General features: G+C 64.2%; 446 protein-coding genes, 7 tRNA genes, 12 pseudogenes and 3 riboswitches (2 of these 468 cut by a window edge). Of the genes and pseudogenes, 192 read left to right on the top strand and 273 right to left on the bottom strand.

Annotated elements, in window-relative coordinates:
* Both BRAD3257_RS17270 and BRAD3257_RS17265 read left to right on the top strand, forming a co-directional pair.
* Positions 1-351: the 3' end of a cytochrome c oxidase assembly protein gene (locus BRAD3257_RS17270; protein WP_122402802.1), read on the top strand. 528 nt of this gene lie to the left of the window's left edge; 351 of the gene's 879 nt are visible here — the last part of the coding sequence; its start codon lies beyond the left edge, outside the window; the stop codon is at positions 349-351.
* Entirely contained in the window at positions 332-742 is a 411-nt protein-coding gene (locus tag BRAD3257_RS17265; protein WP_122402801.1) for a c-type cytochrome, read from the top strand. Before BRAD3257_RS17270 ends, BRAD3257_RS17265 begins: the two co-directional genes overlap by 20 nt.
* Positions 743-747: 5 nt before the next feature.
* Here the strand turns inward: BRAD3257_RS17265 and BRAD3257_RS17260 are convergent, their stop codons facing one another.
* Positions 748-1,665 carry a c-type cytochrome gene (locus tag BRAD3257_RS17260; protein WP_122402800.1) on the bottom strand — a complete coding sequence of 306 codons (918 nt, stop codon included), beginning with the start codon at positions 1,663-1,665 and terminating at the stop codon, positions 748-750.
* A gap of 240 nt (positions 1,666-1,905) precedes the next feature.
* On the opposite strand from BRAD3257_RS17260, the gene BRAD3257_RS17255 reads away from it, so the two are divergent.
* A complete protein-coding gene (locus tag BRAD3257_RS17255; RefSeq protein ID WP_122402799.1) occupies positions 1,906-2,688 on the top strand; it encodes a Crp/Fnr family transcriptional regulator in 783 nt (260 codons plus the stop codon).
* 231 nt (positions 2,689-2,919) lie between these two features.
* Here BRAD3257_RS17255 and BRAD3257_RS17250 read toward each other — a convergent pair whose 3' ends face one another.
* Both BRAD3257_RS17250 and BRAD3257_RS17245 read right to left on the bottom strand, forming a co-directional pair.
* Positions 2,920-3,528, bottom strand: coding sequence for a cysteine hydrolase family protein (locus BRAD3257_RS17250; RefSeq protein ID WP_122406618.1), 609 nt, complete (start codon positions 3,526-3,528; stop codon positions 2,920-2,922).
* Between the two features lie 37 nt (positions 3,529-3,565).
* Complete coding sequence (locus BRAD3257_RS17245; RefSeq protein ID WP_122402798.1) at positions 3,566-5,887, bottom strand: FdhF/YdeP family oxidoreductase; 2,322 nt, start codon at positions 5,885-5,887, stop codon at positions 3,566-3,568.
* 176 nt (positions 5,888-6,063) lie between these two features.
* Here BRAD3257_RS17245 and fdhD point away from each other — a divergent pair, with 176 nt between their 5' ends.
* The 4 genes from fdhD to BRAD3257_RS17225 all read left to right on the top strand — a co-directional run bounded on the left by fdhD (position 6,064) and on the right by BRAD3257_RS17225 (position 11,665).
* Positions 6,064-6,852: a formate dehydrogenase accessory sulfurtransferase FdhD gene (gene fdhD, locus BRAD3257_RS17240; RefSeq protein WP_174221577.1), complete on the top strand. Its 789-nt coding sequence runs from the start codon at positions 6,064-6,066 to the stop codon at positions 6,850-6,852.
* 405 nt (positions 6,853-7,257) lie between these two features.
* Positions 7,258-8,595 carry an erythromycin esterase family protein gene (locus BRAD3257_RS17235; protein WP_122402796.1) on the top strand — a complete coding sequence of 446 codons (1,338 nt, stop codon included), beginning with the start codon at positions 7,258-7,260 and terminating at the stop codon, positions 8,593-8,595.
* 2 nt (positions 8,596-8,597) lie between these two features.
* A complete protein-coding gene (locus tag BRAD3257_RS41960; RefSeq protein ID WP_122402795.1) occupies positions 8,598-9,920 on the top strand; it encodes a phosphoribosyltransferase family protein in 1,323 nt (440 codons plus the stop codon).
* A gap of 587 nt (positions 9,921-10,507) precedes the next feature.
* Positions 10,508-11,665 carry a S1C family serine protease gene (locus BRAD3257_RS17225; RefSeq protein WP_160118820.1) on the top strand — a complete coding sequence of 386 codons (1,158 nt, stop codon included), beginning with the start codon at positions 10,508-10,510 and terminating at the stop codon, positions 11,663-11,665.
* A gap of 89 nt (positions 11,666-11,754) precedes the next feature.
* Here BRAD3257_RS17225 and BRAD3257_RS17220 read toward each other — a convergent pair whose 3' ends face one another.
* The 3 genes from BRAD3257_RS17220 to BRAD3257_RS17210 form a co-directional block, all read right to left on the bottom strand.
* The gene (locus BRAD3257_RS17220; protein ID WP_244607975.1) at positions 11,755-13,659 is read right to left on the bottom strand and encodes a sensor domain-containing diguanylate cyclase; all 1,905 of its coding nucleotides are present in this window, start codon (positions 13,657-13,659) and stop codon (positions 11,755-11,757) included.
* Between the two features lie 118 nt (positions 13,660-13,777).
* Complete coding sequence (locus BRAD3257_RS17215; protein ID WP_244608019.1) at positions 13,778-15,910, bottom strand: glycosyltransferase; 2,133 nt, start codon at positions 15,908-15,910, stop codon at positions 13,778-13,780.
* Positions 15,911-15,931: 21 nt separating this feature from the next.
* Positions 15,932-17,212 carry an HlyD family secretion protein gene (locus tag BRAD3257_RS17210; protein WP_244607974.1) on the bottom strand — a complete coding sequence of 427 codons (1,281 nt, stop codon included), beginning with the start codon at positions 17,210-17,212 and terminating at the stop codon, positions 15,932-15,934.
* A gap of 206 nt (positions 17,213-17,418) precedes the next feature.
* Here BRAD3257_RS17210 and BRAD3257_RS39305 point away from each other — a divergent pair, with 206 nt between their 5' ends.
* Complete coding sequence (locus BRAD3257_RS39305) at positions 17,419-17,691, top strand: hypothetical protein (protein WP_129143225.1); 273 nt, start codon at positions 17,419-17,421, stop codon at positions 17,689-17,691.
* Positions 17,692-18,171: 480 nt separating this feature from the next.
* On the opposite strand, the gene BRAD3257_RS17205 is transcribed toward BRAD3257_RS39305, so the two are convergent.
* Together BRAD3257_RS17205 and BRAD3257_RS17200 are read right to left on the bottom strand one after the other, a co-directional pair.
* A tRNA-Leu gene (locus BRAD3257_RS17205) sits at positions 18,172-18,256 on the bottom strand.
* 165 nt (positions 18,257-18,421) lie between these two features.
* Entirely contained in the window at positions 18,422-18,664 is a 243-nt protein-coding gene (locus tag BRAD3257_RS17200) for a FliM/FliN family flagellar motor switch protein (protein WP_018647371.1), read from the bottom strand.
* A 67-nt stretch (positions 18,665-18,731) separates the two neighbouring features.
* Here BRAD3257_RS17200 and lipB point away from each other — a divergent pair, with 67 nt between their 5' ends.
* Positions 18,732-19,481 (top strand): lipoyl(octanoyl) transferase LipB, encoded by a 750-nt coding sequence (gene lipB / locus BRAD3257_RS17195; RefSeq protein WP_122402792.1) that lies wholly within the window; start codon positions 18,732-18,734, stop codon positions 19,479-19,481.
* Between the two features lie 186 nt (positions 19,482-19,667).
* Complete coding sequence (locus BRAD3257_RS17190; RefSeq protein ID WP_122402791.1) at positions 19,668-20,381, top strand: DNA helicase; 714 nt, start codon at positions 19,668-19,670, stop codon at positions 20,379-20,381.
* 47 nt (positions 20,382-20,428) lie between these two features.
* Here the strand turns inward: BRAD3257_RS17190 and BRAD3257_RS17185 are convergent, their stop codons facing one another.
* A complete protein-coding gene (locus tag BRAD3257_RS17185) occupies positions 20,429-20,851 on the bottom strand; it encodes a tautomerase family protein (RefSeq protein ID WP_122402790.1) in 423 nt (140 codons plus the stop codon).
* 111 nt (positions 20,852-20,962) lie between these two features.
* Between BRAD3257_RS17185 and BRAD3257_RS17180 the strand changes: the two genes are divergently transcribed.
* A complete protein-coding gene (locus BRAD3257_RS17180) occupies positions 20,963-21,814 on the top strand; it encodes a LysR family transcriptional regulator (RefSeq protein ID WP_122402789.1) in 852 nt (283 codons plus the stop codon).
* Between the two features lie 16 nt (positions 21,815-21,830).
* Here the strand turns inward: BRAD3257_RS17180 and BRAD3257_RS41955 are convergent.
* Positions 21,831-22,031, bottom strand: a pseudogene (locus tag BRAD3257_RS41955) (DUF1731 domain-containing protein); the annotation flags it as partial.
* Positions 22,032-22,136: 105 nt separating this feature from the next.
* Between BRAD3257_RS41955 and BRAD3257_RS17170 the strand changes: the two are divergent.
* Positions 22,137-23,654, top strand: coding sequence for a PAS domain-containing sensor histidine kinase (locus BRAD3257_RS17170; protein WP_122402788.1), 1,518 nt, complete (start codon positions 22,137-22,139; stop codon positions 23,652-23,654).
* Between the two features lie 57 nt (positions 23,655-23,711).
* Here BRAD3257_RS17170 and BRAD3257_RS17165 read toward each other — a convergent pair whose 3' ends face one another.
* The 4 genes from BRAD3257_RS17165 to BRAD3257_RS17150 all read right to left on the bottom strand — a co-directional run bounded on the left by BRAD3257_RS17165 (position 23,712) and on the right by BRAD3257_RS17150 (position 28,303).
* The gene (locus BRAD3257_RS17165; RefSeq protein ID WP_122402787.1) at positions 23,712-24,011 is read right to left on the bottom strand and encodes an acylphosphatase; all 300 of its coding nucleotides are present in this window, start codon (positions 24,009-24,011) and stop codon (positions 23,712-23,714) included.
* Positions 24,008-24,886, bottom strand: coding sequence for an isocitrate lyase/PEP mutase family protein (locus BRAD3257_RS17160; RefSeq protein WP_122402786.1), 879 nt, complete (start codon positions 24,884-24,886; stop codon positions 24,008-24,010). Before BRAD3257_RS17160 ends, BRAD3257_RS17165 begins: the two co-directional genes overlap by 4 nt.
* A 146-nt stretch (positions 24,887-25,032) precedes the next feature.
* Positions 25,033-27,048 (bottom strand): acetyl-CoA carboxylase biotin carboxylase subunit, encoded by a 2,016-nt coding sequence (locus BRAD3257_RS17155; RefSeq protein ID WP_122402785.1) that lies wholly within the window; start codon positions 27,046-27,048, stop codon positions 25,033-25,035.
* 163 nt (positions 27,049-27,211) lie between these two features.
* Entirely contained in the window at positions 27,212-28,303 is a 1,092-nt protein-coding gene (locus BRAD3257_RS17150) for a zinc-binding metallopeptidase family protein (RefSeq protein ID WP_122402784.1), read from the bottom strand.
* 208 nt (positions 28,304-28,511) lie between these two features.
* On the opposite strand from BRAD3257_RS17150, the gene BRAD3257_RS17145 reads away from it, so the two are divergent.
* From BRAD3257_RS17145 to BRAD3257_RS17110, 8 genes are all read left to right on the top strand, one after another.
* The gene (locus BRAD3257_RS17145; RefSeq protein WP_122402783.1) at positions 28,512-30,989 is read left to right on the top strand and encodes a PAS domain-containing hybrid sensor histidine kinase/response regulator; all 2,478 of its coding nucleotides are present in this window, start codon (positions 28,512-28,514) and stop codon (positions 30,987-30,989) included.
* A 151-nt stretch (positions 30,990-31,140) separates the two neighbouring features.
* Positions 31,141-31,581, top strand: coding sequence for an EamA family transporter (locus BRAD3257_RS17140; protein WP_122406615.1), 441 nt, complete (start codon positions 31,141-31,143; stop codon positions 31,579-31,581).
* A gap of 36 nt (positions 31,582-31,617) precedes the next feature.
* Entirely contained in the window at positions 31,618-33,072 is a 1,455-nt protein-coding gene (locus BRAD3257_RS17135; protein ID WP_122402782.1) for a sensor histidine kinase, read from the top strand.
* Positions 33,057-34,421 (top strand): sigma-54-dependent transcriptional regulator, encoded by a 1,365-nt coding sequence (locus BRAD3257_RS17130; RefSeq protein ID WP_122402781.1) that lies wholly within the window; start codon positions 33,057-33,059, stop codon positions 34,419-34,421. Before BRAD3257_RS17135 ends, BRAD3257_RS17130 begins: the two co-directional genes overlap by 16 nt.
* A gap of 110 nt (positions 34,422-34,531) precedes the next feature.
* Positions 34,532-35,257 carry a hypothetical protein gene (locus tag BRAD3257_RS17125; protein ID WP_244607973.1) on the top strand — a complete coding sequence of 242 codons (726 nt, stop codon included), beginning with the start codon at positions 34,532-34,534 and terminating at the stop codon, positions 35,255-35,257.
* 35 nt (positions 35,258-35,292) lie between these two features.
* Positions 35,293-35,904, top strand: coding sequence for a hypothetical protein (locus tag BRAD3257_RS17120; protein ID WP_122402780.1), 612 nt, complete (start codon positions 35,293-35,295; stop codon positions 35,902-35,904).
* Between the two features lie 52 nt (positions 35,905-35,956).
* A complete protein-coding gene (locus BRAD3257_RS17115; RefSeq protein WP_122402779.1) occupies positions 35,957-37,249 on the top strand; it encodes an MFS transporter in 1,293 nt (430 codons plus the stop codon).
* Between the two features lie 2 nt (positions 37,250-37,251).
* Positions 37,252-38,502: an arsenic transporter gene (locus BRAD3257_RS17110; protein WP_122402778.1), complete on the top strand. Its 1,251-nt coding sequence runs from the start codon at positions 37,252-37,254 to the stop codon at positions 38,500-38,502.
* Between the two features lie 9 nt (positions 38,503-38,511).
* Here BRAD3257_RS17110 and BRAD3257_RS17105 read toward each other — a convergent pair whose 3' ends face one another.
* Both BRAD3257_RS17105 and BRAD3257_RS17100 read right to left on the bottom strand, forming a co-directional pair.
* Positions 38,512-39,876: an MFS transporter gene (locus tag BRAD3257_RS17105; RefSeq protein ID WP_122402777.1), complete on the bottom strand. Its 1,365-nt coding sequence runs from the start codon at positions 39,874-39,876 to the stop codon at positions 38,512-38,514.
* Positions 39,877-39,900: 24 nt separating this feature from the next.
* A complete protein-coding gene (locus tag BRAD3257_RS17100) occupies positions 39,901-40,668 on the bottom strand; it encodes a GntR family transcriptional regulator (protein WP_122402776.1) in 768 nt (255 codons plus the stop codon).
* A 190-nt stretch (positions 40,669-40,858) separates the two neighbouring features.
* Here BRAD3257_RS17100 and BRAD3257_RS17095 point away from each other — a divergent pair, with 190 nt between their 5' ends.
* From BRAD3257_RS17095 to BRAD3257_RS17085, 3 genes are read left to right on the top strand one after another with little or no spacing between them, the layout of a single operon-like run.
* Positions 40,859-42,058 (top strand): mandelate racemase/muconate lactonizing enzyme family protein, encoded by a 1,200-nt coding sequence (locus BRAD3257_RS17095; RefSeq protein ID WP_122402775.1) that lies wholly within the window; start codon positions 40,859-40,861, stop codon positions 42,056-42,058.
* 12 nt (positions 42,059-42,070) lie between these two features.
* Complete coding sequence (locus tag BRAD3257_RS17090) at positions 42,071-42,838, top strand: glucose 1-dehydrogenase (RefSeq protein ID WP_122402774.1); 768 nt, start codon at positions 42,071-42,073, stop codon at positions 42,836-42,838.
* A gap of 20 nt (positions 42,839-42,858) precedes the next feature.
* On the top strand, positions 42,859-43,890 hold the full coding sequence (locus BRAD3257_RS17085; RefSeq protein ID WP_122406613.1) for an L-idonate 5-dehydrogenase: 1,032 nt from the start codon (positions 42,859-42,861) through the stop codon (positions 43,888-43,890).
* Between the two features lie 66 nt (positions 43,891-43,956).
* On the opposite strand, the gene BRAD3257_RS17080 is transcribed toward BRAD3257_RS17085, so the two are convergent.
* The gene (locus tag BRAD3257_RS17080) at positions 43,957-44,817 is read right to left on the bottom strand and encodes a DUF3280 domain-containing protein (protein WP_122402773.1); all 861 of its coding nucleotides are present in this window, start codon (positions 44,815-44,817) and stop codon (positions 43,957-43,959) included.
* A 194-nt stretch (positions 44,818-45,011) separates the two neighbouring features.
* On the opposite strand from BRAD3257_RS17080, the gene BRAD3257_RS17075 reads away from it, so the two are divergent.
* Complete coding sequence (locus tag BRAD3257_RS17075) at positions 45,012-46,394, top strand: sensor histidine kinase (RefSeq protein ID WP_122402772.1); 1,383 nt, start codon at positions 45,012-45,014, stop codon at positions 46,392-46,394.
* A complete protein-coding gene (locus BRAD3257_RS17070; RefSeq protein ID WP_122402771.1) occupies positions 46,391-47,053 on the top strand; it encodes a response regulator in 663 nt (220 codons plus the stop codon). Before BRAD3257_RS17075 ends, BRAD3257_RS17070 begins: the two co-directional genes overlap by 4 nt.
* A 16-nt stretch (positions 47,054-47,069) precedes the next feature.
* Here the strand turns inward: BRAD3257_RS17070 and BRAD3257_RS17065 are convergent, their stop codons facing one another.
* Entirely contained in the window at positions 47,070-48,053 is a 984-nt protein-coding gene (locus tag BRAD3257_RS17065; RefSeq protein ID WP_162500238.1) for a VOC family protein, read from the bottom strand.
* Between the two features lie 146 nt (positions 48,054-48,199).
* On the opposite strand from BRAD3257_RS17065, the gene BRAD3257_RS17060 reads away from it, so the two are divergent.
* The 4 genes from BRAD3257_RS17060 to BRAD3257_RS17045 all read left to right on the top strand — a co-directional run bounded on the left by BRAD3257_RS17060 (position 48,200) and on the right by BRAD3257_RS17045 (position 52,714).
* Positions 48,200-48,991: a DNA-binding transcriptional regulator gene (locus BRAD3257_RS17060; RefSeq protein ID WP_122402770.1), complete on the top strand. Its 792-nt coding sequence runs from the start codon at positions 48,200-48,202 to the stop codon at positions 48,989-48,991.
* A gap of 72 nt (positions 48,992-49,063) precedes the next feature.
* Positions 49,064-50,587: a bifunctional 3-(3-hydroxy-phenyl)propionate/3-hydroxycinnamic acid hydroxylase MhpA gene (mhpA, locus tag BRAD3257_RS17055; RefSeq protein ID WP_122402769.1), complete on the top strand. Its 1,524-nt coding sequence runs from the start codon at positions 49,064-49,066 to the stop codon at positions 50,585-50,587.
* A gap of 21 nt (positions 50,588-50,608) precedes the next feature.
* Entirely contained in the window at positions 50,609-51,487 is an 879-nt protein-coding gene (locus tag BRAD3257_RS17050) for a fumarylacetoacetate hydrolase family protein (RefSeq protein ID WP_122402768.1), read from the top strand.
* 15 nt (positions 51,488-51,502) lie between these two features.
* Positions 51,503-52,714, top strand: a complete 1,212-nt coding sequence (locus BRAD3257_RS17045; RefSeq protein WP_122402767.1) for an ABC transporter substrate-binding protein — start codon at positions 51,503-51,505, stop codon at positions 52,712-52,714.
* Positions 52,715-52,779: 65 nt separating this feature from the next.
* Here BRAD3257_RS17045 and BRAD3257_RS17040 read toward each other — a convergent pair whose 3' ends face one another.
* Positions 52,780-53,622, bottom strand: coding sequence for a hypothetical protein (locus BRAD3257_RS17040; RefSeq protein WP_122402766.1), 843 nt, complete (start codon positions 53,620-53,622; stop codon positions 52,780-52,782).
* Between the two features lie 213 nt (positions 53,623-53,835).
* Between BRAD3257_RS17040 and BRAD3257_RS17035 the strand changes: the two genes are divergently transcribed.
* A complete protein-coding gene (locus tag BRAD3257_RS17035) occupies positions 53,836-54,711 on the top strand; it encodes an IclR family transcriptional regulator (RefSeq protein ID WP_122402765.1) in 876 nt (291 codons plus the stop codon).
* A gap of 10 nt (positions 54,712-54,721) precedes the next feature.
* Here BRAD3257_RS17035 and BRAD3257_RS17030 read toward each other — a convergent pair whose 3' ends face one another.
* From BRAD3257_RS17030 to BRAD3257_RS17020, 3 genes are all read right to left on the bottom strand, one after another.
* A complete protein-coding gene (locus BRAD3257_RS17030) occupies positions 54,722-54,988 on the bottom strand; it encodes a hypothetical protein (RefSeq protein ID WP_122406611.1) in 267 nt (88 codons plus the stop codon).
* 716 nt (positions 54,989-55,704) lie between these two features.
* Complete coding sequence (locus BRAD3257_RS17025) at positions 55,705-56,196, bottom strand: SRPBCC family protein (RefSeq protein ID WP_162500237.1); 492 nt, start codon at positions 56,194-56,196, stop codon at positions 55,705-55,707.
* A gap of 2 nt (positions 56,197-56,198) precedes the next feature.
* The gene (locus BRAD3257_RS17020) at positions 56,199-56,579 is read right to left on the bottom strand and encodes an ArsR/SmtB family transcription factor (protein WP_122406609.1); all 381 of its coding nucleotides are present in this window, start codon (positions 56,577-56,579) and stop codon (positions 56,199-56,201) included.
* 283 nt (positions 56,580-56,862) lie between these two features.
* On the opposite strand from BRAD3257_RS17020, the gene BRAD3257_RS17015 reads away from it, so the two are divergent.
* Positions 56,863-57,924, top strand: coding sequence for a serine hydrolase (locus BRAD3257_RS17015; RefSeq protein ID WP_162500236.1), 1,062 nt, complete (start codon positions 56,863-56,865; stop codon positions 57,922-57,924).
* A gap of 64 nt (positions 57,925-57,988) precedes the next feature.
* Here the strand turns inward: BRAD3257_RS17015 and BRAD3257_RS17010 are convergent.
* Together BRAD3257_RS17010 and BRAD3257_RS17005 are read right to left on the bottom strand one after the other, a co-directional pair.
* A pseudogene (locus BRAD3257_RS17010) lies at positions 57,989-58,337 on the bottom strand (outer membrane protein); the annotation flags it as partial.
* Positions 58,334-59,038: an SDR family oxidoreductase gene (locus tag BRAD3257_RS17005; protein WP_122402763.1), complete on the bottom strand. Its 705-nt coding sequence runs from the start codon at positions 59,036-59,038 to the stop codon at positions 58,334-58,336. The pseudogene BRAD3257_RS17010 and the gene BRAD3257_RS17005, both read right to left, overlap by 4 nt.
* A gap of 100 nt (positions 59,039-59,138) precedes the next feature.
* Here BRAD3257_RS17005 and BRAD3257_RS17000 point away from each other — a divergent pair, with 100 nt between their 5' ends.
* Positions 59,139-59,981: a GNAT family N-acetyltransferase gene (locus tag BRAD3257_RS17000; RefSeq protein WP_122402762.1), complete on the top strand. Its 843-nt coding sequence runs from the start codon at positions 59,139-59,141 to the stop codon at positions 59,979-59,981.
* Positions 59,982-60,100: 119 nt separating this feature from the next.
* Here the strand turns inward: BRAD3257_RS17000 and BRAD3257_RS16995 are convergent, their stop codons facing one another.
* Positions 60,101-60,550: a hypothetical protein gene (locus BRAD3257_RS16995; protein ID WP_162500235.1), complete on the bottom strand. Its 450-nt coding sequence runs from the start codon at positions 60,548-60,550 to the stop codon at positions 60,101-60,103.
* Positions 60,551-60,835: 285 nt separating this feature from the next.
* Here BRAD3257_RS16995 and BRAD3257_RS16990 point away from each other — a divergent pair, with 285 nt between their 5' ends.
* Positions 60,836-61,114, top strand: coding sequence for a hypothetical protein (locus BRAD3257_RS16990; protein WP_122402761.1), 279 nt, complete (start codon positions 60,836-60,838; stop codon positions 61,112-61,114).
* A 598-nt stretch (positions 61,115-61,712) separates the two neighbouring features.
* Here the strand turns inward: BRAD3257_RS16990 and BRAD3257_RS16980 are convergent.
* Positions 61,713-62,711 (bottom strand): IS110 family RNA-guided transposase, encoded by a 999-nt coding sequence (locus BRAD3257_RS16980; RefSeq protein WP_122402735.1) that lies wholly within the window; start codon positions 62,709-62,711, stop codon positions 61,713-61,715.
* A 524-nt stretch (positions 62,712-63,235) separates the two neighbouring features.
* Here BRAD3257_RS16980 and BRAD3257_RS16975 point away from each other — a divergent pair.
* Both BRAD3257_RS16975 and BRAD3257_RS16970 read left to right on the top strand, forming a co-directional pair.
* Positions 63,236-64,198, top strand: coding sequence for an IS110 family RNA-guided transposase (locus tag BRAD3257_RS16975; protein ID WP_244607972.1), 963 nt, complete (start codon positions 63,236-63,238; stop codon positions 64,196-64,198).
* A 650-nt stretch (positions 64,199-64,848) separates the two neighbouring features.
* Positions 64,849-66,702: an alkaline phosphatase family protein gene (locus BRAD3257_RS16970; protein ID WP_122402759.1), complete on the top strand. Its 1,854-nt coding sequence runs from the start codon at positions 64,849-64,851 to the stop codon at positions 66,700-66,702.
* Positions 66,703-66,758: 56 nt separating this feature from the next.
* On the opposite strand, the gene BRAD3257_RS16965 is transcribed toward BRAD3257_RS16970, so the two are convergent.
* Positions 66,759-67,331 (bottom strand): hypothetical protein, encoded by a 573-nt coding sequence (locus BRAD3257_RS16965; protein ID WP_122402758.1) that lies wholly within the window; start codon positions 67,329-67,331, stop codon positions 66,759-66,761.
* Between the two features lie 393 nt (positions 67,332-67,724).
* Between BRAD3257_RS16965 and BRAD3257_RS16960 the strand changes: the two genes are divergently transcribed.
* Positions 67,725-68,384, top strand: coding sequence for a peroxiredoxin (locus BRAD3257_RS16960; protein ID WP_122402757.1), 660 nt, complete (start codon positions 67,725-67,727; stop codon positions 68,382-68,384).
* A gap of 384 nt (positions 68,385-68,768) precedes the next feature.
* On the opposite strand, the gene BRAD3257_RS16955 is transcribed toward BRAD3257_RS16960, so the two are convergent.
* The 3 genes from BRAD3257_RS16955 to BRAD3257_RS16945 form a co-directional block, all read right to left on the bottom strand.
* Positions 68,769-69,515, bottom strand: coding sequence for a hypothetical protein (locus BRAD3257_RS16955; protein ID WP_162500234.1), 747 nt, complete (start codon positions 69,513-69,515; stop codon positions 68,769-68,771).
* Positions 69,516-69,606: 91 nt separating this feature from the next.
* Positions 69,607-70,479, bottom strand: a complete 873-nt coding sequence (locus tag BRAD3257_RS16950; RefSeq protein ID WP_122402755.1) for a DMT family transporter — start codon at positions 70,477-70,479, stop codon at positions 69,607-69,609.
* A 97-nt stretch (positions 70,480-70,576) separates the two neighbouring features.
* Positions 70,577-71,023: a hypothetical protein gene (locus BRAD3257_RS16945; protein ID WP_122402754.1), complete on the bottom strand. Its 447-nt coding sequence runs from the start codon at positions 71,021-71,023 to the stop codon at positions 70,577-70,579.
* A 305-nt stretch (positions 71,024-71,328) separates the two neighbouring features.
* On the opposite strand from BRAD3257_RS16945, the gene BRAD3257_RS16940 reads away from it, so the two are divergent.
* On the top strand, positions 71,329-71,592 hold the full coding sequence (locus tag BRAD3257_RS16940; protein WP_122402753.1) for a hypothetical protein: 264 nt from the start codon (positions 71,329-71,331) through the stop codon (positions 71,590-71,592).
* Positions 71,593-71,621: 29 nt separating this feature from the next.
* Here the strand turns inward: BRAD3257_RS16940 and BRAD3257_RS16935 are convergent, their stop codons facing one another.
* A complete protein-coding gene (locus BRAD3257_RS16935; protein WP_122402752.1) occupies positions 71,622-72,083 on the bottom strand; it encodes a host attachment protein in 462 nt (153 codons plus the stop codon).
* Between the two features lie 40 nt (positions 72,084-72,123).
* On the bottom strand, positions 72,124-72,342 hold the full coding sequence (locus tag BRAD3257_RS16930) for a DUF3775 domain-containing protein (protein ID WP_376707320.1): 219 nt from the start codon (positions 72,340-72,342) through the stop codon (positions 72,124-72,126).
* Between the two features lie 227 nt (positions 72,343-72,569).
* Between BRAD3257_RS16930 and BRAD3257_RS16925 the strand changes: the two genes are divergently transcribed.
* A complete protein-coding gene (locus BRAD3257_RS16925; protein ID WP_122406606.1) occupies positions 72,570-72,845 on the top strand; it encodes a hypothetical protein in 276 nt (91 codons plus the stop codon).
* Between the two features lie 294 nt (positions 72,846-73,139).
* Here BRAD3257_RS16925 and BRAD3257_RS16915 read toward each other — a convergent pair.
* The 3 genes from BRAD3257_RS16915 to BRAD3257_RS16905 form a co-directional block, all read right to left on the bottom strand.
* A tRNA-Arg gene (locus BRAD3257_RS16915) sits at positions 73,140-73,216 on the bottom strand.
* 150 nt (positions 73,217-73,366) lie between these two features.
* Positions 73,367-73,804 carry a hypothetical protein gene (locus BRAD3257_RS16910; RefSeq protein WP_122402750.1) on the bottom strand — a complete coding sequence of 146 codons (438 nt, stop codon included), beginning with the start codon at positions 73,802-73,804 and terminating at the stop codon, positions 73,367-73,369.
* Positions 73,805-73,966: 162 nt separating this feature from the next.
* Positions 73,967-74,539: a hypothetical protein gene (locus BRAD3257_RS16905; protein ID WP_122402749.1), complete on the bottom strand. Its 573-nt coding sequence runs from the start codon at positions 74,537-74,539 to the stop codon at positions 73,967-73,969.
* Between the two features lie 180 nt (positions 74,540-74,719).
* Here BRAD3257_RS16905 and BRAD3257_RS16900 point away from each other — a divergent pair, with 180 nt between their 5' ends.
* Positions 74,720-75,106, top strand: a complete 387-nt coding sequence (locus tag BRAD3257_RS16900) for a VOC family protein (RefSeq protein ID WP_122402748.1) — start codon at positions 74,720-74,722, stop codon at positions 75,104-75,106.
* A 58-nt stretch (positions 75,107-75,164) separates the two neighbouring features.
* On the opposite strand, the gene BRAD3257_RS16895 is transcribed toward BRAD3257_RS16900, so the two are convergent.
* A complete protein-coding gene (locus BRAD3257_RS16895) occupies positions 75,165-75,662 on the bottom strand; it encodes a hypothetical protein (RefSeq protein ID WP_122402747.1) in 498 nt (165 codons plus the stop codon).
* A 260-nt stretch (positions 75,663-75,922) separates the two neighbouring features.
* Here BRAD3257_RS16895 and BRAD3257_RS16890 point away from each other — a divergent pair, with 260 nt between their 5' ends.
* Positions 75,923-76,276, top strand: a complete 354-nt coding sequence (locus BRAD3257_RS16890) for a GrlR family regulatory protein (protein ID WP_162500233.1) — start codon at positions 75,923-75,925, stop codon at positions 76,274-76,276.
* On the opposite strand, the gene BRAD3257_RS16885 is transcribed toward BRAD3257_RS16890, so the two are convergent.
* The 9 genes and pseudogenes from BRAD3257_RS16885 to BRAD3257_RS16840 all read right to left on the bottom strand — a co-directional run bounded on the left by BRAD3257_RS16885 (position 76,277) and on the right by BRAD3257_RS16840 (position 86,579).
* On the bottom strand, positions 76,277-78,964 hold the full coding sequence (locus BRAD3257_RS16885) for a PAS domain S-box protein (RefSeq protein WP_122402745.1): 2,688 nt from the start codon (positions 78,962-78,964) through the stop codon (positions 76,277-76,279).
* A gap of 122 nt (positions 78,965-79,086) precedes the next feature.
* A pseudogene (locus BRAD3257_RS16880) lies at positions 79,087-79,395 on the bottom strand (EamA family transporter); the annotation flags it as partial.
* A 38-nt stretch (positions 79,396-79,433) separates the two neighbouring features.
* Positions 79,434-80,231 carry an NUDIX hydrolase gene (locus BRAD3257_RS16875; RefSeq protein ID WP_122402744.1) on the bottom strand — a complete coding sequence of 266 codons (798 nt, stop codon included), beginning with the start codon at positions 80,229-80,231 and terminating at the stop codon, positions 79,434-79,436.
* A gap of 4 nt (positions 80,232-80,235) precedes the next feature.
* On the bottom strand, positions 80,236-81,189 hold the full coding sequence (locus BRAD3257_RS16870; RefSeq protein WP_122402743.1) for a dihydrodipicolinate synthase family protein: 954 nt from the start codon (positions 81,187-81,189) through the stop codon (positions 80,236-80,238).
* Positions 81,190-81,299: 110 nt separating this feature from the next.
* The gene (locus BRAD3257_RS16865) at positions 81,300-82,178 is read right to left on the bottom strand and encodes an SDR family oxidoreductase (RefSeq protein ID WP_122402742.1); all 879 of its coding nucleotides are present in this window, start codon (positions 82,176-82,178) and stop codon (positions 81,300-81,302) included.
* A gap of 161 nt (positions 82,179-82,339) precedes the next feature.
* Positions 82,340-83,200: a MaoC family dehydratase gene (locus BRAD3257_RS16860; protein ID WP_122402741.1), complete on the bottom strand. Its 861-nt coding sequence runs from the start codon at positions 83,198-83,200 to the stop codon at positions 82,340-82,342.
* Positions 83,201-83,346: 146 nt separating this feature from the next.
* A complete protein-coding gene (locus BRAD3257_RS16855; protein WP_122402740.1) occupies positions 83,347-83,736 on the bottom strand; it encodes a Zn-ribbon domain-containing OB-fold protein in 390 nt (129 codons plus the stop codon).
* Positions 83,736-84,893, bottom strand: a complete 1,158-nt coding sequence (locus BRAD3257_RS16850) for a thiolase domain-containing protein (protein WP_122402739.1) — start codon at positions 84,891-84,893, stop codon at positions 83,736-83,738. Before BRAD3257_RS16850 ends, BRAD3257_RS16855 begins: the two co-directional genes overlap by 1 nt.
* Positions 84,894-85,478: 585 nt before the next feature.
* A complete protein-coding gene (locus tag BRAD3257_RS16840; RefSeq protein ID WP_122402737.1) occupies positions 85,479-86,579 on the bottom strand; it encodes an IS4 family transposase in 1,101 nt (366 codons plus the stop codon).
* Between the two features lie 101 nt (positions 86,580-86,680).
* Between BRAD3257_RS16840 and BRAD3257_RS16835 the strand changes: the two genes are divergently transcribed.
* On the top strand, positions 86,681-86,962 hold the full coding sequence (locus BRAD3257_RS16835) for a hypothetical protein (RefSeq protein ID WP_145987013.1): 282 nt from the start codon (positions 86,681-86,683) through the stop codon (positions 86,960-86,962).
* Positions 86,959-87,957, top strand: a complete 999-nt coding sequence (locus BRAD3257_RS16830) for an IS110 family RNA-guided transposase (protein WP_122402735.1) — start codon at positions 86,959-86,961, stop codon at positions 87,955-87,957. The genes BRAD3257_RS16835 and BRAD3257_RS16830 overlap by 4 nt, the downstream gene beginning before the upstream one ends.
* A gap of 565 nt (positions 87,958-88,522) precedes the next feature.
* On the opposite strand, the gene BRAD3257_RS16820 is transcribed toward BRAD3257_RS16830, so the two are convergent.
* On the bottom strand, positions 88,523-92,014 hold the full coding sequence (locus BRAD3257_RS16820) for an indolepyruvate ferredoxin oxidoreductase family protein (RefSeq protein WP_122402734.1): 3,492 nt from the start codon (positions 92,012-92,014) through the stop codon (positions 88,523-88,525).
* Between the two features lie 293 nt (positions 92,015-92,307).
* On the opposite strand from BRAD3257_RS16820, the gene BRAD3257_RS16815 reads away from it, so the two are divergent.
* A complete protein-coding gene (locus BRAD3257_RS16815; RefSeq protein ID WP_122402733.1) occupies positions 92,308-93,528 on the top strand; it encodes a cytochrome c in 1,221 nt (406 codons plus the stop codon).
* A 33-nt stretch (positions 93,529-93,561) separates the two neighbouring features.
* Here BRAD3257_RS16815 and BRAD3257_RS16810 read toward each other — a convergent pair whose 3' ends face one another.
* Entirely contained in the window at positions 93,562-94,206 is a 645-nt protein-coding gene (locus BRAD3257_RS16810; protein ID WP_122402732.1) for a trimeric intracellular cation channel family protein, read from the bottom strand.
* 166 nt (positions 94,207-94,372) lie between these two features.
* Between BRAD3257_RS16810 and BRAD3257_RS16805 the strand changes: the two genes are divergently transcribed.
* Positions 94,373-94,765, top strand: a complete 393-nt coding sequence (locus tag BRAD3257_RS16805) for a hypothetical protein (protein WP_122402731.1) — start codon at positions 94,373-94,375, stop codon at positions 94,763-94,765.
* A 168-nt stretch (positions 94,766-94,933) separates the two neighbouring features.
* Here the strand turns inward: BRAD3257_RS16805 and BRAD3257_RS16800 are convergent, their stop codons facing one another.
* Genes BRAD3257_RS16800 through BRAD3257_RS16790 form a run of 3 tightly spaced genes read right to left on the bottom strand, consistent with a single transcriptional unit; the run spans position 94,934 to position 96,477 of the window.
* Positions 94,934-95,743 carry an isocitrate lyase/PEP mutase family protein gene (locus tag BRAD3257_RS16800; RefSeq protein WP_122402730.1) on the bottom strand — a complete coding sequence of 270 codons (810 nt, stop codon included), beginning with the start codon at positions 95,741-95,743 and terminating at the stop codon, positions 94,934-94,936.
* A gap of 51 nt (positions 95,744-95,794) precedes the next feature.
* Positions 95,795-96,145 carry an antibiotic biosynthesis monooxygenase family protein gene (locus BRAD3257_RS16795; RefSeq protein WP_122402729.1) on the bottom strand — a complete coding sequence of 117 codons (351 nt, stop codon included), beginning with the start codon at positions 96,143-96,145 and terminating at the stop codon, positions 95,795-95,797.
* Between the two features lie 23 nt (positions 96,146-96,168).
* On the bottom strand, positions 96,169-96,477 hold the full coding sequence (locus BRAD3257_RS16790) for an NIPSNAP family protein (protein ID WP_122402728.1): 309 nt from the start codon (positions 96,475-96,477) through the stop codon (positions 96,169-96,171).
* A 170-nt stretch (positions 96,478-96,647) separates the two neighbouring features.
* Between BRAD3257_RS16790 and BRAD3257_RS16785 the strand changes: the two genes are divergently transcribed.
* The 3 genes from BRAD3257_RS16785 (at position 96,648) to BRAD3257_RS16775 (ending at position 99,012) form a co-directional block, all read left to right on the top strand.
* On the top strand, positions 96,648-97,346 hold the full coding sequence (locus tag BRAD3257_RS16785) for an ArsR/SmtB family transcription factor (protein WP_122402727.1): 699 nt from the start codon (positions 96,648-96,650) through the stop codon (positions 97,344-97,346).
* A 217-nt stretch (positions 97,347-97,563) separates the two neighbouring features.
* Positions 97,564-98,571, top strand: coding sequence for an alpha/beta fold hydrolase (locus BRAD3257_RS16780; protein ID WP_122402726.1), 1,008 nt, complete (start codon positions 97,564-97,566; stop codon positions 98,569-98,571).
* 186 nt (positions 98,572-98,757) lie between these two features.
* Positions 98,758-99,012 (top strand): GCG_CRPN prefix-to-repeats domain-containing protein, encoded by a 255-nt coding sequence (locus BRAD3257_RS16775; protein ID WP_122402725.1) that lies wholly within the window; start codon positions 98,758-98,760, stop codon positions 99,010-99,012.
* Positions 99,013-99,176: 164 nt separating this feature from the next.
* On the opposite strand, the gene BRAD3257_RS16770 is transcribed toward BRAD3257_RS16775, so the two are convergent.
* Positions 99,177-99,464 (bottom strand): twin-arginine translocation (Tat), encoded by a 288-nt coding sequence (locus BRAD3257_RS16770; protein ID WP_122406605.1) that lies wholly within the window; start codon positions 99,462-99,464, stop codon positions 99,177-99,179.
* Positions 99,465-99,584: 120 nt separating this feature from the next.
* Entirely contained in the window at positions 99,585-99,929 is a 345-nt protein-coding gene (locus tag BRAD3257_RS16765; protein WP_122402724.1) for a hypothetical protein, read from the bottom strand.
* A 129-nt stretch (positions 99,930-100,058) separates the two neighbouring features.
* Here BRAD3257_RS16765 and BRAD3257_RS16760 point away from each other — a divergent pair, with 129 nt between their 5' ends.
* On the top strand, positions 100,059-100,712 hold the full coding sequence (locus BRAD3257_RS16760) for a glutathione S-transferase family protein (protein ID WP_122402723.1): 654 nt from the start codon (positions 100,059-100,061) through the stop codon (positions 100,710-100,712).
* 7 nt (positions 100,713-100,719) lie between these two features.
* On the opposite strand, the gene BRAD3257_RS16755 is transcribed toward BRAD3257_RS16760, so the two are convergent.
* Entirely contained in the window at positions 100,720-101,067 is a 348-nt protein-coding gene (locus BRAD3257_RS16755) for a hypothetical protein (RefSeq protein WP_122402722.1), read from the bottom strand.
* A gap of 131 nt (positions 101,068-101,198) precedes the next feature.
* The gene (locus tag BRAD3257_RS16750) at positions 101,199-102,731 is read right to left on the bottom strand and encodes an acyl-CoA carboxylase subunit beta (RefSeq protein ID WP_122402721.1); all 1,533 of its coding nucleotides are present in this window, start codon (positions 102,729-102,731) and stop codon (positions 101,199-101,201) included.
* A gap of 142 nt (positions 102,732-102,873) precedes the next feature.
* Between BRAD3257_RS16750 and BRAD3257_RS16745 the strand changes: the two genes are divergently transcribed.
* From BRAD3257_RS16745 to BRAD3257_RS16735, 3 genes are all read left to right on the top strand, one after another.
* Positions 102,874-103,278 carry a DUF4260 domain-containing protein gene (locus BRAD3257_RS16745; protein ID WP_122402720.1) on the top strand — a complete coding sequence of 135 codons (405 nt, stop codon included), beginning with the start codon at positions 102,874-102,876 and terminating at the stop codon, positions 103,276-103,278.
* A gap of 169 nt (positions 103,279-103,447) precedes the next feature.
* The gene (locus tag BRAD3257_RS16740; protein WP_122402719.1) at positions 103,448-104,044 is read left to right on the top strand and encodes a hypothetical protein; all 597 of its coding nucleotides are present in this window, start codon (positions 103,448-103,450) and stop codon (positions 104,042-104,044) included.
* A gap of 207 nt (positions 104,045-104,251) precedes the next feature.
* Positions 104,252-104,743, top strand: a complete 492-nt coding sequence (locus BRAD3257_RS16735; RefSeq protein WP_122402718.1) for a hypothetical protein — start codon at positions 104,252-104,254, stop codon at positions 104,741-104,743.
* Here the strand turns inward: BRAD3257_RS16735 and blaOXA are convergent.
* The 8 genes from blaOXA to BRAD3257_RS16690 all read right to left on the bottom strand — a co-directional run bounded on the left by blaOXA (position 104,740) and on the right by BRAD3257_RS16690 (position 112,758).
* Positions 104,740-105,579, bottom strand: coding sequence for a class D beta-lactamase (gene blaOXA, locus BRAD3257_RS16730; RefSeq protein ID WP_376707289.1), 840 nt, complete (start codon positions 105,577-105,579; stop codon positions 104,740-104,742). The two genes, BRAD3257_RS16735 and blaOXA, sit on opposite strands and share 4 nt — an antisense overlap.
* 51 nt (positions 105,580-105,630) lie before the next feature.
* On the bottom strand, positions 105,631-105,894 hold the full coding sequence (locus BRAD3257_RS16725; RefSeq protein ID WP_122402717.1) for an EscU/YscU/HrcU family type III secretion system export apparatus switch protein: 264 nt from the start codon (positions 105,892-105,894) through the stop codon (positions 105,631-105,633).
* The gene (fliK, locus tag BRAD3257_RS16720; protein WP_162500232.1) at positions 105,891-107,495 is read right to left on the bottom strand and encodes a flagellar hook-length control protein FliK; all 1,605 of its coding nucleotides are present in this window, start codon (positions 107,493-107,495) and stop codon (positions 105,891-105,893) included. Before fliK ends, BRAD3257_RS16725 begins: the two co-directional genes overlap by 4 nt.
* A 54-nt stretch (positions 107,496-107,549) precedes the next feature.
* Positions 107,550-108,338, bottom strand: coding sequence for an ATP12 family chaperone protein (locus BRAD3257_RS16710; protein ID WP_122402716.1), 789 nt, complete (start codon positions 108,336-108,338; stop codon positions 107,550-107,552).
* 75 nt (positions 108,339-108,413) lie between these two features.
* On the bottom strand, positions 108,414-108,686 hold the full coding sequence (locus BRAD3257_RS16705) for a hypothetical protein (RefSeq protein ID WP_244607971.1): 273 nt from the start codon (positions 108,684-108,686) through the stop codon (positions 108,414-108,416).
* 64 nt (positions 108,687-108,750) lie between these two features.
* Positions 108,751-109,965, bottom strand: a complete 1,215-nt coding sequence (locus BRAD3257_RS16700; RefSeq protein WP_122402714.1) for an RluA family pseudouridine synthase — start codon at positions 109,963-109,965, stop codon at positions 108,751-108,753.
* A 52-nt stretch (positions 109,966-110,017) separates the two neighbouring features.
* Positions 110,018-111,355 (bottom strand): replication-associated recombination protein A, encoded by a 1,338-nt coding sequence (locus BRAD3257_RS16695; protein WP_122402713.1) that lies wholly within the window; start codon positions 111,353-111,355, stop codon positions 110,018-110,020.
* Positions 111,352-112,758 (bottom strand): DegQ family serine endoprotease, encoded by a 1,407-nt coding sequence (locus BRAD3257_RS16690; RefSeq protein WP_162500231.1) that lies wholly within the window; start codon positions 112,756-112,758, stop codon positions 111,352-111,354. Before BRAD3257_RS16690 ends, BRAD3257_RS16695 begins: the two co-directional genes overlap by 4 nt.
* Positions 112,759-113,169: 411 nt before the next feature.
* Here BRAD3257_RS16690 and BRAD3257_RS16685 point away from each other — a divergent pair, with 411 nt between their 5' ends.
* Positions 113,170-114,771 (top strand): OprO/OprP family phosphate-selective porin, encoded by a 1,602-nt coding sequence (locus BRAD3257_RS16685; RefSeq protein WP_122402712.1) that lies wholly within the window; start codon positions 113,170-113,172, stop codon positions 114,769-114,771.
* Positions 114,772-114,927: 156 nt separating this feature from the next.
* Here the strand turns inward: BRAD3257_RS16685 and BRAD3257_RS16680 are convergent, their stop codons facing one another.
* A complete protein-coding gene (locus tag BRAD3257_RS16680) occupies positions 114,928-115,302 on the bottom strand; it encodes a winged helix-turn-helix transcriptional regulator (protein WP_122402711.1) in 375 nt (124 codons plus the stop codon).
* Positions 115,303-115,423: 121 nt separating this feature from the next.
* Between BRAD3257_RS16680 and BRAD3257_RS16675 the strand changes: the two genes are divergently transcribed.
* Entirely contained in the window at positions 115,424-116,437 is a 1,014-nt protein-coding gene (locus BRAD3257_RS16675; protein ID WP_122402710.1) for a zinc-binding alcohol dehydrogenase family protein, read from the top strand.
* Between the two features lie 196 nt (positions 116,438-116,633).
* On the opposite strand, the gene BRAD3257_RS16670 is transcribed toward BRAD3257_RS16675, so the two are convergent.
* The 3 genes from BRAD3257_RS16670 to BRAD3257_RS16660 form a co-directional block, all read right to left on the bottom strand.
* Positions 116,634-117,140: a hypothetical protein gene (locus tag BRAD3257_RS16670; RefSeq protein WP_244607970.1), complete on the bottom strand. Its 507-nt coding sequence runs from the start codon at positions 117,138-117,140 to the stop codon at positions 116,634-116,636.
* A gap of 61 nt (positions 117,141-117,201) precedes the next feature.
* Complete coding sequence (locus BRAD3257_RS16665) at positions 117,202-117,498, bottom strand: DUF1330 domain-containing protein (protein ID WP_122402709.1); 297 nt, start codon at positions 117,496-117,498, stop codon at positions 117,202-117,204.
* Between the two features lie 8 nt (positions 117,499-117,506).
* Positions 117,507-118,295: an SDR family NAD(P)-dependent oxidoreductase gene (locus BRAD3257_RS16660; RefSeq protein ID WP_122402708.1), complete on the bottom strand. Its 789-nt coding sequence runs from the start codon at positions 118,293-118,295 to the stop codon at positions 117,507-117,509.
* Positions 118,296-118,577: 282 nt separating this feature from the next.
* Between BRAD3257_RS16660 and BRAD3257_RS16655 the strand changes: the two genes are divergently transcribed.
* On the top strand, positions 118,578-119,459 hold the full coding sequence (locus BRAD3257_RS16655) for a Bug family tripartite tricarboxylate transporter substrate binding protein (protein ID WP_244607969.1): 882 nt from the start codon (positions 118,578-118,580) through the stop codon (positions 119,457-119,459).
* Between the two features lie 79 nt (positions 119,460-119,538).
* Here the strand turns inward: BRAD3257_RS16655 and rplQ are convergent, their stop codons facing one another.
* From rplQ to BRAD3257_RS16440, 43 genes are all read right to left on the bottom strand, one after another.
* A complete protein-coding gene (rplQ, locus tag BRAD3257_RS16650; protein ID WP_122402706.1) occupies positions 119,539-119,955 on the bottom strand; it encodes a 50S ribosomal protein L17 in 417 nt (138 codons plus the stop codon).
* A gap of 248 nt (positions 119,956-120,203) precedes the next feature.
* Positions 120,204-121,235, bottom strand: coding sequence for a DNA-directed RNA polymerase subunit alpha (locus BRAD3257_RS16645; RefSeq protein WP_029674561.1), 1,032 nt, complete (start codon positions 121,233-121,235; stop codon positions 120,204-120,206).
* A gap of 112 nt (positions 121,236-121,347) precedes the next feature.
* On the bottom strand, positions 121,348-121,737 hold the full coding sequence (gene rpsK / locus BRAD3257_RS16640) for a 30S ribosomal protein S11 (protein ID WP_007603045.1): 390 nt from the start codon (positions 121,735-121,737) through the stop codon (positions 121,348-121,350).
* A 122-nt stretch (positions 121,738-121,859) separates the two neighbouring features.
* The gene (gene rpsM / locus BRAD3257_RS16635; protein WP_027574068.1) at positions 121,860-122,228 is read right to left on the bottom strand and encodes a 30S ribosomal protein S13; all 369 of its coding nucleotides are present in this window, start codon (positions 122,226-122,228) and stop codon (positions 121,860-121,862) included.
* A gap of 187 nt (positions 122,229-122,415) precedes the next feature.
* Positions 122,416-123,279, bottom strand: coding sequence for an adenylate kinase (locus BRAD3257_RS16630; RefSeq protein ID WP_122402705.1), 864 nt, complete (start codon positions 123,277-123,279; stop codon positions 122,416-122,418).
* A 277-nt stretch (positions 123,280-123,556) separates the two neighbouring features.
* Positions 123,557-124,888, bottom strand: a complete 1,332-nt coding sequence (gene secY / locus BRAD3257_RS16625) for a preprotein translocase subunit SecY (protein ID WP_122402704.1) — start codon at positions 124,886-124,888, stop codon at positions 123,557-123,559.
* A gap of 148 nt (positions 124,889-125,036) precedes the next feature.
* Entirely contained in the window at positions 125,037-125,522 is a 486-nt protein-coding gene (gene rplO, locus BRAD3257_RS16620) for a 50S ribosomal protein L15 (RefSeq protein WP_036011044.1), read from the bottom strand.
* A 75-nt stretch (positions 125,523-125,597) separates the two neighbouring features.
* Positions 125,598-125,792, bottom strand: a complete 195-nt coding sequence (gene rpmD / locus BRAD3257_RS16615) for a 50S ribosomal protein L30 (protein WP_122402703.1) — start codon at positions 125,790-125,792, stop codon at positions 125,598-125,600.
* Between the two features lie 25 nt (positions 125,793-125,817).
* The gene (rpsE, locus tag BRAD3257_RS16610; protein ID WP_014494507.1) at positions 125,818-126,414 is read right to left on the bottom strand and encodes a 30S ribosomal protein S5; all 597 of its coding nucleotides are present in this window, start codon (positions 126,412-126,414) and stop codon (positions 125,818-125,820) included.
* Between the two features lie 47 nt (positions 126,415-126,461).
* Positions 126,462-126,824, bottom strand: a complete 363-nt coding sequence (gene rplR, locus BRAD3257_RS16605; RefSeq protein ID WP_122402702.1) for a 50S ribosomal protein L18 — start codon at positions 126,822-126,824, stop codon at positions 126,462-126,464.
* Positions 126,825-126,835: 11 nt separating this feature from the next.
* Positions 126,836-127,369 carry a 50S ribosomal protein L6 gene (rplF, locus tag BRAD3257_RS16600; protein WP_122402701.1) on the bottom strand — a complete coding sequence of 178 codons (534 nt, stop codon included), beginning with the start codon at positions 127,367-127,369 and terminating at the stop codon, positions 126,836-126,838.
* A gap of 16 nt (positions 127,370-127,385) precedes the next feature.
* Positions 127,386-127,784, bottom strand: a complete 399-nt coding sequence (rpsH, locus tag BRAD3257_RS16595) for a 30S ribosomal protein S8 (RefSeq protein ID WP_122402700.1) — start codon at positions 127,782-127,784, stop codon at positions 127,386-127,388.
* 14 nt (positions 127,785-127,798) lie between these two features.
* On the bottom strand, positions 127,799-128,104 hold the full coding sequence (gene rpsN / locus BRAD3257_RS16590; protein ID WP_122402699.1) for a 30S ribosomal protein S14: 306 nt from the start codon (positions 128,102-128,104) through the stop codon (positions 127,799-127,801).
* A 46-nt stretch (positions 128,105-128,150) separates the two neighbouring features.
* A complete protein-coding gene (rplE, locus tag BRAD3257_RS16585) occupies positions 128,151-128,708 on the bottom strand; it encodes a 50S ribosomal protein L5 (RefSeq protein ID WP_122402698.1) in 558 nt (185 codons plus the stop codon).
* Positions 128,701-129,015 (bottom strand): 50S ribosomal protein L24, encoded by a 315-nt coding sequence (gene rplX, locus BRAD3257_RS16580; RefSeq protein ID WP_122402697.1) that lies wholly within the window; start codon positions 129,013-129,015, stop codon positions 128,701-128,703. Before rplX ends, rplE begins: the two co-directional genes overlap by 8 nt.
* Positions 129,015-129,383: a 50S ribosomal protein L14 gene (rplN, locus tag BRAD3257_RS16575; RefSeq protein WP_007603030.1), complete on the bottom strand. Its 369-nt coding sequence runs from the start codon at positions 129,381-129,383 to the stop codon at positions 129,015-129,017. Before rplN ends, rplX begins: the two co-directional genes overlap by 1 nt.
* A gap of 84 nt (positions 129,384-129,467) precedes the next feature.
* Positions 129,468-129,716, bottom strand: a complete 249-nt coding sequence (gene rpsQ, locus BRAD3257_RS16570; RefSeq protein ID WP_024342452.1) for a 30S ribosomal protein S17 — start codon at positions 129,714-129,716, stop codon at positions 129,468-129,470.
* 13 nt (positions 129,717-129,729) lie between these two features.
* On the bottom strand, positions 129,730-129,936 hold the full coding sequence (gene rpmC, locus BRAD3257_RS16565; RefSeq protein ID WP_011088144.1) for a 50S ribosomal protein L29: 207 nt from the start codon (positions 129,934-129,936) through the stop codon (positions 129,730-129,732).
* A 5-nt stretch (positions 129,937-129,941) separates the two neighbouring features.
* A complete protein-coding gene (gene rplP, locus BRAD3257_RS16560; protein ID WP_008136349.1) occupies positions 129,942-130,355 on the bottom strand; it encodes a 50S ribosomal protein L16 in 414 nt (137 codons plus the stop codon).
* A gap of 30 nt (positions 130,356-130,385) precedes the next feature.
* Positions 130,386-131,108 carry a 30S ribosomal protein S3 gene (rpsC, locus tag BRAD3257_RS16555; protein ID WP_122402696.1) on the bottom strand — a complete coding sequence of 241 codons (723 nt, stop codon included), beginning with the start codon at positions 131,106-131,108 and terminating at the stop codon, positions 130,386-130,388.
* A gap of 17 nt (positions 131,109-131,125) precedes the next feature.
* Positions 131,126-131,512 carry a 50S ribosomal protein L22 gene (gene rplV, locus BRAD3257_RS16550; protein ID WP_008549264.1) on the bottom strand — a complete coding sequence of 129 codons (387 nt, stop codon included), beginning with the start codon at positions 131,510-131,512 and terminating at the stop codon, positions 131,126-131,128.
* A 10-nt stretch (positions 131,513-131,522) separates the two neighbouring features.
* Positions 131,523-131,801 carry a 30S ribosomal protein S19 gene (rpsS, locus tag BRAD3257_RS16545; RefSeq protein WP_008136357.1) on the bottom strand — a complete coding sequence of 93 codons (279 nt, stop codon included), beginning with the start codon at positions 131,799-131,801 and terminating at the stop codon, positions 131,523-131,525.
* Between the two features lie 12 nt (positions 131,802-131,813).
* Complete coding sequence (gene rplB / locus BRAD3257_RS16540; RefSeq protein WP_060736369.1) at positions 131,814-132,647, bottom strand: 50S ribosomal protein L2; 834 nt, start codon at positions 132,645-132,647, stop codon at positions 131,814-131,816.
* A gap of 12 nt (positions 132,648-132,659) precedes the next feature.
* Complete coding sequence (locus BRAD3257_RS16535; RefSeq protein WP_025036992.1) at positions 132,660-132,962, bottom strand: 50S ribosomal protein L23; 303 nt, start codon at positions 132,960-132,962, stop codon at positions 132,660-132,662.
* Positions 132,959-133,579: a 50S ribosomal protein L4 gene (gene rplD / locus BRAD3257_RS16530; protein ID WP_091894751.1), complete on the bottom strand. Its 621-nt coding sequence runs from the start codon at positions 133,577-133,579 to the stop codon at positions 132,959-132,961. Before rplD ends, BRAD3257_RS16535 begins: the two co-directional genes overlap by 4 nt.
* A 1-nt stretch (position 133,580) precedes the next feature.
* Positions 133,581-134,294: a 50S ribosomal protein L3 gene (gene rplC, locus BRAD3257_RS16525; protein WP_122402695.1), complete on the bottom strand. Its 714-nt coding sequence runs from the start codon at positions 134,292-134,294 to the stop codon at positions 133,581-133,583.
* 52 nt (positions 134,295-134,346) lie between these two features.
* Positions 134,347-134,655: a 30S ribosomal protein S10 gene (rpsJ, locus tag BRAD3257_RS16520; protein WP_002712302.1), complete on the bottom strand. Its 309-nt coding sequence runs from the start codon at positions 134,653-134,655 to the stop codon at positions 134,347-134,349.
* Between the two features lie 81 nt (positions 134,656-134,736).
* On the bottom strand, positions 134,737-135,927 hold the full coding sequence (tuf, locus tag BRAD3257_RS16515; RefSeq protein ID WP_027574053.1) for an elongation factor Tu: 1,191 nt from the start codon (positions 135,925-135,927) through the stop codon (positions 134,737-134,739).
* Positions 135,928-135,967: 40 nt separating this feature from the next.
* Positions 135,968-138,040, bottom strand: a complete 2,073-nt coding sequence (gene fusA, locus BRAD3257_RS16510; protein WP_122402694.1) for an elongation factor G — start codon at positions 138,038-138,040, stop codon at positions 135,968-135,970.
* A 33-nt stretch (positions 138,041-138,073) separates the two neighbouring features.
* Positions 138,074-138,544 carry a 30S ribosomal protein S7 gene (rpsG, locus tag BRAD3257_RS16505; protein WP_018647239.1) on the bottom strand — a complete coding sequence of 157 codons (471 nt, stop codon included), beginning with the start codon at positions 138,542-138,544 and terminating at the stop codon, positions 138,074-138,076.
* Positions 138,545-138,559: 15 nt separating this feature from the next.
* A complete protein-coding gene (rpsL, locus tag BRAD3257_RS16500; RefSeq protein WP_007603006.1) occupies positions 138,560-138,931 on the bottom strand; it encodes a 30S ribosomal protein S12 in 372 nt (123 codons plus the stop codon).
* Between the two features lie 905 nt (positions 138,932-139,836).
* The gene (locus BRAD3257_RS16495) at positions 139,837-141,816 is read right to left on the bottom strand and encodes an ABC transporter ATP-binding protein (RefSeq protein WP_122402693.1); all 1,980 of its coding nucleotides are present in this window, start codon (positions 141,814-141,816) and stop codon (positions 139,837-139,839) included.
* A gap of 132 nt (positions 141,817-141,948) precedes the next feature.
* The gene (locus tag BRAD3257_RS16490) at positions 141,949-144,003 is read right to left on the bottom strand and encodes an FAD-dependent oxidoreductase (protein ID WP_122402692.1); all 2,055 of its coding nucleotides are present in this window, start codon (positions 144,001-144,003) and stop codon (positions 141,949-141,951) included.
* Positions 144,004-144,196: 193 nt separating this feature from the next.
* On the bottom strand, positions 144,197-148,393 hold the full coding sequence (gene rpoC, locus BRAD3257_RS16485; protein WP_122402691.1) for a DNA-directed RNA polymerase subunit beta': 4,197 nt from the start codon (positions 148,391-148,393) through the stop codon (positions 144,197-144,199).
* Positions 148,394-148,522: 129 nt separating this feature from the next.
* Positions 148,523-152,647, bottom strand: coding sequence for a DNA-directed RNA polymerase subunit beta (gene rpoB / locus BRAD3257_RS16480; RefSeq protein ID WP_122402690.1), 4,125 nt, complete (start codon positions 152,645-152,647; stop codon positions 148,523-148,525).
* Between the two features lie 517 nt (positions 152,648-153,164).
* On the bottom strand, positions 153,165-153,545 hold the full coding sequence (gene rplL, locus BRAD3257_RS16475) for a 50S ribosomal protein L7/L12 (protein WP_122402689.1): 381 nt from the start codon (positions 153,543-153,545) through the stop codon (positions 153,165-153,167).
* A 54-nt stretch (positions 153,546-153,599) separates the two neighbouring features.
* The gene (rplJ, locus tag BRAD3257_RS16470) at positions 153,600-154,118 is read right to left on the bottom strand and encodes a 50S ribosomal protein L10 (RefSeq protein WP_122406600.1); all 519 of its coding nucleotides are present in this window, start codon (positions 154,116-154,118) and stop codon (positions 153,600-153,602) included.
* 583 nt (positions 154,119-154,701) lie between these two features.
* Positions 154,702-155,655, bottom strand: a complete 954-nt coding sequence (locus BRAD3257_RS16465) for a 2-hydroxyacid dehydrogenase (RefSeq protein ID WP_122402688.1) — start codon at positions 155,653-155,655, stop codon at positions 154,702-154,704.
* A 90-nt stretch (positions 155,656-155,745) separates the two neighbouring features.
* Complete coding sequence (gene rplA, locus BRAD3257_RS16460; RefSeq protein WP_025037003.1) at positions 155,746-156,438, bottom strand: 50S ribosomal protein L1; 693 nt, start codon at positions 156,436-156,438, stop codon at positions 155,746-155,748.
* Positions 156,439-156,444: 6 nt separating this feature from the next.
* Entirely contained in the window at positions 156,445-156,873 is a 429-nt protein-coding gene (gene rplK, locus BRAD3257_RS16455) for a 50S ribosomal protein L11 (RefSeq protein WP_011088164.1), read from the bottom strand.
* A 133-nt stretch (positions 156,874-157,006) separates the two neighbouring features.
* The gene (gene nusG / locus BRAD3257_RS16450) at positions 157,007-157,561 is read right to left on the bottom strand and encodes a transcription termination/antitermination protein NusG (RefSeq protein ID WP_028146088.1); all 555 of its coding nucleotides are present in this window, start codon (positions 157,559-157,561) and stop codon (positions 157,007-157,009) included.
* Positions 157,561-157,752 (bottom strand): preprotein translocase subunit SecE, encoded by a 192-nt coding sequence (gene secE, locus BRAD3257_RS16445; protein WP_122402687.1) that lies wholly within the window; start codon positions 157,750-157,752, stop codon positions 157,561-157,563. The genes nusG and secE overlap by 1 nt, the downstream gene beginning before the upstream one ends.
* A 323-nt stretch (positions 157,753-158,075) precedes the next feature.
* Positions 158,076-159,155, bottom strand: coding sequence for a class I SAM-dependent methyltransferase (locus tag BRAD3257_RS16440; protein ID WP_244607968.1), 1,080 nt, complete (start codon positions 159,153-159,155; stop codon positions 158,076-158,078).
* 2 nt (positions 159,156-159,157) lie between these two features.
* On the opposite strand from BRAD3257_RS16440, the gene BRAD3257_RS16435 reads away from it, so the two are divergent.
* Together BRAD3257_RS16435 and BRAD3257_RS16430 are read left to right on the top strand one after the other, a co-directional pair.
* Positions 159,158-159,463 (top strand): hypothetical protein, encoded by a 306-nt coding sequence (locus tag BRAD3257_RS16435; RefSeq protein WP_122402686.1) that lies wholly within the window; start codon positions 159,158-159,160, stop codon positions 159,461-159,463.
* A gap of 88 nt (positions 159,464-159,551) precedes the next feature.
* On the top strand, positions 159,552-159,824 hold the full coding sequence (locus tag BRAD3257_RS16430; protein WP_122402685.1) for a hypothetical protein: 273 nt from the start codon (positions 159,552-159,554) through the stop codon (positions 159,822-159,824).
* Positions 159,825-159,956: 132 nt separating this feature from the next.
* On the opposite strand, the gene BRAD3257_RS16425 is transcribed toward BRAD3257_RS16430, so the two are convergent.
* A complete protein-coding gene (locus BRAD3257_RS16425; RefSeq protein ID WP_160118819.1) occupies positions 159,957-160,112 on the bottom strand; it encodes a hypothetical protein in 156 nt (51 codons plus the stop codon).
* A 214-nt stretch (positions 160,113-160,326) separates the two neighbouring features.
* Between BRAD3257_RS16425 and BRAD3257_RS16420 the strand changes: the two genes are divergently transcribed.
* A complete protein-coding gene (locus BRAD3257_RS16420; protein ID WP_122402683.1) occupies positions 160,327-160,512 on the top strand; it encodes a PRC-barrel domain containing protein in 186 nt (61 codons plus the stop codon).
* Between the two features lie 294 nt (positions 160,513-160,806).
* On the opposite strand, the gene BRAD3257_RS16415 is transcribed toward BRAD3257_RS16420, so the two are convergent.
* Positions 160,807-160,998, bottom strand: coding sequence for a hypothetical protein (locus tag BRAD3257_RS16415; protein WP_122406599.1), 192 nt, complete (start codon positions 160,996-160,998; stop codon positions 160,807-160,809).
* A gap of 1,705 nt (positions 160,999-162,703) precedes the next feature.
* Between BRAD3257_RS16415 and BRAD3257_RS16410 the strand changes: the two genes are divergently transcribed.
* The 3 genes from BRAD3257_RS16410 (at position 162,704) to BRAD3257_RS41950 (ending at position 165,225) form a co-directional block, all read left to right on the top strand.
* The gene (locus BRAD3257_RS16410; protein ID WP_122402682.1) at positions 162,704-163,288 is read left to right on the top strand and encodes an ATP-dependent DNA ligase; all 585 of its coding nucleotides are present in this window, start codon (positions 162,704-162,706) and stop codon (positions 163,286-163,288) included.
* Positions 163,289-163,435: 147 nt separating this feature from the next.
* The gene (locus tag BRAD3257_RS16405) at positions 163,436-164,791 is read left to right on the top strand and encodes an adenylate/guanylate cyclase domain-containing protein (RefSeq protein WP_347338430.1); all 1,356 of its coding nucleotides are present in this window, start codon (positions 163,436-163,438) and stop codon (positions 164,789-164,791) included.
* An 8-nt stretch (positions 164,792-164,799) separates the two neighbouring features.
* On the top strand, positions 164,800-165,225 hold the full coding sequence (locus BRAD3257_RS41950; protein ID WP_347338429.1) for a tetratricopeptide repeat protein: 426 nt from the start codon (positions 164,800-164,802) through the stop codon (positions 165,223-165,225).
* Positions 165,226-165,345: 120 nt separating this feature from the next.
* On the opposite strand, the gene BRAD3257_RS16400 is transcribed toward BRAD3257_RS41950, so the two are convergent.
* From BRAD3257_RS16400 to BRAD3257_RS16385, 3 genes are all read right to left on the bottom strand, one after another.
* Complete coding sequence (locus tag BRAD3257_RS16400; RefSeq protein WP_122402681.1) at positions 165,346-165,573, bottom strand: hypothetical protein; 228 nt, start codon at positions 165,571-165,573, stop codon at positions 165,346-165,348.
* Positions 165,574-165,586: 13 nt separating this feature from the next.
* Complete coding sequence (locus BRAD3257_RS42240; RefSeq protein WP_430648826.1) at positions 165,587-166,378, bottom strand: IS66 family transposase; 792 nt, start codon at positions 166,376-166,378, stop codon at positions 165,587-165,589.
* A 214-nt stretch (positions 166,379-166,592) separates the two neighbouring features.
* Positions 166,593-166,668: transfer RNA gene (locus BRAD3257_RS16385), tRNA-Trp, on the bottom strand.
* Between the two features lie 149 nt (positions 166,669-166,817).
* Here BRAD3257_RS16385 and BRAD3257_RS16380 point away from each other — a divergent pair.
* A complete protein-coding gene (locus BRAD3257_RS16380) occupies positions 166,818-168,053 on the top strand; it encodes a serine hydrolase domain-containing protein (RefSeq protein WP_162500230.1) in 1,236 nt (411 codons plus the stop codon).
* 204 nt (positions 168,054-168,257) lie between these two features.
* Complete coding sequence (locus BRAD3257_RS16375) at positions 168,258-169,427, top strand: IS481 family transposase (protein WP_122402679.1); 1,170 nt, start codon at positions 168,258-168,260, stop codon at positions 169,425-169,427.
* A gap of 69 nt (positions 169,428-169,496) precedes the next feature.
* Here the strand turns inward: BRAD3257_RS16375 and BRAD3257_RS16370 are convergent, their stop codons facing one another.
* Together BRAD3257_RS16370 and BRAD3257_RS16365 are read right to left on the bottom strand one after the other, a co-directional pair.
* Positions 169,497-170,264: an SDR family NAD(P)-dependent oxidoreductase gene (locus BRAD3257_RS16370; protein WP_122402678.1), complete on the bottom strand. Its 768-nt coding sequence runs from the start codon at positions 170,262-170,264 to the stop codon at positions 169,497-169,499.
* Positions 170,265-170,297: 33 nt separating this feature from the next.
* The gene (locus BRAD3257_RS16365) at positions 170,298-170,996 is read right to left on the bottom strand and encodes a histidine phosphatase family protein (RefSeq protein ID WP_162500229.1); all 699 of its coding nucleotides are present in this window, start codon (positions 170,994-170,996) and stop codon (positions 170,298-170,300) included.
* A gap of 132 nt (positions 170,997-171,128) precedes the next feature.
* On the opposite strand from BRAD3257_RS16365, the gene BRAD3257_RS16360 reads away from it, so the two are divergent.
* Positions 171,129-171,914 (top strand): SDR family NAD(P)-dependent oxidoreductase, encoded by a 786-nt coding sequence (locus BRAD3257_RS16360; protein WP_122402676.1) that lies wholly within the window; start codon positions 171,129-171,131, stop codon positions 171,912-171,914.
* A 538-nt stretch (positions 171,915-172,452) separates the two neighbouring features.
* On the opposite strand, the gene BRAD3257_RS16350 is transcribed toward BRAD3257_RS16360, so the two are convergent.
* The gene (locus BRAD3257_RS16350; RefSeq protein WP_122406484.1) at positions 172,453-173,412 is read right to left on the bottom strand and encodes an IS110 family RNA-guided transposase; all 960 of its coding nucleotides are present in this window, start codon (positions 173,410-173,412) and stop codon (positions 172,453-172,455) included.
* Positions 173,413-173,674: 262 nt separating this feature from the next.
* Here BRAD3257_RS16350 and BRAD3257_RS16345 point away from each other — a divergent pair, with 262 nt between their 5' ends.
* Complete coding sequence (locus BRAD3257_RS16345; RefSeq protein ID WP_122402675.1) at positions 173,675-174,775, top strand: IS4 family transposase; 1,101 nt, start codon at positions 173,675-173,677, stop codon at positions 174,773-174,775.
* Between the two features lie 884 nt (positions 174,776-175,659).
* Entirely contained in the window at positions 175,660-176,838 is a 1,179-nt protein-coding gene (gene argE / locus BRAD3257_RS16335; protein ID WP_122402674.1) for an acetylornithine deacetylase, read from the top strand.
* Positions 176,839-176,957: 119 nt separating this feature from the next.
* Here argE and BRAD3257_RS16330 read toward each other — a convergent pair whose 3' ends face one another.
* Both BRAD3257_RS16330 and BRAD3257_RS16325 read right to left on the bottom strand, forming a co-directional pair.
* Entirely contained in the window at positions 176,958-178,016 is a 1,059-nt protein-coding gene (locus BRAD3257_RS16330; protein WP_122402673.1) for a phosphotransferase family protein, read from the bottom strand.
* A gap of 148 nt (positions 178,017-178,164) precedes the next feature.
* Positions 178,165-179,400 carry an acyl-CoA dehydrogenase family protein gene (locus tag BRAD3257_RS16325; RefSeq protein WP_122402672.1) on the bottom strand — a complete coding sequence of 412 codons (1,236 nt, stop codon included), beginning with the start codon at positions 179,398-179,400 and terminating at the stop codon, positions 178,165-178,167.
* A 311-nt stretch (positions 179,401-179,711) separates the two neighbouring features.
* Here BRAD3257_RS16325 and BRAD3257_RS16320 point away from each other — a divergent pair, with 311 nt between their 5' ends.
* Positions 179,712-180,377 carry a TetR/AcrR family transcriptional regulator gene (locus BRAD3257_RS16320; protein ID WP_122402671.1) on the top strand — a complete coding sequence of 222 codons (666 nt, stop codon included), beginning with the start codon at positions 179,712-179,714 and terminating at the stop codon, positions 180,375-180,377.
* Positions 180,378-180,503: 126 nt separating this feature from the next.
* Here the strand turns inward: BRAD3257_RS16320 and BRAD3257_RS16315 are convergent, their stop codons facing one another.
* The 9 genes and pseudogenes from BRAD3257_RS16315 to BRAD3257_RS16275 form a co-directional block, all read right to left on the bottom strand.
* Positions 180,504-180,719: a hypothetical protein gene (locus BRAD3257_RS16315; RefSeq protein ID WP_036010888.1), complete on the bottom strand. Its 216-nt coding sequence runs from the start codon at positions 180,717-180,719 to the stop codon at positions 180,504-180,506.
* 192 nt (positions 180,720-180,911) lie between these two features.
* Positions 180,912-182,141: a CaiB/BaiF CoA transferase family protein gene (locus BRAD3257_RS16310; RefSeq protein WP_122402670.1), complete on the bottom strand. Its 1,230-nt coding sequence runs from the start codon at positions 182,139-182,141 to the stop codon at positions 180,912-180,914.
* Between the two features lie 184 nt (positions 182,142-182,325).
* On the bottom strand, positions 182,326-183,531 hold the full coding sequence (locus tag BRAD3257_RS16305; protein ID WP_122402669.1) for an MFS transporter: 1,206 nt from the start codon (positions 183,529-183,531) through the stop codon (positions 182,326-182,328).
* A gap of 134 nt (positions 183,532-183,665) precedes the next feature.
* A complete protein-coding gene (locus tag BRAD3257_RS16300; protein WP_122402668.1) occupies positions 183,666-184,493 on the bottom strand; it encodes a 3-oxoadipate:acetyl-CoA acetyltransferase in 828 nt (275 codons plus the stop codon).
* A gap of 114 nt (positions 184,494-184,607) precedes the next feature.
* Positions 184,608-186,005, bottom strand: coding sequence for an MFS transporter (locus BRAD3257_RS16295; RefSeq protein ID WP_122406598.1), 1,398 nt, complete (start codon positions 186,003-186,005; stop codon positions 184,608-184,610).
* Between the two features lie 574 nt (positions 186,006-186,579).
* Positions 186,580-186,783: a hypothetical protein gene (locus BRAD3257_RS16290; protein WP_061030115.1), complete on the bottom strand. Its 204-nt coding sequence runs from the start codon at positions 186,781-186,783 to the stop codon at positions 186,580-186,582.
* Between the two features lie 59 nt (positions 186,784-186,842).
* A complete protein-coding gene (locus tag BRAD3257_RS16285; RefSeq protein WP_122402667.1) occupies positions 186,843-188,177 on the bottom strand; it encodes a PQQ-dependent sugar dehydrogenase in 1,335 nt (444 codons plus the stop codon).
* Positions 188,174-188,620: a DUF2231 domain-containing protein gene (locus BRAD3257_RS16280; protein WP_122402666.1), complete on the bottom strand. Its 447-nt coding sequence runs from the start codon at positions 188,618-188,620 to the stop codon at positions 188,174-188,176. The genes BRAD3257_RS16285 and BRAD3257_RS16280 overlap by 4 nt, the downstream gene beginning before the upstream one ends.
* 107 nt (positions 188,621-188,727) lie before the next feature.
* Positions 188,728-189,189, bottom strand: a pseudogene (locus BRAD3257_RS16275) (NuoB/complex I 20 kDa subunit family protein); the annotation flags it as partial.
* A 179-nt stretch (positions 189,190-189,368) separates the two neighbouring features.
* On the opposite strand from BRAD3257_RS16275, the gene BRAD3257_RS16270 reads away from it, so the two are divergent.
* Positions 189,369-189,920: a YciE/YciF ferroxidase family protein gene (locus tag BRAD3257_RS16270; RefSeq protein WP_244607967.1), complete on the top strand. Its 552-nt coding sequence runs from the start codon at positions 189,369-189,371 to the stop codon at positions 189,918-189,920.
* 563 nt (positions 189,921-190,483) lie between these two features.
* Complete coding sequence (locus BRAD3257_RS16265; protein WP_129146313.1) at positions 190,484-190,846, top strand: hypothetical protein; 363 nt, start codon at positions 190,484-190,486, stop codon at positions 190,844-190,846.
* Between the two features lie 162 nt (positions 190,847-191,008).
* On the opposite strand, the pseudogene BRAD3257_RS16255 reads toward BRAD3257_RS16265, so the two are convergent.
* The 4 genes and pseudogenes from BRAD3257_RS16255 to BRAD3257_RS16240 all read right to left on the bottom strand — a co-directional run.
* Positions 191,009-191,208 (bottom strand): annotated as a pseudogene (locus BRAD3257_RS16255) (transposase); the annotation flags it as partial.
* An 848-nt stretch (positions 191,209-192,056) separates the two neighbouring features.
* Positions 192,057-192,499: pseudogene (locus BRAD3257_RS16250) on the bottom strand (type 1 periplasmic-binding domain-containing protein); the annotation flags it as partial.
* A gap of 101 nt (positions 192,500-192,600) precedes the next feature.
* Positions 192,601-193,740: a CaiB/BaiF CoA transferase family protein gene (locus tag BRAD3257_RS16245; RefSeq protein ID WP_197711544.1), complete on the bottom strand. Its 1,140-nt coding sequence runs from the start codon at positions 193,738-193,740 to the stop codon at positions 192,601-192,603.
* 62 nt (positions 193,741-193,802) lie between these two features.
* On the bottom strand, positions 193,803-194,597 hold the full coding sequence (locus BRAD3257_RS16240; protein ID WP_122402661.1) for an enoyl-CoA hydratase/isomerase family protein: 795 nt from the start codon (positions 194,595-194,597) through the stop codon (positions 193,803-193,805).
* Between the two features lie 101 nt (positions 194,598-194,698).
* Between BRAD3257_RS16240 and BRAD3257_RS16235 the strand changes: the two genes are divergently transcribed.
* A complete protein-coding gene (locus BRAD3257_RS16235; RefSeq protein WP_122402660.1) occupies positions 194,699-195,349 on the top strand; it encodes a GntR family transcriptional regulator in 651 nt (216 codons plus the stop codon).
* Between the two features lie 168 nt (positions 195,350-195,517).
* On the opposite strand, the gene BRAD3257_RS16230 is transcribed toward BRAD3257_RS16235, so the two are convergent.
* From BRAD3257_RS16230 to BRAD3257_RS16220, 3 genes are all read right to left on the bottom strand, one after another.
* A tRNA-Gly gene (locus tag BRAD3257_RS16230) sits at positions 195,518-195,591 on the bottom strand.
* A gap of 343 nt (positions 195,592-195,934) precedes the next feature.
* A complete protein-coding gene (locus BRAD3257_RS16225; protein WP_122402659.1) occupies positions 195,935-196,138 on the bottom strand; it encodes a hypothetical protein in 204 nt (67 codons plus the stop codon).
* Positions 196,139-196,164: 26 nt separating this feature from the next.
* Positions 196,165-196,350 carry a hypothetical protein gene (locus BRAD3257_RS16220; protein ID WP_122402658.1) on the bottom strand — a complete coding sequence of 62 codons (186 nt, stop codon included), beginning with the start codon at positions 196,348-196,350 and terminating at the stop codon, positions 196,165-196,167.
* Between the two features lie 198 nt (positions 196,351-196,548).
* On the opposite strand from BRAD3257_RS16220, the gene BRAD3257_RS16215 reads away from it, so the two are divergent.
* The gene (locus BRAD3257_RS16215; protein WP_122406594.1) at positions 196,549-196,929 is read left to right on the top strand and encodes a YciI family protein; all 381 of its coding nucleotides are present in this window, start codon (positions 196,549-196,551) and stop codon (positions 196,927-196,929) included.
* Positions 196,930-196,932: 3 nt separating this feature from the next.
* Here BRAD3257_RS16215 and BRAD3257_RS16210 read toward each other — a convergent pair whose 3' ends face one another.
* Positions 196,933-197,523, bottom strand: coding sequence for a TMEM175 family protein (locus tag BRAD3257_RS16210; protein ID WP_122402657.1), 591 nt, complete (start codon positions 197,521-197,523; stop codon positions 196,933-196,935).
* A 128-nt stretch (positions 197,524-197,651) separates the two neighbouring features.
* On the opposite strand from BRAD3257_RS16210, the gene BRAD3257_RS16205 reads away from it, so the two are divergent.
* Positions 197,652-199,709 carry an ATP-dependent helicase gene (locus tag BRAD3257_RS16205; RefSeq protein ID WP_122402656.1) on the top strand — a complete coding sequence of 686 codons (2,058 nt, stop codon included), beginning with the start codon at positions 197,652-197,654 and terminating at the stop codon, positions 199,707-199,709.
* A gap of 62 nt (positions 199,710-199,771) precedes the next feature.
* Here the strand turns inward: BRAD3257_RS16205 and BRAD3257_RS16200 are convergent, their stop codons facing one another.
* From BRAD3257_RS16200 to BRAD3257_RS16190, 3 genes are read right to left on the bottom strand one after another with little or no spacing between them, the layout of a single operon-like run.
* Positions 199,772-201,019 carry a metal-dependent hydrolase family protein gene (locus BRAD3257_RS16200; RefSeq protein WP_122402655.1) on the bottom strand — a complete coding sequence of 416 codons (1,248 nt, stop codon included), beginning with the start codon at positions 201,017-201,019 and terminating at the stop codon, positions 199,772-199,774.
* A 13-nt stretch (positions 201,020-201,032) separates the two neighbouring features.
* Positions 201,033-201,536, bottom strand: a complete 504-nt coding sequence (locus tag BRAD3257_RS16195) for a GAF domain-containing protein (protein ID WP_122402654.1) — start codon at positions 201,534-201,536, stop codon at positions 201,033-201,035.
* Complete coding sequence (locus BRAD3257_RS16190; RefSeq protein WP_122402653.1) at positions 201,533-202,891, bottom strand: MFS transporter; 1,359 nt, start codon at positions 202,889-202,891, stop codon at positions 201,533-201,535. Before BRAD3257_RS16190 ends, BRAD3257_RS16195 begins: the two co-directional genes overlap by 4 nt.
* A gap of 112 nt (positions 202,892-203,003) precedes the next feature.
* Between BRAD3257_RS16190 and BRAD3257_RS16185 the strand changes: the two genes are divergently transcribed.
* Complete coding sequence (locus BRAD3257_RS16185) at positions 203,004-203,927, top strand: LysR family transcriptional regulator (protein WP_122402652.1); 924 nt, start codon at positions 203,004-203,006, stop codon at positions 203,925-203,927.
* 137 nt (positions 203,928-204,064) lie between these two features.
* On the top strand, positions 204,065-205,096 hold the full coding sequence (locus tag BRAD3257_RS16180; RefSeq protein WP_122402651.1) for an LLM class flavin-dependent oxidoreductase: 1,032 nt from the start codon (positions 204,065-204,067) through the stop codon (positions 205,094-205,096).
* A 109-nt stretch (positions 205,097-205,205) separates the two neighbouring features.
* On the opposite strand, the gene BRAD3257_RS16175 is transcribed toward BRAD3257_RS16180, so the two are convergent.
* Positions 205,206-205,291: transfer RNA gene (locus BRAD3257_RS16175), tRNA-Tyr, on the bottom strand.
* 207 nt (positions 205,292-205,498) lie between these two features.
* On the opposite strand from BRAD3257_RS16175, the gene rlmB reads away from it, so the two are divergent.
* The gene (gene rlmB, locus BRAD3257_RS16170) at positions 205,499-206,332 is read left to right on the top strand and encodes a 23S rRNA (guanosine(2251)-2'-O)-methyltransferase RlmB (protein ID WP_162500228.1); all 834 of its coding nucleotides are present in this window, start codon (positions 205,499-205,501) and stop codon (positions 206,330-206,332) included.
* Positions 206,333-206,392: 60 nt separating this feature from the next.
* Here rlmB and BRAD3257_RS16165 read toward each other — a convergent pair whose 3' ends face one another.
* Complete coding sequence (locus BRAD3257_RS16165; RefSeq protein WP_122402649.1) at positions 206,393-206,899, bottom strand: hypothetical protein; 507 nt, start codon at positions 206,897-206,899, stop codon at positions 206,393-206,395.
* Positions 206,900-206,942: 43 nt separating this feature from the next.
* Positions 206,943-207,425, bottom strand: a complete 483-nt coding sequence (locus tag BRAD3257_RS16160; RefSeq protein WP_122402648.1) for a hypothetical protein — start codon at positions 207,423-207,425, stop codon at positions 206,943-206,945.
* A 283-nt stretch (positions 207,426-207,708) separates the two neighbouring features.
* On the opposite strand from BRAD3257_RS16160, the gene BRAD3257_RS16155 reads away from it, so the two are divergent.
* Positions 207,709-208,170 (top strand): hypothetical protein, encoded by a 462-nt coding sequence (locus tag BRAD3257_RS16155; protein ID WP_122402647.1) that lies wholly within the window; start codon positions 207,709-207,711, stop codon positions 208,168-208,170.
* 188 nt (positions 208,171-208,358) lie between these two features.
* Positions 208,359-208,433: transfer RNA gene (locus tag BRAD3257_RS16150), tRNA-Thr, on the top strand.
* A 411-nt stretch (positions 208,434-208,844) separates the two neighbouring features.
* On the opposite strand, the pseudogene BRAD3257_RS16145 reads toward BRAD3257_RS16150, so the two are convergent.
* Both BRAD3257_RS16145 and BRAD3257_RS16140 read right to left on the bottom strand, forming a co-directional pair.
* Positions 208,845-209,075 (bottom strand): annotated as a pseudogene (locus BRAD3257_RS16145) (GFA family protein); the annotation flags it as partial.
* 7 nt (positions 209,076-209,082) lie between these two features.
* Positions 209,083-209,319: pseudogene (locus BRAD3257_RS16140) on the bottom strand (methyl-accepting chemotaxis protein); the annotation flags it as partial.
* A 9-nt stretch (positions 209,320-209,328) separates the two neighbouring features.
* Here BRAD3257_RS16140 and BRAD3257_RS41945 point away from each other — a divergent pair.
* Positions 209,329-209,691: a hypothetical protein gene (locus BRAD3257_RS41945; RefSeq protein ID WP_347338428.1), complete on the top strand. Its 363-nt coding sequence runs from the start codon at positions 209,329-209,331 to the stop codon at positions 209,689-209,691.
* A gap of 3 nt (positions 209,692-209,694) precedes the next feature.
* Here the strand turns inward: BRAD3257_RS41945 and BRAD3257_RS39295 are convergent, their stop codons facing one another.
* Positions 209,695-209,961: a hypothetical protein gene (locus tag BRAD3257_RS39295; protein WP_145987011.1), complete on the bottom strand. Its 267-nt coding sequence runs from the start codon at positions 209,959-209,961 to the stop codon at positions 209,695-209,697.
* On the opposite strand from BRAD3257_RS39295, the gene BRAD3257_RS16130 reads away from it, so the two are divergent.
* Positions 209,960-210,334, top strand: a complete 375-nt coding sequence (locus BRAD3257_RS16130) for a hypothetical protein (RefSeq protein WP_122402646.1) — start codon at positions 209,960-209,962, stop codon at positions 210,332-210,334. The genes BRAD3257_RS39295 and BRAD3257_RS16130 overlap by 2 nt on opposite strands.
* 301 nt (positions 210,335-210,635) lie before the next feature.
* Positions 210,636-210,890 carry a hypothetical protein gene (locus BRAD3257_RS16125; RefSeq protein WP_122402645.1) on the top strand — a complete coding sequence of 85 codons (255 nt, stop codon included), beginning with the start codon at positions 210,636-210,638 and terminating at the stop codon, positions 210,888-210,890.
* Positions 210,891-210,926: 36 nt separating this feature from the next.
* Here BRAD3257_RS16125 and BRAD3257_RS16120 read toward each other — a convergent pair whose 3' ends face one another.
* The 4 genes from BRAD3257_RS16120 to BRAD3257_RS16105 form a co-directional block, all read right to left on the bottom strand.
* A complete protein-coding gene (locus BRAD3257_RS16120; protein ID WP_122402644.1) occupies positions 210,927-211,169 on the bottom strand; it encodes a hypothetical protein in 243 nt (80 codons plus the stop codon).
* Between the two features lie 248 nt (positions 211,170-211,417).
* Positions 211,418-212,122 carry an outer membrane protein gene (locus tag BRAD3257_RS16115; RefSeq protein WP_162500227.1) on the bottom strand — a complete coding sequence of 235 codons (705 nt, stop codon included), beginning with the start codon at positions 212,120-212,122 and terminating at the stop codon, positions 211,418-211,420.
* Between the two features lie 260 nt (positions 212,123-212,382).
* The gene (locus tag BRAD3257_RS16110) at positions 212,383-212,778 is read right to left on the bottom strand and encodes a hypothetical protein (RefSeq protein ID WP_122406592.1); all 396 of its coding nucleotides are present in this window, start codon (positions 212,776-212,778) and stop codon (positions 212,383-212,385) included.
* A gap of 232 nt (positions 212,779-213,010) precedes the next feature.
* Positions 213,011-213,367 (bottom strand): His-rich protein BRANT, encoded by a 357-nt coding sequence (locus tag BRAD3257_RS16105; protein WP_122402642.1) that lies wholly within the window; start codon positions 213,365-213,367, stop codon positions 213,011-213,013.
* A gap of 295 nt (positions 213,368-213,662) precedes the next feature.
* Here BRAD3257_RS16105 and BRAD3257_RS16100 point away from each other — a divergent pair, with 295 nt between their 5' ends.
* Together BRAD3257_RS16100 and BRAD3257_RS16095 are read left to right on the top strand one after the other, a co-directional pair.
* Positions 213,663-214,205, top strand: a complete 543-nt coding sequence (locus BRAD3257_RS16100; RefSeq protein ID WP_122402641.1) for a tetratricopeptide repeat protein — start codon at positions 213,663-213,665, stop codon at positions 214,203-214,205.
* A 111-nt stretch (positions 214,206-214,316) separates the two neighbouring features.
* Positions 214,317-215,702, top strand: a complete 1,386-nt coding sequence (locus BRAD3257_RS16095; protein ID WP_122402640.1) for a serine hydrolase domain-containing protein — start codon at positions 214,317-214,319, stop codon at positions 215,700-215,702.
* Here BRAD3257_RS16095 and BRAD3257_RS16090 read toward each other — a convergent pair.
* Positions 215,692-217,263 (bottom strand): S10 family peptidase, encoded by a 1,572-nt coding sequence (locus tag BRAD3257_RS16090; protein WP_122402639.1) that lies wholly within the window; start codon positions 217,261-217,263, stop codon positions 215,692-215,694. The two genes, BRAD3257_RS16095 and BRAD3257_RS16090, sit on opposite strands and share 11 nt — an antisense overlap.
* A gap of 256 nt (positions 217,264-217,519) precedes the next feature.
* On the opposite strand from BRAD3257_RS16090, the gene BRAD3257_RS16085 reads away from it, so the two are divergent.
* A complete protein-coding gene (locus BRAD3257_RS16085; protein ID WP_122402638.1) occupies positions 217,520-218,299 on the top strand; it encodes an NAD kinase in 780 nt (259 codons plus the stop codon).
* A gap of 71 nt (positions 218,300-218,370) precedes the next feature.
* Here the strand turns inward: BRAD3257_RS16085 and BRAD3257_RS16080 are convergent, their stop codons facing one another.
* Positions 218,371-218,649 (bottom strand): hypothetical protein, encoded by a 279-nt coding sequence (locus BRAD3257_RS16080; protein WP_244607966.1) that lies wholly within the window; start codon positions 218,647-218,649, stop codon positions 218,371-218,373.
* Here BRAD3257_RS16080 and BRAD3257_RS16075 point away from each other — a divergent pair.
* Both BRAD3257_RS16075 and BRAD3257_RS16070 read left to right on the top strand, forming a co-directional pair.
* Complete coding sequence (locus tag BRAD3257_RS16075) at positions 218,627-219,172, top strand: response regulator (RefSeq protein WP_011088265.1); 546 nt, start codon at positions 218,627-218,629, stop codon at positions 219,170-219,172. The genes BRAD3257_RS16080 and BRAD3257_RS16075 overlap by 23 nt on opposite strands.
* Before the next feature lie 29 nt (positions 219,173-219,201).
* Positions 219,202-219,780, top strand: a complete 579-nt coding sequence (locus BRAD3257_RS16070; RefSeq protein WP_122402637.1) for an Hpt domain-containing protein — start codon at positions 219,202-219,204, stop codon at positions 219,778-219,780.
* A gap of 110 nt (positions 219,781-219,890) precedes the next feature.
* On the opposite strand, the gene BRAD3257_RS16065 is transcribed toward BRAD3257_RS16070, so the two are convergent.
* From BRAD3257_RS16065 to folE, 4 genes are all read right to left on the bottom strand, one after another.
* Positions 219,891-221,066 (bottom strand): DUF2336 domain-containing protein, encoded by a 1,176-nt coding sequence (locus BRAD3257_RS16065; RefSeq protein ID WP_122402636.1) that lies wholly within the window; start codon positions 221,064-221,066, stop codon positions 219,891-219,893.
* A gap of 289 nt (positions 221,067-221,355) precedes the next feature.
* Complete coding sequence (locus tag BRAD3257_RS16060) at positions 221,356-222,375, bottom strand: lytic transglycosylase domain-containing protein (RefSeq protein ID WP_162500226.1); 1,020 nt, start codon at positions 222,373-222,375, stop codon at positions 221,356-221,358.
* 150 nt (positions 222,376-222,525) lie between these two features.
* On the bottom strand, positions 222,526-222,948 hold the full coding sequence (gene hisI, locus BRAD3257_RS16055; RefSeq protein WP_122402634.1) for a phosphoribosyl-AMP cyclohydrolase: 423 nt from the start codon (positions 222,946-222,948) through the stop codon (positions 222,526-222,528).
* Positions 222,949-223,031: 83 nt separating this feature from the next.
* Complete coding sequence (gene folE, locus BRAD3257_RS16050; protein WP_122402633.1) at positions 223,032-223,724, bottom strand: GTP cyclohydrolase I FolE; 693 nt, start codon at positions 223,722-223,724, stop codon at positions 223,032-223,034.
* 233 nt (positions 223,725-223,957) lie between these two features.
* Here folE and BRAD3257_RS16045 point away from each other — a divergent pair, with 233 nt between their 5' ends.
* Positions 223,958-224,425 (top strand): iron-sulfur cluster assembly scaffold protein, encoded by a 468-nt coding sequence (locus tag BRAD3257_RS16045; protein WP_122402632.1) that lies wholly within the window; start codon positions 223,958-223,960, stop codon positions 224,423-224,425.
* A gap of 120 nt (positions 224,426-224,545) precedes the next feature.
* Here the strand turns inward: BRAD3257_RS16045 and BRAD3257_RS16040 are convergent, their stop codons facing one another.
* The gene (locus BRAD3257_RS16040) at positions 224,546-225,445 is read right to left on the bottom strand and encodes a COG3904 family protein (RefSeq protein ID WP_162500225.1); all 900 of its coding nucleotides are present in this window, start codon (positions 225,443-225,445) and stop codon (positions 224,546-224,548) included.
* Between the two features lie 248 nt (positions 225,446-225,693).
* Here BRAD3257_RS16040 and yidD point away from each other — a divergent pair, with 248 nt between their 5' ends.
* Both yidD and BRAD3257_RS16030 read left to right on the top strand, forming a co-directional pair.
* A complete protein-coding gene (gene yidD / locus BRAD3257_RS16035; RefSeq protein ID WP_122402631.1) occupies positions 225,694-226,032 on the top strand; it encodes a membrane protein insertion efficiency factor YidD in 339 nt (112 codons plus the stop codon).
* Between the two features lie 91 nt (positions 226,033-226,123).
* Positions 226,124-226,330, top strand: a complete 207-nt coding sequence (locus tag BRAD3257_RS16030; protein WP_122402630.1) for a hypothetical protein — start codon at positions 226,124-226,126, stop codon at positions 226,328-226,330.
* 1 nt (position 226,331) lies between these two features.
* Here the strand turns inward: BRAD3257_RS16030 and BRAD3257_RS16025 are convergent, their stop codons facing one another.
* From BRAD3257_RS16025 to BRAD3257_RS16015, 3 genes are read right to left on the bottom strand one after another with little or no spacing between them, the layout of a single operon-like run.
* Complete coding sequence (locus BRAD3257_RS16025) at positions 226,332-227,288, bottom strand: PDR/VanB family oxidoreductase (protein ID WP_122402629.1); 957 nt, start codon at positions 227,286-227,288, stop codon at positions 226,332-226,334.
* Positions 227,285-227,806 carry an MOSC domain-containing protein gene (locus BRAD3257_RS16020; RefSeq protein ID WP_122402628.1) on the bottom strand — a complete coding sequence of 174 codons (522 nt, stop codon included), beginning with the start codon at positions 227,804-227,806 and terminating at the stop codon, positions 227,285-227,287. Before BRAD3257_RS16020 ends, BRAD3257_RS16025 begins: the two co-directional genes overlap by 4 nt.
* 50 nt (positions 227,807-227,856) lie before the next feature.
* The gene (locus tag BRAD3257_RS16015; RefSeq protein ID WP_122402627.1) at positions 227,857-229,170 is read right to left on the bottom strand and encodes an MFS transporter; all 1,314 of its coding nucleotides are present in this window, start codon (positions 229,168-229,170) and stop codon (positions 227,857-227,859) included.
* 356 nt (positions 229,171-229,526) lie between these two features.
* Between BRAD3257_RS16015 and BRAD3257_RS16010 the strand changes: the two genes are divergently transcribed.
* A complete protein-coding gene (locus tag BRAD3257_RS16010; RefSeq protein WP_122402626.1) occupies positions 229,527-230,084 on the top strand; it encodes a helix-turn-helix domain-containing protein in 558 nt (185 codons plus the stop codon).
* A 21-nt stretch (positions 230,085-230,105) separates the two neighbouring features.
* On the opposite strand, the gene BRAD3257_RS16005 is transcribed toward BRAD3257_RS16010, so the two are convergent.
* Together BRAD3257_RS16005 and BRAD3257_RS16000 are read right to left on the bottom strand one after the other, a co-directional pair.
* The gene (locus tag BRAD3257_RS16005) at positions 230,106-231,320 is read right to left on the bottom strand and encodes a hypothetical protein (protein ID WP_122402625.1); all 1,215 of its coding nucleotides are present in this window, start codon (positions 231,318-231,320) and stop codon (positions 230,106-230,108) included.
* A gap of 2 nt (positions 231,321-231,322) precedes the next feature.
* Positions 231,323-232,690: an APC family permease gene (locus BRAD3257_RS16000; RefSeq protein ID WP_122402624.1), complete on the bottom strand. Its 1,368-nt coding sequence runs from the start codon at positions 232,688-232,690 to the stop codon at positions 231,323-231,325.
* 328 nt (positions 232,691-233,018) lie between these two features.
* Here BRAD3257_RS16000 and BRAD3257_RS15995 point away from each other — a divergent pair, with 328 nt between their 5' ends.
* The gene (locus BRAD3257_RS15995; protein WP_122402623.1) at positions 233,019-234,350 is read left to right on the top strand and encodes an alpha/beta hydrolase; all 1,332 of its coding nucleotides are present in this window, start codon (positions 233,019-233,021) and stop codon (positions 234,348-234,350) included.
* A 33-nt stretch (positions 234,351-234,383) separates the two neighbouring features.
* Here the strand turns inward: BRAD3257_RS15995 and BRAD3257_RS15990 are convergent, their stop codons facing one another.
* Positions 234,384-234,761, bottom strand: coding sequence for a hypothetical protein (locus BRAD3257_RS15990; protein ID WP_122406590.1), 378 nt, complete (start codon positions 234,759-234,761; stop codon positions 234,384-234,386).
* 90 nt (positions 234,762-234,851) lie between these two features.
* On the bottom strand, positions 234,852-236,027 hold the full coding sequence (locus tag BRAD3257_RS15985; RefSeq protein WP_122402622.1) for an MFS transporter: 1,176 nt from the start codon (positions 236,025-236,027) through the stop codon (positions 234,852-234,854).
* Between the two features lie 185 nt (positions 236,028-236,212).
* Here BRAD3257_RS15985 and thrS point away from each other — a divergent pair, with 185 nt between their 5' ends.
* From thrS to BRAD3257_RS15970, 3 genes are all read left to right on the top strand, one after another.
* Positions 236,213-238,255: a threonine--tRNA ligase gene (gene thrS, locus BRAD3257_RS15980; RefSeq protein ID WP_122402621.1), complete on the top strand. Its 2,043-nt coding sequence runs from the start codon at positions 236,213-236,215 to the stop codon at positions 238,253-238,255.
* 93 nt (positions 238,256-238,348) lie between these two features.
* Complete coding sequence (locus BRAD3257_RS15975) at positions 238,349-238,912, top strand: nitroreductase family protein (protein WP_162500224.1); 564 nt, start codon at positions 238,349-238,351, stop codon at positions 238,910-238,912.
* Between the two features lie 63 nt (positions 238,913-238,975).
* Positions 238,976-240,244, top strand: coding sequence for a serine hydrolase domain-containing protein (locus BRAD3257_RS15970; RefSeq protein ID WP_122402619.1), 1,269 nt, complete (start codon positions 238,976-238,978; stop codon positions 240,242-240,244).
* On the opposite strand, the pseudogene BRAD3257_RS15965 reads toward BRAD3257_RS15970, so the two are convergent.
* The 4 genes and pseudogenes from BRAD3257_RS15965 to BRAD3257_RS15945 form a co-directional block, all read right to left on the bottom strand.
* Positions 240,230-242,693: pseudogene (locus BRAD3257_RS15965) on the bottom strand (putative bifunctional diguanylate cyclase/phosphodiesterase). The gene BRAD3257_RS15970 and the pseudogene BRAD3257_RS15965 overlap by 15 nt on opposite strands.
* Positions 242,694-243,378: 685 nt before the next feature.
* Positions 243,379-244,338, bottom strand: coding sequence for an IS110 family RNA-guided transposase (locus BRAD3257_RS15960; RefSeq protein ID WP_122406484.1), 960 nt, complete (start codon positions 244,336-244,338; stop codon positions 243,379-243,381).
* Positions 244,339-245,145: 807 nt separating this feature from the next.
* Positions 245,146-245,397 (bottom strand): hypothetical protein, encoded by a 252-nt coding sequence (locus BRAD3257_RS40050; protein ID WP_244607965.1) that lies wholly within the window; start codon positions 245,395-245,397, stop codon positions 245,146-245,148.
* 312 nt (positions 245,398-245,709) lie between these two features.
* Complete coding sequence (locus BRAD3257_RS15945) at positions 245,710-246,783, bottom strand: hypothetical protein (protein ID WP_122402618.1); 1,074 nt, start codon at positions 246,781-246,783, stop codon at positions 245,710-245,712.
* Positions 246,784-247,045: 262 nt separating this feature from the next.
* Here BRAD3257_RS15945 and BRAD3257_RS15940 point away from each other — a divergent pair, with 262 nt between their 5' ends.
* Positions 247,046-248,074, top strand: a complete 1,029-nt coding sequence (locus tag BRAD3257_RS15940) for a patatin-like phospholipase family protein (protein ID WP_122402617.1) — start codon at positions 247,046-247,048, stop codon at positions 248,072-248,074.
* Between the two features lie 19 nt (positions 248,075-248,093).
* On the opposite strand, the gene BRAD3257_RS15935 is transcribed toward BRAD3257_RS15940, so the two are convergent.
* On the bottom strand, positions 248,094-248,522 hold the full coding sequence (locus BRAD3257_RS15935; RefSeq protein ID WP_122402616.1) for a CBS domain-containing protein: 429 nt from the start codon (positions 248,520-248,522) through the stop codon (positions 248,094-248,096).
* Between the two features lie 191 nt (positions 248,523-248,713).
* Entirely contained in the window at positions 248,714-249,490 is a 777-nt protein-coding gene (locus tag BRAD3257_RS15930) for a rhomboid family intramembrane serine protease (protein ID WP_122402615.1), read from the bottom strand.
* A 581-nt stretch (positions 249,491-250,071) separates the two neighbouring features.
* Between BRAD3257_RS15930 and BRAD3257_RS15925 the strand changes: the two genes are divergently transcribed.
* The 3 genes from BRAD3257_RS15925 to BRAD3257_RS15915 all read left to right on the top strand — a co-directional run bounded on the left by BRAD3257_RS15925 (position 250,072) and on the right by BRAD3257_RS15915 (position 251,659).
* Positions 250,072-250,626, top strand: a complete 555-nt coding sequence (locus tag BRAD3257_RS15925; protein ID WP_122402614.1) for a PAS domain-containing protein — start codon at positions 250,072-250,074, stop codon at positions 250,624-250,626.
* Positions 250,627-250,732: 106 nt separating this feature from the next.
* A complete protein-coding gene (locus BRAD3257_RS15920) occupies positions 250,733-251,239 on the top strand; it encodes a GNAT family N-acetyltransferase (RefSeq protein ID WP_122402613.1) in 507 nt (168 codons plus the stop codon).
* A gap of 123 nt (positions 251,240-251,362) precedes the next feature.
* Positions 251,363-251,659 carry a hypothetical protein gene (locus BRAD3257_RS15915; protein WP_122402612.1) on the top strand — a complete coding sequence of 99 codons (297 nt, stop codon included), beginning with the start codon at positions 251,363-251,365 and terminating at the stop codon, positions 251,657-251,659.
* Positions 251,660-251,736: 77 nt separating this feature from the next.
* Here BRAD3257_RS15915 and BRAD3257_RS15910 read toward each other — a convergent pair whose 3' ends face one another.
* The gene (locus BRAD3257_RS15910) at positions 251,737-253,665 is read right to left on the bottom strand and encodes a DEAD/DEAH box helicase (RefSeq protein WP_122402611.1); all 1,929 of its coding nucleotides are present in this window, start codon (positions 253,663-253,665) and stop codon (positions 251,737-251,739) included.
* Between the two features lie 346 nt (positions 253,666-254,011).
* Between BRAD3257_RS15910 and BRAD3257_RS15905 the strand changes: the two genes are divergently transcribed.
* Both BRAD3257_RS15905 and BRAD3257_RS15900 read left to right on the top strand, forming a co-directional pair.
* Complete coding sequence (locus BRAD3257_RS15905) at positions 254,012-254,752, top strand: metallophosphoesterase family protein (protein WP_122402610.1); 741 nt, start codon at positions 254,012-254,014, stop codon at positions 254,750-254,752.
* 126 nt (positions 254,753-254,878) lie between these two features.
* On the top strand, positions 254,879-255,232 hold the full coding sequence (locus BRAD3257_RS15900; protein ID WP_122402609.1) for a cupin domain-containing protein: 354 nt from the start codon (positions 254,879-254,881) through the stop codon (positions 255,230-255,232).
* 23 nt (positions 255,233-255,255) lie between these two features.
* Here the strand turns inward: BRAD3257_RS15900 and BRAD3257_RS15895 are convergent, their stop codons facing one another.
* From BRAD3257_RS15895 to BRAD3257_RS15880, 4 genes and pseudogenes are all read right to left on the bottom strand, one after another.
* Positions 255,256-255,768 (bottom strand): hypothetical protein, encoded by a 513-nt coding sequence (locus tag BRAD3257_RS15895; protein ID WP_122402608.1) that lies wholly within the window; start codon positions 255,766-255,768, stop codon positions 255,256-255,258.
* Between the two features lie 343 nt (positions 255,769-256,111).
* A pseudogene (locus BRAD3257_RS15890) lies at positions 256,112-256,533 on the bottom strand (VOC family protein).
* 137 nt (positions 256,534-256,670) lie between these two features.
* On the bottom strand, positions 256,671-256,859 hold the full coding sequence (locus tag BRAD3257_RS15885) for a hypothetical protein (protein WP_244607964.1): 189 nt from the start codon (positions 256,857-256,859) through the stop codon (positions 256,671-256,673).
* A gap of 3 nt (positions 256,860-256,862) precedes the next feature.
* A complete protein-coding gene (locus BRAD3257_RS15880; protein ID WP_122402607.1) occupies positions 256,863-258,014 on the bottom strand; it encodes a zinc-binding dehydrogenase in 1,152 nt (383 codons plus the stop codon).
* Between the two features lie 179 nt (positions 258,015-258,193).
* Here BRAD3257_RS15880 and BRAD3257_RS15875 point away from each other — a divergent pair, with 179 nt between their 5' ends.
* The 4 genes from BRAD3257_RS15875 (at position 258,194) to BRAD3257_RS15860 (ending at position 260,539) form a co-directional block, all read left to right on the top strand.
* Positions 258,194-258,673: a GNAT family N-acetyltransferase gene (locus BRAD3257_RS15875; protein ID WP_122402606.1), complete on the top strand. Its 480-nt coding sequence runs from the start codon at positions 258,194-258,196 to the stop codon at positions 258,671-258,673.
* Positions 258,674-258,747: 74 nt separating this feature from the next.
* On the top strand, positions 258,748-258,900 hold the full coding sequence (locus BRAD3257_RS15870) for a hypothetical protein (protein WP_244607963.1): 153 nt from the start codon (positions 258,748-258,750) through the stop codon (positions 258,898-258,900).
* 69 nt (positions 258,901-258,969) lie between these two features.
* Entirely contained in the window at positions 258,970-259,581 is a 612-nt protein-coding gene (locus BRAD3257_RS15865; protein WP_122402605.1) for a PilZ domain-containing protein, read from the top strand.
* 331 nt (positions 259,582-259,912) lie between these two features.
* A complete protein-coding gene (locus BRAD3257_RS15860) occupies positions 259,913-260,539 on the top strand; it encodes a transglutaminase-like cysteine peptidase (RefSeq protein ID WP_122402604.1) in 627 nt (208 codons plus the stop codon).
* 121 nt (positions 260,540-260,660) lie between these two features.
* Here BRAD3257_RS15860 and BRAD3257_RS15855 read toward each other — a convergent pair whose 3' ends face one another.
* Positions 260,661-262,208, bottom strand: coding sequence for an FAD-dependent oxidoreductase (locus BRAD3257_RS15855; RefSeq protein ID WP_244607962.1), 1,548 nt, complete (start codon positions 262,206-262,208; stop codon positions 260,661-260,663).
* A 127-nt stretch (positions 262,209-262,335) separates the two neighbouring features.
* Here BRAD3257_RS15855 and BRAD3257_RS15850 point away from each other — a divergent pair, with 127 nt between their 5' ends.
* Positions 262,336-262,563 carry a hypothetical protein gene (locus BRAD3257_RS15850; RefSeq protein ID WP_122402602.1) on the top strand — a complete coding sequence of 76 codons (228 nt, stop codon included), beginning with the start codon at positions 262,336-262,338 and terminating at the stop codon, positions 262,561-262,563.
* A 41-nt stretch (positions 262,564-262,604) separates the two neighbouring features.
* Here the strand turns inward: BRAD3257_RS15850 and BRAD3257_RS15845 are convergent, their stop codons facing one another.
* Entirely contained in the window at positions 262,605-263,312 is a 708-nt protein-coding gene (locus BRAD3257_RS15845; protein WP_122402601.1) for a GntR family transcriptional regulator, read from the bottom strand.
* A gap of 260 nt (positions 263,313-263,572) precedes the next feature.
* On the opposite strand from BRAD3257_RS15845, the gene BRAD3257_RS15840 reads away from it, so the two are divergent.
* The 6 genes from BRAD3257_RS15840 (at position 263,573) to BRAD3257_RS15815 (ending at position 269,158) form a co-directional block, all read left to right on the top strand.
* Entirely contained in the window at positions 263,573-264,559 is a 987-nt protein-coding gene (locus tag BRAD3257_RS15840) for an ABC transporter ATP-binding protein (RefSeq protein WP_122402600.1), read from the top strand.
* A gap of 42 nt (positions 264,560-264,601) precedes the next feature.
* Positions 264,602-265,891 carry an ABC transporter substrate-binding protein gene (locus tag BRAD3257_RS15835; RefSeq protein ID WP_162500223.1) on the top strand — a complete coding sequence of 430 codons (1,290 nt, stop codon included), beginning with the start codon at positions 264,602-264,604 and terminating at the stop codon, positions 265,889-265,891.
* A complete protein-coding gene (locus BRAD3257_RS15830; RefSeq protein WP_122402598.1) occupies positions 265,891-266,850 on the top strand; it encodes an ABC transporter permease in 960 nt (319 codons plus the stop codon). The genes BRAD3257_RS15835 and BRAD3257_RS15830 overlap by 1 nt, the downstream gene beginning before the upstream one ends.
* Before the next feature lie 3 nt (positions 266,851-266,853).
* Positions 266,854-267,732, top strand: a complete 879-nt coding sequence (locus tag BRAD3257_RS15825; RefSeq protein WP_122402597.1) for an ABC transporter permease — start codon at positions 266,854-266,856, stop codon at positions 267,730-267,732.
* Between the two features lie 21 nt (positions 267,733-267,753).
* Positions 267,754-268,485 carry an aspartate/glutamate racemase family protein gene (locus tag BRAD3257_RS15820; protein ID WP_122402596.1) on the top strand — a complete coding sequence of 244 codons (732 nt, stop codon included), beginning with the start codon at positions 267,754-267,756 and terminating at the stop codon, positions 268,483-268,485.
* A gap of 178 nt (positions 268,486-268,663) precedes the next feature.
* Positions 268,664-269,158 carry a hypothetical protein gene (locus tag BRAD3257_RS15815; RefSeq protein ID WP_122402595.1) on the top strand — a complete coding sequence of 165 codons (495 nt, stop codon included), beginning with the start codon at positions 268,664-268,666 and terminating at the stop codon, positions 269,156-269,158.
* 183 nt (positions 269,159-269,341) lie between these two features.
* Here the strand turns inward: BRAD3257_RS15815 and BRAD3257_RS15810 are convergent, their stop codons facing one another.
* From BRAD3257_RS15810 to BRAD3257_RS15795, 4 genes are all read right to left on the bottom strand, one after another.
* Positions 269,342-269,710 (bottom strand): hypothetical protein, encoded by a 369-nt coding sequence (locus tag BRAD3257_RS15810; RefSeq protein ID WP_122402594.1) that lies wholly within the window; start codon positions 269,708-269,710, stop codon positions 269,342-269,344.
* A gap of 104 nt (positions 269,711-269,814) precedes the next feature.
* Positions 269,815-270,153, bottom strand: coding sequence for a hypothetical protein (locus BRAD3257_RS15805; protein WP_122402593.1), 339 nt, complete (start codon positions 270,151-270,153; stop codon positions 269,815-269,817).
* Between the two features lie 258 nt (positions 270,154-270,411).
* Entirely contained in the window at positions 270,412-270,942 is a 531-nt protein-coding gene (locus tag BRAD3257_RS15800) for a gamma carbonic anhydrase family protein (protein ID WP_122402592.1), read from the bottom strand.
* A gap of 83 nt (positions 270,943-271,025) precedes the next feature.
* Positions 271,026-271,355 (bottom strand): DUF6949 family protein, encoded by a 330-nt coding sequence (locus BRAD3257_RS15795; RefSeq protein WP_027576733.1) that lies wholly within the window; start codon positions 271,353-271,355, stop codon positions 271,026-271,028.
* Between the two features lie 222 nt (positions 271,356-271,577).
* On the opposite strand from BRAD3257_RS15795, the gene BRAD3257_RS15790 reads away from it, so the two are divergent.
* Positions 271,578-272,285, top strand: a complete 708-nt coding sequence (locus BRAD3257_RS15790; RefSeq protein WP_122402591.1) for a hypothetical protein — start codon at positions 271,578-271,580, stop codon at positions 272,283-272,285.
* Positions 272,286-272,595: 310 nt separating this feature from the next.
* Here BRAD3257_RS15790 and BRAD3257_RS15785 read toward each other — a convergent pair whose 3' ends face one another.
* Positions 272,596-272,814 (bottom strand): DUF3126 family protein, encoded by a 219-nt coding sequence (locus tag BRAD3257_RS15785; RefSeq protein ID WP_007602550.1) that lies wholly within the window; start codon positions 272,812-272,814, stop codon positions 272,596-272,598.
* Between the two features lie 128 nt (positions 272,815-272,942).
* On the bottom strand, positions 272,943-273,767 hold the full coding sequence (gene cysE, locus BRAD3257_RS15780; protein WP_122402590.1) for a serine O-acetyltransferase: 825 nt from the start codon (positions 273,765-273,767) through the stop codon (positions 272,943-272,945).
* Between the two features lie 276 nt (positions 273,768-274,043).
* On the opposite strand from cysE, the gene BRAD3257_RS15775 reads away from it, so the two are divergent.
* Together BRAD3257_RS15775 and BRAD3257_RS15770 are read left to right on the top strand one after the other, a co-directional pair.
* On the top strand, positions 274,044-275,402 hold the full coding sequence (locus tag BRAD3257_RS15775; protein ID WP_162500222.1) for a hypothetical protein: 1,359 nt from the start codon (positions 274,044-274,046) through the stop codon (positions 275,400-275,402).
* Between the two features lie 311 nt (positions 275,403-275,713).
* On the top strand, positions 275,714-276,100 hold the full coding sequence (locus tag BRAD3257_RS15770) for a cupin domain-containing protein (RefSeq protein WP_122402589.1): 387 nt from the start codon (positions 275,714-275,716) through the stop codon (positions 276,098-276,100).
* A 152-nt stretch (positions 276,101-276,252) separates the two neighbouring features.
* Here BRAD3257_RS15770 and BRAD3257_RS15765 read toward each other — a convergent pair whose 3' ends face one another.
* Positions 276,253-277,008, bottom strand: a complete 756-nt coding sequence (locus BRAD3257_RS15765) for an alpha/beta fold hydrolase (protein WP_122402588.1) — start codon at positions 277,006-277,008, stop codon at positions 276,253-276,255.
* Between the two features lie 166 nt (positions 277,009-277,174).
* Entirely contained in the window at positions 277,175-278,311 is a 1,137-nt protein-coding gene (locus BRAD3257_RS15760) for a hypothetical protein (RefSeq protein WP_122402587.1), read from the bottom strand.
* Between the two features lie 306 nt (positions 278,312-278,617).
* Here BRAD3257_RS15760 and BRAD3257_RS15755 point away from each other — a divergent pair, with 306 nt between their 5' ends.
* A complete protein-coding gene (locus tag BRAD3257_RS15755) occupies positions 278,618-278,863 on the top strand; it encodes a zinc-finger domain-containing protein (RefSeq protein ID WP_008562814.1) in 246 nt (81 codons plus the stop codon).
* A gap of 19 nt (positions 278,864-278,882) precedes the next feature.
* Positions 278,883-280,085, top strand: a complete 1,203-nt coding sequence (locus BRAD3257_RS15750; protein ID WP_122402586.1) for an FAD-dependent monooxygenase — start codon at positions 278,883-278,885, stop codon at positions 280,083-280,085.
* A gap of 25 nt (positions 280,086-280,110) precedes the next feature.
* Here the strand turns inward: BRAD3257_RS15750 and BRAD3257_RS15745 are convergent, their stop codons facing one another.
* Complete coding sequence (locus BRAD3257_RS15745) at positions 280,111-280,530, bottom strand: twin-arginine translocation pathway signal (protein WP_122402585.1); 420 nt, start codon at positions 280,528-280,530, stop codon at positions 280,111-280,113.
* Positions 280,531-280,703: 173 nt separating this feature from the next.
* Between BRAD3257_RS15745 and BRAD3257_RS15740 the strand changes: the two genes are divergently transcribed.
* The 3 genes from BRAD3257_RS15740 to BRAD3257_RS40315 all read left to right on the top strand — a co-directional run bounded on the left by BRAD3257_RS15740 (position 280,704) and on the right by BRAD3257_RS40315 (position 282,481).
* A tRNA-Leu gene (locus BRAD3257_RS15740) sits at positions 280,704-280,792 on the top strand.
* A 243-nt stretch (positions 280,793-281,035) separates the two neighbouring features.
* Positions 281,036-282,286, top strand: coding sequence for a multidrug effflux MFS transporter (locus BRAD3257_RS15735; protein ID WP_122402584.1), 1,251 nt, complete (start codon positions 281,036-281,038; stop codon positions 282,284-282,286).
* A 54-nt stretch (positions 282,287-282,340) separates the two neighbouring features.
* Positions 282,341-282,481, top strand: a complete 141-nt coding sequence (locus BRAD3257_RS40315; RefSeq protein ID WP_174221574.1) for a hypothetical protein — start codon at positions 282,341-282,343, stop codon at positions 282,479-282,481.
* Positions 282,482-282,490: 9 nt separating this feature from the next.
* On the opposite strand, the gene BRAD3257_RS15730 is transcribed toward BRAD3257_RS40315, so the two are convergent.
* On the bottom strand, positions 282,491-284,083 hold the full coding sequence (locus BRAD3257_RS15730) for a glycosyltransferase family 39 protein (RefSeq protein ID WP_122406588.1): 1,593 nt from the start codon (positions 284,081-284,083) through the stop codon (positions 282,491-282,493).
* 226 nt (positions 284,084-284,309) lie between these two features.
* Positions 284,310-285,920, bottom strand: a complete 1,611-nt coding sequence (locus tag BRAD3257_RS15725) for an ABC transporter substrate-binding protein (RefSeq protein WP_122402583.1) — start codon at positions 285,918-285,920, stop codon at positions 284,310-284,312.
* A gap of 267 nt (positions 285,921-286,187) precedes the next feature.
* Here BRAD3257_RS15725 and BRAD3257_RS15720 point away from each other — a divergent pair, with 267 nt between their 5' ends.
* From BRAD3257_RS15720 to BRAD3257_RS15680, 9 genes are all read left to right on the top strand, one after another.
* Positions 286,188-287,318: a M20/M25/M40 family metallo-hydrolase gene (locus BRAD3257_RS15720; protein ID WP_122402582.1), complete on the top strand. Its 1,131-nt coding sequence runs from the start codon at positions 286,188-286,190 to the stop codon at positions 287,316-287,318.
* A 96-nt stretch (positions 287,319-287,414) separates the two neighbouring features.
* A riboswitch (glycine riboswitch) is annotated at positions 287,415-287,519 on the top strand.
* A gap of 3 nt (positions 287,520-287,522) precedes the next feature.
* Positions 287,523-287,635, top strand: a riboswitch (glycine riboswitch).
* A gap of 68 nt (positions 287,636-287,703) precedes the next feature.
* Positions 287,704-289,005 carry a D-amino acid dehydrogenase gene (locus BRAD3257_RS15715; protein WP_122402581.1) on the top strand — a complete coding sequence of 434 codons (1,302 nt, stop codon included), beginning with the start codon at positions 287,704-287,706 and terminating at the stop codon, positions 289,003-289,005.
* Between the two features lie 178 nt (positions 289,006-289,183).
* Complete coding sequence (locus tag BRAD3257_RS15710) at positions 289,184-290,125, top strand: ABC transporter permease (RefSeq protein WP_162500221.1); 942 nt, start codon at positions 289,184-289,186, stop codon at positions 290,123-290,125.
* 19 nt (positions 290,126-290,144) lie between these two features.
* On the top strand, positions 290,145-291,032 hold the full coding sequence (locus tag BRAD3257_RS15705; protein WP_122402580.1) for an ABC transporter permease: 888 nt from the start codon (positions 290,145-290,147) through the stop codon (positions 291,030-291,032).
* Between the two features lie 157 nt (positions 291,033-291,189).
* Positions 291,190-292,839, top strand: coding sequence for an ABC transporter ATP-binding protein (locus BRAD3257_RS15700; protein ID WP_122402579.1), 1,650 nt, complete (start codon positions 291,190-291,192; stop codon positions 292,837-292,839).
* Positions 292,840-293,052: 213 nt separating this feature from the next.
* Positions 293,053-294,558, top strand: coding sequence for a M81 family metallopeptidase (locus BRAD3257_RS15695; protein ID WP_122402578.1), 1,506 nt, complete (start codon positions 293,053-293,055; stop codon positions 294,556-294,558).
* 13 nt (positions 294,559-294,571) lie between these two features.
* Complete coding sequence (locus tag BRAD3257_RS15690) at positions 294,572-295,744, top strand: M20 aminoacylase family protein (RefSeq protein WP_122402577.1); 1,173 nt, start codon at positions 294,572-294,574, stop codon at positions 295,742-295,744.
* The gene (locus BRAD3257_RS15685) at positions 295,737-297,158 is read left to right on the top strand and encodes an amidase (RefSeq protein WP_122402576.1); all 1,422 of its coding nucleotides are present in this window, start codon (positions 295,737-295,739) and stop codon (positions 297,156-297,158) included. The genes BRAD3257_RS15690 and BRAD3257_RS15685 overlap by 8 nt, the downstream gene beginning before the upstream one ends.
* A gap of 139 nt (positions 297,159-297,297) precedes the next feature.
* Positions 297,298-298,188: a crotonase/enoyl-CoA hydratase family protein gene (locus tag BRAD3257_RS15680; protein WP_122402575.1), complete on the top strand. Its 891-nt coding sequence runs from the start codon at positions 297,298-297,300 to the stop codon at positions 298,186-298,188.
* A 55-nt stretch (positions 298,189-298,243) separates the two neighbouring features.
* Here the strand turns inward: BRAD3257_RS15680 and BRAD3257_RS15675 are convergent, their stop codons facing one another.
* Both BRAD3257_RS15675 and BRAD3257_RS15670 read right to left on the bottom strand, forming a co-directional pair.
* Positions 298,244-299,221 carry an NADPH:quinone oxidoreductase family protein gene (locus tag BRAD3257_RS15675; protein WP_122402574.1) on the bottom strand — a complete coding sequence of 326 codons (978 nt, stop codon included), beginning with the start codon at positions 299,219-299,221 and terminating at the stop codon, positions 298,244-298,246.
* Positions 299,221-299,829 (bottom strand): 2-hydroxychromene-2-carboxylate isomerase, encoded by a 609-nt coding sequence (locus BRAD3257_RS15670; protein ID WP_122402573.1) that lies wholly within the window; start codon positions 299,827-299,829, stop codon positions 299,221-299,223. The genes BRAD3257_RS15675 and BRAD3257_RS15670 overlap by 1 nt, the downstream gene beginning before the upstream one ends.
* A gap of 109 nt (positions 299,830-299,938) precedes the next feature.
* Between BRAD3257_RS15670 and BRAD3257_RS15665 the strand changes: the two genes are divergently transcribed.
* Positions 299,939-300,961, top strand: a complete 1,023-nt coding sequence (locus BRAD3257_RS15665) for a methionine synthase (protein ID WP_122402572.1) — start codon at positions 299,939-299,941, stop codon at positions 300,959-300,961.
* Positions 300,962-300,974: 13 nt separating this feature from the next.
* On the opposite strand, the gene BRAD3257_RS15660 is transcribed toward BRAD3257_RS15665, so the two are convergent.
* From BRAD3257_RS15660 to BRAD3257_RS15650, 3 genes are all read right to left on the bottom strand, one after another.
* On the bottom strand, positions 300,975-301,604 hold the full coding sequence (locus BRAD3257_RS15660; RefSeq protein ID WP_122402571.1) for a hypothetical protein: 630 nt from the start codon (positions 301,602-301,604) through the stop codon (positions 300,975-300,977).
* A gap of 173 nt (positions 301,605-301,777) precedes the next feature.
* Positions 301,778-302,305 carry a xanthine phosphoribosyltransferase gene (gene gpt, locus BRAD3257_RS15655; protein WP_122402570.1) on the bottom strand — a complete coding sequence of 176 codons (528 nt, stop codon included), beginning with the start codon at positions 302,303-302,305 and terminating at the stop codon, positions 301,778-301,780.
* 36 nt (positions 302,306-302,341) lie between these two features.
* A complete protein-coding gene (locus tag BRAD3257_RS15650; RefSeq protein ID WP_122402569.1) occupies positions 302,342-303,079 on the bottom strand; it encodes a competence/damage-inducible protein A in 738 nt (245 codons plus the stop codon).
* A 282-nt stretch (positions 303,080-303,361) separates the two neighbouring features.
* Here BRAD3257_RS15650 and BRAD3257_RS15645 point away from each other — a divergent pair, with 282 nt between their 5' ends.
* The 5 genes from BRAD3257_RS15645 to BRAD3257_RS15625 all read left to right on the top strand — a co-directional run bounded on the left by BRAD3257_RS15645 (position 303,362) and on the right by BRAD3257_RS15625 (position 308,398).
* A complete protein-coding gene (locus tag BRAD3257_RS15645; protein ID WP_122402568.1) occupies positions 303,362-304,780 on the top strand; it encodes a circularly permuted type 2 ATP-grasp protein in 1,419 nt (472 codons plus the stop codon).
* Between the two features lie 4 nt (positions 304,781-304,784).
* Positions 304,785-305,729 carry an alpha-E domain-containing protein gene (locus BRAD3257_RS15640; protein ID WP_122402567.1) on the top strand — a complete coding sequence of 315 codons (945 nt, stop codon included), beginning with the start codon at positions 304,785-304,787 and terminating at the stop codon, positions 305,727-305,729.
* Between the two features lie 196 nt (positions 305,730-305,925).
* A complete protein-coding gene (locus tag BRAD3257_RS15635) occupies positions 305,926-306,768 on the top strand; it encodes a transglutaminase family protein (RefSeq protein ID WP_122402566.1) in 843 nt (280 codons plus the stop codon).
* Between the two features lie 86 nt (positions 306,769-306,854).
* Positions 306,855-307,613: a proteasome-type protease gene (locus tag BRAD3257_RS15630; RefSeq protein WP_122402565.1), complete on the top strand. Its 759-nt coding sequence runs from the start codon at positions 306,855-306,857 to the stop codon at positions 307,611-307,613.
* A 26-nt stretch (positions 307,614-307,639) separates the two neighbouring features.
* Positions 307,640-308,398 carry an SDR family oxidoreductase gene (locus BRAD3257_RS15625; RefSeq protein WP_122402564.1) on the top strand — a complete coding sequence of 253 codons (759 nt, stop codon included), beginning with the start codon at positions 307,640-307,642 and terminating at the stop codon, positions 308,396-308,398.
* Positions 308,399-308,606: 208 nt separating this feature from the next.
* Here the strand turns inward: BRAD3257_RS15625 and BRAD3257_RS15620 are convergent, their stop codons facing one another.
* Entirely contained in the window at positions 308,607-309,845 is a 1,239-nt protein-coding gene (locus BRAD3257_RS15620; protein WP_122406586.1) for an MFS transporter, read from the bottom strand.
* Between the two features lie 155 nt (positions 309,846-310,000).
* Between BRAD3257_RS15620 and BRAD3257_RS15615 the strand changes: the two genes are divergently transcribed.
* Positions 310,001-311,251: a NupC/NupG family nucleoside CNT transporter gene (locus BRAD3257_RS15615; RefSeq protein WP_122402563.1), complete on the top strand. Its 1,251-nt coding sequence runs from the start codon at positions 310,001-310,003 to the stop codon at positions 311,249-311,251.
* A gap of 125 nt (positions 311,252-311,376) precedes the next feature.
* Here BRAD3257_RS15615 and BRAD3257_RS15610 read toward each other — a convergent pair whose 3' ends face one another.
* Positions 311,377-311,904 (bottom strand): cupin domain-containing protein, encoded by a 528-nt coding sequence (locus BRAD3257_RS15610; RefSeq protein ID WP_122402562.1) that lies wholly within the window; start codon positions 311,902-311,904, stop codon positions 311,377-311,379.
* A 210-nt stretch (positions 311,905-312,114) separates the two neighbouring features.
* Here BRAD3257_RS15610 and BRAD3257_RS15605 point away from each other — a divergent pair, with 210 nt between their 5' ends.
* The gene (locus tag BRAD3257_RS15605; RefSeq protein WP_122402561.1) at positions 312,115-314,244 is read left to right on the top strand and encodes an O-linked N-acetylglucosamine transferase, SPINDLY family protein; all 2,130 of its coding nucleotides are present in this window, start codon (positions 312,115-312,117) and stop codon (positions 314,242-314,244) included.
* Positions 314,245-314,251: 7 nt separating this feature from the next.
* On the opposite strand, the gene BRAD3257_RS15600 is transcribed toward BRAD3257_RS15605, so the two are convergent.
* Complete coding sequence (locus tag BRAD3257_RS15600; protein WP_027560138.1) at positions 314,252-314,539, bottom strand: usg protein; 288 nt, start codon at positions 314,537-314,539, stop codon at positions 314,252-314,254.
* 377 nt (positions 314,540-314,916) lie between these two features.
* Between BRAD3257_RS15600 and BRAD3257_RS15595 the strand changes: the two genes are divergently transcribed.
* Both BRAD3257_RS15595 and groL read left to right on the top strand, forming a co-directional pair.
* On the top strand, positions 314,917-315,231 hold the full coding sequence (locus BRAD3257_RS15595) for a co-chaperone GroES (RefSeq protein WP_122402560.1): 315 nt from the start codon (positions 314,917-314,919) through the stop codon (positions 315,229-315,231).
* A gap of 46 nt (positions 315,232-315,277) precedes the next feature.
* A complete protein-coding gene (gene groL, locus BRAD3257_RS15590; RefSeq protein ID WP_057029537.1) occupies positions 315,278-316,918 on the top strand; it encodes a chaperonin GroEL in 1,641 nt (546 codons plus the stop codon).
* A gap of 206 nt (positions 316,919-317,124) precedes the next feature.
* Here groL and BRAD3257_RS15585 read toward each other — a convergent pair whose 3' ends face one another.
* Positions 317,125-317,274, bottom strand: a complete 150-nt coding sequence (locus BRAD3257_RS15585; protein ID WP_181956136.1) for a hypothetical protein — start codon at positions 317,272-317,274, stop codon at positions 317,125-317,127.
* 143 nt (positions 317,275-317,417) lie between these two features.
* Positions 317,418-318,251, bottom strand: coding sequence for a LysR family transcriptional regulator (locus BRAD3257_RS15580; protein WP_122402559.1), 834 nt, complete (start codon positions 318,249-318,251; stop codon positions 317,418-317,420).
* Positions 318,252-318,381: 130 nt separating this feature from the next.
* Here BRAD3257_RS15580 and BRAD3257_RS15575 point away from each other — a divergent pair, with 130 nt between their 5' ends.
* Positions 318,382-318,972 carry a cysteine hydrolase family protein gene (locus tag BRAD3257_RS15575; protein WP_122402558.1) on the top strand — a complete coding sequence of 197 codons (591 nt, stop codon included), beginning with the start codon at positions 318,382-318,384 and terminating at the stop codon, positions 318,970-318,972.
* A gap of 12 nt (positions 318,973-318,984) precedes the next feature.
* Positions 318,985-319,614: a glutathione binding-like protein gene (locus BRAD3257_RS15570; RefSeq protein WP_122402557.1), complete on the top strand. Its 630-nt coding sequence runs from the start codon at positions 318,985-318,987 to the stop codon at positions 319,612-319,614.
* A 7-nt stretch (positions 319,615-319,621) separates the two neighbouring features.
* Here BRAD3257_RS15570 and BRAD3257_RS15565 read toward each other — a convergent pair whose 3' ends face one another.
* Entirely contained in the window at positions 319,622-320,734 is a 1,113-nt protein-coding gene (locus BRAD3257_RS15565) for a DUF2778 domain-containing protein (RefSeq protein ID WP_162500220.1), read from the bottom strand.
* 605 nt (positions 320,735-321,339) lie between these two features.
* On the opposite strand from BRAD3257_RS15565, the gene BRAD3257_RS15560 reads away from it, so the two are divergent.
* On the top strand, positions 321,340-321,864 hold the full coding sequence (locus tag BRAD3257_RS15560) for a FecR domain-containing protein (protein ID WP_122402555.1): 525 nt from the start codon (positions 321,340-321,342) through the stop codon (positions 321,862-321,864).
* 50 nt (positions 321,865-321,914) lie between these two features.
* The gene (locus BRAD3257_RS15555; protein ID WP_122402554.1) at positions 321,915-323,801 is read left to right on the top strand and encodes a CHASE2 domain-containing protein; all 1,887 of its coding nucleotides are present in this window, start codon (positions 321,915-321,917) and stop codon (positions 323,799-323,801) included.
* 6 nt (positions 323,802-323,807) lie between these two features.
* Here BRAD3257_RS15555 and BRAD3257_RS15550 read toward each other — a convergent pair whose 3' ends face one another.
* The 4 genes from BRAD3257_RS15550 to BRAD3257_RS15535 form a co-directional block, all read right to left on the bottom strand.
* Positions 323,808-325,310 (bottom strand): glycosyltransferase family 39 protein, encoded by a 1,503-nt coding sequence (locus tag BRAD3257_RS15550; RefSeq protein ID WP_122402553.1) that lies wholly within the window; start codon positions 325,308-325,310, stop codon positions 323,808-323,810.
* A 6-nt stretch (positions 325,311-325,316) separates the two neighbouring features.
* Complete coding sequence (locus tag BRAD3257_RS15545) at positions 325,317-326,444, bottom strand: glycosyltransferase family 2 protein (RefSeq protein ID WP_122402552.1); 1,128 nt, start codon at positions 326,442-326,444, stop codon at positions 325,317-325,319.
* A 241-nt stretch (positions 326,445-326,685) separates the two neighbouring features.
* Positions 326,686-326,889 (bottom strand): hypothetical protein, encoded by a 204-nt coding sequence (locus tag BRAD3257_RS15540; RefSeq protein ID WP_122402551.1) that lies wholly within the window; start codon positions 326,887-326,889, stop codon positions 326,686-326,688.
* An 87-nt stretch (positions 326,890-326,976) separates the two neighbouring features.
* A complete protein-coding gene (locus BRAD3257_RS15535; protein ID WP_122402550.1) occupies positions 326,977-327,357 on the bottom strand; it encodes a hypothetical protein in 381 nt (126 codons plus the stop codon).
* A gap of 103 nt (positions 327,358-327,460) precedes the next feature.
* On the opposite strand from BRAD3257_RS15535, the gene BRAD3257_RS15530 reads away from it, so the two are divergent.
* Positions 327,461-328,297, top strand: coding sequence for a DUF72 domain-containing protein (locus tag BRAD3257_RS15530; protein ID WP_122402549.1), 837 nt, complete (start codon positions 327,461-327,463; stop codon positions 328,295-328,297).
* A gap of 9 nt (positions 328,298-328,306) precedes the next feature.
* Positions 328,307-328,768 (top strand): DUF488 domain-containing protein, encoded by a 462-nt coding sequence (locus tag BRAD3257_RS15525; protein WP_122402548.1) that lies wholly within the window; start codon positions 328,307-328,309, stop codon positions 328,766-328,768.
* Positions 328,769-328,870: 102 nt separating this feature from the next.
* Here BRAD3257_RS15525 and BRAD3257_RS15520 read toward each other — a convergent pair whose 3' ends face one another.
* From BRAD3257_RS15520 to BRAD3257_RS15470, 10 genes are all read right to left on the bottom strand, one after another.
* Positions 328,871-329,785: a PhzF family phenazine biosynthesis protein gene (locus tag BRAD3257_RS15520; protein WP_122406585.1), complete on the bottom strand. Its 915-nt coding sequence runs from the start codon at positions 329,783-329,785 to the stop codon at positions 328,871-328,873.
* A 118-nt stretch (positions 329,786-329,903) separates the two neighbouring features.
* Complete coding sequence (locus BRAD3257_RS15515) at positions 329,904-330,797, bottom strand: amidohydrolase family protein (protein ID WP_122402547.1); 894 nt, start codon at positions 330,795-330,797, stop codon at positions 329,904-329,906.
* Between the two features lie 23 nt (positions 330,798-330,820).
* Positions 330,821-332,062: an MFS transporter gene (locus tag BRAD3257_RS15510; protein ID WP_122402546.1), complete on the bottom strand. Its 1,242-nt coding sequence runs from the start codon at positions 332,060-332,062 to the stop codon at positions 330,821-330,823.
* A gap of 49 nt (positions 332,063-332,111) precedes the next feature.
* The gene (locus tag BRAD3257_RS15505; protein ID WP_122402545.1) at positions 332,112-332,843 is read right to left on the bottom strand and encodes a GntR family transcriptional regulator; all 732 of its coding nucleotides are present in this window, start codon (positions 332,841-332,843) and stop codon (positions 332,112-332,114) included.
* Between the two features lie 130 nt (positions 332,844-332,973).
* Entirely contained in the window at positions 332,974-333,183 is a 210-nt protein-coding gene (locus tag BRAD3257_RS15500; protein ID WP_122402544.1) for a hypothetical protein, read from the bottom strand.
* Positions 333,184-333,328: 145 nt separating this feature from the next.
* Complete coding sequence (locus BRAD3257_RS15495; RefSeq protein ID WP_122402543.1) at positions 333,329-334,636, bottom strand: adenylate/guanylate cyclase domain-containing protein; 1,308 nt, start codon at positions 334,634-334,636, stop codon at positions 333,329-333,331.
* A gap of 130 nt (positions 334,637-334,766) precedes the next feature.
* A complete protein-coding gene (locus BRAD3257_RS15485; RefSeq protein WP_122402541.1) occupies positions 334,767-335,930 on the bottom strand; it encodes an ABC transporter permease in 1,164 nt (387 codons plus the stop codon).
* Positions 335,927-336,859, bottom strand: coding sequence for an ABC transporter ATP-binding protein (locus BRAD3257_RS15480; protein ID WP_122402540.1), 933 nt, complete (start codon positions 336,857-336,859; stop codon positions 335,927-335,929). Before BRAD3257_RS15480 ends, BRAD3257_RS15485 begins: the two co-directional genes overlap by 4 nt.
* On the bottom strand, positions 336,856-337,644 hold the full coding sequence (locus BRAD3257_RS15475) for an HlyD family secretion protein (protein WP_122402539.1): 789 nt from the start codon (positions 337,642-337,644) through the stop codon (positions 336,856-336,858). The genes BRAD3257_RS15480 and BRAD3257_RS15475 overlap by 4 nt, the downstream gene beginning before the upstream one ends.
* Positions 337,641-338,333: a TetR/AcrR family transcriptional regulator gene (locus tag BRAD3257_RS15470; protein WP_122402538.1), complete on the bottom strand. Its 693-nt coding sequence runs from the start codon at positions 338,331-338,333 to the stop codon at positions 337,641-337,643. Before BRAD3257_RS15470 ends, BRAD3257_RS15475 begins: the two co-directional genes overlap by 4 nt.
* A gap of 111 nt (positions 338,334-338,444) precedes the next feature.
* On the opposite strand from BRAD3257_RS15470, the gene BRAD3257_RS15465 reads away from it, so the two are divergent.
* From BRAD3257_RS15465 to BRAD3257_RS15455, 3 genes are read left to right on the top strand one after another with little or no spacing between them, the layout of a single operon-like run.
* A complete protein-coding gene (locus BRAD3257_RS15465; RefSeq protein WP_122402537.1) occupies positions 338,445-338,780 on the top strand; it encodes an ArsR/SmtB family transcription factor in 336 nt (111 codons plus the stop codon).
* Positions 338,777-339,238: an SRPBCC family protein gene (locus BRAD3257_RS15460; protein WP_122402536.1), complete on the top strand. Its 462-nt coding sequence runs from the start codon at positions 338,777-338,779 to the stop codon at positions 339,236-339,238. The genes BRAD3257_RS15465 and BRAD3257_RS15460 overlap by 4 nt, the downstream gene beginning before the upstream one ends.
* A gap of 15 nt (positions 339,239-339,253) precedes the next feature.
* On the top strand, positions 339,254-339,667 hold the full coding sequence (locus tag BRAD3257_RS15455) for a GFA family protein (RefSeq protein ID WP_122402535.1): 414 nt from the start codon (positions 339,254-339,256) through the stop codon (positions 339,665-339,667).
* A gap of 153 nt (positions 339,668-339,820) precedes the next feature.
* On the opposite strand, the gene BRAD3257_RS15450 is transcribed toward BRAD3257_RS15455, so the two are convergent.
* The 10 genes from BRAD3257_RS15450 to BRAD3257_RS15405 form a co-directional block, all read right to left on the bottom strand.
* A complete protein-coding gene (locus BRAD3257_RS15450) occupies positions 339,821-340,231 on the bottom strand; it encodes a DUF2000 family protein (RefSeq protein WP_122402534.1) in 411 nt (136 codons plus the stop codon).
* A gap of 122 nt (positions 340,232-340,353) precedes the next feature.
* Positions 340,354-340,743: a DUF4189 domain-containing protein gene (locus BRAD3257_RS15445; RefSeq protein WP_122402533.1), complete on the bottom strand. Its 390-nt coding sequence runs from the start codon at positions 340,741-340,743 to the stop codon at positions 340,354-340,356.
* Positions 340,744-340,944: 201 nt separating this feature from the next.
* Positions 340,945-342,549 (bottom strand): NTP transferase domain-containing protein, encoded by a 1,605-nt coding sequence (locus BRAD3257_RS15440; RefSeq protein ID WP_122402532.1) that lies wholly within the window; start codon positions 342,547-342,549, stop codon positions 340,945-340,947.
* On the bottom strand, positions 342,546-343,247 hold the full coding sequence (locus BRAD3257_RS15435) for an XdhC family protein (protein WP_122402531.1): 702 nt from the start codon (positions 343,245-343,247) through the stop codon (positions 342,546-342,548). Before BRAD3257_RS15435 ends, BRAD3257_RS15440 begins: the two co-directional genes overlap by 4 nt.
* Before the next feature lie 2 nt (positions 343,248-343,249).
* The gene (locus tag BRAD3257_RS15430; protein ID WP_008564652.1) at positions 343,250-343,573 is read right to left on the bottom strand and encodes an XdhC family protein; all 324 of its coding nucleotides are present in this window, start codon (positions 343,571-343,573) and stop codon (positions 343,250-343,252) included.
* A 10-nt stretch (positions 343,574-343,583) separates the two neighbouring features.
* The gene (locus BRAD3257_RS15425; protein ID WP_122402530.1) at positions 343,584-344,786 is read right to left on the bottom strand and encodes a vWA domain-containing protein; all 1,203 of its coding nucleotides are present in this window, start codon (positions 344,784-344,786) and stop codon (positions 343,584-343,586) included.
* A gap of 109 nt (positions 344,787-344,895) precedes the next feature.
* On the bottom strand, positions 344,896-345,801 hold the full coding sequence (locus BRAD3257_RS15420; protein WP_122402529.1) for an AAA family ATPase: 906 nt from the start codon (positions 345,799-345,801) through the stop codon (positions 344,896-344,898).
* A gap of 60 nt (positions 345,802-345,861) precedes the next feature.
* A complete protein-coding gene (locus BRAD3257_RS15415) occupies positions 345,862-346,668 on the bottom strand; it encodes an FAD binding domain-containing protein (protein ID WP_122402528.1) in 807 nt (268 codons plus the stop codon).
* Between the two features lie 27 nt (positions 346,669-346,695).
* Positions 346,696-347,181 carry a (2Fe-2S)-binding protein gene (locus tag BRAD3257_RS15410; RefSeq protein ID WP_014494194.1) on the bottom strand — a complete coding sequence of 162 codons (486 nt, stop codon included), beginning with the start codon at positions 347,179-347,181 and terminating at the stop codon, positions 346,696-346,698.
* A gap of 135 nt (positions 347,182-347,316) precedes the next feature.
* Positions 347,317-347,763 (bottom strand): SRPBCC family protein, encoded by a 447-nt coding sequence (locus tag BRAD3257_RS15405; protein ID WP_018645847.1) that lies wholly within the window; start codon positions 347,761-347,763, stop codon positions 347,317-347,319.
* Between the two features lie 171 nt (positions 347,764-347,934).
* Here BRAD3257_RS15405 and BRAD3257_RS15400 point away from each other — a divergent pair, with 171 nt between their 5' ends.
* Together BRAD3257_RS15400 and pcaD are read left to right on the top strand one after the other, a co-directional pair.
* Complete coding sequence (locus tag BRAD3257_RS15400) at positions 347,935-349,290, top strand: 3-carboxy-cis,cis-muconate cycloisomerase (protein WP_122402527.1); 1,356 nt, start codon at positions 347,935-347,937, stop codon at positions 349,288-349,290.
* Between the two features lie 98 nt (positions 349,291-349,388).
* The gene (gene pcaD / locus BRAD3257_RS15395; RefSeq protein ID WP_122406584.1) at positions 349,389-350,171 is read left to right on the top strand and encodes a 3-oxoadipate enol-lactonase; all 783 of its coding nucleotides are present in this window, start codon (positions 349,389-349,391) and stop codon (positions 350,169-350,171) included.
* Between the two features lie 524 nt (positions 350,172-350,695).
* On the opposite strand, the gene BRAD3257_RS15390 is transcribed toward pcaD, so the two are convergent.
* Positions 350,696-351,862 (bottom strand): IS110 family RNA-guided transposase, encoded by a 1,167-nt coding sequence (locus tag BRAD3257_RS15390; protein WP_122406408.1) that lies wholly within the window; start codon positions 351,860-351,862, stop codon positions 350,696-350,698.
* Positions 351,863-351,976: 114 nt separating this feature from the next.
* Here BRAD3257_RS15390 and BRAD3257_RS15385 point away from each other — a divergent pair, with 114 nt between their 5' ends.
* Positions 351,977-352,369 carry a carboxymuconolactone decarboxylase family protein gene (locus BRAD3257_RS15385; RefSeq protein ID WP_122406583.1) on the top strand — a complete coding sequence of 131 codons (393 nt, stop codon included), beginning with the start codon at positions 351,977-351,979 and terminating at the stop codon, positions 352,367-352,369.
* On the opposite strand, the gene BRAD3257_RS15380 is transcribed toward BRAD3257_RS15385, so the two are convergent.
* The gene (locus BRAD3257_RS15380; protein ID WP_122402526.1) at positions 352,331-352,855 is read right to left on the bottom strand and encodes a hypothetical protein; all 525 of its coding nucleotides are present in this window, start codon (positions 352,853-352,855) and stop codon (positions 352,331-352,333) included. The two genes, BRAD3257_RS15385 and BRAD3257_RS15380, sit on opposite strands and share 39 nt — an antisense overlap.
* A 290-nt stretch (positions 352,856-353,145) precedes the next feature.
* On the bottom strand, positions 353,146-353,316 hold the full coding sequence (locus tag BRAD3257_RS40310; protein ID WP_174221573.1) for a hypothetical protein: 171 nt from the start codon (positions 353,314-353,316) through the stop codon (positions 353,146-353,148).
* Positions 353,317-353,572: 256 nt separating this feature from the next.
* Between BRAD3257_RS40310 and BRAD3257_RS15370 the strand changes: the two genes are divergently transcribed.
* From BRAD3257_RS15370 to BRAD3257_RS15350, 5 genes are all read left to right on the top strand, one after another.
* Positions 353,573-354,490, top strand: coding sequence for an ABC transporter permease subunit (locus BRAD3257_RS15370; RefSeq protein ID WP_122402525.1), 918 nt, complete (start codon positions 353,573-353,575; stop codon positions 354,488-354,490).
* 12 nt (positions 354,491-354,502) lie between these two features.
* Positions 354,503-355,822, top strand: coding sequence for a high-affinity branched-chain amino acid ABC transporter permease LivM (gene livM, locus BRAD3257_RS15365; RefSeq protein ID WP_122402524.1), 1,320 nt, complete (start codon positions 354,503-354,505; stop codon positions 355,820-355,822).
* Complete coding sequence (locus BRAD3257_RS15360) at positions 355,819-356,652, top strand: ABC transporter ATP-binding protein (protein ID WP_122402523.1); 834 nt, start codon at positions 355,819-355,821, stop codon at positions 356,650-356,652. The genes livM and BRAD3257_RS15360 overlap by 4 nt, the downstream gene beginning before the upstream one ends.
* Positions 356,649-357,392 carry an ABC transporter ATP-binding protein gene (locus tag BRAD3257_RS15355; protein WP_122402522.1) on the top strand — a complete coding sequence of 248 codons (744 nt, stop codon included), beginning with the start codon at positions 356,649-356,651 and terminating at the stop codon, positions 357,390-357,392. The genes BRAD3257_RS15360 and BRAD3257_RS15355 overlap by 4 nt, the downstream gene beginning before the upstream one ends.
* A 150-nt stretch (positions 357,393-357,542) precedes the next feature.
* Positions 357,543-358,661, top strand: a complete 1,119-nt coding sequence (locus tag BRAD3257_RS15350; protein ID WP_122402521.1) for a branched-chain amino acid ABC transporter substrate-binding protein — start codon at positions 357,543-357,545, stop codon at positions 358,659-358,661.
* Positions 358,662-358,740: 79 nt separating this feature from the next.
* On the opposite strand, the gene BRAD3257_RS15345 is transcribed toward BRAD3257_RS15350, so the two are convergent.
* Positions 358,741-359,124, bottom strand: a complete 384-nt coding sequence (locus tag BRAD3257_RS15345) for a response regulator (RefSeq protein ID WP_122402520.1) — start codon at positions 359,122-359,124, stop codon at positions 358,741-358,743.
* 233 nt (positions 359,125-359,357) lie between these two features.
* Here BRAD3257_RS15345 and BRAD3257_RS15340 point away from each other — a divergent pair, with 233 nt between their 5' ends.
* The gene (locus BRAD3257_RS15340) at positions 359,358-362,180 is read left to right on the top strand and encodes a PAS domain S-box protein (protein WP_430648825.1); all 2,823 of its coding nucleotides are present in this window, start codon (positions 359,358-359,360) and stop codon (positions 362,178-362,180) included.
* Between the two features lie 59 nt (positions 362,181-362,239).
* Positions 362,240-363,238: a P1 family peptidase gene (locus tag BRAD3257_RS15335; protein WP_122406582.1), complete on the top strand. Its 999-nt coding sequence runs from the start codon at positions 362,240-362,242 to the stop codon at positions 363,236-363,238.
* Between the two features lie 151 nt (positions 363,239-363,389).
* Here the strand turns inward: BRAD3257_RS15335 and BRAD3257_RS15330 are convergent, their stop codons facing one another.
* Positions 363,390-364,166 (bottom strand): EF-hand domain-containing protein, encoded by a 777-nt coding sequence (locus BRAD3257_RS15330; RefSeq protein WP_122402518.1) that lies wholly within the window; start codon positions 364,164-364,166, stop codon positions 363,390-363,392.
* Positions 364,167-364,214: 48 nt separating this feature from the next.
* Positions 364,215-364,364, bottom strand: a complete 150-nt coding sequence (locus BRAD3257_RS39720; RefSeq protein ID WP_160118817.1) for a hypothetical protein — start codon at positions 364,362-364,364, stop codon at positions 364,215-364,217.
* Positions 364,365-364,420: 56 nt separating this feature from the next.
* Here BRAD3257_RS39720 and rpe point away from each other — a divergent pair, with 56 nt between their 5' ends.
* The 3 genes from rpe to BRAD3257_RS40300 all read left to right on the top strand — a co-directional run bounded on the left by rpe (position 364,421) and on the right by BRAD3257_RS40300 (position 365,742).
* Positions 364,421-365,122: a ribulose-phosphate 3-epimerase gene (rpe, locus tag BRAD3257_RS15325; RefSeq protein WP_100231273.1), complete on the top strand. Its 702-nt coding sequence runs from the start codon at positions 364,421-364,423 to the stop codon at positions 365,120-365,122.
* A 161-nt stretch (positions 365,123-365,283) separates the two neighbouring features.
* Positions 365,284-365,427: a hypothetical protein gene (locus tag BRAD3257_RS40305; protein ID WP_164937161.1), complete on the top strand. Its 144-nt coding sequence runs from the start codon at positions 365,284-365,286 to the stop codon at positions 365,425-365,427.
* A 144-nt stretch (positions 365,428-365,571) separates the two neighbouring features.
* Complete coding sequence (locus tag BRAD3257_RS40300) at positions 365,572-365,742, top strand: hypothetical protein (protein WP_164937160.1); 171 nt, start codon at positions 365,572-365,574, stop codon at positions 365,740-365,742.
* Positions 365,743-365,766: 24 nt separating this feature from the next.
* Here BRAD3257_RS40300 and BRAD3257_RS15320 read toward each other — a convergent pair whose 3' ends face one another.
* From BRAD3257_RS15320 to BRAD3257_RS15300, 5 genes are all read right to left on the bottom strand, one after another.
* On the bottom strand, positions 365,767-367,197 hold the full coding sequence (locus tag BRAD3257_RS15320) for a serine/threonine protein kinase (protein ID WP_122402517.1): 1,431 nt from the start codon (positions 367,195-367,197) through the stop codon (positions 365,767-365,769).
* A gap of 6 nt (positions 367,198-367,203) precedes the next feature.
* The gene (locus tag BRAD3257_RS15315) at positions 367,204-367,944 is read right to left on the bottom strand and encodes a metallophosphoesterase family protein (RefSeq protein WP_122402516.1); all 741 of its coding nucleotides are present in this window, start codon (positions 367,942-367,944) and stop codon (positions 367,204-367,206) included.
* Between the two features lie 117 nt (positions 367,945-368,061).
* Positions 368,062-368,667, bottom strand: coding sequence for a hypothetical protein (locus tag BRAD3257_RS15310; protein WP_122402515.1), 606 nt, complete (start codon positions 368,665-368,667; stop codon positions 368,062-368,064).
* Positions 368,660-369,346 carry a DUF2135 domain-containing protein gene (locus tag BRAD3257_RS15305; protein ID WP_122402514.1) on the bottom strand — a complete coding sequence of 229 codons (687 nt, stop codon included), beginning with the start codon at positions 369,344-369,346 and terminating at the stop codon, positions 368,660-368,662. The genes BRAD3257_RS15310 and BRAD3257_RS15305 overlap by 8 nt, the downstream gene beginning before the upstream one ends.
* Positions 369,343-370,113 (bottom strand): MotA/TolQ/ExbB proton channel family protein, encoded by a 771-nt coding sequence (locus tag BRAD3257_RS15300; RefSeq protein ID WP_122402513.1) that lies wholly within the window; start codon positions 370,111-370,113, stop codon positions 369,343-369,345. Before BRAD3257_RS15300 ends, BRAD3257_RS15305 begins: the two co-directional genes overlap by 4 nt.
* Before the next feature lie 199 nt (positions 370,114-370,312).
* Between BRAD3257_RS15300 and BRAD3257_RS15295 the strand changes: the two genes are divergently transcribed.
* The gene (locus BRAD3257_RS15295; RefSeq protein WP_122402512.1) at positions 370,313-371,683 is read left to right on the top strand and encodes a sensor histidine kinase; all 1,371 of its coding nucleotides are present in this window, start codon (positions 370,313-370,315) and stop codon (positions 371,681-371,683) included.
* 7 nt (positions 371,684-371,690) lie between these two features.
* On the top strand, positions 371,691-372,344 hold the full coding sequence (locus BRAD3257_RS15290; RefSeq protein WP_122402511.1) for a response regulator: 654 nt from the start codon (positions 371,691-371,693) through the stop codon (positions 372,342-372,344).
* Positions 372,345-372,816: 472 nt separating this feature from the next.
* Here BRAD3257_RS15290 and BRAD3257_RS15280 read toward each other — a convergent pair whose 3' ends face one another.
* From BRAD3257_RS15280 to BRAD3257_RS15270, 3 genes are all read right to left on the bottom strand, one after another.
* Entirely contained in the window at positions 372,817-373,161 is a 345-nt protein-coding gene (locus tag BRAD3257_RS15280; RefSeq protein ID WP_122402509.1) for a hypothetical protein, read from the bottom strand.
* Positions 373,161-374,252 (bottom strand): IS5 family transposase, encoded by a 1,092-nt coding sequence (locus BRAD3257_RS15275; protein WP_122402508.1) that lies wholly within the window; start codon positions 374,250-374,252, stop codon positions 373,161-373,163. The genes BRAD3257_RS15280 and BRAD3257_RS15275 overlap by 1 nt, the downstream gene beginning before the upstream one ends.
* A 76-nt stretch (positions 374,253-374,328) precedes the next feature.
* On the bottom strand, positions 374,329-374,916 hold the full coding sequence (locus BRAD3257_RS15270; protein WP_162500218.1) for a TetR/AcrR family transcriptional regulator: 588 nt from the start codon (positions 374,914-374,916) through the stop codon (positions 374,329-374,331).
* 593 nt (positions 374,917-375,509) lie between these two features.
* Here BRAD3257_RS15270 and purB point away from each other — a divergent pair.
* Both purB and BRAD3257_RS15260 read left to right on the top strand, forming a co-directional pair.
* The gene (gene purB, locus BRAD3257_RS15265; RefSeq protein ID WP_122402506.1) at positions 375,510-376,817 is read left to right on the top strand and encodes an adenylosuccinate lyase; all 1,308 of its coding nucleotides are present in this window, start codon (positions 375,510-375,512) and stop codon (positions 376,815-376,817) included.
* 113 nt (positions 376,818-376,930) lie between these two features.
* Positions 376,931-378,103: a M20 aminoacylase family protein gene (locus tag BRAD3257_RS15260; RefSeq protein WP_122402505.1), complete on the top strand. Its 1,173-nt coding sequence runs from the start codon at positions 376,931-376,933 to the stop codon at positions 378,101-378,103.
* A gap of 104 nt (positions 378,104-378,207) precedes the next feature.
* Here BRAD3257_RS15260 and BRAD3257_RS15255 read toward each other — a convergent pair whose 3' ends face one another.
* Positions 378,208-380,115, bottom strand: a complete 1,908-nt coding sequence (locus tag BRAD3257_RS15255; protein WP_122402504.1) for an acyl-CoA synthetase — start codon at positions 380,113-380,115, stop codon at positions 378,208-378,210.
* A 234-nt stretch (positions 380,116-380,349) separates the two neighbouring features.
* On the opposite strand from BRAD3257_RS15255, the gene BRAD3257_RS41940 reads away from it, so the two are divergent.
* On the top strand, positions 380,350-380,586 hold the full coding sequence (locus tag BRAD3257_RS41940; RefSeq protein WP_181956135.1) for a hypothetical protein: 237 nt from the start codon (positions 380,350-380,352) through the stop codon (positions 380,584-380,586).
* Between the two features lie 257 nt (positions 380,587-380,843).
* On the top strand, positions 380,844-381,650 hold the full coding sequence (locus tag BRAD3257_RS15245) for a Crp/Fnr family transcriptional regulator (protein WP_162500217.1): 807 nt from the start codon (positions 380,844-380,846) through the stop codon (positions 381,648-381,650).
* Between the two features lie 10 nt (positions 381,651-381,660).
* Here the strand turns inward: BRAD3257_RS15245 and BRAD3257_RS15240 are convergent, their stop codons facing one another.
* Positions 381,661-382,302 carry a glutathione S-transferase family protein gene (locus BRAD3257_RS15240; RefSeq protein ID WP_122402502.1) on the bottom strand — a complete coding sequence of 214 codons (642 nt, stop codon included), beginning with the start codon at positions 382,300-382,302 and terminating at the stop codon, positions 381,661-381,663.
* A gap of 173 nt (positions 382,303-382,475) precedes the next feature.
* On the opposite strand from BRAD3257_RS15240, the gene murI reads away from it, so the two are divergent.
* From murI to BRAD3257_RS15215, 5 genes are all read left to right on the top strand, one after another.
* Positions 382,476-383,273, top strand: coding sequence for a glutamate racemase (gene murI, locus BRAD3257_RS15235; protein ID WP_122402501.1), 798 nt, complete (start codon positions 382,476-382,478; stop codon positions 383,271-383,273).
* 75 nt (positions 383,274-383,348) lie between these two features.
* The gene (locus BRAD3257_RS15230) at positions 383,349-384,122 is read left to right on the top strand and encodes an HpcH/HpaI aldolase family protein (RefSeq protein ID WP_122402500.1); all 774 of its coding nucleotides are present in this window, start codon (positions 383,349-383,351) and stop codon (positions 384,120-384,122) included.
* 229 nt (positions 384,123-384,351) lie between these two features.
* Positions 384,352-385,119, top strand: a complete 768-nt coding sequence (locus tag BRAD3257_RS15225) for an acyltransferase (RefSeq protein ID WP_122402499.1) — start codon at positions 384,352-384,354, stop codon at positions 385,117-385,119.
* 199 nt (positions 385,120-385,318) lie between these two features.
* Positions 385,319-385,936, top strand: a complete 618-nt coding sequence (gene rpsD, locus BRAD3257_RS15220) for a 30S ribosomal protein S4 (RefSeq protein ID WP_122402498.1) — start codon at positions 385,319-385,321, stop codon at positions 385,934-385,936.
* 88 nt (positions 385,937-386,024) lie between these two features.
* Positions 386,025-387,092, top strand: a complete 1,068-nt coding sequence (locus tag BRAD3257_RS15215) for a threonine aldolase family protein (protein ID WP_122402497.1) — start codon at positions 386,025-386,027, stop codon at positions 387,090-387,092.
* A gap of 122 nt (positions 387,093-387,214) precedes the next feature.
* Here the strand turns inward: BRAD3257_RS15215 and BRAD3257_RS15210 are convergent, their stop codons facing one another.
* The 4 genes from BRAD3257_RS15210 to grxD are packed head-to-tail and all read right to left on the bottom strand — an operon-like array spanning position 387,215 to position 390,693.
* Positions 387,215-388,477 carry a serine hydrolase domain-containing protein gene (locus tag BRAD3257_RS15210; RefSeq protein WP_162500216.1) on the bottom strand — a complete coding sequence of 421 codons (1,263 nt, stop codon included), beginning with the start codon at positions 388,475-388,477 and terminating at the stop codon, positions 387,215-387,217.
* Between the two features lies 1 nt (position 388,478).
* Complete coding sequence (locus BRAD3257_RS15205) at positions 388,479-389,765, bottom strand: serine hydrolase domain-containing protein (protein ID WP_162500215.1); 1,287 nt, start codon at positions 389,763-389,765, stop codon at positions 388,479-388,481.
* A gap of 43 nt (positions 389,766-389,808) precedes the next feature.
* Positions 389,809-390,363: an O-acetyl-ADP-ribose deacetylase gene (locus tag BRAD3257_RS15200; protein ID WP_122402494.1), complete on the bottom strand. Its 555-nt coding sequence runs from the start codon at positions 390,361-390,363 to the stop codon at positions 389,809-389,811.
* A 3-nt stretch (positions 390,364-390,366) separates the two neighbouring features.
* Positions 390,367-390,693 (bottom strand): Grx4 family monothiol glutaredoxin, encoded by a 327-nt coding sequence (gene grxD / locus BRAD3257_RS15195; protein ID WP_122402493.1) that lies wholly within the window; start codon positions 390,691-390,693, stop codon positions 390,367-390,369.
* A gap of 237 nt (positions 390,694-390,930) precedes the next feature.
* On the opposite strand from grxD, the gene egtB reads away from it, so the two are divergent.
* Together egtB and egtD are read left to right on the top strand one after the other, a co-directional pair.
* Positions 390,931-392,229, top strand: coding sequence for an ergothioneine biosynthesis protein EgtB (gene egtB / locus BRAD3257_RS15190; RefSeq protein WP_162500577.1), 1,299 nt, complete (start codon positions 390,931-390,933; stop codon positions 392,227-392,229).
* Between the two features lie 50 nt (positions 392,230-392,279).
* A complete protein-coding gene (gene egtD / locus BRAD3257_RS15185) occupies positions 392,280-393,251 on the top strand; it encodes an L-histidine N(alpha)-methyltransferase (RefSeq protein WP_162500214.1) in 972 nt (323 codons plus the stop codon).
* A gap of 170 nt (positions 393,252-393,421) precedes the next feature.
* Here egtD and BRAD3257_RS15180 read toward each other — a convergent pair whose 3' ends face one another.
* Both BRAD3257_RS15180 and BRAD3257_RS15175 read right to left on the bottom strand, forming a co-directional pair.
* Positions 393,422-394,615, bottom strand: coding sequence for a low temperature requirement protein A (locus BRAD3257_RS15180; RefSeq protein ID WP_162500213.1), 1,194 nt, complete (start codon positions 394,613-394,615; stop codon positions 393,422-393,424).
* Between the two features lie 24 nt (positions 394,616-394,639).
* Positions 394,640-394,876 (bottom strand): BolA family protein, encoded by a 237-nt coding sequence (locus BRAD3257_RS15175; RefSeq protein ID WP_027525381.1) that lies wholly within the window; start codon positions 394,874-394,876, stop codon positions 394,640-394,642.
* 184 nt (positions 394,877-395,060) lie between these two features.
* On the opposite strand from BRAD3257_RS15175, the gene BRAD3257_RS15170 reads away from it, so the two are divergent.
* Complete coding sequence (locus BRAD3257_RS15170) at positions 395,061-395,420, top strand: DUF427 domain-containing protein (RefSeq protein WP_122402490.1); 360 nt, start codon at positions 395,061-395,063, stop codon at positions 395,418-395,420.
* Between the two features lie 97 nt (positions 395,421-395,517).
* On the opposite strand, the gene BRAD3257_RS15165 is transcribed toward BRAD3257_RS15170, so the two are convergent.
* Positions 395,518-395,691: a DUF1328 domain-containing protein gene (locus BRAD3257_RS15165; protein WP_007612121.1), complete on the bottom strand. Its 174-nt coding sequence runs from the start codon at positions 395,689-395,691 to the stop codon at positions 395,518-395,520.
* A 177-nt stretch (positions 395,692-395,868) separates the two neighbouring features.
* Here BRAD3257_RS15165 and BRAD3257_RS15160 point away from each other — a divergent pair, with 177 nt between their 5' ends.
* The gene (locus BRAD3257_RS15160) at positions 395,869-397,056 is read left to right on the top strand and encodes an acyltransferase family protein (RefSeq protein ID WP_122402489.1); all 1,188 of its coding nucleotides are present in this window, start codon (positions 395,869-395,871) and stop codon (positions 397,054-397,056) included.
* A gap of 153 nt (positions 397,057-397,209) precedes the next feature.
* On the opposite strand, the gene purL is transcribed toward BRAD3257_RS15160, so the two are convergent.
* On the bottom strand, positions 397,210-399,420 hold the full coding sequence (gene purL / locus BRAD3257_RS15155) for a phosphoribosylformylglycinamidine synthase subunit PurL (RefSeq protein ID WP_122402488.1): 2,211 nt from the start codon (positions 399,418-399,420) through the stop codon (positions 397,210-397,212).
* Positions 399,421-399,604: 184 nt separating this feature from the next.
* On the opposite strand from purL, the gene BRAD3257_RS15150 reads away from it, so the two are divergent.
* Positions 399,605-400,084, top strand: coding sequence for a PaaI family thioesterase (locus BRAD3257_RS15150; RefSeq protein WP_162500212.1), 480 nt, complete (start codon positions 399,605-399,607; stop codon positions 400,082-400,084).
* Between the two features lie 75 nt (positions 400,085-400,159).
* Positions 400,160-401,125 (top strand): DMT family transporter, encoded by a 966-nt coding sequence (locus tag BRAD3257_RS15145; protein WP_122402487.1) that lies wholly within the window; start codon positions 400,160-400,162, stop codon positions 401,123-401,125.
* A 197-nt stretch (positions 401,126-401,322) separates the two neighbouring features.
* Here BRAD3257_RS15145 and BRAD3257_RS15140 read toward each other — a convergent pair whose 3' ends face one another.
* Entirely contained in the window at positions 401,323-402,312 is a 990-nt protein-coding gene (locus BRAD3257_RS15140) for a tripartite tricarboxylate transporter substrate binding protein BugD (protein ID WP_122402486.1), read from the bottom strand.
* Positions 402,309-403,010 carry a phosphoribosylformylglycinamidine synthase subunit PurQ gene (gene purQ, locus BRAD3257_RS15135; protein ID WP_122402485.1) on the bottom strand — a complete coding sequence of 234 codons (702 nt, stop codon included), beginning with the start codon at positions 403,008-403,010 and terminating at the stop codon, positions 402,309-402,311. Before purQ ends, BRAD3257_RS15140 begins: the two co-directional genes overlap by 4 nt.
* Positions 403,011-403,175: 165 nt before the next feature.
* Here purQ and BRAD3257_RS15130 point away from each other — a divergent pair, with 165 nt between their 5' ends.
* Complete coding sequence (locus BRAD3257_RS15130; RefSeq protein ID WP_122402484.1) at positions 403,176-404,192, top strand: magnesium and cobalt transport protein CorA; 1,017 nt, start codon at positions 403,176-403,178, stop codon at positions 404,190-404,192.
* A 177-nt stretch (positions 404,193-404,369) separates the two neighbouring features.
* On the opposite strand, the gene purS is transcribed toward BRAD3257_RS15130, so the two are convergent.
* Positions 404,370-404,612 carry a phosphoribosylformylglycinamidine synthase subunit PurS gene (gene purS / locus BRAD3257_RS15125; RefSeq protein WP_063682443.1) on the bottom strand — a complete coding sequence of 81 codons (243 nt, stop codon included), beginning with the start codon at positions 404,610-404,612 and terminating at the stop codon, positions 404,370-404,372.
* 13 nt (positions 404,613-404,625) lie between these two features.
* Positions 404,626-405,393: a phosphoribosylaminoimidazolesuccinocarboxamide synthase gene (purC, locus tag BRAD3257_RS15120; protein WP_008974302.1), complete on the bottom strand. Its 768-nt coding sequence runs from the start codon at positions 405,391-405,393 to the stop codon at positions 404,626-404,628.
* Between the two features lie 320 nt (positions 405,394-405,713).
* Between purC and BRAD3257_RS15115 the strand changes: the two genes are divergently transcribed.
* On the top strand, positions 405,714-406,037 hold the full coding sequence (locus tag BRAD3257_RS15115; RefSeq protein ID WP_122402483.1) for a DUF1476 domain-containing protein: 324 nt from the start codon (positions 405,714-405,716) through the stop codon (positions 406,035-406,037).
* 5 nt (positions 406,038-406,042) lie between these two features.
* Here the strand turns inward: BRAD3257_RS15115 and BRAD3257_RS15110 are convergent, their stop codons facing one another.
* On the bottom strand, positions 406,043-407,104 hold the full coding sequence (locus tag BRAD3257_RS15110) for a LysR family transcriptional regulator (RefSeq protein ID WP_244607961.1): 1,062 nt from the start codon (positions 407,102-407,104) through the stop codon (positions 406,043-406,045).
* An 11-nt stretch (positions 407,105-407,115) separates the two neighbouring features.
* On the opposite strand from BRAD3257_RS15110, the gene BRAD3257_RS15105 reads away from it, so the two are divergent.
* A complete protein-coding gene (locus tag BRAD3257_RS15105; protein ID WP_122402481.1) occupies positions 407,116-407,943 on the top strand; it encodes an isocitrate lyase/PEP mutase family protein in 828 nt (275 codons plus the stop codon).
* Here the strand turns inward: BRAD3257_RS15105 and cynS are convergent.
* The 4 genes from cynS to BRAD3257_RS15085 all read right to left on the bottom strand — a co-directional run bounded on the left by cynS (position 407,930) and on the right by BRAD3257_RS15085 (position 411,653).
* On the bottom strand, positions 407,930-408,418 hold the full coding sequence (gene cynS, locus BRAD3257_RS15100; protein ID WP_122402480.1) for a cyanase: 489 nt from the start codon (positions 408,416-408,418) through the stop codon (positions 407,930-407,932). The two genes, BRAD3257_RS15105 and cynS, sit on opposite strands and share 14 nt — an antisense overlap.
* Before the next feature lie 68 nt (positions 408,419-408,486).
* Positions 408,487-409,419 (bottom strand): ABC transporter ATP-binding protein, encoded by a 933-nt coding sequence (locus BRAD3257_RS15095; protein ID WP_122402479.1) that lies wholly within the window; start codon positions 409,417-409,419, stop codon positions 408,487-408,489.
* Positions 409,420-409,424: 5 nt separating this feature from the next.
* The gene (gene ntrB, locus BRAD3257_RS15090) at positions 409,425-410,264 is read right to left on the bottom strand and encodes a nitrate ABC transporter permease (protein ID WP_122402478.1); all 840 of its coding nucleotides are present in this window, start codon (positions 410,262-410,264) and stop codon (positions 409,425-409,427) included.
* A gap of 9 nt (positions 410,265-410,273) precedes the next feature.
* The gene (locus tag BRAD3257_RS15085) at positions 410,274-411,653 is read right to left on the bottom strand and encodes a CmpA/NrtA family ABC transporter substrate-binding protein (protein WP_122402477.1); all 1,380 of its coding nucleotides are present in this window, start codon (positions 411,651-411,653) and stop codon (positions 410,274-410,276) included.
* A gap of 160 nt (positions 411,654-411,813) precedes the next feature.
* On the opposite strand from BRAD3257_RS15085, the gene BRAD3257_RS15080 reads away from it, so the two are divergent.
* Positions 411,814-413,739 (top strand): sigma 54-interacting transcriptional regulator, encoded by a 1,926-nt coding sequence (locus tag BRAD3257_RS15080; RefSeq protein WP_122402476.1) that lies wholly within the window; start codon positions 411,814-411,816, stop codon positions 413,737-413,739.
* A gap of 8 nt (positions 413,740-413,747) precedes the next feature.
* On the opposite strand, the gene BRAD3257_RS15075 is transcribed toward BRAD3257_RS15080, so the two are convergent.
* The 3 genes from BRAD3257_RS15075 to BRAD3257_RS15065 are packed head-to-tail and all read right to left on the bottom strand — an operon-like array spanning position 413,748 to position 416,360.
* Positions 413,748-414,626 carry a sulfurtransferase gene (locus BRAD3257_RS15075; RefSeq protein WP_122402475.1) on the bottom strand — a complete coding sequence of 293 codons (879 nt, stop codon included), beginning with the start codon at positions 414,624-414,626 and terminating at the stop codon, positions 413,748-413,750.
* A gap of 43 nt (positions 414,627-414,669) precedes the next feature.
* Positions 414,670-415,782 carry an acyl-CoA dehydrogenase family protein gene (locus tag BRAD3257_RS15070; RefSeq protein ID WP_162500210.1) on the bottom strand — a complete coding sequence of 371 codons (1,113 nt, stop codon included), beginning with the start codon at positions 415,780-415,782 and terminating at the stop codon, positions 414,670-414,672.
* Between the two features lie 35 nt (positions 415,783-415,817).
* Positions 415,818-416,360: an OsmC family protein gene (locus BRAD3257_RS15065; protein ID WP_122402473.1), complete on the bottom strand. Its 543-nt coding sequence runs from the start codon at positions 416,358-416,360 to the stop codon at positions 415,818-415,820.
* A 247-nt stretch (positions 416,361-416,607) separates the two neighbouring features.
* Here BRAD3257_RS15065 and BRAD3257_RS15060 point away from each other — a divergent pair, with 247 nt between their 5' ends.
* Positions 416,608-417,255 carry a TetR/AcrR family transcriptional regulator gene (locus BRAD3257_RS15060; RefSeq protein ID WP_122402472.1) on the top strand — a complete coding sequence of 216 codons (648 nt, stop codon included), beginning with the start codon at positions 416,608-416,610 and terminating at the stop codon, positions 417,253-417,255.
* A gap of 198 nt (positions 417,256-417,453) precedes the next feature.
* Here BRAD3257_RS15060 and BRAD3257_RS15055 read toward each other — a convergent pair whose 3' ends face one another.
* Positions 417,454-419,130 carry a tetratricopeptide repeat protein gene (locus BRAD3257_RS15055; protein ID WP_244607960.1) on the bottom strand — a complete coding sequence of 559 codons (1,677 nt, stop codon included), beginning with the start codon at positions 419,128-419,130 and terminating at the stop codon, positions 417,454-417,456.
* A 413-nt stretch (positions 419,131-419,543) separates the two neighbouring features.
* On the opposite strand from BRAD3257_RS15055, the gene BRAD3257_RS41020 reads away from it, so the two are divergent.
* Together BRAD3257_RS41020 and BRAD3257_RS15050 are read left to right on the top strand one after the other, a co-directional pair.
* On the top strand, positions 419,544-419,855 hold the full coding sequence (locus BRAD3257_RS41020) for an IS110 family transposase (protein WP_244607959.1): 312 nt from the start codon (positions 419,544-419,546) through the stop codon (positions 419,853-419,855).
* Positions 419,807-420,514, top strand: coding sequence for a transposase (locus BRAD3257_RS15050; protein WP_244607958.1), 708 nt, complete (start codon positions 419,807-419,809; stop codon positions 420,512-420,514). Before BRAD3257_RS41020 ends, BRAD3257_RS15050 begins: the two co-directional genes overlap by 49 nt.
* Before the next feature lie 219 nt (positions 420,515-420,733).
* Here BRAD3257_RS15050 and BRAD3257_RS15045 read toward each other — a convergent pair whose 3' ends face one another.
* Positions 420,734-421,933: a TrmJ/YjtD family RNA methyltransferase gene (locus tag BRAD3257_RS15045; RefSeq protein ID WP_122402471.1), complete on the bottom strand. Its 1,200-nt coding sequence runs from the start codon at positions 421,931-421,933 to the stop codon at positions 420,734-420,736.
* 327 nt (positions 421,934-422,260) lie between these two features.
* Between BRAD3257_RS15045 and BRAD3257_RS15040 the strand changes: the two genes are divergently transcribed.
* Positions 422,261-423,475 carry an NADP-dependent isocitrate dehydrogenase gene (locus BRAD3257_RS15040; RefSeq protein WP_122402470.1) on the top strand — a complete coding sequence of 405 codons (1,215 nt, stop codon included), beginning with the start codon at positions 422,261-422,263 and terminating at the stop codon, positions 423,473-423,475.
* Positions 423,476-423,654: 179 nt separating this feature from the next.
* On the opposite strand, the gene BRAD3257_RS15035 is transcribed toward BRAD3257_RS15040, so the two are convergent.
* A complete protein-coding gene (locus BRAD3257_RS15035; RefSeq protein ID WP_122402469.1) occupies positions 423,655-424,887 on the bottom strand; it encodes a cyclic nucleotide-gated ion channel in 1,233 nt (410 codons plus the stop codon).
* A 6-nt stretch (positions 424,888-424,893) separates the two neighbouring features.
* Positions 424,894-427,575 carry an alanine--tRNA ligase gene (alaS, locus tag BRAD3257_RS15030; protein ID WP_162500209.1) on the bottom strand — a complete coding sequence of 894 codons (2,682 nt, stop codon included), beginning with the start codon at positions 427,573-427,575 and terminating at the stop codon, positions 424,894-424,896.
* A 220-nt stretch (positions 427,576-427,795) separates the two neighbouring features.
* Positions 427,796-427,884, top strand: a riboswitch (glycine riboswitch).
* A gap of 145 nt (positions 427,885-428,029) precedes the next feature.
* On the opposite strand from alaS, the gene gcvT reads away from it, so the two are divergent.
* The 3 genes from gcvT (at position 428,030) to gcvP (ending at position 432,576) form a co-directional block, all read left to right on the top strand.
* On the top strand, positions 428,030-429,175 hold the full coding sequence (gene gcvT / locus BRAD3257_RS15025) for a glycine cleavage system aminomethyltransferase GcvT (RefSeq protein WP_122402467.1): 1,146 nt from the start codon (positions 428,030-428,032) through the stop codon (positions 429,173-429,175).
* Between the two features lie 10 nt (positions 429,176-429,185).
* Positions 429,186-429,554, top strand: coding sequence for a glycine cleavage system protein GcvH (gene gcvH / locus BRAD3257_RS15020; RefSeq protein WP_122402466.1), 369 nt, complete (start codon positions 429,186-429,188; stop codon positions 429,552-429,554).
* Between the two features lie 154 nt (positions 429,555-429,708).
* Entirely contained in the window at positions 429,709-432,576 is a 2,868-nt protein-coding gene (gene gcvP, locus BRAD3257_RS15015) for an aminomethyl-transferring glycine dehydrogenase (protein WP_162500575.1), read from the top strand.
* A 123-nt stretch (positions 432,577-432,699) separates the two neighbouring features.
* Here gcvP and BRAD3257_RS15010 read toward each other — a convergent pair whose 3' ends face one another.
* The 4 genes from BRAD3257_RS15010 to recA form a co-directional block, all read right to left on the bottom strand.
* Positions 432,700-433,674 (bottom strand): hypothetical protein, encoded by a 975-nt coding sequence (locus tag BRAD3257_RS15010; protein WP_244607957.1) that lies wholly within the window; start codon positions 433,672-433,674, stop codon positions 432,700-432,702.
* A gap of 58 nt (positions 433,675-433,732) precedes the next feature.
* Complete coding sequence (locus tag BRAD3257_RS15005) at positions 433,733-434,722, bottom strand: hypothetical protein (protein ID WP_244607956.1); 990 nt, start codon at positions 434,720-434,722, stop codon at positions 433,733-433,735.
* 24 nt (positions 434,723-434,746) lie between these two features.
* Positions 434,747-434,902, bottom strand: a complete 156-nt coding sequence (locus tag BRAD3257_RS39715) for a hypothetical protein (protein ID WP_160118816.1) — start codon at positions 434,900-434,902, stop codon at positions 434,747-434,749.
* Positions 434,903-435,075: 173 nt separating this feature from the next.
* Positions 435,076-436,164, bottom strand: coding sequence for a recombinase RecA (gene recA, locus BRAD3257_RS15000; RefSeq protein WP_122402464.1), 1,089 nt, complete (start codon positions 436,162-436,164; stop codon positions 435,076-435,078).
* 592 nt (positions 436,165-436,756) lie between these two features.
* Between recA and BRAD3257_RS40295 the strand changes: the two genes are divergently transcribed.
* Positions 436,757-436,927, top strand: coding sequence for a hypothetical protein (locus BRAD3257_RS40295; protein ID WP_174221572.1), 171 nt, complete (start codon positions 436,757-436,759; stop codon positions 436,925-436,927).
* Positions 436,928-437,580: 653 nt separating this feature from the next.
* On the opposite strand, the gene BRAD3257_RS14990 is transcribed toward BRAD3257_RS40295, so the two are convergent.
* Positions 437,581-437,889, bottom strand: a complete 309-nt coding sequence (locus tag BRAD3257_RS14990) for a DUF2798 domain-containing protein (protein ID WP_244607955.1) — start codon at positions 437,887-437,889, stop codon at positions 437,581-437,583.
* Positions 437,890-438,168: 279 nt separating this feature from the next.
* Here BRAD3257_RS14990 and BRAD3257_RS41015 point away from each other — a divergent pair.
* Positions 438,169-438,416 (top strand): annotated as a pseudogene (locus BRAD3257_RS41015) (hypothetical protein).
* 105 nt (positions 438,417-438,521) lie between these two features.
* A complete protein-coding gene (locus BRAD3257_RS14985; RefSeq protein WP_122402462.1) occupies positions 438,522-438,755 on the top strand; it encodes a DUF6894 family protein in 234 nt (77 codons plus the stop codon).
* 25 nt (positions 438,756-438,780) lie between these two features.
* On the opposite strand, the gene BRAD3257_RS14980 is transcribed toward BRAD3257_RS14985, so the two are convergent.
* Both BRAD3257_RS14980 and BRAD3257_RS14975 read right to left on the bottom strand, forming a co-directional pair.
* Entirely contained in the window at positions 438,781-439,035 is a 255-nt protein-coding gene (locus BRAD3257_RS14980) for a hypothetical protein (protein ID WP_122402461.1), read from the bottom strand.
* Between the two features lie 107 nt (positions 439,036-439,142).
* Positions 439,143-439,439 carry a hypothetical protein gene (locus BRAD3257_RS14975; RefSeq protein ID WP_122406577.1) on the bottom strand — a complete coding sequence of 99 codons (297 nt, stop codon included), beginning with the start codon at positions 439,437-439,439 and terminating at the stop codon, positions 439,143-439,145.
* Between the two features lie 383 nt (positions 439,440-439,822).
* On the opposite strand from BRAD3257_RS14975, the gene BRAD3257_RS14965 reads away from it, so the two are divergent.
* Entirely contained in the window at positions 439,823-440,287 is a 465-nt protein-coding gene (locus BRAD3257_RS14965; RefSeq protein WP_122402460.1) for a PaaI family thioesterase, read from the top strand.
* A gap of 123 nt (positions 440,288-440,410) precedes the next feature.
* On the opposite strand, the gene BRAD3257_RS14960 is transcribed toward BRAD3257_RS14965, so the two are convergent.
* Together BRAD3257_RS14960 and BRAD3257_RS14955 are read right to left on the bottom strand one after the other, a co-directional pair.
* Entirely contained in the window at positions 440,411-442,447 is a 2,037-nt protein-coding gene (locus BRAD3257_RS14960) for a pyrroloquinoline quinone-dependent dehydrogenase (RefSeq protein ID WP_122406576.1), read from the bottom strand.
* Positions 442,448-442,457: 10 nt separating this feature from the next.
* Complete coding sequence (locus tag BRAD3257_RS14955) at positions 442,458-442,682, bottom strand: hypothetical protein (protein ID WP_122402459.1); 225 nt, start codon at positions 442,680-442,682, stop codon at positions 442,458-442,460.
* Positions 442,683-442,833: 151 nt separating this feature from the next.
* On the opposite strand from BRAD3257_RS14955, the gene BRAD3257_RS14950 reads away from it, so the two are divergent.
* Both BRAD3257_RS14950 and BRAD3257_RS14945 read left to right on the top strand, forming a co-directional pair.
* Complete coding sequence (locus tag BRAD3257_RS14950) at positions 442,834-443,238, top strand: hypothetical protein (protein ID WP_122402458.1); 405 nt, start codon at positions 442,834-442,836, stop codon at positions 443,236-443,238.
* 104 nt (positions 443,239-443,342) lie between these two features.
* A complete protein-coding gene (locus BRAD3257_RS14945; protein ID WP_122402457.1) occupies positions 443,343-443,675 on the top strand; it encodes a hypothetical protein in 333 nt (110 codons plus the stop codon).
* 74 nt (positions 443,676-443,749) lie between these two features.
* Here BRAD3257_RS14945 and BRAD3257_RS14940 read toward each other — a convergent pair.
* Both BRAD3257_RS14940 and BRAD3257_RS14935 read right to left on the bottom strand, forming a co-directional pair.
* Positions 443,750-443,890: pseudogene (locus tag BRAD3257_RS14940) on the bottom strand (carboxymuconolactone decarboxylase family protein); the annotation flags it as partial.
* Between the two features lie 14 nt (positions 443,891-443,904).
* A protein-coding gene (locus BRAD3257_RS14935; protein WP_122402456.1) for a DUF6691 family protein crosses the window boundary here: on the bottom strand, positions 443,905-444,332 show its 3' portion. Its footprint extends 40 nt past the window's final position; 428 of the gene's 468 nt are visible here — the last part of the coding sequence; the start codon falls outside the window, past its right edge — the gene reads right to left on this strand; the stop codon is at positions 443,905-443,907.

Here is a 444,332-nt window from a genome sequence, read left to right as displayed (position 1 = left end):
ATTCTCCTGCACCGAGTGCAGCATCTGAGCTTCTTTCTGACCGCGATCCTGTTCTGGTGGTCGGTGTTCCGGCGCAGCCAAATCGGCAGCGCTGCCTGGCACGTCTTCGTCACCATGCTGCACACGAGCGTTCTCGGTGCGCTGATGGCACTTGCCCCGCACCTCCTGTACCGGCAGCAAGCCGATGCCGCAGCGGCCTGGGGCTTGACGCCGCTCGAGGACCAGCAACTGGCTGGCATCATCATGTGGGTGCCGGCGGGAACGATCTATGCCGGCTCGGCGCTCGCGCTGATCGCGCTCTGGATTTGCCGGTCCGGTAGGGAGCGAGCCGATGCGCTTCACGCTCTCTAGTTGGGCGGCGCTGGCAATCGGAGTGGCGAGCCTTCTCCTCGCCGCGGCGGTCGCGGTCGGCTTCGCGCGCAGCGACCGTCAGCGAAATGAAAGCATCGCCCGCGCCATGACGGGGGGTGATCCGACCCGCGCACCGGCGATGATCCGCCGCTACGGCTGCGTGGGGTGCCATACCATTCCAGGCATTCCCGGCGGCGACGGCAAAGTCGGTGCTTCGCTCGCCGATCTCAGGACGCGCGTCTACATCGCCGGTGTTGCGACCAACACGCCGGACAATCTGGTCCAGTGGATCGTGACACCACAAGCCTTCTCGCCCCGCACGGCAATGCCCGCGACCGGCATCAGTGAGGCCGAAGCGCGTGACGTCGCGGCCTACCTCTATGCGCAATGAGATGTTCAGGGATTGGGCGTCGGCCGTGCCGGCAATGATTTCACGAAGGTGGCAATCGCCTCACGATCGCTTTCGGGCAGCATCGCCATGTTGGTCACGACTCCGGCCATGGACGAACCGACCCGGCCATGATTCGGCGTGATCCCCGTCTTCAGCATCGCCGCCAATTGCGCTTCCGACCAGTCGCGGAGGCGCGCGGCCGTGATGTTGGGATAGAAACCGGTACCGACGGGGTCCGGTCCGCCAGCATAGCGAGTGCTTGCCTCGATGCCGCCGAACATGTCGCGGGAGGAGTGGCACTCGGCGCAATGGGCAAGCGCCTCGCTCAGATAGCGGCCACGATTCCATCTTTCGTCCTGCGCCGGATCCGGCGCAATCGGGCCGGGCTTGAAGTACAGCATCTTCCAGAATCCGACGAAACGGCGAATGCCGAATAGCGGATTGAGCTCATGGTCCGGGGGACGCCCCTTCACCGCAGGCAGCGTGCGCAAATAGGCCATCAAGTCCCGCACGTCATCAGGACGCATATGCGTGAAGCTTGCATAGGGAAAGACCGGATAATAGTGGCTTCCGTCCGGAGACACGCCGCGCAGTAGCGCATTGGCAAGGTCGTTGGCGGTCCAGTCTCCGATACCGTCGATCCGGTCCATCGAAATGTTGGGCGCACGAAAAGTTCCATAAGGGGACGCCAGAGCAAGTCCACCACCAAGGTGCAAACGATCGGACTGGCCCGGCGATGCATGGCAGGAGGCGCAATCGCCGGCCGCAAAGACGAGCTTGCCATGCTCGACGTCGCCACCCGAGTCGGATACGGCGCCCACCCCGTCCGAGCCGAAGCGCTCCGGCGCGGTGATGAACCATACCCCCACAGCGGCTGCGCACGCGATGAGGATTGCCGACACCAGCCAGAAGCGCCCGCGCATTCGCTTTCAGTTTCCTCCACCTGACCACCGTCCAGTAACGGAGACGAACCGCGCCTGTTCCTGCTCGACAGACGCCGCGGCACTCAGATCAATAGGAACAATGAACGATACGGCACGTCGATATCCGGGCGCTTCGCTGTATCGCCCGGCGCGCCGGAGTAAACGTATCAAAGGTTAATGCCTCCTACCGTCCTTCTCAGTCAAAGTCGGGGACTGGGGCGGTCGGCCATCGGACATCACATGCAGGCAGGATTTGCTTTCTCGAAACTCGCCGATCGCCTGACGAGCCTCGCCGAATTGCCTCCCGACGATCTCGATCTGCTTGCGGACATGCCGAGCAGCATTGCGCATTTCGGCGCGCATCAGACGGTCCTGCGGCACGGCGACGAGGCTGGGCAATGTTGCCTGCTGCTCCAGGGCTATCTGTCCTGGCAGAATCACGAAAGCGCAGACGGTCAGATCACCGCGCTCTGCGTTCCCGGCGACATCGCCAACCTGCACACCCTCTATCGTCCGCGCATCGACGGCAATCTGGTCGCGCTCGGCCCCGCGATCGTCGCGCTTGTGCCGCACCGCTTCTTCCGCGAAGTCACGGCGCGTTCACCGGCGATGTCACATGCGATGCTGCTGATGCTGCTTGCCGACCACGCCATCCAGCGCAATTGGACGGTGAATCTCGGCAGCCGGGACGCATTGACGCGCGTGGCACATCTGCTCTGCGAGATCACCGTCCGGCTGCAAATCGTCGGGCTCGCCAGGGATTTCAGGTTGTCCTCGCCCTTTACCCAGTCCGACCTCGCCGCCGCCTGTAGCATCTCCGCGGTGCATGCCAACCGCACCATCCAGGAGCTGCGCCGCTGCAATCTGCTGCAATGGCAGGGCAAGACCTTGACGATCACGGATTGGCCGGGCCTGGTCCGGCTCGCCGGCTTCGACCCGGCCTATCTGAGCATTCGATCCGGCGCGAACGATGCGCGGCCGCCATACGTGAGGTCGGCGACGGCCGACGTCGCGGTCGCTTGACCGACCTCAGGCAGGGCTATCGCACATGACTCGTTGCGGCGGCCTGCGCGCAAGCCTCGTCCTTCGAGACGGCGCTTACGCGCCTCCTCAGGATGAGGCTAGTCCGCGTCGGGAGCCCGCATAAAGCGGGCGTCTCGAAGATGGCCGCAGAAGCACTCTCAAACGCGATAGCCCTGCACCTCGAGAGGCGCCGAGGCGCACTACTCACCTTGGAGACTGCAGCTCGCGCACCTACTCCCGCCAGAACTCGGCCAGCTCTTCCGCCGTCACCAGATCGACCTGGCCGTGGAAGCGGGTCCGATACATCGTCATGAGCGCATCGTGCCCGACATCGGATGAGCTGCACAGCGCATCCTCCACGATGACGACCCTGAAGCCGAGATCGACGGCGCTCAGGACCGTCGAGAGCACGCAGACGTCCGTCTCTGCGCCTGAAATCACGACGGTACCGACGTTCTTTTCGACCAGCAGGCTCGCCAGACCGGGGTTGCTGAACGCTGAATAGGCCGGCTTATCGATAACGGCGGCCGGCGGCACGAACCGGTTCAAGGCCGGCACGAGCTCGAGAGCGGATGGCGGCAGATGCCTGCGGGTCGCTTGGTGCCAGCGGTGAAAATAGCTCCGCCACTGCCCCGGGCGATCCTCTGGATCCTGCGGCGTGATGAAGCGGGTGAAGATCGTTCTCGCCGGACGGCGCGAAACGACCGAGACGATCGTCGGCAGGACGCGCTCCATCCAGGGCGTCGCCCAAAGGCCGCCGGGAGCGAAAATGTTCTGCATGTCGATGCACAAGTGAACGGCATCGCTGATGTCGGCAACATCCGACGTACCGTCCCTCATCGTGCTCGCCCCCTGAACATGCGGCTTCATCCACCATTCACAACGCCGAAATCGAGGCCTCTCCGGCATCGATGATCTCGGGCGGAACATCCTTGAACAGGCGTACCGGGATGGACTTGGCGGCGGGGACCTTGCTGCCTTCCGCGTAGTGCCAGAGCGGAACGAGCACGTTGCACTCGGGGTAATAAGCCGCAATGCTCCTGCGCGGAATGCCGTAGGGGACGACCTGGAGCTCGCTCAAGCTGCGCGCGACCCCGTCGTCCGCCTCCGTCACCAGCGTGACGGTATCTCCGGATTTCAGCCCGTCGCTTTCCATGTCGGCGGGATTCATGAACACGACATAGCGGCTGCCCTTGATGCCGCGAAAGCGATCGTCTTCCGTATAGATCGTCGTGTTGAACTGTCCGTCGGCGCGCATCGTCATCAACTCATAGATGCCGTCGCTTTCGCGCGGCGGCGCGAAGGCCGACTTCGGAACGGTGAAGTTCGCCTTGCCGCTCGGGGTCTTCCACTTCCGCTCGCGAGCCGCCAGCGGCCGCGGAAAGCCGCCAGGCTCGAACATGCGCGTGTTGAAGTCCTTGAACTGATCAGGATACGTGTGCTCGATGGCATCGCGAACGCGCGAGTAATCGGCGGTCCAGGCATCCCAATCGATCTTGGGATTGGCCTTCAATGTCGCCTTTGCGAGCGATGCGATGACAGCCGGCTCCGACAGGAGCTGTTCGGCCACCGGCCGGCGCTGGCCACGCGAGCCGTGAATACAGGCGGTGGAATCCTCCATCGACACGGCCTGCGGACCACTTGCCTGCCGGTCGATCTCGATCCGGCCGAGACACGGCAGGAGATAAGTGATCTCGCCGGGCACAATATGGGTGCGGTTGAGCTTGGTCGCGATCTGCACCGACAGGCGCAGGTCGGACCACGCGGGCTCCATCAACGATCGCTCGGGCACGGCACGCAGGAAATTGCCGCCAAGGCTGACAAAGCCGCGCACTCTGCCCTTCAGAATGCCCTCGCAAGAGTCGACGGTGGACAGGCCGTCCCATCGCGGCGGCTCGAACCTGTAGAGCTCTGCTAGCTTGTCGAGCGGCACAAGTTTGGTCTTCTCGGAGATACCGACGGTGCGCTGGCCCTGGACATTGGAGTGGCCTCGGATCGGCGAGATCCCAGCACCAGGTTTGCCGATATTGCCGCGGAGCAGCAACAGGTTGACGATCATCTTGGTCGTCTCGACCCCGTGCTTGTGCTGGGTGATGCCCATGCCGTAATTGGCGATCACGGCGTTGGCAGCCATGTAAGTGTTCGCGGCCTCGCGCAAGGCCATCCGGGAGAGTCCCGAGGCCCGCTCGATCTCTTCCCAGCCCTGGGTGCGGCAGAACGCAGCGAATTCCTCGAAGCCGGACGTGTGCTGGTCAATGAACGCAGCATCGACGATGCGCGGACTCCCATTGGCCCGGGCGAGGTCGTCCGCCTCGATCACCCATTTGCAGATCCCGGTGATGGCGGCGGCGTCACCGCCGACCCGTACCTGATAATATTGCGAGCTGATGCGCGTGCCACCCGCGATCATCTGAACGGGATTTTGCGGATTGACGAAGCGCTCCAGGCCGCGCTCTCGGAGCGGATTGAAGGTCACGATCGGGACACCCCGTTGCGCCGCCTCCTGCAGCGGATGCAGCATGCGCGGCGCGTTGGTGGTGGTATTGTGTCCGAAGAAAAAGATGCAATCGGTAGCCTCGAAGTCCTGCAGCAGAACGGTGCCGACCGGAACTCCGATCACCTCCGGCAGTGCCACCGACGTGCTCTCGTGGCACATGTTCGAACTGTCGGGGAAATTGTTGGTGCCGTACATGCGACCGAACAATTGATACATGTAGCTCGCTTCGAGCGAGGCGCGGCCGGACGTGTACATCACGACCGAGCGCGGATCGAGCCGGTTCAGCTCAGTGCCGATGTGCCGGAAAGCCTCGTCCCAATCGACCGGCAGGTATTTGTCGCTGGCCCGGTCGTAACGCATCGGCATCGTCAGGCGCCCCTGCTCCTCCAGCTGGTGATCGGACCAGGTTCGCAGCTCGGTCAGCGTATGCTGCGCAAAGAACTCCGGAGTCACTGTCTTCCGTGTGATCTCCCAGGCAGTCGCCTTGGCGCCGTTCTCGCAGAACTCGAACGGACGCGGCTTGGCCGGTTTGGCCCAGGAGCAGCTGACGCACATGTATCCATCGGGCTTGTTCTGCTTGAGCAGTATCTCGCTGCCGAGGATCGCAACCTCTTCCTGCGTGAGAACATGGGCAATGGCGTTGAGCGAGCCCCATCCGCCGGCCGGAGCATCATACTTCTCGACCTTCGCCTTCTGTCGCATGATGCTTCCTTCGATTGCAGGCCCCGCACTCAAACCCGAGACACCATTGCAGGTTCCTAAGCGCCCGGAACCTTGCGCGGGCTCGCGCGTCATGACCCGACGCAGGACGAGTATCCATGCACGGCTCTCAATCTGGCGCACGCGATCGCGCATCGACACCCACGGCCTCGGTCACAATGCAGCGGCTCACGTCGAGTGGCATGCATGATGCGCGTATCGTGGCAGAGGAATGTCCGGTGGCACTCGTCTACGACGGCACGACCGTCGCGGTCCTGATGGCCACTCCCACCGACCTGACCGACCTGGCCCAGGGGTTCAGTCTGACCGAAGGGATCATTCGCGACATCGGCGAGATCGCGGAACTCAGTGTCGTTTCCGGTCCCGACGGAATCGAGCTGCGTCTGTGGCTGCGACCGGACGCGGGGCGCCGGCTGAAGGAACGACGGCGGCGGCTCGTCGGCCCAACCGGGTGCGGGCTGTGCGGCATCGACAGCCTGCGGGAAGCGGGCCGGATCGTTCAGCCCGTCGAGCACTGGGTGTGCCTCACCTCCGAACAGATCGGCACTGCGATCGCGGCGCTCAGCGACACGCAAGTCCTCAATCACAGGACTCATGCCACCCATGCCGCGGGTTTTTTCGAGCCCGACAGAGGAGCCATGCTGGTCCGCGAGGATGTGGGCCGCCACAACGCGCTCGACAAACTTGCGGGCGCTCTGGCCATGGAAGGGAGATCCGGATGCACGGGCGCCGTGATCCTCACCAGCCGGATATCCGTCGAGATGGTGCAAAAAACGGCAGCTATCGGCGCCGGAATCGTCGTCGGCATGTCAGCGCCAACCGCGCTTGCAGTCCGAACGGCCGAGGCCAGTGGCATCACGCTTGTCGGTATCGCGCGGGGAAACGAGTTCGAGATCTTCAGCCATCCAACGCGGGTGTCTTCGCTCACCGCCGCGGAGCGGCCCTGACCGCGCCGCGTCGAGCCGGATTGCGACGCCGTTCAGGTCCGGGCTCGGCATCTCCTCGATCTCCTCCTTGGTCTAACGGCCTCATGACGGACCGGATCGCGATCGCGGAGTCTCCGCCACTTCTCGAAACCGGCCACGATCGACCACATTGAGCGCGATGACGGCAGCCTGGTGATCACCCCTTTCATCCCAGCCCGCCGCTTGGAGCTCCGGCATGGCTCCATCAGGGATCGGGGTCGCTACGCGACATTCACCGGGCGAGGAACGTCGGACCGGCGCTCGAGTTGGTTCGGGAGTAGCGCTGATCGGCGCTTCCTGCGCAGCGCGCGCCTGGGATAATCCCTGAAGCTCGTGTGCGCGTGCGCATCCCGGAGAAGCGCGCACAACCATCCAGGGGAACCTGGTATGACCCTTTCACCGGCTGCCGTGCAGATTCGCGAAAGGACCAATCGCGAGTTGATCGATCTCCTGCGCGAAGCGGGCGAGCATCTGCCGGCCGCCGAACGGGACGACTTCTCCTCGTTCTTCGACCGGTTCGGCGAGGCCAAAATCGTAATGCTCGGCGAATCTACGCACGGCACATCCGAGTTCTATCGCGCACGTGCCAGCATCACCCGGCAGTTGATCGAGCATCACAGTTTCAACATCGTCGCGGTCGAGGCCGATTGGCCGGATGCCACGACGATCGATCATCTCGTGCGGCAACTGCCGTCCGAACAGCCGCTGGAGCGGCCGTTCGAACGCTTTCCGACCTGGATGTGGCGCAACATCGAGGTGAAGCAGTTCGTGGACTACCTGCGCATCCACAACGATGCCTGCCGCGCGGAGCGGAAGGTCCAGTTCCGGGGACTCGACGTCTACAGCCTGAGGAGCTCCATTGCCGCCGTCATCGCCTATCTCGAGCGCGTCGACCCGGAGCGCGCCCGCGCGGCGCGCGAACGCTATTCCTGCCTCACGCCTTGGCAGGCCGACCCCGCCGGGTACGGTCATGCCGTCATGTTCGGACGAGACACATGTGAGGACGAGGTGGTCGCGCAATTGCGCGAGCTATTGGCGCAGCGCCTCTCCTATGCCGAACGCGATGGCGAGGCGTTCTTCAACGCCGCACAGAATGCGCGGATCGTGCGCGCGGCCGAGCAGTACTATCGCATCATGTATCGCGGTTCTACCGAGTCATGGAACCTGCGCGACCGTCATATGTTCGACACGCTGCAATATCTGATGCAGCAACGGGGGCCGCAGGCCAAGGCCGTAGTCTGGGCTCACAACTCGCACATCGGCAACGCCGCGGCAACTTCGATGGGCTGGGCCGGCGAATTCAACATCGGCGAGCTCGCGCGCAACAGCTATGGCGACGAGGCCGCGCTGATCGGCTTCGGCACCGATCGCGGTACGGTGGCTGCGGCGACCGATTGGGGCGGCGAGATGGAGATCAAGTCGGTTCGGCCCGCGCGCGAAGACAGCTATGAGTACCTGTTCCACCGCACGGGTCTGGCGCGTTCGCTGACCGACTTTCGGCCCCCCGGCCGGGGCGAGCTGCGCGACCGACTGACCGGCCCCAGGCTCGAGCGCGCCATTGGCGTCGTCTACCGGCCCGAGACGGAGCGCCTCAGCCACTATTTCGAGGCGGTGCTACCCGATCAGTTCGATGCCTTCGTCTGGTTCGAGGAAACCAATGCAGTGACGGCGCTTGCGACACGGGCCGCATCGGGCGCCGCAGAAACGTATCCCTTCGGGTTTTGATCATGGCAAGCGCGCGCGACGAGCTCGGCGAAGTGGTTGTCGGTCCGCACCGTCTCGCCGGCATTTTGGGCCTGCCGCAAGGCGCGATCGCCATCGTGATTTTTGCCCACGGCAGCGGCAGTGGCCGCCTCAGTCCGCGCAACAACCAGGTCGCTGCGGCGCTGCGTGAAGCGGGCTTCGCCACGCTGCTGCTCGATCTGCTCAGCCCGGAGGAGGAGCGCGATCGAGGCCACGTGTTCGACATCCCGCTATTGGCATCGCGACTCACGGAGGCCGCGGACTGGACCCGCGACAGGCCGGAGCTCGCAGCGCTTCCGATCGGCTATTTCGGCGCGAGCACGGGTGCTGCGGCTGCGCTGGTCGCGGCTGCCGGCCGACCGGACGTCGCGGCGGTGGTTTCGCGCGGCGGCCGCCCGGACCTGGCTGGCGAGGCGCTGCACGCCGTCACCGCGCCGACCCTGTTGATCGTCGGCGGCGCCGATCTGCCGGTGATCCCGCTCAACCGTTCAGCCTTTGCGGAGCTGTCCTGCGCAAAGGACCTCGTGATCGTGCCGGAGGCGACGCACCTGTTCGAAGAGCCTGGTGCGCTCGAACAGGTGACGCAACACGCCATCCGCTGGTTCCGCCGGTTTCTGCCTTCGCGGCGCTCGGACGCCGTAACGGATGATCATTTGGTTTTTGCCGACCGGCGAGACGCCGGCCGCCGGCTGGCCTCGGCGCTGACGAAGTTCAGAGACAGCGGCGCGATCGTGCTTGCCCTGCCGCGCGGTGGCGTGCCCGTCGCGTTCGAGATTGCGCGAGCGCTGCACGCCCAACTGGACGTCGTGCTGGTGCGCAAGATCGGGGCGCCGGGACACGAGGAACTCGGGCTCGGCGCGGTCGTCGATGGCGCTCATCCGCAGGTCGTGCTCAATGAGGAGATCCTGCGCGAGATCCAGCCGAGCACGGCCTACTTAGAGGCCGAGACCGCCCGCCAGCTCGCCGAAATCGAACGCCGCCGGCAGCTTTACCGCGACGGCGAACCGCCGCCGGAGATTGCCGGGCGCACCACGATCGTCGTCGACGACGGGATCGCGACGGGCGGAACGGTGAAAGCCGCGCTCAGGGCGCTGGCAAGGTCGAAGCCCGGCCATCTCGTACTTGCAGTGCCGCTGGCTCCCCGCGACTCGCTTGCCGATCTCAGTGCGGAGGTGGACGAGATCATCTGTCTCGTCAGCCCCGATCCGTTCTTTGCGGTGGGCATGCATTACAGGGATTTCGGCCAAACCTCGGATCAGGAAGTCACTGAGCTCCTGCGCCGCTCGAAGGCCACAGGAAGCGCTTAGTTGCCGCATCTCCGACGCGAGCGTCGCCGAATGCGGGCTCGATCAAGCGCTTGCCACCTACCGGGCCAGTACGAGAGAGAGTATCGCCAGAATCACGGCGCCGATGAGCCCCGCCAGGAAGATTGCTCTTCTCGCTGGCGTGCGAAGAATGATCTCTCCGCCCCTCGCCTTCTCCGCCGGATAGGGGTCCTTTGGCGGAGGGGGCGGCTCTGCTGGGCCTTCACGGTCGGCAAATGCAGATGGCGGAGTTCGGCGTGAACTTTCCTGGCGGCGCGTGGGCTCCGCCCGGTCCAACCAGGAACGGACTGTTCGCGGACGATAGAAGAAACCTTTGGCTCAGCTTGTCGTTGGGCGGAAGGTGGCGCTTACCGATCTCGGTCGTTGCGAGGCCAGGATGCCCTGCGAGGCATTTCAGAGGCGACCAAGAAGGAAGGTCGCCACATGCGGAGCAACTAACAAGCTGCCGCAGCCGCAATGTACTCAGTAGGCGATTTCGGCGAGCCAAGGCGCACCATCTCCTTGAGAGCACAGCTTTGCAAGACACGACAGCCGGCGATCGAAGCAGAGAGCCAGACAACGGAAGAGCTATGAAAATGGACTTGGCGTTACGAAAACTGATTCACGCCCACCTTCGAACATCTGCGATCAGCATGGTCGCACTAGCGGCCCTGACGGTTAGTACCGCGCCTGCCGAGCCGAAGTCGGATGGAGCGCCCAATACTTTCGCTGAGATCGCTGAGAGAGTTCAGCCGGCGGTCATTGGTGTCATCTCGAAATCTGCCGAACCTGAGCAAATTGTGCCAGATCTGCCGTTCAGCGATATGCCAGATGAAGATACCCCCGACGCGCAGGCCTCGAAACCCTCCGAAAAAGACCCGAACGTACGCGAAACGATTGCAATCGGATCGGGCTTCTTCATCTCTCCGGACGGCTACGCCGTGACCAACAGCCATGTCGTCAAGGACAACGGTACTGCCGAGATCCGCACGACCGACAAGAAAACCTACTCGGCAAAGGTGATCGGGAGGGACCCGCTCAGTGATCTGGCCCTCATCAAGGTCGACGGCCGCACCGACTTTGGCTACGTGAAGGTGGCGGAACAATCACCACGCGTCGGTGACTGGGTGCTCACCGCGGGCAATCCATTCGGGCTTGGTGGAACAGTCACGGCGGGCATCGTCTCGGCCCGCGAACGCGAAATCGAGAATGGTCCGACCGACGGCTTCCTTCAGATTGACGCACCGATCAACAGCGGCGATTCGGGCGGGCCAACTCTCGACACCAACGGCGATGTCATTGGCGTGAACAGTATGATCCTTTCTCTATCGGGTGGCTGGGCGGGCGTTGCATTTGCCATCCCAGCCGAAACGGTCAGGAGCGTGATACCCCAACTGAAGGAGAAGGGTACCGTAACACGCGGGTCGATAGGGGTCGAAGTCCAATCAGTGACCCCCGAGATCTCCGACAGCCTCGGTGCCGACGATCTTCACGGTGCGATCGTGACAAACGTTCAAACCAATGGTTCCGCGGCGAAGGCCGGCTTGCGAAGCGGCGACGTCATCACGAAGGTAGAAGGAGATGCGGTCAGGAGCGCCTCCGAATTGACAAAGAAGATCCACGCTATGGCACCCGGCTCCTCAGCTCAGCTCGCGATGGTTCGCGCCGGAAAGCAAAGTATATTGAGCGTGACCTTGGACCAGCTCCCACGCGAGCCGCGGCAGCGTCCACCTATAAATCCGGAGTAGTAGCCAACGTCCGCTGGAAAAGGCCTGGACCAGGAGACTTGGGCGACCAGGAGACTTGGGCAACCAGGAGACTTGGGCTGAGTTGCCATTCAAGCCCGTATCGAGCCGGGCCACGCGATGATTTGCCCTGACATCACAAGGCCGTTGCGCCCGCTGTCCTTGGCGGCGTAAAGCGCCTTATCCGCAGCCGCTATTAATGACGCGCAATCCGCCCTGTCGGTCAGCGCCACATGTGTTGCGCCGCCAATGCTCACAGTGACTTGCTTGGACGGCGGGTTGAGCGCGTGGAGGATGCCGAGTTCGTGGATCGCTTGCCGAATTTGCTCGCCGACCTGCTGGCAACCGCCTGCATCGGTGTTCGGTAACAGCAAGGCGAATTCCTCGCCACCATAACGCGCCGCCAGATCTGCCGGGCGTCTGGCGTACTCGCCCAGGACCCTGGCGATCGAGCGAAGACACGCGTCGCCGGCTTGATGGCCGTACTGATCGTTGAAGCTCTTGAAATGATCGACGTCGATCAGCAATAGCGATAAAGGCGTTCCGTCGCGCCTGGCCCGATCCCATTCCGCCGTCAGCCGCTCGTCGAAGTGCCTGCGATTTGCCAACGCCGTCAGGCCATCCGAAGTCGCGAGAGCCGACAGCTTATCCTCCAGGTCCTTATGCTCGGTCATGTCGCGCGAGATCGCCACTACGCCGTCGATGTCTGCACTCTGCTGATTCCTGGTGACGCGCAGCGCAGTTTCGATCCAGACCTCACTTCTCTCGCGATGACGGGTGCGATATGCAATTCTCGCCTCTTCGGCTTCGCCCTTCATCAGCGCGGAGATCGTTTGCTCAACACGTGCCAAGTCCGCGGGATTGATCCCGGCGAGAATTGACGTGTTCACCAACTCATTCGGAGCCCAGCCAAGAACCCGAGCGCTGGATGGCGACGCATAGAGGATCCGCCTGTCGATCGCGATGCGCATCACCATATCACCCGACTCCTCTGCAAGGAGGCGAAAATCTGCCTCCTTGGCGACCAGGGCTGCGGCCATCTTTTGCCGCTGGTGCAATTGATGCACCAGCAGGAGCCCTGCAACCGCCAGCCCTCCTGTCAGTCCCAGGACTGCAGCCATGCGCCCCAGAGCGGATCTGCGCCAGGGAGCCAAGACGTCCTCTTCGGATTCCGTGGCAACCACGAGAACAGGGTAGCGGGTGCTCCGTTGATAAAAGCTCAGGCGCCGAACCCCGTCGAGAGGCGAGGTGAAGTAGTAGGCGCCCGCAGCCGGCCGCTCGTGGAGGTTCCTGAACAGCGGTGCACCAGACAGATCGCGGCCCGTGTATCCGTTGTCGGGGCTGCGTGCGAGCACAATGCCATCAGCAGCAGCCAGCGCGATCGAACCATTCGGGCCGACGTCGAATCCGGCATAAAACTGCAGAAAAAAGTCAACGTCGATCGTCGTAAGGGCGACCCCCGCAAAACTGCCGTCGGGGTGATTGAAGCGCCTTGACGCGGTGATGATCCATTGCCCGCCCGATCGGCTCTTCACCGGATGTCCAATGAAGGTTCTCCGGTCATCCACGGCGCGATGATGCTGGAAATACTCCCTATCGCTGTTGTTGAGACCGGCGAAGTCCAGAGGCTCGCTGGTTGCGAGCCAGCGTCCGGTCTCGTCATAGATGAACACCGCCCGAATTCGATTCGCTGCCTTGCGCCGGGAAAGAAAGGCCTGAATCTTGGCAATTGCCGCAGGACCGGTTCCCTCGAGTTCGAGCTGGCCAACCAGAACATTGAGAACGGTGTCCGTGAGCTCGAAGGTGTCGTCCGCGTGTTGCGTTAGCGATCGGGCCAGATTGGCCATGTCCGTTTCGGAGTTCTTTAGCGTCGCTTGTCGCGAGGACCACTCCCGCCAGCCACTGAGTGCGACAATCGCCGCGCAGGCGACCGCCACAAATACGGATGCCCAGAACGTCAGACGCCCTTGGCGAACATCGCGGCGGTGATCGGCCAAGAGATATTCCCTCCACTCCTGAAACCCAAGACGAGTCGGGCTATGACGGGTTTGCCCATTTTCGGTTGAGGTTTGTGGCAGAACGTAGAAGGCGGCTGACCGCATCGCCGCCGACCGGCTAAGGCCAGGTTCTGGTGAAACCTGTCGGATGCAGGTTTCGAACTCCAGCGAGATGTGCCAGATCGCCGATCCGCGGTTGAGGCCGGATGACGAGGTTCTCGGCCGGCAGACGCTCAGCCGACGAAGACGCTGCGCCACTTGTCTCAATCCGGGGCAACGGCGCGGCCATTGACCAGATGCTCTTGAGCATCGTCGTGTTCACCGACCAAGCAACAGCGCTGGTCTCTTTCAGGCGGCCAACGGTGAAGAGCTTGCGAATCAACAGGTCTCGTTCAAGCGACTGTGGCAACCTGAACTGCAGTCCGACGAAGTGATCTCGTTGCTGCACGCTCGTCGCCTCGATCCAGCCCACCTGCATGATGTGTACGCGCAGCGGTTCTCCGTTGCGCGGGCACTCGAGACCGGAATCGAGCAAGACGCCCGCGCCGGAAAGGGAGATGTTGCTGATGCGCCCGGAAAGCAGCTCGCCAGCGTCGGTATGGATCACGACCGGTTCGTCGACTTCGAAGCGCTCCTCGGAACGCCCCATCCGCGCCTGTAGCGAGGTCATGCAGACGAAGAAGAGCACGACGATGTTCACGACGGACCAGAAGGCGACCATCGGTAAAGCGGCAGGATGATCGATGATCCGCCATTCCGGGATGGTGTTCAGAACGAGGCCGACAACCGTCAACGCCATCAGGGCCGCCGATAGCCAGAAGATATCTGCAGCATAAGTCGTGCGGCGCGCGGCGGCTCCCTTCGGCGTCACCCTGAATGCATGCCCTTTCGGCTTGACGAGTGTCCCGAGTACAGTCGGCAGAATCTTGAAGCTCTGGATAGTCGCCGACACCTGAGCAGCGAGCGGAAAGTGCGCGTGGGGCGCGAACCAGGAAATACCGCCGTTGAGCGCCAGGATCGCGGGAAACAAGTAATAGAAGACCGATTCAGGGGTGACCTCGACGACAGGCGCAAGGCCAGTCCACATGAAGACGATCGGAACCACCACGACCATGAGCGCCCGCAAGCCCAGTGAGAGCCAATGAGTCGGAAAGAAGAGGAGCCGATGCATCAGGCTCAGTCCGGGGCCGAGCGGCCCGGCGGCGAGATACAGGGTCTGGATCGCGCCGCGCGCCCAGCGTTGCCGTTGCACGAAAAACGCGCCAAGGCTTTCCGGCGCAAGGCCAATTGCCAGCGGTTCGCAAAGATAACGGGTGACGTACCCTTTGCGCAGCAGGACCAGCGTCAGCAGGATGTCTTCGGTGATGGACTGGGTCGGCAAGCAATCGCCGACCGTACGGAGGGCTGCACGACGGGTGACGGAGTTGGACCCACAACAGAAGGCACCATCCCAGCCGTCGCGCGCAGGCATGATGCAATCGAAGAAGAATCGTTGTTCGTCCGGCAGTCGCCGGTGCAGACCGAGATTCGCCTGCATCGGGTCCTCGTTGTAGAAGGCGTGCGGGCTCTGAACGATTGCGATCTTTGGATCGGCGAAGAAGCCCATTGTGCGCATCAGGAAATTGCGCTGCGGCACGAAGTCCGCGTCAAAGATCGCAAAGAAATCGCCATGCGTCATCGTCAGCGCATGATTGATATTACCGGCCTTCGCATTCAAATTGTCGGAACGAGTGAGATAACCGGCCCCCTTGCGTTCGCAGAGTTCCTTGAGCCAGGGCCTGCGACCGTCATCCAGGACCCAGACCTGGAAGTTGGGATAGTCCAGACATAGTGCGCCCGTGATGGTCTTTTCCAACACATCGAGCGGCTCGTCATAGGTGGGAATGAAGACGTCGACCGAGGGCAGTTCATCCTGCAGCAGGCCGCGAAGCCGGCGTTCGTGCTGATCTGCCTCGCTGCGTCGATCGGTCCTGCGTAGGAAGGTCAGGTAGAGAATAAACTGATCCGTGAAGGTCAGGAGCTCAACGAAGAGACAGAACCAGATCCAGCCGACCTGATACCAGCTCCCGCTTGCCGGCAGCACCGTTGTGAAGACACGCCATTCGAGATAGCGGGCAACGACGAGCCATACCGCGATGAAGACCGCTATACGCGCCCATGGGCGCGCGACCGCAAAGGTCGGCGCCAACAGGTACATCGCCGCAAAGACGCCCAGCATTGGCGCGAACAGCTGAGAGAGAGGCAGAATCATGGCCTGCACGGCAGTTCTCGCTCACAGGGATGATTGGTCGAGGTCCAGCCGAGCAGTCAGCCATTTCAGCTTCGAGCTGACCAAGTGAAGCAGGCCATCGGCTCTGCGCTCGAAGCGAACTTCGGCCAATCGTCCGATATCGCAGGAGCCGTTGTGGTCGGCCGCCGTCTCGTTGGGCGGCAACGAGATCTCGACGGTAATATTGCCGGGATCCGGCCGCTGCACCCGAGCCGCGAGCAGTCGATCATCGGCGTATGCCGCCGAGCCGCGAACTTGCCGGACCTGGCCGGTCTTCCAATCCCGACTCCCGATCAGGCGGACAGCCGCCGCATCTCCGGCCTTGATCTTCTCGAAATCGCGCTCGGGCAGTTCAACGACGATGAAGCGGCGCTCGCAATCTGCAAAATCAAAGACCGATTGCCCTTCCGTGACCATCGAGCCTGGACTGGCCGCGACCGACCAGACCACATGGGCTGCGGGCAACGATAGATCGTAGTGTTGAAGGCGATCAAGTCGAGCGCGCTCCTCTGCGATTTCAGCGGCCAGCTGCGCGGAACGCGAGCTGTTTTGCAGCAGGTCCGTCTCGAGCTCCTGGCGGCGGAGAACAAGCCGCTCGCGCTGCTGCTGAGAATAAGGCACGTCATTGGCATCGCTGCGAAGATAAATGCCCTTCTCGGCCGCCGCCAACTCGGTCTTGAAGCGCTGCAGGCGCTCATCGGCCATCTGACACCGCGTTGCAGTTGCTTCCTGAGACGCTTGGGCCTCGGCCGAACGGATCTGTGAGCTGATGCCGAGCTTAACGAGCCTCTCCATCCGGCCCGCGACATCGTTCCGCTGCCGCGCCTCGGCGAGACAGCCACCTCTTTCAGCCTCCGTTTCTCCGATCTCGTGACTGAGGCGCGCCATCGCCCCCAAACGATAGTCCTCACTGCGCTCGCCGAGCTTGCGATCGAGCTCGGCGATTTCCTCAAGTTGCCGACGTGCGAGCTCGGCGCGTTTGGTGGACACGGCAAGCTGCTGATCGAGGTCCATGAGGTGCCGACGATCCGGCGAACGCGCCTCGACCAGCGACACCACCCGGGCGCGCTGGAAATATTCACCTTTGCGTGGAAGATCAGGCGCGAGCTGACCCGCGATCGGTGCAGTCACTCGCATGAGCTCGGCGTTGACGAAGGCGGAGGGAGCGATTCGGTAGGTCACATACGGCAGCAGGGCCCATCCGCTCAGAGCGATGATGCCGAGCGCCAGGGATCGCCTGACGGTTCGGCTACGAATGAAGCGTTCGACATGCAAGCGGACCACGACTGAACCTCCAATAGGCTTTGGTCGCTGCGCCTGCCCCGGCGAAGCAAACCAATCGCCGCCGCTCGCCCAGCATTTCCGCGAAGTCTGCGTCTGAGGCGCCAGTCAATCCGCTGTCATTTGCCGGCATCGGATTTCGTCGCGTCGCAAACTCGTCGTCGCAACCGAGAGAAGTGTATCGAGCTTTCACCACATGAGGTTAATCCGTGTCAAAACCGGATGATTACGGCCCGCACAGAAATCACGATGCCAACTTATCCCGGCTTGAAAGACGCATTGGCGGCAATCTCCTCCGCGAAGCAGCCTTGCAATCGGTCGAGACTGATCATCGCGCGCGCTTTGATGCGACCGTCTGCGAAGAGGATGCCGCACACGCCGGCTGCACCGCTCAGCTCATCGTCCAGCAACGGCGCGCTTTAGCGCTTTTCGGAGGCGCGCCTTCCGAGCGCGTCACCACATTGGGCGAACGCAGAGGATAGACGTTGTCGCTATAGTGGCGGGTGCAAACGTCCGGGCCGCGATCGAGCAGCAGCCGTGCACAGTCCCCGCGATCTTGCGAGGCCGCATGTGCCGTTCGCCGCGCCCAGGTCAGGATGCGAATCCCGCCGACCCGTTGGCGCGGCGCCCCCCACCGCGGAGACCGTGATGGCGTTGCTCTGCGCGCATCCGTTCGCAAAATCACAGCCGCACGTTGCGAGTTCGGGTCCGGTGAGTTGTCCGCGATGAGAGCCGGCCGATGTCTAGGGTTGGCGAGGCCACTGCCTCACGCGCAAATCGTGATTTTCCCGGCGCGCAGTTGGTCCACCGAAGACACGACCAGGCAAAGGGACTAACGCGCGATCGAGATATGCAGGATCAAGAAGCGGGGATGCGCCCAAATGCGATTCTATTCGCGGTCTGGAGCAATAGACTGGGAAGAGAAGCCGCGAAATCTTTTGTAAAACAGAGGCTTATGCCCTTGGTGCGCTCGGAGGGACTCGAACCCCCACGGTGTTACCCACTGCCACCTCAAGGCAGCGCGTCTACCAGTTCCGCCACGAGCGCTAAGGGATGCCGGCTTGAGGTTTTGAGGCCGGCCGGATCAGCGGCGCCGATCTAACAAATCCATCATGGGGATACAAGCCTACAAAAGCCCTGAATTCCACAAGCTTGGCAGGAAAAACGCCGCCCTCCCCAGGAGATCGGCCGCTCCCGCGTGCCCCCGGGGCCCTACCTGGTCCCCGGCGAGCGCGGCAGCATCTGCTTGACCTCGACCGCGATGCGGTTGCGGTCGACCAGCACGACGCCGGAGGCGACCGGCAGATTATTGGCGAGCACCTTGACCTCGTCGGCCTCTGTTGCATCCAGCTCGATGATGGCGCCGCGGGAAAGACGTAATACTTGATGGATCGGCATGGTGGTCGTCCCGAGGACGACCATGAGATCCACGGTGACTTTATCGAGAGTGGGCACTGTCAGGACCGCTGCTACATGAGACTGGCATTTGCTCCCGAGATGATCACCACGTTATGGTTAGCCAATGGTTAATTCCCCTGAAAGCCCCCGCCAAAACCAACGGCAAGAGCTCGATCTGACGTCGCTTTCCGCCTCAGGCGGTGAGCCCGTCCAATGGCTCATCTCGGAAGCTCCGGTGCCCTATCCGGACGCGGTGGCCGCGATGGAGGCCCGGGTCGCCGCGATCGCGGCGGGCGAGTCCCCGGAATTGGTCTGGCTGCTCGAACACCCCCCGCTCTACACCTCGGGCACCTCGGGCAAGGAGTCCGACCTGCTCGATGCCCGTTTCCCGACCTTCGCAACCGGGCGCGGCGGGCAGCTCACCTATCACGGGCCGGGTCAGCGGGTGGCCTATGTCATGCTGGACCTCAAGCGGCGCCGGCCCGACGTCCGGGCCTATGTCGCAGGTCTGGAGGAGCTGATCCTGCGCACACTCGCCGCCTTCAACGTCCGCGGCGAGCGGCGCGAGGACCGGGTTGGTGTCTGGGTCAGGCGGCCCGACAAGGGGACGGATCACGAGGACAAGATTGCAGCGATCGGCGTCCGCCTCAAGCGCTGGGTCTCGTTCCACGGCATCGCCATCAATGTCGAGCCCGAGCTGTCGCATTTCTCGGGCATCGTGCCCTGCGGCGTCGCCGATCCCCGCTACGGCGTCACCTCGCTGGTCGATCTCGGCCAGCTCGTGACCATGGCCGATGTCGACATCGCGTTGAGGCAGGCGTTCGAAGAGCTGTTCGGACCGACCACGGCTCTGGTGCCCGAGGCCGCCGTCTAGCGGACACGCAGCAGGCCGTTCTCCGCAGACGTGGAATCGGCTACGCTCAATTCCGGCGCCGCCCACGCCTCCCCCCTCCGCCGGGAAAGCAGACTTCATGCCGGGCGAATTGATCATCGGACCGACTGTTCGAGCGCTGGGCATAAGGAGGGATTGCGATCATGCTCGGAATGGGAGGTTCTCACGATGAGACTGTCTGCGCCCATCTATCATCTCAAGCGCAAGGCGAAGCGCCTGTCCCGCGAGGAAGGCATTCCACTCCACGACGCACTTGACCGCATCGCCACCACGGAAGGGTTTTCCGCCTGGAGCCTGCTCGCGGCGAAAGCCGCGGCGGAGACGCCGGCCGGCAAGCTGTTTTCTCAATTCCGGCCGGGTGACCTTGTGCTGGTCGCTGCGCGCCCCGGTCATGGCAAAACCCTGATGAGTCTCGAACTTGCGGTGGAGGCCATGAGATCAGGCAGCCACGCGGCGTTCTTCTCGCTCGAATACACAGAAGGAGACGTTCTGGACCGCTTGCGGGCGATCGGCGTCGATCCCGCGCAATTCGACAATTTATTCGAGGTGGATTGCTCCGACGAGATCAGCGCCGAATACGTCGTCAAGCGGATGGCTCCGGTCCCACGCGGCACATTCGTCGTGATCGACTATCTGCAACTGCTCGACCAGAGGCGCGAAAATCCTGACCTCTCCGTTCAGGTACGTGCGCTGAAATCGTTCGCACGTGACAAGGGACTGATCGTGGTTTTCATCTCGCAGATCGATCGATCCTACGATCCCTCGACCAAGCCCTGTCCTGATCTCAGCGATGTCAGGTTGCCGAACCCGCTGGACCTGAAGCTGTTCGACAAGACGTGCTTCCTCAATAATTCCGAGGTTCGGTTCCGCGCAGCGAGCTGACGATCGCAACCGGCCGCGGGTGAGATTGCTCACCCGCGGCTTTCGGATCACGCCGCCTGCAGCGCAACCTCGAGCTTGCCGGCGATGTAGCGCCGCTCCTGGGTGAGGCCGCCGAAACCGTAGGCGTCGCCCTTGACCTCGTCGACATGCAGGTAAGTCTCGGGATGCAGCGGTCCCAGAATCTCGGCCATGCGCTCGAACATGGCGGCGAGATAGGCCGCCTTCTCGTCCTTGGTGTTGGTGCCTTCGGTGACGTGGATGTCGATCCAGTAGCTCGCAAGCTTCTGCTCGGCGAGCGACTGGCCGCCGGCGAACCAGTCGCCCGCATCCACGGACTTCACGATGATGGCGGTGACCTTGGGATCCTTGTGCAGGATCTTTGCGGTGAGCTCGGACACAGCATTCGCGATGTCGGCCTTCAGGGAGGGCGACTGACGAGACGAAGTGTAGGAGACGGTGATCAGCGGCATGGTGGTTCTCCTCGAGATGCCGCACCAATTGCGCGGCGTTGGTGAGAAGCTAGACCCGGGCTCATCATTTTGGTATCTTATCTATTCTGATATCAGTGATAACTATCTATAATGAATGCCATGCTCGATATCGCCACCGTCCAGGCGTTCCTGCTGGTCGCCGATCTCCAGAGCTTTACCCGTGCCGCCGAAGTGCTCGGCACGACGCAGGCGGCTGTCAGCCTCAAGCTGCAGCGGCTGGAGACGTTGCTGGGCAAACGCCTCGTCGAACGTTCTCCGCGCGCGGTCAGGCTCACCGCCGAGGGCGCGGCCTTCCTCGATCGCGCCCGCGCGCTGATGACGGCGCATGACCGCGCGCTCTCGGGCGAAGCGCCGCCCCCGCGATCGCTCTCGCTCGGCATCTCCGATCACGCGGCGGGAGCCGAACTGGTACCGCTACTCGAACGGCTGCACGCGATGTCGCCCAATCTCACTCTCGCCGTCACCATCGGCTTCTCGCGCGAGATGCAGGATGCCTACGACGCCGGCGAGCTGGATGCGGTGATCGTGCGTCAGGAAGGCAGCCGCCGCGGCGGCGAGAAGCTGGCTGAGGACGAGTTTTGCTGGTTTGCCTCACGACGCTTCACTCTGCCGAAAGGCGAGCCCCTGCCGCTCGCGACCCTCGCTCCCCCCTGCGGCGTTCGCGCCATCGCCGTGCGCGCGCTCGACAAGGCCGGTATCGCCTGGCGCGAGCGCTTCGTCGGTGGCGGCGTCACTGCGGTGGTCGCGGCAGCCCTTGCCGGTCTTGCGATCGCACCGCTGGCGCGGCGCATTGCGCCCCCCGGCCTGATCGACATCGGGCCCGCGCACAAGCTGCCGAAACTCGGCAGCTCGAAGGTAATGCTGCATTCGAAGATCAGCGATCCCGCCAAGCTGGCGGCGCTACGCGCGGTGGCGGCAACGTTCCGAAGCGCCGGCGCTTGAGTCCGCCTAACCCCCACAAGATCGCCTCGAACGCGCTCCCGTCGTCTCGTGACGAAACACGAAGCCGCGGCTCAGAGCGCCTTGTTGGGCGGCACGCGCTGGCCGCCCAGCAGCAGCTCATCGGCAAAGCCGCCACGGCCCAGCCGGTGCAGGCGGCGGGCGGGCTCTTCGGTCAATTCTTGCATTAATAACTGGGGATCGGCGCCGTGGCGTTGACGGTGCGCCCCTGCATACCCATCCTGACACTTGCCTAAAAATGTCCCATAGAACTGGAACAAACCCTCCGGCTGCGGCGTTTGTCCCTGTCGAGGCGGGGTCCGGGATGACCGAAAAGTTCAGTCAACAGAGAGACTTGTTCGAGAGCGAGCGCAGTTTCCGGCTGTTGGTTGAGGGGGTTGCCGACTACGCCCTCTACATGCTCGACCCCAAGGGGATCATCACCAGCTGGAACATCGGCGGCGAACGCATCAAGGGCTACTCGCCCGAGGAGATCCTCGGCCAGCATTTCTCGCGCTTCTACACCGAGGCCGACCGTGTCAATGGCAAGCCGGCGCGGGCGCTCCGTATCGCGCGGGAAAAGGGCCGATACGAGGAGGAAGGCTGGCGCGTCCGAAAGGACGGCACGTTCTTCTGGGCCAGTGTGGTGATCGACCCGATCTACGAGGACGGCGCGCTGATCGGCTTCGCCAAGATCACGCGCGACATCACTGAGCGTCGCAATTCCGAACTCAAGCTCGAAGCGATGCACAAGCAGCTGGCCGAGTCGCAGAAATTCGATGCGCTCGGACAACTCACCGGCGGGGTTGCCCACGACTTCAACAATCTTCTGATGATCATCAGCGGCAGCCTTCACATCCTGAAGAAGAGCGCCGGCGACGACGCCAAGCTCAAGCGCGCCGTCTCCGCAATCGAGACCGCGACCAGACGCGGCGCCGCGCTGACGAACCAGCTCCTCACCTTCGCGCGGCGGCAGAGCGTCAACCCGCAGGCGATCGATTTTGCCGAACGCGTCGCGGCCATCCGCGAGGTGCTCGACGCCGGCGTGGGCAGTTCCGTGCGTCTCGCCTTCGACATTCACTCCGACACGTGGCCGATCAAGGCCGACGTCTCCGAGCTCGAGACCGCGCTGCTCAACCTTGTCATCAACGCCCGCGACGCGATGCCGGACGGTGGCACGGTGACGATCGGGGCGCGCAATGTCGTGCTGAACGAGCCGCACCTCGCCGGCGACTTCGTCGCTATCGACGTCACCGATACCGGCATTGGAATTCCTTCCGACGTTCTCGGCAAGATCTTCGAGCCGTTCTTCACGACCAAGCCGATCGGAAAAGGCACCGGCCTCGGCCTTTCGCAGGTGCACGGCTTCGCCCACCAGGCCGGCGGCACGGTGAAGGTCGCAAGCGAGCTCGGCAAGGGCACCACATTCACCATCGTGCTGCCGCGCGGCACGGATGCGCCGTCGCGCAAGACATCGGCAACGACATTCCGCGGCAGCGGCACGGTGCTGCTGGTCGAGGACAATCCCGACGTCGCATCCGTCAGCACCGGCCTTCTGGAGCAGCTCGGCTACCACGTGCGCCGGGTCGCCGATGCCGAAGCGGCGCTGCTCGAGATCGAGAACAACGGCGTCGACTTCGTGTTCTCGGACATCGTCATGCCCGGCAAGATGGATGGGCTCAGCCTCGCCCGTCGCCTCCGCCAGATCCGCCCCGGCCTGCCGATCCTGCTTGCCACCGGTTACAGCGACGTCGCCGCCGGCGTCCGCGGCGATTTCCCGATCCTGCGCAAGCCCTACGAGATCCACGAGCTGAGCGAGGCAATCGCCAAGCTGCCAAGGTGAACGTTCACCTCGAGAGCTCGAGGGACAAGCCCGGGCAGGACGATCTCTTGTGAGCTCTCACACCGTCGGCAGCACCGAGAATGCTTCCCCTGCCCGGCGCAAATTCAGCTCATCCGCGCCTGCCGTTTCGCTGGTGACGCTGTCGACGCGCGAGGACGGCGGGCCGTGGCGGCACAGCGCGACCATATCGGCAACGTGCTTCGGCGCGCCGGCGAACAGCGCTTCCACGCTGCCGTCGCGGCGGTTACGCACCCAGCCTTCGAGGCCGCTCGTTGTCGCCTGATACTCGACCCAAGCCCGGTAGCCGACGCCCTGCACGCGCCCGCGGATCACGACCTGGAGGATAGCGCGGCTCACTTGTTCGGTCCCAAGTTCTGTTCCAGGACATCGGCGCTGCGCGCCTTGACGGCGCTCTCGCGCATGACGCGGGCCATCAGCTCCGACGATGCCAGGCCCTTGAGGCTTTTCGGCGCCATGCCCTCGCGCAACGCCTTCTGCGTCTCGTAGACCGCCTGCGTCGCGGCGGCGATCGGCGCATGGCCCTGGAGCGCGATGCGCACGCGCTGGCTCGCAAGGTAATCGAGCCCGTTCAGTTCCTCCGGCGCGCCGCCGAGCACGATCGGCAGGCGCGTGGCGGATGCGATGGTCTCGAGCTCGGTACGCGATTTGATGCCGGTGAAGAACAGCGCATCGACACCGGTGGCCTCATAGGCCTCGGCGCGGCGAACCGCGTCCTCGATCGAGGTGATCGCGGCAGCGCCCGTGCGGCCCATGATGACGAGCGTGGGATCGCTGCGGCCGTCGAGCGCCGCCTTCATCTTGCCGACGCCTTCCTCGAGCGGGATCAGCTGCGTCTTCGTCTCCCCGAACGCAGCCGGGAGCAGCGTGTCCTCGATGGTGAGGCCGGCGGCACCGGCCGTCTCCAGCTCCTGCACCGTGCGGCGCACGTTGAGCGCATTGCCGTAGCCGTGATCGGCATCGACCAGAACGGGGAGCGCCGAGGCGCGCGACATCCGCCGCATCTGCTCGGCAAGCTCGGTGAGCGTGATCAGCGTGACATCGGGGTCGCCGAGCACGGCGAGCGAGGCCACCGATCCCCCGAACATGCCGAGCGGAAAGCCGAGATCCTCCGCGATACGGATCGAGATGGCGTCGTAGACGGAGCCGGGATGGACGCACGTCCCGCCCGACAGGATCGATCGCAGTTTCTCGCGGCGGGAACGAAAGGCCATGGTTGCCTCGCTTTCAATTCCTCATCCTGAGGAGCGCGCTCTTGCGCGCGTCTCGAAGGATGAAGGCCCGGCTGTTGGCCTCGCCCTCGAGACGCCGCGCAGGCGCGGCTCCTCAGGGTGAGGGTCTCCTGTTGTGCCTGAAGCGATTACGCAAACTCCAAGATCAGCGCGTCCACCGCGAGCGTCGCGCCGGCGCCGGCGTGGATCTTCTTCACGGTGCCGTCCTGCTCGGCGCGCAGCACGTTCTGCATCTTCATGGCCTCGACCACCGCCAGCGTCTCGCCGGCCTTGACCTCCTGCCCTTCGCTGACCGCGATCGAGACCACGAGGCCGGGCATCGGGCAGAGCAGCTTCTTGCCGGTGTCGGAGGCCGTCGTCACCGGCATCAGCCGCGCGGAGGCCGCCTCAGCCTCGGTCCAGACATAGACCGGCACCTCGACACCCTGATGTGCGAGGCGGATGCCGTTGGCGATCGGCCGCGCCTGCACGGCGACGAACTGACCGTCGATGGTGCCCTGCCAGACCGGATCGCCCGGCTTCCATGGCGAGTGCAACAGATGCGCGTTGCCGGCCTTGCCGTCGGGATCGATGAAGCGGATCGCGATCGCCTCGCCCTCGCGCGCCACCTCGAGCAGGATCTCCTGGCGATCGAGCCAGACCGCGCGACGCCGCTCGCGCTGCACGACGCGCCCACCCATTTGGCCCGAGATCTGCCGCTTGCGCTCCCCCAGCACGTGATCGATGGCGGCGCCGACCGCGGCGATCCGCCGCGCGACCTCGCCTTCGGGCACGCGCACCGCAAACCCCTTGGGGAACTCCTCGGCGATGAAGCCGGTCGAGAGCCGTCCCTCGCGCCAGCGCGGATGATGCATCAGCGCCGACAGGAACGGGATGTTGTGCCTGATGCCGTCGACATAGAACGAATCCAGAGCGGTCGACTGCGCCTCGATCGCGGCCGCGCGCGACGGCGCATGCGTGACGAGCTTTGCGATCATCGGATCGTAATGGATCGAGATCTCGCCGCCCTCCTGCACGCCGGTATCGTTGCGGATGGTGATGCCGTCCTTGCTGGCTTCCGCCGGCGGGCGATATTTCACGAGCCGCCCGATCGAAGGCAGGAAGCTGCGGAACGGATCCTCGGCATAGAGGCGCGATTCCACCGCCCAGCCGGTGAGCGTGACGTCCTTCTGCGCGATGGCGAGCTTCTCGCCGGCGGCGACGCGGATCATCTGCTCGACGAGATCGATGCCGGTGACGAGCTCGGTGACGGGATGCTCGACCTGGAGTCGCGTGTTCATCTCCAGGAAATAGAAGCTCTTGTCTTGCCCGGCGACGAACTCGACGGTGCCGGCGGAGTCGTAGTTCACGGCCTTCGCCAGTGCGACCGCTTGCTCACCCATCTTGCGGCGGGTCTCCTCGTCGAGCAGCGGCGATGGCGCCTCCTCGATGACCTTCTGGTTGCGGCGCTGGATCGAGCATTCGCGCTCGCCGAGATGGATCACGTTGCCGTGCTTGTCGCCCAGCACCTGGATCTCGATGTGGCGGGGATCGACGATGAATTTTTCGACGAAGACGCGGTCGTCGCCGAACGACGCCTTGGCCTCGGCCTTGGCGAGGTTGAAACCCTCGGCGACCTCCGCCTTCGAATGCGCAATGCGCATGCCCTTGCCGCCGCCGCCGGCGGACGCCTTGATCATCACGGGATAGCCGATCTCGTCGGCGATGCGAACCGCGTGCTTGTCATCCTCGATGACGCCGAGATAGCCGGGCACGGTCGAGACCTTGGCCTTGGCGGCGGCCTTCTTGGATTCGATCTTGTCGCCCATCGCGGCGATGGCGCCCGGGTTCGGGCCGATGAAGACGACGCCGGCCGCTTCCAGCGCGCGCGGAAACGCCTCGCGCTCGGACAGGAAACCGTAGCCGGGATGCACGGCCTCGGCCCCCGTCTTGCGGCAGGCGTCCACGATCTTCTCGATCACCAGATAGCTCTCGGCGGCGGCGGCAGGGCCGATCAGCACGGCCTCGTCGGCCATCTCGACATGGAGGGCATCGCGGTCGGCCTCGGAATAGACCGCAACCGTCTGAATTCCCATCTTGCGGGCAGTCTTGATGACCCGGCAGGCGATTTCGCCGCGATTGGCGATCAGAATGCGCTTGAACATGCTTTCCTTGAGTCTCGACCTTGGGCGGGACCCTTCCCTGGCCGTTGGGACCTATGGGACGGGCCGTGTGGCTCCCGTGGTACATCAAAATCGGCCGGAGGCAACGGTCTAAATCCGGGGCTTCTGGCGTGCCAGCGCAAGACCGAAATGGGCGCGGCGAGCCCTAGGGACGCCGTGCAGCTTCCCGAGGCTTGCCCGCCTTGGCCGCATCCCGGACCAGGCCATGAACGAAGCCGAGCTTGGCGACCACCGCGGGCGACAGGATGAAGGGATAGAGGTCGCGCAGGCCCATGGCGCGGTTGACGCTGTTCATGGCGAAGGTGAAGGGCAGCCATGCGCCGACCAGCGCCTCGACGTCCCTCGCCTCGTAAGGGTTGAAGCGGATGCGCGCCGTCAACTCCCCGTCGCGGTCGACCTTGGGGCGCACCTCCATGCCGAACTCGGCGGCCATTTCCAGGGTGTCGACGATGTGGAGGTAGTGCGCCCAGGTCTCGGCGAAATCCTCCCAGGGATGCGTCGTGGCGTAGGCCGAGACGTAGCTCTGCTGCCAGTCCGGGGGCGGGCCTTCGGCATAGTGACGCTGCAGGGCCTGGCCGTAATCGGCCGCATCGTCGCCGAACACGGCGCGGCACTGGTCGAGCTTGCCGCCATCGCGCACCAGCACGTCCCAGAAATAGTGGCCGACCTCGTGGCGGAAATGCCCGAGCAGTGTCCGGTAGGGCTCGCCCATCTCGAGCCGGCGTCGCTCGCGCTCGATGTCGTCAGCCTCGGTCAGCGCGATCGTGATCAGGCCGTTGTCATGGCCGGTCATGACCTTTTCGCCGCTGTGTGGATCGTCGGCGAGGAAGTTGAAGATCAGCCCATGCTCGGGATTGTCCTGCCGGGTCTGGAGCGGCAGCTTCCAGCGGATCAGGGAATAGAATAGACGGTGCTTGGCCACCTCCAGCTCGCGCCATCCGGCGAGTTGCGCCGGATCCGAGAGGTTCGGCACGGTCCCATTGTGGCGGCAGGCGCGGCAATAGCCGATGGTATCGCCTGGGTCTGTCAGCCAGTTGCAGGCGTCGTACTCGGCATTCCGGCACAGCATCCGGCCTTCGCCTTTGTCGGCCAGTGTCCTCCAGGCGTCTCCGTCGAGTTCGATCGCCGACATCGTCTCCTTCTCCGGCAGGAAGGCGACCCGATGGCCACAGCGTTCGCAAGCGCGGTTCTCGAAATAGAGGACATTGCCGCAAGCCTGGCAGACAAAGAGCTTCAAGATTTTGGCCTTTCGGAAAGGGAGCCTCGTGGACGAGAGTTGGCGCGCCTCGCAGATACGCGCGCAGGGGGCGCGCCGTTCCAATCTCAGGAACAAAATAGCCGGCGGAGGCGTTCGTTCATACCCGTCGTAACCCGCGCCCGTCCCTGCATATTTCCGTCTGAGCGATGGCCATCACGCTCCGTCTGTGTGAATATCGGTCCGGCACGTGCGCACCCGCATGACAACGGCCGACGCCTTGAACGATCCCTTGCCCGAAACCATTGCTGCCGAAAGGCTGCGCCAGCACCTCGAAGACGTCGCGCGCGAGCGCGACAACGCCTATCGCGCGCTGCAGGAGCGCGAGGCCGAGCTCGCGCTCATCCAGCGCATCGGCAAGGTGGGCGGCGTCGAGGTCGACTTCCGCGAAGGATTCAAGAACCGCCGTTCGCCCGAATATCTGATGATCCATGGCCTGCCCCCAGAGGCCGCGGACGAGACGCACGAGGACTGGGTCAACCGCATCCATCCTGATGACCGCGACGCGGCGGTGAAGCACTTCTTCGAGGCGCTTTCCGGGACCAGCGAGGATTACACCGCCGAATACCGCATCATCCGCCCCAGCGACGGCGAGACCCGCTGGATCCGCGTCGTCGCCAAGATCGAGCGCGACAAGGACGGCCGCGCCATCCGCCTCGTCGGCGCCCACATCGACATCACCGACCAAGCGCTGGCGCGCGAGACGCTGCGCGAAAGCGAGGAGCGATTCCGGCTGATCGCCGACAGCGCGCCGGTGCCGATCTGGGTGACCAAGCTCGACCGCAAGCGGTCCTTCGCCAACCAGGCCTATGTCGATTTCCTCGGCCTGCCCTACGATCAAGCCATCGATTTCGACTGGCGCAAGGTGCTGCATCCCGACGACCTGCCGCACGTGCTGCAGCAATCCGTCCAGGGTGAGGCCTCGCTGAAGCCGTTCGTGCTGGAAGCGCGCTACAAGAACGCCAGCGGCGAATGGCGCTGGCTTCGATCGGAATCGCAGCCGCGCTGGGACCCCACCGGCAAGCATATCGGCTTCATTGGCGTCGCTCACGACATCACCGTCGCCAAGCAGGCCGAGATCGAGCTCAGGCAGCTCAACGAGACGCTGGAACAGCGCATCGCCCAGCGCACCGCCGAGCTCGAAGCCAACCAGGCGCGGCTGCGCGCGATCCTGGAGACCAGCAATCAGTATCAGGGCCTGGTCAATCTCAGGGGCGAACTGCTTTACGCCAACAAGACGGCACTCGACGGCATCAAGGCGAATTCCGCGGACGTGATTGGAAAACCATTTTGGGATACGCCCTGGTTCAGCGCGACGAAGGGCATGAGCACGCTGGTGCGCGAGGCTTTCCACACCGTACTCAAGGGCGAAGCGGTCCGCCTGGAGATGCGCCTGCGGCTGCCGATCGGCGAGCGCGATTTCGATTTCGGCATGCGCCCCGTGCTCGACCGCCACGGCAACATCACCGGTGCGGTGCCGGAGGCCGTCGACATCACCGAGCGTCGCCTCGGCGAGGAAGCGTTGCGTCAGTCGCAGAAGATGGAGGCGATCGGCCAGCTCACCGGCGGCGTCGCGCACGACTTCAACAACCTGCTCACCATCATCCGCTCGGCGACGGATTTCCTGCGCCGCCGCGAGCTGCCGGAAGAGCGCCGCCGCCGCTATGTCGATGCCATCTCCGAGACGGTCGAGCGCGCCTCCAAGCTGACCGCGCAGCTCCTGGCCTTCGCGCGGCGGCAGCCGCTGAAGCCGCAGATCTTCAACGTCGGCAGCCAGGTCGAGGGTGTGGCGCAGCTGGTCCGGCCGCTGGTCGGCGGAAGCATCGAGATTGCGGTGGAGGTTCAGGATGCCGACTGTTTCACGGTCGCCGACATCGCCCAGTTCGAGGCCGCGCTGATCAATCTCGCCATTAACGCCCGCGACGCCATGAATGGCGAAGGCCGCCTCAGCATCGCCGTGCGCAAGGTCCGGGGGATTCCGAGCCTGCGTGCACAAGCGGCGCGCGGCGGCGACTACGTCGCCATTTCGGTCACCGACACCGGCAGCGGCATCGCGCCGGAACATCTCGACCTGATCTTCGAACCGTTCTTCACCACCAAGGAGGTCGGCAAGGGCACCGGCCTCGGTCTCAGCCAGGCCTTCGGCTTCGCAAAGCAGTCCGAAGGCGACATCGCGGTGACGAGCATGCCAGGTCGAGGCGCGACCTTCACCATCTATCTGCCGCAGGCACAAAGCCCCGCCACCGACAAGGAAGCGGCGGCACTGACCAGCGAGGCTGCGACCACCGGGCGCGGCTACCGCGTGCTCGTGGTCGAGGACAATGACGATGTCGGCCAGTTCTCGACAGAGCTTCTGGAAGATCTCGGCTATGTCGTCCGCCGCGTCGCCAACGCCAATGCGGCGCTCGCGATCCTCAATGAGGACGAATTCGCCGTCGACCTCGTGTTCTCCGACGTCATCATGCCCGGCATGAACGGCGTCGAGCTCGCCGCAATCATCCGCGAGCGCTATCCGGGCCTGCCCGTGGTGCTCACCAGCGGCTACAGCAACGTGCTCGCCGAAAGCGCCCATCGCGGCTTCGAGCTGATCCAGAAGCCGTATTCCGTGGAATCGCTATCACGCATCCTGCGCAAGGCGATCACGGAGAAGTTGTCGGTGGCGCGGTGAATGTGATAGCGCACGACTCCGGCCACAAACTCCGTCATTGCGAGCGCAGCGAAGCAATCCAGACTGCCTCCGCGGCGAGACCCTGGATTGCTTCGCTACGCTCGCAATGACGGCGCGGGCGCGCCGTCCTGAAGCAATGGATATCGATAACATGAAACCTGCCCTCCTCTCCGCCTGGCAGACCTGGGCGCTGCTGTCCGCCTGCTTTGCGGCGCTGACTGCGATCTTCGCCAAGGTCGGCGTCGAGAACATCAACCCGGATCTCGCCACCTTCATCCGCACCATCGTGGTGCTGCTCGCCTTCTCGGTGCTGCTGTTCTTCACCGGACAATTCGTCGTGCCCTCGGCAGTCTCGCCGAAGACCTGGGTATTCCTGGTATTGTCAGGACTGGCAACCGGCGCCTCATGGCTGTGTTACTTCCGCGCGCTCAAGCTTGGGCCTGCAACGCTGGTGGCGCCGATCGACAAGCTCAGCGTCGTGCTGGTCGCCCTGTTCGCCTTCGCCTTTCTCGGTGAGCGGCCGACGGCGCAGGGCTGGGCCGGCATCGCCATGATCGGCGCCGGCGCGGTGCTGTTGGCAGTCAAATTTTGAGGTACTGATCGGGCGGATAGGTCCCAGGATGCAGCGATGGGCTCTCTTCGAATCCGACTGCTGGCTCTGTGGATCATGCTGGTCGTCTCCGGCATTGCGACCGGCTATCTGCTGTTCGAATCGTTCCAGCAGACCGCCAATGCACGCCTCGCACGGTCCGAGGAGCTGGTTGCCCGGGCCTGCCGCGATCTCGCCGACCGCTATCAATTCTTCGTCGCGGGTTGGAGCGGCGGGCCGATCGACGATCGACTCAAGAGCGAACTGACCGCCGTGACCCGGACCGCTCTCGCCGGCGCGGCCGGCATAGAAGGCGGCATCTGGCAAGCGAACGTCGGCTCGCTGGGCTATGCATTTCCGACCTATGAGGGAACCGGCCCGAAAACCGACCTGCCGTCGGCCGAGCAAAACACCATTGGTCAGGTCAACGCCGAGGCATTGCGTTCCGGACACCCTGCATCGATCCGGCAAGCCGGCCGATCGCAGGTCCTCATCGTGCATGCGTGCCCGTTGCGCGGGCCGCTGCAAGGGGTCACCGGCTGGACCATGACGCGCGTCTTTACCGCCCAGGGACCTGCTTATAATCAATTGCTGGCCGGACTCGTCGTTCTGGCACTGACGATCTTCGGATCGGCCGTCTGGCTCGCCCGGCTGCTCTACACTTGGTCGCGCAACATCGCGCTGATCGAGCGCGCCCTTGACGACCGGCGGGATGGTGTCGTCGATCTGCCGAAGCTTGCGCGCACAGGCACGCCCGAGCTCGATCGGCTTGTGGATGCACTGAACGCGACTGGTGAGCGTCTCTCGCTCGAGCGCCGGCGCGCCGCAAGCGCGGAGCGGCTTGCCGCGCTCGGCCGCCTGTCGGCCGGCCTTGCACATGAGATTCGCAATCCGATCGCCGCAATGCGCCTGAAGGCGGAGAACGCGCTCGCCGTTGCCGACGGCTCACGCAGCAACGCGGCTCTCGGGACCATCCTGCAACAGGTTGACCGGCTCGACATCCTGTTGCGGGATCTGCTGGATATGACCCAGGCGCACGAACCGAAACTTGCGGAGGTGGATCTCGCATCTTTCATCGACAACGCCGTGGACGCCCATCGCGAGCTCGCGGCCGCCAAGGACCTGATCCTGACTGCGGGAACCGAGGGCGCATGCTCGGAGTTGCCGAGGTTCGACCCCTTCCAGATGCAGCGCGCGTTGGACAATCTCATTCTAAACGCCATCCAGAATTGTCCACCCGGCGGCTCCGTGGCGGTCGAAGCCCGTCGTCGGGATGGCCGCCTGATCCTGCGGGTTGCCGACACCGGCACCGGCATTTCCAACGAGCTGCGCGAACGCCTCTTCGAGCCATTTGTCACCGGCCGCGCCGACGGGACCGGCCTCGGCCTCGCCATCGTGCGCGAGATCGCGCGAAATCATGACGGCGAAGCACGGCACGTAGCGACCCCGCGCGGCGCGACGTTCGAGATCGAGGTGCCATGGCGACCGTGCTGATTGTCGATGACGATGCCGCGCTGCGCGACGGTCTGGCCGAAGCGTTGACCGATCTCGGCCATACCGCTCGCCTGGCGGCGTCCGGCCGGGAGGGCCTGGCCGCGCTCGGCGACGATATCGACGCCGTGCTGCTCGATCTGCGCATGCCAGGCGGCATGGACGGGATCGAGGTGCTGCGCCGGATCCGGTCGGCCCATAATGCGCCACCGGTCGTGGTGTTGACCGCCTTTGCCAGCGCCGCGAACACGATCGAGGCCATGAGGCTCGGCGCCTTCGACCATCTCAGCAAGCCAATCGGACGAGACGATCTGAGCGACTTGCTGAACCGCCTCCCCAAACGCTCGCATTCGATCGTAGAGCCCGCGCCGGATGCGGGTGACGGTCTGATCGGATCAAGCGAGGCGATCCGCCAGGTTCAGAAAGCAATCGGGCTTGCGGCCGACAGCGATGCGACCGTCCTGATTCACGGCGAGACGGGCAGCGGCAAGGAGCTGGTGGCGCGCGCACTCCATACCTACGGCAAACGCAAGGATGGTCCGTTCATCGCGGTCAATTGCGCCGCCATTCCCGAGGACCTGCTCGAGAGCGAACTGTTCGGTCATGTGAAGGGCTCCTTCACGGGCGCGACTGCGGACAGGACCGGCGCGTTCCGCGATGCCGCCAACGGCACCCTGTTCCTCGATGAGATCGGCGACATGCCGCTCGCCATGCAGGCGAAGATCCTGCGCGCCCTCCAGGAGCAACTCGTTACTCCCGTGGGCGGCAAGCCGGTGCGCACCACCGCGCGCATCGTCACCGCGACGCATCGCGATCTGGCCAAGCTCGTCGCGGCGAAGGAGTTTCGCGAGGACCTCTACTACCGGCTCAACGTGGTGCCGATTGCGATTCCGCCGCTGCGGGAGCGCGCTGCGGATATCCTTCCTCTGGCCGAGCACTTCCTTGCTCGCGTTGCCGTCCCAAGCGGACGGCACAAGCAGCTCACCGCCGCGGCGGTCGCGAAGTTGCAGCGGCATGGCTGGCCCGGCAACGTCCGCGAGCTTCGCAATGTGATCGAGCGGGCCTACATCCTGACCCGCTCCGACGTGATCGGGAGCGACGACATCGACACCAGCCGTGCCGGCGTGCTGCCGGCAGATTCTCCTCCTGATGCGGACCTTCCGGCCGCAGTCGCGCAGCTCGAGAAGATGATGATTCTGCGCGCGCTGGATGCGTGCGGCGGCAACCGGACGGAAGCCGCGCGGCGGCTCGGCATCAACCGCCAGCTCCTCTACACCAAGATGCAGCGCTACGGGATTGCTGTCGAGGCGTCAGAAAACCTGACGGGCCGTGTCAGCAAAGACGACGAATAATCCCGGCGTCATCGCGACAACTCCTTTGAGATCAACGACCTCGCGACTGGCACACCGCTTGCCAAAGCTTGGCCAAGCGACATCGTCGCGAAATCGAAAGGAGTTGTTCCATGAAGACAGCACGCATGCGATGGCGGCTCCGTGCACTGCTCGCCAGCACGGCGATCGGCCTCAGTGCGGCCGCCTACGCGCAGAGCACGGGCCCCGTCTGGGATTCCTCGCAGCTTCCGGAGTCACGCGGCACCGTCAAGCAATACACGCTGACGCCGCGCGGCGACGTCGATGGCGTCATCCTGACCGATGGCACCGAGGTGAAGCTGCCGCCGCACCTGACGGCACAAACGGTGTTCTCGATCCGCCCGGGCGACCAGGTCTCGATTCGCGGCTTGCGGGCTCGTGCGGTGGCCTTGGTCGATGCCGCATCGATCACCAATGTCACCACCGGCCGCAGCGTCGTCGACAGCGGCCCGCCTGACCGACGCGATCGCAGTCAGGACCAGCCGATCAGTGGCAGGATCGCCGCGCCGCTGCACGGCAAGCGCGGCGAAGTCAACGGCGCGCTGCTCGAGGACGGCACCGTGCTGCGCCTCCCCCCGCCAGAGGCAGAGCGTTTGCAGGACTGGCTGCGGCAGGGTCAGCCCGTCTCGGTGCGCGGCGCTATTCTCGATACGCCACTCGGCAGAGTGGTCGACGTGCGGGCGATCGGAAGCTCGCCGGAGCAGATGAGCGAGCTTGCCGGCGCCCGGCCGCCTCGCGGTCCTGCGGATGGACCCGACCGGCGCGCACCGCCTCCGCCCGGCTTTGGTCCTCCACCTCCTCCACCTCCGCGCAGCTAGCGTGTCCATTCAACCAACCGAGAAAGGAAAGCACCATGCATTGGATCGATCCCGCCTGCCTGCCCGAGGTCGAGGGCATCTTCGAGCGCTTCATCCTTAATCCCCACGGGGAGGTCGATGGCTTCATCATGAAGCCGGACGGGCGGACCGCAATCCTGGTCCACGCGCCACCGCACCTGGAGAGCGAGCTGACACGCCATCTTTCATCCGGCGACGCCGTTCGCGTTCGCGGCGTGCGGCCGCGCAGGGCCGATCTGCTCGCAGCCGTCGCCATCACGTCGTCGGGTGGACGACAGATCATCGACGAGGGCCCGGAGCCCGACCGCAAACGTCCAAAGCTCAAGCATCAGCCGATGACCGCCGAAGGCAGCGTACGGATGTCTCTGTTCGGCCCGAAGGGCGAGCTTCGCGGCGCACTGCTTTCCGACGGCGTCGTTCTCCGCATCGGGCCCAAGGAAGCCGAGAGCGCCGCACCGCTGCTCGCGCCGGGTGCAAAAGTCGCCGCGCGCGGTGATGGAGCAGAGACCCGACATGGCCGGGTGATCGAGGTGCTGGAGATCGGACCAGGCCTGCATGCGCTGAAGCCTGTCAAGAAGCCGAAACCCAAAGACAAGCCCAAACCCGACGCCGAGGCCCGTGCGGTCTGAGCAGGGCGCTCGCGGCGAGGACGAAACGTGCCGCATTTGACTGGAGGCTGTCGTGTCCACACATGCAGATCGCAGACGCGCCAGCCGCGCGCTGGATGCGGCCAACTTCTTCCTCGCCGACGTCCGCGATGGTCTCGGTCCCTATCTTGCCGTCTATCTCCTCACGGAGCAGCGGTGGGACGAGGCCCGCATCGGTATGGTGATGTCGGTCGCCGCGCTCGCCGGCATCCTCGCGCAGACGCCGGCGGGGGCGCTGATCGATTCAACCAAGGCCAAGCGTCCGGTGATGGCCGTCGCATCCATTCTGGTGACGGTCGCCTCACTGATGCTGCCACTCTTTCCATGCTTTGTGCCGGTCGCCCTCTCGCAAAGTATAGCGCATGCGGCCAGCGTGATTTTCCCGCCGGCCCTCGCCGCCGTGTCGCTCGGTACAGTCGGCCACCACGCCTTCACCGCGCGGATCGGACGCAACGAGACGTTCAATCATGCGGGCAATGCCGTGGCGGCGGCGATCGCGGGTATCGGGGCCTACCATTTCGGCCCGAACGTCGTCTTCTACCTGCTCGGCGCCATGGCGACCGCGAGCCTCGTCAGCATCCTTGCGATCCCTGAAGGCGCCATCGACCACGACCTGGCCCGCGGGCTGCACGATGCGGTTGCGGGCAGCGAGCGCGAACAGCCATCAGGTCTCGGCGTGCTCCTGACCTGTCGCCCCCTTCTCGTCTTCGCGATCTGTGTGGTTCTGTTTCACCTCTCCAACGCCGCCATGTTGCCGCTGGTTGGGCAAAAGCTCGCTCTTCAGGACAAGAACATCGGCACCAGCCTGATGTCGGCCTGCATCGTCGCGGCGCAAATTGTGATGGTGCCGTTCGCGATGTTGGTCGGCGCCAGGGCCGACAATTGGGGGCACAAGCGCTTCTTCCTCGCCGCATTGCTGATCCTGCCTGTTCGGGGGGCGCTTTACACGCTCTCTGACAATCCGTTCTGGCTCGTCGGCGTGCAGCTTCTCGACGGCATCGGCGCCGGTATCTTCGGCGCGATCTTCCCCGTCATCGTGGCCGACCTCATGCGCAACACCGGCCGCTTCAACGTGGCGCAGGGCGCGGTCATCACCGCCCAGAGCATTGGAGCTGCGCTCTCGACAACGCTCGCCGGCTTCGTCGTGGTCGGTGCGGGCTACGATGCGGCCTTCATTGCGCTCGGCACGGTCTCGGCGATCGGCGCCCTCATCTGTGTCCTCGCCTTGCCCGAGACGCGGCATGGCACCTTGCGGCCGCAGGGAGAAGACAGCGGCTCCAGCATCGGCTATCGCTGCCGAATGATCCCGTTCCGCATTGAGGACTGAACGTGCCATCTGACGCCATCTGGGCCTGGAGCATCATCGTAGCCGCGACCGCAGGCGTCATCATCCGCCCGTTTCGCATGCCCGAGGCGATCTGGGCCGTCATCGGCGCCGCCGTGCTGGTGGTGCTTGGCTTCCTGCCCTGGCATGACGCGCTCGTCGGCATCGAGAAGGGCCTCGACGTTTATCTCTTTCTGATCGGCATGATGCTGATCGCCGAGCTGGCGCGGCTCGAAGGCCTGTTCGATTATCTTGCCGCGTTCGCGGTCGGGCATGCGCGCGGCTCGCCGCAGCGGCTGTTCTTGTTGATCTATCTGGTCGGGACATTCGTGACGGTGCTGCTCTCGAACGACGCAACCGCGATCGTGTTGACGCCCGCCGTCTATGCCGCGACGCGCGCGGCCGGCGCCAAGCCACTCCCCTACCTCTTCGTCTGTGCCTTCATTGCCAATGCCGCAAGCTTCGTGCTGCCGATCTCCAATCCGGCCAACCTCGTCGTGTTCGGCAAGAACATGCCGCATCTGGGGACCTGGCTGCGGCAGTTCGCTCTGCCGTCGCTCGCCTCGATTGTTCTCACCTACGTCGCACTACGCCTTGCCCTGCGTCGCGAGCTGAGGGACGAGACCATCGAGACGCGGGTGCCTCATCCCAAACTCAGCCGCGGCGGCCTGTTGACGGCCTACGGCATCGGCGCCATCGGTATCGTGCTGATCTGGGCCTCGGCCCTCGACCTGCAATTGGGGCTGCCGACCTTCATCTGCGGCGTGGCGACGGCAGCGATCGTGCTGCTGATCAGCCGGCAATCGCCTTTGCCCTTGCTGCACGGTGTCTCCTGGAGCGTGCTGCCGCTGGTCGGCGGGCTCTTCGTCATGGTGGAAGCGCTGGTGAAAACCGGCGTGATCGCCCAGCTGAGCGCGCTGCTGCACCAAGCTGTGGCGCAGTCCGCGACGGAGGCTGCCTGGAGCGTCGGCATTGCCACCGCGCTGGCCGACAACGTCGCCAACAATCTGCCGGTCGGCCTCGTCGCCGGCTCGGTGGCCGCCAGCGATCACCTGCCCGCATCCGTCGTCAGCGCCATCCTGATCGGCGTCGATCTCGGCCCCAATCTGTCGGTGACCGGCTCGCTCGCCACCATCCTTTGGCTGGTCGCGCTCCGGCGCGAGAAGATCGAGGTCGGCGCCTGGCCTTTCCTCAAGCTCGGTCTGCTGGTGACGCCGCCTGCTCTGATCGCGGCCTTGGCGGCCGCGATCGGGTAGCATTCTCTCCTAGTCGTTCTCGTAGCCGTAGACTTCCGGCAGAATGAAGATCGCGGCGAGCAATCCGATCAGCGGGAAGACTGCGACGAACAGCGTGGCGTTGGCCTGCCCGATCGCCGCGAACAGCGACGGGAACAGGAAGATCGCCAGGAATGACGGCAGCTTCACGAACATGTAGGCGAAGCCGCTGGCGGTGCCGCGATATTTCGGCTTGGCGACCATGGTCGGGATCGTCATGCAGTTCGAGGCGTCCCAGTAATGGCCCCACAGCATCGCGGCGGCCGCGAACGGCAGCAGCATCTTGTTGTCGGTGTAGAGCGCGAAGGCCGCGACGAGCAGCGATACCAGCACGATCGAGAAACCGGCGATCGAGATGCCGCGATGGCCGATCTTCGGCGTCAGCAAGGGTCCGACCCAGCCCGACAGCGCCGCGAAGGCAAATAGCGCCATCGTCACCAGATTGTTGCCGAGAATTGACGAAACGCCGACCATCGCGAACAGCACCGGCAGGTAGAACGCGAAGGTCGAAAACTCGCTTGCTTGCATGAAGCAGGCGATCCAGCCGTAGACCGTCGCGCGCCAGCGGATCGGATCCTTCTTGAGGTCGGCGAGGAAGGCGCCAGTCGAGACCTTCGGCACCACAACATCTTGGTCCGGCAGCATGTCGAGATTGTCGTTGAACATCTCGCGCGCGACCTGCTTGGCCTCGCGATAGCGGCCCTTCTGCACCAGCCAGACCGCCGTCTCCGGCACGTCATGGCGCATGATGAGGATGATCAGCGCCGGCACCGCGCCGAGGCCGAGCGTGACGCGCCACAGCATCTCGTGGTTCATGTCGACCAGGAGGAAGATCACGATGACGCCGATGGTCAGGACCTCGCCGACCGCAAACATGAACTGCCAGCGGTTGCCCATGACCTCGCGCTCGCCCTTGGCCATGGATTCCATGATGTAGGTGTATCCGGTCGAGATGTCCGAGCCCAAGGGAATGCCGAGCAGGAAGCGGATGACCACCAGCCAAGCAACGTTCGGCACGAAGGCCTGCGCCAGCGCCAGCACGATGAACATCACCATCGTCACCAGGAACATCACGCGGCGGCCGATCTTGTCGGACAGCCAACCGCCGAGCAGCGCACCGATCAGGGCGCCGCCTTGCGTGCCGGCCGCGGCAAGGCCGAGCATCAGCGGATCGGGATTGTACTGCTCCTTGATGAAGATCAGCACGAAGGCGATCGAATAGAGGTCCCAGGCCTCGACCAGGATCGAGGCCATCATCAGCCAGCCGACCTTGTTGCCCTTGGGACTGTAGTTCGTGATGAGGTAGCGGACCGCGGCTTCGCTCGCGGTCGGTTTTGCCATCGCCATCGTTGCCATTCTTCTTCCTTTCTTCAGAACTCTCTACGCGCCGAGCAGCGGCTCGATGCTGCAATCGAGCAGGCGCGGATCGATCCCCGCTTCCATGCCCGTGAACATCTCGCCCATGTAGTCGATCAGGGCATCGCTCGCCTTCACCGCGTCCTCGACGCGGCGGTTGGCGACGGCTGCGAGAATGGCGAGATGATGATCGATCGTGCCCGATAGATCGGCCTGCCCCGGCATGAAGCGATGGTGGATGTAGCCGATGCGGCGATACAGCGTGTGCAGCGGCCGCAGCGTATGCACCAGGAACGGCTCGCCCGCGGCCTCCAGCACCAACGCATCGATCCGACGGTCGAGGCTGTTGAATTCGTCGAGGGTCAGGCTGGCGCGGCGCTCGCGCAACAGGCGCTCGATGTGCAGCGCCTGATTGCGATGCGACAGGCTGGCGCGATCGGCCGCAAGGCGGATCACGAAGCGCTCCATGTCGCGGCGTAACGCCAGCAGCATGCGCTCGCGCGCCAGGTCGATCGGGGCGATGTGCAGGCCATGACGAGGCCGGATGATGATGAGAGTGTCGGCCGAGAGACGATTGACGGCGTGATGCACCGGCGTGCGGCCGAAGCCCGTGATCTGCTGCAATTCCAGCATCGTCAGGAACTGGCCGGGCTTGAGCTCGCAATGCACCAGGAGCTCTTCGATCCTCTGATAGGCCAACTCGAAAAAGTTGAGACGGTTGCTCCGGGAGGGCCTGCCTCCGCCGTCATCCTCGTTTCTCACCACCTCGAGCGCGCGCTTGCGCCGTGCCATGTCGTCCTCCCGTAAACCCGCGTTCTCGTGCAGGTGCGCCTTGGCAGGTGGCGCCTTGTTGGTGACGTCCTAAAACATGTTGTGATATATTACAAGCGGGCGTAAAGACTGCGGCCGGGCGCGCCGCGATTGGCCGCGCGGAAATGACAATAAACGGGCGGGCTATGCCCCCGACGGGAGGACTGTTGCCGTGAAGATCACGTCGATCGAGACCCTGCGCACCGAGGAATTCTCCAACGTCATCTGGGTCCGCATCCACACCGACACGGGTGTGATCGGGCTCGGCGAAACATTCTACGGCGCCGGCGCGGTCGAGGCGCAGATCCACGACACCTTTGCCGGCCGCCTGCTCGGCCGCAATCCGCTGCACATCGAAGCGATCCATCGCGACATGCTGAACCTGCCGATGGCGCAGTCCTCCACCGGCGTCGAGTATCGCGCGGCCTCCGCCATCGACATCGCGCTGTGGGATTTGTTCGGCAAGGTCTGCAATCAGCCGGTTCACCAGATGCTCGGCGGCCTCTGCCGCGACAAGCAGCGCATCTACAACACCTGCGCCGGCACGCAATATGTCCGCTCCACCAATATCAGCCCGGTTGCGAACTGGAATCTCGGTGCTTCCAAGGGACCTTATGAGGATCTCGACGGCTTCATGAATCGTGCCGATGCGCTGGCCGAAAGCCTCCTGGAAAGCGGCATCTCCGCGATGAAGATCTGGCCGTTCGATCCGGCGGCACAGGAAAACAAGGGCCTCTACATCACCGCAGCGCAGATGAAGCAGGCGATCGAGCCGTTCGAGAAGATCCGCAAAGCGGTCGGCGACAAGATGGAGATCATGGTCGAGCTCCACTCGCTGTGGAATCTGCCGACCGCCAAGCAGATCGCGCGCGCGCTCGAGCCGTACAAGCCGACCTGGTACGAAGACCCGATCCGGATGAACTCGCCGCAGGCGCTGGCCGAATATGCCCGCTCGACCGACGTCTGGGTCTGCGCCAGCGAGACGCTGGGCTCGCGCTTCCCCTACAAGGACATGCTCGACCGCGACGCCATGCATGTGGTGATGGCTGATCTGTGCTGGACCGGCGGCCTCACCGAGGGCCGCAAGATCGCGGCGATGGCCGAGACCTATCACCGGCCTTTTGCTCCTCATGACTGTATTGGCCCGATCGGCTTCATCGCCGCCATCCACATGTCTTTCAGCCAGCCCAACACCTTGATCCAGGAATCGGTGCGCGCCTTCTACAAGGGCTGGTACAATGAGCTCGTCACCACGATGCCTGTGATCAAGGACGGTTACGTCTATCCGATGGAAGGACCGGGTCTCGGCGCCGACCTCCTGCCCGCCGTATTCGAGCGCTCCGATCTCATCGTGCGCCGCTCCAACGTCTAAGGATTCCTCGAGATGAGCACTTCCCTCTTCGACCTTTCCGGCCGCACCGCGCTCGTGACCGGCTCCTCCCGCGGCCTCGGCCGTGCCATTGCCGAGGGCATGGCCAGGGCCGGCGCCAGGATCATCGTCAACGGCGTCGATGCCAAGCGTGTCGAGCAGGCCGTCGCCGAGTTCCGTGCCGCCGGACATCAGGCCGAGGGCGCCGCCTTCAACGTCACCGACGAGCCGGCGATCGTCGCGGCCTTCAACGACTTCGACAAGAAGGGCATCATGGTCGACATCGTCGTCAACAATGCCGGCATCCAGCACCGCAAGCCGCTCGTCGAGTTCAGCACCGACGAATGGCGCAAGGTGATCGAGACCAATCTCACCAGCGCCTTCGTGATCGGCCGCGAGGCGGCCAAGCGCATGATCCCGCGCAAGCGCGGCAAGATCATCAATATCGGCTCGCTCGGCAGCGAGCTCGCGCGCCCCACCATCGCGCCCTACACCGCGGCCAAGGGCGGCATCAAGAACCTGACCCGCTCGATGGCGGTGGAATGGGCCCAGCACGGCATCCAGGCCAATGCGATCGGCCCCGGCTACATGCTGACCGACATGAACGAGGCGCTGGTCAACAATACCGATTTCAACAATTGGCTGATGGGCCGCATTCCCTCCAAGCGCTGGGGCAAGCCGGACGAACTGGTGGGCGCCGCGATCTTCCTGGCGTCCGACGCTTCCACCTACGTCAACGGCCAGATCATTTATGTCGATGGCGGCATGATCGCCGCGATGTGACCGCGAACAAGGAGCAAGCCATGCGCGCCGTCGTCATCCATGCCCCGAAGGACCTGCGGATCGACAACTACCCCGATCCGACGCCCGGCCCCGGCGAGGTCCGCGTCAAGATCGCCAATGGCGGCATCTGCGGCTCTGACCTGCACTACTACCATCATGGCGGTTTCGGCGTCGTGCGCATCCGAGAGCCGATGGCGCTGGGGCATGAGATCGCGGGCGTTGTCGCCGCGGTTGGTGACGGCGTCAGCGCTGTGAAGGCTGGCACCCGCGTCGCGGTCAATCCGAGCAGGCCTTGCGGGGCGTGCCTGCATTGCCAGGAAGGCATGCGCAACCAGTGCCTCGACATGCGCTTCCTCGGCAGCGCGATGCGCTTTCCCCATGTGCAGGGCGGCTTTCGCGAATTCATCACGGTCGATGCGGCGCAGGCCGTGCCGATCGCGGACAAGCTCTCGCTGGCGGAAGCCGCGGTCGCCGAACCGCTTGCGGTGTGCCTGCACGCCGGCAGGCAGGCCGGTCCCCTGCTGGGCAGGCGCGTGCTGATCACTGGCTGCGGTCCGATCGGCGCGCTGATGATTTTGGTGTCGCGTTTCGGCGGCGCATCCGAGATCGTGGTGACTGACGTCGCCGACGCGCCGCTTGCCGTCGCGAGAAGACTCGGTGCGACCCACGCCATCAACGTCGCGACCAACGCCGCCGCACTCGATCCCTGGCGCGCCGGCAAGGGCGTGTTCGACACGCTGTTCGAGGCCTCCGGCAACCAGGCAGCGCTCCGCACCGCGCTCGACGTGCTCAGGCCCGGATCGACGCTGGTGCAGCTCGGTCTCGGCGGCGAGATGACGCTGCCGATCAACTCCATCGTCGCCAAGGAACTGCAGCTCCGCGGCACCTTCCGTTTCGATCCCGAGTTCGAGCTGGCGGTGCGCCTGATGGGCGAAGGGCTGATCGACGTCAAGCCGCTGATCACGGCGACCATGCCGTTCGAGAACGCGGTCGCCGCGTTCGAGCTCGCCAGCGACCGCTCGCAATCGATGAAGGTGCAGCTGACGTTCTGAAGTGCGACGACGGCGGTTTACCTCTCCCGTAGGGAGAGGTAATGCAAGCACCGCACACGATAGGCGCTACTGGCTATCGATCAGCCGTTCGCTCACCAGCCGCACCGCCCCGCGCTTCCAGGAATAGTCCGCGCCCATGCGCAGGCCGCTGTCGCCGCGCGCCAGCACCGCGCCGGTCCTGGCATCGCGAAGCTGGAAGCCGAGCGTGTATTCGGTGCGGCTGACGCGGCGCACCACGCCGATCAGTGACTGATCCGCACCGAGCTTCTGCGCAATGGAGGCCTCGCACCCGCCGCAATCGCGCAAAGCGCCCGCCTTCCCCGCCTCTCCGCCGATATCGACGATCCGGTAGCGGCCGGATTGGCCGAGCGCCTCGCGCACACCGCCGGTGACCTCGGCCAGGTGCGAGGCGTCTGAACCGGCTGACGCGCCCGCTGAGGCGGCGGTCATGTCCTCGAGCTCGAAATCGAACACTGCAAGCGCGGCCGGCGCAGGCATGCCCAGCGCCGCGATGACCTCGCGGGACACGAAGACCTCGGCGCGCCTCCATGATTCATCATTGTCGCCGCGGAAGCTGTAGAGCTTGTCCATCACGAGCTTCTTGGCGCCAACGTCGATCACGGCGACCTTCGCCCACTGCACCAGCGTGCTCGTCTTCTGGATACCGCCGATCACCTTGAACGCCGCTCCGTTCTGGGCGGACGGCACCAGCCGATAACGCCCACCCTCGCTGATATCTCGTCTGAGCGCGGCCATGAACGCCACTAGCCGCCGCTCGTGGGCGGCAGTCTGGTTGGTCGGCTCGGCCGACGTATCGGTATAGCTGAAATCGTCCACGGCTACGCCAATGGCGCCCTCGGCATCGGCCCGCGCATAAGAGAGGACGAGCAGCAGAAAGGCGGAGAGGATCGGCCGGAAGCGGTGCATGGACGGACCTCATGGGATGGAGCACCCCGCAAATCTGGACGGGTCGCCCGACACCGTGCAGCCGTGACCGTCCCGACGAAGGCCGGGAAAATTTCACGACATTGCACCGCGGTAAGGCTGGAACGCTTCCCGCCGCTGGCGTTCTGCCGTTTAATGAGGGCGCGACAAACCCGTTCGCACCAAGGTGCAAGCCGATGTGGAATCGCCCGAGGTTCGATCTCAAGGTCCGTCTGACGCTGCGCGTGGCCGCGATATCGGCCGCCTGCTTCGCCGCGATCTCCGCCTATTTCCTTGTTTCAGCCGATAGCGCTGCGCATGCGCGCATCGACGGGATCGCCGCCATCGTGGCGAAGACACTCGAGCTGCAACAGGGCAAGATCCAGTGGGTGGCGAGCCCCCGCTCGGACTTTCCGAACCTCGACCCGGTTTCGGCCCATGTGATGACGCCGGGCCTGTGTCTTGGCTTCCGTAGCCCGAGCGGCGACATGCTGCAGCGCTTCTGCAGTGGCGCGCCTGCCCCGGCGAGCCCGCCGCCGCACGCCTTCGCCGCCTTCTATCGCAGCCTGTTCGACCCCGGCCGCGAGGCGGCGCGGCCGGTGATCGTGCGCGGCACCAAGCTCGGCGAGACCGTGGTCTCGGTCGATCCGGCCGTGCAGACGGCCGAGGCCTGGCACGAGGCCGGCCGTCTGATGATCGCGCTTGCGATCGCACTGCCGCTGCTCTGCGGGCTGATCTATGCCGCACTGGCCCGCGCCCTCCGCCCCACCCGCATGATCGGCAACGGCCTCGAGCGGATCGCCGCCGGTGACCTCACGACGCGGCTGCCGCCCTTCGATCTCGCCGAGCTCTCCGCCATCCGCGACGTCTTCAACCACCTCGCAGAAAGCCTCGACACCGCGCTTGCAGAACGCAACGAGTTGACGCGTAAATTGATCGCGCTCCAGGACGAGGAGCGCCGCCATCTCGCGCGTGAGCTGCACGACGAGTTCGGGCAATCGCTCGCTGCGATCCGGGCGCTGGCCGCGTCCGCCCGCCAGACTGCGGCACAGGACTGTCCCGGCCTGCTGGGCGAATGCGACAGCATTGCCCGCACCGCGACCGGCATGATGGAGACGCTGCGCGGCGCACTATTCCGATTGAGGCCCCCCGATGTCGACGAGCTCGGGCTCGTTGCCAGCCTCGAAGGCCTTGTGTCGGGGTGGAACGGCCGCAGCCGCGGCCAGACCCGCTTCGATATCCGGTTCGACGGCGCCTTCGAGAGCGTGCCCGCCTCCGTCAGCGCCAATCTCTATCGCATCGTGCAGGAGGCGCTCACCAATGCGGCCAAGCACGCCGGTGCCACGAAGGTCAGTCTGCATCTGACGATGTCCGAAAGCCAGATCGCGCTCGCGGTCGAGGACGACGGCCGGCCGAACGAGGCTGCCGTCAAATCCGGCATGGGCCTGCTCGGCATGCGCGAGCGCGTCGCCGCGCTTTGCGGCCGGCTGAGCTTCGAGACCGGCCCTGACGGCTCGGCGCTGCGCGTGTTCATTCCGCTCGCGGCCGCCGATCGGCAGGCGCTGGAGCACGCGGCATGAGCGCGACTGAAGCGACCATCCTGCTGGTCGACGACCATTCCGTCGTCCGCGAGGGCTATCGCTCCGTGCTGCAGAAGCAGCCGGGATTGCGCGTCGTCGCCGAGGCGGCCGACGGTGCGGAGGCCTATCGTCTGTACAAATCCGAGGCGCCCGACCTCGTCATCATGGACCTCAGCATGCCCGGCATCGGCGGCATCGAGGCCGTCAGGCGGATCAGGCAGTGGGACAAGGCGGCGCGCATCCTCATCTTCACCATGCATGAGAATGCCGGCTTTGCCGTGCAGGCGATCCGCGCCGGTGCAAGGGGCTACGTCACCAAGACCAGTCCGCCCGAGACGCTCGTGCGCGCGGTGAAGGACGTGCTCGCCGGCAAGATCGCCATCAGTCCCGACATCGACCACGAGCTCGCGCTCAGCCGCATCAGCGGCGAGAGCTCGGCCGCCGACGTGCTGACGCCGCGCGAATTCGAAGTGCTGCGGCTGCTGCTCGCCGAGAACACGACGGAGGAGATCGCCGAGACGCTGCATGTCAGCCCGAAGACGGTGGCGAACCTGCATTCCCTGATCAAGGACAAGCTCGGCGTCGGCTCCGACATCGAGCTGGTCCGGCTCGCGCTGCGCCAGGGATTGCTGACGCAGGTCGATCTCGGCGAGGCCTGAGCCGTGCTGCCGCAGATCATTCGCGTGCGATCACCGAATCCAGCCATGCGCAATTCAGAGGTGGCACGCGCGGGTCGGCGACGCGCACGCCGCGCGCGGCCGCATCGAGTCGCATGTCGCGCAATCGCTTGCGCTGCTCTTCGGGCATATGGAGCCGCTCGTGGCCCCACAGGGAGGGCCCATCAAAGGTCTCGTGCGGCTGCCAGGTCTCGGGATTGATGACGCGTCCGCCCCAGCCGTATTCGATGAAGAAGCCGGACGGCGTATTTACGTAGAACGAGGTCATGTGGTCATTGGTGTGCCGACCCAGCGTGTAGGCGATGCGCCCCTCGTCCATTTGCGCGAGGTCGTAGCCCTGCCCGACATCATCGAGGCTGCCGAGCTCGACCATGAAGTGATGCATCGCCTTCCGTCCCGAGCCGACCATCGCAAAGGAGTGGTGGCGGCCATTAACGTGGAAGAAATAAAGCCCGTAAGGCTTCAGCCCAAAATCGGACACGTGAAAGCCGAGCACGTCGCGATAGAACGGCAACAGCGGCTCGACGTCCTCGACGTTGAGCACGACATGCCCCATGCCAAGCGCTCCGGTGCGGAAACCCGAGATCGGCCGGCCCGGCCTAAACGGCTCGCTCGCAAGCTCCGGCCGGCAAAAGGCTTCCAGCCGGTTGTCGGCGGGATCGGCAAACGCGATCAGCTCGGCGACATGCCGCTCGTCGGCGAGCGCGCGCGAGCCGCGCGCGACCTTGACGCCGTGGCTTTCCAGCCGGCCCGCCAACCGATCCAGTTCAGCGGTCGACGGCACCTCCCAGCCCATCACGGCCAGCCCCGCATCGCTGCTGCCGTCGACGATCAGCCGCTGCTTGCGGTCGTCCATGCGGAAGGCGCGCATCCTGCCGCCGCGATCGACCTGCTGCATGCCGAGCAGCCCGGTCGCCATCCGGCTCCATTGGTCGAGCTGCGACGAGTTGATCCCGATATAGCCGAGCGCGGTGATTTCCATCGACGTTCTCCCAAGGGCATCGCACCCGCTGCACTGCGGCGAGCTTGATACCGGCCGCGCACGATCCTACGGTAACGTCCCCGCAATCGCTTCGCGCTCGAAGACGATAATCGCGCAGCCGTGCGCCACAAGGGAGGAAATACAAGGTGTCCAAGGTGCGGACGCGGAACGGCCAGCCGCGGCAATCCGAGGGCGTCCGCGCCTTCAAGCGCGGGCTCGACGTGCTGCACGAGGTCAACCGCTCCGGCGGCATCCGCGCCGGCGACGTTGCCCGCGCGCTCGACCTGCCCCGACCCACCGTCTACCGCCTGCTCGAAACCCTGGAGGAACTCGGGTATATCGCCCGCAGCGCCAGCGATGACCGATTTCGAGTCACCCGGCGCGCGCTGAGCCTCGGCGACGGCTATGATCCCGGAGTGGTGATCTGCCAGGCGGCGGCACCTTATCTCGCCGATCTTAGCAAGAAACTGGTCTGGCCGGTCGATCTCTCCACCTATGAGAACGCGGCGATGGTCGTGCAGGAGACCACGCATTCGCGCAGCCCGCTCTCGATCGATCGCGGCATGATCGGCAAGCGCCTGCCGATGCTGCGCACGTCTGCGGGCCGCGCCTATCTCGCCGCGTGCCCTGCGCGCGAACGCGATCTCATCATCAATCACCTCCGCCGCATCGATGAGGCCGACGACCGCCCCTTCCTCGACCAGGGCCGGCTCGACCGCATGATCGCCGAGACTGCCGCGCGAGGTTACGCAATCCGCAGCGAGGGCGAATACAATCCCAAGACGGCTTCGATTGCCGTTGCCATCGTGCGGGACGGCAGCGTATTCGGCTGCATCTCAATCATCTGGATCCGCTCGGCGCTGGGGATCGAGGAAGCGGTCGCGCAGTTCGCGAGCCAGCTGCTGGAAACGGCGTCCGCCATCCCTGTCGCGGGATAGAGGCCGTCCGCTGGGCGGACAGTTGGCGCGCCGGCGTTGAAGGTCCGGCCCTGCTTGGGGAAGAGATACCCCATGCAAGATAAATCCGCCCCTGAAGAGTTTGACGTCGTCATCGTCGGCCGCGGCCCGGTGGGCGCCACGCTCGCCAACCTGCTCGGCCTGTGCGGCGTGCGGACGCTGGTGCTGGAGCGCGAGGCGCGCACCTATCATTTGCCGCGCGCGGTGCATTTCGATGATGAATGCATGCGCGTGTTCCAGACCATCGGGCTTGCCGATGCGATCCTGCCGCATGTCATTCTCAGTCCCGGCATGCTCTTTCTCGATGCAGCCGGCCGCATGCTGCTGGATTGGTCCCGTCCGCAGACGCTGACGCCGATGGGCTGGCATCTCAGCTACCGCTTCCACCAGCCCGATCTGGAGGACGTGCTGATCGCCGGCCTCGCCCGCTGGCCGCACGTCACCTTGCGCAGCCGCTGCGACGTGTTCGCGCTGGACCAGGACGCGGCCGGCGTGCGCGTTCGCTACGAGGACCTCTCCAACGGGAGGCTCAGCGATATCCGCGCCGGTTACGTGATCGGCTGCGACGGCGCCCGTTCTCTCGTTCGCCGCTTCATCGGCTCGGGGATGGACGATCTCGGCTTCCACGAGCGCTGGCTCGTGATCGACGTCCTGCTCAAGCGGACGCGCGATGACCTCGGCGACTACAGCCTCCAGCATTGCGATCCCCGGCGGCCGGCAACCTACGTGCGCGGCACCGGCACGCGACGGCGCTGGGAGATCACCGTGCTCCCGCATGAGGATTCCCAGGAGGTGGCGCAGCCGGCAAAGGTCTGGGAGCTGCTGTCGCGCTGGGTCACCCCCGACGATGCCGAACTCGAGCGCGCCGCGGTCTACACGTTTCATTCCGTCATCGCTCAGCAATGGCGCAACGACCGGCTGCTGCTTGCCGGCGATTCCGCGCACCAGACCCCGCCCTTCCTCGGCCAGGGCATGTGCGCCGGCATCCGCGATGCCGCCAACCTCGCCTGGAAGCTCGCCGGCGTCATCCGCGGCGAAGCGAGCTCCGATCTCCTCGACACCTATCAGAGCGAACGGCTGCCGCACGTGCGCGAGTTCATCGAGCTCGCCATTCGCCTCGGCGGTGTCATCAACACCAAGGCGATCGAGGCCGGCCTTGCAGCCGGACAAGCGCGCGAGAACGCGCCGGTCAGGCTGGAAGTGAAGAAGCCGCTGCTCGGCCCCGGACTCGCTTTCGGCGACCTGCCGCTCGCCGGACATCTCGCACCGCAATTCATGCTCGGCGACGAGCGCCGCAGCGACGACCGGACCGGCTACCATCATGTGTTGCTTGTCGAGACCGCGGCCGCACTGCCGTCGCACCTGGCGCTGTCGCAGGCCGGGATCGAGATCCTCACCAGTGACGATGCCGAAGGCATCGGACCCTGGCTGCGCGAACGCGGCATCATCGCCGCACTGGTTCGTCCCGACCGCTACATCCGCGGCACCGCCCGCAACGAGACCGAGCTCGAGCGGCTCGCCGCCGCGGTCATTCCTGAAACCCAAATTCCTTCAGCCCAGACGCCGTCCGCGGCCTGATCGAACCCACAAGGACATCTCATGAAGCTGCTCTCATTCATCGCCGACGGACGCGCCTCCTTCGGAGCCCTCAAGGACAATGGCGTCGTCGATCTCGGCGCCCGCATGCCGGCCTGCAGCACGCTGCGGCAGCTGCTCGAAGCCGGACGCCTCGCCGAGGCGGCAAGGCTGGCCGTCTCCGTGGCGCCCGATCATTCGCTCGACAAGATCAGCTTCGCGCCGGTGATCCCCGATCCCGGCAAGATCATCTGCGTTGGCCTCAACTATCGCGATCACGTGGCCGAGACCGGCCGTACCATCACCGAAAAGCCGGCCCTGTTTGCCCGCTTCGCCTGTAGCCAGGTCGGCCATTTCCAGCCCATTGTGAAGCCGAAAGTGAGCGACGACTTCGACTATGAAGGCGAACTCGCGCTCGTGATCGGCAAGGCGGGCCGTCACATTCCGGCCGACCGCGCGTTCGACTACGTCGCCGGCTATTCCTGCTACAACGAAGGCAGCATCCGCGACTGGCAGCGCCACACCAGTCAATTCCTCGCCGGCAAGACCTTTGCCGACAGCGGCAGTTTCGGTCCGTGGCTGGTGACGACGGACGAGATTCCCGATCCTTCAAAGCTCACCCTGCAGACCCGGCTGAACGGCAACGTCGTGCAGGACACCACGACGGATCTCCTGATCACCGCCATCCCCGAGCTGATCGCCTACATCTCCACCATCTGCCCACTCTTGCCCGGCGACGTCATTGTTACGGGCACGCCGGGCGGTGTCGGCGCCAAGCGCACACCGCCGCTGTGGATGCGCCCCGGCGACACGGTCGAAGTCGAGATTTCCGGCATCGGCACCTTGCGCAACACGGTGATCGCCGAACCAGCTCGACCGTCAACACCGATCAATCAACGATAGACTTAAGGAAACGCCATGGGCACGACCCGCACCACCTCCCCCGCAATCCTGCTGATTACACTCGCTCTCGCGGGCTCCGCTGCGCGGGCCGAGATCAAGGGCGACGCCATCCGCATCGGCGTCCTCACCGACATGAACGGCGTGTTCGCGACCGCCATGGGCCCGGGCTCGGTCGAAGCGGCGCGGATGGCCGCGGAGGAGTTCGGCGGCAAGATCAAGGGCAAGCCAATCGAGATTTTGCAGGCCGATCACCAGAACAAGCCGGATCTCGCCGCATCCCTCGCGCGCAAGTGGTTCAGCGACGGGGTTCAGGCAATCGCCGATGGCGGCAGCTCCGGCGCGGCACTTGCGGTGCAAGAGCTGGTGCGCGGCAACGGCAAGATATTCCTCGTCTCCGGCGCCGGCGCGAACCAGCTGACTGACGAAGCGTGCGCCCCAACCAGCGTGCAATGGACCCAGGACGCCTATTCCACGGCGACCGCCGTGGTCTCCGGCATCATGCAGACCAGCAAGGAGCCCTGGTTCTTCATCACCGGCGACTACGCCTTCGGCCATTCGATCGAGGCGACCGCGCGCGACCGCATCGCCGCGCTCGGCGGCAAGGTCGCCGGCAGCGTCAAAGCGCAGCTCGGCACGCCCGATTACAGCTCATTCCTGCTCCAGGCACAGTCGTCGGGCGCCAAGATCCTGGCCATCAACGTTGCCGGCGATAACGCAACCGCGATCAAGCAGGCCGAGGAGTTCGGGCTCGCCGATCAAGGCATGAAGATTGTGCCGATGTCGTTCCAGAACGTTGACATCGAGGCCGTGGGCCTGAAGGCCACGCGCGGTGATCTCATCGTCACCTCGTTCTTCGAGGATGTCTCGCCGGCAGCCCGGAAATTCTCCGATGCGTTCTATGCTCGCCGCAAGGCGATGCCGTCGCAGATCCAGGCCGGCGTCTATTCCGCCGTGCGCCACTATCTGCAAGCCGTGAAGGACATCGATTCCGACGAGGGCCCTGTCGTGATGGCCAAAATGAGGGCGATGCCGGTATCTGACGCCTACACCACTAACGGCCGCATTCGCGAGGACCAACGCATGGTGCACGATCTCTATCTGGTGCAGGTCAAGACTCCGGAGGAATCCAGGGGCCCGTGGGACTTCGTCAAGCTGGTCGCGACGATCCCGCCGGACCAAGCCTTTCGTCCGCTCGATCGTAGCAAATGCAGCCTGGTCGGCAAGTAAAGCGTTTTCAAGCGCAGTGGATGCCGGTTCGCGTCAAGAAAACGCGTCAAACACGAATCTGACCGTCAGGCGAGATAACGCGCCAGATAGCCTTCCATGGCATAGAGTGCGCAGAGCGCGAGGCTCGACCAGACGGCGGCGCTGAAATAGAGGAACATCCAGGTCAGCTCGCCCTTCCAATGCGCGATGTCGTGGGTCACCACCCAACGTGTCGCGACGTCGTGCAGGCCTTCGACGAGCCCGAGGAATTTGTTGCCCTCTTGATGCCCTGCCCGCCAGCGGCTGAGATACATCGGCACGTCGACGGTGACGAGGAAGGCGAGAAAGCAGGCAATCCCGACGATGCCAGCGATCAGCGCCCAGCGCACCACGCCCTGGAATTCCGGCATCAGGCGGCACAGAGCGATGCCGGCGAGGAAGAAGGTCACCGCCCACAGCGAATTCTCGATCGCGTTGTAGAGATAATTGGTGGTGACCACAGCGTACCAGGAGAAGCACTCGGCGATGATGATGATGGGCACGATCACGAGCGCGATGTTCACCGCCGTCTCCGCGCCGGTCATGGTGCCGAGCTGATGCAGGATGATCGCCCATTGCGCGGCGAAGCACACCTCGGCCACGGTCGCAACCGAGCGTCCGACGAAGACGCTGGAGAGCCAGGTGTCGAACAGGCAGATGCGCTGCACGTCGGCGCGCGGCAGCACCGAACGGAAGGCGCAGCCGAACACATAGCCGGCGCACAGCAGGAACATCAGCCCGATATCCGAGCCGCCACTGAGGCTGGCCGAAGGTGTCGGGTAGAACTCGCGATAGAGCATGAACCAGACGAGAATATTGGCGCTGCTCACAAGCGTGAGGGATCCCCACCACCACGCGAGGGGATTTGACCGCGCCTGCCACTGCAACATGAACCGCTCCGCAAAATCATCGACCTGACATGCCGTCGTAATAATCCTGTCACAAGACGACATGCAATCACGACAACAATTTGTGTGGTCGGTCGGTCAAGCGCGTCCTCCAGCGGAATGGTGAAATGCAAGCCTCTGTCCACTTTTCGGACAATCTTTGCGTCTTCTGCGAATTTATTGGACAAGAATGACCTGCCAGTCCGATAATTAGGAATGGTCCCGACTGACTCATCCAAGCCGCGACGTCCGCTCTCCTCCGCCGCCGCAGTGCTGGCGGAGAGCACCGATGACGCCGCTTTCGCCACCACGCTGGCAAAAGGGCTCGTCGTGCTCGAGGCCTTCGAGGCGGGGAGCACGCTGCTCGGCAACATGGAGCTCTCGACGCTGACGGGCATCCCGCGGCCGACGGTGGCGCGGCTGACCCACACGCTGGCCGAGCTTGGCTACCTCCGCTACGACGCCGAGCGGGCGAAGTACCGCGTCGGTGCGCGGGCGCTGCGGATGGCGTACCCTCTGCTTGCCGGAATGCAATTCCGCCAAGTGGCGCGGCCCATGATGCAGGAGCTGGCGCACAGCGTTCGCGGCACGGTCTCGATCGGCCTGCTCGACGCCACCTCGATGATCTATGTCGAGACCGCGCGCTCCGGCGATGTCGGCCCGCACGTGCCCGACATCGGCATGCCCATTCCGATCGTGATGACCGCCATGGGTCGCGCAGCGGCGGCGACCTTGCCGCCGGCCGATGCAGACCGGCTGGAACGGAACATCGCCGCCGAAGACGCCGGGCTATGGTCGGCCTTTCGCGACAAATACCGCGCCGGGATTGCACAATGCAAAAGCCGCGGCTTCTGCTCCTGCTTGGGCGAGTACATGGCTTCGATCCATGCGGTCGCTGCGCCGCTGTTTCATGTGCGCGAATCGAAGCAGTCGTTCTCGATCAATTGCGGCATCCCCGCGTTCCGGCTGCAGCCAGGACAACTCGAGGGCGAGATCGGTCCGCGCATCGCGGCGCTCGCTGACGGTATCCGCACCATCGTCGGGCAGGAGGGACCGGCGGTTGAGACACGCAAGCAAAGCAAGAGGACATGAACCTTGGGGTTCATTGTCTTCCGGCACGGCGGCCGCCGCTGCGGATGAAGTCGTCGCGTTCGCCGACATGGCGCTGATATTCGGAGATCGCGCGGTTGGCCATGCGGATCCGGTTCGTCTGCCCCTCCTCGACCATCCTCGTGATACGCTGCGCCAGGAACACGCAGGCCTCGAATTCGTCGCAGATGGCGCCCGTACGCACGAGAAAGTCCCAGGCGATCTCGTAAGCCTGCTCCGCGGCGGGATTGCGGTAGTCGCTGAACATGATGTGCGTCATCATCGGCAAAGCCGGAGGGCCACGATCGTTCCTACCGGCGGCGCGGGACGGACTCCGGCGCCAGTGTTCCGATTTTCGGACCGGGCGATCTGACGACATTGCCGCGCCTTCACATCGGCAAGCGCAGGAACGGTTGGCGACGCGCGTGATTGGTCCGTCTTGAACCTCACGGAGAAACGACATGCGCAAGACGATTCTGACAATCATCACAGCTGCGATACTAGCCGCGGCTTCGGGCGGAGCATTCGCGCAAGGTGCGGGCGGCGCCGGCGGCGGAGCCGGTGGCGGCGCCGGTGCGGGCGCAGGTGCGGCTGGAGGCGCAGGTGCAGGTGCAGGTAGCGCCGGCGCCGCAGGAGCCGGAACCGGCGCATCCTCGGGTGATGGTGGCGCCGGAACTTCAGGAACTGGCGGCGGTGGCGACATCAGCCATGTTGAGCGCGGCGGACAAGGCGCTTCCAGCCCTAGGGGCATGCGCAACGAGATGACTCCGCCGTCTAGCGGCAACGTCCCTCGGCGCTAGCCGCACCATCGACAGGCTGCATCGAACGTCGATCACGACCGAAGGCCGCGCGCGAATGCGGCCCCGGCGAATCCTCTCCGCCGGAGCCGCATCCATTTTTCGAGCTGCTGAAGGATGAATCTTGAGCGCGTTCAGGGTGGTCATCCGTCGTTCGGGGATGATGCGAAGCGGCGATCCCCCGAACGATCAGCTCGTCTCATCCCTTCATCCCCGCCACATACGCCGCCAGCTTATCCAGCGTCTGGTAGCCGTATTCGACGGCACCGAAGCCGATCATGCCGTCGCGCTGCTCGTTGCTCGAGGCCAGCTGGCGCATCATCAGCACGGTCTTGCCGTTGCTCTGCTCGGCAAAGGTGACGGTGAAGCGGAACATGCCGGGATCGTCATCCTGGTCGAGGCCATGATCCATCTCCATCAGCGACGGCCGCTCGATGCGGCGGAAGCGCATGCGGTTCGGATAGACCGTGCCATCGGGACCGATCATGTTGAAGCGCCAGACGCCGCCGACGCGCACGTCGATCTCGAAGGTCTCGACCTTGAATCCCTTCGGACCGAACCATTGCGGCAGATGCTTCGGGTCGGACCACGCCTCGAACACCAGATCGCGCGGCGCGTCGATCACGCGCGACATCACGATCTCGCGGTCGAGCGACCATTGCGACAGAGCGGGATTGGCAGAACTCGTCATTATCAGGAACCTTTCCGTTTGGTTGTTCGGGACGGCCGCTTGGCGCCCGCCCTCTCCTTCTTGAGCTTCATCACGTAGTCCTCGAACCGGTCGAGCCGCGCCTCCCAGACCGCGCGCTGCTGCTGGAACCAATCCTCCGCGCCGACAAGCGCATCCGGGCTGAGGCGACAGGTGCGCACGCGGCCGGATTTCTCCGACAAAACGAGCCCGCTCGTCTCCAGCGCGTGGATGTGCTTCATGAAGCTCGGCAGCGCCATGTCGAAGGGATCAGCGAGTTCGCCGACCGACGCCTCGCCCGCACACAGCCGCATCACGATCGCCCGCCGCGTGGGGTCGGCGAGCGCTGCGAAAATCCGGTCGAGGCGGGAGGATTGGTTAGCCATGGAGCTAACTATAGAGCGGGTTCGCGCCGTGTCAAACAATTGTTAGCTCGTGAGCTAAGTAATTTCAGCCCACGCTGCGGAACCCACAACGCGCAATCGTGAATTGGGACGCGGGGCATTTCCCGTTAAAGACAGGCTCGGGGCGTATGATCGTTCGTCGAGACACGTGCCGCCTATTGTCACTCAACCGTATCATCTCACTCGCCGGGCTCTCGCCCGGGCTGCGCTCGTTCCATTGGCGATCGCGTTGGGCGGGTCGCACCGCGCCTTCGCGGATTCCGACATGATCGCGCAGATGCGCGACATCGTCGCGAACGAGTTGGCGCCGACCGCAACGCCGGACCATGCAGGCGGGCTCGCCGCCGCTCTTTATGCCGGCCGCCATTTCGAGTTCTTCACCTATGGCTTTGCCGATGATGCCGCCAAACGACCGGTGACGCCGGATACGCTGTTCAATCTCGCCTCATTGCGAAAGCCGTTCGAGGCGACACTCGTGGCGCTCGGCACGCTGCGCGGCGAACTGCGCCTTGACGATCGCCTGCCGAAATACCTTCCCGAGCTGACCGGCGAGTACATCCGCCGCGTCACTGTCGGCGAGCTCGTCGCACACACCTCGGGGCTGCTGCTGCCGACCGACCATCCGCCATGGCCGAACGAGCAGTACGATCGCGCGCAGTTCATCGGGATGCTGAACGCGTTCGCACCGGCCCCCGGCGTCGCCCCCGGCCGACAGCGCGTCTACACCCATGCCGGCTACGTTCTGCTTCAACTCGTGCTCGAGCGCCGCTATGGCATGCCGATCGCGCCCCTGTTCCAACAGCGTATCCTCGGACCGCTCGGCATGACCGCAACCTGCGTCCCCGAACGCGGCGAGGACAATCGCGCCATCATGGACGCGGACTGGATGCAGCGTGCGGTCCAGGGCTATTCGGATCAAGGCATGGCGATCGGTCCGATCGGCGACCAGCAGAGCTATTTCGACTTCCCCGGCACCGGCCAGATGTTCTCCTCGGCGCGCGACCTCGCGACATTCGTAGCGGCCTGCGTCGATGGCCGAGCGATCGATCCGCATCTGCGCGAAGCACTGCGGCTGGCGCAGCGTGAGGCTTTTCGCGTCGACGACAGGTTCGGGCAAGCGATGGCCTGGGAGACGGTGCGCCTGCCCGGTGTCACCGTCGTCGACAAGCCTGGCGGCCTCAACAATGCCTCCGGCTATATCGGTCTCGTGCCGGCGCGGCGGATCGGCATCGTCCTGCTCGCCAATCGCGGCGAGTACCCGCACGAGATCGCGCGCTACAAGATCCTGCCCGCGCTGGCGCAGCTGATCGCGCCGCACGGCGGCTGAGCGTCAAAACGGAAAGCCCGGCCGAGCCGGGGCTTGCCACGCCAGGTCCGGAACGGGATGAAGCTCAGTACCTGGCGACGACGGGTCCACCGAACTTGTGATTCACGCCGACGCGCACGATGTTCGACTTGATGTCGACCGAGTGGGTGTAGACGTTCCCGGGGTATGATGTCACACCCGCGACCAGATTGGTGCTGTTCAGGGTACTGCGGCCGAGATCGACATAGAGATATTCGGCCTTGAGCGACCAGCCGCCGCCGAAGGCATATTCGGTGCCGACGCCCGCGGTCCAGCCGACGCGTGTATCGCGGATCGCCCTAGATTCCGTCGCTGGCCGCGAAGGTGTCGGTGAGGTTGAAATTGCCCTTCACCTCGGCGGCCGCGCCAATGCGATTCGAAGTTGCGTATGTCAGACCGAGCGTGTCAGTCCGCCGTCAACGCGGATGTTCTGGCCAGTGATGTAGGCTGCGCCGTCGGACGCCAGGAACGAGATCGTCGCCGCGATCTCCTCGACCTTGCCGTAGCGCTTCATCGGCACGCTGTCGCGCCGCGCGTCCTGCTGCGGCAGGCTGTCGATCCAGCCCGGCAGGACATTGTTCATGCGAATATTGTCCGCGGCGTAGGTGTCGGTGAATATCTTGGTGAAAGCGGCAAGACCGGCGCGGAACACCGCTGAGGTCGGGAACATCGCGCTCGGCTCGAACGCCCAGGCCGTCGAGATGTTGATGATGGCGCCGCCCTTCTGCGCCTGCATCAGTGGCGTCACCAGCCGGGTCGGACGGATCACGTTCAGCAGATACGTGTCGAGTCCGGTGTGCCACTGCTCGTCGGTGATCTCGGTGATGGGCGCACGCGGCCCGTGCCCGGCGCTGTTGACGAGCACGTCGATCCGTCCCCACTTCGCCATCGCAGCGTCGACGAGGCGCTTCAGATCGTCGTTCGACTGGTTCGAGCCGGTGACGCCGATGCCGCCGAGCTCGGCAGCCAATGCCTCGCCCTTGCCCGAGGACGACAGAATCGCGACGCGAAACCCGTCCGCTGCCAGCCGTCGCGCAGCCCCCGCCCCCATGCCGCTGCCGCCGGCGGTAACGAGCGCAACCTTCTCTGCTGCCATGATCAATCATCCCCGTGTTGAGGCGAGCCGCAGGCCCCGCCTATCATGAGGCCTTCTACCGCCGGACTTGCCGTCAGGTCCATCGCCGAGAGCGTTCGTCATGAGCGATTTGCAGATCCGCAATTTGCGCCCCGAGAAGATCACAATCGCCATCGACTGGGCCGCGGCAGAGGGCTGGAATCCAGGCCTTGCCGACGCCGCCTGCTTCGCGATACCCGATGCGCAAGGCTTCTTCGTCGGCGAGATCGACGGCGAGCCGGTCGCGACCGTCTCCTGTGTCAATTACGGCGACCGCTTCGCCTTCCTCGGCTTCTACATCGTGCGCGAGCCCTTTCGCGGTGCGGGCCATGGCCTGCGCATCTGGAACGCGGCGATCGCGCATGCGGGCACGCGCGTCATCGGGCTCGATGGTGTCGTCGCGCAGCAGGAGAATTACAGAAAGTCCGGCTTCCAGCTGGCTTACGCCAATATCCGCTATGGCGGCGTCGTGACCGCGCCACCGAGATCGTCTGCCGAGGTCGTCGGCCTCGACGAGATCCCGTTTGCCATTGTTGAAGCCGATGACGCCACCGTCTTCCCGGCCAGGCGCAGCGCCTTCCTGCGCGCCTGGATCAACACACCCGGTCACGTCGGCCGCGCGTTGCTGCGCGATGGCAGGCTCGCCGCGTGGGGCCTCATTCGTCCGTGCCGGACGGGCTGCAAGATCGGCCCGCTCGTCGCCGACGATCGCGCGGCCGCGGAGGCGGTCGTGCAGGCTCTGCTGGGAAGCGCAGGCGGCGGCGAGGTCTTCCTCGATGTCCCCGCCGTCAATCCTGGCGCCGTCGCGCTCGCCGAGCAGCTCGGCCTCAAGCCGGTATTCGAGACGGCACGGATGTACACGGGGCCGATCCCGCCGCTGCGCATCGACCGCATCTTCGGCGTGACCAGCTTCGAGCTGGGCTAAGGCATGATCCGGAAAAGTGCGAAGCGGTTTTCCGGAAAGATCATGCGTAAACAACAAGCTAAAGCGCGATGACGATTCATCCAAATCTCATCGCGCTTTAGCTGAGCGGAACCCGCCGCTCAGTAGCAGCGCATGATGTTGACGGTGTGCTCGCTGCCGCCGCGGCCGGGCACCGTCACCTGCTCCGTCGGGCAGCTCGGTACATAGGGCCGGTCGGACGGCACGACGTTCGGCGGATAGCGGTGCGTCCAGTCCCAGGGAACATCGTAGGTGTAGGTGTAACGCACGTCGGTGGAGAGCGGCTGGCCGGCATCGACGAAGGGCTGGCTGTAAGAAGCAGCGCCGTCGTAGAAGAATCCGCCGCCGCCCGGCCAATAGACCCAGGGCGCGCTGCGGCGGTGGAACCGGGCGCCCGACCCGATCGGCGGACGTGTTGCAGCCGGCGGCGCGGCGGTCACGACGCCGGGCGCCGCGGCGCCAGCCGGTCTGGCAAAACTGTCGCTGGAGCTAAGGAGCAGCGCGGCTGCGCTGAGCGAGGCGAACAACGCCCCATGTGATCTGACAATCATGATACGCACCACACTCGTTCGGCTTTGCGATAGCGGCTCCCCGCGAGAGGCTAGGCCGGGCTGTCGCCCACCCGCAAACGTATAATTAATTATTGGTTAAGGCACGCGGTTAACTGGAAGCAACGTGCAGCAGAATGCCCGGAATTCGCGTCTCATTTCAGCCACTTCGTTCCGCGGCAGGCGCTTCATATCCAGTTGATCGGAGTTGATCGCTCACCGGCCCATACTGCCGGAACGCTCCCGCAGTGCAACCGTTGGCCTCAACACAAGCAAGGAGCATCTCCAATGCAGAACAAGTCAAAACTCCTCTGCCTGATCGCGGCATCGCTCATCGCGGGCACCGCGGCCGCCTCGGCGCAGGGCTACGACTGGTATGGACCGCGCGCGGGCTGGGACCGCACGGCCCCTTACGAACCGGTTCAACCGCGCGCGTACTATCCTGACGTCGCGAGGCCCTACGGTGCGTTCAATGGCACCAACCATTCAACCCCGAGCTCGACGCAGGGCGATGTCGGCCCTGACGGCAACAACAACGGCACGCTGACCGGCAGCTATCGCTGGTAAGATCGTCTGCCTCGAAGGCCCACCGCCCGCAATGGATGGTGGGCTTTCGTGCGTCAGCGGTCCTGCTGCTTGCGCAGCCGGCCGCACCTTATCGAACAGCCCGGCCACAATCCCTTGCGTTGACCGTCGGGCAAAACACGCGAGCCATGGGTCAACGCACCCGGCCAAAAATATTCCGCTTTACCGAAATTCGGAAACGACGTATGTCTCGCCGCAATCCGGCCCAAGGAAGAGGGGCGTATCGCGATCGTCACGAACGCGGGCCGGACGGCGGTGGACGTGGGTTGCACCGGCGCGAAGGGTTTTGCAGGGCGGGCAACCGTGAGCGAAGACCTCGCGCCAACGACGGGTGCGGTTCGCGTACGGCAAAATCGTGTGGTCCTGGCGCCCGGGGTCTGTGCGCCAAGTGTTGCGGTGATGTGGCGGCCCGACCGGGCACGTGCATCAGCCATCCGCAAGGCGACGGGGGCAATAGTGCATCGCTCCCCGAGGAGCAACTGTGTTGAAGTAGCCCGGCGATCGGCCGGCCTCAAGGCTGGCGCTGGCGCGCCACCGCCTCCGGCGGCTTCCGGCCTTGACCCCGTCCGCTCGCCGGTCTTCAGGGCGTGCAAGCGCTCGGCGGAAGCCGAGCGGAGTTGCTCACTTCGTACCGGCCGGCGTCCCATTTCTCGCCGCGTGCGATCATGACGTTCAGGATCACGATCAGCTTGCGCATGCAGGCGGTGAGCGCAACCTTCGGCTCCTTGCCTTTGGCGATCAGGCGATCGTAAAAGGCCTTGAGCACGGGGTTATGCCGGGTCGCGGCTCCCATGGACGCCATGTAGAAGACGTTGCGGACCTTGCGGCGTCCGCCCTGGATATGACGGACGCCCCGACGTTTGCCGCTGTCGTCGTCATAAGGCGCAGCACCCAGCAGGGCCGCGGCCACTTTGTTGCCTATCTGGCCGAGTTCCGGCATCGCCCCGATCAGTCCGGCGGATGTGCCCCCGGCAAGACCTGGTACGCTCTCGATGATCTCGGCGAGTTCGGCAAAACGCGGTGTGGTCTTGATCAGGGCTGCGATCGCTGCTTCCAGCTTGGCAATTTCGGCGGCGAGCCGCTTCAGCAGGCGATTTTGCATCTTCTGCACGACGTCAGGAGTGGAATGCTCCGTCCTGTTTCGCAAGCTCGTCTGCACGTCAATCAGAGCCTGGCGCGCACTCACGATCTGCGCCAGCTTCTCGCGTGCCGCATCGTAGGCTTGCCCCCTTGCCTCAATGAAGGTCTCGGCGAACCAGGCAATCATCTCCGCATCGATCGGATCGTTCTTGGCGAGCTGTCCAGCCGATTTGGCGAAGTTGCGCACCCGCTTTGGATCCACCACCAAGCCTTCGATACCATCCTGGCGTAGCACCTTGGCCCACTCCCGCTCATAACCACCGGAAGCCTCCATGGCGGCTTTGCCGACCTTGTGCTTGCGAAGCCAGCGGATCAGCGCTCGCCGACCTTCTGGGCTGCTCGCGAACGTCTGCCGTTGCGACAATGAGCGAATGCACACATCCACCTTGTCCTTGGCCACGTCGATGCCAGCGACAAGGACGTCGTTTTGTGCCATCATCTACTCTCTTCCTTGCTCGGTTCGGGCTCGAAGCCCATGCAACTGTTCGGGTTGAGGAAGACCACCGGATCTGTCCCTCGCTCCCCGACAGGCTCAAGGCCTTTGAGCACGAACGGGCTCAGATCCAGCGACGGGCGGTTTTGCGAGAACCGCCCGTTCGCACATTCTGGCAGATTTTCTGGACACAAGAGCACGACATAAGCCGTCAAACCACTGCGCAGGGAAGGCCGGGATGTCTCCGGTTGCCCTGTTTCTCCGCCGTGCATGAAGCATACGCAATCTGCTCTTGGCATGGCGGTCGATGGGAGCCAACCGGCTCCCGGTCTTCCCTGCGCCCTTGTGTCCCCGAAATCTGCCAGAATGTGGCAACGGGCGGTTGGATCAGAACCGCCCGTTGCCGGAACTGAGCCCGTTGCGCCCAAAGGCGACAGAGCCTGCTAAAGAGCAAGGGACAGCTCCGGTGTCTTCCTGAACCCGAACAGTTGCAAGGGCTGCGAGCCCGTACCAGGCAAGGAAGGGAGTGGATGATGACACAAGACGATCTGGTTGTCGTCGGCATCGATGTCGCTAAAGACAAGATTGATGCGTGCATTCGGACCGTAACGGAACGGAAGACTTGCCCAACAACCGCGGCGGGGCGACGGAGCTTGATTGCATGGTTTCGCAAGCATCAGGTCGGCAAGGCAGTGATGGAGGCAAGCGGCGGCTACGAGCGGGTATGGGCCAAGGCGTTGCGCCAAGCAGGGCTGGAAGTACGGATCGTCGATCCCAAACGGGTTCGCCACTTTGCGGAATCGGCGGGACGCCTTGCGAAAAATGACAAGATCGACGCGGAGATGATCTCCTGGTTCGCCGAGACATTCGGCGAGGCTCCCAGCCAAGTCGACAATCCCGCTCACGAGGAGATGAAGGCACTGGTGAAGGGACGCCAAGGCCTGCTTGACGTCAGGGCTCGCCTGGAAATGCAGAAGGAGCATGAGGCGCCGGCCCTTGTTCAGAAGGCTCGCGCGCGTCTTCTTAAGAAGCTGGCTGACGAAATCGCCGCGCTCGAGACCGCGATCGCGGCGACGATCAAGACAACGCCGGACTTTGCCAAACGCGCCGAGATCATCCAGAGCGTACCAGGCTTTGCTGAGGGGACCGCAATGGCGCTGCTTGGAGGACTACCGGAGCTGGGGCAGGTGAGCGACGAAGTTGCCGCCGCGTTGATGGGCGTTGCTCCTTATGACGATGATAGCGGCAAACGTCGAGGTGAACGCTGCATCAAGGGTGGCCGCCGCTGGGTGCGAAATGCCCTCTACATGCCCTGTGTCGGTGCCGCAACGCTGAACAATCCGGTGTTCAAGGCCTTCTACGAACGGCTGATTGCCAAGGGCAAGCCGCCAAAGGTCGCGATCGTCGCCTGCATGCGCAAGCTGATCATCATCCTCAACACCATGATCGCGCGCGGCGAGACGTGGGATCCGAAGAAATACAGGGTGGCCTGACGAGCGCGCCTATCTCGCGCTCGGACCTCGGCCGAGCGCATGCAAAGCCAACAGACCGGTGAGCGGACGGGGTCAAGGCCGTCAGCCGCCGCAGGCGGGGGCGCGCCAGCGCCAGCCTTGAGGCCGGCCGATCGCCGGGCTACTTCGCCACAGTTGCTCTTTCAATTGAGGGTGAGGCGACGAAGCAAAGCTCGGGCGAGATGAGCCGCGAGGATGCGAAGGCGTGTCTACAATTCAGATGCCGGCCGCAGAGCGACGCCGGCGCCACTTGCTCCGTCATTGCGCGGAGCGAAGCAATGCAGAGTCTTTTCGCGGATGCATTTCTGGATTGCTCCGCTCGCAATGACGATGTTGAGGCAGCCGTTCGCGAAGATTCAGGCCTCGTGCCCCGGACGCAGCGCAGCGCCCCTCTAGCGCTGCACTGCAGAGCCGGAGCCCATGCTGCAGCAAATGCCGCGGCCTGCTGGGTCCCGGCTCTGCGCCGCGACGCTTGCGCGCTGCAGCGCGTCTGGGACACCAGATCAACGTCATCCCCTCCCAGCCCTATTGCATCCCCAACAGGGCTTGTAACAAAACCGTCATGCAGCGAAACTAAACGAAGCTGGGAGCCGCGATCGCGGCCGAGCCGCCTCATCGCAGGGAGAGATTTGATGCGCCGTTCACTGGTGTTGCTGTCCGCCGGGCTGACGGTCCTGTCCACCGGACTTGCCTCGGCCCAGAACAACACGCCCCGCAATTTGATCCTGTTCATTCCGGACGGCCTGCGCGCGCTGAAGGTGACGCCGGAGACGGCCCCTGCAATGGCCGAGGTCCGCGACAAGGGCGTCAACTTCAAGAACCCGCACTCCCTCTTCCCGACCTTCACCATGGCCAACGGCTCGGCAATGTCGACCGGCCACTATCTCGGCGACACCGGCGTGTTCTCCAACACGATCTGGACCGGCTACACCTCGGCGCCGGCCGGCGACACCGTGGTCCCGTTCATCGAGAACGATGCCGTGCTCGGTGACATCGACGAGCATTTTAGGGGCGACTACCTCAACGAAGAGACCATCCTGAAGATGGCCCGCGACAAGGGCTTCAGCACCGCCGCGATCGGCAAGGTCGGCCCGACCTACCAGTTCGACCACACCGACAAGCCCGAGAAGGCGGGCCTGCATTCGGTCGTGTTCGACGATTCCACCGGCGGCAAGAATGGTGTGGCGCTGTCGGATGAGGTGAAGGACGCGCTGACCAAGGCCGGCCTGCCGCTCGCCACGCCGCCGCGCGGCGACAATTCCAAGGCGGGAGATGCCAAGACGCCGGGCACCACGGTCGCCAACGTCGCGCAGCAGGCTTATTTCGCCGACGTCGCCACCAAGGTGGTGCTGCCGATGTTCAAGGCGCGCAACAAGCCGTTCGTGCTGGTGTTCTGGTCGCGCGACCCGGACGGCACCCAGCACAACCAGGGCGACAGCCTCAACCAGATCATGCCCGGCATCAACGGCCCGAGCTCGATGGCGAGTATCAAGAACGCCGACAACAACCTCGCCACGATCCGCAAGGCGCTGGACGAGCTCGGGCTCGCCGCCAGCACCAACATCATGATCCAGGCCGACCACGGCTTCTCGACCATATCCAAGGAAAGCAAGACCAGCCCCTCGGCCAAGATCAGCTATGACGACACGCCGAAGGACTTTCTGCCGATGGGCTTTTTGGCGCTCGACCTCGCCAAGGCGCTCGACCTGCCCCTGTTCGATCCCAACGACAAGAACGCGAAGATCGAGGGCAACAAGCATCCCAAGGCCGGCAACGGCGTGCTCGGCAAGGATCCGGAGAAGCCCGATCTCGTCGTCGCCACCAATGGCGGCTCCGACCTGATCTACCTCCCCAACATGGACAAGAAGCTCGCCGCGAAGACCATCAAGGCGCTGCTCGAGCAGGACTACGTCTCCGGCCTGTTCGTCGAGGACTCGCTCGGCCGCTTCCCCGGGACGCTGCCGCTGTCGAGCATCAATCTGCGTGGCAAGGCGGCGACGCCGACGCCGTCGATCGTCGTCAACTTCCGCTCCTATGCCAGCGATTGCGGCGAGGCGCCGACCAACTGCTCGGTCCAGGTGGCCGACACCGTGCTGCGCCAGGGCCAGGGCATGCATGGCAGCTTCAGCCGGGGCGACACCATGAACTTCATGGCCGCGATCGGGCCGGACTTCAAAGCTGGCTATGTCGACGAGATTCCGGTCAGCAATGCCGACGTCGGCATGACGGCCGCCCAGCTCATGGGCCTGCGCGGCTCGCATAATGGTGGCCTGATCGGCCGCGTGATGTCGGAGGCCATGCCCAACGGCATCGTACCGAAGGCCTATGTTGGCACGCTGAAGTCCAAGCCCGCCGAGGGCGGCCTGATGACCGTGCTGAACTTCCAGCGCGTCGGCAGCCAGCGCTATTTCGATGCCGCCGGTTTTCCCGGGCGCACGCTGGGACTCGAGCCTGACGCCGTCAAACAAAAAACGGCGGGGAAATGACCCCGCCGTTCCCGCGCGTCATCGAGTGACGCACAAGATCTTACATGCCCAGTCTCTTACATCCCGATGTCGAACACGTTCGGCAATTGGCCCGCCAGAGGCAGCGCGGTGGCGCCCAGGAAGGTCGCCACCATCGCCATGAGGCGCCGGTTGCTCTGGCGCTTGCCGCGCATCTGGCGGGCAATCCACTCCAGCATCTCGCTGTTGACCTTGGAGGCATAGGACGGCGCCCAGCTCTCGATCTCGGTGTCGGCGGACAGCGCGACGCTGCGCGGCGGCACCTTCAGGCCCGAGGCGCTGGCGGCATAATGGGCAACGGCCTTGGCGAGCAGGTCGTCGAACCGGCCACCGTCAGTCCGTTCGGTCGCGGCCTCGTTGATCTCGAACAGAACTTCGGCCTCGGCGCGGCTGACGGGCTGGTCGTTGACGGCGGTCGCGGTCAGGATACGCATGCACCAGGCGGCGTCGTCGGCATCGAGCGAACGGGAGAAATGTACCCTTCCCTTGGTCGTTGGGCCTTCGCCCGTGATCACGCCGTCGCGCACAATGCTCAGCGCATGGGCCGCGGTGTCGCGGCAGGACGGTTCTAGAGACGACGACTCGGTAGGCTTAGGCGCAGCGGCAGACATAATGCACTTCCAGACTTCTTCTGATCGGCCAGCATTTTCATACCGGCGTAAAGGGGTGGTTAACGATTCGATATGGGGATCGCGACTTCTCTAGATGGTTGCCAATTGGTCGCGGTCAGGACCAATTTGGTTCTAGGACGCGCCGGGCGGGCGTGATGGAAGTGATAAAAGGCATTATCGGGGCAATCGAGTCCCGTGCGGCTCCCGTGGAGATGTTTCGTCGCAGGCGCCGCTGTAACAGAAAGGTGCTAGGAAATCGGCTGTTCAAAGATGGAATTCACATTTTACTTGAGCCGGTTCACTTGGCGTTCACTTGGCCTCGCCAAGCCATTATACTGGGTACGACGGCCAGACATTAATTCACAAGCAAATTCAATATGATGAGGTAGAACCATGACACTTCCGATCGGCGCCACCGCCCCCGACTTCGAAGCCGAGACTACCGAAGGGAAGATCAAGTTCCATGACTGGATCGGCAACAGCTGGGCACTCTTGTTCTCGCACCCGAAGGACTTCACGCCGGTTTGTACGACTGAGCTTGGCGCTCTCGCCAAATTGAAGCCGGAGTTCGACAAGCGCGGCGTCAAGCTGATGGGCCTCTCGGTCGATCCGGTCGACCGTCATTCCAAATGGTCGGAGGACATCAAGGAGACCCAAGGCGCAGCGCCGAACTATCCGATGATCGGCGACACCGATTTCAACGTCTCCAAGCTCTACGGCATGCTGCCCGCCTCGACCTCGGGCGATCCCCTCACCCGCACGCCGGCCGACAACCAGACCGTCCGCAACGTCTTCGTCATCGGGCCGGACAAGAAGATCAAGCTGGTGCTGGTCTACCCGATGACCACCGGGCGGAACTTCCAGGAGATCCTGCGCGCCATCGACTCGCTGCAGCTCACCGCCAAGCATCGCGTCGCGACGCCGGCCGACTGGACCCAGGGCGAAGACGTCATCATTGCGGGCTCGGTCTCCAATGACGAGGCCAAGACGATCTACCCGCAGGGCTGGAAGGAGCCGAAGCCCTACATTCGCATCGTGCCGCAGCCGAAGTGACTTTTGGCGGTCGCGTATAACGGCCGCCAAAGTCATCCCGGGATGGTCCGAAGGACCAGACCTCAGGTGCGCAATCGCGCACCGGGGGATCTCGAGATTCCGGGTTCGGTCCTACGGACCGCCCCGGAATGACCGGGCTGAATTGCGCCGCGTACACGCGGTCGAGGAAGCTCTCCACCAAGGCCTTCAAATGCAGGCTCTCGGCCGGCCCCCCGTAATTCCTGCATATTCGTGCAATCGGCTCACGGCCGCATAAGCGGCCGTTCGCATTGCCGCAATACTTTCCCAAACGTAAACGAGGACCCCCTGAAGGCTTACCTGCGAAGCCGATCCGCCAGCCCTGGCAGGCGGTGCGGGCGCGCCCGGAGACGGCTCCGGAGACGCCTACCCTCGTCGCTTCGCTGCGCGCCGGCCCGGATGGTGCTTGCCCTTGGGATCGCGGAATTCACTGCGATGGCCGCGCCGGTCCTCGGCGTTGAAGCGCTTCCGCTTTTCCGGTGAGCCGAACTGCTTGATCACCCGTTTGCCGTTGACCTTCTTGATCACATAGCCGCCCTCGGTCATCGTGAAAGGCGCCTTGAGCGACCCCATATGATCGAACTTGGTGCCGCGGGGATGTTCGAAGGGCTCGAACCAGGACGGATAGACGAAGTTCGACATCGGAAAGCCGCTGACGATGAACGACTCCTCCTCCACGGCGTCGCAAACCTCGTAGGCATATTGGGTGTGCCGGGTCTTGTCGGCCCACAGATTGGCCATGGGGTCGAGCACCATCTCGAACAGCTCGTGCGATGCGGCGAGGCTGACCGGCTCGTCCTCGCCGAGCGTCTTCAGGAATATCTTCGATATCGGCTGTCCCTGATGCGTCAGCTCGTGCCGGCCGAGGAAGTTCTCGTGGGTGGCGTCGTCGAAATAGACCAGCTGCCAGTCCGTCGGCTTCGGCTTGCGGGTGACGTCGAGATCGACGGGATAGCCCCACACGGGGAGGAAATGCTCGTCGTAGCATTTCTGGAGCGCCGCCGTGAGCCTTCCCATCATTCGGTCGCTCATCATCTCCTCTGCGTAGTTGATACAGGCAATCCGGACCGGCTTCATAGACCTGCCGAGCAGTGCACGCCGTGCTTTCGTCATGGACATCACCGTGCTGAAAAGAAATGGGTTGAATGCTCCACTCTAGCACGCAATGGTCAACACACGTCAGGGGTGTGAGTGCTGGAAACTGCTATGAGCGTCGATTGACCACAAAGACCGCTGCGGCACAGAGCGCCATTCCGGCAATGGCAATCGCGTCGAGCTTTTCGCCGAACAGCAGATAGGCCATCAGCGCCGTCACGGCCGGCACCAGGTAGAACAGGCTCGCGACCGAGGTTGCGGCGGCATGGCGGATCAGCCAGTACAATAGCCCGATAGAGCCAATCGAGAGCGCCACGGCGAGCCAGGCGAGCGCCAGCACGAATTCCCGCGTCCAGTGCACCACGCGATCTTCGAACAGGAAGGCGCCGATTGCGAAGAAAATGGTGACGGATAGGTATTGCACGAGATTGCCAGCGCGCCAGTCGATGTGATTGCAGTAACGGCGCTGGTAGAGCGTGCCGAGCGTGATGCTGATCAGAGAGACCACCGAGGCGAGCCAACCGAGCCCGGCCTCGCCGGTCATCGGACGGTTGTGCAGGATCAGCACGACGCCGCCGAGTCCGAGCACGAGGCCAGCCCATTGCACCGGCGTCACCTTCTCGCCAAGCCACCGATTGGCGATGGTCGAAGTCAGGATCGGCTGCAGGCCCGGAATCAGGGCCGAAAGGCCGGCTGGAATCGAATGCGCGATCGCAATCGCGGTGCCGCCGAGATAGAAGCCGTGGACCAGGATGCCGGCGACCGCGCTGTGTGCAATGCCGGCGCGATCAGGCCATTTCGGCCGCGCGATGGCTGCGATGATCGCCATCAAGCCGACCACGATCGCCATGCGGATGGCGAGATAGGTCAACGGATCGGCGTTGTTGACGACGTATTTGGTGCCGATGAAGCCGGTACTCCAGAGCAGCACGAACAGGATCGGCGCGGCGCGGGCGGTCAGGGCTTCTTGATTATGATTCATTGCCGCCCTCATTGCCTCACCGGCGGCTATGCGGCAATGCGAATTTCGTCCTGATGATGCTGCGCTGCGACGGACGACAGCGGCCTAGCTCAGCCGTTCACCACTCTTCCGGACAGGGATTGACGATCCTCCAGAGTTCGACGCCGTTCTTGATCTTCTTCATGTCGGTGGTGAGCCCGCCATTGCGACGAATCCAGTCCTTCACCGTGTCGGGGTAGTAGGACATGAGATCGGAGGTGCCCTCGGCGCTGGTGACCTTGATGCCGAAGGTGAAGGCCTTGTCGTAATAGGCCTGATGGAAGCCGAGGCTGGCGCGCGGCGTCACGCAGATCTTGTTCATCGGCACGATGCCGAGCACGAGCGTGCAGGCCGAATTGCAGATGCCGTCGATGATGACGCGCTCGCCCTTCTCGCGCACGCGCTTGTACTTGGCCTTGTACTCCTCGACGTAGCCGCCATGGTCGCGGGTAATGTGCAGCTCGGCGCGTGCTGGCGCGGCAGCGGCGAGGCAGAGCAACAGCAGGCTCAGAAGCGTGATGCGCATGGCGAGGTGACGGCGATGGCCTTCAGGAATGGATCGGCTCGAAGGACCCCTCAATATGATCCCTGGCGCCGACGACAGGATTCTCAACCGAATAGTCTTTGGTCATACTTGTGTGGGGAATTCGTTAAGCATCCCGAAAAGGCCAAAAATGGGCAGCTTTCGACCGCATGTCCGGCAACTCTGTCACACCTGTCCGGAAATCTGCGGGACTGGTCATGATTTCGGGCCTTCGGAGCGGTGCCTGACTGCCCGAAATTGCTATATATAAATGACTGACTTATTCGAGCGGGTTCCGGAGAATCGAGATGAGCAAGTTGACGCTTGTAGCCGCGGTTGCGGCCCTGACGGCTGCAGTCCTGGCCCCTGGCCTCGCGGAGGCACGCGGACATCACCGGTACCACCGCTCCTACGCCAACCCGCTGCCCTACCCGATCAGCTATCTGCACAATTACGGACCCGGCATCACCCCCGGCACCTTCGCCTATTACGACGGTCCGTCGACCAACCACTGCTACCGCGGCGCGGCCGCCTATATCGGCCAGGACGGCCGGCGGCACCCCTGCTACTGAGGCGCCGCGCGTCCCTTCCGCGGGCGTCCCTATTTCGCGGCGCCAGACCGCAGCAATTGCTTCTCGATCTCGTAGACCGGCAGCTTGACGAGGTCCTTGCTGATCTCGCCCTGAAGCGCTTTGCGCACCAGATCCGAATAGTCGGCGCGGATCATGCCGAGCGCGCGCGGTGAGGCGACCAAGGTCAGGGCCTTGGTCTCGCCGGAGCTGACCGCAGTATCGAGCCGGCCGGCCAATCCCCGCAAGAAGGCGCGCTCGGCCTCGTCGTGCCAATCGGTCTGCTCGACCGAGCTGCGCGACCCGCCGGCCGCCGGGTGCACCCGGCCTGGCGCATCGCTGCCTTGCGCGGCGGTCGAGGGGTTGGACTGCTCGTGCACTTCTCTGGTGTGGAGGTTCGGAAACATCTCGTCGCCGAGGTTTTCCAGAATGAGCGCCTTGCGCCCGTCGCACACGACCAGCCAGTCACCCTTTTCCATTCTCATCTTGTCCATCACAACTTCTCCTTGACGCTTGCAGACGCCGCATCCGGCCTCAGAGCTGTTCTCCGAATTCCTCGAAGGACTTGCCGAACTGCGTCATCGCCTCTTCCAAATAGTCGGCGGGCATTGGCGTGCCGATCGGGTAGGAGGCAGTGCGCTGGTTGTGCGCCTGCGCGGCCTGAGCGCGCAGTTCGCGCCAATCGGAGAGATCGCCGTCGCCGCGGCCGAGCCATGTCAGCGCATCCAGCTCACCTTGCTCGGCAGCAGGCACTACGCCGCCGCCAGGTCGGCAACACTTAGAGCCAAGGCAAACTTGCGAATTGCGCAAGATCAAGGTCTAAGAGACCGCCTGGCCCTGCAGCCTACGCCAGCTGGCGGGCTGGGATCAGGGCCGACCAGCTGGCTGAAGGTTTGTTCATCAGTATTACATTTCGGTTCCGCCACAATTTGAGCAGAACAGCTTCGATAGTCTGCATCGTGCAAGCGGAGGAAGACATCATGAATTTCAAGACTGGCCTCGTCGCCGCGTCCCTGTTCGGCGGCCTCGCGGCAACGTCGGCGGCATCCGCCATGCCCATCGCGCCTGCACCTGCCAGACCGCAGGCCTCCGGCGTCGAGCAGGTCCGCATGGTCTGCGACGCCTGGGGACAGTGCTGGTGGCGCCCGAACTACTATGGGTATTACGGGCCACGGCCATATTACGGCCCGCGGTATTATGGGCCGCGCTATTACGGTCCGCGCTATTATGGCCATTACGGCTATCGCCGCTGGTGACGTTTGAAGGGGCCCGCTGGGCCCCTTCGCTTTTGCGAGTCCTGCGGCCGCCACCGGCCTGGAGCCCTCAGATCTGATCTAGATCAAAGATGAGATCAGCCGACACTGTCGTTCCAAAATAACGAAGCGTGCGAGCGCGCGATCAAGCTCGTGCAGGGCATCGACGACTACGTCGCGACCTATCCGACGGCTCCGATCCATACGGCCGATCTCGCCCGCGAGTTTGACGTTTCAATCCGGACTGTCGGCGGCTACGTTTCGTTACCCATGTCTCCGGGCCGGACAATTGAGGACTGGCGCGCTCGGAAGGATTCGAACCTCCGACCCTCGGAATCGAAATCCGATGCTCTATCCAGCTGAGCTACGAGCGCCCTGGCCCGGCAACGGGCCACCGAGATTCGTCCGACCGGCGCTGGCGACGAACCAGCGCACCGGACGGCGTTCGGATCGGTTCGAATTAGCAGAGTGGCCGGCCAATAAAAAGCCCTTCCCGCCTCCATCGAGGTGGGTCGACGACGCCGTCACCAGGTGGTGTTGAAGAGGCCGAAATGCGGTTGCTGAGCGACCAGCATCATGGGACGACCGGGCTGCGGCGCCGGACGCGCCCTGACGATCTTGCGCCTGGGCTGAGCGTGCACCGGAGAAGCTTGAGCCTGAGAAACCCGCGTCTTGGCCGACATCTCGGCCAACGCCGGCGACAGACCCTCCTGTACCGGCGGCTGGGGCGCAGCCGCAACAGCGGCGGTCCTTGCCGCGGGTGCGGCAATCGTCGGCTGGCTGGTGTCGAGCACGACGCGCTCAGGCAGATGACGGTCGGACCGGATTCGGATCAGAGGCTGCTCGTTGCTTGCGGTCGCGACGGCTTGCGCTACGGGCGCCGCCGGGAAAACGAAATCCGCCATGAACAGCAGTGCGAGCAAGGCTCCACCGACAAAAATGAAATACTTAAAGATGGGCATCGGCCGCGCTCCGCCCCCCGCATCCCCGCGTGGGCTCTCTCCGCCTCAACAGGCGATCCTTCAATTGGTTCCTGGCCCCAGCCGTTCGGTTCAAATGGCGATGCATGGTTTTTCGGCCAAGGACCACGAGGGTAACTTTTCCGCTACCGGAACACGCCGCAGTTAAGCGCGACGTGCTGCAACCAGCGAACATTTCGCTTGATCGGCATTCACGTTAACGAAGCCGATGGGGATATGCACAAATGTCTTGCGGCTCTTCATGCTGACCGGATCCACCAGCACGCGGCTCCGGTCGGTAAGATGACTGCCGTCCCGCCGCGTAAAGGCGCAGACGACCTCGATATCTTTTACGGCATAGTCATTGTCGTTTCGCAGCGTGAACGTCACCAGGACTTTGGAGCCAAGGCCGCCGCGGCGCCAAGTCTGCGATGAAATCCTGAGACGACCGAGTTCTGCTGCGACCGGTACCTGAGCTTCGGACGCCGGCGACGCCACTGCGGACGTATCGCCTGCGGGAGCGGTCTCAACAGCCGCCAGTTCCGGCCTCGCCGGCTCGGCACTGTTGCCTTTGGAAAGAGGCAGCAGCATCCAGATGCCGCAGCCGACGATAATTGCCGCCAGCAGCCACAGAAGGCTACGGCCGAACGAGACGCTCGCGATCGTTACGGCTCGCGCCAGTCGTTCGCCGGCCCTCGCGAAGCGCCCCAATCCGATCCGGTCGAGCCTGGCACTCATGGTTGCATCACCGATCGCGGCCGAACGCCATCAACGACGGACCCGGTCACTGCTTACCTTAATCCGGCGGACGAATTAAGGTTCCCGCGCTTCATGCGAGTCGGCAAGGCCATAGCGACCATCGGCCGTGGCCACTAACATACGCCGCAACATCGAACGACCCGGCTGGGAGAATACGAAATGCCATTCGCCGTTACTTGGGATCACGTCCATCTGCGCAGCCCCGATCCGGAGACCACGGCGGCCTGGCTCCGGGATATCCTCGGTGGTGAAATCGTGCGCGCGCCAGGCCGGCTCGAGGTGAACCTCGGCGGCGCCAGGATCTTCTTGGCGTCGCTGGACGGCGATAATGCCGTCAACCCGCCACCTCCACATCCGCATCAGGGTCTCGACCATTTTGGTCTGACGGTGAAGGACATCGACGCCGTCGCCGCCGAGATCAAGGCCAGGGGCGTCACATTCACACGCGAGCCGACGACCATCCGGCCGGGCGTGCGCATCTGCTTCATCCGTGGCCCCGAAGGCATCTCCATCGAGCTGCTCGAGCGCGACAAGAAATACACCTGACGTGACGCGGCGTGGGCCGTCTCAGGCATGCCACCGGGGCGACGTGAGCCCCCGGCGGCTAAGTCATGCTACCGGGCATAAAGCAGCGGATGGTGACGCCCATGTAGCCGTAGATCGGCCAGACCATGGTGCGCCCCACCCGGTTCGGCTCGGAGATCACGGCCTCTTCGGGCACGTCGACCCAGACGAGCTCCTGCTGCTGACCATCGAGCGCGTAGCCATAGCGCGGGATGCGGACGCGATAGTGTCCATTCTTGCTGTCCCAGTCGGAGTCCTGGAGCGCCGAGCCGTCGGCATCGGAGCAGCAAGGTCCCTTGCCGCTGCGCAGACTGTCGAACCATGCCTTCAATTCGGCATTGGTGTTGACGAACTGCCCACGGTCGCGCGCGTGCCCAAACGGGGCCGCGAGCGCAATCAAGGCCAAGGTGGACGTCAGCCTCGTCAAGTTTCGTCGGCGTATCGCACCGCCAATCCGCCGTTGCTCGCTCCTGCAATTCGTGGGAAGCGCACTGTACAGACGCGGCTCATCGCCGCCGGAATCGATCCAGTTGGTCACGTTCGTCTTGCTCCAGCACCCCGCGGCCAGTGCAACAATGGTTATGCATTTCGCGGGCCAACTCTGATTCGTAACGGCGGCCCTCGCCTCACCATCAGAGGGCCATGACGACCTCACGCACAAGCCGGGACAACTACGGCTCGCGCTGCAGGCTCTCGCAACCGACCGGCAAACTGCCGCGTTGCGCGAGGGGATCGGCTTTGGCATAAAAAGCGGACCGGTGACGCCGTTGGGCGATGGCGGCCGGCCTACGGGACGTTATGAAGAACGGCCTCTATTCAATTCACGTGACCTTGCTCGATGGTCGAGTCGGCAAGGGCAGCGGCGTGATTCTCTTCCGGGACGGCAAGATTCTTGGCGGCGATGCCTACCTCTATTACACCGGCAGCTACACGGTGAAGGACAACAACACCTTCAAAGGCGAGATGCTGGTGCAACGGCACACGTCGCCTCGGGGCGACGACAATCCGCTGTTCGGCGGCCCTGCTCCGGTCGGCATCGGCGTCAGCGGCACCCATACGGATACGCGCGCGGAGATGACGGGCACGGCGCTGGTCGGCAAGGCCAGCCTGATTTTCGGCGCGACGCTGCACAAGCTCGCCGACGTCGACTGATTATTCCGCCGCCTGTTCGAGCGGCGCTACGCGCGGCAGGATGATCTGGATACGGGTGCCGCCGCCCGGTTCGGAAACGAGATCGAGTCGCCCGCCGAGCCGATTGGTGACGATGCTGTAGACGATGTGCAGGCCGAGGCCGGTGCCGCCCTGGTCGCGCCGTGTCGTGAAGAACGGATCAAAGGCGCGGCGGCGGACATCGAGCGACATGCCGCAACCATTGTCAGAGAAGATGATCTCGACATTGTCCTTGCCGGACTCGCGCACCTGGATGTCGATGGTCCCCGGCCGACCGTCCGGGAAGGCGTGCGCGACCGAATTGAGGAACAGATTGGTCAGCACCTGGCCGTACGGACCGGGATAGCTGTTCATGGTCAGGTCCGGCTGACACTCGACATTGAGCGTCAGATTGTGTTTGCGCAGGCCCGGCCGCAGGCTCATCACCACCTGCTCGGTGAGGTCGCCGAGATCGAAGGTGCGCTGATCCGAATAATTGCGATCGGCGGCGACCTGCTTGAACGACTGGATCAGCTCAGCGGCGCGGTTGAGATTGGAGACGAGCTGCGAGGACGCATCGCGGCTGGTGTTGAGGAAGTCGTTGAGCGTGGAGCGCCGAAGCTCGCCGCGCTCGACTTCGGCAGTGAATATCGCGGTCTTGCGCTCCAGCGCGGAGGCGACCGTGAGGCTGATGCCGACGGGATTGTTGACCTCGTGGGCGACACCGGCGACGAGCCGCCCAAGCGCGGCGAGCTTCTCCGCCTCGATCAGCGAGGCCTGCGTCTCGCGCAGATTGCGCAGCGCGGTTTCGGCGGCTTCCTTGGCCTTGCGCATCTCCTGCTCGCCGCGTTTGCGCTCGCCGATGTCGAGCGCAACGGTCACGATCCGCTCGATCTCGCCCTCGGCATCGAGCAGCGGCAGCTTGTTGACCAGCCATTGCCGCATGTTGCCGGAGGCATCCTGGTACTCCTCCTCGTAGAAGCCGAGCCCTTTGCGCAGCTTGAGCACCCTCTTGTCGTTCTCGTCGGACTTGGCCGCACCATAGCGCGCCATCAGGTCGGCTGTGGTCCGGCCGAGCGCGTCACCGGGCTCGATGCCGAAGATGCCCGCCATGTAGCGGTTCATCAGCACGTAGCGCAGATTGCGATCCTTGACGTTGATCACCGCGGGCACGGTGTCGATAACCTGCTGGAGCAGGCGCCGGCCTTCGGCGATGGCGTCTTCCGCGCGTTTCTGGTCGGTGATGTCGCGCAGCGTACCCTCGTAGCGGACGATGTTGCCCTGCTCGTCGCGCACGCCCGTGGCGCTGTCGGAGAGCCAGAGGATGTTGCCGCTGCGCTGGCGCACCTGATACTCGAATTCGCGGACCATGCCGTCGCGCGCCATCAGCCGCTGGTATTCGGCGCGCGCCTCGGGATGGACATAGACCGTGTGGGCGATGTCGTTGATGCTGTCGATAAGGTGCTGCGGGCTGTCATAGCCCATCATTCGCGCCAGGGCCGGATTGGCGTTGAGGAGGTCACCGGCCGGCGTCGTCACATAGATGCCGTCGACCGAGCCCTCGAACAGTTTTCGGTAGCTCTCCTCGGCGAGACGCTGCTCGGTGAGCGCGCGCACGGCCGCTTCGCGCGCCGTGTCGGCCTCCTCCAGCGCGCGGCGGAACACTTCGGCCGCCCGTGCGATGTCGCCGATCTCGTTTTCGAGATCGGCGGACGGAATTGACGTGTCTTTCCGGCCGGCCGCAAGCGCGCGAATGGATCGCGCGATCTGGGCGAGCGGACGCACCGTCCTGCGCACAACGAACAACGCAGCGCCGATGCCGATCAGCACGCCGACCGTACCGAGGACGATGCTCTGCCATCGCGCCTCCGTCAGCGTGCGGGCAAAATCGCGCGACAGCACGTGCCCGCGGCGGGCGCTGACCTCGCGCAACAATTCGGTGACGCGACCGATCAGCCGGCCCTCGGTGCCGAGCACCTCGCGGTCGATATCGGCGATCTGACGCTCGCGGACGGCGACCGCCATGATCGCCTCGGCATAATCATTCACCGCCACCTTGAGCTTGGGATCGGTGATATCCATCGCGCGCATGCCCTGTGCGGCCTGCTCGGCCGCCGACGGGTTACGCGCGAGCAATCCGAGCGCGATCCGGCTCTGCGCCTCTGACAGGCGCGAGGCCAGCTCGCGGTCCGCGGTGGCTGCGACCGCCGCGTCGAACCGGTCGCGCAGCGGCGGCAGGCCGGCGAGCAGCTGGCCGCGGCGGTCGATCAGCGTCGAGATCCGCTCGAGGCCGTTGCGATAGGTCGCAAGCCGCTCGGTGACCCCGTCGATCATGTCCTGCTGCTCGGGTGCGAGCTCGATGCGGGTCTTCTTCAGGATGTCACTCAGCGTCGAGGCCGCCTCGCCCACCTGCTGGAACTGGATGCCGGCGCCGGGATCTGTGACGAAATCGCGCGCGGCGAGCCGCAGCTCGTTCATGCGGCGGTCGATGTCCTCGGCGAGGTCGCCGACGCTCTGCAGCCGCTGCAACTCGGCGAAGGTCGTGTCGATGTGCCGGATCGCGATCACGCTCGCGGTCGAGGTGACGATGATCACCGCCAGCACCAACAGAAAGCTGCCGAAGGTGAGCTGACCGATGGAGAGCGAGAATGTTCGCCTTTTCTCAGGGAGCGGCGTCAATTCGGCGGACATTGGTGGTTTGAGGACCGGGCTACTGGAGACCCAATATACGACGTATTGCCGCCCGGGGGGAACATGGCTCGGGACGCGGAATATCCTTAATATCGGGGCCGCCGCCCTCTTCAGCCTCTGCCTTACGACAGTTTGACGCCGGCTGCCCTGCGGGCCGGGATGGTCATGGCGGCGACGCCCACGACGACGCAGGCCGAGCCGGTCCAGGCGGTCCGGCTCAAGGTCTCGCCGAGGAAGGCGACGCTGATGGCGACCCCGATGGGCACCCGCAAGTAAGCCTGCACGGTGGTGCCGACCGAGCCCAGGGTCTGGATCAGGCGGAAGTAGATCGCGAACGCTGCTGCGGTCGAGAACACCGCGAGCGCGGACAGCGCCAGCACTGAGCTCAGCGAAGGCGACAGCATCCAGGGTTGCTCGACGACCAGCGCGGCCTCGCAGGCACCAATAGTTCGTTGCGTGTCGAAGTGTCTTAGCCGACCGCGCCGACCTCGAACACCTCGCCATCATAGCCGGCCTCGCGGGGGATCCGGAGCTGGCGGCCGGTGTCGGTCTTGGTCATGATCGGCATCACCGTGACGATCGACAGGCCGCGGGCGTGCTCCAGCGCCGCGCTCACGTTCGGCTGCTTGGCGAGGCGGATCAAATTGCGTGTGGTTGGAAACGGCAGCTTGAAGCGGCCGCTCTCGCCACCCGCCACCGCCTCGCGCGGCGAGACCCAGATCGAATCGGTGGATTCGCGCCCGTCGTGGGCACCGAGCTGGTCCGGCGGTGCGGCGGCCAGGAAGAACCAGGTGTCGAAACGCTTCGGCATGCCTTCCGGCGTGATCCAGTGCGCGTAAGGCACGAGCGTGTCGAGCGCGAGCTGGAGGCCATTGTCCGCGAGGATGCTGAGGAAGCTGATCTTGTGCTCGTTGAGCGCAACGCGGTGCGCATCGGCGATCTCGCCGGCGCGCTTGGCATCGATTGGCGTGCCCGTGTCCTTGGACCGCGCCAAGAGGATGCCGCTTTCCTCAAACGTCTCGCGGATCGCGGCGATCCGAAAACCGCGGTCCGCTTCGCTCAATCCCTCGCCGCCCGAATAGAGGTCGGAGCGGGCGACGATCTCCTTGTCGCCAGCATCGACGCTGCCGCCGGGAAACACCAGCGCGCCCGAGTTGAACTCGATCTGATGATGGCGAACCATCATGAAGACCTCGATTTCCTGTGCCGCGCCGTCGCGCAGCAGGAGGATCGTCGATGCCGGACGTGATGTTGATGTCTCGGCCATTCAACTAACCTGCGGCGCTGGATTGCGGGCCGAGATTGGCGCGTTTGTCGACACGGGCAACGCGCGACAGCAGGTACTCGACCTCGGCCTTTGCCGCCGCCGTGATGGTCGCGCCGGGCTTGCGCTGGGCGCTGGAGGCGATGACGCCGCGCTTCTGCAGCACGTATTTGCGCACAGCAAGGCCGGCGCCGGGCTGCTGTTCGTAGCGGATCAGCGGCAGGTGCGCGTCGAACAGATCGTGCGCAGTATCGCGCTTGCCTTGCTTCGACAGGCGCACGACGTCGATGAGAAGCTCGGGAAAGGCGTAACCAGTCATGGCGCCGTCGGCGCCGCGCTCCATCTCGAAATCCAGGAACAGGCCGCCATTGCCGCAGAGGATCGAGAGCGGGCGAAGCGAGCCGTCCTTCTGGAAATTGCGGACCGCCGAGATCTTCTCCAGGCCCGGCCAGTCCTCGTGCTTGAGCATCACGCAGTTCGGATTGTCCATGACGATCTTGCGGATCACGGCAGGCGTGAACACCACCGAGAGCGTCAGCGGATAGTCCTGGAGCACCCAGGGCACGTCGGGGCCGATCGCTTCCGCCGCCTGCTTGAAATAGCCGACGATCTGATCGTCGGTGCGAAGCGAGAGCGGCGGCGCGATCATCACGCCGGCCGCGCCGGCATCCATCGAGGCCTTCGCCAGCGAGCGCATGGTGGCAAAGCCCGGCGCGGAGACGCCGACGATCACCTGCATCTTCTTGGCACGCTTGACGAAGCGCACGGCCACCTGCTCGGCCTCGGCGGCATCGAGCTTGGGGGCCTCACCCATGATGCCGAGCACCGTGACGCCGTCGCAGCCGACCTCCTCGTAGAAGTCGGTCAGGCGGTCGATCGAGCGCTCGTCGATCCGGCCATCGTCGTGGAACGGCGTCGGCGCGATTGCGAAGGTGCCCTTGGCATCGGCGGTGAGTTTCATCTAGTGCCTCTTTCATCTGTCGTCATTCCGGGGCGGCTCGCAGAGCCGAACCCTGGTGCGCAATTGCGCACCTTAGTTCGTGCTTCGCACGCCCCGGAATGACAGAAAAGCTAAAACCGCCTCGCCCCCATCTTGATCTGCTCCTCGGAGAAGAAGATCTCCTTGGCATGATCGACGATGTCCTGGGCCTTCCAGCCCGAGTGCGGCGGCTTCCAGCCTTCCATTTCCATCATCCGCATTTCACGCACGCCGCGCGGCCCGGACACGCCCAGCACCTTGCCGGTCTGGTCGCCCGACAAGTCGCTGACCATGTATAGCACGGCCGGCGCGATGCCGTCCGGCCCCAGCGCCGCGCCGGGGTTCTCCTTATAGCGGGGCAGGTCTGCGGTCATACGGGTCAGGGCGCCCGGGGCCAGCGTCCAGATCCGGATGTTGTACTTCCGGCCCTCGATCGCCAGCACGTTGGACAGGCCCCAGATGCCACCCTTGGCCGCGCCGTAATTGGTCTGGCCGAAATTGCCGATCAGCCCTGATGTCGAGGAGGTGTTGACGATGACGCCGCCGCCATTTTCCCGCATCCAGCGAAACACCGGCAGGGTGCAACAAAAGGTGCCCTTGAGGTGGACCTTGATGACCTTGTCCCAGTCGGCCTCCGAGGCTTTTGCGAAGGTCTGGTCGCGCAAAATGCCGGCGTTGTTGACCAGGATGTCGGCGCGGCCAAAGTGCTTGATGGCATCGTCGAACACCGACTGGCCGCCCTCCATGGTGGAGATGTCGGCGCCATTGGCAACCGCCTTGCCGCCGTCGGCCTTGATCGCGTCCACCACCTTCTGGGCCATCGAGGTGTCGGCGCCGGAGCCGTCGCGGGGCCCGCCGAGGTCGTTGACGACGATGGAGGCCCCTTCCCGCGCAAACAGTTTTGCGTAGGCCTCACCGAGCCCGCCGCCCGCGCCGGTGATCAGCGCAACCTTGCCGTCGAGTAGTCCCATGGTGGCTTCTCCCTGTTTGTTGTTCTTCGTGTCCCGGACGCGATGCAGCGTGAAACGCTGCGTCGCAGAGCCGGGACCCAGTTTGTTGGTCGCAGCCTATGGGCCCCGGCTCTGCACGCACTGCCAAGGAGCGCTGCGCTGCTTCCGGGGCACGAGAGCGGCTAACCCAGCACCGTCTTGCCGTTCTTGATCACGGTGACGCTGCGCGACTTCACCTTGGCTTCGAACGAGATCACGTTGCCGTCTTTCCAGAGATCCATGGTCACGGTCTCGCCGGGATAGACCGGCGAAGAGAACCGCGCGACGTGCTGGCGGAAGGCAGAAGGGTCGTAGTCGGCATAGGTCTGGAGCACGCCGCGGCAGGTGATGCCGTAGGTGCACATGCCGTGCAGGATCGGGCGCGGGAAGCCGGCCTTCTTCGCAAACTCCGGATCTGAATGCAGCGGGTTACGGTCGCCGCAGAGGCGATAGACGAGTGCCTGATCCGGACGCGTCGTGATGTCGATGGTCTTGTCCGGGCTGCGCGACGGGATCCTGTGCGGATCGGGCTGGGTCAAGTTCGGGCCACCGAAGCCGCCGTCGCCGCGCGCGAAACGCGAAGCAACGAGCGTCGCGAGCTTCTCGCCCTTCTCGTTCTTCAGCACGGTTTGATGGCTGATGACGACGCCCTTGTCCTTGCCCTTGTCGTAGACCTCGAGCACGGAGGAGTCGGCAGTGATGTTGGCGGCGACCGGCAGCGGCTGGTGGAAGGTGATGTCGCGCTCGCCGTCCACCACCATGACGCGGTTGAGGTTCATCTCGCCAGGGCCCGAACCCCAGGCAGCGACGGAGGCGAACGTCGGCACCACCTTCAGCGGCCGCGGCGTCAGCGTGCCCTCGTTGACGAAGGCGAGCTCCTTCTCGTCCATGGGATCGGCGCCGAGTCCGATGCCGTAGGCATAGAGCATGACCTCGCGGTCGGTGTAGGCATATTTCTGGCCGAGGTTTTTCAGGCCTTTGAGTTCTTCGTATCTGGCGGACATTTTCTCTGGTTTCCTCTGGTTCTCATCCTCATGGTGAGGAGGCGCTCTTGCGCCGTCTCGAACCATGAGGATGCCCGAAACGCTTCTTTGTCGTGGCCATCCTTCGAGACGCTTTGCTTCGCAAGCTCCTCAGGATGAGGACCGTCCTATGCCACCGTGAAGAAAGGCAGCGGTGCGCCATCCGTTGGCTTGAACACCACCTTCACCTTCTGGCCGATCTTGAGCTTCTCGAGATCGCAGTCGACGAAATTGGTCTGCACCGATGGCCCCTCCTTCAGCGTGACGTAGCCGATGGCGTAAGGCCCGGTCGGCGACTTCCGCATCAGGCTGTAGGTGTAGATCGTGCCCTCACCGGACGCCTGCTCCCACACCGTCTTGTCGGAGTAGCAGAACGGGCAGATCGAGCGCGGGAAGTAATGCGCTTCGCCGCAGGCGGTGCAGCGCTTGATCATGAACTTGCCCTCTTTCGCCGCGTCCCAGAACGCGGCGGTTTCGGGGTTCGTCACGGGGGCCGGATACTTTTTCACTTCGCTCATCACACGCGCTCCAGAATGGCCGTCGAGGCGGCATGGCGAACGCCCAAAAGGCCGCCGGTGCCGTGGGCGATGGCGAGATCGCAGTTCTTGACCTGCACCTTCGGATGCGCCTCGCCGCGCAGCTGCCGCACAGCCTCGAGGATCTTGGTCATGCCGCCGCGGTTGACCGGATGGTTGCTGCAGAGGCCGCCGCCATCGGTGTTGAACGGCAGCTTGCCGACACCCGAGATCAGGTTCCCGTCGGCGACGAACTTGCCGCCCTCGCCCTTCTTGCAGAAGCCGAGGTCCTCGAGCTGCATCAGCACCGTGATGGTGAAGCTGTCGTAGATCGAGGCGTATTTGATGTCCTTCGGCGTGATCCCGGCTTCCTCGAACGCACGCGGGCCGGACCAGACGCCCGCGGAGTAAGTGAGATCGAGATCCTTGCCGCCGCGCGGGCCCTTCATGGCTTCGCCATGACCGATCAACCTGACCAGCGGCTTCTTCAGGCTCTTCGCGATCTCCGGCGTGGTCACGATCAGCGCACCGCCGCCGTCGGAAACGACGCAGCAATCCATGCGATGCAGGGGATCGGAGATCATTGGCGAGTTCAGCACGTCCTCGACCGTGACGACGTCCTTGAGCATCGCATGCGGATTGTATTGCGCGTGATGCGAGGCTGCGACCTTGATCCAGGCGAGCTGCTCCGAGGTGGTGCCATAGTCGTGCATATGACGCATGGCACACATGCCGTAAGCATTGTGCGTCGTTGCGCCGTAGGCAGACTCGAAATCGACCTCGGCTCCGGCGGCGCGCGGCGGCATCACGCCGGTGCGCGGCTTGCCGGCCAACGTGATCAGCGCGATCGAGCACTTGCCCGCCGCGATCGCCTCCGCCGCATGGCCGAGATGGATGATGTAGGAGCAGCCGCCGGTCTCGGTGGAATCGACGTGGCGGAGCTTCTTGGTGTTCAGGCCGAGATAATCGACCATCGGCCAGGCGCCGCCGGGCGCATCGCCCGCGCAGAAATAGCCGTCGACATCGTCCTTGCTTATCCCGGCATCCTCGATCGCTCCCTTGGCGACCTCGGCGTGGAGCTGGGCGGTGGATTTGTCCGGCGCATGCCGGGTCGGGTGTTCGTAGATCCCGGCAATGTAGGCTTTGCCCTTGATGGTCAAAACAGAGTCTCCGCTCGCGTTTCTTCTTGGCTCTTTTTTCTGAACCGCGGTGGCCTGATTGGCAAGCGTGGAAATATTCCGTCGCGCGAGAGGGCAGCGGGTCGGCGCAACTGGGGCACATCCGAAATCCGGGCCCCGGATGGGAGGCGAACCTGCGTGCCGCGTCGTCATTGCGAGGAGCCCGCGACAAATTGCGAAGCAATTTTGCGGTGGCGACGAAGCAATCCAGAGTCCCTCCGCGGAAGGATTCTGGATTGCTTCGCTGCGCTCGCCATGACGGAGTTCGCGGATCGCTCTTTCCCCTCACAGCTCAATCGCAGACACACGCCCGCAGCCTCGCGGCTCACGTCGCCCGAGTTTTGCTCCCGTCTTGCTCCCCCTCCAAACAGAGGGCGCAGGGAAGACCGCATAGGCGTTAAGGTAGCGCGAGCATCGATTGATACGGACGTTTTCGAGGAGGCTCGCGCAGGTGCCGCCCAAGCGCTCGCTTTCTGCGGCGAAAGCAACGGATGGTTGGTTGTGGAATGATCGCTTGTAGCAAGGATGCAACGAGTTGTTGCAAAACACGCCAAGCGCCAGGTGCCGTCAGGCGGCCTGCGTCCAGCGGGGAGAGTCCTCGAAGTCGCGGGCAAGCGGCTCGAGCAGCAGGATGATCAAGAGGTGTGCCAGCAAGTAGGGCTTGGCGGAGCGCGGATCGGTTCCAGGTGGCGTCTTGAGACCAATCAGACTCTTCAGTCGCTTGAAGCCAAGTTCGATGCGCCATCGCAGTCGATAGAGCGCGAGTACATCCTTGGTGGAGAACTCGTCCCGCGCGAGCGACGTGACCAGAATGACCCAATCCGCGACTTCCAGAGTTTCTTTGGAGATGACGCGGTTTTCGTCTTGTGCGTCGCGCCGGGCTTTACGGCGCGAAGCCGCGACTGCACCGGCGGGCTTCTTGACTGCGACCAGACGCATAGCCAGAGGCGCACCGTCCTTGCGTTTGATCCAAATCCTCCGATCGATCAGTCCGTGCGCCTTCGCCGCACGCAATTGGGCCATCAGATCGAACGCAAGGCCTTTGGCATCAAGCCAACGTGCGTTCTTCCAGCCCGCTCGGATCAAAACGTCTGCCCCGGCGTCGCGCACAGCGGCGATGCGGTCAGGTTGTAGATAAGCGCGGTCAGCAATGCGGATCTCGTTCTTGACCACCGGTATCCGGTCAAACGTTTCGCCTTCTTGCTGATCTGTCAGCTCGAAGTGACCAAAGCGCTCATATGGCAGATCGAATGCACTATGAACGCGCCAAAGCTCACTGTTCCTGCGCGCAGCCGGTCCTGCCTGAGGCACTGTCGTCGCATCGATAATGCGGATCAGGCGGCCTCGGCTCGCTTTCGGGGCTGCCGCAGCGAGCAAGCCCTCCACCAGCACTGCAAACCAATCGCCACATTGACGCAGGCGATAGAACAACGCCACGCTGCTGAGGTCGGCAAGGCCAACAGAAGCGGCCCACGCGGCTGTCGATCTCAACCCTCTTTCACCCAGACAATAGGCCAGCATCAGCCGAAGTAACGCCACCGCATCTGGAATTTGGCGCCGCCGCACGAAAGCCTTCGTCTGGCGCGCACTTATTTCAAGCTGCGCAGCCCCGCCGAGCTGCGTAACCACTCTCGTCCAGTCCTCGTTCAGAAGCGATTCGTCTGCCATCCCGCCTTGGAATCACGTGTGATTCCAACACTCAAGAACAAACTTAACGCCTATGGGGAAGACCGGGTGCCGGCCGGGCACCCACGGTCCGCTGTGCGCGAATGCGCGAAGAACAGATGCACAGCGGCATACAGGTGAAGCCAAACATCCGGCCTTCCCTGCGCAGTGGCTTTACGGCTTATGTCATGCTCTTGTGTCCAGAAAATCTGCCAGAATGTGCGAACGGGCGGTTCTCGCAAAACCGCCCGTCGCTGGATCTGAGCCCGTTCGTGCTCAAAGGCCTTGAGCCTGTCGGGGAGCGAGGGACAGATCCGGTGGTCTTCCTCAACCCGAACAGTTGCATGGGCTTCGAGCCCGAACCGAGCAAGGAAGAGAGTAGATGATGGCACAAAACGACGTCCTTGTCGCTGGCATCGACGTGGCCAAGGACAAGGTGGATGTGTGCATTCGCTCATTGTCACAACGGCAGACGTTCGCGAGCAGCCCAGAAGGTCGGCGAGCGCTGATCCGCTGGCTTCGCAAGCACAAGGTCGGCAAAGCCGCCATGGAGGCTTCCGGTGGTTATGAGCGGGAGTGGGCCAAGGTGCTACGCCAGGATGGTATCGAAGGCTTGGTGGTGGATCCAAAGCGGGTGCGCAACTTCGCCAAATCGGCTGGACAGCTCGCCAAGAACGATCCGATCGATGCGGAGATGATTGCCTGGTTCGCCGAGACCTTCATTGAGGCAAGGGGGCAAGCCTACGATGCGGCACGCGAGAAGCTGGCGCAGATCGTGAGTGCGCGCCAGGCTCTGATTGACGTGCAGACGAGCTTGCGAAACAGGACGGAGCATTCCACTCCTGACGTCGTGCAGAAGATGCAAAATCGCCTGCTGAAGCGGCTCGCCGCCGAAATTGCCAAGCTGGAAGCAGCGATCGCAGCCCTGATCAAGACCACACCGCGTTTTGCCGAACTCGCCGAGATCATCGAGAGCGTACCAGGTCTTGCCGGGGGCACATCCGCCGGACTGATCGGGGCGATGCCGGAACTCGGCCAGATAGGCAACAAAGTGGCCGCGGCCCTGCTGGGTGCTGCGCCTTATGACGACGACAGCGGCAAACGTCGGGGCGTCCGTCATATCCAGGGCGGACGCCGCAAGGTCCGCAACGTCTTCTACATGGCGTCCATGGGAGCCGCGACCCGGCATAACCCCGTGCTCAAGGCCTTTTACGATCGCCTGATCGCCAAAGGCAAGGAGCCGAAGGTTGCGCTCACCGCCTGCATGCGCAAGCTGATCGTGATCCTGAACGTCATGATCGCACGCGGCGAGAAATGGGACGCCGGCCGGTACGAAGTGAGCAACTCCGCTCGGCTTCCGCCGAGCGCTTGCACGCCCTGAAGACCGGCGAGCGGACGGGGTCAAGGCCGGAAGCCGCCGGAGGCGGTGGCGCGCCAGCGCCAGCCTTGAGGCCGGCCGATCGCCGGGCTACTTCAACACAGTTGCTCCTCGGGGAGCGATGCACTATTGCCCCCGTCGCCTTGCGGATGGCTGATGCACGTGCCCGGTCGGGCCGCCACATCACCGCAAGACTTGACGCACAGACCCCGGGCGTCAGGACCACACGATTTTGCCGTACGCGAGACCGCGCCCGTCGTGCCGCGAGACAATTGCTCGCGTGACGCAGTCCACGTCCACCGCCGCTCACCCCGCGTTTCGTGACGATCGCGATACGCCCCTCTGACCGGGATGAGGTGAGCGAGGGTTACGACAATTCCGAATTTCGGTAAAGTGGAATATTTTTGCGGTTACGGATTGACCTACGGTATGGGTGTTTTGCCCGGCGGGCAGCACAAGGCATGGTGTCGCAGGGTGGGCAAAACGGAAGCGTGCCCACGTCTTCTTCGTGATCAATGGCAGGTGGCGGGCACGGCGCTTGCGCCTTTGCCCACCCTGCGAGACCTTCCTACTCCGCCGCGATCTGCCGAGGCGCCGGCGGCGGGTTTGCGAGATCGGCGGCGAGCTGGGCGTAGCGGGCCTTGGCGTCGTTCACCGCCTTCTCCTTCACCGGGCCGTAGCCGCGGATGCGGTCGGGCAATGAGAGCAGTTCGACCGCGGTATCGATCGTGACCGGCGACAACAGGCCGAGCACAGTGGCGACGTCCTTCTCGTAGCCGGCGATCAGATCGCGCTCGAGCTTGCGGTCGGCGCTGCGGCCGAAAATGTCGAACGGCGTGCCGCGCAGGAATTTGAACCTTGCCAGCACGCGGAAGACGTTCAGCATCCATGGGCCGAAGGCGCGCTTCTTCGGGCGGCCGAGCGCGTCGACGCCGGACGCCAGGATCGGCGGCGCCAGGTTGAAGCTGAACTTGAAATCGCCCTCGAACTGGTCGCGGAGCTGCTGCTCGAAGGCGCCGTCGGTGAAGAGGCGCGCGACCTCGTATTCGTCCTTGTAGGCCAGCAGCTTGGCGTAGTTCACCGCGACCGCACGCGGCAGCGCATCGCCGTAACCGCCCTTCGCGGCGGCGTCGCGGACCTGACCGACCAGCTTGCGATAGCGCTTGGCGAGACGGGTATTCTGGTAGGCGGTGAGATGCTTGGCGCGATGCTCGATCACCTCGTCCAGCGTCATGGCATCCAGCGTCTTCGGCGCAGCCACCTCGTCCGTTCCCTTCAGCATGTCGGCAAGACGCTTGGGATCGGCAACCGCGAGGCGGCCGAGGCGGAAGGCTTCCTTGTTCATCTTGATCGAGACGCCGTTGACCTCGATCGCCTGCTCGATCGCTTCCGCAGAGAGCGGCAAGAGACCCTTCTGATAGGCATAGCCCATCATCATCATGTTGGTGGCGATGGCATCACCGAGCAGCTGCTCGGCCGGCTTGGTGAAGTCGAAGAAGACGGAATCCTTGTGCAGCGCCGTCTCCAGCACCGCATTGAGCTTGCGGGTCTGGAAGTTGAAATCGCGATTGAGGATGAAATCGGCGGTGGGGATGACGTGGCTGTTGATGATGCCGCGGGTGCGGCTGGTGTCGCAGAGCGTGATGGTGTCCTTGGCGACCGCCACCACCTCGTCGGCCGCGAGCACGAGATCGGCGGTGCCGGTGACGATGCGCGAGCAGGTGACTTCCGCCGGATGATCCGACAGGCGGACATGGCTGAGCACCGCCCCGCCCTTTTGCGCGAGGCCCGACATGTCCAGGATCATCGAGGCCTTGCCCTCGATATGCGCGGCCATGCCGAGCAGCGCGCCGATGGTGAGCACGCCGGTGCCGCCGACACCGCCGACCGCGATGTTATAGGGCTTGTCGAGTGTCGGGCGCGATGTCGGCTCGGGCAGCTCGCCGATCTCAACGAGTTCGGCGGGCGCGCGGTGGCGCGGCGCGCCGCCATCGATGGTGACGAAGGACGGACAGAATCCTTTCAGGCAGGAATAGTCCTTGTTGCAGGATGACTGGTTGATGGCGCGCTTGCGGCCGAACTCGGTCTCCAGCGGCTCGACCGAGATGCAGTTCGACTGCACCGAACAGTCGCCGCAGCCTTCGCAGACGGCCGGATTGATCATGACGCGCCGCGCCGGGTCCTCCATCAGCCCGCGTTTGCGGCGACGGCGCTTCTCGGCGGCACAGGTCTGCACGAACACGATCGCGGAGGTGCCCTTGAACTCGCGGCACATCTTCATGACGTTGTCGAGCTCGTCGCGGTGATACTTCTTGACGCCGGGCGCGATGGTATCGGCCGGATAAGCGTCCGGGTTTTCGGAGACCAGATAGAGCTCGCGGATGCCTTCGGCATAGAGCTGCTGGGTGATCTGCTGCGGCGAGAGATCGCCGTCGTGGCGCTGGCCGCCGGTCATGGCCACAGCGTCGTTGTAGAGGATCTTGTAGGTGATGTTGGCCTTGGAGGCGATCGCCTGGCGGATGGCGAGAATGCCCGAATGGAAATAGGTGCCGTCACCAAGATTAGCGAAAATGTGATTCTCGTTGGTGAAGGGTGCGATGCCGACCCAGGGCACGCCCTCCCCGCCCATATGGGTGAACGTCTCCGTCGAGCGGTCCATCCACAGCGCCATGAAATGGCAGCCGATGCCGGCGAGCGCGCGGCTGCCTTCGGGAACTTTCGTCGATGTATTGTGGGGGCAGCCGGAGCAGAAATACGGGGTCCGGGAGACGGGTGCGACCGCCTGCATTTGCGTGGCCTGACGGCCGTTGAACCAGTCGGCCTTGGCGCGGAGCATCTCCGCGATCTCGGGATTGAGATTAAGCCGGAGCAGTCGCTCGGTGAGCGAGGTCGCGAGCGAGGCGACGCTGAGCTCGGCGGCGAAGGTCAGGAAACGCTTGTCGTGCTCGTCCATCTTGCCGACGATGCGCGGGCGAACGTCGTCGCGCCAGTTGAACAGCTCCTGCTTGACCTGGTTCTCGACGATCTCGCGGCGTTCCTCGACGATGAAGATCTCCTCGAGCCCGACCGCGAACTGGCGCACGCCTTCCGGCTCCAGCGGCCAGGGCATGCCGATCTTGTAGAGGCGAAGGCCGATTTTGGCGGCGACCTCCTCGGTGATCCCGAGCTCGCGCAGCGCCTGCCGCACGTCCTCGTAGCTCTTGCCGGATGCCATGATGCCGAAACGCGCGTTCGGCGAGTCCATGGTGACGCGGTTGACCTTGTTGGCGCGGGCAAAGGCGATCGCGGCAAAGCCCTTGTAGTCCTGCAGGCGGCGGTCCTGCTCGAAGCGGTCGTCGGGCCAGCGCAGATTGAGGCCACCGGGCGGCAACTCGAAATCGGTGGGGATGATGAAGGGCTTCATCTCGTCGGTGAGGTCGATCTCGGCGGTGGTCTCCACCGTCTCCGTAATCACCTTCATGCCGACCCAGCAGCCGGAATAGCGCGACATCGCGATGCCGAGCAGGCCCATCTCGATCATCTCGTGGATGCTCGACGGATAGAGATAGGGCATCAGTGCCGAGATGAAGGCATGGTCGGACTGATGCGGGACGGTGGAGGATTTCGCGCCGTGGTCGTCGCCGGCAAGGCAGAGCACGCCGCCGTTCTTGGCCGAGCCCGCGGCATTGCCGTGGCGGAACACGTCGCCGCAGCGGTCGACGCCAGGACCCTTGCCGTACCAGATGCCGACCACACCGTCATACTTGGCGCCCGGCGAGAGGTTGAGCTGCTGCGAGCCCCAGACGGCGGTTGCGGCGAGGTCCTCGTTCACGCCTGGCTGGAACCTGATATTGTACTGCTCGAGATGCTTGCGGGCGGCGAAGAGTTGCTGGTCGTAGCCGCCGAGCGGCGAGCCGCGATAGCCGGAGATGAAGCCGGCGGTGTTGAGGCCATTGGCGCGATCGCGCCGGATCTGGGCCATCGGCAGGCGCACCAGGGCCTGGATGCCCGTGGTGAAGACGTGTCCGGTCTGCTGGGTGTATTTTTGATCGAGACTGATCGGACCCTGGTTGATGCCCATGCTGTCCTCTTTAACCGCCCTGTTCAGGTCTTTGTCACTTAGCGTCGCTTAAGCCGTTGCATCCCCGTTGTTTTTAGCTAGGGCGCGCCGACCACTTCCGCCACTCTATGTCGGATATTTCACGATCCGCATCACAAATCTGGACCAAAGGGAGCCTCGGGTAAAAATCGCAATTTCGTGGCCTGAAACACGCTGAGCATTTTCAATTTGTGTCACCATACCCCCGCCGTCGCGAAATGAATTGATGCTCCTTTCACGCAGGTGGGGTCGATTGGTCGCAGGAGAGGCTTTCGATGCGGACGATTCTGGCTGGCTTGGCTCTTGCGGTTTTGGCGTTGTGCAGTGCGATTGGAAGCGCGGCCCGTGCCGCCGAGCCGTCGCCAGAGCTGATCGCCTATGGCAAGGCGCTGGTCGAGGCCGGCGGCTGCGCGGGCTGCCACACCGCTGATCCGGCAAGGCCCTTCGCGGGCGGCAAGCGCATCGACACCCCCTTCGGCGCGATCTATGCGCCGAACCTGACGCCGGACCGCGATGCCGGGATCGGCGCCTGGACGGATGCCGACTTCACCCGCGCCATGCGCTATGGCATCGCGCCGGATGGATCGAACTATTATCCGGCCTTCCCCTACCCTTACTTCACGCGGATGACCAAGGACGACACGCTGGCGGTCCGCGCCTATCTCGGCACGCTCGCACCGGTGGCGAGCGGCAACAAGCCACCGGAGCTGCGCTGGCCGTTCGGCTACCGCGGCCTGATGCGGATCTGGAACGCCATTTATTTCAAGCCCGGTCTGTTCGAGCCGGATCAGAGCCAGAGCGCGGCGTGGAACAGAGGCGGCTATCTCGTCACCGGTCTCGGCCATTGCGGCGCATGCCATACGCCGAAGAACTATTTTGGCGCCGACAAGCAGGCCCAGGCGCTCTCGGGCAACGAGGTCGGCGGCTGGTACGCGCCAAGGCTCGATGGCGCTGCGCGCACCGGGCTGAAATCCTGGAGCGAAGCTGATATCGCGGAGTATCTGCAAAGCGGACGCAACGCGAAAAGCCATGCCGGCGGCCCGATGGCCGAGGTGATCGTCAATTCCACGGCGAAGATGAGCGATGCCGATATTCGTGCGATCGCGCTGTATCTGAAAAGCCTGCCGCCGGCGCGACGCGAGACGATCGTGACGCCGCCGGACGAAGCCGAGATGAAGGCCGGCCAGGCGGTCTACGCAAAGCTCTGCATCGCCTGCCACGAGGCCGACGGCACGGGCAGCCCGCGAATCTATCCGCCGCTGCCGGGCAATGCGCTGCTGCAATCGATCAATCCGTCCTCGACCCTGCGCATCATCCTCGACGGCGCCCACACCGTGACGACGCCGCGTGCGCCGAACACCGGCGAGATGCCGGGCTATGCCAATCTGTCCAACGGCGAGATCGCCGCGGTGGCGAACTACATCCGCAATTCCTGGGGCAATGCCGCGCCGCTGGTGACGCCGTCGCAGGTAGCGAAGGCAAGGAAGGAGGAGTAGCTCGCCGCTGCCGCCCCGACGACATGGATGGAGCTACCGCTCCTCGTTGTCCGTGAACACGAACTTCGGCATCTCCCATTTGTAGCGCACCGCGAGCAGGCGGAAGCTGATGCCGAGGACGAAGGTCAGGATGGTCCAGAGCTCCGCGTTGAGCTGCAGGCCGAACGCGGTCGCATAGAACAGCCCCGTCACCACCGAGACGCTGGCGTAGAGCTCGGAGCGAAACAGCAGCGGCACGTCGTTGCAGAGCACGTCGCGGAGCACGCCGCCGGCGCAGCCCGTCACCATGCCGGAGACGATGACGATGGGCAGCGTCGCATCCATCTGCCAGGCAACGTCGCAGCCCGCCATGGTGAAGATCACGAGACCGATCGCGTCGAGCACGATGAAGGCGACCTTCAGCCGGTGCACGAGACGCGCGATCAGAATGGTGACGAAGGCGGCGCCGCCGGCGAGCGCGAGATAAATGGGGTTGGCGACCCAGGCCAGCGGATAATGTCCGAGGAAGAGATCGCGCAGCGTGCCGCCGCCAAGCGCGGTGATGCAGCCGAGGAAGCAGACGCCTAACCAATCCATGCTGCGACGCCCGGCAGCGAGCGCAGCCGTCATGCCCTGTGCGGCCACCGCAACCAGCAACAGGAAATGCAGCACGGTATCGGTCGGCGGCAGGCTCCACATCGCCCTGTTCCCCTCCTCGCAATGGAACTCACGCGCGGGATTCCCGACGGAACAGGTTCCCGATTCCCGAGAGTAGAGCAACATACGACGAAAGCATTGGGTGGCGCGGAACAGAAGCTCGCAGCTGAGGGTTGTCCCGAAGTCATAACCCGAGGAGAACCAATCGATGGCTGACGACCGTTTTCCCAACGATCCGTACCGCCCGAACCTCGCCGACGATGAGTATTCTCGCGCGGTGCGCCGGGATGCCGACCTGCAGGCCGATCCCGAGCTCGGCGAAGGCCCTGCCTCCAGCGGCAAGATCGCGCTGTTTGCGGTGGCGGTCGCCCTGGTGCTGGGCGCCGTGTTCTACGGCTTGAACAACACCACCACCAACAACCAGGCGGGCAATACCCCGTCAACGCAGACTGCGCAGCAGGCGCCGTCCGCCAATCCGGCCGCCCCTCCCGGCATGCGTGACGTGACGCCGCGGAGCAACACCGAGCCGGGCGTGACCACGGGTGCTGCGCCGAGCAAGCCCGCCCCGGATACGCAGACTCCGTCTGACGGCGCGAAGTAGCAGCCGCAAGCTGGAGCGGCGGGACCTCACATCCCGCCGCTTTTCGTTTTCGTAGCTATGCGCTTGCCTAAAGCGCGATGAGATTTGGATGAATCGTCATCGCGCTTTAGCTTGTTGTTTACGCATGATCTTTCCGGAAAACCGCTTCGCACTTTTCCGGATCATGCTTTAGCTGAACATCTTGTTGAGCTCACCGCCGGGATAGCCGCTGCCGAGCTCTGCGAACGTGCCCTTCTCCGCCATCTCCTTTGCCGCGCGCATGAAGCCGCCCCAGGCAGCGCGGGCGAGCGAGCCGCCGACGCTGATGCGCCGGACGCCGAGATCTCCGGCCTCCCGCAGCGACAGGCCGGACGCGCCGATCAGAAGGTTGAACGGCTTTGGATGCACCGCCTTCACCACCGCGACGATGTCCTCGCGGCTCTTCAGGCCCGGCGCGTACAGACAGTCAGCGCCGGCATCGGCATAAGCGGTCAGGCGGTCGATGACGAGCTTGAGATCGGTCACGCCCCAGAGATAGGCTTCGCAGCGGCCGACCAGCAGCGTGCCGCTGTCACCGATCGCCTCGCGCGAGGCCTTGATGCGCTCGACCGCGAGCGCGCGATCATAAAGCGGCTTGTCCTTGTCGCCGGTGGAATCCTCGATCGACAGGCCCGCGACGCCGGTGCGCACACAGCGCTCGACATTGTCGGCAACCTTATCCGGCTCGACCGCAAAGCCGCCCTCGAAATCGGCGTTCACGGGGATGTCGACGGCCGAACTCAATGCTGCCAGATGCTGACAGACGTCCTCGACGCTGACGTGATTGTCCGCCTTGCCGATGGTCCAGGCAAAGCCCGCGCTCGATGACGCAATCGCCTTGAAACCGAGATGCTGCAACGCTTTCGCGCTGCCGACATCGACCGGATTGGGCAAAATGAAGCAGCCGCTCTCGTGCATCTTCCTGAACGTCGCGCGCTTGTCAGCGGTCGTCACATGCATGTTTCTCTCCCTTGTTGGCCGCGCAGACATAGGCGCGCGGTTTCAAGTCCGCTAGTGCGCATCGTGCACGGCGCGGCTGTCCTTCGGGGCCTGCTCGCGGTCGGTCATGCTGTAGTCTCGGATCACGCTGGCGATGCGCAAATGATAATCCGCGAAGATTTGCGCGCGGCCTTTTGCCTGGGTGCGGCGGTGCTCCATGGTGTTGCGCCAGGCCGCCACCGCTGCCTCGTCCCGCCAGAACGACACCGACAAGATCTTGCCCTTCTCGGTCAGGCTCTCGAAGCGCTCGACCGAGATGAAGCCGTCGATGGTCTGCAGCAGCGGCTTCAGATCGGCCGCCAGGTCGAAATAGTCCTGGCGGTGTTCCGGCTTGGGCCAGACCTCGAAGATTACGGCGATCATGGGCGTCTCCTGCTGTTGGTCGGCTACAATACCACCTTGCGCAGGAAGGTGCGCTCTTCGGCGAGGATGAATTTGTTCTCCTCGGCGAAATGGAAGTTCGCCATGCCCTCGGCGTCCTGTCGCAGCCGCGCGCGATAGGCTTCATAGGCGGCCAGGCTCTCGAAGGTGATCAGCGCGAAGGCGATGTTGTTGGTGCCCTCATGGGGCATGAAATAGCCGATCAGGTCACCGCCGCATTTCGGGATGATGGTGAGCCAGCGCTTCGCATATTCCTCGAACTGCGAGCGCTTGAAGGGATCGAGCTGGTAACGGATGAAGACGGTGACGGGCATGCGGGATCTCCTCTGTTTCCACATCGTCATTGCGAGCGCAGCGAAGCAAATCCAGGAATCCCTCCGCGGAAAGGGTTCTGGATTGCTTCGTCGCAAGAGCTCCTCGCAATGACGACTTGGTGAGAGGCTACGCCCTTGCCTGACCACAATGCTTCGGCTACCATCGAAGCATGAAATCAGGCCCCGACATCGCCATGGTCGCCTCCCTGGTCGGCGACCCCGCCCGCGCCAATATGCTCACCGCGCTGATGAATGGCCGCGCGCTCACTGCCAGCGAGCTGGCACAGGAGGCCGGCATCACACCGCAGACCGCGAGCTCGCATCTCTCGAAGCTCGAGGCCGGCGGCCTCGTCGAGCCGGAGAAGCAGGGCCGGCACCGCTATTATCGCCTCACCGACGACGACGTCGCCGGGGTGCTCGAGGGACTTGCCGGCCTCGCCGCGCGGACCGGCCACATGCGCGTGCGCACCGGACCGAAGGATCCTGCGCTGCGTCGCGCGCGGATCTGCTACGACCACCTCGCCGGCGATCTCGGCGTGCAGATGCTGGACTCCCTGCGCCAGCGGCAGCTGGTCAGGCAGAGGAAACAGGACATCGAACTCACGACTGAGGGCGAGCGCTTCCTTGCCAAACATCTGCAGATCTCACCCGACATGCTCAGCCACCCACGCCGCCCGGTGTGCAAGGCCTGCCTCGACTGGAGCGAGCGGCGTCACCATCTCGCCGGGACGCTGGGCGCGGCCCTGATGCAGCGCTTCGCCGAGCTGAAATGGGCCTGCCGCGATGCCACGCCCGGCAGCCGCGTGGTGAATTTCACCCGCACCGGCGAGAAGCAGTTCGCCGCGTTGTTCGGGAATGGGAAGGACTGATCACGCACTCCACCTGTGATCGCACATTTGCGTGTGATTGGATGATCTCGTTATGGCCCGGCTTGACCCGGCCATCCACGTCTTTATGGCCACCGTCATTCCGGGATGGTCCGAAGGACCAGACCCGGAATCTCGAGGTTCTCAGGTGCGCAATTGCGCACCTGAGTTCGCTGCTTCGCATCGCCCCGGAACGACGTTGCCAAACACGGGATTTCGAATGAACCGCCTCCTCCCAGCCGCGCTCGCTGCCGCCCTCGTTACAATCCCACCCCCAACACACGCCGCCGATACCGCGCCGCGCGAACCCTATGGCATCGCGCTCGAAGGCTTTGCCTATCCCTACCCCGTGCACCTCTTGCCTGTCGTCAACGACGGCGAGCAGCTCAGCATGGCCTATATGGACGTGGCGGCCGCCCAGCCGAACGGCCGCACTGTCGTGCTGCTGCATGGGCGCAATTTTCCGTCGAGCTATTGGGCACCCGTGATCAGGATGCTGAGCGAGGCCGGCTTTCGTGTCGTGGTGCCGGACCAGGTCGGCTTCGGCAAATCCTCCAAGCCGCAGAGCGAGCTGCATTTCGACAATCTGGCGCGCAACACCATTTCGCTGCTCGACCATCTCAAGATCGACAAGGCCGAGATCGTCGCGCATTCGCTCGGCGGCATGCTGGGCGTGCGCATCGCCCGCGCCTATCCGGATCGCCTCGCCCATCTGGTGCTGACCGCGCCGATTGGCCTCGAGGACTACCGCCTCTACGTGCCGCCGACGCCGACCGAAAAGATGATGGAGACCGAGGACAAGCTCACCGCCGACGGCTATCGCAAGCAGCTCCAGACCAATTACGCGATCAAGCTGCCGCCTGAGGCGATCACGCCGTTCATCGATGCCCGCTTCAACATCAAGGGCAGTCCCGATTATCCGCGCTGGCTGCGCGCCTTCGTCTCGTCCGGCCAGATGATTTATCGAGAGCCGGTGGCGCACGAGATCCCGCTCATCGCGTTGCCGACGCTGTTCATCATGGGGGCCGACGATCACAACGCGCCGGGCCGACCACTCGCGCCGGAGGCGCTGCGGGCCAAGATGGGGCAGAACGCCGAACTGGCGAAGGCGCTGGCGGCGAAGATGCCGAATGCGCGGGCCGAAGTCATTCCCGACACCGGCCATCTCGTCTTCCTGGAGGCGCCGGAGACGTACAGGGAGGTGGTGCTGGGCTTTCTCGGCCGCTAGCGCCACATGCGTATCGTCTGAGGCAGGATGCGTGGAACGTTCATGCCGCATTCAGATCGTGATTGGCAGGCTTGGCTCGCGACGTGTTGGCAGGTCCCTGATTTAACGTGTCGAATCGTGTCTCTTGATTCATCCTGCGCTGCAAGCGCCCCTAAGCCTGACCTCAAGGACAAGAAGGAAGATCCAATGAAATACCTGTTTGCGGCCGTCATGCTCGCCAGTGCGGTCGTCGGTTTCAGCGAGGCGGCCAGCGCCGCCGGCGGTTGCGGCCCGGGCTGGTATCGCGGCCCCTATGGCGGCGGCTGCCGTCCGATGCGCGGCGCGGTCGTCGTTCGCCCCGCCCCCGTGGTGGTCGCCCCGGCGCCGGTCGTCGTTGTGCCTCGCGCGCGCGTGTGCCCCTACGGCTTCCGCTGGTACGCCGGCCGCTGCCGCCCGATCTGATCTCGTCCATTTGCGTTGCGGAGTGGCCGCGCGGCGAAAGCTTGCGCGGCCATTTCCTTTAGATTGCTCCCGACGATTCCATCCGCCGTGGAACTGGAGCGCCTTGGAACCAAAACGGGGATCGCCAGCTGCGATCCCCGTTCAATTTCCGCCGTGGGGCGAACTTACCAGTAGTGGCGGCGGTGCCAGCGCCGGTGATGCCGGCGCCAATGACGGCGGCGCCAGCCCCAATGGTGGCCGCGCCCATGCCAGTGCACCTGCTCAGGCGTCAGCTTGGCGGCTTCCTCGCTGGTCGTGACGGCAGGATGAACGTCGGGACTGCCTTGCGGCGTGCGGGCGGCATTACCAAGCGGCTGCGGTGACAACGGCGCGGCCTGCGCGGCGGTCGCGGCGAAGGCGGCGGCGCCCGCCGTCATCCCCAATGCAAGTTTCAAAAAGTTCCGGCGCTCCATGACTTCTTCCTCTTGGATCATCGTAAGAGTGATGCACAAGGAGTGTCGCGATGACGACATGAACCGAAGCTGAATCGCATATTCAGATTCACGATGAAGCCGAGAGGCGAAGCGCCCGGATTACGCTTGCGCCTCATCCGGGCTACAGGATCTCGTCGCGAACTCCTGCGCCAGCACCAACGTCTCGCGCGAGCGCTTCACGTCGGGCCAGTCGCGGTTGAAGTCGGCAACGAGCCTTTGTAGCGCATCACCTTGCAGCATCGCATTCAGCTTGGCCTCGTCATCGAACTGATACATCGCCTGGTGCAGGGAAGGATCGTCCAGGCTCCAGAAGCGCCAGGCCTTGGCTATGCCGAACGCCTTCGCTGCATCGGGCAGATGTTCCGTCTCGTACCATCGGTCGAAGGCGGCGCGCTTGTCGGGATCGGTGATGATGGCGCGGACGATGAAGAACGCTGACGGCATCGGGTTTCCTCCCATTGTTTGCGGCGAGACTAGCCGCTTCGGCCGCCGGGTACAAAAAAAGCTGGCGCCCATGTCGGAACGCGTGTTCTTCGTACGACCTTGCTTCGAACTACGACATGGAGATGCGGCATGGCCGACCTCACGCTGACCACCTTCGACTGGGTTCCCGAGATGCCCAGGGGTTTCGTGCGCGACCTCCGCGTGCGCTGGGCACTGGAAGAAGCCGCCCTGCCCTATCGCGTCGCCAGCGTGCCGTTCGGCGATCGCGGCGCGGCGCATCTTTCGCACCAGCCCTTCGGCCAGGTACCGTGGCTGACCGACGGCGACCTCTCGATCTTCGAGAGTGGCGCGATCCTGCTGCATCTCGGCGAACTCAGCGAGACGTTGCTGCCAGCAGATCCGCGCGGCCGCAACGAGGCGACGAAGTGGGTGTTCGCGGCGCTCAATTCAGTGGAGATGCCCAGCCTGCCCTGGACCATGTACAAATTCATGGGCATTGACGACGGTTCGCCTGCCGTGAAGTTCGTAGACGACTTCTTAAAGCTCCGCCTCAAGCACCTCGAGCCGGTGCTGGCTGCCCGCGAATGGCTGGCGGGCCCCTTCTCCATCGCCGACATCCTGATGGCAGACGTGCTCCGGGTGGTCGATCGCTTTGAGGGACTGGCGAACAGCCCAGCCTGCCGCGCCTACGTGACGCGCGCCACGGCGCGGCCGGCGTTCGTCAAGGCGCGCGCCGACCAGATCGCTCATTTCGCGGCGGCGGATAAGGCGCGAGGCTCGTGAAGGCGCCTCACACCAGCTTGAGCGGCGTATCGGCGACCACACGAAGATCGATGCTGCCGATCAACGCCGAACGCCGCGCCTCGGCGGCACCGATGGCGTCTTCCGTCTGCCGCAACGTGCTGATGTTCGAGCCGAGCGAGACGATCCCACCAAGAACCAACGCGATCGAGCCGAGCGCCGCGGTCTGACCGAAGCCAAACAGGCCGAGGATCGTAACGAGCAGCAGCGCCGCCCCGCCACCGATGGCAATCTTGGACGCCAGGATGTATTTGCGGCACCGGTCGGCGATCTCGGCGAGCGCCTCGATCCGATCTTCGATCTGTGAAATTTCATCGGTCAGATCGTCTTCGGTCATTGGATTTCAAGATTAGGAGCTCGATTGCGGATGGAGCGTCGTCGCTAGGTCATTCTCAGCCAGGCAGCTTGCCCCCAACCGTCCATTCGAGGCACCATGCGGTTTTGTACATAAAAGCGCCTGTGACCTCCTCACAACGGCAAATTGTCGTGCTTCTTCGCCGGCATTTCCGTTTTCTTGTCCTTCAGCATCGCCAATGCCCTTGCGATCCGCTTCCTCGTCGAGTGCGGCATGATGACGTCGTCGATGTAGCCGCGCTCGGCCGCGATGAACGGCGACAGGAAGCGGTCCTCGTATTCCTTGGTTCTTGCGGCAATCTTGTCGGGATCGCCGAGGTCGCTGCGAAAGATGATCTCGACCGCGCCCTTGGCGCCCATCACCGCGATCTGGGCGGTCGGCCAGGCGTAGTTCATGTCGGCGCCGATCTCCTTGGAGGCCATGACGTCGAAGGCGCCGCCATAGGCCTTGCGGGTGATGATGGTGACCAGCGGCACGGTGCACTGCGAGTACGCGAACAAGAGCTTGGCGCCATGCTTGATCAGGCCGCCATATTCTTGGCTCGTGCCCGGCAGGAAGCCCGGCACGTCGACGAAGGTGACGATCGGGATGTTGAAGGCATCGCAGAAGCGGACGAAGCGCGCGGCTTTCCGCGAGGCGTCGCTGTCGAGCACGCCGGCCAGCACCATCGGCTGGTTGGCGACGAAGCCGACGGTGCGCCCCGCAATGCGGCCGAAGCCGGTGACGATGTTCTTGGCGAAGGCTTCCGCGATCTCGAAGAAATCGCCCTCGTCCACGACCTTCAGGATCAGCTCCTTCATGTCGTAAGGCTTGTTCGGATTATCGGGAATCAGCGTGTCCAAGGACATGTCGACCCGCTCGATGGAGTCGAAGCTCGGCCATTCCGGCACGCCGTCGGTGTTGTTGGACGGCAGGAAATCGATCAGGCGCCGCATCTGCAGCAGCGTCTCGACGTCATTCTCGAAGGCGCCGTCCGCGATCGAGGAGCGCGTGGCGTGCACCGAGGCGCCGCCGAGCTCTTCGGCGGTGACGACCTCATTGGTCACGGTCTTCACCACGTCGGGGCCGGTGACGAACATGTAAGAGGTGTTCTTCACCATGAAGATGAAGTCGGTCATCGCCGGCGAATAGACGTCGCCGCCGGCGCAGGGGCCCATGATGACGGAGATCTGCGGGATCACGCCCGAGGCCAGCACGTTGCGGCGGAACACGTAGGAATAGCCGGCGAGCGCGGCAACGCCTTCCTGGATGCGGGCGCCGCCGGCGTCATAGAGGCCGATGATGGGCGCCCTCGCCTTCATCGCCATGTCCTGGAGCTTCGTGATCTTCAGCGCGTGGGTCTCGGACAGCGAGCCGCCGAACACGGTAAAGTCCTTGGCGAAGACGAAGGTCTTGCGGCCGTTGACGGTGCCCCAGCCGGTGACGACGCCATCGCCCGGCACCTTGGTCTTCTCCATGCCGAACTCGGTGGAGCGGTGCTCGACGAACATGTCGAACTCCTCGAACGATCCCTTGTCGAGCAAAAGCTCGATGCGCTCGCGCGCCGTCAGCTTGCCGCGGGCGTGCTGCGCCTCGATGCGCTTCTCCCCGCCGCCGAGCTTGGCGCCGGCACGACGATCTTCAAGGGCGTCCAGAATGTGTTTCATTTGCTCCCGCCAGGTCTTAAGTGATGCGGGGTTCTAACACGGCATTTTGCGGGCCGGAAAGCCGCTTTCGCGGTCGCAGGGCTGCCCTGCCGTAGCGGGAAAGCGCAAGGAATTACAGAGTTTTGGCACGAAGAGGCGGACCATGGATGAGGGCGTAGCCGAGACCGGCACGGCGACCGGCGGCGTCAGGCTGCTCTTGCGGCTGGAGGGGCTGACGCTGTTTGCAGGCATGACCCTGCTCTACGCCGCCTGGGGCGGCTCCTGGATGCTCTACCTGCTGCTCTTCCTGGCGCCGGACTTGTGCTTCCTCGCCTACCTGTCGGACGCGAGGTTCGGCGCGATCGTCTACAACGCTGCCCACAGCTACATGGCGCCGGTTACGCTGATGACGCTGGGCTTCGGCCTTGCCTCGCCCCTCACCTTGTCCATCGCCTTGATCTGGCTCGCCCATATCGGCATCGACCGGGCGCTGGGCTATGGCCTGAAATATTCGGCCGGCTTCGGCTTCACCCATCTCGGGCGGATCGGACGGCAGGACAGGACCTGACCTCTCGGTCTTGGCGGCGGACGGGACGGCAATTTTGCCACGGCTTTCCGTTGACCGGATCAGCCGATTCAGGCTTGCTGCAACTCGCGGACAGGCGCCGAATGTAGCGTGAGCTCAGTCGGTACGGCGGCGGTCATCGCGCCCGACTGGCCCCTTTTGGCATTCACACATGTCCGCGACGGTCGTCCCCCTGCCGCCGAACAGCGCGTCCGAAACCATCGACTTCCTGCGGAGAATGGCCAGCATGGTGTCAGGGCGCAACGGCGAGAAGCTGCTGCGCGCAGCGAGCCTGATCCAATCGCTGTCACAGCGGGAAATGTCGGCGGAGCGGCTGTTTCACGAGGCGCAGCAAGAAAGCAGACGCCATGCGGAGCTGCATGAGGCCGCCGAGCTCGCCTCCGATGCCATGATCGGGCAGATCGAGACGATGCGGACGCAGCTCACGGAGGTGACCAGCGCTGCCGCCGCCGAGCGCACCGCATTCGATGACGAGCGCGGCAAGCTGCTCTGTCTGATGCAGGATGCGGAAAGCCATATCCGCAGGCTCACCGCCGAGCTGGAGGCGCTGCGCGCCTCCGTCGACGGCTTCAACGACACCGTCGTCTCCGTGCCGATCGAAGTGCTGCGGCAGGCGCGCACGCAATTCGATTACCTCTCGAACGGCTTTGCCGGCAGAGGCGATGTCATCTCGCAGGCGATGAGCGAGATCGGCGGATTTGCGATCGACCAGGCGCTGACGGCGAAGAAGACGGCCGACTCGGCCTGAGGCGGATGCGCGCGGGCCCCTCACCATGAGGAGCCAGCACGTTCCCGCAGGGCAAAAGATCTCATCAGGAAGTCCGCCCAGGCATCATTGTCCCCTTTCCCGGTCGCGAGGCCAACCCGGCAGCCTCGGCGAAACCGGCGGACCTCCAAGAACCGTTGTCCGGTTCGCGCGTTGGAACGGTCAAATCCCTACGATGGAGATCCGCAAATGACAGGATATGGTATTGCGCGGGCAGGCCTACTCATGACGGCGCTGTGCCTTCCTTGTAGGGCTGATGCAGCCCAGGCTGCGGCATCTCCGTTTGTCGCCATGGCCGGCACATGGTCGGGCGGCGGCACGCTGAGCACGACCGATGGCGGGCAAGAGCGCCTGCGCTGCCGCGCAGCCTACAACGTCGCCGCAAGCGGCACCGAGCTTCGGCTCAATCTGAGATGCGCCAGCGAAAGCTACAATTTCGATCTCACGGGCGATGTCGAATATCGCGGCGGCGCCATTTCCGGCTCATGGAGCGAAGCCACGCGCAACGCATCCGGCACGATCTCGGGGCGCGCGGTCGGAGACCATGTCGACGCAGCCGCGCGCGGCAACAACTTTTCGGCCAATCTGTCGCTGACGACGCGGGGAAGCCGCCAGAGCATCTCGATCCGCCCACAGGGCACCAATGTCACGGGAGTTTCGTTGGCGCTCAATCGGCGCTAGATCGCGCCAATCTCGGCGAGACACGCCTGCGTCAGCGGCATTCGCTCGGCGATGAGCCGCTGCTCGCGGCAATCCATGTTGAGCGCGAATACGGTGTGCGCCTCGCCCTTCTCGGCCCAGCCGACCATCCAGCCCAATGACGGCTCACCGCGCTCGGCCCCCAGCAATCCGGACTTGGCGCGGATGACGCTGTCGCCGACCTTGGTCACCGGCAGGATGTCGGCGACGAGATCCTGGCTGCGCTTGCTGATCGGCAGCGCACGGCGGCGCAGCCGATCGACGAAATCGATCTGTTCAACCGGATCGATGCGCAGAGCACCCGTGAGCCAGAACTGGTCGATGCCGCCGCCGATGTCGCGATTGCCGTAGTCGAACTCGTCGATATATTTTTGCATACGCTCCTGGCCGATGCGGCGCGCGATCTCCTGATAGACCGGCACCGCGCTGACCGCGATCGCGCTGCGCAGCGTGTGATCCTTGTTCCAGGCCTCGATCGGACGCTTGACGCCGTCCCAGGGAAATACGTCCTTGTCGGGATCGGCGACGACACCGGTCTCCAGCGCGATCAGCGAGTTCGGAATCTTGAAGGTCGAGGCCGGCAACTTGCCCTCGCCCGAGCGCTCCTTGTCGCTGGCGACGATCAGATAGTCCTCGACCTTGTAGCCGACGAAGGTGCCTGACGTACCGAGATCGGTGAAGCGTCTTGCAAGTGTGTCGCGGATTTCGTTGCGCGGCGGCGCGACATGAGCGCGCGCAGGTAGCGGCAGGATCGCGGTTGCGGCGAGGAGGCCGAGGGTGGAGCGGCGGGTGAGCAAGGGCGGTGTCCATTGAGCCATGAAAGGGACGGCTACAATGCCGCCGATATCTGGTCAAACGATGACAGCGTGCTAGCGTCCCCGGCCCGACAGCCGCAGCACGAACACCAGCACCTCGGCGACGGCTTTGTAGAGATCCGGCGGAATCTCCTCACCGAGCTCGACCTTGGACAGCGCGCCGGCCAGAATTTCGTTCTCCTCGATCGGGATGTCGTGCGCTTTGGCGATCTCGACGATCTTTTCGCCGATCGTGCCCCTGCCCTTGGCGACGACGACAGGCGCGCCAGAACCCTTCTCGTAATGCAGCGCGATCGCGAGCCTGGATGGATCGCTCATGTCGCTCGATCCAGGAAGTGGCCGGCGCGGGCCGGCGCCGGTTGCGGCGGCGCGCCGTCGCGGACCACGATATCACCGGGGTTGAGCTCGGCCCTCGTCAATGCCCGGCTGAGCTCACCGACGCCCGCACGGAGCTGCTGCGCCGTTGCCGGCCGCTCCGCCCACATCCGCACGAAGGTCTTGTCGCCGTTCAGCGTGATCAGCGCATGCACGGGCCCCGCCGGCTCGACATTAAGCGAAAAGCGCGCGCGCCAGGCGCGCTTGGCGGGATCGGCGGGCTCGTTGCCCCCATCGCGCGAGATCTCGAACTGCGCCATCGCGGTGCCCTGCGGGGTTGCGAAGGGAATCTCGAAATTCCACTGCGGCACGGCCGGATCGATGCGATGCCCGCTGGCATCGGTGCGATCGGGAAGCGAGGCAACTTGCAACAGCGTCTGCCGCGCGATCGCGGCATCGGTATCGTCGAGCAGGCGATGCACGATGGCAGCGAGCGGCGTATCCGGCGCGAGCGATGGCGCGGCGATGGACTGCGGCGCGGGCAATGCACCGCGGAATGGCGGCGGCGGCGCGTGTGCGGCCTCGAGGATATCGCCATCCGGCACGGCCTTGTTGGCTCCCGGCGCGTTGCCGGTCAGGCGCGGCAGGTTTTGCGCAACCTCTTGCAGAAGGCTCGCGGCAAGACCTGCGGACATGGTCCGTGTCGCCGCCTGCGAAACGCCACCTGCGATGTCGGCGAGCACGGCAGCCGCGGGATTGGCGCTGCGCGGCACTTGCGGCTGTTGGGCGAGTTCGGTTGCTGGCGATGCGGCCTGCGCCGGCTCACCTGCTGCCGCCGGTGCGGCGCCGGCCTGCGGTGTCCCCGCGGCGCCAGTCGGAACCAAGGTGCCCTGCGTCGGCGGCACCGCGGTCTCAATCGTGGCCAGTGCCTGGCGCAGCACCAGCAGCGCCGCTTTCAAATCGGGCATTGTGCCAGACGACGGCGTCGCGCCCGCGGCGAGCGAAGCCTCCAGGAAAAGCCCTGATTTCTGGAAGGCCGATTCGATATCGCCGCCACCGAGGCCGGTGTCGAGCGGCGTCTGCTGCGCCAGCACGTCCAGCACCGCCTGCTTCAACCCCGGGGGCAGATGACTGCCGGTGACGACGGAGGCCAGATTGGCAAACAGCGGCGCCTGGCTGCCCTGCCTGGTGACGGCCTCGGCCGAAGCCACCGTGACGGCGACCTGCTCCGAAGGCGTCAGCGTGCTGCGTGCTGCGCCAGCCGATGGCGCAAGCGGCGGGCTCTCCACCAGCGAGGCCGCACGCGGCGTCAGCGTGACCAGGTCGGCGGACGCCTCGCCTGCCCCGCCCACGATGGCGAGGCGGATGGTACCGTCCTGCTGCGACACCGCCAGCTGGAGATTCTGCCCGGGCGACAGCGCGACTTCCGACATCACCTCGAGCGATAGATTTGCGATCGCGATCCGCACCAGATTATCGGCGAGGACGCTGACCACCCTGGCATCGACGACACTGCCGGCTTGAATGACAAGATCAGGTGTCGCCGCGTCAGCCAAGGGGCTTGCGGCGCTGACGGGAACGATGGAGGTGACCGGCGTCGGCATTTCAAGAGCCTTGGGGAGCGCCGGCTACCCTAACGCTGCGTCGTAAACCTCTCGTTAAGGACCTGTGGGCGGTCTTACGGCCGCCAGCACCGCCACGGCCGCCTCGAAATCCCTGAGGCGGACGGCCCGACGTTCAGCTGCTTCCTCGTCCACGCCCCATTGCTCGGCGTTCCAGTCCTCATCGACATGGGCGGCGGCCCAGACCTGGCCGGCGTCCCGCGCGCCATGGGCGAGCGCCAGCGCCAGCAGCGCCGAGCCGGTCAGGGTGGTCACCACGTGGAGCGCGGCGACCGACCAGGCATCCTGCGGCAGCGCGGCGCGTGCGGCCCGAACGGCCTCCTCCGGCTGCTTCACATGCATGATGCCCTCGGACAGGATGAAATGCGCGCCCAGCGTCTCCGCGGCCCAGAACAGCACGGGATCCCAGTGCGCGGCCTCGCGGGCGACCAGTCCCTCGGGATGGCCGGCACGATAGAACAGCAGGTCAGACTCGAAATATTTTGCGAGGTCGGCGCTGACGAGCTCGACGCGGTCGACGACTCCCTCCACCACACTGTTGGCTATCCGCGTCAGCGGCATGGCCAGGGGATCGATCGTCTCGCCCTGGGCTGCCCATTCGGCGGCGACTACATCCGCGAGCTCGCGCGAAGGGATCACCACCTGACGACCGGACGGCGTGCGGATCGGCTTGCCGTCGAGCACAACGACATACCCGCCCTCGGCCTCGCTCACGCCCGCCTCCTGGTAGAAGCGCTTGCGCTGCGGCGGACGTGCCGATTGGCGTGCCGCCTCGCGCGGATCGGTCGGGGATTGCCCCGCAGCTTCATCGAACAATTCGCGCATGTCGGTGTTTCGATCCCTTGTCGTCAACCAAGTTACCAGTGCCGTCGTGGCTTCGCCACGATGACGATGGAGCTGCTAGTTCGCGCAACTGCGCGCATAAGTGCCGCGATCGGCCGGGCCCAGTCCTGCGGCTGCAGCGTCGTCGAGGCACTTCGAGACGCGATCGCTGAACGAATTACGCGGAAGCGGCCGATCGTTGTAACTCGGCGGCGCATCGAGCCGCGGAACCTTCGGCGCCTCGATCTTCGGCGGCGGTGGCGACGAAGGCGGCGGAACGACCTGCGAGGGGGCCGGCAACACATATTGTGCCTGAGCCCCATGCCCCATGAGCAGCGCGATCGAAGCCATGAGACAGATCGAGAGCCGTTTCATGGGCCATATGTTGTGCTGCGACCGCTCCCGTTCAACTCAGCTATTCTTCAGGCGCGTTTTCGATCGGATCAAATCTGGCTGCGTCAAGCCCGAGCAGGTTCCACGACTGCTGCATGTGTGGCGGCAACGGCGCGGTGGCGTCGATCACGCCGCCGCGCGGATGCGGAATGACGATGCGCCGCGCCAAGAGATGCAGCCGGTTTTGCAAACCGCCCGGCAGCTGCCAGTTCTCGATATTGAAATATTTGGGATCGCCAACGATGGGATGGCCGATATGAGCCATGTGGGCGCGCAGCTGGTGGGTGCGGCCCGTCACCGGCTTCAACGAGACCCAGGTCAGCTTGTTGCCGGCGGTCTCGACCACCGCATAATAGGTCACCGCGTGGCTTGCGCCTTCATCGCCATGCTGGGCGATGCGCATGATGGTGTCCTCCTCGCCCTCCTCTTTCGCCAGGAAGGTCGAGATGCGGCCCTGCTTGGGCTTGGGCAGACCGGGCACCAGAGCCCAATAGACCTTTCGCGCCGAGCGCGAGCGGAACGCGCCGGTCAGATGCGAGGCGGCAAAGCGCGTCTTGGCGATCAGGAGACAGCCCGACGTCTCCCGGTCGATGCGGTGCACGAGGCGCGGCTTCTGGCCCTTGGCGTCGCGCATCACCTCCAGCATCTGGTCGATGTGGCGTGTCATGCCCGAGCCGCCCTGCACCGCAAGGCCGGCAGGCTTGTTCAGGACGAGGACGTCGTCGTCCTCCCAGATCGTCATCTCCTTCAGCGCCTTGAGCGTCTTCTGCGCAGCTTCCGAAAGCTCGCCGACCACCTTCGGCGCGTCGAGCTTCAACGGAGGAATGCGGACGCTCTGTCCCTCCTCCAGACGGTCCTTGCTGTCGACGCGCTTGCCGTCGACGCGCAGCTCGCCTTTGCGGACGACGCGTTGGATGTGGGAGAACGACAGGCCGGGAAAGCGCGCTTCGAGGAAGCGATCGACGCGCATGTTGTTCTCGTCCGCCGTCACGGTGACGGTCTGCACCTTGGTCGGCAGCAATGCTTCGACCGGTTTTGCCGGCGCAGCTTTTTCCAACATAACTTTGGGCGTACGCCGCTCGGCGTGCTCGCCCGCAAAGCGGGGTGGCTTGCTGCCGGGCTTGCCGCCCGGACGCGACCCCACCTTCTTCGCGCCGCGCGTCTGATGCGGACGCGCGTCCTCACGCTCGTCACGCGAACGGGGCCTTGGATTCATTCTTTTGATGCGGCGGCTCATGATTGCCTGCCTAGCCTAAAAGCGGCCTTTCGTCACGACGAAATGGTCGCCTCTAGCGCGAGCCGCCCCGCTCCTTGCGCAGCTTGGCCCAGTAATCCAGCCGCTTGCGGATCTCGCGCTCGAAGCCGCGCTCGGGCGGGTCGTAGAAGGTCTGGCGGCCAAGGGCTTCCGGGAAGTAGTCCTGGCCTGAGAAGGCATCCGGGGCGTCGTGGTCGTATTCGTAACCGGTGCCGTAACCTTCCGACTTCATCAGCTTGGTCGGGGAATTGAGGATGTGCTTTGGCGGCAGCAGCGAGCCGGCCTGCTTGGCAACTTGCATCGCGGTGCCGAAAGCGGTGTAGACGGCGTTCGATTTCGGCGCGGTGGCGAGGTAGACGACAGCCTGCGCAATCGCGAGCTCGCCTTCGGGATGGCCGAGAAAGTCGAAGGCGTCCTTGGCGGCATTGGCGATGACGAGCGCCTGCGGATCTGCAAGTCCGATGTCCTCGACCGCCATGCGCACGACGCGGCGGGCCAGGAACAGCGGATCCTCGCCGGCATCCAGCATGCGCGCAAGATAATACAACGCGGCGTCGGGATCGGAGCCGCGCACCGACTTATGCAGTGCCGAAATCAGGTTGTAATGGCCGTCGGCCGACTTGTCGTAGATCGGCGCACGGCGCTGCAGGATCTCCTGCAACTGCGCGGCATTGAAAATCTCGTCCGCTCGCGCCGAACGCCAGACCTCTTCGGCAAGCGTCAGCGAGGCGCGGCCATCGCCGTCAGCCATCCGCACCAGCACCGCACGCGCCTCGGCATCGAGCGGCAGCTTCTTGCCCTCGACCGCTTCAGCATGCGCGAACAATTTTTCGATCGCAGCAGCATCGAGCGAGCGAAACACCAGCACGCGTGCACGGGACAGAAGCGCCGCGTTGAGTTCGAAGGATGGATTCTCGGTGGTGGCGCCGACCAAGACGACGGTGCCGTCTTCCATCACGGGCAAGAACGAATCCTGCTGGGCGCGGTTGAAGCGATGCACCTCGTCGACGAAGAGCAGCGTGCCCTTGCCCATCTCGCGGCGGGCGCGCGCGGCATCGAAGGCCTTCTTCAAATCGGCGACGCCGGAGAACACCGCCGAAATCTGCTCGAAATGCAAATCCGTCGCGTCCGCCAGCAGCCGCGCCACCGTGGTCTTACCGGTACCCGGCGGGCCCCAGAAGATCAGCGAGCCGAGCGTGCGCGTCTCCAGCATGCGCGTCAGCGCACCGTCGGGGCCGAGGATGTGGTCCTGGCCGACGACCTCCGACAATGTGCGCGGACGTAGCCGGTCCGGCAGCGGATGCGGAGCCTCGTGGTCGAGCCCTGCCGCGGCAAAGAGAGTCGGCGTCTGCTGTGGTCGCTTCGGACTCATCCGCCCAGCGTGACGTTGATCTGCTGGCCGCCGCGCACCAGCGTGATGCGCCAGAGCCGCGGCCGCTCGCCTGCGGCCTTCTCGAGGTCGCCGGTCCTGCCGATCTTCTGGTTGTTGACGGCGAGGATGATGTCACCCTTCTGGAAGCCGACACTTGCGGCCGCGGTATCGCCGCCGATATCGGTGATCACCACGCCTTCGGTGTCGGCATCCAGATGCAGCTCGTCAGCGACCGCCGGCGTGATGGTCGCAATCTTCGCGCCCTGGAACGGCGACCGCGCGGTGATGACGAGCTCGTTGCGCCCGGTGTCGGGTGCGGTCTCCAACGCCACGGTCAGCTTGACCGGCTTGCTGCCGCGCTGCACGTCGATTTGCGCGGTGCCACCGAGCGGACGGGTGGCGAAGCGGTAGTCGAAAGCGTTGGGATCGTCCACGGTCTGGCCGTCGATCCCGGTGATGAGGTCGGAGGACTTCAAGCCGGCCTTCGCCGCGGGGCCATTCGGCACCACGCTTGCGACCAGTGCACCGGTCGGCGAGCGCAGGCCGAGGCTTTCGGCGATCTCCGGTGTCACCGCTTGCAATTTTGCCCCGAGCCATGGCCGCTTCACCGCTTTGCCGCCGCTCTTGGCGGAGGCGACGACGACGCGCACCATGTTGGCGGGAATCGCAAAGCCGATGCCTTGCGAGCCGCCGGAGCGCGAATAGATCGCCGTGTTGATGCCGGCGAGCCTGCCGCTCATGTCGACCAGGGCGCCGCCGGAATTGCCGGGATTGATCGGCGCATCGGTCTGGATGAAGAACTGGTAGTCGGTGATGCCGACCTGCGTGCGCGCGAGCGCCGAGATGATGCCGTGGGTCACGGTCTGCCCGACGCCGAAAGGATTGCCGATCGCGAGCACGACGTCGCCGACGAGCAATTCGTCGGAATTGGTGAAGTCGAGGGTCGGGAATTTCTCCTTGGTGTCCTTCAGGCGCAGCACGGCGAGATCGGTGCGGGAATCCTTGAGCAGGATCTCGGCCTCGAACTCGCGCTTGTCCGACAGCGACACCTTGACCTGGTCCGCGCCCTCGATGACGTGCACGTTGGTGACGACGAGGCCGGAGGCATCGACGATCACGCCGGAACCGAGCGAGCGCTGCATCTGCTCGGGCTGCTGGCCCGGCACGCCGAAGAAGCGGCGAAAGATCGGGTCGTCCAGCAGCGGATTGCGGTTCTGCACCACCTTGGCGGCATAGACGTTGACGACCGCCGGCTGCACCCGCTGCACGATCGGCGCATAGGACAGCCGCAGCTCGGCCGGGGACGACGGGACGCGGCGGTCCTGCGCTGAGGCCGGATTGAAATGGGCCGAAAAGGCCATGCACAATGCGGTGACGGCGGCAGTCCAGGTCGATCGAAACATTCCTACCTCTTGGAAAAGACGCCGGAATATAGGCGCGTTCGCCCCTCAATAGAAGGGCGCCGGACGGCAATATTCGCCCCCTTTTTCCGGTGTGTCCGGCCTGCAAGCCCAGTGTGCGAATCGGCAATTTGGCCAGACTGTCCATTGGCATGATGCGCATCATCCAGCATTGTGGTGAGAAGCGGATTCGGTTGCAGCGAATTAACACCAGTGGGAACCCACGCAACCGGGCGCAGCGTCGCGGGGCAGTCATCGATCACACCTAGGCTCTCCGTTCGCGACTTGGGAAGTGACTTGGGAAGTGACTTGGGAAGTGACTTGGGAAGTGACTTGGGAAGTGACTTGGGAAATGACTTGGGAAGTGACTTGGCAAGTGACTTGGGGAAGTTCGTCAAACGATGGAGGCGTAACGTGAGCAGGACAAGAATTGCAGCCACGGCGATTGGTCTCGCCGGCGTGCTGGCGGCCTCGCAGGCCCAGGCCCAATCGGCAAGCAGCAGCGAGCAGGAAATTGCGCTGCTGAAGCAGCAGCTGAAGCTGCTGGAGCAGAAGCTCGACAAGCTACAAAGCCAGACCGCGGCAAACACCGCCGCGACAGCGAAGGCCAGGGCCGAGGCGAAGGCCGAAGCACGTTCCGAGGCGAAGGCGGTCGTCGCCAACGCCAACGCGGCAATCCCGCTCAAGGGACCGGCGCATCCGTCAGGGGTCGTGGTGACGATGCCGAACAACCGGCCGACCATCTGCACCGCCGATGAGGCCAACTGCGTTGCCATCACCAGCCGCGTGCACTGGGATGTCGGCGGCTACGACTACCGTCCAAACACGGCAGCTACCGTGCCGCAAAAGCTCGACAGCGGCGAGAACGTCCGCCGCGCACGCATCGGCGTCACCGGCAAATTCCTCAATGACTGGAATTTTGCGCTGATCTACGACTTCGGCGGCTCCTCCGACGGATTCGGCGGCGCCGCGCCGGGATCGCTGCCGGGCGGCGGCGTCTCCGGCGTCGAGAACGCCTATCTCAGCTACACGGGCCTGAAGCCGTTCGGCGGACGGATGGCGATCGAGGCAGGCATCATGGACCTGCCCTACACCCTGGACGAGGCCACGAGCTCCAACGACATCATGTTCATGGAGCGCGCCTCGCCCGGCGTGATCGCGACCAATATCGCCGCCGGCGACTTCCGCTCCGCAGCCGGTGCGCGCTGGTTCAACGATCAGCTCTGGATCGGCGGCTATGTCACGGGACCATCGACCGGTGCGATCCATTCCGCCTCGAGCGCTGCCCCCGCGGGCACGAGCGAGCAATATGGCGCCGTGGCGCGTGTCGCCGGCAATCCCGTTAGCGGCAAGGACTATTCGGTCCATATCGGCGCCGACGCGCAATGGCTGATCCAACCGCCGCGTAACTTGATCGCCAACACCCAGACGGTCACGCTCAGCGATCGTCCGGAGTTGCGTCTCGACCCGACCACGCTGATCTCCACCGGCGCCATCGCCAATGCCTCAGGCGCCCAGGTCTACAGCGTCGAGGCGGCGGCGACCTACGGGCCGTTCATCGTCCAGGGCGAGTATTTCTGGTACAATGTGGATCGCACCGCCAACACCGGTGTGCCTCTCGTCGGCGCACCGAGCCTGAAATTCCAGGGCGGCTATGCGCAGGCCGGCTACGTGCTGACGGGCGAAGGCCGGACCTACAATGCGGCGAACGCGGCCTATAACGGCGTCAAGCCGGCGCATCCGTTCTCGCTCGACGGTGGCGGCTGGGGTGCATGGGAGATCGCGGGACGCTTCTCGACGGTCGACCTCAACAATCAGTTGGGAACCGCGACCGGCGTCGCCGGCGGCCGGCAGACCGTCTACACGCTCGCGCTCAACTGGTACGTCAACGGCAATGTGCGCTTCATGCTCGACTATTTGCACGGAACGGTGTCGCGACAGGCCTCGCCGCTCTCGACCGCCGATGTCGGCTCGAAGTTCGACGCGGTGGCGATGCGCACGCAGTTCGCGTTCTGAGACTCTACACCTCTCCCATTGGGAGAAGTCGCGCCGAAGGCGCAGGTGAGGGGTTACGTCGCATCGGAGACGACGGTACCCCCTCACCCGAATTGCTTCGCAATTCGACCTCTCCCCGCTGGGGAGAGGTGAAGAACGACGGCGCCGTTCAACCAGTTACGCCGCGCGCTTCTTCTTCACGACCGGCGGCGGCGGCGCGCAGGACAGCCGCTCCTGATGGCTCTCGCCCCAGGCCTTCAGGATGTCGATGACAGGCTTGAGGCTCTCACCCAGCTCCGACAGGCAATACTCCACGCGCGGCGGCACCTCGGCATAGACCTTGCGGATGACGAGATTGTCCTCCTCCAGCGCGCGAAGCTGTTTTGTCAGCATGCGCTGGGTGATGCCGGGCATCCGGCGGCGCAATTCACCGAAGCGCTGGGTTCCGCTCTGCAGGTGATAGAGGATTACGCCCTTCCACTTGCCGTCGATCAGGTCCAGAGTCGCCTCGACGGAGCAGCCGGGACGACGAGCAAAATTGCGCCGTTTCATGCGTGATTTCCCAATAGTATCCAAACAGGGACTATATCCCCAAATTTACAGTACTTGCCAAATTGAGGCCAGGGCGACAGTTAGAGCGGCGGGCGAACACGCCATCTGATGGAGACAAGCCATGAAGGCCGTCGGCTACAAGAAATCGCTTCCGATCGAGGACGCGGATTCACTGATCGATTTCGAGACCGCAAAGCCTGAGCCCAAGGGGCGCGACATTCGCGTCGCCGTGAAGGCGATCTCGGCCAATCCGGTGGATTACAAGGTGCGCAAGCGCGCCGCCCCGCCCGAGGGCGAGACGAAGATCCTCGGCTATGACGCGGCCGGCGTGGTCGATGCCGTCGGCCCCGACGTGACGTTCTTCAAGCCGGGTGACGAGGTGTTTTATGCCGGCTCGATCCTGCGCCAGGGCACCAACGCCGAGTTCCACCTGGTCGACGAGCGCATCGTCGGCAACAAGCCGAAGTCGCTCTCGTTCGCGCAGGCAGCAGCCCTTCCCCTCACCTCCATCACAGCGTGGGAATTGCTGTTCGACCGTCTCGGCGCCGTGCCCGGCAAAAGCGTCGATCCGCGCACGCTCTTGATCACGGGCGGAGCCGGCGGCGTCGGCTCGATCCTGATCCAGCTCGCGCGCCGCCTCACCGGATTGACCGTGCTCGCCACCGCAACGCGGCCTGAATCGCAAAAATGGTGCCTCGATCTCGGCGCCCATGCAGTGATCGACCACGGCAAACCGATGAAGGAGCAGATTGAGAAGCTCAAGCTGCCGCCGGTCGCGCTGGTCGCAAGCCTCACCTTCACCGATCAGCACTATAAGGCGATCGCCGATTTGATGGCGCCGCAGGGACGGTTCGGCCTGATCGACGATCCGCCCGAGTTCACCATGAGCACGTTCAAGGGCAAGGCGATCTCGGTGCACTGGGAATCGATGTTCACGCGCTCCTCGTTCCAGACGCCCGACATGATCGCGCAGCATCATCTGCTCAACGATGTCGCCGACCTCATCGACAAGGGCGTGTTGCGCACCACGCTCGACCAGACCTTTGGCACCATCAACGCCGCCAACCTCAAGCGCGCGCACGCGCTGCTCGAGAGCGGCAAGTCACGCGGCAAGATCGTGCTGGAGGGGTGGTAGGCGAAGACCTCGTAGGGCAGTGGTGGGCTACGCCGAGTGATGAGTTAGCCATGCGAACGCGCAAAGCGCAGCTCGCCTGGCGTAACCCGCCTCTTCTGCTTCCGCGGAAACACACGCCGAGCAGATGCACCTCGCGCATCTGCCCGGCTACCCAGCTACGAACCTGTCTCTACAAGGTGGCTGGCCCCGCCCTCTCCTACTTTGCCTGGGCTGCGGTCTGGAGCGCCTTCCAGTCGAATTTTTCAGCGAGCGCCAGCCCTTCCTCCTCACTGAGGCCGTCGAAGGAGAAATTGAACAATGCGTCCTTGCCGAGCGCCACGATGAGCGTGCCGGATTTCTGCGGGGTGTTATAGTTCTTGAGCACCTGCATGCCATGCATGGTTGCCGACATGACGTGACCGTCAGGCGTCTGGATATTCATTCCGCTCTGGATCGGCGCCAGCGCGCCGGTGGCCGCCTGCCCAACCATGATTGCGGCCTGGACTCGCGCTGAGCCGCGCGTGTAGTCGCGCGTCGCGGTGGTCATGCTGGCCTCCGACATCTGCATCGACATGCCGTCCGCCTTGCCGCCTTCCCATCCGGCAAGATCGATCAGGAGCGGCAGGAGCCGCTGAAACGGTTGGTCTGCACGCGAGGGCGAAAGCGGCCACAGGATCGTCAGGGCAAGAAAAAAACCGAAAAGCTTAAATCGCGACTGAAGCATTCTCTTCTCCCGGTTGGGCTACCGGGCGAGCATAGCAACGCTTCATTGCGCGAGAAAGTTCTCACGCCGGCGGCACACCCTCGACGAACATCAGACGCCGCTCCAGCGCCGTCCGCCGCAGCTTCAGCGCCTCGGCATATTCCGGCGAGGTGTACCATTCCTTCAACCTCGTCATCGAGGCGAATTCGACGATGACGATGGCCTTCGGCGGCAGGTTGCCTTCGGCAAGCTCGGCCCTCGCGCCGCGGACGAGATAACGTCCGCCGTACTGCGCGATGGTCTTGGCGGCGAGCGCGCGATAGGCCTCGAATCCGTCGGGGTCGCGCATCTCGACTTCGGAAATCACATAGGCCGCCATGCGCCACCTCAGGCGATCGTGTTGACGATGCCGCCCTCGGCGCGCAGCGCTGCGCCGTTGGTTGCGGACGCTTCCTTGGACGCGACATAGACAACCATGTTGGCGATCTCGTCGACGCTGGCAAAACGCTGGATCAGAGAGCTCGGACGATGCTGTTTGACGAAATTGGCCGCGGCCTCGTCCACGGACTGCCCGTTTTGCTTCGCGAGGTCCTTCACGAATGTCTCGACGCCTTCGGACATGGTCGGGCCCGGCAGCACGGAGTTGACGGTGACGCCGGTGCCGCGAGTGAGCTGCGCGAGGCCGCGCGCAACTGAAAGCTGGGCCGTCTTGGTCATGCCGTAGTGGATCATCTCGACGGGAATGTTGAGGCCGGACTCGGAAGAGATGAAGACGATGCGGCCCCAGTTGCGCTTGAGCATGCCCTTCATGTAAGCCCGCGACAGCCGCACGCCGCTCATCACGTTGACCTCGAAGAAGCGGCTCCAGTCCTCGTCGGGGATGTCGAAAAATTCCTTCGGCTCGAAGATGCCCGCGTTGTTGATGAGGATGTCGACCTCGGGCAGAGCGGCCACCAGCGCCTGGCACCCCGCAGCAGTGGAGACGTCCGCGGCGATGCCGCGGATCTTGGCGCCCGTCGCTTCCAGCTTGCGTACGGCTGCATCGACCTTGTCCTGGCCGCGCCCGTTGATGACGACGCTCGCACCCGAGGCGGCAAGGCCCTTGGCGATGGCATGGCCGATGCCGGCGGTCGAGCCGGTCACCAGCGCTGTTTTTCCGGAAAGGTCGATGTTCATGCACTATCTCCATCAGATCGATGACGGGGATATCGGACGCGGCGGATCGGGATGCAATCGGTGCTCACCAAGCAGTGAGGGCCCGCGCTCTTCCTGCGCCCCTTGGACGCCGCGCATCGCTGCTGGAACGATTGTTGCTTGGCCATTCCGAGATTCTCCTGCTCACATGGAAACGGAAGCAACGCGATGAAAAGAACGGCTTTAACGGTTGTGCTCGGGGTGGCCGGTTTGATTGCTGGCAATGCGCCCGCACCGGCTCAGGCGGTCTATCCGGAAAAGTCGTTGCAATTGATCGTCCCCTTCCCGCCGGGCGGCGCCTCGGACGTGGTCGCGCGCATCATCGGCGGCGAGCTGGAGACGCGGCTCGGCAAGCCCGTGATCATCATGAACCGTCCCGGCGGCGGCACCACGATCGCGGCGAAGGAAGTCGCGCGCTCGGCGCCTGATGGATATACCCTGTTCTTCAGCTCGAACTCGAGCTTCACGCTGCCGGCCGCCGTGAAGGAAAGCGTGCCTTACGACGCGGCCAAGGATTTCGAGCCGCTCGGCCAGGTCGGCAAGATCACGCTGGTGCTGGTCACCTACAAGGACAACCCGATCAAGGACGTGGCTGCGCTGGTTACCGAAGCGAAGGCCAATCCCGACAAGCTGTCGCTGGCATCGTTCGGCGTCGCGACCGTGTCACATTTTGCCGGCGAGCTGTTCAAATCGGCCGCCGGAATCAAGATGGTCCACCTGCCCTACAAGGGCAGCGCGCCGGCGATGAACGACCTGATCGGAAAACACATCCAGTATCACGTCGACACTGTCATCGCGGTCAAGCCACAGATCGACGCCGGCACGGTCAAGGTGCTCGCCGTGTTCTCGGCCAAACGCACGCCGTTCCTGCCCGACGTACCAACGCTCGCCGAGCTCGGCTATGGCAATATCGACTTCGCGTCATGGGGCGCCGTCGTCACTCCCAAGGGCCTGCCGCCGGCCGTTCACGACAAGCTGTCGGCAGCCCTGGAGGAGACGATCAACAGCCCGTCCGTGACCGAGCGCTTCACCAAGGTCGGCTTCGAGCCGGGCTTCACGCGCTACAGCGATTGGGCGGCAGCCATCGGCAAGGAGACCGCCGAAATGAAGGACATCGCGCAAAAGGCGGGGATCAAGGAGGAATAGTCCTGCGGATCCGCACAATTCCGGGAACAAAAAACGGCGCCCGAGGGCGCCGTTTTCAGTACATATCTGCAGAAACAGCTTACGCCGCCTCGGCTGCCTTCTCCTGCACCGGACCGGAATCCTGGCCCTTGGCGTCGACGTCGCGATCGACGAACTCGATCACGGCCATCGCGGCGTTGTCGCCGTAGCGGAAGCCGGCCTTGATGATGCGGGTGTAGCCGCCCTGGCGGTCCTTGTAGCGGGTCGCGAGCGTATCGAAGAGCTTCCTGACCATGTCGACGTCGCGCAGCTCCGCGATCGCCTGGCGGCGCAGCGACAGGCCGCCCTTCTTGCCGAGGGTGACGAGCTTCTCGACGATCGGGCGGAGCTCCTTGGCCTTGGGCAGCGTGGTGACGATCTGCTCGTGCTTGATCAGCGCGGCCGCCATGTTGGCGAACATCGCGCGGCGGTGCTCGGCCGTGCGGTTGAGCTTCCGATGAACCTTGCCGTGACGCATGTGTGTAGTCCTTACGTTAAAACTGCCGCGACGGTTCGTCGGACATGTTGCTCAGGTGGGCTGCCTGCGTTCGCCCGCGAAAGCGCGACGCGCTTTCGCTTTCTTGGTTGAGCATGATCCCTATCGGAAAACCGCTTCGCACTTTTCCGGGACTATGCTCTCAGTCATTCCGGGGCGGCTCGCAGAGCCGAACCCGGAATCTCGAGTTCCGGGTTCGATGCTCCGCATCGCCCCGGAACGACGAATGCTCAGTAGTGATCCTCGAAGCGCTTGGCGAGCTCGTCGATGTTCTCCGGCGGCCAGCCCGGCACTTCCATGCCGAGATGCAGACCCATCTGGGCCAGCACTTCCTTGATCTCGTTCAGCGACTTGCGGCCGAAGTTCGGGGTGCGGAGCATTTCCGCCTCGCTCTTCTGCACGAGGTCGCCGATGTAGACGATGTTGTCGTTCTTCAGGCAGTTGGCCGAACGCACCGACAGCTCGAGCTCGTCCACCTTCTTGAGGAAGGCCGGGTTGAAGGCGAGGTCCGGGATGATCTCCTGGGCGACTTCCTTGCGCGGCTCTTCGAAGTTGACGAACACGTTGAGCTGGTCCTGCAGGATGCGCGCGGCGTAGGCCACGGAATCATCCGGCGTGATCGCGCCGTTGGTCTCGATCGTCATCGTCAGCTTGTCGTAGTCGAGGATCTGGCCCTCGCGGGTGTTCTCGACCTTGTAGGAGACCTTGCGGACCGGCGAGTACAGGCTGTCGACCGGGATCAGGCCGATCGGCGCGTCCTCGGGACGGTTGCGCTCGGCGGGCACGTAGCCCTTGCCGGTCGAGACCGTGAACTCCATGCGGATCTCGGCGCCCTCGTCGAGGGTGCAGATCTGCAGATCGGGGTTAAGCACGACCACATCGCCGACGGTCTGGATATCGCCGGCGGTGACGACGCCCGGGCCCTGCTTCTTCACGACCATACGCTTGGGGCCTTCGCCCTGCATCTTGATCGAGATGTCCTTGATGTTGAGCACGATGTCGGTGACGTCCTCACGGACGCCCGCGATCGAGGAGAACTCGTGCAGCACGCCGTCGATGTGCACCGACTGCACCGCCGCGCCCTGGAGCGAGGAGAGCAGGATGCGGCGCAGCGCGTTGCCGAGGGTTTGGCCGAAACCACGCTCGAGCGGCTCGGCGACGATGGTCGCGAAACGCGAGGGATCGCTGCCGGGCGTGACCTGGAGCTTGTTCGGCCGAATCAGTTCTTGCCAATTTTTCTGGATCGTCACTGTTTCACCCATACAGGCCAGTCAATTTGATCGTTCAAATACTGGCGTTGGAGAAAGGCCGCGGGTCACTCCCGCGGCTTCTTAGTAAAGTCATTGCGGGCGCCGATGGGCCCGCAACTTGGTATCAAACGCGCCGGCGCTTACGGGGACGGCAACCGTTGTGCGGGATCGTGGTCACGTCGCGGATCGAGGTGACGGTGAAGCCTGCGGCCTGGAGCGCGCGGAGCGCTGACTCGCGGCCCGAACCGGGGCCGGCGACTTCGACTTCCAGCGTGCGCATGCCGTGCTCCTGCGCCTTCTTGGAGACGTCCTCGGCGGCGACCTGCGCGGCGTACGGCGTCGACTTGCGCGAGCCCTTGAAACCCATCGTACCGGCCGACGACCAGGCAATCGTGTTGCCCTGCGCGTCGGTGATGGTGATGGTCGTGTTGTTGAACGACGAGTTCACATGCGCGACGCCGGAGGCGATGTTCTTGCGCTCACGACGACGAACGCGGGTGGCTTCCTTGCCCATTGAGTCCCTTTCCTGAAGATCTCAAACGCCGCCGTAATGCCAGCGGCTACACCTGTGGAACGAAAAGCGCGTGGCGAACGGGTCATCCCCTTCCGCCACACGCCGCGACTGGATTCGAAAACTTACTTCTTCTTGCCGGCGATGGCCTTGGCCGGGCCCTTGCGCGTACGCGCATTGGTGTGGGTGCGCTGACCGCGCACCGGCAGACCGCGACGATGACGCAGGCCGCGATAGCAGCCGAGGTCCATCAGACGCTTGATGTTGATGCCGACCTCACGACGCAGGTCGCCCTCGACGAGATAGTCACGGTCGATGACTTCGCGGATCTGGAGCACTTCGGCGTCGCTGAGCTGATTGACGCGACGATCCTCGGGGATCTTCACCTTCTCCATGATGTCACCGGCGATCTTCGGGCCGATGCCATGGATGTACTGGAGCGCGATCAGCACGCGCTTGTTGGTGGGAATGTTCACGCCGGCAATACGGGCCACGGCCTTCTCTCCTGTTGCCGACCCCTCGTCAGGAATCGGGCTTTAAGTGCTTGCTCTCTCGGGCAGGTGTTCACAAACGCGAACACGACGCCCACCCCCGGTCTTCCTGGGGCCCGGCATCGTCTGAAACTATCCGACTTGGATGCGGGGCTTATTAGGGGATTCCGGGGGCTTTCGTCAACCGCTGCTAGCGCTTGGCTCGCTTTTTCGTGACCTTTTTTGCAGCCTTTTTGGCCCCTTTTTTGACGGCCTTCTTGGCCGTCCTTTGGGCTGCCATTTTGACCGTTTTCGTGGTCGCCTTCTTGGCCTTCCCGGCCTTTTTGACCGACTTTTTGACGGTTTTAGCCGCTCTGGTGGCCTTTTTGCCTGCCTTCGGCGACTTTTTGGCCGATTTCTTCGCCGTCTTGGTCTTTTTGGCCGGTCCCGACTTGGCTGCGCTTCGGGCATGCGTCTTGGGCTCGACCGCGCCCAGCGCCAGGAGCTGGCGGTGGATGGCGCGGGTGACCTCGTCGATGGCCATCATGCCGTCGATGGTCGAGAGCTTCCGACGCTCGGAATAGTAGTGAATCAGTGGTTCCGTCTGGCTGCGGTAGCTGGCAAGCCGTTTGGTCAGGACCTCCGGGGTGTCGTCGAGCCGGACCTCCTCGCCGCGCTCCCGCATCTGGGCAACGCGAGTTTCGACGCGGCTCAGCAGCGCGCTCTCATTGACACGGAGCTCGATCACGGCGTCGAGCTTGAGATGCTTGCGCTTGAGCAGCTCGTCCAGCGCCTCGGCCTGCGGCACGGTGCGCGGGAAACCATCGAGGATGAAACCGTTCTTGGCGTCTGGCTGGTCGATGCGGTCGGAGATGATTCCCACCACGACATCGTCGGGCACGAGGCCACCGCTGGCCATGATCTCCTTGGCTTTCAGCCCGACAGGCGTCCCGGCCGCAACCGCGGCACGCAGCATCTCGCCGGTCGAGAGCTGGATGATGCCATAGCGCCGCACCAAGAGCTGCGCCTGGGTCCCCTTGCCCGACCCCGGCGGTCCCAGAAGTATAATTCTCATCGGCGTACGCCCCCCCGGATTGGTGAGCGATACGTCGCGCACCTGCGTTTGAAGATCAAGGACAGTGCAAACCACAATCGGCTGCGCACCGCTACCCATATCATAGGGGAGCGAACGCCCGGACGCCAAGAAGGCCTTGGAAACCAGTGATTGCGTCGCAGTAGGAGCTGCTCTGCCGATGCAACCGGGTGGCTCGCTGGTCGCATCCGGTCGCACCGTGCGCTCTTCGCGCGGCGAATCGGCGGCGCAGTAGCGCCGCCTTCAGGCGAGGCCGCGGTTAGCGGCGGCGACCGCGCAGCTTGGACTTGCGGATCAGGCCTTCGTACTGATGGGCCAGCAGATAGCCCTGCACCTGCGCCACCGTATCCATGGTGACACTGACCACGATCAGCAGCGAGGTGCCGCCGAAGTAGAACGGCACCGAGGCGTAGGAGATCAGGATCTCCGGGATCAAGCAGACGATGACGAGATAGATCGCGCCGAGCACGGTGATGCGCGACAGCACGTAATCGATATATTCGGCGGTGCGCTCGCCGGGACGGATGCCCGGAATGAAGCCGCCATGTTTCTTCAGATTGTCCGCGGTCTCGGTCGGGTTGAACACGATCGCGGTGTAGAAGAAGGCGAAGAACACGATCAGCGCGAGATACAGGATCAGGAACAGCGGACGGCCATGGCCGAGCTGGGTGGTGATCCACTGGAACCATTCCGGCCCGCTGCCCGCGTTGAAATTCGCAACCGTGGTCGGCAGCAAGAGCAGCGAGGATGCGAAGATCGGGGGGATCACGCCCGAGGTGTTGAGCTTGAGAGGCAGATGCGAGGACTGGCCCTCGAACATCTTGTTACCGACCTGGCGCTTCGGATACTGGATCAGGAGCCGGCGCTGGGCGCGCTCCATGAACACGATGAAGCCGATCACGGCGACAGCCATGACGATGACGACCAGGATCAGCCCGGTCGACATCGCGCCCTGACGGCCGAGCTCGAGCATGTTGGCGAGCGCCGCGGGCAGCTCGGCGACGATGCCGGCGAGAATGATCAGCGAAATGCCATTGCCGATGCCGCGCGAGGTGATCTGCTCGCCCAGCCACATCAGGAACATGGTGCCGCCGGTCAGGGTAATCGCCGTGGACAGGCGGAAGAACATGCCGGGGTCGCTGACCACGTTGCCGGCGCCTTCGAGACCCACCGCGATGCCATAGGACTGGAACGCAGCCAGGATGACGGTCAGGTAGCGGGTGTACTGGTTGAGCGTCTTGCGGCCGGCCTCGCCTTCCTTCTTCAGCGCCTCGAGCTGCGGCGAGACGGTGGTCAGGAGCTGGATGATGATCGAGGCCGAGATGTACGGCATGATGTTCAGCGCGAAGATCGCCATGCGGTGGATGCCGCCGCCGGCGAACATGTTGAACATGCCGAGGATGCCGCCCGCCTGGGAGCGGAACACCTGCTCCCAGATGTTGGGATCGATGCCCGGCAGCGGGATGTAGGTCCCGAGCCGATAAACGAGCAGCGCACCCAGGGTGAACCAGATGCGCTTCTTCAGTTCGTCGGCCTTGGCAAACGCGCCGAAATTGAGATTGGCTGCCAGTTGTTCCGCTGCAGAGACCATCTTGGACTTTCTCCCGCCGCCTGTTGCGCCGTCATGCCCGCGGCCGGGCTAGTTTAGCGGACGCCGGACATTATCTGGGGCTCGGCTTCGATAAGTCCACGTCCCGCATGCGTAAAGGCCCGCGCGCCGCGGGCCGATGACGCAGTTGTTACGCCGCCTCGCCTTCTTCCTTGGGCTGGGCGAGGATCTTCACCGAGCCGCCGGCCTTCTCGACCGCCGCGATAGCGGTCTTGCTCGCGCCGTGCACCTCGATGTTGAGCTTGGACTTGAGCTCGCCGCGGCCGAGCAGCCGCAGGCCGCCCTTGGCGCGACGCAGCACGCCACCCTTCACCAGGGCTTCGACGTTGACGACGCTGCCGGCGTCGATCTTCTTGGCATCGACCGCTTCCTGGAGCCGGTCGAGATTGATCTCGGCGAACTCGACGCGGAAGATGTTGTTGAAGCCGCGCTTGGGCAGACGGCGATGCATCGGCATCTGGCCGCCTTCGAAACCCTTGATGCGCACGCCCGAACGCGCGGTCTGGCCCTTGCCGCCGCGGCCGGACTGCTTGCCCTTGCCGGAACCGATGCCGCGGCCGACGCGCATACGCTTTTTGCGCGAGCCGGCGTTGTCGGCGATATCGCTGAGCTTCATCGCCCTTCTCCTTGTGTCTTGCGCACGATCTTCACCGAAAACCGCTTCCCGCTTTCCGGGATCGTGCGCCTTTGCTTACTTCTCGTCGACGATGCGGACGAGATGGTGAACCTTCTCGATCATGCCGCGGACCGCCGGAGTGTCCGGCAATTCGCTGGTACGGCCGATCTTGTTGAGCTTGAGCCCGATCAGCGTCGAGCGCTGCGAGTGATGGCGGCGAATCGCGCTGCCGATCTGCTCGACCTTGATCGTCTTTGCGGCCTTGGCCATGTGGATCTACTCCGAAAAGCTTCCGTTAGTCGGCAGCCGCCTCGGCGTCGCCGCCGATACGACGGGACTGGAGGGTGGACACCTTGATGTTGCGGCGGGCTGCGACCGAACGCGGCGAATCCTGATGCTTCAGCGCGTCGAAGGTCGCGCGCACCATGTTGTACGGGTTCGACGAGCCGATCGACTTCGCCACCACGTCCTGGACGCCGAGCGTCTCGAACACGGCGCGCATCGGGCCACCGGCGATGATGCCGGTACCGGCCGGAGCTGCACGCAGGTAGACACGGCCCGCGCCATGACGACCGGCAATGTCGTGATGGAGCGTGCGGCCCTCGCGCAGCGACACGCGCGTCAGGTTGCGCTTGGCGGACTCGGTCGCCTTGCGGATCGCCTCAGGCACTTCGCGCGCCTTGCCGTGACCGAAGCCGGCGCGGCCCTTCTGGTCGCCGATCACGACCAGCGCTGCGAAACCGAAGCGCTTGCCGCCCTTGACGACCTTGGCCACGCGGTTGATGTGGACGAGCTTGTCGACGAACTCGCTGTCGCGCTCCTCGCGCTCCCTGCGTTCACGTCCGCCGCCGCGTTGATCGCGTCCACCACGTTGTTCGCGTTCAGCTGCCATGGTTTTTCCAATCCTTCAGAGGCTTACGCCCCAATCCTCAAATTCTGTTAGAAGCTCAGCCCACTCTCACGCGCCGCGTCGGCCAGAGCCTTGACGCGCCCGTGATAGAGATAGCCGCCGCGATCGAACACGACTTCCTTGACGCCCTTCTCGACCGCGCGCTCGGCCAGCAACTTGCCGACTGCTTTCGCTGCATCGATGTCCGCACCGGTCTTGCCGCCGTCGCGCATCGACTTCTCGAGCGACGAGGCAGAGGCCAGCGTCTCGCCCCTCAGGTCGTCGATGACCTGGGCGTAGATGTGCTTGGACGAGCGGAACACCGACAGACGCGGACGGCCGCCGGCGGAACGGCGCAGCTTCAGCCGCACACTCCGCTTGCGCCGGGCATTCGTAACCTTGGCTTTCGACATGACCGGCTCCGTTACTTCTTCTTGCCTTCCTTGCGGAAGATGAATTCGCCCACGTACTTCACGCCCTTGCCCTTGTAGGGCTCCGGCGGACGGTAGGCGCGGATCTCGGCGGCGACCTGACCGACGCGCTGGACGTCGCTGCCCGCCACCGTGATCTCGGTCGGCTTCGGCACGGTGATCGTGATCCCCTCGGGGATCGGATAGATCACGTCATGGCTGTAGCCGAGCGCGAGCTGGAGGTTCTTGCCCTGCATCGCGGCACGATAGCCGACGCCGGTGATCTCGAGCTTCTTCTCGAAACCCTTGGTGACGCCTTCGACCAGATTCGCGACCTGGGCGCGAGCGGTGCCGTACAGCGCCCGCGCGCGGTTGGTCTCGGCCCGCGGCTTGACGTTGATCTGGCCGTTCTCGAGCTTCACCTCGACGTCGTCGTGGACGATGAACTGAAGCTGGCCCTTCGGCCCCTTCATCTTGACGGTCTGGCCGTCGACGGTCGCGGTAACGCCCGACGGCACCGTCACAGGCTTCTTGCCAACACGTGACATGGATCGAAAATCCTTCTCAGAACACCGTGAAGAGGACTTCACCGCCCACATTCGCGTCGCGCGCGCTGTGGTCGGCCATGATCCCCTTCGGCGTCGACAACACCGAAATGCCGAGTCCATTGTTCACCCGCGGCAGGTTCTTCACCGAGGCGTAGACGCGGCGCCCGGGCTTGGAAACGCGTTCAATCTCGCGGATGACGGGCTCGCCGTCGAAATACTTCAGCTCGATCTCGATCTCGCTGCGGCCCGAGGAATGCTCGAGCGTGGCGTAGCCGCGGATGTAGCCCTCGGCCTTCAGAACCTCGAGCACGTTCTCGCGCATCTTCGAGCCAGGCGTGGAGACCTTGGTCTTCGAACGCAACTGCGCATTGCGGATACGGGTGATCAGATCGCTGATTGGATCGTGCGTAGACATCTAAACGACCCTCCTTACCAGCTGGACTTCACGAGGCCCGGGACCATGCCCTTGGAGCCAAGGTCGCGCAGCGCGATACGGGACAGCTTGTTCTTGCGGTAGTTCGAGCGCGGACGGCCCGACAATTCGCAACGCATGCGGATGCGGGTCGCCGACGAATTGCGCGGCATTTCCGCCAGCTTCAGGGTCGCGGCGAACCGCTCCTCCATCGGCAGCGTCTTGTCGGCGATGATCGCCTTCAACCGCTCGCGCTTGGCGGCGGCGTTCTTCACCATCCGCTTGCGCCGGTTGTTCTTCTCGACTGAACTCTTCTTTGCCATGCTTGGCTCCTGGGTATCCGCGTTTGAGAGGCTCTAGGTCAGCGTCTCACTGCCGGAACGGGAAATTGAAAGCGGTCAACAAGGCCCTCGCCTCTTCGTCGGTCTTGGCCGTGGTGCAGACGGTGATGTCCATACCGCGAGCTTCCGCGACCTTGTCGAAGTCGATCTCGGGGAAAATGATGTGCTCCTTGATGCCGAGCGAATAGTTGCCACGGCCGTCGAAGCTCTTCGGGTTCAGACCGCGGAAGTCGCGGACGCGTGGCAGCGCGACATTCACCAGGCGATCGATGAACTCGTACATGCGGGCCTTGCGCAGCGTGACCTTGCAGCCGATCGGCTGGTTCTCACGCAGCTTGAAGGTCGCGATCGCGATGCGCGAATAGGTCACGATCGCCTTCTGGCCGGCGATCTGGGTCAATTCGGCAGCGGCGGTCTCGGCCTTCTTGCGGTCGTTGACCGAATCGCCGACGCCCATGTTCAGCACGACCTTGTCCAGCCGCGGAACCTGCATGACGTTCTGGTAACCGAACTTCTCGGTCAGAGCCGTACGGATCTTCGCGTCATATTCCGCGCGCAGGCGCGGTGTGTAAGCGGCCTCAGCCATCGATCTCAGCTCCCGAGCTCTTGGCGATGCGAACCTTCTTGCCGTCCGCCAGAATCTTGAATCCGATGCGGGTCGGCTTTCCGTCCTTGCCGACATACGCGATGTTGGACAGGTGGATCGGCGCCTCTTTCGAGATGATGCCGCCCTCCTGGGCCTGCGTCTGCTTCTGGTGACGCTTGACCATGTTGATGCCGCGCACCAGCGCGGTGCCGGCGTCGGGACGAACCTCGAACACTTCGCCGGTGCGGCCCTTGTCGCGGCCGGTCAGCACGACGACCTTGTCGCCCTTGCGGATCTTCGCAGCCATCACAGCACCTCCGGCGCGAGCGAGATGATCTTCATGTGGTTCTTGGCGCGCAGCTCGCGCGGCACGGGCCCGAAGATACGGGTGCCGACCGGCTCGGACTGGTTGTTGATCAGGACGGCGGCGTTGCGGTCGAAGCGGATGACCGAACCGTCGGCGCGGCGGATGTCCTTGCGGACGCGCACCACGACGGCCTTCATCACGTCGCCCTTCTTCACCTTGCCACGCGGGATAGCTTCCTTGATCGAAACGACGATGATGTCGCCGATCGTTGCGTAGCGGCGCTTGGAGCCCCCAAGCACCTTGATACACATGACACGGCGTGCGCCAGAATTGTCGGCCACGTCGAGGTTGGTCTGCATCTGAATCATTGATGCACCTCGTCCTCTTTCTCTTTGCGCCAGCCCAGCCGGCGCTCAACATTTCCCTGAAGTCAGTCGGCTAGAGCCAACAGATCAGGCGCTTTTCTTGTGTTCGCCCCGGATCACGACCCAGCGCTTCAACTTCGAAATCGGCTTCGTTTCCTCGATCCACACCATGTCGCCCGGCTTGAACTGGTTGCTCTCGTCGTGCGCGTGGTAGTTCTTCGAACGGCGGATCGTCTTCTTGTAGATCGGGTGCGTGAAGCGGCGATCGACGCGCACCACGATGGTCTTGGCTTGCTTGTCGCTGACGACCACGCCCTGCAAAGTACGTTTCGGCATCTTCGTAAGCCTCTTACTTCTTCTTCGCGCGCGTCTGCGCGGCGACGGTCTTGATCCGGGCGATGTCACGGCGAGCCTCGCGCAGGCGCGAGGTGTTCTCGAGCTGCCCGGTGGCGCGCTGGAAGCGCAGGTTGAAGCGCTCCTTCTTCAGGTTCAGGATGGCATCATCCTGCTGATCGGGGCTCATCGCACGGATGTCTTCGATCTTCATCTGGGCCATGGCCATTACTCCGCAATGCGCTCGACGAAGCGCGTCTTGATCGGCAGCTTGGCGGCCGCCAGGGTCAGCGCTTCACGCGCCGTCTGGGTGTTGACGCCGTCGATCTCGAACAGCACCCGGCCCGGCTTGACGCGCGCGACCCACAATTCCGGCGAACCCTTACCGGAGCCCATGCGGACTTCGGCCGGCTTCTTGGACACCGGAACGTCGGGGAACACGCGGATCCAGACGCGGCCGGCGCGCTTCATGTGACGGGTCAGCGCGCGACGGGCGGCTTCGATCTGACGCGCGGTGACGCGCTCAGGCTCGGTCGCCTTCAGGCCGAACTGGCCGAACGCCAACGTCGCGCCCGAAGACGCAACGCCGTGGATGCGGCCCTTATGCGCCTTCCGGAACTTCGTTTTCTTAGGTTGCATCATGGCTTTAAGCCCTCAAATTCTCAGGTCAGCTCAGGCTGCAGCCGCGTCGCGGCGCTGCCGGCCGCCACCACCGCTACCAGTGCCCTCGCCTTCGGCCATTCTCTTGTCCTGGGCCATCGGATCGTGCTCGAGGATCTCGCCCTTGAAGATCCAGACCTTGACGCCGCAGGTGCCGAAGGTCGTGAACGCGGTCGCAACGCCGTAGTCGATGTCGGCGCGCAGCGTGTGCAGCGGCACGCGACCTTCGCGGTACCACTCCATGCGCGCGATTTCCGCACCGCCGAGACGTCCCGAGCAGTTGATGCGGATGCCCTCCGCGCCGAGGCGCATCGCCGACTGCACGGCGCGCTTCATGGCACGGCGGAACGCCACGCGGCGCTCGAGCTGCTGCGCGATCGACTCCGCCACCAGCGTCGCATCGAGCTCCGGCTTGCGGATCTCGACGATGTTGATGACGACGTCGGACGAGGTGATGTCCGCGACCTTCTTGCGCAGCTTGTCGATGTCCGCACCCTTCTTGCCGATCACCACACCCGGACGGGCCGAGTGGATGGTGACGCGGCACTTCTTGTGCGGACGCTCGATCACGATGCGGGCAACGGCAGCCTGCTTGAGCTCCTTGTGCAGGATCTCACGGATCTTGACGTCCTCGTGCAACAGCTTGCCGTATTCCTGCTTGCCGGCGAACCAGCGGGAATCCCAGGTCCGGTTGATGCCGAGACGCAGACCGATCGGATTGATCTTTTGACCCATCGTGTTCTCCTGCGCCCTTAAGCGGCGGCTTCAGCTTCGACCTGACGAACGATGATCGTCAGCTGCGAAAATGGTTTGTAGACACGGCCCGAGCGGCCGCGGCCACGAGCGGCAAAGCGCTTCATCACGAGGCCGTTGCCGACGAAGGCCTGCGCAACGACGAGATCGTCGACGTCGAGGTCGTGGTTGTTCTCGGCGTTGGCGATAGCCGATTCCAGGCACTTCTTCACGTCGACCGCGATCCGCTTGCGCGAAAACTGCAGGTCGGCGAGCGCAGCAGACGCCTTCCGGCCGCGAATGAGCTGGGCGACCAGGTTGAGCTTCTGCGGGCTCACCCGCAGCATCCGGGCGACCGCCTTGGCCTCGTTGTCGGCGAGGCTCCGTTCGCGCTTAGGTTTGCTCATCGTTTAATCCTCAAGCCTTCTTGGCTTTCTTGTCGCCGGAGTGGCCATGGAAGGTCCGGGTCGGCGAGAACTCGCCGAACTTGTGACCGACCATTTCCTCGTTGACGGCCACCGGCACGTGCTTCTGACCGTTGTAGACGCCGAAGGTCAGGCCGACGAACTGCGGCAGGATCGTCGAGCGACGGCTCCAGATCTTGATGACGTCGTGACGGCCGGACGCACGGGCGGCATCTGCCTTCTTGAGCAGAGAACCCTCGACGAACGGGCCTTTCCAGACTGAACGAACCATGTCCGGCGTTCCTTACTTCTTCCGCTTGTGGCGGCTTAGGAGAATGAATTTGTTGGTCGACTTGTTGGTACGGGTCTTCTTGCCCTTGGTCGGCTTGCCCCACGGAGTGACCGGGTGACGACCGCCCGAGGTGCGACCTTCACCACCGCCGTGCGGATGGTCGATCGGGTTCATCGCGACACCGCGGTTGTGCGGCCTGCGGCCCATCCAACGCTTGCGACCGGCCTTGCCGATCGAGGTGTTCATGTGATCCGGGTTCGACACCGCGCCGATCGTGCCGCGGCAACGGCCGTGCACCAGGCGCTGCTCGCCCGAGTTCAGGCGGATGATCACGTAATCCTGGTCGCGACCGACGAGCTGGGCGTAGGTGCCGGCGGAACGGGCGAGCTGGCCGCCCTTCCCGATCTTGACCTCGATGTTGTGGATGATCGTGCCGACCGGCATGTTGCCGAGCGGCATGACGTTGCCCGGCTTCACGTCGACATAGTTGCCGGCAATGATGGTGTCACCCACGGCCAGGCGCTGCGGCGCCAGGATGTAGGCCTGCTCGCCGTCCTGATACTTGATCAGCGCAATGAAGCCGGTGCGGTTCGGATCATACTCCAGCCGCTCGACGGTCGCGGGGACGTCGACCTTCTCGCGCTTGAAGTCGACGGTGCGCAGCGTCTGCTTGTGACCACCGCCGCGGAAACGCACGGTGATGCGACCAGTGTTGTTGCGGCCGCCCGAGGACTTCTTGCCCTCGGTGAGCGCCTTGAGCGGCTTGCCCTTGTAGAGGGCCGAACGATCGACCATGACCAGCTGGCGCTGGCCTGGCGTCGTGGGATTGAATGTCTTCAGTGCCATCGTCGTACGACCTTACAGACCGGTGGTGACGTCGATCCGGTGACCCTCTTCGAGAGTCACGATCGCGCGTTTGCTGTTCGACTGCGAGCCGATGGTGCCGCGGAAGGCCTTGACCTTGCCCTTGCGGACCAGCGTGTTGACGCTCTTGACCTTGACGTCGAACAGCTTCTCGATCGCTTCCTTGATCTGCGGCTTGGTCGCCTTGGCGGCCACCTTGAAAAGCACCTTGTTGTGCTCCGAAGCGATCGTCGCCTTTTCGGTCACGACCGGCGACAGGATCACGTCGTAGTGGCGAGGCTCGATGTTCTTGCTCATTTGAAGCGCGCCTCCAGCGCATCGATGGCGGCCTTGGTCAGAACGAGTTTCTGACGGCGCAGGATGTCATAGACGTTGATGCCCTGGATCGGCAGCACGTCCATGTTCGGGATATTGCGAGCCGCGGCGGCGAAACCGTTGTTGAGCTCGGCGCCGTCGATGATCAGCGCATTGGTGAGCCCGAGGCCCGAGAAGTGGCCGAGCAACGCCTTGGTCTTGGCGGTCTCGAGCGCGGCCTTCTCGATCACGACGAGATCGCCGTCCTTGGCCTTGGCCGAGAGCGCATGCTTGAGCGCCAGGGCGCGGACCTTCTTCGGCAGGTCGGTGGCGTGCGAACGCACCACCGGACCGAAGGCACGGCCGCCGCCGCGGAACTGCGGCACGCGGGCCGAGCCGTGACGAGCACCGCCGGTGCCCTTCTGCTTGTACATCTTCTTGCCGGTGCGCCAGATCTCGGCGCGGCCCTTGGCCTTGTGCGTGCCGGCCTGGCGCTTGTTGAGCTGCCACTGCACGCAGCGCGCGATGATGTCCTCGCGCGGCTCGAGGCCGAAAATGGCGTCGGAGAGCTGGACCGAGCCGGCTTCCTTACCTTCGAGGGTGGTGACCTTCAATTCCATCTCACGCCTCCTGCGTAGCCGGAGCGGCTTCCGCGTCGCCAGCAACCTTGAACTTGCCGGGCTTCGGAGCTTCCTTCGGCAGCGGCTTCTTGACGGCATCGCGCACGCGGATCCAACCGCCCTTGGAGCCCGGAACGGCGCCTTCGACGAGGATCAGGCCCCGCTCGACATCGGTCTGGACGACGCGAAGGTTGAGCGTGGTGATGCGATCGACACCCATGTGGCCGGGCATCTTCTTGTTCTTCCAGGTCTTGCCGGGGTCCTGACGGCCACCGGTCGAACCGATCGAGCGGTGCGAGATCGACACACCGTGCGTGGCGCGCAGACCGCCGAAGTTCCAGCGCTTCATGCCGCCGGCGAAGCCCTTACCGACCGAGGTGCCCGTGACGTCGACGAACTGGCCGACGACGAAGTGGTCGGCCTGGATCTCGGCGCCGACCGGGATCATGGCATCCGCAGAGACGCGGAATTCCTCGACCCGGCGCTTCGGCTCGACCTTGGCGACCGCGAACTGGCCGCGCTCGGCCTTGGGCATGTAAACGGTCTTGCGGCTGCCCGAACCGAGCTGGAGCGCGACGTAACCGTTCTTCTCTTCGGTGCGGTGGCCTACGACCTGGCAATTGCCGAGCTTCAGCACGGTCACGGGGATATGTTCGCCAGCCTCCGTGAAGACCCGCGTCATCCCGACCTTTTGTGCGATCACTCCGGAGCGCATCGGCTTGCTTCCTGTTCTCTTTGTCCGCTTTTGGCGAACGGGATCCAAAATCTTAGAGCTTGATCTCGACGTCGACACCGGCGGCCAAGTCGAGCTTCATCAAAGCATCGACGGTCTGCGGGGTCGGATCGACGATGTCGAGCAGGCGCTTGTGAGTGCGCATCTCGAACTGTTCGCGGCTCTTCTTGTCGACGTGGGGCGAACGGTTGACGGTGAACTTCTCGATGCGGGTGGGCAGCGGAATCGGTCCGCGGACCTGCGCGCCGGTGCGCTTCGCCGTGTTCACGATCTCACGGGTCGACGTATCGAGGATACGATGGTCGAACGCCTTGAGACGGATACGAATATTTTGGCCGTTCATTGCCGTGGTCTCTCTTCAGTGGGTGGCGAATAGCGAATAGCGAATGTCACCATTCGCTACTCGCCGTCCCTTTTCTCGTAATTACTCGATGATCGAGGCGACGACGCCGGCGCCGACGGTGCGGCCGCCTTCGCGGATCGCGAAGCGGAGCTTCTCTTCCATCGCGATCGGCACGATCAGGTGCACTTCCATCGCGATGTTGTCGCCCGGCATCACCATCTCGGTGCCTTCCGGCAGGTGCACGACACCGGTCACGTCGGTGGTGCGGAAGTAGAACTGCGGACGGTAGTTGGTGAAGAACGGGGTGTGGCGACCGCCCTCTTCCTTGGTGAGGATGTAGGCCTCAGCCTTGAACTTGGTGTGCGGCTTGACCGAACCCGGCTTGGCCAGAACCTGGCCGCGCTCGACGTCCTCGCGCTTGGTGCCGCGGAGCAGCGCGCCGATGTTGTCGCCGGCCTGGCCCTGATCGAGCAGCTTGCGGAACATTTCGACGCCGGTGACGGTGGTCTTCTGGGTCGCACGCAGACCGACGATCTCGATTTCCTCGCCGACCTTGACGACGCCGCGCTCGACACGGCCGGTCACGACGGTGCCGCGGCCCGAGATCGAGAACACGTCTTCAACCGGCATCAGGAACGGCTGGTCGATCGGACGCTCCGGCTGCGGAATGTACTCGTCGACGTTGCGCATCAGCTCGAGGATGGCGTCGTGGCCGAGCTTCTTGTCGGAGTCTTCGAGAGCGGCAAGCGCCGAACCCTTGATGATCGGGATCTTGTCGCCGGGGAATTCGTACTTGGAGAGCAGCTCGCGGACTTCGAGCTCGACGAGCTCGAGCAGCTCCGGGTCGTCGACCATGTCGCACTTGTTGAGGAACACGACGAGCGCGGGCACGCCGACCTGGCGGGCGAGCAGGATGTGCTCGCGGGTCTGCGGCATCGGGCCGTCAGCGGCCGACACGACCAGGATCGCACCGTCCATCTGGGCGGCGCCGGTGATCATGTTCTTGACGTAGTCGGCGTGGCCGGGGCAGTCGACGTGGGCGTAGTGGCGGTTCGTGGTCTCGTACTCGACGTGCGCGGTCGAGATGGTGATGCCGCGCGCCTTCTCTTCCGGCGCCTTGTCGATCTGATCGTACGCGGTGAACGTCGCACCGCCGGTCTCGGCGAGGATCTTGGTGATCGCCGCGGTCAGCGACGTCTTGCCATGGTCGACGTGACCGATGGTGCCGATGTTGCAGTGCGGCTTGGTACGTTCAAACTTTGCTTTGGCCATTTGACTCTCCGTTCAATCGTCGGCTTGAGACCGACGATAATCAGGCAAACTTCTTCTGGACTTCTGCCGACACGTTGGCCGGCGCTTCTGCGTAGTGGTCGAACTGCATGGTGAAGGTCGCGCGACCCTGGCTCATGGAGCGCAGGTTGTTCACGTAACCGAACATGTTCATGAGCGGCACCATCGCATTGATGACGTTGGCGTTGCCGCGCATGTCCTGCCCCTGGATCTGACCGCGCCGGGAATTCAGGTCGCCGATGACCGAGCCGGTGTAGTCTTCCGGGGTCACAACTTCGACCTTCATGATCGGCTCGAGCAGGACGGACTTGCCCATCTGCAGCGCTTCGCGGAAGCAGGCACGCGAAGCGATTTCGAAGGCGAGCGCCGACGAGTCGACGTCGTGATACTTGCCGTCGACGAGCTGCACCTTGACGTCGACCACGGGGAAGCCCGCGACCACGCCGGACGACAGCACGCTCTCCAGGCCCTTCTCGACGCCGGGGATGTATTCCTTCGGCACCGCACCGCCGACGATCTTCGATTCGAACTCGAAGCCCTTGCCGGGCTCGTTCGGCTCGACGATGAACGACACGGCCGCGAACTGGCCGGTACCGCCGGTCTGCTTCTTGTGGGTGTAGCTGTGCTCCACCCGCTTGGTGATGCGCTCGCGGAACGCCACCTGCGGCGCGCCGATGTTGGCGTCGACCTTGTAGGTGCGCTTGAGGATGTCGACCTTGATGTCGAGATGGAGTTCGCCCATGCCCTTGAGGATGGTCTGGCCGGACTCATGGTCGGTCGACACGCGGAAGGACGGATCCTCCGCCGCGAGCTTGGCCAGCGCCACGCCCAGCTTCTCCTGGTCGGCCTTGGACTTCGGCTCGATCGCGATCTCGATGACCGGCTCGGGGAATTCCATCTTCTCGAGGATGACCTGATGGTCGGGATCGCACAGCGTGTCACCGGTGCGCGCTTCCTTCAGGCCGGCCAGCGCGACGATGTCGCCGGCATAGGCTTCCTTGATGTCCTCGCGGTTGTTTGCATGCATCAACAGCATGCGCCCGATCCGTTCCTTCTTCTCGCGGGTCGAGTTCACGACGCCGGTGCCGCTCTGCAGAATGCCGGAATAGATGCGGCAGAAGGTGATGGTGCCGACGAACGGGTCGTCCATGATCTTGAACGCGAGCAGCGCCAGCGGCTCCTTGTCGTCCGCCTTGCGCACGACTTCGTTGCCCTTGTCGTCCGTGCCCTTGATCGCGGGCACGTCGAGCGGCGACGGCAGATAGTCGACGACGGCGTCGAGCAGCGGCTGCACGCCCTTGTTCTTAAAGGCCGAGCCGCACAGCACGGGATAGAACGCGCCGGTCAGCACCGCCTTGCGGATCAGGCGTTTCAGCGTCGCCTCGTCCGGCTCCTTGCCGTCGAGATAGGCGGCCATGGCGTCGTCGTCGAGCTCGACGGCGGCTTCCACCATCTTCTCGCGGTATTCCTTGGCCTGGTCGACGAGATCTTCCGGAATATCGACATAATCGAACTTCGCACCGAGCGATTCATCGTTCCAGACGACGCCCTTCATCTTCACGAGATCGACGAGACCCTTGAAGTTGTTCTCGGCACCGATCGGGAGCTGGATCGCGACGGGCTTGGCACCCAGACGGTCAACGATGTCGGACAGGCACTTGAAGAAGTCCGCACCGATCTTGTCCATCTTGTTGGCGAAGACGATACGCGGAACCTTGTACTTGTCGCCCTGGCGCCAGACGGTCTCGGTCTGGGGCTCGACGCCCTGGTTGGAGTCGAGCACGCAGACGGCGCCGTCGAGCACGCGCAGAGAACGCTCGACTTCGATGGTGAAGTCGACGTGGCCGGGCGTGTCGATGATGTTCAGGCGCTTGCCGTTCCAGAAGGCGGTGGTCGCAGCCGAGGTGATCGTGATGCCACGCTCCTGCTCCTGCTCCATCCAGTCCATCGTCGCGGCACCTTCGTGCACTTCGCCGATCTTGTGGCTCTTGCCGGTGTAATAGAGGATGCGCTCGGTCGTCGTGGTCTTGCCGGCGTCGATATGCGCCATGATACCGAAGTTACGGTAGTCCTCGATGGCATGTTGGCGGGGCATGGGGTGTTCCTTGCGAGTCCGTTTGTTTCGCCGTTACCAGCGATAATGCGAGAAGGCGCGGTTGGCTTCCGCCATGCGGTGCACGTCTTCGCGCTTCTTGACGGCGTTCCCCCGGTTGTTCGATGCGTCCAAGAGCTCCGCCGAGAGCCGCTCGGTCATCGTCTTCTCATTGCGCTCGCGCGCGGCCGCGATCAGCCAGCGGATGCCCAGGGCCTGCCGGCGGGTCGAGCGAACCTCGACCGGAACCTGATAGGTCGCGCCGCCGACGCGGCGGGAGCGCACCTCGATCGTCGGCATGACGTTCTCGAGCGCCTGCTCGAACACGCCGAGCGGGTTCTGCTTGGTCTTGGACTCGATGATGCCGAACGCGCCGTAGACGATACCTTCGGCGACCGACTTCTTTCCGGCGTACATCACCGAGTTCATGAACTTCGTGACGATGATGTTCCCGAACTTCGGATCCGGGAGAACTTCGCGCTTTTCCGCAGAGTGGCGACGAGACATAGGCTTGGTTCCCGCTTACTTCGGACGCTTGGCGCCGTACTTCGAACGGCGCTGCTTACGGTTCTTGACGCCCTGGGTATCCAGAACGCCGCGGAGGATGTGGTAGCGCACGCCGGGCAAGTCCTTGACGCGGCCGCCGCGGATCATGACCACCGAGTGCTCCTGGAGGTTATGACCCTCGCCGGGGATGTAGCCGATCACCTCGAAGCCGTTGGTCAGGCGCACCTTGGCAACCTTACGAAGCGCCGAGTTCGGCTTCTTCGGGGTCGTGGTGTAGACGCGCGTGCAAACACCACGCTTCTGCGGCGATTGCTGCAGCGCCGGCACCTTCTTGCGCGACTTCTGCACTTCCCGCGGTTGAGCGATCAGCTGGTTGATCGTCGGCATTCTGGCCTTCACCCTTTTTCTGCCGCGGCCCCTCTCGGGTCCGCTGTCTTGCCGCGGCCCGTCACCGGGTCCGCAAATTCTGTTCGAGCCACCCGCCCGAGGGGCCACCTTGCGCGAAATAACCCACGCAAAGCGAAATTGCGCCAACCGCTCCATCAACGAGCGGAAAGCGCTTCGACGCCACAGAGGACCGCAGTAGTGAGGCCGTTCAGCGTAACGCCGCGGCCCGCGCACTGAGGTCATGCATCCGAATTCGATCTCAAGAGAACATGCTCAAGAGAACTAAAGTCGCACTGGCATTGCCTAGCTATGATCGACAGCGTTTGAGCGGCATTCGTCGAGGTTGGTGCCCGCCTTTACGACCCCTTATGGATCTAGTCCTTGGGGATCAACGGGTGGCCCGTTCCGACGCTGGCGATGCTCACCGCCTGTCGTTAAGTGAGGCGCTTTCTATAAGTGAGAATCGGTCAAGTCAAGGTGAAACGACAGTCACAAAGCGCCTCACGTGCCTGCAGAAATAGCCTCCTGGCCGCCTCCGCGCACCCGTCCGACATGGGAACGAAGAGTCCGATCTGCTAGGCTCGAAAGAGGATTATACCCGGATTAAATATAGTTTTATTATCAAACAGAGGGCTTTTTTCTGCCCATACACAGATCTGACGGCTGGCGAACAGGCTTTCCAGCATTCCCGGCGTGCCGCGTTGGGCGGTCTCGCGGGGATTTCGATGGGAGTGGTCGATCCGCGGGGGCCGATCCCCCAAACCGCTTGTCGAAAAAAGTTGGCGGCTCCACGTCGGCCGAACGCCTTGCGCAACAGAATCAATGAGTCGGTGCTGGACCACACGCGCTTGGGAGACGAGACATGGATCGGCCAAGCCGGCTCCCTTGGAGCCGAACGCCTCCGGTCACTCCTCCTCGTCCTCGTCGTCCTCGTCGCTGTCGTCGTCGGCGTGAGCCGACACGCCATGCGGCTGGTGGATCTGATCGTTCCACAGCTTGCGATAGGTGCCGTTCTTGGCGAGCAGCTCGGCATGGGAGCCGCGCTCGATCGCCCTGCCCCCTGAAATCACGATGATCTCGTCCATCTCGACCACCGACGCGAGGCGGTGGGTCGACCAAATCATGGTGCGGCCCTTGGCGAGCTTCAGCAGCGTGCGGTTGATCGCGGCTTCCGTGGTCTGGTCGAGGGCCGAGGTGGCTTCGTCCAGCAGCAGAACGGATGGGTTACGGATGATCGCACGCGCGATCGCGATGCGCTGGCGCTGGCCACCCGACAGCGTGTCTCCGCGCTCGCCGACCTGCGTGTCGTATTGCTGCGGCAGGCTCATGATGTAGCGGTGGATCTCGGCCTTCTTGGCCGCCTCCTCCACCTCTTCGTCGGTCGCCCCCTCCTTGCCGAGCCGGATGTTCTCGCGGATCGACATGTTGAACAGCATATTCTCCTGGAACACCACCGCCATGCTCCGACGCAGCGAATCCAACGTCACCTTGCGGACATCGACGCCGTCGATGGTGACGCGGCCTTCATTGGGCACGTAGAGCCGCAGAATCAGATTGAGCAGCGTGCTCTTGCCGCAGCCTGAGGGGCCGACGATGGCGATGCGCTTGCCGGCCTTGAGCTTGAGGCTGAGATTGTCCAGTACCGGTGTCTGACTGCCCTCGTACTGGAAGGTGACGTGATCGAAAGTAATGTCGTTGGTGATGCGCGGCAGATCGGGCGCGCCGGGGCGATCGGCACCGCGGGTCGGCTCGTCCAGCAGCTCCTGGATGTGGCGGATCGCGGCGGCCGAGGAGATCGACACCGGGATGAAGTGCATCACGTGGGCGATGTTGTAGGAGACCTCCCAGAACGCGCTCTCGAAGGTGACGAAGGTGCCGATGGTGATCTGGCCCTTGGTCGCCAGATAGGCGCCGATCGCGAGCACCACGAGGTGCAGGAGCAGCACCGAGACGGTGACCGTCCGCTCCACCATGGTCGACAGGAACGCGGCCGAGGCGATCTTGTTGCGGGTCTCGTCGTTGCGCAAGGTGAAGAAGCCGAACATCTTGCGTTGCAGGCTGAACGCCTTGATCACGGCCTGCGCCGCCACGTTCTCCTGCACCATTCCGAGCAGCGCGCTCTCGTTGAGCTTCTGCTCGTAATTGGCCTGCACCGCTTTCGGCGTGAGGATGCGCGGGCCAATCAGCGTGATCGGGAACACCAGAAGCGCGACCACCGCGAGCTGCCAGTTCAGGAACAGCATCAGGATGATGCCGGCGATCAACTCCAGGAACGGCAGCGCGGCGCTGTTGGCAAAGGTCTTGACCGAGCCTTCGAAGGCCGAGAGGTCGACCGAGAAGCGTGACAGGATCTCGCCGCGCTTGGTGCGGCCGAAATAGGCCGCCGGCAGGTCCTGGACGTGCTCGAACAGGCGCTTGCGGACATCGGAGATGATGCAGGCGGCAAGCCGCGCGTCCCAGCGCTCGTACCAGACCGCAACGATCGAAGTGAAGATGCCGGCGACGGCGAGCGCGCCGAGTATCTTATAGAGCGCCTGAAAATCCTCCTCGCCGAGTGCGTCGTCGATCAGGAACTTGAGGCTGAGCGGCATGATGACGTTGAACAACGTCTCGACCACGACGCCGAATGCGACGAACGACAGCATCCGCTTGTAGTTGGAGAGATAGGGTTTGACGAACCCGACGATGGTCGCGAGCGCGCCGGCGGCTTCCCGCGCGGTAAAGACGACGAGGTCCTCGTCCTCGTCGTCGAGCTCCAGCTCGTCATCCTCCTGATCCTCGTCGTCTTCGAGGTCCGGCTTGGCGAGGGCAAGCTTGTCGTCGAGCTCGGCCGCCTCTTCCGCGGCGAGCTTCTGTTTGTCGGGCGGGAGGGGCTTGGACGCCATGAAACCAACCGATGCTGACGGCCGGCCTGACCGCAGAGAGAACCAGAAAATAGCGGCAACCGCTATTGCACCGATTCTATGCGATCAGGATGAATTCGGCAAAACAATTGGCGAATCCGACCTGCCCCGCGGCTAGTCCTCGTCCTCGACTTTATCGAAGAACGAATAGCGCAAGGAGTCCGCGTCCGCATACCACTGCCCCGGCCCCTTGTTGGCGGCGAGCGTCGCCTCCCAGAGCGCATCGGTACAATCCTTGCGGTGCATCGAAAGCTCGAAACCGTTGCCGAAGAACAGTTCGGACCATTCCCACCAGGTGCCGAGCTTCTTGACCCCACGCAGGAGGTCGTAGCGGTCGATCAATGCCGGCGCCATGTCCGAGGTGATCGAGCCGAACACGAGGCCGGTCTTGACCACGCGGTTGAGCTCGCGGATGGCGCGGGTCACCTGCTTCGGGGAGACGTGGCAGAGGCTGGTCTCGAAGACGAAGTCGAACGTGCCGTCCTTGAACGGCAGGTCGGTGATTGATCCGAGCTTGTTGTACTTCTTCAGCGCTTTCGGCGTCTTGGCATGGATGGCCCGATTGTTCTCGATTCCCCATGCGTCGATGCCGCGATCGCGCAGCGCGCCGACCAGCTCGCCGCTGGCGGAGCCCGCGACCAGCAGCTTGGCCCCCGCAGCCTTGCCCCAGACGATGTCGATCAGCCTGGCGAGGTAATCGGGATCGGTGAAGTGCCGCCACGCTTCGTGATAGGGGCCGAGGCCGCGATAGTTCTCGAAATAATCGCGATCGATCTTGTTCGAGAGCGGCTCGTTCTGCTGCGCGCGTTCGCGGCGCAGGCGCATCATCTCGGTCAGGATGATGTCGGTCGCCGCGTCCGAGGAGTCGAGCAGGCCGTTCAGCGTCGAATCGAACAGATAGTCGCCGACCACCACGATGCCGGGATGCTCCTTCGGCTCGGGCCGGTGATTGGTCATGACGTCGCGCACGGGCAAGCCGCCCGGCAGCGCATTCACCGACGACAGCCAACGGTGGATCTTGCCTTCCATGAAATGCAAACGCGCATCGCCGAGGGAAGCCGGCAGCGATTTCAGGGCGGCATCGATCAGCTCCTGATCCGACAGATTGGCAAAAGCCAGCGCGTCGGAGCCGGGAATGAGCCAGTTCAGAACGCCATGCTTGCCGACGTCGTGGCGCGCGCCCTCGTTGTAAACGCAGCAGCCGCCGAAGGCCTCCGACATGAACCAGGCGCCCGGAATCTTCTCGCCCCAGAACGGCTCGTCGAACAGGATCGAGACGCGCAGATAATGCGCGGGGCGGTCGAAATAGGCGACGTGCTTGACCATCGACTTGCGCAGCTGCTCGCCCTCCCAGCCGAGGGTGGCGAGCCAGGAATGCGGCAGGCAGACCAGCACGAGATCGAAGTCGCGGGTCTCCGGTCCCTTGCCGTTCATCATCTTGAGCTGATAGCGGCCGGTCGGCGCCTTGCCGACGGTGAGCACGCGGTGATTGAGCTGGATGTCGGCATTGACCTCCGACTGCAGGCACTCGATCAGCTGCTCGTTGCCATTCTGGATGGAATAGAGGCCGATATAGCCGTCGACATCCATCAGATAGTTCTTCAGCGCGTTGAGACCGTTGGTGTTGTGGCTCTCGGTCGCGATGTCGGAGCGCGCCATCACCTTGAAGAAACGCTTTGCCGTGTCGTCCTCGACCTCCTCGTCGAGCACCTGCTCGGCGGTCTTGTAGGCCCAGGGATTCTCGTTGTCGTGCGCGCCGACGCCCTCGTAATATTCGATCGGCGACATCACCTCGGTACAGCGCTTGCGGAACGCCTCGATCGCGGCCGCGGTCTTGGCGCCGTACTTGCGGCGCATGCCCGGCACGTCATTGAGGAGCTCGCCGCCGAAATGCACCTGCTCGGCGTCCATGGGAATGGTCTGGAGGCCGAAATGCTGGATCAGCTCGCGCAGCGGATCGGGGCCGGTCATCGAGTAATCGTAGATCTCGGCAACGCCGGCCTCGTACATGGCGGGCGCCGAATCGAATTTGCGCGTGACGATCTTGCCGCCGAGCCGGTCGGAGGCCTCGTAGATGGTGACGCGGCAGAGATCGCCGAGTTTGCGCTTCAGATACCAGGCGCTCATCAGCCCGCCGGGGCCGCCGCCTACGATTGCGAGATCAAGCATGAGAGTTCCGTGGTCTTCGGCCCCTGCCCCGTCGCGGGACCACCGGGCTAAGCTCTCCTAGCAGAAGCGCTTTTGCGGCTGAAGGAAAGATGAACAAAGATTTTCCCGCATCGCAGCAGGCGAAGGAAACAGCAAAAAAAGGCCGGCAAAAGCCGGCCTTTTCATTGTCCCCAGTATTCCTACGGATGAATCATCATTCCGCAGGCGGCAGCGCCATCGGCTCCGCTTCCGGCGCGGGCGACACGACGGCCGCCTGCTTCTCGCGCTCATCCAGGATCAGCTTGTCGCGCTTCATGGCGACTTCGCGGATCTTGGCCATGGAGGCGCCGGTACCCGCCGGGATCAGCCGGCCGACGATGACGTTCTCCTTGAGGCCTTCGAGCGGATCGATCTTGCCGTTGACCGCCGCCTCTGTGAGGACGCGGGTGGTCTCCTGGAACGATGCCGCCGAGAAGAAGGACCGGGTCTGGAGGCTCGCCTTGGTGATGCCGAGCAGGACCGGCGTTCCCGTGGCGGGCTTCTTGCCCTCTTCCTTGGCCTTCGCGTTCAGCGCGTCGAACTCGATCTTGTCGACCTGCTCGCCGGAGATCATGTCCGTATCGCCCTGATCGGTGATTTCCACCTTCTGGAGCATCTGACGGACAATCACCTCGATGTGCTTGTCGTTGATGAGCACGCCCTGCAGCCGGTAGACCTCCTGGATCTCGTTGACCAGATAGGCCGCGAGTTCCTCGATGCCCTTCACCGCAAGGATGTCGTGCGGCGCCGGGTTGCCTTCCACGATGAAGTCGCCCTTTTCGACGACGTCGCCGTCCTGAAGGTGGATGTGCTTGCCCTTCGGGATCAGGTACTCGCGCGGCTCGTCGGTCTTGTCCATCGGCTCGATCGAGATGCGACGCTTGTTCTTGTAGTCGCGCCCGAACCGGATGGTGCCCGCGATTTCGGCGATGATCGCCGCATCCTTCGGGCGCCGAGCCTCGAACAGTTCCGCCACCCGCGGCAGACCGCCGGTGATGTCACGCGTCTTGGCGCTTTCGGTCGAGACACGGGCGAGGATATCGCCCGGCTGGACCTTGGCTCCGATATCGACCGAGAGAATGGCGTCGACCGACAGCATGTAGCGGGCATCGCCGCCACGGGCGAGCTTGAGCACCTTGCCGTCCTTGCCCTTGACCACGATGGCCGGACGCAGGTCCGAGCCGCCGCGCGTCGAGCGCCAGTCGATGACCACGCGCTTGGCGATACCCGTGGCTTCGTCGAGCGTTTCCGAGATCGACTGACCCTCGACCAGATCCTCGAAGCCGATGGTTCCCTCGACTTCGGTGAGCAGCGGACGGGTGTAGGGATCCCACTCCACGATACGCTGGCCGCGCTTGACCATGTCGCCCTCGTCGACGTGCAGGCGCGAACCGTACTGGATACGGTGCGTCGCACGCTCGGTGCCGTCGGCATCGACGATCGCAACGACCATGTTGCGCACCATCGCGATCAGGTGACCTTCGCTGTTGCGGGCGATGGACTTGTTCCTGATCACGATCTTGCCGTCGAAGTTGGCTTCGACGAAAGACTGCTCGTTGAGCTGCGCCGCACCGCCGATATGGAAGGTGCGCATGGTGAGCTGGGTGCCCGGCTCGCCGATCGACTGCGCCGCGATGACGCCGACCGCTTCGCCGTGATTGACCGGCGTGCCGCGGGCGAGGTCGCGGCCGTAGCACTTGCCGCAGATGCCGTTGACGAGTTCGCAGGTCAGCGCCGAGCGGATCTTCACCTCCTGGATGCCGGCCTGATGGATGGCATCCACGTGGCTTTCTTCCATCAGCGTGTCGCGCTTGACGATCACCTTACCCGAGCCGTCACGCACGTCTTCGCAGGCCGTGCGTCCGAGGATGCGCGAGCCGAGCGAGGCGACCACGGTGCCGGCGTCGACGATGGCGCGCATCTTGATGCCGAGCTTGGTGCCGCAGTCACTCTGCGTGATGATGCAGTCCTGCGCCACGTCGACGAGACGACGGGTCAGGTAGCCGGAGTTCGCGGTCTTCAACGCGGTGTCCGCGAGGCCCTTGCGGGCGCCGTGGGTCGAGTTGAAGTACTCGAGCACCGAGAGGCCTTCCTTGAAGTTCGAGATGATCGGCGTCTCGATGATCTCGCCCGACGGCTTGGCCATCAGGCCGCGCATGCCGGCGAGCTGGCGCATCTGGGCCGGCGAACCGCGGGCACCGGAGTGAGCCATCATGTAGATCGAATTGATGTCGGCGTCGGCTCCGCTCGCCGTCTTCTTGGTGGCGGAGATCTCCTTCATCATCGCCTTGGCGATTTCTTCCGTGGCCTTCGACCAGGCATCGACGACCTTGTTGTACTTCTCGCCGTGGGTGATCAGACCGTCGTTGTACTGCTGCTCGAAATCCTTCGCCAGCGTACGAGTGGTGTCGACGATCTTCCACTTGCCGTGCGGCACGACCATGTCGTCCTTGCCGAACGAAATGCCGGCCTTGAACGCATTGTAGAAGCCGAGCGCCATGATGCGGTCGCAGAAGATCACCGTCTCCTTCTGGCCGCAGTGGCGGTAGACCTGGTCGATGACGCCCGAGATCTCGCGCTTCGTCATCAGCTTGTTGATGATCTCGTACGAGATCCGCGGATTCTTCGGCAGCAGGTTGCCGAGCATGACGCGGCCGGCGGTGGTCTCGATCCAGCGCTTGGAGACCTTGCCGGTCTCATCCATGCCTTCCCACCGGTACTTGATCTTGGTGTGGAGGTGGATGACCTTCGCATGCAGCGCGTGCTCGAGCTCGGCCATGTCGCCGAACACCTTGCCTTCGCCGGGCAGGCCTTCGCGCATGATCGAGACGTAGTACAGACCGAGCACGATGTCCTGCGACGGCACGATGATCGGCTGGCCGTTCGCCGGATGCAGGATGTTGTTGGTCGACATCATCAGGACGCGCGCTTCCAGCTGCGCCTCGAGCGACAGCGGGACGTGCACGGCCATCTGGTCGCCGTCGAAGTCGGCGTTGAACGCGGAGCAGACCAGCGGGTGAAGCTGGATCGCCTTGCCCTCGATCAGCACGGGCTCGAACGCCTGGATGCCGAGGCGATGCAGCGTCGGCGCGCGGTTGAGCAGCACCGGATGCTCGCGGATCACCTCGTCCAGGATGTCCCAGACCTCGGGTCGCTCCTTCTCGACCAGCTTCTTGGCCTGCTTCACGGTGGTGGACAGGCCCTTGGCGTCGAGCCGCGAATAGATGAACGGCTTGAACAACTCGAGCGCCATCTTCTTCGGCAGGCCGCACTGATGCAGGCGCAGCTCGGGACCAACCACGATCACCGAACGGCCCGAATAGTCGACGCGCTTGCCGAGCAGGTTCTGGCGGAAGCGGCCCTGCTTGCCCTTGAGCATGTCGGCGAGCGACTTCAGCGGGCGCTTGTTGGCACCGGTGATGACGCGGCCGCGCCGGCCGTTGTCGAACAGCGCATCGACCGCCTCCTGAAGCATGCGCTTCTCGTTGCGGATGATGATGTCGGGCGCGCGCAGCTCCATCAGCCGCTTCAGGCGGTTGTTGCGGTTGATGACGCGGCGGTAGAGGTCGTTCAGGTCCGACGTCGCGAAGCGGCCGCCGTCGAGCGGCACCAGCGGACGCAGGTCCGGCGGGATCACCGGGACCACGGTCATGATCATCCATTCCGGCTTGTTGCCGGAGTGGCGGAACGCTTCCACGATCTTCAGGCGCTTGGCGAGCTTCTTGTGCTTGATGTCGGAGTCGGTCTCCTGCATCTCGGCACGCAGCGAGGCTTCGAGCTTCTCGAGGTCCATGCCCTTGAGCAGCTCGCGGATCGCCTCGGCACCGATCATGGCGGTGAAGGAATCCTGGCCGTACTCGTCCTGCGCCTTCAGATACTCGTCTTCCGACAGGAGCTGGCGGTCCTTCAGCGCGGTGAGGCCCGGCTCGAGCACGACGTAGTATTCGAAGTAGAGGATCCGCTCGAGATCCTTCAGCGTCATGTCGAGCAGGAGGCCGATGCGCGAGGGCAGCGACTTCAGGAACCAGATGTGGGCGACGGGGGCTGCGAGCTCGATATGGCCCATGCGCTCGCGCCGGACGCGCGACAGCGTGACCTCGACCGAGCACTTCTCGCAGATGATGCCCTTGTACTTCATGCGCTTGTACTTGCCGCACAAGCACTCGTAATCCTTGATCGGCCCGAAGATGCGGGCGCAGAACAGACCGTCGCGCTCGGGCTTGAAGGTCCGGTAGTTGATGGTCTCGGGCTTTTTGATCTCGCCGTAGGACCAGGACAGAATCTTCTCGGGGGACGCGATCGAGATCCGGATCTGGTCGAAGACCTGAGCCGGCGTCGTCGGGTTGAAGAGATTCATAACTTCTTGGTTCATCGTCTTCTCCTCGCGTGCCGGTCGCCTCCGGCCGCAAATTCGAAAATCACTCAAGCGGGGCGCCCTGCCCTCAAGGCCTCGGGAGGGGCGCCAATGCCCGGCCGTGAAGGCCGGGCATGACAGGTCGAATTACTCGGCCGCTTCCGACGTCGGCGCCGGTCCCATCTTGGAGTTGTGCAGGTCGACGTTGAGGCCGAGCGAGCGCATTTCCTTGACCAGCACGTTGAACGATTCCGGAATACCGGCCTCGAACGTGTCGTCGCCGCGCACGATCGCCTCGTACACCTTGGTGCGGCCGGCGACGTCGTCCGACTTCACCGTCAGCATCTCCTGGAGCGTGTACGCCGCGCCGTAAGCCTCGAGCGCCCACACCTCCATTTCGCCGAAGCGCTGACCGCCGAACTGCGCCTTGCCGCCCAGCGGCTGCTGGGTGACGAGCGAGTACGGACCGATCGAACGCGCATGGATCTTGTCGTCGACGAGATGGTGCAGCTTGAGCATGTAGATGTAGCCCACCGTCACCTTGCGATCGAACGGATCGCCGGTGCGGCCGTCATAGACGGTCGACTGCCCCGAAGCATCGAGACCGGCAAGCTTCAGCATCTCCTCGATATCGGCTTCCTTGGCACCGTCGAACACCGGCGTCGCGATCGGCACGCCGCGGCTGAGGTTATGGCCGAGTTCGAGCAGCTCGTTGTCGTTGAGCGACTTGATCGTCTCGTCCTCGCCGTAGACTCTCTTCAAGGTTTCCTTCAGCGGCTTGATGTCCTGCTTCGACAAATAGGCATCGACCGTCTGGCCGATACGCTTGCCGAGACCGGCGCAGGCCCAGCCGAGATGGGTCTCGAGGATCTGTCCGACGTTCATGCGCGAGGGCACGCCGAGCGGATTGAGCACGATGTCGGCATGCGTGCCGTCTTCGAGGAACGGCATGTCCTCGATCGGCACGATCTTCGACACCACGCCCTTGTTGCCGTGGCGGCCGGCCATCTTGTCGCCGGGCTGGATCTTGCGCTTCACCGCGACGAAGACCTTGACCATCTTCATCACGCCGGGCGGCAATTCGTCGCCGCGCTGAAGCTTCTCGACCTTGTCGAGGAAGCGCTGTTCCAGCCCCTTCTTCGACTCGTCGTACTGCTTTCGCATGGCCTCGATCTCGGCCATCAGCTTGTCGTTGGGCGAAGCGAACAGCCACCACTGCGACTTCGGGTACTCCTCGAGCACCGCACGGGTGATCTTGGTGTCTTTCTTGAAGCCCTTCGGACCCGCAATGCCCTGCCGCCCCTCGAGCAGCTCGGCAAGACGGTTGTAGACGTTGCGGTCCAGGATCGCCTGCTCGTCGTCGCGGTCCTTGGCGAGGCGCTCGATCTCTTCCCGCTCGATCGCCAGCGCACGCTCGTCCTTGTCGACGCCGTGACGGTTGAACACGCGCACTTCCACGATCGTGCCCTGCACGCCCGGAGGAACGCGCAGCGAGGTGTCGCGGACGTCGGAGGCCTTCTCGCCGAAGATGGCGCGCAGGAGCTTCTCTTCCGGCGTCATCGGGCTTTCGCCCTTCGGCGTGATCTTGCCGACGAGGATGTCACCGGCGCGCACTTCCGCACCGATGTAGACGATACCGGCTTCGTCGAGGTTCTTCAGCGCTTCTTCCGAGACGTTCGGAATGTCGCGGGTGATTTCCTCAGGTCCGAGCTTGGTGTCGCGGGCCATCACCTCGAACTCCTCGATGTGGATCGAGGTGAAGACGTCTTCCTTCACGATCCGCTCGGAGAGCAGGATCGAGTCTTCGAAGTTGTAGCCGTTCCACGGCATGAACGCGACCAGCACGTTCCGGCCGAGCGCGAGCTCGCCGAGATCGGTCGACGGACCGTCGGCGATGATGTCGCCCTTCTTGACGATGTCGCCGACCTTCACCAGCGGACGCTGGTTGATGCAGGTCGACTGGTTTGAGCGCTGGTACTTCATCAGACGGTAGATATCGACGCCCGACTTGGTCGGATCGAGATCTTCCGTGGCGCGGATGACGACGCGGGTGGCGTCGATCTGGTCGATCACGCCCGAGCGGCGCGCCGCGATCGCGGCGCCGGAGTCACGGGCAACGACGCCCTCCATGCCGGTGCCGACGAACGGCGCCTCGGCGCGGACCAGCGGCACCGCCTGGCGCTGCATGTTCGAGCCCATCAGCGCGCGGTTGGCGTCGTCGTTCTCGAGGAACGGGATCAGCGCCGCGGCGACCGAAACGAGCTGCTTCGGCGACACGTCCATGTAGTCGACCTTGTCGGGCGTCATCGGCACGACGTCGCGGGTCCCGCTCGAGCGGCAGACCACGAGGTCTTCGGTGAAGCGGCCCTTGGCGTCGACCGGCACGTTGGCCTGGGCCACGGAATAGCGCCCTTCCTCCATCGCCGACAGGTACACGACCTCGTCGGTGACACGACCATCCTTGACCTTGCGATACGGCGTCTCGACGAAGCCGTACTTGTTCACGCGCGCGAAGGTCGCGAGCGAGTTGATCAGGCCGATGTTCGGACCTTCCGGCGTCTCAATCGGGCAGATGCGGCCGTAATGCGTCGGATGCACGTCGCGCACCTCGAAGCCGGCGCGCTCGCGGGTCAGACCGCCCGGTCCAAGCGCCGAGAGACGGCGCTTGTGGGTGATCTCGCTGAGCGGATTGGTCTGGTCCATGAACTGCGAGAGCTGCGAGGAGCCGAAGAACTCGCGCACGGCGGCAGCCGCAGGCTTCGCGTTGATCAGATCCTGCGGCATGACCGTGTCGATATCGACCGAGGACATGCGCTCCTTGATCGCGCGCTCCATGCGCAGCAGGCCGATGCGGTACTGGTTCTCCATGAGCTCGCCGACCGAACGCACACGGCGGTTGCCGAGATGGTCGATGTCGTCGATCTCGCCCTTGCCGTCGCGCAGATCCACCAGCGTCTTGATGACGGAGAGGATGTCCTCCTTGCGCAGCGTGCGCTGGGTGTCCGGCGCATCGAGGTCGAGGCGCATGTTCATCTTGACGCGGCCGACCGCGGAGAGGTCGTAGCGCTCGGCGTCGAAGAACAGCGACTGGAACATGGCCTGGGCCGATTCCAGCGTCGGCGGCTCGCCCGGACGCATGACGCGGTAGATGTCGAACAGCGCGTCCTCACGCGTCATGTTCTTGTCGGCCGCGAGCGTGTTGCGGATGTAGGGACCGACATTGACGTGGTCGATGTCGAGCAGCGGCAGCTCCTTGTAGCCCTGCTCGTTGAGAGCCTTCATCAGCTTGTCGGTGATCTCCTCGCCGGCTTCGGCGTGGATCTCGCCGGTCTTCGGATTGACCAGGTCCTCGGCGACGTAGTTGCCGACCAGCTCCTCGTCAGCCATGCGCAGCGCCTTCAGCCCCTTCTCCTGGAGCTGGCGGGCGGCGCGGACGGTGAGCTTCTTGCCGGCCTCGAGCACGACCTTGCCGGTGTCGGCATCGATCAGGTCGTTGACGGTCGAGTAGCCGCGGAAACGGTTGGCGTCGAACGGAACGCGCCAGCCTTCCTTGGTCCGCTTGTAGAGGATCTTCTTGTAGAACGTGGACAGGATCGCTTCGCCGTCGAGGCCGAGCGCGAACATCAGCGACGTCACCGGAATCTTGCGGCGACGGTCGATACGCGCATAGACGATGTCCTTGGCGTCGAACTCGATGTCGAGCCAGGAGCCGCGATACGGGATGACGCGCGCTGCGAACAGCAGCTTGCCCGAGGAATGGGTCTTGCCCTTGTCGTGGTCGAAGAACACGCCGGGCGACCGGTGCATCTGCGAGACGATGACGCGCTCGGTGCCATTGACGATGAAGGTGCCGTTCATCGTCATGAGCGGGATGTCGCCCATGTAGACGTCCTGCTCCTTGATGTCCTTCACCGACTTGGCGCCGGTTTCCTCGTCGATATCGAACACGATGAGGCGCAGCGTCACCTTGAGGGGTGCGGCGAAGGTCATGCCGCGCTGGCGGCACTCGTCGACGTCGTATTTCGGCTGCTCGAACTCGTAGCGGACGAATTCCAGCATCGAGGTGCCCGAGAAGTCGGAGATCGGAAACACCGAGCGGAACACCGCCTGCAGACCCTCGTCGAGACGGCCGCCCGGGGGTTCGTCGACCATCAGGAACTGGTCATAGGACGCCTTCTGAACCTCGATGAGGTTCGGCATCTCGGCGACTTCCTTGATGTGTCCGAAGAACTTGCGAACGCGTTTGCGACCGGTGAATGTCTGCTGCGCCATCGTGGCCTCTCATTTTCGTCGCCCGCTCTGGGCGCGCCGTCCGGAACGCGGCTGCCACCGCTTTCCGGGTTGAATTTTCGAACCCGTCTTGGGGGCCAGAGACGCAGCTTCAGGTGCGAATGTCCTGAATCCGTTCTTCAGACCTTCAAAACGCAAAACGACGCGCGGGGCGCAGATGCGCGCCCGCCCGTCACAACGATCGTCTTCACGGACTGCAAAAGCCCGAAATAGCCTGCTCTCCCAACGGCTTACAGGGAAATCCGGCATCCCTGCCCACCGCGCTTTCGTGCTGCCGACCCGATATGGGGCGACAATAGTGCAGATTCGAGGGTCAAACCCTCAAATCCCCACACTTTTTCGTGTTCGGCCTGCGTAGGGTCGTTCCGTCGCATGCCTTTTGCATTCGGCCCCTGTCTTTCAGGTCGTCATGGCCGGGCTTGACCCGGCCATCCACGATCTTCGGACAAGATCCCGGGCCTCGCTTCGCGAGCCCGGGATTTCGCTGAAGTAACTTGCGTTACTTCAGCTCGACCTTCGCGCCAGCCTTCTCGAGCTGGGCCTTGATCTTGTCGGCTTCTTCCTTGTTCACGCCTTCCTTCAGCGGCTTCGGAGCACCCTCGACGAGGTCCTTTGCTTCCTTCAGGCCGAGACCGGTGATGGCGCGGACTTCCTTGATGACCTCGATCTTCTTGTCGCCGGCGCTGGCGAGAACGACCGTGAACTCGGTCTTCTCTTCCGCCGGAGCGGCAGCGCCGCCGCCAGCACCCGCCGGGCCGGCCACGGCGACAGCCGCGGCAGCCGAAACGCCCCACTTCTCTTCGAGGAGCTTCGCGAGTTCGGCAGCTTCGAGCACGGTCAGGCTCGAGAGGTCGTCAACGATCTTCTGCAGGTCAGCCATTGTTCAGTTTCCTTGAGTGTAAGTCTGGTTCGGGTTTGAGTTTTGCGAAGGGCGTCAGGCCGCTTCGCCCTTTGAGGCATGAGCCTGGATGACGCGCGCGAGCTTGCCCGCGGGCGCGTTGGCGAGCTGGGCCAGCTTGGTCGCCGGGGCCACGATGAGGCCGACGATCTTGCCGCGCAGTTCGTCAAGCGACGGCAGCGAGGCAAGCGCCTTCACGCCGTCGACATTCAGGACGGTCTTCCCCATCGATCCGCCGACGATGACGAACTTTTCGTTCGCCTTGGCGAATTCGATGGCGACCTTCGGCGCCGCTACCGGATCGCTGGAAGTCGCGATCACGGTCGGTCCCTTCAGCATGGGACCGATGGCAACGACGTCAGTGCCTTCAAGAGCAATTTTGGCGAGACGGTTCTTCGAGACCTTCACCGCAGCGCCCGCCTGCTTCATCTGCTGGCGCAGCTTCTGCATCTGGGCGACGGTGAGGCCGGAATATTGAGCAACGACCGCGACGCTCGTGGTCTTGAAGACCTCATTGAGCTGTTCGACCGCTTCTTTTTTTGCCGCTCGTTCCACAGCAAGCTCTCTCCGGTTGGCGGTCATCGCGAGAAGCGGGACCGCCGGGTTGCACCCATCGTCCCGCCCAAACCTGAACCTCCGGGCCAAAAACCCATCGGACACGCCGGGCAAGACGACAATTCAAAGCCTGCCCTCCGGGAGCCCTGGGGCCCACGGCGTGTCGAGGTCCGAACCAGACCCGTTTCGCAAAGCCAGCCCTTAAAGCTGGATGCGAAGTGAAATCCGGTCTTCACCCGTCTATGCAGGCCATGCGATTAAGCCGTTGAGGAATCGAAATTCTTCGCGGGCGCCTGCAGTCTTGGACAGGACGAGGCCAGCCGGCGAACCGCCCGACCTCTGCCCGCATCCCTGCCAACCGACGGGTTTTCCTTCCTTTTCGGGCAAATCCTCACGGACGTCCTGAAAAGGAATGATCTCCTGTCGTGTCGGGTTTTCGGAATGCGTGCACGAACGCGCCAGCCGAAGCCGGCACGTCCGGAGGCGGTTCTTTAACCGCTCCGGGCCTGCTTGCCAAGAGCAAAATTCACACCAGTTCCAAGCTATTGCCGACAGGGCTTGGGATGGCCCAACAGGGACCGATTCAGGCCGATTTGACGGCGTAAGGCAGCGGCTTGCCCTCGAAAAACGCCGCCAGGTTCGCCAGCACACAATTCTGCATGGCAACGTGCGAGTCCAGGGTGTGGCCGCCGATATGGGGGGCGAACACGACGTTCGGGAGCGCGGTCAGCGCGTCGGGCGCGTGCGGTTCCTTCTCGAAGACGTCGAGGCCGGCCCCCGCGATGGTCTTGTCGGTGAGCGCCGCGACCAGGGCCTTCTCGTCGACGACGGAGCCGCGGGAGATGTTGACGACGTAGCCGTCCGCGCCGATTCGCCTGAGGATATCGGCGTTGACGACATGTCGGGTCTCGGCCCCTGCCCGCACCGCGATCATCAGCACGCTGCACCAGTCGGCCAGCTCCTCCAGCGACGGGAAATATTGATAGGGCAGATCGTATTTGGTGCGACTGTAGTAGCCGACCTCGCTCTCGAAAGCGACGCAGCGCGCGGCGATCTTGCGTCCGATCTCGCCCATGCCATAGACGCCGATGCGGCGGCCGGGCATGCCGGCCTGGGGACGCATCATCGGCGATTGTTTCGAGGCCGCCCAGTCGCCACTGCGGACATACTGGTCGGCCCCCAAAATCCGCCGCGTCGTCGCCAGCATCAGGGTCATCGCCATGTCAGCGACGGAAGCCGCATTTGCGCCCGGACTGTGGCCGACCGCGATATTGCGGGCGGCGGCGGCCTTCAGGTCGACGCCGTCATAGCCGGTGCCGTAGCAGACGATGGCGCCGAGCTTCGGAAAAAGGTCCATCGCCTCCGCACCGAACGGCGAGCCGCCCGCGGTAAGCAGTGCGCGAATGCCGCCAAGCTCCTCGGCCGGAAACACCTCGCGCGGCGGCTTGCCGCCGGTGTCTAGCAGTTCGAACCGCTCGGCGAAACGCACCATCATCGACTTGGGAAAGCGCGAGTAGATCAGGACCTTGTCAGCCATTGTTGTTGTTTCCAGTCAGCGCCACCACAAACGACGAGGGGCGGAATCGGTCGCCCAATTCCGCCCCCCGCCTCATGCAATTTTCAAACTTCAGCCGAGAATGGTCCCCGGCTCGACCTTCACGCCGGGGCCCATCGTCGAGGACACCGCAACGCGCTGGATGTAGGTGCCCTTGGAACCGGCCGGCTTCGCCTTGGAGACGGCGTCCGCGAGAGCCTTGATGTTCTCGACCAGCTTCTCCTCGGAGAACGAGGCCTTGCCGACACCGGCCTGCAGAATGCCGGCCTTCTCGACCCGGAACTCGACCGAGCCGCCCTTGGCACCCTTCACCGCACCTGTGACGTCCATGGTCACGGTGCCGATCTTCGGGTTCGGCATCAGGCCGCGCGGGCCGAGCACCTTACCGAGGCGGCCGACCAGCGGCATCATGTCGGGGGTGGCGATGCAGCGGTCGAAATCGATCGTGCCGTTCTGCACCTTCTCGACCAGGTCCTCGGCGCCGACGACGTCGGCACCGGCGGCCTTGGCCTCATCGGCCTTGGCGCCGCGGGCGAACACGCCGACGCGGAGCGTACGGCCGGTGCCGTTCGGCAGGGTCACGACGCCGCGGACCATCTGGTCGGCGTGACGCGGATCGACGCCGAGATTGATGGCGACCTCGATGGTCTCGTCGAACTTCGCTTTCGCGCGCTCCTTGACCATCTTGATGGCGTCCGCGAGCGGGTAAAGCTTTTCGCGGTCAATGCCTTCGCGGGCTTTGTTCAAACGCTTTCCGATTGCCATGGCCGCTTACCCCGCAACTTCCAGACCCATCGAACGGGCGGAGCCCTCGACCATCTTCATGGCCGATTCGATGGTGTCGCAATTCAAGTCCTTCATCTTCTTCTCGGCGATCTCGCGCACCTGCGCCTTGGTCACCTTGCCGGCCTTGTCACGGCCCGGCGCCTTCGAGCCGGACTGGATCTTGGCCGCCTGCTTGAGGAAGTAGGACATCGGCGGCGTCTTCATCTCGAAGGTGAAGGAACGGTCCGCATAGATGGTGATGATCACCGGGATCGGGGTGTTCTTCTCTTCCTTCTGGGTCTGGGCGTTGAACGCCTTGCAGAACTCCATGATGTTGAGACCGCGCTGACCGAGCGCGGGACCGATCGGGGGCGAAGGATTCGCCGCACCGGCCGGGACCTGAAGCTTCAGGTATCCGGTCACTTTCTTTGCCATGTATCACTCCTGTTGTGCCGGCGATTGCCGGCGGTTTCAGGTTCGTGGTCTGGGTCGGATGCGGCTGGCAACCGCCCTCTCCCTCCCACGGCCTCTCTTTGCGCGAAGCCTTTCGGCCTCACGCGTTACCCGGTCAGACCTTCTCGACCTGACCGAATTCCAGCTCGACCGGCGTCGCGCGGCCGAAGATCGACACCGCGACCTTCACGCGCGAGCGCGCCTCATCGATTTCCTCGACCACACCCGAGAACGAGGCGAACGGGCCGTCGGCCACGCGCACGTTCTCGCCGATCTCGAACGACACCGACGCCTTCGGCCGTTCCACGCCTTCCTGCACCTGGTGCAGGATGCGCATGGCCTCGGCTTCCGAGATCGGCATCGGCTTGTTTTCCGCGCCGAGGAAGCCGGTGACCTTCGGCGTGTTCTTGATCAGATGGAACGCCTCGTCGGTCAGCTTCATCTTCACCAGCACGTAACCCGGGAAGAACTTGCGCTCGGCGTCGATCTTGCGGCCACGGCGCACTTCCGTGACCTTCTCGGTCGGAACCAGCACCAGCTCGAACAAATCCTCGAGCCCACGCTGCTTGGCCTGCTCGCGGATCGATTCGGCGACTTTCTTCTCGAAATTCGAATAGGCGTGGACGATGTACCAGCGCTTGTCGGACACTTGAGCGGTTGCTGTTGCCATCAGTGAATGCCCAGGACGAAGGTGATGAGGTAGCGGATGATCTGGTCGGCGGCGAAGAAGAAGATCGAGGCCAGCGCGACCATGACGAACACCATGATGGTGGTGATCGTGGTCTCGCGGCGGGTCGGCCAAGTGACCTTGGCAGTCTCCGAGCGCACTTCCTGCAAGAACTTGAACGGGCTGACTGCCATCGTCTAGGGTCCAGCGTCCGTCGACAGACGCGAATGAATTTCAGGGATCCGAACAGCCGCCGTTGGCCCAGCCCTCTGTCTCGAAGGATGAGCCGGAAACCGGGCTCGATTGTTCGGGGATTTCAAAGCCGCGCCGGAGATCCGCGTCTAACGGGCCGGCTGCGAGTGCGGGGTATCTACTGCGGATGGGGCCAAAGGTCAAGATATAGAGAGTTCGTGCGGGCAAGCCGCCTTCCCCCGGACGGCCGTGCAGAGACCATGTGGATCAAGGGGTTATCCGCCGCCCGCAAGGCGCCGGGGAGACCATCGGCAGCCCGGCACAGTCAGTCGGCCCGATCCACCATGGAAATGCCAGGCAGCGGCACCACGAACTTTCCACCTTCGGCGAAATAGCGAGCGTGCTTTGCCCGGATCGGGTCGACATAGCGCCAGGCGAAGACCACGACGAAGGCGGGCTTGCGCTCGTAAAGGGCGGCCGGAGGCAGAATCGGAATGTCGTAACCCGGGCCGGCCATCACGTTCCCCTTTTTTGGGTCGTCGTCCACCAGGAAGTCGATCTTGTTCTCCAGGCCGAACTGCGGAAGCAGGGTCGTGGTGCCGACCGAGACGCCGTAGCCGGCGACCAGCTGACCACGCGCATGGGCGGCATCCGCCATCGCGACCAGCTCGTCGCGGATGGCAGCGATCCTCTTCACATAGGGCGCATAATAGGCCGGCTGATCGACACCGAGCCGGTCCTCCTCCGCGATGAAGCGCGCGACCTCCGCGGACGGCTTCTTCGCACCGCCGGCGCGCTGGACCGTCACGCGGATCGAGCCGCCCTTGGTCCAGATGTGCTGGACGTCGATCACTTCCATGCCAAGCCGGGCGAAGAAGCGCGTCAGCGGCTTGATGTTAAAATACGACAGATGCTCGTGATAGACGGTGTCGAGCAGGTTCTTCTCGGTGACATCGACGCCGTATTGCGTTTCGAACACGAACAATCCGTCCGGCGCAAGCACGTCGCGAACCCCGATCACCAGCGGATCGAGATTGTCGACATTGGCGATCATGTTGTTGGCGATCACGACGCTCGCCGCACCATGGCTCTGCAGGATGCGGTGCCCGATCGCATCGGTGAAGAAATCGCCGATAGTCTCGATTCCCGCTTCCGTCGCGCGCCGCGCGATGTCGACTGCAGGATCGACACCCAGCACGCGCATGCCGCGCTCCTTGAAGAAGCCGAGCAGCGATCCGTCGTTGCTGCCGAGCTCGACGACCAGCGAACCCGGCGCGATGCCGAAGCGGCTGACGACGTCGTTGGCATAGCCTGCGAAATGCTCTCGCAGGCCGAGCGAGAGCTCGTCATCTGAAGGCCATTGAAATTGACGAGCTATATGGGAAGCTCGAGCAAAAGCTGGCACCGATGACCGTCAACCACGTGCACCGGTGTTTCAACTCGTGCCTGTCGACCGCAGAGCGGAAAGGGATGCTTACCAGCAACCCGATGACCCGGATCGAACAACTTCCCTCGGCCGGCGAGAGCGATCACGGCTTGGCGCTTGATGAGCCGGACCTCAAGAACCTGGTGAACGGGTTCAAGCCCTCCCCGGCCATGTACGCTCCGGTCGCGGTCGATGCCGCGACTGGCGTTCGCCGCAACGAGCTTCTGGCCTCCGCTGGATCGACTTCACTCCAGAGCAAAAGACCCTCAGGGTCGAGCGAGCTCTAGAGATCACCAAGAAGTTCGGGATCCCTTTAAGATACCTAAGACGTGGCGCGGAAAGCGCACGATCGCTCGGGACGAGGGGACCGTCACTTTGCTGCTGGCCGAGCGGGCGAAGCTCCAGCGCCTTCTGGCGGGCATTGCCTTTGATTCCTCTGTTAAACACGACGAGAGCGCGGCGGGGGAAATCATGAAAGGAATGTTTTGGCTGGTACTGGCACTTGGGGCCGGGTACTGGCTCTATACCGACTGGCAAGCCTCGGGCAGCTTGACGGGAAAAGCTTTTTACGAGGCATGTTGGGAGCGGGTATCCGACTTCACCAAACGCCCTAATCCATGCGGGCGAAAGCCGTGCTGGTATTCGTAGAGCTGGCGGAAGATGTAGGTGGGCGAACGCCCGGCGATGCCCGGCACGACGTCGGTGCCGGTCAGCTTCTCGCCATGGCAGGCGGCGCAGGCGATCTCCGGCTTCGCGGCCAGCCCGCGGCCGGCGGGGACGCTACCGGGGCGGCACGTAGGCGGTAAAGCGGACGCGCGCGTCGCGGTTGACGAAGCGCCCGACGTCCGTCGGCGTCTCGATGATGCGCATTCCGATCGGCTCGCGTTCATCGCCTTTAGTGACGAAGAACCAGCCGGCGACCGTCGGTTTCGGCACGGTCTCAGTCTCCACCACATCGACCAACTTTGGCCTCTTTCGAACGCCGAAGGGCGCGCAAACCTGTCTCGACAATCGCGTTGCTCTGTAACTCATTGCGGACTGCAAGAGTTCCGATTGCGTGCTCGCGTCAAAATACCAGAGTGGTGATATAAGAATTCGCACCAAACAGGGTGCATTCGTGAGTGCTGCAAGTACCGGCGACGCGCGAGCGATGAACATCTTGCGCGAACTGCACGAGGCCGAGATGGAGCTGGTCGGCAAGACCGTCGTTTTGACTGACGGCAAGGCTGGCACAATTGATCGCGTCTTCCTCGATGATGAGCACAGACTTCGCATCTCGGTCGCGGGACATGAAGGTCGCTGGCCGGTTTCGACGGTGAAACACATTGAGGGCTGACGCGCCCGGTGGCAGCATCCCCTCCCAGCAGCGCGCGCTCGACGACCTGCGATCAATCAGTGAATGGTTGACTTCACCGGGTCTGCCGATTGATCGAGAGCTGTACTATTCTCCTCGGCCTCTCGCACTCGGCCTCGAAGGGTCTCAAGTTCGGCAAGCTGAGAAAGAAGCGCCTGAGCGCGCAGGCACAGGACAACGCGGTTGTACGCCCGATTACGGTTACTCATTGCACGCCCCCCGATGTTTGAAGAGTTGGCTCCTTGTCGGTTCTCATTCCCTGTTGCAAGGGTTTTCTCACCCGGCCAGATCAAGCGAGCTGGTCGAGCTACCGACGTTGCATTCGCGGAAGTGGGACGACAGCTCAAGCTCAGCCAAGTGCTCCCAGCATTCCGCGTCCGCGAGGAGTTTCCATTTGTTCATGCTGTTGTACGCGGCCTGTTGACGGCACAGAGAACCCATCGCGCGCAAGCGTCGCACCTTCTCCACTGCGAACCTCCTTCGGACTTGCTTTTCGCAAGCCATTGTTTGTGTCGGATTGAAAGTCTCGCAGATTAAAATGACGAGTGAAAGTCCGGTGTTTGACTGGTTTAGATGACAGCGCAATCGTCTGACTTTTTGTCTGGACGAGTGCTAAGCATTGACGCGATCCAAAAACGCATCGCAGAATGAAGGTGCTCTTCCGAACCTCAAGCCCCCCAATTTTCGGAAGCGCTGTTAAGGAAGGTGACGGCTCCAGTCCCACAACTGGAGCCGTTTTTTTTGGTGGCTCATCGAAACCAGACTTGGCGACGCAAAGGATGCAGGCAAACGCACTCATTTTCGGGGTTCAGATGTCTCATTATCTGCTGTGCGTTCGGTTAACCGCAAATTCTATTCGCTTGATGCTTCACATCGCTTTCGAATGCTACTGAGAGCTGGCGCGCGTGCTCCACATCAAGAGCAATGATGACACCATTTCATTCCGAGCTTAGTTTCTTCCTCCAGGGTCTGAGGGAGGAATGCAATGCGACGGCGCGGGGCGACGGTAAGGATGAATGCACGGCTGCTGCAGATCGCTCGTCTGACTGGTCGAGCGGCAGGACTGCTGTTTTTGCGAAACGAGCGTGGGATCATCCGGCAGGCCAAAGCCGATGACGCCCAGACTTGCACGGAGATCGAAAAATGGCTCGCCTCGCGGGGATTAAAACCTCCGAGATAGATGGCCCCAGGGGCCAGAGGCTGCGGTGGATAGGCGGCCGGTGAGAGGCAGTGGACGTGCGTGACAAGGGCTAGAGCTTTGGTCGGCTACAGGCTGAATTGCAGACCATCTTCCGCATGACAGAGGCCGCCGAGTGCGCCTTACTTGCTAATGCGGGGATACGAGCGCGGCAACGCTGAACGCCACTATGCAGGCGGCGGCTAGGGACCAGAGCGCTATAGCGATCTCTCTAGGCATGGTGCCCAACATCATGCGCCGTACCACAGTTCGAGCGCGTTATTTTGTGAACTAAATGCTCCCAACGACTAGGACCAGTAGTGCGCCACCCACGAGCGCGATGGCAAAACAGACGCGCGCCGGGATCGAATACGTGTCGAAATAGGGTTCTCTGATAATCACGCTACGGCTCCTCCTATGTTAGAGTGCACCGGCTGTCTTCAGGATGGAACCACTGAATTCCCTTTCCGGGACGGCGTCTAGTCAATTCAGTTCCGCAGTGCACCGGGGCACAGCCAAATAGGCAAGTCTCTCTGACATTCTGTGATTGGAACCTATTTACTTCTTTTAATTTGTTTAATTCATGGCCGCCCGCTGGATCAATCCGGACGCAACCTGCGGGTCTTTTGTTGTTTTTGCCATTCGCAGCAGCGTTGCTGCGGCCTCTCGGGCGAACGAGGTGTAGCGTGGCACGTCTTTTATCCAAATCGAAGTCCCAGTGGGACGAAGTCAGAAATCCGAACTGCGTTCCGGCGCTTTGTACAAAAATGTACACAAGCGACAAAAAGGACCTCAGCTCCGGGGCTGGCGCCGAGCTGAGGTCCTTTGTCGGCATCACGTTATCGAGGCGCGATCCGAAAGGATTAATTTTAGCTTCCAACCATTGGTTCCCGCTGCCAGCGGGGCTCAAAAAACGGAGGCCGTAGAGAAGGCCGCAGCTTTCGACCTCGGTTGCTCCCTCTCGTATTCAAGTGCGCGAATGCTTATTTTTCCCGAATGCGTTCTTTCGAGTTTTGCCTGCCGACGAAGGGCGTGACGGTCCCCGACGGCCCGGATTGGATTCATGAAGTGAAATACGGCGGTTATCGCCTCCGCTTGGAGCGCGATGGCGACCGCGTGCGCCTGATCACGCGGGGCGGCTACAATTGGGCCAGCCGCTATCCCTGGATCGTCGAAGCCGCGCGCAAGGTCCGCCAGAAGCAATTCGTACTCGACGGCGAAGCGGTCGTGCTGGGCGTCGATGGCATCTCCGATTTCAACGCGCTGCATTCCCGCAAGCACGATCATGAGGTGCAGTTCTGCGCCTTTGATATTCTCGTCGAAGGCGGTGACGATCTCCGCTTGCTCCCCTTGTCGATGCGGAAGGCGAACTTGGAGCTGCTGGCGCGGCGTCCTGAAGGCGTGTTCGTCAATCCGTTTGAGCGGGGCGAGCTTGGGCCTGATCTGTTTCGAGCGGCCTGCAACCTGGGCCTTGAGGGACTGGTGTCAAAAAGAAGAGATCGGCCCTATCAACCAGGGCGGAGCAAGCATTGGGTAAAGGTGAAAAACCGTAGTCATCCAGCGATGGAGTGGGAGCTATGATCGGTAGAGCGGCAGGTCCGATCTGCCACTAATAGCAGACCTCAACGATCGATCGGTCCACTACGCGTTGGGGCACAACAGGCGACGTCAGGCGTATAGTGTGGCCACGCGATCCGTCGTACAATGTTTCATCGGTTGGGGCGAGAGATGGTGCAGGAGCGGCCACCCCGGGTCGAGCGCAGGCTAACGGCGGTATTGGCCGCCGACGTGGCTGGCTATTCACGGCTCATGCACAATGACGAAGAAGCTACGCACGCCAAGCTGACAGCGCTGATGGCGGATGCTGTTGCGCCCGCAATCGCCGAACACGGCGGACGTGTCGTGAAGAACACCGGCGATGGGTTCTTGGCGGAGTTTCCCAGTGCGGTCGAAGCGGTTCGAGCCGCCGTGCAGTTTCAGACCCGCATCAAAGAGCTTGCAGCAGCTGATGCGGAAGAGAGACAAATTGTTTTCCGTGTCGGCATCAACGTCGGCGACGTGATTGTTGAGCCGCATGATATTTTTGGCGATAGCGTAAATATTGCGGCGCGGCTTGAGAGCATCGCAGAACCTGGCGGCATCTGTATCTCTTCTTCTGCTTACGTCCACGTCCGAGGCAAGGTCAGCACTGAGTTCGCCGATCTGGGAGAGCAGAATCTCAAAAATATCGCCGTTCCGGTCCGGGCCTATGCGGCCGTCCCGAATGGAGGCCGCCCAGCGATACGCGGTGATGGCATCGGGCCGTCCACGCGTTCGCCGCCTCGTCTCTCCATTGTTGTGCTGCCTTTTTCCAACCTCAGCGACGATCCCGCGCAGGAACACTTCGTCGATGGCGTGACCGAGAGTTTGACCACCGATTTGTCGCGGATCAGCGGCTCGTTCGTAATCGGCCGCCACACCGCATTTACCTACAAGGGCAAACCGATTGATCTCAAACAGATCGGCCGCGAGTTAAATGTTCAATATGTGCTTGAAGGCTCGGTGCAGCGGAGCGGCAACCGCTTTCGAGTGAACGTACAACTTGTCGATACCGAAACAGGTAGTCACCTTTGGGCGGACCGTTTTGACAAACCGATCTCTGATCTCTTCGAGATGCAGGATGAAATTGTATCTAGACTGGCCAACACGCTAAATGCTCAACTTATTGCGGCTGAGGCAAGGCGGGCGGAACGCTCGTTGCATCCGAGCGCCTTGGACTTGTACTTCCAGGGAATGGCTCGCTGGAACAAAAGTTGGACCCCGGGCCACATGATGCAGGCGCGAAGTTTCTTCGCGCGGGCCTTAGAACTCGAACCGGATAACGTCGAAGCGTTGGTAAGTATCGCGTTGGTCGATGCGGCACTCGCGGTATTGTGTTCGCTGATGGCCCTTACGAGCGCTTCGCTGCGGCCGAAACGGCGTCGCTCAAGGCCCTCTCCTTGGATCCGCAACACGCCACTGCTCACATGGCTCTGGGTATCGTCCAGTTGTGCACGAGACGAGCGGCACAAGGAGTTGCTGAATGCGAGCAAGCATTGGTTTTGAACCGAAATTTGGCCGAAGCCCAGGCTCTCTTTGGTGCCGCCAAATTATTGCTCGGTCGCCCTGCAGAAACGGAGACTTGTGTACAAGAAGCATTGCGCATTTCCCCTCGCGATGAAGGTGCGCACCGCTGGATGTATTATGTTGGTTTGGCCAAATTACACCTCGGAGACGATGCCGAAGCAACTGAGTGGTTGCGTCGAAGTTTGAAGGCCAACCCAAATTATCCCGTAGCGCACTTCGTATGCGCCGCTACGCTTGCGCTTCTCGGGAAAATGGATGAGGCGCTGGCGGCTAGAAAAGAGGGACTTGCGCTTGATCCGACTTTCACCATCAGTCGCTTGAAGAAAGTTTGGCTTTCCGATGATCCTATTTTTCGTGTCGGGAGTAGGCGTCTCATGAAGGGCCTGCATTTGGTCGCCGTGCCCGAGGGGTGATGTCCGTTGTGGGTCAGACTCGGAAGTCGAACTACGCAATCGCGACTTCCGCTTTTCCCACAACGGCAGACTAACGGCGCTAACGAAATCCTTGCTGCGCTTAGAGCTATGATCGGCCAGTCAGTGCAACGTCGCGAACGGCCGCTCCGTCATCGCCTCGACAAACTGCCGCAAGCGATCCATAGCTTTGCTCCGCCACGCCTCCAGCTCGCCGGCATATTTCGCCAGGTCCGCACGAAACTCTTTCCCGTGAATGTCGGCACCTTGAGCGAGCAGACGGTGTGCATAGGCCGTGAGCGCAAGATCGCGATGGCGGCACAACTCAGCGTTTGCTTCATCTAAAGTCATTTTGCTCCCCGCTTCACGGCCAGTCGCCAAATATTTCCGCCTTCACCCGGCCGAACGCCGGTGTTTTCCACGTCGGCATGCGAAACCGAACCCCCATGCGTGATGAAGGAGCCCGGCGGATACGTCCGCGATGCATCCCAAAACGCCCAGGTAGCGCAGTGTCGGCCTTGATTCGAGTTCCTTGATCCGGTCTTTCAGCGGCGTGATTGCCGCCAGCACGAAATCGCCGATCACCGGTGCCAGCGATTTGACGAAGCCTTCGATCTCGGCTCGCCGCTGGGGCGAAACCTTCGCTTCGATCGCGCGGCGCTCTTCGGGAGTTGGGACATTCGTAAGCGCTTAGCCGTGACCCTATTGAGGCTGGCTTGACGTTTTGCGGAATCGCCACGGCATGAGGTCGTCGATTTCGCTTTGGGGATGGCCGGCAATGATCGCCGTGAGCGTTTCGGCGATGTAGGCGACCGGGTTGACGTCGTTGGACGAGCGGCAGCGAGTGTTCCTTGCGCGCGGCCAGCCTGATATCCGGCGATGAACCGCGTACCATGGCTTCGATGGCGTAGAGCTGTGCGATCTGCCGGACGGCGGCCTCGGCGATCGGCGATTTACTGTTGCGGGCCAATTTGACGAAGCGCCGGCGCAAATGGCTCCAGCAATGTACGAGCGTCCACGGCCCTTGCGGTCGAGCGACTTCGATCAGTCGATCATAACCGTCATAGGCATCGCATTGCAGGAAGCGTCCGGTGAAGCGGTCCAGGAACTGCTCAGCGAAGGCGCCGCTGCGACCGGAAGCATATCGGAACAGCACGATCGGCGGACTTGGGCCGCTATGGCCGCGGTCGTCGGAGACGATCGCCCCACTGTTGCGGTCCTATGCGAGGTGGACGAAGAAAACTGATGCGAAGGTGGCCGAGGCTATCGCCAACCTGTCGAAAGCGATGACCTGATCCGAGAAGTGTCCGGAAAAGTGTCCGCGTTCCGAAAACGTTCGATCTGGTCCGCCGCTAAGTCACTGATTTGACTGGCAGGAGTGGCAGGGCTCGAACCTGCGACCCCCGGTTTTGGAGACCGGTGCTCTACCAATTGAGCTACACTCCTATAGACCCAGCGTCGCCGCGGATCAGGGGCGCTTTCAAGCACAGAGAGCGGCCGGTTTGCAAGGGTGAACCGCGCCGGCTTCGCTTGTTTGTGCCGGGCTTTCTGGGCCACAGTCCATTGGCCATAACGAAAAACAATCGGGAGTGCCCATGACCGTTACAACGACCGCCACAGCCGCCCAACAGGCACCGATCGCGCTCCACACCCCGCCTTTGCCGGAGGCCCGCCCCGAGACGCTCGCGCTGTCGCGCCCCCGTCTCCAGGCCATGTCTGATGCCTTCAGCCGCGAGATCGACAAGGGAACCGTTCCCGGGGTCACCGTACTGGTGGCGAGGGGCGGCCAAATCGGCTGGTTCGAGGCGCTCGGCAAGCAGGGCCCGGCGGGCGCGGCGCCGATGGCGCGCGATTCGATCTTCCGCATCTTCTCGATGACCAAGCCGATCGTCTCGGTCGGCATCATGGCGCTGGTCGAGGACGGCCAGCTCCTGCTCAGCGACGCGGTCGCAAAATTCATCCCGGAGTTCGCGAGCCAGCAGGTCGGCGTCGTCAAGGACGGCAAGTTGGAGCTGGTGCCGCCGACGCGGCCCATGACCGTGCAGGACCTGCTCCGCCACACCTCCGGCCTCACCTACGAGCACCAGGGCGACGGCCCCGTGCACAAGCTCTACCAGGACTCCCGCGTCCGCAGCCGCAAGATCACCAATGCCGAGCATGCCGCACTGGTGGCGAGCTTTCCGCTGGTCTGCCAGCCCGGCGCGGAGTTCAACTACAGTCGGTCCACCGACATCCTTGGCCGCATCATCGAGGTCGTCAGCGGCAAAACGCTCGGCACGTTCCTCACCGAGCGCGTGCTCGCGCCGCTCCAGATGGCCGAGACCGGCTTCTCGACCCCCGCGGCCAATGCCGGGCGTCTTGCCGAGCCATTCGCGATCGACCCCTGGACCGGCGACAAGGTCGCGCTGTTCAACATGCTCGAGCAGCCGGTGATGGAGTCCGGCGGCGGCGGCCTGGTCTCGACCACGATGGACTATGCCCGCTTCTGCCTGATGCTGCGCAATGGCGGCACGCTCGACGGCAACAGGATCATCGGCCGCAAGACGCTGGCGCTGATGGCGTCCGATCATCTCGGGCCGCATGTTGTGACGAATGGCACGCTGCTGTCGCCCGGCCACGGCTTCGGTCTCGGCTTTGCCGTGCGCCGAGAGGCCGGCATCGCCCCCTTCCCTGGCAGCGTCGGCCAGTATTTCTGGAGCGGCATTGCCGGCACGTTCTTCTGGATCGATCCGAAGGAGGATCTGTTCGCGGTCTTCATGAGCCAGGGCCCGGGCCAGCGCGACTACACGCGAACCCTGGTGCGGGATCTGGTTTACGCGGCGGTGGAGTGAGGTCCGCGCTTAGGCGCGACCCTTATACCCACATTTACGGGGCATCCAGTACGACCTGCGGCAGCAGTTCGTTCACGCAACTTCCGCCGCGGAGTACTGGATCGCCCCGCCTTCTGTTCAGCCCGGGGACATGACCGACGGGTGTTCGGGGACATAGCCGACACATCATAGTGCAGGGATTTGGCAGTAAAGGAGGCCAAGTCCATGCCCTGGCGAGAGGTGTCGGTGATGGATCAGCGGCGGGAGTTCGTGCGGCTTGCGATGCAGGAGGGAGCGAACCGGCGGGAGCTCTGCCGGCGGTTCAATATCCATCCCGACACGGGCTACAAATGGCTTGCACGATGGCAAGCGGATCAGAATGTCGACGACCGCTCGCGCCGACCGCATGCGAGCCCGGGACAGACCGATTGCGAGCTTGAGGCACGTATTCTCGCGGTACGCGATGCCCATCCGGCATGGGGAGCTCGCAAGATAGCTCACTGCCTGGAGCGCAATGGCTTGCGTTCGCCAGCAGTCTCAACAGTTCATCAGATCTTGCGTCGGTCTGGCCGCATCAAGCCTCCGATCGGCGGCCCGACGGCAAGCCAGCGTTTCGAGATGCCGGCCCCCAATCTGTTGTGGCAGATGGACTTCAAAGGCTGGGTTCGGCTCGGCAATGATACCCAGTGCCATCCTCTGACGGTGGTGGATGACCACTCCCGCTATGATCTGTGCCTGCAGGCCTGTGCCGATCAACGCACAGATACCGTGCGCAGCCGCTTGGAGAAGACCTTTCGCCACTACGGGCTCCCGGAGGCTTTCTTCGTCGACAATGGTTCGCCCTGGGGTGATCCTTCCGGCGAGCGATGGACACGGTTCTCGGTGTGGCTGCTCAAGCTTGGCGTCGCCGTCATCCACAGCCGCCCATATCACCCGCAAAGCCGCGGCAAGAATGAACGATTCCACCGCACCCTCGCGGCTGAGGTGTTCGCACTGCGACAGTTCCGCGATCTCGCAGAGACGCAGCGTGCCTTCGACGCCTGGCGGGAAGTCTACAACTTCGAACGGCCACACGAGGCGCTCGGACAACAGGTCCCGGCCAGTCGATATCGGCCCAGCCAGCGACCAATGCCCGATCGATTGCCACAGGTCGAATACGACAGCCATGAGATCGTGCGCCGCGTCTCCACGACCAAAGCCTATGTCAGCTTCAAGGGACGTCTTTGGAAAGTGCCACAGGCCTTCCGTGGCGAGCGCCTCGCCATCCGCCCCTCGGCAAACGATGCGCAATACGGGATCTTCTTTGCCGCCCACCAAGTCGCTATCATCGACTTGGCGAGCGGAGAATGTGTCGGCTATGTCCCCGAACACCCGTCGGTCATGTCCCCGGGCTGAACACCTTCGCGGGCGATGACACTGGTTGTGGGTAGGCTGCGTGCCGCTTCCCTTCTGCGCTCTATCGCCTCAACTGATCGTCGCGCCGCCGTCGATCACCATGGTCTGGCCGGTCATGAAGTCGCCGGCCTTCGAGCCCAGGAACACCGCCGCGCCCGCGATCTCGTCGGGGATGCCGATACGCAGCAGCGGCGAGCGTGAGGTCGAAGCCTTCAGGTTCTCCGGATTGTCCCACAGCGCTTTCGCGAAATCGGTCTTGATGAGGCCGGGCGCGATACAGTTCACGCGGATATTGTGCTTGCCGTATTCGCAGGCGAGATTGCGCGCGAGCTGCATGTCGGCGGCTTTCGAGATCGCGTAAGCACCGAGGATGGTCGAGCCCTTGAGGCCGCCGATCGAGGAGACGATGATGATCGAGCCGTCCTTGCGCTCGATCATCTGCGGCACCACCATCGAGATCAGCCAATTGTTGGCAACGATGTTGTTGTCGAGGATCTTCCTGAACTGATCGTCGGAGATGCCGGCGAGCGGACCGTAATACGGATTCGACGCCGCATTGCAGACCAGCACGTCGATCTTGCCGAAGGCGCGGTTGCTCTCGTCGACGAGGTTTTGCAAATTCTCTTTCGACGAGATGTTCGCGGCGATCGCAACGGCGGTGGCCTTGCCGAATCTGTCGTTGATGCTCTTCGCCACCTGCTCGCACACGTCGGCCTTGCGCGAGGAGATCACCACCTTGGCGCCGTGCTCGGCCATGCGCTCGGCGATCGCGAGCCCGATGCCGCGCGTCGATCCCGTGATGACGGCGACTTTCCCCTTCATGTCGAACAAGGTCATGTTTCTCTCCCAGATTGACTTTCGTATTCAGTGTCAGGCGAGCTTCTTGACCTCCGGTCCTGCCGGCTGATGCATCGCCGCGTGCGCGTCATCTGCGATCCAGGGCTGCTGGTTGACCATCGGCAGCCGCCAGACCGTGCGTTCGGGACTGGCAAAATAGTCCAGCCGCGTCACCGAGCAATTGTCGATGTCGAACGAGAGCCCCCGCTCCGGCTGGCCGTCAAGCGCAAGCCCGAGTGCCGCCTTGATTGTGCCGCCATGCGCGACCGCGATGATGTCCTGCCCTGCCGCCTCGTTGTTGATCCGCTCGATGGTGCGGCGCGTGCGGTTGTAGAGATCCATGAAGCTTTCGCCGCCTGGCGCGGGCTCGTTGATATCGGCGAACCAACTGGCGCCGACGGGACGGCTCGCGATGAATTCAGCGCGGTTCATGCCCTGCCAGCGGCCGAGATTCTGCTCGGCAAGATCCGCTTCCCACTTCATCGACGCAGGCCTTGGAAAGCCGGCGGCCCAGATCGCCTCGGCGGTCTGATGCGTGCGCATCAGATTGCTCGAATACCAGACTGCCTTGCGTGGCAGCACCTTGGCAACAGCGTTGAACACATAGGTGTCGCTGGTATCGCAGGCGATGTCGGACTGGCCGTAGATGTTGCCGCCGTCATTGCGCACTGGCGCGTGCCGGACCCACCACCATCGTGTTATGACCACATTCGGCCTGTCTGCACCAGCCATCGAAACCCTTCCATCCCGTGTGATGTCGCTGTACGTCAGTAACGAACGTGTCTCAAGACACTTTACCGTTTGAAATCTTGTTTGAAATTCCGTCGCGCGGCAAGGGCCGCGTGCGAGCAAAGGGAGAAACGCATGGGCCGCCTGCAAGGCAAATCCGTCATCATCACCGGCGCCGGCAGCGGCATCGGCCGTGCGGCTGCGCTGCTGTTCACCAGGGAAGGCGCCAGGCTGATCGCGGTCGATCGTACCGAGGCGGTGAAGGAGACCGTCGAGGAGGTGAAGAAGGCCGGCGGCGTTGCGGAAGCCATGGTGGCGGATGCCGGCTCCGAGGCCGACGTCATCGCCGTGATCGACAAAGCGGTGAAGGCGCATGGCCGGCTCGACGTGATCTGGGCCAATGCCGGCATCTCCGGCGGCCTCGTTCCGCTCGCCGAGCAGACAGTGGAGCACTGGCAGGAGATTTTGCGGGTCAATCTGATCGGGCCGTTCCTCGCGGTGAAATACGCGATGCCGCACATGGTCAAGCAGCAGTCCGGCGCGATCGTGCTGACCGCGTCCGTCGCGGGCCTCAAGGCCGGCGCCAGCGGGCATCCCTATGCGGCGAGCAAGGCCGGCGTGATCAGCCTGGTGCAGACCACGGCCTATTCGCTCACCGGCACCGGCGTGCGCATCAACGCGGTGTGCCCGGGCCTGATCGAAACCGGCATGACGAAGCCGATCTTCGACCGCGCCAAGGAGCGCGGCACCCAAGACAAGATCGGCCAACTCAATCCGCTGAAGCGTGCCGGCCAGCCGCACGAGCTCGCCGCGATGGGGTTGTTTTTGGCGAGCGACGAAGCGTCCTATGTGAACGGCCAGGCGTTCCCCGTCGACGGAGGCTTGACGGCATCGATGCCGTATACGGGGAAGCCGGTTTAGTTCGTACACTTTTGTGTCCCGGACGCGCTGCAGCGCGCAAGCGTTGCGGCGCCGAGCCGGGACCCAGCAGGCCGCGGCATTTGCTGCAGCATGGGCCCCGGCTCTGCAGCGCATCGGTAGAGGAGCGCTGCGCTGCGTCCGGGGCACGAGAGAGCGGATTTTGTCGCGCACAGCTGCCTCAACATCGTCATTGCGAGCGGAGCGAAGCAATCCAGAAATGCATCCGCGGAATGACTCTGGATTGCTTCGCTCCGCGCAATGACGGAGCAAGTGGCGTCGGCGTCGCTCTGCGGCCGGCATCTGAATTGCAGACACGCCTTCGCATCCTCGCGGCTCATCTCGCCCGAGCTGTGCTTCGTCGCCTCACCCTCAATTGAAAGAGCAACTGTGGCGAAGTAGCCCGGCGATCGGCCGGCCTCAAGGCTGGCGCTGGCGCGCCCCCGCCTGCGGCGGCTGACGGCCTTGACCCCGTCCGCTCACCGGTCTGTTGGCTTTGCATGCGCTCGGCCGAGGTCCGAGCGCGAGATAGGCGCGCTCGTCAGGCCACCCTGTATTTCTTCGGATCCCACGTCTCGCCGCGCGCGATCATGGTGTTGAGGATGATGATCAGCTTGCGCATGCAGGCGACGATCGCGACCTTTGGCGGCTTGCCCTTGGCAATCAGCCGTTCGTAGAAGGCCTTGAACACCGGATTGTTCAGCGTTGCGGCACCGACACAGGGCATGTAGAGGGCATTTCGCACCCAGCGGCGGCCACCCTTGATGCAGCGTTCACCTCGACGTTTGCCGCTATCGTCGTCATAAGGAGCAACGCCCATCAACGCGGCGGCAACTTCGTCGCTCACCTGCCCCAGCTCCGGTAGTCCTCCAAGCAGCGCCATTGCGGTCCCCTCAGCAAAGCCTGGTACGCTCTGGATGATCTCGGCACGTTTGGCAAAGTCCGGCGTTGTCTTGATCGTCGCCGCGATCGCGGTCTCGAGCGCGGCGATTTCGTCAGCCAGCTTCTTAAGAAGACGCGCGCGAGCCTTCTGAACAAGGGCCGGCGCCTCATGCTCCTTCTGCATTTCCAGGCGAGCCCTGACGTCAAGCAGGCCTTGGCGTCCCTTCACCAGTGCCTTCATCTCCTCGTGAGCGGGATTGTCGACTTGGCTGGGAGCCTCGCCGAATGTCTCGGCGAACCAGGAGATCATCTCCGCGTCGATCTTGTCATTTTTCGCAAGGCGTCCCGCCGATTCCGCAAAGTGGCGAACCCGTTTGGGATCGACGATCCGTACTTCCAGCCCTGCTTGGCGCAACGCCTTGGCCCATACCCGCTCGTAGCCGCCGCTTGCCTCCATCACTGCCTTGCCGACCTGATGCTTGCGAAGCCATGCAATCAAGCTCCGTCGCCCCGCCGCGGTTGTTGGGCAAGTCTTCCGCTCCGTTACGGTCCGAATGCACGCATCAATCTTGTCTTTAGCGACATCGATGCCGACGACAACCAGATCGTCTTGTGTCATCATCCACTCCCTTCCTTGCCTGGTACGGGCTCGCAGCCCTTGCAACTGTTCGGGTTCAGGAAGACACCGGAGCTGTCCCTTGCTCTTTAGCAGGCTCTGTCGCCTTTGGGCGCAACGGGCTCAGTTCCGGCAACGGGCGGTTCTGATCCAACCGCCCGTTGCCACATTCTGGCAGATTTCGGGGACACAAGGGCGCAGGGAAGACCGCATAGGCGTTAAGTTTGTTCTTGAGTGTTGGAATCACACGTGATTCCAAGGCGGGATGGCAGACGAATCGCTTCTGAACGAGGACTGGACGAGAGTGGTTACGCAGCTCGGCGGGGCTGCGCAGCTTGAAATAAGTGCGCGCCAGACGAAGGCTTTCGTGCGGCGGCGCCAAATTCCAGATGCGGTGTCGTTACTTCGGCTGATGCTGGCCTATTGTCTGGGTGAAAGAGGGTTGAGATCGACAGCCGCGTGGGCCGCTTCTGTTGGCCTTGCCGACCTCAGCAGCGTGGCGTTGTTCTATCGCCTGCGTCAATGTGGCGATTGGTTTGCAGTGCTGGTGGAGGGCTTGCTCGCTGCGGCAGCCCCGAAAGCGAGCCGAGGCCGCCTGATCCGCATTATCGATGCGACGACAGTGCCTCAGGCAGGACCGGCTGCGCGCAGGAACAGTGAGCTTTGGCGCGTTCATAGTGCATTCGATCTGCCATATGAGCGCTTTGGTCACTTCGAGCTGACAGATCAGCAAGAAGGCGAAACGTTTGACCGGATACCGGTGGTCAAGAACGAGATCCGCATTGCTGACCGCGCTTATCTACAACCTGACCGCATCGCCGCTGTGCGCGACGCCGGGGCAGACGTTTTGATCCGAGCGGGCTGGAAGAACGCACGTTGGCTTGATGCCAAAGGCCTTGCGTTCGATCTGATGGCCCAATTGCGTGCGGCGAAGGCGCACGGACTGATCGATCGGAGGATTTGGATCAAACGCAAGGACGGTGCGCCTCTGGCTATGCGTCTGGTCGCAGTCAAGAAGCCCGCCGGTGCAGTCGCGGCTTCGCGCCGTAAAGCCCGGCGCGACGCACAAGACGAAAACCGCGTCATCTCCAAAGAAACTCTGGAAGCCGCGGATTGGGTCATTCTGGTCACGTCGCTCGCGCGGGACGAGTTCTCCACCAAGGATGTACTCGCGCTCTATCGACTGCGATGGCGCATCGAACTTGGCTTCAAGCGACTGAAGAGTCTGATTGGTCTCAAGACGCCACCTGGAACCGATCCGCGCTCCGCCAAGCCCTACTTGCTGGCACACCTCTTGATCATCCTGCTGCTCGAGCCGCTTGCCCGCGACTTCGAGGACTCTCCCCGCTGGACGCAGGCCGCCTGACGGCACCTGGCGCTTGGCGTGTTTTGCAACAACTCGTTGCATCCTTGCTACAAGCGATCATTCCACAACCAACCATCCGTTGCTTTCGCCGCAGAAAGCGAGCGCTTGGGCGGCACCTGCGCGAGCCTCCTCGAAAACGTCCGTATCAATCGATGCTCGCGCTACCTTAACGCCTATGGGGAAGACCGGGAGCCGGTTGGCTCCCATCGACCGCCATGCCAAGAGCAGATTGCGTATGCTTCATGCACGGCGGAGAAACAGGGCAACCGGAGACATCCCGGCCTTCCCTGCGCAGTGGTTTGACGGCTTATGTCGTGATCTCCTCGGGGAGCGATGCACTATTGCCCCCGTCGCCTTGCGGATGGCTGATGCACGTGCCCGGTCGGGCCGCCACATCACCGCAACACTTGGCGCACAGACCCCGGGCGCCAGGACCACACGATTTTGCCGTACGCGAACCGCACCCGTCGTTGGCGCGAGGTCTTCGCTCACGGTTGCCCGCCCTGCAAAACCCTTCGCGCCGGTGCAACCCACGTCCACCGCCGCCCGGCCCGCGTTCGTGACGATCGCGATACGCCCCTCTTCCTTGGGCCGGATTGCTGCGAGACATACGCCGTTTCCGAATTTCGGTAAAGCGGAATATTTTTGGCCGGGTGCGTTGACCCACCGCTCGCGTGTTTTGCCCGACGGGCAACGCAAGGGATTGTGGGCCGGGATCGAGCGACGCGGAATCCGGGAATCCCATCCAAGCGGACAAACCAGCCCCGGATTGCGCTGCGCTCCATCCCCGGGCTACGGATCTGTGTTGATTTGCCCGACCGGCCATCACGTTGGTATGGTTCCTGCAGGCAACTCAGCCTCCATTTCCTGACCAGACCGAGACAATGCAGAGCTCAAGACCCGATCGCATCCGCAAACTGCTTGCCGACCTCGTCGGCTTCGACACCATCAGCGACCGCACCAACCTGCCCCTGATTGCCCATATCGAGAGCTACCTCGCCGCATTCGGCATCAAGAGTGAGCGCATCGTCGACGCGACCGGGCAGAAGGCCTCGCTCTGGGCCACGATCGGGCCGGACGACCGGCGGGGCTTCGTGCTGTCGGGCCATACCGACGTCGTTCCCGTCGTCGGCCAGGACTGGAGCCACGACCCATTCAAGCTCATTGAGCGCGACGGCAAGCTCTACGGCCGCGGCACCACCGACATGAAGGGTTTCGTCGCGGTGTGCCTTGCCATGGTGCCGGAGATGGTGGAGGCGAGGCTCAAGACGCCGATTCATCTGGCGATCTCCTATGACGAGGAGATCGGCTGCGTCGGCGTGCGGCCGATGCTGCGCGAGGTCGCGAAGAAGCAGGTCAAGCCGCTCGGCGCCTTCATCGGTGAGCCGACCCAGATGCAGGTCATCATCGGCCATAAGGGCAAGCACGGCGTGCGCGCCACGTTCCGTGGGCTCGCCCGTCATTCCTCGATCGCGCCCGATGGGGTGAATGCGATCGAATATGCCGCCGAGTTGATCGTCGAGATCCGCCGCCGCGCCGTAGCGCTCGCGGCCGCGCGGTCAACCGACAGCCTCTACGACGTTCCGCACTCGACGCTGCTCACCAGCATCGTGCATGGCGGCGCGGCGCTTAACATCGTGCCCGACACTTGCACGGTGGAGTTCGAATGCCGCGGCATTGGCATCACCGAATCGCGCGAGGTCACGGATGCGATCGTCGCCTGGGCCAAGGCCGAACTCGAGCCGGCGATGAAGGCGAAGAATGCCGAGTGCGGCATCACGTTCGAAGAGATCCTCGACTACCCCGCGCTCGACACCGCCGCCGACGCCCCGATCGTCACCCTCGCCAAGAGCCTTGCGGGCCGCAATGACCACGCCAAGGTCGCCTTCGGCACCGAAGCCAGCCTGTTCGCCAGCATGGCCGATGTCCCCGCGGTGGTGATCGGCCCGGGCTCGATCGCGCAGGCGCATACGCCGGATGAGTTCGTGGAGATGGCGGAGCTGGAGAAGTGCGCGGGCTTCGTGGAGAGGCTGATCGCGCATTGTGCGAAGGCGCCGTCATAGGTGATATCCGTGACGTGACTCGGTCCCGGCTCGGCGGCGCATCACGTCGTGATGCGCCTTGTCCGGGACACGAGAACCGAAGAAAAAGGGCGCGGCCATCGCCGCGCCCTTGTCGTCTCTTACACCGCGCCCGCCTTCTGCGCATATTCCCACGATGCCTTCGACAGCGGCACGGTGCGCTTGGCGGATTCGAGCGCCTTGGCGTTGGCGGCGGTGCCGTCGCGGACGCGGCCGGCGATGCCTTGGGTGATGCCGGCGAGACGGAACAGATTGTAGGCGAAGTACCAGTTGAGATCAGGCACCGTCATCTTTGTGACGCTGCAATAGATCTGCGCCGCCTCTTCCAGGCTCGGGATGTTGAGCGCCTTGAGGTCGGCGCCTTCCAGGCCCGGCATGATCCACTGCATCAACAAATAGGTGAAGTCGGCCATGGGATCGCCGAGCGTCGACAGCTCCCAATCCAGCACGGCCTGCACGCGCGGTTCCGTCGCGTGGAAAATCATGTTGTCGAGACGGTAGTCGCCATGGACGATCGAGACGCGCGCCTGCTCCGGCACGGTTCTCGGCAGCCATTCGGCGACCTTCTCGAACTCGGGAATGTGCTGGGTCTCGGACGCCCGGTACTGCTTGGTCCAGCGGTCGATCTGGCGTGCAAAATAATTGCCCGACTTGCCGAAATCGCCAAGGCCGATGGCATTGGGATCGAACATGTGGAGTTTCGCCAGCGTCTCGATCTTGCTGGTGAAGATCTTGCGCCGTGCATCGCGATCCTGGCTCGGCAGTGTCGGATCCCAGAACACCCGGCCCTCCTCCATCGACATGATGTAGAAGGCCGCGCCAATGACGCTGTCGTCCTGGCACAGCGCATAGGCGCGCGCGACCGGAAAGCCCTGCTTACCAAGGGCTGCAATGACACGGTATTCGCGATCGACCGCATGCGCCGACGGCAGCAGCTTGCCGAACGGCTTGCGGCGCATCACGTAGGAGCGCTTCGGCGTGTTGAGGCGATAGGTCGGGTTGGACTGGCCGCCCTTGAACTGGAGCACGACCAGCGGGCCTTCAAAACCCTCGACATGCTCGCGCATCCACGCTTCCAGGCGCAACTCGTCGAAACGATGCCGCTCCTCGACCGGCTTGGTGCCCGAGAATTCTTCGTCCTTTCTGACGCCGTCCGCCACGATGACGCTCCCTCTTCAGTCCTGACCTTGTGCAGGTCGAGCATGATCCTAATCGGTAACCGCTGACGCACTTGCGTCAAGCGGTCATTCCGAATGGGACCATGCCCTGTCGTTTCTTCAAGTCGGGAGCGCCGCCTGGCTCTCCCTCTTAGTGACTGGTAGAGTTTGCATACTTCCGAAGTTCGAGCCTGGCAATGGCGCGGTTGTGCACCTCGTCCGGTCCGTCGGCGAGACGGAGCGTGCGGATGTGGGCGTAGTCCTTGGCAAGGCCGGCTTCATCCGAGACGCCGGCGCCACCGAAGGCCTGGATCGCCTCGTCGATGATCTTCAGCGCCATGTTGGGCGCTGCGACCTTGATCATGGCGATCTCGGCCTGCGCGGTCTTGTTGCCGACCTTGTCCATCATGTCGGCTGCCTTGAGGCACAGAAGACGCGTCATCTCGATGTTGGTGCGAGCTTCACCGATGCGCTGCTCCCAAACGCTGTGCTCGACGATCTTCTTGCCGAACGCGGTGCGCGAGGCGAGCCGCTTCACCATCTTCTCCAGCGCCTCCTCGGCCTTGCCGATGGTGCGCATGCAGTGATGGATACGGCCCGGACCGAGACGGCCCTGCGCGATCTCGAAGCCGCGGCCTTCGCCGAGCAGGATGTTCTCCTTCGGCACCCGTACGTTCTCGAGCAGCACCTGGGCGTGGCCGTGCGGCGCGTCGTCGAAGCCGAACACCGGCAGCATCTTCTCGACCTTGATACCTGGCGTGTCGAGCGGAACCAGGATCTGCGACTGCTGCTGGTGCTTGGCCGCCTTGAAATCGGTCTTGCCCATCAGGATCGCGATCTTGCAGCGGGGATCGCCGACGCCGGACGACCACCATTTGCGGCCGTTGATGACGTAATGGTCACCATCGCGCTCGATGCGGGTCTCGATGTTGGTGGCGTCGGACGAGGCGACCGCCGGTTCCGTCATCAGGAAGGCGGAGCGGATCTCACCATCCATCAGCGGACGCAGCCATTTCCGCTTCTGTTCCTTGGTGCCGTAGCGGATGAACACTTCCATGTTGCCGGTGTCGGGCGCGGAACAGTTGAACACTTCCGAGGCCCAGGTGATGCGGCCCATCTCTTCCGACAGCAGCGCATATTCGAGATTGGTCAGTCCCGCGCCGCGGAATTCGTCGTCCTCGTGCTCGGACGGCGGCATGAACATGTTCCAGAGACCCTCGGCCTTGGCCTTCTTCTTGAGGTCTTCCAGGATCGGAATGACCTTCCAGCGGTCGCCGCTCTTGTCCTGCTGATCGTAAATCGGCACCGCCGGGCGCACGTGCTTGGCCATGAAGGACCGCACGCGGTCGAGCCATTCCTTCTGCTTGGGGGACATGTCGAAGTCCATGGGACGCTCCTCGCTTCTCTCTCGCTGGTACTTTTGCGCCGGACTGTCCTCCCGCCGTGCGCGGCCCGCAAGCGCGAATACGCGAACTGCGGGGCGCACCGGAACCCATCGCAATTGCAAATGAGTCCCGATCGCGGATTGACTTTCCCGGCCTTCAAACGATAGTTTCATACAAATGTTTGAATTGCAACTCCCTCGCTCACGGCGTCATTCCGGGGCAGCCCGCAGGGCTGAACCCGGAATCTCGAAATGTGGCGAGAGATTCCGGGTTCGACGCTGGCGCGTCGCCCCGGAATGACGGGACAAAGGTCATGGCCAGCGATCATACGAGGTCTGCCATTCTCGCCGCCGCCGAAAGGCTCTATGCCGACCGCGGCTTCGGCGACGTGACGTTGCGCGACATCGTCGCGGAGGCCGGCGTCAACCTCGCCGCGGTGAACTATCATTTCGGCTCGAAGGACGAACTGATCGCGGAATTATTCGTCACTCGTTCGGTTCAGACCAACCGCGAGCGCCTGCGCGAATTGAAGGCGGCGGAGGAGCAAGGCGGCGGCCGCGCGCCGATCGAAGTGATCCTGCGCGCGCTGGTGGGGCCGACCTTGCGCGGCTGCCTGGGGCCGGAGAACCAGCGCTCGACCGCCGCGCGCTTCATGATCCGCGCCTCGATCGAATCCGTGCCGCCGATCCGCCGCATCAAGAACCGCGAGATCGACCATTTGCGCAAATTCGCCGCCTCGATGCGCAGGTCCCTGCCCGAGCGCAGCGAGGTCGATATCTATTGGGGCCTCAACTTCGCACTCGCCATGGCGCACCACACCATCCGCGAGAGCGAGCGGCTGATCAAATTGTCGGAAGGCAAATGCGATCTCGACGACGTCGAGGACGTGGTCGGGCGCGTCGTCAGCGTCGCGACGATGGCGCTGACGGCGGCGAAGGTCGAAGCCAAACCGCGCGCGCTGGCGCGGGATGCGCGTTAGCTGTCATGGCCGGGCTTTTCACGGCCATCCACGTCTTGCCACGCAGCACAAAGAACGTGGATCCCCGGGACGAGCCCGGGCATGACGACCTCTGCTACATGCTCGAAGTGTAGCCGTAACGGCGGGCTACGCCCGCTGCGGCATCTCCTCGGCCTCTTCCTTGGCGAGCAGCAGCAGCATCTCGATGCCCATCTCGCCTTCCTGCGGCGATCGGATGAACTTTATCTCGTCGGCGCTCTGCCGCAATGCGGCAATGATGGCGACGGCCTGATTGGCGGTGGCCGCCTCGGTCGCTAGAATGGCCTTCTGGTCCTTCGCCTGGAACCCGATCGTGTAGGACATTCGCTTCCCTCCCGAACTCAAGTGGAAGTATCGAACCAGAGTCGGACGCAAAGCGGAAGCCTGTGCGACTACGGACCGGGACAATCTGGGGATTGCGGCAAGCTTCAGGCAAGTTCCAGCATCGCGCGCGCGTCCTGCGGCACAAGTCTTCGCAGCCTCCCCAGGAGGGCCCTCCAGGGCACGGTGATAGCGTCAGACAATCCCCTGCTGCTTCAGCTGCTCGATCTTGCCGGCATCGTAGCCGAGCTTGCCACTGAGCACCTCCTGCGTGTGCTCCCCGAGTAGTGGCGGCGCGCGGTAATCCTTGATCGGGGTCTCCGACAAGGTCAGCGCGTTGCGGACCAGCGACAGATCGGGCTCGAAGGGATGATTGACCTTGACCCGCATGCCGCGCGACTGCACGTGCGGATCGGAAAACACCTGCTCGAAATTGTTGATCGGACCTGACGGCACGCCCGCCTCCTCCAGCTTCTCCAGCCAGTAGGCCACCGGCTGCTTGAGGAACAAGCCGGCGAAGATCGCCATGATCTCCTTGCCGTGCACGACACGGTCGTTGTTCTTGACGAAGCGCGGATCGTTCGCGAGCTCGGGCTCGCCGAGCACGGCGCAGGTGCGCTGGAACTGGCCGTCATTGCCGACCACCAGCATCAACTCGCCGTCGGCGCAGCGGAACACGCCGGCCGGCATGCCGCCATTGCCCCAGGTGCCGCGGCGCGGCGGCGTCTTGCCGTTGACGAGATAGATCTGCAGCCAGTGCGACAAGGATGCGATGACGGTGTCGAACAGGCAGACGTCGATGTGCTGTCCCTGCCCGCCATTGGCGTCGCGATGGTAGAGCGCCGAGAGAATCCCGATCGACGCGTTCATGCCGGTCATGTAGTCGACGATCGAGGGGCCGACCTTCATCGGGCCCTCGCCGGGCTCGCCGTCGATATGGCCGGTGACGCTCATCAAGCCGCCCATCGCCTGCAGGATGGCGTCATAGCCGGCACGCGGCGCATAGGGACCGGTCTGGCCGAAGCCGGTCACCGAGCAATAGATGATGCGGGGATTGATCGCCTTGATGGTCTCGTAGTCCAGGCCGTAGCGCTTGAGATCACCGACCTTGTAGTTCTCCATGAAGACGTCGGCGTCCTTGGCGAGCTCGCGGATGATCGCCTGCCCTTCCGGCTTGGCGATGTTGACCGTGACCGACTTCTTGTTGCGGTTGGCGCAGAGATAGAACGAATTGTTGTTGTTGGCCTTGCCCTCGGGGTCGGTCAGGTAAGGCGGGCCGAAGGCGCGTGCGTCGTCGCCGGTGCCCGGCCGCTCGATCTTGATCACCTCCGCGCCGAGATCCCCCAGCATCTGGGCCGACAGGGGCCCGGCGAGCACACGGGTGAGGTCAAGGATCTTGATGCCTGAGAGCGGCAAGGCCGACATGTCGATTTCCTCCGCGGAACTGATCTTGGAGCTGATTTTGGCGCGGCGGCGAGATCGCAGGCCGCGCTCCCTGCGGATACACCATTTTCGCGCCCTGAGCACTGCACTGACGGCATACGGCCATCTGTTGCCGGGCGAGCGGCGCCGATTGCTGCTCGCAACTTTCCGCGCCGCGAAGATCGCCTTAGACCGCCACCGCCGCGATCGCGCGCGGCCGCCGCCGCCCGAGCAGGACCAGGATCAGCACCGTTGCGCAGGAGAAGACGAAGGTGAGACCGAGTGCGCCGCGGCTGCCGAACTGCGTCAGCAGCGCGACGAGCACGGGCGGCGAGATCGCCGAGGCCAGATTGAGCGGCAGCGCGATCATCGACATCGCCTTGGCGAACTCGGCCTGGTCGTAGAACACCAGCGGAATCGTCGCCCGCGCCACCGCCATCGCGCCGCTGCCGGCGCCATAGAGCAGGATGAAGACGGCGACCGCCCAGGTGGCGCCCTCGCTCAGCATCAAGAGCAGCATGGCGACCGGCAAGGCCGTGCCGGCGACGAGCCCGGTCGTGATGCCGTCCCAGCGCCCGCCGCCCAGGAAATCCAGCCCGCGGGCGCTGACCTGGATCACGCCGAGCATCGAGCCGAAGGCCAGAGCCTGCGCCGGCGCCAACCCCTCCGCCCGCAACAGCTCGATCATGACGGCGCTGATGCCGAAATTGACGAAGGCGTTGAGCGTGATCACGGCGGCGACGAGGATGAAGGTGCTGCGCGGAATCGCCGGCGCATCGGAGCGCCTGTCCGGTGCGCTGCCATCGTCCGTCGCGACGCTGCGCCGGGGCGCCGCGAACGCATAGAGCGGCAGCGAAATGAAGATCAGCATGGCGGCATAGACGAGACACGTGCCGCGCCAGCCGAGATGACCGCTCAGGAACGAGGTGGTCGGCCAGAAGATGCTGCTGGAGAGGCCCGTCACCAGCATCAGCGCGCCGATCGCGCTCTTGGCCTGCTTTCCCGCGGCCTCGTTCAGCATGATATAGGCGCCGGTCGAGAGCGTGGCGCTGCCGGCGAGTCCAAGCACGATCCAGGCGGCGAAGTAGAGCACCGGCTCGCGCGCGAGCGACAGCAGCACGAAGCCGGGCGCGGTGACGATCGTGCCGACCATCATGACCTTGCGTGCGCCGTGCCGCGCAAAGAACTTGCCGAGCCAGGGCGCGCACAGCCCCATCGAGACGTAGAGAACGGACGTCCCCGCGAACACCGCCGGCAGGCTCATGCCGAGATCTGCGGCAAGGTCGCGGCCGACGATGGCGGGCAGCCCGATCGTCCCCCATCCAATCAGTTGCGTGACCGCGAGCACCACCAGGATGCCGATGAGCCCGCTGTCAGCCTTCAAGAATCGCATTCCAACCGTCGCCTGCCCGGCAGGCGCCGATCACGCCTGTGCATCTGCTTTACCTGCAGACTCGGCGCACGGGAACGCCGGCCGCCGAATGGCAGGAGGCAGCTGGGGGCATGTCGGGCGGTGGATGGTCGTCCCTACCCCGCGATCCCGAGCAAGGATCGCGCCTCGGCTGCGGTCGCAACGCGCCGGCCGTGGCGCGCGACCGCCTCGGCGGCGATGGCGACCAGCTCCGCGTTGCTGGCGGCGAGGCGCGTCTTGTCGATCCGGATATTGTCCTCGAGCCCGGTGCGAACCGCGTCGGCGCCGCGCGCGAGCGCCCAGCCCATCACCTCGGCTTGATGGCGGCCAATTCCGGCTGCGGTCCAGGTCGCTTTCGGGATCAGCCGCCTGAGCTCTCCGAGCAGAATGTCGAGCACATGCTCGTCTGCGGGCATGGCATTCTTGACACCCATGACGAACTGCACGTGCGGACGCGCGTCGATGAGGCCGGCCTCGATCAAGCGCCGGGCGCCATGCAGATGCGACAGATCGAAGATCTCGATTTCCGGCCGGATGCCGTTCGCCTTCATGCCGGTGGCGAGCGTTTCGACCAGCGCGGCGCTGTTCTCGTAGACGATGGTCGGAAAGTTCACCGATCCCGTGGAGAGCGAGGCCATGTCGGGCTTGAGGTAGAGCGACGATCCGCGCGCCGAGGGATCGCGCCCTCGCCCGCCGGTCGAGAACTGAACGATCATTCCCGGACAATGCTTTTTGATGCCCTCCTGCACCAGCGCAAAGCGCTCGGGGTCGGAGGACGGCGTCTCGTCATCATTTCGAACATGGATATGGGCGAGCGTGGCGCCGGCCTCGAAGGCTTGCTGCGTCGACTCGATCTGTTCGGACGGCAGGATCGGCACCGCCGGATTGTCCTTCTTGCGCGGAACGGAGCCGGTGATAGCGACTGCAACGACGACGGGGTTCATCCCTGGACCTCATGATGATCGCGCTCGCGCGCCCAAAGCCGAATAGACGTAGCGTAAGGAGCCCTGCCGCTGCAAACGTCATCGATCGCAGCGGCGGGCTTGTTTGCGTTCCAATCAGGTGGGAATTGCGGCCGCACCGTTCGCCGCCTCCGCACGCTGCCGCTCATAATCGGCCCGCGCCATCGGAACGGCCTCGGGATTGCCGAGATCGTCGATCTTGATCCGATAGGTTTCGCGGGCCGTCACCGCCGCGAGCGCCGCGATGACCGTGATGCCGAAGGCGATCGCGCCGACCGTCAAGGGAATGTTGGCCGAGCCCGGAGGCGCCACGGTCGCAAACAGAGCAGGAAGTAATGCAGTGATGGTCGTGCCGATATTCTGCGAGATCGCCATCGCCGAGACCCGTGTGCGGGTCGGAAACAGCTCCGGATAGAAGCTCGGGAAGATCGCGTTGTAGCCCTGATAGACGACGCCCCACATCAAGAGCGACAGCAGGATCGCGAGCGGCACGTTCCGGATGCTGATGGCATACAGATAGCCGAACGCGAGCAGGCCCGAGAGCAACGCGCCCACGATGATCGGAGGTTTGCGGCCGACCTTGTCGGAGAGATGGCCGACGAAGGGAATGATGAATACGGCCAGCATGTTGCCGAGCACCGGGATCCACAGATAAACGTCCTTGGCAAAGCCGATGCCATAGGCTGGCTGCACCGCGTAGGCCGCACCGAAGATGGTCGCGACCACGGGAATGACGTTCATCAGCGCCATGCAGATCACCCTCAGCATGTCGGGCCAGCTCAACCTGATGGCCTGGACGATCGGAGCGCGCGGCGTTTCTCCCCGTTTCTCCTCGCGGGCAAAGGCAGGCGTTTCGTCGACCTCGCGGCGAATGATGTAGCCGGCGACGATGACGAAGAAGCTGAGCAGGAACGGGATCCGCCAGCCCCAGCTGTTGAAGGCCTCGGTCGGCATATAGGCCGCCAGCGGCAGGAAAACCGCGGCCGCGAGGATTTGTCCGGCTTGCACGCCCTGAAGCGCGAAGCTCGCATAGAAGCCGCGCCGGCCGAACGGCGCATGCTCCAGGATCATCGAGCTGGCGCCGGAGATTTCACCGGCCACGGCAAATCCCTGCACGAGACGCAGCATGACGAGCAGGATCGGCGCCAGGATGCCGGCCTGCTGATAGGTCGGCAGCAAACCGACGGCCATCGTCGAGATGCCCATCAGGAACATGCAGAGGATGAGAACGGTCTTGCGGCCATGCGTGTCGCCCCAATGTCCGAGCACGAAGGCCCCGATCGGCCGCGCCACGTATCCGACGCCATAGGTCGCAAGCGATGCGACGATCGCAACGGTGGGATTGTCCGACGGGAAGAAGATCTGCGGGAAGATCAGCGATGCCGCCGTGGCGTAGATGAAGAAGTCATAGTATTCGAGAGCCGAGCCGATCCAGCCGCTTGCTGCAGCCTTCCTCGACTGACTCCTGTCATGGATCGCGCGCGTGGTAGCCATCATAAAAATTCCTCCCGATCTGGCTTGTTCGTTGACGTCCCGTTGGCGGGCTTCGTTGGACAATTGGACAGCAATCTCCCGGCGCTCTGCGGAGCTCCGCGAGCGCTTGGCACTGCCGGTCGGTGTCTTGGGTGAGGACGACAATAGGCTTTCGCCGGGGTAACACAATTACCCAGTTATGCGATAAACCTAACATGATGTTATGGCTGTGGCGGACTCGCCGGCGGCAGCGATGGGGGCGCAAGGTGGCGTCGTCCTCGGCGATGGCATCGAAGCCGGCCGCTGGCGCCGTGGTCGCGATCGGGATCGCCTGCCGGGCGCGGGCGGCTGATCGTGTGATCACGACAGCCGCCGAGCGGCGTCACGCGGTGTGGCCGGGATCGATATGCTTCGGGGTCTTCTTGTCGCGCTGGGGCGTCATCTTGGCTGGATCAGGCGCGTCCGGCACGCCGCGCGGTCCGAGCTGGTCGCGCTGGATGTCGTCCTCGGAGCGGGATGGCGCTCGACACCGTTGGGCTCACGGGGTTTCGTCATCGCGGCCTCCTTCTCTCGAACGCCATGTCTGCGGCGGGCTCTACACGCCGAGCGCGTTGTCGCCGGCTTCGCGGCCGGGCACGCTGACATGGACTTCGTGTCCCTCACGGAGGGCCAGGGATGCCGCGGCCACCGCCGACTCGAATGCAGCTTCCTTGGTGGCGTATCTGCTCTTGACGTCGCCGTCATGCAGCACGCCCCATTCGTCCTGCACCGGCACGATGGCGTATTGAGCCAGACCCATTGTCCTACTCCTGATTTGCCGTTCAAAAATTCGCCTGGGCTGTCAACGCGGTGCCGGGCTTAACGTTGCGTCAGCTGCGGATGCGCCGCACTCACCCGCCAGACCGTGTTGCCGCTGTCGTCGGCGACCAGCAGCGCGCCGGTCTTGTCGATGGCGACGCCGACGGGGCGGCCGCGCGCCTGGTTCTTATCGTTTAGGAAGCCGGTGACGACGTCTTGCGCGGGACCGCTCGGCTTGCCGTCCGTGAACGGCACGAACACGACCTTGTAGCCGTTGAGCACCTGCCTGTTCCAGCTGCCGTGCTCACCGACAAAGGCGCCGCCGCGAAAGTTGGCCGGAAGACTGGTGCCGGTATTGAAGGCAAGCCCGAGCGGGGCGACATGTGAGCTCAGCGCGTAATCCGGCACGATCGCCTTGGCGACGAGATCCGGCCGCTCCGGCTTGACGCGGGGATCGACGTGCTGGCCGAAATAGCTGTAGGGCCAGCCGTAGAAGCCGCCCTCCTTCACCGAGGTCATGTAGTCGGGCACGAGATCGGGACCGAGCTCGTCGCGCTCGTTCACCACCGTCCACAATGCACCGGTCTGCGGCTCGAAGCTGAGGCCGTTGGGATTGCGCAGGCCGCTTGCGAACACGCGCCAGCGGCCGCTGGCACGATCGACCTCGAGGATCGCAGCGCGGTTGTGTTCGGCTTCCATGCCATTCTCGGTGATGTTGCTGTTGGAGCCGACGCCGGCATAGAGCTTCGAGCCGTCGGGGCTGGCGACCAGGCTCTTGGTCCAGTGATGATTGATCGGACCACCCGGCAGCGGTGTCAGCACCGTGCCGGCCGCAGTGATCTTCGTATCGCCTTCCCTGTACGGATACCTGACGATGGCATCGGTGTCGGCAACGTAGAGCTCGTTGCCGACCAGCGCGACGCCGAAGGGCGAGTTGAGATGGTCGAGGAAGACGCTTTGCGTCTCCGGCACACCGTCGCCATTGCTGTCGCGCAGCAGTGTGATCCGATTGCTCTCGCCGCTGTCGCCGCCGGAGGTCGCCCAGGACTCGACGAAGCCCATCACGATCTCCTTGGGACGCTTGATCGGGGCGCCCTTCGGCGCCTTGGATTCCACCACCAGCACGTCGCCATTGGGAAGAACGTAAAGCGAGCGCGGGTGCTGCAAGCCCGTGGCGAAGGCCTTGGCCTGTAAGTCCTGCGCAACGGTCGGCGTCTCGTCCTTCTTCCAGCCGACGATGCGCGCGATATGAATCGGCGGCAGCAGATATTGCTGGATCTCGGGCAGCACCGGATTGGCGCCGATTTGCGCCTTCGGATCACCGCTCCCGTCGTTGCAGCCGGCAAGACACAGCGAGGAGGAGCAGAGCAGCGCGCGGGCAATCGAGGTTCTCATCGCACAACTCCCACGCCGTGGCGGTACACCATGCCGAGCCAGCCCGTGACGGGCAGGATCAGGACGGTGAGGACCGAAAGAACCAGCCCGACCGGCCAAACCGAGGTCCAGGCGTCGCGGGTGTGGATCAGCGCGTTGAAGATCGCCAGGATCAGCGCCACGGCGTTGCCGATCAGATGCGGCCAGGCCGGGGTCTGCGCCCGCACCAGCCGGTTTCCGAGGAAGTCCATCAGGCCCGCGATCGCCGCCAGCACGCCGAAGATGACGCCGACGAGCAGAAGCCAGGCCGAAAAATCCGCCCACATGATCTCGGCGCTGACGACATAGGCGATGTCGGTCAGCAGCGCCCCGATGAAGCACACGATCGGGATCGGCACCAGCATCGGATGGATCGGATGACCCGCGATCTGCGCGGTCGAGCGCACGCGCACGTCGTCTTGCACGGTTGGCCTCGCGTGACTTTCGCCCCGCCCGGCCGGCCAACTCGCGCCTGCAGTGATGGTTCCTCAGACCCGACCTTCCCCGGATCCGCGGAGGCTGACACATCGGGTCACCGCTCGATCGTTCCGGTTCGCCGAATCTTCTTCTGCAGGAGGACGAGCCCATAAAGCAGGGCTTCAGCCGTCGGAGGACAGCCGGGCACATAGATGTCGACCGGCACGATGCGATCACAGCCGCGCACGACCGAGTACGAATAGTGATAGTAGCCGCCCCCGTTTGCGCACGATCCCATCGAGATGACGTAGCGCGGCTCCGGCATCTGGTCATAGACCTTGCGCAAGGCTGGTGCCATTTTGTTGCAGAGCGTACCCGAGACGATCATGACATCGGACTGCCTTGGCGATGCGCGAGGAGCCGCGCCAAACCGCTCGATGTCGTATCGTGGCATCGATACCTGCATCTGCTCGATCGCACAGCACGCAAGGCCAAACGTCATCCACATCAGAGAACCCGATCGCGCCCATGTGATGAGGTCGTCGAGCGGGGCGACGAAGTAGCCACGGTCACCGAGATGGTCCTGGACATTGTCGAGGGCAGCGTTTTCGAGATGGTTCATGGCGATATCGCCTTGCAAGCCCTTCCCGATGCGGCAAGCACAGCTCCGTCGCGCTGTTCCTAATTTCTTCGCTGATTCCTCGGCCCCGAGCTCAAATGTCGTTTGCACCCCGGAACAGTCTCGCGGATAGGCGGTTGACCGCCAAATTCGGAACCCGGGTCATCCCAATCCAAGCCATGGACACGAACATCATGAAGATCGAAAACTTCAAAGACCTGTATATCGCCGAGCTGCAGGAACTCGTCAGCATGGAGGACCAGCTGAGCGATGCACTCAAACGAATGGCCGAGATGGCGGTGCATCCCTCCCTGAAAGTTGCTCTGGCCGAGCATCAGCGAGAGACGGAGCAACAAGGTCAACGGCTTCAGAAAATCCTGCGGCGGCATGGCGCAGATGCGCGCGTGCACACCGATCAGGCCGTGGAATCGTTGATCGAGGAGACTGCGAAGATGATGAAGATGGTGACGCAGGATGACTTGCGCGACGCCGCGATGATCGCATCGGCCCAGAAGCTGGAACATTACGAGATTGCCGCCTACGGCAGCGCAGCCGCCCTTGCCGGGCAGCTCGAGTTGAGGGAGGACCAGAACATCCTGCACGAAAGCCTGGAGGAGGAGAAGGCGACCGACGTCATGCTGACGACACTCGCGAAGGACGAGGTCAATCTCGACGCTCTTGCAGCCTGACTGGAACGTCGCCGATGACCCCTCGCTGACGGCCACTCGAGTTCGGTGGGAGGGCCCCGGCCTGCCCTAGATGCGGCGGTACTTAAGCGCAGTCTTTGTACCCGCAATCACGCGTGAAACGGATAGTTGCGCTTGGTTTCTCGTCGCGGAACCTTGGACCCTACGCAAATCCCAACGGGCCCCATCATCCCTAAAGCGAGGTCTTCAAAACAAGGAGTCTTCAAAACAAGGACCCCGCCGGTTACCGGGGTAACCTGGCGGGGCTTGTGACGAATCTTTGATTTGGTTTATCCGCAGCTTTCGCTCTGGCCTCGCCATTCATCGATCGTCACTGAACTACCAACCGATGACCTCCATGGACGTTCCGGACGACGGCTATTTTTAATGTTTCTGATCCTCCGTACTGGCGCTGGAGCGCAAGGCGCTGAGCGGAGGAAGGCCGGATCTCGGAGAGGAATGGAACAGGGAGCCGCACTTACCCTTCAGGTGTGAAGCTGCACGGTGACTACCTCGACACCCGCATCCTAAACACACAAACAGAGCTGAGCACATATTCAGCAGCCATGAACAGTCTGCTCGATCGCATTGCTGACGAGCACGGCCTGATCAGCGCTCGCGCGGCTTCATGGGACGCCCCGTCTTCTCGGGCTTCTTTCTCGGCCTCGCGCGGCCGGCTTCGTCCCCTGCGCGAGCACGGTGCCTTGTGGCAGCACAAGCTCGGCGACCTGGATGCCGAGCGCGAACGCGATCTTGTGCAACGAACGCCACCCCTCTCCGCCGCCATCGCTCGCCAGCGCTGCGCTTTTGGGCAAGCGAGCGACGGCGGCTCCGAGGGGATGGCTCGGCCGGACCCCATGATCAATTTTGCTGAACTTGACACACAGAACTCTCGATGGATCACCGCAGTCTCAAGTGATCTGAACTAGCAACCGACTTTAATAGCCAAATGACTATGTTTCAGCCGTTTTCAGTGATCCGGCACCCCCTAAGCGCGAAGCGGACGAAGAAATTGGCACCACGATGCTCAGGCCCATCAAGGGGATGCACGCCGCCCCTCTCCGCCGCCGTCGCTCGCCAGCGAACACGCCGGTGAGAACGTCGGGAATGGTCTTCTTCAAGTCCGGATGATCATCGGAGACGACGAACTCGACGCCATGCAGGCCGCGGGCCTTCAGGCCTTCCAAAACACCTTCCAGCTCGATCGGCTCTCCCGGTTGGCGAGCTCAACCGCGAGCACCTGGCGCCGTCCCTCCCAGTCGACCCCGATCGCGATCAGCGTCGAGCTTGCGCAACTCCCTCTCCGCCCTCTCCCGCTCTTCCTCCGTCTTCGCCTCATCGACATGCGACTGAAGCCGGGCCTGTCCCCGGCCCGACGACTGTTATCTTTCTGCTAGAGCGCGACGAATGAAGCGCCGAGCGCGCTAATCATCAGACGAAAATTCTGATAATCTAAATCGCTCGGAGTCAAAAGTGCACGCGTCTCATAGACTTCGGGATTTTTGGAGTCCGACCTGCGCCCGAAGTATCCACAATTGGGTTGTGAAGAGCGATTGACTGCCGTCGGAACCGCATGCAACGCATTGAATCATTGAATCATCGATGATTTTTACGGCGCAACCGGAGCGAGTGAAAGGAATCGAACCCTCGTATTCAGCTTGGAAGTCACAAAAATTCGCAATCCGCGCAAGGCCGATTCCGACATTTTGCAGCCCTCCGGACGCTTGAGATCACAAGGGAATTTCCCGTTGTCGGAATGGTCGTGCGAGTTTCCCGAACGGTCTCCTAATCTATGGAAATCCATGAAGTACGGGTGGCAACGTGTCTCGCGAATTGAGCACAGCTCATCCGGCTCAGCCGGTCGCCGCGGAACGATTGTTTGGCAGGCAAGCTGTTAGGCCTCGGACCAGACCAGGCGACGCCAAACCCGAGGCCTTCCGACTACCAGATGGAGGCCATCGTGGCCTACCTGGAGGAGTCGCGAGCCGGCCAGTCTCGCTGAGCGAGTATGAGGTCTACCCTCAGTTTCCAAATGAATCGAAGGCCACGCAGCGGAGGTATTTATCCTCATGATTCACCACGTTGCATCTAGCTGGAGATGGATCGAGCCTCCGATTGGCGGAATCGAAATCTTTTTGATTACCTCATATTCTCCGCATCCGGCCCAAACCGCTCCCATTTTCCCCGTCGAACCGGATGAGTTGCTCCTGTTTAATCGGCGCAAAGTCCGTCGGTGACGTGTTGATCGTTATTCCCGGGAGAAGCATGTCGAGCTTCAGATCCTTGAGGCTGGCAGCTTTTTTCATAACGTTCTCTCGCGTGAGATCGTCGCCGCACATCTTGAGCACCTCCGCCAGGGTCTGCGCGACCGAATACCCATAGACCGTGTTGGAATCGGCTTTGTCAGTTCCGGGCATGTATTCGTTCATGAAGGCAAGCCCGTGCCGGTAGCCCTCGTCGCCGCTCCAGGCCGGATCGAGCGGATTCTTCAAATATGCGGTCGAGATCACGCCCTTGGCGTTGTCGAGCCCGGCAGGTTTCAAGACAGCGGCCACCGACGTGGAGACGTTGTTCAGGATGTGGCTTCTGCGCGGACGCGGCCGAAGAAAGGAGAGCGACGCTCAAGGCGACGAACGTCGAGGAGCAGGCATATCTCATTGTCAAATCCTCTTCGCGGAGCCGATCAGACGAGTCCGAGTTCTTGCAGGAGAGCATTGCGGTCGGCATCGAGCTCTGGCGCAGGCCGATAGTTTGCGAATTGTTCGCCGGCGAACCGGATGGGACAGGCCGCGGTTTTCAACACCATGCCCCCCGGAGCCTCCAATGAGACGAACATGTCGCGCGCGTTGAGCTGCGGATCACGCAGTACGCCGGCAATGTCGTTCATTGGTCCACAGGGAATCCCGGCTTGCGTCAGGATGGGGAGCCATTCCTCGGCGGTTCTGGTTGCCAGCGCCTCTTCGATCCGCGCGGCGAGGGCACGATGATGTTCGCATCGCGACGAATTCGAGAGGAATCGCGGATCGGCTTTGACGTCCCGCATCTGCAGCACATCGCAAAGATCTCTGAACTTCCGGTCGTTGCCGGCGGCGATGATGAGATGCCCGACCTTGCTCTTGAAGACGCCAAATGGCGTGATAGAGGGGTGTCTGGAGCCGATGGGCCCCGGAACGACTTGCTCGACTTGATAGCGGACAAGGGCATTCTCGAGCAGAGAGATCTGCGTATCGAGCATGGAAATATCGACGTGCTTACCGCGACCGGTGCGGGCGCGCTCGATCAACGCCGCCTGGACTCCGATCACCGCATGAGTGCCCGCGGCGATGTCGCCGATCGATACTCCGACGCGCGTCGGCGGGCCTCCCTCCTCGCCCGTCAAGCTCATGACACCGCCCATGGCCTGCACGACCATGTCGTAAGCCGGCAGTTCGCGGTAGGGCCCCGTCTGACCAAAGCCCGATATCGACGCCAGAACCAGCCGGGGAAAGCGCGAGCTGAGCGCCTCCCAGCCGTAGCCGAAACGGTCCATGGTACCGGGCGTAAAATTTTCAGCGAGGACATCGGCGTCCAGCAATAGTCGCTCGAATACGGCGCGGTCGGCAGCATCCTTGAGGTTCAGTGCGATCGATTCCTTGCTTCGATTGATCGAGAAGAAATAACCCGAACTCGGCAAGCCATCGGCGTTCGAGATGAACGGGCCGATGTGCCGCGCATCGTCACCGATGCCCGGCATCTCGACCTTTATGACCCGCGCGCCGAGATCCGCGAGCATCATGGTGCAATACGGTCCGGCCAACACGCGGGTGAGATCGATCACGATCAACCCAGCGAGTGGCCCCTTTGACCGCGGCTTCAGCGTGGACGCCGGTGGCGAGTGAGGTCCGGTCATCGGCCGTCCAGGTCGGCGCCGAAGCGCGGGGGGCGCTTTTCGGCGAAAGCCGCGCTGCCCTCGCGCAGCTCGGCGCCCACGAGGCTCTCACGGTAACGCTGATCGGCAGCAGCACGATCGAACGAGTTTCCGGCGATCTCGTTGATGGCGCGTTTCATGCCACGCAAGGCGGCCGGCGCATTGGCAGCGAGAACAGAGGCGAGCTCCTTCACGCGCGCATCGAGGCTGCCCGCAGGAACGGCTTCATCCAGATAGCCTATGCGCAGCATCTCGGCCGCGTCCAGTTTCAGGCCCGTGAGGAACAGCTTCTTTGTCGCCGCTACGCCGAGGCGCGACGCAAAGCGCATGAGACCGCTGCTGTAATAGTGAAGCCCGAGGCGCGCGGCCGGCATGAACATCTCGCAATCATCCACGCCGATCCTGAAGTCGCAGGCGAGAGCAAGATCAGTTGCGCCGCCATAGACTCCGCCGTTCAGCCTGCAGATGGTCGGTATCGCCAGAGTTTCGAGCTGATCGACGACGTTCTCAAAACCGGAAGCATGAACATCTTCCTTAGACGACGTTCGCGCAGCGATGTCTCCGAGGTCGTATCCGGCGCTGAACGCGCGTCCTTCGCCGGTCAGGATGAGAACTCTCGCACCTGCCTTCTCAATGCTGGCGAAGTGGCCCGACAACACGGCGAGATCGGCTGCGGTGATCTTGTTCATCTGCCGCGGGCGATCGAGCTGGATCGTCGCGATAGGCCCATCCGTCTTCAGCAAAGGGGTGCCGCTCAAATTCACGGAAGTCATCGGCGTTTCCTGTTGTCCTCGTTCTGTGCCCGGATTATATGTATTTTTTTAAATGTTCTACGTATACATAAAGGCATAAGCGTATACATAAGGGCAAGCCAATGCGGGTTCGTGTCTCCGATGAGCTTTGTCGACGGATCGAAAGCGATATCGCCGAGGGACGGCTGGTCCCGGGCGACAAGCTGGACGAGCAGAGCCTCGCCAGACGCTTTTCGGTCTCGCGGACGCCAGCGCGGGAAGCGCTGCTTCGCTTGGCCAATGAGGGTCTCGTCAAGTTCAGGTCGCGCCAAGGCGCAACCATCGCGAGCATGACACCTCAGCGAGCGATCGGCATGGTGGAAATTCTCACTGCGCTCGAAGCGGAGGCTGCCGGTCTGGCGGCGCGCCGAATGACTGTCGCCGAACGAACCGGCCTGCGTGAGATACACGAACAATGCGCATCAGCCGTGCACACCGGCAACACGGCGCGCTACGTCGAACTCAACACCGCATTTCACCAAGCCATCTACGCTGGCGCACGCAACACGCCCTTGGCCGATCTCGTGACTGAAACCCGCCTTCGGATGCGGTTCTTCCGGCATCAGAGCTTGTCGCGACCAGCCCGCCTCGCGGCATCATTCGGCGAGCACGCTCTGATAGTCAGGGCGATTGAAACAGGGAGCGAAAGCGACGCACAGCAATCGATGCGCGCTCACATCATCGTCGGAGGCAACCTCTTTGCCGATATGGTCGCTTCCATCAAGTCCGAGTGACGGTTCCGCGCCCCGCGCCGTGAAAAGGTCATCGATAAACGATGGTGCATCTTAATCACGATGGTGAGGAGAAGCAGGACGCAAAAATGAAGCGGATCAAGCAGGCGGCCCAAAAGTGAACCCTTGTCGGAATGAAAACCAACAAGCTCACTAAGTAACTGAAATCATTGGAGCGGGTGAAGGGAATCGAACCCTCGTATTCAGCTTGGAAGGCTGCTGCTCTACCATTGAGCTACACCCGCGTTACGGGCTCCCTAACACGGCCGGACGGCGGTCTCAACTGCCCAGGAGGTCGCTTTCCGGCGTCTTCCACCCCTCGCGGACCGCTTCTGTCCCCTCTGGACTCGCCGCCCTTAACAGCGGCAGCAATGCTACCTATATTGAAGGCTTCCGAAACCAACGAAAGGAGGTGATCCAGTGTCTTATCTCAAGCGCTGTCACCTCGCTGGGATCGCCCGCTGAGCTTTGGCTGAAGCTTGGCATGGGGGCGCTCTCGTCCCTGGACCAGCGAGCAAGAAATCGGGCGCGACGGGGTCTCCCCGCCGCGCCTTTTCTTTGCGATTTCCTTGAAGCCGGATCGCCGGGTCAGCCGGCGCGAAGCCGCTCGCGCAGTGCGACGGCGGCGACCAGCATGCCGACGCACCAGGCGACGACCGCGCGGTGCGGCTCGCCGCCGAGCAGCACCGTGAAGAGGCTCGCCAGAAGGCACGGCGCAATGGCCTTGCCGGTTCGGCTCATCAGCGCGACCAGGAACGGCATCGCCGCGATCGCCATTTGCAGGGCGCTCATTTTGACGACCGGCGCGTCGAAAGGCTTCAGAAGCCGCAGATGTTGAACGCGCGCGGCCGTTTGCCGCGCCGGCTCTCCGCGATGCGCTCGCCGCCGTTCTCGGCCGAGCTGCCGTAATAGCGGTGATGGCCCGCCTCGTCGTGCAAATCGGCCGGCTGCGACTGTGCCGCCCGCCGCGCATCGCAGATGATCTTGATGGTGTGACCCGACATTGCCGCCTCCAGCCAAAGCTTTGTTGTTCGTGGTCCATCAGTCGCGACCAGTTCCGGCGGCGTTCACATGGCAAGGCCGCAATCGGGTTTCAGGACGGTTTCGCTGCTTGCCGGCCACGCAATATTTTGCTTCGGGATTGTCGGCACGGGCTGCCGGGCCGCGTCCTTGGAACTTGCGCAGAAAGAAACGAGGTGATGATGCTGTACGCCATCCTGGCCTATCACGTGGAAGACGAAGTCCTGTCCTGGACGCCGGAGCAGGACGCCGCGGTCGTGGCCAAAGTCATCGAGGTTCAAGCACCTCTTCGGGCCAGCGGACAGTTTGGGCCGGCGGCCCGCCTGGATGAAACCCGAAAGGCCCGCACCCTGCGGGGCCCTGGCGCGGGCATGGTACTGGACGGGCCGTTTGCCGAGACCAAGGAGCAGCTTCTGGGCTTCCACCTGATGCAATGCGCCACCGAGGATGAGGCGATCGCGGCGGCGCGGAAGCTGCGTGCGGTCAATCCGACGGCCGTCTACGAAATCCGCCCGGTCAAGCTCTACGTGCCGGCCGATGGGTTCGGCGCGACATCCGGTTGAGTCCTACGCCTCCGGCCCTGTCCGCCCCGCATAGAAGCGCTGGATCACGAGCCCGCCGAACGCAATGAACCACACAAAGGGGGCGACCTGGGGCGCGAACGCCGCAACGATCGTGCCCGGGATGAACACCAGAAGTGGAAACAGCGAGGCCATGATCTCGTGGCGCCAGCCGCCCAGGATCGTCCACCACATCCAGGCGTTGAGGCCGGCAATCGCGGTCAGATGCAAGCCGTAGAGCACGGCGACGGCGCTGCTCATGGCGTAATTGGTATAGAGGCCGTTGGTCACCGGCAGCAGCACGATCGAGAGCAGGAAAAACAGATTGAGGATCACCATGCCGCGGCTGCCGACCGGCTGGCGCGCCAGCCGGCGGTGATGACTGATCCAGAACACGCCGGCGATGATGAAGCTGAGCGCGAAGCCGGCGAGCTTGCCGGAATAGACATGGGCAAGATCGCTCCAGCCGGGAGCGCTGGTGAACACCGCAGCCTTGGGCAGGTCGTAGGCGAGCAGCGTCATGGCGACACCGAAGATGGTGTTGCTGAGCGATTCCAGCCGCCGCATCTCGAACTGGTCGGGCTTGAGCTTGGTCATAGCGGACGCGTTTCTCGGGCTGGAACTCGGGGCCGCCCTTTCCCCCTAAATCCTAAACCCGGTTTCGTCCAGCCGCATTGCGATTCGCGCCGGGATCGCCGACTCTCATTCTTTCACCGGGGCGATTCGTGGCGACATATCTGGACACGCTCAATGCGGAGCAGCGCCGCGCCGTCGAGCATGGCGTGGCTGAAGGCGCGACCGTGGGCGCCCCCCTGCTCGTCATCGCCGGCGCCGGCTCCGGGAAGACCAACACGCTGGCCCACCGCGTTGCGCATCTGATCGTCGCAGGCAGCGATCCCCGCCGCATCCTGCTGATGACATTTTCCCGCCGCGCGGCGGCGGAGATGGCCGGCCGCGTCGAGCGTATCGCCCGCAAGGTGCTGGGTGAGAACAACGCCGCGATCATGCGCGATGCGCTCACCTGGGCCGGCACCTTCCACGGCATCGGCGCGCGGCTCCTGCGCGAATATGCCGAGCGGATCGGCGTCGATCCCGCCTTCACCATCCATGACCGCGAGGACTCCGCCGACCTGATGAACCTGGTGCGGCACGAGCGCGGGCTGTCGAAGACCGAGAGCCGCTTTCCCGCCAAGGGCACCTGCCTGTCGATCTATTCCCGCTGCGTCAATGGCGAGATGGAAATCGAGAAGGTGCTCGGCCAGCACTATCCCTGGTGCGCGGGCTGGGCCGCCGAGCTGAAGGGCTTGTTTGCCGCTTATGTCGAGGCCAAGCAGGCCCAGCACGTGCTCGATTACGACGACCTCCTGCTCTACTGGTCGCAGATGATGAGCGATGCGCTGATTGCGGAAGAGATCGGCGGGCGCTTCGATCACGTGCTGGTCGACGAATATCAGGACACCAACCGCCTGCAATCCTCGATCCTCTTGGCGCTGAAGCCCGACGGGCGCGGCCTCACCGTCGTCGGCGACGACGCGCAGTCGATCTATTCGTTCCGCGCCGCCACCGTGCGCAACATCCTGGAGTTCCCGCAGAGCTTCTCGCCACGCGCGGAGATGATCACGCTCGACCGCAATTACCGCTCGACACAAGCGGTGCTGTCGGCGGCGAACGGCGTCATCGGCCTGGCGCGTGAGCGCTTCACGAAAAACCTCTGGACGGACCGCACCTCCGGGCAGAAGCCGCAGCTCGTAACCGTGCACGACGAGGCCGATCAGGCGCGCTACATCGTCGAGGCGGTGCTGGCGAACCGCGAGCAAGGCGCGCTGCTCAAGCACCAGGCGGTGCTGTTCCGCACCTCGTCGCATTCGGGCCCGCTGGAGATCGAGCTGACCCGCCGCAACATCCCGTTCGTCAAGTTCGGCGGGCTGAAATTCCTCGACGCCGCCCATGTCAAGGACGTGCTGGCGCTGTTGCGCTTCGCCGAAAACCCGCGCGACCGCGTCGCCGGCTTTCGCATCCTGCATCTGTTGCCGGGCATCGGCCCCGCGACGGCGCAGCGCGTGCTCGACCAGATGGCGGAGAGCACCGACCCGCTTGCCGCGCTCGGCCGGCTCCCGGTGCCGGCGCGCACCGGCCCCGACTGGACCGACTTCGTCCGCACCGTCGAAAACCTGCGCTATTCGGAATGGCCTGCCGATCTCGAACGCGTGCGGCTCTGGTACGAGCCGCATCTCGATCGCATCCACGAGGATGCCGAAACGCGCCGCGCCGACCTGATGCAGCTCGAGCAGATCGCCGGCGGCTATGCCTCGCGCGAGAAGTTTTTGACCGAACTCACGCTGGATCCGCCCGATGCGACCAGCGACAAATCCGGACCGCCCCTGCGCGACGAGGATTATCTGATCCTCTCCACCATCCATTCAGCCAAGGGCCAGGAGTGGAAATCGGTGTTCGTGCTCAACGTCGTCGACGGCTGCATGCCCTCCGATCTCGGCGCCGGCACCAGCGCCGAGCTCGAGGAGGAACGCCGCCTGCTCTATGTCGCGATGACGCGCGCCAAGGACGATCTCCACCTCGTGGTGCCGCAACGCTTCTTCGTCCACGGCCAGGCCGCCAAGCGCGACCGCCACGTCTACGCTTCGCGCACCCGCTTCATCCCGGAGCAGCTGGTCTATCTGTTCGAGCGCACCGCCTGGCCGAAAGCCGCGGCGGGCGCAGCGCGCACTGCCGCGCAGGGGCCGAAGATCGACATCGGGGCGAAGATGCGGGGGATGTGGCGGTAGTTGGCGTCTTGTTTTGACGCGTTTTCTTTAGCGAACCGGTATCCACTTCGCTCGAAAACGCCTTAGGCTTTCAGCCTGTCGAACTGGACCTTCCCCGCCTTCAGCACCAGCGGGATATGCTCGCCCTGACCGAGCAGGCAGGCGACATCGCGCAGCGGATTGCCGTCGACCACCAGCAGGTCCGCGATAGCCTCCGGCATGATGCGGCCGAGCTTGCTCTCCATGCCGAGCACCTCGGCACCGATCACCGTCGCGCTGGCGATGACGGCGCGCGGGCCGAGGATTTCGGCGCGAATGCGGAATTCATCGCTCTGCAGGCGTTGCGACGGTCCGAGCAAATCGCTGCCGAAGCCCATCTTCACGCCGGCGTCGCGATAGATCGTGAGCGAGCGCAGGCCGGCGTCGCGGACATCGGCGATCTTGGCCACGCTCTCGGGTGGCAGGCCGTATTGGGCGCCCTCGTTGGCGAGCGCCTCATAGGTGACGAGCGTCGGCACCACATAGGCCCCCTTTTCGGCCATCAGGTGCGCGGTCGGCGCATCGACCAAATTGCCGTGTTCGATGGTGCGCACGCCGCAGCGCACCGCGCGCTCGATCGCGGCAGCGGTATAGGCGTGGGCGAGCACATAGGTCTGTCGCCCGCGTGCCTCCTCGACGATGGCGCGGATCTCGTCCTCGGAGTAACCAAAGGCGCCAACCGGATCGGTCGGCGACGCCACCCCGCCGGAGGCCATGATCTTGATCTGGTCGGCCCCCATCTGGAGCTCTTCGCGCGCGGCCTTGCGTACGCCGTCGACGCCGTCGGCCACGCGCGCCAGCGCGCCGACCCGCACGCAGCAGGGACAGGGCGCGTCGCTCGCAAGGTAATCCGAGCGTGCCCGCATGTCGCCGTGGCCGCCGGTCTGGCTGAGCGCGCGACCGGAGACGAACAGCCGCGGTCCATCGGTCAGGCCGGTCTCGATCGCCTGCTTCAGCGCGTGGCCGGCGCCGCCTGCGTCGCGAACCGTGGTGAAGCCACGCCGCAGCATGCCGCGCAAGAGCAGCGTCGAGCGCAGCGTCACCAGCACGTTCGGCATGTGCACCTGTTGCGCCAGATTGAGCTCGACCGCGATCGCGTGAACATGCAGATCGATCAGCCCCGGCATCAGCGTCTTGCCGTTCAAATCGATGGTGCGATCGGCGGTGGCCTGGATCGGCCGGTCGGAGATCTCCCTGATCAGATTGTCCTCGACCAGCACATGATGCCCCTCCAGCAAGTCCGGCTGGAGCGGATCGAGCAGTGCGGCGTTCTTGAAGAGGATGCTTGTCATCGCGACGGTCCTGTCAGAGATCGGCCGGCGAGAGCAGTGCCGGCAAGGTAAGCTGGGCAAAGGGAAGGCACGCAGCCACATCATCTTCGCCGTACCAGCCCGCCTCGTGAAGCAGATTGAGCGAGCCGAGCGTGCGCCCGCGCCAGCGCACGGGCATGTTGAGCACGCTCTCGCAGCCGAGCGAAGCGATCAGCTCATGATCGGAGAAGACGGTGCGCAGATCGTCATGGGTACGGCCGATATAGGCTTCGCCGCGATCGAGCACGGCCTCGGTCCACGGTCCGGGCGTGAGCCGCTTGCGTCCGCCGGTCGGGTACGGGCCCGGGAGATTGGAATAGACCCGCGCCGCTTCACCGGTGCTGCCGTCATAGGTGAGGATCGTGAACAGCTTGTGCCCGATCGCCGACTTCACGGCCTGGTCCAGCGCCACGTACAGCGCATCCGGCTGATCCATCCTGCCCTGCGCCGCCGCGACGGCGCAGAGCCAGGGATCGGCCTTCAGTTTCGTCCGCGTCATGCGACTTCGCCCGCCGCAATCTCCTCCAGCGAGCGACCGCGCGTCGGCACGCCCATCAGCACGACGGTGACAGCCCCGAGCAGCAGCACGGTGGTGGTGACGCCGAACACGCCGGCAAAGCCGAAGGTCGGATAGAGATAGCCGACCAGGATCGGCGAGACGATCGCGCCGATGCGGCCGATTGCGGAAGCGAGCCCGGCACCCGTGGTCCTGACCGGGGTCGGGAAGACTTCCGCGGTATAGGCATAGACGCCCGCATAAGTGCCGTTCATGAACAGCGACAGGAAGATTCCCGCCGCCATGATCTGCTGGTCGCTCTGCGCGAAGGCGAGCCCGAGCGCGCTGGCGCCGCCGAGCACCATGTAGGTCGCGATCGTCGCCTGCCGGCCAATGCGCTCGTTGAAATACGCCGCGCTGAAATAGCCGGGAATCTGCGCGCAATAGATCGCGATTGAATAGGCGAAGCTCTTGGTGATGCTCATGCCGTTCTGGACCAGGAGACCGGGGATCCAGACGAAGAAGGAATAATAGCTGAAGGTGATCGCCAGCCACATGATCCAGGTCATGATGGTGATGCGCGCCTGCCGGCCCGCCAGAAGCGCGGCGAAATTGGCGAGCAGCGTCCCGCCTGTCCCCGCCGGCGCTGTTGCTTCCACCACCGGCTGCGGCAGGACGTGACCCTCGCGCGCAAAGCCCGCCTCGATCCGGTCCAGCAGGGCCTCGGCTTCCTTGCCCCTGCCCCGGCTTTCGAGCCAGCGCGGCGATTCCGGCAGCGACTTGCGCCACCACAGCAGCATGACGACCGGCACCGCGGTGATCACCAGTACGATACGCCAGCCGTTGTCGGAGGTGGGAACGATGAAGTAGCCGAGCAAGGCTGCGGCGACGAAACCGAAGGAGAAGAAGCCGGCCAGCGCGCCGGTGAAGCTGCCGCGATAGCGGCGCGCAACGAACTCCGCGAGATAAGGCGCGATGATCGCGCTCTCCGCCCCGGTGCCCATGCCGGCCACGACACGCGCGGCGAAAAAGGACGGCCATGTGTCGACCACCGCGCTCACGATCGACGCCGCGCAATAGAGCGCCAGCGCCGACATCATCACCGCACGTCGGCCGATCAAATCGCCCAGCGTGCCGGCCAGCAACGCGCCGAACAGGAAGCCGATGTAAGTGCTGCTGCCGAGCACGCCGATCTGCACGCTCGACAGATTCCACGCCGTGCGCAGCACCGGCAGGATGAAGGCCAGCACCGCTGCGTCCATCGCGTCGAACATGTAGCCGAGCCCGCCCATCAGCAGCAGATGCGTGTGGAAACGTGCGAACGGAAGGCGCTCGATGCGCGCCGATATCATCGACATGAAAGTCCCCCTCTGATGTCACGGGCCCGGCGCGCCGCTCGGGAGGGAACCATAGACAAAGTGACATTATCGTCATAATTTATAATCATGATCTGATATATCACTAAGGTGAATGTCCTTGTCGTTCCGCGCGCTCGACCTCAACCTGCTGAAAGTCTTCGAGGCGCTGATGACCGAGGGCAGCGTCACGCGCGCCGCGAATGCGCTGCGGATGACCCAGCCCGCCGTCAGCAATGCGCTCGCGCGGCTGCGCGACGCGCTCGGCGATCCCCTGTTCGTGCGAGCCGGCACCGGTATCCGCCCGACCCAGCGCGCCGTAGTGCTGTGGGAGCCGATCGGCGAGGCACTGGAAAGCGTCCGTGGAGCGCTCGACGAGCAGGTGTTCGATCCCACCCGCGCACAGACGGAATTCAGCCTGTCGATGTCGGACTACGTCTCCTCGCTGGTGATGCCGAACCTGCTCGACCATCTCGGCAGGGTTTCCCCAAAGTCGCGCGTCCACACTGTGCCCAATACCGTCGTCGAGATCGCCGACCAGCTCGAGGACAACAGAGTCGATTGCGTGCTCAGCGTCTATGTCAACGAGGCGCAGCAGCCGGCTGCCATTCGTTCGCGCTCGCTGTGGACCGTCGACTATGCCTGCTTCATGAGGCGCGGCCATCCGCTTGCTGCCCAGAAACGGCTGAGCACGCGAACCTTCCTGAACGCGGGACATGTCGACGTGAGCCTCGCGGGCAAGACCATGCCGTCTTACGACCTCTTCCTTGCCTCGCGGGGGCTGTCGCGCAACCTGGTCGCCACCGTCAATCACTACAGCGCCGCCTACGAGGTCGTGCGCCAGTCCGACCTGATCGCCGTGCTGCCGAGCGACCTGCGCTCGCAATCGAGGCATGCGCCGTTCCTGCATGCGATGCCGCTGCCCCTCAAAGCGCCGCCGCGCATCGTCAGCCTGTTCTGGCACCAGCGCAACGACACCGTGCCGGCCCAGCGCTGGCTGCGCGAAACCCTGGTCGAGATGTTCGCCAGATCCGATTGAGCCCGCCGGTTCGATGAAGAACCGGAAACGATGGCTTTCCTGGAGCAGCATTGTCGAAGCGGTCTTCAACCCCTAGCTCCACCGCAATCATTTCCTCCCACACGACGGCGCCTTCGCGCCCCGCAGAGACCTCATCGATGACCTCACCGCTCGAATTCGGACTGGATACCTTTGGCGATGTCACCAGGGCCGGCTCCGGCGTCCTGCTTCCGCATGCGCAGGTGATCCGCAACGTCGTCGACGAAGCGGTGCTGGCCGACGAGCTCGGGCTCGACTTCATCGGCCTCGGCGAGCATCACCGCGCCGACTTCGCGATCTCCTCACCGGAAACCGTGCTCGCGGCGATCGCATCGCGCACCAGGCGCATCCATCTCGGCTCGGCCGTGACGGTGCTGTCTTCGGACGATCCCATTCGCGTCTTCCAGCGTTTTGCAACACTGGACGCGCTCTCGAACGGACGTGCCGAGGTGATCCTCGGCCGCGGCTCCTTCACCGAATCCTTCCCGCTGTTCGGCTTCGACCTGCGCAAATACGAAGAGCTGTTCGAGGAGAAGCTCGATCTGTTCGCCGCGCTGTTGTCGCAGAAGCCGGTCACCTGGGAAGGCAAGCTGCGTCCGCCGCTGCGGGAGCAGCTGGTCTATCCGCCGGTCGAGAACGGCACGCTCAAAACCTGGATCGGCGTCGGCGGCAGTCCGCAATCGGTGGTGCGCGCCGCGCATTACGATCTGCCCCTGATGCTCGCGATCATCGGCGGCGATCCCGCGCGCTTTGCGCCTTACGTCGATCTCTATCACCGCGCCTTCAAGGAGTTTGGCCGCACTGTGCAGCCGATCGGCGTGCATTCGCCGGGCTATGTCGCCGAGACCGATGCGCAGGCGCGCGAGGAGCTGTGGCCCGATTACAAGGCCATGCGCGACCGTATCGGCAAGGAGCGCGGCTGGCCGCCGATGGGACGCGACGAATTCGTCAACGAGGCCGAGTATGGATCGCTCTATGTCGGCTCGCCGGAAGCGGTGGCGCGCAAGATCGCGAAGACCGCAAAGGCGCTCGGGATTTCGCGATTTCAGCTGAAGTACTCGGCGGGACCATTGCCGCACGAGAAGCTGATGCGGAGCATCGAGCTTTATGGACGGAAGGTGGTGCCGATGGTGCGGGAGATGATGGGGTAGCGGTTGAGACAGCCTCAGTCCGTCTTCGCCCTACGGGCTTCGCCGGACACCACGCTTCGCCTTTCGGGTATCACGTGGCTGCGCCACGCCTAGCCCGAAGGGCGAAGCATGGTGGGGGAGGCAGGACTCGAACCTGCGAAGCCATGAGGCGGCTGATTTACAGTCAGCTCCCTTTGCCACTCGGGACACTCCCCCGCTCGACGGCAGCACAATCGGGCCGGACCTTGCCGGCGGACCGAAGACGGCCATGGAACGTGAAGGCCGCGACAACCCGGATCGGGGCGCGACCGGGCGCGTTTATGGGCGAAGCGGTGGGGCAAAGTCAACCGAGGCAAGCAGCTAAAATCGCCCCCTCAGGCACCGAAATTGCCATATTCCGGAACCCGTGACAGAAGCGAGCCCATGAAGGATCGAAAATTCGGCCCCAAGGGGGCTCGCGGCGGCGCTAAGCCCTTCAGCCGGCCCGGAAAATCACCCGGCCGGCCGGCTTGGCGCGAGCGTGATTCGCAAGCAGATGGCCCGGTCATTCTCTATGGCTGGCACACCGTCACCATGGCACTCGCCAACCCTCGGCGCCGAATCCGCAAGCTGACGCTGACCGAGAACGCCGCAAGACGACTTGCGGAAGAGAACATCCAGATCCGTGTGACGCCCGAGATCGTGCGGCCCCAGGAGATCGATCGGCTGCTGTCGCCCGACGCCGTGCACCAGGGGCTCTTGGCCGAGGCCGATCCCCTGCCCTCGCCCGATATCGAGACCTTGACGCAGGAGGGCATGGTGCTGGTGCTCGACCAGATCACCGACCCCCACAATGTCGGCGCCATCCTGCGCTCGGCCGCAGCCTTCGCGGTGAAGGCGATCGTCACCACCGCGCGGCACAGCCCGGAAGCGACCGGCGTGCTGGCCAAGGCCGCCTCCGGCGCGCTCGAGCTGGTGCCGATTGTCACGGTGCAAAACCTCGCTCGTGCGCTGACGGCGCTGAACGAGCGCGGCTTCCAGACCGTCGGCCTCGACAGCGAAGGCAGCGAGGATATCGGCGACGTCGCGCTGCGCGAGCCGCTTGCACTGGTGTTGGGAGCCGAAGGCAAGGGCCTCAGGCAATTGACCCGCGAGACCTGCAGCGTCGTCGCACGGCTCGACATGCCCGGCGAGATCAAGAGCCTCAACGTCTCGAACGCCGCGGCGCTCGCGCTCTATGTCGGCGCCAGCCGGCTCGGTTTGATGAAGCGCCAATAGAACAAAACGCCCGTCCGCATTGCGCAGACGGGCGTCACGTTGGCTCTAACCGATCAGAGATCAGTAATAGCGGCGCAGCACGCGGTGACCGCCATAATAGTACGGCGCGTGGCGATGGGCATAGCCGTAACGCCGAGCATGGCCGTAGTGCACGCGCGGCAGATAGCCGTAGCGCGGGCCATAGCCGTAGCGATACGGACGGAAGTACGGGCGGCGATAGGGATAAGCGGCCGGCGGCGCCACCGTAGCAGCACGATAGCCATAGCCATGACCGTAGCCGTAATTGGCAGGCGCGACGACGGCGTCCTCACGGTAGGTCGGATACGGCGCGAAGGCACCCGGACCGGTATAGGTCGGGCCTTGGTTGACGTAATAATACTGCGTGGTCGGCTCGACGAGACGCTCATAGGCGCCATAGCCATAGCCATAGCCATAGCCATACCCGCCGCAGCCGGTATAGACCGGTGCAATCGGCGCGCACGTGGTGAAGCCGCAGGCCGCGGCGGGCGCGGTGGCGGCAAACATCACGGCAGCTGCCGCGACCAGTCCCGAAATCATCTGACGCATTACTCTCTCCTGTTGATTTCCGTTTTTTGGATTTTCACGTTTCTCAACCCGGCGGCTTGCCGGGTATCTCCGTATGCGGCCGCAGCCGAGGGGGCCGAGGACGGTCGTTGATCTCGGGCGCATAGATCACGGGCGGCGGATCGACGGGCACGTCCATCTGCGGCGGCAAGGGCGCGGACGACGCGCCCCAACTCTGGTGGTAGCTCTCGGCGGGCGCCGGCAATTTGCGGTTCGCGGGCGGCTCGACCTCGAGCCGGCCGTAGCCCGGCCGCAGACCCAGCGTCGGATAATAGTGGCCGACGTCGTCGGGCTGCCGCTCGGCGATGTAGCGTCCACCATAGATTGTGGGCTGTACTTGCTGGTTCTTGCCGAGGCCCCAGACACCTTCGACCACGCTGTAGGACGCGTCGATGTTGTTGATGATGATCGGCACGCCGGGACGGCCCGGGACGACGATCTCGAAGCCGCCGGCCAACGCCGTCGCAGGCAGTCCGATCAGAAAGGCGGCGAGCGCGACAGCGCGCATGAGGAGACCCCGGTTATCCGGGTACAACCTAACCGATCGCGGCGCCGAGAGGGTTAAGGCCAGCTCACCAAATTCCGGTAAGCCTAACGTGCAAGGATTGCGCGACACTCAAATGCTGAAGAGCGAACTAGCGAAGCGTTAACGGCGCGGGATTCCGCCGCCGGAACGGCGCCGTTGTGCTCACATCCGTTTGACTGTTCGCCGGCGAAAATCCCACGGTTGCACCGGAACGTCCTGCGCCGTCAGCGTTTAGTTCCCGTCAACAAAATGGGAGCGAAGAACCATGAACATCAAGCTTCTCGGGGCCACCGCGATTGCAGCGACCATGCTGGCAGGCTCTGCCATGGCGCAGGCGGTCGTCACCAATCCGGGCCGCTGCTCGGCGCAATTCCCCAACGCCAATTGCCAGAACCTCGGCCCCGGAAATCCGTACACCGATAGCGGATACCGTCATCGCCGCATGTCCTATCGTCAGACCCGGGCCGACTGGAATAACGATTGGAACAGGAGCCGCACCGGCTTCTGGCCCACCGACGTCGCGGCAGGCGTCGCCGGCGCCGCGATCGGCACTGCCGGCGCGATTGCCACCGCCCCGTTCCGCGCCTGGGACAATTCCTACGCCTATGATCGCGGTTGGGACAATCGCGGCTGGGACACCCGCACCTACGCCCAGCGCAACGGCTTCGTCTGTACGCCCGGCACTTACTTCAAGGGCGAAGACGGCCGCCGGCACATGTGCCAGTAAGGCGGTTTGAGCCGAACGCCACAGATTGGGCGGCGACACGGATCAGGCGGCTCCTCCTCGGGGCCGCCTGATTTCATGCCTGCGACCACGATCGCGGGTTCTGGCACTTTCCAATCAAGTCTGGTATTGCGGCGCGCACGGGCAGACGGCTCCGGGTAGGCCGAGCCCCGCCCCGCATCTTGGGCGTCGCCGGCTTAGCTCAGCGGTAGAGCAGCGGTTTTGTAAACCGAAGGTCGGGGGTTCAATCCCCTCAGCCGGCACCATTGGTTTAGCTCCGCGACCGCAGATCGAAACCTGTCAATGGCCACGGCCCACCGGAAGAACTAAATCATCGGTTTGGCGTTATCATCCTCCTGCTATAGAGCCGTCTCGCGGAGGTCTAGCGATGGACCCGAATGATCGGGTAGCCTTAGCCCTATCCGCTGTCGCCTTGGCCATCGCCATTGTGGTTGCATCGACAGTCACGTTGGAGCGCGTCAATACCCGTACGGCCAGCAACGGCGCTCCTCCCGGAACGGTAGGACTCGCCAGGCCCCACCCGCCGCTGGACCGTGCTCCCGGTGAACCGATACAGACAACAGGAACGCCATCCAACGCAAGGCAGCGCCCCTGACCGAACGCCGGCGGCGACCGGCACCAGCAGTCGATGCCTGTGCCTCAGCTTGAACGCTGCGCGCGCTGCCCTGTTCGAAGTGCGCGACGCCGGCGCCACCGATCTCGACCCAGGCATGTTTCGATTGCTCGAACACCGATCTGACGGGCGCCGGAAAATCCGGATCCGCGATGGCGCCGACGGCAATGCCGATCATGTCAGGCAGATTGTCGGCCTTCCAGCACACCGTCGAGCCACAGCCAGCGCAGAAATAGAAGCGAACCTCATCGCCGCTTGCGGCGACGCGAGCGTACTGCCGCGCCCCAAAGGTTGTTGATCAGCTCGACGACGTCGCCGATGCGGGTGGCGGCGACCGAGAGCTCGCTGACGCGCTCGGTCGTGGTGCGCGCCTGGGTGACGGCTTCGCCCGCCATCCGCGCCGATGCCTGCACCTGGCGGCTGATCTCGTTCACCAAGGAGGACAGCTCCTCCGTCGCGGTCGCAACCGACTGGACGTTGCCGGTGGCTTCACCCGAAGCCGCGACGATGACGGAGGTCGGCATGTCGTGGCGGCGCTGCTCGGCGGCCTGCTTCTCCGTTTCGATCTGCGCGGCCTTGAGACGGCCTCGGTTGCCTCGGTGAGGACCGCGTCTGTTTTCGCCCGGCCCGGAACTGGCTCCGCCACCAGCCGTTATTGGCCCATGCGGATCCGGGAAGAAAACCGAAACATGATTCTGCTAGCGACGGTGACGCTGTGTTGCAGCGCCTTGGCTGGCACATTGGCGCTGTTCGAGCCGGTGCTGGGACCGGCGCCTGAAAAGCGTGTCGCCGAGGGAGCCGTGATCGACATTACCCGGACATCGATTCAGGCCCCAGTTCGAGTGGTCGGCGCGCCGTTCGAGCCCAACGTCAATCCGCGCGAGCTGTAGCGCTCACCGCGGCGAGACCTTCGCGCCCTCCTCGGGCGGGCCATGGGCACGTGCCAATTCTTCCACGAACGCGATCACCTCCGCCCGCTTGTCGGGCGGCAGCGACAGGAACGCACGGATGAGCCTCAGCCCCTCCATTTCGTCCGACCGTTCTTCTGCAGCGACCATTCGGTCAATGTCGGACGACCGGGAAAAATATGCAATCCCTTGCGAACCTCCTTGATTCGATGCAGCCGCTTTGCTGGAATAAGCGTGGCTGAGGTGGATCATGAAATGGATCAGCGAGCGCGACGCACTGATCGCGCAGACACTGGCCTTCGTCCAATCGGTGACCGGCAGGAAGGATGACACCCTTCAGCCGGAGAACCCCGCGGTTGGCTCGACCGCCGCGGTGGAGATCGTCGCCGTGGAGGCGGTCGCCCGCGAGTTCGAACCGCCGCCAGCCCCCCTTCCGTCCCGGCCCGCACCTGTCCCGCTGCCGCGGGCAAACGGTGATTTCCGCACCGAGATGCAGGCCCGCATCGCCAATTTCCGCAAGCATCAGGAGCGCTTCGAGCGCGAGCGTGAGGAATATTATGCGGCGACGCTGACCAAACTGCGTGCCGCCATCCGCGACGCCGCCGGCCCCCCGGCCAAAAAATAAGGTCGCCCCGTCAGGGACCTACAGCCAGGACCAGACCACCCAGAGATTGGTCGCGCAGGCGCCGAACAGCGCTAGCGTGAGGGGCAGGAGCATGTGCCCACAGGATGTCTTCAGGTCGCTCGTCATGGCGGAAAACATCCGCTGATTCCGGCCAACGAGTCCCAGGGATTCTTTTTTCCGGGATTCAGGACTCGTTAAGGACTCAGGGACGGCGGTAACCGATCACGGCGCCGTGATCGAACCGCGGGCCGGAACCCCTTACCGGGCAAGCTCGTTAACTGGGTTTGTTGGAGCGGGAAGAATGCCCTACGCCCTGTTCTGCAACGACGCCCAGATCAGCAAGGCCTATCCGAGCGAGTCCGACGTCTGGAAGCTCGCGCAACGGAGCGGTCTCGTCGTGGACGTGATGGCGGACGACGAGCGGCCGGGACCGCGCCGGGTGCTCGACAACGACTACGAGATCGCGCCTTGCCAGGCAGCTCAGGGCGAGGACCCCGCCAAGAACAAGGCTGAGGCCGACCAGGAGTCGCGGATGGAGTTCGAGCTGAACTCCTGAGCTCCGGCACGAAACCGGATCGCAGCTCAGGGCGTGTCAGGGCGTGGCGGCCGCAAGCGAGGCCTGCTCGCCTGGCATGGCGACGCAGGCCTTGCGGCGATGCAGCCCACGGATGGCGCCGGTAACCTTCAACACGTGGCCCGACGGACAGGAAGCGTTCTTGACGAAGGCGACCTCATAAGGTGCCAGCATCAGAGGCTCGGATTTGAGGATTGTCTGTGCAGAGCACGGCAGGCCGAAGAAGCACGAGAGCACCACTGCCGACATCAAGATACGCATGTCCGTCGTCCCACCAGCCCGGTAAATCTCATATAACGCGTTCGGGAGCGCGAGTTCCGTAAATCGCAAAGATTATTTTTGCTTTACGTCGGCTCCGTGACGCGCGTGAGAAGGCGCGTCAGCATCGTTTGCAAGCAAATGACGCGCCAGATGGTTTACGCAAGGCAAGCAAGCCGCCGGAAGACCGGCAAACGAAAGGCCGGCGGAGCCGGCCTTTGTCGGGTTTTGGATCGTCGCTGGGCCGCTCACTAGCGGGAGCCGGCCGGGCCGCCCCAGCCGAAGCGATAGTTCACACCGACCTTGACGGTATGGTCGTCCTCCCGGCCACGAACGCCGACGATGTCGGCCGGACCAGAGGTGAAGGTGGTGCTGCCGAAATTGTAATACTGGTACTCGGCCTTGGCCGACCAGTTCGGCGCGAACATGTATTCGAGGCCGGCGCCGACGGTATAGCCGTCCTTGCTGTTGCCGGTGGTGGTGAAGGCCTGCGGCACCCCGGCGATGTTCACGCCAAGGCCATTATTGCGCCAGGCGTAACCGCCCTTGGCGTAAAGCAGCGTCGGTCCCCAGGTGTAGCCGATGCGACCGGTCACCGACCCGATCTGGTCGGTGTTGGACGTGACCTGCGTGCCCAGCGGGAAGGTGACACCGTTGTTGTTGGTCGGCAGCCAGGAATATTGAGCCTCGACGCCTACCACCCAGTTGGGCGCGAACTGGTAGTCGAAGCCGCCCTGCACGCCGCCCATGAAGCGGGCGTCGCTCGACTGGAAGCTGCTGTCGCCGGCAAACGCGCCGCCGACATGGCCGCCGATGTAGAAACCGGTCCAGTTGTAGATGACCTGCGGCGGCGTATAAGCCGGAGCCTTGGTATAGGTGCGCGGCTGCATGTCCGCGGCGGCCGCCGGTGCGGCCAGCGCCAGCAGAGCTGCTGCACCGAGCAAAATCGACTTCATGATCATCCCCGTTCTTTCATCTACGACACTCGGGAAACAACGTGGCGTGAATTGGGTTGCTTCGCGGCGATGCCGGAACGTTGATCGTTCGTTACTGTGACGGCTTTGCAACAAGGGTATTTTGTTCCACCGCGTCGACTGCGCAAGGCCGCCGCAACGATTTGTCGCAAGACAAACCACCCCGTTCAAAGCTCGCCGAAACGTGATCCACCGGCTCGGCCGCTTCTGTCTAACACCAGGCGATGAAGGCGGGCTTTGCGCTACCGCGTCATCTTTTCCAGTTCCGGAAAGGGAGCGTAAACCGCACCAGTGCAGAGATCGCTGGTCCGGTCAACCACGCGATCCGCTCGGCCGTTGACGAAGATCACGGCACGTTCACGCATGGCCTTGTAGCTGCCATCGCTCTCGCGCGGGGTGAAGTGCAGGCAGCTCACATAGAACTGCCGGCCGCCGACCTCGCGTTGCACCGGCTCGGCCATGCTGGCATCGCGCACGCCGACCGGATTGTTGAGATACGCTTTCATCAAAGCCACCGTGTCGCTGCGGAAATTGTCGGGAAACGGCTGCGGCCCGCCCGCCTGTGTCCCATCCAGCAGGGTTGGACGGTCACCGTCATTGCCGAAACATGCCGCAAGCACCAGCGGCAACGCCAGGATCACCGCACATCTCGCCAATCGCCCCACCGGCCCCGCTCTCCGCTCGATCAGATTCGGAGACGTTCTAGCCCCAAGCCTGCGCGAAGGGAATTCGCTTGCAGCGGAGCAAACAGCGCACCGGCCCGCTGCCGGCACCTCGGGCTTTCGCGCAAGGTGTGGCGAGCGGACCGGGCCTGACGTCCGCGCGCGGCGGCGGGGCAATGCCAGGGATGCCGCCGCGCGGGATCAGTCGTCAGTTACGCTTGTCCGACGTTGCCGGCTTGGTCACGTCCGGCTGCGCCTTCTGCGACGCCTTGGCCGAGACCTGCTTGTGGTGATGGCGATGCTTGCGCACGGTCTTGTGCTCGTCGGTGGTGACCGCGGCATTGGCGTTCATCGCCTTCGACTTGGTATCCACCTTGGCATCGGCCTTTGCATCGGGCGCCTTGACGCCGGTGTCCGGTTTCGCAGCGGTGGTCGCCGCCTTGGTCTGGCCCTGATCCGCCTTGATCACCGGGGCTGTCGTAGTGGTCTTGCCGGCTTCAGCTGCGAAGGCAGGGGCTGCGATCACGGAAGCTGCGAGCAAGGCTGCAGAAATCGTCTTCAACATGGTGGTCTCCTCTTGCAAGGATCTTGAGGCGGCGCCCTCTCGTCACCCCTTTGATCGTGGGTCGGAGCCTAGGCGTGGCGCGCTGAACCCAGTCTGAAGCCCCTTGCAGGCTTCCGTTCATCTCGATGACAAGTTTGTCATCCGCGGCTGGGCGAACAGCGCGACTTGGTAATAGAACTTGGCGAATAGAACTTGGCGAATAGATCGTGCGAAGCGGGAATGTTTCCGCCCGATGGGTGTTCCGGTCTTTGGGCAATCGTGTAGGATCGCCACGTTCCATACGGGAGACTTTTAGATGCGCAAACTCTCAACGCTTGTTGTGCCGGGCCTGGTCGCCATGACGTTGGCGGCTGCGCCGGTGCTGTCCAGCGCCTACGCCGCTGGCAGCGACGAGCCGTCCTCACCGCCGAAATCGGACTCCTCGTCCAAGAAGGGCAAGAAGAAGAGCTCTTCCGTTAGCGATCCCAAATTCCTGGCTGCCTATCGCACCGCCTACGCCGCGGTCTACGACAAGCACGATTACACGGGCGCGATCGACCAGCTGAAGTCGCTGGGGCGCGACGACGTCGCCGACGTCGCCAACCTGATCGGCTATTCCTATCGCAAGCTCGGCGACTACCAGTCGTCGAAGGTCTATTACGAGCTGGCGCTGAAGGACGATCCGAACCACGTGCGCACCTGGCAGTATTACGGCCTCTGGCAGCTCGAGCAGGGCAACCGCGAACAGGCGCAGTATCATCTGAACAAGATCGCCTCGCTCGCCGGCACCGACAGCTCTGAATATCGCTCCCTTGCCGCAGCGCTCGACAAGCCGACCGGCGCGACGCTGGTCTACTGAGACCAATCGCATCTTCTGACGAAGCGGACGGGCACAACCTCAGGGTTGTGCCCGTTCTGCATTTTCGGCTAGCCTCGCGCACCCAATCCTCCCTCGCAAATTGGTTTCGCAATGGACACGTGGCTGCGATCCGCGATCGACTACATCGGCTCCTGGATCGAATTCCAACTGACGACAATCCAGCAGCCGGGCGTCATCGTGGCCTTCGCCCATCGCGGCGAGGTCGTCGCCGAGCATGCATTCGGCCTCGCCAATCTCGACACCGGCGAGAAGCTCACGCCGCGCCACCGCTTCCGCATCGCCTCCCATTCCAAGAGCTTCACCTCGGCCGGCATCATGAAGCTGCGCGAGCAGCGCAAGATCCGGCTCGACGACATGGTCGGCCAATATGTCGGCGGCCTGCATCCGCGCGTCGCCGAGACGACGATCGCGCAAGTGCTCTCGCACAGCGCGGGGCTGACGCGCGACGGCGCCGATTCCGGCCAGTTCATCGACAGCCGACCCTATCTCGATGCCAACGAGCTGCTCGCGGAATTGAAGCAGGCCACCGCAATCGAGCCCGGCACCCGCTTCAAATATTCCAATCACGGCTTTGGGCTGATCGGCCTCGTGATCGAGGCCGTGACCAAGGAGCCCTACCCGGTCTGGATCAAGCGCGAGATCATCGAACCCGCGGGCTTACGCGAAACCGAGCCGAATACGCCGCTTGCCAAGGGCACGCCGTTCGCGTGCGGTCATACGCGCAAAGTGCCGCTGGGCGAGCGCGGCGTGATCCCCGGCGACAATCCCGCACATGCGATGGCATCCGCCGCAGGCTTCGTCGCCACCGCCTCCGACACCGCCCGCTTCTTCGCGCAGCTGGCACCCAATGCGAGGAAGAGCGTGCTGTCGGTCGCGAGCCGCCGCGAGATGACGCGACACCATTGGCGCATCCCGCAGAGCTTCGAGGCCTACTATGGCTTGGGCGTCAATGCCGGCAAAACCGACGGCTGGGACTGGTTCGGCCATGGCGGCGGTTTCCAGGGCTACATCTCCCGGACCTGCGCCATTCCCGCCTGCGAGCTTTCGATCAGCATCCTCAGCAACTCCATCGACGGCGCGGCCCCGTTCTGGATGGATGGCGCGATGCAGATCCTGCGTGTCTTCCAGACCCGCGGCGCGCCCGACCGGCGCGTGCGCGACTGGACCGGCCGATGGTGGACGATCTGGGGCGCGACCGATCTCGTGCCCGCGGGCAACCGCGTGCTCGTCGCCAATCCGCAGTTCAACAATCCGTTCATGGATGCCGCCGAGATCGAAGTCACCGGCCGCGACACGGGCAAGCTCGCCTGGGCTGCCGGCTATTCCAGCCATGGCGAGCCGGTGCGCCGGGTCCGTGACAAGCGCGGCAAGATCAGCGACATCTGGATCGCCGGCGCGAATGTGAAGCCGGAAAACGCCGTGGCACGCGAGATCGCGCGCCGGTATCCGCCGCGCAAGCGAAGGCCTACTCCCTGATCAGCGTCTCGACCTCGCTACGGAACGCCTGCCGCGATCCGTCGCGCGAATAGAACATGTGGCCGCCGGGATAGACGACGAACTTCACGCGCTGCGTCACGAAGGCCGGCAGCTGATCGAGCACTCGCTTCGTTCCGAAATAGGGCGTGGCGAGGTCGAACAGGCCGTGCGCGACCAGCACGTTCAGCTTCGCATCGGTGGCGAGGATCTGGCGCAGCTCGGAGACCGATTGCGGCGGGTTGATGCCGCGGCCGAAATCCCAGTGGCCTTCCACGGTGCCGTTCAGGACTTCATAGGAGCCGTCCGGCCGCCAGTTGAGCTTGCGCGTCAGGACGTCGACGGCCGCACTCGTCAGCGGCGCCTGGAGCGCGTCGCCCGAGGGATCGCCGAAGCGCGAGCTGCCGGAATCCGGATAGGGATCGAAGCCGCGGACCGAGCCGTCGTAGCGCCCCGTCACCTTGCCGTTCTTGCGGTCGAGCTCGCGGCGAAATTCACCGACGTCGAAGCGCCCGGCGAGCCTGCGGCTGACCGCCTGGTCGATCCCGGTGAGCTCGGCGACCCTGTCGGCGAGACGATTGGTTGCCTCCTTATCCGCCTCGCCCTTGACGAGATCGGTCAGGAATTCGCCGCGCGCATAAGCCTCGACGTCGACGAGGTCGGCGCGCTTGACCGGTCCCTTGGCTTCGCGCGCCACTGCGACATAGCTCGGCAGCGTCGCGACATATTGCAGGAGGCTCGTGCCGGTGAACTCGCGGAAATCGAAGAGCGGCGACACCATGATCAGTCCCCTGACGCCGATACCGTGCTGAAGCTGCAGCTGGCGCACGACCTTCGGCCCGCGAATGCCGCCATAGCTCTCGCCCGCGACGTATTTCGGCGAGGTCAGCCGGTCGTGCTTTTCGAGCCAGCGCCGGATCACGAGCGCGATCGAATTGACGTCGCCGTCGACGGAGTAGAAGGATTTGCGCGCGTCCTCGCCGCTCGCGACGAAGCGGCTGTAGCCGGTGCTGACGGGATCGATGAAGACGAGATCGGTGAAGTCGAGCCAGGTTTCCGCGTTCGGTTTCACTTCGGGCGAGGCCGAGGGCGACAGGGCCTCGCCATCGAGCGGCACCCGCCACGGACCGGCCGTGCCGAACTGGAGCCACGCCGAGGACGCGCCGGGCCCGCCATTGAACAGGAACGTCACCGGGCGCGTCGCGCGGTCGGCACCGTCGAGCTCATAGGAGGTGACGGCGATGTCGGCCAGCGGCTCGCCCTTGCCATCGAACACGCGGATCGAACCGGCGGTCGCGGCGAAATTGAGGGTCCGGCCGGGCAGATCGAGCGTCTGCTTCGTGGTCGAATCCGGCGGCAGACGGTGTAGCTCGGCGGTCGATGACGATGTCTGCGATGCGCTCTGCGTGCCGCCACCGCGCCCGCCCTTCTGTTGTCCGGCCGGCGATGCCATATCGGAGCGCGGCTGCGGCGGATCATCCGCGTGCGCAAAGTCCGCGAGCGCGAAAGCCGCGACCGCCAGCACCAGACTCGCGTGACGGAGCACCGGCAAGTTCGTGACCATGATCGTTCTCCCTGCCCGGCCCTGACAGCCGGTGAGAACGGAAAGCTTAGCGCGGAATTGCGACGGTTTGGGGGATCATTGGTCTGGAGGGGCCTGAAGAAGCCGGCCAGGTTCAAATCGCCCGGTTCTGTGCTTAAATCCGGTTGCACAGTCCCTGTTAGGTTTGGCGGGCGGTCATCCTCGACAATGGATGCTTAGGTCGTATAGACGAGCCCGGCGGAACTTTTCTCCAGCAAGGTGGCCCTGCCGAGAAGCCATGACCAAGCCCTCGCGATACGACCGGATCGCCTTCGTCGCCAGCCCGAGTAACGAGGCGCAGGTCGCCTTCGGCCAGCTCACCAGGGACTATGGCAATTGCGACCCCAAGGAGGCCGACGTCGTCGTCGCACTCGGCGGCGATGGCTTGATGCTCCAGACGCTGCACCAGCACATGCACACGGGGAAGCCGATCTACGGCATGCACCGCGGCACCGTCGGCTTCCTGATGAACGAGTATTCGACGCACGATCTGCGCGCGCGGCTCGAGGCGGCCCATGAATCCGAGATCAATCCGCTGCTGATGCGCGCGACCGATGTCAATGACCACGTCCATCTGCACCACGCCATCAACGAGGTCGCCCTGTTCCGACAGACCTACCAGGCGGCGCGGCTGCGTATCCTGATCGACGAGCGCGAGCGCATGTCCGAGCTGATTGCGGATGGCATCATGGTGGCGACGCCGGCCGGCTCGACCGCCTACAATCTCTCCGCTCAGGGACCGATCCTGCCGATCAACGCCGCGTTGCTGGCGCTGACACCCATCAGCGCCTTCCGCCCGCGCCGCTGGCGCGGTGCGCTGCTGCCCAACACGGCCTATGTCGTGATCGAGGTGCTGGAGGGCGACAAGCGGCCGGTGGCAGCCGTCGCCGACCACGACGAGGTGCGCGACGTCCGCCGCGTCGAGGTGCTGTCCGACAGGACGATCGCGATGCGGATGCTGTTCGACCCCGGCCACAGCCTGGAAGAGCGCATCCTGCGCGAGCAGTTCGGCTATTGAGCCCGACAGCGCATCATTGCTCGCAAGGCTGAAGGCCGCTCGCCATGGCGGGATCACTGAGCAGGCCGAAATTACGACGGGGTGAAGCTCTTCGTCTCCGACGTCATCAGGTAGATCGTGACGGGCAGCGTGGCCTGCGGCGCCGCATTGGTGCGACAGAATTGCTTGGCTGCGACACCGCCCCCCATCGCCCCGTGCTTGCCTTGCTTCCCCTGCTCGACCATCGAGGCGCGCAACGCCTCGAAACGCGTGGCATCCTCTGGCAACCCTTCGTTAACCGCCAGCGCGATATGGTTAACGAAAGTTGACCGCTTTGGCCCAGGCGTCATGTTCCGCATCGATTTCAACAAGCTGCGCTTCCTCGTCTGCGACGACAATCCGCACATGCGCCGCATCCTGCGGACGCTGCTGCATTCCTTCGGCGCGCGCGAGGTCTATGAAGCCGAGGACGGCGCCACCGCGCTCGAAATGTACAGCCATTACGTGCCCGACATCGTCATCACCGATTGGGCAATGCCGATCTTCGACGGGCTCGAGCTCGCGCAGATGATCCGGCAGCCGGAATCCAAGGGCAACCCTTACGCGCCGATCATCATGCTGACGGGCCATTCCGAGAAGCGCCGCGTCACGGTCGCGCGCGATGCCGGTGTCACCGAATTCCTGGCCAAGCCGATCTCGGCCAAGGGACTCTATCAACGCATCCTCAACGTGGTCGCCAATCCCCGCCCCTTCATCAAGACCAAGACCTATTTCGGTCCGGACCGGCGCCGCAACACCAACTCCGCCTATATGGGTCCCGAGCGCCGCGTCGGCGAAAAGCACGAGGTGCTGCAGCAGCCCTCACTGCTCGACAAGGCCCGCTCCACCATCTAGCGCAACGTCCTTCAGGCGAGGCAGGTATCATGGCGAAGAACAGCGCAAAGGACATCGAGGTCAAGGCCTTCGCCACGCATCAAATCATCACGCAGCCCAACCCGCTGCGCAAGGTCCTGCGCCGCGTCGAAGCAAAGGACATGGACGATCCGGTCGGCCGCGCCGAGCAGGCGCTCGCAAGCCTGGCCGGTGAGTTCAAGGACTGGATGGCGATCGAGGTCGAGAGACTGTCGGCCGCCTGGACTGCCGTGCAGAAGCATGGCTTCACCAAGGAACTGCGCTACGAGCTGTTTCACGCCGCACACGACATCAAGGGCGATGCGGCGACTTTCGGCTTTCCTTCGGCAGCGGGAATCGCCGAGAGCCTGTGCCGCGTCATCGAGCACGCGCCTGATCTGGAAAAGGTGCCGGCCGAGCTGTTCACGCACCACATCAACGCCATTCTCGCCATCGTGCACGAGAACACCAGGCTCGACAGGATCAGCGTCTCCGCCGAGCTCAGCCGCCGCCTGCGCAAGGTCGCCGACGACTATCTCACCCAGGTCAACCGCGACCGCCCCGAGCATCTCGAGGTGATCCTGGCCCCGACCATCGCGCCGGTGGATTGAAGCCTCTCTCCTCTCGTCATTGCGAGCGCAGCGAAGCAATCCGGACTGTCCCCGCGGCGGGATTCTGGATTGCTTCGCTGCGCTCGCAATGACGGAGTTTGCGGATCCGGCTACGCTGCAATCAGATCGTCGTATACCGGATCGATCGAATCATTCGCGACCAGCTCGTCGCAGAACAGCCGTGCCTCTTCGCGCGCGGATTCGGTGGCGAAGCGGCGCAGCAGGACCATCAGCGGCTCGGTGGCGCCCCGATCGGTCTCGCAATGGGTGAGCACGCGCTCGACCATGCGCCGGCGCAGCCGCACCGCGCCGTCGTCGCTATCGACGAAGCCCTGCTCGTGGCAGGCATCGAGCGCGATCTGGAATGCCGCAAACGTCGCCTCGGGAAGGCCGGCGCGGCGCAGCAGCGCGTGCAGGCTGTTGCCGCCCCGGTCGTGCAGCAGCGCGGTGACGCGTGCCAGCGGCAAGTCGGCAAGCTCGGCGAGAGCCGCATCGAACAAATCGAGATTGCTCGACAGCAGTGCGCGCAGGATCAGCCCCGCGGTCAGCTGGCCAGTGATGCGCAAATGCCGGACCAGGTCTTGCATGTCCTCGCCGCGCGAGCGCGCCGCGATGTTCATGGTGGAGCGGTCGCGTGCCTCGATCGTGATGCGGTCCGCGCGGTCGGCGCTCAGCCAGTTCCGCGCCACGACGAATTGCGCCAGCGTCTCCGAGAGCTTTGCCACCAGCGCGGCACGCGTTGCGGCCGGAAGATCCTCCAGCACCAGCATCGCCTCGCGGATTGCTGCGAGATGGCCGTGACGCTCGACGATGCGGTGCCAGGAGAACGGAGCTAGCTCCGCGTGGGGATTTTCGATCAGCTCCAGTGCGGCAGCCGCGCAGCCGACTTCGGCGATCGCGGCGCAGACCGATACCGGCAATGCGATGCGGCGGGCCACCGCACATTGCACCTCCTCGTTGCCGGTCGCGACGATATCGACGAGATCGGCGTCGATCAGCAGCGGCGAATGTTCGAGCACGGGCAGCGCGACGCTCGGCTGATCTGCCGACAAGGCCCGCACGATTGCGGCGGGCGCATCAAGGCTGCGGGCAAAGGCCTGGGCCATCGCCTGCCGCACCAGCGGCGAGGGATCATCGAGCAGCATCAGAAGCGCGCCTTCGGCGGCGATGCGGTCGTCTGCAGAAAGGTCCGAGATCAGCCAGGCCCGCGCCAACGCCCGCGTTGCCTCGGCCCGCTCGCCGGCGGGCGCCGTCCTGATCCAATGAATGAACTGCCGAACAATCATGCTGCTTCCGGCTTACACAACAAACGAAAATGGTGACGGCTCGTCACTTGCAACACAAAATAAACCACGACGCTTAACAAAGCGTTCACCATAACTGGCTGGTTTTATTGATGATTTGTTAAGGGAACAAAGGCGCCCGCGAGCCGTGCCCCTGGGACGCTGCGCAGCATGCAAGTAATGCGCTGCTGAGCCGGATGCCCAGAGTTCAGAGAGCGGAGCTTGTTGCGCGGGTCCCGGGTCTGCCAGCAGCGTTTCACGCTGCAGCGCGTCCGGGACACGAGCGCGGACACTAGCTCGAGAACGTACCGCTGCGATCGCTGAAGAGATCGAGCGGCTGCGGCGGCCGCACATCCGGCGTCACTGATGCGACTGACGTAAGAGAGGCATTGTTGCCCCACAATTTCTGCACCGTCGCCGAGACCGGCTGCGTGGCGTCGCCGGGCTGATAGATCGAACGAAACACCGGCGTGCTCGGGACGTTGTCCGCGACGGAGCTTGGCGAAGTCGCACTGACGGGCGTCACGGCGCGTGTGTTCGGGAAGGTCTGAAGATAGACGGCGTTGTCGATCACCGGTGCAGTCGGCTGCACGCCGTTCGCGCTCGCGACCTCAGTTGTCGACGGCGTGCCGCCATACATCGCCATCGCGCTGCGCGTGACTTTCGAATTCGCTGCACTGGCGTAACGTGCGTCGAGCACCGAGTAGACCTCGGAGACACTGCGGGCGCGGCCGTCCCTGGCGTAGAAGATCGAGCGGTTGGCGGCAGCCGCGTTGGGAAACAGCCGCGCGCCGACCGCTTGCGGATTGTCCTCGGCATTGGCGATCAGTTTTGCGGCCCCGCCGACGCCCATGAAATGCGCCATGTAGAGCTCGCTGTCGCTTGGCCTGCGGCCAAGCAGACCGGTGAGCTTGAAACTATTCGACTGCGTCAGCGCTGCCGCCATGGTGGATGCGGCCTCCGGGTCATCGCGCAGCTTCATGATCGACCGCTTCATGACGGGGTCGCTGACGGTATAGGTGCCCGACGATGTCTTGGTGATGGCGTCGGCGAAGCTGCCATAGCCGAGCTGGGCGCCCGCCTCCTTCACGGTGCCGAGCCAGGTCTGGTCGATGAACTGATAGAGCCCGTGCGCGGACGAGGTGGTGGCGCCTGCCGTCGGGTCGAAATCCGATTCCATCTTGGCGGTGGTCAGCATGTACTGGAAGCTGACGCCGGAGATATTCGAGGCCTGCTTGATCGCGCCGGCGACGCGCGCCCGCGACGGATCGAGTCCGGCCGCCTGCGTGGCACTGGAATTGTCGATCGACATGATGAAGTGCCCGCCCCGTGCGGCGTTGCGGCACCGGCAATTCGGCGCCCGTCGTCTCACCGTGGGACAGGTATGGTTAATGCGGGGTTAATTGGACGCGAATGGTCATTCCGGGGCGCACGAGACGGTGCGAACCCGGAATGACGGACGTCACTTCTTATAGACCGCGTCCGGATCGAACAGCCGCTCGGCGTCCGTGAAGACCAGCTTCGCTCCCCCGCCCTCGGCCTCGACCTTGCGGTAGAAGCACGACCGCCGCCCGGTGTGGCAGGCCGCGCCGATCTGCTCGACGCGGATCCAGACCGCATCCTGATCGCAATCGGTGCGCATCTCGATGACGCGCTGGGTCTGACCTGAGGTCTCACCTTTTCGCCACAAGGCATTGCGCGAGCGGCTGAAGTACCAGGCCTCGCCGGTCGCAATCGTCTTGCGCAGCGCCTCCTCGTTCATGTGCGCGACCATCAGCACGTCGCCGGTGGCGACGTCGGTCGCGACGCAGGTCACGAGGCCGCTGGCGTCGAACCTGGGCAGGAAGGCAAGACCTTCCTCGATCTCATGGGAGTGAACGGACACGGGACCCTCGCGCGAGCATGATCCGGAAAAGTGTGAAGCGGTATTCCGGAAAGATCATGCTCAAAAAATAAAGCCTCGCGAGGTCAGCGCGTCGTGCCTCGCACCAGGGACAGGAAACGGGCCTGTTCCGCCGGATTGTCGCGGAACATGCCAGTGAAGCGGCTGGTGAAGGTGGAGGCGCCATGCTTGGCGACGCCACGCACCGACATGCAGGTATGCTCGGCCTCGATCAGCACCGCAACGCCGCGGGGCTTGAGGATCTCGTCGATGGCCGCGGCGATCTGCGCGGTCAGGTGCTCCTGGGTCTGGAGCCTGCGGGCGAAGATGTCGGTCAGGCGGGCAAGCTTGGACAGGCCGACCACGCGTTCCACCGGCGTGTAGGCGATGTGCGCCTTGCCGTAGAACGGCATCATGTGATGCTCGCACTGCGAGGTGAACTCGATGTCGCGCACCAGCACGAAATCGTCATAGCCAGCGGTCTCGCCAAAGGTGCGGTCGAGCACCTCCGCCGGGCACTGGTGATAGCCCTGATAGAGTTCGTCGAAAGCCTCGACGACGCGGCGCGGCGTGTCGAGCAGGCCTTCGCGCTGGGGGTTCTCGCCGATATAGGCGAGCAGTGTCTTCACCGCCGCTTCCGCCTCGGCGCGCGCGGGGCGCGGCTGGTCGGCGCGGACGGCGGCTTCGAGGAATTCGGCAGGGTCAAGCTCGGCCGGGCGGCTCTCGGGCTGCCGGTCGGAGGGCTTGTTGGGGCGGATGGATTTGATTGCAGCGTCCATTTCGACTCCGTTCGACGGCCTTACGGCCGGAGTGTCACCGGCAGACGGGGCGGCCAAGCCGCCGGACGCCTGAAGAGAACAATTGAAGCCGGTGGAAAATATCCTCACCACTAACGTCGGCCGCGTGGGTCTGCCCCCCGCTGGACTATTTTTCCGCCGGTTCCGCCCCTATATAGGACCGTGGACGCCGCCCGCCAAGGCCGATCGGGTGCGGAAGTGCTGGACTCCATCACATGCTGAACGACATCTACAACAAGCGGATCATCGAACTGGCCGGGAATATTCCGCGCCTCGGACGGTTGTCGGACCCGGACGCCTCCGCAACCGCCCACTCGAAGCTGTGCGGCTCGACCGTGAAGGTCGATCTCAAGATGAGCGGGGACACCGTCACCGACTTCGCCCATGACGTGAAGGCGTGCGCCTTGGGCCAGGCCTCTTCATCCATCATGGCAAGTCACGTGGTCGGCTCGACTGCGAGCGAGCTCCGTGAGTTACGCGAAACCGTTCGTAAGATGCTGAAGGAGAATGGCGCGCCTCCTGAAGGCAAATGGGAAGAGATCAAGTTCCTCGAGCCGGTCCGCGACTACAAGGCGCGCCATGCCTCGACGCTTCTCACCTTCGATGCCGTGGTTGATGCCATCGGTCAGATCGAGGCGAAGATCGAGGCCAAGCCCAAGCAGCCGGCCGCAGCGCAGGGCTGAAACCCCTCTCCGTCATTCCGGGGCGATGCGCAGCATCGAACCCGGAATCCCGAGATTGCAGCGCGAGATTTCCGGGTTCGCGCTACGCGCGCCCCGGAATGACTGCCAGAACTTAAGAGCTTACTTCTGCGCCGCCGTAGCCGGCGCTGCCGCGCTGCCGGTCGGCACCAGGGCTTCCGCCGTCTTGGTCGACTTGGCAGGCTGCGCCTGCTGCGGTTCCGCGCCGAACCTGGCCTGCGTCTTCGGTGCAAGCTCCGCCATTGCCGGCGCTGAGATGTCCACATGCGGAAGCACATCCGCCACGAGATCGGTCGTGACCAGATTTGTGAGCTTGAGCTCGCCGGCATCGAGCTCGTGCAGGTCTTCCCAAGGCGGAACGCTGAGCGCAAGCGACAGCAAATCGCCGGCGCCGCCCATGTCGAAGGTGTATTTGGCGAGGCGGCCGATGTCGCGTTCCACGATCATCAGGTCCTGCGCGCTGTAGCTCGCCGCCTTGGCATCGTCGGCCCGGTCGCCCATCCAGATCTGATGGACGCGAACATGGGCGGCTTCCGGCACGTAACGCTTCTGGCCGGCCAGCAGCAGGAACACGCACATGGATTCGCAATAGGCTTCCGGCGCGACCGTCGGGCGAGCCGACTGCCCGCCGCGGAGGCTTACGCCGACCGTGGTCAAGAGCCCGAGATTGCGGAAGCGGCGGCCGAGCGTGATCGCGTCATTGACGGAACCGCCGCTGGAGTCGAGCACCACGGTCGCGCCGCCGAGCTGGCGTCCACGCGAAAACTCTTCGAATGCTTTTGGCGTATCGGCAGTGATGATGCCGACTGCACTGATCCAGCCGCGGCAGTTGGGCTCGCAGGCGACCCAGCTGAACTTCATCGGCAGCTTGCGCTCCTCGAGGGCAGCGCCAGCTCGAGCCGACGATCCGAATGTCGCGACGGCGCCAGCCAACGCGATTCCGCAGACGGCGGTTCCCACCAGCAACCAGCCGCGAAGATCAAGGGAGTTCAGAAGTCTCAATCTGGTTCCTTCCCCAAGCCCCAAAGGTCCCTAAACAATCCACGGTAGCGCCCTCTGAGTCTATCATACAGGCGTATGTTTCTACACATGGGCGTCACGAAAATGGTATCCGTGGGAATACAGATCGTCCACAGATACTTGCTGCACTGCTCCCAAAAAGCACGCAAAATATGGCGCGCAAACAACAGCTTACGGTTCCCTGCGCCGGAACCGTGCAACACCTCGATCAACGTCGCAGCAAAACGCACATGAAGCATTCAGCCTGCGAGCATTGTTCCGGTTCCATCGAAGGCGTGCTCCGGCTGCCGCGCAGATTCGGCCGCGCGCTGATCTGGCTGTATCGCCACACGCTGTCGCCCCTGGTCGGTTACAACTGCCGGCATTTGCCGACCTGCTCGGTCTATGGCGATGAGGCGATCGAACGGTTCGGGCTCTGGGCCGGCGGCTGGATGACGCTCGCGCGCCTGCTCCGCTGCAATCCGTTCGGCACATCCGGCATCGACAACGTGCCCCTCACCGCGCCGCACGGCGCACGCTGGTATCTGCCGTGGCGGTACGGCCGCTGGCGCGGGGTCAATGCATCCTGACGTTTGCGCGGTGCTTTGTGCATCGCTGCCCTGACCGGAACCGGAACTTTCTGCTCGCGTTGTTTTGATGCTCCCACGGGAGGAAACAACAATGCGCTGGAAAATCAGCCCTCATTTTCACTTCAAGCCTGGTCCGAATTTCAGTCACAGGGGACACGATCCCAGAACCATCGACCTGCTCGCCATCATCGCCCTGCTCGCGCTCGTCCTCGGCTCAGGCTGGTATCTGGCGAGGAGCCTTGCGACACAGCCAAGCGCGACGACGTTCATCGTGCCGAGCCAGAGCGTGCATTGGTAGCTCAGAGGTCCAGCACCAGCCGCTCGGCGTCCGAGCCCGCCACGCAAACCATGAGATAGCGCTCGCGCTCATAGGGCGAAAGGATGCGGTCGCGGTGCACCGGCTGGCCCTCGATCCATCCAACCTTGCAGGCGCCACAGATGCCGCCGCAGCAAGACGCCGCGACGTCGATGCCGCCCTCCTGCAATGCGGCGAGGATGGTCTGGCCGGCCCGCACGTGAATCTCGGCGCCCGAGCGCGCCAGTGACAGGGTGAACGGTTTGGCGTCGGGATCGATGACGGGTGACGGTGCGGTGAACCGCTCGATGTGGACACTCGCCGCGGGCCACGCTGCGGTCATCCGCTCGAAACTCTCGATCATGCTTTCCGGGCCGCAGCAGGCGACCACGGTCTCAGACCCGCCCTCTCCGACGAGCGCGGCGAGATCGGGACGCCCAGTCCGGGATGTCCGATGCACGATGACGCGCCCCTGTTCGACCAGCGAGCCGAGTTGCGCGGCGAGCGGAACCTCCTCACGCAGGATCAGATGCAGCGTGAACTCGGCTTGCTGTGTCCGTTCGAGATGCCTCGCCATGGACAAGAACGGCGTCACGCCGATGCCGCCGGCCAGGAACACATAACGCGCGATGTGAGCTTGCGGCTCGATGCCGCCGCGCGGCAACGACACGCCGATGACGTCGCCGATGCCGATTTCGTCATGCAGCGCCCGCGAACCGCCGCGTCCATCCGCTTCGCGCTTGACCGCTATGGCATAGCGCGTGTTTTCCGCGGGCTCGTTGCACAGCGAATAGGTGCGGACCAGCCCGTTCGGCAGATGCAGATCGATATGCGCACCGGGCTTGAACGGCGGCAATTCCCATCGATCAGGATCGGCCAGCGTGAACAGCTTGACGCCTGCCCCAACCTCCTCGATGCCGGTAACGACCGTCTTGACTGTCGTGATCGGGCGCGCGCTCATGCCGCATTCCGCACGATGTCGCCGACCCTGACGATGCCGCCTCGCAGGATCTTGCAGTTGAGGCCGGAGCGATTGATCAAGGGGTCGAAGATCGCCTTGCCAGTGATCTCCTCGATATGCCGGCACGGCACCGACAGGCGCGTCGCTTCCAGCAGGGTCTCGCCCAGCCAGAACCGGCGGCCGACGAGATGATTGAGGGGCACACCCTCCACCGTGACGTTACGCCGATGCTCCTCTGGGCCGAGCTCGATCCCCGCGTCGCGCTTCAGCGCGACCAGCGTCTCGAGTTCGAACAGCGTGACCTGCCGGCCTTCTTCCGGCTTGTGCGAGTAAAAACCCTCTTCTTTGCCGATCATGTAGCGGTCGCCCTCGATCCCCTTGCCGGCGACGAGGGTGAGGGTCTCGGCTGCACGCATCGGCAGGAACGCGCGCGGGGCAAGATGGAGGAAGCGCACCATGCCGGTCCAACCGAGCTGTGCTGCACCCTGCGCCGGACCGGCGCTCATTGTATCGAGCATGACAAATCCTTTGAGAAGGTGTGGCGCCGCCGGCAGCGGCGCCGCGGGGATCAGGTCAGTTCCTTGTTCGCCATCTCCGGCGCGAACGTGGTCGCGATCGCGGTGATGGCGGCGCAGGCGATCAGCAGCAGCGAGACCGGCCAGGTAGCTCCACCACTCCAGGCCATCAGAGAGGCTGCAATCAACGGCGTCAATCCGCCGCTCAGCGCCGCACCGACCTGGAACCCCAGAGAAGCGCCGCTGTAACGCAGACGCGCGGTGAACAGCTCGGAGTACCAGGGCGCGCCGATGCCGAACATGACCATCTGACCGAAGGTGATCGCGACCACGATGGTGCACACAACGATGGTCGGATCGCGGGTGTCGAGCAGCCAGAACAGAGGGAAGGCAAACAGCGCCGAGAACAGGCAGCTCGCATAGAACATAGTCTTGCGGCCGACGAGGTCGGACAGCCAGCCGAACAGCGGGATGGCAAGCAGCGCGACCAGCGACGCGGCGAACGCCCCGTTCAGCACCACCGCGCGCGGCAAGCCGAGATTGGCGGTGGCGTAGGACATCACGAACACGCCGCCAATGCTGGCATAGGCGATTTCAGAGATCTTCAGACCGACCGCGGTGAAGAATGGCCGCCGGTGATGCCTGAAGATCTCGAGCAGTGGCAGGCTTGCGACTTCCTTTTTGGCCTGGACCTGACGGAAGGCCGCTGTCTCTTCCATGTTGAGGCGGATATAAAGACCGACGCCGACTAGCAGGATCGAGATCAGGAAGGGGATGCGCCAGCCATAGGCCATGAAGTCGCTTTCTGGCAGGCTCGCCACCAGCGCGAACATGCCGATCGCGGCCAGATTGCCGATGGGATTGCCGACCTGCACCATGCTGCCGAGCAGGCCGCGGCGGTGCGTCGGGCAATTCTCCACCACCATCAGCACGGCGCCGCCCCATTCGCCGCCGAGGCCGATACCCTGGAGAAAGCGCAATCCGATCAGCAGCACCGGCGCTGCAATACCGATCTGCTGATAGGTCGGAAGCAAGCCAATCAAGAAGGTGCCGAGGCCCATCACCATGATCGTGATCGCGAGCATCGCCTTGCGGCCAACCCTGTCGCCGTAATGGCCAAAGATCGCAGCCCCAAGCGGCCGCGCCAGAAATCCGACGGCATAAGTGCCGAAGGCCGCGATGGTGGCGAGCGTGGCGTTACCGGCGGCGAAGAACACCTTGTTGAACACCAAGGCGGTCGCCGTGCCGTAAATGAGGAAGTCGTACCATTCGACCGCGGTGCCGATCACGCTCGACCACACGATCCGCCGCAAGCTCGCCGCCTCGTCCGGCGCTACGTTCACAGTTACGTCGTCTGCTACGGTCATCGATCTCTCCAAAAGGTACCGGCGCCTGGGAAAAGCAGTTGGCTCGGTCCGTGGCGCCCATCGGCGGTCACGACGGTAAAGATCGATCATGTTTACTAATAGAAATCAACGCAACGAAACGCGGCAAATGCCGACGATCGCGGCAAAGTCGACGAATTGCACTTATATTCGGCTAGTTTCCGCGATATGCCAGTTCATCTGCTCATATTATCTGCGCCTCTGCCTGAAATTTCCGCCCATACGTTTTCCTTTGGAATACACATGCCGCCGACCGGCGGGGCGCCTTGCCGGCCGCCGGGCTGGCAGTCCGGCGCCATCTGTTGCAAAAAGGCCTGAACTGTTCTGGAGATTCATGCGTGCTTGACATCAGCAAAGCCACGGCGGTCGGGGCCAACATCCGCGCGGCGCGGATCGCCAAGGGCCTGACGCTGGACCAGCTTGCGAAAAAGAGCGATCTCACGCGAGGCTACATTTCGCTGGTCGAGCGCAATCTCAAGATCCCCTCGCTTGCCGCTCTGCTTCGGATGGCCGCCGCCCTCGAGGTCAATGTCGCGAACTTCTTCGACCCGAACGCCGAGCCGGCGCCGCGCTACACGCTGTTCCGCCGCCAGGACGGCAATGTGCCGCTGTTCCAGGACACGTTTGGCGTGGTCCCGCTGGCGACCGGTCGCACCCGCAAGATGATGGAGCCATTTCTACTGAGCCCACCGCACAAGGCGGCGACGCGCGCCTCGCATGCGGGCGAGGAGCTGCTGTTCGTCATCAACGGCAAGATCGCGATCAAGCTCGACGGCGAAGAGCTCGTCCTCGGCAAGGGAGATTGCCTGTATTTTTCAGGCGAGACGCCGCATGAGGTCAGAAGCCTCGGCCGGCAGAAAGCCGAAGTGCTGGTCGTCGTAGCCCAGATCTCGTGAGGCCCGACCTCTGCAAAGAGCCTAACGGAACCAGAAAAAAAGTCCCTGTGACGGCGGGATCGACTCCGGCGGCCGCAGCCGCTTCGGGCGCGACGGCCTTGGCGCCGGCTCGGCGGCCGAAGTGGTCTCCGCCGCCGGCGCGCTCTCGGTGCCCGGCACCTTCACCGCCAGCAGCAAATTCGTTTCGTGCATCCGCCAGCGATAGCCCACGCCAAAATCGATCGGCTGGGCGCGCGTGAACAACTCGGCGTAGCGCTCCTGGTAGCGGCCGGGGAATTCGTCGATGGGGCCGAGATAGCGGCCGAACGGGAAGAACCGCCATTGCCGCGCATTGTAGTTCGCGAGCGGAATGCCGGAATCATCCTGGATGATGGTGGCACTGTTGGCGAGCAACCAGTCTCGCACGACGGTGAAATTGTCGGAATGCAGCAGATAGGACGCGCTCTTGAGCAAACTGTTGCCGGGGCCGAGCGTCTCGCAAAATTTCAGGAATCCGGTCGCGCGCGCACCGGAATTGGAAAGATCGGTCGAGAAATAATACAGCGTGCGCGTTTCGCCATCACTGCCCGCAAAGCTGATGCGGACGCCGCGGGTCGCGTTCGGCCCCGGATTGTCACCTCCCGCATGCATCCCGCCCTTGTTGTCGAGCGCGATCATCTCGACATTGCGGATGGTCTTGCCGGAGCGGGCGAGGAAGACATAGAGGATCGGCAAGGTGCCGTTGACCTGGTCGGCGTGCAGGTCGACCTTCATCTGCTTGGTGATGAAGAAAGAGAAGCTCAGGATCGAGCCGAGCGAGCGTTCGACATTGTAGAGCGCGGCGCCGACCGAACCGCGCGGCAGCCGCGTCAGATCGGGCACCGCACCGACCGGCTCGAGCGCTCCGAGCACGTAGGTGCTGGCCTTTGAATAGAAGGCATTGGCGTAGAGGAAATCCGGCCCGCTGAACATGTAGAACATGGTCGGCCGCGGCGCGGCGAGATTGACGTCGGCCCAACTGCGGATCTTCGAGAGCTGCCTCTGCTCGAGCTGAGCGAAGGCCCCGTCGAAGAATTTTGCGTGACGCTGCCAGCCTGGATCCTTCGTGAGCGGCACCAGCGGCGACTCCGCCGAAGGCTGCATGCCTGCAAGGAAGCGCGCGGTGTCGTCGAAAGTGACCTCTGCGGCATGCGTACACGACACGGCCGCAGCCAGGAGGGCGAAAGCAACGGCCGCAATTCTCAGGGGTCGGACCATGTCTATTCGGGATGTGGTGAAGCGACAGCGGCGACCGGCCGCCTGCGGAAGACAGCATAAATCAACAGGCCGGAGAGCATGACGAGCATCCCCGACAGCGACTGCACCGGCCGCTCGGTCAAGAGGTAGTACATCATGAACGCGGTCACGAGCAGGAAAACGAGCGGCGTGAACGGGTATCCCCAGGCGCGATAGGGCCGCGGCAGATCGGGATCGGTGATGCGCAGCTTGATGACGCCGGCGACCGTGAAGAACGAGCAGAACAACAGCGCGAACTGGATGAAGTCGAGCACCGCCTCGAAGCTGCGCGTGAACAGCAGCAGCGTCGCGACCGCGAGCTGGAACAGGATGGCATAGGCCGGCGCGCCGCTGACCGATCGCTTCGAGAAGACGCGCAAGGCGGGAATGTCCTCCCCCATCGTCATCATCACGCGCGGGCCGATCCACATCATGGCGCTGATCGAGGAGATCAGGCCGACGCAGATCATGGCTCCGACGATCCGGCCGCCGAGGCTGCCGAAGATCGCGCTGCCGGCGACACTGGCGACGTCGAGCTGGCCGGCAAGCGCACTGACCGGCGTGGAATAGAGAAACACCGCATTCAGTGCGACATACAACACGAGCACGATCAGCGTGCCCGCGAGCAGCGCGCGCGGCAGGCTCTGCTGCGGCGTGCTCATCTCGCCGATGATGTAGGTCGCGGCATTCCAGCCCGAGAACGAATACATCACGAAGACGAGGCCGATTGCGAAAGGCGCGCTGACGATGTGGGCGAGGTCGCCCGGCTGCGGCGTGAAGGCGATCGGCTGCGGCACGCCGATGACGAAGCCGGCGACCAGGAAGGCGACGATCAGCACGACCTTGAGGATGGTCGAGATCAGCTGGAAGGTCGAGGAGTGCCTGACGCCGGTCAGCTGCACGATCGAGACCAGCCACACCACGCCGATGGCGAGCGGGATCGGCGGCAGATCGGGCACGACCGATTTGGCATATTCGCCGAACGCCATCGCGGCGAGCGCGACGGGCGCTGCAAAGCCGACCGTCGCCGACACCCAGCCGGCGAGAAAGCCGAAAGCCGGATGATAGGTGCGGCCGAGGAGGTTGTACTCGCCGCTCGAGCGCGGAAACATCGCGCCCAGCTCGCTATAGGCGAACGCTCCGCACAGCGCGACGATGCCGCCGACTGTCCAGAGCAGCAAAATCGAGAAGCCGGACGGGATGTCCTTGACCTGGAAACCGAGGCTGGTGAAGACGCCGACCCCGATCATGTCGGCCACAACGATGGCGGTTGCGACCGGAACGGAGACCCCGGCCCCGCTCCCGGTCAGCCGGCTAGTCCAGGCTGCGGTTCCCGCATCTGAGGCCGTCATCGGGGTCCTTCATCTCAGGCATCTCGCCTCGTGGGCCCATCGTGCAGTTTGGCCCAGTCAATTCAAGCAGGGTTAACAAGGGTTAAATGAGGCAAACGTTAGCAGGTACCAAAACACCGACTAAGCACGCTTTGGGACGATGACGCTGGATTTGCCCGGAATTTCCCATTCCCCTTCCCCACAATCAGGACACGATTGCGTGGTCCTTTTTGAGCGTTCCGGATGTGGGGAAGTTTCTCCGGACGCTTAACGTCGCCTAAACGCCAGTCGGCGCAATTGTCATAAAGTATGCCGACGGACTGATGTCGTGGCTTGGGGTCATGGGTGGATGTTCGGGGCCGTTCCGACATTAGGGGCTGACTTTCGTGCCGATCGGATGCGGTCCGGTCGGCACGGTCGTGCGCTCCGGGTCGGTCTGATCTCAGGCTTGGTGCCGTTGTCGCTGGCGCTGGTTCAATGCGGCAAGGCGCCCGATCCCGCTGCGCTGGCGGCGAACTCGCAGGCGAATGTCCAGGTCGTCGCCAAGACCAACTCGCAAACTTCGCGCGTGGCAAGCGGCGACACGTTCGAGGACCGCTTTCCGGCCCCGCAGTTTGGGGAGCGCTTTCCCTCGGCAAGTGAGAGCTTCCTGCAACGGCAGATGTCGGACTTCTCGCCCAAGCGCGCTGTCCAGCAACAACCGCGGGAGCAATCACCCTACAAGGTGGCGTCGCTCGAGCCGCAAGTCCCCTACAAGCGCCCCGGCCGCGAGGACCTGACGACGCTGGTCAGCATGAAGTCGTCAGCCTTTCCCTATTTTGGCAACAACCCCGCCTCCGACGCGCCCTTCCTCAACATCTCCAAGGGCGACCGTCGCGGTCATCGCAGCTATTCCGGACGCGTCTACTGGCAGGACGAGACCTATAGTGACAGCCGCGTGCTGGTGCACGTGCCCGAGCATTTCGACGTGCGCAAGCCGGGCGTGATCGTGGTGTTCTTCCACGGCAATGGCGCGACGCTCGAGCGCGACGTGCGCGACCGCCAGTTGGTGCCCAAGCAGATCACCGATTCCGGGGCCAATGCCGTGCTCCTTGCGCCGCAAATGGCCGTCGATGCCGCCGATTCCAGCGCCGGCAAGTTCTGGCAACCGGGCGGATTCAAGCGCTTCATGGCGGAATCGGCCGACCATCTCGCGCGCCTCACCGGCGATCCCAACAGCGCGCGCGCCTTCGCCAACATGCCGATCGTGATCGTCGGCTATAGCGGCGGCTTCCTGCCGACGGCCTGGAGCCTGGAGGTCGGCGGCATCAGCGACCGCGTCCGCGGCGTGGTGCTGCTCGACGCGGTCTACGGCGAAATGGACAAGTTCGCCTCCTGGATCGAGAGCCACCGTTCCGGCTTCTTCGTCAGCTCTTACACCCGCTACACGGCGCGGCGCGACCGCGAGCTGATGAGCATGCTCAGGCAGAAGGGCATCAGCGTCGCCGAGGACATGGATGGACCGCTACAGCCCGGCAGCGTGGTGTTCGCGGAGACTGGCGAGGGCATCACCCATCGCGACTATGTGACCCGCGCCTGGACGCGGGACCCGCTCAAGGACGTGCTTGTGAAGATGTCGGCGACGCCATCGCTCGCGCTCACGCGCGTCGCCGCCACCAATCCATCCGTATCGAGCCGCTAGGCCGATAGTGAGCCTAGCCTGATAAGTTGAATATTAGTTCTTGGGCAGCTTCGGAATGCTCTCGGCAAAGCCGTTGAAGCAGGCCAGCCGCTCGTCCTCTTCCTTGAAGAAGCGGCAATCGGCGTAGCCCTTGGCCTTCGCCGGCTTCGGCTTCGGGGCCGGCGGGATCACGGCGTCGTAGCAGTTGAGGCGATCCTTGGTGCCGTCGTCGATATCGAGGCAGGCCTGGAGCCGAACGGCGACCGATTGCGGCTTGCCCTTCGCTGCCGCGGCAGGCTTGGCCGCGGCCTCCTTGGTCCCCTTGGGCTTGACCTGCACCAGCGGCTTGTCCCCCACCATCGGTGGCTTCTCGGTTTGCGCAAATGCGGAGACTGAATAAAGCACCGCGGCAACCGCCAAAATCATCCTCATCTCGGTCAACTCTCTTTGATCCCCATGAACGGCCTTCTAGCGCTCCCGCGCGCCGTTTGCCAAGCGCCTTGCGTAGACGAAACGCGGCGTTCAGGCGGTTGCGGCAGCCGCCGGCCGGGGCCGGGTCAGCACCACCAGCATCAGTGCCAGCACGACGAAGCCGACCGCGACGAAGCCGAGCGCATGCAGGAGCTCGTGGGCAAACAGCAGCCCGCCGACGGCAGAGCCCACCGCCTGGCCGATATAAAGGACCGAGGTATTGAGCGCGACGGTCGCCGAGGCCAGCGGCGGCGCGGCCGCGACCAGCCGCACCTGTTGCATCGAATTGGTCGAGGCGAAGCCAAGGCCCCAAATCGCGACCCCGCCCGCCATCAAGACGAGCGAGCCGGCGCCGAGCGTCCAGCCGGTCATCCCGGCAAGCAACAGGCAGGTGAACAGCAGCGAGGTGCGATAGGGCCCCGAAGTGTCGACGATGCGGGTTGCGACGACAACGCCGAGGAAGCCGCAGACGCCATAAAGCGCAAACACCATGCCGATCGCATCGGGACCGGCGCCGGTGAGCTTGTTGAGCAGCGGGCCCATGTAGGTGAACACGACGAATTGTCCCGACATTTGCAGCATCGTGATCGCAAGCAGCAGCAGGATCGTCCTGCTCCGGCCGACGGCGGCCCACGTCTTCAGATCCACTGGTGCGCCCTTCAGGCCCGCCGGCAGACGCAGCAACAGCAGCAGGAAGCTGATACAGCCGAGCGCGCCGATGCCGCCATAGGCCGCGCGCCAGCCATAGCGACTGGCGATGAAAGTGATCAGCGGCAGGCCGATGGCGGCTGCCAACGACCAGCCGAGGAAAATGTACGCAATGGTGCTACCGCGTCGCTCCGCCGGCACGATCAGCGCTGCCGTGCCGGCGGCCTGCGGCGTATAGAGCGCGCCGACCGCGAGCATCACGAGACGAATGATCAGGAGGCTGACGTAGTCGGGTGCGAAGGCCGAGGCGAGATTGCCGGCGGCGAGCACCGCCAGCGTCGTCGCAAGCAGCGTTCGCCGTTCGATACGGCTGGTGAGCCAGGCCGTCAGCGGCGAGCCGATGCACAGGGTGACGGCACCGAAGGTGATCAGGAGGCCGGCCGCATGGATGCTGACGTCGAGCCCCGTCGCCAATTCCGGCAGCATACCCGCCGGCGCCAAAACCGAGCAGCCGGTGACGAGATTGCCGAGCATCAGGGCGGTGGGGGCGAAACGGCCAGCGGCTGGGGCATTTTCCATGCAATCGCATGTAGCGGCGGCATGTGACGAGTTAAAGGGCTCGGCACCAAATAGTTGGCCCACCACCCCGGCTTTTGCGCGCCACTTTCTTGGAAATGCCGGATTGCACAGGCCGAATCGCCTGATATATCGCTCGTTCCCGCTTACCTGCGCTCGTTCGCAGGAGTGAGCCTCAGGAGAAAGCAATGACCGACCAGCCCAAATCCGAGTCCGGCTTCCAGTACAGCCTGTCCAATCTGAAGCCCGTGACCCCCGCTCCCAAGATCACCCTCACCTTCCCCGACGGCGCGAAGCGCCAGTTCGACAAGGGCATCACGGGTCTCGACATCGCCAAGGGCATCTCGCCGTCGCTGGCCAAGCGCACGGTTGCGATGGCACTCGACGGCGCGCTCGCCGATCTCAACGACCCCATCGAGAATGATGCGAAGATCGAGCTGGTTGGCCGCGACGATCCGCGCGCGCTCGAATTGATCCGCCACGACTGCGCGCACGTGCTGGCGGAAGCCGTGCAGACGCTGTGGCCGGGCACCCAGGTCACCATCGGTCCGGTGATCGAGAACGGTTTCTACTACGACTTCTTCCGCAACGAGCCGTTCACGCCGGAAGACTTTGCCGCGATCGAGAAGAAGATGCGCGAGATCATCGCGCGCGACAAACCCTTCACCAAAGAGGTTTGGGATCGCGAAAAGACAAAGCAGGTGTTCCGCGACAAGGGCGAGGCATTCAAGGTCGAGCTGGTCGACGCCATTCCCGGCAACGAGCCGATCAAGATCTACTACCAGGGCGACTGGTTCGACCTCTGCCGCGGCCCGCACATGACCTCGACCGGCAAGGTCGGCAATGCCTTCAAGCTGATGAAGGTGGCCGGCGCCTATTGGCGTGGCGACAGCAACAACCCGATGCTGACCCGCATCTACGGCACGGCCTTCGCCAAGCAGGAGGACCTCGACGCTTATCTGAAGCAGATCGAGGAAGCCGAGAAGCGCGACCATCGCAAGCTCGGGCGCGAGCTCGACCTCTTCCACTTCCAGGAGGAAGGTCCGGGCGTCGTGTTCTGGCACCCGAAGGGCTGGACCATCTTCCAGCAGCTGATCGCCTATATGCGCCGTCGCCTGACCGGCGACTACAACGAGGTCAACGCGCCGCAGATCCTCGACAAGGGCTTGTGGGAGACCTCGGGCCATTGGGGCTGGTACCGCGAGAACATGTTCGCGGCGCAGTCGGCCGGCGACGAGGCCGAGGACAAGCGCTGGTTTGCGCTGAAACCGATGAACTGCCCGGGCCACGTGCAGATCTTCAAGCATGGCCTGAAGAGCTACCGCGACCTGCCGCTGCGCCTCGCCGAGTTCGGCGTGGTGCATCGCTACGAGCCCTCCGGCGCCATGCACGGCCTGATGCGCGTGCGCGGCTTCACCCAGGATGATGCACACATCTTCTGCACCGAGGACCAGCTCGCCGAGGAATGCCTGAAGATCAACGATCTCATCCTGTCGACCTACGCGGATTTCGGGTTCACCGGCGACCTCACGGTGAAGCTGTCGACCCGCCCCGACAAGCGCGTCGGCACCGATGCGATGTGGGATCACGCCGAACGCGTGATGGCGACCGTGCTGCGCGAGATCCAGTCGCAGAACAATCACATCAAGACCGAGATCAACCCGGGCGAAGGTGCGTTCTACGGGCCGAAGTTCGAATATGTGCTGCGCGATGCCATCGGCCGCGACTGGCAGTGCGGCACCACGCAGGTCGACTTCAACCTGCCGGAGCGGTTCGGCGCGTTCTACATCGACCATGACGGTGGCAAGAAACCGCCCGTGATGGTGCACCGCGCGATCTGCGGCTCGATGGAGCGCTACATCGGCATCCTGATCGAGCACTATGCCGGCAACTTCCCGCTCTGGCTCTCGCCGGTGCAGGCAGTGGTCACCACCATCACCTCGGAAGGCGACGAGTACGCCAAGGTGGTGCTGGAACAGGCGCGGCGCGCCGGGCTTCGGGTCGAGATCGACCTGCGCAACGAAAAGATCAACTACAAGGTCCGCGAGCACTCGCTGGCCAAGATCCCGGCCCTGCTCGTGGTCGGCAAGAAGGAGGCCGAGACGCATTCGGTCTCGGTTCGCCGCCTCGGCAGCGACGGGCAGAAGGTGATGTCGACGGCCGAGGCGATCGCCGCCCTGGTCGACGAGGCGACCCCGCCCGACGTCAAGCGGGCACGGGGCATCGTCTGATCCCTGAAATCGATCTAAACTCGCTTCCGGTTGCGGGCGTGCATGCCTATCTCGGCATGGCACGCCCGTCGACCCGTTGAAGAGGATATCGCAGTGCCCGATGCCATCGAACTCCTGAAGACACGCCGCTCGGTCAAGCCGCGCGAGATGACCGGACCCGGCCCGTCGGCGGCCGAGCTCGAGACGATCCTCACCATCGGCGCGCGCGTACCCGACCACGGCAAGCTCGCGCCCTGGCGTTTCATCATCTTCGAGGGCGATGCCCGCCAGCGCGCGGGCGAAGTCATCGCGAGGGTCTTTGCCCGCAAGAATCCCGGCGCGCCGGCCGCCGACGTCGAGACCGAGCGCAAGCGCCTCATGGATGCGCCGCTGGTGATCGGCATCGTCAGCTTCACCAGGCCGCATCCGAAGGTGCCGGCGTTCGAGCAGGAATTGTCGGCGGGCGCCAGCGCCATGAACATCGTCACGGCCGCCACCGCGCTCGGCTACGGCGCCTGCTGGCTGACCGGCTGGTTCGCCTTCGATCGTGACGTGCTTGACGGTCTCGGCCTCAAGCCGGACGAGAAGCTTGCCGGCTTCGTCCATATCGGCACGCCGACCAAACCGAGCGAGGACCGTCCGCGACCGTGCCTTTCGGAAAAGGTCACGCGTTTTTAATCGAGGGCTTGTTGACGGTCTGAATATCCTGCGGCTTTGATCCCGCCGAGGGAGGAAGCCCGGATGAGACGGCGTGAATTTCTTGTCGCGGCCGCGATGCTCGCCGGCTCGATGATGCGAAGCCGTGCTGCCGATATTCCCGCCCCCTCGTCCGAGGGTCTCGACCGCATCACGGCGTATTTCGACAACGAAGTGGGAAGCGGCCGACTGCCGGGCGCGGTGATCCTGGTCCAGCAGCACGGCAAGCCGGTCTATCTGAAGTGCTTCGGCGTGCGCGACACCAGAACCGGCCTCGCCATGACGTCGGACACGATCTTCGCGATCCACTCGATGACCAAGCCGATCACGTGCCTTGGCGCGATGATGCTGATCGACGAAGGCAAGCTTGCGCTCACCGACCCCGTCTCGAAATACATCCCGCTCTTTGCCGAGACCAAGGTGGGCCTCGAGGTCACCGAACCCGACGGCAAGCTCGAGCTTGACCTCGTGCCACCTGTCCGTCCCGTCAACATCGAGGATCTGCTGCGGCACACCTCGGGCATCAGCTACGATTATATCGGCGGCAAATGGGTCGAGCAGGCCTACAAGGCCGCCAATATTTTCGAGGGTCAGTTCAACAACAGGGAATTCGCCGATCGCATCGCAAAGCTGCCGTTGGCGCGGCAGCCGGGAACGCTGTGGCGATACGGCCATTCCACCGACGTGCTCGGCGCCGTCATCGAGATCATCGCGGGCCAGACGCTGTACGAATTCCTGAAAGCACGCATCCTCGATCCGCTCGGCATGAGCAGCACCAAATTCGCGCTCGCGACAGAGGACGAGCTTGCGCGGATGGCGCGGCCGCTGCCGAACGATTTCATCCTGCTCGCCGGCGAGCGCGAGCGGCTCGATCATCCCGAATGGCAGTCCGGCGGCGGTGGCCTGCTTTCGACCATCACCGACTATCAGCGTTTCGCGCAGATGCTGCTCAACGCCGGCGAGTTCGCAGGCAGGCGCTATCTCAGCCCGGCCGCGTTCAAGGCCATGACGACCGATCACATCGGGCCGGGCTCCGGTGTCGGACGCGACTATTTCTACTTCCCGGGCGACGGCTTCGGCTATGGCTACGGCCTTGCGGTTCGGACCGATCCCGGCAATGCGAAACCACCGCCGCCGGGCTCGCTCGGCGAATTGAAATGGGACTCAGGGAGCGGCACCTATTTCGGCGTCGATCCCAAGCTCGACATGGTCTACCTCATGATGCAGCAGACCCAGAACGAGCGCAGCCGCATCACACCCGCGTTCAAGGCGCTGGTCTACGACTGTTACCCGTCCGCACTACGCCGCCCGTGAGGTGCGCTGAGCGAAATCGGCCAGGAGCTTTCCGATCTCGGCTGCCGGCCGCGCAGCGCTGAACAGAAATCCCTGCACCTCGTTGCAGCCTTCGGCGCGCAGCCAGTCGAGCTGATCCTCGGTCTCCACGCCCTCCGCGGTCGTGGTGATGTTGAGGCTGCGGCCAAGCCCGGAGATCGCGCGCACGATCGCACTGCAGTCGGGCCGCTGCGCCAGATCCTTGACGAAGGAGCGGTCGATCTTGATCTTGTCGAAGGGAAAGCTGCGGAGATAGCTGAGGCTGGAATAGCCGGTGCCGAAATCATCCATCGAAATGCCGACGCCGAGTTCGCGCAACTGGTGCAGGATGGCGAGATTGGCATCCGTCTCGGCCAGAAAGACCGATTCGGTGATCTCGAGCTCGAGCCGCTTCGGCGACAGGCCGGACTGCGCCAGGGCCGAAATCACCACCTGAACCAGGTTGCGGCTGCGGAATTGCGCCGGCGACAAATTGACCGCGACCTTGACGTCGACAGGCCATTTGACCGCCTCGGCGCAGGCTTCGCGCAGCACCCATTCGCCGAGCTGGATGATGAAGCCAATATCCTCGGCAACAGGGATGAACTCCGCCGGCGAGATCATGCCCTTGTCCGGATGACGCCAGCGCAGCAGCGACTCGAAGCCGGAGATGCGGTCGGAGGCGATCGACACCAGCGGCTGATAGTGCAGCTCGAACTCGCCATTGGCGAACGCGCGGCGCAGATCGAGCTCCATGTCGCGGCGCCTCTGCGCCTGGAGGTCCATCTCACGCGCGAAGAAGTGGTGCACGCCACCGCCCTCGGATTTCGCCCGGCTACAGCGCCATGTCCGCATTGCGCATCAACTCTTCCGGCGTCGTGCCGTCGCCGGGCGACAGCGCGATGCCGATGCTGGCGCCGATCACCATCTCCTGCCCGTCGAGATCATAAGGCGCCTTCAGCATGTCGATCAGCAGGCTCGCGCAGGCGCTGGCCTCGTTCGGCGAAACGTCGGCCGCCAGGATAACGGCGAACTCGTCGCCGCCAAGCCGCGCCGCGAGATTGGCGCCGCGGACCGCTGCGGTCAAGCGTTCGGCGACCTGCTTCAGCAGGCGGTCGCCCACCGGATGGCCGAAGGAATCGTTGATGTTCTTGAACAGGTCGAGATCGATGTAGAGCACGCCGACCCGTTTTCCGTCGGCCTGGCCCAGCGCCTGCTTCAGGCGCTCCTGGAAGTGTGCGCGGTTCGGCAGATCGGTGAGCCCGTCATGGTGCGCCATATAGGCGATGCGGGCCTCGGCCTTGCGCCGTTCGGTGATGTCGACCACCGCAACCAGGTAGCCGTCGCGATCATCGAAGGCGACGCGGCGGCCGAAGGTGAGCACCTCGATCTCGCTGCCGTCGGCGCGCAAGTGCCGCCAGTTGCGCGAGGAGTGATAGGCATCGCCGACGCGCTCCAGCGCCTCGGCGTGGCTGTCCCACTCGTCCTCCGGCCAGATCTCGTGCAGCTTCATGCGCAGGAAAGTGGCGCGGCTGTAGCCGTAATGCTGGACCGCGGCGTCGTTGACGCTGAGGAACTGCTTGGTCTGTGCGTCGAACACCCACATCGGCATCGGGTTGTTGTCGAACAGCAGACGGAACGAGGCATCGCGCCGCTTCAACGCGGTGACATCGGAGATCGTCAGCGAGACCACGTCGGCGAAAGCGGTGGCGCTGAGCCTGAGATAGCGCCCCTCGCTCTCGATCTCGAGCTGCTCGCCGCGGCCGCCCGAAACGGCCTTGAGCAGGAATTCCATCACCTCTGGCGAGGCCAGGAGCGTGCTGCCCTCGCCGATCCGCCGCCACAACAGGCTTCCGCTCGCAACCTTCAACAGCTCGCCCGCGCTTCTGTTGTGATGCACGACCTGAAGATCGAACGGCCTGCCGCCCGCATCGCGCAGCGTCGCCAGCGAGACCACCGCGTCGTCGGTCGAGGAAAAGATGGCGTCGAGGAGATTGTATTGCGCGCCGCGCTCGTTGACATAGACGCCAACCAGCGTCGCGCCCCAGCGCGAGGACGTCGGCAGCGCCAGCAAATCGTAGGTCCTGACCATGCCGTCGCGCACGCAATGCGCGCTCGCCTGGTGCGGCCGTCCGGCCGCAAGCGCGCTCGCCGCCGCTTCCGACAGCGCCGTGGCACAGTCCGGCGAGAGCTCGGCGACGGGAATGTCCCAGCGCTCCTCGCCGAGCCATTTCTGCACGTAGCGGCCGCTGCGCGACAGCTCGAGCGCACCGTCGTGCTTCAACAGCGCGATGTGGTCGGCGAGCCGCCCGAGGCTGCCGAGCATCACGTCCTCGTAGCGCGGCAGCCGCTCGCCCGGCTTCAACGCCGCGCGCCATTTGCGCTGAAGCACCGGGATGTCGTCGAACATTTCGGCGGCCGGTTTCCCCGGCATCTGCTTCGCGGCAGTCATCGTAATCCCCAACGCGCTTTCCCGGCGCATCCAATGCAGGCGCGCTTAACGACGTGTAAAAAGCGCGCAGGCGCGGGGTCGGTTCGGCAACTATGACAGTTTTAAGTCAGGTGTTGGTTAGTGCGCGTTAGAGACTATGACGGTTGTGCAAAGGCGATGCCCTCGTGTCCCGGGCGCGACGCAGCGCGCAAGCGTCGCGGCGCCGAGCCGGGACCCAGCAGGCCGCGCAACTCGCGGCAACATGGGCCCCGCTCTGCAGCGCATCGCTAGAGGAGCGCTGCGCTGCGTCCGGGGCACGAGAGCGGATTTTGTCGCGCACAGCTGCCTCAACATCGTCATTGCGAGCGGAGCGAAGCAATCCAGAAATGCATCCGCGGAAAGACTCTGCATTGCTTCGCTCCGCGCAATGACGGAGCAAGCGGCGCCGGCGTCGCTCTGCGGCCGGCATCTGAATTGCAGACACGCCTTCGCATCCTCGCGGCTCATCTCGCCCGAGCTTTGCTTGTCGCCTCACCCTCAATTGAAAGAGCAACTGTGGCGAAGTAGCCCGGCGATCGGCCGGCCTCAAGGCTGGCGCTGGCGCGCCCCCGCCTGCGGCGGCTGACGGCCTTGACCCCGTCCGCTCACCGGTCTGTTGGCTTTGCATGCGCTCGGCCGAGGTCCGAGCGCGAGATAGGCGCGCTCGTCAGGCCACCCTGTATTTCTTCGGATCCCACGTCTCGCCGCGCGCGATCATGGTGTTGAGGATGATGATCAGCTTGCGCATGCAGGCGACGATCGCGACCTTTGGCGGCTTGCCCTTGGCAATCAGCCGTTCGTAGAAGGCCTTGAACACCGGATTGTTCAGCGTTGCGGCACCGACACAGGGCATGTAGAGGGCATTTCGCACCCAGCGGCGGCCACCCTTGATGCAGCGTTCACCTCGACGTTTGCCGCTATCATCGTCATAAGGAGCAACGCCCATCAACGCGGCGGCAACTTCGTCGCTCACCTGCCCCAGCTCCGGTAGTCCTCCAAGCAGCGCCATTGCGGTCCCCTCAGCAAAGCCTGGTACGCTCTGGATGATCTCGGCGCGTTTGGCAAAGTCCGGCGTTGTCTTGATCGTCGCCGCGATCGCGGTCTCGAGCGCGGCGATTTCGTCAGCCAGCTTCTTAAGAAGACGCGCGCGAGCCTTCTGAACAAGGGCCGGCGCCTCATGCTCCTTCTGCATTTCCAGGCGAGCCCTGACGTCAAGCAGGCCTTGGCGTCCCTTCACCAGTGCCTTCATCTCCTCGTGAGCGGGATTGTCGACTTGGCTGGGAGCCTCGCCGAATGTCTCGGCGAACCAGGAGATCATCTCCGCGTCGATCTTGTCATTTTTCGCAAGGCGTCCCGCCGATTCCGCAAAGTGGCGAACCCGTTTGGGATCGACGATCCGTACTTCCAGCCCTGCTTGGCGCAACGCCTTGGCCCATACCCGCTCGTAGCCGCCGCTTGCCTCCATTACTGCCTTGCCGACCTGATGCTTGCGAAGCCATGCAATCAAGCTCCGTCGCCCCGCCGCGGTTGTTGGGCAAGTCTTCCGCTCCGTTACGGTCCGAATGCACGCATCAATCTTGTCTTTAGCGACATCGATGCCGACGACAACCAGATCGTCTTGTGTCATCATCCACTCCCTTCCTTGCCTGGTACGGGCTCGCAGCCCTTGCAACTGTTCGGGTTCAGGAAGACACCGGAGCTGTCCCTTGCTCTTTAGCAGGCTCTGTCGCCTTTGGGCGCAACGGGCTCAGTTCCGGCAACGGGCGGTTCTGATCCAACCGCCCGTTGCCACATTCTGGCAGATTTCGGGGACACAAGGGCGCAGGGAAGACCGGGAGCCGGTTGGCTCCCATCGACCGCCATGCCAAGAGCAGATTGCGTATGCTTCATGCACGGCGGAGAAACAGGGCAACCGGAGACATCCCGGCCTTCCCTGCGCAGTGGTTTGACGGCTTATGTCGTGATCTCCTCGGGGAGCGATGCACTATTGCCCCCGTCGCCTTGCGGATGGCTGATGCACGTGCCCGGTCGGGCCGCCACATCACCGCAACACTTGGCGCACAGACCCCGGGCGCCAGGACCACACGATTTTGCCGTACGCGAACCGCACCCGTCGTTGGCGCGAGGTCTTCGCTCACGGTTGCCCGCCCTGCAAAACCCTTCGCGCCGGTGCAACCCACGTCCACCGCCGTCCGGCCCGCGTTCGTGACGATCGCGATACGCCCCTCTTCCTTGGGCCGGATTGCGGCGAGACATACGTCGTTTCCGAATTTCGGTAAAGCGGAATATTTTTGGCCGGGTGCGTTGACCCATGGCTCGCGTGTTTTGCCCGACGGTCAACGCAAGGGATTGTGGCCGGGATCGAGCGCAGCGGAATCCGGGAATCCATCCAAGCGGACAAACCAGCCCCGGATCGCGCTGCGCTCCATCGGGGCTACGGACGCCGCTGATCCTCGCTGGAGGCCGCTGACCGGTTGCGCAAATAGGCCTGGGACAACAGGAAGAACAACGCGCGCTCGCCTTGATATTTGGCGGACGGACGCGTGCGCTCGAAACCGTCGGCAAATATCTTGCCGGACTGGTCGCACACCTGCCACCGCCAGCCAAACCGCTTGCGCCTGGTGAGGATCACTTCGAACATGCCGACGAGCCTGGTCCCCTGCTCCGTGCCGGTCTCGCAAGGCATGCGCCTGCTCCGGCCTTCCCCGTTAGACGGACGCTCGACATATAGCGCAGCAGAATGGAAAGAGAATAAGATTTGATTGCAGCAAATGCGTATCTTCCACCGGTCGTGGGCGGCAGGCGCGCCGCTGCTGGAATAAGGCGATGCCGCCGGTGTTTGTTGGCCCCAAGCTGGTAGCGCTGCCAAGATAAGACAGAACACAGCGGTTGAAGAGCAGTTGCTTGGCAGAACCCATACCGGAAGCGGCGGTATTAGGAGATGCACACCCATGCGCGCGATGAGAATTCTTGTGCCGAACGTCTCGCTGCGGGCGGCTTAGCGCGCGACCACCTCGACTTCGCCGTCGACGCCGTTGACGACGTTGAAACCGCGCTCGTAGACCTTGCCTTCGTTCTTGGCGATGGCGCGGTATTCGCCTTCGGAGAGCACGACGCGCGGGAAAGCACCGATCGATTCCTTGATGACGTCGCCGCCCGGAGTCAGCACCGACCAGGCCGTGTTGGCGAGCGCCTCGCCGCCCCTGTCGCTGACCAGCTTGAGCGTGATGACGGCGGCGCGATGGGTGATGGTGACGTCGGTGAGCTTGCCGGCCTGAACGCGAATGTCGGAGCGCACCACGGAATTGGCGTCGCCATAGTTGGAGACGATATAGTAGGTGCCTTCCGGGATCAGCACGACATCGCCGGCGGCGACATTCGGCACCAACGCAGCGCGATCGCCGGACTCGAACTGGCTGCCCTTGTAGATCGCGAACGAGATCTGGTTCTGTGGAATGCGGCTGGTGCCGACCCGGCCCTCGATGCGCAGACCGCCGGCCGGCAGCACGAAGGATTGGCGGTCGGTCTCGGCCTTCAGGCTGACGGTGCGCACCGCGCTGACGAGGCCGAAGGCGACGTGGACGACGTAGTTGCCCGGCGGCAGCACGATGTTCGGCGCGGCGTTGCGATCCTCACGGAGCAGCTTGAAGGTGCCGTTCTCGTCGGGACGGTCGGCGAACACGCGCCAGACCAGGCCGCTGGTAATGGGGGCCGAGTCCTTGCCGTATTTCGCCGTCAGCGACAGCACACCCTGCCCTGGCACGGCCGCATTCAGCGGCGCGGCCGGTGGCACGGTCGTGACTGCGGGCGGCGGCATGCTGGGCGTAGCGGGCTGCATCAACGTCGGCGGCAGGCTCGGGACTCCGGCGCCCGGCCCGGAGGGCGGTGCCAGGCTGACGGCGCCGCCGGGGTCGGGCACCGATGCCGGCGGCACCGGCGGCGGACGATCGGAGAAAAGCTGCGCCTGCGCAGCATTTTGGCCCGAGGTCACGAGGCACGCGGCAAGGATCAGCGCCGGCAGCAGCCTGCCACTGCGCCGCCATCCGATGATGCCGTCACCCCCGCGTGTCATGTTCCCTGCTTTTCACCGAAAACGCGGCAAATTCAAGCCTCTGAAACCCCAAGAAATACGGGCTCTGTTACGGCCCCTTCTTTCCCTGGAACTGGGTTGACGCCTGCGTGATTATCCCTGCAGCAACCGTCCATTGCCATACTCCTGCCCTGTGCGCTTCCCAAAGCGACATAAACCATGCTTCGCCCGCGAGATGGCGAAATCCAGGAACGGTCCCTAGTCTGGTGGTTGGTTGGGGCTGGCCCGGCGTAGGAGAGTTTCGGTGCTGGACATCTTGAAAGGTCGGAGCGCGAACGGCTCGAACGGCGAGAAAATTGGTCTCGGCAGCATCCGCCGGCCGATCATTGGCCTCGCGCTCGGCGGCGGCGCGGCGCGCGGCTTTGCCCATATCGGCATCCTGAAGACCTTGCTCAGCAACGGCATCGTGCCCGACGTCGTGGTCGGAACGTCAATTGGCGCCGTGGTCGGCGGGGCCTATGCGACCGGCCAGCTCGACACGTTCGAAGAATGGGGCCGCAGCCTGCAAGGCATGCGCAACATCCTCGGCTATCTCGACATCCGCCTCAACGGCTCGGGCCTGATTGGCGGCGAGAAGCTGGCCACCCGGCTGGAAGAGGCGATCGGCCAGACCCTGATCGAAGACCTGCCGATCAAATTCGCGACCGTCGCGACCGAAGTCCGTACCGGCCATGAGATTTGGCTGACCCGCGGCCGCGTGGTCGACGCGATGCGCGCCTCCTATGCCCTGCCCGGCATCTTCTCGCCCGTCCTGATCGGCGACCGCTGGCTGGTCGACGGCGCGCTGGTCAATCCGGTACCGGTCTCGGCCGCGCGCGCGCTCGGCGCCGAAATCGTCATCGCGGCAAACCTTTCCAGCGACATCTTCACCCATTCCACGACGATCTATTCGCACGGCGCGATGCCCACACCGGTCGCGCCGGTGGCCGAGGAGACGACCGCCAAACGGCGTTTCCCGCGGCTGTTCTCGCCCGAGAAGACCATGAAACGTGAGTTCTTCGGCGGCGGCGGACGCCCCGGCATCTCCTCGGTGATGGTGGATGCCTTCAACATCATGCAGGACCGCATCACCCGCGCCCGCCTCGCCGGCGATCCGCCCGACATGCTGATCACGCCCCGGGTCGGCCAGTTCGGCTGGTTCGACTTCCACCGCGCCGACGATCTGATCGCGCACGGCGTACGCGCGGCAGAGCGCGCGTTGGACTCGATCCAGGAAGCGATCCATGTGCTGGCGCCGCCGCCCGAGGGCGCCGCGCCCAAAGCCACCGAGTAAGGCCGCTCAGTAACGCCGGTCAGGCGGTCTTGATGTAGTCGCGCAGGGCTTCCTGTTCGGCCTCGTATTCCTGGACGCGGCGCTTGACGATGTCGCCGATCGAGATCAGGCCGACGACCTTGCCGTTCTCGATCACGGGCAGATGGCGAAACTTGCCTGTCGTCATCATCTCCATGAGCTCGGCGACCGTGTCGGTCTCCTTGCAGGTGACCACCTTGCGGGTCATCACCTCCGAGACCGGCGCCTCCAGCACGCCGGCGCCGCGTTCGCCGAGCACGCGCACAATGTCGCGCTCCGACAGGATGCCCTCGAGCCGGCTCTGGTTCATCACCAGCACTGCGCCGATTTTCTTCTCACCGAGCAGCTTGATCGCGGCCGCCAGCCTGACGTCGGGCTCGACGCTCACGATCTGGTGGCCCTTGGTATTCAGAATGGAACGTACCGTCATTGTCGCCTCCCTGAATCGGAGCCGTCCGCCTTGCGGCGGTCCGAACTTTGATCTGCGAGTCTTCAACTAACAGTTTTGGCGCGGGTTTCACGCTCGCGCGCTTGTCGAAACGTTGCCCCTATGGGCTTGTCGCTCCGGAACATTCTTCCCGGGAATGATGGATGAATTCGGGCCGCGCTGCAAGTACAGCTTCAAGCACGGTCAGAAACGTCCCGTGATGACGCATCCGCAGCATCGCTTCGCACGCGCGGCACCGGATCGAACAGCGCGAACAGCAACAGGCCGGCGAAGAAGCCGCCGATATGCGCCTGCCATGCGACGCTGGTGGTTTCGGCATCGATGCCGATCGCGCCGACGCCGAAGATGATGTTGACGCCGAACCACACGGCGAGGAAGCCGACCACCCGCCCGTCGCGCAGCGCACGCGACAGCGGCAGCGCAGGAACCTTCGCGGCGGTATCGGCATCCGATCGGCTGAACGACAAGAAGCTGCCGCGGGCGAAGGCGAAGCGGATCGCGGCAGCCATCGCGCCCGAGACCGAGGCCGAAGCGCCGATCATCGGCGCCACCGCATGCTCATGGGTCACGAGATGGGCGAGCGCGCCGGCCGCCGCCGTCACCGCCAGGAAGACGAAGAACCTGACCGCACCGAAGCGCCGCGCCAGCGCGCTGCCGAACGGCAGCAGCCACAGCACGTTGAAGCCGAGATGGGTGAGATTGGCATGCAGCAGCGAATAGGTGACGAAAGTCCACACCTTCGCTCCCGCCCCGCCCGGAATCTGCAAATTGAGCAGCGAGGAATCGTAGCGCTTCGGAATGAAGCCGAAGACGTCGATGGTCCAGTTCTCGAGCTCCGGTGGCAGCAGCACCCGCAGATGGATCAGCGCCAGCAGGGCGATATAGGCGGTCAGCGCCGCCGGCAGCGTCAAGATCGGCTCGCGCGGAGCCTCCTCAGCGGCGGCCGGCATGTTCGGTGACGAATCTTGCGGGGAATCCAAGGCGGCTTCGCTTTCGGGCAATCGGAGCGACAGCTTGGAGATAGTCGCCTTTACCGCCCCTGCGCAAGTGCACAAAGGGACAAGCTGCGAGATGTCCGGCCCGATCCGTCGCTGGGTCTCGGCTCTGCGCAGCAACGCTATGCGTTGCAGCGCGTCCGGGACACGAAGGGTTAAAAAAGGAAAAGGCAGGGCCCTGGGAAAGCCCTGCCTGTCCGTGTCGGTCTTCCGGTGGCCGGAGAGATAAGGCTATCCCCACCCCTCCCCGCGATCGTGACCAAGCTGTTTGACGCCCCTAAGTACAGGCCCCGCCGAGAACCTGGAGAAAGCGGCGAGGCTTGCGACCGCGGTCACCATAGCAGGCGCGCGGCCGACACCAAGCGCATAGTTAATTTAACGTTAACGACGCAAAAGCTGGCATAAGAGGCCCGAAAACGCGCGCGCGGCATGGACGCTGCAAATCCCCTCCTGCACAACAACAGAAGGGATCGCGGGTGCACTGAAGCGGGACAGGTTTGTCCCTTCGAGGTTGCACCCCGGGCGAGCGTTCAGTCATGAAACATCCGTCGAGCCGCACGTTCTTCGCGTATTGGGACAAGAAGCGCGGCACTGCGCGGGCCCCTGACCGGGCCGACATCGACCCGGCCGCGGTCCGAGGCCTGCTCGGCGACATCTTCGTGCTGTCCTGTGAGCCGAGCCTCGGCTTCCCGTTTCGCGTCGCCGGCACGCGCGTCTGCGCGCTGGCAGGGCGCGACCTCAAGGATCAGAGCTTTGCGGCGCTATTCGCTGATGCGAGCCGAGGCGAGATCGAGGAGATTGCGACGATCGTCGCCGACGAGACGCTGGGTGCGATCGCCGGCATCACCGCGGCGCGCGAGGACGGCAGCAAGGCGCATCTCGAACTGCTGCTGCTCCCCTTCAACGCCCGTCCGCACACACCGGTGAGCGTGACCGGCGTGCTCGCGCCGTTCGACGACGAATGCGGCACGCTTTCCGCCTTCACCCTCACCTCCTGGCGCTATCTGCACCAGCCCGAGAAGCTCTTGCCGCGCGCCATCCGGAAATTGCAGGTCGCACGCGGGCTGATGGTGTATGAGGGGCTGAGATAGCCTCCGCGGCCCCGATGCGCGGCATCGCGCGCAAGACGTATCCGAGATAGCGGCACGGCAGCGGAACTGAATAAACTGGTCTAACCAGACGGAACGACGGACCGACATGAGCAAGACGCACTGGCGTCCCGCGCACACCTGCGACTTGCCTGCGATCAGCGCGCTTGCGGCACGCATCCACCCTGCGCTGCCTGAGCGCGCCGAGGTGCTCGCGGAGAAGATGCGGCTCTACCCGGCTGGCTGCCGCGTGCTCGGCGCAGATGAAGGCATCGTCGGCTACGGACTGACGCATCCCTGGATGCAATACCGGATTCCGCCGCTCGACAGCTTCCTGCACGAATTGCCCGATCGCGCGGATTGCCTCCACCTGCACGACCTCGCCGTATTGTCCGGCTTTCGCGGCGGCGTTGCACGCGATTATGTTGCCGAGATCGAGCGGCTGGCGCGCGCGTCGCACATCGCGACGCTGGCGCTGGTCTCGGTCTACGCCACGCGGCCGCTGTGGGAACGTGTCGGCTTTCGGGCCGTCACTGCGGATGCGGAGCTGCGTACAAAGCTCGAATCGTACGGCGAAGGCACGACATACATGCTGCGCGACCTCGCCGCGACGTGACGCCCCCTTCCCGGTCGGCTCACGTGGGCGTGAAGCCGCTCCCTCGAACCGGGCCGGATCAGCCTCCGTCGAAGGTATGTGCGAGCCGTTCCGGTCTCGCCGAACCGAGGCTGGAGAATGTCCATGAAACTCACATTGTCGAAAGTTGCTTTCCTTGCATGCGTTGCAACGGCCGCGCTCACCGCGACCGGTGCCAATGCGGCGCAGGCCCGATCTTACGGCTGCGAATTTGCCTTGTTCGAAAGCTGCGGCAGCGTCGTCGAAATGACGAACCCGGGCCGTGCACGCCGCGTCGTTCGCCTCACCGACGATACCTCGCCGACCTACATGAAGCAGACTGACCCGCGCTACAGTTCGTCGATGCGCGATGCCGGCGGTGGTGGTGGCGGCGGTGGTGGCGGTGGCGGCGGCGGCCGCTGAACTCACACCCGACTTTCAGATGATGTCGCCGGTGCAGTCCGGCGGCATCGCTCCTGTCAGCGCGGAACGACAGAAGCTCAACCGCGACGCTTCTTCTTGGCCTTCTTTCCCGATGCACCCTTCACCCGCCAGGGCGTGACCGACGGCTCCGCGTGGCCCGGCCTGTCCTTCTTCTTCTTCCCGAAGGAAGGAGCATCGGCGAATTTCGGCACGCGCTCACCATGAGCCCTGCTGCGTGGCTTGGCTCCACTTGCCTCGCGCGGGCGATCGTGGCGCCGTTCACGATGATCGCCGGCCTCGCGCTGCAAGGCGTGAGGGTGCGCCTCCGAATCTTCCCGCCGGCGGGGCACGTCCGCCATCGGCTCGATGCGAATGCTGTCTTCCTTGTCCGGACGCTTGATCTTGGTGGCGAACGAATCTGCGACCCGCTCGGAGATCTCGAACTCGGTCGTGGTATCCATGATCTTGATGGCGCCGATGTCGCGCTTGTCGATGCCGCCGCGGCGGCAGATCATCGGCAGCAGCCAGCGTGCCTCGGCATTCTTGCGCCGCCCGATCGCGGCGCGGAACCAGACGCTGCCCTCCGTCATGGCGTGTTTCGAGGAGGCTTTCCCCGGCTTCGATCGCGCCTTGACGCGATCGTCGCCGCCTTCAAATCTGTCACGCCCGCGCTCCTCGCGCAGCTTACCGCTTCGCTCGCCGGGATCGATGATGTCCTCGGGCGCCGGCAGCCGCGCGCGATAGAGCCGCGCGAGCGCGGCGGCGATGTCCTCGGGCGACCGCTCGGCCAATAGTGCATGCGCGAGAGCGAGGTCGTCGGCAGTCGTCTCCTCGGTGAACAGCACGTCCTTCATGCGCTCGTGATCGAGCTTGCGGATTTCGTCCGCCTGCGGCGCGGTACCCCAGGCCGCATCGATGCCCGAGAGATCGAGCAGCAGTTCCGCGCGCCGCCGACGTGCGGGCGGCACCAGGAGGACGCTCGTCCCCTTGCGGCCCGCGCGTCCCGTGCGACCGGAGCGGTGCTGCATGACCTCGGCGTCGTTGGGCAGATCGGCATGAATGACGAGGTCGAGGCTCGGCAGGTCGATGCCGCGGGCAGCGACGTCGGTCGCGACGCAGACGCGGGCCCGTCCGTCCCGCAGCGACTGCAGCGCCAGCGTCCGCTCGTTCTGCGTCAGTTCGCCCGATAGCGCGACCACAGAGAAACCGCGTTCCAACAGCGCGGCCTGCAGATGCCTGACGGCATCGCGCGTGCTGCAAAACACCAGCGCGCTCGGCGCCTCGTAAAAGCGCAAGACGTTGACGACGGCGTGCTCGACGTCGGCGGGCGCGACGCGGATCGCGCGATACTCGATATCGGCGTGACCACCCTCGTCACCGGCGACCTCGATCCGGAACGCATCGCGCTGATATCGCCGCGCAAGCGCGACGATGCCGCGCGGAAAGGTCGCCGAGAACAGCAGGGTGCGGCGCGTCTCCGGCGTGGTCTCGAGGATGAACTCCATGTCCTCGCGAAAGCCGAGATTGAGCATCTCGTCGGCCTCGTCGAGCACGACGGCGGCGAGTTGGGAGATGTCGAGGCGGCCGCGGCGCAGATGATCGCACAGCCGCCCGGGCGTGCCGACGACGATGTGCGCACCGGCGGCCAGCTCGCGCTGCTCGCGCCGCGGGTCCATGCCACCGACACAGGAGACGACGCGCCCGCCGGCATGCCCGTAGAGCCAGGCGAGCTCGCGCTGAACCTGAAGCGCGAGCTCGCGGGTCGGCGCCACAATCAGGGCGAGCGGCGCGGCCGCAGGTCCGAACTGCTCGGCGTCATCGAGGAGATTCTTGGCGATCGCCAATCCGTAAGCGACGGTCTTGCCGGAGCCGGTCTGGGCCGACACCAGGAGGTCGCGGCTGGTCGCTTCGTGGGCGAGCACGGCGAGCTGGACGGGGGTCAGTGAATCATAGTTCCGCTCGGCCAAAGCGCGGGCGAGCGGCGGGGTCAGGGCCGGAAAAGACACGGGATGGAGAACCTTGGTTGATTCAGGCGCGGAACGGTGATCCTGCGGACCTGAGCTGCGTGCGCGGCAAACGGCCCGGCCGCACGCTGATTTGATCTGGGCGCTCTTTACGCCAAAGGGTCGGAAATCACCATGCCTATGATGCATGGCTTGATGGAGAGCACCGCGCCGGAAGGTTGCAGCGGATTTTTACGGCCACCTCCATTAACCTGAGACCCACCGGATCGGATGGGAATGACCAAGTGACGCCGTCCGTCAAACGCACCTGCGGCCATCGGCTGATCCTAGATAGGTCCTGCGACCCGGCAGAGCTAAGTTCAGATAAAACAGAATAGGGAGCACGACGATGCGGTTGGCAGTCATTTCCGATATCCACGGCAATCTTGCTGCGCTTGAGGCGGTGCTGGCCGACATCAAGGCGCGGGGCGTCGACCGTACGGTCAACCTCGGCGATTGCGTCACCAGCCCGCTGTGGCCGAGAGAAACCTTCGAAGCCCTCCAGTCGCTGGCGTTGCCGACCGTGCGCGGAAACCATGATCGCTGGATTGAGGAGTTTCCGGACGACAAGCTCTCGCCGGCAGGCCTGTTTGCGCGTCGCGCACTGACTGCGGAGCAACGGCGCGCGCTCCACAGCCTGCCTTCCCAAATTCGGCTGGACGAAGGGATCCTGGCCTGCCATGGCACGCCCGAAGACGATACGGCGTGCCTGCTGGAGGAAACGCTCGACGACGGCCGCTTTGTGCCGGCACGCCGCGAAGTTCTGGCGACGCGCCTTGCGAGCGAGCCGACGGCGCGCGTGGTGCTGTGTGGCCATAGCCACCGCCAAGCCGTCATTCACGGTCCGCGCGAGTGTCTGGTCCTCAATCCCGGGAGCGTCGGATGCCCGGTCTTCGCGGACATTCCCTTTGCCGCGAAACTGGAACACCGCTCGCCTCACGCCCGGTATGCGATCATCACGAAGGGAAAAAGGGGCTGGCAAGTCGAACTTCTCGCCCTCGAATACGACTGGGAGGCCGCCTCGGCACGCGCGCTCGCCAACAACCGCCCGGAATGGGCGCAGGCGATGTTGTCCGGATACGTCAAATAGAAGCCGGCTGTCGTGAGATCTCCGAATCCACGCCACAGGGCAGGATCGACCGATGAACGCGTACGGCCTTGTCGCGCCCGCCACGCGCCCCCAAATCGTGCCCCAAGCGGGAGCAACGGGTGAAACATGGCCGACAGCATATCGCTTGCCGACAAACTGGCGACCTTTGGGGACTATTGGTCGCCGCGCACAATCACGACCTTCAACGATTGCGACGTGATGGTGGTGAAGGTGAAGGGCGAGTTCACCTGGCACAAGCACGACGACACCGACGATTTCTTCCTGGTCCTGAAGGGCCATCTGGACATCGAAATGCGGGATCGCACGGTGACGCTCGGTCCGGGCGAGCTCTATGTCGTGCCCAAAGGCGTCGAGCATCGCCCAGTGGCCCGCGAGGAGGTTCATCTCATGCTGATCGAACCGACCGGCACGCCAAATACGGGCGACACGGCGACCGCCGCTGCGCGCAAGCTCGCATAGCGAGCAACGCCGTTGTCTCTGGTCTAGTCCCTCGAGGTCTCCAGCCTGCTGAAGCTGCCGACCAGCTTGGCTTTTGCCCGCGCAACAGTGTCCTTGGCAGCGCGGGCCAAGGCTCGGACGGCGCGCCAGGCTTCGGTCGCCTGCAGCCACGCCTTCATCGCCGCGACCTTCCCGTAGGTCCAGGCGAAGGCCGGAATCCGCATCAGCTTGTCCCGCGTGAGATGGAACAGGCGCTCCACCAGCACGAGCTTGAGCAGTTCGCCGATGATGAAAGTCACCGCACCGGTCACGAACTGCCCCGTTGCAGCGAGGTAGGCAGCGACCGGTTTGATCGGTTCGAGAATGATGACGGGCACGGAAAATAAGGCGAGTGACGGATAAGGCGGAAGCGCCCTGATCCAGGCGCGCAACCGCCGGAATTCGAAATGCCGCCCAATCCAGCGGGCGATGGGCCGCGCCACGGCCATGAAGACCGCATCCACCAGGAGGTAGATCGCAGCCAGGATGTAAGTGACGGGTTTCAGGATTCGCTTCACGATACCTCTCCCGCGAACTGAAAGCCGGAACTGGGGCCTAAGTTTCACCTCGACGTGAATAACTTGCGAATTCCTGGTGGAACTTTTTGGGCGAAGGGCGCCCCAACTGCGCTCTTCCTTCTCCCTTTGTGGAAGAAGGTGGGATAGGCGGCCTTCGGCCGCCGTTCCTGAGAACGCCGAAGCGAAGCTTCGGCTGTGGCGCCGGATGAGGGGTATCTCTGGGAACAACGACCGAAACTCACGCGCGGAGAGATATGCCTCACCCGTCTCGCCGCTTTGCGGCGAGCCACCCTCTCCCACAAGGGGGCCCACAAGGGGAGAGGGTGAAGTCAGACCAACGTCCTCATATCTCCGCATAGACCTCCAGAAGATTGCCGTCGGGATCGCGAAAGAACAGCGTGCGGTGGCCGAAAGACTGGTTCGTGGTGGCGACAGCAGCGCCACGCCATGCCGCGCGAGTTCATTGGCGCATTGATCGACCTCGGCCACGGAAACCCTAAAGGCCAGCTGCAGCGAGGCGCTGCCCGCCGGAATCGGCGCATCGGCGGCGGTGCGGCTCGGTCTTGCCAGCGCCAGCGTGTTGCTGCCGAGGCCGTACTCGATCCAGTTCGGCGACAGCTCGCGCGAGAGCGGAAAGGCGAGGACGTCCTCGTAGAAGCGCCGCATCGCGGCCATGTCGCGCACGAAGATGACGGTGTAGTCGATTGCGCGGATGGAGTTGAAGGGGGAGCGCCGGGCCGGTTCGGGTGTCTTTTCGTCGGTCATTTCGTCACTCGTTCAAGGCTCCGACTTGTAGCCCGCATGGAGCAAAGCGGAATGCGGACCGGCGTCCCCGGATTACGCTGCGCTCCATCCCGGGCTACGGATTTATCCATCGCAGCAGGCCGCCACCATAACGCAGCTCATAAAGCGGTGTACCATCGTGCCGCGCAATCGTCTCGATGCCGTGAAACCGATGGCGCGCGGTGCTCGAGCTGCTTCGAGCCGGTGAGCAGCGGCGTGGCGACGGTCGCGTCGTCGTCGAGGCCCGCATAAGTGCGTCGCTTGGCCTCGACCAGGAATGCCGCGAGATCGGGCGGGATGAACGGCATCGCCTATTCCACCAGCTCCGGCCACGGCACGATGGTCGACTTCACCGTCTTCATCGCCATCGCGTCCTTCACCGCCTGCGCGACGCCCGATTCCGTGAACGGATAGATCGTCTGCATCTTCAGCCACGGATATTTGTCACGCGTGCGATAGAGCATGTCGACGCCGAGCGGCAGGTCGTTGCCGGTGAAGCCCCAGGATCCCAGCACGTTGAGGTCCTTGGTGCAGATGCGATGCCAGGAGGTCTCGATCGAGCCGGCGTCGGTGAACTGGCCCATCTCGACATAGGTGCCGCCATCGCGCAACATCTCGATGCCTTCGGGGCCCGCCGAGGGATGTCCCGAGCAGTCCATCACGAGGTCGGCGCCGAAGCCGCCGACGATGTCGCGCACGCGCGCGATGCGCTCCTGCGGTGATTTCAGCTCCTCGATGTTGACCGTCGCCGCCGCGCCGAATTCGCGGGCGAGCTTGAGCCGCGGCTCCTCCGGCGCGCCGACGCAGATGACGCGCCCTGCCCCCATCTCCTTTGCGGCGGCGACCGCGAGAATGCCGATCGGGCCCGAGCCCTGGATCACCACGGTGTCGCCCCAGCTGAACCCGCCTGCGCGGGTCGCGCGATTGAAGGCGCGGATGCAGGAGGTGAGCGGCTCCGACAGCGCCCCCAAACGCAGCGACATGTCGTCGGGCAGCTTGTAGATCTTGGTGCCCGGCAACATGTCGAGATCGACATAGACATATTCGGCCCAGCCGCCCCACAGATGCGGCGCCTTGTCGAAGCCGAGATAGCGGCCGTAATAAACCGGCGTCAGGCATTTGTTGGCGGTTTGTGGATAATGGATGCAGTAATAGCAGCGTCCGCACGGCATCAGCGGCGGGATCATTACTTTTGAGCCTACCTTGAGCGGTTTGCTCATGAAGTCCTCGGTGAATTCATCGCCGCATTCGACGATGACGCCGCCAAGCTCGTGGCCGAGCGTGAACGGCCAGGGCAGCGGCTTCGGCCAATGCCCTTTGAGAATATGCAGATCGGTGCCGCAGACCCCGCAGGCGCCGACCTTGATCAGCGCAGCCTTGCGGCCGACCTGCGGCCACGGCACGGTTTTGATGACGGGCTCCGAGCCCGGCCCTGCGTGGGTGCAGACGCGGATTTGCTCCATGGTGTGTCCTCGCTGCCCGTCTGTTATGATTGGTTGTGCGGGCTGATGGGAAGCGTATGTGAGATGGGCGGCCATGCCAAGGTGGTGCGGCAACGCGTAGCCCGCATGGAGCAACGCGGGATGCGGGGACAGCGGCCCCGGATTACGCAGCTCCATCCGGATCTACAAGGATCACGCCGATGCTGCGCGATTATAGGTCCGACGATGCGGATGCGATCGTGCGCGTTGCTCTCGCGGCGTTCGCACAATTCGAGCATGACTATTCCGACTGGCCGCTGTTTACGGCCAATGTCGCGAAGATGCCGCTACTTGCCAAGACCGGCGAGATCATCGTTGCCGAAAACGGCGATCAGATCGTCGGCGCCGTGGCCTATGTCGGCCCACAAGCGCCGAAGCCGGCATTCTTCGATCCGTCCTGGCCAATCATCCGCATGCTGGTGGTCGATCCTTCCGCGCGCGGCAAGGGCATCGGCCGGCAATTGACCGAAGAATGTCTGCGCCGCGCCGAGCGCGATCAGTCCCCGGTCATCGCACTGCATACGACGACGATCATGACGGTTGCGCTGCCGATGTATCTGCGCATGGGGTTTGAGAAGGTGCATGAGGCGCCGGATATCTCCGGCGTGCCGTATGCGGTTTACGTGAAGTCGCTCGGGTAGTCTGGTAGCCCGCATGGCGCGCAGCGTAATGCGGAGACAGCGGCCCCGGATTTCGCTTTTGGTCCATCCAGGCTATGGCGCTGATCGGCCTGATCGACGGCGATCCGGCCGGCCCGATCATGAGCGGGGCCGCCCGCGTGCTGGGTGCGACTGTATTGGCCTGCCCGCCCTTGCTGTGGCTTTTCGAGCGCATTGTGTCTGTCCGTTACCGCCGCGCCCGATCCTAACGCGGCATTAACCCTATGCACTTTAGGGTCGTGCCGGACTCCGCCCGGGCGGGGGGTCGGGTGTTGGAAATGGCGTTGGCGAACAAAAAATTTCTTCCTGCCACCGAGGAGCGCAGGCGCTTCCAGCGGGTGAAGGTGCACCTGCTCGGCCGCTACATGCTGCCGGACCGCCGGGAATTCCCCTGCCAGGTGATCAACATGTCGCCGGGCGGCCTTGCTTTGCTCGCCCCCGGCATCGGCAATGTCGGCGACCGCGTGGTTGCCTATCTCGACCATATCGGCCGCGTCGAGGGCAAGATCACCCGCATCATCGACAACGGCTTTGCCATGACGATCGGGGCGACGCCGCGTAAGCGCGACAAGCTCGCGGCCCAGCTGACCTGGCTCGCCAACCGCGACATCCTCAATCTGCCTGAGGATCGCCGTCACGACCGTATCGTGCCGCGCAACCCGATCGCGGTGCTGACGCTCGAGGACGGCACCAAGATGACCTGCCGCATCATCGACCTCTCGCTGTCGGGCGCGGCCATCGCCGCGGAGAACCGGCCGCCGCTGAAATCGACGGTTCTGCTCGGCCGGGTCCAGGGCCGCGTGGTCCGAAACCTCGAAGACGGGTTTGCGCTGGAGTTCATGCACGAGCAGCCGGCCGAGACACTCGAAGAGAGCGTTACCGCGCGGTAAAACGCGAGGACGCGAAAACCTCGGCATTTCCAGGCTCGAAGGCGGCCTCCGCGATGCGGACGCCGCCTTTTTCATGTCTCGCGGCAAGCCGCCCCGCGGTTAACGCGTGGGTTGTAGATGCCTGCAAACAACGCTTCCGCCGGCGTTTCCCCGTTAATGGATAAAATTTGAATCAATTGCAGTCATATCGAATTTTATTTGAATTCGATTCAAGTATAGATCGAATTCGCCGCGCCTTTTACTTGCATTCGTCTCGACTTGACTTGGTTGACTTAGCGGCAACTCAAAAGCTCCGTGCCAAACGTGGTCCCAACAAGAAACGGGGGCCGCAATGTTTGACTTCAAGGGACAGGGGAAGAGGCTGGCGATTGTCGCCATGCTCTTCGGGATCAGCGCGGCAGCGCAGGCCGGCGAAGGCCGTCTGCTCTACGCGAGCCTCGGCGACACCACGCGTGCGCCGATCGGCTGGGTCGAGTTCTGCGCGGACAATGCTGCCCAGTGCCAGGGTGCGCCGATGCAGCCGCGCGACATCGTGATGTCACAGGCCGCGTGGCGCGACCTCGTCAAGGTCAATCGCTGGGTCAACGAGACCATCAAGCCTTTGACCGACCAGGAGCACTGGGGCGTGATCGAGAGGTGGTCGCTGCCGACCGACGGCTACGGCGACTGTGAAGACTACGTGCTGTTGAAGCGCAAGATGCTGATGGATGCCGGATGGCCGCGCCAGGCCCTGCTCATCACCGTGGTGCGCGACAAGAAGGGCGAAGGCCACGCGGTGCTGACGGTGAAGACCGACAAGGGCGAGTTCATTCTCGACAACCAGAACGAGAACGTGGTCGCCTGGACGGAGACCGGCTACCGCTTCGTCAAGCGCCAGTCGCAGAGCGATCCCAACGTGTGGGTCTCGCTGGGCGATACCAAGCCGGCGGTCTCCACCGCCAGCGCGAAGGATCAGTAGGAACGAGATAACGAGTTACGCGGCCCGGTCACATCCCCACCCCTCCCCGTCCCAGACCGGTTCGCGCGCGGCCAGCCATCCCCCAATGGCTGGCCGCAACTTTTTCGGGGGGGATGACCACTCACTCTGCGGCTTCAAGATTGGCGGGCTTGTCGGCCTCGCCCAGCGGCGACACTGCGGGGCCGTTGAGCGCGGTGCCGTCGGGCGCAAACTGCGACCCGTGACACGGGCAATCCCAACACTGTTCGAGTGAATTCCAGTGCACGACGCAGCCGAGATGGGTGCAGCTTGCCGAATGCAAGTGCAATTGCCCGTTCCGGTCGCGGCACGCCGCGATCTTCTTCAGGCCGCTGCGGACGAGGCGCCCCTCGCCCGGCCGCAAATGTTCGACGCTCGCGATCTCACTCGCGGTGAGATATTCCGCGAAATTCTTCAGCGGCGTGATGTTCTCGCTGATGAACTCGCCGATGTTCTTGTGGATCTTCCGCGTCGGAGCGTAGACCTCTTCCCACGGGCTCGCGCCAATCGTGATCAGATCCGTCACCAACAAGCCGGCAACGAGCCCGTTCGTGATCCCCTGCCCTGAATCGCCGCTGACGACGTAGAGATGCTCTTCGCCGGGACTGCGGCCGATGAAGCCGGCGAAATCGATCGGCTCCAGCACCTGGCCGGACCACCGGTGAGTGACCTCGCGCAGGTGCGGCAATCGCTCGCGCGCCCAGCGTTCGAGCGCATCAAGGCGTTGTGCGCCGTCGTTCGCTTCGCCCGACTTATGGTCTTCGCCGCCGATGATCACGAGATGCTCGTCGGTGGAGAACGGCTGGAGTCGGACATAGTGATAGGGATCGAGCGTATCCCAATAGAGCGCGTCCTCCAGCGCTCCGGCCGCGATCTTCGCGGCGAGCGCATAGGTGCGGTAAGGCGCCTGCTTGGTGTGGATCGCGACCTGCACATTGACGGGCGAGTTCGTCGCGACCACTACGTCGGCGGCGTGGACCTCGTGGCCTGAGGCGGTCGTCACGACCATGTCGCCTTGGCGTTGACGGATGCTCTCGACACAGGTGTCGGCGTAGAGCCTGGCGCCCCGGCGCTCCAGTGCGCTCGCGAGACCAGCGAGATATTTGGTCGGATGCAGGCGCGCCTGGCGCGGAAAACGCAGCGAACGCATCTGGCCGTTGGCATGGAACGGGGTCGGCTCGACGTAGTTTTCGACGGGAATCCCCAGCCTGAGACAGCAATCCAATTCCTCGTCCAGCTCGGATGCTGGCGTTTCGGGCGCCTGCACCCAGTAACCGTCGACGCGTTGAAAATCGCAATCGATGTGCTCGATGCGCTGAATGGCCTCGGCGCGATCGATCGCGGTCACGACGCTCTGATAGTAGTGGCGGGCACAGTCGGGGCCTCGCACCCTCAACAACTCGTCGTAACCGTCGTCGAGCGCCGTCGCCAGGTGTGCGGTGGTACGTGCCGTCATCCCGCTGCCGATGCCGCCGCGGTCCAGCACCACGACCGAACGTCCGTGGCTGGCAAGCTCATAGGCGACCGATAATCCGGAAATTCCGGAGCCGACAACGGCGACGTCCGCTCCCACGGTCCCGGATAGCGCCGGCGCGTCTGCGACCGAGATATCCATCCAGGGCGATCGGGTGTGCTCGTCCCGTACGTTCATGGCAGTTCTCCTCGGAAGAACAAACGATGTGGTACGATCAGGGTTCCTGTCGGCGGCCGGCGAGCGGAACGTGACCGTGCTCACCTCATCGATTAGGAACCTTCATCGTGCTCGCGCATGAAACCGCATGAAAACTCCATCACCCGGAATGCGCAGGGCGCTGCGTCAGGCTCAGTTGTACGGGCACCTGCTCGTCCGCAATGACAGGCTGTATCACCCGGGAGGCAATCATCCGATCTGCTCCATACAGCTTGCACGAGAGATGGTCAGGTCAGGATGGATGACCAAGCACGACGGCGAATACGAAATCACGCCTGACGGGCAGCTCGCCGCGGAAAGCGAACTCAGCCGCTGATGCGGCGTCGCGGGCGCGACCGCAACCCCGCGCGGTACCGGTCAGGCGCCGAGCACATCCGCCAGCCGCAGCTCGTCGGCGGTGGGATCCTTCAGGAACAGCTCCGCCTCGATCTCGTTCAGGTGCGACAGCATCAAGGTCCCCGCGCGCGCCTTGTCGCGCTTGCGGATCGCGGCGACGATTCCCGCGTGATGATCGGTGCCGCAGGCCGGCGTGTCGTGGCGGCGGTAGAGCAGGATGATGAGCGAGGAGCGCGCGATCAGCTCCTTCAGAAAGCCGAGATAGATGCCGTGGCCGCTCATCTCGGCGACGAGACGATGAAACTCGCCGGAGAGCCGCACCGAGGCGCGCGCATCGCCGCGCAATTCCGCTTCGCGCTCCTCGGCAAGATGCTGGCCGAGGCGATCGAGCCAGGCCGGCGAAACCGCATCGATCGCGCGGTCCACGATGGTAGGCTCGATCAGGCGGCGCGCCTCGAACACTTCGCGGGCATCGGCGGGCGTCGGCCGCGCGACGAAGGCGCCGCGGTTCTTCTCGATGTTGACGATGCCCTCATGTGCGAGCTGCTGCAGCGCGGTGCGCACCAGCGTACGGCTCGCGCCGTAGATCTCGCCGATCTCGTCCTCACCGAGCTTGGTGCCGGGCAGCAGGCGATGTTCGAGGATCGCCGCGGTCACGCCCTCCCGGATACGGCTGACGCGATCGCTCGCATCTGGCGCATCGGGTTTTTGGCGGGTCTTGGCGGCCATGGGGGGCGGGAGCTCGATCGACAGGCGTTCGGCCTCGAATGTTAGTCGACGAGCTGTATCCAATCACAGGCGAAACTTTATACAATCTTCGCCCGTTTTGTGTGCAGATGACTGCGCAGGTGGTGGCCAGCCAACCGGGGGCCGGAACTGACCTAACGATCTGACTCCGCTGCACAGTTTTGGAAATTCGCACAGCCGCGGGCTGTTGGCACGGACCTTGCGGAGAGAGGCGAGACGCATCGCCCCTCCTCGGACACGCCATGGCCACTCCCGCCGCTCTCGAACTGGTCGCCGTCACCAAGCGCTACGACACCACGCTGGCGGTCGATAACGTCAATCTGAAGATTCCGGCCGGCACCTATTGCTGCCTGCTCGGCCCCTCCGGCTGCGGCAAGACCTCGACCCTGCGCATGATCGCCGGCCACGAGGCGGTCAGCGCGGGCGACATCATCCTGGGCGCGCAGAACGTCACCGACCTCGAGCCCGCCAAGCGCGGCACCGCGATGATGTTCCAGTCCTATGCGCTGTTTCCGCACCTCTCCGTGCTCGACAACGTCGCATTCGCTTTGAAGATGCGCGGCATCGACAAGCCGACGCGGCACAAGCGCGCCGGTGAATTGCTCGAGCTGGTCGCGATGAGCCAATATGCGGGCCGTCTGCCGGCGCAGCTCTCCGGCGGTCAGCAGCAGCGCGTCGCCCTCGCCCGCGCGCTGATCACCGAGCCGCAGATCCTGTTGCTCGACGAGCCGCTGTCGGCGCTCGATCCTTTCCTGCGGGTGAAGATGCGCGGCGAGCTGAAGCGGCTGCAGCGCGAGCTCGGGATCAGCTTCATCCAGGTCACCCACGGCCAGGAAGAGGCGATGGCGCTCGCCGACCACATCGTTGTGATGAATCACGGCCGGATCGAGCAGCAGGGCACGGCGCGCGAGATCTTCCACCATCCGCGCACCGAATTCGTGGCGCGCTTCATCGGCGGCCACAACGTGATCAGCGACGCCGGCAATCTCATCGCCGTGCGCGCCGATCAGCTCGGCATCTTGCCGTTGGCCGACGGCGCCTTCGGTGCGCCGGCGCTGCTGACGCAGACCGAGTACCAGGGCTCCTATATCGCCGTCTCGCTCACGCTCGACGACGGCACTGCCCTGTTTTCCCATGTTCCCGAGGCCACCTTCGACGTCCACCCGTTCCGTCCGGGCGATCGCGTGCTGGCCACCTGGGATCCCGCCAAGGCGCAACGCCTGCAATAGCGCCGATCGATCACTGGAATGCGCAACAGAGGAGTGACTGACATGAGCGAGACCACCAGGACGACCGGCGTCAGCCGCCGCACGCTACTCAAGGGCACCGCGGGTCTCGCGGGCCTTGCCGCCGGCTCCGGTGCGATCACCGGCTTTCCCTACGTGAAATCGGCCGACGCGAAGGTGCTGCGCTATCTCGGCACCGCCGTGAACGAAGGCGACGACATCTCCAAGCAGTGCCTGAAGGACACCGGCATCAAGATCGAATACATCACCGCGACCACCGACGACGTCACCAAGCGCGTGATGACCCAGCCGAACTCCTTCGACGTGCTGGACACCGAATATTTCTCCCTGAAGAAGCTGGTGCCGTCGGGCAACATCCTCGCGCTCGACGCCAAGAAGATCAAAGAGTTCGACAACATCACGCCCGTCTTCACCAAAGGCGAGACGCCCGGCGGCAAGAAGATCGGCGGCCAGGGCACGGCACCCTGGAAGGTGCTCTATCTGGAAGGCAAGGACTCCAAGAAGTTCGCGACGTCGGCGACCGAATTCGTGACGCTGATCCCGACCGTCTACAACGCCGACACGCTCGGCATCCGCCCCGACCTGATCAAGCGGCCGATCAGCTCCTGGTCCGAGCTGCTCAATCCCGAATTCAAAGGCAAGGCCTCGATCCTCAATATCCCCTCGATCGGCATCATGGATGCCGCCATGGTCGTGGAAGCCTCCGGCAAGTACAAATATGCCGACAAGGGCAACATGACCAAGGAGGAGATCGATCTCACCATGAAGGTGATGACCGAGGCCAAGAAGGCCGGCCAGTTCCGCGCCTTCTGGAAGGACTTCAATGAGAGCGTCAACCTGATGGCTTCGGGCGAAACCGTCATCCAGTCGATGTGGTCGCCGGCCGTCACCAAGGTCCGCTCAATGGGCATCCCCTGCACCTTCCAGCCGCTCAAGGAAGGCTACCGCTCCTGGGCCTCCGGCTTCTGCGTCTCCAAGGGCGTGTCGGGCGCGAAGCTCGACTGGGCCTACGAGTTCGTCAACTGGTTCCTGTCCGGCTACGCCGGCGCCTATCTCAACCGCCAGGGCTATTACTCCGCAGTGCTCTCCACCGCGAAGGCACACATGGAGCCCTACGAGTGGGCGTACTGGATGGAAGGCAAGCCGGCCGAGAAGGACATCAAGGCGCCCGACGGCTCGCTCTTGGAAAAGGCCGGCGCGGTGCGCGACGGCGGCTCCTACGAAGACCGCATGGGTGCGGTCGCCTGCTGGAACGCCGTGATGGACGAGAACGACTACATGGTCCGCAAGTGGAACGAGTTCATCGCGGCGTAATGGACATGTCGGAAGAAGTCCTGCAAGAGGCTACCCCGGGCTTGCTCCCGGGGTCGGGCACAGCGCGCGCCGCAAAGCCGACGCGCCTGTCGCCGTCATTCATCTCCTGGCTCCAGGCCGGGCCGATGATGCTGGTGTTTCTCGCCTTCTTCCTCATTCCGCTCGTCTTCGTCGTCATCGTCTCGTTCTGGGACTACAACGAATATCAGCTGCTGCCGGCTTTCTCCGGCCGCGGCTACACCGATACGTTCGAGGGCTGCATCGAGCAGCTTCCCGACCTCTGCACGATCGGCAAGACCTATGTGATGACGCTGAAGCTCTGCTTCATGGTCTGGGCCATCACCCTCTTCCTCGGCTTCTGGGTCGCCTACTTCCTCGCCTTCCACGTCAAGTCCAAGACCTGGCAGATGGGCTTGTCGCTGCTCTGCACGATCCCGTTCTGGACCTCCAACGTGATCCGCATGATCGCCTGGATCCCGTTGCTCGGACGCAACGGCCTCGTGAACTCCGGCCTGATGAAGACGGGACTGATCAACCATCCCTTGGAATGGCTCCTGTTCTCCGAATTCTCCGTGGTGCTGGCGCTGGTGCACCTCTTCACCTTCTTCATGGTGGTGCCGATCTTCAACTCGATGGTGCGCATCGACAAGTCTCTGATCGAGGCGGCCTATGACGCCGGCGCCACCGGCTTCCAGACCCTCGTCAACGTCATCATCCCGCTGGCGAAGCCCGGCATCGTGATCGGCTCGATCTTCGTCATCACCATCGTGATGGGCGACTTCATCACCATCGGCGTGATGGGCGGCCAGCAGATCGCGGCGGCCGGCAAGATCATCGAGACGCGGGTGAATGCGCTGCAATTTCCCGCCGCCGCGGCCAACGCCGTGATCCTGCTCGCGATCACCTTCCTGATCATCACCATGATGTCGCGCATCGTCGACATCAAGAAGGAGCTCTAACGCATGAAGGAAGGACGTCCGCGCTCTTTCTACGTGCTCGCGATCTTCTTCGCGGCCTATGTGCTGTTTCTCTATGGGCCAATGATCGCGATCTACGTGCTGTCGTTCCAGGGACCGCAAGGGGGCCTCACCTTCCCGATGAACGGCGTGTCGACCTTCTGGATCGCAAAACTGTTCCAGGGCACCGGCATCGTCGATCTCGGCGCAGCCTTCCGCCGCTCGCTGCTGCTTGGGGTGATCGTGATGATCGTCACCGTCGTGCTGTCGGTCGCGGCCGGCATGGCTTTCCGCAGAAAATTCAAGGCACAGAGCATCCTGTTCTATTCGGCGATTGCGAGCCTCATCGTGCCCTCGATCATCACCTCGCTCGGCATCTCGCTCGAATTCCGCATCATCGACGATCTGATCAAGGCGCATTGGAACGAGAATTTCGAGACCTCGATGGGCCTGCTCACCTCGGGGCTGGGCGCACATCTGACCTGGACGCTGCCGTTCGGCCTGCTGATCATGTTTGCGATCTTCAACCGATTCGATCCGCGCCTAGAGGAAGCCGCGCGCGATCTCGGGGCGACGCCGTGGCAGACCTTCCGACACGTCGTGCTGCCGATCATCCTGCCCTCGGTGATCGGCATCGGCCTGTTCGGCTTCACGCTGTCCTGGGACGAGCTCGCGCGCTCCAGCCAGGCGATCGGCGCGGTCAATACATTGCCGCTGGATCTGCAGGGCCTCACCACCACGGTGACCAACCCCGACATCTACGCGCTCGGCACCGTGATCTCGGCAGTGTCATTCGCGGTGATCACGCTTGCGCTCGGCACCATCCACATGCTCAACAAGCGGCAGGCGGCCAAGGGTTCGGACGCCGGCAAAGGGCTCGTCTGACGAGGGACTTGTCTGATCACGATGCGACTGCACGTCGTCAATCCCAACACCACCGCGTCGATGACCGCGAAGATCGCCGCTGCGGCGCGCAGCGTTGCCCTCCCCGGCACCGTGATCGACGCGCGTCAGCCGACGATGGGCCCAGTCTCGATCGAGGGGTTTTACGATGAGGCCTTCGCCGTTCCCGGCATGCTCGGCTGTATCCGCGAGGCCGACCGCGATGGCGCGGATGCGCACATCATCGCCTGTTTCGACGACACCGGCTTAGATGCGGCGCGTGCGGTGGCGAAGGCACCGGTGATCGGCATTGGTGAAGCCGGTTTCCACATCGCGAGCCTGATCGCCGCGCGTTTTGCCGTCGTGACGACGCTCGGCGTCTCCATCGTGCCGATCGAGCATAACTTACGGAAATACGGCCTTTCTGATCGCTGCGCCCGGGTCCGCGCCGCCGAGGTGCCGGTGCTGGCGCTCGAGCAGCGCAACACCGATGCGCTCGGCAAGATCTCTGCGGAGATCACGGCTGCGATCCGCGACGACCGCGCGGAAGTCATCGTGCTCGGCTGCGCCGGCATGGCCGATCTCGCCAGCGAGCTCGCCGAAACACACGGCCTTCCCGTCGTCGACGGCGTCGCTGCCGCGGTGACGTTGGCGGAATCACTGGTGCGGCTGGGACTGAAGACATCCCGCCTCGGCCCCTACGCAGCGCCGCGCGCGAAGAGCTATTCCGGGCCCTTTTCGCAGTTTCAGCCTTGATCCTGCGCCTTACGGGGCCCTGGAGCCCGCAAGGCCCGCTGATCACTGGTTTTTTGGCTCTCAGCCTCTTTTTGGTCCCATTCCTTGCCGAAACGTAGCGTTTTCGGGACGCCCCCGGTGACCCCTCTGAGTTGCCGGTCTTCGCCACTCGCCAAGTTTCTGTTGGGTTTTGTCAGCGATGATCGATCTCGCCCAGGACACACCGTCCAACCCCCTCCTTCGTCTTGGCGCCCAGCCCATCGCGCTGACCGCTGCAGCCCTGTTGCTCCTGATCGCGGGGGTGACTTCAATCGCGATCTGGCGTGCCTATACCGGCGCCGCCCCCGAGACCGACCGGGTGGTGGCATCGCGACAGCTCCAGGCCCGCACGGTCCAGGCATCCGAGCAGCTGGTTGAGAAAACCAAAGGGCTCGAAGCGACCCAGCAGGAATCAATCGACCAGCTTCAGGTGGTGCAGGACCAGCTCCAGACGATGAAGCGGCTGATGGCGGCGCAACAGGCCGACACCAAGCGCCTGTCCGAGCAGGTCGCAAGCCTGAACGAATCCATTGACGGCCTGCGGCAGTCCTTTGCCAGTGCACGGTCGACCGAGGTCGAAACGCCGTCGGTTACCCGCAGGAAACCTACCCGGTCCCGCGTCCACGCCAGCGCACGCAAGAGCTCGCGCGGCTGACCTGATCAGGGCGCGGCGGGAACTTTATTTTCGCCACTTGTGAACTGGATCACATTCGCTCGTATGATTCCGCGCGATGCTCGCGGTTACCGGATGGCGTGAGCCGATTTCAATATCCGGGGCTGGCAAGGTCGTTGACGGTATACTGCGTCAACGGCCTTGTTCTTTAGCAGGCGTACCGCTTCACTCGCAGACGTCGACCCGACGGTACCGCCAGCCCGATGGCGTCATGACACGCTTCCGTGCGACATAGCAGCCGCCATAACCGTCGTCGTAGCCGGCACCATAATAGTAGGGATCACCGTAGTACGGGTAACCGTAGCCGTAATAGCTCCCGTAGTAGCCGGCACCGACGAAACCCGCCCCGATCGCGAACCCTGGCCAGAAGCCGCCGCCATGCCAATGCCGGTGCCCCCAACCGCCCCCACCATGGAAACCACCGCCATGGAAGCCTCCACCATGCCCGAAACCGCCCCGCGCCTCGGCCACTTGCGGCGCTGACAGCCCGACTGCCGCGGCGGTCAGCGCCGCCGTCACCATCTTGCGTAACATGACTCGATCCTCCGCGCGGATACGCTCCACGCTTCAAAGCAGGATCAAGCTAACGTCACCCAGGCATTCCGGACAGCCACACTGTCTCACTTCCGCGCGAGCATTCAGCAGCCGCGGCAGATGCTGTTCATTTTCTTGTCGAGCCGCCGGTTCTCGGCGTTGACGGTGGCATCAGTCTCCCCACCTGTGCCGGCGCCGGTGGTGACTCCGGATCCCGGACCAGATGATTGAGCCGTACCCAGGCTGTTGGTCCCGGGCGGCGGAGCGGGCGAGTTGCCAACGCCTCCGGTCGATCCCATCGAACCTCCGGTCGTTCCCACCGAGCCTCCGCTCGATCCGGCAGAGCCGCCGGTCGCTTGCGCCAATGAGACGGCCGGCACCGCCGCGAGTGCGAGGATCATGATCGTGGTCTTGATTGAGCCGGTTGCGGACGGTCTGGCCATTGCAAATGCTCCTTTGCCGGTCAACGGCCGCGATCAAGACCTGTTCCGGAACAAATGCCGTCACAGCTTGAAAGCGAGAGAGGCAAATCACGATGACCGATCGAGATCCCTTTGGCGCGCGCAAGATGTCCGGTCTCGTCGTGACGGTGCAGATGCGGCACCTCGCTCTTGATCCGCGAACTGCTTCACGATTAAAGGACGCGCCGGTATTTTTACCGTACCGAGCCCTGCCTGGAGGCGGGCCGCGCCGGCACGTTCTCAGCCGATCCGCTTCAAGCCTTGCTTGAAGCGCGGACCGTTGGCGACGTAAAACCTCGCCGCACTTCCCATCTTCTGCACCTGAGCGTCGTCGAGCGTGCGGATCACGCGCGCCGGCGAGCCGATGATCAGCGAGCGCTCGGGGAACTCCTTGCCCTCGGTGATGACGGAGCCGGCGCCGACGATGCTGTTGCGGCCGATCCTTGCCCCGTTCATCACGATCGAGCCCATGCCGATCAGCGCGCCCTCCTCGATGGTGCAGCCGTGCAGGATGACGTTGTGGCCGACCGTGCAGTTCCTGCCGATGACAAGCGGAAAGCCGAGATCGGTGTGGCAGGTCGAGCCGTCCTGCACGTTGGCGCCCTCGCCGATCTCGATCCACTCATTGTCGCCGCGCAGCACCGCGCCGAACCAGACGCTCGCGCCCGGCTTCAGGCGCACCCGGCCGATCACGGTGGCGGTCTCGGCGATGAAATAATTGCCGTCGGCGGGAAGGTCGGGCGCCTGCCCATCGAGCTCGTAGATCGCCATGGAGGTCTCCTGTCGCGTTGACCACTGGCATAGCCAAACGGCAGCCTGGACGCAAAGGGCCGGCCGCGATCAAGACGCGGGCATCAGACCAGGAGGCCGGCCGCGCGCAGCGTCATCAGAAAGAAGGTGCCGCTCATCATGCTCCAGAACCCGGCGATGAGGGTCGCCATCATCACGAATTCGACGCGGCGGCTTTCCACGCGCATGCCGCGCAGCGTGTTGCGCATGATGATGAAGGGCGCGGCGAACACCAGGAACGGAACCGCCGCAAAGGTTTTCGGCGCCACACCGTCCTGCAACAGGCCGAAGCCGGCGGGCCGCTGCGCGAGCGCCTGGTATCCATTCACGAGCGCGCCCGCGAGCGCAAAACCGATGCAGATCGAGAAGAAAGTGTTGAGAGCTTCAGGTGTCATCGGAACGGTCCGCCCTTACGCAACGCGAGGTGCCATCCTGTGACAAAAAGTGCCGGTTAACGCTACATTATCCTTAAGGGAAGGTTAACGCGACCAGCCGGTCCGCGCAGAGCCGTCCCCGCTTCCCGCGGCCGCGAACGCTGCGCGAACTCGCCGTCGCGTGGCATATTCGGCGCTGATTCGTCGGCCATCGGCCGACCTCCGGCTCGACTTGCGCAATTCATGACGGTGTTCTCGGCAGCTCCCCTCAGGTCCCCCCGCACGCGCACCCCGGCGCATGTCGTCCCGATCGCGCTCGCCGGCACTGCCGCGGCATGCGCGGTCGCGCTCGTCGCCTACCTGTTGTGGCCGACCTGGGGCAGCCGGGGCGCGGACGCCCCGGACAAGCTGCCGGTGAGCGTCGGCGGCACGGTGTTCAACCTGCCGGTGACCGCGATCCGCATGAAGATCCAGCGGCACTCGGGGCCGCAGGAACGCATCGATCTCGACTTCCTCTACCCCTCGCTGGAGCCGCCCGGCGCGCCCAGGCACGTCACCGCCGACACGGCGGAAGCGGCGGTGCAATCGATCGACCGCATCTTCCTGTCGATCGCGGCCCATCACGAGGCGCTCTCGCCCGAGCAGCGAACCGCAACGATCTATCCGCGCTATCTCGACCAGGCCGCGGCGATGCCTGTGGACGGCCTGACGATGCGGATGTTCCGCACCGACACGCCCTACGGCAGCGAGGACCTCTATTCCGCTGCAAGCCCCGTGCTGACGGCGCGCTGTACCCGCGATGCGGCCACCCCGGGCATGTGCCTCTCGGAGCGCCGCGTCGGCGGCGCCGACCTCACCTTCCGCTTTCCCCGCAGCTGGCTGTCGCAATGGCGCGACGTGGCGGAGGCGATGGAGAAGCTGACGGCGCAGTTGCGCGGGCCACGGGGCTGAGCGGGGCCTTCCAAAACAAAAAGTTCGAAAACAACCCCATGCACAGTAGCCAAGTGCTTGGCACGACTTCGTATTTTTCGAACAAGACTTGATCCGTCGGGCAAAACAGGAGCATGATGCCATCATGCGCTTCCTGAAGCCGCCGGGGTTGGCTCTAACAGACACGTGCGCGAACTATGCAGCGCATCGATCTCGACATTCGCCTCTTTGAAGAGATCAAGCGCGCTCATGGGCGTTGCAGCGCGTCCGGGACACGATAGCGACGCACACGGCAAAGGTTTCTTCGCCCGCAACGGCGGCGTAGCGACAACTACTCCTGATCGACGAGATCGTCCTCGAGGATCGCCATCTGGAACTGGAACGAACGATCGTCGTCCTCGTCGTCGACGAACAGCACGCCGATGAATTCCTCGCCGATATAGACTTCGGCGGAATCGTCCTTCTTCGGCCGCGGCACGACGCGAATCTTGGGATTGCCGAATACGCGCTTCAGATACGCGTCGAGCTTTCTCACTTCCTTGACGTCCACGGCAGTCTCCAATCGAAAATGGGTTGGCGGGGTTTACGACGAGACGCGGCGAACCGCCAGCATGAATTGCCAAAGAAATTTGGGACGGAAAGGGCCGGAAAACCGGCCCCGTTCCGGTCGAGCGGAGATTAAAGTCCCATGGCGTTGATCATTTGATCCATCGTGCGCGACGGCTCGGCGCAGCCGGCTTCGCCGACGATCTTGGCGGGCACACCTGCAACCGTGACGTTGTGCGGCACCGGCTTGACCACGACCGAGCCGGCAGCGATGCGGGCGCAATGGCCGATCTCGATATTGCCGAGGATCTTCGCGCCGGCGCCGATCAAGACGCCATGGCGGATCTTGGGATGACGGTCCTCGTTCTCCTTGCCGGTGCCGCCGAGGGTGACGCCGTGCAGGATCGAGACGTCATCTTCGATGACGGCCGTCTCGCCGCAGACGAAACCGGTGGCGTGGTCGAGGAAGATGCCGCGGCCGATGCGCGCGGCTGGATTGATGTCGGTCTGGAACACCGCCGACGATCGGCTCTGAAGGTAGTATGCGAAATCCTTACGGCCCTTGAGATAGAGCCAGTGCGCGAGGCGATGGGTCTGGATGGCGTGAAACCCCTTGAAGTAGAGCAAGGGATCGATGAAGCGCGAGGTTGCGGGATCGCGGTCGTAGACGGCAACGAGATCGGCGCGGAAGGCGTTGCCGATATCAGGGTCGTCGCGCAGCGCCTCGATATAGGCCTGGCGCACGAGGTCGCCCGACAGTGCGGAGTGATCGAGCCGGTCGGCGACGCGGTGGACCACCGAATCTTCCAGGCGGCCATGATGCAGCACCGCCGAATAGATGAAGGTCGCAAGCTCCGGCTCGCGACGGACGATGTCCTCCGCTTCGCTCCGTATCCGGTCCCAGATCGGATCGAGCGATGCGAGCTTTCCTCCCGGATTGACCTGATGCACTGCCATGGGAATTTGCTCTCTCGAATGGGCTTCTTTTGCGGGCTGTATAGCACAGTCTAGGCGACAAAGTCCTGACGGGCTTGCCTGAGAGTGAACAGCACCTCGCCCCACGGGGGCACGCCAAGGCTTTGAAACACAACAGTTTCTTCTGACGCCCCGAAGTGCAAGGTCGGCTCAAAGTGGTCAGAGTTTTGCCAAATTCAAGCGGGGCGGCGTCAAACTATTGGTGAATTCTCTCTGAGCCTTTATTGCGGTCATGTCCGAGCGAGGACGGGAGCGGATTTGAGCATCACCACCGAACAATTGCGCGCGCGCGCCGCTGATACGTTTTGGCTGCGGCTGGCGGCGGTGGCCCTGCCCCTCCTGATGATCGCGCCGGCGGTCTGGAACGGCTATCCGCTGTTGCAATGGGATACCGGCGGTTATCTGGCGCGCTGGTATGAGGGCTATCTAGTGCCCAGCCGCTCCACGGTGTTCGGTCTCTATCTGCATTATGGCGAGGGTTTCGGCTTCTGGATCAATCTCGCCGTCCAGTCCCTGGCGACGCTGTGGCTGCTGCAGCTCACACTTCGTGTCCTCTCGATGATGCAGACCTTCCGCTTCGTCGCGATCAGCCTCGGCCTGATCCTGTCGACCGCGCTGCCCTGGCTTGCGAGCATGCTGCTGACCGACATCTTTGCCGGGCTCTCGGTCCTGTCGCTGTTCCTGCTGGTCGTCGGCGCCGGCAGGACATCGACGCGGGAAAAGGTCGCGCTGTTCGCCTTCACCTCCTTTGCCGCGGCGACCCACAGCGCCACGCTCGGCGTGCTGCTCGGCCTGTGCGTCGCCGGATTGATGGTGCGGCCGTTCATGGGCAAACGCCTGCCGCTTGCCGGATTAGCGCAGGCGAGCCTCTCCATCGTTGCCGGCGGCCTGATGCTGGTGTCGGCCAATTACGCACTGTCCGGCAAGCTGGCCTGGACTCCCGGCGGTTACGGCGTCGCCTTCGGCCGCATGATGCAGGACGGCATCGTCGCACAATATCTCAACGACCATTGCCTGCGCGAACGTTACAAGCTCTGCCCCTATCGCAACGAGCTCCCGGCGACCGCCGACGAGTTCCTGTGGGGCAAGAGCATGTTCAACACGCTCGGCCGGTTCGATGGGCTCAACGAGGAGATGGGCTACATCGTCGTGCATTCGCTCGCGGACTATCCGGCCTGGCAGGCCGGCGCGGCGTTGCGCGCGATGGGCCAGCAATTGCTGCATGTGGCGACCGGCGAAGGCATCAATGGCTGGATCCCGCACACCTACGGCATCATCGAGCGCTACATCCCCGCGCAGGTCGCTCCGATGCGGGCGGCGCGGCAGCAGCACTGGGACATCAACTTCGATGACGTCAACCGGCTGCATGTCCCCGTCGCGCTGGCCTCGATGCTGGCGCTGGTTCTGCTGCTCGCAGATGCGCTGGCGAAACGCCGGCTGGACGATCTGACGCTGCTGGCGGCGACGGTGACGCTGGCGCTACTCGGCAACGCGTTCATCTGCGGCGTGATCTCCGGCCCGCACGACCGCTACGGCGCGCGGATGGTGTGGGTGGCGACGTTCGTGGTGCTGATGGCCGCGGCGCGGCGGCTGGGCGAGGACGTCAAAGCGCGATGAGATTGGGATGACGAGTCATCGCGCTTGGTTTCGTCCGAGCAGCGATCGCTTTTGACTTGGCGTTCAGCAGCCTATCCGCCTCGGCAAAGAACGAGAGTCCAATGACAGCCCGTGGCGAACTCCAGGCGCTCTTGCACGTTTGCTCGTAACTCGCTGCTGACATCCCCTATTTTCTGCGCGACCTCCCTGAGGGAGTGGGGAGGGAGCGGACGTGGTGCAACGCACAGAAAATCAATCTTGAGTCGCGGCCGCTGATCGGGCTTAATTTTCCCGATCTGCGATTTCCGCCGATCGGAAAACGGGGAATTGCGATGAAGATGATAATCGGACTGCTGTTTGCATTTCTTTTGGCCGTACCCGCTAAGGCGCAGGACTCTCCATTCCGTAAGGAGCTGAAGCGCGCTGATCTCTCAGGCACAAACATGGAAGTCATCACCAGTATTTCTGAGATCAAACCGGGTGACGTCTCAACCCTCCACATTCACCACGGAGAGGAGTCATTCTACGTCTTAGAGGGCGGCACGATCGAACTTCCCGATGGGAAGCAAGTGCCGTTCCCAACCGGTATAGCTGCCGTTAACGTCCGCGAAGTGCCCCACGGAGCTTTCAAGGTCGTCGGCGACAAAACCGTGAAGCTTCTCACGGTGCATATCGTCGACAAAGGTAAGCCTCTCTACGACAAACCTCCTGCGAAATAGATCGACCCGCGGGAGACCGCATTGTGCGGGCGGTCTCCGCTCCCCTGAGAGAAGTCAGGGCGAGTGAACGTCGGCTTTTGGCCCTTTGCGAGTGGATGGCCCCTTGTGATGGGACATTTCAGGACAACCCGACCGCCTCAGACAGCATTGCCTCAGCCGCGCCGTGACAGGAAATCCAGCACGCCGATCTTGTAGACCTTGTCGCCGACCGCACGCATGTGATCGCGATTGGGAATATCGAGCACTTCCGAACCAGGGATGATCGCGCCGAGCGCGCTGGCACTTCCTGCGACGTCGTCGGCGCTGCCGACCGCGATCAGCACCGGCACCTCGATCCGCGCGGCCTCGTCCCTGGTCATGAGCTCGCGCGTGCCGCGCAGGCAGGCGGCGAGCGCACGGCGATCGGAGCGGGTCTGATCGGCAAAAGCGCGAAACGTGCGGCCGACGGGATCGGTGACGTCGTCGAGCGAGGGTGCTTCCAGCGCCTTGGCGACGTTCTCGCCGGGTCCGGTGCCCTCGATCAGGCCGCCGATGCCGATGCCGCCGAGGATCGCCGAGCGCAGGCGCTGCGGCTCGTTGAGGGAGAGCCACGCCGTCATCCGCCCGCCCATCGAATAGCCCATGATGTCGGCCTGCGGAATGGCGAGGTGGTCCATCAGCGCGAGCACGTCGCCGGCCATCGCGGGAATCGAGTACTGCCCGGGCTCGTAGAGCTTTGCGCTTTCGCCGTGGCCGCGATTGTCGAGCGCAATCACGCGGCGGCCGTTCTTGCGCAGCTCCGAAACCCAGGTCGGATAGACCCAGTTCACGTTCTTGCTGGAGGCAAAACCGTGCACCAGGATGATCGGATCGCCCTCGCCTTCATCGAGATAGGCAATTTCAACGGCGCCGTTGTGGAAGCTCGGCATCAATCAGTTCCGGAGGTTTCGAGGGGGAAAGCTCGATCTTAGAGCATGATCCGGAAAAGTGTGCAGCGGTTTTTCCTCGCGGCAAACGCGGACCGCGCTTGCGCAGAGATCATGCTCAAACAATAGCCCGGAGTGCGCCGACGATTTACCCCAATTTCGTCGCGCTTTAGGCCTCGAGAGCCGCACGTTCCAGCGCGGCTTCGGCTGCGATCTGCGCACGGCGGAGCCGCCGCGCGCGCCGACGATCGCACCAGGCCTGGGTCAGGCGCTCGGTGGTCGCCTTGATGGAGGAGAGAAGACCGAACAGCGTCAGTGCCGCACCGAGCAGCCAGAGCGTCAGATCGAACGCGCCGCCGATCAGCAGCAGCGCGCCGCGGCCGAGCAGCTTCAGAATCGCGCGGGTCTTGCCGCCCTGCGCTTCCGCAAGCCGCGCCGCGCGCGCGACGTCCTTCGGTCCTTCGGCGATCCGCAGCGTGTCCATCGCGCCGCGCGTGCCGGTCTTTTCGGCGACGCGCGTGACATCCTTGCCGAGCCGGACCAACGCGCCGGCCTTCTCGGCCCGGAACGCGGCTTTGATCGCGCTCACGGTCTGACCCGGCCGCAGCACCGAGCCTGATGCCACCGCGTTCCGGAGCGCCGGCGTGTCGACGACCTCGCGCGCAGACCGGCCGGCCCATGCGGCGAGCCCCTCGCCGAGCCGTCCGACCTTCCGCGCATCCTTCACCAGCGTCAGTCCGGCGCGCACCGGCGCGGCACCGCCGACGGACACGTAGGTTGCCGCCGTCACCGCAAGGCCGGCCGCCGCAAGGGAGAGCACGAGGCGGTCGGTGTCCTCGCCCATGGCCAGATGCTTGCCCTCGCGCACCACGTCCCTGACGTCGCCGATCACGAACAGATCGCCGGCCACCGTTCCCGACAGGCTCGCGACATCGTCCGCGTTGCCGGTGACGAGACCGGTGGCGAAGCGCTTGGCGAAATGCGCGGTGGAATTCGCCGATTTCACGGCGTCCTCGACGCGGCTCAGGAGGTCGTCGGGGAGCGCGATGTTGCGGTCACGCGCCAGCGCGACGAAACTGTCGGCGAGATCGGCATCGCCTGATGCAAGCGCGGCCTCGATATTGTCCTGGACCAGGTGGTCGTTCTGCCTCAGCAGTGCACCGAGCTTCAGCTCCGAGAGCGCGGCCGGATCATCCTGGGCAGAGAGGATCGCGCCTGCCTCACGGGCGTGCGGCGCGACCTGCGCGAGCATGAAGCTGCAAGCCGCGATACCGGTCAACGCTGTGCTGATTCGCAGCCACTTCATGCGGAAAGCCTGGACACTCTCGGATCGCTCGTGCCTGATGACTCGTCTTTCGTCACAAATTGCACGCGTCCCCAGACATAGTGTGCCAAAATTGCGACACAACGTCCCCGACGAAAGAAGGGCTTCTCTCTGGCCTCAAGATTGTGTCGAATTTGCATGAGCAAACGAGCATGGGGCAATTGCAAGCTTTCGGTTCCGCTGGACTAGCAATCATCTGCACCCGCCAGTATGGTCCGCGGCGCCTTAAAGATGCCGCGTCAGTCGTTGATTGTGTCTGCCGCCATTGCCACTCCAGGATGAGTTACGATGTCCGACCATGTCGTCCCGCACTTCCATAACGATGCCGGTGTCCCCGTCATCGAGATCGGCTCGCAAGAGTTCATGTGCGTCGGCGCCAATCCTCCGTTCGATCATCCACACGTGTTCCTCGACCTCGGCAACGACAACGAGATCATCTGCCCCTACTGCTCGACGCTGTACCGCTTCGCGGCCGACCTGAAGCCGGGCGAAGCCCGCCCGCCGGAATGCGTCCTGAAGGACAAGGTGGCCTGACCGCCTCCGTCGGTCTGGGGTGGCGCTCTCCCGAACGATTGTCATCGCCGGCGCCGGCATGGGTGGCCTGACGGCCGCGCTTGCGCTCGCCGCCCGCGGCTTCCGCATCGTCGTGCTGGAAAAGGCCGAGCGCCTCGAGGAAGTCGGCGCCGGCCTGCAGCTCTCTCCCAATGCCAGCCGCGTGCTGGTCGAGCTCGGCCTCACCGACCGCCTCAAGTTGCGCGCGGTGATCCCCGAGGCGGTCTCGATCATGAGCGCGCGCGCCGGCGGCGAGCTGCTGCGCATGCCGCTCGGTGAAGCAGCCTCCGCGCGGGCCGGCGCCCCCTACTGGGTGGTGCACCGTGCCGACCTGCAATCGGCACTCGCCGGCGCTGTTGCCGATCATCCCGATATCGACCTGAAGCTGGGTGCGGTCTTCGAGGACGTCGCGCCCCACGCCAAGGGACTGACCGTCGTCCACCGCAGCGGCACGATCCGCCGCAGCGATCTTGCCAGCGCCCTGATCGGCGCCGACGGCATCTGGTCGACGGTACGCCAGCATCTGTTTCCCGAGGTGCAGCCGCGCTTCTCCGGGTTGATCGCCTGGCGCGGCACGCTCGAGGCCACGCAGCTGCCCAAGGAGTATACCGCACGCCGGGTGCAGCTCTGGATGGGGGCGAACGCTCATCTGGTCGCCTATCCGATCGCAGGCGGACGCCAGATCAACGTGGTGGCGGTGCTGCCCGGCACCTGGAACCGGCCGGGCTGGAGCACGCCCGGCGATCCGCGCGAGGTGATGGACGCGTTCGCCGCGCCACGCTGGCCGCCGGCGGCGCGGATGATGCTCGCCCCGGTCGACAGCTGGCGGAAATGGGCGCTGTTCGGCGTGCCCGATGGTTGCCCCTGGAGCAAAGGTCCGGTGGCGCTGCTCGGCGATGCCGTGCATGCGATGCTGCCTTTTGCAGCCCAAGGCGCCGGCATGGCGATCGAGGATGCCGCCGTGCTGGCGCGGCTTTTGAGCCTCGAGGCCGCCGAGAGCACCGCGGGCATCACCGCCGCGCTCAAGCAATATGGAGCTGCGCGCCGGGCCCGCGTGCGGCGGGTGCAGCGGACCGCACGACAGCAGGGCCGGATCTATCACTTCAGTGGGCCGCTCGCGTTCGCACGCGATCTGGCGATCCGCGCGCTCGGCCCGGAGCGCATGTTGGCGCGGCAGGATTGGATCTACAACTGGCGGCCTTGATGCGAAGCGCCGCCGGCACAATGGCTCAGCGGGCCGCTTTCCCGGATCTCGATGCCGGCTTGGCGGTGGCCGCGGGCGATGCCGCAGGTGTCGCCTCAGGCGGCGTCTCCCGGCACTTGTTGCGGCGCCAGGCGTCCTCGGCCAATTGCGCCTGCCCGCGCACCGCGACGTAGTCGTTGCGATAAGCGAGCTCGGACACGACGGCCCCGCCGGCCCCGGTCTGCGCCTTGTCCATCAGTCTCTGCAAATCGGCGGTGCGATTGGCGAGATTCTTGCGCTCGGTCTCGAGCTGCTTGCAATCGTACAATTCGTATTTGGCGGGATCGGCAAAGGCTGGTGCGATCGTCTCGCTCATGCCGGCGCAGCCGGACAGCGCGACGCCAGCTGCGAGCAGCGCGATGAGCGCGCAAAAACCGCGCAGCGAAGAGCAAGACGAAACAGCCATGCCGGATGAATAGCCCCCGTGGATTGAGAATGCCTAAAGCAGCAACAGATGTCCGGATTGAGGCTTTGCCTTGTGCGCCCGGCTCGCTTAAGGAAGAACCGTCCCCTCGGCTATGCACCGCGCCAATTCCAGACGGCCGGGAAGGACTTAAATATTTGATCTCGTTGGATCAAGCGGGCATGGCGGAATTGGTAGACGCAAGGGACTTAAAATCCCTCGGTGCGCAAGCGCTGTGCCGGTTCGACCCCGGCTGCCCGCACCACGAGAGCTGACGGTGCCACCTCGGCAAGAAATACAGCGCTGTCAGATCGGGACAGAGGACCAGCTCGAAGGCCCTGACGATGCCGAGTAACCCGGCCTGAGGCACGAGCGAAAACCATCATCCTTGCACGCTCCCTCACCGGTTTTTGACCGCCCCTGCCCCGCCTGCCAGCCATCCCGAAACATGGGTTGTGCGACGCAGCATCAGCGCTAGATAAGTCGCTCGATTGCAGGGGTGAGTTTCTTGTCTGACGTCAATGCCGACGATTGGGTGTCCTCCGGACACCGCCCGATGGGTTTTCCAGAATTCGTCATCGTGATCGCGTCCATCATGGCGCTCAATCCGCTCGCGATGGACATGATGCTGCCGGCGCTGCCCAATATCGGCACCGCCTTCAAGATTCCCGTCGCGAACCATCTCCAGCTGGTGCTGTCGACTTTCCTGATCGGCTTCGGCGCCGGCCAGTTCGTCATGGGTCCCCTGTCGGACCGTTTCGGACGCCGGCCGGTGCTGCTCGGCGGCATGGCGGTCTATGCGGTGGCGAGCGTGCTGGCGGTCGCGGCGCCCTCGTTCGAGACGCTACTGCTGGCGCGTGCGCTGCAGGGGCTCGGCACCTCGGCGACGCGCGTGATCGCGACCTCGATCGTGCGCGACTGCTATGTCGGCCGCCGCATGGCGAGCGTGATGTCGCTCGCGATGATGGTGTTCATCGCGGTGCCCGTGGTCGCCCCCTCGTTCGGACAGGCGGTGCTGCTGGTGACGGCGTGGCGCGGCATCTTCGTGGTGCTGATGCTCTATGGCCTGCTCGCGCTCGCATGGTGCGTGCTGCGGCTGCCTGAAACCCTTCCCGAGTCCGAGCGCAGGTCGCTGGCGCCCGCCGACGTGCTCGCAGCCTTCCGCCAGACCGTGACCCATCGCCAGACGATCGGCTATGCGACGGCGGCCGGAACCGTGATCGGCGCACTGTTCGCTTACGTCTTCTGCGCCCAGCAGGTCTTCACCGGCATCTATCATCTCGGCCACTACTTCCCGCTCGCTTTCGCGGCGATCGCCGCCGGCACTGCCATCGCCGGCTTTCTCAATGCGAGGCTGGTCGGGCGGCTCGGCATGCGCGTGATCTCGCACGGGGCGCTGACGCTCTACGCCGTGGTGGCCGGCGTGATGCTGCTGACGGAAAGCCTCGGCGTGCTGCCGCTCGCCTTGTTCATGGCGCTCTCCGCTTTGATGATGTTCTCGTTCGGCATGATGGTCGCCAACTTCACCGCGCTCGCGATGGAGCCGCAGGGACACATCGCCGGCACCGCCTCCTCGCTTTACGGCTCGATCACGACGCTGATCGGAATCGTGGTCGGCATGGCGATCGGGCAGAGCTTCGACGGCACGCTGCTGCCCTTCTCGGTCGGCTTCTTCCTGTCGACCCTCGCTGCGCTCGCGATCGTGCTGGTGGTCGAGAAGGGCCGGTTGTTCAGGCCGCATCATCGTCCGGTCGGCTGAGGAACCACGCGGCGGCCTCGATGTTGTCCTGCAGCAATTCCAGAGGATGCTGCAATGGAACTGGAACACCGCGAAGAGCGCGACGAAGTAGAACGGCAGAAGACGGAACGTTCCGAACCGCGCGCTGAGCGGGCCGCGTTCACCACGCCGCTTGCGAGCGAGGGGCTCGAGCAGGTGCGCGACAGCCACTGCTGAGCACGCCGCCTATTCGGTGCCCCGCCGGCTGGCGCTGAAATCATCCGCAGCGCTGGCCGGCACCGGGCTTCCCTGCGGCAGCGCCATCAGCACGATCACGTCCCGAGACAAACCAGGCTGGCCCCACAGGGAAGCGCGCACGGTGAACTCGCGCCTGACGAAATGCCCACCGCGGGCGGACACCCATTCCATCCAGCGGCTGCAATATTCCTGCCCGCGGAAACAGAGTGCGGCCCAGCCGCGGTCCAGCGTCGTCTGGTGCGGCAGACCCCAAGTGTATTGGTACTCGAACGGCCGTGCGTAATGCGGATGGTCGGGACTGTAGAACGCCGTCGCGAAGGCAAGCGCGTCGTCGCCGCTGACCGCACTCAGCGGCTCAGCGGTCTGCTCGCGCCACTCGCGCGTCAACTCGCCGGCCGCCTGCGCGTAAAAGTTCCGGCCCTCTTCATAGCCGTGCTTGTTGCGATAGATGGCATGGATCGGCGCCGCGATCAGGACGGCGGCAAGCGCAGCGCCGGCAACGATCACCGTGAGGTTCACGGTGTGGAAACGCTCGATCGGATAGCTCGTGCCGCAGACCACGAGAACGGCGAACAGGAACAGCCCCTGCAAGGCCCACAGCGACGGCAGATCGGTGCCCCACACAAGCGACGTCAGCACCGGCAGCACGATCGTACCGATCGTGACGTAGAACAGTAACCGCAGGCCCGGGCTCATGGCCGCGAAGTCGGCTGTAAACTGCTTCAAGCGCGTTCCCGCGATCAGCACCCAGAGCAAGGCCGATAGGCTCATCGCGGCGGCCAACCCCAGCACAAAGTTGCTCGCCTCGCCGAGTGAGCTCGAGACGTTGCCGTTGGCATGCGCCAGTGCGTAGGTGAAGGTCGACGCGCCCGTGGTCGCGAGCCAGTAGAGGTGGGGCGACAGCGCCGCGAGCCCGACGACGACCGAGATCCATGGCGAAGCGGAGCTGAAATAGGCGCGGCGCGCCGGGTGCGCCAGCGCGGCAAACGCGAAGCTCACGACGAGAAAGATCGAATAATATTTGCCGACCATCGCCAGCGCGGTCGTGCATCCCGCCGCGATCGCCCACGGCCAGGCGCGCGTCTCGAACGCGCGCAGAAAGCACCAGGTCGCCAGCGGCCAGGTCGCCAGCAGCACCGAATTGGCATTGAAGCGCTGGGCATGAAATTGGTAGGCCGGCGTCAGCATCAGGAGCAGGAGCACCAGGATGCGCTTGTGTCCGGTCACGAACTGCCGCGAGATCAGATCGACGAAGAACAGCGCGAGCCCGGCATTGGCCATCGCCATCAATTGCAACGACCAGTCGCTGAGCGGAAACACCGAGGTCCACGCCGCCGTCACCCACCCCATCAACGGCGGATGCTTGTGATAGCCGAAAGCGAAATTGCGGCCCAGCGTCCAGGCTTCGAGCGTATCGGGATGAAGGCCGCCGCCGGCATAGGCGATAGCGAGATAGAGGGTCCAGACCACGATAAAGCAGGCGATGAGAAGCGGTACGGCCCAGCCAGCCTCGACGGCGTCGAGCCAGCGCAGGAAGGGCCGGCGCCAGGGCGCCGGCGCGCGATCGGACCGTTCGGCCATCGCCTGGAATGCAAAATCGATCGGCACGGGAAGCAAATCTGAAAAAATGATACGCGAAGACGCAGCATCTATTTCAGCTTGGAAACAAATAGCAACGATTAGCAATTGAAAAAGTTAAAGGGCGCCGCCTTTCAACCAGCGCAAGGCCATCAAACGGCAACGGCGCCGCTGATGACAGCGGCGCCGTGCGAGGGTCCGGCCGAAGGCCGCGAGAGGGGTTCTCGCCCTATTCCGACTTGTCGATGTTCCAGAACAGCGGCGTCGCCGGACCGTCGAGCACGCCGGTCAGCGATTTGCGCCAGCCGCTCGGCAGCAGGTACTGCCCGAGCGGGATATAGATCACCTGCTCATAGGCTTCCTTCTGGATGTCGGCCGCGATCTTCTTCTGCTCGTCGAGCGAGGCTGCGCGGACGAACGCATCCTTGAGCTGCTCGATCTTGGCATCCTCCGCCCAGCCGAACCAGCCGCCCTTCTTGCCCTGGCCGCCGATCGAGAGATTGGCGATCGGGTTGGAGACGTCGGCCGCGACCCAGTTGGTGAAGAACATGTTCCAGCCCCCCTCCTTCGGCGGCTTCTGGCTGGCGCGACGGCTCACCACGGTCTGCCAATCGGTCGCCTGCAGGTCGACCTTGAAGCCGGCCTCGCGCAGCAGCTGGGCCGCAACGATCGGCTGCGCCTTCAGCGTCGTGACGTCGCCAGGTGCCATGATCACGACCGGCGTGCCGTCATAGCCGGATTCGGCGAGCGCCTTCTTCGCTTCGGCCATGCCGTTGCCCTTCACGAGGGTCTCGGCACCGACCTCGGTTGCGAGCGGCGTGTCGCACACGAAGAAGGCACCACAGATCTTCTGATATTTCGGGTTTCCGACCAGCGCGTCGAGAACGTCCTTCTGGTTCATCGCCAGCAAGGCAGCGCGGCGCACCTTCACGTTGTCGAACGGCGGATAGAGGAAGTTCATGCGGCCGAGGGTCTGGAAACCGAACTTATTGGAGACCTCGATCGTGAGCTCCTTGTTCGCTTCCAGCACCGGCAGCATGTCGTATGGCAGATTTTCCATGAAATCGATGTCGCCCGACTGCAGCGCGTTCACCGCGGTCTGCGAGTCCGGCATGGTGATCCACTCGACGCGGTCCACCTTCACCACCTTGCCGCCGGAGGTCCAGCTCGCCGGCTCCTTGCGCGGCACGTAGTCGGTGTTCTTGACATAGACCGCCTTCACGCCGGGCTGGAATTCGCCCTGCACGAACTTGAAGGGACCCGAGCCGATCTGCTCGGGGATCTGCTTGTCCGGCGGCGTCTCGGCGAGACGCTTCGGCATCATGAAGGCGACGCGCGAGGACGGCTTGCCGATGGAGTCGAGGACGAGGCCGTAGGGTTCCTTCAGCTTCAGCGTGATGGTCTTGGCGTCGGTCGCCTCGAGGCTCGCGGTGAAGTCCATGAGCTTCTGGCCCATGCCGTCGACCGCAGCCCAGCGCTTCAGCGAGGCGACGCAGTCCTCCGCCGTCACCGGCGCACCGTCATGCCACTTCAGGCCATCGCGCAGGGTGAAGGTGTAGGTGAGCTTGTCATCGGAGATCTTCCAGTCCGCCATCTGCGGCTGGATCTTGAAATTCGAATCCGGGGCGACCAGCGTGTCGTAGACCATGTAGCCATGGTCACGCGTGATGTAGGCCGTGGTGAAGATCGGGTCGATGATGCGCAGATCCGAATGCATCACCGCCGTGAGGGTCTTGCCGGCCGCCAACACTGGCGAAGCCAGCGCAGTCGAAAGCGCGACGACCGTCAGCGCAAGTTTGGAGGCGAATGCGCGAGCCCCCCGGCGCGTGAAGTGGAACATAGAGGGTTCTCCTGACGTGAAACTGTTCAAAGGCAGGTTATTGGTTGAGCATGCGGTTCGTTCGTTGGGCGAACTAACCTCATGCAATGCCTTTATCTTTTCGAGACTTGCAGACAGTGTTGAGCGCGTCAATCCGGTTTCGTCGCAAGCCCTCGCGGCGCGCGCACGGGCTCCACAAAGATCAGTTTGGCTCTACAACGCTCTCCGCTGTCCTGCCCCGCGCCGATGCAATGCGCGTTCCATCTTCGCAGCTTGAGAGACATTGAGATGAATCCAGCCAATCTTCCCTTCGATTCCGAGGCCATGCTCGAGGGCCTGCGCACCTGGGTGGAATGCGAGAGCCCGACCTGGGACGCGAACGCAGTGAACCGCATGCTCGATATCGCAGCGCGGGACATGGCGATCATGGGTGCTACGATCGAGCGCATCGCCGGCCGCCAGGGCTTTGGCGGCGTCATCCGCGCGCGCTTTCCCCATCCGAAGCAGGGCGAGCCGGGAATCCTGATCGCCGGACACATGGATACCGTTCATCCGGTCGGCACCATCGAGAAGCTGAAATGGCGGCGCGAGGGCGACAAATGCTACGGCCCCGGCATCTACGACATGAAGGGCGGCAACTATCTCTCGCTGGAAGCGATCCGCCAGCTGGCGCGCGCCTCGTTCACGACGCCGCTGCCGATCACCGTGCTGTTCACGCCGGATGAGGAAGTCGGCACGCCCTCCACGCGCGACATCATCGAGGCCGAAGCCGCACGCAACAAATACGTGCTGGTGCCGGAGCCCGGCCGCGCCGACAACGGCGTCACCACCGGACGTTACGCCATCGCACGCTTCAATCTCGAAGCGACGGGACGGCCGAGCCACGCCGGCGCAACCTTGTCGGCAGGACGCTCGGCAATTCGCGAGATGGCGCGGCAAATTCTTGCGATCGATGCGATGACGACGGAGGACTGCACCTTCTCGGTCGGCGTCGTGCATGGCGGACAATGGGTCAATTGCGTTGCCACGACAGCCACCGGCGAAGCGCTGTCGATGGCCAAGCGCCAGGCCGATCTCGACCGCGGCGTCGAGCGGATGCTGGCGCTGTCCGGCACCACCAACGACGTCACCTTCAAGGTGACGCGCGGCGTGACGCGGCCGGTGTGGGAGCCGGATGCCGGCACCATGGCGCTGTACGAAAAGGCGCGCGGCATCGCCAAATCCCTCGGCGCGGAATTACCGCATGCGAGCTCCGGCGGCGGTTCCGACGGCAACTTCACCGGCGCAATGGGCATCCCGACACTCGACGGCCTCGGCGTGCGCGGCGGCAATGGCCACACGCTCGAGGAGTTCATCGAGGTCGACAGCCTGGTCGAGCGCGGCCGCCTGATGGCGGGACTGCTGGCAACGCTGGAGTAAATTGAATCAACTTCGCACTGCACAATGCATTGGCAATCGCGGTCGAAATTTAGCCTTGTCCAAAAATGAGGCGTATCGTACTGCTCGGCTTGTCCACGCGACGATGCGGGAGAGATCGCAACGAAGGCATGCTGCTTTCGTTACGGCGCCGACGGAGCAACCGCCCCGGAAACTCTCAGGCAAAAGGACTGTATCGACAGGACGATCTGGAGAGAGACGGCACGATTTGATCATCGTGACGTCCACCGAAGGGGATAGTCCGAGGCTGACCTTCCGAGGTCCGCGCCGGATCAAGCTCTCAGGTAACCGTGACAGATGGGGCGCCGCCAACGGCTTTCGAGCCGGCGGTCAGCCATCTCTAACTCACGGGAGCCCCGACTTCATCATGACTCATATCGCCATCATCGGCGCCGGCATCACCGGCGTAACGACCGCCTATGCCCTGCTGGAACGCGGTTACAAGGTGACGGTGCTCGACAAGCACCGCTATGCCGCAATGGAAACCTCGTTTGCGAACGGCGGACAGCTCTCCGCCAGCAATGCCGAGGTGTGGAACTCTACCGCGACGATCCTGAAGGGCCTGCGCTGGATGTTCCGGCGCGATGCGCCGCTGCTGATGAACCCGTGGCCGAACTGGCACAAATATTCGTGGATGAGCGAGTTCGTCGCCAATATCGGCAACTACCGCGCCAATACCATCGAGACCACGCGGCTGGCGATCGAAGCCCGCAAGCATCTGTTCGAGATCGCGGCGCGCGAAGGCGTCGACTTCGATCTCGAGCGCCGCGGCATCCTCCACATCTATCGTGACAAGGCCGGCTTTGAATCCGGTCTGCGCGTCAATGCGCTACTGCAGGAAGGTGGCCTCGACCGCCGCCCGGTGACGCCGGAGGAAATCCGCGCGATCGAGCCGACACTGCGGAAGGACTATTATGGCGGCTTCTTCACGCCGTCGGATGCGACCGGCGATATCCACAAGTTCACCCGCGGGCTGGCGGAAGCCTGCAAGCGGCGTGGTGCGACCTTCATTCATGAGGCCAACATCGATTCGATCGCACGGGCCGGCAGCGGCTTTGTCATCGGCTGGGCCGATCTCGCGACGAGCGATGCTGACGCGCCTCAACGCGGCATGCTGAAGGCGGACGGCGTCGTGGTCTGCGCGGGCGTTGCGAGCCGTCATTTCGCCGCCCTGCTCGACGAGCGCGTCAACGTCTATCCGGTGAAAGGCTACTCGATCACCGTGCAGCTCGACACCGCCGAGAGCCGCAACGCCACCCCGACCGTGAGCCTGCTCGACGAGGCCGCCAAGATCGTCACCAGCCGGCTCGGGGCCGATCGCTTTCGCGTCGCCGGCACCGCCGAGTTCAACGATTTCAATCGCGACATCCGCGCCGACCGCGTGCAGCCGCTGATCGACTGGGTGCGCAGCAACTTCCCCGCCGTCGAAACGTCGCGCGTCGTGCCCTGGGCCGGGCTGCGCCCGATGATGCCGAACATGATGCCGGTGGTGCGCGCGGGACGGATACCGGGCGTGTTCTTCAACACCGGCCATGGCCATCTCGGCTGGACTTTGTCGGCGGCGACGGCGCAGATAATTGCCCAGACCATCGACGGCTGGCGCGGGCTCAATGCGCCGCCGACCGTGCCTTCACTTAGGGGTGAGCATGAACTGCGACATGCATCCTGAGTGGCCGATGCCGGGGACATGCCGGCCTCTTGCTACAGCGCAGCCCTTGGCACACAATTTGCCCCAAGAGGATGGCGTCTCCGGGCAGCCTTTTCAGTCCAAGTGATAGGCATGATAGACACGACAGAATTCCCGGGCGCCTCGAGGCGCCACAAGTTCCGCAGCCGGAGATAGGTGCATGCTGGGTTATCTTATTCGCCGCGTTCTGGCCGCGGTGCCCGTGATGGGCGTCGTCGCTCTGTTCGTGTTCCTGCTGCTGCGGCTGACGCCCGGCGATCCCGCCGCGATCCTCGCCGGCGACAACGCGACGCCGGAACGGCTCGAGCGCATCCGCGCCTCGCTCGGCCTCAACGAGCCGCTGATCGTGCAGTTCATCACCTGGGTGAACAAGCTGCTGCACGGCGACCTCGGAACCTCGCTGATCTCCAACCTGCCGGTGATGAAGATGATCGGCCAGCGCGTCGAGCCGTCGATCTCGATCGCGCTGTCGACCATCGTCCTCGCCGTGATCGTCGCAGTCCCGCTGGGCGTGATCGCGGCGTGGAAGCACGGCACCTGGATCGACCGTTTCGTGATGGGCCTGTCGGTCCTGGGCTTCTCGGTCCCGGTGTTCGTGGTCGGATATGTCCTGATCGAGATCTTCGCGATCGATTTGCGCTGGGTGCCGGTGCAGGGCTTCCGCAGCATCTCGAACGGCTTCGGGCCGTTCTTCGAGCGTATCATCCTGCCGACCTGCGCATTGTCCTTCATCTACATCGCGTTGATCGCGCGCATGACGCGCGCGGCGATGCTCGACGTGCTCGGCGAGGATTACGTGCGAACGGCGCGTGCGAAAGGCATCAACGAGGTTGCCGTGATGATGCGGCATGCGCTGCGCAACGCCGCCGTGCCGGTGATCACCGTGATCGGCACCGGCTTTGCGCTGCTGATCTCCGGTGTCGTCGTCACCGAGAGCGTGTTCAACATCCCCGGCATCGGCCGCCTCACCGTCGATGCGGTGCTGGCGCGCGACTATCCGGTGATCCAGGCGATGATCCTGCTGACGTCGCTGATCTATGTCGTCGTCAATCTCCTCATCGACGTCGCCTACACCCTGCTCGATCCCCGGATCCGGTACTGAGGCAAGGATAAGAACACACATGTCGGTCGATACCCTTCCCCAGTCGTCCATTCCGATCACGTCGCCACTGCGGCCGCGCTTCGGATTCCTCACCTCGACGCCGATCATCGCCACGGCGACGGTCCTGCTCGCCCTGATCGTGGTGGTCTCGATCGTCGCGCCGCTGATCGCGCCGCATGATCCGATCCAGCTCGCGCCGTCGCAGCGATTGAAGCCGTCCTCGGCGCAATTCCTGCTCGGCACCGACGCTTACGGACGCGACCTGTTGTCGCGCGTGATCTATGGCGGCCGCATCTCGCTTCTGATCGGCATCGGTTCGGCGATCCTGTCGATCGCCATCGGGCTCGCGATCGGCCTCGTCTCCGGCTTCTTCAAGCTGATCGATTCCGTCCTGATGCGCGTGATGGATGGCCTGATGGCGATGCCGAGCATCCTGCTCGCGATCGCCGTGGTCTCGCTCTCCGGCGCCAGCCTCTGGACCGTGCTGATCGCGATCACCATTCCCGAGATCCCGCGCGTGGCGCGCCTGGTCCGCTCCGTCGTGCTGTCGGCGCGCGAGGAGCCTTACGTCGAGGCCGCGATCTCGGTCGGCTCGAGCCTGCCGAAGATCATGTGGCGGCATCTGATGCCGAACACGATCGCGCCGCTGATCGTCCAGGGCACCTATGTCTGTGCAAGCGCGATCCTCACCGAGGCTATCCTCTCCTTCCTCGGCGCCGGCATCTCGCCGGAGACGCCGACCTGGGGCAACATCATGGCCGAGGGTCGCCAGTACTTCCAGATCAAGCCGTCGCTGATCTTCTGGCCGGGCCTCTTGCTCTCGATCGCCATCCTCAGCATCAACCTGATCGGCGACGCCGCGCGTGACGCCCTCGATCCCCGCATGAAGCAGCGGGAGGGCAAGTGATTTGTTTCCCCGGCCCATCCCCTTGTTCCGTCATTGCGAGCGAAGCGAAGCAATCCAGTCTGCCTCCGCGGAAACATTCTGGATTTGCTTCGTCGCCAGCGCAGAATTGCTCTGCAATCTTGTCGCGGGCTCCTCGCAATGACGACGGAGTGACCTGATGACCAAACTCGTTCTCGACATCAACAACCTCGTCGTCTCCGTCGGCAAGAAGCCGAAGGGCGCCAACATCATCGACGGCATCTCGATCCAGGTGCGCGAGCGCGAGACGCTGTGTCTCGTCGGCGAAAGCGGCTCGGGCAAGTCGGTGACCTCGCTCACCACGATGGGCCTGCTGCCGAAGGGGACGCTGGTTCCCACCGGCGGCAGCATCAAGCTGGTCGGCGAAGAGCTGCTCACCGCGACCGACCGCCGCCTGCGCCAGCTCCGCGCCACACAGATGGCCATGATCTTCCAGGAGCCGATGACAGCGCTCAATCCGGTGGTGCCGGTCGGCCGCCAGATCGACGAGGTGCTGCGCGCCCATACCGATCTCGATGCCAAAGCGCGCAAGAAGCGCATCCTCGACATGATGGAGCAGGTCCGCCTGCCCCAGGTCGAGCGCATCTTCGCCTCCTATCCGCACCGCCTCTCCGGCGGCCAGCGCCAGCGCATCATGATCGCGATGGCGCTGGTGCTGGAGCCGAAGCTCCTCATTGCCGACGAGCCGACCACCGCGCTCGACGTCACCACGCAGAAGCAGATCCTGACCCTGATCCGCGACCTCCAGCGCGATCACGGCACCGCCGTGCTGTTCATCACCCACGACATGGGCGTGGTCGCCGAGATCGCCGACCGCGTCGCGGTGATGCGGCAAGGCCGCCTCGTGGAGACCGGCCCGCTCGAGACCGTGCTGCGCAACCCGACCATGGAGTATACCCGCAACCTGCTGGCTTCAGTGCCGAGCCTGGTGCCGCGACAACCGCGCGAGGAGACCCGCGAGCCGATCGTGCTGGAAGCCAACGAGCTCAGCAAGATCTACAAGGAGCGCGCCTTCTTCGGCAAAGGCCGCGAGGTCGTCGCCGCCGACAAGGTCACGTTGACCTTGCGCAAGGGCCGCACCCTCGGCATCGTCGGCGAAAGCGGCTCGGGCAAGTCGACGGTCGCGCGCTGCATCGTCCGCCTGATCGATCCGACCTCGGGCGGCGTGCGCCTTGCCGGCCGCGAGATCGCCGACATCTCGCGCCGCCTGCTGCAGCCGCACCGGCAGAAGATCCAGATCGTGTTCCAGGATCCCTACCGCTCGCTCAATCCTCGCGTCACCGTCGGAGAGAGCATCGCGGAAGGCCCGATCAATTACGGCGTGGCGCACCCTGACGCGATGAAGCGGGCGCGAGAGCTGCTCGAGCTCGTCGGCCTGCCGGCCGATGCGGTGTCGCGTTACCCGCACCAGTTCTCCGGCGGCCAGCGCCAGCGCATTGCGATCGCCCGGGCGCTCGCGCTCGATCCGGATGTGCTGGTCGCGGACGAAGCGGTCTCCGCGCTCGACGTCTCGGTACAGGCGCAGGTGCTGGAACTGCTCGACGAGATCCAGAAGCGGCTCGGCATCGCCATCCTGTTCATCACCCACGATCTGCGCGTCGCCGCGCAGATCTGCGACGAGGTGGTGGTGATGCAGCACGGCCGCGTCGTCGAGCAGGGACCGGCCGCCGAAGTGCTGACGCATCCGAAGGAGGCCTACACCAAAGCCCTGCTGGATGCGGCACCGGGGCGTAACTGGGACTTCGCCAATTTCCGGCCGGTGGCGGAAGGCGTGGGGGCTACGGCGTAGCTCTCTCCCCTCGTCATTGCGCGCGTAGCGAAGCAATCCAGAATCCCTCCTTGGAAAGACTCTGGATTGCTTCGCTACGCTCGCAATGACGGTGTGCGCGGCACACATTCCCAAAACAGCTTGACCCTATGCGCGGCGCGATTGCTTCCCGCCTTGCCCTCGGCTGCGGGCCAAGGCTAACGTCGCGCACTTTCCAATGCTGGACTTGAATTGATGACACGCATCGCCGTCGGCGGCTTCCTGCACGAGACCAACACCTTCGCTCCGACCAAGGCGACCTTCGCGGATTTCCAGCATGGCGGCGGCTGGCCGGCGATGACTGAAGGTGCCGACGTCTTGAAGGTGATGCGCCGCATCAATGTCGGCCTTGCCGGCTTCGTCGACAGCGCCGAGGCGAACGGCTGGGAACTCATCCCGACCATCGCCTGCGGGGCGAGCCCCTCGGCCCATGTCACCAAGGACGCCTTCGAGCGCATCGTGAAGGTGATGGTCGACGGCATCGCAGCCGCGGGCCCGATCGACGCGGTCTATCTCGACCTGCATGGTGCGATGGTCACGGAGCATCTCGACGACGGTGAAGGCGAGATCCTGGCGCGTGTGCGCCGGGTCATCGGCAAGGATGTTCCGCTGGTCACCAGCCTCGATCTCCATGCCAACGTCACGCCCGAGATGATCGCGCATGCCGATGCGCTGATCGCCTACCGCACCTATCCCCACGTCGACATGGCCGAGACCGGCCGTGCCTGCGCAAAGCATCTGACGCTGCTGCTGGGGACGAAGCAACGCTACGCAAAGGCTTTCCGGCAGTTGCCCTTCCTGATCCCGATCAGCTGGCAATGCACCAACGACCAGCCCACCAAAGGCATTTACGAACAACTCGCGGCATTAGAGGGCGACGCCGTTCCGACGCTCTCCTTCGCCCCCGGCTTCCCTGCCGCCGATTTCCACCATTGCGGTCCAAGCGTATTCGCCTATGGCAAGACGCAAGCCGATGCCGACCGCGCAGCGGATGCGATGGTGAAGCTGATCGAAGGCCACGAGGACGATTTCGACGGCAAGATCTGGACGCCCGACGATGGCGTGCGCCATGCGATGGAGCTTTCCAAGAACGCGAGCAAGCCGATCATCATCGCCGACACCCAGGACAATCCCGGCGCCGGCGGCGATTCCGACACCACGGGCATGCTGCGCGCGCTGGTGCGCAACAAGGCGAGCGCCGCGACCGGCGCAATTTACGATCCGGTCTCGGCGAAGGCCGCGCACGAAGCCGGCATCGGCGCCACCGTGACGCTGTCACTCGGCGGCAAGTCGGGGATTCCCGGCGACGAGCCCTATCGCGAGACCTTTGTGGTCGAACAGCTCTCCGACGGCCGCTTCATCGCGCCCGGCCCCTACTATGGCGGCCGCGAGATGGAGATGGGTCCCTCCGCAGCCTTGCGCATCGGCGATGTCCGCGTGGTCGTCTCCTCGCACAAGGCCCAGCTCGCCGACCAGGCGATGTATCGCTATGTCGGCATCGAGCCGACACGAGAGAAGATCCTCGTCAACAAGAGCTCGGTGCATTTCCGTGCCGATTTCGAGCCGATCGCGGAGGCGCTGATGATCTGCGCCGCGCCCGGCGCGATGCCGGCCGACACTGCTTCCCTGCCCTGGACGCGCCTGCGGCCGGGCATCCGCATCAAGCCGAACGGCCCCGTTTTCAATCCTCCTTCACGCTAACCGGACAGGACACATGCCCACGATCGACCGCATCGACGGCTATGCCGACGAACTCACTGCCATCAGGCGCGACCTTCACGCCCATCCGGAGATCGGCTTCGAGGAGGTGCGCACCTCGGGCATCGTGGCCGACAAGCTGAAGAGCTGGGGCATCGAGGTGCATCGCGGTCTCGGCGGCACCGGCGTGATCGGTGTCATCAAGGGCAAGGGTTCGGGCACCAAGCGCATCGGCCTGCGCGCCGACATGGACGCGCTGCCGATGGAGGAGAACACCAATCTGAAATGGAGCTCGAAGATCCCCGGCCGCTTCCACGGCTGCGGCCATGACGGCCACACCACCATGCTGCTCGGCACCGCGCGCTATCTCGCCGAGACCCGGAACTTCGACGGCACCGTGCACCTGATCTTCCAGCCGGCCGAGGAAGGTCTCGGCGGCGCCCGCGCGATGATCAAGGACGGCCTGTTCGAAAAATTCCCCTGCGACGAGCTCTATGGCCTGCACAACGCGCCCGACCTCAACCACGGCGAGATCGCGATCCTGCCCGGGCCGGCCATGGCCAGCGCCGACTTCTTCGACCTCCGCATCACCGGCTATGGCGCGCATGGCGCGATGCCCGAGCGCTCCAAGGACGCCGTGATCATCGCGACCACGCTGGCGCAGGCAATCCAGACCATCGTCAGCCGCAACGTCGAGCCGCTGCAGGCTGCCGTCATCTCGATCACGCAGATTCACGCGGGTTCCGCCTACAACGTCATCCCCGGCGAAGCCCATCTCTGCGGCACCATCCGCACCTTCTCGGACGAAGTCCGCGCCATGGTCGCTGAACGCATCCGCGCGATCTGTGCCGGCATCGCGGCTGCGTTCCAGTGCACGATCGAAGCCGACATCCGCGACACGTTTGGCGTCCTGGTCAACCAGGTCGAGCAGTCCAAGGTGGTCGAGGAGGTTGCGCGCACGATCGTCGATCCCGCCAACGTGATCACCCGCGCCCAGCCGAAGATGGGCAGCGAGGATTTCGCCGACATGCTGCAGACCGTGCCCGGCGCCTATTTCTGGGTCGGCCATGACGGCTCTGTGCCCGTGCACAATCCCGGCTTCGTGCTCGACGACAAGATCCTGCCGATCGGCGCGAGCATGTTCGCCCGCATCATCGAGACGCGCATGCCGGTAGGTGGCAATGCATAAAAAGAGTGCCGAAGAGGCGGTCACCTCGCTGCACGATCTGTCCGCGGTCGATCTGATCGCGGGCTATCGCGCAAAACAGTTCTCGCCGAGCGAAGTGCTGGAGGACGTGCTCGCGCATGTCGCTGCGTGGGAACCGCATCTGAGGGCGCTCTATGCATTCGACCCCGACGCCGCGCGTGAGGCCGCAAAGGCCTCGACCGCGCGCTGGTCCGGCGGCGAGCCCTCCGGCGCGCTCGACGGCGTGCCTGTCACGGTGAAAGACAACATCGCAACCAAGGGTGTGCCGGTGCCGCTCGGCGCGGCCAGCGTCAGGCTCGTGCCGGCCGAGAAGGACGCGCCACCCGCCGCGCGGCTGCGCGAAGCCGGCGCGATCATCTTCGCCAAAACCACCATGCCCGATTACGGCATGCTGTCGTCGGGCCTCTCAAGCTTCCATGCGCTCGCGCGCAACCCCTGGGACCTCAGCAAGAACCCCGGCGGCTCCAGCGCCGGTGCTGGCGCCGCTGCCGCGGCCGGGTACGGTCCCTTGCATCTCGGCACCGATATCGGCGGCTCGGTCCGCCTGCCCGCCGCTTGGTGTGGCCTCGTCGGCCTGAAGCCGAGCTTCGGCCGCGTGCCGATCGATCCCACCTATATCGGCCGCGTCGCAGGTCCCATGACCCGCACCGTCGATGATTGCGCGCTCATGATGAGCGCGATTGCAAAGCCCGACCGGCGCGACGGCATGAGCCTGCCGGCCGAGCCGCTGAACTGGAAGGGATTGGAGAAGTCCCCGCGAAAGGCGCGTATCGGCCTGATGCTCGATCCCGGCTGCGGCCTTGCGCTGGAGAAGCCGGTGCGCGAGGTCGCGGTGAAGGCGGCAAAGGCGTTCGAATCCGCGGGCGCGGTCGTGACGGCAGTCGACGGCATTCTCACCCGCGAGATGCTCGACGGCCTCGACAATTTCTGGCGCGCGCGGATGTGGGACGATCTGTCGAAGCTGACGCCGGCCGAGCAGGCAAAGGTGCTGCCCTACATTTTCAAATGGGGCGAGTCCGGCGCGAAGCTCTCGGGCGTCGACGTCATCCGCGGCTTCAACCAGACCATGGCGATCCGCGCGGCGGCGTCAAAACTGTTCTGCGAGCTCGACTACGTGATCTCGCCGACCGCGCCGAACGTGAACTTTCCGGCGGAGTGGGCCTCGCCGACCAATGATCCCATGAAGCCGTTCGAGCACATCGCCTATACCGTGCCATGGAATATGTCGGAGAATCCAGCGGTCTCGATCAATGGCGGCTTCGACGCCAAGGGTTTTCCCATCGGCGTGCAGATCGTCGGCCGCCGCTTCGACGACATCGGCGTGCTCGGCATGGCCAAGGCTTTTGAAGGTCTGCGCGGCCCGCAGCGCCCCTGGCCCAAGCCGCCGGCGCAGTAGACTCGCATTCCAGCGTCTCAGCACAATTCGTCATGCGCGGGCTCGACCCGCGCATCCATCCTCTTCAAAAAAGATGGATTGCCGGGTCAAGCCCGGCAATGACAGAATTGATTCAAGAATGACAAGGAAGGAAACCACCATGGCGTATGAGACGATCAAGTATGAGGTCGCCGAGCAGATCCTCACCATCACGCTGAACCGGCCCGACAAGCTCAACGCCTTCAACGCGCAGATGCAGGCAGAGCTGATCGATGCGTTCGACGCCGCCGACAAGGACGACAACGTCCGCGCCATCATCGTCACCGGCGCGGGCCGCGGATTTTGCGCGGGCGCCGATCTTTCGTCCGGCGCCGACACGTTCGATCGCGACGCACGGCGCGGGCCGGTGAAGCGGTTCGCCGACGGCAAGGTCGATTACAGCGATCCGCAGGTGCGCGACGGCGGCGGCCAGGTCACCTTGCGCATCTTCAAGTGCCTGAAGCCCGTGATCGCCGCGGTGAACGGGCCCGCCGTCGGCATCGGCGTCACCATGCAGCTTGCGATGGACATCCGCATCGCCTCCGAGGCCGCACGCTTCGGCTTCGTGTTCTCCCAGCGCGGCATCGTGCCGGAGGCCGCCTCGAGCTGGTTCCTGCCGCGCATCGTCGGCATCTCGCAGGCGCTGGAATGGTGCTATTCGGGCCGCGTCTTCCCCGCCCAGGAAGCGCTTGCGGGGCGCCTCGTCAGCAAGGTGGTCCCGCCGGACGATCTGCTGCCGACCGCACGTGCGCTGGCAAAGGAGTTCGCCGCCAAGACCGCGCCGGTGTCGGTGGCGCTGATCCGCCAGATGATGTGGCGCATGATGGGCGCCGACGATCCCATGGAAGCCCACAAGGTCGACAGCCGCGGCATCTATGCCCGCGGCCGCTCGGACGACGTGAAGGAAGGCGTGGTGTCGTTCCTGGAGAAGCGTCCGGCGCAGTTCAAGAACAAGGTGTCGACGGACATGCCGGACTATTTCCCGTGGTGGACGGAGCGGGAGTATAAGTGAGGCTCTAGAGATGGTGGGCGCGGCGCAAGAGCGCCTTTGCCCACCTGCGGCAGCGTCACTCCATCACCAGCGCCACGCGCCCGATCGCCTTGCGGTCGATCAACAACCGCATCGCCTTCGCGTAATCCTGCAGCGGTAGGCGGTGCGAGACGTTCGGGCGCAGCTTGCCCTCCTCCGCCCATCGCAAGAGCGCCTTCAGGCGCACTTCTCCGAGCGCGGGATCTCTCCGTGCCGCCTCGCCGGCGCGCACGCCGAGCACGCTGGCGCCCTTGATCAGCAGCAGATTGGTCTTGGCCGAACCGATGCCGCCGGTGAAACCGATCACCAGGAGCCGCGCGCCCCAGGCGATGCAACGCATCGAGTCCTCAAAGACCTGGCCGCCGACGGGATCGAACACGACATCGGCCCCGCGGCCGTCGGTGATGCGCTTGACCGCGTCGCGAAACGGCTCGCGGTCGTAGCGGATCAGGTGATCGGCGCCACGCGATTTCGCGACAGCAAGCTTTTCGTCACTGGAGGCGGTGGCGATCACGGTCGCGCCCAGCATCTTGCCGATCTCGACGGCGGCAAGGCCGACGCCGCCAGCGGCGCCATGCACCAGCAGCACCTCACCCGGCGCGACCCGGCCGCGGTCGATCAGCGCGTGGTAGGCGGTGCCGTGGCCCGCGAGATAGGTTGCGGCCTCGGCGTACTCGAACGTGGAAGGCATCGGCGTGAGCTGGGCCGGCGTCACCACAGCTTCGTCGGTGAAGGCACCATGGCGCATCTTGACGATGACCTTGTCGCCGACGGTGACGCCCCTCGCCTCCGCGCCCACCTCGGTGACATCGCCGGCGGCTTCCATTCCGGGCGTGAACGGCAGCTCCGGCTTGAGCTGATATTCGCCGGCGGCCATCAGCACGTCGGGAAAATTCAATCCGGCGGCGCGGATGGCGACGCGGACCTCGCCCGGCTTCAGCGCGCGCGACGGAAACTCTTCCAGCAGCAAATGCTCGGGCGCGCCGAGTTCACGGCAGATGACGGCGCGTACCATCAGGCTGCGCTCGCCCTGCGGCGCAGCAGCGCCTCGCGGATCAGCGGCAGGCGGTCGTTGCCGAAATACATGTCGGTCTTGCCGACGAAGATAGTCGGCGAGCCGAAGCCGCCGCGCGCGACCACCTCCTCAGTATTGGCCTTGAGCTGATCCTTGATGCTCTGTTCCGAAATGCCGGCGAAGAATCTCTGTTCGTCGAGACCTACCTTCCTGCAGATCCCGGCGAGCACCGCGTCCTGCGAGATATCCTCGTCCGCGCCCCAATAGGTCTCGAACACGGCGGTCGCAAACGGCAGCATGTCCTTGCCCAGCCAGATGCAGCCGCGCATCGCCTTGACGCTGTTCACCGGAAACACCGTCGGCGGCATCTTGATCGACAGGCCGGCCGAGCGCGCCCAGTCATTGAGATCCTTCAGCATGTAGCGCGCCTTCAGCGGCACCGGCTTCTCCCGCTGCGCATAGACGCTCGGATTGACCGTGTTGAAGATGCCGCCGACCAGGATCGGCCGCCAGACGATCTCCGCCCCGAGCTCCTTCGCGAGCGGCTGGATGTTGTGGAAGGCGAGATAGGTCCAGGGGCTGGAGCAGTCGAAGAAGAATTCGATCATGGCGTTTCCGATCCGGCGTCGCGGGTTTCAGGACGACTTTTGTTGTTCTGTACCTCGACGTTAAGTCATGGCAGGAAGGGGCGCAACACAACCTGCCGGGAGGGCCGCCATGCTGTTTCCAACCACGATCGCCGGCTCCTTGCCGAAGCCGGAATGGCTCGCCGAGCCGAACATGCTCTGGGCGCCCTGGAAGTCACAGGGCGAAGAGCTCCTGCGCGCCAAGCGCGATGCGACGCTGATCTGGCTGAAGATCCAGGAGGACGCCGGCATCGACATCGTCACCGAGGGCGAGCAGGCGCGTCAGCATTTCGTCCACGGCTTCCTGGAGAAGATCGAAGGCATCGATTTCGCCCACAAGGTCGAGATGGGCATCCGCAAGGACCGCTACAAGGCGATGGTGCCGCAGGTCGTCGCCCCGCTCCGCCTCAAGGGCCGCGTCCATGACTTCGAGGCGCGCGTCGCGCGCACGCACACGAAGAAGCAGCTGAAATTCACCCTGCCAGGGCCAATGACCATCATCGACACCATTGCCGATCGCTATTATGGCGACCGCGTGAAGATGGCCTTTGCCTTCGCCGAGCTGCTCAACGAGGAGGCCAAGGCATTGCAGGCCGACGGCGTCGATCTCGTGCAGTTCGACGAGCCCGCCTTCAACGTCTACATGGACGAGGTCAACGATTGGGGCATCAAGGCGCTGGAGCGCGCTGCGCAGGGGCTGACCTGCGCCACCGCCGTGCATATCTGCTACGGCTACGGCATCAAGGCCAACACCGACTGGAAGGAAACGCTCGGCACGCAATGGCGGCAGTATGAGCAGATCTTCCCGGCGATCGACGCGAGCCCGATCCAGCAGGTCGCGATCGAATGCCGCAATTCGAAGGTGCCGCTCGAGCTGCTGGCACTGCTCGAGACCAAGATCGTGCAAGCCGGCGTGATCGACGTCGCCAGCGACACGGTGGAGACTGCCGAGGACGTCATGAAGGTGATCGAGGCGGTGTCGAAATTCGTGCCCAAGAGCAACATCATCGCCACCACCAATTGCGGCATGGCGCCGATGCGGCGGGAGATCGCTGAAGCAAAGCTGGCAGCGCTCGGTGCGGGTGCTGCGCTGGCGCGCGAGAAGCTGGGCTGATGGCGGCGATCCGCTAGTCCCTCGGCTGGTCCAGAGCCGTCGGATGCAGTGCCGGCTGATATCCGGCGCCGAGCGCCCGCAGTGTGGACGGGGGCGTCAGCAGCATCGGGCTCTCCAGCTCGTGCGCGGCACGGGCATAGCCGGCTGGCGACCATAGCAGCGGCCGGCCCTTCATCATCAGAAAGCTCTGCTCACCCTGCTGCAGCATCGCGCCATCGGGCAATTCCGCGAGCGGTCCCGGCAGCGCGTGCAGGCGTTTGCGGCCACGATCCAGACGTTCCAGATGCAGCCGGGCGTCCATCGCCTTTGCGCTCACTTTGCTCACCCCATTTCCCCCCTCCCATGCCGCGCGGAAGCGGTTGGCATCATCGCGGCGGCAGAAGAAGCAGGGACGGTGTCCGGCTGCAAAGGCGGTGGCTTCGTCGAGAAAGAACAGCTCGGTCCAGCTCCGCCGTGCCATCACCGGGCGCCGCCAGCCGCGGAATTCGCAGAGGCATGTGATCCAGGCCGGTGTCGACCAGCGCTTCTTCAGAAGCGTCTTGGTCGCGGGATCGTGGATGATGCCGCGGTTGCCGGTGAACATGCCCCGGTGCGGCGTGGCGATGATGTCGCCGGTCGGAGTGACGCGGTTTTGCAGGGGCATGGGTGCCTCCGCGCGTCATTGCGAAGAAACCCGCGACAAAATTGCGAAGCAATTTTGCGCTGGCGACGAAGCAATCCAGACTGTTTCCGCGGATACATCTCTGGATTGCTTCGCGGAGCCTGTCATCGGGCCGCGCTTCGCGCGGACCCGTTGGCTCGCAATGACGGGGACGGTCACGCCGCCCCGTCACGAAGCGGCGGATGGTAGGACAGCGCGGTGTCCCAGGGGAAGAAGATCCAGGTGTCCTGCGACACTTCCGTGATGAAAGTGTCGACCAGCGGGCGGCCCTTCGGCTTGGCGTAGACGGTGGCGAAATGCGCATCGGGCAGCATCTCACGCACCAGCTTGCCGGTCTTGCCGGTGTCGACGAGATCGTCGACGATGAGCAGCCCCCTGCCGGTGCCGCCGCCGAGCTTCATCGCCGCCTCGGAAATGCCCTTGAGGACCTGCAGCTCGCCCTGCTTGGTGTGGTCGTAGCTCGCAATGCAAACCGTATCGATGACGCGCACCCCGAGTTCGCGCGCCACGATCGCAGCAGGCACCAGGCCGCCGCGGGTGATTGCGATCACCGCATGGAACGGACCAACTTCGTTGAGCCGCCAGGTCAGCGCCCGGCAATCCCGGTGGAACTGGTCCCACGAGACCGGGAAGGCCTTGCCCGCCCGCTCCTGCGCGCTCAGTTCCGGTGCTTCACCAGCCATTGTCATCTCCTGCTTCGTCTGCCGGCAAAGTCCCTGCTAGCGGGTGACGTTCAATCCCGCCAGCATTTCCTTCACGGCGGCCATCGCCGCGGCCAGCTTCGCCGGATCGCGCGAGCGCACCACCAGATTGGTGTTGGGCTTCTGCTCCTCGTCCATGAACGGATAGCTGCCGATGATCGTCTCCGGATGGGCGGCCGCGATTGCCCGCAACGGACTCCCGATGTCGCCCTCCCGGGCGTTCGCGCGAACCGATTCGGAGAGCATGCGCACGCCGGATTTCAGCTTGGGCGAGACGATGTCCATCATCGCCTGCATGATCGATGGCACGCCGGCCATCACGATGACGTTGCCGATCTTGAAGCCGGGAGCGAGGATGGTTGCGCTCTGGATCAGTTCGGCGCCGTCGGGAATGCGGGCCATGCGCAGGCGGGCCTCATTGAGGTCCTGCTCGCTCCAGCGCTCGCGGAAACGCGCAACCACCTCCGGATGATGATCGATGCCGACGCCGAATGCCTTGGCAACGCTGTCGGCTGTGATGTCGTCATGGGTCGGCCCGATGCCGCCCGTCGTGAAGACATAGGTGTAGCGATGCCGGAGTGCGTCCAGGGCGGCGATGATGTCGGCCTCGTCGTCGGAGACGATCCGGACCTCCTTCAGGTCGATGCCGATATTGGTCAGGTATTCGGCGATGAAGCCGATGTTCTTGTCCTTGGTCCGGCCGGACAGGATTTCGTCCCCAATGACCAGAATGCCCGCCGTGACGATCTCGCTCATGCCTTAAGTCCCTCACCTGTGACGCCGACTCTGCCGAGGTAACGCGTTGAAGTCACGCGGTTTTGCTTCTGAAATAAGCAGTCCTCAGCCATTTTTTCAGGCAAGCCGCCGGCCATCCCCGGCAAATGCCCCTTCTCCATGCTTATCGCGCTGGCCCGGCCCTTGCTACCTCCTACGGAAGTCATGCACTCTCACGGCATGGCCACAGGACGTTGCGGTCTTCAGCAAGGCCCAAGCGACCTGACCGATGGCGCAAGGCCTGGGGGAGAACAGTCGGAATCCATGGCAGTCGCGTTTGACGAAATGAATATTCCCGGCGGGGAGCTTCGCCCCGCCTATCAGGAGCTGGCGCGCTGGCTCAAGGAGACGCCTCCCGAGGCCCTCGAATATCGGCGCCAGGAAGCCGAGCTCCTGTTCCGTCGGATCGGCATTACCTTTGCGGTCTACGGCGATTCCGAGTCCACCGAGCGTCTGATCCCCTTCGACGTGATCCCGCGAATCATGTCCGGCAAGGAATGGGCGCTGCTGGAGAAGGGCCTGAAGCAGCGGGTGCGCGCGCTCAACATGTTCCTGCGCGACATCTATCATGGCCGCGACATCCTCCGCGCCGAGGTCGTGCCCGACGATTTGATCTTCCAGAACCCGGTGTTCCGCCCCGAGATGAACGGCCAGCACGTGCCGCACGACGTCTACGTGCACATTGCCGGCATCGACATCGTCCGGGTCGATGCCGAGGACTTCATCGTGCTGGAGGACAATGCCCGCACGCCGTCGGGCGTGTCCTACATGCTGGAAAACCGCGAGATCATGATGCGGCTGTTTCCGGATCTGTTCGCCCGCCACAAGGTGGCGCCGGTCGAACGCTATCCGGACGAACTGCTCTCGGCGCTGCGCTCGGTCGCGCCGCAAAGCGCATCCGGCGAGCCGACCGTCGCCCTGCTCACGCCGGGCGTCTACAACTCGGCCTATTATGAGCACTCGTTCCTCGCCGACAAGCTCGGTATCGAGCTGGTCGAGGGCGGCGACCTCATCGTCAAGAACAACGAAGTGTTCATGCGGACGACGGAAGGGCTGAAGCGGGTCGACGTGATCTATCGCCGTGTCGACGACGATTTCCTCGATCCTCTCACCTTCCGCCCCGATTCCGTGCTCGGCGTGCCCGGGCTGATGTCGGCCTACGCCGCCGGCAACATCACGCTCGCCAACGCCGTCGGCACCGGCATCGCCGACGACAAGGCGATCTACTCCTACATGCCTGACATCGTGAAATTCTATCTCGGCGAGGAGCCGATCCTGAAGAACGTGCCGACCTGGCGCTGCCGCGAGCCGAAGGACCTCGCTTATGTGCTGGACAATCTGGGCGAGCTCGTCGTCAAGGAGGTGCATGGCTCCGGCGGCTACGGCATGCTGATCGGACCCGCCGCGACCAAAGCGACCATCGAGGCATTCCGTGACAAGCTCAAGCGCGAGCCGGAAGGTTTCATCGCCCAGCCGACGCTGGCGCTGTCGACCTGCCCGACCTGCACCGCATCCGGCCTCGCCCCGCGCCACGTCGATCTTCGCCCCTTCGTGCTCACGGGCAGCAAGAGCACCACGATCGTGCCGGGCGGCCTCACCCGCGTCGCGCTGAAGGAGGGCTCGCTGGTGGTGAATTCGAGCCAGGGCGGCGGCACCAAGGACACCTGGATTCTGGACGAGTAGAGAGATGCTGTCGCGTACCGCCGAAAACCTCTATTGGCTCGCCCGCTACGTCGAACGGGCCGAATATCTCGCGCGCACTATCGATGCGACGCTGCGCGTCACCGCGCTTCCCGCCGCCTATATCGGCAAGACCAACGAATGGGACTCGGCGCTGCTCACCGCCGGCGTCGCCGCCAGCTTCTATCAGGCCTATGAGGAAGCCAACGAGCACAACGTCGTCGAGTATCTCTCGTTCTCGCCGAACAACCCGTCCTCGATCAGAAACTGCATCGAAGCGGCGCGGCTGAACTCTCGCTCGGTGCGCACGGCGCTGACCAGCGAGATGTGGGACACCATCAACTCGGCCTGGATCGAGCTCCAGGCTGTTTGGAGCAAGGGCACCTCGACGCGCGAGGACCTCGCCAAATTCCTCCGCTTCGTGCAGGAGACCTCGCTGCGGTTCGACGGCTCGGCCTACCGGACCATGCTGCGCAACGATGCCTATTGGTTCTCGCGGATGGGTGTACATCTGGAACGCGCCGACAACACCGCGCGCATTCTCGACGTGAAATATCATGTGCTGTTGCCCGAGGAGGAGCACGTCGGCGGCCCGCTCGACTTCTACCAGTGGAGCTCGATCCTGCGCTCGGTCTCGGCGCTGACCGCCTATCACTGGGTCTATCGCGAGACGCTGAAGCCGTGGCTGATCGCGGATCTCTTGATCCTCAACGACACGCTGCCGCGCTCGCTCGCCAGCTGCTACGGCAACCTCGTGCGCAACCTCGACCAGATCGGCGTCGCCTATGGCCGCCAGGGCCCGGCCCAGCGCCACGCCCGCGGCATCCGCAACCGGCTGGAACACAGCAACATGAACGACATTTTCCAGCATGGCGTGCATGAATTCATTCAGGAATTCATCGCGGACAATTCCAGGCTGGGCGAAATCATTACGAAGCAGTATTTGATCTGATGTCCCCCGACTGACGAAATGGGATATCGTCATGGCCGGGCAAAAGCGCGAAGCGCGTCTTCGCGCTAGATGTCCCGGCCGTCCACCGTTCTTGCTTTCACGCGACGAGGAAGAACGTGGATGCCCGGGACAAGCCCGGGCATGACGAGCTTCTTCGCGGGAGCAGTCGGGCTAACCACTAACTGCACGGTCCACCATGCGCCTGCGAATCCAGCACACCACGACCTATCGCTACGAGCCGCCGGTCACGGGCGTGATCCAGATCCTGCGCATGACGCCGGGCAGCCATGATGGGCAGTACGTCGCGGAATGGCAGATCGACGTCTCCACCGACACCAAGCTCGACATGCATGAGGATGCGTTCGGCAACGTCATACACGTGCTGTCCTGCGGACCTGTCGCCGACATCCAGATCACCGCCGAGGGGCTGATCGAGACCCACGACACCGGCGGCGTGCTGCGCGGCACTGACGAGCGCTTCCCGGCCGGCATGTTCCTGCGCTCCACCAACCTCACCTCCGTCAATCCGGCGATGGCGGCGGTCGCGCGCCAGTTGCGGAGCGAAGCCGAGAGCGACACGCTGGGCTTCCTGCACACGCTGATGACGCAAATCGCCGATCACATGACGTTCGACCAGGACCACACCAACAGCGGCACGTCCGCGGCGGAGGCATTCGCGCTCAAGCGTGGTGTCTGCCAGGATTACGCGCACATCTTCATCGCCTGCGCCCGCGCCGGCGGCGTGCCCGCGCGCTTCGTCTCCGGGCATTTCTTGCGTGCAGACGACATGGTGCATCAGGACGCCGGGCACGCCTGGGCGGAGGCTTACGTGCCCGATCTCGGCTGGGTCGGGTTCGATCCCGCCAACAGCATCTGCGCCACCGACGCCCATGTCCGCGTTGCGATCGGGCTCGACTATCTCGGCGCAGCCCCGGTGCGCGGCACCCGCTATGGCGGTGGCACGGAAACGCTGGCGGTGGCCGTGAAGGTCGAGCAGGCCGGCCGCGGCGGGCAGTCGCAATCGCAGCGACAGAGCTAACTCCGTCACCGCCTGCAATCGGGGGTTGGACCGGCCCCTGAAATTGGCTAGTACTTGCGCGCAAACGCTCGCGTCGAGGACTGGAAATGACTTATTGCTGCGGAATCTTGGTTCGGGATGGTCTGGTGATGATCGCCGATACCCGCACCAATGCCGGCCTCGACAACGTCTCGACCTTCCGCAAGCTGCACATCTTCTCCAAGCCCGGCGAGCGCATCATGGCGATCGCCAGCGCCGGCAACCTCGCGATCAGCCAGTCGGTGCTCTCCACCCTGACCGAAGGCCTGGAGGACCCCAACACGGGCGAGGTCGAGACGCTGATGAACGCGCCGACCATGTTCCAGGCCGCCCAGCGCATTGGCCGGGCGATCCGGGCGGTGCATGCGACCGAAGGGCCGGCGCTGAAATCGGAGGACGTGTCGTTCGACGTCTCCTTCCTCTTCGGCGGCCAGATCAAGGGCGCGCGCATGCGCCTGTTCATGGTCTACACCGCCGGCAATTTCATCGAGTGCACGACCGACACGCCCTACCTGCAGATCGGCGAGCACAAATACGGCAAGCCGGTGCTCGACCGCGCCATGCATTACGACGTCGAGCTGTACGAGGCGCTGAAGACCGGCCTCATCTCGATGGACTCGACCATGCGCTCGAACCTCGGCGTCGGTCTGCCGATCGACGTGCTGGTGGTGCGGAACGATGCCTGTGAGGCCGATCTCAATCACCGCATCGAGGCGGGCGAGCCCTATTTCCACGATTTGCGCTCGCGCTGGTCGGCGGCGCTGCGCGCCGCGCACCAGAACATTCCGCGGCCGCCCTACAAGAACGAAAAAGAATCCAAAACCTGACAGCTCAAGAGAAAAGGCAGGAAACGATGAGTGAAGCGAAAAAGATCGCAGTGGTGACGGGCGCCGGCACCGGGGTCGGGCGCGCGGCGTCGCTGGCGCTGATGAACACCGGCTTCACCGTGGTGCTCGTAGGGCGCCGGCTCGACATGCTCGAGGAGACCGCGAAGCTCGGCCCCGCGGGGAAAAGCCTGTGCGTCACCGCCGACATGACCAAGCCGGAGCAGATCGCCGCGCTGTTCGACAAGGTGAAGACGACCTATGGCCGCCTCGACGTGCTCTTCAACAATGCCGGCATGGGCGCGCCGGCGGTGAACTTCGAGGATCTCAGCCTCGAGCAGTGGCAGGCGGTGGTGAACACCAACCTCACCGGCCCGTTCCTGTGCACTCAGCACGCCTTCCGCATCATGAAGGACCAGACCCCGCGCGGCGGCCGCATCATCAACAACGGCTCGATCTCGGCGCATGCGCCGCGGCCGTTCTCGGCGGCCTACACCTCGACCAAGCACGCGATCACCGGCCTCACCAAGGCCTCCAACCTCGACGGCCGCATGTACGACATCGCGGTCGGCCAGATCGACATCGGCAATGCGGCAACGCCGATGACCGACCGCATGGTCAACGGCCCCGGCGTGCTTCAGCCTGATGGCACCACCAAGCACGAGCCGCGCATGGACGCGAAAGCGGTCGGCGATGCCGTGGCCTACATGGCCAGCCTGCCGCTCGACGCCAACGTGCTGACCATGACGGTGATGGCGACCAAGATGCCGTTCGTGGGGCGGGGTTGAACAAAAAGCGCGAGAACAACCCCATGCACAGTAGGCGTCAAGTGGCGCCTGCTGCTGCCTGGCTACAGGGTGGTGGGAGTTAAGTCCGCGAGCCATCTCCACAATCGTCATTGCGAGCGCAGCGAAGCAATCCGGGCTGCCACTGCGGCAAGATTCTGGATTGCTTCGTCGCAAGAGCTCCTCGCAATGACGTGGAGAGAGCGTTGCCCTATTCCAAACTCTCCACCTTTCGCAGGCTCGGAAACAGCTTCATCCAGAGCAGCGCCACCGCGACGGTGGCGACGCCGCCGAGCACGGCGGCGGGCATGGCGCCGAACAGCGCGGCCGTGAGGCCACTCTCGAATTGGCCGAGCTGGTTCGAGGCGTTGATGAAGAGGAAATTCACCGCACCGACCCGGCCGCGCATCTCATCGGGTGTGGACAGCTGCACCAGCGAGAAGCGTATCACGACGCTGATCGTATCGGCCGCACCGAGCACGGCGAGCGACAGCACCGACAGCCACATCCACGGCGACAGCGCGAACACGATCGTGGCGAGGCCGAATACGATCACCGCCTGGAACATGCGTAAGCCCACATGCCGCGAGATGGCGTGGCGCGCCAGCACCACGGTCATCAGGAGCGCACCGACCGCGGGCGCGGCACGCAGCACGCCGAGTCCGACCGGGCCGGCCTGAAGAATATCGCGGGCATAGATCGGCAACAGCGCGGTGACGCCGCCGAACAGCACGGCGAACAGGTCCAGCGAGATGGTGCCGAGAATCGCGGGGTTGCCGCGGATGAAGCGGACGCCGGCAAAGATATTGTCCGAGTTCGTCCCCTCCTTTGCGATCGCCTGCGGACGCGGCCGGATGAAGCCGGTCAAAATCATCCCCAAAACCCAGAACAGTACCATCACGGCATAAGCGAGATGCGGGGCGACCGCATATGCGAATCCGCCGAGCGCCGGCCCCGTGATGGTCGCGACCTGCGCTGCGCCGCTGGAGATGGCCGTGGCGCGCTGCAGCGACCCTTGCGGCGCGATCAACGGCAACAACGCCGCCGTGGTCGGGCTCTCGAACGCGCCTGCAATGCCGAGCACGAAGGTCGCGATGAAGATCTGCACCTCGCCGACCGCGCCGAGATAGGTGATGGTTGCGAGATAGAGCGCGGTCGCGGCTTCCACGAACTGGCAGAGCTGGACCACGCGCTTGCGCTCGTAGCGGTCGGCGGCGTGTCCAGCGACGAACACCAGCAGCGCCGTGGGCAGGAACTGCACGAGGCCGACCATGCCGAGGTCGAACGCCGAGCCGGTGAGATCGTAGATCTGCCAGCCGATCGCGACCGCCGCGATCTGGCTGGAAAAGCGCGACAGGCTGCGGGAGAGCAGGAAGAACAGGAAGGCGCGGTGGCCGAGCAGCGCGCCGGCGCTGACCGGCAGATTGTCGGATATTGGCTGCTCTGGCATCGTCGCTTCGGTCACCTCGGACGGTCCGGTCCTGATCCTGATGGGCCCGCGTGGCCCAGGCTTGCCCGCTTGTCAACAACGAGCCGCTTCCGTGGCCCCCGGCATTGCCTTTGCAATGCACACGCGGCCATAATCATTGAGGGTTTGGGGACATCATGCTTCGGTTGCAATCGGCACTCGGCATTTTCGCATTGCTCCTGATCGCTTTCGCGTTGGCGGAGAATCGCCGCGCGGTCTCGCTGCGTCAGGCGGCAATCGGCCTCGCCGCGACCTTCGTCACCGCGGTCGTGCTGCTGAAGCTGCCGGTCGTAGCGCATGCGTTCGGCGCGATCAACGACGCGGTCGGCGCGATCTCGGCGGCCTCGCGCGCCGGCTCCGCCTTCGTGTTCGGCTATGTCGGCGGCGGCCCCCTGCCGTTCGATCTGAAGGTGCCGGGCGCGGACTTCATCCTGGCGTTCCAGGCATTGCCGATCGTGCTGGTCATGAGCGTGCTGACGACACTGCTGTTCTATTGGCGCGTGCTGCCACCGATCGTGCGCGGCATGGCCTGGCTGCTCGAACGCACGTTGGGGGTCGGCGGCGCCGTGGGCCTCTCGACCGCCGCCAACATCTTCCTCGGCATGGTCGAGGCACCGTTGTTCGTGCGGCCGTATCTGGCACAGATGACCCGCAGCGAATTATTCGTGGTGATGACCGGAGGCATGGCCGGCATCGCCGGCACGGTGCTGGTGCTCTATGCGACGCTCCTTGCCCCACTCATCCCCGACGCGGCCGCGCACTTCGTCATCGCCTCGGTGCTGGGCGCGCCGGCCGCGATCCTTGTCAGCCTGATCATGGTGCCCGAGACATCCGACAAGCGTACCGGCGGTGCACTGGAAGATCCCGAGATGAACGTGTCCAGCACGATGGACGCCATCGTCAAGGGCACCACCGGCGGCCTCGAATTGTTGCTCAATATCGTCGCCATGCTCCTGGTGCTGGTGGCGCTGGTCTATCTGGTCAATGCCATGCTTGGCCTCTTGCCCGATATCGGCGGTGCCGCGATCTCGCTGCAGCGGCTGCTTGGCCTCGTCATGGCACCAGTATGCTGGTTGATGGGGCTGCCATGGGATCAGGCGATCACCGCCGGCAGCCTGATGGGCACCAAGACCGTGCTCAATGAATTGATCGCCTATGTCGACTTCACCAAGCTGCCAGCCAACGCGCTCGATCCGCGCTCGCGCCTGATCATGCTCTACGCGATGTGCGGCTTCGCCAACTTCGCCAGCCTCGGCATCATGATCGGCGGCCTCGGCGTGATGGCCCCGGAGCGGCGCGAGGAGATCAACGCGCTGGGGCTGAAGTCGATCGTATCGGGGACGCTGACCACGTGCTTGATGGGGGCGATGGTGGGGGTGTTGAGTTAAGACACCCGTCGTGAGCCGTAGAGGGCGGATTGCGCGCAGCGCAATCCGGGGCCATCTTCTCCACGGAGAAACTTTCCCGGATCTTGCTTGCGCCGCATCCGGGCTACAAGCACGCGGGCAAGACCTTACGCCTTCAACTCCACCGTCCTGAACTCCGCCGGCAGGATCACCTCCAGCAGCTCCACGTCGTCCGAATAGTCCAGGATCATGTGCTTGATCTTCGGCGGCTGGGTCCAGGCGCTGCCTTGCTTCATCAACGTCTCGCCCTGCCCGTCCATATAGGTCTTCACCCAGCCCTTGAGCACGTAGACCATCTGGAATTCGACGTCGTGATAATGGAGCTTGGAGACCTCGGCCGGGTTGCAGGGGCCTTGCAAGCGGATCACATGCGCCTGCGCGAGGCCGTGGGTCGCCTCGGCGATGCCGAGATCGCGGTATCTGGCATAGGCACGCAGGCCGTCGGCCTTGAAGTCTTCCTCGCGGTGATGGCTGATGGCGATGCGCTGCTTCGGCCGCACGGCCTTCTTCGGAGCGACGGTGCGCGCCTTCGCCTTCACTGCCTTTCGTGCCGAGGACCGCGCCGCTGCCTTGGTCCCGCTCCGCTTCTTCACTGCGGTCTTCATTGCGGGCCTCGATGCCTTCTGCTTGGCCATTGTCTGCCTCCCTGTTCCGAGCCGCGCCCGTCGCACGGGTGTGACCCGAAGGGCAGATTACCCAGTCCTGGGCGAGGCAGCAATTGCGGAGCTGAGGCCGGTCACGCGATCGGTCGTAGCTTGTCCCAAGCTGTCGTTGCGAGCGAGCATCGTCTCGTCTTCGTTCTCTCCCTGAATTAGTCTCGGCAGGAGATCTGGGGGAATTGATTCATGGGCAGCAGCGTCGGTCAGCGTGCATTTCAGAATGCCCGGCTCCAGAAACGGCAAAAGGCCGAAGTGCTGCCATTGCTCGGGCAAGCGCTCGAGTTGCACAAGAAGGGGCGCCTCCCCGAGGCCAGGGCTGCCTATCGCCAACTCCTGCAGTTCGCGCCCAACCAATTCATCGCCCTGCATATGCTCGGCGCCTTGGAGTCTGATGCCAGGAACTATCACCAGGCCGAAATCCTGCTGCGCCGGGCCGTTGCCGCAGACCCGCGATCTGCCGAAGCCCATATGAGCTTGGGCGTGGCGCTGAACGGGCTGAAACGTCACGACGAGGCCCGCGAGAGCTATCGAAAGGCTCTCGCCTTGCGGCCCAGCTACGCCCTCGCCCTGTCCAATCTCGGTAACGCGAGCGCGGCCCTCGATCTGCACCAAGAAGCGCTCGAGAGCTACGATCAGGCGCTCGCAATTGACGCAAACCTGGCCGCAGCCCACAACGGCCGCGGCTCTGCGCTCTGCCGTCTGCGCAACTATGACGAGGCTCTCGCAAGCCTGAACCGCGCGCTCTCGATCAAGCCTGACTATGCCGCGGCGCTGGCGAACCGCGCCGCTGCACTCCGGGAGCTTCAGCGATTTGACGAAGCCATGGCGGATTGCAATCGGGCAATCGCCCTCGCACCCGACGACGTGAATGGGTGGCTCTGGCGCGCCAATGTCTTGCTCCAGACCCAGCAAATTGCCCAAGCATTGCTCGATTGCGAGAAAGCTCTCGCGATTGCGCCCGATTCTGATCAAGCTCACTTCGTATTGGGCCTCTGTCTCGCCGGACTTGGCAGGGTCGACGAAGCGCTCGCCAGCTTCGACAGGGCCCTCGATATCCGGCCTGACCTTCAGAGCGCGATCTCCAGCAAGATATTCACGCTCGATTTTGTGGCGGACGCCAGCGTCGAACGGCATCAGCAAGCGCGTCGCGTGTGGTGGGAGCAGATCGAGGCCAAAATCGCTTCAGAAGCGGCAGCACCGCATGACAACCGCCGCGACCCGGACCGGCGCCTGGTGCTTGGCTACGTCTCGTCGGACTTCAACGCGCATTCGGCCGCGTTCATTTTCAAGCCGGTCCTGCAACACCATGACCGGGCACAGTTCGAGATCGTGTGCTACTCGTGTTCGTCGAAAGTGGACGGGACGACAAGCGAATTTCAGGGGCTCGCCGATCGCTGGCGTGACGCCTCGCAATGGACCGATGATCGCCTCGCTGCACAGATTCGCGCCGATGGCGTCGATATCCTGATCGATCTGTCCGGCCACACCAGAGGAAACCGCCTCGGCGTATTTGCGCGCAAGCCGGCACCGATCCAGGCGCACGGCTGGGGCCACGGCACCGGCACCGGGCTGCCGACGATCGATTATCTGTTCTCGGATCCTGTCGCGATTCCTTTGGCGGTTCGGCATCTGTTTGCGGAGACCGTCGTCGACCTGCCGTGCTTTGTGACGCTGACGCCGCTGCCGGCCGGGATTGCGCGAGCGGAGACGCCTGCGATTTCGAACGGTTTCATCACGTTCGGTGTCTTCAACCGCATCAGCAAAATCTCCGACGAGGCCGCGGCAGTCTGGTCCAGGATCCTCGAGCGGGTGCCGCGCTCGCGACCGCTGATCAAGGATGTTGCGCTCGACGATCAACTCGTCCGCGACAAGCTGCTGGCGCGATTTGCGGCTTGCCGATTGCCGGCCGAACGCGTCGATCTGCTCGGAGCGACCTCGCGGCACGAACATCTGGCATCGTTCAATCGCATCGATATTGCACTCGACCCGTTCCCACAGAACGGCGGCGTCAGCACATGGGAAGCCCTGCAGATGGGCGTGCCCGTGGTGGCGAAGCTCGGAAACAGCCTGCCCAGCCGGGCCGCCGGCGCCATCCTCACCGCGCTCGGCCTGCCGGACTGGGGCGCCGAAAGCGAGGATGCGTATGTCGAGATTGCAGCCGGCCGCGCGGCGCGGGTCGCCGAGCTCGATCAACTGCGCCGCGAGCTGCCCGAACAGATCAGCGCTGCGGCCGCCGGCAACCCTGTCTCATATGCGCGAGCCGTGGCCGACGCCTATCGCGCGATGTGGACACGCTATTGCAACGGCGGCGTCTGAGCTCTGCTCAATGCAGCCGGAACACGCCGTCGACGGCGCGCAGCTCGGCGGGCTTGATCAGCTTGGAATGCGCCACCGTGACCGAATGCAGGGGGCCATCGAGCTTCTCCTGCCAGAACGCCAGGAAATCGGTCAGCGCCGGAAATTTCGGAAACATGTCGTAGTTCTGCCAGACATAGGTCTGGAGCAACGAGGGATGATCCGGCATCCGATAGAGAATCTGTGCCGTCGTCAGCCCGTAGCCCAGCATCTGTTTCCGGAAGTCCTCGGAAACGCCCCCAACGCGCAGTCCCATGCCAAACCTCCTTTGCAGGAGCGCATGCAGGGGGTGGCTTGATCCGTGCCCCGGGAGCCACCCGGAAACGATGCGCTCACATGAGAGATATGTGACGCAAACCGACAATCCATCTCAAGCCCAAAAGTTTAACAAGCTGTTGAAATTCAATGCGTTAGCAGCAGACATGACTCCGTGCTAATACGGCCTCGGGTGTCGGTTAACGATGCCAAAGAGATTCTGGCAGTCCGTGCTTTCGGGTGCTAATTTTTCTGCTACAAACCCTTGCCCCCGCAAAATTCCTGTCCTATTTCACCCTCGCTCGTGCTAGCACTCGCGGGCAACGACTGCTAACAATATCAAAATCCTCAACTCGTTCAATTACTTAGGAGGACTGCATGAAATTCCGTCCGCTTCACGACCGCGTCGTGGTCAAGCGCATCGACGCAGAAGAGAAGACCGCCGGCGGCATCATCATTCCCGACACTGCCAAGGAAAAGCCCTCGCAGGGCGAGGTCGTCGCCATCGGCCCGGGCGGCCGCGACGAGTCCGGCAAGCTGATCCCGATCGACCTGAAGGTCGGCGACCGCGTGCTGTTCGGCAAGTGGTCCGGCACCGAGGTCAAGATCGACGGTCAGGACCTGCTGATCATGAAGGAGAGCGACGTGATGGGCGTTCTCGAGGTCACCGAGTCCAAGAAGAAGGCGGCCTAAGGGCCCTCTCCTCCCTCCAGTCAAACATCCTCAAGGAAAAATCCAGATGGCAGCCAAAGAAGTCAAATTCTCGGTTGAAGCGCGCGACAAGATGCTGCGTGGTGTCGACGTTCTCGCCAACGCGGTGAAGGTCACGCTCGGTCCGAAGGGCCGCAACGTCGTGCTCGACAAGTCGTTCGGCGCTCCCCGCATCACCAAGGACGGCGTCACCGTCGCCAAGGAGATCGAGCTCGACGACAAGTTCGAGAACATGGGCGCCCAGATGGTGCGCGAAGTCGCCTCCAAGTCCGCTGACGCGGCCGGCGACGGCACCACCACCGCCACCGTGCTCGCCCAGGCGATCGTGAAGGAAGGCGCGAAGTCCGTTGCCGCCGGCATGAACCCGATGGACCTCAAGCGCGGTATCGACCTCGCGGTCGAGGCCGTCGTGGCCGACCTCGAGAAGAACTCGAAGAAGGTCACCTCGAACGACGAGATCGCCCAGGTCGGCACTATCTCGGCCAACGGCGATGCCGAGATCGGCAAGTTCCTCGCCGACGCCATGAAGAAGGTCGGCAACGAGGGTGTCATCACCGTCGAGGAAGCCAAGTCGCTCGAGACCGAGCTCGACGTCGTCGAGGGCATGCAGTTCGACCGCGGCTACATCTCGCCCTACTTCGTCACCAACGCCGACAAGATGCGCGTCGAGATGGACGACGCCTACATCCTCATCAACGAGAAGAAGCTCTCCTCGCTGAACGAGCTGCTGCCGCTGCTCGAGGCCGTGGTGCAGACCGGCAAGCCGCTGGTCATCGTCGCCGAGGACGTGGAAGGCGAGGCCCTCGCCACCCTCGTCGTGAACCGCCTGCGTGGCGGCCTGAAGGTCGCGGCCGTCAAGGCTCCGGGCTTCGGCGATCGCCGCAAGGCCATGCTGCAGGACATCGCGATCCTGACCGGCGGCCAGGCGATCTCGGAAGACCTCGGCATCAAGCTCGAGAACGTCACGCTCAACATGCTCGGTCGCGCCAAGAAGGTGATGATCGACAAGGAGAACACCACGATCGTCAACGGCGCCGGCAAGAAGGCCGACATCGAGGCGCGCGTGGCCCAGATCAAGGCGCAGATCGAGGAGACCACCTCGGACTACGACCGTGAGAAGCTCCAGGAGCGTCTCGCCAAGCTCGCTGGCGGCGTCGCGGTGATCCGCGTCGGCGGCGCGACCGAGGTCGAGGTGAAGGAGCGCAAGGATCGCGTTGATGACGCGATGCATGCGACCCGCGCGGCGGTCGAGGAAGGCATCGTCCCCGGCGGCGGCGTCGCCCTGCTGCGTGCCTCCGAGCAGCTCAAGGGCCTGCGCACCAAGAACGACGACCAGAAGACCGGCGTCGAGATCGTGCGCAAGGCGCTGTCGGCTCCCGCTCGCCAGATCGCGATCAATGCCGGTGAAGACGGTTCGGTGATCGTCGGCAAGATCCTGGAGAACAAGGCCTACAACTACGGCTTCGACTCCCAGACCGGCGAATATGCCGACCTCGTCAAGAAGGGCATCATCGACCCGACCAAGGTGGTCCGCACCGCGATCCAGAACGCTGCCTCGGTGGCCGCGCTCCTGATCACCACGGAAGCCATGGTCGCCGAGCTGCCCAAGAAGGGCGGCGCCGGCCCGGCGATGCCCCCCGGCGGCGGCATGGGCGGCATGGACTTCTGATCCAGCACCCTCGAGAACTACGAAACCCCGGCAGCGATGCCGGGGTTTTTGTTTGTAATAACTTCTCTCCACCCGTCATCCCGGGCTCGCGCCCAAGTGGGCCTTCTAAAGCATGATCCGGAAAAGTGCGAAGCAGTTTTCCGGAAGGATCATGCGTAAACAACAAGCTAAAGCGCGATGACGATTCATCCAAATCTCATCGCGCTTTAGGAAATGTTGAACGGCTGATACAGGACGAAGCGAAACAAGATCATCGGCCACCACAGCAGCGGGATCAGCAGGATCAGGACGGCAATCGCCTTCCGCTCCCGCGATTGCGCCGTCGACGGCCGGATGGTGTCCTGAACAATCGTCATCGCCTTCTGCTCAGCCTGCAACCGGCATGACGTTACGCAACCTCTGCGCGCGGGAAAACCCTGTTCAGGATTGGTCGCGCCGGCGCGCTGGCGCGTTCACGACAGGCGAACCCTGTGGGGGCCGATCGCAACCCGATGCGCCGTCAGTTGCGCGACATCTCCTGGAAACACGCCCTCACCCAGTCGATGGTCACGCGCGTTGCAGCGTCGCGCTTGAGATGATTTTGCACCAGCAGCCACACGTCGCGCCGCTTCGGCAGCAGCGTGGCGCGCAGGCGGCGGTCGCCGAGCAGGTCGGCGCAGACATATTCCGGCAACACGCCGGCGGCCTGATGGTCGCGGATCAGATTGCGGATGACACGGACGTTGTCGGTGACGCAGCGCGCGCGGGCCTTCCTGGTGCGCAGGAATTGCATCTCGGGAATGTCGCCGAGCTCGTCGGGATAGACGCACAGCATCGGCTCGCCCTCGGTCGTAACCGGCTCGAAAAAATACAGCTTGATGTCGCCGAGCCTTGAGATCGCAAAGTCGCCCTTGTCGGGCTTGCGCAAGCGGATGGCCAGATCAGCCTCCCAGCGCGAGAACCTGACGTTCTCGCTCGAGGTGAGGAATTGCAGCGTCAGGCCGGGATGGGTCCGCAGGAAGTCGCCCGCACGCGGCGACAGCACTTCTTCTGCAACTGTGTTGGTGGAGGCGATGCGCAGGCGGCCGACCGGACCTTCCAGGCTCTCGCTGAGCCGGCCGATCTCGGCCGCATGCGAGGCCATCGCCTCGACATGCGCCAGCACCGCTTCGCATTGCCGCGTCGGCCTGCGAACGCCGTCGGCGGCCTCGAACAGACGCAAGCCGAGCGCACGCTCGATGCGCGACAGCCGGCGCCCGACCGTCGTCTCGTCGATACGCAGCTTTGCGCTGGCGCCGGCATAGGTACCTTCGTCCCTGACGGCGGCGATGATGCGCAGATCGTCCCAGTTCATGGCTCGAGGCTACATCGCCGCCCGATGGCCTGCAATCTCGCAGCCTCCCGCTGCAATATTCCTGCATATCGGCAGGCATTCCCGGGGCTATGTTTGTTGCGCCTTCTACCCCCGGGAGACTTCCAAGACCATGACCGCAAAGACCCTGCTCCAGCTCGCCGGCGCCGACCTCAGCCCGCCGCGCCTCGGCGACGCCGCCCTGGTGCTGATCGATATCCAGAACGAATATCTCGCGGGCCCCCTCGCCTTGCCCGACGCCAAGCCCGCGATCGCACGTGCGGCTGCGCTCCTGGCACAGGCCCGCGAGGCTGGTGCCGCGATCATCCACATCGCCCATCGCGGCAAGGCCGGCAGCCTGTTCGATCGTACCGCCCACCGCGGTGCCATCGTCGTCGAGCTGAGCCCCCGCGCCAGCGAGCCCGTGATCGAGAAGGAGCTGCCGAATGCCTTTGCCGGCACCGATTTGCAGGCGCGCCTTGTCGCGACCGGACACAAGAACATCGTGCTGGCCGGCTTCATGACGCATATGTGCGTCAGCTCCACGGCGCGGGCCGCGCTCGACCTCGGCTTTCGTACCACGATCGATGCCGATGCCTGCGCCACGCGCGACCTGCCGGACGGGCGCGGCGGCACGCTGGACGCCCGAACCATCCACGAGGTTGCGCTCGCCGAGCTGTCCGATCGCTTCGCGATCATCGCCCGCGGCGATGCGCTGAAGTAACGGAGCAACGCGATGCTGCAACTCTATTTCTCACCGATGGCCTGCTCGCTCGCGAGCCGGATCGCGCTGATGGAGGCTGGCCTCGATGCGCAGTACCATCAGGTGCACCTCTTGACCAAGACGATCGTGGACGACGGGAGCGATTTTCACGGCGTGGCGGCGAAGGGCGCTGTGCCGGTGCTGGTGCTGGAGAATGGCGAACGGCTGACCGAGAGCGCGGCGGTGCTGCAATACATTGCCGATCTGAAGCCCGAGACGCGCCTTGCGCCGCCGCTCGGCGATCCCGACCGCTACAGGCTCCAGGAATGGCTGAGCTTCGTCGGCGCCGAGATCCACAAGGCGTTCCTGTTTCCGACCTTCTGGTACAAGGACGACGGCTCGCTCGCCAAGCCGCGAGCACGGATCGCGCAGACCTTGTCGGTGCCGGCAGCGCATCTGGCGGAACGCGAATTCCTCGTCGGCAACCGCTTCACCGTCGCGGACGCCCACCTCGCCTGGGCCCTGCTGCTGCTTCGGCCTGCCGGCGTCGACATTGCGCAGTGGCCATCGTTGTCAGCCTATCTCGAACGCATGCAGGCGCGGCCTCGCGTGCGGGAGGCGATTGCGACCGAGATGGCGCTGCGCAAGCAGATGACCGCTTGAGCGCAGGTCAGTCCACCCGCGCCAGCACCGCGAGCTTGCGGATGCCCTTGTTGCGGTAGGCGTCGAGGAACGCGTAATAGTCCTTGAACGACACGCAGCCGTTGGAGTCGCCGTTCGGCCCGAGCATGAAGGTGTGCGCGAGCAGACCGTCGCGGCCGTAGATCGCGCTCTCGCCCCCGATCGGGGTCAGGCGCAGCGCCGGCACGCCGTGGAACAGCGCCTCGCGCGGCTTCAGCGTGTAGATGTGCGGCGGCGTCACACCGCGCATGCGGATTTTCGAGGAGCGCGGATCGTCGAGATTGGAGCCGAGGCCGGAATGCGCCTCGAGCTTGGTGCCGTCGGGCAGGTACACCGTCTTGGCGGTGATGTCGTAGACCGCGGTGTCGCGCTCATAGGGCGGCGCGCCGCCGAACATCGGGTTCTGCTCCTTCGGCGCGATGGACGCGGTCACACTCGCATCGGCCGAGGCGTAGGCGAGCAGCCCGCCGGACGGCTCACGCTTGCCCCAGAGCTTTTCGACCATCGACTGGCGCGGAGCGGTGATCGACATCACCGCGGCCTTGGCGCGGTCGGCGAAGGATTTCGGCTTCGCCTCGGGCGCCGGCACGATCTCGGCCGGGTCGGCCGAGGCCAGCTGCATCTGGGCATCCTGTGCGCGCCTGGCCTTGTCCGCAGGCTTCTCAGCGGTCTTGTCAGCGGTCTTGTCAGCAATCTTGGCTGCCGGCTTCAGCGCTTCCGCGACCTTGGCGATGACGCTCTGCTTCGGGGTGTCCTTCGGCGTGTCCTTGGCCACGGCAACCTCCGTTGCCGGCGCGGCGCTCGCCGCATTCGACGGCACACCCTGCGTCGCAGCGGCGGCAAAGCGCTCGTTGAACATCTCGCGCGAGATGGGAGCTGCGACCTGGAGCCGGTCGGGCAGCAGCGCGAAGGTTTCCTCAATGGCCTCGCGGGCCTCGCGCAGCGCCACCTTGGGTGCGCGCTTGATCACGGGCTCGTCGTAGCCGATGCTGCCGACAGTCGGATAGACGCTCGCGCCAAAGACGTTGCTGTAGATGGTCCAGCCGGCGCCCATCACGACACAGCCGATCGCCGCGGCGCCAAGCCAATTGGACGTGGTCATTTTCCGGGAAGATTTCCGCGAATAATTCTTGGACTTCCGTGCCGCGTTACTCTGCGCAGCGATACTCGTACTCATTCGCCTTGCGTCCAGGACGGTGTCACTCAGTCCCCCTTCGAAGTGCCGCTGGTCACGATCCGGGAACAGCATCTCGCAGAGGGTCGGAGCGTCATTAAGGCGACTTTTAGTTAAATGCGGATTAAGTTCGGGCGGATGTGGGGCAACTCGTCAACGCTGTCCCGTTTTGAGAAAAAAGCCCGCAGAACTACGGACTTAGACGCGTCTGTTAACCATGTTTCTCGACCGGTTTGCGCCAACTGTTCGACGCTTGCGACCGCATCCATGACGCACTCAACAACGCCGTTTTCGTGACCCTCAAATTAGCACTGAGCGTAGCGCGGAAGCGTTGCGCGAGGCTGGTGGACGGCCCTGCGTCCGCTGGCCGATTGCGGCAACAGCGCCGTGACTGAAAGTTGATCATTTCGGTTCTGGACATCGCCGCCACGAGAAAATAGCTGCCACCTCGGCACTTTTCAGCAGCCTCTGCGCGTGATACGGTACCGTATCGTCCCGCCTTGAACTGTGCCGAGCACGCAAACGGAGCTGGCATGAGAGGGATAGCGCGCACAGGGTTTTTCGCCCTGGCAGGGTCGCTTCTGTTGGTTGGATCTGCGACTGCACAGCTTGCGGCCAATGCGGGCTGCACGGCGTCGCCCTCGGCCGCCGGGACGCAGACCTGGCGCTGCGACAACGGCATCACCATCGTTGCGGAAAGTGGCGCCAAGTTTGAACTTAAGGACGCCAACCGCGACGGACATATAGATTCCGTGGCGTTGAGCAACAAGGCCCTGCTGATCGAGGTGCCCAAGAAGCCGCGGCGCAACCCCTTCAAGGTGCTGACGCCGCAAGCGATTGCCGCAGTGCGCGGCACGAAATGGGCAGTCGATGTCGCTGACGCCAAGACCTCCGTGTTCGTCGCCGACGGTGGGGTCGGCGTGACCCGCCGGGCTCGTGGACGCGGCGTCGTGCTTGGACCCGGCGAAGGCGTCGACGTCGAGGCAACCGGCCCGTTGACCATCAAGACATGGGGTCAGCCGCGCGTCGACGCGCTCATGGCAAGACTCGGGCAATAGGTCGGGGTCGCCAAGACTATTTGGACAATACGAGATTGCAAGACGACCGCATGCGCAGCCGACGCGTTCAGATCCTGGTGGCACTCGTCCTCACCGCGCTGTGGGGCGCGGGCATCTATGCCGCGCACGCCAACGGCCATCTGCGCTTTCTCGATCGCCTCGAAGCCACGCTGACCGACTGGCGGACGCAGGCCCGCGGCGTGCAGCGTCCGCCCGATGTCGTCACCATCGTCGCGATCGACGACACCGTCGTGAAGCGCGGTGGCAGCTATCCGCTGCCGCGCGCCGATCTTGCCCGCGTCGTCGACACCATCGTGCAGTTCAAGCCGAAGGTTGTCGCGATCGATCTCCTGCTCGTCGACCGCAGCGCCGCAATCGGCGATGCCACGCTGGCCAACACGCTCGCCACCGGTCCCATGGTGCTCGCCGCCGCGGCGATCTTCCCCTCCGCCAGCGAGACCGTGGCACCCAGCGAAGGCCCCCTGGCCGTGTTGCCCGAGGCCGAACGCTTCTTGCAGCCATTGCCCGCATTCGCCGATCACGCCGAGGTCGGCGTCGTCAACGTCGCGACGGGACAATCGGGCTCACCGCTCGCGGTGCCGATGCTGTTCCGGACGCGCGACAAGGTCGAGCTGTCGTTCCCTTTGCGTGTCGCCGCCCGTGCGCTCGACCAGCCGCTGACGGTCGCGCCCGACCGTCTCATGCTGGGCAATCGCGCGGTGCCGACCGACAGCGACTTCGCGTTGCCGATCACCTATTACGGCCCGCGTCGGACGATCCGTACCGTCAGCGCACAGAGCATCTTCGACGGCACGCTCGATCGGGCGGCGATCGAGAACCGGATCGTCGTGATCGGCGCCTCGGTCGCCGGCGGCGGCGATTTCTATCCCACTCCGTTCGATTCCCTCATGCCCGGCGTCGAAGTGATCTCGACTGCGATCACGCATCTCGTCGCCGGCGATGCCGTCGTGCGCGACCGCAGGGTCCGTATTGCCGACGCGCTCTCCGCGACCCTTCTGCCGATGCTGCTGGTCGGCCTGCTCGCCTGGCGGCGTAGCGCGCTCGGCATCATGGCGGCGGCCGCGATGATGATCGCCTGGGCCGGACTCAATCTGTTCGCGTTCACGCATGGCGTCTGGCTGAACGCGGCGACCACGCTCGCCGCGGCAGTGCCGCCGGTGACCGTCTTTGCCGGCGTGCAGCTGTGGGCCGGGGGCCGCCGCACGCAATATTTCGCCGCCAAGAGCAGGTCGCTTGCGCAATTCCAGGCTCCGGCACTGCAGGAGTGGCTGGCGCGCGATCCGGACTTCCTGTCAAAGCCCGTCCGGCAGGATGCCGCCGTGGTCTTCGTCGATCTCTCCGGCTTCACCGGTTTGAGCGAGCGGATTGATCCGGACGAACTCAGGGATCTTCTGAAGGCGTTTCATGCACTGATCGACAAGGCCGCGATCGATTGCGGCGGCATGATCACCGGCTTCCTCGGCGATGGCGCCATGATCCTGTTCGGGTTGCCGCGCGCGATGCCCGACGACGCGGCGCGCGCGCTGAAATGCGCGATCGACCTGCATCGCGGTCTCGAACGCTGGATCGCCTCGCTGCCGCCGGCAGTCGCAGGTCAGCTCGGCTTCAAGATCGGCGCGCATTGCGGCCCGATCGTCGCCTCGCGGCTCGGCGAAAGCCATCAGCACATCACGGCGACAGGCGACACCGTCAACGTCGCAAGCCGGCTGATGGAGGTTGCCGCCCAGAATGATGCGCGGCTCGCACTGAGCGATACGATGCTGGATGCTGCCGACTTCCAGGGTGCTCCCGACGGCGTCCTGTCAGGCCCCCTGCTGGCCCATGTCCGCGGCCGTTCTGGTGTCGTGACCGTCTGGTTCTGGCGCGATCAGAGCGGGCCAGGCCACGACGCTGCCAAGGCCGAGATGATCGGCTGAAGTCCGCTACCGCGCCTCAGGCGGCGGCGAGCGATCCAGCACCTCATCCTTGGCGCCTTCGAGCAGATCGATGCCGTAGGTCTCGACCACGAGCGGCCCGCGCTTGCGCTGCAACTGCGCAACTTGCGTCACCGTTGCAAAGCGCTCGTTGAGGACGGGATGCCCGTCCGCGCGCAGCTCGTCGACATAGAGCAGCTTGCCGGCGAGCAGCTTGGGATCCGGCTCACCCATGTTGACCCAGCGGATGCGCTGGCTCTGCTGTGCCACACAGGTGCCGCGCGGCAGGTAGAACGCGAGCCAGCTCGTGGTGCCGTAGTCCTGTGCGAGCACACAGGTCGCACCGACGCGCACGCGCACCGCTTCGATCTCTGCGGCGAGCTCGCGCCAGCCGACACCGACGCTGCGCACGGTGGCATCGCGACGATAGCCCGACAGCCAGCCGGTATTTGCCTGAACGACCAGCGCTGCAAACATCACGATGCCGACCGGCGCGGCCCAACGCAGGCAGAAGTCGACGAGGCGCCGCTGGCGCGGCTTCCACTGCGCAAGGTTGGCAGCGGCGGCCGCGGCCATGACGAAGGGCGGATAGACCGGCGCGAACCAGTTGGCCTCGACGCGGGCATGCAGCGAGTGCCAGACGAAATAGGCGACGATGGTCCAGAACATCGTCTCGATCAGCACGCGCGAGGCCAGCGCGCCGGCGCGCTGCCAGGTCAGCGCGTGCAGGCCCATGGCGCCGAGGATGAAGACCAGCGGCGTTGCGAACGCGATCTGCGTCGGGATCAGCTCTGCGATGAAGACCGGGCGGAAGTCCTCGATCTTCGCGCGCCCGAGCTGCTTTGCGAACGAGACCCATTGATGGTCCGCATTCCAAAGGATCACCGGCGAGAACAGCGCCAAGGCGACCAGGCCGCCGAGATACGGCCAGGGCGAGATAAACCAGCGCCTGAGTTTCGGCACGGAAGCGAGCCAGATCAGGATCGCCGGCCCGAAGAACATCGCTGTGTATTTCGAGAGCAGCGCCGCGCCGACCGCGACACCGGCCGCGAGCCACCATGCGCCCCGGCCGGTCTCCAGCACCTTGGCGAGGAAGAACAGCACGAAGCTGGAGGCGACCAGCAGCGGCGCATCGGGCGTCACGATCAGCGTGCCGACGGAGGCCAGCAGCGTCACGTTGAGCAGGATGGCGCTGGTTGCAGCCACGCGCGCGCCGCCGAACAGGATTGCGGCGGAACGATAGACCGCGTAGCTCATCGGCAGTGCGAGCAGGATCGAGACGAGGCGGACGCCGAGCTCGGTATCGCCCGCGATCAGGGTGCCGGCGCGGATCACATAGGCGACCATTGGCGGGTGGTCGTAGTAACCCCCGGCCAGGTTCCTCGACCACATCCAATAATAGGCTTCGTCGAAGGTGATCGGCGTGAAGGCGGCCGCGACGAGCCGCAGGGCCACCAGCGCGAGGATCGTCAGCGCGGTGTTGCGGACGATCCGCGCGTCAGCTCCGCCCATCACGCGCTATTTCTTGCGCCAGACGAACAGTCCGGACATCGCGTAATTCCATACCACGCCCATCAGCGCGCCGGCCATGCCGGCCAGCCACCAGATCGGTTCCTGGTCGTACACCGAGAATGCGACGCCGACATTGGCGAGCAGGCCGACGCTGCACACGATGTAGAAGGCGATCAGGCCGCGCAGCAGCGCAAAGCCCTTCAGTCGCTGATCGCGATAGGTGAGGAAGTTGTTGAGGATGAAATTGCTGGTCATGGCGACGATGGCGCCGGCGGCCTGCGCCTCCGCGAACGGCGCCTTGAACAGCTGAAGTGCGATGAACAGCGTGGTCAAGTGCACCACGAGACCGATGCCGCCGACCATCGCGAACAGGATGAAACGCAGCGAGACGATGTCGTTGGTCAGCTTGGCGAAGACGAGACCGAGGAAGTCGAGCGCGACCATGGAATCGAGCTTGCTCTCGCCGTGCTGGCGGGCGCCGAAGGTGTAGGGAATCTCGACCGCCCGCAAGCTGCCGTGCGCAGTCGCGACGACATCGAGCAGGATCTTGAAGCCGTGCACGGAGAGCTTTGGCGCGAGCTGCTCGAAACGGTCGCGGCGGATCATGAAGAAGCCGCTCATGGGGTCGGCAATCTCGACCCGCAACATCTTCTTGGCGACCTCGGTTGCGAGCGCACTGGCGCCGGCGCGCTGCTTGTTGAAACCTTCGCTCTTGTAGCCCTCGATGTAGCGGCTGCCGACCACGAGGTCGGCCTGATCGCTTGCGAGCAGCAACAGCATTTTGGGCAGTTGCGTCTCGTCGTGCTGGAGGTCGGCGTCGATCACGGCCACATAGGGAGCGCTCGAGGCGAGGATGCCCTCGATGCACGCGCCCGACAGACCGCGGCGGCCGATACGGCGGACACAGCGCACGCGGCTGTCGCGCTGCGCCAGCGCGCGCACGACGTCCCAGGTGCCGTCGGGTGAATTGTCATCGACGAACACGACCTCCCAGGCGACGTTGGCGAGGGTCGCCTCCAGGCGCCGGTACAGCACCGTGACGTTGTCGCGCTCATTGAAGGTGGGGACGATGACCGACAGTTCCGGCCCCTCTTGAGCCTGGATGTCGACGCCCGGTCTGATCGCTTCATTCATGACGGCAGCGTATATCCGCCGCGTCCTGCGCTGCCAAGCCGGGGTCTGTGGGGAACGGCCCAAAAAGGGGCCCAAAATGCCAACGACCCCGGAATGGCGGACCGCGCGTACATCCGGCGCAGGCCTGAGCTATTCCAAGGTCGTCCCAACGACGGAGTTCTTCGCTCAACGTCGCCGTTAGAGGCTAGATGGGGACGGCAAAAGCGCTTCGCAAGGGGGTGGAAACCCCATTTTTCGCGCCCTATTGGTTGGGGACTTCCCGGATGATCGGCCCGCGCGGCGCGGGCGCGGCGGGTGCTGGCGGTGCAGCCGCCGGGGCCGGCTCGACCTTCGCCGGCTTGGGCGGCTTGCCGTACTGGCCGATCGGCCCGAACACGACGGCAACCGCAAGCACGATCGCCGCGACGATCGCCCCCAGAACGCCACCCACCGACTCAGACGACATGGAAACCCATCCCTGCTCCAGATGGGCCCACTGATACCATGGATGAGCGCGCGGCCGGAAGAGCTGCCAGCCAGCCTTGGTGACTTGCTACTTCTGGGGCGGCCGGTGCTTGACGAAGGTGATCACGATGTCCTTCTGCGCCGCCTCCACCGCCCTGTTGGCGGTAGCGAGATGGGCGCCGGCATCGATATCCGGATACTGCGTGGTAAGATAATCGAGCAGCGCCACGCGGTAATATTGCCGCTCCGATGGACAGGCACCCGCAACCGAGCGGCCGAAATCCTGCTCCGACAGGCCCTGATTGGAGTCGCGCGAATATTCCCGCGCCAGGCAATGCCAGTAATCGTCGCGGCCCTGCTGGGCAAGCTTCTGTGCACTTTTCGCGTCGTCGTCATCTGCCAAGGCAGAACACGTCATGGCAGCAGATGTCATCGTGATGAGTAAGGCTCCCACCAACAGCATCCGCATTGTTGTTCTCCTTCTTCGCGGGTCCGGCCGCGAGCTTAGACGGGACGGGCCAACTGGCCAATCACATCTGGTTTGATTAGGATGAAGCCCTCCTCCCCCGACGATGCGAGATCCTCCCGTGGCCAAAGCAAAAACCGCGTCCAAAAAAACCGGCAACATCTTCATCGGCATCGGCGGCTGGACCTTCGAACCCTGGCGCGGCGTGTTCTATCCGGAGAAGCTCGCGCAGGCGAAGGAGCTGTCCTATGCCGCCTCGAAGCTGACCTCGATCGAGATCAACGGCACCTATTACGGCTCGCAGAAGCCGGAGAGCTTTCGCAAATGGGCGAGCGAGGTGCCTGATGATTTCGTGTTCTCGGTGAAGGGACCGCGCTTCGCCACCAACCGCCGCGTGCTCGCCGAGGCCGGCGATTCCATCAAGCGGTTCTATGATTCCGGCGTGCTGGAACTCGGTGACCATCTCGGGCCGGTGCTGTGGCAGTTCGCGCCGACGAAGAAGTTCGACGGCGCCGATTTCGGCAAGTTCCTGGAGCTGTTGCCGCGCAAGCTCGATGGGCGCGCGCTGCGCCACGTCGTCGAGGTCCGCCATGACAGCTTTTGCACGCCTGACTTCATCGCACTGATCCGCGAGTTCGAGACGCCCGTGGTGTTCGCCGAGCATGGCAAATATCCCGCCATCGCCGATGTCGCCGGCGATTTCGTCTATGCGCGGCTTCAGAAAGGCAATGACGAGATCAAGACCTGCTATCCGCCGAAGCAGCTCGATGCCTGGGCGGAGCGCTTCAAGGATTGGGCTGCGGGCGGTGAACCGGATGACCTGCCGAAGGTTGACACGGCCAAGCCGAAGAAGAAACCGCGTGACGTGTTCGCCTATGTCATCCACGAGGGTAAGGTGCGCGCACCTCACGGCGCCATGGAACTGATCGCGCGAGTGAGCTGAGGATGGTTCATGGCAAAGGCGAAGACGCTCTTCACCATCGGCTATGAGCAGACACCGCCCAAGGCCGTGCTGGACGAGCTGGAAGCTGCGGGCGTCAAGCTCGTGGTCGACGTGCGCGCGGTGACGTCGTCGCGCCGGCCGGGCTTTTCCAAGAAGCAGCTATCCGCCGGGCTCGATGAGCGCGGCATCGCCTATGTCCATCTCGCCGCGCTCGGCACGCCCAAGGAAGGTCGCCTCGCCGCCCGCAGCGGGCAATATGACGTGCTGGAGACGATCTATTCGAAGCACCTGAAGACGCCGCAGGCGAAAGAAGAGATGGACGAGCTGTCGGCGCTCGTAAACAAGGCCGGCCCGGTGTGCCTGCTCTGCTACGAACGCGACCACACCCACTGCCACCGCCGGATGATCGCGGAGATCATCGAGGAGCGCAATGGCGTGACGGTGAAGAATTTGCCGGGACGGCAGATGTAGCTGGGCGCGCGAGCCCGATCCCGCAGCCCGGATGGCGCGAAAGCGTAATCGGGACCTTCGACCCTCGCAGCACCCCCCGGCTTGCGCTTCGCTCCATCCGGGCTAGGAATCCCTAGCCAACCGGAACGTCCCCGCCATCATCTGTACGCAACTGCCGCCAACATGAGCGGAGACGATCTTGCCGTCCCGCTTGCGGACGCGGGTGAGAAGAATGCTTGGACGGCCCATGTCAAAACCCTGGCCGATCGTGAGCTTCAATTCGCCGTCGCGCGCGGGATCGAGATCGGCGAACAGGGCGGCGGCGGCAATCGTCGCGCTGCCGGTCGCGGGGTCTTCGATCAGCCCGCTGGCGCCAGGAAAGAACATCCGCGCCTGACGCTCGCAAGATGCCTCAGCTGCCGGCACATCGCGGGTGTAGAAATAGACCGAGAAAGCGCCGTCGCGCGGCAGCATCCGGCCAAACGCTGCGGCGTCCGGCCTGGCCCGGCGCACGGCCTCGCGCGATCGCACCTCGGCAACCACGAACGGCGTTCCGACGCCGACGACTTGCGGCGCATGATGATCGGTCTTGATGTCATCCGCAGTCAGAGAAATGCAGGCCGCGACCTCTTCGGCAGAACATTGTGCAAGCCGCGACAGCGGCTGCGGAGCGGTGAGCTCGGTGCTGACCACCCGGCCCTGCTCACGCACAATGTCCACCGGTACGAGACCCGCCTTCTCCTCGAACAGCAGCCGCGACTTCGGCTCCCTGGCAAGGCTCGCCAGCACGAAGGCGGTCCCGACATTAGGATGTCCTGCGAAGGGAAGCTCCCTCACCGGCGTGAAGATTCGCACCTCGGCATCATTGGCCTTGTCGCGCGGCGGCAGCACGAACGTCGTCTCGGAATAGTTGAACTCGGTCGCGATCGCCTGCATCTGCGCGGTCGAGAGCCCGCCGGCATCGAGCACCACGGCGAGCTGGTTGCCGCCGAAGGCGCGATCGGTGAACACGTCGACGGTGATGTAGCGGCGCTGCATCGTCACTTCCCCATGCAAGTCGCGGCCGACGGGCCGCATCACGCAGCAGTCTACAAGCCGAAAACATCGCTCGTCATGCCCCTAAATTCGGAGCAATCGGAGCAATCGCGGAAGAGATTCAGAAGCGAAAGAGCGGCCGTGGCGCCGCGAGCACTTGCGCACGCTCGCTCTTGTCGACGATTAGCAGATCGAGAAATTCCCGGTTCTTCGCGTAAGTCTGCGTCGCCTCGAATTGCGTGTGCGGCCAGTCGCTGCCCCACAACAGGCGATTGAGGCCGTAAGCTCCGCGCAGCAGCGGAAAGGCTTGCTTCGCGAAGTCTTCGCCGGCCGCACCGTTGCGATAGGGCGCCGAGATCTTGACCCAGACGTTCTTCGTCGCTCCCAGCTTCAGTACCGACTGGAAACCGGGATCGCCGACGCCGAGCTTCGGGTCCGGCAACGTGTAGTGATCGAGCACGACGGTGACGCCGTGATCGAGCAGCTGTGGCGCGAGCACGGCAAGATCGGAGGCGTTGCGCTGGACCTCGACCTGCCACCCCATCGCTCTCACGCTTCCGAGCAGCGCCTTCCACTCGCGGGCGGCGAGATCCGGCAAGGGCTGGCCGACGAGATTGAGCCGAATGCCGACGACGCCGGCGCGATCGAGCACACGCAACTCGTCCGTCGTCGCCGCGGGATCGACCACGGCGATGCCGCGCAGGCGACCGCTCGCCTGCTTCAGGCAATCGACCAGATAGGAATTGTCGGTGCCGAGAAAGCTCGGCTGCACCAGCACGCCATTGCTCATGCTGCTCCGGTCGAGCTGCTCCAGATAGAGCGCCAGCGGCGCGTCGTAGCCGGGCGCATAGCGCCGGCCCGGCGCGAGCTGGAGACCTCGGTGGAAGACGTGGGCATGGCTATCGATCGTCGGCAAGGCCGCCTCACTCCTGGCTGTGGTGGCGGCCGTTGCGGCGAGCGATCCGAGGCCCGCACCAAACTGGCGGCGTGTGAGGCCGCGCGAGACGAACGTCATGGCACTTGCTCTCCATCTGCACGTCAGGCGCGCGTCGCGGCGGTCTGTTCGAAGACTTTGCCGCGCGTCTCCGGCAGCAGCAGTACCGCGATCAGGACCAGCGAATAGGCAAAGGCCGCATCGATGCCGATCGCAGGCCCAAGCCCGATATGTTCGCTGAGGAAGCCGACAAGGAAGGGGAACGCGGCGGAGACGATGCGGCCGAAATTGTAGCAGAAGCCGACACCGGTGCCGCGCACGCCGGCCGGATAAAGCTCGCTGAACAGCGCCGCCATGCTGGCGGGAATACCGGCGGAGAAGAAGCCGAGCGGAAAGCCGAGCACCAGCATCTGCCCATCTGTCAGCGGCGCGAAGATGTAGATCAGCACCGTGACGATGCAGGAGGTGGCAAAGAACGCGACATTGGCCCGGCGCCCGATGCGATCGCTGATGATGCCGCTGGTCACGCAGCCGCAGAAGAAGGCGACGATGATCACGGCGAGATAGCCGCTGGAGCCAAGCACCGACAAATGCCGGACTTCGCGCAAGTACGTCGGCAGGAAGGTTGTCAGCGCGGCATAACCGCCATGGGCTCCGATGCCGAACAGGCCGCCGATCAGGGTGGAGCGCAGCACGTCGCGGTGGAAGATGCCCGAGAGCGTTGCGAAGAACGGCGTCTTCTCGGCCGCGGCCGCGCGCGGCGGCTCCTTCAGACCGCGGCGGATGAAGATAATCAGGAGCGCGGGCAACAGGCCGAGCGCAAACAAGAGCCGCCAGGCGATGTCGGCCGGCGCATAGGTGAAGACCAGCGCCGAGAGCAGCACGGCGGCGCCCCATCCCACCGCCCAGGCGCTCTGCACCGAGCCGAGCGCCTTGCCGCGATGCTCGGGCCGGATGATCTCGGCCATCAGCACGGCGCCGCAGGCCCATTCGGCGCCGAAGCCGAGGCCCTGGATCGCCTTCAAGACCAGGAGCTGGGTGTAGGTCATCGCGAAGGCGCAGGCGAAGGTCGCAAGCGCAAAGGTGGCCACCGTGATCTGCAGCGCCTTGACGCGGCCGAAGCGATCGCCGAGCGCACCGCCGAACCAGCCGCCGAACGCGCCGAAGAACAGCGTGATGGAGCCGAGCAGACCGGCATCGGCCTTGCTGATGCCGAACGCGGCGATCAGCGCCGGGATGGCAAGACCGAACATCTGGACGTCGAGCGCATCGAGCGCCCAGCCGCCAAAGCTTGCCCAGAACGTGCGCCGCTCCAGCGGCGAGCTCTCGCTGTACCAGTTCGACATGTTTCCTACCCCTGTACTCGTTATTGCTTGATGACGTAGAAAGGCCGCTTCAGCGGATCTCGACGTGATAGCGGAAGCGGTCGGCCGGCCCGCGCGACCTGCGCCATTCGATCGGTCGGCGCTCGAGGTCGAGCGCGAGGCGCTCGATCACGATCAGCGGGGCATGAGGCGCGAGCCTGAGTAGGCGCGCCTGCATTTCGTTGGCGGTCTCGACAGTGAGGATCTCCTCGGCCGAAACCACGACCTCGCCGCAGCGCTCCTCGTAGAGCGGATACAGGAGGTCGCCGAATTCGGCGGTGTCGATCTCGAGAATCTTGGCGAAACGTGATTGCTGCAGCCAGATCTCCTCTGCGAGCAGCGGCACGTCGTCGATCAGGCGCAGGCGCGAGAGGCTGATCACCGGCTCGCCGACCGGGATGCGTAGCGCGGATGCGACCGCCGATGTCGCCGGCACGCTCTTGCGGCGGATGATCCGGCTCTTCGGCACGCGCCGCTCGCCGCTCTCGGACTGGAAGCGGAAGAAGCGGAACAGCGATGAATTGAACCGCGCGCGGCGCACGAAGGTGCCGCGGCCCTGCTGCCGCTCGAGCACGCCGTCCCTGACGAGCTGATCGATCGCCTTGCGCACGGTGCCGATGGCAACGCCGTAATGCGCAGCCAACTCGGCTTCCGAAGGGATCGGCTCGCCCGGCCGCCACTCATTGCGGTTGATGCGCGCCGCGAGGTCGTCGCGCAGGCGCTGGTAGCGTGGCAGGCGGTCGTCCAGCGGCGTTGAATTCATTTAGTCATATAGATGACTAGATGAAGCGCAAGTCAAGGTCCTACTATGATACCGCGAGGGCAAGCCTGCCGTCGCCCGCCCGACACCGGGCTGGCAGACCTCGCCAGCCCGGCCTCATCTGATGCGAGCCCTAGTTCGGGGACGCGTGGGCCGTGTTGGGCAGGCAGGGCGGCTGCTTGTAGGGATCAGATGCAAACGCACCCTCTGCCGGAGCCCTGACGCAGTCTGTCGTGACGTGAGTTGCGGCGTGCCGCGCCGTGACGTTGGGCGCGGCTGCGGCTTCGGTTTGAAGGATGGCGGTGGCGATCAGCGCGGCCGCAACAAGGGTCGATCGGGTCATTGGCTTTCTCCGGATAACGAATGAAAGCCGAGACGTTTCGGCTTCCACCGTGCAGGACCCGAAAACTAGCAGGGATATTTCATCACGCGTCGTCAACGCAGCGCGACGGCGCTTCAACGACGCGCGACTCACATTTGAAGGCGCGCTAGCCGAGCTGAAACACCGGCACTTTCTGCCCGTAGCCGCGCACCTCGACTTCGCCGAGCGCGACGGCATCGCTACCGTCTGCGCCCAGCGCCTCGCGCACGGACGCGGAGATCAGCAGCTGCGAGCCGAACTCCTTGTTCAACGCCTCCAAGCGCGAGGCGAAGTTCACGGTATCGCCGATGACGGTGTATTCCTTGCGCCGGGGCGAGCCGATATTGCCGGCGACGACCTCGCCGAAATGGATGCCGATGCCGATGCGAAGCGGCCAGCTGCTCTCCGCGTTGATGCGATCCATTGCCATCAGCATCTCGCGGCCGGCGGCGACCGCGCGGTGCGCGGCGTCGGAGGCCTCCAGCGGCGCACCGAACAGCGCGAGGAAACCGTCACCGAGAAACTTGTTCACGATGCCGCCTTGACGGTCGAGGATATCGACCAGCACGGCGAAGGCGCCGTCGAGCCGATCGACCACCTCTTGCGGCGTGCGCGATTGCGCGCCGGCCGTGAAGCCGCGGAAATCGACGAACATCACCGCGACGCGGCGGACGTCGCCGCTTGTGCTCGTTCCCGTCGCCATCAGCTGCTCCACCACCTGCGGAGAAACGTGCTGGCCGAACAGATTGGTCACCCGGTCGCGCGCGGTGGCCGCCGCGATGCTGGCGGCAAATTGCCGCCGCAGCTGCGCGCCCACGGCGCCGGCCAGCACCCCGCAGATCAGGATGATGATGCTGCGCACGGCATGGAAATAGATCAGGGGTTCGTCGGCCTCCCCCGCCGAGTTGTAATACAGCGCGATCGCCAGAAGCCCGGTTGCGGCTACAAAACCCGTGAAAGTGGAGAGCCAGAAATCGAGCCGCAGAGTGGAGAGGATGACGAAAATGAAGTACATCAGCGGCACGGCGAATCCGAGCGCCTGGCTCGCGCCCATGGTCCGGATTTGCAGGATGAGCATCACCGTCGGTAGCGACGTCTCGATCAGCGTGCCGATATAGCGCCTGATCACCGGCACGTCGCGATCGAGGCGGAGGTTCTTCCTGATCTGGGTATGGACCCAAACCTCGAACAGGATGAAGCCGACGAGAAGGCCGTAGACCTCGATCAGCCCTTTCGTCCCGCGCCAAACCCGGTTCACCACGGCGGGATCAATCAAGTAGATCGCGGTGAGGAACAACATCATGACGCAGCCCGTCATGATCAGGGCGCGCACCCGCAACAGCTCGGTGCGCAGCACCTCCCGCGTCAGCTCGCGCTCGAAGTCCTCCGATAGCACGGTATGATGCCGCGCCTTCCTGCTCGCAAACCTGACCATTTCACCCCCTGGTCATTCCGGGGCGCGAAGCAGTCGCGAGCCCGGAATCTGGAGATTCTCAGGTGCGCAACTGCGCACCATAATTCGATACTAGCGCATCGCCCCGGGATGACATCAAGGCCAGTTTGCCTCAATCCAGCGTGCGGCGGAAGCGCGTCACGGCGATGGTCATGGCGAGCAGCATCAGGGCCGTCAGCGCCAGCGTATCGAAGCGCAAATTCTGCATGGTCGCGCCCTTCAGCATGATGGCGCGGACGATGCGCAGATAATGGGTCAGCGGCAGGCATTCGCCGACATACTGCGCCCAGGTCGGCATGCCCGCGAACGGGAACATGAATCCGGACAGAAGAATGCTCGGCAGGAAGAACATCATCGACATCTGCATGGCCTGGAGCTGGTTCTGCACCACCGTCGAGATCGTATAGCCGATCGACAGATTGGTGGTGATGAACAGCGTCGAGAGCAGCGCCAGCAGGACGAGGTTTCCGAGCACGGGCACGCCGAACAGACCGACGCCGATGCCGATGATCAGGAAGGCCTGGACGAAGCCGACCAGCACGTAAGGCACGATCTTGCCGAACATCACCTCGACCGGCTTGATCGGCATCGACAACAGGCTCTCCATGGTGCCGCGCTCGACCTCGCGCGTGACCGACAGTGCGGTGAAGATCAGCATGGTCATGGTCAAAATGGTACCGACCAGGCCCGGCACGATGTTGAGGCTGGAGGCCGCGGCCGGATTGTAGCGGGCATGCGCGCGGATCTCGAACGGCATCTCCGGAGGATCGCCGATGAAGAGATCGTGCTTGAGCGCGGTCTGCACGACCATGCCGAGCGAGCCGAGCGCCGCGCTCGCCGCAACCGGATCGGTGGCATCGGCGGCGACCAGCAGCGCCGGCCTGTCGCCGCGCCGCACCGCCCGCTCGAAGCCGCGCGGGATCTCGACGCCGAACAGCACCTTGCCGGATTTCAGCAGGTTGTCGAAATCGTCGACGTCGTGCACTTCGTAGAGAAAGCGGAAGTAGGCTGTGTTCTCCAGGGCCTTCAGAATCGAGCGGGTGAGATCAGAATCCTCCTGGAGCAGCACGGCACTCGGCAGATGATGCGGCGTGGTGTTGATGGCATAGCCGAACAGCATGAGCTGCATCACAGGCAACATCACGATCATCGCGAAGGAAACGCGGTCGCGCCTGAGTTGGATGAACTCCTTGATCAGCATCGCATAGGAGCGCCGCAGGAAGCCGAAGCGCTCGCGAATTTCCCGGGCTGGAGCTGGAAGATCAACCACGCTCATTGGAAATTATCCTTGGAGCGCCCCATCAGCTCGATAAACACGTCTTCGAGCGAGGGTTGCGACTTCTGCCAGTGCAGCCCACCCTTCTTGCGCCAAGACGCGATGCTGTCTTCGAGCGCCGCGACGTCGCGGCCGGAGACGTGCAGCGAGGTGCCGAACGGCGCCACCATGTCGACGCCCGGCTTGCCGGTGAGCGCGGCCCCGAGCCCGTTCAAATCCTCGCCCGTGACGGTGTAGGTCGTGAGCGCCGACTTCGCGATCACCTCCTCCACGGTGCCGTGCGTCAGGAGATGACCGTAGGCGATGTAAGCGATCTCGTGGCAGCGCTCGGCCTCGTCCATGTAGTGGGTCGAGACCAGCACCGTGAGACCGTCGGCGGCGAGTGCGTGGATCTCGTTCCAGAAATCGCGCCGCGCCTTGGGATCGACGCCGGCGGTCGGCTCGTCGAGCAGCAACAATTGTGGATTGGGCAGCGTGCAGGCCCCGAGTGCCAGCCGCTGCTTCCACCCGCCGGAGAGCTCGCCTGCAAGCTGCTCCTCGCGCCCCGAGAGCCCGAGCCGCGTGATCATGTCACGTGCGGCGCCGCGCGCATCAGCGAGGCCATAGAGCCGCGCGACGAATTCGAGGTTCTCGCGCACCGAGAGGTCCTGGTACAAGCTGAAGCGCTGGGTCATGTAGCCGACCTGGCGCTTGATCTTCTCGGCATCGCGGCGGATGTCGTAGCCGAGGCAGGTGCCCTCGCCGCTGTCCGGCGTGAGCAGCCCGCAAATAATGCGGATGGTCGTGGTCTTGCCCGAGCCGTTAGGTCCAAGGAAGCCGTAGATCGAGCCGCGCTTCACCTGCATCGACAGATCGTGCACGACCTCGCGGCCGCCGAACGATTTGGTCAGGCCCTTGACGTCGATGGCGATGCCGTTGCCGTTGCTCATCGCTTGTCCGCCACCGGGGTCTTTGGATTGAGATGGACATCGATCGGCTGTCCGACCCGCAAGGCGTCAGGCCGCGAGGGCCGCGCCTGGATCAGGTAGACCAGCTTGTTGCGCTCATCGAGGCTGTAGATGACGGGCGGAGTGTATTCCGCCGAGGTCGCGATGAAATAGATCTTTGCGGTGAGATCGGCGGCGCAATTGTCGCAAGAGACGCGCACCGTATCCCCGATCGCAAGCTTGGACAGCTCGGTCTCCGGCACGAAGAAGCGCAGTTTCATGTTGCCCGGCGGCATGATCGAGAGCACCGGCCGCTGCGCCGCGACCATCTCGCCCTCGCGGAAATAGATCTGCTGGATGGTGCCGGCGACCGGCGCGAAGCCCTTGCGCCGCGCCAAGCGCGTCTCCGACGTCGCCACCCGCGCTTGCGCCACCCGCAAAGCCGAAACGGCGGAGTCCAGATTGGCCTGCGTACCCGCGCCGGTCTTGCTCAGTGAGGCGGCCCGGTCATAGGTCTGCTGCGCATTCGCCAGCGTCGCCTTGTTCTGGTTGAGATCGGCAAGCTGGAGGTCGTCATCGACGGAATAGAGGTGATCGCCGACCTTGACCTCGTCGCCCTCGCGGACATTGAGCTTGATCACCCGGCCGGCTTCGTCCGGGCTGACGAAGATCATGTCGGCCTCGACCCAGCCCTGGAAGCCGGGATCGCGCTGCTCGTTGCAGCCGGCCAGCCCGGCCGCGAGGACGATCGTCAATGCAAGACTGAAAATTGCTTGCGACGACCTCATGTCGTCCTCCGTTCGCCAAAAATCAAATCCAGATGAACGCGCAGCATCTCCTGCGCATCGAGCGGCGCATGCCGCGCAAACAGGCTCTGCCAGATCACCGCGATCATCGCAGGCGCGACCAGGATCTGCGGATAGCGAGCAAGATCCTTTTCGCGGATCTCGCCGCGGGCAATACCGAGCTCGATCAGCGCGCGCATGGCGGCGATCCCACGCGAGACCACCTCGCGGTAGTAGAAGTCGGCGACCGAGGGAAAGCGCGGCCCCTCTGCCACGATCAGGCGCACCAGATCGCCGCGCCTCGTGCCGATCACCTCCTTCAGGAAGTTACCGGCGAACGCCTCGATCAGGTCGCGCACCGAGCCTGCCGGCGGCGGCAGCGTAGTCAATCGCGCGACCACGGGGACGATGACGATGCGCACCAGCTCCTCGAACATCGATTCCTTGTCCTTGAAGTGCAGGTAGATCGTGCCCTTTGCCACGCCGGCGCGCTTGGCAATGTCGTCAAGGCGCGTCGCCGCAAACCCGCGCGCGATGAATTCGTCCATCGCCGCTTCCACGATCGCCGCACGCCGCTCCGCCGCGCGCGCGGCGCGGTTCGAGGCAGGCGCCGCGTCGGGGCCAGCAGCCTCAGGGCCGTTCGCGTGGGAGGCCGCAGAGGGCAAGGCGGCTTTGGTCGGCTTCTTCGTCATTCGACATTTATGACTGACTGGTCAGTCATAGTCAAGTCTGCAAAAGGCGCTCCCCCGCTTCGCGGACAAATTAGTATTGACTAATGCATTAGTGATCGCTAATTTGAGGCCATGATCCAAGCCACTCCAAACCCCGTCACCAGCGTGATGCGCGCCCTCGCCGATCCCACCCGCCGCGCCGTGTTCGAGCGCGTGTTCGAGAGCAAGGAGATCAGCGTCGCCGAGCTGACGCGCGGCAGCGGCGTCACTCAGGGCGCGATTTCGCAGCACCTGAAGTCTCTCAAGCAGGCCGGTCTCGTCGCCGAGCGTGCAGAGGGCCGCAATGTCTATTACCGCGCCGCGCCGCAGGGACTCGAGCCGCTGGTGACCTGGATGGATCACTACGGCGTCTTCTGGCGCGAGCGCTTCCAGAACCTGCGTGACCTGTTGAAGGAGATCGATCCGTGAGTACTGCCGCGTCGAAAGCCGAAACAAAGGACATCGTCATCGACGAGGTGCTCCCTCATGCACCGGAGACGATCTGGAAGGCGCTGACCAGCGCGCAATTGATCGCGCGCTGGCTGATGCAGCCGACCGGCTTTGAAGCCGTCGAAGGCAAAGCCTTCACGTTCCAGACGACCCCAGGCGGCAACTGGGACGGCGTGATCCATTGCCGGGTTCTCGAGGTCGTGGCTTTCAGGCGTCTCGTCTATGCCTGGAAAGGCGGCCATGAGCTCAACACCGGTTACGGCGCGCCGCTCGACACCGTCGTGACGTGGTCCCTCACCCCGGTCGAAGCCGGCACGCGGCTCCGCCTGGTCCATGCGGGCTTCGTCCTGCCCAGGAACGAGTCGGCCTACACAATCATGAGCGGCGGCTGGAAGAAGGTCGTCCGTCAGCTCGACGAGATCAGCGGCGAAAAGTGAGTGGGAGATATCACGATGGACAAGCCCTATACCGGCGGCTGCGCCTGCGGCGCGATCCGCTATTCGATTGTCGGTGAGCCGCTGTTCAGCAATCACTGCCAGTGCCGGGACTGCCAGCGGGAGAGCGGCAGCGGCCACGGCTCCTTCGCGACCTTCGCGCGCGCCGGCGTCACGCTGAGCGGCGAGGCGACGCACTGGGACATGGTCGGCGACAGCGGCAACGTGAAGACGCGCGGCTTCTGTCCGCAGTGCGGCCTGCCCGTCTATATGACCTTCGCCGCGATGCCCGACATCTTCACCATCCGCGCCGCGAGCCTCGACGAGCCCGCCCGCTACAAGCCGCAGGCGGTGACCTACGCAGCGCGCGGGCATGGCTGGGATCGTCTCGACCCGGACTTGCCGAAGTTCGAGGGGATGCCGCCGGGGTGAGCAGCGAGGGAGTGACGACCGACGCCGGAAATCACCGCCCATTCGCCGGGCTTGGCCTCTAGCGGCAACTCGCCGCGCACCCTTGATTAGAGACAAACCGCTACGCAAGCGCTCGCGCCATCGTGACATGGCGATGGCGGCGCCGCGGCCGCCTCAGCCATGGAACCTGAGGCCGTCGACGATCTTGTCGATCACCTTGCGCTCGGCACGAACGGCGAGACCGACGAGATTGAGCTCGTTTCGCGCCACCGCCCTCACCGCCTCGCGGTTGGCGGCGTCATGCGTGGTCTTGAACATGTCTTCAGTGTAGACGGCCGGCTTGACGTTGCGTGTGAGCGCACGGTCGAGCGCGCGCGACAAGGCAGGACCGTCGGCGCCGTAGATCAGGATCGGCTGGCCAATCAGCGCGTGATATGCCGTGCCCGAGGCGTCCTCATAGGGCTCGCCGACGCATTCGGGAAACGCAGCCGCGATGCCGCTGGTGAGAAAGGCCGCAACGTTGAGCTTCTGCCAGGCCTGAAGATCAGTGCGGATCACGACGGCGATCTTGGTGTCGAACTGCATGCATGTCTCCACAAATTGTCATTCCGGGATGCGCCTTAAAGCGCAGACCCGGAATCTGGAGATTATCGCACGAGATTCCGGGTTCGTCGCTCCGCGAGGTCCCGGAATGACGGAGCAGAAAATCAACCCTTGGCGTCGCAGGCCCAGGCGCGGATCACGCATTCCTTGCCGCCGTATTTATAGCATTCGCGTGTGGCGGCATTGAGCGAGGCGGAGATCTTGGGCTTGACGGCATAGCCGTAAGCGCCGCAAGGGTTTGTCATATCGACCGACATCGCCGCGCACGCACGCTTCATCGTCACCGTCGTGCAATCGCCCTTGCACTGCTTCTGCGCCGCGGCGCGCGCCTCGTGCTCGGCGCTGTAGTCATAGGCCTGGCCATAGGCACCACACTTGCCGACGGCGAATGCACCGGCCGCATGGGCTTCGGTAATGTAACGGGCGCCGGAAACACAAACCGACAGCGCAAAGAAAAACATCGCGCAACGGCGCGCGACGACATTCGAAGCCATGGAAAACCCCTCCCCCCAAGGCAGGTGGAGAACTCTAAGCGGCGGTCGTTTCCAGATGGTGAACGGGGAGTTGAAAACGGAAGGCTAGGAGCTGCGGTAGAGTGCGCAAAAGCGCGAAGCGCCGTGCCCACCATTTATCTCCACCGAAATCGAAAAGGGTGGGCACGCTTCGCTTTGCCACTCCTACGCTCCTACGACACGTCATCCCCGTCGGGCCGCTTCCAGCGCCTGCGGCGTGTCGATGTCGAGGAAGGCGCTCTCGCCATCAACCGGCACTTCGGCGACTGCCTCCGCATGCTTGGCGATCAAATGCCTCGCGCCGACGTCGCCGTCGAGCGTCATCAACTCCTTGAAGAAGCGGCGCGACCACAGCACGGGATTGCCGCGGCGGCCTTCGCTGACGGGCACGACGATGAGATTGCCGCGGTCCGGCGCAAAACCGTCGATGAGACGATCGATCAGCCCTGCATCGATCAGCGGCATGTCGCCGAGGCACACCACCGCGCCGTCGCAGCTCTCGGGCACGGCGGCGACGCCGGCCTTGACCGAGCCGGCGATGCCGCCGGCGAAATCCGGATTACGGACGAACTTCACCTTCAACCCTTGCAGCGCCTGCTCGACCAGCTCGGCCTGGTGACCGGTGACGACGATCACTTCGGATGCTTTGGAGGCCAGCGCCTGCTCGGTCGCAAGGCGCACCAGCTTCTTGCCGTCGAGCTCGGCGAGCAGCTTGTTCGGTCCGCCCATCCGCGTCGAGCGGCCCGCCGCGAGCACGATGGCCGCGACCTGACTGTTGCCCTCGGTCTCGGGCTTGGCGCGCGGCTGCGGCCGCGTCACGATCTCCATCAGAAGACCGCCGACACCCATGCCCATCAGCTCGGACCGCGTCACCTTGATGCCGGCGAGCAGCCGCATCAACACCCAGTCGAACCCGTTCTCGACCGGCGAGCGCGCGCAGCCTGGCGCGCCGAGCACCGGCACATTGCCGGCGCGGGCGATCAGCAACAGATTGCCGGGATCGACCGGCATGCCGAAATGCTCGATCTCGCCGCCGATGCCGGTGACGGCCGCCGGAATCACGTCGCGGCGATCGGCGATCGCGGATGCACCGAATACGATCACGAGCTCCGCGCCCAGGCCCAGCACCTCATTGATCGCTGCCGACAGCGCCTGCTTCTCGTGCGGGACACGCCGCTCGCCAACGATGCTGGCGCCGGCCGGCGCGAGCCGCTCGGCGGTGACGCGCAGGGTTTTGTCGATCACCTTGGAGGAGAGGCCCGGCAGCAGCGTCGAGACCACGCCGACGCGCTTGATCACGTAAGGCCCGACCTTCAGCACGTCCTTGCCGGCGGCCTGCACGGCGGCATCGCGCAAACGTCCCTCGACGCCGAACGGGATGATCTTGACGGTGCCGACCATCTCGCCCTCGACCACCGGCTTGAAAGCGGTGAGCGTGGCAAAGGTGATGGCCTCGTCGACATTGTTGATGCGGTCGACCGCGGCGCGGTCGACCACCAGCACGCCCGGCCGCGCGGCGAACAGATTGGCACGGCCGGTGAAGGCGCGCTCGACATGGATGCCCTCGCCGCCGACCGCAAGCGCGATGCTCGCGGCCGCAACGTCCTCGGAGACGTCGCCCTCCTCCATGCGCACCACGACGATGTCCTTGATGCCGGCGCGCTCCAGCGCTTCGACCTCGGCCGGACCGATCGTCGTGCCCTTCTTCAGCACCAGCGGTCCCTGACGCAGGGTGTGGACGGTCACCCCGCCGATCGCATCCCTGGGGCTCGCTGGTCCGAACTTCATGCCGCTTGTTCTCTCTCTTTGGGAGGCAGGCGGAGCACCGCCGTAATCTCGGCCATGATCGCGACCGCGATCTCGGATGGCGAGACCGCGCCGATCGCAAGACCAATGGGCGCGTGGATGCGCGCGATGTCGCTTTCCTTCGCGCCCTGCGCCCGCAACCGATCGGCCCGCTTGGCATGCGTTTTCCGCGAGCCGAGCGCGCCGATGTAGAAGCAGTTGCGCTCGAAGGCGTGCAGCAGCGCGGGGTCGTCGATCTTGGGATCGTGCGTCACCGCGACGAACGCCGTATAGGCGTCGACATTGAGCGGCGGCAGCGCGGTGTCGGGCCATTCGGCGATCAGGGGAATGTCGGGAAAGCGCTCAGGGCTCGCAAAGGCCGTGCGGGGATCGACGACGGTGACGTCATAGCCGAGCGAGCGCGCCAGCGGCGCCAATGCCTGGCTGATATGAACCGCACCGACGATCACGAGCTTTGCGGTCGGCGCGTAGACATTCAGGAACAGCTTCTTGCCGCCGGCCTCGACATTGGCGCTCTTGCCCATGCGAAGCTGCTTCTCCAGTTCGGCCCCTAGCGGGTCCTTGGCAAAGTCTGCGGCCTTCACCAGACGCTGCTCACCGGTCTCGGTGTCGGTGACGAGGATCACGGGCCGGCGCGCGGCGCGCTCGGCGTTGAGTTCGTGCAGGATTGCGAGCTTCACGGCTAGCCAACCTTCTCGACGAAGACTCGGATGGTGCCGCCGCAGGACAGCCCGACATTCCAGGCGGTCTCATCGGCGACGCCGAACTCAAGCATTTTCGGCTTGCCGCTCTCGATCACGTCCATAGCCTCGGTGACCACGGCGCCTTCGACGCAGCCGCCGGAGACGGAGCCGAGGAAGGTGCCCTCGTCATTGATGACGAGGCTAGAGCCCGCCGGGCGCGGGGCCGAGCCCCAGGTCTCGACGACGGTGGCGAGCGCGACGCCACGGCCGGCCTTCTGCCAGTCCTCCGCCGCCTTCAGAATGTCCTCGTCGCGATCAAGCATGGGGCGCCTCTCAAGCTGCGGAGCGGATCAGGCTGCGGTGATGCGGCGGCAGCGGCTGGGAGAGCGTCGTGATCAGCTCCTGGATCGAACTCAAATTATGTACCGGGCGGAATTCGTCAACGTGGGGAAGCATCATTTTGATGCCCTGGGCCTTGGCCTCGAAGCCGCCGAACCGCAGCAGCGGGTTGAGCCAGATCAGCCGCCGGCAGGACCGGTGCAGCCGGTCCATCTCGAAGGCGAGCTTGGAATCGGCCTCCCGCTCCAGCCCGTCGGAGATCAAGAGCACGATGGCACCCTGGCTCAGCACGCGCCGGGCCCACAATTTGTTGAAGTTGTGCAGCGAGGCCGAGATCCGCGTACCGCCTGCCCAGTCCTCGACTGCGGCCGAGCAACTCGCCAGCGCCTCGTCGGGGTCGCGCTGGCGCAGCGCGCGGGTAACGTTGGTCAGCCGCGTGCCGAACAGGAACACCGAGACGCGTTTTCGTGCATCGGTGATGGCATGCAGGAAATGCAGGAACAGGCGGGTGTACTCACTCATCGAGCCCGAGATATCGAGCAGCGCAACGATCGGCGCCGGCTTCTCGATCCGCCCGAGGTGATGGATGTCGATGATGTCGCCGCCGGTCCGCAAGGAGGCGCGCAGCGTGCGGCGCAGGTCGAGACGCAGGCCCCGCGGATCGGGTCGTTGCCGGCGCGTCAGCAGCTCGGCCTGCGGCAGGTGCATCCGCTCGATGGCGTGCAGCGCCTCGGTGATCTCCGCCGCGGTCATCTGCGCAAAATCCTTTTTCTGAAGGATTTCCTTGTCGGAGACCGACAGGCGCAGGTCCTGCTCCTGGTGCTGCGGCGTCTCGGTCATGCGCGGCTGCAACATCGCCTCCTGGACGCGACGGGCGCCGGCCTGCGGCTTTTTCTTGGCCTGCTCCGGAAGCGGCACCGAATCCAGCATGTGCTTCCACTCTTCGGAGGCCCGGAAGAACAGGTTGAAGGCTTGGCTGAAAATCAGCGCATGCTCGTGGCGCTTGACGAAGATCGCCTCCAGCGTGGTGAAGACATCGGACCGGTTGCCGATGTCGATCACCTGCAGGGCGCTCATGGCATCGATGACGGCGCCCGGACCGACCGGCATGCCGGCCGCACGCAGCGCGCGGGCGAAGCCGACGATGTTGTCGGCGAATTGCCCTGTCTGCTCGGGGGCAAGGTGGTTGATGGCCATGGTCTATCCCCGCTCTGTCATTCCGGGGCGTCGCGAAACGACGAGCCCGGAATCCGGAGGTTGTGGCATGAGATTCCGGGTTCGCGCTTCGCGCGCCCCGGAATGACGCCTAATCGCTCGTCGCTTCCTTCAGCACCTTCTGCAAGGTATCGCCCTGCATGCGGGTGATGTCGTCCTGGTACTTGAGCAGCGCGCCCAGCGTGTCGCCGACCACTTGCGGGGTGAGCGAGCGGGCATCCAACTCCGACAGCGCGGTGGCCCAGTCGATGGTCTCGGCGACCCCAGGCGACTTGTAGAAGTCCTGGTTGCGCAGTGCCTGGACGAAGCGCACCACCTGCTGCGACAGCTTTGCGGAGATGCCGGGCACGCGCGTCTTGACGATCGCAAGCTCGCGCTCGGCGGCAGGATAATCCACCCAGTGATAGAGACAGCGCCGCTTCAGCGCGTCGTGGATCTCGCGGGTGCGGTTGGAGGTGATGATGACGATCGGCGGGTACGGCGCCTTCACGGTGCCGAATTCGGGGATGGTCACCTGGAAGTCACTGAGGATTTCGAGCAGGTAGGCTTCGAACGCCTCGTCGGCGCGGTCGAGCTCGTCGATCAACAGCACCGGCGGGCCGGCGACATCGGGCTCCAGCGCCTGGAGCAGCGGCCGCTTGATCATGTAGCGATCGGCGAAGATGTCGCTCGAAAGCTGCTCGCGATCGGTGTCGCCGGCGGCTTCCGCCATCCGGATCGCGATCATCTGCGCCGCGCTGTTCCATTCGTAGACCGCGGAGGAGACGTCGAGGCCTTCGTAGCACTGCAGGCGGATCAGCTTCCGCCCCAACGCCACCGAGAGCACCTTTGCGATCTCGGTCTTGCCGACTCCGGCCTCGCCTTCCAGGAACAGCGGCCGGCCCATCCGCAGCGACAGATACGTCACCGTCGCCAGCGATCGCTCGGCAAGATAGCCGCGCGACGTCAGGAGTTCGAGCATCGCATCGACCGATGCCGGCAGGGCCGCTAGAGTCATGAAAGGCCAGTCTCGTTTACGCCCTCACCGGGCAAGCCTTGGGCCAATGAGTGAGGCCCATCATTCCTTGGCATTGGCGGCGTCGACGGCGCGCCGCGTCAGAACACCAATGAGATGTGCGCGGTATTCGGCGCTGCCGTGGATATCGCTGTTGAGGCCTTCCGCCGGCACCGTGATGCCTTCCAGCGCCTTCGAGGCGAAGCGCTTCTTCAGGGCCTCCTCGAATGCGGTGACACGGAACACGCCTTCAGACCCGGCGCCGGTGACGGCAACACGCACGTCCGAAGGACGCCGCGCCACGAACACGCCGACCAGCGCGTAGCGCGAGGCCTGGTTGCGGAATTTGACATAGGCCGCTTTCTTCGGCAGCGGGAACATCACCTTGGTGATGATCTCGTCGGCTTCCAGCGCCGTCGTGAACAGACCCTGGAAGAACTCTTCCGCCTTGAGGCGGCGCTTGTTGGTGACGATGGTGGCCCCGAGCGCGAGCACCGCGGCCGGATAGTCGGCGGTCGGATCGTTGTTGGCGAGCGAGCCGCCGATCGTGCCCTTGTGACGCACGGCGGGATCGCCGATTCCGCCGGCAAGGTTCGCCAGCGCGGGGATCGCCTCACCGACGATCGCGGAGGTCGCGACGTCGGCGTGCTTGGCGGTGGCGCCGATCACGAGCGAGCGGCCCTTCATCTCGATCGTGTTGAGCCCCTCGATGTGGGAGAGATCGACCAGATGCGGCGGGCTTGCGAGGCGCTGCTTCATGACGGGAATCAGCGTGTGGCCGCCGGCGATCACCTTGGCGTCTTCGTTCTTCACCAGGAGGTTGGCCGCCTGGCGAACGGTCCCAGGGCGATGATATTTGAATTCGTACATCTGAATGTCCTGATCGCGGGATGCGCGTTACGCGAGATCGGATTTCGCCATGGCCTTGGCGCCGGCGGAGATCGAAGCGACGATGTTCTGATAGCCGGTGCAGCGGCAGAGATTGCCTTCGAGCTCCTCGCGAATTGTATGGTCGTCGAGCTCGTGGCCCTTGCGGTGCACGATGTCGATCGCAGTCATGATCATGCCGGGCGTGCAGAAGCCGCATTGCAGGCCGTGGTGCTCGCGGAAGGCCTCCTGCATCGGATGCAGCGGCGCGCCGTCGGCCGCCAGTCCCTCGATCGTCTTGACCTCGTGACCATCGGCCATCACCGCGAGCGTGGTGCAGGACTTCACGGCCTTGCCGTCGAGATGCACGACACAGGCGCCGCACTGCGAGGTGTCGCAGCCGACATGGGTGCCGGTCAGCCGCAGATTCTCGCGCAGGAACTGCACCAGAAGCGTGCGGGGATCGACATTGGCCGTCACAGGATTGCCGTTCACGATGAGGGAGATTTTTGCCATAAGCACTCTCTATCAGAGCCCCGACGGGTCCCGTCGAAGCCGTTCTTATAATTATTCCAACCCATCATATGGGCCATTGTCGCCTGGGGCAACATCACCCCGGACGCAAGCCGCCATGCCGAAAGGCGATAGGTTTCAGCCCTGTACCGCCTTGGCGAAGTTCGCGAAAAATTCGTCGGCGAGTTTCTTGGCGGTGCCGTTGATGAGGCGTTGGCCGAGCTGCGCCAACTTGCCGCCGATCTGCGCCTCGACGTCGTAGGAGAGCAGCGTGCCGCCGTCCTTCTCGGCGAGCTTGACCGCCGCGCCGCCCTTGGCGAATCCGGCCACCCCGCCCTCGCCCTCACCGGAGATCTTGTAGCCGTTCGGCGGGTCGAGGTCGGACAGCATGACCTTGCCCTTGAAGCGCGCCGACACCGGGCCGACCTTCATTTTTGCCGTCGCGCGAAAGCCGCCGTCGTCAGTCTTCTCGAGCTCCTCGCAGCCGGGGATGCAGGCTTTCAGGACCTCGGGATCGTTGAGCTTGGCCCACACGGCTTCGCGCGGCGCTGCAAGCTGGACTTCGCCGTTCATCGTCATGGCCATGAGGTGCCTCCCGGATCGCGCAACTATAGTGCTGATCAAGTAACGCAGGGACGCGGCAAAGGAAAGGGCGGCGCCAGGTCACGTGCAATGCATATTCGCAACTGCAAAAAGACGTGTACTGGCGGTAGGGGATTGGCACAGCCGGGCCATGATGATTAGGTCGCGCGCAAGATGAGCACATCTCTTTCCCCCCTGCTCGCGCCGATGCTGTCGAGCTCCGCCATGCGCGCGATCTGCGACGATCGGTCTACCCTGCAGAACATGCTCGATTTCGAGGCAGCCTTGGCACGCGCCGAGGCTGCCACCGCCGTGATTCCGGCATCTGCCGTCGGCCCGATCGAGGCCGCGTGCAAGGCCGATTCCTTCGACGTGGCCGCACTGTCCGAGGCCGCGACGCGATCGGGCAATCTCGCGATTCCCCTGGTCAAGGCGCTGACCGCCGATGTCGGCAAGAAAGACGCGGAGGCCGCACGCTACGTGCATTGGGGCGCGACCAGCCAGGACGTCATCGACACCGCAACCATGCTCACGCTTCGCGCCGGTATCGCGGCGCTGGACGCCGACCTCAGCCGCGCCATCAGGGGCTTTGCCGCACTGGCGCGCAGCCATCGCAACACCGCGATGGTGGCGCGGACCTGGCTCCAGCACGCGCTGCCGATGCCGTTCGGGCTGAAGGCGGCGGAATACGCGTCAAGCCTCGCCCGTGCGCGCTGCCGCCTGCGGCGACTCTCCCGCGATGGCCTCGCGCTGCAATTCGGAGGTGCCGCCGGCACGCTCGCCGCGCTCGGGGACAACGGGCTCGCGGTGGCCGAACGGCTGGCGCAAGAGCTCGATCTGCCGCTGCCCGAGGCGCCCTGGCATACCCATCGCGACCGCATCGCCGAGGCTGCATCCTGCTTGGCAATCCTTGCCGGCAGCTGCGGCAAGATCGCACGCGATGTCTCGCTGCTGATGCAGACCGACGTCGCCGAAGCGTTCGAGCCCGCCGGCGAAGGCCGCGGCGGCTCATCGACCATGCCGCACAAGCGCAACCCGGTCGCCGCTGCGAGCGCGCTCGGCGCGGCCACGATGGCGCCGCAGCTCGCCGCGACGATTTTCGCCGCGCAGGTGCAAGACCATGAACGCAGCGCCGGCCCGTGGCACGCGGAATGGCCGACGCTGCCGCAATTGATGCTGGTCACCTCTGGCGCGCTGGCCGCCATCGTCGACATCGCCGAGGGTCTCGAGGTCGATGCGGCGCGCATGCGCAGCAATCTCGATGCGACGCACGGGCTGATCATGGCCGAGGCGGTCACCTTTGCGCTCGCCGAGAAGCTCGGCAAGAGCGCCGCACATCATCTGGTCGAGGCCGCCAGCAAGCGCGCGGTCGCCGAGAAGAAGCATCTGCGCGAGGTGCTGTCAGGCGATTCGCAGGTCACCGCACATCTGCCGCCGGAAAAAATTGCGGCATTGTTCGAGCCGATGGCCTATCAAGGGGCGTCGCAGGCGCTGATCGACCGGCTGCTGGATTCATTGGATCTCTCCTGATGTCATTGCCGGGCTTGACCGGGCAATCCATCATCCTGGATAGATCCACTTTTTAGATGGATACGCGGGTCAAGCCCGCGCATGACGAGGAGCATGCCATGCCCATGATCGATGCCGACGGTTGCCTGCTCAACGTCTCCGTTGAAGGCCGCGATGGCGGCCCGACCCTGATGCTCTCCAACTCGCTCGGCTGCACGCTGCAGATGTGGGAGCCGCAGATGAAGGCACTCACGCAGATGTTCCGCGTCATCCGATACGATCGCCGCGGCCATGGCAAGTCCAACGTTCCGCCCGGCCCCTACACGATGGAGCGATTCGGCCGCGACGTGCTCGCGATCCTCGACGACCTCAACATCGCGAAGGTGCATTGGTGCGGCCTGTCGATGGGCGGCATGGTCGGGCAATGGCTGGGCGCCAACGCCCCTGAAAGGTTCGGCAAGCTCATCCTCGCCAACACCTCCTGCTATTACGCAGAGCCGACCAAATGGCTGGAGCGCATCGACGCCGTGAAGAAGGGCGGAATCGCAGCGGTGGCCGATGCCGTGATCGCTGGCTGGCTCACCCAGGACTTCCGCGAGCGCGAGCCTGAGATCACTGCGAAGATGAAATCGATGCTGCTGGCCTCTCCCGTCGAGGGCTATCTCGCCTGCTGCGAGGCCCTTTCAACGCTCGACCAGCGCGCGCTGCTGCCGAAGATCAAGAGCCCGACGCTGGTGATCGCCGGCCGCCACGACATGGCGACGCCGATCTCGGCGGCCGAGCTGATCCGCGCGAACATTCCCGGCGCCAGCATGACCATCATCGACGCCGCGCACATTTCCAACGTCGAGCAGCCGCACGCATTCACGGATGCGGTGGTGGGCTTTTTGACGCAGCGCTAGCCACAGCCGTCATTGCGAGCGCAGCGAAGCAAATCCAGAAAATCCCTCCGCGGTGACAGACTGGATTGCTCACATGGGGATTTGGTGTGTCAAGGCGGTTTGTTCAGCTTTTTGTTCGATTGCAGGCCGGCTCTTCGTCCCGACCGTGGAGCACGTAGGATGGCGCGCGCAGATCGAGTCAAGGTCGGCCCGTAGGGCCGTCGCGAAGCGACTTGGCCTTGACTCGAGCGAGCACGCCATCAGGCTTTGGCAGTCGGGGCAGCGGGCGGATAACTCCTTTTCGTCAGGCGATCCAAGGGTCGAGCCGGTTTTTGCAATCTGGTTTGCTTGCCAGATCAAACTCACATTCGGTCGCCGCGCGGCGGCGGCTGCACCAACATTCCGCTTGCGGCGGGCAGGCTCGAGAGGACGAGACCATTCTTCGTTACGGCGTTTGAAGCCATGCAATCCATCGGTTCGTCCACCCGGATCGGCCGAGGCTGATCAATCTCGGCGGATTGGCTTTGAGGCTGAGGAGCGTGGTGTCAGGCGGCGGCCTTTATCTCGGCTCCCTCGATCACCACGCCCGCGGTCACGTACTTCCAGAGGGCCACGAGCAGCTTGCGCGCGAGCGCCACGATCGCGCGCTTGCGGCCGCGTTGGCTGTGCACCTTGAACCACTGGGTCAAAGCCGATTGAGGCTGGTGGCGTACCCAGAGCCAGGCGAGCTGGATCATCGTGGTTCTCAGGCGCGGATTGCCAGCCTTCGACACGCCTTGCTCGCGCTCGATGCCGCCACTGCGCCATGGCGTGGCTGCAAGGCCGGCATAGGATGCAATCTGGCGGCGGTTGGCGAACTGCCGGTAAAAGGCCTCCGACCAGAGAACGGCCGTGAAGTTCGGGCCCAGGCTCTTCAGTTCGAGCAGCATTGCCACCGGGTTCGATACGGTCTTCTCCCCCGCCGCCTTGCTCGCGGCCAGCAACGCATCCTGCTCGCGCTCCACCGCCGTGATCTGGTCGAGCAGCAGTTCGAGCCGGTCGAGTTCGCGGCTGATCTGCGCCTTCAGATGCGCCAGCAAGGCGCGCCCGTCGCCCGTCCGCAAGGCCTCCAGCCGCTTCCGCCGGTCTCGCCGCAGCGGCGCGTAGTCGAAGATCCCTTGCGCGAACAGAAGACCCTTGATCCGGTTCACATGCTCGATCCGCTCCGCGATCAAGGTCTCTCGCTCGCGGCACAGCCTACGGCGGTCCTCCTCTGCCGGAGAGGGCGCAACGACCATGGCGCAGACCCGTACCTCGCCGCGCTTGTAGGCCAGCAGCGTCCGCAACAGCGTCTCGCCATCCAGCCGGTCCGTCTTGGCCCGCCGGCGCCGGCGCGGCGTCGCAATCGAGGCCGGATCGACTACGTGGCTCTCGATGCCTTCCTGCTGCAGGGCGCGGTGAAGCCAGAACCCGTCCAGCCCCGCCTCCTGGATCGTGATGATCGGATAGCTCTCACCCGTTCGCGCCTGCGCCTTGCGCTTCAGCTCCGCAAACAGCTTCAACAGTTCCGAAAGGTCGCCGGCCTTCATGCTGCGTTTGGACATCTTCTCGCCCTTGCAGGGCGACAGCGAAGTGACCAGCCATGTCGAACGGCTCAGTTCCAATGACACAAAAATTGCGCCAAACTGCGTGCGGATAGCGGCCAGTCCGTCGGAAGGATGATCGAGCAACATCGTCGTCTCCAGGTTGAATGGATTCAGCAACCCTCAGTCTGGCCTCAGACCTGGTCGCTATCCACTCCCCATGGAATCTTCGCTGCGCTCGCAATGACGAAAAAGGAGGACGCCATGGACGACCAGAAGCGCCGCGATGCCGGCATGAACGTGCGCCGCAAAGTGCTGGGCAATGCCTGGGTCGACAAGTCGATCGCGAACCGCAATGCCTTCAACACCGATTTCCAGGACCTGATCACGCGCTATGCCTGGGGCGAGATCTGGACCCGGCCGCATTTCGACGAGCGCACGCGACGGGTGCTGGTGATCGGCACCATGGTCGCGCTCGGACAATGGGACGAATTCCGTCTGCACGTGCGTGCGGCGCTCGCCGAGGGCGGCTTCACGCCCGACGATATCAAGGAGATCCTGCTCCAGCAGGCGATTTATTGCGGCGTGCCGGCGGTGAACCACGCCGTCAAGGAAGCCTCAGCGATTGTGCAGGAGCTCGGCCTGCTCAAGACCTAGCGGTGCGGCAATCTCTGCCGTCTTGGGCGCGGCCGCCGGCTTCTCGATCACCACCACGATGGCGGCACCGAGCAAAAGCAGCAGCTCGGTCGCGTGCAGCCGGAGCGCGGCCATCTCGCCGACCTTCGAGGCCATCACCATGCTGGCGAACGAGATCAGGCTGCCGATCGCCAGCGCAATGCCGAGCGCCTCGTCGCTGCCGCCGTTCTTGCGGGTTCGGGCGACGCAGAGCTGCGCGAGGTGGATCGCGAAAAACGCCACCACCGTCAGCCGTCCGAGCGCCAACAGCCAGGCGGCACGCACCGTATCCATCCCCGCCATCTGCAGATGGTCGCTCAGGAAGAGCGCCACGGCGACGCTCGGCCGCTCGTAGAGGCCGTGCACCGGTGCAACGAAGATGTTGAAGGCGACCAGGGCCCAGGCCGGGATGAAATAAACCGCCAGCAGCGCGCCGTTGACCGAACCGATCCGCCAATTCCTGAACATGCCGCTTCCCGCTTGGTTTGCCGAGGCCTTCGACGGAAGGCAGCGGCTTTGCCGGAGCTAACTCGCATCGGACTGTGGCGGCAATTTAAACCCTTTGTTTACCTTAACTGCCCTCCACGGCCTCCCTCATTCCGGGGCAATGCGCAGCATTGAACTATGGTGCGCAGTTGCGCACCTTGGAATCTCGAGATTCCGGGTTCGGCTCTTCGAGCCCCGGAATGACGGAGTAAGGCGCAAAAAAGGCCCCGCCTCTCGGCAGGGCCTCCTTCACGCCTGGGCTCCCAGGCTCGTTATTCCTGACCGCGCTGGCCGCCCTGCTGCTGGCCGGGACGATCGCCCTGGCGCATCGGATCCTGCTGCTGCTGTCCGGGTTTGTGGCCGCCACCCTGCTGCGGTTGCGGGTTGCGCTGCCCGGGGTTCTGACTCTGCTGACCCGGATTCTGGTTCTGCTGCTTCGTCATTCGGGGAAACTCCCTTGTTGGACGTCAGGGCAAGATAACGGCCAGCACTCACTTTGGTTGCCCCGGAACCGGTTCCGTTCACGTCCGGAACCCGAGCAAAATGATCTCTGTACAAGCCTTTGTACCGAGACTTGGCCAGTTGCGGCCGCCAGTTCCCTCCTGTTACAAAACGGGAAGAACGCTCAAGGGCTGCCGGGGCCCAAGAACTCTGCAAGAGCTCCCTTTGAGCCGCGACAAGTTTGGGTAACGGCAGCTTATGGATTATTTCGCCCAGCAGCTCATCAATGGCCTCGTGCTCGGCTCGATCTACGGCCTGATCGCGATCGGCTACACGATGGTCTACGGCATCGTCGGCATGATCAACTTCGCCCATGGCGACATCTTCATGATCGGCGGCTTCATCGCCCTCATCACCTTCCTGATCCTGATCTCGCTCGGCCTCACGGCCATTCCCGTGATCCTGCTCGTCGTGCTGCTAGTGTCGATGGCGATCACGGCACTCTATGGCTGGACCATCGAGCGCATCGCATACCGGCCGCTGCGTCATTCCTTCCGCCTCGCCCCGATGCTGTCGGCGATCGGCATGTCGTTCGTTCTGACCAATTATTCGCAAGTTGCGCAAGGCGCCCGCGTCAAGCCGATCCCGCCCTTCATCACCGGCGGCTACACATTGCATGAGAGCCCGGATGGGTTCGTGATCCAGCTCTCCAACATCCAGATCATGGTGGTCATCACCACCATCGTGCTGCTGGTGATCTTCAATTGGCTGGTCTCGCGCACCCGGCTCGGGCGCGACATGCGCGCCTGCGAGCAGGACCAGACAATGGCGGCGCTGCTCGGCGTCGACGTCGACCGCACCATCTCCATGACTTTCGTGATCGGCGCCGCCCTCGCTGCGGTCGCGGGCCTGATGTACCTGCTCTATTACGGCCTTGTCGATTTCTTCATGGGCTTCGTCGCCGGCATCAAGGCCTTCACCGCGGCCGTGCTCGGCGGCATCGGCTCGCTGCCGGGGGCCATGCTCGGGGGGCTCGCGATCGGCCTGATCGAGACGTTCTGGTCGGCCTATTTCTCGGTCGAATACAAGGACGTCGCGGCGTTCTCGATCCTGATCGTCGTGCTGATCTTCATGCCGACCGGCCTGCTCGGCCGTCCCGAAGTCGAAAAAGTCTGACGGACCGGCCGCGTGACAGCTCCCTCGACCAATACGGCCAAACCTGCAACGGGCATCCTCGCCCTCCTCAAAACCGCCTTCATCAACGCCCTCGTCGCGCTGGTGCTGTTCTCGCTGATGGTCGGCATCCGCACCGAGGCAGGCTCCTCCGGCCAGCTCACCTACTGGACCCGATTCGGCGAGCTCGCCTCCCTGGTCGCGATCGTGTTCGGCGGCTCGATCGTGATCGAGCTGCTGCGGCAATGGATCGGTCCGACTGGCGCCGAGAAGCTGGTGCCGCCAGCACTGCAGAGCGGCATGTCCTTGATCGGCCGCTATCTCACGCCGGCGCTACTGATCTTCACGCTGCTGGTGCCCGTGATCTTCTATGACCAGCGCTACATCCTCGATCTCGCGATCCTCGTGCTCACCTATGTGATGCTGGGCTGGGGCTTGAACGTCGTGGTCGGGCTCGCCGGCCTGCTCGATCTCGGCTACGTCGCCTTTTATGCGGTCGGTGCCTATTCCTACGGACTGCTCGCCACCAATTTCGGCTGGTCGTTCTGGATCTGCCTGCCGCTCGCCGGCATCCTCGCCGCGTTCTGGGGCGTGCTGCTCGGCTTCCCCGTGCTGCGCCTGCGCGGCGACTATCTCGCCATCGTGACGCTCGCCTTCGGCGAGATCATCCGCCTCGTCATCATCAACTGGCAGGAGCTCACCGGCGGCCCGAACGGCGTCTCCGGCATTCCCCGCCCCACCTTCTTCGGCATCCCGCTCGACAACAGCGATGAAGGGTTTGCCGCCAGGCTCGGCATCGAGTACTCGCCGACCCACCGCATCGTCTTCCTGTTCTACCTGATCCTGGCGCTTGCGCTCCTCACCAACTGGGTGACGATCCGCCTGCGCCGCCTGCCGATCGGGCGGGCATGGGAGGCCTTGCGCGAGGACGAGGTCGCCTGCCGCGCGCTCGGCATCAACACCACGACCACCAAGCTCACGGCGTTCGCGACCGGCGCCATGTTCGGCGGCTTCGCCGGTGCGTTCTTCGCCACCCGCCAGGGCTTCATCAGCCCGGAATCCTTCACTTTCCAGGAATCGGCGCTGGTGCTCGCGATCGTCGTTCTCGGCGGCATGGGCTCGCAGCTCGGCGTCGCACTTGCCGCGCTCGCCATGATCGGCGGCTTCGAGCTGTTCCGCGGCCTCGAGACCTATCGCATGCTCGTGTTCGGCATGGCGATGGTGCTGATCATGATCTGGCGGCCGCGCGGCCTGATCGGCCATCGCGCGCCGACGGTGTTTCTGACCAAGGCGCAGGCGATCTCCTCCGACCTCGTCAAGGAAGGGCACGGATGAGCGGCGACAAGATTCTCACCGTCGACCGGCTCACCATGCGCTTCGGCGGCATCGTCGCCGTGCAGGACCTCTCCTTCGACGCCGAGCGGAAGAAGATCACCGCCCTGATCGGGCCGAACGGCGCCGGCAAGACCACGGTCTTCAACTGCATCACCGGTTTTTACAAGCCGAGCGGCGGCGCCATTCGCCTCGCCCATGACGACGGCAGAGTGATCGCGCTGGAGCGGCTGAACGATTTCCGCATCGCCAAGCAGGCCAAGGTGGCGCGCACGTTCCAGAACATCCGCCTGTTTCCCGGCATGACCGCGCTGGAGAACCTGATGGTGGCGCAGCACAACGCGCTGATGCGCGCCTCCGGCTTCACCTTGCTCGGCCTTGTCGGCGCCCCCGGCTACCGCGACGCCGAAAAGCGCGCGATCGATCTCGCCACCGACTGGCTCAGGCGGGTCAACCTGCTCGACCGCGCCGACGACGCCGCCGGCAATTTCGCCTATGGCGACCAGCGCCGGTTGGAAATCGCGCGCGCAATGTGCACCGAGCCCGCCCTGTTGTGCCTGGACGAACCCGCAGCCGGCCTCAATGCGCGCGAGAGCGCGGCCTTGAGCGAGCTCCTGCTCTCGATCCGGAACGAGCTCGGCACCTCGATCCTGCTGATCGAGCACGACATGTCGGTGGTGATGGAGATCTCCGACCACATCGTGGTGATGGACCATGGCGTGAAGATCGCGGAAGGCACGCCGCGCGAGGTCCGCGACGATCCCAAGGTGATCGCCGCCTATCTCGGCGCCGACGAGGAAGAGGCCGTAGCCGTGATGGAGAGTGGGACGTGACATCGGCGCCCACTCCCCTGCTCGCGATCCGGGGCCTTCGCGCCGCCTACGGCAAGATCGAGGCGCTGAAGGGCGTCGATGTCGAGATCAATGCCGGCGAGATCGTAGCCCTGATTGGCGCCAACGGCGCCGGCAAGTCGACGCTGATGATGACGATCTTCGGCAAGCCGCGCGCCCGCGCCGGCCAGATCCTCTTCGAAGGCCGCGACATCACCGACGTGCCTACCCACGAGATTGCGCATTTGCGCATCGCGCAATCGCCGGAAGGCCGCCGCATCTTCCCGCGCATGAGCGTTGCGGAGAACCTTCAGATGGGGGCGGACTCCACCGAATGCAGCGATGCCGAACGCGAGGCGATGCTGCAACGCGTGTTCACGCTGTTTCCGCGGCTGAAGGAACGCTATGCCCAGCGCGGTGGAACCCTGTCCGGCGGCGAGCAGCAGATGCTGGCAATCGGCCGCGCGCTGATGAGCCGCCCCCGCCTGCTCCTGCTCGACGAACCCTCGCTCGGGCTGGCACCGCTGATCGCACGCCAGATTTTCGATGCGATCCGCACCCTGAACCGGCAGGACGGCCTGACCGTCCTGATCGTCGAGCAGAACGCCAACCATGCGCTCAAGCTCGCCCATCGCGGCTATGTCATGGTCAATGGCCTGATCACGCTGGCGGGGACCGGCGCCGAGCTGCTGCAGCGCCCCGAGATTCGCGCCGCCTATCTGGAAGGCGGCCGGCACGGCTGAGTCCGGCCATCTGCGGCGCAATGTGGCGAGATATCTCCGCCAATGCCCGTATTTTGCCGGTGACTTCTCCTCGGATTCATTCAAGAATGGCGGCGGTTTGAACCGGGCATTCCCGGCAACTTCCACAGGCGACCACCCGCGAGGTATCTCATGAAATCACTGAAGCTCATCGGTCTGGCATTCGGCGCATCGATCGCGCTGTCGAGCGCGGCATTCGCGCAGGATGTCACCGTCGCAGTCGCAGGCCCGATGACGGGCGGCGAGTCCGCCTTCGGCCGCCAGATGAAGAACGGCGCCGAGATGGCCGTGGCCGATATCAATGCCGCCGGCGGCCTCAACGGCAAGAAGCTCGCGCTCTCCATCGAAGACGACGCTTGCGACCCCAAGCAGGCGCGCTCGATCGCCGAAAAGATCGCCGGCGCGAAAATCCCGTTCGTGGCCGGGCACTACTGCTCGTCATCGTCGATCCCGGCCTCGGAAGCCTATGCCGACGGCAACGTGCTCCAGATCACGCCGGCCTCGACCAACCCGCTGTTCACCGAGCGCAAGCTCTGGAACGTGGCTCGCGTCTGCGGCCGTGACGATCAGCAGGGCCTGATCGCCGCGCAGTACATCGCCAAGAACTTCAAGGGCAAGAACATCGCCATCCTCAACGACAAGACCACCTACGGCAAGGGTCTTGCCGACGAGACCAAGAAGGCACTCAACAAGGCCGGCATCACCGAGAAGATGTACGAGTCCTACAACAAGGGCGACAAGGACTTCAACGCGATCGTCTCGCGCCTGAAGCGCGACAACATCGACCTCGTCTATGTCGGCGGCTATCATCAGGAGAGCGGCCTGATCCTGCGCCAGATGCGCGACCAGGGCCTCAAGACCGTGCTGATGGCGGGCGACGCACTGGCCGACAAGGAGTACGCCTCCATCACCGGCCCTGCCGGCGAGGGCACGCTGTTCACCTTCGGCCCCGACCCGCGCAACAAGCCGACCGCGAAGAAGATCGTCGAGGCTTTCAAGGCGAAGGGCATCGATCCCGAGGGCTACACGCTCTACACCTACGCAGCGATGCAGGTGTGGTCGCAGGCGGCCAAGAAGGCGGGCACCACCGACGCCAAGAAGGTCATGGCGGCGATGAAGGCCGGCAAGTGGGACACCGTGATCGGCCCGATCGAGTATGACGCCAAGGGCGACATCAAGCAGATCGACTACGTCGTCTACAAGTGGGACGCCAAGGGCGGCTACGCCGAGATCGCGGGCAGCGGCACCTAGCCGCTGGCCTGGACCTCAATCCCCTCAATCATCACCGCGCCCCGGGCTTACCCCGGGGCGTTTCTTCTTGCGGCAGGGATCAGACGACTGCGGGCAGCTCGCCGGCCGCGGCCTGGGCCTTCCGCAATGCTTGCAGGAGATCGTTCGGCCGAAACGGCTTTTGCAGGCAGACTACGTTGGCGAGGAGGGGCGATTGGTCCATGAAATCGAGCGCCGTCATCCCGGACACCGCAATGACGGGGAGCGCCGGGGCGCGCTCGCGCAGGGTCGCAATGACGTCGACGCCGCTGGCGTCGCCGAGGAAGATGTCGACGATCGCCGCGTCGAAGGAGCTTTCCGCGAAGGCCTTCAGTCCGGCTGCGCCGCTCTCGGCCTCCTCGACCTCGAAACGATTGACCCGAAGCACCATCGCCATCATCGTGCGGACGCCCTTCTGGTCATCGATGATGAGGACGCGAGGCATTGGGAACAACTCCCGATGTTGATCAAATCGCCTGATCCAGCCTGGAACCCGCCGCGGCAGAGTGGCATTATGGCACCGTCCCAGTAAAGCGCGTCTTACCTGCCCTAATTCCGTGTTCCCACCGAAATTAAGTAAGCTGTAACCTTTGGTTGAGTCGTAACCGGGTTCCTTCACAAGCTGCGTCCAGAACCCGCTACCATGACGGAACTGCCGACCGAATGAGACCAGCGGAGATGCTCAAGACCCTGCTCAAGACGGACCCGCGAGAGGTGGACGTGCCTGCGACGATCGACCGAAGCACATTTCTTTCGACCCTGCCGGCCACTTCGACCGACCGCAGCGCAGCATTGACGATTGTCGGCGTGTCCTCCCTCCTGTTCGCAGCGGCCGCGCCGTTCGCCGGTACCCCGCTGCAGCCGGTCCCGGCCTTCGTCGCGAGTTATCAATCGGCGCTTGCCGTAAGCGACATCGTCACGGCAGTGCTGCTGCTGTCGCAATTTGCGGTCATGCGGACCCGCGCACTGCTGTGGCTCGCGACCGGCTATCTCTTCACCGCCGCTGCCGCCCTGGTTCACGCCCTCACCTTCCCCGGACTGTTCGCACCAAGCGGGCTCTTTGGCGCGGGCCGGCAGACCACGGTCTGGCTCTACATGATCTGGCATGCCGGTTTTCCGTTGTGCGTGATGGGTTACGCCTGGCTGAAGGACAAGGACGGTGGTCCGCAGATTCGCGGTCCGGCAAGCAGTGCGATTTCAGCCAGCGTGCTCGGCGTCATCGCCGCGATCGCCGTCTTCGCCTGGATCGTGACTGCACAGCACGATCTGTTGCCGGTCCTGTTGCGCGACGGTCACTACACGGCGACCATGATTGGGGTCGTGTCCTTCGTGTGGTCGCTCAGCTTCGCCGCGCTGGTCTCGCTCTGGTTCCGCAGGCCGCATACGGTGATCGACGTCTGGCTCATGGTGGTCATGTGCGCCTGGCTGTTCGACATCGCGCTGTCGGCGATCGTCAACGTCGCGCGCTTCGATCTCGGCTTCTACGCCGGCCGGCTCTACGGCCTCGCCGCGGCGACCTTGGTGCTCGCGGTGCTTCTCATCGAGAACGTCCGCCTTCAGGCGCATACGGTCGGCCTCGTCGGGAGGCTGCGCCAGCAATCGGCCTCGGAACGCGATTACTACGGCAAGCGCCTCGCGCTGTACGGCGCAGTGGTCGAGTCGTCCAATGACGCCATCATCACGAAAACGCTCGACGGTATCATCACCGGCTGGAACAAGGCCGCCGAACATCTGTTCGGCTATTCCGCAGCGGAGGCGGTCGGCAAGCCGATCGACATCATCGTGCCGCCGGATCGCAAGAGCGAAGTCAGGAGCATTCTCAACCGGGTCGCCAGCAACGAATCGATCGCCCAGCACGAGACGGTTCGTCTCCGGAAAGACGGCCGCCCGCTCGACGTCGTTCTGAACATTTCACCGCTGCGGACCGACACGGGAGAGATCATCGGCGTCTCCAAGATCGCCCATGACATCACCGAAGAGAAACAGGCGAGAGAGAAGCTGCGCCGCGAAACCGAAGAGCGCCAGCGCATCTTCGAGACATCGCAGGACCTGATCCTGGTCACCGACGGCTATGGCAATTTCGTCCAGGTCAGCCCGAGCGTGAAGAACATCCTCGGCTACAGCCCCGAGGACATGGTCGGGCACAGCGCGACCGAGTTCATCCACCCCGACGATCTCGAGAAGACCCGGAACGAGATGCGCGCAGCCCGTCGTGGCGCGGTCAAGCGCAGTTTCGAGGCGCGCTACTACCACTACGATGGTCACGAGGTCACGCTGAACTGGATGGGCACCTGGTCGGAGCCGGTGAAGCGCCACTACTTCATCGGCCGTGACCTCACCGACAAGCAGGCCGCCGAAGCGCAGCTCCGGCAGGTCCAGAAGATGGACTCCATCGGCCAGTTGACCGGCGGCGTCGCCCACGACTTCAACAACGTGCTGACCGTCATCACGGGCACGATCGGCATTCTCAGCGACGCGGTCGCCGACCGGCCCGAGCTTGCCGCCATCACCAAGCTGATCGACGATGCCGCCGAGCGCGGCGCGCAGCTGACCAAGCACCTGCTCGCCTTCGCGCGCAAGCAGCCGCTGCAGCCGCGCGAGATCGACGTCAACGCGCTGGTGCTCGAAGCCGCCAAGCTGCTGCATCCCACCCTCGGCGAGCAGATCGCCATCATGCCGCAGCTCACCGAGGATGCCTGGCCGACGCTGGTCGATCCGGGCCAGCTGTCCACCGCGATCCTCAATCTCGCGCTGAATGCGCGCGACGCCATGCCGGACGGCGGCACCCTGGTGCTGGAGACCCGCAACATCTTCCTCGACGACGGCTATGCCAGCATGAATCTCGATGTCGTGGCCGGCAATTACGTGATGATCGCGGTCAGCGATACCGGCAGCGGAATCCCTGCGGAGCTGATCGACCGGGTCTTTGATCCCTTCTTCACCACCAAGGAGGTCGGTAAGGGCACTGGCCTCGGCCTCAGCATGGTGTTCGGCTTCGTCAAGCAGTCGGGCGGCCACATCAAGATCTACAGCGAGGAAGGGCACGGCACGAGCGTGAAGATCTACCTGCCGCGCTCGACCGGAGTGCAGGAGACCGAGTTCGAGGCGCTCCAGAACGCGCCCATCACCGGCGGCAATGAGAAGATCCTGATCGTCGAGGACGACGCGCTGGTGCGGCAGTATGTCTTGACGCAGGTCAAGAGCCTCGGCTATACCGCGCTCGAGGCCGCCAACGGCGCCGAGGCGCTCAAGATCATCGACAGCGACGAGACCATCGACCTGCTCTTCACCGACGTCATCATGCCCGGCAACATGAACGGCCGCCAGCTTGCTGACGAAGCGGCCCGGCGCCGCCCCGACCTGAAGACGTTGTTCACCTCGGGCTACACCGAAAACGCCATCGTCCATCACGGCCGGCTGGATTCCGGCGTGCTGCTATTGGCAAAACCGTACCGCAAGTCCGAGCTGGCCAAGATGCTGAGGACCGCGCTCGCCAGTTGAGCCTGCGGCATCGCTGCGCTATCGCAGATCGCGAATTGCTCTCAACGACGAGGGTCGCCTTGAAGAACCTTCTCACCGATATCGCCGGCGTCCGGGTCGGCCATGCCGAAGATGCGAAAGTCGCTTCCGGCGCGACCGCGATCATCTTCGATTCTCCCGCGATCGCCGCGATCGACGTTCGCGGCGGCGGCCCCGGCACACGCGAGGATGCGCTGCTCGATCTCGCCAACACGGTCGAGCGCGTCGACGCGATCGCGCTGTCGGGCGGCTCCGCCTTTGGCCTCGATACTGGCGGCGGCGTACAGGCATGGCTCGCCGAGCAGGGCCGCGGCTTCAGGGTTCGCGAAGCGCTGATCCCGATCGTGCCGGGGGCGATCCTGTTCGACCTGCTCAATGCCGGTGACAAGGCCTGGGGACGCTTCTCGCCCTATCGCGACCTCGGCTACGCCGCGGCGGCCACCGCCACCAGCGCGGACTTCGCGCTCGGCAGCGTCGGCGCCGGCTTCGGCGCCACCACGGCAACGTTCAAGGGCGGGCTCGGCTCGGCCTCGGCCGTGACGCCTGACGGCGTGAAGGTCGCGGCGATCGTCGCCGTCAACGCGGTCGGCACTGTCACCGTCGGCGACGGGCCGTGGTTCTGGGCGGCACCGTTCGAGGTGGGCGGCGAATTCGGCGGACGCGGCCTGCCGGACAAGTTCACCGACGACATGCTGCGCATGCGCATCAAGGGCGGTCCCGCGGCGACCGCGCGCGAAAACACCACCATCGGCGCCGTCGTCACCGACGCGGTGCTGACCAAACCCCAGGCCAAGCGGCTGGCAATGATCGCGCACACCGGCTTTGCCCGCGCGATCTATCCGGTGCATGCGCCGACCGACGGTGACGTGCTGTTTGCCGCCGCCACGTGCGAAAAGCCGATCGAACCGCTGGCCGGCCTCACCGAGCTCGGCACGATCGCAGCCAATGTGGTCGCACGCGCCATCGCCCGCGGTGTCTACAGCGCGACGGCGTTGCCGTTCCCCGGTGCGCAGCCGGCGTGGAGGGACAGGTTCGGCTAGCGCCCCACATCGGGTGTCATCGCCCGGCGACCGGGCGATTCCAGAGACGGTTGTGATTGAACCGGAAGGCCGCGGCGTACTGGATGCCCCGGTCAAGCCTGGTCAAGCCGGGGCATGACAGCGTCATTTGCCGAGGGAGAGCGCTCTTCGTTCACACGCTCATCGACGTCGAAGAGGACGCGGTCGCGGAGGCGGCCTGCGCCTGGCGCTGCATCATCTGCCCGAACCAGTCATAAGGCGAATTGCCGCCGCCGTTCGCCTTCGAGCTGCTGGAGGCGCCCGGCACCGTGGTCGACATCTTGAAGCCGTCGGCATAGGTGACGGTGGTGGTGGTCGAGCCGTCGGCGTTGGTCGTCGTGGTCGAGGTCGATCCGCCGCTCGACGACGAGGAATCCGAGCCGCTGCCGGAGGCGTCGCCCGCGCCATGGGCGTGGTGACCGCGATGACCGCTCTTCAGCGCCTTCGACATCTCATCCAGACTGACGCTGCCGTCCGCATTCGAATCCAGCTTCGAGAACACGTCATCGGCCTGCGCCAGATTGGTGCCGCCGGCGCCGAGCGCATCCTCGAATTCCGACTTGGTGATGCTGCCGTCGCCGTCGGTATCGATTTGCGAGAACAGGTGCTTCAGCGCGGCATCCCGGCCGTTCGACGCCGAGGGTGCCGAATTCGACGAGACCGAGCTGTCCGCCGACTGGCTCTGCGCAGCAAACAACGCGTTCATCGTCTCCGGCGAGATCTGCGGATATTTGCCCGCATTGACCGACGAACTCGCCCCGCCCGTCGTGCTGCTGCCGCTGTCGATCGCGAACGGGTTGAGCGGCGCGCTCTGCGAAGATCCCGTCTTCTGCGTCGACGACGATTTCGCGTTGGTCAGCGACTGGATCGCATCGAGCGCGCTCGATACGGCACCAAGGGCGAACAACATTGCACAACTCCAACCGATGCGGCATGCCGCGGCCAATGTTCTGTCAGGTCAGATCAGCAAGCGACGTGCCAGCGCGAAAAGTTCAATGAAATCCGCATTCACCACGCTTTGCAGGCCGTGGGAACGTCGGCAATTCATGCCGCCGGCGGCAGAAATTTCCGCCCACAGGAAGCCCGCCCCTCCTGCATTGCCCGCCACGGAGGCCCATGTTAGGCGAGGCCATTCGTCGTCCGTCCGCCACGGGAAAACGCGCCATGACCCAAGCCTTCGCCCCCCGCCCCCTGGCCATCGCGCCCTCGATCCTGGCCTCGGACTTTTCGAAGCTCGGCGAGGAGGTCCGCGCGGTCGACGCCGCCGGCGCCGACTGGATCCATCTCGACGTGATGGACGGGCATTTCGTTCCCAACATCTCCTATGGTCCCGACGTCATCAAGGCGATGCGCCCGCACACCAAGAAGATCTTCGACGCGCATCTGATGATCTCGCCCTGCGATCCCTATCTCGAGGCCTTCGCGAAAGCCGGCTGCGACCACATCACCGTACATGCCGAGGCAGGTCCCCACCTGCACCGTTCGCTCCAGGCCATCCGCGCGCTCGGCAAGAAGGCCGGCGTCTCGCTCAATCCGGCAACGCCGATCAGCGCGCTCGAATACGTCCTTGACCTCGTCGACCTCGTGCTGGTCATGTCGGTCAATCCCGGCTTCGGTGGCCAGGCCTTCATCCCCTCTGCGATCGGCAAGATCCGCGACATCCGCGCGATGACGGCGGGCCGTCCGATCGACATCGAGGTCGACGGCGGCGTCGGCCCCGATGTTGCGGGCGCGCTCGCCGCGGCCGGCGCCAACGCCTTCGTCGCCGGCACTTCGGTGTTCAGGGGCGGCACGCTGGAATCCTACAAGACCAACATCGCCGCGATCCGCAACGCGGCGCTGGGGGCCCGCGGCGAAGCGATTTGATCTGGATCGAGCGACACAGCGGATGCAGATGACCCGTGGCATTTGCGGGTGCTGCAGCGCGCAAAGGTTAAAATTGCAATCCTGATCCGTACTCATCCGGACTTCACTGATTCGCGCAAATCATCGCAAGTGATCCTGCCTGCTTTTGACGGGAGCACATCATGACGACGACCCTGATTTGGACTGCCGTAGCGTTGTGGTTCGGGTTCAATGCAGCGATTGCAGCTCGCAGCCTCTACGTGGCGCGACCGGTAAAGGCCGCATCCTTTGCCCGCATCATCCACCTTCATCGCCGCCGGGGATGATGCCATGCAGCTTGCACCTGTGAAGCGTTAGCCGAAGCGCAGGTGCCGCATTCCACGCCGCCCGCATCCCAGCCTCGATTTTATTTCTTCGGCCGACCTCGCCACGCAGGCCGACACTCAGAATCCTTTTTCCCGGACCGTCCCATGAAACCGCATTGCCCGAACTGCCTGAAGGAAATGACCAAGGGGTCCGCGTCGCACACCCTGTTCAGTTGCGAGCCCTGCCGCGAGATCATCCAGTATTTTGGCAGCGCGGATCACGGCGATCCCGGCCCGCAATTCTCCTGGCCAATCCGCCGCAAGCAAGCGGCCTGATCCACGCGCAGGACGTCAGACGGCCTAACCCGCCATTTCTGACCCGCCAGCGTCCCCAGCCATCCGCGGCGGCCGCACCACGGTGACGGTGCAGGTCGCCTCCGAGGCCACCTTGGCGGAGACGCTGCCGAGCAGCGTGCGCCTGAACGAGCTCTGCCGCGCGCCGATGATGACGTGGTCGACCTGGTTCGCCTCGGCGAACTCCAGGATCGCGGCGGCGGGATCGATGGCTTCCAGCACATGAACCGACAGCCGGCTCTCGTCCAGCTTGAGCGGCGTCGCCCAATGCCGGAGCGCGACCAGGCGGTCGATATGCTTGTTGGAGCCCTGCTCGTCGAGCGTCCGATCGATCGCGATGCGGTTCAGCTTGAGCACGTTGAGGCAGGCAAGCCGCGCCGAGGGCAGCGTGGCGAGAATGCGCTCGGTCGTCACGCGCAGAGCCTCGTTCAGCTCCGGTGTGCCTTCCACCGTATCGAGCGCCACGGCGAGGATTGGGCTCGACGCGATCTGCGCCGCGACGTCCGATTTCGCACGCGGCTGCATGACGCCCTGATTGAAGCGGCGCCGCCACACAACGCCTAAGGGGTCACGGTTCAGCCGCTCCGCGCGCGCGGTGAGCTTGACCTGGTCCGGATGGGCGAGATCGAAAGCGAGTTGGGATGCCGTCGGATAGCGCCACACCGGCTCGATCTCCAGACAGCGCAGCACGACTTCCTGGAGCCAGGGCGGATAGTCGGCGCGAAGCGCGCGCGGCGGATGCGGATCGCGCCACAGCCGGCGCCGCATCGCGCGCAAGGTCTCGCCCTCACCGAACGGACGCTCGCCCGTGGTGAAGAAATAGAGCAGCACGCCGAGCGAGAACAGGTCGCTGCGCGGGTCGTCGCGCACCCCGAGCAGCCGCTCAGGCGCCATATAGGGCGCGGTGCCGTAAGGCAGGCGGAACTCCTCCTGCAACAGATCAGGCAGATGGTTATGATGCGAGAGGCCGTAGTCGATCAGCACCGCCTCGCCGCTCTCGCGGAACATGATGCTGCTCGGCTTGATGTCGTGATGGATCACGTTCTGCCGGTGCAGGTCGGCGAGCGCGGTCGCGATCTTCGCAACGAGCTGCCGCGCCTCGTCATACGGCAGCGGCAGGTCGGGCAGCCGCTTGTAGAGCGTGGTCCCGGAGATGCGCTCGATCACGACATAGGCCTGGTGCGCGAAATCGCCGGTGCCGAAACACGCAGGCACATGTGGCCCGGCGAGCCGCGGCAGAATCATCATCTCCATCTCGAAGGAGACGATCGCGGCGGGGTCCTCGCCCTCAGACACCCGCGGGATCTTCATCAGCAAGGGCACGTCGATGCCGGGATGGGTGACGGTCCACAGCGTCGCCATGCCGCCGGCATGCACGCATTCGCCGATCGTGTAACCGTCGATCACCGCGCCTGACCTGACCAGGGGTTTCGGCATCGGCCTCTAGCGTCCCTGCGATAGCCGGTCGGCCAGCCAGTGCGGCAGGCCGTTCTGGCGGATCCGGCTCGCGGCCGTCTCGATATCATAGGGCGCGCGGCAATAGGTGATCTGGCACGACACCGTGTCGAACAGCACGAAGGCCGCCGACGGATCGCCGTCGCGGGGCTGGCCGACCGAGCCGAGCACCGCCAGCCATTGCCGTCCACGCAGCAGCGGCACCGAGACATCGGTCTTGGGCACGAGGCTCGACATCTTCGCCGTCACCGACATCGAATAGAGCGCCGGACGGTGGATGTGGCCGCAGAAGGTGACATGGGCGGGCGTCGAGATCAGGCTCTTGGCCGCATCCGCCGTCGAGCGCACGTAATGCCAGCGCTGCGGGCTGGAGGCCTCCGAGTGCACGAACAGGCGATCGCCGTCCGCTACCTGCATCGGCAATTCGGCCAGGAATCGCCGCTGGGCGGCGTCGAGGCGGCCGCGGGTCCATTCGATCGCAATCTGCGCCTCCGCGTTCATGGTCTCGGCCGAGGAATTGACCGCCTGGTCGTGATTGCCGCGCACCGCGATGGCGCCCTGCGCAACCAGCTCCATCGCCGTATCCACCACCCATTCCGGATCGGCACCATAGCCGACGAAATCGCCGAGCAAGACGAACCGCTCCGCCCCCTTGGCGCGGGCAAGCTTCAGGCAGGCCTCGAACGCCTGCCGGTTACCGTGGATATCCGAGAAGACAGCGAGAAGCACGCACCCTCCACCCTCAAATTCTTATTGGAAGCCGATAAGGCCAAATTGAGGGAGGTCAAGAAGATGCGCCAGCACTGGGCCGTTTACCAGCGCTGCCCTGCATTGATGGTGAAAGGCCTACTGCTCGTCCTTCGGCGGCATCCGGGGTGGCGGCAGCGGCGTGAAGACGGCGCCTTGCGCACCGGCGGGCGGGGCATTGAACTCGCCGGTCGAGGAATCGCCGCCGCTGGTCTCCAGAATGGTCTTCGGCGTCACATATTCCCGGACCATGTCGATCAGGCTGCCGTCGCCGCCGCCGAAATCCGCCGCGCGCCCGCCTTGCGGATGACCCGCCGCGATCTCGTTCTCCGCGGCGTGGGTCTTGTCGGCCAGTCGGTCATCGTAGGGCACCCGAAAGGCGCGCGGGATGCCGCTCGGGCGATTGTCCTCGTCCAACGCCTCGACCCAAAGATAGATCGAGCCGGGATCGCCCTGAAGCGAATGCGGCTCGACGATGCGCGCCTTCAGCAGCTTGAAGGTGACAGGCAGCCGGTCGGAGCTGGCCCAGCCGAGCAGCCCGCGCATTTCAGTGAAGCTGACGACGTAGAACGCGCTGGTCACGACCACGGCGACCGCCTTCAACGACCAGTGGAGCCGCGCATAGACCAACACGACCAGCAGCAGCGCGCCGATGACGGCATAAGCGACCGACAGCGTCAGGATGACCGTTTGCGGATTACTCACGGCGCACCCTCACAGCGTTCCTGCTCACACCGGTCTTGGGGTCGACGTCGGCGCCGTTGCGCCAGCTGCTGCGGAACGTCTCCAGCAGCGATTTCGGCCGCTGATCGACATTTACGACCTTGCCTTCCGCATCGATGCGGAATCTGACCGCGGTCTTCTCGTCGCCGGTGTGGTCCAGCGTGAACTTGTTGTCGAAGATCACCTGCGCGGTCGGATTGAGCTTCTGCACCTTCACATTGGCCGTCACGGGCTCGCCCGTGGTGGCGACGAAATGCGAGACGTTGACGGTGTATTCGCCGGCGAGGATGCCGCGCACCGTGACGATCTCCTCGCGGATCGGCGAGGCGATCTTCTTGCCGGCGACCATGATGAAGTCGTTGGCCCCGCCGCGGTCGTCGCGGTCGAGCGTGAGGAAGCCGGCCTCGCGGTGGCGATACCAGGCGATGTTGCCCGCGGGATCCTGCACGAACAGGTCGAGATCGTCGGGGTGATTGTCCGGCCAGTCCAGCGTGATCATGAACTCCGCCTTGGAGTCGATCTTGCCGTCCTTGGCATCCGGGGACACCGCGAGCAACGCCAGGAAAAACAGGAACGCGATCACCTGCAGCGCCTTGAACAGCATCACGCCCAGAGGATCGAACGCCTCCTCACGCGGATAGAGGCCGAAATCATCCATCATGACCGCGCACCAGAACCCTTGCGCTCCAGCACCGGCGTCACGTACGTCTCGGTCAGCACCACCGCGTCCGAGAACACCCGCTGGGTCGCGGCGTCCAGCATGTAGTACTGGATGCGGACCAGGATCGAGCCGATGAGGCCGGCAAGAGTCGTGTACATCGCAACCGCCATGCCGTCGCTCATCAAGCCCATCGAGGAGCGCATCGCGACCTTGTCGGCGGCATCCAGCCCTGCGATCGGCGCCAGCATGATGATGAAGCCGATGATGGTGCCGAGCAGGCCGAGCTTCATCAGCGTGTCCGAGACGAAGGCCCCGAATCCGTTGGAGCCGCGCAAGCGATCGGCGAGCGTCCGCAGCAGCAGCGTCTGATCGACCGGGCGATAGTCCTGGGCAGCAGCCTTCGTCACGAGGCTCTCGATGTGATCGCGCACCAGACCGCGTGGTAGCCCCGCCGCGCTCGCATCGAGCGCCTTGCTGCCACCGGTCGCCGACAGCACCGCGCGACAACGCCGCGCGGCCGCCCCTTCGCGCGCGATCGCCCGCGTCCGCAGGAAGCAGTGGCCGCAGGTGACGACATAGAGCACCGCGATGACGCTCGAGATGTAGGTGCGGTCCGAAGTCAACATCAGATGGATCAGGCCGAAGCGCCACAACAGCACGACGGCGAAGACCGACAGTCCGGTGAAGATCATCCAGAACAGCAGCGCGCTGCGCTCGGATGGATCGGCAGCCTGGCTCGGGATTGGTCCAATCGTCATCGAACTCATGCTGCACCGCTCCTCGCTCGCAACGATTGGCCTGTAAAGATTCCTGCCCGATTAGATCAAAGACGCCGCGCCCGGTCCAAAGACCCATGCCCAATCCGGCTCGGGAAATTTGCCCGAGCTGCAGCCCGGGCGTTCCCTGCAATTGGCAAGGCGCGGCGGCGTTGTTAGGCTGACCTTACCAAACGTCGGGAATGATCGCATGCGCCTCGTGCTTCGGCTTGTCGCCCGTCTGCTGCTCATCGTCGTGCTCTGCCTCGGAGCTGCAACCGTGTGGGCCACGTTCGACGCCTATCGCAGCGTCGATCGGGCGACTGCGGCCTCGGCGCAGCGGGTCGCGCAGGCGCTCCAGGCGCTGTATTGGCGTGAGCTTTTGTTGCGCAGCAGCAGAGCGCGCGAGCACCTTTTGCCGGTTCCAGATTGGCGCACGCTGGAGACGATGAAGCTGATCTCGCCCGGCGTCTGCGTCGAGTTCCAGCCGGCCGCCGCGTTCGAGAAGCCGCTCTGCGGCCAGAGCGAGGGGCTGGGCAAGACGCCGCCGCGCTGGTTCGCCGCCATTGTACCCACCTTCCTCGGCAGCCACGCCGAGGTGGTACGGCCCGTCAGCCCGCGCGCGGCGGCCGCCGGGACGGTGGTGGCGACGCCGGACGGCGCTGCGGCCATCTCGCTGGCGTGGGAGTACATCCTCAACGTGATCGACGTCGCGCTGTTGATGGCGGCGGCAATCGCGCTGCTGGCCTCGCTCGCGATCGCACATGCGCTAGCGCCGGCGCGTGCGATCGTCACTGCCTTGCACCGCATGGCGCGCGGACAGTATCGCACCAAGCTGCCGCGCTTCCGCTCGATGGAGCTGGCGATGATCGGCAGCGCCGTCGGCGAGCTCGGCGGCCGGCTGGAGGAAGCCACCGAACAGCGCGCCGCGCTGACGCGGCGCCTGATCGAGATCCGCGAGGACGAACGCCGCGCGCTCGCCCGCGAGCTGCACGACGAGTTCGGGCAGAATCTCTCCGCCATCCTCGCCTTCGCCAACACAATCGAAACAGCCAGCACGAGGGACAACGGCGACACCGGGATCGCGCAGGATGCGCGCATGATCTCGCAGGCCACGCATCATCTGATGGCTTCGCTTCGCGATGCACTGAAGCGGCTGCGCAATCCGCTGCCCGAGGAGCTCGGGCTCGAGGCCAGCCTCGTCAATCTCGTCGACAGCTGGCGCTCGCACAGCGCGGCACGGCCGACGATCCAGCTCGATCTCAGGGGCGACCTCACCGACATCAGCGGCCCGGCCGCCACCACGGCCTATCGTGTCGCGCAGGAATGCCTGACCAACGCGCTGCGTCACAGTGCAGCGCACGAGATCAGTCTGCGCATCGAACGGCGTGCCGGCGAGGACGGCGCGCTGCTGATCCGCGTCGAGGACGACGGCGGCGGCGATGCGGAGCGCGTCGCGCAATCGGCCGGTTTCGGCCTGACCGGCATCCGCGAGCGCGTCACGGCCGCCGGCGGATCGCTGTCGATCATGCCTGCGCGCGGCGGCCTCAGCGTTGCCGCCACCATCCCGCTCGCTGCGTGAGGCTGGAATGAGCGAGGTTGCAGCAACAGGCATTTCCGTGCTGCTGGTCGACGACCACCCGATCGTGCGGCAAGGGTATCGGCGCGTGTTGGAGAGCCAAGGCGATCTGCACGTCGTGGCGGAAGCCGACAACGCCGCGGAGGCCTACGGCGCGTTCAAGGCGCATGATCCTGATGTGGTCGTACTCGATATCTCGATGCCCGGCGCGAGCGGGCTCGAGGCGATCCGCAACATCCGCGCGCGCAGCCCACGAGCGCGGATTCTGGTCTTCACCATGCACAACGAGGCTGTGCTGGTGAAGGCAGCCTTCGGCGCGGGCGCGAGCGGCTTCGTCACCAAGAGCAGCGAACCCTCAGCCGTGGTGCACGCCATCCGCAGCGTGGCGCGCGGCGAGCGCGCCATGAGCGACGACATCGCGCATGTCCTCGCCGCGGACAGCCTGTCGCCAACCGGCTCGGTGCTGGACCAGCTGGGTGAGCGCGAGATCGAGATCCTGCGCCAGTTCGCCGGCGGCGCCACCACCGAGCAGATCGCGACCCATCTCAATCTCAGCGTCAAGACCGTGCAGAACTATCACTATCTGATCAAGTCGAAGACCGGCGCGCGCACGGATGCGCAGCTCGTGCGGCTCGCCGCAACCTGTGGGTTAACGAGGATCTAGCAGCGGAGCTGACGGATTCCGCGAGCGAGGTGGCGCTCGTAAATGTGCTGAATGGGATGGAACGGAGGCTATCCAGCCCCGGTTAGTAGTGGAGTGGAGGAGTAAATCGCCATGCGTAAGGATCATCACAGGGTCGTCGACCACCCCCCGATCATCACAGTGGGCGAGCTCATCGACGAACTTTGCCGTCTGCCGGACACAGCCGTCGTCCACTTCCGCTGCCCCATGCTCGATCAGGAGCTCACATTCTACCGCCTTCGAAAGCGGTCAAAGGACGCCGTCGAAATCGCAGTCAATGCATATCCGGATAGTCCGCCGGTCGTGCCATCGTCCGATCCTGCCTTCCACGCGCGAAGACATTCGGTTTCCTCGCCCTCGCTTCGCGATGGCGCCGCTCTCCACAAGACGAAAGGTTGATTGGCCGCACCTGGGACTGAATGGGTCCTGCGGATCTAGCAGGCTGTTGAAGAACTCAGCCGCGTTCGCAAACGAAGGCTGAATCGTCGCCATTGTGGATGTAGAAGTGGCCGACGAGCCTGCCCGCAGTGCCGATCATAGCCCATCCGCGACCGCAGGACGGATCATTCTCGTCGTGCCCTTCCCATGAGAACTCGGCGCAGGCCGATCCGTCGCGGGCGCCGTAGCGCACGTCCAGGAAGCCCTTGAGAGCCCCAAAGGCGATTTCGCCATCGGACTTGCCCTGGAAGGTGAGATGCGCCTCTTCGGCAAGATCGAGGAACTCGCTGTCCCAGACGTCCATCTCGACGATGCGCCAGCGGCCGACAAAGGCCTTGGCGAAGCCGGGCACCTTGGCCATCAGCCAGTCTCCGCAATCAGCTTCGGCAGCCGCACCAGATTGTAGGCGGCGGCAGCGAAGGTAAAGGCCCATGCGACGCGATCACGGCCACGGAAGCTGGTCTTCTCTTGCCCGGCAACCGTCTTGATCCAGCCGAATGCCTCCTCGATGCGCTTGCGGATGCGCTGACTGATGGCATAGCCGCCGTGCCGGGTCGTTCGTCCGTCAATCGCAGAACTACGGCCGCTGGTGTTCTGTGCAACATGCGGCGTCACGTTCATCGAGCGCAGTTCGTTGACGAAGTCTTCTGCATCGTAGGCTTTGTCGGCGCCAAGCGTGATCGCTGTCGGTCGGTCGGCACGAGGCTCGATCATGTGCAGCGCGGCCACCCGTTCGGCATGCCCGCCGGCCTGCGTCAGGCAGGCGTCGACCAGCAGGCCGTGGCGGTTCTCCATCAGCCCGTGCCCGATGAAGCACAGCTTCGTCTCCTTGCCTTTGCCCTTGCGGTAGAGCCTGGCGTCCGGATCGGTGGTCGAAGCATGGGTGTCATTCGAGCGTTTCTGGCCATGAAAGTCCGCTTCGGCATTGCGCCCGCCGCCTGGCGCTGGCGGCTCGCCGGAGCCGTCCTTCGGCTTGACGCTCTTCATCGAGGCCCAGGCCTCGATCAGCGTACCGTCGACCGAGAAGTGATCGCTCGACAGAAGCCTCTTCACCTTGGGCTGCGCCAGCACCGCCGCCAGGAACTTGGCCGCGATGTCGCCTTCCAGCAGCCGGTCGCGGTTCTTCGAGAACACCGAATGGTCCCAGGCTGCGTCGTCAACGCCGATTCCGACGAACCAGCGGAACAGCAGGTCGTATTCCAGTCGCTCCATCAGAAGCCGCTCCGAGCGGATCGAATAAAACGCCTGCAACAGCATCGCCCGCAGCAGCTTCTCCGGCGGGATCGACGGCCGCCCAATTGGCGAATAGAGCGCGGCAAACTCTCGCTCCAGCGCCGACAGCCCTTCGTTCACAATCGTCCGGATCGCTCGCAGCGGATGATTACGCCGCACCCGCGCCTCCAGGTCGACGTAGCTGAACAGTTCGCCCGTTCGATTGTCGCCGCCGCGCACGCACCATCTCCGAATCTCATCGGAGCCAATGAATCACGGTCGCCGGTCGGCGGCGAGCGCCTTTTTCAACAGCCTGCTAGGCCGCCTTCAGCCCGCGCAGCAAAAGCGCCAGCGTCGCATCGACGCGCGCGGAGAGATCGGCATCCTTCCATTCGTCGGCATGGGCCGGATGGTGGAAGCGAACGGTGGCATCGAAGATGGCGCGCGCGGTCGCCTTCACGTCGCCCACGGCGAATTCCCCCCGCTTCACGCCGTCGGTCAGGATCGCCGCGATCTGGTCGATCATGGTGTCCTTGTGGCATTTGACGGCCGCACAGGCCTCGCGCGCCAGCGTCAGATAGGTCTGGAACATCTCGGGGTCATCGAGCACGCGCGAACGTTTGGCGGCGAACAGCGTGCGCAACCAGCGGTCGAGCCTGTCAGGCGCCGGGCCGTGCTCCTCGGCGATCGCGCGTAGCGGCGCGTCGATGCGGTCGAGCCAGCGCTTGGCAACGGCCTCGCGCAGCGAGGCCTTGCTGGGGAAATGGCGATAGACGCTGCCGTGGCTCACATCGAGCGCACGGGCAACGTCGACCACTGTGGCCTTGGCAAGTCCGTAACGCCTGAGCACGTCCTCGGTGACTTCGAGGATCCGCTCCGGCGTCAAGACAACGGCTTCATTCATGCCAGCACCATGTTCCCGGTTGGGGCTCAGTTACCCGGCACTGGGGCTGCTTCCGAAGCGCCCTGGCCGGTCGTTCGGAAAGCCTATGCCTCAATGAGGCAGTTTTGCAGCTTGCGCCGCGATCTGTCGCGCCACCAGCAAATTGAGCCAATGCCCAATCACGCCGGTGAAATTGAGGATTTCGGTCGTCATTGTCTTAAGTCTCCATTCGTCCACGGTCCCCGTTCTTCAATCTGCCCTCCGATCCGAGCTTGGTTCGGATGTCGGGCTTCCCGGGGCTGTCGCGGGACGCCCAATCGGAGCGTCCGGAAACGGATATACACGTCTCGCTGACAGATTTCAATATCTGTCAGTCAATGATCCGTGATTGACCGCTGATTTCTCCGGCCCGCCGGCCAAGCCGCGGGGCAACCGCCGCCAGCCGGCTTGGGGCACTACTTCGGCACTCAGCTGCCTGCCCGGTCCAGTCATCCCCCGCTACCTTGCCTCAGCCGTTTGTTTCGCCCTGCCCGCTCTGTTAAATCACGGCGTAAAAAGCATTTTGGCCGGCAAAGCCCCCTTGGGTCGCCGGCCTACCTAGCTGGAGCCGTCAGATGATTCCCCGCTATACCCGCCCGGAAATGGCCTCGATCTGGGAGCCGCAGACCCGGTTCAAGATCTGGTTCGAGATCGAGGCGCATGCGGCGGACGCCCTGGCCGAGCTCGGGACCATCCCAAAGGAGGCCGCCAAAACGGTCTGGGCCAAGGCCAAGGACGCCGTCTTCGACGTGGCCCGCATCGACGAGATCGAGCGCGAGACCAAGCACGACGTCATCGCCTTCCTCACCCACCTCGCCGAGATCGTCGGCCCCGAGGCGCGCTTCGTGCACCAGGGCATGACCTCCTCCGACGTGCTCGACACCTGCCTCAACGTTCAGCTCACCCGCGCCGCCGATCTGCTGCTTGCTGACCTCGACAAGGTGCTGGCCGCGCTGAAGAAGCGCGCCTTCGAGCATAAGATGACGCCGACCATCGGCCGCAGCCATGGCATCCATGCCGAGCCCGTCACCTTCGGCCTCAAGCTCGCTTACGCCTATGCCGAATTCACCCGCGCCAAGGAGCGCCTGATCGCGGCGCGCAAGGAAGTCGCGACCTGCGCCATCTCCGGTGCCGTCGGCACCTTCGCGCAGATCGACCCGCGCGTCGAAGAGCACGTCGCCAAGGCCATGGGGCTCGTGCCCGAGCCGATCTCGACCCAGGTGATCCCGCGCGACCGTCACGCGATGTATTTCTCGACGCTCGGCGTGATCGCCTCCTCGATCGAGCGCGTTGCCGTGGAAATCCGCCACATGCAGCGCACCGAGGTGCTGGAGGCCGAGGAGTTCTTCTCCGAAGGACAGAAGGGCTCCTCCGCGATGCCGCACAAGCGCAACCCGGTGCTGTCGGAGAACCTCACCGGCCTCTCCCGCATGGTGCGCGCCTATGTGACGCCGGCGCTGGAGAACGTCGTTCTCTGGCACGAGCGCGACATTTCGCACTCCTCGGCCGAGCGCATGATGGGCCCGGACGCGACCGTGACGCTCGACTTCGCGCTGGTGCGCCTCGCCGGCTTGATCGACAAGCTCTTGGTGTACCCCGCCAACATGCAGAAGAACCTCGACCGCCTCGGCGGCCTCGTGCATTCGCAGCGCGTGCTGCTGGCCCTGACCCAGAAGGGCGCCAGCCGCGAGGACGCCTACAAGCTCGTGCAGCGCAACGCCATGCCGGTCTGGCGCGGCGAAGGCGACTTCCTCCAGCTCCTGAAGAAGGACGCTGAGGTGAAGAAATATCTCACCGACGCCGAGATCGAGGAGCAGTTCGACCTCGGCTATCACCTCAAGCACGTCGACACGATCTTCAAGCGGGTGTTCGGGGAGAGCTGAATTCCTGTCATTCCGGGGCGATGCGGAGCATCGAACCCGGAAATCTCGAGATTCCGGGTTCACGCTTCGCGTGTCCCGGAATGACGCCAAGGCCCACAAAACACGGATTCCCCATGCCCATCGTCAATCGCGTCGCCGCCCTCTCCGACGAAATGGCCACCTGGCGCCATGACTTCCACGAGAACCCCGAGCTGCTTTACGAAGTCCACCGCACCGCCGGCATCGTCGCCGACAAGCTGCGCGAGTTCGGCTGCGACGAAGTGGTGACGGGCATCGGCCGCACCGGCGTGGTCGGCGTGATCCGCGGCCGCAAGTCCGCCTCCGGCAAGACGATCGGTTTGCGCGCTGACATGGACGCACTGCCGATCATGGAGACCTCGGGCGTGCCTTATGCCTCCAAGGTGCCTGGCAAGATGCACGCCTGCGGTCATGACGGCCACACCGCGATGCTGCTCGGCGCCGCAAAGTACCTGACCGAGACGCGCAATTTCGATGGCACGGCGGTGATGATCTTCCAGCCCGCTGAGGAAGGCGGCGGCGGCGGCAAGGCCATGGTCGAAGACGGGTTGATGACGCGCTGGAACATCCAGGAGGTCTACGGCATGCACAACATGCCGAACCTCCCCGAGGGCCATTTCGCCACCACGCCTGGCCCAATGCTCGCCTCATCCGACAACATCCAGATCACCGTTCGCGGCAAGGGCGGACACGCCGGCGCGGGGCCGCACAAGTCGGTCGACAGCGTGCTGATCGGCTCGCAGATCGTGGGTGCGCTACAGTCGATCGTCGCGCGCAACGTCGACCCGCTGAAGTCCGCGGTGATCTCGATCACGCAATTCCATTCCGGCACGGCCTTCAACATCATCCCGGAGGTCGCCGAACTCGCCGGCACCGTGCGCACGCTCGACCCTGAAGTGCGCGACCTCGTCGAGCGCCGCATCGGCGAAGTCGCCGACAGCATCGCCCGTGCCTATGGCGGCTCGGCCGAGACGAAGTACACGCGGATGTATCCGGTGACGATGAACCATGCCCGCGAGGCCGGCCTTGCCGCCGACGTCGCCCGCGACATCGTCGGCGCCGACCGTGTCAATGACAAGTTCATCCCGATGATGGGCGCCGAGGACTTCTCGTTCATGCTGGAAGCACGTCCCGGCGCGATGGTGCTGGTCGGCATGGGCGACGGCAACGAATGCCACCACCCGGCCTACGTCTTCAACGACAACATTTTGGGCCACGGCGCCTCGTTCTGGGCCCGTCTGGTCGAGACGCGAATGCCGGCGGGATAGGACCGCACGCTGCGCTCGTAGATCCTCCGGGTGAGTTGGCGGTCGCAAACTCAACTTACCCCTGACCACCTGTCACCCGTAGGATCTACAATTCACGCAAGCACCTACGCCTGCACCACCTCGTGCCGCATCACGAACGGTGCGAGCAGCGTATGCACCTCGCTCGCAACCGCCTCGCGTTGATCCGCTTGCAGACCAGCGAGCGTCACGGTCGCGATCGAGCCGTGGCTGCCGTGCGGACCGACCTTCACCTTGCAGTCGATGCCGCGCTCGACCAGCGGCGCCAGCACCTTGGTGAACACGCGCTCGGCCGCGTCCCAACGCAGCTGCGGCTTGAACACCTTGCCGACGCCCGTCACCGGCATCGGATCGATCGGAATGACCTGCACCGGGACGGCGGCGCGCTCCGGCGTGCGCTCGCGCACCCATGCTTCGAGCTCGCCCGGCTCGACCTTGGCGCCGGGCTTCAATTGCACGTATCCCACCGGCAATTCGCCGGCATAGGCGTCGGGCTGGCCGACCACGGCGGCGAAGCCGACGGCGGGATGTCTGAACATGATCTCCTCGATCGGCGCCGGATCGATGTTGTGGCCGCCGCGGATCACGAGATCCTTGGCGCGGCCGGTGATCCAGAGATAGCCGTCCGCATCCAGGCGGCCGAGATCGCCGGAATTGACCCAGAGCCCGTCGACGAAGGCGCCCTTGTTGTGCTCGTCGTTGAGATAGCCGCCGAACACGCCGGGCCCGGCCATGATGACGACGCCGATCTCGTCCGGCTTGCAGTCGCGGATCAGGCGTCCCTCGGCGTCGAGCTGCACGATGCGCACCCGCGCGTAAGGCATGGGAAGACCGACCGAGCCGAGCCGGATCGGCCGGCCGGGATAGGCGAGCGTGTGCACGCTCGAGGTCTCGGTCATGCCGTAGACCTCAATCACCGGTAGCTTAAGTTTCTCCTGAATCGCCGAGCCGACCGCGACCGGAATCGCCGAGCCGCCCCCTGCCGCATATTTCAGGCTCGAGATATCCGCATTCCCCGGCGGCACCGCGAGGGTCGCGGCGAGCACCGTCGGCACGCTCGACAGCGCCTCGGGCTTGAAGCGCTCGACGAGCTGCCAGATGTTCTTCACCGCATTCGGGTTGCGCCAGCCGCTCGGCGACAGCACGACCAGCGAGCCGCCGCTCGACAGCGTCAGCAGCACTTGCGTCAGCGATCCACCGACGTGAAACAGCGGCATGCCGAACAGCAGGTTTGCACCCGGCCTCGCCTTCAGCAGCAGATTGAGGGCCCAGGCCTGATAGACCTGGTTGGCGTGGGTGTGCCGCACCAGCTTCGGCGTGCCGGTGGTGCCGCCGGTGTGGAAATAGGCGGCGATGTCGCTGCCGTGGATCTGCCGTCCGCTGACGAGCCGGTCCGACGGCTGCTGCTTGATGAGGTCGCTGAAGGAAAAGATGCCATTGGCCGGATCGCCGCCGCCGAATACTTGCACGACTGCCTTCAGATGCCTCAGCTGCGGGCGGATCTGCTCGACCTTCTGCCAGATGTCGGTGCCCGGCATCGGTCCGAGCGCCACCAGGATCTTGGTGTTCGCGGCCTCCAGGATCTCGGCGATCTGGTGCGGCTCGAGCAGCGGATTGACGGGGTTGGCGATGCCGGCAGCCTCCGCGCCGAACAGAGTGACGAAGGCGTCCGGCACCAGCGGCAGCATGAAGCTGATGACGTCGCCCTTCTCGGCGCCGAGCGCGTGAAACATATTGGCCGCCTGCGTGACGCGCGCGATGAAATCGCGATACGTGACCGCGACCGGCGTGTCGGCGGGATCGGCATTTTGCAGGAACTGGATCGCCGCGCCGTCGAGGTTGCGCTCAGCACCAAGCCTGATGGCGTCATAGGTGCTCTCGGCCGCGACGCGGTCGGCATAGGGAACCTGCTCGAACGCCCGGACCTCCTCGTCCGTCAAAAGATCCGGATAGTCGTTGCCGATCAACCGATCGAGCGCGTGGATACCCGCCATGAAATTCCGTCCTCCCTCAGATGCATGTCCCCGCCCCGTATCTTTTGACATCTTGGTTCGGCGAGGCCGGCCGATGACCGGCCGAGCCGGACCAGAATGATGGATGATTTGGCGTTCGTCCATTGCCTACCGGCTGTGGCGTGAATTCGTTCGCCAGCGCCCTGCCGCAAGACTTGAGGTCATGATGACGAAGCCCTGCGGATCCGCATCATTCGGCTGATCGCCGTGTTCGCGATGGTGTCCGCAATCGCTCTGCCCTCTGCCACTCTCGATGCCGACACCCAGCTCGACAAGGTGCGCGTCAAGGTCGCGGCCTTCATCACCGACAAGATGGAGAAGCTGGGTGGATCACGCATCGTCTTCGCCCTGGAAGAGGCCAACAGCGTCGCCATGCTGCTGCGCGCCGGCTCGCTGCCGGGACGCTCCGGCCTCGTCGAGCAGCAGGTCGTGCAACCCGCGGCCAAGCCGTAAGCGAAGCTCGCCCCGCGCCCCCGCCGCATCGCTCGTCCAGGCCGGATCCGCGACACCGAAGCCCGCACGGCGGCCCCCGAATCACGGCAGCGCCGGTGGCCCGACGCGCAACCAACGGGCAATTGCCGAAACGCCCGATCAGGCTAGAATTTGCCTCTTGCGGCATGACGGCCGGAAGCGTCATTCAAGCGGTCGTCATTCGATTTCGGTTATACGAGTGCCGACCAGGACTGAAGGCCTTATGTGGGGTTAGTACCATGCCGTCCGGCAGCGCAGACGTTTCGTCGATCCTCGACCGCATTCTCGATGCGGCCACGGATAACCTCAGGATCGCGAAGATCCTGGTCCAGATGGGGCTCGATCCTAACAACGTCACCTATGATGCGATCTTCAATCGCCTGCTGGAGATCTTCGTCCACAACATCACGCTGGCCAATCTGTTCGCCGCGGTCGGTGCGGTCTTCTTCGTCGCCACGCTCCTGATGCGGACCATGGTGCCGCTGCGCGTCGCCAACATGGTCGGCTGTGCGTTCTTCGCCATGTTCGGCGCGCTCTCGGCCAACGTCTCGACGTTCCTGCTCTATCTCTTGCTGCTCCCGATCAACGCTCTTCGCCTGAGGCAGATGCTCAAGCTGGTCAAGAAGGCGCGCCATGCCGCCGAGGGCGACATGTCGATCGAGTGGCTCAAGCCGTTCATGACCGAACGCAAATACCGCTGCGGCGATACGCTGTTCAAACTGGGCGACCCGGCCAAGGAGATGCTGCTCACGGTGACCGGCAAATTCCTGGTCAAGGAGATCAACGTCGAGATCCTGCCGGGCGCGCTGATGGGCGAGCTCGGCTTCCTGACGCCGGACAACCGGCGCACCGGTACGATCGAATGCATCGAGGATGGCCAGGTGCTGACGATCACCTATGACAGGCTGCTCGAGATCTACTTCCAGGATCCGCAGTTCGGCTATTACTTCCTGGTGCTGACCAGCCAGCGCCTGCTGCAAAACATCGATCGCCTGCAGAAGCAGCTGGCAGCGGAGCGCGCGGCCACCGCGAACAGGATTGCGTGATCGCTGCTGCTCAGCTCAAGAGCAGCGCCATGCCGGGATCGCCCTTCTCCATCGCGCGGCGGTATGCCGGGCGGGCGCCGATGCGGCTGAGATATTTGACCACATTCGGACAGCGCGCGAGATCATAGGGCTGGAAATAGCGCATCGTGGTCAGCGAGAACACCGTCATGATGTCGGCCGTGGTGAAGGCGCTGCCCGCCAGATATTCGGACTCGCGAAGCCGTGCGTTGAGAAGATCGTAGGCACGGTCGAGGCGTCCCTTCATCGCGAGCAGGGTCGGGTTGTCCTTGGCGAGATCGAGCCGGCTTAGGATCATCATCCGCCCCATGCCGGGCTGCAAGGTGCCGTTCGCGAAATGAAGCCAATACAGAAACTGCGCGAAGGAGGGATCATCGGGACCGAGCACGAGCCGGCGGTTGCCGTATTTTGCAACGATGTAGTCGACGACGGCGCCGGATTCCGCAAGCACCAGTTCGCCGTCGGTGATGACCGGCGCCGTGCCGGCCGGATGCAGCGCCTTGTACTCCGACGGCGCCAGCATGGTCGTCTCATCGCGCGTGTAGCGCTTCATCTCATAAGGAATTTCGAGCTCCTCGCAGAGCCAGACAATGCGTTCGGATTGCGATTTACCGAGATGGTGGACTGTGAGCATGTTGCTTCCCCGCGGGATTGCCTGCCGGCGAGACGCCGTCTTGTTCCGCGGCTTGGGTGAGGTGTCAACCTGCGAGCGGATGCCCCCTTGCCGCTTTGACCCGTGATGCCAGCCTCGCGCCGCAAAATCGCCCTAAAAACCGAATGGTAACCATGGCGGGCTAGGGTAATGACGTGACCAATTCTCCGACCATCCTGGTGTTCGATTCCGGCCTTGGCGGGCTGACGGTGCTGCGTGAGGTCGTGGCGGCGCGCTCCGACGCGCATTACGTCTACGTCGCCGACGACGCCTTTTTTCCCTATGGCCACCACAGCGAAGACGAGATCATCGCCCGCGTCGTACCGCTGATGGGGGAGCTGATCGGCACCCATGATCCAGACCTCGTCGTCATCGCCTGCAACACGGCGTCCACCCTGGTCCTGTCTCACTTGCGCGCGGCTTATTCCCTGCCCTTCGTCGGCACGGTGCCGGCGATCAAGCCGGCCTGCGCGCAGTCCAGGACCCGCCGCGTCTCGGTGCTCGGCACCAAGGGCACGGTGAAACGCGAATACACCAAGGCACTGATCCGCGATTTCGCGCAAGGATGCGAGGTGACGCTGGTCGGCTCGCCCGAGCTGGCCTCGCTCGCCGAGGCCGCGCTTGGCGGCACCCCGATCAGCGACGGTGCCATCCTCGCCGAGCTCGCCCCCTGCTTCGTCGGCGATGCCGAGGACGCCGGCGCGCGCACCGACACCGTGGTGCTCGCCTGCACGCATTATCCGCTGCTGCTCGATCGGCTGAAGAGGCTGGCACCCTGGCCGGTCGACTGGATCGATCCGGCGCCCGCGATCGCCCGCCGCGTATCCGACCTGCTCGGTACTCCCAGCTGCGGCATCGCGCAGTCCGGCGCCGAGATGATTTTTACCTCGAACCGCGTGCATGGCCTCAGCGCCACGCTGACGCCGTTCTTCGGCGGACGCGCGGTCGCCTGACCTTGTGCTCCGGTTAACCTTGCGCCCCGGCGGCGCGCTGCTAGGCTCCGTCGTCATCTCTGCGCAGGTCATCACATGTCGGTCCCCGCAAAGCCGCTCAATCGCCTCCGCCAAATGTGGAGCGAGGGCCGTCCCGCCTTCGGCGCGATCGCGACCATCCCGAGCGTGCAGATGGTGCAGATCATGGCGCGCTCGCTCGACTGGATCATCGTCGATCTCGAACATGGCCCGATCGGGCTCACCGAAGCGCATGCGATGATCGCGGCGACGACGGGCACGCCATGCACGCCGTTGGTACGGATCGCCGCGAACGAGCCGTGGCTCGCGAAAGCTCCGATGGACATCGGCGCGTTCGGCATCAACTTCCCGATGATCACCAACCGCGCCGAAGCCGAGAAGGCGGTACGCAGCGTACGCTACCCGCCACGCGGCGACCGGCTCTGGGGGCCCTTCCACGCACCGTTCCGCTGGGGCCAGTCGATGCCGGATTACATGGCCAGCGCCGACGACGAGATGATCTGCATGGTCACGATCGAGCATGTCGAGGCCGTCAACCGCATCGACGAGATCATGGCGACACCCGGCATCGACGTCGCCGTGATCGGCCCCGGCGATCTCGCCACCTCCATCAACAAGCGCGGCCAGATGGACGATCCGGAATTGCTGGAGCTGGTCGCGCGCGCCGAGGCCGGCATCCTCCGAAGCGGCGTGCCGATCGGCGGCGTGGCGCGTACCGCCGACCAGGCCAATGCCCTGATCGACCGTGGCTACCGCGCGATCGCGCTCGGCTTCGACTGGTCACTGTTCCAGCGCGGCATCATGGCGGCTTTCGATGGGATCAGGCGCTGAACAAGCCGATTGACGCATTGCCGGGACCTGCTGCGCCGCCGGGATCGCCCAATCAAGAGCTAAATCATTGACATCGTTTATTTTTACGCCGTCATCAAGACCAGACTGGCGATGTCCTGATGCGGCGAACCGACCGGCCCCAAGCGGGTTGGTTCGTGCTAGAGCGAGCGGGCGGGCCCCCCGCTCGCCGCACATATTTTGATCTTTAATCCCTGGGAACCGGAGACCAATGCGCGGGACGCCCAAGACTATTTCACCGTGGCGCCGTCTGATCTGCGACCTCATGCATGCATCGATGGGCGTGCCCTTCGTTTCGCTATCCCGTTCGCTCTATATCCGTCCTGTGCTGGAGGCGCGCGCAAGCGCAACGTCGCCCGCCGGGTGGGCCGCGATATTCGTCAAGGCTTTCGCCCTGGTTGCACGGGACGAACCGATCCTGCGCACCGTTTACACCAAATGGCCTTGGCCAGCCCTCTACGAGCTGCCGAAGAGCGTGGCGACGGTCGCGATCGCTCGGATCGAGAATGGCGAGGAATGCGTGCTGCCTCAGCGAATCGCCGCTCCTGAGGCCCTTTCGCTGGCAGCGGTCGATGCGGAAATCCGACGCGGCAAGACAGCCCCGGTCGCTGATGTCCCGATGTTCCGCAAGATCATGCGGGCCACCCGCCTGCCGCTGCCGCTGCGGCGCCTGTCCTGGGCCATCGGCCTGAATTTCGGCCGCCAGCGCGGCAACTGGTTCGGTAGCTTCGCGGTGAGCTCGGTGGCCGCCTATGGCGGCGGCGAGCTCCACCCCATCACACCGGGCCCCTTTATCGTCAGCTATGGGCTCGTCGAGCCGGATCAGACGATCCATGTCGTGATCCGCTGGGACCACCGGGTCACCGACGCCGCCCCGATCGCGAGGGTCCTGACCCGGCTGGAACAGGTCCTGAACACTGAAATCGCTGCCGAATTGCAGGCAGCCGTCCCCAAGCCCGTCTGGGCGGTGAGGGGCTGATTCCGGGGCCGATCGCATTGACAGCCAGCCCCAAACTCTCCTAAAAGCCGCCTGCTCGCGGGCCGATTTCGGCCCGCGAAGCGTTTCGCGACCCGTGGTCAAATCCCTTAAGCTTTGGGGATCGGACCTGTCGGTGCCGGGATCATCCCGTCACACAGGAGGGCGCGTTTCCTCAAACCATGCAACCGAAGAGGACGCGATGACTAAGCGCAGTGAGGCGAAGTACAAGATCGATCGCCGTATGGGCCAGAACATCTGGGGCCGCCCGAAGAGCCCCGTGAACCGCCGCGAGTACGGCCCCGGCCAGCACGGTCAGCGTCGCAAGGGCAAGCTCTCCGACTTCGGTGTGCAGCTCCGCGCCAAGCAGAAGCTGAAGGGCTATTACGCCAACATCAGCGAGCGCCAGTTCCATGGCATCTATGTCGAGGCGAGCCGCCTCAAGGGCGACACCGGCGAGAACCTGATCGGCCTGCTCGAGCGCCGTCTCGACGCGGTCGTGTACCGCGCCAAGTTCGTCTCGACGATCTTCGCCGCCCGCCAGTTCATCAACCACGGCCACGTCAAGGTGAACGGCCGCAAGGTCAACATCTCGAGCTATCAGCTCAAGGTCGGCGACGTGGTCGAGGTCAAGGAATCCTCCAAGCAGCTCGCGCATGTGCTCGAAGCCAGCCAGCTTCCCGAGCGCGAAGTCCCCGACTATCTCGAAGTCGACCACGGCAAGATGACCGCGAAGTACACCCGCATCCCCGGCCTCTCCGACGTGCCGTTCCCGGTGCAGATGGAGCCGCATCTGGTCGTCGAATTCTATTCGCGCTAAGAACTGAATATCGAAAGGCCCCGGTTCGCCGGGGCCTTTTTACTTAAGAGCCACACTTCAGTGGCCGTCCTGCTTCAGGAGGCGTTACATGCTCTACACCCCTCCCCCTCTCGATCCCAAGGCGCCGCCGGTGCGCATCAATCTGCTCTCGGACACGCAGACCAAGCCGACGGCGGCGATGCGCGAGGCGATGGCGCGCGCCGAGGTCGGCGACGAGCAGGTCGGCGACGATCCGACCGTGAACGCGCTGTGCGAGCGCGTTGCGGATCTGCTCGGCAAGGAAGCTGCCGTCTACATGCCCTCGGGCACGATGTGCAACGTCACCGCGACGCTGGTGCATTGCCGCCCCGGCGACGAGATCCTCGCGCACGAAACCGCGCACATCATCGCACGCGAAGGCGGCGCGCATGCTGCGATCGGCGGCTTCCAGGTCACCCAGCTCAAGGGCCCCGATGGCCAGTTCACGCCGGAGACTCTTCGCAAGGCGCTGCACCCGCGCACGCGTTACCAGCCGCCACAGACCGTCGTCAGCGTCGAGCAGACCGCCAATATCGGCGGCGGCACGATCTGGAAGAAGGCGGTGCTCGACGAGATCGTCGCGATCGCGAAGCAGCACGGCCTCGTCACTCACATGGACGGCGCGCGCCTGCTCAATGCGACCGTCGCGAGCGGCATCTCCCCGCGCGACATGACCGCGGGATGGGATTCGGCCTGGATCGATTTCTCGAAGGGCCTGGGTGCGCCGATCGGCGGCGTACTCGCGGGCTCGCGCGCCTTCATCGACGCGGTGTGGCAATGGAAGCAGCGCCTCGGCGGCTCGATGCGGCAGGCCGGTGTCTGCGCGGCAGCCTGCATCTACGCGCTTGATCATCACGTCGAACGCCTGGCCGACGACCACGCCAATGCACGCGCGCTCGCCCGCGGACTATCGCAGATCGCCGGAATCGAGGTGCAGGAGCCCGAGACCAATCTCGTCTTCTTCAAACCGGACGGCGCCGGCATTCCCGGCGACAAAATGGTCTCAGCCCTGCGCCAGCGCGGCGTCACGCTGGCGATGATGGACGGCCGCATTCGGGCGTGCACCCATCTGGATGTCGATGCGAGCCAGATCGAAGAGACGATCGGATACGTGCGAGAAATCGTGCGGGGAGCGTAGGTCCCGTAGCCGAGGTGAGCTCCCGTCACCCGGAGGAGCGCAGCGTAATCCGGGATAGTCTTTCATCGGTGAGAACCCCGGATTGCGCTGCCGCTCCATCCGGGCTTCCGGAGGCGACCGCTTCACCGTCCCATCGCCTGATAAATCAGCGTCTTTAGGTCGAGTTGAATTCGGCCACGCTGCGAGGGCGTCTGCACCATGAAGATCCCGAACAGATCGTCTTCGGGATCGATGAAGAAGAACGTGCCGCCGACGCCGTCCCAGCGGTATTCGCCCAGTGGCCATGACGTTCCCGACGGCACAGAGGTGCGCACCGCGAAGCCAAGGCCGAAGCCGGAACTGCCGCCCGGATAATAGTTCTGGTCGCGTGCGATTCCAGTCTCCGGGCCGATATGGTCCGACGCCATCAGCGCAACCGTCTCGGCTTTGAGATAGCGCCTGCCGTCAATGGTGCCGCCATTCAGCAGCATCTGCGCGAAGCGGGCGTAGTCGCCCACCGTGCCGACCATGCCGGCTCCGCCTGATTCCCATTTCACCGGTTTCCTGATGTCGCGGATTTCGGTCGTCGGGCTGATCCTGCGGTCCTCCGGCATCGGTTCGGCGATACGTGCAAACTTGGCGGGATCGGCAACGTAGAACGCAGTCTCGCTCATGCCGAGCGGATCGAGCAGCCGCTCCTTCTCGAACTGGAGCAGCGTCTTGCCCGAGATCACCTCGACGACGCGGCCGAGCACATCGGTGGCAAAGCCGTAATCCCACACCGTGCCTGGCTGCTCGGCGAGCGGCAGCGTGGCGATCTTCGCGACGAAGTCGGTGTTGGAAAGATCGCTGTTGAAGAGGTCGGCCGCGGCAAAGAGCTCGCGCACCGGCCCACCGCCGTAAAAGCCGTAAGGCAGCCCCGCGGTGTGGCGCAAAAGGTCCTTGATCGTGACTGGGCGTTCCTGCGGCGCGAGCGTCAGCGAAACCTTGCCGTCCCCTGCTTTCGTCTCGATGCCCACCTTCATGCCGGCAAAGGCCGGAATGTATTTGGACACGGGATCGTCGAGCGAAAGCCTGCCCTCTTCGACCAGCATCATCGCCACGACTGATGTGATCGGCTTCGACATCGAATAGAGACGGAAGATCGTATCCGCGCCCATCGATATCTCGGTGGCCACGTCGCGAACGCCGAAATTCTCGTAATAGACCGGCTTGCCGTGTTGCTGGAGCAGCAGGATGGCACCGGGGATCTTGCCGGTCGCGACCTCGCTCCGGATGTAGTCGGAAACCTTCGCCAATCCTTCCGTGGAGAGTGTGCGGACTGCGCGTCGCTCGGAGCCGGCCTGCGCACCGACGACCCAGACGAGAACAACGAGCGCCGCGATGAACCCGCGGCGCGCGCGCATGTCATTTCTCCATGGCTTCATAAACCAACTGCTTCAATGTTCGCTGCACGCGCTGGCGCTCGGTCGGGGTCTGCTCCAGCAGCACGAAGAACATGTCCTGTTTGGGGTCGATCACGAAATAGCAGCCGGAGGCGCCATCCCATTTCAGCTCGCCGAGATCGCCGGGCGGCGGCGGCTTGGCGTTGCCGGGATCGGTGCGCACCGCGAGCCCGAGGCCGAAACCAAAACCGTCGCCGGGGAAGTAGAAATAATCACGATCGACGCCGGAGCCGGGGCCGACTTGATCGGTCACCATCAGCTTGAACGTCTCGGGCTTGAGAATGGTCTTGCCCTCGAGAGTGCCGCCATTGAGCAGCATCTGCGCAAAGCGCCGATAGTCCGCCATGGTCGTCACCATGCCGCCGCTGGCGAACTGGATTTTCTTGCTCACCGTCGGGTCGTTGATCCGGCCGACGCGGAAATCGGCGTCGTTCGGCAACGGCTGCGCCAGAAGCTTCTGCTTCTCGGGGTCCGTGACGAAAAAGCCGGTATCGACCATGCCGAGAGGATCGAGCAGCTTCTCGCGCATGATGTCGATCAGCGGCTTGCCGGCGGCGACCTCCATCACACGTGCCAGCACATCGGTGGAGTGGCCGTATTGCCAGAGCGCGCCCGGCTGGTTGTGCAGCGGCAGCTTGGCGATGCGTTCGGCGAACTCGGCAAGATCGAAATCGCCGGCATAGATGTTGGCCTCGCGATAGGCCTTGCGGACCAGGCTGTCGCCGTAGAAGCCGTAGGTGATGCCCGAGGTGTGCGTCATCAGATCGTGCACGGTCATCGCCCGCTTTGGCGGCACCAGCTCCAGCGACTTGACGCCGTCTTCGGCCTTCTTCTCGACACCGACCTTCACATTGGCGAAGGACGGAATGTATTTCGAGACGGGATCATCCAGCTTGATCTTGCCGTCCTCGATCAATTGCATCGCGACCACCGAGGTGATCGCCTTGGTCATCGAGAACAGGCGGAAGATCGTCTTGTCCGTGATCGGGGCCTTGCTGACCACGTCCTGGACGCCGAAGACTTCGTGATAGACCGGCTTGCCATGCTGCTGGATCAGCACGTTTGCACCGGCGATCTTGCCGGTCGCGACCTCGTTCTTGAAGAACTCGGTGATCCTGCCGAGCTTCTCCTGATTGAAATGCGCGCCGGCCGGAATCTCGTAGGTGCCCTCCGCCCGCGCCATCGAGATCGCGCCAAGCGACACCAGCGCGCCGCAGGCTAGCGCGCGCAGTCCAGATCGTGAAATCATACGCCCTCCCCGGAACATGATCCGGCGGAGTGTACCGGCCAGCTCAATCGGCACAAGGTCCGCTGTGTCGCGCAAGCGCATCAGCATGGAGCTTGGCGCTCGGTTCGGAGAAGCAGCAGAACACCACGCAAGCGACAGTTGGCGCTAAAGCGAGCCCTTCGATCGTCGTGCGCACGGCGATATCGGCCGCCCGGGCGGCAGGGAAGCGATAGATGCCGGTCGAGATCGCGGGGAAGGCCACCGAGGTCAGCTTGTGCTTGCCGCACAGCTCCATCGACCGTCGATAGCAAGAGGCAAGCAGGTCGTCCTCGCCCTGGGTGCCTCCGTTCCAGACCGGCCCGACGGTGTGGATCACATGGGCGGCCTTGAGTCGGTACCCCTTGGTGATCTTGGCGTCGCCGGTCTTGCAGCCGTGGAGCATGCGGCATTCAACGAGAAGCTGGGGCCCGGCCGCCCGATGGATCGCACCATCGACGCCGCCCCCGCCGAGGAGTGACCTGTTTGCGGCGTTGACGATGGCGTCAACGCCGAGTGTCGTGATGTCAGCAACGATAACCTCAAGCTCGGCGCTGCCAATCCGGCGCGTCGGCAGGGTCACGTGTCAGGCCGCGACGGCGACGCCCTTTTCGGAGAAGAGCTGCTGCAACTCGCCGGCCTGGAACATCTCGCGGACGATGTCGCAACCGCCGATGAATTCGCCCTTCACGTAGAGCTGCGGGATGGTCGGCCAGTTCGAGTATTCCTTGATACCGTTGCGCAACTCGGCGGATTCCAGGACGTTGAGGCCCTTATAGCCGACACCGATATGGTCGAGGATCTGGACGACCTGGCCGGAGAAACCGCACTGCGGAAATTGCGGCGTACCCTTCATGAAAAGAACCACGTCGTTCGACTTCACTTCATTGTCGATGAATTCCGCGATGCTCATATCCGTGTCCTTCTGGGGCAGAGCCCTCACCAATTGCTTCGGGCCGGCTCAGCCGTTTTAACCCGATACCTGCCATATATGTAGCCCAAACCGTTGTGCATCCAAAGTAAAATGGCGGCGACGGGCCCCTGGCGGCGGTGCAGCGCCCAACAGGTCCATAGGCTGATGACATCAATATCATCGCCGGAGAGGACTTTCATACCGTAACGGAGCCCCTATTTAGGACGAACCTTGGTTTTGGAACCGGGCAACGCCAACGACGTTCTCTTGTCCTGTCTGGAGAAAAACGTGACGAAACCAGCCTCCGCTACGGCCGCCCCCCCGCTTTCGTCACGGTCCTCGGACCCGGGCAACCTCGCCCAGCGGCTTGGGGACGCCTTTCTCGCCGTCCGCAATGAGACCGAAAGGCGGGCAGCGCCGCTGTCGCCGGAGGACCAGCAGATCCAGTCCATGCCCGATGCCAGCCCCACCAAATGGCACCGGGCCCATACCACCTGGTTCTGGGAGCAATTCCTGCTCGGCGAGCACGCCGTGGGCTACCGGCCCTTCCACCCCGATTTCGCGTTCCTGTTCAATTCCTATTACGTCAGCGCCGGCCCGCGACATGCCCGCAATCATCGCGGCGACATCACCCGTCCCAGCGCGGACGAGGTCGGCGCCTACCGCAGATATGTCGATGCTGCCGTCGTCAAATTCTTCCGCGAAGCGAGCGCGGACAAGCTCCGGGCCTTGGCGCCTCTGGTCGAGGTCGGACTCAACCACGAGCAGCAGCATCAAGAATTGATGCTCACCGACATCCTGCATGCCTTTGCGCAGAACCCGATCTACCCGTCCTATGACCCGGACTGGCGCTTCCCGGCCGCAACGCGCAGCGGCGATGACTGGCTGACGCTCAACGAAGGCATACACACCGTCGGCCATGTCGACGACGGCTTCCATTTCGACAATGAGAAGCCGGCGCACCGCGCCCTCGTCGGTCCGGTCAAGATCGCCCGCAATCTGGTCACCAATGCCGAGTGGCTCGACTTCATGCAGGATGGCGGCTACCGGACCGCAACCCTCTGGCTGATGGACGGCTTTGCCGCGGCCAGCAAGGAAGACTGGCAGGCCCCGGGCTACTGGCGCGAAGTCGATGGTGCATGGCAGGTGATGACGCTCGCGGGCCTCAAGCCGGTCGATCCCGACGCGCCGGTCTGCCATGTCAGCTACTATGAGGCCGACGCGTTCGCGCGCTGGTCCGGCAAACACCTGCCGACCGAGATGGAATGGGAGGTCGCGGCCCGCGCTGGCCAGCTCAACGACGCCTTCGGCATCGTCTGGCAATGGACCCGCAGTTCTTACTCACCCTACCCCGGCTACCGCGCCGTCGAAGGCGCGCTCGGCGAGTACAACGGCAAGTTCATGGTCAACCAGCTGGTGCTGCGCGGCTCCTCGCTTGCAACTCCGCAAGGCCACAGCCGTATCACCTATCGTAATTTCTTCTATCCGCACCACCGCTGGCAGTTCAGCGGAGTGCGGCTCGCCTATTACGACTAGTTCTCATCCGACGACAAATGCGCGCCGGACAGCGCGTTCAGGAGAGCATCATGAATGTGCACGCCAGCGCTCTGGCCGAGGCCCATCTCCCCGACGAGCAGACCACTGCCTTTGCCCGCGAGGCCATCGAGGACCTCTCGCGCCAGCCGAAAAAACTGTCGCCGAAATATTTCTACGACGCGACGGGATCGGAATTGTTCGAGGCGATCACGCACCTGCCGGAATATTACCCGACGCGCACCGAGCTATCGATCCTGAAGGAGCGCGGCAGCGAGATCGCAAAAATCATTCCGGAGCACGCGGCACTGGTCGAGTTCGGCGCGGGTGCAACAACGAAGGTCCGCCTGCTGCTGGGTCAGTGCAAATTCGCAGCCTACGTGCCCGTCGACATCTCGGGCGACTTCCTGGCGGCGCAGGCGAACGGGCTGAAGCGGGATTTTCCCTCACTCGGCATCTATCCAGTGGCCGCCGACTTCACCGCGCCATTCGAGTTGCCCAAGCAGGTCGCGTCCATGCTGAAGGTCGGCTTCTTCCCGGGCTCCACCATCGGCAATTTCGAGCCGCAGGAAGCGCAGGCCTTCCTGAAGAGCGCCCGCGAGATCCTCGGCCCGGGCGCGCAGATGATCATCGGCGCCGATCTCGAGAAGAACGAGCGCGTGCTGCACGACGCCTACAACGATTCCGCCGGCGTCACCGCGCGCTTCAACCTCAATGTGCTGGTGCGCATCAACCGTGAGCTCGGCGGCAATTTCGATCTCTCCGCCTTCACTCATCGCGCGATCTACAATCGCGAGCGGCACCGCATCGAGATGCACCTGATCAGCAGGAAGAGCCAGACCGTGCGCCTGCTCGGCACCAGCTTCTCGTTCCGCCCCGGCGAGAGCATCCACACCGAGAACAGCTACAAATACAGCCTCGAGCGCTTCGCCGCGCTGGCGCAGGGCGCGGGTTGGCGCGTGCGCGAAAGCTGGACGGATGCAGCCAAAATGTTCTCGGTGCACGCGCTGGAAGTCGCTGAGTGAGCGCTCCGAGACATCCTTCGAGACGCCCGCGCTTGGCGGGCTCCTCAGGATGAGGACGGAGTGCGCGGCAGCAGTATCAAGGAGCACCACGTCCCGTTAGCCTCGCCCTGAGGAGACCGCTCCGCGGTCGTCTCGAAGGACGAGGCGCTTGCTCAGAGGCCGCTCAAGAGTCAATGCTCCTCGGCCCCTTCCGCCACCGACCCCAGTGACACCGACTCCCACACCGCCACGACGATCATGATCACGGTCGTTGCGACCGACAGCCAGAGCGGCGACAGATCGGCGGCGAACCACCACAGCGCCAGCAGCAGGATGATGCCGATGCCGTGCGAGAGCTGCAGGAAGCCGCGGATCGTGTGCTTGAACAGGATGGTGCCGACCAGGAACACCAGCGGGCCGCCGATCGTGCTCACGACCGTGCGGATGTCGGAATGGCCGGTCGGATGCTTCAGCACGAGCTCGTCCGAGACCGCGGTCAGGATGATGCCGGCGACGATCGGCATGTGCAGATAGGTGTAGGCGAGCCGCGCCAGGCGGCCGGATTCGGCTGACTTGGAGATCCGCTCGGAGCCCGCCTCCGCGCCCTTGTGGAAATAGATCCACCACATCGCGATGGCGCCGACCAGCGCCGCGACGAAAGCGAGAATATTGCCCGCGGTCCACTCCAGTTCAGCGAAGGTCGCGCCGTTGACGACGATGGCTTCACCGAGCGCGATGATGACGAACAGCGCGCAGCGCTCGGCCATGTGGCCGCCTTCGACGGCCCACGCCTCGACCGAGGAGAATCCAAGCTTCGGGACCCAGAAGCGTGCCGCCGGCGAGATGTATTCCCAGGTCACCGCCGCGATCCACAGCCATAGCCGCGTGTCGCCCTCGGACAGACCGCCTGCGATCCACAGCACCGCTGAGATCGACAGCCAGGTCAGGATGCGGATCGCGTTGTGCCGCACGGCCGTTCGATGCCGCGGCGTTGCGAACAGCCAGAACGCGGTACGTCCGACCTGCATGGTCGCATAGGCAATGGCAAACCACAGGCCGCGCCCCTCGAAGGCGGTCGGGATCGTCGTCGACAGCACGAGACCACCCAGCATCATCGCAAAGAGCAGGAGGCGGACCGGCGTCAGCTCGGGATTGAGCCAGTTGGTGACCCAGGCGGTGTAGACCCACACCCACCACACCGCGAGAAAGAGCACCACGACATGCACCGCGCCGAGCGGCGTGAAATGGTGCAGCAACGTGTGCGAGATTTGCGTGACGGCAAAGACGAAGACGAGGTCGAAGAACAGCTCGACAAAGGTGACGCGGCTGTGCTGGTTCGGCACGATGACGCGAAACATCGCGCCGCGCGGGTTGTCCGCAGCCATCATCGTCCCCGTGGCGCGATCAGGTCAGCTGCCGGGTACACCGGTTTGCAGCGCCAGCGCGTGCAGGACGCCGCCCATCTGGCCGCGCAGGGACTGGTAGACGATCTGGTGCTGCTGGACGCGCGACTTGCCGCGGAAGGATTCCGAGATCACGGTCGCGGCATAGTGATCGCCGTCGCCGGCGAGGTCACGGATGGTCACCTCGGCATCGGGGATCGCTGCCTTGATCATCGCCTCGATATCGTGGGCGTCCATGGGCATTCGGGTCTTGCTCCTTCTGGTCTAAGCGTTCGAATCACGGCCAGTGGTCCCCTCGCCGGCAGGCTCAAACTTAGCGTGAACGGCCTTCTAGGTCACGTCTTCCGACACTATATCCGTGATCCCACCAGGAGAAAGGCACGACAAAGTGCCGTGCGCGGCAGATTGATCGAAAAGGCGTGAAATCATGAAGCTTCCAGGGCCCGACCACCCCATCACCATCACCCCAAATCCCCGGCGCGTCCGCGTCACGGCGGGTGACATCGTGATCGCCGAGACCAGCAAGGCGCTGACCCTAAAGGAGGCCAAATATCCGGCGGTGCAATATGTGCCGCGAGAGGACACCAACATGGCCCTGCTGGAGCGTACCGACCGCATCACCCACTGCCCGTACAAGGGCGACGCGAACTATTACAGCGTCAAGGCCGACGGCAAGACGTTGGACAACGCGATCTGGACCTACGAGACGCCCTTCCCCGCGATGACCGAGATTTCCGGCCATCTCGCCTTCTATCCGGACAAGGTGAAGATCGAGGAAGTGGGGTAGTTCTGGTGATGGTCATTCCGGGCGGTCCGCAGGACCGAACCCGGAAACTCGAGATTCCGGGTTCGATGCTTCGCATCGCCCCGGAATGACGACGGCGCTACGCCCTGAAGATCGTGAGCCCCAGGATCAGCAACACCAGGAAGATCACGACGAAGACGTAGAACAGGAAGCGGGCGATGTCGGCGGAGGCGGCCGAGATGCCGGTAAAGCCGAGCACGCCGGCCACGATCGAGACAAGTAGGAAGATCAGCGCCCATTTCAGGATGGTCATCACCAGCTCCGAACTGCCGCTTTCTTGCGGCCCTCGCCGTTTTCGGCGGATGCTAACTTCGCTGCGCGGAACTGGTTCCTAGAGGTCGTCGGGGCTGACCCTTCCAAATAAACTGTCCTTGCTGAATCGAGTTCCCGGCGGCACAGTCCAGCCGGGATCAGGATCGGGGCGGCCACGATGACGATGTCACATTCAGCGACGATCGGCGCAGAGGTGCATGCCGCGCCGAAGAGCAAGGCGCGCAATTTGGCGATTGATCGCGCCCGCACCTTCCTGACTCTGGTGGTGCTGCTGCATCACGCGGTGATCCCCTATACTTATTTCGGTCATACCGATCCGAAGTATTTCTTCGGCTTCGACATGATCGTGCTCGCCACCGACAGTTTCTTCATGGCGATGTTCTTCTTCCTGTCGGGACTGTTCGCCTGGTCTGGCATCGCCCGGAAGGGAGCGCGGAGCTATTTGGCAGATCGCCTGCTGCGGCTTGGCTTACCCTTCGCGGTCTGTGCCCTTACGGTCATTCCGCTCGCCTACTACGCGATCTCCCTGCGGCAGCATCCCGAGATCGGCTTTTCGGAATTCTGGTGGAATATGGTCACGAAGGGCCCGTGGCCGAGCGGGCCGATTTGGTTCCTTTGGGTCTTGTTCGCCTTCGACCTGGTTGCCTGCCTGCTGCACCGGCTGTCACCCAATCTGCTCGATCCGATCAATCGCCTTTCGCTACATGGTCGCCGTCGTCCCGCCGTGTTCTTCGCGGTCATGCTAGCCGTCACCGCGGCGTTCTACATTCCCGGGCGGGTTCACTTCGGACCAAGCAGTTGGTTCGAGTTCGGGCCATTCTCGGTCCAGCACGGGCGCGTGATGCTCTACGCGACCTACTTCTTTTTCGGTGCCGGCATCGGCGTTGCGCAAATGGATCGCGGGCTGCTCGCTGTCGACGGCCGCATGGCAAAGGTCAGTTGGGACTGGATGGTACTGGCGATCGTTCCGTATTGCCTGTTGTGGGGGCTGATCTTCATCAAGCGCGAAATACTGGGCAACCCGTCGCCGTTACCGGACTGGTATGAAGCGCTCTATGCCATCTGCTTCACTGTCTTCAGCGTGGCCATCATGTTTCTGATCCTGGCCTTTTTCCAGAGGTTCAAGCAATCAGGCTCAGCCAGGCTGCTCGATCCAATGCAGGGCGACGCGTTCGGCATGTTCCTGGTGCACTATCCGATCGCACTGTGGCTGCAATACTGGCTGTTCGACTATGACCTGCCGGCGATCGTCAAGGCCACGATCGGGTTTGTACTGACTGTCGCGGCGAGCTGGGCGCTGACGCGAGCGTTGCGGCAGATCCCGGGCGCGTCGCAGGTGTTGTGAGGCCAGGCCTCTCCACTCGTCGTTGCGAGGAGCCCTTGCGACGAATCCAGACTGCCGCCGAGGAGACAGCCTGGATTGCTTCGCAAAGCCTGTCATCGGGCCGCGCTTCGCGCGGACCCGTTGGCTCGCAATGACGGAGGTCGTGGCAGCGCCTCACGCCGCCTTTCCGCCCATATACTCCGGCAGCCAACGCTCGAACGAGGCCCGCAGCACGTCGATCGCAACAGGCGCCTCGCCTGCGATCGCAATCGCATCGCCGCCGGTGGTGCCGATCCGCACGCACGGCACCTCGCAGCCGCGCATCTTGGCGAGCACGCGGCCGGCTTCCGTTTCCGGAACGGTGACGAGATAGCGCGCCTGGTCCTCGCCGAACCAATAGGCTTGCGGCACCAGCGCACTCGGCGCCGCCAGCAGTTTGGCGCCGATGCCGCTCGCCATCGCCATCTCGGCGAGCGCGATCAGCAGACCGCCGTCGGAGAGGTCGTGCACGGCGGTCGCGGTGCCCGCATGGATCATGCCGCGCACGCAATCGCCGTTGCGTTTTTCGGCGGCGAGATCGACCGGCGGCGGCGCGCCCTCCTCGCGGCCGCAGATGTCGCGCAGGTAAACCGACTGGCCGAGCCAGCCATGGGTCTCACCGACCAGCAGGATCGCCTCGCCTTCGGCCTTGAAGGCGAGCGAAGCAGACTTGGTGAAATCGTCGAGCAGACCAACGCCGCCGATCGAGGGCGTCGGCAGGATCGCGCGGCCATTGGTCTCGTTGTAGAGCGAGACGTTTCCGGACACGACCGGGAAATCGAGCGTGCGGCAGGCTTCCGAGATGCCCTTCAGACAGCCGACGAACTGGCCCATGATCTCGGGCCTCTCAGGATTGCCGAAGTTGAGATTGTCGGTGATCGCGAGCGGCTTGCCGCCGACCGCGGTGATGTTGCGCCAGGCTTCGGCGACGGCCTGCTTGCCGCCCTCGAACGGATCGGCCTCGCAATAGCGCGGCGTGACGTCGACGGTCAGCGCGAGGCCCTTCGGCCCGTCCTGTACGCGCACGACGGCGGCATCGCCGCCGGGGCGCTGCATGGTGTTGCCGAGGATGACGTGGTCGTACTGCTCCCAGACCCAGCGCTTGGAGCACATGTCGGGCGTGCCGATCAGCTTCTCGAGCGCGGCACCAAGCGTCATCGGTGTCGGCACGTCGCGGGCATGCACGATCGGCAGCGCGGCGGAGGGGACATGCGGCCGGTCATAGACCGGAGCCTCGTCGCCGAGCTCCTTGATGGGCAGGTCGGCCATGACGTCGCCGCCATGCTTGACCACGAAGCGCTTGCTCGGCGTGGTGTAGCCGACCACCGCGAAATCGAGGCCCCACTTGGTGAAGATCGCCTCGGCTTCCTTCTCCTTCTCGGGCTTGAGCACCATGAGCATGCGCTCCTGGCTCTCCGAGAGCATCATCTCGTAGGCGCTCATGCCGGTCTCGCGGGTCGGCACCGCATCGAGATCGAGGTCGACGCCGAGATCGCCCTTGGCGCCCATCTCCACCGCCGAGCAGGTCAGGCCCGCTGCGCCCATGTCCTGGATCGCGATGACGCAGCCCTTCTCCATGATCTCGAGACAGGCCTCGAGCAGCAGCTTCTCGGCGAAGGGATCGCCGACCTGCACGGTCGGGCGCTTCTCCTCGGACTTGTCGTCGAACTCGGCCGAGGCCATCGAGGCGCCATGGATGCCGTCGCGGCCGGTCTTGGAGCCGAGATAGACGATCGGCATGTTCACGCCTGAGGCGGCCGCATAGAAAATCTTGTCGGCGTCGGCGAGGCCGACAGCCATGGCATTGACCAGGATGTTGCCGTCGTAGCGGGTGTGAAAGCGCACCTGGCCACCCACGGTCGGCACGCCGAAGGAATTGCCGTAGCCGCCGACGCCCGCCACGACGCCGGAGACGAGATGCCGCGTCTTCGGGTGCTCGGGTGCGCCGAAGCTGAGCGCATTGAGGCAGGCAATGGGGCGCGCGCCCATGGTGAAGACGTCGCGCAGGATGCCGCCGACACCGGTGGTCGCACCCTGATAGGGCTCGATGTAGCTCGGGTGGTTATGGCTCTCCATCTTGAAGACCACGGCCTGACCATCGCCGATGTCGATCACGCCGGCGTTCTCGCCGGGGCCCTGGATCACCCAAGGCGCTTTGGTCGGCAGGCCGCGCAAATGGATGCGCGAGGACTTGTACGAGCAGTGCTCGTTCCACATCGCCGAGAAGATGCCGAGCTCGGTGAAGGTCGGCTCCCGCCCGATCAGCTTCAGGATGCGCTCATACTCGTCGGGCTTGAGCCCGTGGGCGGCAACCAGTTCGGGGGTGATCTTGGGTTCATTCTTCATGGATTCGAGGCTTTCGGCGGCGGTTGGCCGTTCTTAGGAACATCGGGGGCTCACGAAAAGCCCTTTATGACGCATTTTCCCGCTGTCCCACGTTTTGCGCCGGGGGCCCCGCGGGAACGGGAATTGCACGGCGCGAACGGATCGGATTTAAGGGCTAAAGACCCGCAATTGAAGGCCTATTTCCTTGCACGAATTGACCAAAGCGCCCCCGCCCCGCCGCCCCGACCTCCATGTCGCGACAGAGGGGGAATTCAAGGGCTGGCGGACCTGGATTCGCGACAGTTTTGAGTCCCATGTCGGACCCTTCTGGCACCGGATCGAGCCGGACGGCAGCGTCCGCTGCGCCTTCCGGGTCGAGAAGAAGCACCTCAATGGCTCCGGCAACGTCCATGGCGGCTGCTACATGGCCTTTGCGGACTATTCCTTGTTTGCGATCGCCACCCACGTCCTGGATGGACGGGCCGTGACAACCAATTTTGCCTGTGAATTTCTCGACGCGGCCCGGGAGGGTGAGCTGGTCGAATGCACCGGCGAGGTCAGCCGGGCCGGCGGTTCGCTGATTTTTCTGCGTGGCAGGATGATGTCCGGCGACAGGCAGCTGTTCACCTTTTCCGGCACGATCAAGCGGGTGAAGCGGAAGGCGCAACCTCAGCCAAACGCATAGCTCGGCACCTTCCTTTTTGCCGCCCCCTCGCCCACAGTTGCCCTAAGCGCTTTCGCGCCGGGGAGCAGAGATAAGGTGCCGCAGAGCACATCCGAGGCGAGTCGCATGACGGCGTCCGGATCAGCGCCGTTGCCGTCGATCGCCGCCACCGGCGCGCGCAACTGGCGCGACTATGCACTGCTGCTCGCGCTGGCCTGCTGCTGGAGCTCGACCTATCCGCTGGCCAAGCTGGCGTTGGATACGATCCCACCCATCACCTTCATCTCGGCACGCTCGCTGATCGCGGCCGCCTTCCTGTTCGCCATCCTGTGGATGCGCGGGGTCAGGATCCCGACCGACGCGAAGGCCTGGAAGCTGTTCGCGACCCAGCAATTGATCAACTCGACCTTCCCGTTCCTGATCATCACCTGGTCGCAGCAATATGTGCCGGCCTCGAATACGGTGGTGCTGGCCTCGACGACGCCGATCTTCGCCTTCCTGATCACCTCCCTGATCACGCGGCACGAGCCGGCGACGCTGTTGAAGCTCGTTGGCGCGATCCTCGGCCTCGCCGGCACCCTCGCCCTTGTCGGCCTCGATGCGCTGCGCGGCTTCGGTAGCGAGATCGTGGCAGAGATCGCAATCCTCCTCGCCACCGTCTCCTTTGCCTGCGCGACCATCTTCGGCCTCAGGCTGTCCGAGTACGACCCGATGGTGGTTGCGGCCGGCTCCCTGCTGTTCGGCGGCCTCGTGCTGCTGCCTCCCTCGCTGATCATCGACCAGCCCTGGACTTTGCATCCGACGCCGACGGCCATCATCGCCACCATCGTCATGGGCATCGTGTCGAGCGCGCTAGGCCTGATGCTGTTCTACGTCTGCCTCGGCCGGCTCGGCACGCTGACCACCAACGCGCAAGGCTATTTGCGCATCCCGATCGGCGTCGGCCTCTCCGTGCTGCTGCTCGGCGAGAGCGTGCCGTCGAACCTGGCGCTGGGGTTGTTGTTGGTCATGGCTGGCGTTGCGGCCATGACAGTGCCGGCGGAGAAGCTGAAGCTGCGGTAGTGGAATGAGATTTGGTTGCATCGATGCGAGCAGATAGCTCGGTTCACCTCTCCCCGCCGGGGAGAGGCGAGGAACCCGCTCCACTCACCACGAAATCGGCTTCTCCGCGATCGATAGCCATTCGGCTGGGCCTTGCGCAGATATGGCGTGCGGCGCATCTGGATCAGCAGCTCGTTGAAGACGACGTCCAAACACAGCTATTGCTTGGCGTCGTCCGCCAGCATCTTCCGGTACTTCTCGACGTCGCGCGTGACGAGCTGCTGCAGCAACTCCGGCGTATGCTCGTTGTCGTCAGGTGCGACAGTCGACAGATCGGCAAATCGCTTCTTCACCGCGTCGGTTTCCACAGCCGTGCGCGCCGCGGCATTCAGCTTGGCGATCACGGCCGGCGGCGTGCCCTTGGGCGCGAACAGGCCGTTCCAGCCCTGTGCCTCGAACTCGGGCAGGCCCGCTTCCGCCGAGGTCGGCAGCTCCGGCAACGTGGCGAGGCGAACGGTCGAGCCGACCACCAGCCCCTTCACCAACTTCTCGTTGATCGCCTGCGAGACCGAGGCGGCCGCATCGCAGACGCCGTCGATCTGGCTGCCGACGGCATCGGTGAGTGCGGGCGCGGCGCCGCGATACCCGACCAGCGTCGCGTCGATCCCGGCGGCGCTGACGAAGCTCTTGCAGATCAGATAGTTGGAGGAGCCGACGCCGGCATGGCCGAGATTGATCTTGTCGGGATTGGCCTTGGCGTAGGCGATGAACTCGTTGAGGTCCTTTGCCGGAAAGTCCTTGCGCAGCGCGATGATGCCGAAGGTCTTCGCCACCATGGCGATCGGAACGAAGGATTCCGGCGTGAACGGCAATTTTGGATAAATCGTATAGGTCGCCGCATTGGTGCCGGCGTTGCCGATCGCGATGGTATAGCCGTCGGGCTCGGCGCGGGAGGCACGCGCCAGTGCGGTCGAGCCGCCGGCACCTGCAACGTTCTCGATCACGATGGTCTGGCCGAGCGCAATGCCCATCTGCTCGGCGACCGCGCGCGCGATCACGTCCGAGGTGCCGCCGGCCGCGAACGGCACGATCATGGTGATCGGGCGCTTGGGATAATCCTGGGCGGATGCGCAAGTCGCGATCGAAAATGTCGCGAACGCCAGCATCGCGATCGCGGCGAGAGCACGCTTCACCACAAGCGAGATCACGCCGCTTTTTCCAGATGCTGGGCGAGGCCGGCGAACAGGCCGCGGCCATCAGTGCACCCCATGATGTCTTCGACGTGGTTCTCGGGATGCGGCATCATGCCGAGCACGTTGCCCTTGTCGTTGATGATGCCGGCGATGGAATGCGCCGCGCCGTTGATGTTGGCGGCCTCATCGACCACGCCATCGGCGGAGCAATAGCGATAGAGCACGCGCCCCTCGCCTTCGAGCCGCTTGATGGTCTCCTCGTCCGCCTCGTAATTGCCCTCGCCATGGGCGACCGGTACCCGGATCACCTGGCCGGCGTTGTAACCGCGGGTGAACGGGGTATCGGACCGCTCGACGCGCAGATGCACATCCCTGCAGATAAACTTCAGCCGCGCATTGCGCATCAGCACGCCCGGCAGAAGGCCGGATTCGCAGAGGATCTGGAAACCGTTGCAGACACCGAGCACGAGCCCGCCCTTGGCCGCATAGTCGCGCACCGCATCCATCACCGGCGCCCGCGCGGCGATAGCGCCGCAGCGCAGATAGTCGCCATAGGAGAAGCCGCCGGGCACGACCACGAGATCTGTGCCCGGCGGCAATGACGTCTCGGCGTGCCAGACCATCGCCGGCTCACTGCCGGAGATCAGCCTCAATGCGCGCGCCATGTCGCGCTCGCGGTTGATTCCGGGAAAGACGAGGATGGCGGCTTTCATGGCAGGGTTCCGATGGTGGTGGGAATCGGGCTGGCCAAAGGGCCAATTCGTGAAGAGACATAACCATTTGACGGGAATTTTACCAGTGCTAGCGTTGCGGAACGCCTTTGTACACAGGCCATAGCCGGTCGGATTTGGCCGCTCGAATTGCCCGGGATTGAAGTCATGAACGTCGCGTCGCTGTCCACATCCCGTTCCGAACCGGTGTCCACCGAGGGCGTCGTCGCCGCCGGCGCCTATGTCGATGGCCGCCGCATCGCCAACATCGCCATCAGCGAGGCCTCGAGCTGGCGGGCCAAGCCCGGCCACGTGGTCTGGATCGGGCTGCACGAGCCTGACATGGCGCTGCTCGGCGCGGTGCAGAAGCAGTTCGACCTGCACGAGCTCGCCATCGAGGACGCCAACCACGCCCATCAGCGGCCCAAGATCGAGCAATATGGTGAGGCGCTGTTCATCGTCGCGCGCACGGCGCAATTGATCGAGGGCCGGATCGCCTTCGGCGAGACCCACATCTTCGTCGGCGACGGCTATCTGGTCTCGGTGCGCCACGGCGCCTCGACCTCTTACGCGCCGGTGCGCGAACGCTGCGAGAGCTGCCCGCGCGCGCTCGCGCGCGGCGAGGACTACATCCTCTACGCCATCCTCGATTTCATCGTCGACAATTACTCGCCCGTGCTGGAAAGCATTCACGAGGAGATCGAGGAGATCGAGGACGACGTGCTCACGCATGCGATCACCAAGACCCAGATCGAGCGGCTCTACATGCTGCGGCGTGACCTGTTGCGGCTCCGCAACGCAATCGGGCCGCTGGTGGAGGTCTGCCGCCGTCTCGAGCACGATGAGCTGTCGATGGTGCGCGCGACGATGCAGCCCCTGTTCCGCGACGTCACCGACCATGTCCGCAACATCCAGGAGCGCATCGATTCCATGCGCGAGGTGCTGGCCTTCGCCTTCGAGGCGAGCCTGCTGGTCGGCCAGGCCCACGAGACCGCGGTGTCCAAGAAGCTCGCCTCCTGGCTCGCGATCACCGCCATCCCGACCGCACTCGCCGGCATTTACGGCATGAACTTCAAGCACATGCCGGAGCTGCAATGGGAGTACGGCTATTACATTCTGCTCGGCGTGATGCTGACGGCGTGCGGCGCGCTCTACTGGCGTTTTCGGCGCGCCGGATGGCTGTGAGCTGCGAAAGCCGCTCGGCAATAACTTCGTACCCCGGGTTGAGCGCAGCGCAATCCGGGCTACGACCAAGTCCGGCCTAAAGCATGATCCGGAAAAGTGCGAAGCGGTTTTCCGGAAAGATCATGCGTAAACAACAAGCTAAAGCGCGATGACGATTCATCCAAATCTCATCGCGCTTTAGCCGATCAGTTCGACCCGATAATTCTCGATCACGGTATTCGCCAGCAGCTTGTCGGCCGCTTCCTTCAGAGCCGCCTCCGCCTTGGCCTTGTCGGCGCCGGCGAGCTCGATGTCGAACACCTTGCCCTGGCGAACGCTGGCGACGCCGTCGACGCCGAGCGACTTCAGCGCGCCTTCGATGGCCTTGCCCTGCGGATCGAGGATGCCCGTCTTCAGGGTAACGGTAACACGTGCCTTCACGTCAAATCCTCTCTCAGCTCTTCACCAGCACCGGGCCGGAGCCCGCCGGACGCTCGTTCTCCATGAGGATGCCGAGACGTTTTGCAACTTCGGTATAGGCCTCGAGCAGGCCGCCGAGATCCCTGCGGAAACGGTCCTTGTCGAGCTTCTCGTTCGACTTGATGTCCCACAGACGGCAGCTATCCGGCGAGATCTCGTCGGCAACGATGATCCGCATCATCTCGTTCTCGAACAGGCGCCCGCACTCCATCTTGAAGTCGACGAGGCGGATGCCGATGCCGAGGAAGAGGCCGGTGAGGAAATCGTTGACGCGGATGGCGAGCGCCATGATGTCGTCGATTTCCTGCGGCGTCGCCCAGCCGAAGGCAGTGATGTGCTCTTCCGACACCATGGGGTCGTTGAGCTGGTCGTTCTTGTAGTAGAATTCGATGATCGAGCGCGGCAGCTGCGTGCCCTCCTCGATGCCGAGGCGCTGCGACAGCGAGCCGGCGGCAACGTTCCGCACCACCACCTCCAGCGGCACGATCTCGACCTCGCGAATCAACTGCTCGCGCATATTGAGACGGCGGATGAAATGGGTCGGCACCCCGATGTCATTGAGGTGCTGAAACAGGTACTCCGAGATCCGGTTGTTGAGGACACCCTTGCCCTCGATCACCTGATGCTTTTTGGCATTGAACGCGGTGGCGTCGTCCTTGAAGTGCTGGATCAGGGTACCGGGCTCCGGGCCTTCATAGAGAACCTTTGCCTTGCCTTCATAAATGCGACGCCGACGGCTCATGGGGATGTACCGTGTTTTGTTGAAATCCATGAATTTGGTGTGCTCCGGTTGACGAGGATTACGACCCACAGCGGAGCTGCCGTGAACGGCCGGGAACCCATTCATAACCCTTGGAAACAGAACGGGAACCAAACCTTTAGGCAACCTATCCGATTGGCTGTCCCAGCACAATCGATCCGGCCGTCCGGCACCAACTTATACCGTCTTGCCTGCGGCTTAACGGCTCGTTGTTTTGCCGATTCTTGCTCTCTATCTAGGCATGCAGCCGGGTCGCCGCAACGAGGGCCGCCGGGTCCAGTCAGTAGGGAATTGGAAAAGGCATGAGCGAGTTCGACAAACGCCAGGAAGGTTTCGAGAAGAAGTTCGCCCTGGACGAGGAGCAGAAATTCAAGGCGGAGGCCCGCCGCAACCGGCTGCTCGGCCTGTGGGCAGCCGAAGAGCTCGGCATCACCGGTGACGCCGCCACCGCCTATGCCAAGGAGGTGGTCGCGGCCGATTTCGAGGAGGCCGGCGATGCCGACGTCCTGCGCAAGATCACGGCCGATTTCGCCGCCAAGAACGTCGCCATCACCGAGCAGACGATTCGCGCCAAGATGAACGAGCTGCTCGCGGTGGCGGCCGCCGAGGTGAAGGCGGGGAAATAATCGATTCAGCCGACACGCCGGCGCGCAATGTCCTTGCGCGCCGGCGATTTCTTTCTGGGCCTGGCCGAGACATCCAGCCCGCCATAGGTGCGGCGGATGGTTTCGAGCAGGCGCTCTGCGGCAGCGCTCAGAAAGCCGCCGCGGCGTGTGACAAGGACGATGTCCTGGTCGGCGGCAAGGTCGCCCACGGCAATCGTCGCGATCGAGGCGGCACGCAGTTCCTCCGCCAAATGGCTTCGCGCCAACAGTGCAAGACCAAAGCCCGACTCCACCAGCCGCTTCTGCGCGGTCAGGCTGTCCACGGCCGTCCATTCCACGTCGCCGAGCCCTTGCGTGAGAAACAGCGCGAACACGTGCGCCGCGGCGACCTCGCGACGCCCGCGAGTCTCCGGGAATGCGATCCAGCGTTCGCCGCGAAGCTCGGCGAGGTGTTTCACGCGGCGCCCGGCCAGAGGATGATCGGGCGCACAGACCACCTGCAGCGCCTCACGCAGCACCAACTCGCAGTCGAGGTCGCCGGAGCGGTCGGTGTTGTAGCGCAGGCCGATCGTGGCTTCGCCGCGCCGGATGAGACCGCTGACCTCGGCGCTGGTCGCCGTCCGCAAGCTCAGTGTGACGGCCGGGTTCTCCCTGGCAAACCGCTTCATGATGGTCGAGAGGCGGCCGTCGGCAAGTGTGCCGGTCACGGCCAGCGAAACGGGCCCCGAATTCTGCTTGGTCAATGCGCGTACCGCCTGGTCGGCGTCCTGCGCGGCGGCAACCGCGCGTTCGGCATAGGGGATCAGCACGCGCCCGGCATCGCTGAGCCGGGTGCGGCCTGCCACCCGCTCGAACAGCGGCACGCCGAGCTCCTGCTCCAAGAGAGCGATACGGCGCGAAATCGCCGGCTGCGAGCGATGCAGGAATTTTGCGGCATTCGAGATCCCGCCCCTGCGATGAATGGTCAGAAAGGTGTTGAGGGCGTCGCTGTCCATCCCAACCTCATGCAAAAAGCTGATGATGCTGAAAAGAATAACAAATTTGGCGGATGACGAGAATGCGCCTAAGGCTGTCCAGACCGACAGCACGGAGGTAAACCATGACGAGCCAATTGGCCAAGGCGACCGCATTTCGCGCGCTGCATGCGCGACCGGGGGCCTTCATCATTCCCAATCCATGGGATGCCGGTACGGCCAAGCTGCTCGCGGCGATGGGCTTCGAGGCCTTGGCGACCACGAGCCTCGGGGTGGCCAACACGCTCGGCAGCGGCGGCGTCAGTCTCGACGTCATCCTCGCCAACGCGCGCGCGATCGTCGAAGCCACCGACTTGCCGGTCAGCGTGGACCTCGAGAATTGCGGCGCGGACGAGCCGAAGCGCGCGGCCGAAGCGATACGGCGTGCCGCCGAGGCCGGCGCGGTCGGGGGCTCGATCGAGGATTTCAGCGGCGATCGCGATCGCCCGATCTACGACTTTTCCCATGCCGTCGAGCGCGTCCAGGCCGCCGTGGAAGTGGCGCGCGCGCTGCCAATTCCGTTCACGCTGACGGCGCGGGCCGAGAACTTCCTGCATGGCCGCAGGGACATCGACGACACGATCCGCCGCCTGCAGGCCTTCGAGGCCGCAGGCGCCGATGTCCTGTATGCGCCCGGCCTTTACGATCTCGCCACGATCCGGACATTCGTCTCCTCGCTCGGCAAGCCGTTCAACCACGTGATGGGTTTTGCCGACCCGACGCTGACGCTCGCGCAATTGTCGGCAGCCGGCGTCAAGCGCATCAGCGTCGGCGGAGCCATGTCACGCTATGCGCTGGCCGCGTTCCTGAAGAGCGGACGCGAGATGAAGGAGAACGGCTCCTTCACCTATGTTCGCGAGATGGCACCTATCAAGGAGCTGCGCGACGCTTTCGCGTCGATCAGTCCTCCTTGAAGCCGTACTCCGGCACGTTGCCGCTGGCGCCGTAATATTTGTACGGCAGGAACTTGCCGCTCATCGTGATCTTGACGCGGTCGCCCTTGGGATTGGCGACACGTTCGAGCGCCATGTCGAAATCGATCGCCGACATGATGCCGTCGCCGAATTCTTCCTCGATCAGCGCTTTCCAGGCCGGACCGTTCACCATCACCATCTCATAGAAGCGGTAGATCAGGGGATCGGTCGGCGGCATCGGCGTGCCGGTGCCGCGCATCGGCACCTCGTTGAGCATGGCGGTCTCGGCCTTGGAGAGGCCGAACAGTTCACCGGCGTTCGCCGCCTGCGGCTTTGTCAGCTTCATCTGGCCCATGATCGCGCCGACGATCAGCACCTCGGAATAGCCGCCGATCTTCTCGCAGATGTACTTCCAGCTCCAGCCCTTCTCGCGCTTGATGTCGAGCAGCTTCTCGGTGAGGTCTTCGCGTTTCATGTCAGGGTCTCCTTGGTTTATGCGTCATGCCCGGGCTTGTCCCGGGCATCCACGTTCTTGGTCGCAACTCAGGACGACGTGGATGGCCGCGACAAGCCCGGCCATGACGTCTCCCGTGACGGCTCCGGTCTGGCATCGGATGCGATCGAAAGCCCGGGCTTGCCGATGTGCACCATCGGCACGTTGCGTGGATCGTGATCCGGCGTCTCGGCGGCGAAGGTCTTGCTGCGCGTCACCAGGAAATCGATGATGTGGTTGCGCAAGACATAGTAGAGCGGATGGCGGTGCAGCTCGGTGCGGCCGCGATCCCTGGGCAGCGGGTTCTCGACGACCTCGGCCAGCACCGCGCCGGGACCGTTGGTCATCAGGAAAATCTTGTCGGCGAGGTAGATCGCCTCGTCGACGTCATGGGTGATCATGAACGCGGTCTGCCCGGTCTCGAGGCAAATGCGCCGCACCTCGTCCTGCAGCGTACCGCGCGTCAGCGCATCCAGCGCCGAGAACGGCTCGTCCATCAGCATCATCTTCGGCGTGATCGACAGCGCCCGCGCGATGCCGACGCGCTGCTTCATTCCGCCCGAGAGCTCCGACGGATGCTTGTGCTCGGAGCCGGTGAGCCCGACGAGATCGATGAAGGTCTGCGCATGTGCTTTCACCTTGGCGCGATCCCAGCTGCGCCATTTCGAGCTCACGGCATAGGCGACGTTGCCGAGCACGGTGCGCCAGGGCAGAAGGGCATGGCTCTGGAAGATCACCGCGCGGTCGAGGCTGGTGCCCGAGATCGCCTGCCCGTCGACGATGACGGCGCCTTCGCTCGGCGCATCGAGGCCGGCGAGGATGTTGAGCACCGTGGTCTTGCCGCAGCCGGAATGGCCGATCACGCAAGCGAACTCGCCGCGCGCCATCGACAGCCACAAGTTCTCGAACACTGTCGTCATCGCGCCACCCGCGCCGGGATAGCGCTTTGCGATGCCTTCGATGGAGATGAATTTGTCGGTCACAACCTTTACTCCGGAAACGTGACCATGCGCGTGAAGCGCGCGAGGATCTGGTCCAGCAGCATGCCGACGATCCCGATCAGCAGGATCGCGATGATGACGTTGGTGATCGAGAGGTTATTCCACTCGTTCCAGACGAAATAGCCGATGCCGGTGCCGCCGACGAGCATCTCGGCCGCGACGATGACGAGCCAGGCGATGCCGATCGAAATGCGCATGCCGGTCAGGATCGTCGGCGCCGCCGCGGGAAGGATCACGGTGAAAGCGCGCCTGATCGTGCCGACCTCGAGCGTCCGTGCCACGTTGACCCACTCCTTGCGCACGCTGGCAACGCCGAACACCGTGTTGAGCAGCATCGGCCAGATCGAGCAGATGAAGATGACGAAGACCGCCGAGATCGAGGAATCCTTGATGGTGTAGAGCGCCAGCGGCATCCAGGCCAGCGGCGAGATCGGCTTCAAGACCTGGATGAAGGGATCGAGCGCCTTGCTGAGCAGCGGCGACATGCCGATGAGGAAGCCGAGCGGGATTGCGACGATCACCGCCAGCAGATAGCCGGTGCCGACGCGCCCAATGGAATAGGCAAGCTGGATGCCGAGCCCCTTGTCGTTCGGCCCGTTGTCGTAGAACGGCCGCTTCAGATGCTCCCAGAGTTTTGCGCCCACGTCGAGCGGCCCGGGCATCGCCGATTTGCCCTGCGTCGCCGTGAGCCCCATCAGCTTGGCGTATTCCGGGCTCATCGTCGCCACCGGCGCCGTAGAGCGCGTGGCGAGATGCCAGATGCCGAGAAAAGCGGCGAGCAGCACAATGGAGACGAGGCCCGCGCGAAGGCGAAGTGAGGTGGTCATCGCCTCACCTCACGACGCCTTCCTGATCTTGAAGCTCGCCAAATAGTCCTCCGGCTTCGTCGGATCGAACGTCTTGCCCATCACCGCGAACGACTTGTAGCTGCTGGCCGGCGGCGTGAGCCCCATCTCCGTCATCAGCTTCTTGGTATCGGTCGCCAGATACACCTGTTCGGCGACCGCCTTGTAGTCGACATCGCCCTTGATCTGGCCCCAGCGCTTCATCTGCGTCAGCATCCACACCGCAAAGGACTGCCAGGGGAACGGATCGAAGTCGACGCGCTTGGCGTCGGTCTTCACGCCGCCGAGGCCATCGGCATAGGTGCCGGTCAGGACCTGCTCCAGCACCGTGACCGGCGCGTTGATGTAGTTGGCCGGCGCGATGGCTTCGGCGATCTGCTTGCGGTTCTCCGCCTTCGAGGCATAGACGGTGGCATCGACGATGGCGCGCGTCAGCGCGGCAAAGCTGTTCGGCGCCGTGGTGATGAACTCGCGGCTGGCGGCGAAGCTGCAGCAGGGATGGCCGTCCCAGATCTCCTTGGAGAGCAGGTGCATGAAGCCGACGCCGTCATAGATTGCGCGCTGGCAGACATTGTCGGGCGCGAGGAAGCCGTCGATGTTGTCGGCGCGGAGGTTGGCGACCATCTCCGGCGGCGGCACCGAGCGCAGTTGCACGTCGGTGTCAGGGTCGAGGCCGGCTTCCGCGAGATAATAGCGCAGCAGGTAATTGTGCATGGAATAGTCGAAGGGGATCGCGAACTTCAGGCCCTTCCAGTCCTTCGGATCGCGCTTATCCTTGTGCTTGGTCGCCAGCACGATGCCCTGCCCGTTGATGTTCTCGATCGCGGGCACGGCGAACGGAATGGCATTGGCACCGAGGCCAAGCGAGATCGCGATCGGCATCGGCGCCAGCATGTGCGCGGCGTCGTATTCCTTGTTGATGGTCTTGTCGCGGATCACCGCCCAGCCGGCGGTCTTGACCACTTCGACATTGAGGCCGTGCTTGGAATAGAAGCCCAGCGGCGCCGCCATGATGATGGGTGTCGCGCAGGTGATCGGGATGAAGCCGACCTTGAGATCCTTTTTCTCGGGCGTGCCGGCTTGCGCGAAAACCTCGGTCGCCGTCTTGATCGGAAAGAATTGCGACAATGCAGCGAGCGCGGTGGATGCACCGACCGACTTCAGGAACGCGCGTCGCGCCACATCCTGCGGAAACATCGCGCGCATCACTGCGGAAGCGACCACGCCCTCGTAGCGCTTCTCTTCGCTCTCGAACGGATCGCAACGCAGCGCCGTCGCCTGCTCGTGCTCTTCCGCAGAACGATGCTGGCCACAGGCGCAGCCGGCTCCAAGCTTGCGATCGGGATCAAACGGATTGTCGAACGTGGACATCGGCCCTCCTGCGCGTCATTGCGAAGAACAATTACGCAAGGAGCATGCCACGGCCTTCAGCCCAGCCATTGCCTTGATAAGGCACCACTTTCAGTCACGCTTGGCCACTACGAAAAGTCGTGATAAACGAGATTTCGTAGTTCAATTACGAGATTTCGCAATGGCAACGACGCCAATGCCCATCCACGATGATGTGGCCGCCGCCAACGACCCGCGCATCGCGGCATTCGAATCCTCCGTCGAGGCGACACTGCTGGTCGATCCCTATGGCGACCAGATCGTCGACGCCAATCCCGCCGCCTGCGCCCTGCTCGGCTACGACCGCGCGCTGTTGCGGCAGACCAGGGCCAGCACGCTCCACGCCGGCGAGCTCCCCGCCCTCACCGTCTTCACCCAGGCCGTGCTGCACAAGGGCGCCTATTGGACCACGGCTCTCACCCCCCGGCATGCGACGGGGCAAAATCTCCAGCTCGAATATGCCGGCTGCCTGCTGCCGCATGACGGCCGTACGCTGCTGCTGCTGACGCTGACCGATCTCCAAGCGCGCCGCCGCCGCAATGTCGATGCGGCTGCCGAAGACCACATGCGCGGCGGCATTGCGACCTGGCAGCGGGTCGAGCGCGTATTCCAGGACATCGAGCGCGAGAACCAGCTGATCCTGCGCGCCGCCGGCGAAGGCATCTATGGCGTGAACGCGGAAGGCAAGACCACCTTCGTCAATCCCGCAGCCGAACGCATGCTGGGTTGGACCGCCGAAGAGCTGGTCGGCAAGGAGATCCACCCGATCGTTCACCACACCCATCACGACGGCCGGCACTATCACAACCATGATTGCCCGATCTATGCGGCGTTCCGCGACGGCGCCGTGCACCAGGTCGACGGCGAGGTTTTCTGGCGCAAGGACGGCTCGCCCGCCTGGGTCGAATACACCTCCACCCCGATCCGCGACCGCGGCGTCGTGGTCGGCGCCGTCGTGGTGTTTCGCGACGTCAGCCAGCGCCGCGAAGCCGACGAGAAGCTGCACGCCGCGCTCGCCGAAGTCGACCGTCTACGCGAGCGGCTGGAGCTGGAGAACGCCTACCTCCAGGAAGAAATCCGCATCGAGACCAATCCGCGCGGGATCATCGGTCAAAGTGAGGCGATCCAGAAGACGCTGCGCCAGGTGAAGCTGGTGGCGCCGACGACCGCGGCGGTGATGATCACCGGCGAATCCGGCACCGGCAAGGAGCTGATCGCGCGCGCCATCCACGAGGACTCCACCCGCAGCGACCGGCCGCTGATCCGCGTCAACTGCGCCGCCATCCCGCGCGAGTTGTTCGAGAGCGAGTTCTTCGGCCATGTCCGCGGCGCCTTCACCGGCGCAACCCGCGACCGTATCGGCCGCTTCGAGCTCGCCGATGGCGGCACGCTGTTCCTCGACGAGGTCGGCGAGATTCCGCTCGAACTGCAAGGCAAGCTGCTGCGCGTGTTGCAGGAAGGCCATTTCGAGCGTGTCGGCGAGGCGCGCACCCGCGCCGTCGACGTTCGTGTCATCGCCGCGACCAACCGCGACCTCAAGCAGGAGGTCCAGCGCGGCCGTTTCCGCGAGGACCTCTATTTCCGCCTCAACGTGTTTCCGATCGAGACGGTGCCCCTGCGCGAACGGCGCGAGGACATTCCGCTGCTCGCCCAGCATTTTCTCACGCGTGAGGGCAAGGCGCTCAAATCGAACTTGCGCCTATCCGAGGGCGATGCACGGCGGCTCGCCCGTTACGACTGGCCCGGCAACGTCCGCGAACTGCAGAACGTGATCGAGCGCGCCGCGATCCTGTCCCAGAACGGCCGCCTGCGCATCGACCTGCCCGACACCTCAGGCGCGCAAGCGCCTAGCGGCGCCGCCCGCCAGAAGCCCGACGCGCGCCCCTCCGTCATGACGTCCTCGGAAATGCGCGACCACGAACGCGCCAACATCCTCGCCGCGCTGGAGGCCTGCGCCGGAAAGGTGTTCGGCCCCGGCGGCGCAGCCGAGATGCTCGACATCAAGCCGACCACGCTGGCCTCGCGGATCAAGGCGCTGGGAATCGCGCCTCGTCCGCGGGCCATGTGATCGCGCGCTCACGCCGCCTTGGTGGTGACGTCCGTTGCAATCGGCAGACCCTGTTCGATCGGCAGCGAGGGATCGCGCGACCATTCGTTCCAGGAGCCGAAATACATCCGCACGTCCTTCACGCCGGCGTTCTTCAGCGCCAGGAACGTGTTCGAGGCGCGCGCGCCCTTGAAGCAGTAGAGGTAGACCGGCGTCGCTTGCGAGATGCCGACGGTGGCACATTCGGCCAGAATCTCGTCCCTGGACTTGAAGCGCGGGCCTTCGGCGGTCGGCTTCATCATGCGGTACCATTCCAGCCACACCGCGCCGGGGATGCGGCCCTTGCGCGGGCAGAAGTCCTTGCCGTAGGGAGACGAGCTGTCGCCGATCCACTCGTCGACGTCACGCACGTCGAGGATGGCGATGCCGGGCTTGCCGACTGCGGCCAGCATGGTCTTGGCATCGATCAGGATATCGCCGGCTTCGGGGACGATCGCAAACGTGGCTTTTGCCGGCGTCGGCACGTCCTTCGTCACCGGGAAGCCTGCGGCCGACCACGCATCGAAGCCGCCGTGCAGCACCTTCACCTTGGGATAGCCGAGCACAGTGAGAAGGTAATAGCCGCGGCATGACTGGCCGAAGCCCGAGTTCATCGACTGCTCATAGATCACCGCCGTCTCCTTGCCCGAAAGGCCGGCGCCGCCGAACGCATCGGCGAATTTGGTCTTGAGCTCGGCCATGCCCTCCGGCGTCGAGGTCGCGAGGAACGTAAAGATCTCGTGCACGTTCACGGCGCCCGGCAGGTGGCCGGCGGCGTAAGCGTCGGGATTGCGGGTGTCGATGACGACACAGGGCTCGGTCTTCAAGAGATCGGCGAGTTCGACGGCAGTGATCAGAACGTCAGTCATGGCAGCCTCTCCGTTGAGGTTGGTGGGGGTGGACTCGTAAAACTCAAAAATCGGCGAGCATCTTGCGCAGCTGCTTGGTGGCCGGCGTGACGATCGCGACGAAATAGGCCTCGCGCAGGCGCCGCTGCGCGCGGTGGCTCCTAAGGTAGCCGCGCGCGCCACAATGCAGCATCGCCGCATGCGCCGCCGCGACGCTGGCCTCGCCTGCACGAAGCCGCAGCGCAATCACCTTGCGCCAATAGGTCTCCTCCTCGTTGTAGGGATCGCGCGCCAGCGCCATCGTCTCGGACTCGAGCTCGGCGGCGAGCTCGCGGAAATGCACCGGCTGCTGCGGCAGGTAGCGGTTGATATGGCCGAGGGGATTGTCGACCTCGTCCATGATGTTGATGCAGTCCATGATGACGCCGAGCGCCATGCCGGCCTGAAGCAGGATGAACCCGGCGCGGATCTTCTTGACGAAGGGTGCAGCGGGATCGGCGAGGATCAACTCGTCCGGCACGAAGACGTCGCGAAACTGCACGCCGTAGGTGCCGGTGCCGTCCATGGCGAGGAACGGCTTGCATGGCGTCAGCGTGATCGCTGGGTCCGCGCAGTCGGCCAGGAACATGACAGTGCCCGGCTCATCCTCACGCTCGAAAATGGTGCCGAAGTAATGGTCGGGGCCGAGATTGGAGACCCAGGGCAGCGCGCCGCGCACGTTGTAGCCGCCCTCGACCCTGCGCCCCTTCAGCTTCAGTTTCTCGATGCCGAAGAAGCTCTTCATGGGATTGGAGAGCCCGGTGCCGCCGAGCACGCGACCGGTCGAGAAGGCATCGCCGAAGCGCTTTGCGAGATTCACATTGGTGGAATTCGCCGCGTACCAGACCAGCGTGTTCTGGCACCACGCCATGAAGGCCGTCGCCCCGCAGACCTGGCCAATCTCGGCCATCGCCTGAATGGCACAGCGCAGGTCCGCCGGCCCTTCGTGCGGCACGTGGCTGCCCCAGGCCCCGACCGCGCCGAACTTGCGCAGCACCCCGGCCGGATAGACCGATCCGTCGTCGATGCCGGCGGCCAGCGGCGCGAGCTCTTCGCGCGCGATCCGCGCCACCTCGCCCGCAATGGACGGTGCGGGCTGATCCAGAAATTCGGCCCGCGATAAAGCCAGTGAACCCATGATCGTCTCCCGCACCTTGTCCTGATTGCCGTCTGCTAGATGCCGACCTCGAGATTGACTGGCCGGGTGAAGGTGTTGGCGACCGGCGACCATTTCTTCACATGGGCGACCAGCGCGTTGATCTCGTCCGGCGAGATGCCCTCGCATTCCATGTCGACCTTGACCCTCACATCGGTGAAGCCGACCGGCTTGTCGGAGGTGTCGCCCGTGCCCCAGACCGCAGTGATGTTGAGATCGCCTTCGAGCTCGAGCTCGAGCTTGTTGACGATCCAGCCGCGGTGCACGGCATTGGCGTGCAGGCCGACCGCAAGGCACGAGCCGAGCGCGGCGAGCGAGGCTTCCGACGGATTGGGCGCGGTGTCGTCGCCCAAGAGGCCCGGCGGCTCGTCGACGATGTAGGGCGGCAGGTTGCGGATGTAGTTGGCGTGGCGGAATTTGCCTTCCGCGATGGTCTTGCACTTCAAGGTCTTGATGACCTTCGGGTTTGCCTTGCCATTGGCAATCAGTTGCTCGAGCCCGTTCTTGTCGATGGGCGCGAGGCAACCCGTCAGCACGGTCTTTTGAACGACGGCAGTCATCAATCTTCTCCCTGGCAGAAGTGGAAACCGGTAGGATACCGAACGGTCTGTTTCCTTGCATGGAGCGTGCCAGAGCCCGCGAAAAACAAAAGGCGAAGCTTTGGAGCCGCTTAAGCGTCCCTGCCTGCGGATTGATCAGCCGATCCTTGCTCAAACGCGATGCAGAGCGGCCCGCCCTTGCGAATCTTTTCAGCGCGAAACAGATGCGGCTTGCTGATGCGGCACGGCTGCGGGTAAGTTTGAGTCCATGGCAAAGACGTCATCGAGAAAGAATTCGCCCCACGCGGCCGCCGCCGAGGACGAGTCCGCACGCGGTCGCCTCTTGGGCGCCGCGACGCATCTGTTCTGCAAGAACGGCATCAACGCCACCGGCATCGATGCGATCATCGAAGAGGCCGGCACCGCGAAGACGACGCTCTATAAGTTGTTCGGCTCCAAGACCAATCTCGTCAACGCCGTGCTGGAGAGCGAAGGCAAGCAGTGGCGCGAATGGTTCATCGGCGCCATGGAGCAAGGCGGCGGCGATGCGCAGGCGAAACTCACGCGCATCTTCCCCGCCCTGAAGAGCTGGTTCGCCGAAGAGCGCTTCTACGGCTGTCCCTTCATCAACGCCGTCGGCGAGCATGACAAGGACGCCAAGCAGTTCCGCAACATCGCGCTGAAGCACAAGAAGATCGTGCTCGGCCACATCGAGAAGCTCGCCGCCGAGCTCGGCTCCGCCGAGCCCGCGGTGCTGGCGCACCAGCTCGGACTCATCATCGACGGCGCCATCGTCGCCGCGATGATCTCGCGCGACCCGGGCGTGGCCGATACGGCAGCTCTCACCGCCGGCCCCCTGCTCGGCCAGGCGAAGGCGAAGAAGAAGCGCGCGGCGGACCAGCTCGAGGCGGTGTAAACGCTCAGGTCTCGTAGCCCGCATGTAGCGCAGCGGAATGCGGGACACTGTCCCGGATTGCGCTTCGCGCATCCGGGCTACGCTCCCAGGGGGGCAAAGACGCAAAAGCGCCGTGCCCACCAATCCATCGCAGCTCCGTTGATCGACAGGGTGGGTACGCTTCCGCTTTGCCCACTCTGCGAGACCCCGCCCATTCGATCAGCGGCTCGCTCGCAGCGCGGCAAGCTCGACGTCGGCGGCCGGCTTCTCGATAAAGGTCCTCGGGCAATCGGCAGCCGCCTGCTCGAACAGTTTCAACGCCTCTTCCCTGGAGCCGCTCTGCAAGGCGCGCTCGGCAATATAGAAATTCGCCTCGCAGACCTGCCCCTTCTTCTTCACCGGGTTGGCGTCCTCCGCCGCGGCGCGCACTTGCTCGGACGTCGTCGTGCCAAGGAAGAGATTGACGACCGGCGCTGGCCATTTCGCCGCGTCGAGATCCTTTGCAGCCTCGCTCAGCCGGCTCGGCTGGTCACTGCGCCTGGCAACAATTTCGCGCCACAAAACCGGGTAGGCATTCCTGGGATCGAGCTGGATCGCCTGATCGAGGTCGGCCAAGGATTTGGCGAATGAAGCAATCTGCCAATAGACCCTTGCACGATGAAAATAGGCGCGGGCATCCCTGGGATCGAGCCGCACGAGTTGATCGTAATCCGCGAGCGAACGGTCGAAATCTCCCTTGGCCTTGTACGCGTTAGCGCGGAGCCCGAATGCCTCCTTGTCCCTGGGGTTGAGGCGTATCGCCTCATCAAAGTCTGCGATAGCGCGGTCAAGCTCCCCTTTCGCGTGGTAGGCCCCACCCCGAGCGCGGAGCACGGGGCCATCCGCGGACACGAGCGCAATCGATTCACCCGCGACGGACGCAGAAATAGGATCTGCGTCCTGACCTTGAAGCTGAGTCTGCCGATCGCCGGTGTTTCCTTGACCCTGACGTGCCAGCTGAATCACCTGATTGTAATCGGCAATGGCGCGATCGTAATCGCCCTTTTGAAAATAGGCGACGCCCCGGCAACCATAGGCAGACCGGCTTTGTGGGTTTAGCTCGATGATCCGATCATAGTCGACGATCGCGCGGTCGAGTTCACCCAGCTGGGAAAAGGTTTCGGCTCGGAAGTAGTAAAAATTCTCGCTTTTGGGTTTGATCTGGATGGTTTGATCCAGTGCGGCCAACGCGAGCTCTCTGTTACCCTTTGCGGAGTAAACTCGACCGCGGCACAATTGGCCGCCGCCGGTTTGCGGGCTGATCTCGACCGCACGATCGCAGTCAGCCATGGCCCGATCCGGATCGCCGTTCCGGACGTAAGAGAGACCCCGTTCGACATGCGCTATGACATTGTCCGGATGAATCAGAAGGGCCTGATCATAATCGGCAATGGCACGGACGAAGTCGCGTCTCGCCGAATAGACGTGAGCACGTCCGATATAGGCGTAGGTATTCTTCGGATCGAGCTCGATTACCTTGGCGTAATCAAGCAGCGCAGCCTCGGGCTCTCGCTTTTGGATCAGCGCAGAAGCCCTCGCGATGCGGGAGTTCAGATTGCCCGGATCGCGCTCAATGATCTCGTTGTAGTCCGCTAGCGCAAGGTCGATCTCGCCCTTCTGGCGGTAGAACATGGCGCGGCGGAAGCGCGCCATGACGACACCTTGCTGCATGCCCGTCCCCGCCGCCTGGATGATGGCCGTGCAGCCTGCGATCCTGTCATCGACGCTGAAATTTCCGACCGCGTTGCACTTGGAGGTCAAGGGCATTTCCGCGCGGGCGCAGGATATTTCGAACAAGGCAGTCAGCGCCAAAACACCGAAGCCTGCTGCCGCACAAATGAGTGTGCGGCCCACCATTCCAAACATGCAGTCCCCATCTCAATTCCCGGGGACTTCATAGCAACCGACTGCGCGTCTGCACAGCCCTTGGTTGCGGCACAAGGCGCAACTCGGGCGAGGATGAAGGTCTCGTAGGTGGGCAAAGGCGCGCAGCGCCGTGCCCACCATCTCTCTCAGCGTCGTCGATAGACATGGTGGGCACGCTTCGCTTTGCCCACCCTTGTTTTAGCGCACCGGACTAGAATGGCCTCGTTCCGTGAGGAATGGCCCAGCTCGGGTGGCCGCCCGAGCTGGGCTGCCGATCGATCGGATCGATGCCCACCGAAGCCTTGAGGGCTGCCTTTCGTAGCAGGATCGCGATCGGTACTTCATCGGGACCCGGATGGTTGAACGAACTTTAGGTTCGCACACACAAGGGAGGGTCGACGAAGATGGCCAAGCGTATCACGATCTGTGCCGGGATCGATACCGGTAAACGTAAGCTCGATGTGGCACTTGATGGCAGTTTGGAGCGGCTTCAGGCCGATAACACGCCGGATGGCTATAAAGTGCTGGTGGAATGGTTGCAGCGCCACAAGGTCAAACGGGTCGGGATCGAGGCGAGCGGCGGCTATGAGCAGGCTGTCGTCGCCGAGTTGCGGCGCCAGCGGTTTGTGGTCGTCGTATTTCAGCCGGCCCAGGTGCGCGCTATGCCGTGTTCCAGCTGCAGCGCGCCAAGAACGACAAGATCGATGCCGCGCTGATTGCGGCCTGCACCGCCGCGGTCAAGAAGATCCACGCAGCTCCGGATCCCCGCTTGCTGCCATTTGCCGAGCACCTGACGATGATCGACCAGATCACCGAGGACATTGCTCGGCTGAAGAACCGGATCGAGAGCTGCCGCAATATGCGGCTCCAGAAGCTGTGGAAGGAGGATATCGCTCGCCTGGCCAAGCGCGAGAAGGTCGAACTGAAGGCACTGGCCGCCGCAATCCGTGAGCATCGCGATCTTGCCGAGCGGCTCGACTTGATCAACAGCATCGATGGTATCGGGCTAAAGACCGCCATGGTCATTCTGGTGCGGATGCCCGAGATCGGTCAGATCACGCGCGAGCAAGCGGCCGCGCTGGCTGGCATTGCCCCTTACGATGACGACAGCGGCGATCGCACCGGCGTTCGTCACATCGCCGGCGGGCGTGAACGGCTGCGACGTGCGCTCTTTACTGCGGCGCTGCCGGCGTCATTTCGCTGGAATCCGCAGCTCATCACGCTCTATGGAAGGCTGATGGGAGCAGGCAAGGAACACAAGCGCGCATTGATCGCTTGCGCCAGAAAGCTATTAATCTTCGCCAACACAGTGGTCGCCCGGGGCACGCCTTGGCAGACAAAACCGCCCGAGATCGCGAGGGCTCCGGCTACCTGATGGCGTTTCTTTGTTCGGCCGAAGCACCGTTTCTTCGTCCCGACCTGCCGTCACAAAGACGCCGCGCGCCGCGGCCGTCAAAGGCTGGCCGTCGCCCTGGCCTCAACTCCATCTCCGCTGCCGCCAGGCCACGCCTTGACGGCCGCAAGCACGGCGTCATGCTACCCTCAGCGATCGGGCGAATCTAATGGTTGCTACGAGACCTCCACCCGACGAAACCTACGCTCCCCGCTCCATCATCCCCTGCAGCCGCACCAGCTCCGCCTCCAGATCGCGCTCCACATCCACTGCCCGGATGTCGAGCACCCGATAATCCCGCGCCTCGAGCCAGGCCCGCCGTCCCGCGCGGTCGGCGGCGATCGCCTCGCCCTCGCCCGGGTTCACCAGCTCGATCGCTATCCGGTGCGGGAAGGAGACGAAGTCCGGGATGTGGCGCCCCACCGGGGTCTGGCGCTTGAACCCACCTGCGAAGCGGCGGTCGCGGGTCAGGGCCTGCCAGAGCAGCCGCTCGGCGTCGGTCGGGTTGCGGCGGAGCAGGCGGGCAAGGCCGCGCACCGTCGAGCCGCTATCGGGGATGCCGCCGCCCTGCCCGTGCTCGGCCAGCAGCGCGCGCAGGCGCGTGGCCTGCTCGCCGTCGAGCACGCCGCCCTTGGCCGGACCTTTGCGGCCCTCGGCGATCGCCATGATCACGCCGTGCAGCGTGTGCATGTCCTGCTTGGTCGGCTCCATCCGCGTGAAGATGTTGCGCAGGTTCACCAGCATGGTATCGCGCTTCTCGGCCGGCCGCAGGAATTCCACCTTGTCGAGCTCGCGCACGAGATTGTCGAAGAAGGCCTGCATCTGGTGCTGGGAGGCGCGCTCGGATCTTTCAGGCATGGCGTGCGGCAGCGCGCCCGAGGTCGCCTGCTTGAACCATTCATAGCCGACCAGCAGCACCGCCTGGGCGAGATTGAGCGAGGCAAAGCCCGGATTGACCGGGAAGGTGATGATACGGTTGGAGAGCCCGACCTCCTCATTGGTCAGCCCCCAGCGCTCGCGGCCGAACAGAATGCCGGCCCTGCCGCCGGTCGCGAGGTGCCCAGCGATCTCGCTAGCTGCGGCCTCCGGCCCGACCACCGGCTTGGCCTGGTCGTGGGGGCGTGCGGTGGTGGCGAACAGCAGGTCGAGATCGGCGACCGCCTCTTGCACCGTGCCGAACAATTCGACCTTTTCCAGGATGTGGTCGGCGCCGGCCGCCGCCCGCTGGGCCGCGATGTTGGGCCAGCCGTCCCGGGGGTTGACGATGCGTAAGCGCCCGAGGGCGAAGTTGCCCATGGCGCGTGCGGCCATGCCGATGTTTTCGCCGAGCTGCGGCTCGACCAGGATGACGATGGGACCGTCGAGGGAAAGGCCCGCCTTGCTCTTGTCAGTCCCCGACATCTCGCTTCGCTTTCACACTGTCTCTCAAGGCCTTGGCAAGGCCACCTGAGGAATTGATTCAAGCGGTCCCCAGCACCGGGCCGCCCTCGCGGTCTGTCGTTTGCCTGTCCTGACAAAATTCTCAAGGGAAATAACGGGTTGGATTCGACTTTTGAATCTCGTCTGAAACCTCGTCCCTGCCCGCCGCCCCCGCTCCCCGTCTGGGGAAGCTGGATGAGCTAAAAGTGCATAATCCCTTGGCTTTCGCCCGCTGCTATCAGGTGCTAAGAGGCGGCGGATATTCCCGTGGCGCAACAAAAGCGCCGTTCCCAAGAGGCTTCCCCGATCATGGCAAAAATCAAGGTATCCAATCCCGTCGTCGAGCTCGATGGCGACGAGATGACCCGGATCATCTGGCAGTACATCAAGGACAAGTTGATCAACCCGTTCCTGGATGTCGAGCTGCTCTATTTCGACCTGGGCATGGAGTACCGCGATCACACCAACGATCAGGTCACGATCGACGCCGCCGAGGCGATCAAGAAGGTCGGTGTCGGCGTCAAGTGCGCCACCATCACCCCCGATGAAGCCCGGGTGAAGGAGTTCAATCTCAAGCAGATGTGGAAGTCGCCGAACGGCACCATCCGCAACATCCTCGGCGGCGTGATCTTCCGCGAGCCGATCATCTGCAAGAACGTGCCGCGCCTGGTTCCCGGCTGGACCAAGCCGATCATCATCGGCCGCCACGCCTATGGCGACCAGTACCGCGCCACCGACATCAAGTTCCCGGGCAAGGGTACCCTCTCGTTGAAGTTCGTCGGCGAGGACGGCACCGTGATCGAGAAGGAAGTGTTCAAGGCCCCCGGCGCCGGCGTCGCCATGGAGATGTACAATCTCGACGACTCCATCATCGACTTCGCCCGCGCCTCCTTCAATTACGGCCTGCTCCGCAATTACCCGGTTTACCTGTCGACCAAGAACACCATCCTCAAGGTCTACGACGGGCGCTTCAAGGACATCTTCCAGGACATCTTCGACCGCGAGTTCAAGAAGGAATTCGACGCCAAGGGCCTCACTTACGAGCACCGCCTGATCGACGACATGGTCGCCTCGGCGCTGAAATGGTCCGGCGGCTATGTCTGGGCCTGTAAGAACTACGACGGCGACGTGCAGTCCGACACGGTCGCGCAGGGCTACGGCTCGCTCGGCCTGATGACCTCGGTGCTGCTCACCCCCGACGGCAAGACTGTCGAGGCCGAAGCCGCCCACGGCACGGTGACCCGCCATTACCGCGAGCACCAGAAGGGCAAGGAGACTTCGACCAACTCGATCGCCTCGATCTTCGCCTGGACCCGTGGCCTCGCCCACCGCGCCAAGCTCGACAACAACCCCGAGCTTGCCAAGTTCGCGGCCACGCTGGAGAAGGTCTGCGTCGACACCGTCGAGGCCGGTTACATGACCAAGGACCTCGCGCTCCTGGTCGGCGCCGACCAGCGCTGGCTCTCGACCACCGGCTTCCTCGATAAAGTCGCCGAGAACCTGACCAAGGCGCTGGCGGCGTAAGCCGCCTGCACGCTGTCATTGCGAGCGAAGCGAAGCAATCCAGGATCCCTCCGGGGAAACAGTCTGGATTTGCTTCGTCGCTTCAGCGACAAGATTGCCTTGCAATCTTGTCGCGCGCTCCTCGCAATGACGGACACTGGCGAGCATCGCCGTTCTCAGCTGATAGGAGTGCAGCGAAGCTATTCGCTGCGTCCCCCGCCTTCCTTCTCCGCCTGCGCCAGCTCGGCGAGCGCGAGATCGCCGCTGTCGGCAAGCCTTGCCTTGGCAGTGGTGTGGACGTGGGCGGCTAGCGTCGGCATGCGCGCGATCAGGGCGTGAAAATCCTGGGCATCGAGCACCAGCAGGCGCGTCTTGCGCGTCGCCGTCACCGTGCCGCTGCGTTTGGTTTTGTGCAGCAGCGCGATCTCGCCGAAGAAGGTGCCGTCGGATAGCCGCACATGCTGGCTCGGCAGCGCGATCTCGACCTCGCCGGCGGTAATGAAATACATCGACGACGCCGGATCGCCCCGTCGCACCAGAATCTCGCCCTGCTCGATGGTGCGCGCCCGCAAGAGCCGCATGATGTCGGCGATCTCCGCGGCCGCCAGATGCGAGAACAGCGGCACCCGCGCCAGCATGCCCCAGGTGACGACGAAATCGCGCCGCTTCACCTCTTCCGCGAATGCGGTCGAGATGATCGCGACCGGCAGCGCGATCATGGCGAAGCCCGAGATGATGGCGAAGGTGGAGATGAACTTGCCGAGCGGCGTCAGCGGCACGACGTCGCCGTAGCCGACGGTGCCGAGCGTTACGATCGCCCACCACATCGCCTGCGGGATGGTGCCGAGCTTGTCCGGCTGCACGTCGCGCTCGATGGCATAGAGCAGCGAGGCGAAGGTCAGCACCGCGCCGATCAGGATGACGATGCAGCCGATCAGCGCCCGCCGCTCGGCATGCACCGCGGCGAGCAGCGAGCGCATCGCCGGCGAATAACGGATCAGCTTGAAGAACGGCAGCACGCCGAGGGCTGCCAGCGTCGCGTGCCGGCCGGTCGCGAGCACGATTCCCGCTGGCAGGAACGCCATGAGATCAATGATGCCGAGCGCAGAAAAGGCATAGCCCAGCCGGTCGGACAGCGCCGATCCTCTGCCTTGGGTATGCCCCGCCACCGTCCACAGCCGCGCCGCATATTCCAGCGCGAACACGAGCACGGACAGGATGGAGATGCCTGCGAACAGCGCGCCAAACCGGGCGTCGAGCTCCGGCACCGAGGCGAGGATCATCGCGGCTACATTGAGCACGACCACGCCGATGATCAGCTGGATGAAGCGCGACCCGACCGAATAGGCCAGCGGATCGTGCTCCAGCAATTCGTAGAGGCGATCCCGTAAGTTCGGATCGCGAAGCCCACGTCCTCGCGGAACGGTGGACATGAGGCTTTAAGCGCCCGCCATCGCTTTTTCGATCGCCGACAGCGCCGCGGCCGCCTTGGCCCCATCGGGGCCGCCGGCCTGGGCCATGTCGGGCCGGCCACCGCCGCCCTTGCCGCCGAGCGCTTCGGACGCGATGCGCACGAGGTTCACGGCGTTGAAGCGCGCGGTGAGGTCTTGCGTGACGCCGACCACGACACCGGCCTTGCCGTCCTCGGTGACGCCGACGATGGCGACGACCCCCGAGCCGAGCTGCTTCTTGCCGTCATCGGCAAGGCTCTTGAGATCCTTCATCTCGATGCCCTCGACGGCGCGCGCCATCAGCTTGACGTCGCCGACCTCGCGCACGCCCGCGGCAGCGCCATTGCTGGCGGCGGCAGCGCCACCGCCCATCGCCAGCTTCTTGCGGGCGTCGGAGAGCTCGCGCTCCAGCTTCTTGCGCTCCTCCATCAGCGCGGCGATGCGCGCCGGCACGTCGTCGAGGGAGGTGCGCAGCTCGTTCGCCGCGGTCTTCGCCAGCGCCATGGTCTCGTTGGCGTGCCTGCGCGCATAATTGCCGGTCAGCGCCTCGATGCGGCGCACGCCGGAGGCGACCGCGCTCTCGCTGGTCAGCGTGATCAGGCCGATGTCGCCGGTGCGCCTCACATGGGTGCCGCCGCAGAGCTCGACCGACCAGCCGAGCGCGTTGGCGCCGCGCTCGCGCGCGGTCTTGCCCATCGAGACGACGCGGACCTCGTCACCATACTTTTCGCCGAACAGCGCGCGCGCTCCCGCCTCCCGCGCCTCGTCGACGCCCATCACGCGAGTGGTGACCTCGTCGTTCTCCAGCACCACGTCATTGGCGATATCCTCGACGCGAGCGAGCTCCTCGGCCGTGATCGGCTTCGGATGCACGAAGTCGAAGCGCAGCCGGTCGGGTGCGACCAGCGAGCCGCGCTGGGCGATGTGGTCGCCGAGCACCTGGCGCAGCGCCTCGTGGATCAGATGCGTCGCCGAGTGATGCGCGCGGATCGAGGAGCGGCGCGAATGATCGACCTCGAGCTGCAGCGCAGCGCCGAGCTTCAGCTCTCCACTCTCGACCGCGCCGATGTGAACGAAGAGATCGCCGAGCTTCTTCTGCGTGTCGGTGACGCGGAATTTGAGGCCGCCCTCGCCCGTCAGCACGCCGGTGTCGCCGACCTGACCACCGGACTCCGCATAGAACGGCGTCTGGTTGAGCACGATCGAACCCGTCTCGCCGGCTTTGAGGCTGGCAACCTCCTGGCCGTCCTTGACCAGGGCGGAGACGACGCCCTCGGCGCTCTCGGTCTCGTAGCCCAGAAATTCGGTGGCGCCGAGCTTCTCACGCAGCGGGAACCAGATTGCCTCGGAAGCCGCTTCACCAGACCCCTTCCAGGACTCGCGCGCCTTGGCCTTCTGGCGCTCCATGGCGTCGTTGAACGAAGCCTGGTCGACGCCGATGCCGCGCGACTTCAGCGCGTCCTGCGTCAGATCGAGCGGGAAGCCATAGGTGTCGTACAGCGTGAAGGCGACGTCGCCGTCGAACATGTCGCCCTTTTTCAGACCTGCGCTCTTCTCATCGAGGATGGCCAAGCCGCGCGACAGCGTCTTGCGGAAGCGCGTCTCTTCCAGCCGCAGCGTTTCCTCGATCAGCTTCTCCGCGCGCATCAGCTCGGGGTAAGCCTGGCCCATCTCGCGCACCAGCGCCCAGACCAGCCGGTGCATCAAGGGCTCTTTCGCACCCAGCAGCTGCGCATGGCGCATCGCCCGCCGCATGATCCGGCGCAGCACGTAGCCGCGGCCCTCGTTCGAAGGCAGCACGCCGTCGGAGACGAGGAAGGCCGAGGAGCGCAAGTGGTCGGCGATGACGCGGAACGAGGCCGCATTCTGCTCGGTCGGTCCGCTGCCCAGCGCGGACGCGGTCGCGTCGATCAGGTTACGGAACAGGTCGGTCTCGAACACGCTCTCGACGCCCTGGAGGATGCAGGCCATGCGCTCCAGGCCCATGCCGGTGTCGATCGAGGGACGCGGCAGATCCACGCGCTCCTCCTTCGTCACCTGCTCGTATTGCATGAACACGAGATTCCAGAATTCGAGGAAGCGATCGCCGTCCTCCTCCGGCGAGCCCGGAGGCCCGCCCCAGATGTGCTCGCCGCGGTCGATGAAGATCTCCGAGCAAGGGCCGCACGGCCCGGTGTCGCCCATCGCCCAGAAATTGTCCGAAGTCGGGATACGGATGATGCGGTCGTCGGCGAAGCCCGCGATCTTCTTCCACAGGCCCGCCGCCTCATCGTCGGTGTGATAGACCGTGACGAGCAGCTTGTCCTTCTTCAGCCCGAACTCGGAGGTGATCAGCTTCCAGGCGAGCTCGATCGCGCGCTCCTTGAAATAGTCGCCGAACGAGAAATTGCCGAGCATCTCGAAGAAGGTGAGATGGCGCGCGGTGTAGCCGACATTGTCGAGGTCGTTGTGCTTGCCGCCGGCGCGCACGCATTTCTGCGAGGTGGTGGCGCGCTGATAGGGGCGCTTCTCGACGCCGGTGAAGACGTTCTTGAACTGCACCATGCCGGCATTGGTGAACATCAAGGTCGGGTCGTTGCGCGGCACGAGTGGCGAGGACGGCACGACCTCGTGGCCGTTCTCGGCAAAGAAGTTCAGAAAGGTCGACCTGATCTCGTTGACGCCGCTCATGTTCATCCAATCGGGTATGCTTGGGCCCGCTGCCGCCGTCCAAACCGGAAATTAAGGCTGATATCTGCGGGCCAAAGCGCTTTTAGACAAGGCCAGCTTCGCTGTCCAGAAACTGTGCAAGGAGATCAGAGGGTTGCCGCAGGCGCGCAATCCCGTTGAAAGGCACAGAAGTCGCGTTGACAGGCTTGGCCGGCCTGTGGTCTCTACCCATCTGTATCGTACGGCCACGTCGGGAGAGACCGGCACTGGTGCCGGCGCCGAAGGAGCAACCGCCCCGGAAACTCTCAGGCAAAAGGACCGCGTGGCTTTGACAGCATCTGGAAAGAGGCGCCGACGGGCATAAGACCCGGACTGCGTCCGCCGACGGGATAATACTCTCAGGCACAGCGACAGATGGGGCTTCGACCGGTGTCCATCGGGGAATCCTCCCCGGGAACCGCCGAGGGCCCCTTACATGCTAGCGAATAACCAAGACTCCCTGAAACGTACACCCCTCCACAGCCTCCATGTGTCCCTGGGCGGCAAGATGGTGCCGTTCGCGGGCTATGACATGCCCGTGCAGTACCCCGCGGGCGTCCTGAAGGAGCACCTTCATACCCGGGCCTCCGCCGGCCTGTTCGACGTCTCCCATATGGGCCAGATCGCGCTCCGGCCGAAATCCGGGAGGATCGAGGACGCCGCCCGCGCGCTGGAGCGGCTGGTGCCGCAGGATATCGTGGCGATCGCCGCGGGGCGGCAGCGCTATGCCCAGTTCACCAATGACGATGGCGGCATTCTCGACGACCTCATGGTCGCCAATTTCGGCGATCACCTGTTCCTGGTCGTCAACGCCGCCTGCAAGGCTGAGGACGAGGCGCATCTGCGCGCGAATCTCTCTGGCGACTGCATCATCGATTCGCTGGAAGGCCGCGCGCTGATCGCGCTGCAGGGCCCGAAGGCGGAAACGGTGCTGGCGAAATTCTGTGCAGAGGCCCCGGCGATGAAGTTCATGGACGCCGGTCCGCATGAGGTTGCCGGCATCAAGTGCTTCGTCTCGCGTTCCGGCTACACCGGCGAGGACGGTTTTGAGATCTCGGTTCCCGCCGCCGATGCCGAACGCCTCGCCAAGATGCTGCTGGATAATCCGGACGTGCTGCCGATCGGCCTGGGCGCCCGCGACAGCCTGCGGCTGGAAGCCGGGCTCTGCCTGTACGGCCACGACATCGACACCGCGACCACGCCGGTCGAAGCCGCGCTGGAATGGTCGGTACAGAAGAGCCGCCGCAGCGGCGGGACGCGCGCCGGCGGTTTTCCCGGCGCAGAGAAGATCCTCGCCCATTTCGATGGCGGCGCGCCCCGCCGCCGCGTCGGACTGCTCGCCCTGGGCCGCGCGCCGGTGCGCGAGGGCGCGCTACTTTTTGCCGACGCTGCGGGCGGCGAGCCCATCGGACAAGTCACCTCGGGCGGTTTCGGCCCGAGCCTGAGCGCGCCGGTCGCGATGGGCTACGTGCCTGCGAGCCTCGCCGCGCTCGGCACAAAACTCTTCGCCGAGGTGCGCGGCCAGCGACTGCCGCTCGCAGTCGCCGCCATGCCTTTCGTGAAAAACACCTACAAACGCTGAGGACGAGACAATGACCACGACGCTGTACACCTCCGACCACGAATGGCTCGCCATCGACGGCGATACCGCCACGGTCGGCATCACCGATTACGCGCAGCAGCAGCTCGGCGACGTCGTGTTCGTCGAACTGCCCAAGGTCGGCCGCGCGCTGAAGAAGGCCGAAGCCGCCGCCGTCGTGGAATCGGTCAAGGCCGCCTCCGACGTCTACGCACCTGTTACCGGCGAAGTGCTCGAGACCAACGAGGCGCTGGCCGCCGAACCGGCGCTGGTGAACTCGGACGCGCAAGGCGCGGCCTGGTTCTTCAAGATCAGGATCGCCGACAAAAGCGAGCTCGGCGGCCTCATGGATGAAGCCGCCTACAAGGCGCATACGGCGTGAGATGACGAGAACTCTAACCTCATTCTCAGTGTCATCACCCGCGAAGGCGGGTGATCCAGTACGCCGCGGCCCATCGGCCCTAGCCGAAACGCCTGCGTTTACTGGATGCCCCGCCTTCGCGGGGCATGACAGCAACTCCTAGCGAGGACCCATGATGACCGCGCACCGCAAATCCAATGGCGACACCGCCGCCAGTTTCGTTCGCCGCCACATCGGCCCCTCAGTGCGCGATGTCACCGCAATGCTCGAAACGGTCGGCGCCAAGAGCGTCGATGCGCTGATGGCGGAGACGCTGCCGGCCTCGATCCGGCAGGCATCGCCGCTCGATCTCGGCAAGCCGCTCAGCGAAACCGAGGCGATCGCGCATATGGCCGAGCTCGCAGCCCAGAACCAGGTCTTCACCTCGCTGATCGGCCAGGGCTATTCCGGCACCATCCTGCCTGCGGTGATCCAGCGCAACATCCTGGAGAACCCGGCCTGGTACACGGCCTATACGCCCTACCAGCCCGAGATCAGCCAGGGCCGGCTGGAGGCGCTGTTCAACTTCCAGACCATGATCTGCGACCTCACCGGGCTCGACGTCGCCAACGCCTCGCTGCTCGATGAAGCGACCGCGGCGGCCGAGGCGATGGCGCTCGCCGAGCGGCACTCGCAGGTGAAGGCAAAAGCTTTCTTCGTCGACAAGGACGTGCATCCTCAGACGCTGGCGGTGATGCGCACCCGCGCCGAGCCGCTCGGCTGGAATCTGGTGGTCGGTGATCCCCTCACCGATCTCGACAAATCAGACGTGCTCGGCGCGCTGCTGCAATATCCGGGTTCTTCCGGCGCGTTGCGCGACCTCAGACCCGCGATAGCGTCGTTGAAGGCCAGGGGCGCGCTCGCGATCGTTGCCGCCGACCTGCTGGCACTGACGCTGCTCGCCTCGCCCGGCGAGCTCGGTGCCGACATCGTGATCGGCTCTGCCCAGCGCTTTGGCGTGCCGATGGGTTATGGCGGGCCGCACGCGGCCTATATGGCGGTGCGCGATGCGCTGAAGCGCTCGCTGCCCGGCCGTATCGTCGGCCTCTCCGTGGATTCGCGCGGGGCACCTGCCTATCGTCTCGCGCTGCAGACCCGCGAGCAGCACATCCGCCGCGAGAAGGCGACCTCCAACATCTGCACCGCGCAGGTGCTGCTGGCCGTCATCGCTTCGATGTATGCGGTCTATCACGGCCCCGAAGGCTTGATGCAGATCGCACGCAACGTGCATCGCCGCACCGCCGTGCTCGCGGCCGGCCTGCGCAAGCTCGGCTTCGCGCCGCAATCCGACAGCTTCTTCGATACGGTGACGGTCGATGCCGGCGGCAAGCGCGACGAGATCATCGCGCGCGCGACCGCCGAGAAGATCAATCTCGGCCTCGGCCATGGCACCTTGCGCATCGCCTTCGACGAGACCACGACGCCCGCGACCGTGGAAGCAGTCTGGCGCGCTTTCGGCGGCACGCTCGCCTATGCCGAGATCGATGCAGCGACGCGCGAGGCGCTGCCGGACGGCTTGAAGCGCACGACCGCGTTCCTCACCCATCCCGTCTTCCACGCGCATCGCTCGGAGACCGAGATGCTGCGCTACATGCGCAAGCTCAGTGACCGCGACCTCGCGCTCGACCGCGCCATGATCCCGCTCGGATCCTGCACCATGAAGCTGAACGCGACCACCGAGATGATGCCGCTGACCTGGCCTGAATTCGGCAGCCTGCATCCGTTCGTCCCGCGCGAGCAGGCGGCCGGCTATCACGCGCTGTTCGCGCGGCTGGAAAAATGGCTGTGCGACATCACCGGCTACGACGCGATCTCGCTGCAGCCGAATTCGGGCGCGCAGGGCGAATATGCCGGCCTTCTCGCGATCCGCGCCTATCACGCGGCGCGCGGGGAAAGCCACCGCAAGATCTGCCTGATCCCCTCCTCCGCCCACGGCACCAATCCCGCCTCGGCCGCGATGGTCGGCATGGAGGTGGTGGTGGTCGCCTGCGAGAAGAACGGTGACGTCGACGTCAATGATCTCCGCGCCAAGGCGGAGAAGCATTCCAACGATCTCGCCGCTGTGATGATCACCTATCCCTCGACGCATGGCGTGTTCGAGGAGCATATAAGCGAGATCTGCGACATCGTGCACGGCCATGGCGGCCAGGTATATCTCGATGGCGCCAATCTCAATGCGCAGGTCGGCCTGTCGCGGCCCGGCGACTACGGCGCCGATGTCAGCCATCTCAACCTGCACAAGACCTTCTGCATCCCGCATGGCGGCGGCGGCCCCGGCATGGGCCCGATCGGCGTAAGAGCGCATCTCGCGCCGTTCCTTCCAGGCCATCCCGCGACGAAGGCGGATGCGCCGGTAGGCCCGGTCTCGGCTGCGCCGTTCGGCTCCGCCTCGATCCTCACCATCTCCTATATCTACATCCTGATGATGGGCGGCGAAGGGCTGAAACGCGCCACCGAGATCGCGATCCTCAATGCCAACTACGTCGCCGCGCGCCTCGATCCGCATTTCCCGGTGCTCTACAAGAATGCGAGGGGCCGCGTCGCGCATGAGTGCATCGTGGATCCGCGTCCGCTGAAGACGACCAGCGGCGTCACCGTCGACGACATCGCCAAGCGCCTGATCGATTACGGCTTCCACGCCCCGACCATGAGCTTCCCGGTGCCGGGCACGCTGATGATCGAGCCGACCGAGTCGGAATCGAAGGCCGAGCTCGACCGCTTTTGCGATGCCATGATCGCGATCCGCAAGGAGATTGCGGAGGTCGAGGCTGGCCGCTTCAAGATCGAAGCCTCGCCGCTGCGCCACGCCCCGCACACCGTGCACGACATCGCGGACGATGGGTGGAATCGCGCCTATACCCGCAGCGAGGGCTGCTTCCCGGACGGCATCTCGCGCACCGACAAATATTGGTGCCCCGTGGGCCGCGTCGACAACGTCTACGGCGATCGCAACCTGGTGTGCTCCTGCCCGCCGGTGAGCGACTACGCGGAAGCTGCGGAGTAGGACGCGACGGCGGTCTCGTAGGGTGGGCAAAGCGCAAGCGTGCCCACCACCTTTCGCCGCGTTAGACGATGGTGGGCACGGCGCAAGTGCGCCTTTGCCTACCCTACGGCATCGAATGCGCCGCTAGGGCGCAATCAACAATCGGCTTTCGCGATCCCATCGCCAGAGCTTTTCGTTGGTGAGCTCCGTCCCGCCCCACCAGCGATAGATTCGGTTGTGGCGCCACATATCGTCCTCGCGCGCAAAGATGGAGCGCCCGAGTTCAGTCAGCGTGACCTTCCACTCGCTCCTGCCGAAGTAACGATCCTCATTGTCGAACGCCGGATCGCCTAACAAGACCGGCGGCGCCGAATACGCCCCCAGTTCCAGCAAGGCATCGCGCGCGTCGTTTTCGTCGAACACATCGCGCATCCACCACGCCTCGGTGACACGCCTTGGGTCCGTGTGCCCATCGTTCACGAAGTCCAGGATATCCATTTCGCTCGCACCTAGGCCCGTCACACTGTCCGGAAGCTCTTCAAGCAACGCGATGAGTGCCGGCCGAAGTCTCGGCAGGATCGTCAGATCCGTCATCAGAAGATCGAAACAGGGCTTTGGCGTTTCAGCCCGATAGGCTTGCCAGGCGCGGCTTGCCGTCACCAAATGGGTCTCGGTCACCTCGAAGGCCGGCAGCTTCCACTTTGCGACGGATTCTGGAGCATAGTGCGCAACATGATCGTCCGTGTGCACTAGGCTCAGCTTCGTCGTGATTTCTTTGTACGGGCGAAGTAGGTCCAGCAACCAGACCAGCACCAGCTGATCGTTAGGGCGAGAATCGACCCATATTTCAATTGAATCGAACTTGGCGCACAGCTCGAAGAAACCGATATCGCGCGTGCCGAAACCGTCGAGCGAACCACGACAGGAATCATCGAGCCAATGATCGCCGGAATTGCCGTGCTTTGCCGAACGGCGCTCCAGCCCCATCAAGAGCTGTTCCTCGGGAGGCAATTTCCTCCACACGAAGCGTAGATAGAATCCAAGCACGACATTCGCGAGGCGCGACTGGCGAAGCACGTCTTCGTCAAGATGGTTCGTGGATAAGATCAAATGGGACACGGACGCCTCTCAAAATTGATGCGCAATTCACGAAGACTGAGAGCCACGCGCACCCACCTTAGCGAGGCGCGATCAACGAGCGAGTCTCAGGATCCCACCGCCAAAGCTTTTCGTTGGTGAGTTCCGTCCCACCCACCAGCGATGGATCGGGTTGTGCTGGAGGAAATCCGCCTCTCCTGCCAGCACCGCATTCCCGAGATCCGTAAGTGACAGGCGGGATTGCTTGTACCGGGCGTGACGGACAGCATCGTTGTGCATGTCGAGCGTAAACGGCCCCCTCCTCCAGCCCGGATACGGCCGGCACCGGACAGCGCGCGAGCCCGTCGAGCAGCGCGCCCACCTCCCAATAGTCGAAGACGCGACGCTCGTTGCGCTTGTGATGTCCCGGAAAGACGTCGAAGGGCTGCAGGCCGCCCCGGGCGATGAGCTGGAGTATCCGCAGCTCCGTGGCTCCAAGGCCCGAAGCCGGGCGCGGCAGCTCTTCGAGAAGAGCTGTCCTGTCAGGAGCAAGGTTAGGCAGCCAGCTCAAATTCGTGAGATTGCACCAGCTTTGCGGGGTCGGCGCACAATAGGCCCGCCATGCACGGCTGGCCGATTTGAGTTGGAGAGGTGTGATCCGGACGACCGGCGGGTAGGATTCCCTTCGCGGTGGGTCGACGTCCCCGACGCCCAAGAACAGAGCGCGGACGACAAAGGCGGGATTCGCATCGCGTCGGCGGCACCAATGATCGAGCAGCCAGAGCAGGATTAATTGGCCATTTGGCCCTGGTCCCCGCCAAAACTCAACCGAGTCGTATTCTCCCAGCAGTTCGATGAATCCTCGATCCTTCGCACCTGATTCCTCGAGGCGCCAGGGCGGCGTATCGTCAAGCCAATGAAGCCCGTGCGACTGCGTCGTGCGTGGCGCGAAAAACGCATCAAGCTCCGCATCAGACGGCAATTGTCCCCAAACGAGCCGGCGCTCGATCGCGATCACGAGGCCGGCGATGCCGGCTCGTTGAATGGCGCCGGCGATGGACGAGTCTGTCGTGACAATGCGTCGTGTCATGACGCTGCCCTCTCCCCGATGGTCCTACTTTTTCCCCGGAAGAGAATCCCAGCGCAGCGTGAGAAGCGCGCCGAGCCCGGCGAGCGAACTGATTCCCAACAGAACGATTGCCATCAGCATCGAATATTTGCGCGTGCGCTTGGCGTGCCGCGTTTGAACAACAAGCATGACCTGCCCCATTTACTCATGAACTGACGCTGGCAAGCGTTGACCAAGCCTAGTGTTGGTCAACGTGACGATGCAACCTGAGAATGTATCGGGGACTAGAACTGCAAAACAAAACGGGCACCGAAGACGTCGGCAACTCAACGTCCTCAGCGCCCGCTCCTCGCGAAAAACTTTCGCGTTAGGTCCTACTCCTCCGCCGGCTCCTCGCCATCGGCGTCACGCTCCGGCGTACCGGCGAGAATCTGCTCGGCGATCAGGCCGGAGTTCTGGCGGATCGCGGTCTCGATCTTGGCGGTGATGTCGGGGTTGCCCTTCAAAAACGCCTTGGCGTTCTCGCGGCCCTGGCCGAGGCGCTGGCTGTCATAGGAGAACCAGGCGCCGGACTTCTCCACGATGCCGGCCTTGACGCCGAGATCGAGGATCTCGCCCATCTTGGAGACGCCCTCGCCGTACATGATGTCGAACTCGACCTGCTTGAACGGCGGCGCCAGCTTGTTCTTGACCACCTTGACGCGGGTGGTGTTGCCGACCACCTCGTCGCGCTCCTTGATCGCGCCGATGCGGCGGATGTCGAGACGGACGGAGGCGTAGAATTTCAGCGCATTGCCGCCGGTCGTGGTTTCCGGCGAGCCATACATCACGCCGATCTTCATGCGGATCTGGTTGATGAAGATCACCATGGTATTGGACTTGTTGATGGAGGCCGTCAGCTTGCGCAGCGCCTGGCTCATCAGGCGGGCCTGCAGGCCCGGCAGCGCATCGCCCATCTCGCCCTCGAGCTCGGCCTTCGGCACCAGCGCCGCGACCGAATCGACCACCATCACGTCGACTGCGCCGGAGCGCACCAAGGTGTCGCAGATCTCCAGCGCCTGCTCACCGGTGTCGGGCTGCGAGATCAGGAGCTCGTCGATGTTGACGCCCAGCTTGCGGGCATAGACCGGATCGAGCGCGTGCTCGGCGTCGATGAAGGCGCAGATGCCGCCCTTCTTCTGCGCTTCCGCCACCGTATGCAGCGCCAGCGTGGTCTTGCCGGAAGATTCCGGCCCGTAGATCTCGACGATGCGCCCCTTGGGCAGGCCGCCGATGCCGAGCGCGATATCGAGCCCGAGCGAGCCGGAGGACACCGCCTCGATGTCCATGGACCGGTCGTTCTTGCCGAGCTTCATCACCGAACCCTTACCGAACTGGCGCTCGATCTGAGAGAGCGCGGCGGCCAGAGCTTTACTCTTGTCCATGGAAGATCCTTCGACGATACGCAGGGCAGTTGCGGACATTGGGTCGTGCTCCTTATGGCGAGGATTCGCTAGGGGGACAAACGATTGAGAGGCGGGCCGGCGATAAAAACAATGTACCCTATTTGTTCCAGGTTCGCAATATGTTCTTTTGCGATCTTGACTCGGAAACTCTGATGCTGCCTGCAAAACAGACGAGAATATTGAACGTCTTGCAAATCTGACGGATGGGCTATCCTCTCACAACGAGTCCAGAGAGACTGGCGCATAACTGACTGTCCTAATCCGCCTCTGCGGGTGTCGGATATCGAACAGACTATTCCGGAGCTATCAGCCAGAGTGACAGCATCCGGGATTTTGCGATTCCCTCCCGGGGCTGGACCAACGTCGCCCGCCGTATTGCAAGCGGGCGACGTTGTTGCTGTGGGGGTGTCCTAGTCTGCCCTCGCGGGTGTCCTAATTAGGACAGTACCCGATTGGGCCCCCCTCAATGCCACCGACGGCGCTCGATCCATGACCCGCATCAAGAACGCGCGACCGGCGTGTCGTCATCTTTCCGTAATCCTGCGGCACCGAACCTTTTCGCGGTCTCCGGCTTCTGGGGGATGGGACCGCAACTCTGGGGATCGTAACCATGACCGACGACAACACGCACAATGATGCGATCAGGCGCAATCCGCTGCTGGAGGCAGCGCGCGAGGAGATGGTGAAGTTCGAGCGCAAGGAAAACGAATTCCGCAAGAAGGACCGTGAAGAGCGCGCCGCCGAGCTCCATCTTCCCCTGAACGAAATCAAGATCCACTAGGCTCCGCCAGGACCGGCCTCCGGAGCGCCCCGCCCCGCGGTGAGGCGGCAGGCGGCCGGTCCAAGGGGATCGCCAGATCTCGATCCGGCCTCGCGCGTCGGGCTGCATGGTCAAAGAGACGGGCGCGCGGACATTTAAGGTATCTAAATACTACCTGCAAGCTATTGGCAGATCAAGGAAAATTCCCAGCACCCTACTGTGCATGGGGTTGTTTTCCAATTTTTTGAAAGTCGCGCTGTGCCCAGCGCCGTCCATTGGAAGGCGCGGCCTCCATTCCTCGGCGGGCGTACCCCTCTACAGCACCGCGAGCAGCACCAGGCCGATGACCAGCACGACGAAGCCAGCCGCCGTCGCGGCGGCGAATGACCGCTCTACGTTATCCATGATGCCACCCCGTTTTCGGCGCGCCACGTTTCCCCCATGGCTGCGCCGAGCGGATCAGATCTTGCCGATGCGTGTGTCCGCAGTGGTGCGAGCGGATGTCGAAATTGGGACCGGTGCGGGGCCTGTCTGCGGCCTTTCGATCGCGACCTTCACGGCGGCCGATCCGGCCAGCCGCCAGACCAGGCCAGATCCGGACGCCCCGCCTGTGTCAGGCTGCCGTAAGCTGAACCGGCTAGGGTCGCCCGGCTATGGTGTTGCAGCCCAGCACCTCAGCCTCCAATAACTCTCTGCCCCGCTTGGCTCTCCCCAGGCGGGGCCTTTTCATGCCAGCCGGCGGCGCGCGGGTCTCGCTCCTCCCGGGTCAGGCGCAGCGAGAAGGCGCGGATCGCGGGCGCGGCCAGCAGCACGACCGGCAGCATCGCGGCCCATGCGATCAGCCACGACACCATCCAGTGCCGAACGAAGATCATCGGGCTGCCTGCAGGAAAGCTGGCGATGCCCGCCGCGATCAGCGAGGTCAGTCCGGACTGGATGACGCCGAAAACGAAATGAGAATAGCGGCGAGGAATGCCGAGCATGAGGCGTCCACGGTTGCTTGCCGTGATCAGGCAAGCAAGGCACATGCCGTCACCTCGAGCGGCTCTGGAACGCCACCTTGCAGGCACGCCCTGCCCGGCGCTCGCATGCTTTTGGACGGATTTCAGGAACTCTGTTCATGGTCGGAGAACCACGGAATACCAGCGCCCGCCGGCTGTGCTTCGCGGCTTGCGGCAGATTTTGCTTGTCTCTGGAATATTGTGACTATTGTGACGCCCAACATGTTTGCAGGCATGAAAGGTAAATCGTGGGAGGCGACCATGAATCACGGGGGCGTCGAGTTCACCTGGCCAAGACAGCGATTCCCGGAGTCTGGCAGTGGCAGTTCCGCATCGGCGAGCAGGTCAAGACCGGCAGGACCGAGACGAAGATTGACCGGCTGGCGATCCGGCGCGTGCAGCTGCGCATCGATCGGGAGCTGAAGGCGATCGCGCGAAAGACGGCCTCAACCGGCCGGGAGAGATCGGCAATGCTCCCAAGCGAAGCAGCGCGCCACGCGGTTTTCTGAGGTTTGTCCGTAGCCACCCGGAATTGATCTGACGGTGGTTTGGGATTGCACTGTACGCGCCCAGGGCCTTGGGGCGAGGCACCATGTGCGCGATCGGTGCCAGCCATGCCGCTCTATTTCTTCCGAATCCGCAACGGCCGTCATTCCGGTTGCGCCGAGCAGGCGACGGAGTTTGCCGATCGTAATGCGGCCTGGAAAGAGATGACGAGTGTCTGCGCCGACATGAGCGCCGGCATTGCCCGCAAGCTCCAGGAAAATTCCGAATGGCACATGGAGCTGCTGGACGAGGCCAAGGAGCCGGTGTTCCGGATCCGCATCGTTGCCGAAACCTTCGACTAGCAAGGCCTTTCGGATCAGGCCCGCGTCAGTCCGCGCTGGGCAGCCGCCGCATGGTGAACTCGATGTCGCCGCCGGGCAGCTCGCGCCAGGTCTCGACCGCGCTCATATAGCCGGCCTTGGGGTAGCGGGCAAAGAAGGCCTGCGCCCTTTCCCGCGCCTCAGCACGCGGCAGCGTGAAGGTCTCGCGCAGATAGCCGTCGCCGGCCGTCTGGCCCGGCTTGCCGGCCATCTTGCGCCGGCGCGCCATCCGCTCGGCGAGATCCCGCGGACGATCGGCCATGTCATGCCCTCCTCTACGCGCTACGCTCAGCCACATGTAGGGCGCGGGCCGGATCAAGAGGAGTCCTGTCCGAAAGGCGTGTGTCGCCCCCCGAACGGCGCGTGCGGTCAGTTGGCCGCCGTGCCGCCCTTGGTCTTCTTCGGCGCGCTGGTTGCGGCCGACGCCTTCGGTGCCGCCGGCTGCTTCGGCGGATCGGAGCGCATGCCGCCCCAGGGATCGTTGGACGCTTTGGAATCCGGAATCTTCTTCAGCGTTTCCTTGTAGGCCTTTTCACGCTCGGCTTCGGCAGCCTTCTCCTCGGGGGTCTTGCCCGGGCCTTCCTGCAGCAAATTGAGATTGGGCATTTGCGCGTAGGCAGGTCCCGCCAGCACGCCCAGCACCGCGGCCAAACGGAAAAGCTTCATCGTCAACTCCTTGATCATCCATGAGGCGCGGACCGTCCCGCGCCGTGTCATCCTTGTCGCAGCCCGGTCGCGATCCGGAGCCGCTCGAGGCCGCGTGGGCACGCTAGAGCCGATCCGATCTGCACGATTTGGGCGCATGCAGCCAGTCGTCCCAGATCGGACCGCATTTGGTGCACCCGCTCAGCGCGAGACCGAGCGTGGCCATGCAAAAGACGAGGACACACCGACGCAACATCATCCACCCGTACCCAAGCGAGGCATCATACCGGGCCAAGTCAGGCATTTTCAAGCCGAGGGGGCCGGCGCGAGACCGGGTGACTTTGCCGCGCCGATGGGCGCACAATGAGGCGAAACATCCGGCAACACAGGAGAGCGCGACAGCAATGCAAATGCAGCCAGAAGCCGAGTTCGGCCTCGCCGACGCCCGACGCATCCTCGGCGAGGTTTTTGCGCCCTGGGTCCAGGACCTCAACCTCGCGGTCGAGCGCATCGAGCACGCGCAGCCGGCAGACGTAGCGGACTGGCAACCGGGGGCGCTGCTGCGCATGCCGTTTTCGGAGCGACTGTGCCGGAACGGCGGCGTGGTCTGCGGCCAGGCCCTGATGGCGCTCGCCGACACCGCGATGGTGATCGCGATCGTCGCCGCCAATCGCGGCTACCGCCCCATGACCACGGTCGACCAGACCACGCATTTCATGCGCGCGGTCGCTTCAGCGGACGTGCTGGCGGACGCGCGCGTGGTGCGGCTCGGGCGCACCATGAGCTTTGGCCGTGTTACGCTGCTCTCCGCCGCCGACAACAAGCCGGTCGCGATGGTGTCGAGCGCGTTCGCGATGCTGCCGGGGTGAACGCGATCTGAAAAATGAGAGAACCGCGGAAGCGCAAAACGCAGCGCGTCTCTCGATGCAATCATGTCGGGGCAGGAAGCATTCGCGATGTGAACGAGCGTTCGCATCACATGCGCAACACGATCATGATTGCGTGGTACGACGAGAGCGGCGCCAGCGCAGACTTGCGATCACGAGCGTGATGATCGCGAGCGTGATCAATGATGAACCCGCAACAAATCGTCCGCCTGGACGATCGATCGTACGCGACCAGAGCGACGGCGCCTCGCCTGCGCGCGCCAGACGGAACGCCATCACGCTGTCGCCGATCGAGGTGCCTGCCTCGGAATGGCCGCCGGCGCCGATCGCGACATATTGCTCGCCCTTCCAGAAATAGGTCATGGGATTGGCGACGCCCGGCACCGGCAGCCGGCCCTGCCACAGCTCCTTGCCGCTGCGCGCATCGAAGGCGCGCAAGTAAGCGTCCATCGCGCCGGTGAAGACGAGCCCGCCGGCGGTGACCGCCAGCCCGTTGACGAGCGGCGCACCCCAGGGCAGCGGCAGCCCGAGCGGCGCCAGATCCTCGGTGGTGCCGACGGTCGAACGCCAGAGGATCTTTCCGGCTCTCAGATCGACCGCGACCATCTCACCCCAGGGCGGCTTGTTGCAGAGCAGCCCGAGCGGCGACATCACCACTGCACGCGACATCGCGAAGGGCGCGCCACGCTGCTGGCCAAAATCGTGACCGGGCGGCGGATTGAATCCGGCCGCCTCAGCGCGCGGGATCAGCCTGATGAGATGAGCGGCGCGGCTGGTGTTGGCATAGAGGATCTGATTGACCGGGTCGAAGGCCGCGCTGCCCCAGTTCACACCTCCGCCGGTGAATGGAAATTCCAGCGTGCCCTGCACCGAGGGCGGCGTGTACAGACCCTCGTTGCGTGCTTCCGCGAATTGACGTTCGCATGACGAACGGCCGAGGCCCGGCAATAGCGAGAGCGCATCATCGGGCGAGATCGTCTGCGACATCAGTGCCGGCACATGCGTCGGGAATGGCTGCGTCGGCGACAGCACCTCGCCTTCCGCGCCGCCCTGCGGCACCGCGCGCTCTTCGACCGGCCAGACCGGCTTGCCGGTGTCGCGGTCGAGTACGAAGACAAAGCCCTGCTTGGTCGGCTGGATCACGACATCGCGCTGCCCCTCGCCGGTGTCGATGCGCGTGAGCGTCGGTTGCGCCGCCAGATCGTAATCCCAGACGTCGTGATGCACGGTCTGGAACGCCCACACCAGCTCGCCGGTCTCGATGCGCAACGCGATCACCGAATTGGCATGCTCATTGTTGCCCCGCCGCCTGCCGCCCCAAAAGTCCGGTGACGGCGAGGTCGTCGGCAGAAAAACGAGCCCGCGCGTCTCGTCGACCGACATCGGCGCCCAGACGTTGGCGTGGCCGGCTTCAATGCCGTCGCGCTGGAGCGGTTCAAAGGTCCAGCGCGGCTCACCGCTGCGCGCATCGAACGCGCGCACGACGCCGCTCGGCGCGTCGACACGGCGGTTGTCGCCGATCGCGGAGCCGACCACAACGATACCGCGGCCGGTGGCCGGTGGCGAGGTGATCTGGAATTCGCCAGGCCATTCCAGCTGCATGTCGATCTCGAGCTTGATCTCACCGCCCTTGCCGAAATCAGTACAGGGAATTCCCGTCTTCGCATCGAGCGCAATGAGGCGGACATCGTTGGTGCCCATGAAGATGCGCGACCGGCAGGCGGCATTCGCAGGCGCCTGATCATCGACCCAGTAGGTGACACCGCGGCAGACATAACGATTGGCAGGACGCTGATTGGTCGCAATCTTGGGATCGAAACGCCATTTCTGCGCACCCGTGCCGGGATCGAGCGCGATCACCTCGTTGAAGGCGGAGCAGAAGATGAGGCTGTCCTCGACGAACAGCGGCGTCGCCTGGAATTTGGTCCGCCGCATCAGTTCAGGCGGGCGCGCGGTGAGATCGCCGGTGTGAAATTCGAAGGCGCGGACGAACTGCCCGACATTGTCCGGCGTGATCTCCCGCAATTGCGAGAAGCGCGAGCCGCCGATATCGCCGCCCCAACTCTCCCAGGCGGAGCACGGCCGCACTACAGACAACAGAAGTGCGAGCGCGGCCGAACCCCACAGGCAGGTCCGCAACATCCACATCACTTCATTTCGGCTTCCTGGAGGGTTCGCTTGGGCGGGCGCCGCCCCACGGGTCGTACTTGTCCTTGGGCTCCGGAATGCGCTCGAGCGCGGCCTTGTAGGCTTTTTCGTCGATCTTGGGCGTGGTGTCCGCCGGCTTGGCTCCGTCGCTGGGCTGGCGCCGGCCCTGCGCCTGCACCGAAGCCGCTGTCAGTGCCAAGACCACGGCCGCGATGACCAGAATCCTCATTGGTGCAATCCCCCTCATCTGGGGCACAAACTAGCCGGCAATCGCGGAATAGCAATGCCGCGGGCTCCAAGGCTTCAGCAAATCTTGATCGGCAGGGACTTCGCCGGATCGCATTCGTGCCTATGTGTTGGCCCGCAGGGGGCCTCCACGGATGTTGCGGATTGTTGTTCATGCGGCGCTGCTCGCCGGCGCCCTTGCGCTCGCTGGCTGCGGCTTTGCCGACAGCCGCGCGCCGGTGCCGGAGTTCATGCGCATGAAAGAGGCGGAGCAGCCGCCGCCCGAGGCGCCTCCCGACGTCAAGCGCGTGGTGCGCGAGCAGATCGACGTCGTCTTTCTCGCAACGTCCTATCCGCGCGAGGTGCACGTCGCGCCGCCCCATCGTGAGGTGCGAGGACCGGGCTGGACGGCCTGCGTCCGCGCGCAGCTCACCTCCGCGACCGGCTCGCCGCTCGGCGCTCAGACCTACATCGTGACCATCAACGGCGGGAAGGTCGTGGACCGCCGGCGGGCGGAAGCCGACGACATCTGCGGGACCGAGACGTACGAGCCGATCTAGGAACCTGCCCTTGACGATGCGGTTCCGGGAAAAACCAGCGTCCTGGCCGGGAACGATCACCGCCTGCCCTTCTTGTTACCGCCGAGGGCAGATTCGAGGAGGACATGATGAGGACGTTGACTGTTGCGCTATTGGCGGGCGTGGGTGCCTTGGCAGCCGCCTCGGGGGCGAAGGCTTCCGATATCTATACCAGCAGCGAATACACCAATCCCGATCTCGTCCAGCAGGTGCGGCTGGTCTGTGACGATGCCGGCAATTGCTATCGCAGTCGCCGCGGCGGGCGCGTGATCGTACGCGACTCCTACGCGACGATGCCGCGCGACCGTTACTACGAGCGCCGCACCTACCGCGATTGGGACGACGGTCCGCGCGGCGGTGTCGGCATTCGCGCACCGGGCGTCAGCGTGGGCGTCGGTGTCGGCGACGATCGCTGGTAGTCGCTCCAAGATGAATGATGAGCGGGACCGGGCGGATTCGCCCGGTCCTGTTCACGTGCGCGGTCTGACCAGCGTCAGGCGGGCACAGCGTGCTGCTGGAACTGCTCGTAGGCCGCGATCGCGTCGGCGGCATACAGCGATGGCCCGCCGCCCATGTAGACGACCATGCCGAGCGTCTCCTCGATCTCTTGGCGCGTCGCACCGAGCCTGACGAGCTAGCTCTTGTCGTTCAGGTTTCTAGCGGATCGGCCGGCGTGACGAAGCGAGACACTGGCGGCAGGTGAGCAATGAAACGGGCCAGCACCATGCCGCCGCACATCGCCGCAACGAAGATGACCGCGGAGAGCGATCCGAATCCGAGCGCGGTCAGCGCCGGTCCCGGACAGAAGCCCACCAATCCCCAGCCGACGCCGAAGATCGCGGGACCTGCGACGATCCTGGGATCGATGTCTCGCCGTGTCGGCAGATAAAATCGATCGGCGAAGAACGGGCGCGCGAGCTTCAGGACGCGGCTGAAGCCGATGAAGGTCACAGCCACCGCGCCTGCCATCACGAAGGCGAGGCTCGCATCCCATGTCCCCGCCGGAATGCCGCCGATGTCCAGGAAGTTCAGCACCTTGGCCGGGTTCGACATGCCGGAGACGATGAGGCCGACAC

Origin of the sequence: Bradyrhizobium vignae (genome assembly GCF_900324035.1) — a bacterium.
In the GTDB taxonomy this organism is placed as follows: domain Bacteria; phylum Pseudomonadota; class Alphaproteobacteria; order Rhizobiales; family Xanthobacteraceae; genus Bradyrhizobium; species Bradyrhizobium vignae.
Note: the sequence above shows the minus strand (reverse complement) of the source record. Positions and strands in the feature narration are given on the sequence as shown.

Bases quoted from the DNA above. Each gene is read 5' to 3' on its own strand.
- BRAD3257_RS17265 (WP_122402801.1), top strand. From the start codon at position 332: ATGCGCTTCACGCTCTCTAGTTGGGCGGCGCTGGCAATCGGAGTGGCG.
- BRAD3257_RS17260 (WP_122402800.1), bottom strand. From the start codon at position 1,665: ATGCGCGGGCGCTTCTGGCTGGTGTCGGCAATCCTCATCGCGTGCGCA.
- BRAD3257_RS17255 (WP_122402799.1), top strand. From the start codon at position 1,906: ATGCAGGCAGGATTTGCTTTCTCGAAACTCGCCGATCGCCTGACGAGC.
- BRAD3257_RS17250 (WP_122406618.1), bottom strand. From the start codon at position 3,528: ATGAGGGACGGTACGTCGGATGTTGCCGACATCAGCGATGCCGTTCAC.
- BRAD3257_RS17245 (WP_122402798.1), bottom strand. From the start codon at position 5,887: ATGCGACAGAAGGCGAAGGTCGAGAAGTATGATGCTCCGGCCGGCGGA.
- fdhD (WP_174221577.1), top strand. From the start codon at position 6,064: ATGCAGCGGCTCACGTCGAGTGGCATGCATGATGCGCGTATCGTGGCA.
- BRAD3257_RS17235 (WP_122402796.1), top strand. From the start codon at position 7,258: ATGACCCTTTCACCGGCTGCCGTGCAGATTCGCGAAAGGACCAATCGC.
- BRAD3257_RS41960 (WP_122402795.1), top strand. From the start codon at position 8,598: ATGGCAAGCGCGCGCGACGAGCTCGGCGAAGTGGTTGTCGGTCCGCAC.
- BRAD3257_RS17225 (WP_160118820.1), top strand. From the start codon at position 10,508: ATGAAAATGGACTTGGCGTTACGAAAACTGATTCACGCCCACCTTCGA.
- BRAD3257_RS17215 (WP_244608019.1), bottom strand. From the start codon at position 15,910: ATGATTCTGCCTCTCTCTCAGCTGTTCGCGCCAATGCTGGGCGTCTTT.
- lipB (WP_122402792.1), top strand. From the start codon at position 18,732: ATGGTTAATTCCCCTGAAAGCCCCCGCCAAAACCAACGGCAAGAGCTC.
- BRAD3257_RS17190 (WP_122402791.1), top strand. From the start codon at position 19,668: ATGAGACTGTCTGCGCCCATCTATCATCTCAAGCGCAAGGCGAAGCGC.
- BRAD3257_RS17185 (WP_122402790.1), bottom strand. From the start codon at position 20,851: ATGCCGCTGATCACCGTCTCCTACACTTCGTCTCGTCAGTCGCCCTCC.
- BRAD3257_RS17180 (WP_122402789.1), top strand. From the start codon at position 20,963: ATGAATGCCATGCTCGATATCGCCACCGTCCAGGCGTTCCTGCTGGTC.
- BRAD3257_RS17170 (WP_122402788.1), top strand. From the start codon at position 22,137: ATGACCGAAAAGTTCAGTCAACAGAGAGACTTGTTCGAGAGCGAGCGC.
- BRAD3257_RS17160 (WP_122402786.1), bottom strand. From the start codon at position 24,886: ATGGCCTTTCGTTCCCGCCGCGAGAAACTGCGATCGATCCTGTCGGGC.
- BRAD3257_RS17155 (WP_122402785.1), bottom strand. From the start codon at position 27,048: ATGTTCAAGCGCATTCTGATCGCCAATCGCGGCGAAATCGCCTGCCGG.
- BRAD3257_RS17140 (WP_122406615.1), top strand. From the start codon at position 31,141: ATGAAACCTGCCCTCCTCTCCGCCTGGCAGACCTGGGCGCTGCTGTCC.
- BRAD3257_RS17135 (WP_122402782.1), top strand. From the start codon at position 31,618: ATGGGCTCTCTTCGAATCCGACTGCTGGCTCTGTGGATCATGCTGGTC.
- BRAD3257_RS17130 (WP_122402781.1), top strand. From the start codon at position 33,057: ATGGCGACCGTGCTGATTGTCGATGACGATGCCGCGCTGCGCGACGGT.
- BRAD3257_RS17125 (WP_244607973.1), top strand. From the start codon at position 34,532: ATGAAGACAGCACGCATGCGATGGCGGCTCCGTGCACTGCTCGCCAGC.
- BRAD3257_RS17120 (WP_122402780.1), top strand. From the start codon at position 35,293: ATGCATTGGATCGATCCCGCCTGCCTGCCCGAGGTCGAGGGCATCTTC.
- BRAD3257_RS17105 (WP_122402777.1), bottom strand. From the start codon at position 39,876: ATGGCAACGATGGCGATGGCAAAACCGACCGCGAGCGAAGCCGCGGTC.
- BRAD3257_RS17100 (WP_122402776.1), bottom strand. From the start codon at position 40,668: ATGGCACGGCGCAAGCGCGCGCTCGAGGTGGTGAGAAACGAGGATGAC.
- BRAD3257_RS17090 (WP_122402774.1), top strand. From the start codon at position 42,071: ATGAGCACTTCCCTCTTCGACCTTTCCGGCCGCACCGCGCTCGTGACC.
- BRAD3257_RS17085 (WP_122406613.1), top strand. From the start codon at position 42,859: ATGCGCGCCGTCGTCATCCATGCCCCGAAGGACCTGCGGATCGACAAC.
- BRAD3257_RS17080 (WP_122402773.1), bottom strand. From the start codon at position 44,817: ATGCACCGCTTCCGGCCGATCCTCTCCGCCTTTCTGCTGCTCGTCCTC.
- BRAD3257_RS17075 (WP_122402772.1), top strand. From the start codon at position 45,012: ATGTGGAATCGCCCGAGGTTCGATCTCAAGGTCCGTCTGACGCTGCGC.
- BRAD3257_RS17070 (WP_122402771.1), top strand. From the start codon at position 46,391: ATGAGCGCGACTGAAGCGACCATCCTGCTGGTCGACGACCATTCCGTC.
- BRAD3257_RS17065 (WP_162500238.1), bottom strand. From the start codon at position 48,053: ATGGAAATCACCGCGCTCGGCTATATCGGGATCAACTCGTCGCAGCTC.
- mhpA (WP_122402769.1), top strand. From the start codon at position 49,064: ATGCAAGATAAATCCGCCCCTGAAGAGTTTGACGTCGTCATCGTCGGC.
- BRAD3257_RS17050 (WP_122402768.1), top strand. From the start codon at position 50,609: ATGAAGCTGCTCTCATTCATCGCCGACGGACGCGCCTCCTTCGGAGCC.
- BRAD3257_RS17045 (WP_122402767.1), top strand. From the start codon at position 51,503: ATGGGCACGACCCGCACCACCTCCCCCGCAATCCTGCTGATTACACTC.
- BRAD3257_RS17040 (WP_122402766.1), bottom strand. From the start codon at position 53,622: ATGTTGCAGTGGCAGGCGCGGTCAAATCCCCTCGCGTGGTGGTGGGGA.
- BRAD3257_RS17035 (WP_122402765.1), top strand. From the start codon at position 53,836: ATGGTCCCGACTGACTCATCCAAGCCGCGACGTCCGCTCTCCTCCGCC.
- BRAD3257_RS17030 (WP_122406611.1), bottom strand. From the start codon at position 54,988: ATGACGCACATCATGTTCAGCGACTACCGCAATCCCGCCGCGGAGCAG.
- BRAD3257_RS17025 (WP_162500237.1), bottom strand. From the start codon at position 56,196: ATGACGAGTTCTGCCAATCCCGCTCTGTCGCAATGGTCGCTCGACCGC.
- BRAD3257_RS17020 (WP_122406609.1), bottom strand. From the start codon at position 56,579: ATGGCTAACCAATCCTCCCGCCTCGACCGGATTTTCGCAGCGCTCGCC.
- BRAD3257_RS17015 (WP_162500236.1), top strand. From the start codon at position 56,863: ATGATCGCGCAGATGCGCGACATCGTCGCGAACGAGTTGGCGCCGACC.
- BRAD3257_RS17005 (WP_122402763.1), bottom strand. From the start codon at position 59,038: ATGGCAGCAGAGAAGGTTGCGCTCGTTACCGCCGGCGGCAGCGGCATG.
- BRAD3257_RS17000 (WP_122402762.1), top strand. From the start codon at position 59,139: ATGAGCGATTTGCAGATCCGCAATTTGCGCCCCGAGAAGATCACAATC.
- BRAD3257_RS16995 (WP_162500235.1), bottom strand. From the start codon at position 60,550: ATGATTGTCAGATCACATGGGGCGTTGTTCGCCTCGCTCAGCGCAGCC.
- BRAD3257_RS16990 (WP_122402761.1), top strand. From the start codon at position 60,836: ATGCAGAACAAGTCAAAACTCCTCTGCCTGATCGCGGCATCGCTCATC.
- BRAD3257_RS16980 (WP_122402735.1), bottom strand. From the start codon at position 62,711: ATGATGGCACAAAACGACGTCCTTGTCGCTGGCATCGACGTGGCCAAG.
- BRAD3257_RS16975 (WP_244607972.1), top strand. From the start codon at position 63,236: ATGATGACACAAGACGATCTGGTTGTCGTCGGCATCGATGTCGCTAAA.
- BRAD3257_RS16970 (WP_122402759.1), top strand. From the start codon at position 64,849: ATGCGCCGTTCACTGGTGTTGCTGTCCGCCGGGCTGACGGTCCTGTCC.
- BRAD3257_RS16965 (WP_122402758.1), bottom strand. From the start codon at position 67,331: ATGTCTGCCGCTGCGCCTAAGCCTACCGAGTCGTCGTCTCTAGAACCG.
- BRAD3257_RS16960 (WP_122402757.1), top strand. From the start codon at position 67,725: ATGACACTTCCGATCGGCGCCACCGCCCCCGACTTCGAAGCCGAGACT.
- BRAD3257_RS16955 (WP_162500234.1), bottom strand. From the start codon at position 69,515: ATGACGAAAGCACGGCGTGCACTGCTCGGCAGGTCTATGAAGCCGGTC.
- BRAD3257_RS16950 (WP_122402755.1), bottom strand. From the start codon at position 70,479: ATGAATCATAATCAAGAAGCCCTGACCGCCCGCGCCGCGCCGATCCTG.
- BRAD3257_RS16945 (WP_122402754.1), bottom strand. From the start codon at position 71,023: ATGCGCATCACGCTTCTGAGCCTGCTGTTGCTCTGCCTCGCCGCTGCC.
- BRAD3257_RS16940 (WP_122402753.1), top strand. From the start codon at position 71,329: ATGAGCAAGTTGACGCTTGTAGCCGCGGTTGCGGCCCTGACGGCTGCA.
- BRAD3257_RS16935 (WP_122402752.1), bottom strand. From the start codon at position 72,083: ATGGACAAGATGAGAATGGAAAAGGGTGACTGGCTGGTCGTGTGCGAC.
- BRAD3257_RS16925 (WP_122406606.1), top strand. From the start codon at position 72,570: ATGAATTTCAAGACTGGCCTCGTCGCCGCGTCCCTGTTCGGCGGCCTC.
- BRAD3257_RS16910 (WP_122402750.1), bottom strand. From the start codon at position 73,804: ATGCCCATCTTTAAGTATTTCATTTTTGTCGGTGGAGCCTTGCTCGCA.
- BRAD3257_RS16905 (WP_122402749.1), bottom strand. From the start codon at position 74,539: ATGAGTGCCAGGCTCGACCGGATCGGATTGGGGCGCTTCGCGAGGGCC.
- BRAD3257_RS16900 (WP_122402748.1), top strand. From the start codon at position 74,720: ATGCCATTCGCCGTTACTTGGGATCACGTCCATCTGCGCAGCCCCGAT.
- BRAD3257_RS16890 (WP_162500233.1), top strand. From the start codon at position 75,923: ATGAAGAACGGCCTCTATTCAATTCACGTGACCTTGCTCGATGGTCGA.
- BRAD3257_RS16885 (WP_122402745.1), bottom strand. From the start codon at position 78,964: ATGTCCGCCGAATTGACGCCGCTCCCTGAGAAAAGGCGAACATTCTCG.
- BRAD3257_RS16875 (WP_122402744.1), bottom strand. From the start codon at position 80,231: ATGGCCGAGACATCAACATCACGTCCGGCATCGACGATCCTCCTGCTG.
- BRAD3257_RS16870 (WP_122402743.1), bottom strand. From the start codon at position 81,189: ATGAAACTCACCGCCGATGCCAAGGGCACCTTCGCAATCGCGCCGACG.
- BRAD3257_RS16865 (WP_122402742.1), bottom strand. From the start codon at position 82,178: ATGGGACTACTCGACGGCAAGGTTGCGCTGATCACCGGCGCGGGCGGC.
- BRAD3257_RS16860 (WP_122402741.1), bottom strand. From the start codon at position 83,200: ATGTCCGCCAGATACGAAGAACTCAAAGGCCTGAAAAACCTCGGCCAG.
- BRAD3257_RS16855 (WP_122402740.1), bottom strand. From the start codon at position 83,736: ATGAGCGAAGTGAAAAAGTATCCGGCCCCCGTGACGAACCCCGAAACC.
- BRAD3257_RS16840 (WP_122402737.1), bottom strand. From the start codon at position 86,579: ATGGCAGACGAATCGCTTCTGAACGAGGACTGGACGAGAGTGGTTACG.
- BRAD3257_RS16835 (WP_145987013.1), top strand. From the start codon at position 86,681: ATGCGCGAAGAACAGATGCACAGCGGCATACAGGTGAAGCCAAACATC.
- BRAD3257_RS16830 (WP_122402735.1), top strand. From the start codon at position 86,959: ATGATGGCACAAAACGACGTCCTTGTCGCTGGCATCGACGTGGCCAAG.
- BRAD3257_RS16820 (WP_122402734.1), bottom strand. From the start codon at position 92,014: ATGGGCATCAACCAGGGTCCGATCAGTCTCGATCAAAAATACACCCAG.
- BRAD3257_RS16815 (WP_122402733.1), top strand. From the start codon at position 92,308: ATGCGGACGATTCTGGCTGGCTTGGCTCTTGCGGTTTTGGCGTTGTGC.
- BRAD3257_RS16810 (WP_122402732.1), bottom strand. From the start codon at position 94,206: ATGTGGAGCCTGCCGCCGACCGATACCGTGCTGCATTTCCTGTTGCTG.
- BRAD3257_RS16805 (WP_122402731.1), top strand. From the start codon at position 94,373: ATGGCTGACGACCGTTTTCCCAACGATCCGTACCGCCCGAACCTCGCC.
- BRAD3257_RS16800 (WP_122402730.1), bottom strand. From the start codon at position 95,743: ATGCATGTGACGACCGCTGACAAGCGCGCGACGTTCAGGAAGATGCAC.
- BRAD3257_RS16795 (WP_122402729.1), bottom strand. From the start codon at position 96,145: ATGATCGCCGTAATCTTCGAGGTCTGGCCCAAGCCGGAACACCGCCAG.
- BRAD3257_RS16790 (WP_122402728.1), bottom strand. From the start codon at position 96,477: ATGCCCGTCACCGTCTTCATCCGTTACCAGCTCGATCCCTTCAAGCGC.
- BRAD3257_RS16785 (WP_122402727.1), top strand. From the start codon at position 96,648: ATGAAATCAGGCCCCGACATCGCCATGGTCGCCTCCCTGGTCGGCGAC.
- BRAD3257_RS16780 (WP_122402726.1), top strand. From the start codon at position 97,564: ATGAACCGCCTCCTCCCAGCCGCGCTCGCTGCCGCCCTCGTTACAATC.
- BRAD3257_RS16775 (WP_122402725.1), top strand. From the start codon at position 98,758: ATGAAATACCTGTTTGCGGCCGTCATGCTCGCCAGTGCGGTCGTCGGT.
- BRAD3257_RS16770 (WP_122406605.1), bottom strand. From the start codon at position 99,464: ATGGAGCGCCGGAACTTTTTGAAACTTGCATTGGGGATGACGGCGGGC.
- BRAD3257_RS16765 (WP_122402724.1), bottom strand. From the start codon at position 99,929: ATGCCGTCAGCGTTCTTCATCGTCCGCGCCATCATCACCGATCCCGAC.
- BRAD3257_RS16760 (WP_122402723.1), top strand. From the start codon at position 100,059: ATGGCCGACCTCACGCTGACCACCTTCGACTGGGTTCCCGAGATGCCC.
- BRAD3257_RS16755 (WP_122402722.1), bottom strand. From the start codon at position 101,067: ATGACCGAAGACGATCTGACCGATGAAATTTCACAGATCGAAGATCGG.
- BRAD3257_RS16750 (WP_122402721.1), bottom strand. From the start codon at position 102,731: ATGAAACACATTCTGGACGCCCTTGAAGATCGTCGTGCCGGCGCCAAG.
- BRAD3257_RS16745 (WP_122402720.1), top strand. From the start codon at position 102,874: ATGGATGAGGGCGTAGCCGAGACCGGCACGGCGACCGGCGGCGTCAGG.
- BRAD3257_RS16740 (WP_122402719.1), top strand. From the start codon at position 103,448: ATGTCCGCGACGGTCGTCCCCCTGCCGCCGAACAGCGCGTCCGAAACC.
- BRAD3257_RS16735 (WP_122402718.1), top strand. From the start codon at position 104,252: ATGACAGGATATGGTATTGCGCGGGCAGGCCTACTCATGACGGCGCTG.
- blaOXA (WP_376707289.1), bottom strand. From the start codon at position 105,579: ATGGCTCAATGGACACCGCCCTTGCTCACCCGCCGCTCCACCCTCGGC.
- BRAD3257_RS16725 (WP_122402717.1), bottom strand. From the start codon at position 105,894: ATGAGCGATCCATCCAGGCTCGCGATCGCGCTGCATTACGAGAAGGGT.
- fliK (WP_162500232.1), bottom strand. From the start codon at position 107,495: ATGCCGACGCCGGTCACCTCCATCGTTCCCGTCAGCGCCGCAAGCCCC.
- BRAD3257_RS16710 (WP_122402716.1), bottom strand. From the start codon at position 108,338: ATGCGCGAATTGTTCGATGAAGCTGCGGGGCAATCCCCGACCGATCCG.
- BRAD3257_RS16705 (WP_244607971.1), bottom strand. From the start codon at position 108,686: ATGGCTTCGATCGCGCTGCTCATGGGGCATGGGGCTCAGGCACAATAT.
- BRAD3257_RS16700 (WP_122402714.1), bottom strand. From the start codon at position 109,965: ATGAGCCGCCGCATCAAAAGAATGAATCCAAGGCCCCGTTCGCGTGAC.
- BRAD3257_RS16695 (WP_122402713.1), bottom strand. From the start codon at position 111,355: ATGAGTCCGAAGCGACCACAGCAGACGCCGACTCTCTTTGCCGCGGCA.
- BRAD3257_RS16690 (WP_162500231.1), bottom strand. From the start codon at position 112,758: ATGTTTCGATCGACCTGGACTGCCGCCGTCACCGCATTGTGCATGGCC.
- BRAD3257_RS16680 (WP_122402711.1), bottom strand. From the start codon at position 115,302: ATGAAACGGCGCAATTTTGCTCGTCGTCCCGGCTGCTCCGTCGAGGCG.
- BRAD3257_RS16675 (WP_122402710.1), top strand. From the start codon at position 115,424: ATGAAGGCCGTCGGCTACAAGAAATCGCTTCCGATCGAGGACGCGGAT.
- BRAD3257_RS16670 (WP_244607970.1), bottom strand. From the start codon at position 117,140: ATGCTTCAGTCGCGATTTAAGCTTTTCGGTTTTTTTCTTGCCCTGACG.
- BRAD3257_RS16665 (WP_122402709.1), bottom strand. From the start codon at position 117,498: ATGGCGGCCTATGTGATTTCCGAAGTCGAGATGCGCGACCCCGACGGA.
- BRAD3257_RS16660 (WP_122402708.1), bottom strand. From the start codon at position 118,295: ATGAACATCGACCTTTCCGGAAAAACAGCGCTGGTGACCGGCTCGACC.
- rplQ (WP_122402706.1), bottom strand. From the start codon at position 119,955: ATGCGTCACGGCAAGGTTCATCGGAAGCTCAACCGCACGGCCGAGCAC.
- BRAD3257_RS16645 (WP_029674561.1), bottom strand. From the start codon at position 121,235: ATGGGTGAAACAGTGACGATCCAGAAAAATTGGCAAGAACTGATTCGG.
- rpsK (WP_007603045.1), bottom strand. From the start codon at position 121,737: ATGGGCAAGGAAGCCACCCGCGTTCGTCGTCGTGAGCGCAAGAACATC.
- BRAD3257_RS16630 (WP_122402705.1), bottom strand. From the start codon at position 123,279: ATGAGAATTATACTTCTGGGACCGCCGGGGTCGGGCAAGGGGACCCAG.
- secY (WP_122402704.1), bottom strand. From the start codon at position 124,888: ATGGTCTCTGCAGCGGAACAACTGGCAGCCAATCTCAATTTCGGCGCG.
- rplO (WP_036011044.1), bottom strand. From the start codon at position 125,522: ATGAAGCTCAGCGATATCGCCGACAACGCCGGCTCGCGCAAAAAGCGT.
- rpmD (WP_122402703.1), bottom strand. From the start codon at position 125,792: ATGGCCAAGGCCGCAAAGACGATCAAGGTCGAGCAGATCGGCAGCGCG.
- rpsE (WP_014494507.1), bottom strand. From the start codon at position 126,414: ATGGCAGCTGAACGCGAACAACGTGGTGGACGCGATCAACGCGGCGGC.
- rplR (WP_122402702.1), bottom strand. From the start codon at position 126,824: ATGTCGAAAGCCAAGGTTACGAATGCCCGGCGCAAGCGGAGTGTGCGG.
- rplF (WP_122402701.1), bottom strand. From the start codon at position 127,369: ATGTCACGTGTTGGCAAGAAGCCTGTGACGGTGCCGTCGGGCGTTACC.
- rpsH (WP_122402700.1), bottom strand. From the start codon at position 127,784: ATGTCTACGCACGATCCAATCAGCGATCTGATCACCCGTATCCGCAAT.
- rpsN (WP_122402699.1), bottom strand. From the start codon at position 128,104: ATGGCAAAGAAGAGTTCAGTCGAGAAGAACAACCGGCGCAAGCGGATG.
- rplE (WP_122402698.1), bottom strand. From the start codon at position 128,708: ATGGCTGAGGCCGCTTACACACCGCGCCTGCGCGCGGAATATGACGCG.
- rplX (WP_122402697.1), bottom strand. From the start codon at position 129,015: ATGGCTGCGAAGATCCGCAAGGGCGACAAGGTCGTCGTGCTGACCGGC.
- rplN (WP_007603030.1), bottom strand. From the start codon at position 129,383: ATGATTCAGATGCAGACCAACCTCGACGTGGCCGACAATTCTGGCGCA.
- rpsQ (WP_024342452.1), bottom strand. From the start codon at position 129,716: ATGCCGAAACGTACTTTGCAGGGCGTGGTCGTCAGCGACAAGCAAGCC.
- rpmC (WP_011088144.1), bottom strand. From the start codon at position 129,936: ATGGCCCAGATGAAGATCGAAGACATCCGTGCGATGAGCCCCGATCAG.
- rplP (WP_008136349.1), bottom strand. From the start codon at position 130,355: ATGATGCAACCTAAGAAAACGAAGTTCCGGAAGGCGCATAAGGGCCGC.
- rpsC (WP_122402696.1), bottom strand. From the start codon at position 131,108: ATGGGTCAAAAGATCAATCCGATCGGTCTGCGTCTCGGCATCAACCGG.
- rplV (WP_008549264.1), bottom strand. From the start codon at position 131,512: ATGAGCAAACCTAAGCGCGAACGGAGCCTCGCCGACAACGAGGCCAAG.
- rpsS (WP_008136357.1), bottom strand. From the start codon at position 131,801: ATGGTTCGTTCAGTCTGGAAAGGCCCGTTCGTCGAGGGTTCTCTGCTC.
- rplB (WP_060736369.1), bottom strand. From the start codon at position 132,647: ATGGCACTGAAGACATTCAATCCCACGACGCCAGGCCAGCGCCAGCTG.
- BRAD3257_RS16535 (WP_025036992.1), bottom strand. From the start codon at position 132,962: ATGAGCAAGAACATCGAGCCTCGCCACTACGACGTGATCCTGTCGCCG.
- rplD (WP_091894751.1), bottom strand. From the start codon at position 133,579: ATGGAATTGAAGGTCACCACCCTCGAAGGTAAGGAAGCCGGCTCGGTC.
- rplC (WP_122402695.1), bottom strand. From the start codon at position 134,294: ATGCGCTCCGGAGTGATCGCACAAAAGGTCGGGATGACGCGGGTCTTC.
- rpsJ (WP_002712302.1), bottom strand. From the start codon at position 134,655: ATGAACGGCCAAAATATTCGTATCCGTCTCAAGGCGTTCGACCATCGT.
- tuf (WP_027574053.1), bottom strand. From the start codon at position 135,927: ATGGCCAAAGCAAAGTTTGAACGTACCAAGCCGCACTGCAACATCGGC.
- fusA (WP_122402694.1), bottom strand. From the start codon at position 138,040: ATGCCCCGCCAACATGCCATCGAGGACTACCGTAACTTCGGTATCATG.
- rpsG (WP_018647239.1), bottom strand. From the start codon at position 138,544: ATGTCTCGTCGCCACTCTGCGGAAAAGCGCGAAGTTCTCCCGGATCCG.
- rpsL (WP_007603006.1), bottom strand. From the start codon at position 138,931: ATGCCGACGATCAACCAGCTGATCGCTCAACCGCGGGAAGTGCAGAAG.
- BRAD3257_RS16495 (WP_122402693.1), bottom strand. From the start codon at position 141,816: ATGGCGTCCAAGCCCCTCCCGCCCGACAAACAGAAGCTCGCCGCGGAA.
- BRAD3257_RS16490 (WP_122402692.1), bottom strand. From the start codon at position 144,003: ATGCTTGATCTCGCAATCGTAGGCGGCGGCCCCGGCGGGCTGATGAGC.
- rpoC (WP_122402691.1), bottom strand. From the start codon at position 148,393: ATGAACCAAGAAGTTATGAATCTCTTCAACCCGACGACGCCGGCTCAG.
- rpoB (WP_122402690.1), bottom strand. From the start codon at position 152,647: ATGGCGCAGCAGACATTCACCGGTCGCAAACGCGTTCGCAAGTTCTTC.
- rplL (WP_122402689.1), bottom strand. From the start codon at position 153,545: ATGGCTGACCTGCAGAAGATCGTTGACGACCTCTCGAGCCTGACCGTG.
- BRAD3257_RS16465 (WP_122402688.1), bottom strand. From the start codon at position 155,655: ATGGCTGACAAGGTCCTGATCTACTCGCGCTTTCCCAAGTCGATGATG.
- rplA (WP_025037003.1), bottom strand. From the start codon at position 156,438: ATGGCAATCGGAAAGCGTTTGAACAAAGCCCGCGAAGGCATTGACCGC.
- rplK (WP_011088164.1), bottom strand. From the start codon at position 156,873: ATGGCAAAGAAAGTGACCGGATACCTGAAGCTTCAGGTCCCGGCCGGT.
- nusG (WP_028146088.1), bottom strand. From the start codon at position 157,561: ATGGCAACAGCAACCGCTCAAGTGTCCGACAAGCGCTGGTACATCGTC.
- secE (WP_122402687.1), bottom strand. From the start codon at position 157,752: ATGGCAGTCAGCCCGTTCAAGTTCTTGCAGGAAGTGCGCTCGGAGACT.
- BRAD3257_RS16435 (WP_122402686.1), top strand. From the start codon at position 159,158: ATGACCGTCAACCACGTGCACCGGTGTTTCAACTCGTGCCTGTCGACC.
- BRAD3257_RS16420 (WP_122402683.1), top strand. From the start codon at position 160,327: ATGAACATCTTGCGCGAACTGCACGAGGCCGAGATGGAGCTGGTCGGC.
- BRAD3257_RS16410 (WP_122402682.1), top strand. From the start codon at position 162,704: ATGCGTTCTTTCGAGTTTTGCCTGCCGACGAAGGGCGTGACGGTCCCC.
- BRAD3257_RS16405 (WP_347338430.1), top strand. From the start codon at position 163,436: ATGGTGCAGGAGCGGCCACCCCGGGTCGAGCGCAGGCTAACGGCGGTA.
- BRAD3257_RS16400 (WP_122402681.1), bottom strand. From the start codon at position 165,573: ATGACTTTAGATGAAGCAAACGCTGAGTTGTGCCGCCATCGCGATCTT.
- BRAD3257_RS16380 (WP_162500230.1), top strand. From the start codon at position 166,818: ATGACCGTTACAACGACCGCCACAGCCGCCCAACAGGCACCGATCGCG.
- BRAD3257_RS16375 (WP_122402679.1), top strand. From the start codon at position 168,258: ATGCCCTGGCGAGAGGTGTCGGTGATGGATCAGCGGCGGGAGTTCGTG.
- BRAD3257_RS16370 (WP_122402678.1), bottom strand. From the start codon at position 170,264: ATGACCTTGTTCGACATGAAGGGGAAAGTCGCCGTCATCACGGGATCG.
- BRAD3257_RS16365 (WP_162500229.1), bottom strand. From the start codon at position 170,996: ATGGCTGGTGCAGACAGGCCGAATGTGGTCATAACACGATGGTGGTGG.
- BRAD3257_RS16360 (WP_122402676.1), top strand. From the start codon at position 171,129: ATGGGCCGCCTGCAAGGCAAATCCGTCATCATCACCGGCGCCGGCAGC.
- BRAD3257_RS16350 (WP_122406484.1), bottom strand. From the start codon at position 173,412: ATGACACAAGACGATCTGGTTGTCGTCGGCATCGATGTCGCTAAAGAC.
- BRAD3257_RS16345 (WP_122402675.1), top strand. From the start codon at position 173,675: ATGGCAGACGAATCGCTTCTGAACGAGGACTGGACGAGAGTGGTTACG.
- argE (WP_122402674.1), top strand. From the start codon at position 175,660: ATGCAGAGCTCAAGACCCGATCGCATCCGCAAACTGCTTGCCGACCTC.
- BRAD3257_RS16325 (WP_122402672.1), bottom strand. From the start codon at position 179,400: ATGGACTTCGACATGTCCCCCAAGCAGAAGGAATGGCTCGACCGCGTG.
- BRAD3257_RS16320 (WP_122402671.1), top strand. From the start codon at position 179,712: ATGGCCAGCGATCATACGAGGTCTGCCATTCTCGCCGCCGCCGAAAGG.
- BRAD3257_RS16315 (WP_036010888.1), bottom strand. From the start codon at position 180,719: ATGTCCTACACGATCGGGTTCCAGGCGAAGGACCAGAAGGCCATTCTA.
- BRAD3257_RS16310 (WP_122402670.1), bottom strand. From the start codon at position 182,141: ATGTCGGCCTTGCCGCTCTCAGGCATCAAGATCCTTGACCTCACCCGT.
- BRAD3257_RS16305 (WP_122402669.1), bottom strand. From the start codon at position 183,531: ATGCGATTCTTGAAGGCTGACAGCGGGCTCATCGGCATCCTGGTGGTG.
- BRAD3257_RS16300 (WP_122402668.1), bottom strand. From the start codon at position 184,493: ATGAACCCCGTCGTCGTTGCAGTCGCTATCACCGGCTCCGTTCCGCGC.
- BRAD3257_RS16295 (WP_122406598.1), bottom strand. From the start codon at position 186,005: ATGGCTACCACGCGCGCGATCCATGACAGGAGTCAGTCGAGGAAGGCT.
- BRAD3257_RS16290 (WP_061030115.1), bottom strand. From the start codon at position 186,783: ATGGGTCTGGCTCAATACGCCATCGTGCCGGTGCAGGACGAATGGGGC.
- BRAD3257_RS16285 (WP_122402667.1), bottom strand. From the start codon at position 188,177: ATGAGAACCTCGATTGCCCGCGCGCTGCTCTGCTCCTCCTCGCTGTGT.
- BRAD3257_RS16265 (WP_129146313.1), top strand. From the start codon at position 190,484: ATGAACAGTCTGCTCGATCGCATTGCTGACGAGCACGGCCTGATCAGC.
- BRAD3257_RS16240 (WP_122402661.1), bottom strand. From the start codon at position 194,597: ATGACTTCCGTGAATTTGAGCGGCACCCCTTTGCTGAAGACGGATGGG.
- BRAD3257_RS16235 (WP_122402660.1), top strand. From the start codon at position 194,699: ATGCGGGTTCGTGTCTCCGATGAGCTTTGTCGACGGATCGAAAGCGAT.
- BRAD3257_RS16225 (WP_122402659.1), bottom strand. From the start codon at position 196,138: ATGAGCGCCCTGCAAATGGCGATCGCGGCGATGCCGTTCCTGGTCGCG.
- BRAD3257_RS16220 (WP_122402658.1), bottom strand. From the start codon at position 196,350: ATGTCGGGTCACACCATCAAGATCATCTGCGATGCGCGGCGGGCGGCA.
- BRAD3257_RS16215 (WP_122406594.1), top strand. From the start codon at position 196,549: ATGCTGTACGCCATCCTGGCCTATCACGTGGAAGACGAAGTCCTGTCC.
- BRAD3257_RS16210 (WP_122402657.1), bottom strand. From the start codon at position 197,523: ATGACCAAGCTCAAGCCCGACCAGTTCGAGATGCGGCGGCTGGAATCG.
- BRAD3257_RS16200 (WP_122402655.1), bottom strand. From the start codon at position 201,019: ATGACAAGCATCCTCTTCAAGAACGCCGCACTGCTCGATCCGCTCCAG.
- BRAD3257_RS16195 (WP_122402654.1), bottom strand. From the start codon at position 201,536: ATGACGCGGACGAAACTGAAGGCCGATCCCTGGCTCTGCGCCGTCGCG.
- BRAD3257_RS16190 (WP_122402653.1), bottom strand. From the start codon at position 202,891: ATGTCGATGATATCGGCGCGCATCGAGCGCCTTCCGTTCGCACGTTTC.
- BRAD3257_RS16185 (WP_122402652.1), top strand. From the start codon at position 203,004: ATGTCCTTGTCGTTCCGCGCGCTCGACCTCAACCTGCTGAAAGTCTTC.
- BRAD3257_RS16180 (WP_122402651.1), top strand. From the start codon at position 204,065: ATGACCTCACCGCTCGAATTCGGACTGGATACCTTTGGCGATGTCACC.
- rlmB (WP_162500228.1), top strand. From the start codon at position 205,499: ATGAAGGATCGAAAATTCGGCCCCAAGGGGGCTCGCGGCGGCGCTAAG.
- BRAD3257_RS16165 (WP_122402649.1), bottom strand. From the start codon at position 206,899: ATGCGTCAGATGATTTCGGGACTGGTCGCGGCAGCTGCCGTGATGTTT.
- BRAD3257_RS16160 (WP_122402648.1), bottom strand. From the start codon at position 207,425: ATGCGCGCTGTCGCGCTCGCCGCCTTTCTGATCGGACTGCCTGCGACG.
- BRAD3257_RS16155 (WP_122402647.1), top strand. From the start codon at position 207,709: ATGAACATCAAGCTTCTCGGGGCCACCGCGATTGCAGCGACCATGCTG.
- BRAD3257_RS16130 (WP_122402646.1), top strand. From the start codon at position 209,960: ATGAAATGGATCAGCGAGCGCGACGCACTGATCGCGCAGACACTGGCC.
- BRAD3257_RS39295 (WP_145987011.1), bottom strand. From the start codon at position 209,961: ATGATCCACCTCAGCCACGCTTATTCCAGCAAAGCGGCTGCATCGAAT.
- BRAD3257_RS16125 (WP_122402645.1), top strand. From the start codon at position 210,636: ATGCCCTACGCCCTGTTCTGCAACGACGCCCAGATCAGCAAGGCCTAT.
- BRAD3257_RS16120 (WP_122402644.1), bottom strand. From the start codon at position 211,169: ATGCGTATCTTGATGTCGGCAGTGGTGCTCTCGTGCTTCTTCGGCCTG.
- BRAD3257_RS16115 (WP_162500227.1), bottom strand. From the start codon at position 212,122: ATGAAGTCGATTTTGCTCGGTGCAGCAGCTCTGCTGGCGCTGGCCGCA.
- BRAD3257_RS16105 (WP_122402642.1), bottom strand. From the start codon at position 213,367: ATGTTGAAGACGATTTCTGCAGCCTTGCTCGCAGCTTCCGTGATCGCA.
- BRAD3257_RS16100 (WP_122402641.1), top strand. From the start codon at position 213,663: ATGCGCAAACTCTCAACGCTTGTTGTGCCGGGCCTGGTCGCCATGACG.
- BRAD3257_RS16095 (WP_122402640.1), top strand. From the start codon at position 214,317: ATGGACACGTGGCTGCGATCCGCGATCGACTACATCGGCTCCTGGATC.
- BRAD3257_RS16090 (WP_122402639.1), bottom strand. From the start codon at position 217,263: ATGGTCACGAACTTGCCGGTGCTCCGTCACGCGAGTCTGGTGCTGGCG.
- BRAD3257_RS16085 (WP_122402638.1), top strand. From the start codon at position 217,520: ATGACCAAGCCCTCGCGATACGACCGGATCGCCTTCGTCGCCAGCCCG.
- BRAD3257_RS16075 (WP_011088265.1), top strand. From the start codon at position 218,627: ATGTTCCGCATCGATTTCAACAAGCTGCGCTTCCTCGTCTGCGACGAC.
- BRAD3257_RS16070 (WP_122402637.1), top strand. From the start codon at position 219,202: ATGGCGAAGAACAGCGCAAAGGACATCGAGGTCAAGGCCTTCGCCACG.
- BRAD3257_RS16065 (WP_122402636.1), bottom strand. From the start codon at position 221,066: ATGATTGTTCGGCAGTTCATTCATTGGATCAGGACGGCGCCCGCCGGC.
- BRAD3257_RS16060 (WP_162500226.1), bottom strand. From the start codon at position 222,375: ATGTCGATCGACAATTCCAGTGCCACGCAGGCGGCCGGACTCGATCCG.
- folE (WP_122402633.1), bottom strand. From the start codon at position 223,724: ATGGACGCTGCAATCAAATCCATCCGCCCCAACAAGCCCTCCGACCGG.
- BRAD3257_RS16045 (WP_122402632.1), top strand. From the start codon at position 223,958: ATGCTGAACGACATCTACAACAAGCGGATCATCGAACTGGCCGGGAAT.
- yidD (WP_122402631.1), top strand. From the start codon at position 225,694: ATGAAGCATTCAGCCTGCGAGCATTGTTCCGGTTCCATCGAAGGCGTG.
- BRAD3257_RS16030 (WP_122402630.1), top strand. From the start codon at position 226,124: ATGCGCTGGAAAATCAGCCCTCATTTTCACTTCAAGCCTGGTCCGAAT.
- BRAD3257_RS16025 (WP_122402629.1), bottom strand. From the start codon at position 227,288: ATGAGCGCGCGCCCGATCACGACAGTCAAGACGGTCGTTACCGGCATC.
- BRAD3257_RS16020 (WP_122402628.1), bottom strand. From the start codon at position 227,806: ATGCTCGATACAATGAGCGCCGGTCCGGCGCAGGGTGCAGCACAGCTC.
- BRAD3257_RS16015 (WP_122402627.1), bottom strand. From the start codon at position 229,170: ATGACCGTAGCAGACGACGTAACTGTGAACGTAGCGCCGGACGAGGCG.
- BRAD3257_RS16005 (WP_122402625.1), bottom strand. From the start codon at position 231,320: ATGGTCCGACCCCTGAGAATTGCGGCCGTTGCTTTCGCCCTCCTGGCT.
- BRAD3257_RS16000 (WP_122402624.1), bottom strand. From the start codon at position 232,690: ATGACGGCCTCAGATGCGGGAACCGCAGCCTGGACTAGCCGGCTGACC.
- BRAD3257_RS15995 (WP_122402623.1), top strand. From the start codon at position 233,019: ATGTTCGGGGCCGTTCCGACATTAGGGGCTGACTTTCGTGCCGATCGG.
- BRAD3257_RS15990 (WP_122406590.1), bottom strand. From the start codon at position 234,761: ATGAGGATGATTTTGGCGGTTGCCGCGGTGCTTTATTCAGTCTCCGCA.
- BRAD3257_RS15985 (WP_122402622.1), bottom strand. From the start codon at position 236,027: ATGGAAAATGCCCCAGCCGCTGGCCGTTTCGCCCCCACCGCCCTGATG.
- thrS (WP_122402621.1), top strand. From the start codon at position 236,213: ATGACCGACCAGCCCAAATCCGAGTCCGGCTTCCAGTACAGCCTGTCC.
- BRAD3257_RS15970 (WP_122402619.1), top strand. From the start codon at position 238,976: ATGAGACGGCGTGAATTTCTTGTCGCGGCCGCGATGCTCGCCGGCTCG.
- BRAD3257_RS15960 (WP_122406484.1), bottom strand. From the start codon at position 244,338: ATGACACAAGACGATCTGGTTGTCGTCGGCATCGATGTCGCTAAAGAC.
- BRAD3257_RS40050 (WP_244607965.1), bottom strand. From the start codon at position 245,397: ATGCCTTGCGAGACCGGCACGGAGCAGGGGACCAGGCTCGTCGGCATG.
- BRAD3257_RS15945 (WP_122402618.1), bottom strand. From the start codon at position 246,783: ATGACACGCGGGGGTGACGGCATCATCGGATGGCGGCGCAGTGGCAGG.
- BRAD3257_RS15935 (WP_122402616.1), bottom strand. From the start codon at position 248,522: ATGACGGTACGTTCCATTCTGAATACCAAGGGCCACCAGATCGTGAGC.
- BRAD3257_RS15930 (WP_122402615.1), bottom strand. From the start codon at position 249,490: ATGCCGGCCGCCGCTGAGGAGGCTCCGCGCGAGCCGATCTTGACGCTG.
- BRAD3257_RS15925 (WP_122402614.1), top strand. From the start codon at position 250,072: ATGAAACATCCGTCGAGCCGCACGTTCTTCGCGTATTGGGACAAGAAG.
- BRAD3257_RS15920 (WP_122402613.1), top strand. From the start codon at position 250,733: ATGAGCAAGACGCACTGGCGTCCCGCGCACACCTGCGACTTGCCTGCG.
- BRAD3257_RS15915 (WP_122402612.1), top strand. From the start codon at position 251,363: ATGAAACTCACATTGTCGAAAGTTGCTTTCCTTGCATGCGTTGCAACG.
- BRAD3257_RS15905 (WP_122402610.1), top strand. From the start codon at position 254,012: ATGCGGTTGGCAGTCATTTCCGATATCCACGGCAATCTTGCTGCGCTT.
- BRAD3257_RS15900 (WP_122402609.1), top strand. From the start codon at position 254,879: ATGGCCGACAGCATATCGCTTGCCGACAAACTGGCGACCTTTGGGGAC.
- BRAD3257_RS15885 (WP_244607964.1), bottom strand. From the start codon at position 256,859: ATGCCGTTCATCCCGCCCGATCTCGCGGCATTCCTGGTCGAGGCCAAG.
- BRAD3257_RS15880 (WP_122402607.1), bottom strand. From the start codon at position 258,014: ATGGAGCAAATCCGCGTCTGCACCCACGCAGGGCCGGGCTCGGAGCCC.
- BRAD3257_RS15875 (WP_122402606.1), top strand. From the start codon at position 258,194: ATGCTGCGCGATTATAGGTCCGACGATGCGGATGCGATCGTGCGCGTT.
- BRAD3257_RS15870 (WP_244607963.1), top strand. From the start codon at position 258,748: ATGGCGCTGATCGGCCTGATCGACGGCGATCCGGCCGGCCCGATCATG.
- BRAD3257_RS15865 (WP_122402605.1), top strand. From the start codon at position 258,970: ATGGCGTTGGCGAACAAAAAATTTCTTCCTGCCACCGAGGAGCGCAGG.
- BRAD3257_RS15860 (WP_122402604.1), top strand. From the start codon at position 259,913: ATGTTTGACTTCAAGGGACAGGGGAAGAGGCTGGCGATTGTCGCCATG.
- BRAD3257_RS15855 (WP_244607962.1), bottom strand. From the start codon at position 262,208: ATGAACGTACGGGACGAGCACACCCGATCGCCCTGGATGGATATCTCG.
- BRAD3257_RS15850 (WP_122402602.1), top strand. From the start codon at position 262,336: ATGAAAACTCCATCACCCGGAATGCGCAGGGCGCTGCGTCAGGCTCAG.
- BRAD3257_RS15845 (WP_122402601.1), bottom strand. From the start codon at position 263,312: ATGGCCGCCAAGACCCGCCAAAAACCCGATGCGCCAGATGCGAGCGAT.
- BRAD3257_RS15840 (WP_122402600.1), top strand. From the start codon at position 263,573: ATGGCCACTCCCGCCGCTCTCGAACTGGTCGCCGTCACCAAGCGCTAC.
- BRAD3257_RS15835 (WP_162500223.1), top strand. From the start codon at position 264,602: ATGAGCGAGACCACCAGGACGACCGGCGTCAGCCGCCGCACGCTACTC.
- BRAD3257_RS15830 (WP_122402598.1), top strand. From the start codon at position 265,891: ATGGACATGTCGGAAGAAGTCCTGCAAGAGGCTACCCCGGGCTTGCTC.
- BRAD3257_RS15825 (WP_122402597.1), top strand. From the start codon at position 266,854: ATGAAGGAAGGACGTCCGCGCTCTTTCTACGTGCTCGCGATCTTCTTC.
- BRAD3257_RS15820 (WP_122402596.1), top strand. From the start codon at position 267,754: ATGCGACTGCACGTCGTCAATCCCAACACCACCGCGTCGATGACCGCG.
- BRAD3257_RS15815 (WP_122402595.1), top strand. From the start codon at position 268,664: ATGATCGATCTCGCCCAGGACACACCGTCCAACCCCCTCCTTCGTCTT.
- BRAD3257_RS15810 (WP_122402594.1), bottom strand. From the start codon at position 269,710: ATGTTACGCAAGATGGTGACGGCGGCGCTGACCGCCGCGGCAGTCGGG.
- BRAD3257_RS15805 (WP_122402593.1), bottom strand. From the start codon at position 270,153: ATGGCCAGACCGTCCGCAACCGGCTCAATCAAGACCACGATCATGATC.
- BRAD3257_RS15800 (WP_122402592.1), bottom strand. From the start codon at position 270,942: ATGGCGATCTACGAGCTCGATGGGCAGGCGCCCGACCTTCCCGCCGAC.
- BRAD3257_RS15795 (WP_027576733.1), bottom strand. From the start codon at position 271,355: ATGACACCTGAAGCTCTCAACACTTTCTTCTCGATCTGCATCGGTTTT.
- BRAD3257_RS15790 (WP_122402591.1), top strand. From the start codon at position 271,578: ATGACGGTGTTCTCGGCAGCTCCCCTCAGGTCCCCCCGCACGCGCACC.
- cysE (WP_122402590.1), bottom strand. From the start codon at position 273,767: ATGGCAGTGCATCAGGTCAATCCGGGAGGAAAGCTCGCATCGCTCGAT.
- BRAD3257_RS15770 (WP_122402589.1), top strand. From the start codon at position 275,714: ATGAAGATGATAATCGGACTGCTGTTTGCATTTCTTTTGGCCGTACCC.
- BRAD3257_RS15765 (WP_122402588.1), bottom strand. From the start codon at position 277,008: ATGCCGAGCTTCCACAACGGCGCCGTTGAAATTGCCTATCTCGATGAA.
- BRAD3257_RS15760 (WP_122402587.1), bottom strand. From the start codon at position 278,311: ATGAAGTGGCTGCGAATCAGCACAGCGTTGACCGGTATCGCGGCTTGC.
- BRAD3257_RS15755 (WP_008562814.1), top strand. From the start codon at position 278,618: ATGTCCGACCATGTCGTCCCGCACTTCCATAACGATGCCGGTGTCCCC.
- BRAD3257_RS15745 (WP_122402585.1), bottom strand. From the start codon at position 280,530: ATGGCTGTTTCGTCTTGCTCTTCGCTGCGCGGTTTTTGCGCGCTCATC.
- BRAD3257_RS40315 (WP_174221574.1), top strand. From the start codon at position 282,341: ATGGAACTGGAACACCGCGAAGAGCGCGACGAAGTAGAACGGCAGAAG.
- BRAD3257_RS15730 (WP_122406588.1), bottom strand. From the start codon at position 284,083: ATGGCCGAACGGTCCGATCGCGCGCCGGCGCCCTGGCGCCGGCCCTTC.
- BRAD3257_RS15725 (WP_122402583.1), bottom strand. From the start codon at position 285,920: ATGTTCCACTTCACGCGCCGGGGGGCTCGCGCATTCGCCTCCAAACTT.
- BRAD3257_RS15720 (WP_122402582.1), top strand. From the start codon at position 286,188: ATGAATCCAGCCAATCTTCCCTTCGATTCCGAGGCCATGCTCGAGGGC.
- BRAD3257_RS15715 (WP_122402581.1), top strand. From the start codon at position 287,704: ATGACTCATATCGCCATCATCGGCGCCGGCATCACCGGCGTAACGACC.
- BRAD3257_RS15710 (WP_162500221.1), top strand. From the start codon at position 289,184: ATGCTGGGTTATCTTATTCGCCGCGTTCTGGCCGCGGTGCCCGTGATG.
- BRAD3257_RS15705 (WP_122402580.1), top strand. From the start codon at position 290,145: ATGTCGGTCGATACCCTTCCCCAGTCGTCCATTCCGATCACGTCGCCA.
- BRAD3257_RS15700 (WP_122402579.1), top strand. From the start codon at position 291,190: ATGACCAAACTCGTTCTCGACATCAACAACCTCGTCGTCTCCGTCGGC.
- BRAD3257_RS15695 (WP_122402578.1), top strand. From the start codon at position 293,053: ATGACACGCATCGCCGTCGGCGGCTTCCTGCACGAGACCAACACCTTC.
- BRAD3257_RS15690 (WP_122402577.1), top strand. From the start codon at position 294,572: ATGCCCACGATCGACCGCATCGACGGCTATGCCGACGAACTCACTGCC.
- BRAD3257_RS15685 (WP_122402576.1), top strand. From the start codon at position 295,737: ATGCATAAAAAGAGTGCCGAAGAGGCGGTCACCTCGCTGCACGATCTG.
- BRAD3257_RS15680 (WP_122402575.1), top strand. From the start codon at position 297,298: ATGGCGTATGAGACGATCAAGTATGAGGTCGCCGAGCAGATCCTCACC.
- BRAD3257_RS15675 (WP_122402574.1), bottom strand. From the start codon at position 299,221: ATGGTACGCGCCGTCATCTGCCGTGAACTCGGCGCGCCCGAGCATTTG.
- BRAD3257_RS15670 (WP_122402573.1), bottom strand. From the start codon at position 299,829: ATGATCGAATTCTTCTTCGACTGCTCCAGCCCCTGGACCTATCTCGCC.
- BRAD3257_RS15665 (WP_122402572.1), top strand. From the start codon at position 299,939: ATGCTGTTTCCAACCACGATCGCCGGCTCCTTGCCGAAGCCGGAATGG.
- BRAD3257_RS15660 (WP_122402571.1), bottom strand. From the start codon at position 301,604: ATGCCCCTGCAAAACCGCGTCACTCCGACCGGCGACATCATCGCCACG.
- gpt (WP_122402570.1), bottom strand. From the start codon at position 302,305: ATGGCTGGTGAAGCACCGGAACTGAGCGCGCAGGAGCGGGCGGGCAAG.
- BRAD3257_RS15650 (WP_122402569.1), bottom strand. From the start codon at position 303,079: ATGAGCGAGATCGTCACGGCGGGCATTCTGGTCATTGGGGACGAAATC.
- BRAD3257_RS15645 (WP_122402568.1), top strand. From the start codon at position 303,362: ATGGCAGTCGCGTTTGACGAAATGAATATTCCCGGCGGGGAGCTTCGC.
- BRAD3257_RS15640 (WP_122402567.1), top strand. From the start codon at position 304,785: ATGCTGTCGCGTACCGCCGAAAACCTCTATTGGCTCGCCCGCTACGTC.
- BRAD3257_RS15635 (WP_122402566.1), top strand. From the start codon at position 305,926: ATGCGCCTGCGAATCCAGCACACCACGACCTATCGCTACGAGCCGCCG.
- BRAD3257_RS15630 (WP_122402565.1), top strand. From the start codon at position 306,855: ATGACTTATTGCTGCGGAATCTTGGTTCGGGATGGTCTGGTGATGATC.
- BRAD3257_RS15625 (WP_122402564.1), top strand. From the start codon at position 307,640: ATGAGTGAAGCGAAAAAGATCGCAGTGGTGACGGGCGCCGGCACCGGG.
- BRAD3257_RS15620 (WP_122406586.1), bottom strand. From the start codon at position 309,845: ATGCCAGAGCAGCCAATATCCGACAATCTGCCGGTCAGCGCCGGCGCG.
- BRAD3257_RS15615 (WP_122402563.1), top strand. From the start codon at position 310,001: ATGCTTCGGTTGCAATCGGCACTCGGCATTTTCGCATTGCTCCTGATC.
- BRAD3257_RS15610 (WP_122402562.1), bottom strand. From the start codon at position 311,904: ATGGCCAAGCAGAAGGCATCGAGGCCCGCAATGAAGACCGCAGTGAAG.
- BRAD3257_RS15605 (WP_122402561.1), top strand. From the start codon at position 312,115: ATGGGCAGCAGCGTCGGTCAGCGTGCATTTCAGAATGCCCGGCTCCAG.
- BRAD3257_RS15600 (WP_027560138.1), bottom strand. From the start codon at position 314,539: ATGGGACTGCGCGTTGGGGGCGTTTCCGAGGACTTCCGGAAACAGATG.
- BRAD3257_RS15595 (WP_122402560.1), top strand. From the start codon at position 314,917: ATGAAATTCCGTCCGCTTCACGACCGCGTCGTGGTCAAGCGCATCGAC.
- groL (WP_057029537.1), top strand. From the start codon at position 315,278: ATGGCAGCCAAAGAAGTCAAATTCTCGGTTGAAGCGCGCGACAAGATG.
- BRAD3257_RS15585 (WP_181956136.1), bottom strand. From the start codon at position 317,274: ATGACGATTGTTCAGGACACCATCCGGCCGTCGACGGCGCAATCGCGG.
- BRAD3257_RS15580 (WP_122402559.1), bottom strand. From the start codon at position 318,251: ATGAACTGGGACGATCTGCGCATCATCGCCGCCGTCAGGGACGAAGGT.
- BRAD3257_RS15575 (WP_122402558.1), top strand. From the start codon at position 318,382: ATGACCGCAAAGACCCTGCTCCAGCTCGCCGGCGCCGACCTCAGCCCG.
- BRAD3257_RS15570 (WP_122402557.1), top strand. From the start codon at position 318,985: ATGCTGCAACTCTATTTCTCACCGATGGCCTGCTCGCTCGCGAGCCGG.
- BRAD3257_RS15565 (WP_162500220.1), bottom strand. From the start codon at position 320,734: ATGACCACGTCCAATTGGCTTGGCGCCGCGGCGATCGGCTGTGTCGTG.
- BRAD3257_RS15560 (WP_122402555.1), top strand. From the start codon at position 321,340: ATGAGAGGGATAGCGCGCACAGGGTTTTTCGCCCTGGCAGGGTCGCTT.
- BRAD3257_RS15555 (WP_122402554.1), top strand. From the start codon at position 321,915: ATGCGCAGCCGACGCGTTCAGATCCTGGTGGCACTCGTCCTCACCGCG.
- BRAD3257_RS15550 (WP_122402553.1), bottom strand. From the start codon at position 325,310: ATGGGCGGAGCTGACGCGCGGATCGTCCGCAACACCGCGCTGACGATC.
- BRAD3257_RS15545 (WP_122402552.1), bottom strand. From the start codon at position 326,444: ATGAATGAAGCGATCAGACCGGGCGTCGACATCCAGGCTCAAGAGGGG.
- BRAD3257_RS15540 (WP_122402551.1), bottom strand. From the start codon at position 326,889: ATGTCGTCTGAGTCGGTGGGTGGCGTTCTGGGGGCGATCGTCGCGGCG.
- BRAD3257_RS15535 (WP_122402550.1), bottom strand. From the start codon at position 327,357: ATGCGGATGCTGTTGGTGGGAGCCTTACTCATCACGATGACATCTGCT.
- BRAD3257_RS15530 (WP_122402549.1), top strand. From the start codon at position 327,461: ATGCGAGATCCTCCCGTGGCCAAAGCAAAAACCGCGTCCAAAAAAACC.
- BRAD3257_RS15525 (WP_122402548.1), top strand. From the start codon at position 328,307: ATGGCAAAGGCGAAGACGCTCTTCACCATCGGCTATGAGCAGACACCG.
- BRAD3257_RS15520 (WP_122406585.1), bottom strand. From the start codon at position 329,785: ATGCAGCGCCGCTACATCACCGTCGACGTGTTCACCGATCGCGCCTTC.
- BRAD3257_RS15515 (WP_122402547.1), bottom strand. From the start codon at position 330,797: ATGACGTTCGTCTCGCGCGGCCTCACACGCCGCCAGTTTGGTGCGGGC.
- BRAD3257_RS15510 (WP_122402546.1), bottom strand. From the start codon at position 332,062: ATGTCGAACTGGTACAGCGAGAGCTCGCCGCTGGAGCGGCGCACGTTC.
- BRAD3257_RS15505 (WP_122402545.1), bottom strand. From the start codon at position 332,843: ATGAATTCAACGCCGCTGGACGACCGCCTGCCACGCTACCAGCGCCTG.
- BRAD3257_RS15500 (WP_122402544.1), bottom strand. From the start codon at position 333,183: ATGACCCGATCGACCCTTGTTGCGGCCGCGCTGATCGCCACCGCCATC.
- BRAD3257_RS15495 (WP_122402543.1), bottom strand. From the start codon at position 334,636: ATGGTCAGGTTTGCGAGCAGGAAGGCGCGGCATCATACCGTGCTATCG.
- BRAD3257_RS15485 (WP_122402541.1), bottom strand. From the start codon at position 335,930: ATGAGCGTGGTTGATCTTCCAGCTCCAGCCCGGGAAATTCGCGAGCGC.
- BRAD3257_RS15480 (WP_122402540.1), bottom strand. From the start codon at position 336,859: ATGAGCAACGGCAACGGCATCGCCATCGACGTCAAGGGCCTGACCAAA.
- BRAD3257_RS15475 (WP_122402539.1), bottom strand. From the start codon at position 337,644: ATGAGGTCGTCGCAAGCAATTTTCAGTCTTGCATTGACGATCGTCCTC.
- BRAD3257_RS15470 (WP_122402538.1), bottom strand. From the start codon at position 338,333: ATGACGAAGAAGCCGACCAAAGCCGCCTTGCCCTCTGCGGCCTCCCAC.
- BRAD3257_RS15465 (WP_122402537.1), top strand. From the start codon at position 338,445: ATGATCCAAGCCACTCCAAACCCCGTCACCAGCGTGATGCGCGCCCTC.
- BRAD3257_RS15455 (WP_122402535.1), top strand. From the start codon at position 339,254: ATGGACAAGCCCTATACCGGCGGCTGCGCCTGCGGCGCGATCCGCTAT.
- BRAD3257_RS15450 (WP_122402534.1), bottom strand. From the start codon at position 340,231: ATGCAGTTCGACACCAAGATCGCCGTCGTGATCCGCACTGATCTTCAG.
- BRAD3257_RS15445 (WP_122402533.1), bottom strand. From the start codon at position 340,743: ATGGCTTCGAATGTCGTCGCGCGCCGTTGCGCGATGTTTTTCTTTGCG.
- BRAD3257_RS15440 (WP_122402532.1), bottom strand. From the start codon at position 342,549: ATGAAGTTCGGACCAGCGAGCCCCAGGGATGCGATCGGCGGGGTGACC.
- BRAD3257_RS15430 (WP_008564652.1), bottom strand. From the start codon at position 343,573: ATGCTTGATCGCGACGAGGACATTCTGAAGGCGGCGGAGGACTGGCAG.
- BRAD3257_RS15425 (WP_122402530.1), bottom strand. From the start codon at position 344,786: ATGGCCATCAACCACCTTGCCCCCGAGCAGACAGGGCAATTCGCCGAC.
- BRAD3257_RS15420 (WP_122402529.1), bottom strand. From the start codon at position 345,801: ATGACTCTAGCGGCCCTGCCGGCATCGGTCGATGCGATGCTCGAACTC.
- BRAD3257_RS15415 (WP_122402528.1), bottom strand. From the start codon at position 346,668: ATGTACGAATTCAAATATCATCGCCCTGGGACCGTTCGCCAGGCGGCC.
- BRAD3257_RS15410 (WP_014494194.1), bottom strand. From the start codon at position 347,181: ATGGCAAAAATCTCCCTCATCGTGAACGGCAATCCTGTGACGGCCAAT.
- BRAD3257_RS15405 (WP_018645847.1), bottom strand. From the start codon at position 347,763: ATGGCCATGACGATGAACGGCGAAGTCCAGCTTGCAGCGCCGCGCGAA.
- BRAD3257_RS15400 (WP_122402527.1), top strand. From the start codon at position 347,935: ATGAGCACATCTCTTTCCCCCCTGCTCGCGCCGATGCTGTCGAGCTCC.
- pcaD (WP_122406584.1), top strand. From the start codon at position 349,389: ATGCCCATGATCGATGCCGACGGTTGCCTGCTCAACGTCTCCGTTGAA.
- BRAD3257_RS15390 (WP_122406408.1), bottom strand. From the start codon at position 351,862: ATGTTGCTCGATCATCCTTCCGACGGACTGGCCGCTATCCGCACGCAG.
- BRAD3257_RS15385 (WP_122406583.1), top strand. From the start codon at position 351,977: ATGGACGACCAGAAGCGCCGCGATGCCGGCATGAACGTGCGCCGCAAA.
- BRAD3257_RS15380 (WP_122402526.1), bottom strand. From the start codon at position 352,855: ATGTTCAGGAATTGGCGGATCGGTTCGGTCAACGGCGCGCTGCTGGCG.
- BRAD3257_RS40310 (WP_174221573.1), bottom strand. From the start codon at position 353,316: ATGACGAAGCAGCAGAACCAGAATCCGGGTCAGCAGAGTCAGAACCCC.
- BRAD3257_RS15370 (WP_122402525.1), top strand. From the start codon at position 353,573: ATGGATTATTTCGCCCAGCAGCTCATCAATGGCCTCGTGCTCGGCTCG.
- BRAD3257_RS15360 (WP_122402523.1), top strand. From the start codon at position 355,819: ATGAGCGGCGACAAGATTCTCACCGTCGACCGGCTCACCATGCGCTTC.
- BRAD3257_RS15350 (WP_122402521.1), top strand. From the start codon at position 357,543: ATGAAATCACTGAAGCTCATCGGTCTGGCATTCGGCGCATCGATCGCG.
- BRAD3257_RS15345 (WP_122402520.1), bottom strand. From the start codon at position 359,124: ATGCCTCGCGTCCTCATCATCGATGACCAGAAGGGCGTCCGCACGATG.
- BRAD3257_RS15340 (WP_430648825.1), top strand. From the start codon at position 359,358: ATGCTCAAGACCCTGCTCAAGACGGACCCGCGAGAGGTGGACGTGCCT.
- BRAD3257_RS15330 (WP_122402518.1), bottom strand. From the start codon at position 364,166: ATGTTGTTCGCCCTTGGTGCCGTATCGAGCGCGCTCGATGCGATCCAG.
- rpe (WP_100231273.1), top strand. From the start codon at position 364,421: ATGACCCAAGCCTTCGCCCCCCGCCCCCTGGCCATCGCGCCCTCGATC.
- BRAD3257_RS40305 (WP_164937161.1), top strand. From the start codon at position 365,284: ATGACGACGACCCTGATTTGGACTGCCGTAGCGTTGTGGTTCGGGTTC.
- BRAD3257_RS40300 (WP_164937160.1), top strand. From the start codon at position 365,572: ATGAAACCGCATTGCCCGAACTGCCTGAAGGAAATGACCAAGGGGTCC.
- BRAD3257_RS15320 (WP_122402517.1), bottom strand. From the start codon at position 367,197: ATGCCGAAACCCCTGGTCAGGTCAGGCGCGGTGATCGACGGTTACACG.
- BRAD3257_RS15305 (WP_122402514.1), bottom strand. From the start codon at position 369,346: ATGATGGATGATTTCGGCCTCTATCCGCGTGAGGAGGCGTTCGATCCT.
- BRAD3257_RS15300 (WP_122402513.1), bottom strand. From the start codon at position 370,113: ATGAGTTCGATGACGATTGGACCAATCCCGAGCCAGGCTGCCGATCCA.
- BRAD3257_RS15295 (WP_122402512.1), top strand. From the start codon at position 370,313: ATGCGCCTCGTGCTTCGGCTTGTCGCCCGTCTGCTGCTCATCGTCGTG.
- BRAD3257_RS15290 (WP_122402511.1), top strand. From the start codon at position 371,691: ATGAGCGAGGTTGCAGCAACAGGCATTTCCGTGCTGCTGGTCGACGAC.
- BRAD3257_RS15280 (WP_122402509.1), bottom strand. From the start codon at position 373,161: ATGGCCAAGGTGCCCGGCTTCGCCAAGGCCTTTGTCGGCCGCTGGCGC.
- BRAD3257_RS15270 (WP_162500218.1), bottom strand. From the start codon at position 374,916: ATGAATGAAGCCGTTGTCTTGACGCCGGAGCGGATCCTCGAAGTCACC.
- purB (WP_122402506.1), top strand. From the start codon at position 375,510: ATGATTCCCCGCTATACCCGCCCGGAAATGGCCTCGATCTGGGAGCCG.
- BRAD3257_RS15260 (WP_122402505.1), top strand. From the start codon at position 376,931: ATGCCCATCGTCAATCGCGTCGCCGCCCTCTCCGACGAAATGGCCACC.
- BRAD3257_RS15255 (WP_122402504.1), bottom strand. From the start codon at position 380,115: ATGGCGGGTATCCACGCGCTCGATCGGTTGATCGGCAACGACTATCCG.
- BRAD3257_RS41940 (WP_181956135.1), top strand. From the start codon at position 380,350: ATGGTGTCCGCAATCGCTCTGCCCTCTGCCACTCTCGATGCCGACACC.
- BRAD3257_RS15245 (WP_162500217.1), top strand. From the start codon at position 380,844: ATGCCGTCCGGCAGCGCAGACGTTTCGTCGATCCTCGACCGCATTCTC.
- BRAD3257_RS15240 (WP_122402502.1), bottom strand. From the start codon at position 382,302: ATGCTCACAGTCCACCATCTCGGTAAATCGCAATCCGAACGCATTGTC.
- BRAD3257_RS15230 (WP_122402500.1), top strand. From the start codon at position 383,349: ATGTCGGTCCCCGCAAAGCCGCTCAATCGCCTCCGCCAAATGTGGAGC.
- BRAD3257_RS15225 (WP_122402499.1), top strand. From the start codon at position 384,352: ATGCGCGGGACGCCCAAGACTATTTCACCGTGGCGCCGTCTGATCTGC.
- rpsD (WP_122402498.1), top strand. From the start codon at position 385,319: ATGACTAAGCGCAGTGAGGCGAAGTACAAGATCGATCGCCGTATGGGC.
- BRAD3257_RS15215 (WP_122402497.1), top strand. From the start codon at position 386,025: ATGCTCTACACCCCTCCCCCTCTCGATCCCAAGGCGCCGCCGGTGCGC.
- BRAD3257_RS15210 (WP_162500216.1), bottom strand. From the start codon at position 388,477: ATGCGCGCGCGCCGCGGGTTCATCGCGGCGCTCGTTGTTCTCGTCTGG.
- BRAD3257_RS15205 (WP_162500215.1), bottom strand. From the start codon at position 389,765: ATGATTTCACGATCTGGACTGCGCGCGCTAGCCTGCGGCGCGCTGGTG.
- grxD (WP_122402493.1), bottom strand. From the start codon at position 390,693: ATGAGCATCGCGGAATTCATCGACAATGAAGTGAAGTCGAACGACGTG.
- egtD (WP_162500214.1), top strand. From the start codon at position 392,280: ATGAATGTGCACGCCAGCGCTCTGGCCGAGGCCCATCTCCCCGACGAG.
- BRAD3257_RS15180 (WP_162500213.1), bottom strand. From the start codon at position 394,615: ATGGCTGCGGACAACCCGCGCGGCGCGATGTTTCGCGTCATCGTGCCG.
- BRAD3257_RS15175 (WP_027525381.1), bottom strand. From the start codon at position 394,876: ATGCCCATGGACGCCCACGATATCGAGGCGATGATCAAGGCAGCGATC.
- BRAD3257_RS15170 (WP_122402490.1), top strand. From the start codon at position 395,061: ATGAAGCTTCCAGGGCCCGACCACCCCATCACCATCACCCCAAATCCC.
- BRAD3257_RS15165 (WP_007612121.1), bottom strand. From the start codon at position 395,691: ATGACCATCCTGAAATGGGCGCTGATCTTCCTACTTGTCTCGATCGTG.
- BRAD3257_RS15160 (WP_122402489.1), top strand. From the start codon at position 395,869: ATGACGATGTCACATTCAGCGACGATCGGCGCAGAGGTGCATGCCGCG.
- purL (WP_122402488.1), bottom strand. From the start codon at position 399,420: ATGAAGAATGAACCCAAGATCACCCCCGAACTGGTTGCCGCCCACGGG.
- purQ (WP_122402485.1), bottom strand. From the start codon at position 403,010: ATGAAAGCCGCCATCCTCGTCTTTCCCGGAATCAACCGCGAGCGCGAC.
- BRAD3257_RS15130 (WP_122402484.1), top strand. From the start codon at position 403,176: ATGAACGTCGCGTCGCTGTCCACATCCCGTTCCGAACCGGTGTCCACC.
- purC (WP_008974302.1), bottom strand. From the start codon at position 405,393: ATGAGCCGTCGGCGTCGCATTTATGAAGGCAAGGCAAAGGTTCTCTAT.
- BRAD3257_RS15115 (WP_122402483.1), top strand. From the start codon at position 405,714: ATGAGCGAGTTCGACAAACGCCAGGAAGGTTTCGAGAAGAAGTTCGCC.
- BRAD3257_RS15105 (WP_122402481.1), top strand. From the start codon at position 407,116: ATGACGAGCCAATTGGCCAAGGCGACCGCATTTCGCGCGCTGCATGCG.
- cynS (WP_122402480.1), bottom strand. From the start codon at position 408,418: ATGAAACGCGAAGACCTCACCGAGAAGCTGCTCGACATCAAGCGCGAG.
- ntrB (WP_122402478.1), bottom strand. From the start codon at position 410,264: ATGACCACCTCACTTCGCCTTCGCGCGGGCCTCGTCTCCATTGTGCTG.
- BRAD3257_RS15085 (WP_122402477.1), bottom strand. From the start codon at position 411,653: ATGTCCACGTTCGACAATCCGTTTGATCCCGATCGCAAGCTTGGAGCC.
- BRAD3257_RS15080 (WP_122402476.1), top strand. From the start codon at position 411,814: ATGGCAACGACGCCAATGCCCATCCACGATGATGTGGCCGCCGCCAAC.
- BRAD3257_RS15075 (WP_122402475.1), bottom strand. From the start codon at position 414,626: ATGACTGACGTTCTGATCACTGCCGTCGAACTCGCCGATCTCTTGAAG.
- BRAD3257_RS15070 (WP_162500210.1), bottom strand. From the start codon at position 415,782: ATGGGTTCACTGGCTTTATCGCGGGCCGAATTTCTGGATCAGCCCGCA.
- BRAD3257_RS15065 (WP_122402473.1), bottom strand. From the start codon at position 416,360: ATGACTGCCGTCGTTCAAAAGACCGTGCTGACGGGTTGCCTCGCGCCC.
- BRAD3257_RS15060 (WP_122402472.1), top strand. From the start codon at position 416,608: ATGGCAAAGACGTCATCGAGAAAGAATTCGCCCCACGCGGCCGCCGCC.
- BRAD3257_RS15055 (WP_244607960.1), bottom strand. From the start codon at position 419,130: ATGGTGGGCCGCACACTCATTTGTGCGGCAGCAGGCTTCGGTGTTTTG.
- BRAD3257_RS41020 (WP_244607959.1), top strand. From the start codon at position 419,544: ATGGCCAAGCGTATCACGATCTGTGCCGGGATCGATACCGGTAAACGT.
- BRAD3257_RS15045 (WP_122402471.1), bottom strand. From the start codon at position 421,933: ATGTCGGGGACTGACAAGAGCAAGGCGGGCCTTTCCCTCGACGGTCCC.
- BRAD3257_RS15040 (WP_122402470.1), top strand. From the start codon at position 422,261: ATGGCAAAAATCAAGGTATCCAATCCCGTCGTCGAGCTCGATGGCGAC.
- BRAD3257_RS15035 (WP_122402469.1), bottom strand. From the start codon at position 424,887: ATGTCCACCGTTCCGCGAGGACGTGGGCTTCGCGATCCGAACTTACGG.
- alaS (WP_162500209.1), bottom strand. From the start codon at position 427,575: ATGAGCGGCGTCAACGAGATCAGGTCGACCTTTCTGAACTTCTTTGCC.
- gcvT (WP_122402467.1), top strand. From the start codon at position 428,030: ATGCTAGCGAATAACCAAGACTCCCTGAAACGTACACCCCTCCACAGC.
- gcvH (WP_122402466.1), top strand. From the start codon at position 429,186: ATGACCACGACGCTGTACACCTCCGACCACGAATGGCTCGCCATCGAC.
- gcvP (WP_162500575.1), top strand. From the start codon at position 429,709: ATGACCGCGCACCGCAAATCCAATGGCGACACCGCCGCCAGTTTCGTT.
- BRAD3257_RS15005 (WP_244607956.1), bottom strand. From the start codon at position 434,722: ATGACACGACGCATTGTCACGACAGACTCGTCCATCGCCGGCGCCATT.
- BRAD3257_RS39715 (WP_160118816.1), bottom strand. From the start codon at position 434,902: ATGGGGCAGGTCATGCTTGTTGTTCAAACGCGGCACGCCAAGCGCACG.
- recA (WP_122402464.1), bottom strand. From the start codon at position 436,164: ATGTCCGCAACTGCCCTGCGTATCGTCGAAGGATCTTCCATGGACAAG.
- BRAD3257_RS40295 (WP_174221572.1), top strand. From the start codon at position 436,757: ATGACCGACGACAACACGCACAATGATGCGATCAGGCGCAATCCGCTG.
- BRAD3257_RS14990 (WP_244607955.1), bottom strand. From the start codon at position 437,889: ATGCTCGGCATTCCTCGCCGCTATTCTCATTTCGTTTTCGGCGTCATC.
- BRAD3257_RS14985 (WP_122402462.1), top strand. From the start codon at position 438,522: ATGCCGCTCTATTTCTTCCGAATCCGCAACGGCCGTCATTCCGGTTGC.
- BRAD3257_RS14980 (WP_122402461.1), bottom strand. From the start codon at position 439,035: ATGGCCGATCGTCCGCGGGATCTCGCCGAGCGGATGGCGCGCCGGCGC.
- BRAD3257_RS14975 (WP_122406577.1), bottom strand. From the start codon at position 439,439: ATGAAGCTTTTCCGTTTGGCCGCGGTGCTGGGCGTGCTGGCGGGACCT.
- BRAD3257_RS14965 (WP_122402460.1), top strand. From the start codon at position 439,823: ATGCAAATGCAGCCAGAAGCCGAGTTCGGCCTCGCCGACGCCCGACGC.
- BRAD3257_RS14960 (WP_122406576.1), bottom strand. From the start codon at position 442,447: ATGTTGCGGACCTGCCTGTGGGGTTCGGCCGCGCTCGCACTTCTGTTG.
- BRAD3257_RS14955 (WP_122402459.1), bottom strand. From the start codon at position 442,682: ATGAGGATTCTGGTCATCGCGGCCGTGGTCTTGGCACTGACAGCGGCT.
- BRAD3257_RS14950 (WP_122402458.1), top strand. From the start codon at position 442,834: ATGTTGCGGATTGTTGTTCATGCGGCGCTGCTCGCCGGCGCCCTTGCG.
- BRAD3257_RS14945 (WP_122402457.1), top strand. From the start codon at position 443,343: ATGATGAGGACGTTGACTGTTGCGCTATTGGCGGGCGTGGGTGCCTTG.